The sequence below is a fragment of the Nostoc sp. UIC 10890 genome (assembly GCF_054786515.1).
The window spans coordinates 6586729-7048101 of the sequence record NZ_JBSGKF010000001.1 but is presented as its reverse complement, the minus strand read 5'-3'; the positions used below and the strand labels follow the sequence as shown (position 1 = coordinate 7048101).

The 461373-nt window shown below is 41.4% G+C and carries 384 protein-coding genes, 5 tRNA genes, 3 rRNA genes, 1 other RNA gene, 13 pseudogenes, 2 CRISPR repeat arrays and 2 riboswitches (2 of these 410 cut by a window edge); of the genes and pseudogenes, 209 read left to right on the top strand and 197 right to left on the bottom strand.

The window, feature by feature from the left end:
- The 3 genes from ACWATR_RS29210 to ACWATR_RS29200 form a co-directional block, all read left to right on the top strand.
- On the top strand, window positions 1-140 hold the 3' end of the coding sequence (locus ACWATR_RS29210; RefSeq protein ID WP_460339764.1) for an ABC transporter ATP-binding protein. 1699 nt of this gene lie to the left of the window's left edge; 140 of the gene's 1839 nt are visible here — the last part of the coding sequence; its start codon lies beyond the left edge, outside the window; the stop codon is at window positions 138-140.
- Window positions 141-309: 169 nt separating this feature from the next.
- On the top strand, window positions 310-1473 hold the full coding sequence (gene dnaN / locus ACWATR_RS29205) for a DNA polymerase III subunit beta (RefSeq protein WP_460339762.1): 1164 nt from the start codon (window positions 310-312) through the stop codon (window positions 1471-1473).
- Window positions 1474-2386: 913 nt separating this feature from the next.
- Window positions 2387-3556: a PAS domain S-box protein gene (locus tag ACWATR_RS29200; RefSeq protein WP_460339760.1), complete on the top strand. Its 1170-nt coding sequence runs from the start codon at window positions 2387-2389 to the stop codon at window positions 3554-3556.
- A 23-nt stretch (window positions 3557-3579) separates the two neighbouring features.
- On the opposite strand, the gene ACWATR_RS29195 is transcribed toward ACWATR_RS29200, so the two are convergent.
- Window positions 3580-4101, bottom strand: coding sequence for a hypothetical protein (locus ACWATR_RS29195; RefSeq protein WP_460339758.1), 522 nt, complete (start codon window positions 4099-4101; stop codon window positions 3580-3582).
- A gap of 465 nt (window positions 4102-4566) precedes the next feature.
- Between ACWATR_RS29195 and ACWATR_RS29190 the strand changes: the two genes are divergently transcribed.
- From ACWATR_RS29190 to ACWATR_RS29165, 6 genes are all read left to right on the top strand, one after another.
- Complete coding sequence (locus tag ACWATR_RS29190; protein WP_460340754.1) at window positions 4567-5397, top strand: dienelactone hydrolase family protein; 831 nt, start codon at window positions 4567-4569, stop codon at window positions 5395-5397.
- 408 nt (window positions 5398-5805) lie between these two features.
- The gene (locus ACWATR_RS29185; RefSeq protein WP_460339756.1) at window positions 5806-6186 is read left to right on the top strand and encodes a hypothetical protein; all 381 of its coding nucleotides are present in this window, start codon (window positions 5806-5808) and stop codon (window positions 6184-6186) included.
- A 9-nt stretch (window positions 6187-6195) separates the two neighbouring features.
- Window positions 6196-7113 (top strand): hypothetical protein, encoded by a 918-nt coding sequence (locus tag ACWATR_RS29180; RefSeq protein WP_460339754.1) that lies wholly within the window; start codon window positions 6196-6198, stop codon window positions 7111-7113.
- A gap of 127 nt (window positions 7114-7240) precedes the next feature.
- A complete protein-coding gene (locus ACWATR_RS29175) occupies window positions 7241-11923 on the top strand; it encodes a caspase family protein (RefSeq protein ID WP_460339752.1) in 4683 nt (1560 codons plus the stop codon).
- Window positions 11924-11951: 28 nt separating this feature from the next.
- On the top strand, window positions 11952-12515 hold the full coding sequence (locus tag ACWATR_RS29170; protein ID WP_460339750.1) for a hypothetical protein: 564 nt from the start codon (window positions 11952-11954) through the stop codon (window positions 12513-12515).
- 53 nt (window positions 12516-12568) lie between these two features.
- Window positions 12569-12946, top strand: a complete 378-nt coding sequence (locus tag ACWATR_RS29165) for a DUF2358 domain-containing protein (RefSeq protein WP_460339748.1) — start codon at window positions 12569-12571, stop codon at window positions 12944-12946.
- A gap of 75 nt (window positions 12947-13021) precedes the next feature.
- Here ACWATR_RS29165 and ACWATR_RS29160 read toward each other — a convergent pair whose 3' ends face one another.
- The 3 genes and pseudogenes from ACWATR_RS29160 to ACWATR_RS29150 all read right to left on the bottom strand — a co-directional run bounded on the left by ACWATR_RS29160 (window position 13022) and on the right by ACWATR_RS29150 (window position 16291).
- Window positions 13022-14596, bottom strand: coding sequence for a mechanosensitive ion channel family protein (locus ACWATR_RS29160; RefSeq protein ID WP_460339746.1), 1575 nt, complete (start codon window positions 14594-14596; stop codon window positions 13022-13024).
- A 150-nt stretch (window positions 14597-14746) separates the two neighbouring features.
- Window positions 14747-14986: pseudogene (locus ACWATR_RS29155) on the bottom strand (IS110 family transposase); the annotation flags it as partial.
- A gap of 615 nt (window positions 14987-15601) precedes the next feature.
- On the bottom strand, window positions 15602-16291 hold the full coding sequence (locus ACWATR_RS29150) for a Uma2 family endonuclease (protein WP_460339744.1): 690 nt from the start codon (window positions 16289-16291) through the stop codon (window positions 15602-15604).
- A 698-nt stretch (window positions 16292-16989) separates the two neighbouring features.
- On the opposite strand from ACWATR_RS29150, the gene bchB reads away from it, so the two are divergent.
- From bchB to ACWATR_RS29120, 6 genes are all read left to right on the top strand, one after another.
- Window positions 16990-18516: a ferredoxin:protochlorophyllide reductase (ATP-dependent) subunit B gene (bchB, locus tag ACWATR_RS29145; protein ID WP_181930833.1), complete on the top strand. Its 1527-nt coding sequence runs from the start codon at window positions 16990-16992 to the stop codon at window positions 18514-18516.
- Window positions 18517-18724: 208 nt separating this feature from the next.
- Window positions 18725-19081, top strand: coding sequence for a hypothetical protein (locus ACWATR_RS29140; protein WP_460339741.1), 357 nt, complete (start codon window positions 18725-18727; stop codon window positions 19079-19081).
- Window positions 19082-19410: 329 nt separating this feature from the next.
- Window positions 19411-21264: a response regulator gene (locus ACWATR_RS29135; RefSeq protein WP_460339740.1), complete on the top strand. Its 1854-nt coding sequence runs from the start codon at window positions 19411-19413 to the stop codon at window positions 21262-21264.
- Complete coding sequence (locus ACWATR_RS29130; protein WP_460339737.1) at window positions 21261-23816, top strand: ATP-binding protein; 2556 nt, start codon at window positions 21261-21263, stop codon at window positions 23814-23816. The genes ACWATR_RS29135 and ACWATR_RS29130 overlap by 4 nt, the downstream gene beginning before the upstream one ends.
- Before the next feature lie 196 nt (window positions 23817-24012).
- Entirely contained in the window at window positions 24013-24390 is a 378-nt protein-coding gene (locus ACWATR_RS29125; protein WP_460339734.1) for a response regulator, read from the top strand.
- A 104-nt stretch (window positions 24391-24494) separates the two neighbouring features.
- Entirely contained in the window at window positions 24495-24914 is a 420-nt protein-coding gene (locus tag ACWATR_RS29120) for a response regulator (protein WP_460339732.1), read from the top strand.
- Window positions 24915-25864: 950 nt separating this feature from the next.
- On the opposite strand, the gene ACWATR_RS29115 is transcribed toward ACWATR_RS29120, so the two are convergent.
- Complete coding sequence (locus tag ACWATR_RS29115; protein WP_460339730.1) at window positions 25865-26479, bottom strand: hypothetical protein; 615 nt, start codon at window positions 26477-26479, stop codon at window positions 25865-25867.
- A 51-nt stretch (window positions 26480-26530) separates the two neighbouring features.
- Complete coding sequence (locus ACWATR_RS29110; protein WP_460339728.1) at window positions 26531-27031, bottom strand: anthrone oxygenase family protein; 501 nt, start codon at window positions 27029-27031, stop codon at window positions 26531-26533.
- Between the two features lie 455 nt (window positions 27032-27486).
- Here ACWATR_RS29110 and urtE point away from each other — a divergent pair, with 455 nt between their 5' ends.
- The gene (urtE, locus tag ACWATR_RS29105; RefSeq protein WP_460339726.1) at window positions 27487-28185 is read left to right on the top strand and encodes an urea ABC transporter ATP-binding subunit UrtE; all 699 of its coding nucleotides are present in this window, start codon (window positions 27487-27489) and stop codon (window positions 28183-28185) included.
- Window positions 28186-28420: 235 nt separating this feature from the next.
- Here the strand turns inward: urtE and ACWATR_RS29100 are convergent, their stop codons facing one another.
- The 3 genes from ACWATR_RS29100 to ACWATR_RS29090 are packed head-to-tail and all read right to left on the bottom strand — an operon-like array spanning window position 28421 to window position 31299.
- The gene (locus ACWATR_RS29100) at window positions 28421-29188 is read right to left on the bottom strand and encodes a hypothetical protein (RefSeq protein WP_460339724.1); all 768 of its coding nucleotides are present in this window, start codon (window positions 29186-29188) and stop codon (window positions 28421-28423) included.
- Window positions 29189-29196: 8 nt separating this feature from the next.
- Window positions 29197-30510: a cytochrome P450 gene (locus tag ACWATR_RS29095; protein WP_460339722.1), complete on the bottom strand. Its 1314-nt coding sequence runs from the start codon at window positions 30508-30510 to the stop codon at window positions 29197-29199.
- 6 nt (window positions 30511-30516) lie between these two features.
- Window positions 30517-31299 (bottom strand): ABC transporter permease, encoded by a 783-nt coding sequence (locus ACWATR_RS29090; protein ID WP_460339720.1) that lies wholly within the window; start codon window positions 31297-31299, stop codon window positions 30517-30519.
- 278 nt (window positions 31300-31577) lie between these two features.
- Here ACWATR_RS29090 and ACWATR_RS29085 point away from each other — a divergent pair, with 278 nt between their 5' ends.
- Together ACWATR_RS29085 and ACWATR_RS29080 are read left to right on the top strand one after the other, a co-directional pair.
- Window positions 31578-32201 carry an exopolysaccharide biosynthesis protein gene (locus tag ACWATR_RS29085; RefSeq protein ID WP_460339718.1) on the top strand — a complete coding sequence of 208 codons (624 nt, stop codon included), beginning with the start codon at window positions 31578-31580 and terminating at the stop codon, window positions 32199-32201.
- A gap of 306 nt (window positions 32202-32507) precedes the next feature.
- Window positions 32508-33041 carry a hypothetical protein gene (locus tag ACWATR_RS29080; protein ID WP_460339716.1) on the top strand — a complete coding sequence of 178 codons (534 nt, stop codon included), beginning with the start codon at window positions 32508-32510 and terminating at the stop codon, window positions 33039-33041.
- Here the strand turns inward: ACWATR_RS29080 and ACWATR_RS29075 are convergent.
- Window positions 33038-33595, bottom strand: a complete 558-nt coding sequence (locus tag ACWATR_RS29075; protein WP_460339714.1) for a hypothetical protein — start codon at window positions 33593-33595, stop codon at window positions 33038-33040. The two genes, ACWATR_RS29080 and ACWATR_RS29075, sit on opposite strands and share 4 nt — an antisense overlap.
- 274 nt (window positions 33596-33869) lie before the next feature.
- Between ACWATR_RS29075 and ACWATR_RS29070 the strand changes: the two genes are divergently transcribed.
- Window positions 33870-34322: a tellurite resistance TerB family protein gene (locus ACWATR_RS29070; RefSeq protein ID WP_460339712.1), complete on the top strand. Its 453-nt coding sequence runs from the start codon at window positions 33870-33872 to the stop codon at window positions 34320-34322.
- A gap of 258 nt (window positions 34323-34580) precedes the next feature.
- Here ACWATR_RS29070 and ACWATR_RS29065 read toward each other — a convergent pair whose 3' ends face one another.
- Window positions 34581-35186 (bottom strand): hypothetical protein, encoded by a 606-nt coding sequence (locus ACWATR_RS29065; RefSeq protein ID WP_460340751.1) that lies wholly within the window; start codon window positions 35184-35186, stop codon window positions 34581-34583.
- 213 nt (window positions 35187-35399) lie between these two features.
- Here ACWATR_RS29065 and dacB point away from each other — a divergent pair, with 213 nt between their 5' ends.
- Window positions 35400-36869: a D-alanyl-D-alanine carboxypeptidase/D-alanyl-D-alanine endopeptidase gene (dacB, locus tag ACWATR_RS29060; RefSeq protein WP_460339710.1), complete on the top strand. Its 1470-nt coding sequence runs from the start codon at window positions 35400-35402 to the stop codon at window positions 36867-36869.
- Between the two features lie 373 nt (window positions 36870-37242).
- Complete coding sequence (locus ACWATR_RS29055) at window positions 37243-38148, top strand: S66 peptidase family protein (RefSeq protein ID WP_460339708.1); 906 nt, start codon at window positions 37243-37245, stop codon at window positions 38146-38148.
- Window positions 38149-38238: 90 nt separating this feature from the next.
- On the opposite strand, the gene ACWATR_RS29050 is transcribed toward ACWATR_RS29055, so the two are convergent.
- Window positions 38239-39018 carry a class I SAM-dependent methyltransferase gene (locus ACWATR_RS29050; protein WP_460339706.1) on the bottom strand — a complete coding sequence of 260 codons (780 nt, stop codon included), beginning with the start codon at window positions 39016-39018 and terminating at the stop codon, window positions 38239-38241.
- A 396-nt stretch (window positions 39019-39414) separates the two neighbouring features.
- Here ACWATR_RS29050 and ACWATR_RS29045 point away from each other — a divergent pair, with 396 nt between their 5' ends.
- From ACWATR_RS29045 to ACWATR_RS29025, 5 genes are all read left to right on the top strand, one after another.
- Window positions 39415-40521 carry a class I SAM-dependent methyltransferase gene (locus ACWATR_RS29045; RefSeq protein WP_460339704.1) on the top strand — a complete coding sequence of 369 codons (1107 nt, stop codon included), beginning with the start codon at window positions 39415-39417 and terminating at the stop codon, window positions 40519-40521.
- Window positions 40522-40553: 32 nt separating this feature from the next.
- The gene (locus ACWATR_RS29040) at window positions 40554-41522 is read left to right on the top strand and encodes a glycosyltransferase (protein ID WP_460339702.1); all 969 of its coding nucleotides are present in this window, start codon (window positions 40554-40556) and stop codon (window positions 41520-41522) included.
- 127 nt (window positions 41523-41649) lie between these two features.
- The gene (locus tag ACWATR_RS29035) at window positions 41650-42303 is read left to right on the top strand and encodes a glycosyltransferase family 2 protein (RefSeq protein ID WP_460339700.1); all 654 of its coding nucleotides are present in this window, start codon (window positions 41650-41652) and stop codon (window positions 42301-42303) included.
- Window positions 42304-42321: 18 nt separating this feature from the next.
- A complete protein-coding gene (locus ACWATR_RS29030) occupies window positions 42322-43641 on the top strand; it encodes an ABC transporter substrate-binding protein (RefSeq protein WP_460339698.1) in 1320 nt (439 codons plus the stop codon).
- Between the two features lie 1030 nt (window positions 43642-44671).
- Window positions 44672-44992 (top strand): hypothetical protein, encoded by a 321-nt coding sequence (locus tag ACWATR_RS29025; protein WP_460339696.1) that lies wholly within the window; start codon window positions 44672-44674, stop codon window positions 44990-44992.
- A gap of 48 nt (window positions 44993-45040) precedes the next feature.
- Here the strand turns inward: ACWATR_RS29025 and ACWATR_RS29020 are convergent, their stop codons facing one another.
- The 4 genes from ACWATR_RS29020 to ACWATR_RS29005 form a co-directional block, all read right to left on the bottom strand.
- Complete coding sequence (locus ACWATR_RS29020) at window positions 45041-45370, bottom strand: DUF2103 domain-containing protein (protein WP_181930608.1); 330 nt, start codon at window positions 45368-45370, stop codon at window positions 45041-45043.
- Window positions 45371-45375: 5 nt separating this feature from the next.
- Entirely contained in the window at window positions 45376-45702 is a 327-nt protein-coding gene (gene clpS / locus ACWATR_RS29015) for an ATP-dependent Clp protease adapter ClpS (protein WP_069073336.1), read from the bottom strand.
- A gap of 136 nt (window positions 45703-45838) precedes the next feature.
- Complete coding sequence (locus tag ACWATR_RS29010) at window positions 45839-47869, bottom strand: FAD-dependent oxidoreductase (RefSeq protein WP_460339693.1); 2031 nt, start codon at window positions 47867-47869, stop codon at window positions 45839-45841.
- A 351-nt stretch (window positions 47870-48220) separates the two neighbouring features.
- Window positions 48221-49408: a glycosyltransferase gene (locus ACWATR_RS29005; RefSeq protein WP_460339691.1), complete on the bottom strand. Its 1188-nt coding sequence runs from the start codon at window positions 49406-49408 to the stop codon at window positions 48221-48223.
- 655 nt (window positions 49409-50063) lie between these two features.
- Here ACWATR_RS29005 and ACWATR_RS29000 point away from each other — a divergent pair.
- The 5 genes from ACWATR_RS29000 to ACWATR_RS28980 all read left to right on the top strand — a co-directional run bounded on the left by ACWATR_RS29000 (window position 50064) and on the right by ACWATR_RS28980 (window position 56396).
- Window positions 50064-51347 carry a proton extrusion protein PcxA gene (locus ACWATR_RS29000; protein WP_460339689.1) on the top strand — a complete coding sequence of 428 codons (1284 nt, stop codon included), beginning with the start codon at window positions 50064-50066 and terminating at the stop codon, window positions 51345-51347.
- Between the two features lie 165 nt (window positions 51348-51512).
- Window positions 51513-51989 carry a hypothetical protein gene (locus tag ACWATR_RS28995; RefSeq protein ID WP_181930602.1) on the top strand — a complete coding sequence of 159 codons (477 nt, stop codon included), beginning with the start codon at window positions 51513-51515 and terminating at the stop codon, window positions 51987-51989.
- Between the two features lie 489 nt (window positions 51990-52478).
- Window positions 52479-53390, top strand: a complete 912-nt coding sequence (locus ACWATR_RS28990) for a polyphosphate kinase 2 family protein (protein ID WP_460339686.1) — start codon at window positions 52479-52481, stop codon at window positions 53388-53390.
- A 113-nt stretch (window positions 53391-53503) separates the two neighbouring features.
- On the top strand, window positions 53504-54124 hold the full coding sequence (locus ACWATR_RS28985; protein WP_460339684.1) for a chemotaxis protein CheB: 621 nt from the start codon (window positions 53504-53506) through the stop codon (window positions 54122-54124).
- 376 nt (window positions 54125-54500) lie between these two features.
- Window positions 54501-56396 carry a CheR family methyltransferase gene (locus tag ACWATR_RS28980; protein WP_460339682.1) on the top strand — a complete coding sequence of 632 codons (1896 nt, stop codon included), beginning with the start codon at window positions 54501-54503 and terminating at the stop codon, window positions 56394-56396.
- 129 nt (window positions 56397-56525) lie between these two features.
- Here ACWATR_RS28980 and ACWATR_RS28975 read toward each other — a convergent pair whose 3' ends face one another.
- The 3 genes from ACWATR_RS28975 to hemE all read right to left on the bottom strand — a co-directional run bounded on the left by ACWATR_RS28975 (window position 56526) and on the right by hemE (window position 60594).
- Window positions 56526-58124: a B12-binding domain-containing radical SAM protein gene (locus ACWATR_RS28975; RefSeq protein ID WP_460339680.1), complete on the bottom strand. Its 1599-nt coding sequence runs from the start codon at window positions 58122-58124 to the stop codon at window positions 56526-56528.
- A 245-nt stretch (window positions 58125-58369) separates the two neighbouring features.
- Window positions 58370-59326 (bottom strand): NAD-dependent epimerase/dehydratase family protein, encoded by a 957-nt coding sequence (locus tag ACWATR_RS28970; protein WP_460339678.1) that lies wholly within the window; start codon window positions 59324-59326, stop codon window positions 58370-58372.
- A gap of 206 nt (window positions 59327-59532) precedes the next feature.
- Window positions 59533-60594 carry a uroporphyrinogen decarboxylase gene (hemE, locus tag ACWATR_RS28965; protein ID WP_460339676.1) on the bottom strand — a complete coding sequence of 354 codons (1062 nt, stop codon included), beginning with the start codon at window positions 60592-60594 and terminating at the stop codon, window positions 59533-59535.
- Between the two features lie 611 nt (window positions 60595-61205).
- Between hemE and ACWATR_RS28960 the strand changes: the two genes are divergently transcribed.
- Complete coding sequence (locus ACWATR_RS28960) at window positions 61206-61943, top strand: hypothetical protein (RefSeq protein ID WP_460339674.1); 738 nt, start codon at window positions 61206-61208, stop codon at window positions 61941-61943.
- 260 nt (window positions 61944-62203) lie between these two features.
- Here ACWATR_RS28960 and ACWATR_RS28955 read toward each other — a convergent pair whose 3' ends face one another.
- Both ACWATR_RS28955 and ACWATR_RS28950 read right to left on the bottom strand, forming a co-directional pair.
- The gene (locus ACWATR_RS28955) at window positions 62204-62620 is read right to left on the bottom strand and encodes a hypothetical protein (RefSeq protein WP_460339671.1); all 417 of its coding nucleotides are present in this window, start codon (window positions 62618-62620) and stop codon (window positions 62204-62206) included.
- 3 nt (window positions 62621-62623) lie between these two features.
- Window positions 62624-63478 (bottom strand): FAD-binding domain-containing protein, encoded by an 855-nt coding sequence (locus ACWATR_RS28950; RefSeq protein ID WP_460339669.1) that lies wholly within the window; start codon window positions 63476-63478, stop codon window positions 62624-62626.
- A gap of 112 nt (window positions 63479-63590) precedes the next feature.
- On the opposite strand from ACWATR_RS28950, the gene bcp reads away from it, so the two are divergent.
- From bcp to ACWATR_RS28935, 3 genes and pseudogenes are all read left to right on the top strand, one after another.
- Window positions 63591-64070, top strand: coding sequence for a thioredoxin-dependent thiol peroxidase (gene bcp / locus ACWATR_RS28945; protein ID WP_460339667.1), 480 nt, complete (start codon window positions 63591-63593; stop codon window positions 64068-64070).
- 49 nt (window positions 64071-64119) lie between these two features.
- Window positions 64120-64431, top strand: a pseudogene (locus tag ACWATR_RS28940) (restriction endonuclease subunit R); the annotation flags it as partial.
- Between the two features lie 61 nt (window positions 64432-64492).
- Window positions 64493-65650, top strand: coding sequence for a cysteine desulfurase family protein (locus ACWATR_RS28935; RefSeq protein ID WP_460339665.1), 1158 nt, complete (start codon window positions 64493-64495; stop codon window positions 65648-65650).
- A 25-nt stretch (window positions 65651-65675) separates the two neighbouring features.
- On the opposite strand, the gene ACWATR_RS28930 is transcribed toward ACWATR_RS28935, so the two are convergent.
- Window positions 65676-66626 carry a 1-aminocyclopropane-1-carboxylate deaminase/D-cysteine desulfhydrase gene (locus ACWATR_RS28930; RefSeq protein WP_460339663.1) on the bottom strand — a complete coding sequence of 317 codons (951 nt, stop codon included), beginning with the start codon at window positions 66624-66626 and terminating at the stop codon, window positions 65676-65678.
- Window positions 66627-66846: 220 nt separating this feature from the next.
- Between ACWATR_RS28930 and ACWATR_RS28925 the strand changes: the two genes are divergently transcribed.
- The 5 genes from ACWATR_RS28925 to ACWATR_RS28905 all read left to right on the top strand — a co-directional run bounded on the left by ACWATR_RS28925 (window position 66847) and on the right by ACWATR_RS28905 (window position 73409).
- Window positions 66847-68577 (top strand): diflavin flavoprotein, encoded by a 1731-nt coding sequence (locus ACWATR_RS28925; RefSeq protein WP_460339661.1) that lies wholly within the window; start codon window positions 66847-66849, stop codon window positions 68575-68577.
- Window positions 68578-68698: 121 nt separating this feature from the next.
- Complete coding sequence (locus ACWATR_RS28920; RefSeq protein WP_322667700.1) at window positions 68699-69211, top strand: phosphate-starvation-inducible PsiE family protein; 513 nt, start codon at window positions 68699-68701, stop codon at window positions 69209-69211.
- 50 nt (window positions 69212-69261) lie between these two features.
- Entirely contained in the window at window positions 69262-70998 is a 1737-nt protein-coding gene (locus ACWATR_RS28915; protein WP_460339659.1) for a diflavin flavoprotein, read from the top strand.
- 596 nt (window positions 70999-71594) lie between these two features.
- Entirely contained in the window at window positions 71595-72596 is a 1002-nt protein-coding gene (locus tag ACWATR_RS28910) for an ABC transporter ATP-binding protein (RefSeq protein WP_460339657.1), read from the top strand.
- On the top strand, window positions 72597-73409 hold the full coding sequence (locus ACWATR_RS28905) for an ABC transporter permease (RefSeq protein ID WP_460339655.1): 813 nt from the start codon (window positions 72597-72599) through the stop codon (window positions 73407-73409). It abuts the gene before it with no gap.
- Window positions 73410-73444: 35 nt separating this feature from the next.
- Here the strand turns inward: ACWATR_RS28905 and ACWATR_RS28900 are convergent, their stop codons facing one another.
- Window positions 73445-73819, bottom strand: a complete 375-nt coding sequence (locus ACWATR_RS28900) for a four helix bundle protein (protein WP_460339653.1) — start codon at window positions 73817-73819, stop codon at window positions 73445-73447.
- A gap of 146 nt (window positions 73820-73965) precedes the next feature.
- Between ACWATR_RS28900 and ACWATR_RS28895 the strand changes: the two genes are divergently transcribed.
- The 3 genes from ACWATR_RS28895 (at window position 73966) to purU (ending at window position 77451) form a co-directional block, all read left to right on the top strand.
- Entirely contained in the window at window positions 73966-75633 is a 1668-nt protein-coding gene (locus tag ACWATR_RS28895) for a GldG family protein (protein WP_460340748.1), read from the top strand.
- Between the two features lie 91 nt (window positions 75634-75724).
- Complete coding sequence (locus tag ACWATR_RS28890; RefSeq protein WP_460340745.1) at window positions 75725-76348, top strand: DUF4340 domain-containing protein; 624 nt, start codon at window positions 75725-75727, stop codon at window positions 76346-76348.
- Between the two features lie 248 nt (window positions 76349-76596).
- Complete coding sequence (gene purU, locus ACWATR_RS28885; protein WP_460339651.1) at window positions 76597-77451, top strand: formyltetrahydrofolate deformylase; 855 nt, start codon at window positions 76597-76599, stop codon at window positions 77449-77451.
- Between the two features lie 233 nt (window positions 77452-77684).
- Here purU and ACWATR_RS28880 read toward each other — a convergent pair whose 3' ends face one another.
- Window positions 77685-79796, bottom strand: coding sequence for an AAA family ATPase (locus ACWATR_RS28880; protein ID WP_460339649.1), 2112 nt, complete (start codon window positions 79794-79796; stop codon window positions 77685-77687).
- Window positions 79797-79919: 123 nt separating this feature from the next.
- On the opposite strand from ACWATR_RS28880, the gene ACWATR_RS28875 reads away from it, so the two are divergent.
- A complete protein-coding gene (locus ACWATR_RS28875; RefSeq protein WP_460339646.1) occupies window positions 79920-80105 on the top strand; it encodes a hypothetical protein in 186 nt (61 codons plus the stop codon).
- Window positions 80106-80174: 69 nt separating this feature from the next.
- Entirely contained in the window at window positions 80175-80858 is a 684-nt protein-coding gene (locus ACWATR_RS28870; RefSeq protein ID WP_460339644.1) for an ATP-dependent Zn protease, read from the top strand.
- A 146-nt stretch (window positions 80859-81004) separates the two neighbouring features.
- Here ACWATR_RS28870 and ACWATR_RS28865 read toward each other — a convergent pair whose 3' ends face one another.
- Entirely contained in the window at window positions 81005-82201 is a 1197-nt protein-coding gene (locus ACWATR_RS28865) for a glycoside hydrolase family 10 protein (protein WP_460339643.1), read from the bottom strand.
- Between the two features lie 403 nt (window positions 82202-82604).
- On the opposite strand from ACWATR_RS28865, the gene bchI reads away from it, so the two are divergent.
- Together bchI and ACWATR_RS28855 are read left to right on the top strand one after the other, a co-directional pair.
- Window positions 82605-83729, top strand: a complete 1125-nt coding sequence (bchI, locus tag ACWATR_RS28860; protein ID WP_460339641.1) for a magnesium chelatase ATPase subunit I — start codon at window positions 82605-82607, stop codon at window positions 83727-83729.
- A 198-nt stretch (window positions 83730-83927) separates the two neighbouring features.
- Window positions 83928-84224, top strand: a complete 297-nt coding sequence (locus ACWATR_RS28855; protein ID WP_460340742.1) for a hypothetical protein — start codon at window positions 83928-83930, stop codon at window positions 84222-84224.
- 226 nt (window positions 84225-84450) lie between these two features.
- Here the strand turns inward: ACWATR_RS28855 and ACWATR_RS28850 are convergent, their stop codons facing one another.
- Both ACWATR_RS28850 and ACWATR_RS28845 read right to left on the bottom strand, forming a co-directional pair.
- A complete protein-coding gene (locus ACWATR_RS28850; protein WP_460339639.1) occupies window positions 84451-85545 on the bottom strand; it encodes a nucleotidyltransferase domain-containing protein in 1095 nt (364 codons plus the stop codon).
- A gap of 186 nt (window positions 85546-85731) precedes the next feature.
- Window positions 85732-85965 (bottom strand): Nif11-like leader peptide family natural product precursor, encoded by a 234-nt coding sequence (locus ACWATR_RS28845; RefSeq protein WP_181930661.1) that lies wholly within the window; start codon window positions 85963-85965, stop codon window positions 85732-85734.
- Between the two features lie 505 nt (window positions 85966-86470).
- Between ACWATR_RS28845 and rplU the strand changes: the two genes are divergently transcribed.
- The 4 genes from rplU to ACWATR_RS28825 all read left to right on the top strand — a co-directional run bounded on the left by rplU (window position 86471) and on the right by ACWATR_RS28825 (window position 90103).
- The gene (rplU, locus tag ACWATR_RS28840) at window positions 86471-86878 is read left to right on the top strand and encodes a 50S ribosomal protein L21 (RefSeq protein ID WP_460339636.1); all 408 of its coding nucleotides are present in this window, start codon (window positions 86471-86473) and stop codon (window positions 86876-86878) included.
- Window positions 86879-86912: 34 nt separating this feature from the next.
- On the top strand, window positions 86913-87209 hold the full coding sequence (gene rpmA, locus ACWATR_RS28835; RefSeq protein WP_069071599.1) for a 50S ribosomal protein L27: 297 nt from the start codon (window positions 86913-86915) through the stop codon (window positions 87207-87209).
- Window positions 87210-87637: 428 nt separating this feature from the next.
- On the top strand, window positions 87638-89263 hold the full coding sequence (locus tag ACWATR_RS28830; RefSeq protein ID WP_460339634.1) for a pyruvate kinase: 1626 nt from the start codon (window positions 87638-87640) through the stop codon (window positions 89261-89263).
- Between the two features lie 123 nt (window positions 89264-89386).
- Window positions 89387-90103 (top strand): molybdopterin-dependent oxidoreductase, encoded by a 717-nt coding sequence (locus tag ACWATR_RS28825; protein ID WP_460339632.1) that lies wholly within the window; start codon window positions 89387-89389, stop codon window positions 90101-90103.
- 46 nt (window positions 90104-90149) lie between these two features.
- Here ACWATR_RS28825 and ACWATR_RS28820 read toward each other — a convergent pair.
- The 3 genes and pseudogenes from ACWATR_RS28820 to ACWATR_RS28810 all read right to left on the bottom strand — a co-directional run.
- A pseudogene (locus ACWATR_RS28820) lies at window positions 90150-90329 on the bottom strand (Uma2 family endonuclease); the annotation flags it as partial.
- A 53-nt stretch (window positions 90330-90382) separates the two neighbouring features.
- Entirely contained in the window at window positions 90383-90571 is a 189-nt protein-coding gene (locus ACWATR_RS28815) for a hypothetical protein (RefSeq protein WP_460339630.1), read from the bottom strand.
- Between the two features lie 277 nt (window positions 90572-90848).
- Window positions 90849-91199: pseudogene (locus ACWATR_RS28810) on the bottom strand (IS1634 family transposase); the annotation flags it as partial.
- Between the two features lie 54 nt (window positions 91200-91253).
- On the opposite strand from ACWATR_RS28810, the pseudogene ACWATR_RS28805 reads away from it, so the two are divergent.
- A pseudogene (locus ACWATR_RS28805) lies at window positions 91254-92314 on the top strand (IS630 family transposase).
- Window positions 92315-92339: 25 nt separating this feature from the next.
- Here ACWATR_RS28805 and ACWATR_RS28800 read toward each other — a convergent pair.
- The 6 genes and pseudogenes from ACWATR_RS28800 to ACWATR_RS28775 form a co-directional block, all read right to left on the bottom strand.
- Window positions 92340-93617 (bottom strand): annotated as a pseudogene (locus tag ACWATR_RS28800) (IS1634 family transposase); the annotation flags it as partial.
- 191 nt (window positions 93618-93808) lie between these two features.
- Complete coding sequence (locus ACWATR_RS28795; RefSeq protein ID WP_460339628.1) at window positions 93809-95995, bottom strand: hypothetical protein; 2187 nt, start codon at window positions 95993-95995, stop codon at window positions 93809-93811.
- Complete coding sequence (locus ACWATR_RS28790; protein ID WP_460339626.1) at window positions 95992-96507, bottom strand: phospholipase D-like domain-containing protein; 516 nt, start codon at window positions 96505-96507, stop codon at window positions 95992-95994. Before ACWATR_RS28790 ends, ACWATR_RS28795 begins: the two co-directional genes overlap by 4 nt.
- Before the next feature lie 10 nt (window positions 96508-96517).
- The gene (locus tag ACWATR_RS28785) at window positions 96518-97285 is read right to left on the bottom strand and encodes a hypothetical protein (RefSeq protein WP_335125398.1); all 768 of its coding nucleotides are present in this window, start codon (window positions 97283-97285) and stop codon (window positions 96518-96520) included.
- A 95-nt stretch (window positions 97286-97380) separates the two neighbouring features.
- Window positions 97381-98385, bottom strand: a complete 1005-nt coding sequence (locus ACWATR_RS28780; protein ID WP_460339624.1) for a PD-(D/E)XK nuclease family protein — start codon at window positions 98383-98385, stop codon at window positions 97381-97383.
- 10 nt (window positions 98386-98395) lie between these two features.
- On the bottom strand, window positions 98396-100621 hold the full coding sequence (locus ACWATR_RS28775) for a UvrD-helicase domain-containing protein (protein ID WP_460339622.1): 2226 nt from the start codon (window positions 100619-100621) through the stop codon (window positions 98396-98398).
- Between the two features lie 380 nt (window positions 100622-101001).
- On the opposite strand from ACWATR_RS28775, the gene ACWATR_RS28770 reads away from it, so the two are divergent.
- On the top strand, window positions 101002-102099 hold the full coding sequence (locus ACWATR_RS28770) for a DNA sulfur modification protein DndB (RefSeq protein ID WP_460339620.1): 1098 nt from the start codon (window positions 101002-101004) through the stop codon (window positions 102097-102099).
- Window positions 102100-102165: 66 nt separating this feature from the next.
- Here the strand turns inward: ACWATR_RS28770 and dpdD are convergent, their stop codons facing one another.
- The 22 genes from dpdD to ACWATR_RS28660 form a co-directional block, all read right to left on the bottom strand.
- Window positions 102166-104433: a protein DpdD gene (gene dpdD / locus ACWATR_RS28765; RefSeq protein WP_460339618.1), complete on the bottom strand. Its 2268-nt coding sequence runs from the start codon at window positions 104431-104433 to the stop codon at window positions 102166-102168.
- Window positions 104434-104486: 53 nt separating this feature from the next.
- Entirely contained in the window at window positions 104487-105011 is a 525-nt protein-coding gene (gene dpdK, locus ACWATR_RS28760) for a phospholipase D-like domain-containing protein DpdK (protein ID WP_460339616.1), read from the bottom strand.
- Window positions 105012-105017: 6 nt separating this feature from the next.
- On the bottom strand, window positions 105018-105464 hold the full coding sequence (locus ACWATR_RS28755) for an HNH endonuclease (RefSeq protein WP_460339614.1): 447 nt from the start codon (window positions 105462-105464) through the stop codon (window positions 105018-105020).
- A complete protein-coding gene (locus ACWATR_RS28750; protein ID WP_460339612.1) occupies window positions 105434-105703 on the bottom strand; it encodes a hypothetical protein in 270 nt (89 codons plus the stop codon). Before ACWATR_RS28750 ends, ACWATR_RS28755 begins: the two co-directional genes overlap by 31 nt.
- Before the next feature lie 284 nt (window positions 105704-105987).
- Window positions 105988-106455, bottom strand: a complete 468-nt coding sequence (locus ACWATR_RS28745; RefSeq protein ID WP_460339610.1) for a hypothetical protein — start codon at window positions 106453-106455, stop codon at window positions 105988-105990.
- Window positions 106456-106457: 2 nt separating this feature from the next.
- The gene (locus ACWATR_RS28740; RefSeq protein ID WP_460339608.1) at window positions 106458-106802 is read right to left on the bottom strand and encodes a hypothetical protein; all 345 of its coding nucleotides are present in this window, start codon (window positions 106800-106802) and stop codon (window positions 106458-106460) included.
- A 62-nt stretch (window positions 106803-106864) separates the two neighbouring features.
- A complete protein-coding gene (locus ACWATR_RS28735; protein ID WP_460339606.1) occupies window positions 106865-107224 on the bottom strand; it encodes a hypothetical protein in 360 nt (119 codons plus the stop codon).
- A gap of 237 nt (window positions 107225-107461) precedes the next feature.
- The gene (locus ACWATR_RS28730; protein WP_460339604.1) at window positions 107462-108004 is read right to left on the bottom strand and encodes a hypothetical protein; all 543 of its coding nucleotides are present in this window, start codon (window positions 108002-108004) and stop codon (window positions 107462-107464) included.
- Window positions 108001-108495: a DUF4365 domain-containing protein gene (locus ACWATR_RS28725; protein WP_460339602.1), complete on the bottom strand. Its 495-nt coding sequence runs from the start codon at window positions 108493-108495 to the stop codon at window positions 108001-108003. Before ACWATR_RS28725 ends, ACWATR_RS28730 begins: the two co-directional genes overlap by 4 nt.
- A gap of 39 nt (window positions 108496-108534) precedes the next feature.
- The gene (gene dpdJ / locus ACWATR_RS28720) at window positions 108535-113058 is read right to left on the bottom strand and encodes a protein DpdJ (protein ID WP_460339600.1); all 4524 of its coding nucleotides are present in this window, start codon (window positions 113056-113058) and stop codon (window positions 108535-108537) included.
- Window positions 113059-113081: 23 nt separating this feature from the next.
- On the bottom strand, window positions 113082-113786 hold the full coding sequence (locus ACWATR_RS28715; RefSeq protein WP_460339598.1) for a hypothetical protein: 705 nt from the start codon (window positions 113784-113786) through the stop codon (window positions 113082-113084).
- Window positions 113777-116872, bottom strand: coding sequence for a protein DpdH (dpdH, locus tag ACWATR_RS28710; protein WP_460339596.1), 3096 nt, complete (start codon window positions 116870-116872; stop codon window positions 113777-113779). Before dpdH ends, ACWATR_RS28715 begins: the two co-directional genes overlap by 10 nt.
- Window positions 116869-117777: a protein DpdG gene (dpdG, locus tag ACWATR_RS28705; RefSeq protein WP_460339593.1), complete on the bottom strand. Its 909-nt coding sequence runs from the start codon at window positions 117775-117777 to the stop codon at window positions 116869-116871. Before dpdG ends, dpdH begins: the two co-directional genes overlap by 4 nt.
- A complete protein-coding gene (dpdF, locus tag ACWATR_RS28700) occupies window positions 117774-120302 on the bottom strand; it encodes a protein DpdF (RefSeq protein ID WP_460339591.1) in 2529 nt (842 codons plus the stop codon). The genes dpdG and dpdF overlap by 4 nt, the downstream gene beginning before the upstream one ends.
- Complete coding sequence (dpdE, locus tag ACWATR_RS28695) at window positions 120299-123634, bottom strand: protein DpdE (protein ID WP_460339589.1); 3336 nt, start codon at window positions 123632-123634, stop codon at window positions 120299-120301. Before dpdE ends, dpdF begins: the two co-directional genes overlap by 4 nt.
- Before the next feature lie 406 nt (window positions 123635-124040).
- Complete coding sequence (locus ACWATR_RS28690) at window positions 124041-124868, bottom strand: hypothetical protein (RefSeq protein WP_460339587.1); 828 nt, start codon at window positions 124866-124868, stop codon at window positions 124041-124043.
- A 97-nt stretch (window positions 124869-124965) separates the two neighbouring features.
- Window positions 124966-127113, bottom strand: a complete 2148-nt coding sequence (gene dpdA, locus ACWATR_RS28685) for a tRNA-guanine transglycosylase DpdA (RefSeq protein ID WP_460339585.1) — start codon at window positions 127111-127113, stop codon at window positions 124966-124968.
- A complete protein-coding gene (locus ACWATR_RS28680) occupies window positions 127106-127495 on the bottom strand; it encodes a 6-pyruvoyl trahydropterin synthase family protein (protein ID WP_094330707.1) in 390 nt (129 codons plus the stop codon). The genes dpdA and ACWATR_RS28680 overlap by 8 nt, the downstream gene beginning before the upstream one ends.
- Window positions 127496-127857: 362 nt before the next feature.
- Entirely contained in the window at window positions 127858-128613 is a 756-nt protein-coding gene (locus tag ACWATR_RS28675; protein ID WP_460339582.1) for a hypothetical protein, read from the bottom strand.
- Window positions 128576-129931, bottom strand: a complete 1356-nt coding sequence (dnaB, locus tag ACWATR_RS28670; protein WP_460339580.1) for a replicative DNA helicase — start codon at window positions 129929-129931, stop codon at window positions 128576-128578. The genes ACWATR_RS28675 and dnaB overlap by 38 nt, the downstream gene beginning before the upstream one ends.
- The gene (locus tag ACWATR_RS28665; RefSeq protein ID WP_460339578.1) at window positions 129928-130320 is read right to left on the bottom strand and encodes a hypothetical protein; all 393 of its coding nucleotides are present in this window, start codon (window positions 130318-130320) and stop codon (window positions 129928-129930) included. Before ACWATR_RS28665 ends, dnaB begins: the two co-directional genes overlap by 4 nt.
- Complete coding sequence (locus tag ACWATR_RS28660) at window positions 130298-130801, bottom strand: MarR family transcriptional regulator (protein ID WP_460339576.1); 504 nt, start codon at window positions 130799-130801, stop codon at window positions 130298-130300. Before ACWATR_RS28660 ends, ACWATR_RS28665 begins: the two co-directional genes overlap by 23 nt.
- Before the next feature lie 283 nt (window positions 130802-131084).
- Here ACWATR_RS28660 and ACWATR_RS28655 point away from each other — a divergent pair, with 283 nt between their 5' ends.
- Both ACWATR_RS28655 and ACWATR_RS28650 read left to right on the top strand, forming a co-directional pair.
- Entirely contained in the window at window positions 131085-131459 is a 375-nt protein-coding gene (locus tag ACWATR_RS28655) for an XRE family transcriptional regulator (RefSeq protein ID WP_414517152.1), read from the top strand.
- Window positions 131460-131566: 107 nt separating this feature from the next.
- The gene (locus tag ACWATR_RS28650; protein ID WP_460339573.1) at window positions 131567-131830 is read left to right on the top strand and encodes a zinc ribbon domain-containing protein; all 264 of its coding nucleotides are present in this window, start codon (window positions 131567-131569) and stop codon (window positions 131828-131830) included.
- A 29-nt stretch (window positions 131831-131859) separates the two neighbouring features.
- Here the strand turns inward: ACWATR_RS28650 and ACWATR_RS28645 are convergent, their stop codons facing one another.
- The 3 genes from ACWATR_RS28645 to ACWATR_RS28635 are packed head-to-tail and all read right to left on the bottom strand — an operon-like array spanning window position 131860 to window position 133881.
- Entirely contained in the window at window positions 131860-132318 is a 459-nt protein-coding gene (locus tag ACWATR_RS28645; RefSeq protein ID WP_460339570.1) for a hypothetical protein, read from the bottom strand.
- Window positions 132311-133003: a ParA family protein gene (locus ACWATR_RS28640; RefSeq protein WP_460339568.1), complete on the bottom strand. Its 693-nt coding sequence runs from the start codon at window positions 133001-133003 to the stop codon at window positions 132311-132313. Before ACWATR_RS28640 ends, ACWATR_RS28645 begins: the two co-directional genes overlap by 8 nt.
- The gene (locus ACWATR_RS28635; protein ID WP_460339566.1) at window positions 132973-133881 is read right to left on the bottom strand and encodes a hypothetical protein; all 909 of its coding nucleotides are present in this window, start codon (window positions 133879-133881) and stop codon (window positions 132973-132975) included. The genes ACWATR_RS28640 and ACWATR_RS28635 overlap by 31 nt, the downstream gene beginning before the upstream one ends.
- A 329-nt stretch (window positions 133882-134210) precedes the next feature.
- Between ACWATR_RS28635 and ACWATR_RS28630 the strand changes: the two genes are divergently transcribed.
- From ACWATR_RS28630 to ACWATR_RS28620, 3 genes are all read left to right on the top strand, one after another.
- Entirely contained in the window at window positions 134211-134840 is a 630-nt protein-coding gene (locus ACWATR_RS28630; protein ID WP_460339565.1) for a primosomal protein, read from the top strand.
- Window positions 134841-135012: 172 nt separating this feature from the next.
- Entirely contained in the window at window positions 135013-135444 is a 432-nt protein-coding gene (locus ACWATR_RS28625; protein ID WP_460339563.1) for a hypothetical protein, read from the top strand.
- Window positions 135445-135629: 185 nt separating this feature from the next.
- Complete coding sequence (locus ACWATR_RS28620) at window positions 135630-135953, top strand: hypothetical protein (RefSeq protein ID WP_460339561.1); 324 nt, start codon at window positions 135630-135632, stop codon at window positions 135951-135953.
- A 78-nt stretch (window positions 135954-136031) separates the two neighbouring features.
- Here ACWATR_RS28620 and ACWATR_RS28615 read toward each other — a convergent pair whose 3' ends face one another.
- Together ACWATR_RS28615 and ACWATR_RS28610 are read right to left on the bottom strand one after the other, a co-directional pair.
- On the bottom strand, window positions 136032-136571 hold the full coding sequence (locus ACWATR_RS28615; RefSeq protein WP_460339559.1) for a hypothetical protein: 540 nt from the start codon (window positions 136569-136571) through the stop codon (window positions 136032-136034).
- A 152-nt stretch (window positions 136572-136723) separates the two neighbouring features.
- A complete protein-coding gene (locus ACWATR_RS28610) occupies window positions 136724-137509 on the bottom strand; it encodes a DUF6753 family protein (RefSeq protein ID WP_460339557.1) in 786 nt (261 codons plus the stop codon).
- Between the two features lie 95 nt (window positions 137510-137604).
- Between ACWATR_RS28610 and ACWATR_RS28605 the strand changes: the two genes are divergently transcribed.
- Window positions 137605-137850, top strand: a complete 246-nt coding sequence (locus tag ACWATR_RS28605; protein ID WP_460339555.1) for a hypothetical protein — start codon at window positions 137605-137607, stop codon at window positions 137848-137850.
- A gap of 44 nt (window positions 137851-137894) precedes the next feature.
- Here the strand turns inward: ACWATR_RS28605 and ACWATR_RS28600 are convergent, their stop codons facing one another.
- The 3 genes from ACWATR_RS28600 to ACWATR_RS28590 are packed head-to-tail and all read right to left on the bottom strand — an operon-like array spanning window position 137895 to window position 140278.
- Complete coding sequence (locus ACWATR_RS28600; RefSeq protein WP_460339553.1) at window positions 137895-138449, bottom strand: P-loop NTPase family protein; 555 nt, start codon at window positions 138447-138449, stop codon at window positions 137895-137897.
- A 45-nt stretch (window positions 138450-138494) separates the two neighbouring features.
- Entirely contained in the window at window positions 138495-139133 is a 639-nt protein-coding gene (locus ACWATR_RS28595) for a hypothetical protein (RefSeq protein ID WP_460339551.1), read from the bottom strand.
- Complete coding sequence (locus ACWATR_RS28590) at window positions 139130-140278, bottom strand: ParM/StbA family protein (RefSeq protein ID WP_460339549.1); 1149 nt, start codon at window positions 140276-140278, stop codon at window positions 139130-139132. Before ACWATR_RS28590 ends, ACWATR_RS28595 begins: the two co-directional genes overlap by 4 nt.
- 808 nt (window positions 140279-141086) lie before the next feature.
- Between ACWATR_RS28590 and ACWATR_RS28585 the strand changes: the two are divergent.
- Window positions 141087-141530: pseudogene (locus ACWATR_RS28585) on the top strand (formylglycine-generating enzyme family protein); the annotation flags it as partial.
- On the top strand, window positions 141522-142382 hold the full coding sequence (locus ACWATR_RS28580) for a GUN4 domain-containing protein (protein WP_460340739.1): 861 nt from the start codon (window positions 141522-141524) through the stop codon (window positions 142380-142382). The pseudogene ACWATR_RS28585 and the gene ACWATR_RS28580, both read left to right, overlap by 9 nt.
- A gap of 243 nt (window positions 142383-142625) precedes the next feature.
- Here ACWATR_RS28580 and ACWATR_RS28575 read toward each other — a convergent pair whose 3' ends face one another.
- A complete protein-coding gene (locus ACWATR_RS28575) occupies window positions 142626-143060 on the bottom strand; it encodes a hypothetical protein (protein ID WP_460339547.1) in 435 nt (144 codons plus the stop codon).
- Window positions 143061-143282: 222 nt separating this feature from the next.
- Here ACWATR_RS28575 and ACWATR_RS28570 point away from each other — a divergent pair, with 222 nt between their 5' ends.
- Window positions 143283-144413 carry a formylglycine-generating enzyme family protein gene (locus tag ACWATR_RS28570; RefSeq protein ID WP_460339545.1) on the top strand — a complete coding sequence of 377 codons (1131 nt, stop codon included), beginning with the start codon at window positions 143283-143285 and terminating at the stop codon, window positions 144411-144413.
- A gap of 134 nt (window positions 144414-144547) precedes the next feature.
- Here ACWATR_RS28570 and ACWATR_RS28565 read toward each other — a convergent pair whose 3' ends face one another.
- A complete protein-coding gene (locus ACWATR_RS28565; RefSeq protein WP_460339543.1) occupies window positions 144548-144994 on the bottom strand; it encodes a hypothetical protein in 447 nt (148 codons plus the stop codon).
- 175 nt (window positions 144995-145169) lie between these two features.
- On the opposite strand from ACWATR_RS28565, the gene ACWATR_RS28560 reads away from it, so the two are divergent.
- The 4 genes from ACWATR_RS28560 to ACWATR_RS28545 all read left to right on the top strand — a co-directional run bounded on the left by ACWATR_RS28560 (window position 145170) and on the right by ACWATR_RS28545 (window position 149536).
- Window positions 145170-145943 (top strand): hypothetical protein, encoded by a 774-nt coding sequence (locus tag ACWATR_RS28560; RefSeq protein ID WP_460339541.1) that lies wholly within the window; start codon window positions 145170-145172, stop codon window positions 145941-145943.
- A 228-nt stretch (window positions 145944-146171) separates the two neighbouring features.
- Window positions 146172-146546: a plasmid mobilization protein gene (locus tag ACWATR_RS28555; RefSeq protein ID WP_460339540.1), complete on the top strand. Its 375-nt coding sequence runs from the start codon at window positions 146172-146174 to the stop codon at window positions 146544-146546.
- The gene (locus tag ACWATR_RS28550) at window positions 146543-148048 is read left to right on the top strand and encodes a relaxase/mobilization nuclease domain-containing protein (protein WP_460339538.1); all 1506 of its coding nucleotides are present in this window, start codon (window positions 146543-146545) and stop codon (window positions 148046-148048) included. Before ACWATR_RS28555 ends, ACWATR_RS28550 begins: the two co-directional genes overlap by 4 nt.
- 132 nt (window positions 148049-148180) lie before the next feature.
- Window positions 148181-149536, top strand: a complete 1356-nt coding sequence (locus ACWATR_RS28545; protein WP_460339536.1) for a hypothetical protein — start codon at window positions 148181-148183, stop codon at window positions 149534-149536.
- Window positions 149537-149688: 152 nt separating this feature from the next.
- Here ACWATR_RS28545 and ACWATR_RS28540 read toward each other — a convergent pair whose 3' ends face one another.
- The 3 genes from ACWATR_RS28540 to ACWATR_RS28530 all read right to left on the bottom strand — a co-directional run bounded on the left by ACWATR_RS28540 (window position 149689) and on the right by ACWATR_RS28530 (window position 151802).
- A complete protein-coding gene (locus ACWATR_RS28540; protein ID WP_460339534.1) occupies window positions 149689-150165 on the bottom strand; it encodes a hypothetical protein in 477 nt (158 codons plus the stop codon).
- Window positions 150095-150823 (bottom strand): GNAT family N-acetyltransferase, encoded by a 729-nt coding sequence (locus ACWATR_RS28535; RefSeq protein ID WP_460339533.1) that lies wholly within the window; start codon window positions 150821-150823, stop codon window positions 150095-150097. Before ACWATR_RS28535 ends, ACWATR_RS28540 begins: the two co-directional genes overlap by 71 nt.
- 103 nt (window positions 150824-150926) lie before the next feature.
- Window positions 150927-151802 (bottom strand): GNAT family N-acetyltransferase, encoded by an 876-nt coding sequence (locus ACWATR_RS28530; protein ID WP_460339531.1) that lies wholly within the window; start codon window positions 151800-151802, stop codon window positions 150927-150929.
- A gap of 291 nt (window positions 151803-152093) precedes the next feature.
- Here ACWATR_RS28530 and ACWATR_RS28525 point away from each other — a divergent pair, with 291 nt between their 5' ends.
- Window positions 152094-153539 carry a hypothetical protein gene (locus ACWATR_RS28525; RefSeq protein WP_460339529.1) on the top strand — a complete coding sequence of 482 codons (1446 nt, stop codon included), beginning with the start codon at window positions 152094-152096 and terminating at the stop codon, window positions 153537-153539.
- An 80-nt stretch (window positions 153540-153619) separates the two neighbouring features.
- On the opposite strand, the gene fusA is transcribed toward ACWATR_RS28525, so the two are convergent.
- Complete coding sequence (gene fusA / locus ACWATR_RS28520; protein WP_460339527.1) at window positions 153620-155623, bottom strand: elongation factor G; 2004 nt, start codon at window positions 155621-155623, stop codon at window positions 153620-153622.
- Between the two features lie 877 nt (window positions 155624-156500).
- Between fusA and ACWATR_RS28515 the strand changes: the two genes are divergently transcribed.
- The 7 genes from ACWATR_RS28515 to ACWATR_RS28485 all read left to right on the top strand — a co-directional run bounded on the left by ACWATR_RS28515 (window position 156501) and on the right by ACWATR_RS28485 (window position 165728).
- A complete protein-coding gene (locus tag ACWATR_RS28515; protein ID WP_460339525.1) occupies window positions 156501-158423 on the top strand; it encodes a right-handed parallel beta-helix repeat-containing protein in 1923 nt (640 codons plus the stop codon).
- A gap of 30 nt (window positions 158424-158453) precedes the next feature.
- A complete protein-coding gene (locus ACWATR_RS28510) occupies window positions 158454-159227 on the top strand; it encodes a nucleoside phosphorylase (protein WP_460339522.1) in 774 nt (257 codons plus the stop codon).
- A gap of 475 nt (window positions 159228-159702) precedes the next feature.
- Entirely contained in the window at window positions 159703-160299 is a 597-nt protein-coding gene (locus ACWATR_RS28505; RefSeq protein ID WP_460339520.1) for a retropepsin-like aspartic protease family protein, read from the top strand.
- A gap of 125 nt (window positions 160300-160424) precedes the next feature.
- On the top strand, window positions 160425-161789 hold the full coding sequence (gene miaB / locus ACWATR_RS28500; RefSeq protein WP_069071607.1) for a tRNA (N6-isopentenyl adenosine(37)-C2)-methylthiotransferase MiaB: 1365 nt from the start codon (window positions 160425-160427) through the stop codon (window positions 161787-161789).
- A gap of 27 nt (window positions 161790-161816) precedes the next feature.
- Window positions 161817-162440 carry a hypothetical protein gene (locus tag ACWATR_RS28495; protein ID WP_460339518.1) on the top strand — a complete coding sequence of 208 codons (624 nt, stop codon included), beginning with the start codon at window positions 161817-161819 and terminating at the stop codon, window positions 162438-162440.
- A gap of 505 nt (window positions 162441-162945) precedes the next feature.
- Window positions 162946-163710 (top strand): N-acetylmuramoyl-L-alanine amidase, encoded by a 765-nt coding sequence (locus ACWATR_RS28490; RefSeq protein ID WP_460339516.1) that lies wholly within the window; start codon window positions 162946-162948, stop codon window positions 163708-163710.
- Window positions 163711-164159: 449 nt separating this feature from the next.
- On the top strand, window positions 164160-165728 hold the full coding sequence (locus ACWATR_RS28485; RefSeq protein ID WP_460339514.1) for a glucosaminidase domain-containing protein: 1569 nt from the start codon (window positions 164160-164162) through the stop codon (window positions 165726-165728).
- Between the two features lie 49 nt (window positions 165729-165777).
- Here the strand turns inward: ACWATR_RS28485 and ACWATR_RS28480 are convergent, their stop codons facing one another.
- From ACWATR_RS28480 to mnmG, 3 genes are read right to left on the bottom strand one after another with little or no spacing between them, the layout of a single operon-like run.
- Window positions 165778-167127, bottom strand: coding sequence for a hypothetical protein (locus ACWATR_RS28480; protein WP_460339512.1), 1350 nt, complete (start codon window positions 167125-167127; stop codon window positions 165778-165780).
- Window positions 167121-167309, bottom strand: a complete 189-nt coding sequence (locus ACWATR_RS28475; protein WP_460339510.1) for a hypothetical protein — start codon at window positions 167307-167309, stop codon at window positions 167121-167123. The genes ACWATR_RS28480 and ACWATR_RS28475 overlap by 7 nt, the downstream gene beginning before the upstream one ends.
- Before the next feature lie 47 nt (window positions 167310-167356).
- Window positions 167357-169279, bottom strand: coding sequence for a tRNA uridine-5-carboxymethylaminomethyl(34) synthesis enzyme MnmG (gene mnmG, locus ACWATR_RS28470; RefSeq protein WP_460340736.1), 1923 nt, complete (start codon window positions 169277-169279; stop codon window positions 167357-167359).
- Window positions 169280-169665: 386 nt separating this feature from the next.
- Here mnmG and ACWATR_RS28465 point away from each other — a divergent pair, with 386 nt between their 5' ends.
- On the top strand, window positions 169666-170538 hold the full coding sequence (locus ACWATR_RS28465; protein ID WP_460339508.1) for a D-alanyl-D-alanine carboxypeptidase family protein: 873 nt from the start codon (window positions 169666-169668) through the stop codon (window positions 170536-170538).
- Between the two features lie 284 nt (window positions 170539-170822).
- Here the strand turns inward: ACWATR_RS28465 and ACWATR_RS28460 are convergent, their stop codons facing one another.
- Both ACWATR_RS28460 and ldpA read right to left on the bottom strand, forming a co-directional pair.
- Entirely contained in the window at window positions 170823-172556 is a 1734-nt protein-coding gene (locus ACWATR_RS28460; RefSeq protein ID WP_460339506.1) for a R3H domain-containing nucleic acid-binding protein, read from the bottom strand.
- Window positions 172557-172629: 73 nt separating this feature from the next.
- Window positions 172630-173799, bottom strand: a complete 1170-nt coding sequence (gene ldpA, locus ACWATR_RS28455) for a circadian clock protein LdpA (protein ID WP_460339504.1) — start codon at window positions 173797-173799, stop codon at window positions 172630-172632.
- Between the two features lie 439 nt (window positions 173800-174238).
- On the opposite strand from ldpA, the gene ACWATR_RS28450 reads away from it, so the two are divergent.
- Window positions 174239-174829: a Crp/Fnr family transcriptional regulator gene (locus tag ACWATR_RS28450; RefSeq protein ID WP_460339502.1), complete on the top strand. Its 591-nt coding sequence runs from the start codon at window positions 174239-174241 to the stop codon at window positions 174827-174829.
- A gap of 27 nt (window positions 174830-174856) precedes the next feature.
- Here the strand turns inward: ACWATR_RS28450 and ACWATR_RS28445 are convergent, their stop codons facing one another.
- The 9 genes from ACWATR_RS28445 to ACWATR_RS28405 form a co-directional block, all read right to left on the bottom strand.
- Window positions 174857-175501, bottom strand: coding sequence for an NIL domain-containing protein (locus ACWATR_RS28445; protein WP_460339500.1), 645 nt, complete (start codon window positions 175499-175501; stop codon window positions 174857-174859).
- Between the two features lie 479 nt (window positions 175502-175980).
- Window positions 175981-176247 carry an NIL domain-containing protein gene (locus ACWATR_RS28440; RefSeq protein ID WP_460339498.1) on the bottom strand — a complete coding sequence of 89 codons (267 nt, stop codon included), beginning with the start codon at window positions 176245-176247 and terminating at the stop codon, window positions 175981-175983.
- A gap of 149 nt (window positions 176248-176396) precedes the next feature.
- Window positions 176397-177272 carry a sulfate ABC transporter permease subunit CysW gene (cysW, locus tag ACWATR_RS28435; protein ID WP_460339496.1) on the bottom strand — a complete coding sequence of 292 codons (876 nt, stop codon included), beginning with the start codon at window positions 177270-177272 and terminating at the stop codon, window positions 176397-176399.
- Window positions 177259-178119: a sulfate ABC transporter permease subunit CysT gene (cysT, locus tag ACWATR_RS28430; RefSeq protein ID WP_460339494.1), complete on the bottom strand. Its 861-nt coding sequence runs from the start codon at window positions 178117-178119 to the stop codon at window positions 177259-177261. The genes cysW and cysT overlap by 14 nt, the downstream gene beginning before the upstream one ends.
- 247 nt (window positions 178120-178366) lie before the next feature.
- A complete protein-coding gene (locus ACWATR_RS28425) occupies window positions 178367-179506 on the bottom strand; it encodes a sulfate ABC transporter substrate-binding protein (RefSeq protein ID WP_460339492.1) in 1140 nt (379 codons plus the stop codon).
- Window positions 179507-179804: 298 nt separating this feature from the next.
- Window positions 179805-180569 carry a sulfite exporter TauE/SafE family protein gene (locus ACWATR_RS28420; protein ID WP_460339490.1) on the bottom strand — a complete coding sequence of 255 codons (765 nt, stop codon included), beginning with the start codon at window positions 180567-180569 and terminating at the stop codon, window positions 179805-179807.
- 411 nt (window positions 180570-180980) lie between these two features.
- Window positions 180981-182027 carry an RNA 3'-terminal phosphate cyclase gene (rtcA, locus tag ACWATR_RS28415; protein WP_460339487.1) on the bottom strand — a complete coding sequence of 349 codons (1047 nt, stop codon included), beginning with the start codon at window positions 182025-182027 and terminating at the stop codon, window positions 180981-180983.
- 237 nt (window positions 182028-182264) lie between these two features.
- Window positions 182265-183611, bottom strand: coding sequence for an FAD-binding oxidoreductase (locus ACWATR_RS28410; RefSeq protein WP_460339485.1), 1347 nt, complete (start codon window positions 183609-183611; stop codon window positions 182265-182267).
- 335 nt (window positions 183612-183946) lie between these two features.
- Window positions 183947-184075: a hypothetical protein gene (locus ACWATR_RS28405; RefSeq protein WP_460339483.1), complete on the bottom strand. Its 129-nt coding sequence runs from the start codon at window positions 184073-184075 to the stop codon at window positions 183947-183949.
- Here ACWATR_RS28405 and ACWATR_RS28400 point away from each other — a divergent pair.
- Entirely contained in the window at window positions 184059-185279 is a 1221-nt protein-coding gene (locus ACWATR_RS28400; RefSeq protein ID WP_460339481.1) for an ABC transporter substrate-binding protein, read from the top strand. The two genes, ACWATR_RS28405 and ACWATR_RS28400, sit on opposite strands and share 17 nt — an antisense overlap.
- A 268-nt stretch (window positions 185280-185547) precedes the next feature.
- On the opposite strand, the gene ACWATR_RS28395 is transcribed toward ACWATR_RS28400, so the two are convergent.
- Both ACWATR_RS28395 and ACWATR_RS28390 read right to left on the bottom strand, forming a co-directional pair.
- A complete protein-coding gene (locus ACWATR_RS28395) occupies window positions 185548-186045 on the bottom strand; it encodes an ABC transporter substrate-binding protein (protein WP_460339479.1) in 498 nt (165 codons plus the stop codon).
- A gap of 21 nt (window positions 186046-186066) precedes the next feature.
- Window positions 186067-186549 (bottom strand): tetratricopeptide repeat protein, encoded by a 483-nt coding sequence (locus ACWATR_RS28390; RefSeq protein WP_460339477.1) that lies wholly within the window; start codon window positions 186547-186549, stop codon window positions 186067-186069.
- A 241-nt stretch (window positions 186550-186790) separates the two neighbouring features.
- On the opposite strand from ACWATR_RS28390, the pseudogene ACWATR_RS28385 reads away from it, so the two are divergent.
- The 3 pseudogenes from ACWATR_RS28385 to ACWATR_RS28375 form a co-directional block, all read left to right on the top strand.
- Window positions 186791-187063: pseudogene (locus tag ACWATR_RS28385) on the top strand (hypothetical protein); the annotation flags it as partial.
- Window positions 187029-187118 (top strand): annotated as a pseudogene (locus ACWATR_RS28380) (hypothetical protein); the annotation flags it as partial. The pseudogenes ACWATR_RS28385 and ACWATR_RS28380, both read left to right, overlap by 35 nt.
- 60 nt (window positions 187119-187178) lie before the next feature.
- Window positions 187179-187325 (top strand): annotated as a pseudogene (locus ACWATR_RS28375) (DUF1688 family protein); the annotation flags it as partial.
- A gap of 168 nt (window positions 187326-187493) precedes the next feature.
- Here the strand turns inward: ACWATR_RS28375 and ACWATR_RS28370 are convergent.
- Window positions 187494-188135, bottom strand: coding sequence for a hypothetical protein (locus tag ACWATR_RS28370; protein ID WP_460339475.1), 642 nt, complete (start codon window positions 188133-188135; stop codon window positions 187494-187496).
- Between the two features lie 398 nt (window positions 188136-188533).
- Here ACWATR_RS28370 and upp point away from each other — a divergent pair.
- A pseudogene (gene upp / locus ACWATR_RS28365) lies at window positions 188534-189191 on the top strand (uracil phosphoribosyltransferase).
- 254 nt (window positions 189192-189445) lie between these two features.
- Window positions 189446-189796: a Na-translocating system protein MpsC family protein gene (locus tag ACWATR_RS28360; RefSeq protein WP_460339473.1), complete on the top strand. Its 351-nt coding sequence runs from the start codon at window positions 189446-189448 to the stop codon at window positions 189794-189796.
- Here ACWATR_RS28360 and ACWATR_RS28355 read toward each other — a convergent pair.
- Window positions 189789-190217: a response regulator gene (locus ACWATR_RS28355; RefSeq protein ID WP_460339471.1), complete on the bottom strand. Its 429-nt coding sequence runs from the start codon at window positions 190215-190217 to the stop codon at window positions 189789-189791. The genes ACWATR_RS28360 and ACWATR_RS28355 overlap by 8 nt on opposite strands.
- Before the next feature lie 427 nt (window positions 190218-190644).
- Window positions 190645-191949 (bottom strand): tRNA nucleotidyltransferase/poly(A) polymerase family protein, encoded by a 1305-nt coding sequence (locus ACWATR_RS28350; RefSeq protein WP_460339469.1) that lies wholly within the window; start codon window positions 191947-191949, stop codon window positions 190645-190647.
- A gap of 86 nt (window positions 191950-192035) precedes the next feature.
- On the opposite strand from ACWATR_RS28350, the gene ACWATR_RS28345 reads away from it, so the two are divergent.
- Complete coding sequence (locus ACWATR_RS28345; RefSeq protein WP_069074638.1) at window positions 192036-192284, top strand: Ycf34 family protein; 249 nt, start codon at window positions 192036-192038, stop codon at window positions 192282-192284.
- A gap of 311 nt (window positions 192285-192595) precedes the next feature.
- Window positions 192596-192995: a CRISPR direct-repeat array (repeat unit 35 nt; unit sequence GTTTTTCAATCACTTCCCCTCACGGGGATGAAAAC).
- Window positions 192996-193130: 135 nt separating this feature from the next.
- On the opposite strand, the gene mutL is transcribed toward ACWATR_RS28345, so the two are convergent.
- Both mutL and ACWATR_RS28335 read right to left on the bottom strand, forming a co-directional pair.
- Complete coding sequence (gene mutL, locus ACWATR_RS28340; RefSeq protein ID WP_460339466.1) at window positions 193131-194891, bottom strand: DNA mismatch repair endonuclease MutL; 1761 nt, start codon at window positions 194889-194891, stop codon at window positions 193131-193133.
- Between the two features lie 368 nt (window positions 194892-195259).
- The gene (locus ACWATR_RS28335; protein WP_460339464.1) at window positions 195260-196309 is read right to left on the bottom strand and encodes an adenosine deaminase; all 1050 of its coding nucleotides are present in this window, start codon (window positions 196307-196309) and stop codon (window positions 195260-195262) included.
- Between the two features lie 367 nt (window positions 196310-196676).
- On the opposite strand from ACWATR_RS28335, the gene ACWATR_RS28330 reads away from it, so the two are divergent.
- Window positions 196677-196886: a hypothetical protein gene (locus ACWATR_RS28330; RefSeq protein ID WP_094352741.1), complete on the top strand. Its 210-nt coding sequence runs from the start codon at window positions 196677-196679 to the stop codon at window positions 196884-196886.
- Between the two features lie 396 nt (window positions 196887-197282).
- On the opposite strand, the gene ACWATR_RS28325 is transcribed toward ACWATR_RS28330, so the two are convergent.
- Window positions 197283-197594, bottom strand: a complete 312-nt coding sequence (locus ACWATR_RS28325; RefSeq protein WP_460339461.1) for a threonine dehydratase — start codon at window positions 197592-197594, stop codon at window positions 197283-197285.
- A gap of 270 nt (window positions 197595-197864) precedes the next feature.
- Here ACWATR_RS28325 and ACWATR_RS28320 point away from each other — a divergent pair, with 270 nt between their 5' ends.
- Window positions 197865-200165: a glycoside hydrolase family 10 protein gene (locus ACWATR_RS28320; protein WP_460339459.1), complete on the top strand. Its 2301-nt coding sequence runs from the start codon at window positions 197865-197867 to the stop codon at window positions 200163-200165.
- A 232-nt stretch (window positions 200166-200397) separates the two neighbouring features.
- Here the strand turns inward: ACWATR_RS28320 and ACWATR_RS28315 are convergent, their stop codons facing one another.
- A complete protein-coding gene (locus tag ACWATR_RS28315; RefSeq protein WP_460340734.1) occupies window positions 200398-201276 on the bottom strand; it encodes a phosphodiester glycosidase family protein in 879 nt (292 codons plus the stop codon).
- A 766-nt stretch (window positions 201277-202042) separates the two neighbouring features.
- Complete coding sequence (locus ACWATR_RS28310; RefSeq protein WP_460339457.1) at window positions 202043-204244, bottom strand: PAS domain S-box protein; 2202 nt, start codon at window positions 204242-204244, stop codon at window positions 202043-202045.
- A 253-nt stretch (window positions 204245-204497) separates the two neighbouring features.
- Here ACWATR_RS28310 and ACWATR_RS28305 point away from each other — a divergent pair, with 253 nt between their 5' ends.
- Together ACWATR_RS28305 and psbA are read left to right on the top strand one after the other, a co-directional pair.
- Entirely contained in the window at window positions 204498-204848 is a 351-nt protein-coding gene (locus ACWATR_RS28305) for a histidine triad nucleotide-binding protein (protein WP_069070385.1), read from the top strand.
- 176 nt (window positions 204849-205024) lie between these two features.
- Entirely contained in the window at window positions 205025-206107 is a 1083-nt protein-coding gene (gene psbA, locus ACWATR_RS28300; protein ID WP_069068940.1) for a photosystem II q(b) protein, read from the top strand.
- Between the two features lie 62 nt (window positions 206108-206169).
- Here the strand turns inward: psbA and ACWATR_RS28295 are convergent, their stop codons facing one another.
- Complete coding sequence (locus ACWATR_RS28295; protein ID WP_460339455.1) at window positions 206170-206850, bottom strand: RibD family protein; 681 nt, start codon at window positions 206848-206850, stop codon at window positions 206170-206172.
- A 183-nt stretch (window positions 206851-207033) separates the two neighbouring features.
- Between ACWATR_RS28295 and ACWATR_RS28290 the strand changes: the two genes are divergently transcribed.
- On the top strand, window positions 207034-208404 hold the full coding sequence (locus tag ACWATR_RS28290; RefSeq protein WP_460339453.1) for a DUF2252 domain-containing protein: 1371 nt from the start codon (window positions 207034-207036) through the stop codon (window positions 208402-208404).
- A 225-nt stretch (window positions 208405-208629) separates the two neighbouring features.
- On the opposite strand, the gene ACWATR_RS28285 is transcribed toward ACWATR_RS28290, so the two are convergent.
- Window positions 208630-210270: a purple acid phosphatase family protein gene (locus ACWATR_RS28285; protein ID WP_460339451.1), complete on the bottom strand. Its 1641-nt coding sequence runs from the start codon at window positions 210268-210270 to the stop codon at window positions 208630-208632.
- A 432-nt stretch (window positions 210271-210702) separates the two neighbouring features.
- Here ACWATR_RS28285 and ACWATR_RS28280 point away from each other — a divergent pair, with 432 nt between their 5' ends.
- The gene (locus ACWATR_RS28280) at window positions 210703-211914 is read left to right on the top strand and encodes a hypothetical protein (protein WP_460339449.1); all 1212 of its coding nucleotides are present in this window, start codon (window positions 210703-210705) and stop codon (window positions 211912-211914) included.
- Between the two features lie 44 nt (window positions 211915-211958).
- Entirely contained in the window at window positions 211959-212753 is a 795-nt protein-coding gene (locus ACWATR_RS28275; RefSeq protein WP_460339447.1) for a zinc ribbon domain-containing protein, read from the top strand.
- 37 nt (window positions 212754-212790) lie between these two features.
- Here the strand turns inward: ACWATR_RS28275 and ACWATR_RS28270 are convergent, their stop codons facing one another.
- Entirely contained in the window at window positions 212791-213465 is a 675-nt protein-coding gene (locus ACWATR_RS28270) for an S-layer homology domain-containing protein (protein WP_181929517.1), read from the bottom strand.
- Between the two features lie 260 nt (window positions 213466-213725).
- Here ACWATR_RS28270 and rpiA point away from each other — a divergent pair, with 260 nt between their 5' ends.
- The 4 genes from rpiA (at window position 213726) to ACWATR_RS28250 (ending at window position 221588) form a co-directional block, all read left to right on the top strand.
- On the top strand, window positions 213726-214433 hold the full coding sequence (gene rpiA / locus ACWATR_RS28265) for a ribose-5-phosphate isomerase RpiA (RefSeq protein ID WP_435022183.1): 708 nt from the start codon (window positions 213726-213728) through the stop codon (window positions 214431-214433).
- 371 nt (window positions 214434-214804) lie between these two features.
- Window positions 214805-215299: a GNAT family N-acetyltransferase gene (locus ACWATR_RS28260; protein WP_460339444.1), complete on the top strand. Its 495-nt coding sequence runs from the start codon at window positions 214805-214807 to the stop codon at window positions 215297-215299.
- A 322-nt stretch (window positions 215300-215621) separates the two neighbouring features.
- A complete protein-coding gene (locus ACWATR_RS28255; protein WP_181929521.1) occupies window positions 215622-216236 on the top strand; it encodes a TetR/AcrR family transcriptional regulator in 615 nt (204 codons plus the stop codon).
- Between the two features lie 291 nt (window positions 216237-216527).
- Window positions 216528-221588: a PAS domain S-box protein gene (locus ACWATR_RS28250; protein ID WP_460339442.1), complete on the top strand. Its 5061-nt coding sequence runs from the start codon at window positions 216528-216530 to the stop codon at window positions 221586-221588.
- Window positions 221589-221601: 13 nt separating this feature from the next.
- On the opposite strand, the gene ACWATR_RS28245 is transcribed toward ACWATR_RS28250, so the two are convergent.
- On the bottom strand, window positions 221602-225201 hold the full coding sequence (locus ACWATR_RS28245; RefSeq protein ID WP_460339440.1) for a WD40 domain-containing protein: 3600 nt from the start codon (window positions 225199-225201) through the stop codon (window positions 221602-221604).
- Window positions 225202-225509: 308 nt separating this feature from the next.
- Window positions 225510-225869, bottom strand: a complete 360-nt coding sequence (locus ACWATR_RS28240; RefSeq protein ID WP_460339438.1) for a ribosomal maturation YjgA family protein — start codon at window positions 225867-225869, stop codon at window positions 225510-225512.
- A gap of 847 nt (window positions 225870-226716) precedes the next feature.
- On the opposite strand from ACWATR_RS28240, the gene tsaB reads away from it, so the two are divergent.
- The gene (gene tsaB / locus ACWATR_RS28235; RefSeq protein ID WP_460339435.1) at window positions 226717-227376 is read left to right on the top strand and encodes a tRNA (adenosine(37)-N6)-threonylcarbamoyltransferase complex dimerization subunit type 1 TsaB; all 660 of its coding nucleotides are present in this window, start codon (window positions 226717-226719) and stop codon (window positions 227374-227376) included.
- Window positions 227377-227389: 13 nt separating this feature from the next.
- On the opposite strand, the gene ACWATR_RS28230 is transcribed toward tsaB, so the two are convergent.
- Complete coding sequence (locus ACWATR_RS28230) at window positions 227390-228307, bottom strand: AEC family transporter (protein ID WP_460340731.1); 918 nt, start codon at window positions 228305-228307, stop codon at window positions 227390-227392.
- 102 nt (window positions 228308-228409) lie between these two features.
- Here ACWATR_RS28230 and ACWATR_RS28225 point away from each other — a divergent pair, with 102 nt between their 5' ends.
- Entirely contained in the window at window positions 228410-229210 is an 801-nt protein-coding gene (locus tag ACWATR_RS28225; protein ID WP_460339433.1) for a M15 family metallopeptidase, read from the top strand.
- 210 nt (window positions 229211-229420) lie between these two features.
- Window positions 229421-230044: a Uma2 family endonuclease gene (locus ACWATR_RS28220; protein WP_460339431.1), complete on the top strand. Its 624-nt coding sequence runs from the start codon at window positions 229421-229423 to the stop codon at window positions 230042-230044.
- Here the strand turns inward: ACWATR_RS28220 and ACWATR_RS28215 are convergent, their stop codons facing one another.
- From ACWATR_RS28215 to ACWATR_RS28200, 4 genes are all read right to left on the bottom strand, one after another.
- Window positions 230045-231562 (bottom strand): GH3 family acyl-acid amido synthetase, encoded by a 1518-nt coding sequence (locus ACWATR_RS28215; protein WP_460339430.1) that lies wholly within the window; start codon window positions 231560-231562, stop codon window positions 230045-230047.
- Window positions 231562-232170: an acyltransferase gene (locus tag ACWATR_RS28210; protein WP_460339429.1), complete on the bottom strand. Its 609-nt coding sequence runs from the start codon at window positions 232168-232170 to the stop codon at window positions 231562-231564. The genes ACWATR_RS28215 and ACWATR_RS28210 overlap by 1 nt, the downstream gene beginning before the upstream one ends.
- Window positions 232167-232919, bottom strand: coding sequence for a sterol desaturase family protein (locus ACWATR_RS28205; protein ID WP_460339427.1), 753 nt, complete (start codon window positions 232917-232919; stop codon window positions 232167-232169). The genes ACWATR_RS28210 and ACWATR_RS28205 overlap by 4 nt, the downstream gene beginning before the upstream one ends.
- Before the next feature lie 174 nt (window positions 232920-233093).
- Entirely contained in the window at window positions 233094-234116 is a 1023-nt protein-coding gene (locus ACWATR_RS28200; protein WP_460339425.1) for an aromatic ring-hydroxylating dioxygenase subunit alpha, read from the bottom strand.
- A gap of 172 nt (window positions 234117-234288) precedes the next feature.
- Between ACWATR_RS28200 and ACWATR_RS28195 the strand changes: the two genes are divergently transcribed.
- Window positions 234289-235386 (top strand): DUF3239 domain-containing protein, encoded by a 1098-nt coding sequence (locus tag ACWATR_RS28195; RefSeq protein WP_460339423.1) that lies wholly within the window; start codon window positions 234289-234291, stop codon window positions 235384-235386.
- A gap of 100 nt (window positions 235387-235486) precedes the next feature.
- Here the strand turns inward: ACWATR_RS28195 and ACWATR_RS28190 are convergent, their stop codons facing one another.
- The 9 genes from ACWATR_RS28190 to ACWATR_RS28150 form a co-directional block, all read right to left on the bottom strand.
- A complete protein-coding gene (locus ACWATR_RS28190) occupies window positions 235487-235732 on the bottom strand; it encodes a type II toxin-antitoxin system Phd/YefM family antitoxin (RefSeq protein ID WP_460339421.1) in 246 nt (81 codons plus the stop codon).
- 33 nt (window positions 235733-235765) lie between these two features.
- Window positions 235766-236041: a hypothetical protein gene (locus tag ACWATR_RS28185; RefSeq protein WP_460339419.1), complete on the bottom strand. Its 276-nt coding sequence runs from the start codon at window positions 236039-236041 to the stop codon at window positions 235766-235768.
- 106 nt (window positions 236042-236147) lie between these two features.
- Window positions 236148-236441, bottom strand: coding sequence for a 2Fe-2S iron-sulfur cluster-binding protein (locus tag ACWATR_RS28180; RefSeq protein WP_460339417.1), 294 nt, complete (start codon window positions 236439-236441; stop codon window positions 236148-236150).
- A gap of 33 nt (window positions 236442-236474) precedes the next feature.
- Entirely contained in the window at window positions 236475-237665 is a 1191-nt protein-coding gene (locus tag ACWATR_RS28175) for a P-aminobenzoate N-oxygenase AurF (protein WP_460339415.1), read from the bottom strand.
- Window positions 237666-237704: 39 nt separating this feature from the next.
- Complete coding sequence (locus ACWATR_RS28170) at window positions 237705-238610, bottom strand: ferritin-like domain-containing protein (RefSeq protein WP_460339413.1); 906 nt, start codon at window positions 238608-238610, stop codon at window positions 237705-237707.
- On the bottom strand, window positions 238594-239655 hold the full coding sequence (locus tag ACWATR_RS28165) for an aromatic ring-hydroxylating dioxygenase subunit alpha (protein ID WP_460339411.1): 1062 nt from the start codon (window positions 239653-239655) through the stop codon (window positions 238594-238596). The genes ACWATR_RS28170 and ACWATR_RS28165 overlap by 17 nt, the downstream gene beginning before the upstream one ends.
- 5 nt (window positions 239656-239660) lie before the next feature.
- A complete protein-coding gene (locus tag ACWATR_RS28160; RefSeq protein WP_460339409.1) occupies window positions 239661-240401 on the bottom strand; it encodes a hypothetical protein in 741 nt (246 codons plus the stop codon).
- Between the two features lie 260 nt (window positions 240402-240661).
- Window positions 240662-241666, bottom strand: a complete 1005-nt coding sequence (locus tag ACWATR_RS28155) for a Rieske 2Fe-2S domain-containing protein (RefSeq protein ID WP_460339407.1) — start codon at window positions 241664-241666, stop codon at window positions 240662-240664.
- On the bottom strand, window positions 241653-242063 hold the full coding sequence (locus ACWATR_RS28150; protein WP_460339405.1) for an Mpo1-like protein: 411 nt from the start codon (window positions 242061-242063) through the stop codon (window positions 241653-241655). Before ACWATR_RS28150 ends, ACWATR_RS28155 begins: the two co-directional genes overlap by 14 nt.
- 205 nt (window positions 242064-242268) lie before the next feature.
- On the opposite strand from ACWATR_RS28150, the gene ACWATR_RS28145 reads away from it, so the two are divergent.
- Together ACWATR_RS28145 and ACWATR_RS28140 are read left to right on the top strand one after the other, a co-directional pair.
- Window positions 242269-242400, top strand: coding sequence for a hypothetical protein (locus tag ACWATR_RS28145; protein WP_460339404.1), 132 nt, complete (start codon window positions 242269-242271; stop codon window positions 242398-242400).
- Window positions 242401-242705: 305 nt separating this feature from the next.
- On the top strand, window positions 242706-242885 hold the full coding sequence (locus ACWATR_RS28140; RefSeq protein WP_460339402.1) for a hypothetical protein: 180 nt from the start codon (window positions 242706-242708) through the stop codon (window positions 242883-242885).
- On the opposite strand, the gene ACWATR_RS28135 is transcribed toward ACWATR_RS28140, so the two are convergent.
- From ACWATR_RS28135 to sat, 5 genes are all read right to left on the bottom strand, one after another.
- A complete protein-coding gene (locus ACWATR_RS28135; RefSeq protein ID WP_460340728.1) occupies window positions 242872-244446 on the bottom strand; it encodes a phytoene desaturase family protein in 1575 nt (524 codons plus the stop codon). The genes ACWATR_RS28140 and ACWATR_RS28135 overlap by 14 nt on opposite strands.
- A 31-nt stretch (window positions 244447-244477) precedes the next feature.
- Complete coding sequence (locus ACWATR_RS28130) at window positions 244478-244885, bottom strand: type II toxin-antitoxin system VapC family toxin (RefSeq protein WP_460339400.1); 408 nt, start codon at window positions 244883-244885, stop codon at window positions 244478-244480.
- Window positions 244882-245124 (bottom strand): hypothetical protein, encoded by a 243-nt coding sequence (locus ACWATR_RS28125; protein WP_460339398.1) that lies wholly within the window; start codon window positions 245122-245124, stop codon window positions 244882-244884. Before ACWATR_RS28125 ends, ACWATR_RS28130 begins: the two co-directional genes overlap by 4 nt.
- Before the next feature lie 119 nt (window positions 245125-245243).
- On the bottom strand, window positions 245244-247406 hold the full coding sequence (locus tag ACWATR_RS28120; RefSeq protein ID WP_460339396.1) for a caspase family protein: 2163 nt from the start codon (window positions 247404-247406) through the stop codon (window positions 245244-245246).
- A 212-nt stretch (window positions 247407-247618) separates the two neighbouring features.
- The gene (gene sat / locus ACWATR_RS28115; RefSeq protein WP_460339394.1) at window positions 247619-248797 is read right to left on the bottom strand and encodes a sulfate adenylyltransferase; all 1179 of its coding nucleotides are present in this window, start codon (window positions 248795-248797) and stop codon (window positions 247619-247621) included.
- Window positions 248798-249169: 372 nt separating this feature from the next.
- Between sat and ACWATR_RS28110 the strand changes: the two genes are divergently transcribed.
- A complete protein-coding gene (locus tag ACWATR_RS28110) occupies window positions 249170-250216 on the top strand; it encodes a glycosyltransferase family 2 protein (protein WP_460339392.1) in 1047 nt (348 codons plus the stop codon).
- Between the two features lie 640 nt (window positions 250217-250856).
- Here the strand turns inward: ACWATR_RS28110 and ACWATR_RS28105 are convergent.
- Complete coding sequence (locus ACWATR_RS28105) at window positions 250857-251951, bottom strand: hemopexin repeat-containing protein (protein ID WP_460339391.1); 1095 nt, start codon at window positions 251949-251951, stop codon at window positions 250857-250859.
- A gap of 787 nt (window positions 251952-252738) precedes the next feature.
- The gene (gene mnmA / locus ACWATR_RS28100; RefSeq protein ID WP_460340725.1) at window positions 252739-253794 is read right to left on the bottom strand and encodes a tRNA 2-thiouridine(34) synthase MnmA; all 1056 of its coding nucleotides are present in this window, start codon (window positions 253792-253794) and stop codon (window positions 252739-252741) included.
- A 273-nt stretch (window positions 253795-254067) separates the two neighbouring features.
- On the opposite strand from mnmA, the gene ACWATR_RS28095 reads away from it, so the two are divergent.
- Window positions 254068-255006 carry a hypothetical protein gene (locus tag ACWATR_RS28095; RefSeq protein WP_460339389.1) on the top strand — a complete coding sequence of 313 codons (939 nt, stop codon included), beginning with the start codon at window positions 254068-254070 and terminating at the stop codon, window positions 255004-255006.
- A gap of 81 nt (window positions 255007-255087) precedes the next feature.
- Window positions 255088-256662 carry an NAD(P)H-hydrate dehydratase gene (locus ACWATR_RS28090; RefSeq protein WP_460339387.1) on the top strand — a complete coding sequence of 525 codons (1575 nt, stop codon included), beginning with the start codon at window positions 255088-255090 and terminating at the stop codon, window positions 256660-256662.
- 45 nt (window positions 256663-256707) lie between these two features.
- Here the strand turns inward: ACWATR_RS28090 and larC are convergent, their stop codons facing one another.
- Window positions 256708-257991: a nickel pincer cofactor biosynthesis protein LarC gene (gene larC, locus ACWATR_RS28085; protein WP_460339385.1), complete on the bottom strand. Its 1284-nt coding sequence runs from the start codon at window positions 257989-257991 to the stop codon at window positions 256708-256710.
- Window positions 257992-258135: 144 nt separating this feature from the next.
- On the opposite strand from larC, the gene ACWATR_RS28080 reads away from it, so the two are divergent.
- The 3 genes from ACWATR_RS28080 to ACWATR_RS28070 all read left to right on the top strand — a co-directional run bounded on the left by ACWATR_RS28080 (window position 258136) and on the right by ACWATR_RS28070 (window position 261185).
- Window positions 258136-258795, top strand: coding sequence for an L-threonylcarbamoyladenylate synthase (locus ACWATR_RS28080; RefSeq protein ID WP_181929287.1), 660 nt, complete (start codon window positions 258136-258138; stop codon window positions 258793-258795).
- 408 nt (window positions 258796-259203) lie between these two features.
- Window positions 259204-260424 carry a HetZ-related protein gene (locus ACWATR_RS28075; protein WP_460339383.1) on the top strand — a complete coding sequence of 407 codons (1221 nt, stop codon included), beginning with the start codon at window positions 259204-259206 and terminating at the stop codon, window positions 260422-260424.
- A 284-nt stretch (window positions 260425-260708) separates the two neighbouring features.
- Window positions 260709-261185: a PD-(D/E)XK nuclease superfamily protein gene (locus ACWATR_RS28070; RefSeq protein WP_460339381.1), complete on the top strand. Its 477-nt coding sequence runs from the start codon at window positions 260709-260711 to the stop codon at window positions 261183-261185.
- Here ACWATR_RS28070 and ACWATR_RS28065 read toward each other — a convergent pair.
- A complete protein-coding gene (locus ACWATR_RS28065; protein ID WP_460339379.1) occupies window positions 261157-262014 on the bottom strand; it encodes a DNA adenine methylase in 858 nt (285 codons plus the stop codon). The genes ACWATR_RS28070 and ACWATR_RS28065 overlap by 29 nt on opposite strands.
- 165 nt (window positions 262015-262179) lie before the next feature.
- Between ACWATR_RS28065 and ACWATR_RS28060 the strand changes: the two genes are divergently transcribed.
- The 4 genes and pseudogenes from ACWATR_RS28060 (at window position 262180) to ACWATR_RS28045 (ending at window position 264149) form a co-directional block, all read left to right on the top strand.
- Entirely contained in the window at window positions 262180-262386 is a 207-nt protein-coding gene (locus tag ACWATR_RS28060) for a DUF751 family protein (RefSeq protein WP_084227060.1), read from the top strand.
- 123 nt (window positions 262387-262509) lie between these two features.
- Window positions 262510-262929, top strand: coding sequence for a 30S ribosome-binding factor RbfA (gene rbfA / locus ACWATR_RS28055; protein ID WP_181929290.1), 420 nt, complete (start codon window positions 262510-262512; stop codon window positions 262927-262929).
- Between the two features lie 391 nt (window positions 262930-263320).
- Window positions 263321-263470, top strand: a pseudogene (locus ACWATR_RS28050) (hypothetical protein); the annotation flags it as partial.
- Between the two features lie 442 nt (window positions 263471-263912).
- Window positions 263913-264149 (top strand): DUF4327 family protein, encoded by a 237-nt coding sequence (locus tag ACWATR_RS28045; protein ID WP_069073690.1) that lies wholly within the window; start codon window positions 263913-263915, stop codon window positions 264147-264149.
- Window positions 264150-264661: 512 nt separating this feature from the next.
- Here ACWATR_RS28045 and ACWATR_RS28040 read toward each other — a convergent pair.
- Together ACWATR_RS28040 and ACWATR_RS28035 are read right to left on the bottom strand one after the other, a co-directional pair.
- Window positions 264662-265015 (bottom strand): hypothetical protein, encoded by a 354-nt coding sequence (locus ACWATR_RS28040; protein WP_460339376.1) that lies wholly within the window; start codon window positions 265013-265015, stop codon window positions 264662-264664.
- A gap of 352 nt (window positions 265016-265367) precedes the next feature.
- Window positions 265368-266114 (bottom strand): 3-oxoacyl-ACP reductase family protein, encoded by a 747-nt coding sequence (locus tag ACWATR_RS28035; protein ID WP_460339374.1) that lies wholly within the window; start codon window positions 266112-266114, stop codon window positions 265368-265370.
- Window positions 266115-266204: 90 nt separating this feature from the next.
- On the opposite strand from ACWATR_RS28035, the gene ACWATR_RS28030 reads away from it, so the two are divergent.
- The 3 genes and pseudogenes from ACWATR_RS28030 to ACWATR_RS28020 form a co-directional block, all read left to right on the top strand.
- On the top strand, window positions 266205-266813 hold the full coding sequence (locus ACWATR_RS28030) for a TetR/AcrR family transcriptional regulator (RefSeq protein ID WP_460339372.1): 609 nt from the start codon (window positions 266205-266207) through the stop codon (window positions 266811-266813).
- 445 nt (window positions 266814-267258) lie between these two features.
- Window positions 267259-268164 (top strand): CDF family zinc efflux transporter Cdf31, encoded by a 906-nt coding sequence (gene cdf31, locus ACWATR_RS28025; RefSeq protein ID WP_460339370.1) that lies wholly within the window; start codon window positions 267259-267261, stop codon window positions 268162-268164.
- 171 nt (window positions 268165-268335) lie between these two features.
- Window positions 268336-268464 (top strand): annotated as a pseudogene (locus tag ACWATR_RS28020) (IS4 family transposase); the annotation flags it as partial.
- A gap of 122 nt (window positions 268465-268586) precedes the next feature.
- Here the strand turns inward: ACWATR_RS28020 and ACWATR_RS28015 are convergent.
- From ACWATR_RS28015 to ACWATR_RS27980, 8 genes are all read right to left on the bottom strand, one after another.
- The gene (locus ACWATR_RS28015; RefSeq protein ID WP_460340722.1) at window positions 268587-268988 is read right to left on the bottom strand and encodes a response regulator; all 402 of its coding nucleotides are present in this window, start codon (window positions 268986-268988) and stop codon (window positions 268587-268589) included.
- A 741-nt stretch (window positions 268989-269729) separates the two neighbouring features.
- Window positions 269730-271352 carry a glutamine-hydrolyzing GMP synthase gene (gene guaA / locus ACWATR_RS28010; protein ID WP_069073694.1) on the bottom strand — a complete coding sequence of 541 codons (1623 nt, stop codon included), beginning with the start codon at window positions 271350-271352 and terminating at the stop codon, window positions 269730-269732.
- A 225-nt stretch (window positions 271353-271577) separates the two neighbouring features.
- Window positions 271578-272693 (bottom strand): cobalt-precorrin-5B (C(1))-methyltransferase CbiD, encoded by a 1116-nt coding sequence (gene cbiD, locus ACWATR_RS28005; RefSeq protein ID WP_460339368.1) that lies wholly within the window; start codon window positions 272691-272693, stop codon window positions 271578-271580.
- Between the two features lie 519 nt (window positions 272694-273212).
- Window positions 273213-273330: ribosomal RNA gene (gene rrf, locus ACWATR_RS28000) — 5S ribosomal RNA — on the bottom strand.
- A 156-nt stretch (window positions 273331-273486) separates the two neighbouring features.
- Window positions 273487-276376 (bottom strand): 23S ribosomal RNA (locus ACWATR_RS27995).
- A gap of 253 nt (window positions 276377-276629) precedes the next feature.
- A tRNA-Ala gene (locus ACWATR_RS27990) sits at window positions 276630-276702 on the bottom strand.
- 88 nt (window positions 276703-276790) lie between these two features.
- A tRNA-Ile gene (locus tag ACWATR_RS27985) sits at window positions 276791-276864 on the bottom strand.
- Window positions 276865-276987: 123 nt separating this feature from the next.
- A 16S ribosomal RNA gene (locus ACWATR_RS27980) occupies window positions 276988-278476 on the bottom strand.
- The 16S, 23S and 5S rRNA genes sit together here with 2 tRNA genes alongside, the layout of an rRNA operon.
- Before the next feature lie 313 nt (window positions 278477-278789).
- Here ACWATR_RS27980 and nadC point away from each other — a divergent pair.
- A complete protein-coding gene (gene nadC / locus ACWATR_RS27975) occupies window positions 278790-279656 on the top strand; it encodes a carboxylating nicotinate-nucleotide diphosphorylase (RefSeq protein WP_460339366.1) in 867 nt (288 codons plus the stop codon).
- Between the two features lie 110 nt (window positions 279657-279766).
- Here nadC and ACWATR_RS27970 read toward each other — a convergent pair whose 3' ends face one another.
- Window positions 279767-280270, bottom strand: coding sequence for a GNAT family N-acetyltransferase (locus tag ACWATR_RS27970; protein WP_460339364.1), 504 nt, complete (start codon window positions 280268-280270; stop codon window positions 279767-279769).
- Window positions 280271-280971: 701 nt separating this feature from the next.
- Between ACWATR_RS27970 and ACWATR_RS27965 the strand changes: the two genes are divergently transcribed.
- Complete coding sequence (locus tag ACWATR_RS27965; RefSeq protein ID WP_460339362.1) at window positions 280972-281916, top strand: hypothetical protein; 945 nt, start codon at window positions 280972-280974, stop codon at window positions 281914-281916.
- Between the two features lie 39 nt (window positions 281917-281955).
- On the opposite strand, the gene ACWATR_RS27960 is transcribed toward ACWATR_RS27965, so the two are convergent.
- Complete coding sequence (locus tag ACWATR_RS27960; RefSeq protein WP_460339360.1) at window positions 281956-283626, bottom strand: dipeptide ABC transporter ATP-binding protein; 1671 nt, start codon at window positions 283624-283626, stop codon at window positions 281956-281958.
- 180 nt (window positions 283627-283806) lie between these two features.
- On the opposite strand from ACWATR_RS27960, the gene ACWATR_RS27955 reads away from it, so the two are divergent.
- Window positions 283807-284175: a hypothetical protein gene (locus ACWATR_RS27955; RefSeq protein ID WP_460339358.1), complete on the top strand. Its 369-nt coding sequence runs from the start codon at window positions 283807-283809 to the stop codon at window positions 284173-284175.
- A gap of 14 nt (window positions 284176-284189) precedes the next feature.
- Here the strand turns inward: ACWATR_RS27955 and ACWATR_RS27950 are convergent, their stop codons facing one another.
- Together ACWATR_RS27950 and ACWATR_RS27945 are read right to left on the bottom strand one after the other, a co-directional pair.
- Window positions 284190-284972, bottom strand: a complete 783-nt coding sequence (locus ACWATR_RS27950) for a TrmH family RNA methyltransferase (protein ID WP_460339356.1) — start codon at window positions 284970-284972, stop codon at window positions 284190-284192.
- Window positions 284973-285051: 79 nt separating this feature from the next.
- Window positions 285052-285132: transfer RNA gene (locus ACWATR_RS27945), tRNA-Leu, on the bottom strand.
- 409 nt (window positions 285133-285541) lie between these two features.
- Here ACWATR_RS27945 and murA point away from each other — a divergent pair.
- A complete protein-coding gene (gene murA, locus ACWATR_RS27940) occupies window positions 285542-286909 on the top strand; it encodes a UDP-N-acetylglucosamine 1-carboxyvinyltransferase (RefSeq protein ID WP_460340719.1) in 1368 nt (455 codons plus the stop codon).
- Between the two features lie 520 nt (window positions 286910-287429).
- On the opposite strand, the gene ACWATR_RS27935 is transcribed toward murA, so the two are convergent.
- Window positions 287430-289049 (bottom strand): iron uptake porin, encoded by a 1620-nt coding sequence (locus tag ACWATR_RS27935; RefSeq protein WP_460339354.1) that lies wholly within the window; start codon window positions 289047-289049, stop codon window positions 287430-287432.
- A 337-nt stretch (window positions 289050-289386) separates the two neighbouring features.
- On the opposite strand from ACWATR_RS27935, the gene ACWATR_RS27930 reads away from it, so the two are divergent.
- The 8 genes from ACWATR_RS27930 to ACWATR_RS27895 all read left to right on the top strand — a co-directional run bounded on the left by ACWATR_RS27930 (window position 289387) and on the right by ACWATR_RS27895 (window position 295344).
- On the top strand, window positions 289387-290406 hold the full coding sequence (locus ACWATR_RS27930; RefSeq protein ID WP_460339352.1) for a metal ABC transporter substrate-binding protein: 1020 nt from the start codon (window positions 289387-289389) through the stop codon (window positions 290404-290406).
- A gap of 106 nt (window positions 290407-290512) precedes the next feature.
- Window positions 290513-291289 (top strand): metal ABC transporter ATP-binding protein, encoded by a 777-nt coding sequence (locus ACWATR_RS27925; protein ID WP_460339350.1) that lies wholly within the window; start codon window positions 290513-290515, stop codon window positions 291287-291289.
- Window positions 291290-291341: 52 nt separating this feature from the next.
- Window positions 291342-292214 (top strand): metal ABC transporter permease, encoded by an 873-nt coding sequence (locus tag ACWATR_RS27920; RefSeq protein ID WP_460339348.1) that lies wholly within the window; start codon window positions 291342-291344, stop codon window positions 292212-292214.
- Between the two features lie 74 nt (window positions 292215-292288).
- Window positions 292289-292361, top strand: a tRNA-Phe gene (locus ACWATR_RS27915).
- Window positions 292362-292530: 169 nt separating this feature from the next.
- Window positions 292531-293220 carry a Uma2 family endonuclease gene (locus ACWATR_RS27910; RefSeq protein WP_460340716.1) on the top strand — a complete coding sequence of 230 codons (690 nt, stop codon included), beginning with the start codon at window positions 292531-292533 and terminating at the stop codon, window positions 293218-293220.
- A 141-nt stretch (window positions 293221-293361) separates the two neighbouring features.
- Entirely contained in the window at window positions 293362-293748 is a 387-nt protein-coding gene (locus ACWATR_RS27905) for a hypothetical protein (RefSeq protein ID WP_069073262.1), read from the top strand.
- Between the two features lie 10 nt (window positions 293749-293758).
- Window positions 293759-294184, top strand: coding sequence for a hypothetical protein (locus tag ACWATR_RS27900; protein WP_460339345.1), 426 nt, complete (start codon window positions 293759-293761; stop codon window positions 294182-294184).
- A 38-nt stretch (window positions 294185-294222) separates the two neighbouring features.
- Complete coding sequence (locus tag ACWATR_RS27895; protein WP_460329681.1) at window positions 294223-295344, top strand: IS630 family transposase; 1122 nt, start codon at window positions 294223-294225, stop codon at window positions 295342-295344.
- Window positions 295345-295683: 339 nt separating this feature from the next.
- Here the strand turns inward: ACWATR_RS27895 and ACWATR_RS27890 are convergent, their stop codons facing one another.
- The 3 genes from ACWATR_RS27890 to ACWATR_RS27880 form a co-directional block, all read right to left on the bottom strand.
- Window positions 295684-297015, bottom strand: coding sequence for a glycosyltransferase family protein (locus tag ACWATR_RS27890; protein ID WP_460339343.1), 1332 nt, complete (start codon window positions 297013-297015; stop codon window positions 295684-295686).
- A 162-nt stretch (window positions 297016-297177) separates the two neighbouring features.
- Window positions 297178-297801, bottom strand: coding sequence for a TenA family protein (locus tag ACWATR_RS27885; protein WP_460339341.1), 624 nt, complete (start codon window positions 297799-297801; stop codon window positions 297178-297180).
- A 223-nt stretch (window positions 297802-298024) separates the two neighbouring features.
- Entirely contained in the window at window positions 298025-298795 is a 771-nt protein-coding gene (locus ACWATR_RS27880) for a pentapeptide repeat-containing protein (RefSeq protein ID WP_460339339.1), read from the bottom strand.
- Between the two features lie 330 nt (window positions 298796-299125).
- Here ACWATR_RS27880 and ACWATR_RS27875 point away from each other — a divergent pair, with 330 nt between their 5' ends.
- Entirely contained in the window at window positions 299126-299392 is a 267-nt protein-coding gene (locus tag ACWATR_RS27875) for a toxin HicA (RefSeq protein WP_069073268.1), read from the top strand.
- On the top strand, window positions 299376-299588 hold the full coding sequence (locus tag ACWATR_RS27870; protein ID WP_323199987.1) for a type II toxin-antitoxin system HicB family antitoxin: 213 nt from the start codon (window positions 299376-299378) through the stop codon (window positions 299586-299588). Before ACWATR_RS27875 ends, ACWATR_RS27870 begins: the two co-directional genes overlap by 17 nt.
- A gap of 285 nt (window positions 299589-299873) precedes the next feature.
- Here the strand turns inward: ACWATR_RS27870 and ACWATR_RS27865 are convergent, their stop codons facing one another.
- Window positions 299874-300935 (bottom strand): L-histidine N(alpha)-methyltransferase, encoded by a 1062-nt coding sequence (locus ACWATR_RS27865; protein ID WP_460339336.1) that lies wholly within the window; start codon window positions 300933-300935, stop codon window positions 299874-299876.
- A gap of 358 nt (window positions 300936-301293) precedes the next feature.
- Between ACWATR_RS27865 and ACWATR_RS27860 the strand changes: the two genes are divergently transcribed.
- The 4 genes from ACWATR_RS27860 (at window position 301294) to ACWATR_RS27845 (ending at window position 306030) form a co-directional block, all read left to right on the top strand.
- Window positions 301294-303087, top strand: coding sequence for an ABC transporter ATP-binding protein (locus tag ACWATR_RS27860; RefSeq protein WP_460339334.1), 1794 nt, complete (start codon window positions 301294-301296; stop codon window positions 303085-303087).
- A 277-nt stretch (window positions 303088-303364) separates the two neighbouring features.
- Complete coding sequence (locus ACWATR_RS27855) at window positions 303365-305167, top strand: ABC transporter ATP-binding protein (protein ID WP_460339332.1); 1803 nt, start codon at window positions 303365-303367, stop codon at window positions 305165-305167.
- Between the two features lie 39 nt (window positions 305168-305206).
- Entirely contained in the window at window positions 305207-305461 is a 255-nt protein-coding gene (locus tag ACWATR_RS27850; RefSeq protein WP_181929320.1) for a TIGR03643 family protein, read from the top strand.
- 35 nt (window positions 305462-305496) lie between these two features.
- Entirely contained in the window at window positions 305497-306030 is a 534-nt protein-coding gene (locus tag ACWATR_RS27845; RefSeq protein ID WP_460339329.1) for a dihydrofolate reductase family protein, read from the top strand.
- A 314-nt stretch (window positions 306031-306344) separates the two neighbouring features.
- Here ACWATR_RS27845 and trxA read toward each other — a convergent pair whose 3' ends face one another.
- On the bottom strand, window positions 306345-306692 hold the full coding sequence (gene trxA / locus ACWATR_RS27840) for a thioredoxin (RefSeq protein ID WP_069073275.1): 348 nt from the start codon (window positions 306690-306692) through the stop codon (window positions 306345-306347).
- A gap of 331 nt (window positions 306693-307023) precedes the next feature.
- On the opposite strand from trxA, the gene ACWATR_RS27835 reads away from it, so the two are divergent.
- Window positions 307024-307233 (top strand): hypothetical protein, encoded by a 210-nt coding sequence (locus ACWATR_RS27835; protein ID WP_460339327.1) that lies wholly within the window; start codon window positions 307024-307026, stop codon window positions 307231-307233.
- A gap of 180 nt (window positions 307234-307413) precedes the next feature.
- Here ACWATR_RS27835 and ACWATR_RS27830 read toward each other — a convergent pair whose 3' ends face one another.
- From ACWATR_RS27830 to aroB, 3 genes are all read right to left on the bottom strand, one after another.
- Entirely contained in the window at window positions 307414-307722 is a 309-nt protein-coding gene (locus ACWATR_RS27830; RefSeq protein WP_460339325.1) for a hypothetical protein, read from the bottom strand.
- Window positions 307723-307893: 171 nt separating this feature from the next.
- Window positions 307894-308472 (bottom strand): Uma2 family endonuclease, encoded by a 579-nt coding sequence (locus tag ACWATR_RS27825; RefSeq protein ID WP_460339323.1) that lies wholly within the window; start codon window positions 308470-308472, stop codon window positions 307894-307896.
- 87 nt (window positions 308473-308559) lie between these two features.
- Window positions 308560-309717, bottom strand: a complete 1158-nt coding sequence (gene aroB / locus ACWATR_RS27820; RefSeq protein WP_460340713.1) for a 3-dehydroquinate synthase — start codon at window positions 309715-309717, stop codon at window positions 308560-308562.
- Window positions 309718-309931: 214 nt separating this feature from the next.
- Between aroB and petL the strand changes: the two genes are divergently transcribed.
- The 10 genes from petL to ssrA all read left to right on the top strand — a co-directional run bounded on the left by petL (window position 309932) and on the right by ssrA (window position 317236).
- Window positions 309932-310027: a cytochrome b6-f complex subunit PetL gene (petL, locus tag ACWATR_RS27815; protein WP_084227316.1), complete on the top strand. Its 96-nt coding sequence runs from the start codon at window positions 309932-309934 to the stop codon at window positions 310025-310027.
- Window positions 310028-310295: 268 nt separating this feature from the next.
- The gene (locus ACWATR_RS27810) at window positions 310296-310736 is read left to right on the top strand and encodes an ATP synthase subunit I (protein WP_292781172.1); all 441 of its coding nucleotides are present in this window, start codon (window positions 310296-310298) and stop codon (window positions 310734-310736) included.
- A gap of 60 nt (window positions 310737-310796) precedes the next feature.
- Window positions 310797-311558 carry a F0F1 ATP synthase subunit A gene (gene atpB, locus ACWATR_RS27805; RefSeq protein WP_175586935.1) on the top strand — a complete coding sequence of 254 codons (762 nt, stop codon included), beginning with the start codon at window positions 310797-310799 and terminating at the stop codon, window positions 311556-311558.
- A gap of 148 nt (window positions 311559-311706) precedes the next feature.
- Window positions 311707-311952: an ATP synthase F0 subunit C gene (gene atpE / locus ACWATR_RS27800; protein ID WP_012411162.1), complete on the top strand. Its 246-nt coding sequence runs from the start codon at window positions 311707-311709 to the stop codon at window positions 311950-311952.
- 185 nt (window positions 311953-312137) lie between these two features.
- Window positions 312138-312569, top strand: coding sequence for a F0F1 ATP synthase subunit B' (locus tag ACWATR_RS27795; protein ID WP_069073280.1), 432 nt, complete (start codon window positions 312138-312140; stop codon window positions 312567-312569).
- Between the two features lie 268 nt (window positions 312570-312837).
- The gene (locus tag ACWATR_RS27790; RefSeq protein ID WP_069073281.1) at window positions 312838-313410 is read left to right on the top strand and encodes a F0F1 ATP synthase subunit B; all 573 of its coding nucleotides are present in this window, start codon (window positions 312838-312840) and stop codon (window positions 313408-313410) included.
- The gene (gene atpH, locus ACWATR_RS27785) at window positions 313407-313961 is read left to right on the top strand and encodes an ATP synthase F1 subunit delta (protein WP_069073282.1); all 555 of its coding nucleotides are present in this window, start codon (window positions 313407-313409) and stop codon (window positions 313959-313961) included. Before ACWATR_RS27790 ends, atpH begins: the two co-directional genes overlap by 4 nt.
- Before the next feature lie 154 nt (window positions 313962-314115).
- On the top strand, window positions 314116-315630 hold the full coding sequence (gene atpA / locus ACWATR_RS27780) for a F0F1 ATP synthase subunit alpha (protein ID WP_460339319.1): 1515 nt from the start codon (window positions 314116-314118) through the stop codon (window positions 315628-315630).
- Window positions 315631-315727: 97 nt separating this feature from the next.
- On the top strand, window positions 315728-316675 hold the full coding sequence (locus ACWATR_RS27775) for a F0F1 ATP synthase subunit gamma (protein ID WP_460339317.1): 948 nt from the start codon (window positions 315728-315730) through the stop codon (window positions 316673-316675).
- A gap of 171 nt (window positions 316676-316846) precedes the next feature.
- Window positions 316847-317236, top strand: a transfer-messenger RNA (tmRNA) gene (ssrA, locus tag ACWATR_RS27770).
- Window positions 317237-317295: 59 nt separating this feature from the next.
- Here ssrA and ACWATR_RS27765 read toward each other — a convergent pair.
- On the bottom strand, window positions 317296-317751 hold the full coding sequence (locus ACWATR_RS27765; RefSeq protein WP_460339315.1) for a helix-turn-helix domain-containing protein: 456 nt from the start codon (window positions 317749-317751) through the stop codon (window positions 317296-317298).
- A gap of 1309 nt (window positions 317752-319060) precedes the next feature.
- On the opposite strand from ACWATR_RS27765, the gene ACWATR_RS27760 reads away from it, so the two are divergent.
- From ACWATR_RS27760 to ACWATR_RS27745, 4 genes are all read left to right on the top strand, one after another.
- Window positions 319061-320800: a diflavin flavoprotein gene (locus ACWATR_RS27760; protein WP_460339313.1), complete on the top strand. Its 1740-nt coding sequence runs from the start codon at window positions 319061-319063 to the stop codon at window positions 320798-320800.
- 155 nt (window positions 320801-320955) lie between these two features.
- Window positions 320956-322668: a diflavin flavoprotein gene (locus tag ACWATR_RS27755; protein WP_460339311.1), complete on the top strand. Its 1713-nt coding sequence runs from the start codon at window positions 320956-320958 to the stop codon at window positions 322666-322668.
- A gap of 422 nt (window positions 322669-323090) precedes the next feature.
- Window positions 323091-324206 (top strand): hypothetical protein, encoded by a 1116-nt coding sequence (locus ACWATR_RS27750; protein WP_460339309.1) that lies wholly within the window; start codon window positions 323091-323093, stop codon window positions 324204-324206.
- Between the two features lie 494 nt (window positions 324207-324700).
- Entirely contained in the window at window positions 324701-324880 is a 180-nt protein-coding gene (locus ACWATR_RS27745) for a hypothetical protein (protein WP_460339307.1), read from the top strand.
- Between the two features lie 20 nt (window positions 324881-324900).
- Here ACWATR_RS27745 and ACWATR_RS27740 read toward each other — a convergent pair whose 3' ends face one another.
- Window positions 324901-326193 carry a dicarboxylate/amino acid:cation symporter gene (locus tag ACWATR_RS27740; protein WP_460339305.1) on the bottom strand — a complete coding sequence of 431 codons (1293 nt, stop codon included), beginning with the start codon at window positions 326191-326193 and terminating at the stop codon, window positions 324901-324903.
- 193 nt (window positions 326194-326386) lie between these two features.
- Here ACWATR_RS27740 and ACWATR_RS27735 point away from each other — a divergent pair, with 193 nt between their 5' ends.
- Window positions 326387-329017, top strand: coding sequence for a DNA polymerase III subunit alpha (locus tag ACWATR_RS27735; protein ID WP_460339303.1), 2631 nt, complete (start codon window positions 326387-326389; stop codon window positions 329015-329017).
- Between the two features lie 436 nt (window positions 329018-329453).
- A complete protein-coding gene (tnpA, locus tag ACWATR_RS27730) occupies window positions 329454-329864 on the top strand; it encodes an IS200/IS605 family transposase (protein WP_460339301.1) in 411 nt (136 codons plus the stop codon).
- Between the two features lie 131 nt (window positions 329865-329995).
- Here the strand turns inward: tnpA and ACWATR_RS27725 are convergent, their stop codons facing one another.
- The 3 genes from ACWATR_RS27725 to ACWATR_RS27715 all read right to left on the bottom strand — a co-directional run bounded on the left by ACWATR_RS27725 (window position 329996) and on the right by ACWATR_RS27715 (window position 333678).
- Window positions 329996-331729 (bottom strand): Rqc2 family fibronectin-binding protein, encoded by a 1734-nt coding sequence (locus ACWATR_RS27725; protein ID WP_460340710.1) that lies wholly within the window; start codon window positions 331727-331729, stop codon window positions 329996-329998.
- Between the two features lie 179 nt (window positions 331730-331908).
- Complete coding sequence (locus ACWATR_RS27720) at window positions 331909-332139, bottom strand: hypothetical protein (RefSeq protein WP_460339299.1); 231 nt, start codon at window positions 332137-332139, stop codon at window positions 331909-331911.
- Window positions 332140-332406: 267 nt separating this feature from the next.
- Window positions 332407-333678, bottom strand: a complete 1272-nt coding sequence (locus ACWATR_RS27715) for a glycosyltransferase family 4 protein (protein WP_460339297.1) — start codon at window positions 333676-333678, stop codon at window positions 332407-332409.
- A gap of 1101 nt (window positions 333679-334779) precedes the next feature.
- On the opposite strand from ACWATR_RS27715, the gene psaK reads away from it, so the two are divergent.
- Window positions 334780-335040 carry a photosystem I reaction center subunit PsaK gene (gene psaK, locus ACWATR_RS27710; protein WP_069073294.1) on the top strand — a complete coding sequence of 87 codons (261 nt, stop codon included), beginning with the start codon at window positions 334780-334782 and terminating at the stop codon, window positions 335038-335040.
- 119 nt (window positions 335041-335159) lie between these two features.
- Here the strand turns inward: psaK and ACWATR_RS27705 are convergent, their stop codons facing one another.
- The 4 genes from ACWATR_RS27705 to ACWATR_RS27690 all read right to left on the bottom strand — a co-directional run bounded on the left by ACWATR_RS27705 (window position 335160) and on the right by ACWATR_RS27690 (window position 339666).
- The gene (locus ACWATR_RS27705; RefSeq protein WP_460339295.1) at window positions 335160-335900 is read right to left on the bottom strand and encodes a DUF3891 family protein; all 741 of its coding nucleotides are present in this window, start codon (window positions 335898-335900) and stop codon (window positions 335160-335162) included.
- 334 nt (window positions 335901-336234) lie between these two features.
- Window positions 336235-336927: a manganese catalase family protein gene (locus ACWATR_RS27700; protein ID WP_069073296.1), complete on the bottom strand. Its 693-nt coding sequence runs from the start codon at window positions 336925-336927 to the stop codon at window positions 336235-336237.
- A gap of 522 nt (window positions 336928-337449) precedes the next feature.
- Window positions 337450-338832, bottom strand: a complete 1383-nt coding sequence (hemN, locus tag ACWATR_RS27695) for an oxygen-independent coproporphyrinogen III oxidase (protein WP_460339293.1) — start codon at window positions 338830-338832, stop codon at window positions 337450-337452.
- A 117-nt stretch (window positions 338833-338949) separates the two neighbouring features.
- Window positions 338950-339666 carry a biliverdin-producing heme oxygenase gene (locus ACWATR_RS27690; protein ID WP_460339291.1) on the bottom strand — a complete coding sequence of 239 codons (717 nt, stop codon included), beginning with the start codon at window positions 339664-339666 and terminating at the stop codon, window positions 338950-338952.
- Window positions 339667-340603: 937 nt separating this feature from the next.
- On the opposite strand from ACWATR_RS27690, the gene ACWATR_RS27685 reads away from it, so the two are divergent.
- Window positions 340604-342892: a DUF1796 family putative cysteine peptidase gene (locus ACWATR_RS27685; protein WP_460339289.1), complete on the top strand. Its 2289-nt coding sequence runs from the start codon at window positions 340604-340606 to the stop codon at window positions 342890-342892.
- A 327-nt stretch (window positions 342893-343219) separates the two neighbouring features.
- Here the strand turns inward: ACWATR_RS27685 and ACWATR_RS27680 are convergent, their stop codons facing one another.
- Window positions 343220-343672: a DUF1392 family protein gene (locus ACWATR_RS27680; protein ID WP_460339287.1), complete on the bottom strand. Its 453-nt coding sequence runs from the start codon at window positions 343670-343672 to the stop codon at window positions 343220-343222.
- A gap of 394 nt (window positions 343673-344066) precedes the next feature.
- On the opposite strand from ACWATR_RS27680, the gene ACWATR_RS27675 reads away from it, so the two are divergent.
- Complete coding sequence (locus tag ACWATR_RS27675; RefSeq protein WP_460339285.1) at window positions 344067-344213, top strand: hypothetical protein; 147 nt, start codon at window positions 344067-344069, stop codon at window positions 344211-344213.
- 53 nt (window positions 344214-344266) lie between these two features.
- Here the strand turns inward: ACWATR_RS27675 and ACWATR_RS27670 are convergent, their stop codons facing one another.
- The 6 genes from ACWATR_RS27670 to ACWATR_RS27645 form a co-directional block, all read right to left on the bottom strand.
- On the bottom strand, window positions 344267-344542 hold the full coding sequence (locus tag ACWATR_RS27670) for an HU family DNA-binding protein (protein ID WP_460339283.1): 276 nt from the start codon (window positions 344540-344542) through the stop codon (window positions 344267-344269).
- Window positions 344543-344889: 347 nt separating this feature from the next.
- Window positions 344890-345075, bottom strand: coding sequence for a hypothetical protein (locus ACWATR_RS27665; RefSeq protein ID WP_460339281.1), 186 nt, complete (start codon window positions 345073-345075; stop codon window positions 344890-344892).
- Window positions 345076-345104: 29 nt separating this feature from the next.
- Entirely contained in the window at window positions 345105-346094 is a 990-nt protein-coding gene (locus ACWATR_RS27660; RefSeq protein ID WP_460339279.1) for a helix-turn-helix domain-containing protein, read from the bottom strand.
- Between the two features lie 392 nt (window positions 346095-346486).
- Window positions 346487-347047, bottom strand: a complete 561-nt coding sequence (locus ACWATR_RS27655) for an HdeD family acid-resistance protein (protein ID WP_460339277.1) — start codon at window positions 347045-347047, stop codon at window positions 346487-346489.
- Window positions 347048-347665: 618 nt separating this feature from the next.
- Window positions 347666-348040 carry a hypothetical protein gene (locus ACWATR_RS27650; protein ID WP_460339276.1) on the bottom strand — a complete coding sequence of 125 codons (375 nt, stop codon included), beginning with the start codon at window positions 348038-348040 and terminating at the stop codon, window positions 347666-347668.
- A 229-nt stretch (window positions 348041-348269) separates the two neighbouring features.
- Entirely contained in the window at window positions 348270-348875 is a 606-nt protein-coding gene (locus ACWATR_RS27645; protein WP_460339274.1) for a YdcF family protein, read from the bottom strand.
- A 248-nt stretch (window positions 348876-349123) separates the two neighbouring features.
- On the opposite strand from ACWATR_RS27645, the gene cbiE reads away from it, so the two are divergent.
- The gene (cbiE, locus tag ACWATR_RS27640) at window positions 349124-350341 is read left to right on the top strand and encodes a precorrin-6y C5,15-methyltransferase (decarboxylating) subunit CbiE (RefSeq protein ID WP_460339272.1); all 1218 of its coding nucleotides are present in this window, start codon (window positions 349124-349126) and stop codon (window positions 350339-350341) included.
- Between the two features lie 350 nt (window positions 350342-350691).
- Window positions 350692-351660 carry a tetratricopeptide repeat protein gene (locus ACWATR_RS27635; protein WP_460339270.1) on the top strand — a complete coding sequence of 323 codons (969 nt, stop codon included), beginning with the start codon at window positions 350692-350694 and terminating at the stop codon, window positions 351658-351660.
- Between the two features lie 59 nt (window positions 351661-351719).
- Here ACWATR_RS27635 and ACWATR_RS27630 read toward each other — a convergent pair whose 3' ends face one another.
- The 3 genes from ACWATR_RS27630 to ACWATR_RS27620 form a co-directional block, all read right to left on the bottom strand.
- Window positions 351720-352310 carry a DUF411 domain-containing protein gene (locus ACWATR_RS27630; RefSeq protein WP_460339268.1) on the bottom strand — a complete coding sequence of 197 codons (591 nt, stop codon included), beginning with the start codon at window positions 352308-352310 and terminating at the stop codon, window positions 351720-351722.
- A 276-nt stretch (window positions 352311-352586) separates the two neighbouring features.
- Window positions 352587-353708, bottom strand: coding sequence for an aldo/keto reductase (locus ACWATR_RS27625; protein ID WP_460339266.1), 1122 nt, complete (start codon window positions 353706-353708; stop codon window positions 352587-352589).
- A gap of 59 nt (window positions 353709-353767) precedes the next feature.
- Complete coding sequence (locus tag ACWATR_RS27620) at window positions 353768-354229, bottom strand: pyridoxamine 5'-phosphate oxidase family protein (protein WP_460339264.1); 462 nt, start codon at window positions 354227-354229, stop codon at window positions 353768-353770.
- A 423-nt stretch (window positions 354230-354652) separates the two neighbouring features.
- On the opposite strand from ACWATR_RS27620, the gene ACWATR_RS27615 reads away from it, so the two are divergent.
- The 7 genes from ACWATR_RS27615 to ACWATR_RS27585 all read left to right on the top strand — a co-directional run bounded on the left by ACWATR_RS27615 (window position 354653) and on the right by ACWATR_RS27585 (window position 362384).
- Entirely contained in the window at window positions 354653-354844 is a 192-nt protein-coding gene (locus ACWATR_RS27615) for a bromodomain-containing protein (RefSeq protein WP_181929045.1), read from the top strand.
- A gap of 184 nt (window positions 354845-355028) precedes the next feature.
- The gene (locus ACWATR_RS27610) at window positions 355029-355580 is read left to right on the top strand and encodes an alpha/beta hydrolase (protein ID WP_460339262.1); all 552 of its coding nucleotides are present in this window, start codon (window positions 355029-355031) and stop codon (window positions 355578-355580) included.
- A 203-nt stretch (window positions 355581-355783) separates the two neighbouring features.
- Window positions 355784-356356, top strand: a complete 573-nt coding sequence (locus ACWATR_RS27605) for an HdeD family acid-resistance protein (RefSeq protein WP_460339259.1) — start codon at window positions 355784-355786, stop codon at window positions 356354-356356.
- Between the two features lie 154 nt (window positions 356357-356510).
- Window positions 356511-358601 (top strand): glycoside hydrolase family 10 protein, encoded by a 2091-nt coding sequence (locus tag ACWATR_RS27600; protein ID WP_460339257.1) that lies wholly within the window; start codon window positions 356511-356513, stop codon window positions 358599-358601.
- A 351-nt stretch (window positions 358602-358952) separates the two neighbouring features.
- Window positions 358953-360263: an efflux RND transporter periplasmic adaptor subunit gene (locus tag ACWATR_RS27595; protein WP_460339255.1), complete on the top strand. Its 1311-nt coding sequence runs from the start codon at window positions 358953-358955 to the stop codon at window positions 360261-360263.
- Between the two features lie 95 nt (window positions 360264-360358).
- A complete protein-coding gene (locus tag ACWATR_RS27590) occupies window positions 360359-361453 on the top strand; it encodes an alkene reductase (RefSeq protein WP_460339253.1) in 1095 nt (364 codons plus the stop codon).
- Between the two features lie 217 nt (window positions 361454-361670).
- Window positions 361671-362384 (top strand): rubrerythrin family protein, encoded by a 714-nt coding sequence (locus ACWATR_RS27585; RefSeq protein WP_460339251.1) that lies wholly within the window; start codon window positions 361671-361673, stop codon window positions 362382-362384.
- Between the two features lie 766 nt (window positions 362385-363150).
- On the opposite strand, the gene hisS is transcribed toward ACWATR_RS27585, so the two are convergent.
- The 6 genes from hisS to ACWATR_RS27555 all read right to left on the bottom strand — a co-directional run bounded on the left by hisS (window position 363151) and on the right by ACWATR_RS27555 (window position 369264).
- Window positions 363151-364539: a histidine--tRNA ligase gene (gene hisS / locus ACWATR_RS27580; protein ID WP_460339248.1), complete on the bottom strand. Its 1389-nt coding sequence runs from the start codon at window positions 364537-364539 to the stop codon at window positions 363151-363153.
- Between the two features lie 125 nt (window positions 364540-364664).
- On the bottom strand, window positions 364665-365111 hold the full coding sequence (locus tag ACWATR_RS27575) for a DUF3598 family protein (RefSeq protein WP_435019458.1): 447 nt from the start codon (window positions 365109-365111) through the stop codon (window positions 364665-364667).
- A gap of 198 nt (window positions 365112-365309) precedes the next feature.
- Window positions 365310-365762: a hypothetical protein gene (locus ACWATR_RS27570; protein ID WP_460339245.1), complete on the bottom strand. Its 453-nt coding sequence runs from the start codon at window positions 365760-365762 to the stop codon at window positions 365310-365312.
- Complete coding sequence (locus ACWATR_RS27565; RefSeq protein ID WP_460339243.1) at window positions 365752-367170, bottom strand: aldehyde dehydrogenase family protein; 1419 nt, start codon at window positions 367168-367170, stop codon at window positions 365752-365754. Before ACWATR_RS27565 ends, ACWATR_RS27570 begins: the two co-directional genes overlap by 11 nt.
- 129 nt (window positions 367171-367299) lie before the next feature.
- Complete coding sequence (locus ACWATR_RS27560; protein ID WP_460339241.1) at window positions 367300-368334, bottom strand: nitrilase-related carbon-nitrogen hydrolase; 1035 nt, start codon at window positions 368332-368334, stop codon at window positions 367300-367302.
- 156 nt (window positions 368335-368490) lie between these two features.
- The gene (locus ACWATR_RS27555; RefSeq protein ID WP_460339239.1) at window positions 368491-369264 is read right to left on the bottom strand and encodes a red chlorophyll catabolite reductase; all 774 of its coding nucleotides are present in this window, start codon (window positions 369262-369264) and stop codon (window positions 368491-368493) included.
- A gap of 391 nt (window positions 369265-369655) precedes the next feature.
- Here ACWATR_RS27555 and ACWATR_RS27550 point away from each other — a divergent pair, with 391 nt between their 5' ends.
- The gene (locus ACWATR_RS27550) at window positions 369656-371260 is read left to right on the top strand and encodes a sensor histidine kinase (protein ID WP_460339237.1); all 1605 of its coding nucleotides are present in this window, start codon (window positions 369656-369658) and stop codon (window positions 371258-371260) included.
- Window positions 371261-371556: 296 nt separating this feature from the next.
- Here the strand turns inward: ACWATR_RS27550 and pbpC are convergent, their stop codons facing one another.
- Complete coding sequence (pbpC, locus tag ACWATR_RS27545; RefSeq protein WP_460339235.1) at window positions 371557-373890, bottom strand: penicillin-binding protein 1C; 2334 nt, start codon at window positions 373888-373890, stop codon at window positions 371557-371559.
- Between the two features lie 613 nt (window positions 373891-374503).
- On the opposite strand from pbpC, the gene ACWATR_RS27540 reads away from it, so the two are divergent.
- On the top strand, window positions 374504-380170 hold the full coding sequence (locus tag ACWATR_RS27540) for an alpha-2-macroglobulin family protein (protein ID WP_460339233.1): 5667 nt from the start codon (window positions 374504-374506) through the stop codon (window positions 380168-380170).
- 179 nt (window positions 380171-380349) lie between these two features.
- Here the strand turns inward: ACWATR_RS27540 and ACWATR_RS27535 are convergent, their stop codons facing one another.
- On the bottom strand, window positions 380350-380742 hold the full coding sequence (locus ACWATR_RS27535; protein ID WP_420760007.1) for a hypothetical protein: 393 nt from the start codon (window positions 380740-380742) through the stop codon (window positions 380350-380352).
- 473 nt (window positions 380743-381215) lie between these two features.
- Here ACWATR_RS27535 and ACWATR_RS27530 point away from each other — a divergent pair, with 473 nt between their 5' ends.
- Window positions 381216-381632 (top strand): KTSC domain-containing protein, encoded by a 417-nt coding sequence (locus ACWATR_RS27530; RefSeq protein WP_460339230.1) that lies wholly within the window; start codon window positions 381216-381218, stop codon window positions 381630-381632.
- On the opposite strand, the gene ACWATR_RS27525 is transcribed toward ACWATR_RS27530, so the two are convergent.
- Window positions 381629-383650 carry a hybrid sensor histidine kinase/response regulator gene (locus ACWATR_RS27525; RefSeq protein ID WP_460339228.1) on the bottom strand — a complete coding sequence of 674 codons (2022 nt, stop codon included), beginning with the start codon at window positions 383648-383650 and terminating at the stop codon, window positions 381629-381631. The two genes, ACWATR_RS27530 and ACWATR_RS27525, sit on opposite strands and share 4 nt — an antisense overlap.
- Before the next feature lie 775 nt (window positions 383651-384425).
- On the opposite strand from ACWATR_RS27525, the gene ACWATR_RS27520 reads away from it, so the two are divergent.
- From ACWATR_RS27520 to ACWATR_RS27505, 4 genes are all read left to right on the top strand, one after another.
- Window positions 384426-384911, top strand: a complete 486-nt coding sequence (locus tag ACWATR_RS27520) for a molybdenum cofactor biosynthesis protein MoaE (protein WP_069069579.1) — start codon at window positions 384426-384428, stop codon at window positions 384909-384911.
- Window positions 384912-385229: 318 nt separating this feature from the next.
- Window positions 385230-385923: a CRISPR direct-repeat array (repeat unit 36 nt; unit sequence CTTTACGATCACATCGCCCCGAAAGGGGATGGAAAC).
- 292 nt (window positions 385924-386215) lie between these two features.
- Window positions 386216-386299, top strand: a riboswitch (adenosylcobalamin-variant (AdoCbl-variant) riboswitch).
- The gene (gene cobG, locus ACWATR_RS27515; protein ID WP_460339226.1) at window positions 386286-388070 is read left to right on the top strand and encodes a precorrin-3B synthase; all 1785 of its coding nucleotides are present in this window, start codon (window positions 386286-386288) and stop codon (window positions 388068-388070) included. (Overlaps the previous riboswitch by 14 nt.)
- A 55-nt stretch (window positions 388071-388125) precedes the next feature.
- The gene (locus ACWATR_RS27510; RefSeq protein WP_460339224.1) at window positions 388126-388752 is read left to right on the top strand and encodes a precorrin-8X methylmutase; all 627 of its coding nucleotides are present in this window, start codon (window positions 388126-388128) and stop codon (window positions 388750-388752) included.
- A gap of 2 nt (window positions 388753-388754) precedes the next feature.
- Complete coding sequence (locus ACWATR_RS27505) at window positions 388755-389459, top strand: precorrin-2 C(20)-methyltransferase (RefSeq protein WP_460339222.1); 705 nt, start codon at window positions 388755-388757, stop codon at window positions 389457-389459.
- Window positions 389460-389651: 192 nt separating this feature from the next.
- Here the strand turns inward: ACWATR_RS27505 and ACWATR_RS27500 are convergent, their stop codons facing one another.
- From ACWATR_RS27500 to ACWATR_RS27475, 6 genes are all read right to left on the bottom strand, one after another.
- Window positions 389652-390338, bottom strand: coding sequence for a PHP domain-containing protein (locus ACWATR_RS27500; RefSeq protein WP_069070574.1), 687 nt, complete (start codon window positions 390336-390338; stop codon window positions 389652-389654).
- Window positions 390339-390959: 621 nt separating this feature from the next.
- The gene (locus ACWATR_RS27495) at window positions 390960-392096 is read right to left on the bottom strand and encodes an AIR synthase related protein (RefSeq protein ID WP_460339219.1); all 1137 of its coding nucleotides are present in this window, start codon (window positions 392094-392096) and stop codon (window positions 390960-390962) included.
- A 104-nt stretch (window positions 392097-392200) separates the two neighbouring features.
- Window positions 392201-392407, bottom strand: a complete 207-nt coding sequence (locus tag ACWATR_RS27490) for a hypothetical protein (protein WP_069070599.1) — start codon at window positions 392405-392407, stop codon at window positions 392201-392203.
- A gap of 315 nt (window positions 392408-392722) precedes the next feature.
- On the bottom strand, window positions 392723-393325 hold the full coding sequence (gene sodB, locus ACWATR_RS27485) for a superoxide dismutase [Fe] (RefSeq protein WP_420761297.1): 603 nt from the start codon (window positions 393323-393325) through the stop codon (window positions 392723-392725).
- Between the two features lie 501 nt (window positions 393326-393826).
- The gene (locus ACWATR_RS27480) at window positions 393827-395431 is read right to left on the bottom strand and encodes a bifunctional pantoate--beta-alanine ligase/(d)CMP kinase (protein ID WP_460339217.1); all 1605 of its coding nucleotides are present in this window, start codon (window positions 395429-395431) and stop codon (window positions 393827-393829) included.
- 191 nt (window positions 395432-395622) lie between these two features.
- Window positions 395623-396726 (bottom strand): septal ring lytic transglycosylase RlpA family protein, encoded by a 1104-nt coding sequence (locus tag ACWATR_RS27475; RefSeq protein ID WP_460339215.1) that lies wholly within the window; start codon window positions 396724-396726, stop codon window positions 395623-395625.
- A gap of 898 nt (window positions 396727-397624) precedes the next feature.
- Here ACWATR_RS27475 and glsA point away from each other — a divergent pair.
- Entirely contained in the window at window positions 397625-398587 is a 963-nt protein-coding gene (glsA, locus tag ACWATR_RS27470; protein ID WP_460339213.1) for a glutaminase A, read from the top strand.
- 226 nt (window positions 398588-398813) lie between these two features.
- Here the strand turns inward: glsA and ACWATR_RS27465 are convergent, their stop codons facing one another.
- Complete coding sequence (locus ACWATR_RS27465; RefSeq protein WP_460339211.1) at window positions 398814-399629, bottom strand: DUF1838 domain-containing protein; 816 nt, start codon at window positions 399627-399629, stop codon at window positions 398814-398816.
- Between the two features lie 962 nt (window positions 399630-400591).
- Here ACWATR_RS27465 and ACWATR_RS27460 point away from each other — a divergent pair.
- Entirely contained in the window at window positions 400592-401794 is a 1203-nt protein-coding gene (locus tag ACWATR_RS27460; RefSeq protein WP_460339209.1) for a site-specific integrase, read from the top strand.
- Window positions 401795-401849: 55 nt separating this feature from the next.
- Here the strand turns inward: ACWATR_RS27460 and ACWATR_RS27455 are convergent, their stop codons facing one another.
- Both ACWATR_RS27455 and ACWATR_RS27450 read right to left on the bottom strand, forming a co-directional pair.
- Window positions 401850-402422, bottom strand: coding sequence for a hypothetical protein (locus ACWATR_RS27455; RefSeq protein ID WP_460339207.1), 573 nt, complete (start codon window positions 402420-402422; stop codon window positions 401850-401852).
- A gap of 694 nt (window positions 402423-403116) precedes the next feature.
- Entirely contained in the window at window positions 403117-403608 is a 492-nt protein-coding gene (locus ACWATR_RS27450; RefSeq protein ID WP_460339204.1) for a hypothetical protein, read from the bottom strand.
- Window positions 403609-404001: 393 nt separating this feature from the next.
- Here ACWATR_RS27450 and ACWATR_RS27445 point away from each other — a divergent pair, with 393 nt between their 5' ends.
- Window positions 404002-404430: a hypothetical protein gene (locus ACWATR_RS27445; protein ID WP_460339202.1), complete on the top strand. Its 429-nt coding sequence runs from the start codon at window positions 404002-404004 to the stop codon at window positions 404428-404430.
- Between the two features lie 112 nt (window positions 404431-404542).
- On the opposite strand, the gene ACWATR_RS27440 is transcribed toward ACWATR_RS27445, so the two are convergent.
- Window positions 404543-405430 (bottom strand): hypothetical protein, encoded by an 888-nt coding sequence (locus ACWATR_RS27440; RefSeq protein ID WP_460339200.1) that lies wholly within the window; start codon window positions 405428-405430, stop codon window positions 404543-404545.
- 363 nt (window positions 405431-405793) lie between these two features.
- On the opposite strand from ACWATR_RS27440, the gene ACWATR_RS27435 reads away from it, so the two are divergent.
- Window positions 405794-405994 carry a hypothetical protein gene (locus ACWATR_RS27435; protein ID WP_460339198.1) on the top strand — a complete coding sequence of 67 codons (201 nt, stop codon included), beginning with the start codon at window positions 405794-405796 and terminating at the stop codon, window positions 405992-405994.
- A gap of 439 nt (window positions 405995-406433) precedes the next feature.
- Here the strand turns inward: ACWATR_RS27435 and ACWATR_RS27430 are convergent, their stop codons facing one another.
- From ACWATR_RS27430 to ACWATR_RS27405, 6 genes are all read right to left on the bottom strand, one after another.
- On the bottom strand, window positions 406434-406709 hold the full coding sequence (locus ACWATR_RS27430) for a hypothetical protein (RefSeq protein ID WP_460339196.1): 276 nt from the start codon (window positions 406707-406709) through the stop codon (window positions 406434-406436).
- A 29-nt stretch (window positions 406710-406738) separates the two neighbouring features.
- Window positions 406739-406888 carry a ribbon-helix-helix protein, CopG family gene (locus ACWATR_RS27425; RefSeq protein WP_460339194.1) on the bottom strand — a complete coding sequence of 50 codons (150 nt, stop codon included), beginning with the start codon at window positions 406886-406888 and terminating at the stop codon, window positions 406739-406741.
- Window positions 406889-407151: 263 nt separating this feature from the next.
- Complete coding sequence (locus tag ACWATR_RS27420) at window positions 407152-407835, bottom strand: hypothetical protein (RefSeq protein ID WP_460339192.1); 684 nt, start codon at window positions 407833-407835, stop codon at window positions 407152-407154.
- A 23-nt stretch (window positions 407836-407858) separates the two neighbouring features.
- The gene (locus ACWATR_RS27415; RefSeq protein ID WP_460339190.1) at window positions 407859-408089 is read right to left on the bottom strand and encodes a hypothetical protein; all 231 of its coding nucleotides are present in this window, start codon (window positions 408087-408089) and stop codon (window positions 407859-407861) included.
- 201 nt (window positions 408090-408290) lie between these two features.
- Window positions 408291-408361: transfer RNA gene (locus ACWATR_RS27410), tRNA-Cys, on the bottom strand.
- 207 nt (window positions 408362-408568) lie between these two features.
- A complete protein-coding gene (locus ACWATR_RS27405) occupies window positions 408569-409159 on the bottom strand; it encodes a chromophore lyase CpcT/CpeT (protein ID WP_181928984.1) in 591 nt (196 codons plus the stop codon).
- Between the two features lie 214 nt (window positions 409160-409373).
- Between ACWATR_RS27405 and ACWATR_RS27400 the strand changes: the two genes are divergently transcribed.
- The 6 genes from ACWATR_RS27400 to ACWATR_RS27375 all read left to right on the top strand — a co-directional run bounded on the left by ACWATR_RS27400 (window position 409374) and on the right by ACWATR_RS27375 (window position 416930).
- Window positions 409374-410603, top strand: a complete 1230-nt coding sequence (locus ACWATR_RS27400; RefSeq protein ID WP_460339188.1) for a tetratricopeptide repeat protein — start codon at window positions 409374-409376, stop codon at window positions 410601-410603.
- 293 nt (window positions 410604-410896) lie between these two features.
- Window positions 410897-412426, top strand: coding sequence for a YifB family Mg chelatase-like AAA ATPase (locus ACWATR_RS27395; RefSeq protein WP_460339186.1), 1530 nt, complete (start codon window positions 410897-410899; stop codon window positions 412424-412426).
- A gap of 514 nt (window positions 412427-412940) precedes the next feature.
- The gene (locus tag ACWATR_RS27390; protein ID WP_460339184.1) at window positions 412941-413957 is read left to right on the top strand and encodes a YihY/virulence factor BrkB family protein; all 1017 of its coding nucleotides are present in this window, start codon (window positions 412941-412943) and stop codon (window positions 413955-413957) included.
- A gap of 90 nt (window positions 413958-414047) precedes the next feature.
- Window positions 414048-414605, top strand: a complete 558-nt coding sequence (locus ACWATR_RS27385; protein WP_460339182.1) for a DUF421 domain-containing protein — start codon at window positions 414048-414050, stop codon at window positions 414603-414605.
- Window positions 414606-414770: 165 nt separating this feature from the next.
- On the top strand, window positions 414771-416066 hold the full coding sequence (gene purB, locus ACWATR_RS27380; RefSeq protein WP_460339180.1) for an adenylosuccinate lyase: 1296 nt from the start codon (window positions 414771-414773) through the stop codon (window positions 416064-416066).
- Window positions 416067-416378: 312 nt separating this feature from the next.
- The gene (locus tag ACWATR_RS27375) at window positions 416379-416930 is read left to right on the top strand and encodes a DUF4126 domain-containing protein (protein WP_460339178.1); all 552 of its coding nucleotides are present in this window, start codon (window positions 416379-416381) and stop codon (window positions 416928-416930) included.
- Window positions 416931-417085: 155 nt separating this feature from the next.
- On the opposite strand, the gene hemH is transcribed toward ACWATR_RS27375, so the two are convergent.
- Window positions 417086-418252, bottom strand: coding sequence for a ferrochelatase (gene hemH / locus ACWATR_RS27370; protein ID WP_460339176.1), 1167 nt, complete (start codon window positions 418250-418252; stop codon window positions 417086-417088).
- A gap of 93 nt (window positions 418253-418345) precedes the next feature.
- Here hemH and ACWATR_RS27365 point away from each other — a divergent pair, with 93 nt between their 5' ends.
- From ACWATR_RS27365 to ACWATR_RS27355, 3 genes are all read left to right on the top strand, one after another.
- On the top strand, window positions 418346-418969 hold the full coding sequence (locus ACWATR_RS27365) for a class I SAM-dependent methyltransferase (RefSeq protein ID WP_460339174.1): 624 nt from the start codon (window positions 418346-418348) through the stop codon (window positions 418967-418969).
- A gap of 507 nt (window positions 418970-419476) precedes the next feature.
- Complete coding sequence (bioU, locus tag ACWATR_RS27360) at window positions 419477-420499, top strand: (S)-8-amino-7-oxononanoate synthase BioU (protein WP_460339172.1); 1023 nt, start codon at window positions 419477-419479, stop codon at window positions 420497-420499.
- Window positions 420500-420698: 199 nt separating this feature from the next.
- Window positions 420699-421607, top strand: a complete 909-nt coding sequence (locus ACWATR_RS27355; RefSeq protein ID WP_460339170.1) for an alpha/beta fold hydrolase — start codon at window positions 420699-420701, stop codon at window positions 421605-421607.
- Window positions 421608-421695: 88 nt separating this feature from the next.
- Here the strand turns inward: ACWATR_RS27355 and ACWATR_RS27350 are convergent, their stop codons facing one another.
- Window positions 421696-422064 (bottom strand): BON domain-containing protein, encoded by a 369-nt coding sequence (locus ACWATR_RS27350; protein ID WP_460339168.1) that lies wholly within the window; start codon window positions 422062-422064, stop codon window positions 421696-421698.
- Window positions 422065-422332: 268 nt separating this feature from the next.
- Between ACWATR_RS27350 and ilvN the strand changes: the two genes are divergently transcribed.
- From ilvN to ACWATR_RS27230, 24 genes are all read left to right on the top strand, one after another.
- A complete protein-coding gene (gene ilvN / locus ACWATR_RS27345) occupies window positions 422333-422851 on the top strand; it encodes an acetolactate synthase small subunit (RefSeq protein WP_069069184.1) in 519 nt (172 codons plus the stop codon).
- A gap of 997 nt (window positions 422852-423848) precedes the next feature.
- The gene (locus ACWATR_RS27340) at window positions 423849-425867 is read left to right on the top strand and encodes a polysaccharide biosynthesis protein (protein WP_460339165.1); all 2019 of its coding nucleotides are present in this window, start codon (window positions 423849-423851) and stop codon (window positions 425865-425867) included.
- A 27-nt stretch (window positions 425868-425894) separates the two neighbouring features.
- Window positions 425895-426947 carry a glucosamine inositolphosphorylceramide transferase family protein gene (locus ACWATR_RS27335; RefSeq protein WP_460339163.1) on the top strand — a complete coding sequence of 351 codons (1053 nt, stop codon included), beginning with the start codon at window positions 425895-425897 and terminating at the stop codon, window positions 426945-426947.
- A 55-nt stretch (window positions 426948-427002) separates the two neighbouring features.
- The gene (locus tag ACWATR_RS27330) at window positions 427003-427797 is read left to right on the top strand and encodes a hypothetical protein (protein ID WP_460339161.1); all 795 of its coding nucleotides are present in this window, start codon (window positions 427003-427005) and stop codon (window positions 427795-427797) included.
- Between the two features lie 39 nt (window positions 427798-427836).
- Entirely contained in the window at window positions 427837-429204 is a 1368-nt protein-coding gene (murJ, locus tag ACWATR_RS27325; protein WP_460339159.1) for a murein biosynthesis integral membrane protein MurJ, read from the top strand.
- A 36-nt stretch (window positions 429205-429240) separates the two neighbouring features.
- Window positions 429241-430377: a glycosyltransferase family 4 protein gene (locus ACWATR_RS27320; RefSeq protein ID WP_460339157.1), complete on the top strand. Its 1137-nt coding sequence runs from the start codon at window positions 429241-429243 to the stop codon at window positions 430375-430377.
- Window positions 430378-430698: 321 nt separating this feature from the next.
- Window positions 430699-431847 (top strand): glycosyltransferase, encoded by a 1149-nt coding sequence (locus ACWATR_RS27315; protein WP_460339155.1) that lies wholly within the window; start codon window positions 430699-430701, stop codon window positions 431845-431847.
- A complete protein-coding gene (locus ACWATR_RS27310) occupies window positions 431828-433048 on the top strand; it encodes an O-antigen ligase family protein (RefSeq protein WP_460339153.1) in 1221 nt (406 codons plus the stop codon). Before ACWATR_RS27315 ends, ACWATR_RS27310 begins: the two co-directional genes overlap by 20 nt.
- 384 nt (window positions 433049-433432) lie before the next feature.
- The gene (asnB, locus tag ACWATR_RS27305; RefSeq protein WP_460339151.1) at window positions 433433-435382 is read left to right on the top strand and encodes an asparagine synthase (glutamine-hydrolyzing); all 1950 of its coding nucleotides are present in this window, start codon (window positions 433433-433435) and stop codon (window positions 435380-435382) included.
- Between the two features lie 178 nt (window positions 435383-435560).
- Entirely contained in the window at window positions 435561-437216 is a 1656-nt protein-coding gene (locus ACWATR_RS27300; RefSeq protein ID WP_460339149.1) for a DUF4091 domain-containing protein, read from the top strand.
- Window positions 437217-437703: 487 nt separating this feature from the next.
- Window positions 437704-438312, top strand: coding sequence for a hypothetical protein (locus ACWATR_RS27295; RefSeq protein ID WP_460339147.1), 609 nt, complete (start codon window positions 437704-437706; stop codon window positions 438310-438312).
- 220 nt (window positions 438313-438532) lie between these two features.
- Entirely contained in the window at window positions 438533-440317 is a 1785-nt protein-coding gene (locus ACWATR_RS27290; RefSeq protein WP_460339145.1) for an OmpA family protein, read from the top strand.
- Window positions 440318-440334: 17 nt separating this feature from the next.
- Window positions 440335-440832 carry a Rab family GTPase gene (locus ACWATR_RS27285; protein ID WP_460340706.1) on the top strand — a complete coding sequence of 166 codons (498 nt, stop codon included), beginning with the start codon at window positions 440335-440337 and terminating at the stop codon, window positions 440830-440832.
- Complete coding sequence (locus tag ACWATR_RS27280) at window positions 440833-441231, top strand: hypothetical protein (protein WP_460339143.1); 399 nt, start codon at window positions 440833-440835, stop codon at window positions 441229-441231.
- Between the two features lie 42 nt (window positions 441232-441273).
- Window positions 441274-442398 carry a sensor histidine kinase gene (locus tag ACWATR_RS27275; RefSeq protein WP_460339141.1) on the top strand — a complete coding sequence of 375 codons (1125 nt, stop codon included), beginning with the start codon at window positions 441274-441276 and terminating at the stop codon, window positions 442396-442398.
- Window positions 442365-442556, top strand: a complete 192-nt coding sequence (locus ACWATR_RS27270) for a hypothetical protein (RefSeq protein WP_460340778.1) — start codon at window positions 442365-442367, stop codon at window positions 442554-442556. The genes ACWATR_RS27275 and ACWATR_RS27270 overlap by 34 nt, the downstream gene beginning before the upstream one ends.
- Window positions 442557-442771: 215 nt before the next feature.
- On the top strand, window positions 442772-444052 hold the full coding sequence (locus tag ACWATR_RS27265) for a nucleotide sugar dehydrogenase (RefSeq protein ID WP_460339139.1): 1281 nt from the start codon (window positions 442772-442774) through the stop codon (window positions 444050-444052).
- Between the two features lie 195 nt (window positions 444053-444247).
- Window positions 444248-445309 (top strand): NAD-dependent epimerase, encoded by a 1062-nt coding sequence (locus tag ACWATR_RS27260; RefSeq protein WP_460339137.1) that lies wholly within the window; start codon window positions 444248-444250, stop codon window positions 445307-445309.
- Window positions 445309-446502: a glycosyltransferase family 4 protein gene (locus ACWATR_RS27255; RefSeq protein ID WP_460339135.1), complete on the top strand. Its 1194-nt coding sequence runs from the start codon at window positions 445309-445311 to the stop codon at window positions 446500-446502. Before ACWATR_RS27260 ends, ACWATR_RS27255 begins: the two co-directional genes overlap by 1 nt.
- Before the next feature lie 55 nt (window positions 446503-446557).
- Window positions 446558-447199, top strand: coding sequence for a sugar transferase (locus ACWATR_RS27250; protein WP_460339133.1), 642 nt, complete (start codon window positions 446558-446560; stop codon window positions 447197-447199).
- Between the two features lie 32 nt (window positions 447200-447231).
- Window positions 447232-448305 carry a FemAB family protein gene (locus tag ACWATR_RS27245; protein ID WP_460339131.1) on the top strand — a complete coding sequence of 358 codons (1074 nt, stop codon included), beginning with the start codon at window positions 447232-447234 and terminating at the stop codon, window positions 448303-448305.
- Between the two features lie 67 nt (window positions 448306-448372).
- A complete protein-coding gene (locus tag ACWATR_RS27240; protein ID WP_460339129.1) occupies window positions 448373-449548 on the top strand; it encodes a DegT/DnrJ/EryC1/StrS family aminotransferase in 1176 nt (391 codons plus the stop codon).
- 80 nt (window positions 449549-449628) lie between these two features.
- Window positions 449629-451809 carry a GumC family protein gene (locus ACWATR_RS27235; RefSeq protein ID WP_460339127.1) on the top strand — a complete coding sequence of 727 codons (2181 nt, stop codon included), beginning with the start codon at window positions 449629-449631 and terminating at the stop codon, window positions 451807-451809.
- Window positions 451787-452416: a hypothetical protein gene (locus ACWATR_RS27230; RefSeq protein WP_460339125.1), complete on the top strand. Its 630-nt coding sequence runs from the start codon at window positions 451787-451789 to the stop codon at window positions 452414-452416. The genes ACWATR_RS27235 and ACWATR_RS27230 overlap by 23 nt, the downstream gene beginning before the upstream one ends.
- Before the next feature lie 161 nt (window positions 452417-452577).
- Here the strand turns inward: ACWATR_RS27230 and ACWATR_RS27225 are convergent, their stop codons facing one another.
- On the bottom strand, window positions 452578-453276 hold the full coding sequence (locus tag ACWATR_RS27225) for a DUF6745 domain-containing protein (protein ID WP_460339123.1): 699 nt from the start codon (window positions 453274-453276) through the stop codon (window positions 452578-452580).
- Complete coding sequence (locus tag ACWATR_RS27220; protein WP_460339121.1) at window positions 453276-453617, bottom strand: hypothetical protein; 342 nt, start codon at window positions 453615-453617, stop codon at window positions 453276-453278. Before ACWATR_RS27220 ends, ACWATR_RS27225 begins: the two co-directional genes overlap by 1 nt.
- Before the next feature lie 196 nt (window positions 453618-453813).
- On the opposite strand from ACWATR_RS27220, the gene ACWATR_RS27215 reads away from it, so the two are divergent.
- Window positions 453814-454263, top strand: a complete 450-nt coding sequence (locus ACWATR_RS27215; protein WP_460339119.1) for a hypothetical protein — start codon at window positions 453814-453816, stop codon at window positions 454261-454263.
- A gap of 35 nt (window positions 454264-454298) precedes the next feature.
- Here the strand turns inward: ACWATR_RS27215 and ACWATR_RS27210 are convergent, their stop codons facing one another.
- Entirely contained in the window at window positions 454299-454919 is a 621-nt protein-coding gene (locus ACWATR_RS27210; protein WP_460339117.1) for an rRNA large subunit pseudouridine synthase E, read from the bottom strand.
- Window positions 454920-455054: 135 nt separating this feature from the next.
- Here ACWATR_RS27210 and ACWATR_RS27205 point away from each other — a divergent pair, with 135 nt between their 5' ends.
- From ACWATR_RS27205 to thiC, 4 genes are all read left to right on the top strand, one after another.
- Window positions 455055-455927 (top strand): phosphodiester glycosidase family protein, encoded by an 873-nt coding sequence (locus ACWATR_RS27205; protein ID WP_435024861.1) that lies wholly within the window; start codon window positions 455055-455057, stop codon window positions 455925-455927.
- A gap of 316 nt (window positions 455928-456243) precedes the next feature.
- Window positions 456244-457707, top strand: a complete 1464-nt coding sequence (locus ACWATR_RS27200; protein WP_460339115.1) for a calcium-binding protein — start codon at window positions 456244-456246, stop codon at window positions 457705-457707.
- 518 nt (window positions 457708-458225) lie between these two features.
- The gene (locus ACWATR_RS27195) at window positions 458226-459218 is read left to right on the top strand and encodes a 2-hydroxyacid dehydrogenase (protein ID WP_435024859.1); all 993 of its coding nucleotides are present in this window, start codon (window positions 458226-458228) and stop codon (window positions 459216-459218) included.
- 100 nt (window positions 459219-459318) lie between these two features.
- A riboswitch (TPP riboswitch) is annotated at window positions 459319-459415 on the top strand.
- A gap of 7 nt (window positions 459416-459422) precedes the next feature.
- A complete protein-coding gene (gene thiC / locus ACWATR_RS27190) occupies window positions 459423-460796 on the top strand; it encodes a phosphomethylpyrimidine synthase (RefSeq protein ID WP_181929095.1) in 1374 nt (457 codons plus the stop codon).
- 422 nt (window positions 460797-461218) lie between these two features.
- Here thiC and ACWATR_RS27185 read toward each other — a convergent pair whose 3' ends face one another.
- On the bottom strand, window positions 461219-461373 hold the 3' end of the coding sequence (locus ACWATR_RS27185) for a S8 family serine peptidase (protein ID WP_460339112.1). 1834 nt of this gene lie beyond the right edge of the window; 155 of the gene's 1989 nt are visible here — the last part of the coding sequence; the start codon falls outside the window, past its right edge — the gene reads right to left on this strand; the stop codon is at window positions 461219-461221.

Here is a 461373-nt window from a genome sequence, read left to right as displayed (position 1 = left end):
TATTTGACCAAGGGCGCATTATCGAAGATGGTACTCATGCAAAACTGCTGGCACGCCGTGGTGCTTACTACAGGTTATGGGAAATGCAGGCAGGTGGATTTTTACCTGTAGAAGCCAATAATCAGAATGTATCTGTTTGAATAACTGCAAGAATTAATTCATCCCAGGTGGGACTATCTTTACTGTCAGGTTCCCCTTCCCCCAAAACCCGACAAGTATTGGGGCTACGCTTACGCACTAACTCAAAAACAGCGATCGCCTATGAGCAATAAGGGTGTTAGGATATCTTTCACCAGCTGAATCTGACTTATGAAATTAGTTTGCTCCCAAAGCGATCTCAGTACAAATCTCTCACTCGTAAGTCGTGCAGTGCCTTCACGACCAACTCATCCAGTACTTGCCAATGTGCTGCTACAAGCGGATGCTGAAACTAACCAGGTAAGTTTAACAGCCTTTGATCTCAGCTTAGGAATCCGCACCAGCTTTAACGCAGAGGTATGGCAAGGAGGTGCGATCGCACTTCCTGCTAAGTTACTTGTAGATATCACCTCTCGTCTTGCAGAAGGCGAAATCACTTTAGATAATGAATCAGCCCTCACAGGTGCAACACCCGGTGGAGAGGGTTTAATAGTGACACTCACACCCAAGAGTGGACATTACCAAGTCCGAGCAATGGGGCCTGAAGAATTTCCCGAACTACCTGTAATTGAAAATACCGAAGTAATCCATCTCACCACTGCTGCATTAATTGAGGGATTACGAGGTTCATTGTTTGCTACGAGTGGTGATGAAACCAAGCAAGTACTTACGGGAGTACATTTAACAGTTAAACAAGATACCCTAGAATTTGCAGCTACTGACGGACATCGCCTAGCAGTGGTAGAAACTAGCAACGAGCGTCCTCTAGGCGGAACTACTCAACTAGAAGTGACAGTACCAGCTAGAGCATTACGCGAACTCCAACGAATGCTAGCTCATAGCGCCTCATCAGATGAACCTGTAGCTTTATATTTCGATCAAGGTCAAGTTGTGTTTGCATGGCAAAATCAACGCTTGACTAGTCGCACATTAGAAGGGCAATATCCTGCTTATCGACAATTAATCCCTCGCCAATTTGAGCGGCAAGTGACAATTGAACGGCGACAATTCGTCAGCACTTTGGAACGGATTGCTGTACTAGCTGATCAGAAAAATAATATTGTCAAGGTCAGTATTGATAGCGAAGCTCAAGAAATTACTTTATCATGTGAAGCTCAAGATGTGGGCAGTGGTAGAGAGTCAATGCCGGCACAGATTTCTGGGGAAAACATTGAAATTGCTTTTAACATTAAATATTTGATGGAAGGCTTGAAAGAGTTACCATCTTCCGAAATTCAAATGCATTTAAATCAAAGCCTAACTCCAGTGATTTTTACACCATTGGGTGGTTTGAAAATGACCTATTTAGCTATGCCTGTGCAACTTAGAAGTTAAAAAGAATAGTATATATAGGAGTCCGCTTTGATTTTTGAATTTACTTGCGTGGGCGGGCAATAGGCAATAGGCAACTTTTTCCCCATGCCCAAAAACTCCACCCACAAGAGGATGGAGTTTTTTATGTCAGTTTGCAATTTCATGCCAATTTCATAAGGCTCAGATTCCCAACTTCTTAAAGAAATTGGGAATCTCGTTATGAAATTTATTAATAATGAACGTATTCAGGATCACAAACAAACTTAACTTAGATTCTATATCTTTGGTAGTAGTGCCTTGATTCTTGTGATGGAAGTTGGAGAAAGTCTGATCAGTTATTGTGGGTAAAAATGGAAAAAATTATCATTAACACTAAATCATTCATTGGGGAAATAACAAAGCTGGTTAAACAATCGTGAGAAATTAAGGTTGATATTCAGAGTTTTCCGACTGTGGTATCTTATCTAATTTATCTGTTAGTTATAATCTTGACGGGCTGAACAGTTTAATCACTAATTAGCATAATTCTTAGATCAGCAGATTTGGTGATCCTATTTAGCTAAGTCAAGCAAATTTTCCCACCAGAGGTAGAAGTAATACTTCGCAATATGCCGTAATCTTTTTTGTAAAAAGCATCTGAGTGGCAAAAAGTTTTCAATGGACACCTTGTAATTTCCTAGATTCAATTTACTTTGAGCATCTAGGTTGAATGCGATATGTCTGATTTCAAAGACTGGCCCATCTGTAATGCTATAGGACATAAATTGTCAAAAACCTAAAATAAATGTATTTTATAAGTTCAATTGAATAACAATTGCAGTTTACAACTAGTTAAATTTCTCATTCAGCAAAATTGGGAATGCTGCAATTTTTCCAAGAATTTACTTAGTAGATTTTTTGCTCAACCTCTGCAAGCAAGTAGCGGGAATTTAAGGTGAACATAGAAAAATTTATCCAACGCGCAGAAGCATTGCATAAGCGTTTAGCAGATTTATACCAAACTGCGAATGTATTACCTTGGATTCCCGCGGATCTGCTGCCACAAGCTTTCAAGGAACTCTATAACACTTCAAAGATAGTACAATTAGCGGCGGAGGAACTGTATCAGCAAAATGAGGAACTATTACAAACACGGGATTGGTTAGAAGCGGAACGCCAACGCTATCAAGAATTATTCGAGTTGGCCCCAGACGGCTATTTAGTAACTAATACAGAAGGAATTATCCAAGAAGCTAATCTTACCGCAGCTAAGTTGCTCAATGTTTCAAAGCATTTTTTGGTGGGCAAACCAATAATTAATTTTGTCCTTTTAGAAGAACGTCAGCAGATTCGTAACGAACTCGTCCAGCTATCCAAATCAGACAGAGTTAAAGAGTTATTGGTACGTTTACAACAACATTATGGCGAGTTTTTTGATGCAGCTTTGACAGTGGCAGTTGTCCGCAATCACCAGGGTAAAGCAATTTCTCTACGCTGGATAGTGCGTAATATTACTGAGCGTCAGCAGCTTGAATCAGTAACAATTAAGAATGGCAACGATCTTTTCAATACTCGTCCCATACATAAACACTCTAAAGGAGAAACTATTCCCCTCAACCCATTAGTAATTTGGTATGTTTGTCAGGGTTTGGTCAAACTCAGTACCTACAGTGAAACTGGTGAAGAACTGCTAATAGGATTGGCAACAGCAGGAATGGTTTTTGGTTCTAGTTTGACATCTTTAAACATTTACCAAGCAACAGCCCTCTCGGATGTTGAGTTGGTGTCAATTTATGCGTCAGAGATAGCAGCTTCTCCAAATCTGAGTCATACTCTTTTACCAAAAATTAATCAGCGGTTACAGCAAACAGAATCTTTTTTAGTCATTTGTGGAAAACGACGGGTACAAGAGCGTTTGCAGCATCTATTACAACTTTTGAAACGAGAAGTGGGTGAAACTGTGCCGGAGGGTACTCGCCTAAGTGTTCGCTTCACTCACGAAGATATTGCTAGCGCCTGCTGTACTACGAGAGTCACAATTACACGATTGATGGGCAAATTACAAGAGCAAGGTATAATCAGTTTTGACTTAAAAAAACACATTATCTTGAAAGATTTTGATTAATTAGTTCGCTGTAAATTTCAAATTTACGGCATAAAATTTATCTGATTATTTGGGGGACAGTAAATACTTCTACCAAAAGAATCGCTAGTTTCTGCATCGGTTACTTCCACAATTTTGGCGTTATTAGTACAAACACTTCTCCCTTTAGACATTCTCAACTCGCCTGGGACAAAACCAGTCACGATCCACACCATTCGGTTGTTAGAAATAGATGATTTGTATAGTCCTGTTTTGGCTGCAAACTCCTCATAGGTCGTAAGTTTTACTTCTGTTATTTGCATTTTACTAGACTTTTTAATAACACGTTCAATCGAAATCAAGCGACTTGCTGGTAGGCTATTATTTGCAGGGTATATTCGTATTCCTGAATTCAATGGTCTTGCTTGATTGACTTGTTTTTTTGTCTGTACTGGTTTAGCTGTGGCTGTCTGCATTAGCAATAAGGCGTCAGCAAATACAAAAGCAAATAATGAAGTTATTGTAAAAATATTAACCCTAATGCAAATGCGCTTCATAATACTCAAAGTACTAACAATTTCTACCACCAGTTTAACTAATTACGAATTACAGATTAGGAATTAAATCGTCAGAATTCAGGGGTCATAATAGTTAAATAATTAGGAGAAAATTTGATACGTAAATGTACTAACCATGCTGCATTCCTTTTAAATTCTGACTTACGACTTCTGGGTGCTGAATTATTACATTAAATTGATAGTGCAGCCTATATTAGTTACTCCTGATTAGCGTTGAGAGGATGTCAATGGCTTTAACATAGACTTCTTCGCTAAAGGAATTACCAGCGATTATGGATGATTATCTCAGTCAGTTAACTGGTGGAAAAGATTGGATAAATCGGGAAAAATGAGGCGATCGCTCTTGATGGCGAAAACTGAAGTAGCAAAGACAGCTAGTATTGCAGTAAACTTATGGGTAAACCGTAGTATATCTCATTGTAGTACTGTACGGACAAGCAACAATAAAGTTTTCGCCAATTCAAGGTAGAGATGATGAAAGAAATAACACGCCGCAAATTTATCGCAACAACCACTCTGGCGACGGGTTTTGCCTTGGCAGTGCAACCCATTTCTGCCCAAGTCATTAACACTGATGCTAAGGAGCTGGTAGCTGGTGCGGTGAAAATTCCCGTTAAAGATGGCGAAATCCCTGCTTACAGAGCAGCACCCGCTACTGGTGAAAATTTTCCCATTGTCCTGGTAATCCAAGAAATCTTTGGTGTCCATGAGCATATTCAGGATGTCGCTCGTCGCTTTGCTCAGTTGGGGTATTTAGCGATCGCACCCGAATTATTTGTGCGTCAAGGCGATGTCTTGAAATTAAGCAGCATAGACGAAATTCGCCCAATTGTTGCCAAAGTTCCAGATGCCCAAGTGTTATCCGATCTTGACGCTACGGTAAACTGGGCAGTGAAATCAGCTAAGGGTAATGCCGACAAATTGGGAATTACAGGCTTCTGCTGGGGCGGCCGCATTACCTGGTTATACGCAGCCCACAATCCCAAGGTGAAGGCTGGTGTGGCTTGGTACGGGCGACTCGTGGGCGATGCTACCGAACTTCAGCCCAAGTATCCCGTGGATATTGCATCAAAACTGACAGTCCCAGTTCTCGGACTCTATGGTGGGAAGGATACAGGTATTCCATTAGATACAGTAGAGCAGATGCGCGATCGCTTAAAGTCCAGCAGCAGCAAATCTGAAATCATCGTCTACCCCGATGCACCCCACGCATTTTTTGCCGATTATCGTCCCTCCTACCGCGAGAAAGAAGCTAAAGAAGGTTGGAAACGTCTCTTGGCATGGTTTAAGCAGAATGGCGTGTAAGTCTGCGGCACATAGAAAAGCCTCCCGGTCTGGGAGGCCCAAAGGTTAGCGCTATATCTGCCAGGATTTTTAGCAACTGTGAATGTTATATGTTCACAAATTAAATGTCGCTAATTTTAAACCTTACAACTCTTGCTATACAAGAGTTAAACTAGTTTTTAGAAGTTTTTCAAATTCGATAGTGATTTTACCTTGTTTCATACACTTAAGGTCGTAAACCTAATATTTTCAAATTGTAAATGTCGCTTATTCTATTTGATGCAGAAACTATCGTTTTAATCAACTTTACAAATTTAATAATGTTAGCAGAAGCTCCATCTATGCCCAAAAATTAATTATGTTAATCTATTTCAGTGTATTGTATATAAAATAATTAGCCATTAATCTTACATAATGAGGTTTTAAGTTGTGGTGTTTGAACCTGAAGATATTCTGGAGGGAACGCGTTTGATTCGTCCTTTTCTTCCAGAACTTTTAGGAGATGATGCGGTTCAAGTAGACCGACAATTATCTGAACTATTGGCACAAGCTAAAGCTGGACAGCAAGTCCATGACCAGATTTTTGAAATCCTCAAAAGTTACCCAGATACTGACGACTGGATGGCTGAGTTTCTCAGTGAAAAACCGATAACAAAAGGTTTTGACCCACTTCCAGGTAAAGGTCAACCAATATCTGCTTCAAAATATAGATGTCCTCAAGGGGATGATTATAGTTGGTATCGTCGCTCTGTCGGAACAGCTATACCAAACTGTCCTACTCATAATGTCCCGCTAATACCTGCTGATTAATTACAAAATATGCCAACCAAATTTTTGGAAAGTCTGGGTGGAAAGCTGGCAGAAAACTGGGCTGCGAACATACTAACACCAGCCTTTGTTTTCTGGATTGGGGGACTACTAGCTTGGGTGTGGCGTTTTGGTCGAAAACCTTTGGAAGACTGGCTTAAACAGCAACCAGAATCTTTACTGATTGTTGTCATGGTAAGTGGTTTGCTGATTATTGCTGTCTCAGGTTTTGTGGTTCAAAGGTTCGATTTATTTATTTTAAGATTTTTAGAAGGCTATTGGTCTGCTTGGTTGCAACCTTTACGACGCTGGATGATACAGCAAAAAAAGCGTCATTTGGCTAGAAAAGAATATCGTTGGCAAACTCTGGCTAATAAAAAAGATGAAGAAATAACTGATGAGGAATTAGAGGAATATGTAACGCTGGATGGACAACTTATACAGTTTCCATCTCAACCTAATAGGTTAATGCCTACAAAGTTAGGTAATATCCTCAGAGCCGCTGAAAGCCGCCCTTATGATAAATATGGCTTGGATGCTGTAATTTGTTGGTCTCGCCTCTGGCTACTATTACCGGATGGAGTGAAGAAAGAATTACAAGAAGCACGGTCAAATCTGAATACAGCAGCCCGTTTTTGGCTGTGGAGTTTGCTGTTTATCGTTTGGACTGTTTGGGCTTGGTGGGCTATCCCTGCTGGGTTAGTGGGGGCAATCTTTGCTTATTATTGGGCAGTTGATGCCGCAAGTATTTACTGTAGCTTATTGGAATCTGCGTTTGATTTGTATCGCTTAGAACTTTACAAATCTCTTCGTTGGCGAATACCTATTAATCCTAAGCAAGAACAAGAGTTAGGTCAGCAATTGACAACTTATTTATTACGAGGTTTAGATGGCGACAGACCAATATTTACGCCTCTAAAAGAAAAGTGACTCTCATGGGTAAATATTTAGTCAGGAATATTTACTCGATTCTTGCCTGTGAAAATACGATTAAAATCAAACAATAGCTAGAATTTTGAGAAATTTTCCCGAATTTTTATAAAAAGTCGCATATTAAATGAGTAGAGATGCTTTAGTTGTTGGCATTAATAAGTATAATTTTCCAGGAGCGTCAGCCTTACGATCGCCTGCTAACGATGCAGAAGCGATCGCCAAGCGACTCAGTGAAGCTGGAAATTTTCATGTCCAGCGATTCCCAGAATTCCTAGATCAGCGTGAAGATCATGCACCGCGCATCGCAAAGAATCAGGAAGTCAAGGTCGCAGACTTAGAGAAGGCTTTAGAGCAACTATTTGATCCTGAAGGTAAAAGCGTTCCAGATACAGCCCTCTTCTATTTTTCTGGGCATGGTCTTCGTAAAGGTCGGCGCAAAGAAGGTTTTCTAGCTACTAGTGATACCGATTGTGATGGGAACTGGGGACTGCGATTAAAGTGGCTGCGTGATTTATTGCAAGACAGCCCAGTACGGCAGCAGATTATCTTGTTGGACTGTTGTTACAGTGGGGAACTACTCAATTTTACAGAAGCTGATCCGGGCGATCGCGGAAATACACGCGATCGCTGTTTTATTGCTGCTTGCAGAGAATTTGAGCTAGCCAATGAAAATGTGCGTACAGCCAGTAGTGTACTCACTAGCGCGATTTTGCGCGGATTTGACTTGGCTGAACTATCTAACCAATGGGTCACCAACGAAACACTAGTAACATTCTTGCGGCAGGAATTAGAAACAGCACCCCAAAAATTCATCTCCAACAATTTGGGGTGTATTAATCTCTTTTTTAGGAAAGAAACAACGAATAAGCAAGCTGTTCAATCTGCGCCTGTACAAACTTCGAGTCCACCAAATCAGACGGATAAATTAGCAGAGCAATTACAGGCTTGGTTCACTGCCTTGCGCTATGGCTTTGAAAAGTATGAAATTAACAATGAAAATTATTTTGAGTGGATTATTAATGTCATTAACCCTGTAGAGAAAAAGGGGTATAACCGAGTTTTGGTGCGCGGCATTACAGGAGAAGCCGGAATGGCAGATGTTGCTGCCTTGCGACAGTCAGTAAATGCCCGAAAAACAGATATAGGTTGGCTAATCACCAATCGCCGTGTCAGTCGCGCTGCTAAAAATGAGGTGAACAAGCAAGAAAACCAGGATTTATTCTGCTACACCCTTGATGATCTGCTAGATCGAGATGCCGATTTTAGTGGCTACCTCAACTGGCTAGAAAATGAAATCAAGCAACGGGGAATTGACCGCACTTATGTACCCCTAGCTTGTACCAAAGAAGAATTTGATCCCATCTCAAAGCAGAAAATGGGCATGAGCCATTACGCTCAAGCTGATGGTTGGATTGATGGTTATGTTGAACGTTGGCTTGATGATCCTGCCAAAGAACACCTTTCTATTTTGGGTGAATTTGGCACTGGCAAAACCTGGTTTGGGTTGCATTATGCCTGGACTGCCCTGCAACGCTATCGGGATGCTCAACGCCGGGGAGTAGAACGCCCACGTCTACCATTAGTCATTCCTTTACGGGACTATGCCAAAGCAGTCAGTGTAGAATCGCTATTTTCGGAATTCTTTTTTCGCAAGCATGAAATCCCACTGCCTGGTTATTCTGCCTTTGAGCAACTCAACCGCATGGGTAAAGTGTTGTTGATTTTTGATGGCTTTGATGAAATGGCAGCTAGAGTCAATCGCCAAGAGATGATCAACAACTTCTGGGAACTAGCCAAAGTAGTAGTACCAGGGGCAAAGGTAATTCTCACCTGTCGCACCGAACATTTTCCAGAAGCCAAAGAAGGCAGGGCTTTGCTAAGTGCAGAGTTGCAAGCTTCTACAATTAACTTGCCTCTAGAGACACCGCGCTTTGAAGTGCTGGAATTAGAAAAATTTGATGACGAGCAAATTCGGCAGGTACTAGCGTTTCGTGCTGAACCAGAGACAGTAGAACAGATAATGAGTAATCCGACATTGCGGGATTTGGCACGTCGTCCCGTAATGACGGAACTGATTATAGAAGCTTTGCCAGAGATTGAGGCGGGCAAGCCAGTAGATATATCACGGGTATATTTATATGCTGTGCGGCACAAGATGGAGAGAGATATCAAAACCAACCGTACCTTTACCTCATTGGCAGATAAGCTCTATTTTTTGTGTGAGTTGTCCTGGGAAATGCTCTCAACAGACCAGATGAGCATGAACTACAAAGAATTTCCCGACCGGATTCGGCGTTTATTTCCTGCTGTAGTCCAAGAAGAAAAAGATTTAGACCACTGGCATTACGACATGATGGGGCAGACAATGCTAATTCGTAATGCCGAAGGAGACTACAGCCCTGCCCATCGTTCGTTATTGGAATTTTTTGCTGCCTATAAGCTGGTGGCAGAGTTAGGCGTTTTAGCTCCCGACTTCACAGAACTGGCTCAAGCACAGTCTCATTTAAATACTGTTCCACCACAAGATTACACTTGGTCAGAATACTTTCAACGACAGTGCGGGGAAGATAGGCAACCGCTCTCGATAGCACCGCTAAATTCATTCGCCAAAGCATCTTTAGAAAAATTATCTAATTATTTTGGTACGGCTCCGTTGGCAAAAGCTTTGCTAGATTTAGCTGTGCCAATGTTAGATGAGCAAGTATTTAAACAACGGTTGCTTGCACTAATTCAGTCAACCCGTGACCAAACCCAGACTCAGGTAGGTTATATAGGTGGCAACCTAGTGAAATTACTACTAGGAAGAAATCCTTATAGTCTGGAAAAATCTGATCTCAGTCATACTGTTATTACAAACGTAAACTTTGCTAATGCCAGCTTGCGGTGGATAAATTTGATGGGAGCGGATCTCACAAACTCGGTCTTTGCGCCAGTTCTGGGAGCGGTCTTGTCGGTGGCATTTAGTGCTGATGGCAAAAAATTGGTGATTGGAGATAGTAAGGGAACTGTACAGGTTTGGGAAGCATCCTCTGGCAGAGTCTTGTTGTTCCTTCAGGGGCATGAAAATGGGGTCAATTCAGTGGCGTTTTCCCCCGACGGTCAGCGGATTGTCAGTGGCAGTAATGACAAGACAGTACGGTTGTGGGATGTGAATGGTCAGCCCATTGGTCAACCCTTTGTCGGGCATGAAAATGGGGTCAATTCAGTGGCGTTTTCCCCCGACGGTCAGCGGATTGTCAGTGGCAGTAATGACAAGACAGTACGGTTGTGGGATGTGAATGGTCAGCCCATTGGTCAACCCTTTGTCGGGCATGAAAATGGGGTCAATTCAGTGGCGTTTTCCCCCGACGGTCAGCGGATTGTCAGTGGCAGTGATGACAAGACAGTACGGTTGTGGGATGTGAATGGTCAGCCCATTGGTCAACCCTTTGTCGGGCATGAAGGTTGGGTCAATTCAGTGGCGTTTTCCCCCGACGGTCAGCGGATTGTCAGTGGCAGTAATGACAAGACAGTACGGTTGTGGGATGTGAATGGTCAGCCCATTGGTCAACCCTTTGTCGGGCATGAAGGTTGGGTCAATTCAGTGGCGTTTTCCCCCGACGGTCAGCGGATTGTCAGTGGCAGTGATGACAAGACAGTACGGTTGTGGGATGTGAATGGTCAGCCCATTGGTCAACCCTTTGTCGGGCATGATTCTAGGGTCTATTCAGTGGCGTTTTCCCCCGACGGTCAGCGGATTGTCAGTGGCAGTGGTGACAAGACAGTACGGTTGTGGGATGTGAATGGTCAGCTCATTGGTCAACCCTTTGTCGGGTATGAAAATCTGGTTTTTGCAGTGGCATTTTCCCCCGACGGTCAGCGGATTGTCAGTGGTAGTTATGACAACACAGTACGGTTGTGGGATGTGAATGGTCAGCCTATTGGTCAACCCTTTGTCGGGCATGATTCTGCGGTCTATTCAGTGGCGTTTTCCCCCGATGGTCAGCGGATTGTCAGTGGCAGTCATGACAACACAGTACGGTTGTGGGATGTGAATGGTCAGCCCATTGGTCAACCCTTTGTCGGGCATGATTCTGCGGTCTATTCAGTGGCGTTTTCCTCCGACGGTCAGCGGATTGTCAGTGGCAGTCATGACAACACAGTACGGTTGTGGGATGTGAATGGTCAGCCTATTGGTCAACCCTTTGTCGGGCATGAAGATTGGGTAAGATCAGTGGCGTTTTCCCCTGACGGTCAGCGGATTGTCAGTGGCAGTGATGACAAGACAGTACGGTTGTGGGATGTGAATGGTCAGCCCATTGGTCAACCCTTTGTCGGGCATGAAAATCTGGTCTTTGCAGTGGCATTTTCCCCCGACGGTCAGCGGATTGTCAGTGGCAGTGGTGACAAGACAGTACGGTTGTGGGATGTGAATGGTCAGCTCATTGGTCAACCCTTTGTCGGGTATGAAAATCTGGTTTTTGCAGTGGCATTTTCCCCCGACGGTCAGCGGATTGTCAGTGGTAGTTATGACAAGATAGTACGGTTGTGGGATGTGAATGGTCAGCCCATTGGTCAACCCTTTGTCGGGCATGAAAATGAGGTCAATTCAGTGGCGTTTTCCCCCAACGGTCAGCGGATTGTCAGTGGCAGTGATGATGAAACCATCCGTATTTGGGATGCAACTACTGGGAACTGTCTGCGGGTAATTAGCTATAAATTTTGTGCAGGGCTGAATATCACAGGTGTAACAGGGCTAACGTCAGCACAGCGCATAGCATTAAAACTAATGGGAGCGATTGAATCAGCTGATGCACCTCTGCGCTAATCTAGAGGCTATATCTAAATAAAAGCTTATGACACCTGAAGAAATTGCGGGTACGCTCACAGAATTATTTGGTACATCGGCTGTTAGTTCTATTGCTCATGGATCGTGGCAAGTAGACACTTCTACTTTTCGGCTATTGGTGCTGCTTTCCGAAGATAATACTTGGCTGCGAATTTTACTACCTATTCTGCCCATTCAAGAAGCCCAACCATTTTTAGAACAGTTCCTAGAAGCCAACTTTGATGACACTCAAGAAGTACGTTACGCTTTGCATGAAGGGGGAATTTGGGGGGTATTTCAACATAACAGTAGCACTTTAGTTAGTGCAGATTTATCCAATGCAATCAACCGACTTGTATCTCTCTATCAGGCTGGATTAGATAATGTTTTTAATCGACTAATTGAAAGCCGCATCCGGCAAATTATTCAGGTAGCAAAACAGCAAGGACAATCTCTACAAGCTACTATGCAAAGCTTAGAACGCTTTTATGCAGAAGGAATGATGGGCGAAATAGACTCATCTGCAAAAGGGCGAGAAGAAGTCCTAACTGCTTGGCGGCGTCAGTTAGAACGTTTATGGAATGAGGGTTGATTTCAATTTTTCAGTTTTCCTATTAAAGCAATTTACAGATATATTTATCTATCATGGATATCATTGAAATCCTCAAAGAAGACTATCAAAGATTCCCAGTAAATCAAACTTACAGTATTTACGCTCCAGACGTTTATTTTCAAGACCCGCTGAATAAATTTCGTGGTGTTAAACGTTACAAAGAAATGATTAATTTTATCCAAACTTGGTTTCTAGATCCCAAGATGGACTTACAGAATATTCAACGTTTAGGAGACACAATAAAAACTGAGTGGACACTCAGTTGGAATACTCCTCTCCCCTGGAAGCCACGGATCTCTATTCCTGGTTGGAGTGAATTAGGACTTAACTCTGATGGTTTGATTGTCTCACACATCGATTATTGGAAATGTTCACGCCTAGATGTGGTAAAGCAGCATTTTTTCTCGTGAAAAAGTCCATGATTAAAATAATTTTAATAAAAGTTGGTGCATCTGATGATGCTCTTTTCTTTTAGAGTGATAGTATCAATTCTTAGAAAAACCGCAAATTTCAATTTCTTCTTGGCTAAAAGTATCCTTCAATATCTTGCGGAGAACACGCTGAATATGAAGATGTTTTCCAGGCTTGACTTTTGTCAGCGTCAGCAGCAATATATTATTCTCACCAAAGTGTTCTAGTCCAGCTACGCGGGTAGGTTCTAGAACATCCTGTTCATCTGCTTTTAACTGCTGTCCTACCTTCTCAACTACTCTATACACATGATCTAAATTGGAGTTATATGAAACGCTAACTTCCACCCTTGCATATATATACTGTTTAGAGAAATTGACAATTGATCCGATATCTCCATTACGAATAATCTGCAATTGACCATCAGGATGGCGAAGGTGAGTAGTTCGCAGTTCAATCGCCTCTACAATCCCCTCAACACTTCTCTCTTCCATTTTCCCGGCTTCGACATAATCACCAACCAAATAATAGTTTTCAAACAAAATCAAAAATCCACAAACAACATCATTAATCAGGTTTTGCGCCCCAAGACCAACTGCTATACCCACAATTCCCGCACCTGCTAAGATAGGGGCAGGATCAATGCCAATCAGCCTGAGTATAGTAACTCCGGCAGTGAAGTAGATGAAATATTTGGCAAAACTCCGTATTAAGGGAATCAGCGTCAGCCGTTTCTGTTGCTGTGAATCATTTAAATCTGTAGTTTTTAAGTAGAATTCATCCAGGATAAAGTAAACGACTTCAATCAAAACATTGCTAATAAAATAAACCCCAATAATCTGCACAATTCTAGGGGTATAAGCATTTATCCAAGCGATGGGTTCTATTTCTGGAACAACAAGATTTACTATGCCAACATAGAGGACGTATTCCAAACATTTTTTGGAGAGGGGAATTAAGTTGCGTAAACGCTCATATAAACGTAGTAGATCGTTAGAACTAGAGTATTTAAGGCTCAGTGCATCGAGAGTATCAACAATGGTAGCAACAGCTTTAATAATGAGTAAACCAATTGTGATTATAATGTATATTTTTAAAGCTATGTAAAGATATTTGGGAACAACTTCTGGGATATAGAGAAATTTAGCACATAGAATAACAGAAGATATCCACAAAGTATGAATAATGATTCTTTTTAAGACTTTAAAAAAAGCCTCAATACTCTCATCGTTAGCTTTTATTTGATCGGCTTGCTTGGCGTAATCGCAGACCCAATCTATACCCCGCTTTAACGGTGGGATGCTAAATTTAACTAGCAATAGCAAACTCACACTTTTTAAGCTTGCCGTAAAAATATTGATCCAAAATTGGGTAGGAAGACTGCGAATTAGATTAAGTTGAAATTCCTGAATGTTTCCACGTCGATAAATCACCATCCCATTCAAGCCAACCAGCGCCAGACACATAATCACACAAATTAAAATTAAAATTTTACTGATGCTGCGGCGCAGAAAATCGATATTTGCAGCTTTTCCTTGAAGCCATGAAACTTTAGTAACTTGGTTTAAGCTTACGCCAATTAGCCAGTTAAACAGCAAGAAAATAGTTATTAAAAATATGACTTCACCCAGGATAATTAGTATATTCATTTTGTGAGTATCAGTTGGTTTATTTGATGATTTGGGTTTTCAGATGACTAAACGCAGTCCCAGAAGTGTCACTGCTGTTGGTTGCTTGGGATTTAAGTCTTGGCGTTGCTGAATCAAAATATAAATCAGGCGATCGCTACAATGAGACTTGTACCGTGTTAATTCTTGCTGGAGGACAAATAAATGTTCACGGCGGTAATCACCAGTTAAAGATGCAGCAATATCTGCTGTGCTGCTTTTGATATGTGGGTCTTTGAAGGATGCTAAAATTTGTGGGTCTTGTTCACCAGCAACGATTGCTTTTATAATCTTCATTCCGGTCAAACCAGTCACATCGCTGATGACTTTGTGGAGATGTAAATTCATCTGGATAAGCGCCTTTTGCATCCGTTATTGGGTGTACCATGCCTGGGTGGGCAAATAAATCTAGTCTCCTAAACGGGATAGTAGCTTCAACTACTTCACCAATATTATTGCCAACGACACCCAGAACCAGACCCACATTCGGACGAATAATGCACCAGTGTAATCACGGCTTTTACTGTCATGGTACTTTTTTAGTGTATAAGTTATTGACCCTAAACCTCTTGTTAACTGTGTTTCTTTCATTTATTTCGGGCGTGTAATCGCGCCCTTTGGGCGCTCATATCTTGCACCTAGTAGTCTGCCAACCCAAAAATGCGCTTGTGAGGACTCTTAATTGGGGAAAGGGAAAAGGGTAAGGGATTTAAACCCTTTCCCCCTGCCCCTTATCCCCACTTCGTGGGAGTCCCACCTTCCCCCTTCCCTTTTACCCCGCCAAGTTTCCTTGGCGAATTACTAGCCCTAGTGATTAGAAATCGCGGCTATACAAACGTTCGCCTTTGGCGTTCCCGTTCGCGTAGCGTCTCCATCAGGAGAAGGTTAGTTCGTGTAGGCGGTAAGGTCAAATCAATGTTTTCAACCCGCGCAGGCGGGTTTTGGCTGTGTAGCCGCGACTTCTAGTCGCCTGGTGCAAGATATAAGTTAATCACTACCTAATTTCTTGATAAAATCTCCATGTTCAGCAGACTGCAAACCTACTTGTAAAACCTTCAAGACACCCTGAATATTACCTGCTAATAACTCTGTCGCCGCTAACCACAACCCTGGAAATACCCGACTTCGCAAAACGCCTTCATTATCAGGTATTAATTCCAAATATTCACCTTGTTCCAGAGAAAACCAAGTCAATTTTTGGTCTAAAACTTGCCAAACAATATATTCTTTGACACCGTTGCGACGATAAGCCTGTTTTTTGCCATGAAGATCGATAGCCGCACTACTAGCAGCAATTTCCACAACTAACTCTGGAGCACCTTCAATATAATCATCTTCACTCAGCCGCGTTTGACCACCTGCTTCCGGTTCAATCAACAGAACAGCATCGGGTTGAGGTTCGTTATCTAAGTCTAAGCGGACGGTAGGTTCAACTCCCAACGCTACACCAGAAGTCGCAGCTTCGTAAGTACCAAGCCATGTCAAAATCCAACCATGCGGTTGACCGTGACTTCGGAAACGCAGAGCAGCTGGCATAATATAGACAATCCCTTCGGTTAATTCAGCTTTTTTCAGGTTAGGGTTGGCATTATAGCGACGCTCAAATTCATAGCGGGTAAGTTTGTCGCCATTTTCCAAAGGAGGAATTGTCCAAAGCTGAGAGGGTGTTTTCACCATAATTGTTGTGAAAATGAGCTTGTGTACATCTTAGCGAATTAGGTAAAAACGCAACTGACTAAGGAATCAGGGACTTCTGACCTCTCTCCTAAAAGGCTACGGTGTACACACATCTTTGCTATAAAACCAAAATTGTTGTAGATCCCCCTAAATCCCCCTTAAAAAGGGGGACTTTGAGAGCTTTTTGCCCCCCTTTTTAAGGGGGGTTGGGGGGATCAAAAGGCTGTGGCGCAACTCTAGAAGACTTGTGTATACACCGTAGCCTAAAAGGAGATAGGCTTTGAATCTTACTCCCCAACGCTAGCAGGGAAGGGGCTGGGGGTTAGGTCTAGTTTCCCGAAATATTAAGATTTTTTTACAAAAATAACAGGTAATTTTGTTGAAATTGATAGCTGTGTCCCAAGCAGTAAATAGGTTTCAGCTATATCGCCTCTCCTAAAACCCGCAACAAACCTTATTTTTTTTCCGCCAGTAGGTTTGAGAAAATCAGAAACGATTTAATAATCAACCACTTATAAGTAAATGGGCTGAATTATAGATAATACCTCTCTCCAAACCTCTCCCCTTCTTGACCAACGACACGCTGTGCGATGCCTACGGCGGTAAACTACGCATCGAAGGGGTTGATGGTGAAGTCCATCTTATATTTTTTTACGCCCACTTACTTAGTTATTTGAGTTGAAAAGGGAGACACAAACATGAAATTAGCTTACTGGATGTATGCTGGCCCAGCCCACATCGGCACTCTGCGAATCGCTAGTTCTTTTAAAAATGTTCATGCGATCATGCACGCCCCCATTGGCGATGACTATTTTAACGTCATGCGCTCTATGCTATCGCGGGAGAGGGATTTTACTCCGGTGACAACCAGTGTCGTCGATCGCAACGTTTTAGCACGCGGCTCCCAAGAGAAGGTGGTAGATAACATCGTCCGCAAGGATGCCGAGGAACACCCAGATTTAATTGTGTTAACTCCCACCTGCACCTCTAGCATTTTGCAAGAGGATCTGCATAACTTTGTCGAACGGGCGCAGTTGGAAGCGAAAGGAGACGTAATGCTGGCGGATGTAAACCACTACCGCTACAACGAACTGCAAGCCGCCGATCGCACTTTGGATCAAATTGTCCAATACTACATTGAAAAAGCTCGGAAGCGGGGCGAATTACCAGAAGGCAAAACAGCAAAGCCCTCAGTTAACATTATCGGTACTACCACCCTCGGTTTCCACAATAATCACGACTGCACCGAATTGAAACGGCTGATGGCTGATTTAGGAATTGAGGTAAATACCTTAATTCCTGAAGGTGCTTCGGTGAATGACTTGAAAAAGATGTCCCAAGCCTGGTTTAACCTGGTGCCTTACCGTGAACTCGGTTTGACCACCGCCCGTTACCTGGAAGAACAATTTGGCACACCTTATATAGACATTACGCCAATGGGTGTAGTGGAAACTGCCCGTTGTATTCGCAAGATTCAGCAGGTAATTAATGCTCAAGGTGCAGAAGTTGACTACGAAAACTTCATCAATGAGCAAACCCTCCATGTCTCTCAGGCTGCTTGGTTCTCCCGTTCGATTGACTGTCAAAACTTGACTGGCAAAAAAGCTGTGGTCTTTGGTGACAATACCCACGCCGCCGCCATTACCAAGATTCTGGTGCGAGAAATGGGGATTCATGTTGTTTGGGCTGGTACTTACTGTAAATATGATGCTGATTGGTTCCGCGAACAGGTGAGCGAGTATTGCGATGAAGTGCTAATTTCCGAAGATCATGGTGCAATTGGGGATGCGATCGCTCGTGTCGAACCTTCTGCCATTTTCGGCACTCAAATGGAACGCCACGTTGGTAAGCGTTTGGATATTCCCTGCGGCGTAATTGCTGCACCAATCCACGTGCAAAACTTCCCCATTGGTTACAAACCATTTATGGGTTACGAAGGCACGAATCAGATTACAGATTTGATCTACAATTCCTTCACTTTGGGAATGGAAGATCACCTATTAGAAATCTTCGGTGGTCATGATACCAAAGAAGTTATTACTAGAGGAATTTCTGCTGATTCTGATTTGAATTGGACAAAAGATGGTCAAGCAGAATTGAATAAGATTCCGGGATTTGTTCGTGGGAAAGTGAAGCGTAATACTGAGAAATTTGCCCGCGATCGCGGTTTCAAAGAAATCAACGCTGAGGTGTTGTACGCCGCGAAGGAAGCTGTCGGAGCGTAGATTAGCGGTTAATCGAGAAGATTGAGGGGTGAGGAGTTATGTATACTCTTTACCCCATTTTTTTGCTTTAGTGATAAAAATTAAATTATGAGATATTACAGATTTAATATTAATTTTTATATATTTTTCTCAATAACTATTTAAAATAACTAAATTAAATATGAATAGCTAATCCCGCCTCTTTACCATAATTTCACCTGACATAGCTATGGCAGTAAAGATAAAACTAATGGCTGATTATGGGTGCGACCCTTTATGGTGGGCAGATGCTGATAAAGTTGGTAACATCGATCCAGCAAAACTGCCCCTCAGTCAAAAAACCATTAGCCATCTGAGAAAATGGGCATCTGCTTACGATGCAACATTAAATTGGCAAGATCCTGCTAACTCACCAGATTTAAGTGCAGAGGCTGAAGCGGCTTTTGAAGAAGAAGGAATTAGTCTGTGGAAGGAATTGCAAACAGAACTTGCACCTAATTATCAAGTTGTTTATTTCAGTGAGCCATTAGGCAAAGTTTTAACTCATCCTAGTGAATTAGAAGTTTTACGTCCTATTCAGCAATGATTTCACGTAACAGAATATAACTCTAGTGCATCACTAATAAATTTAATTGCGATCGCAGTTTCAAAGAAATCAACGCTGAAGTTTTGTACGCCGCGAAGGAAGCTGTTGGGGCGTAGGTTAACTAGTTAGCGATTTTTAATCATAAAGGGCATATCTTATATGAATGCCTTTTATCAAGATTTGTAAAAAAATCTATCAGACTGCAAAAAAATAATTAACTTGTTGTAATGTTTGTAACGATATATTAAAATTACACAGGAGTTTGACCACGCAGATATTGTGCGCTGCGATCGCGGAGGTGTCATAAGCATCTTCTTTGGATGCAACTTATGAAAATTTTGTTGGTAGAGGATGACGTATTACTGAGTACAGCACTCTTCGAGTTGTTGAGTGCAAATCGTTATACTATCGATATCGCAAGCAATGGACAAGCTGGATTAGAACTAGCACTATCGACTGAATATGAGTTGATTTTGCTGGACTGGTTAATTCCAAAACTAGATGGCATTAGCTTATGTCGGCAACTGCGAAAGCAAGGCTACCGTAAATCTATTCTGTTGCTAACCGGAAAAAATTCTAATGCAGACATTGTTGCTGGGTTAGATGCTGGAGCAGATGATTACGTCATTAAGCCATTCAACCCAGAAGCATTACTAGCCAGAATTCGCTCTTTATTACGACGCAATGATGCAATCTCATCATCCACATTAACCTGGGGAAATCTCTGTTTAGATCCACATGCTGGCAGAGTAACTTGTAATGAGCAGGAAATTCCCCTCACCGCCACAGAATACAAACTGCTGGAATTGTTTTTACAAAACCCAGATCGGATCTTTAGTCGTGCAGTCATTCTAGATCGGCTCTGGGGATTTGGAGATGCACCGACTGAAAGTGCAGTTACGACTCATATTAAAGACTTGCGAAAGAAACTGAAAACAGTAGGGCTAGCAGAAGAATTTCTAGAAACGGTATATGGTATGGGCTATCGCATCAAGCCTGCACCTAATCACCCCATCTCTGTTATGGAAACAAATCCAGATGGAAAGAAAAAAACTGGCTCCAAAGATATGACTTCTGTAAATCGGGTGCTGGAGCGATTTCGTAATTCCTTTGCCGGACAGGTTGGAGTGTTGGAACGGGCAAAAACTGCACTTTTAGCGGGGAATTTTAATGAAGATTTACATCAGCAGGCATTGCATGAAGCCCATAAGCTAGCAGGTTCGATGGGGTCATTTGGTTATCCAGAGGGTTCCCGGCTAGCACGGAAAATAGAGCATTTATTGCTTCAATATTCCTCACTATCTCCAGATAAAATCTCTGATTTCTCACAACTGGTAACAGGATTACAGCAAGAGTTAAGCAAGCCTGTTGTTACTTCCACCGCTCAAAGCGTCCCGATGAACCAAACTTATCGTCTGTTAGTCATCGATGATGATGCGATGCTGACGGAGCAGTTGCAGGCAGAAGCCGACTTATGGGGAATCAGAATGAAGGTTGCACCCAATTTAGCAACAGCCCGATCGCTTTTTTCCTTAAAAACTCCTGACGTAGTTTTACTGGATTTGAGTTTTCCTGGAACCGAAGAAGATGGATTAGTATTATTGAGCGAGATAGTACAGCGATCGCCAAATATCCCAGTGATTGTTTTTACAGGGAGAGATACATTGGTAGATCGACTGGCAGTATCGCGTTTAGGAGCTAGACAATTTTTGCATAAACCGGCGACAACCGAGCAGATTTTTCAGGCGATCGCTCGTGTCTTACCTCAACCTAAAACTTCCGAAGCCAAAGTTTTAATCGTAGATGATGACCCTGTAATACTGGCTGGATTATCGGCGTTACTAACTCCTTGGGGGCTGGAAGTAACAACTCTTTCTCAATCACAACAATTTTGGAAGGTGCTGATTGCAACATCTCCAGATTTGATAGTACTAGATTTAGAAATGCCAATAGTTAATGGCTTAGAGTTGTGCCAGGTCGTGCGCCAGGATTCCCAGTGGGGAGATTTACCGATTTTAGTAGTTACAGCCCATACTGAAGCAGAATTTCTTCAGCAAGCTTTTGCAGCCGGAGCCGATGATTTTATCAGCAAGCCAGTGCTAGGGCCAGAACTTGTAACACGGGTACTGAGCCGCATTCAAAGAACGCGCTGGCGCTCTCAGGCAGGAAGAAGTAAAGCATGATCAGAAATTATCCGCGATTATTGAACTACGGTGTTGCTATTGGCTCAACTGCGATCGCCACCTTCTTATCAGTCTGGCTAGAACCGCTGATTTCTCGAACCATTGGTGGATTTTTCTACATAGCGATCATCGCCAGTACTTGGTATGGTGGCTTTCGACCAGGAATTGTTACAGTTGTTCTTTCCACACTGGCAATTGATTATTTCTTGATTCCCCCTCGATATCAACTGGGGATTAATCAATCAGAAGATGTATTGCGGTTAGGAATTTTCTTATTGGTTGCCTTGATAATTAACTTGGTGACAGGCAATCTTCAATACAGCAGACGGAAGATTCAACAACTCAACCAACAATTGTCTCAGGAAAATGCCGAGCAATTGCGGATAACTCTTGACGATCGCAAACAAGCACAAGAAACTTTGCAACAGCAATTTGAGCAACAGCGCTTAGTGATGGAGATGACTCAGCGTATCCGGCGATCGCTGAATTTACAAGATATCTTGCAAACCACTGTCGATGAAGTGCGGCATTTTCTGGAGTGCGATCGCGTCACTATCTTTCAATTTTATCCAGGTTGGGGTGGAACGATTGTTATTGAGTCTGTTGCACCAGAATGGATGGCTCTTTTACCACTCCAGATTCATGATCCTTGCATTGGTGAAGAGAACGTCGAACCCTTTAAACAAGGCTTAGTCACTGCGAAAACTGATATTTATACTGCCGGAATTAGTCCCTGTCACGTTCAATTTTTGGAAAGTCTCCAGGTGAGGGCAAATCTCGTCGTTCCCATTTCTTTGGGAGATGAATTGTGGGGATTAATGGCAGCTCATCAATGCGCGGCTCCTCGTGAGTGGCAATCTTCAGAAATTTCTCTGTTACGGCAGTTAGGAGCGCAAGTAAGCATTGCTATCCAGCAAGCAGCTTTGTTTAAACAGTTACAGATAGAACTAACGGAGCGCAAACAAGCAGAAATTGACCTACAACAACTAAATGCCGAACTTGAACAACGGGTGCAAGAACGCACTGCACAACTGACAGAGACGAACGATCGCCTGCGAAAAACAGTGATAGAGCAGCAACAAACTCAACTCACACTTTTAGAACAGGCGCAAATGCTAGAGCTTCAGGCTGTAATCACCCGCAATATGGGGGAAGGCATTTGCTTGGTGAGAATAGATAATGCAATCATTATCTATGCCAATCCTAAATTTGAGCAGATGTTTGGCTATGACTCTAATGAACTCAACGGTCAGCACGTTTCGATTGTGAGTAGTGTCACCAAATCGGTAAATACTGAAGATGTCAATCAAGCCACTTTGTCTGCCGTCTTACAAAATACTGAAGCCAACTACGAAGTCCAGAATCTTAAAAAAGATGGTACACCATTTTGGTGTAGTGTGACGACTTCTGTATTCAGACATCCCGACTACGGCGACGTTCTGGTTGCGGTTCACCAAGATATCACCAAGCGTAAAGGCATCGAAGAAGCTTTACGCGAGAGCGAAGAAAAGTTTCGTCAGCTGGCAGAAAACATCCAAGCAGTATTTTGGATGACCGATAATCAAAGTCAACAAGTTCTATATGTGAGCAATGCATACCAAACCATCTGGCAAAGAAATTGTGAGGACTTGTATCACAACTATTCAGATTGGTTAGATGCAATTCACCCAGAAGATCGCCAGCGCGTCGAAACTGAAGTCATTGAACAGCTTAAACCAGGGCAATACGATAAAAAATATCGGATTATCCGCCCTGATGGTTCAATCCGTTGGATTCGCGATCGCGCATTTGGGATCAAAAATGAATTAGGCGAGGTAGTTCGGATTGCTGGTATTGCCGAAGATATCACTGAACTAGAGCAGATTAACCTGATGAAGAGTGAGTTTATTGGCATCGTTAGTCACGAACTCCGTACTCCCTTAACTGCAATTCGCGCCGCACTAGGCTTACTACAAACTGGTATCTACGATAAAAAACCAGACAAATTCAAGCGGATGATTGAGATTGCAGCCATCGACAGCGATCGCTTAGTGCGTCTAGTTAACGATATTCTCGATTTGGAACGCTTAGAATCGGATCGAGCTGTCTTAGAAAAAACTACCTGCAATGCAGCTGATTTAATTCAACAAGCAGTAGCGGGTGTGCAGGCGATCGCTAATCAACAAAATATTATCTTTAAGATCCACCCTACCAATGCTCAAGTTTGGGCCGCAGCTGATGCCATTGTGCAAACGCTCACCAATTTGTTAGGTAATGCGATTAAATTCTCGCCTGCCGATTCTACTATTACCCTGAGTGTCCAACAGCAAACAGACCGCGTACTCTTCCAGATCGCGGATCAAGGACGAGGTATCCCAGCAGATAAGTTAGAAGCAATCTTTGGAAGATTTCAGCAAGTAGATGCATCTGATTCTCGCACCAAAGGCGGCACAGGCTTGGGATTGGCAATCTGTCGTAGTATTATTGATCAGCACGGTGGGGAAATCTGGGCTGAGAGTACTCTTAGTGTTGGCAGCACGTTTTTCTTCACTCTGCCATTGCCGAGAAATTAGGCAGAGGGGCAGGGGGGCGGAGGGGCAGGGGAGCAGGGGAGCAGGGGAGCAGGGGAGCAGGGGAGCAGGGGAGCAGGGGAGCAGGGGAGCAGAGAAGAATAATAAATAACCAATGACAAATGACCAATGACAAATGACAAATGACAAATGACAAATGACCAATGACAAATGACAAATGACAAATGACAAATGACAAATGACTAAAAAATTGTTAATTGTGGATGATGAAGAACGAATCCGCGAATTAGTACAAGCTTGTTTAGAAGACTTGGGAGGATGGGACACCCTGACTGCTGCATCAGGGGCAGAAGGACTAAAAATCGCCCAAACAGAACCCATTGATGCCATTCTACTTGATGTCTCTATGCCTGACATTGACGGCTTTGCAGTACACGAAAAACTTCAGGCAAATTCTACAACCCAAGGGATTCCAGTGATTTTGTTAACAGCGAAAGTCCAAGGGAGCGATCGCGCCCGTTTCGCCCAGATGGGAATTGCCGGGATTATTACCAAACCCTTTGAACCCACCTCTATCTGCAACGAAGTTACTGAGATTCTGGGGTGGGACGATTAATTTTTAAAATTTGTAACAAAATTTATATCTTTATTAGTTTTTTATTTTTGTAATATATATTTTTTGTTTGCAGATAAAAATAATTTATCTCACTGGAAAAGTGTATGAATATGCTATTGGAGGTAAATATAACTGGCAAAACGATATTGCTCATTGACGATGAACTGAATGTACGTGAGATAGTAAAATTTTGCCTCCAAGATTTAGCTGGTTGGGATGTGGTGACAGCAGATTCTCCATTAGAAGGATTGCAGAATGCAGTACGCCATAGTCCTGATGCGATTGTATTAGATATCTCAATCCGTGACATGGCTAGTTTTGAGTTTATGAGTAAACTAAGAAATAATCCAGAAACTCAAGCTATTCCTGTAGTGCTGCTCAGTGCTAAAGCGCGATGGCTCGATTCGCAAATTTTGCAACAGTATCAAGTTGCAGGTGTAATCCTCAAACCCTTTAATCCAGTTACCCTCCCTGCTCAAGTTGCTCAACTGCTGGGTTGGGATTTTACTTCACTAATGGATTAAACAAAAACGTGTGCAGCAGTACGTCACCTTGAATACTGGAATTGCCACAGTGATTTCTACGTCTAAATATTACATCTAATACCAATTCTCTTTGAAGAATTCAGAAGCCAGAATTCTTCTTCAAAAATAGACTGTCTTAGGGAGTGAGCGATACCTGCAATGGTCTACACCTCAGCAAATTAAGCGCCTGTTGAGATTTTTTAAAAGTTGTTAACTACTTTCATTTCTTTATTAGTTCTTTATTTTCTATTTATAAATTAAAACTGTTGGTAGTAAAGCCAAGAGCAAACTACTTATTTGTGTTTAACTTTTTTAATAAAACAACAATTCTATGACAAACTGCCCTTGCTGTTCAAACCAAATGCTCCGTCACATTCGCTTACAAGAAACCTATTGGTTCTGCCGCCACTGCTGGCAAGAGATGCCTAACTTAAGTTCAGAAAGAAACAGGAGTAGTTTAAATTTGACGAGAAAAAGCCCATCATTAGTTAAACAAGCAATTTACTCATTTTGAAATCTCAAAATCGCTGTTTTTATATTACCCATTTAACTCGCAAATTAACTCATTAGGTTATCCATCGTCATTAGTCATTTGTGTTTACAGGGGACAAAGGACTAATGACGATGTTCATTCAAAGCGGCGTGTACCTCCATCCCAAGAGCTACCGTGTATACACAAGTCCTAAAAACCTAGCTTGATAAGACTTTCCTCGTTCCCAGTCTCCGACTGGGAATGCATTCATTGAGTCTCTGACTCAATGCCAGATTGGAGGCAGAGCCTCAACGAGGAGCGTTCCCAGTCGGAGACTGGGAACGAGATAACGAGATAAACGATAGAACAATAAAAAATCAAACTTTTTTTGACTTGTGTATACACGGTAGATCCCAAGAGTGGGTAGTTGAGGTTGCTTAGGGCATTGCTAGCTTCTTCCTCATGCCCTTATACATCCCTACTCCCAATAGTTTTCGGTTAAGGGGGAAAAGGGAACTATAGATGGTGAAAACATTTTCAGTGATGGATAAAATTCTAATCTCGCTGCATAATCATCTGTTTGTGATACTTCCAGTTCAATTGTTGGCTGCTCTTTTTCATCAAAAAGCAACTGGATTTGATAATGTGTCCAGAATTGCTCACCTAGTTCATCTTCTAATTCAACAAGACGTTCTTCATCACCCCATATATTCGACCAAAGGACTATCTTATTAGCCCGAAACTGATTTTGACCTGTTGTATCTGCAATTACAAAATATGCTTCGACATTTAAATCAAATCCCAAATCATCGACCTCTATCTCTGCTAGCTGGCAGTTAACCACTATTAAGGTGTCTGGGTTAACGTTTACTACCTCTTCTTGGCGCTTTAATAATTCTTGAAGTACGAAATCAGGCAATAACTGGGAACTTTGCTCAAGTAGGATTTTTTGAGTTTCTGGGGAATAACGAGTTTTTAATTCTTGCGTGATTAAAGTTAAAATATCTTCACTATCTAAGATGACAACTATCTTTTTATCTGCGGGATTGAGGAAACTTCCTTGATTCAGATTAATGGGTTTTTTAATTGGCATAGTTCTGTTAAATCCTTTTAATACTTTTTTTTACTCTGATACTTAACATTCCTATTGCACTGTTTGCTTACAGAGCGCACTTGTCAGCAATGCTGCTGCCCCAAACGCTGCTATCGTCCGAACATGGTTCCAGAGCGTCCAGGTGGTCAGATATCTAGCCCATAAGTCTGCACCCTCAGTGCTATCTGGTTTGGCGATCGCCAGGGCATCATTCAGCGGCACATTGAAGGCGATCGTCACTACAACAGTGCCAACTAGATAGAGTAGGCTACCAATTAGTAAGTAAACAGCATCGGGTTGATGCCACTTTGACAGCGAGGCGATCGCTAGAAAGAGGCAAGCCAAAGCCGTTCCAAAGAGCGCCATCATAAACAATGGATTGATCGCTGTGATATTAATCGACTGCATGGCGGACATGCCTTCTCTTGGCTGAAGTCGAGCAAGAGCATTCATTACAAAAGTCGAGAAGGCAAAGAAGACTCCCGCCACAAGTCCGCAGCCCAAGGCAGTGAAAAGTTTCAATGCAAAAAGTAAGTGGTCAGCAGTTGTCATCTAATTCGTAACCTTACTAATCCACAAATCGTTAAATGTTGATTAGCTTATCACACTCCCAGAGGTAGTATCACGGCAAGAGATTTTACATACTCACCGTTCTTTAGAAGGGTGATTCTTGACGCTTCATTGACTGATGCTACCGAAATAGTCTTACTCTGTCTCTGCGTCCGTTTAGAGTCGTGGCAATGCGCGTGAAGTCAGGAAACAACAAAATTGAATCCTAAAGCTTTATAACAAATCGAATAAATAGATGGATAAGTTCTGGTATATTTCAATATACTTAGAAAAGTTTTGTATGTTATAAATTTGAGCAATATATTACAAGTTATGCAGAGATCATCACTATAATTAGTTATCTTTTTGAACAAGAAGGTTTTACTTGTTTGTTGCGGTCAGGAGGCTAACATTGCTCTGCGTATCTGCGTGAAATTTTAATATCTAGGTAATTTATAGTGCTAAAAATCTCTAACCTCAACGTTTACTACGGCGAAAGTCACATTCTCCGCAATGTAGATTTAAGCGTACCATCTGGGCAAATGGTTTGCCTAATTGGACGCAATGGCGTAGGGAAATCTACTTTACTCAAAACAATTATGGGTTTACTCAAACCCCGCAGCGGTACTATTAACTTAGCTGAAGAATTAATCAACTCAAAATCCCCAGACCAAAGGGCAAAGTTGGGAATTGGTTATGTCCCCCAAGGACGAGAAATTATTCCCCGTTTGACAGTCAAAGAAAATTTGCTGCTGGGATTAGAAGCTAGACGCAAGCCAGTAAAAAAAGCAGAAATTCCAGAGGAAGTTTTTAGCTTATTCCCGGTGTTAAAAACTATGCTTTCGCGGATGGGTGGCGATTTGAGTGGTGGACAACAGCAACAATTAGCGATCGCACGTGCTTTAATGGGAGAACCTCAATTACTCGTCTTAGATGAACCCACGGAAGGGATTCAACCCTCCATCATCCTAGAAATTGAAGCCGCAGTCCGTCGCATCGTCGAAACCACAGGCATTTCTGTATTATTGGTAGAGCAGCATTTGCACTTTGTCCGTCAGGCTGATTACTATTACGCTATGCAAAAAGGTGGTATTGTCGCCTCCGGTTCCACCACCGAACTCAGCCAAGATGTGATTCAACGCTTTTTAGCTGTTTAATAAAACAGAATTCAGGAGTCAGGAGTCAGAATTCAGAATTGAATTGGAATGTGACTGGCGGATGTAGCTTGTTTCTCTATAGGAGTATAAACGGGTTTCAATACTTGTCGGTTAAGGGGGAAAGGGGAAGGTGGGGCCCCCTCTGGGGATAAGGGGCGGGGGGAAAGGGAAATTAAAAACCTTTAACCCTTACCCTTTAACCCTTTCCCAAAACCAAAGCTTGGGTTCAAAATGCTTAACCGAGTAGTATTGAAACGGGTTTAATTTCTCCACTTTCTTGTTCGGAATTCGCGATTATAAATTTTGTATTGTCTATATCAATTGTGTCAGAAGCAATCAAGTCTGCTGCTTCTTGTAAAAGCTCATGCTGTTCCTTTTGAATTGCTTCTAAGCGACTAGAAATTTCTGCTAATCGCTGTTGTTTATTTGGTTGAAAACTTTCAGGTAACAAAGCTGGTAGATTATCGGTTGTTTTAGTCGCTGTAATTTGTTGAACAGCAAAATTGCCAATTTTAGTTAAAGATAGAAAGCTAACTTTAATCAAAGCCTGAAGCAATTTTAACGGAACTTGGAGTATTGACCAACTAGCTGTTTCAATCAACCGGACAATTGCTTTGATGATGCTCCAAATAAGAGCGATCGCAAACACCAAAATCACTATACTAATAATTGGGTGATTAGTCGCCCAACCTAGTATTTGAACTAACCGAAAAAATATCGGGTGTTGTGTCAGCCAATCACTTACAGAAGATGCCATTACATCTTTAACTGCTCCCGATGTTGTACTTTTAAATTTATCAGCAGTTTGCCAAGTTTGCTCTAAGCTTGTTGTAACTGTATTAATTGCTTTATCGGTCGTTGTAGTTGCTGTTGCCTTCAAAGATTCTCCAGCTTGTTGTGCTGAGTTACTTAGAGAGTTAACGCTTCCACCCACAAAATCTTTCGCATTTTGCAAACGTTCTAAAACTCTGTTAGGCAAGTGTATGTCTATTTGGGATGCCATAAAACATTTCACCGAGGTTGAAATCTAACCCGTAACCCATCTTTAGGGCGATTGCTAGGAACTAACACTGTTTCTAAACTTTGATTGGGTAATATCTCCCAATGATAATCGCGTAGAAGGTGGGCAGCAATAATCTTCATTTCCATTTTGGCAAAGGCTATACCAATACAGATGCGCGGCCCACCACCGAAACCAACTAAACTAAAAGGATATTTTTTATGTTCTTGGCGCTGGGGACTGAAACGATCTGGATCAAAACGCTCTGGTTCAAGGTAAATTTCTTTTAGGCTGTGAGTGATCATAATTGAATATAATAACTGCCAACCAGCCGGTACGTGATAGCCTTTAAACTCAAAGTCTTTAATTACACCACGAAACCCACCTCCGACTGGTTGATGCAATCTTTCGACTTCCCACAAAACCTGCTCTAAATAGGGCATTTTGCCCAATTGTTCTAAATCCAACTCACCTTTACTTGCAAGTTGCAATTGTTCAACTCTTGCTTTTTCGAGAACTTCTGGATGACGGGCTAACTCTACACACAACCAAGTCAGCATTGAAGTAGTTGTTTCATGTCCAGCGAAGAGTAATAATAACGACTGGGCGATGAGTTCTTTTTCACTCATCCGGTTACCTTCTTCGTCTTGGGCTTGCACTAATAAACTCAGAGCGTCTTGAGTTGGGTTTTGCTGACGTTCTCTGACAACTTGAGTTAGATGTTCTAAAATTTCATTACGCGCTGCTATAGCTTTACCAAATGTCGTAAATGGTAAGGGCAACGGATTAATCGCAAACAGTCCATTTGTCATGGCTGCAAACAACTGGCTGAGGCGCACACCTTCAGGGCCAGGACGCGTACCCAGCAACAATTGACTAGCAATATCAAATGTCAGCTGTTTAAACTCTTGAAACCAAGTAAACTCCTGTTTTTTCTCCCACTTTTGGAGATAACTACGTGTGATATCTTCCATTGTGGAGACATAATTTGCCAATGCTGGGCCATGCAACGCCGGCATCATCAAGCGGCGGTTTCTACGATGTTCCTCTCCATCTTGCAGAAAAAGTGATTCACCCAGTAATGTCTTGAAATTATTAGGCCATCCTTCCCGCCAAGAAAAATTCTCGATATGGCTTGACAAAACGAACTCTAATGCTTCCGGCCCTGCCATTACCACAGTTGGTCTGCCAAGAAGATGAGTTTTGAAGATAGGCCCATACTGGTGATAGCGCTTTTTAGCAAAATCACGGTCGAAAACAAAGGAAAGTGTTTCACCTAATACAGGTATACCAAAGCTTCCAGGAGGAATTTGATTATTTTTCATCTCTCGTTAACTCGAAGCGCTAGTATAAAACCGCAACGCAAACCGCCAAAACCAAGTAGAAGCAAAAAACAGCGCTACTGCTAATATTACCGCACCTATCAACCAGCTAATTTCACTCCGACCCAACAATGCTTGGGCTGGTACAGTTGTTAAAAAAGCTACTGGAATTACAAAGGTGAAGAAAAAGCGGTAAGCCGTGGGATATGCGGCAATGGGATATCTTCCAGCATCCAATAAACCACGCAACACTTCAGTAACGTTGTATATTTTGACGAACCAAATACTTGTCGCTCCCAGCATAAACCACAGGCTATACAAAATCACCAAGCTGAACAATAACGGCAGCACACCCAGTAAATAGCCGTCTATTCCTACACCTAGGCGTTGACCTGCGTAGCCAATAATAATACTACCAAAAACTAGATCGGGCATTCCCCAAGGTGAGAGGGTATGGGTGGAAAGCCAAAACTGACTGCGGATAGGTTTTAATAATATAAAGTCCAAAGTGCCTTCCTGGACATGGCGGACAATGCGATTTAAGTTCGACGCCAGAAAAGTAGCAGAAAATCCTTGCAGTAAGGTAAAAATTCCTAGAACTACTAAAGCTGCTTCCCATGACCAGCCACTAAAAGTATAGCCAGTGCGATAAAACAAGAATAGTCCAAAGAGGCTACCCGCAAGATTTCCCAAGCTGCTGAGGGTAGCTATGAAAAAATTAATCCGATATTCCAACTCAGCTGCGATCGCAGCACCCCAAAATAGTCTTAGTACTTTCAAATATCTTTGCATCTTGCACCCCTAACTCAAAACCTACCACCTGTCACTACGTTTCCCAAGATTACACAATAACTTTATGTAAATTTAATATTACTTTTTATTCAGGAAAATTGCTAAACGTTAAGATGTTGTGGATCTACTGTTGAAAGGTAAGAAGTTCTATGCATCTGGATTTACCAGAACTAATGAAATCACTTGGCTACTTTGGAGTATGAGCAATTGTCTTTGCTGAACTCTGGTATGTGAATTGGTATATTTATTTACTTAATTTTGCGGAATATTGGTAATCTATGGCTAAACTGTCTAACGAATTACAACGCTATTTTTTCGATGAAGAACGACCCTCAAAGGTAACATTGGCAGAGATTTTACTGTTAGCAAAAGAAAGAGTTTTTGGATTTTTGCTAGTTATTTTGTCTCTACCTTCCGCTTTGCCAGTTCCAGCACCGGGATACTCAACTCCTTTCGGCATCCTAATTTTTCTATTAGCGATACAGCTAATTGCCGGTGCAAAAATTCCCTGGCTACCTGAGAGGATGATGAATCATCCTATGCAACTCACAACAGTTCAGGGGTTTTTGAAGGCAGGAATTCCTTGGTTAAAAAGAATTGAAGCGATCGCTCGTCCTCGTTTGAGCTATATCTGTACTACTTTACCAGGTAGAGTGACCATTGGAATAGCGATCGCCTTGATGGGAATTTCCATGATGATTCCCATTCCAGGAACTAATACCCTGCCAGCAATGGGAATTTTTGTAACTAGCTTTGGCTTATCGGAAGATGATGGTGCTATCAGCTTGGGTGGTCTAGTTATGTGTGTGATGGGGGCAGTTTTAACTACTTCCATACTAGTAGCACTGGTTTGGGGTGGTTCCAGTCTTCTTGACATCATCAAGACTTGGTTAGGTCGTTGAAGAAGACAGGAGGCAGAAGGCAGGAATTTAGATATTTAGATAACAGTAGTCCTAAATGATTTTTTGATTTTTGAACTTTTCTGTTTCTCCTCTGGGAGGTTTGGAGGTAGCATCCGACAAGACGCTGCGCGTCTATGATAATTTTCATTAACTCAAATAGGATTGCTATATATAGGACTCATATTTGATTTCTGAAAAAAATTCGGTACACCTTAATCTTCTGAAATCCTATTGCCTATTGCCTATTGCCTATTGCCTACCTACGCAAGTGATTTCAGAAATCAAACCGGATTCCTATATACCCTCATGACTTCCTTAAACATCAACCTCTATCTGCTCCTAGAAAATCTCCTCTTTTTCGTAATTGCCACACTTTTTATTGTGATTGTTAACTGGGGATGGAAAAACACCAAGCCCTACACTCTACCTTTACCATTTCCCGGTTGGTATAAAATCTGGTTTGGCTCAGTGCAACTGCTAGGAGGATTGCTGCCTTTAGTAGTCATGCTATTGTGGGGTGTATTGTGGGGCGATCGCAGTGTGTTAACTGTGCTTGGTTGGTATTTTATCGTATTAGGGTTGCAAATCATTTCTGAAAGAGTAACGCTTAGGCAGTTGCAAAATGTGGTGTGGGTGATGGTTCCTTATATATACTTGCCTTACCGCTTCTGGCAGTTATATGAGGGTTTGACACTTTTGGATTCTACAAGCGAGTTGCAGTGGGTACGATATTTATTGGTTTTTGAATTAGTACTGTGGATTGTTAACTACGCCATAGATGTATCTCAATTGCCACGGCTGTTTCGCTGGGAAGTACAATCAAATTCTGATGTTAGCTAGGGATTAATCGCAGAATTAGCCATTTTTACTAAAGAAGTGCGATCGCCTGCTTTTAGCCCAACAACATATTGCACACCCTGTTGTCTCCAAGTCAAGGTAGCATCTGAGCAATTAGCACCACAAGTAAAATCCACAAAATAGCCAGTAATACCCTTAGCTAAGGATACACGTTTACCAGTCAGGCGTGGTGTTTTGCGCGTTACTGCTTCAGCAGAAAGCACGCCCAAACGACAGGCAGTTCCACCCGTACAGTCAGGACTGAAACCCAGTAAAATATCGTACTTCTTTGGTGTTGCAGCTTCTATAATTGCGTAAATTGGATTTTCCCCATCCGACTCAGGAATAAACTTTGGCAATAAAATCTTAATCTGAGTCTTTTGCTTTAATTTAGGCAGAATAGATTTAAAAACTGGGTGTAGCTGGGTTTGACTCTGCTGTGCTATCAGTTGTGACTGGTTGTTGATAGTAGCTATGGCTGACTTGTGAAAGCTGCTAACGCTGACTGACAAAAATACGGCACACACAACACTGATATTTCTGAAACTTAAAATCATCTTTAAAAACCTATTTTATCTAAAGTACTTATTTGTAATACCCAGTTTGAGTATCAAATTACGCATTTAATAGAAGAAGCGATCGCTGTGATGCAGCATCAAGTGCTAATTTATCCTTCTTCAAAACTATACATATCAAAGGTTTCAGTCTGCTGAATTTTTATTCATCCCAATGTATATTTCTGCATTCTTTTGGGAATCATAAATCGAGGAAGAATTACAGACCCATAAGGTATGACTTCCTGAAATATCACGTAACTTTTAGAGGATAATTATGTCTAAACGCAAGTTGCCCAAAGGCCGTAGTGTTAGTTCAGTTGCTCTAGAACCAGAAGTTGCGATCGCAATCCTTGGGTTGTTTTCCGCAGCAGCCGATGGTGAAGGTATTTCTTCCACAGAAGAATATGCTTTAAGTGAATTTCTCGGTCGGGTTGACTTATTTGAAGATTATTCTGAAGAAGACTTTGAAGAATTGACCGAAAAAGTCGTTAGCTTGATTGAAGAAGAAGAACCAGAAGATTTAATTGCCCAATCCATCGAATCCTTACCCAATAGAGGTTATCGTGAAGCTGCATACATCACAGCTATCTTAGTTGTGGGAATTGACGAAGAAGTACCCGAAGCTGAACAAGATTATATCTCTGAACTTCAAGAAGCCTTAAATATTTCAGACGAACGCGCACAAGAACTTATAGACGCAGTGTTCGGAGAGGAAGAAGAGGAGTAATCTTTTTTGAATTGCAACCTCGATCATCTACCATCATTAATTTGGGGTTGCTAATTTAGAGGATTAAATAATTTTGTTTGAGTTAAGTTGTTCAGATTCCCAACTTCTTCATGAAGAAGTTGGGAATTTTGCACATTATCAAAATTAATCTGATAGAGCAATACAGTTCAGAATGAGCAACAAAACCCTTATTGTAGAGACGCGATTTATCGCGTCTAAATTTATCGCGTCTTCTAAACCGTATTCTCCGATAGAGGACTAATTAGAAATTGGTACATTTTTAAATGCGGCTGTATCTGGCACAAAAATGTCCAAGTTATTAACACCATCGGGAACTCTTAGCCAGATATAAGCATCTGCGGAGGCTTGTGGGCGTACTTGAAACAAAGAAACGCTTCCTGTTGAGCGATTAAGAGCAACTCCTTTGTAAGTTACGCTAGTCTCAGGATTGCGGGCTGTTGTACTAGCAACCGATATAATATCACCACCAACAACTCCATCTGTGGCAAGGCGACGAATTCGCATTTGCACATTCACCACATCACGGTTTCCGGTTTCTGGATCTTTAATTCGTTTTGCTGAAAGTAACTCAACTTCTGCCTTTTTGCCAAAAGCAGGCTGCACAAATTGACCAGGGCTAATTGCTGAAGTTGTAGCACTGACTGGGGATGGTGAGACTGTTGCTTGTGGAGAAGTTGTAGCTGTAGCTGTAGGACTTGGCACTTGAGTAGGAATGGTACTACTGACTGTATTAGTAGCATTTAGTGTCTGCCGCAACGTGAAAACTTCATAAGCTACATAGCCACTACATCCTAAAGCCAAAGTAGAGAGTAATACAGCTACACCAGATAAAAATGTACTCACACCATTGCCTCGATTTCGTATTTCTGTATATGCAGGTTGACTTAGGTTTCTATTTTGTAGTCCCATAAATTATGTTTGTGCAATCGCCCACGTATGAAACATGTGAACATCTTCCCTATACTAGTTAAGTAACTTTACTGAGCAATTACTTCTCTCTCCGGAAAGAAGTCTTTGGCAAAGTCAAAATATCTATCTTTGGGATAAGGAAAATTGGTGAGACTTAAGACTTTAAATCAACCACTAGGTGTTTTGTTAATATTTTTGACTAGCCAGATAGGATTTAGTTCTATTGCGAAAGCACAAACTCCAGTTGCACCAACAATTACCACAAAATCAATTTGCTCTACCCAACTGGGAACAGCTATCGATGCTGTAATCAATCGTCCCTTATTTAGTCGGGTGCGCTGGGGAATTTTGGTACAACCCCTGTCAACCGGGCAAACTCTTTACAGTCGAGATGCTCAGAAATATTTTACTCCCGCGTCTAACCTCAAATTGCTGACAACAGCAGCAGCATTGCAGCAATTGGGTGCTAATTTTCGGATTCGCACCTCTGTTTATCAGAATGGCAATGGTGTTTTACGTGTTGTCGGTAGGGGAGATCCTAGTTTAAGTGATGCTGAACTGCAAAAATTAGCACAGCAGCTAAAACAGAAAGGTATTACTCAAATTCAGCAATTGATAGCTGATGATAGTTATATTCAAGGTGATATTGTTAACCCCACCTGGCAATGGGAAGATGTGCAGTCAGACTATGGCGCACCAGTCAACAGCTTTATTCTGAATCAAAATATTTTTAGCTTAAAACTTATACCGCAGGCTGTAGGTAAATCTTTACAAGTCGTATGGACTGATGCTGGCGAAGCGAGACAGTGGCGAATAATGAATCAGTCAGTAACCGTTGCCCAAAATCAACCAAGCTACATCAATGTTACCCGCGAATTATCAGGAACAATATTACGAATTCAAGGACAACTAACAACAAATTCAGAACCGTCTTTAATAGATTTGCCTGTAGTTGATCCTAATTATTACTTCTTACGGCGCTTCCGTACTGCTTTGGCAGCAGAAAAAATTACCTTGGGACAAACATTATTACTAAATGGTGGTGTTAATCAAGAGGAAATAGCATTTGTAGAGTCGCCACCTTTAGCTGAGTTATTAGCAGAGACAAATCTAAATAGTAATAATCTTTATGCTGAAGCATTGCTGAGAGCATTAGCTGTGAAAAAACTCAGAGTGAAAACTCAGACTAGCGCTGATGTCGGCTTAGAAGTTGTCAAAGCGAGTTTAACTCAATTGGGAGTTGATCCAGCAAATTATATTTTAGTCGATGGTTCGGGTTTATCACGGCGTAACTTAGTGACACCAGAAGCTTTAGTACAAACTTTGCGAGGAATAGCAAGAACACCAACAGCATATCTGTATCGCGCCTCTTTACCAGTGGCGGGTAAAAGTGGAACTCTGAAGGGCCGCTTTCAAGGTACACCTGCTGAGGGCATTGTGCAAGCAAAAACAGGTACGTTAACGGGTGCAATTTCTCTATCTGGATATATGAATGCGCCGAAGTATGAACCGTTAGTTTTTAGTATTATCGTGAATCAATCGGAACAACCTGCAAGTGTTGTGCGACAGGCGATTGATGAAGTTGTTGTGTTGTTAACACAGTTGCAGCGTTGTTAATACTTGCGTGGGCGACTAAAAGCTTTGGTGTCAACTTAACGCAAAAACGATGTCTCGCAAGGAACTTCAGTTCCAAGAATCATAGCGAAAGTCATCTTCAGATGACTAGATATCCCCAAAAATATTCAGTCTACTGAAGTAGACTTTAGCTATGAGCCAGAGAATGAATTCTCTGGCGGGTTATGAAGCCCGCAGCGAAGCTATTTCTAGCTTAAGTTGACACCAATGGACTAGAAGTCGCGCCTACACAGACGAAACCTGCCTCCGCAGAGCAAACTCTTGATTTATTAGTCCACGGAGGTGGACTTTGCTTGTGTAGTAGCGACTTCTAGTCGCCCAATACGTTTAAAACTTTTTACCCCTAACTTTTTTCATGCCAGCCAAAATCTTACCACCGCCCCTGAAACCTGGAGACTTACTGCGAGTAATTGCGCCTAGTGGTGCTTTGCGAGAATTTGAGGCATTTGAACGGAGTATAGAAATTTGGCGATCGCGCGGCTATAAACTAGAAATCAGTCCCCAGATAGATGATAAATGGGGTTATCTAGCTGGGACAGACGAAACCCGCCGTCAACAATTAGCGGCAGCATGGCAAGATCCTGATTGTCGTGGTATCCTTTGTGCCAGAGGCGGTTTTGGCAGCACCCGTATTTTAGAAAATTGGAATTGGTTAAACTCAGCGCCTCCCAAGTGGCTTATAGGCTTTTCTGATATCACAGCTTTATTATGGAGCCTTTATACAGCAGGAATTTCAGGCGTTCACGGCCCTGTCATGACAACTTTAGCAGATGAGTCAGATTGGTCAATTCAGCGATTATTAGATTGGGTAGAAGGTGGTTCTTTCACCCCTCTCAAAGGTTGCGGTTGGGGTGGTGGTGTGGTTAATGGTACTTTGTTACCAGGTAATCTCACTGTGGCTACTCACCTTTTGGGTACGCCAATCTTGCCACATCTGGATGGTGTAATTCTGGCCTTCGAGGATGTTACAGAAGCACCTTATCGCATCGACAGGATGCTGACGCAATGGCGCTTGAGTGGTGCTTTGTCTAAAGTCTGCGGTATTGCTTTGGGGGGTTTTACTCGCTGTGAAGCGCCGCCAACAGTGCCTAGTTTTAGTGTAGAAGAAGTATTGCGCGATCGCTTGGGTGATTTGGGGATTCCGATTGTTTCTGATTTGCCTTTTGGCCACGATAGTCCCAACGCAGCCTTACCAGTGGGTGTAGAGGTAACTTTAGATGGGGATGCGGGAATATTAGCGATCGCGCATCCACATTATTAGATAATTGATGGATAAATTCTCTGTAGAGACGGCGATTTATCGCGTCTCTCTAACCGTCAAAATGAATTTGACAGACTACTAGTTAAACAGTCATAATCCACTCACAGAATAATCTTCCAAATGCTTTGGTAAATTCCAATTAACTTTCGGATCTGGTTGATGTTTTACTGGCTCAACATTCCCACGCCAAGCAGCGCCCATAATTTGCATAGTTTGGTAAATGATTGTGTTCCAACCTTTTTCCTTTAAGTAGTCTAAACCTTGTGCTACATCAGGGGAAGTTAAATCATGGAACAAAATTAAAGCATCGTCCTCTGCCAATGGTTCACAAACAATCGTATCATTGAGTGGAGCCTGTGCTTCATGGTCGCCATCAATGAAAATCAATGACCACTTGCGTTGTAATTGTTTAGCTAACTCCTCTACCTTTTGTGGGCTATAACCGGCTACTAAATTAACTGAGTCGATAACACCAGCAAGGCGTAAAGAAGTACTTACATTTTCATAAACATCTTCTCTAGCTAAAGCCGGATCAATTACATCTAATTCCACCCCACCTAATGCCAGATGACACGCAGACCAACCCCGCAAACAACCAATTTCTAAAGCTTTTTTTCCAGCAAATTTGAGTGCTGTGTTATATAAAATATGCGTCTCATCTCGATTCAGAAACCCTATAAATGGCTCATCTTTATCCACATACCAGTTATGGGGAATTTCTCGACGTAAATAAGACCAATAACAATTATTGAGGTCTCCAATAATCATATTGGGAAAAGATGAATCAGGATGAACTACCTCAAAATCGGGTGAAATATAGTCCCAACTAGACAATGAGATATTTGGAACAACTTCATTAGTTTTTGTCATTATTTCTTTTTCTCCAAAGATTCATTATGTACTAGTTTTGTTAGCTTTACCAATTAAATTACGTAATTGCAGGATTAACAGTAACACACTATGGTTCAATAGTTAATACTGAGATCAAGTCCAATGCCAGCAAAAAGTAATCGCCCCTAATGCTGCACTGCGGTAATTAGAGACATCTAAGCGCGGGAGAAAGTAAGGCGATGCCTATGGTGGCAGGCTACGCAGGGCTTTTACTAAATGTGAATCCACCCCACCAAGCTGTACTAGATTTACTCTAGAGAAAGAGAAAATCTTCTTTGTATAATCTATTAACTGTCAGTATAGATAGATTCTAAAATAGCTGTATAATGCCTAAGTCATCCTCCTTATTAAATTTTTTTTGAGTGATTTACTTGTATGCCCAAACAATATGTACCTAACGTATTCTTAAAAATAGAAGATTCACAGTTATATGCAATTTTTGCTTGGAGTCAGCGAACAGCAGAAATTGTTACATCAAAATCGTGGCTGACAATCCTAGAAATATTCGTTCACGAACATTCACTAGAGAATGCTTACCAAATCTTTCAAAAAGTTAAATACGCTTCCATAGCAGACAAGGTTATTCAGGAATTAGATGAATATGAACAACTTCTTCAAGATGCGATCGTTTTTTTAGCAGATGGCAGCCTGACAATTTTTGGTAAAGGCTTTCGGAGTTTTATCGAAAAGGAAATGCAATTTGAACTTGGTTCATTAAGTAGAGAAACTTACCAAGTCCTGCCACAATTATTTTCTAAATATAAATTAGAAGATGACCTAGAATCTATTGAAAATATAGAAGACTTTCGTAAATTAGTAGAACACCTAGAAAAACTTGGTTTCCTATCTCCTGCAACAGGTTCAATAGATTGGGGTGATTTGAAAAAAGCAGTTCCCATTTGTCAGGCTTTTGGGTTGACAAGAGGTAAACCTGTCGATAGATACTATCTCAGCAAATTTCTTGAAGAAATTCAAACCCAAATCGGGGGTAATATCTTAGAAATAGGAGGAACACCAAAAGATAAAGATTTTTATAAAATTAATCCAGGCGCATCATATCAGATTCTCAACTTAGAAGCAGGCCCAGGAGTAGATATAGTTGGGGATGCTCACGATGTATCCGTTATCAAACCAGAATCTCTTGACTCAGTGATAATTTTTAACGTCTTAGAACACTGTTATGCTCCCTGGGTGGTAGTGGAAAACATTTACACTTGGCTAAAACCCGGTGGTAAATGTTTTGCGATGGTGCCAAGTGCGATTAGAGTTCACGCTACTCCTGCTGATTATTGGCGTCCTTTACCTGATGCTTTCGCCTGGATGTTTAGAAACTTCTCACAACAGAAGTTGTATGTCTATGGGAATCCTACCACTGTAATAGCTAGTTATCACGGAATAGCCGTAGAAGAACTAACATCTGAAGAACTAGACGCTTATCATCCAGATTATCCCGTCGCAACTTGTATTTGGGCTGAAAAGTAAATTTAAAAGTGTGAGGAAAAATTCAATTATTTATGAAAATTGCTCTTGTTGCTTGGGGTTATGTCCCTAAACCTCCCCTATCACATTCTGTCTTAACTGTGATAAATGAATACAAAAATTTTTTAGAGAAAATTGGACATCAAGCCGATATCTTAAACGAGAAAGATGTTAACGAAGTCATAGAATATATTAATAATAATAATTATGATTTTGTGCATTTACACGCCTACAGTTTTGTGAGCGAATTTAATCGGAAGCTTAAACAGAAGTATTGTTTTACCTGCCATGATGGTTATTTGTTTAAAACAGATAAATGGAATGAAGAATTTAGAGAAGCATATCAACATTATTTCAATGCACCTGGGATAATTGCCCTTTCTCATTTAACAAAAGATTTTTTACTGAAAGCAGGCTATTCTGGATACATATCAGTCCAAGTAAACGGTATTGATACTCAGAAAGTAAGTTTTCAAAAGAAAGGGAATAATAAAGCTATTTGTTTAGGTTGGATTCAACCAAGAAAGCAGCAGAAATTACTGGCAAAAATCATAGATGGAAAGATTGGAATAGATTTTGTTGGCCCTTTAGATGATCCTGATTTTGTTGAAGGAACAACGACAAAACATTTAGGTGTATGGAGTTTAGAACAAGTTTATTCCAGGCTCACAGAGTATAATTGTTTAGTTTTAATTAGTGAAGGAGAAGTTGCACCACTCGTAGTATTAGAAGCAATGGCAGCAGGTTTATGTATCGTTGTTTCCGAATCTGCTAGCGCCAATTTACATCACAAAGAATTCATAAGAATTTTGCCAGATAATATTTTAACTGACACCACACCAGAAGCTCAACAAATTGTTACCGATACAATTAGCGAGATGATTGATAAAAACCAATATTATCGCCAAGAAATTTTAGAATATGTTCGAGAGAACTTTGATTTTAGCCGGATAATTTATAATTATAATGATATTATACAAGAATTTATAAACTTACAGAGTTAAGAGGATTTTTTAACCTGTTAATAACTTTGTTATGTTAAATACAGCTTAATAATTTACTCTTCAATAATTAAAAATCCCTCTTTTGTTAATGGGATTTTTGGGTTAACAATACGATGATGATTTAACAATGGAAACTGTAGTTTTTGATTTCAATCATGAAGTATCAATTATCCTCTGTACCTACAATCGAGCAAAATATCTAAACAATTGCATTGATAGTGTTATTGCTCAAAGTTTTAAAGATTGGGAACTGATTATAGTTGATGATGGCAGCCAAGATAATACTTTTGAAATTGTCAATCCTTATCTTCAACAATTTCAAAATATCCGGTATTTAAAACATCAAAATAGGAAGCTATGGTATGCGAAAAATGCTGGTATTCAAGCATCTTTCGGCAAATATATAACATTCCTGGATAGTGATGATGCTTACAAAGTCAATCATCTGGATGCGCGAATTGAATATATGAAAGCTAATCCAGAAATTGATTTGATTGAAGGTGGATTCGCAACAGAAGAAGAGATTTTGGTTGCAGATTATTTTCAACCAGGTAAAAAAATTAATCTCCGAGAATGTGTTTTAGGCCCAACATTTTTTGGGAAAAGACAGGTATTTTTTGAGGTGAAAGGATTTAATAATATTGCTTATGGAGAGGATACAGACTTTTGGTATCGGGCGGCTAAAATATTTAGAACCGAAAAAGTAACCGAACCCGAAACTTATATTTACACAAGAGCAGAAACTAGTATTACCAAAAGTGTTTTAGAGAATATTTCTTAATCTGACTAAATACCTGGCATGAAGATAATCCTTTTTCCATCCCAAATCAGCCATTATTCTCGCCGGGTCATTGCTTCTGTTTGGCAAATGTTACTTCTAGGGATTGTCCTCAGTTCGTTTTTTATATTTTTATCTGGTTGTCAGGGAATAGGACAGAAGGATGATGGAGTAATTCATTTGACTCTTTGGCAAGCAATCAATCCCCCTGCTAATCGGGATGTGTTTGAAAAACTGGTAGACAAATTTAATCAGACTCATCCTGATATCAAGGTAGAATCTGTCTTTTTAGCTCAACCCCAATTGCCAAAAATATTAACCGCCGTTGTGGGTAACGCGCCTCCAGATATCCTGGCATTTTACCCACAAATTACAGGTCAGTTGGCAGATTTAAGGGCAATTATACCTTTAGAAGATTGGTTGGAAAAATTGCCCATAAAGTCAGAAATTAGCCCTAACCTACTTGAAGAATTGCAATTAGATGGTCATCTTTGGTCAGCCCCGTTATATACCAGCAATATAGGCATTTTTTACAGACCTAAACTTTTTGAAGCTGCGGGAATTACGCAAACACCTAAGACTTGGGAAGAATTGAGGGAAGTTGCCAAAAAATTAACGATAGACCGCAATGGCGACAATCGACCGGAACAATACGGAATTGTACTGCCTTTAGGAAAACAAGAATGGACTGTTTTTAGCTGGTTCCCTTTTTTATTGAGCGGTGGGGGAGAAGTATTAAAAAATAAGCAGCCGGATTTAACGAACCCTGGAGCGCTGAAAGCCTTACAATTCTGGCAACAGCTATTAACAGATGGTTCAGCAATGCTTTCTTCTCCAGAGCGGGGTTATGAAGAAGATGCTTTTATTGCAGGTCGCGTTGCTATGCAAATTACTGGCCCTTGGACTTATATCACTAAATCTAAAGTTGATTACGACGCATTTCCTATACCTGCAAATGTTGGTCAAGCTACGGTTACAGGTGGCGGAAATGTCTATGTAATGAAAACAACACCAGCCAGAGAAGAAGCCGCACTCAAGTTTTTAGAATATGTTTTGAGTGCAGAATTCCAAAAAGAATGGAGTATCGGCACCGGGTTTTTACCAGTTAATCTCAAAGCTGCACAAAGTGACGCTTATCAGCAATTCATCAACCAAAAACCTTGGTTAAAAGTGTTTATGGAACAAATTCCTCTGGCTGGCGCTCGACCGATTATTGCTGGATATAGCCGTCTTTCTGACAGTCTTGGTCGAGCTATCGAGGCGACATTACTAGGTGAGTCTCCGGAAAAAGCTCTCAAAATAGCACAAGAGCGTTTAGAAACTATTTGGGATAGCAATTAATAATTCGTAATTCGTAATGTTTTTTGTTTTCCAAAACTAAAGTTTGTTGCTCTGATACCAATTTGATGTGAAGTTGCACATATCTTGATCCCCCTAAATCCACGCCAGTTGCTCATGGGGGAAACCGCCTTGGCGCTAGCCTCTCCCTTTGGGAGAAGACCGCACTGGCTTCCCGATAAATTGGGGGACTTTGAATAGATGTTTTTCCGGTTCCCCCCTTATTAAGGCTACGGTGTACACACAAGTCGAAAAAAGCTTGATTTTCCATTCATTGTTTTCTCGTTGATCTCGTTTGATCTCGTTCCCAGAATGCCTGATTAGGGGCTGCTGCCTTTAGTCAGATATTGAGTCAGAGACTCAATGAATGCATTCCCAGTCGGAGACTGGGAACGAGGAAAGGAGGAAAGTCCTATCAAACAAGGTTTTTAAGACTTGTGTGTACACCGTAGCCTCTTTATAAGGGGAGGGTTAGGGTGGGGTGGGGTAACGCAGATCGTGATGGGAAGCCAGAGAACTCAATATCACGTTTTGACAAGGGTTTCACGTTAAGTTGACACCAATGTGCCATGCCCTTACCAGGGTATTTGCATCATTATTAAAGTTAAATGGTATAACTCATAAGTTCGTTACAACAATTGCTGCAATTATTTAAACGTTTCTTATACATGAAAGAGCAATTGTTGCAAAGTATTAAGCCTTTCTAGCAACTGCTTATATATTTCTTGGAAATGCTTAAGGGTTTCTTATACATGAAAGAGCAATTGTTGCAAAGTATTAAGCCTTTCTAGCAACTGCTTATACATTTCTTGGAAATGCTTAAGGGTTTCTTATACATGAAGGAGCAATTGTTGCAAACGCTTCAATTTTGGCAACTAGTCTTGCAGGTTAATGGAGTTATGAGTGCTGAGTTGCAAGTGAGATTTCTCACTCAGCACTCTTCAATCTATTGAGGTTTGTAAATAATTTGTATTTCTGGAAGGAATATTCCTTTAGACTGAGTTTCAACTGGAAAATGTGGGAATAAACACAAATGCATTCGTTAAATATATTTTGTCACGAATCTGTAGTTGCTGTTTCCTTTGTCGCTTGCATTATTGGACTGGTGTTACTGTGGGATAGTAAGCAAAAAACAAATGAGATGGAAGAAACAGAGCGGATTCTGTTTAGAATGAGCTTTAGTTACTGGCTAGTTTACTGTGTAGCTTTTGGCATAGAGAAAATGGTTTTACCCAATTGGGAATCTGTGCTGATGACTTTGAAAATAACTACGGCTCTGTCATATTTCTTAACTTTTTCTTGCATCGTTAGTCTGCCGCTACACAAATTTGCAGTACATCGGGTTGAGGAATAGTTATTGGGGATTGGGCATGGGGCATGGGGCATGGGGCATGGGGGATGATTAAGATTTCATGGCGATCGCTAATGAAGTTTCTAGTTCATCTTGGGGTAAGGTCGTTAGGATAAACACCTCTTGTACTGTTTTCCCCTGCCGGGCAATGACTTTATAGCCGCCGCGAATGGGTACTGAGACGCGCAGTTGCATTTTTGGACAATGACCTTTTGACCGCCCAATCACTCCCGGTGTCACGGTTTGGATACCATCGTGCTGACAAAGACGTTCTAAAATAGGGATAAGACCAGAAAGGTGTGTCGAATGATTCCAAACCAGTCTGGCAGCTTTTGCTTTTTGCGAAGCCGTTCCGAGAGGATCTACGGGGGTTTTGCCCATGATAATTAAGCTGCTTCTAGAGGTGCCATTGTCAAACCTGCTCGGCGCAGCTGCTGATGATAGAGTTCCGCAGGTTCTTGGGGCCCGACCCAGACGATCGCTTGACCTTCATAGTGTACCTGATTCGTCAGATCCCACGCGCGATCGCCAGTCATCCCCGGAATATATTTCATCAAACATTCAGACACGTGTTGGAATGTATTAAAATCATCGTTTAATACAATCACTTTGTAATTCGGATAAGTCTTACGGGTAACTTGATTAGACCGTTCAGGAGCTACAGTTGGTGCTGTGGCCATCCCGTAAACATCTGCTGAAAGTGTCATAACCATACAACAATTGGTCAAGAGGATTTTACAAAACTACACTATAAGTAATTAGTTTAGTTCATTGTTTAGTTGTCCGTTGTCATTTGTCAGTTGTCCGTTGTCCTTAACCAATGACAAATGACAAATGACAAATGACTATCTATTTCCAATTATCCCAGTTTTGGTTAAAAATAGATGTATCTGGGAAAGCGGTAGGGTTGCCATTTTTTTGTAAAAGCTGTTTGAGTGCTTCTAGCTGTGGCTCTTGTTTGGGTAAGTCATCGACTAATTGGTAGGGTGCGATCGCATTTTTGATGGCAAAACTAGCGACAGTCCCCGCAGCTGCGCCAGCCGACCATTCAAAGGAATGTACCCGATAGGCAGCAGCGGCAATATGACTAGTACCAATACTTTTGCCACCTACCAGCAAATTGTCGATTTTCTGGGGAATCATTGCCCTGAGAGCAATTTGGAAGGGATAAGCAAGACCTGCACCGCGTCTTTCGCCTGGACGTTCTATGTTACCAGGGGCTTCTGGGGGACTATTCACCATGCAAGGATGGAAATCTATCGCGTAGTGACCAATACCCACAGAATCGGGGAAGATAGTAGAACGAGTCCGTCGCATTGCTTTGTCTGGTGTAACTTGACCGTCAATTACTGATACTGCTTCCAAACCTGCAACTGCTGCTCGTAGCCGACGATACATATCTGCTGGTAGAGTCTTTGAATAATACTCATCATTATAATCTCGGCGAGAAATATCAATTTCCCAGATAGCAAAGCCTTCTGGTTGTCCCCAACTAGGGCGGCCAATGATGCGGCGTCCTTCTCGCATATAGGGATATTTCGATAAGCCATGTACTGTCCCCATTGGCGAATTTAAGCCCGAAACAAAGCGATTATTAGTTCGCTGCTGCTTTACACCCTCCCCTAGTTGAGAATCTGTAGTCCCGGCTACCAACCAGTAATAGTAAGATAGGGCATTTTCCTCACCTCTGCGGAGGGTTTCTGTCCGCAGTCCTCCCATCCACCCCCCTGGCTGTAATTGCCCAGTACCTTGTAACTGTTGGCGAGTGTAAATTAGGTTATCCTTGGCTGTTCCGGGGCGATAGTCGTTACCCCAAGTCCAGTTTTGCATTGAGATATCCCCTGGTGTCGCCGCAGTAAAACTTACACCGCCGAATTTTGCTGGTTGACCTTTGTTGGGACTCCAAATGCGACGATAGGTAAAAACTAAATCAAAGTTAGCTAGTCGTGCTAATTCATAGCTGAAATATGGCGCATATTGTAAATAAAATGGGGGCATTGTCTGCGGTTGCGCTTCCTTGGTTGCCTCCATTGCAAAAGTGTAGGTAAAGCCTTGAGTGCAATAAGGGTCATTATTGGCGCTGGATGAAGAAGGTTCTAGGTAGGAACGGGCATCAATGCCTAATCGATAGGGAACATCAGCAAGGGCGATAATTTCCCCGGTTTCGCTAGCGTCTACAACGTACCATTTAGGAGCATTCTCTTTCGCTGCTTTGGGGATGAAACGGACAATAGTTTTAGTAAACCGAGATGAGTTTTCGTAGCGATAGGCATCTTCAATGCTTTGAGATAAAGTCAAAGTATTGAGGGGTGGTGCGCCTTTTGGTGGTTGATGTTGGATTGCGATCGCACCATTAATTATTTTGCCATCAGCAGCGATTTCTAAATCTTTAATTACCGTGTTGGGAAACCATTGCAACTTGCCTTTGCCTTTCTTTTCGGCATCTTTGAGCATCTGGGTCAAAATGGTGTGAGCATCACGGGGAAGAAAGCATGAGTCACTTACCCAACAATCACCTGGATTAAGTTCTCCGTATTTTCGCTGAATGCGGTTTCGCAATTCCAGATAACCACGAGAATAAAATTGTTGGGAACGTTGGGTTGGTCGTTCATCTAATGCAGATGTCCCTTGAGCAGAAATTTGTCCCCCCAGCCAGTCAGTAATTTCTGTGAGGCAAACTGTTCGCCCTGCTAGCAACCCCTCGTAAGCTGTGGCTACACCAGAAAGTCCACCACCCACAACTAAAATCTCGCAATTTACACTTTTATCTGGGGTTCTTGGTGGTGTGGCGATCGCAGAATCAAATGCAACTAAACTAGATATTAAATTGAGACTGATCAGCGATGTCAAGCTAAAAGCTACTTCGTGTCTACGTATCATATTAAAAAAAATCACTCCAAATCCTGTGTCACCTTGTAGAAGGTAGCATTCAGCAAATGTTCATTACAAGCTTATTGAATTGGGGAGTGGGGAGTGGGAATTATGAAGAAGGGTAAAGGGGAAGGGGGAAGGGGGAAGGGGTTTGTATCTTTACCCTTTACCCTTTACCCTTTACCCTTTACCCTTTACCCTTTACCCTTTACCCTTTACCCTTTACCCTTTACCCTTTACCCTTTACCCTTTACCCTTTACCCTTTACCCTTTACCCTTTACCCTTTACCCTTTACCCTTTACCCTTTACCCTTTACCCTTTACCCTTTACCCTTTACCCTTTACCCTTTAACCTCACATCTACATCAGTTCCATCTCTTGTAACCCCTGGCGTAGTCTCTTTGCTTCTTCGGGATTATACCTTTCATGAAGGGCGATCGCTTTTCTAAAAGCTGTTAAACTATCTTGATGATTACCAACTTTGAGCAACACTACGCCTAAATTTTGATAAGCTTCGGCATAGTTGGGATTTAACCCGATGGCATTTTTATAATATGCGATCGCGTCTATAAATAAACCCAAAGCCTTAAATGTCATCGCCAAATTATAATGTCCAACAACAAAAGTAGGGTCAATTTTCAAAGTTGTGGCGTAAGCGGTTTTTGCACCGTTGAAATCCCCTGCTGCTTTGAGTAAGTTGCCCAAGTTGTTGTATGCTCCCAATTTGAGCATCGGATAAATTGGCAATTTGATGGCAGCTTGATAGTGAGAAATAGCTTGTGGGAATTTTTTCAACCGATTGTAGGCAATACCTAAATGATAGTGGAGTTCATATAAAATATCGTAGTTGTCTTCAACAACGGTGATTCCTCGTCTCAGTAATTCCATACCTTGGGTAATTTTCCCAGTTTGTACATACAATGCCCCTAATTTACTGCAAACATAGGGATCATCAGGATGAGTTGCGAGAAATCCTTCCATCGCCGTAGCGGCTTTAGCATATTTGTTATTTTGAGCGATCGCACTTTTTTGATATCCTACGTGTGAAAGTGCCACCCCTGGTAAATAGCCCACTTGCCAATGGGGTTCTTTGGTTAAGATTGCTGACACACTATCATCCACTAAGGCATGATAAGGACGGTCAAAGCGAATATCTGGATGATTGCGGAATAGCCTGGAAACCAGAGAATAGGGAGATTGTTCTGCACCAACTTCATGGCGGACAAGGTTGATCAGCAGGTATTCATCTCTAGCGATCGCCTCTCGTAACTGCGGTACAATGGCTGGATTCAGAGTTTCATCAGCATCTAATACCAGAATCCAATCACCAGTGACATATTTTAGAGCTGCATTGCGAGCAGCACTAAAGTCATTACACCATTTAAAATGATGGACTTTTGCACCGAGTTGTTGGGCAATATTGGGAGTGCGATCGATTGAGCCTGTATCCAAGACTACCATTTCATCTACTACTTTTCTGACACTGCTTAGACATTTAGGCAGTGTTGATGCTTCATTTTTCACAATCATGCACAGACTGAGTTTCATATTGCCAATAAATTCTCGGTTCAGATTTTTTGCTTGCTGTAGTGACCAACTTTTATTTTGTGCCGATATGGCGAGAGGCTGCGCTATGCACTAAATCGTCTCACACCTCTTGCCAAAATGGGGAAAAGACCTTGCGTGCTGGCTCCCCAATACACTGCCTCCCCTACATCAAGCTGTAAAGTGTAATTTTAATCTGTGTCACACTATTGACAGATAATCTACACACCTTATTCATGATATTAAAATAAATTAATTTTTCGTAGTTAATTTTTTGTTACAAAAACCAGAGCTACGACTTACCCTACTAGTTTTTTATCTTTACTCCTCATAAAAGTTAAGTTGGCATAATAAAACTAAACTATGTCAATAAATCAAAATAATAGATTTATCTAAGAGGTTGTTTGAAAAGTGGTTGGCTGTAATTTTAGGCACTTGTTGATCCCCCCAACCCCCTTAAAAAGGGGGGCAAAGTCTCTAAAAGTCCCCCTTAAAAAGGGGGATTTAGGGGGATCTAAAACGTTTTACTACCAACCAGAGGACTTTTCAAACAACCTCTAAAGAGTGTTGGATAATAGTTAATCATATTCTTAACAACTTATTAATTATTTTCCCTGCTTATATAATAATAGACATTATATAAATAGTCATATATATAATGAAAAATTCATTCGCAAAAACACCAGCATTATTCCGCCGAAGACTCAAAAGATACTTGCGATCGCTTAAACATTGGTTTTTAGATACACCAGAAAGGGCACTATTAGAAGCTCAACAGGCAGCTCAGAGAATTAAAAACATCGAAGTCGAACATTTTGGTAACAAAAAAATATCTTCAGAGTCAGTAAAGTATACTGAAAATGTCATGTCATATTGGCAAGTATACCTTGATAAAAATTTAACTATTATCAAGTTCAGGCTTGCAGAATTCCAGATGAGTCGGGGCATTATCAATATTTCCAACTCTGTTTTATTAGAAACACTAAAGGATATTGATGAAGTTGTCGAGAAGTACGCAATCAAAGATAAAATAATTAGTAACAGCGAATTAGCACCAACTTCTCAACCCCCACAACTTAACCATCTCGAAATTAACAAACAGCCAGACTCATCTAATACAAGTGATGTTAAAGCAACGCCTCAATCTGAAAATACTAAAGGGTTTCAGAGGTCTATAAGCAAAGCAGTTAATAAAGTTAAGTCAGATTTTGCACCGCGGTCAGAAGAAGGAGTTATCAGGAATCATAGAGTTTCTAGAAACAGAACAATAATTGCCTTGAGATTTTTGATAACTCTTATCGTTGTACCACTTTTAACTCAGTATTTATCTAAGCAATTTTTAGTAACTCCAATATTAGAAAAAATTAGAGGAGATAATACAACTCAAATTTTCATCAATTCTGATATGGAAAAAAAAGCTCTCCATGAATTACATAATTTTCAAGAAGAACTTAGATTTGAATATTTGCTGAATCAAGCTCCACCACTTTCTTCAGAGATAATACAAGAAAAAATTAAAAATAAAGCAGTTGGAATTTCTGAGGAATTCCGCACAAAAACTAATAGTAGTATTAGTAATATTTTTGCTGATTTAATATCATTATTTTCTTTTGGTATAGTTGTCGCTCTGAGCAAAAGAGAAATTGTGATGTTCAAATCTTTTCTGGATAGTATTGTCTATGGTCTTAGCGATAGCGCTAAGGCTTTTTTGATTATTCTAGTTACAGATATATTTGTAGGATTTCACTCACCAGAGGGGTGGGAGGTCTTGCTTGCAGGATTCTCAGAACATTTAGGTCTACCAACCAGTAGAAATGTAATATTTTTCTTTATTGCTACATTTCCCGTGATTTTAAACACTATCTTTAAATACTGGATATTCCGCTATTTGAGTCGTTTATCTCCGTCGGCATTAGCTACGTTAAAAGAGATGGACGAGTAATTTGTAATTATCCCAGTCATAAATTCGCTTACTTTGAGCAAAGAATAGGTTTTTTACCATAAATTAATTACGAATTACGAATTACGAATTACGAATTATTTCGACTCATTTGCATTCTGATTCGCTACGCTATGTATATATATCCTGGTTATTCCAAAGCCTGCTATGGATTTTGAAAGCAAAGCTAATGCTCCAACTCCTAAAGACAATATAGAGTTTGCTCAACCAACTACTACCCGTAAACCACTAGAATTGCTGCGAGATACAGAGGCTTTGCTACGTCGCCCAACTGTAGCAACACTGTCGCCAATTTTGCCACCAAAACTTAGCAATAGATTCCAAGCAACCTCATCTTGGGCAGATGACTCTTTTAAGGAACTGGCAGAAATTGACCTAGACACTATTAGTGATTTTGAACTGCGTCCTGCACGAATTCTTATCGGCTTGAGTTTTGTTGGTTTTGGGGCGCTGATGATATTGGTGCTGCTGCTGTATTTAAACACGTTGCATCCACAACTCAATACAGTTGAACAGATTCGGCAATATTGGTATCAATATGTTTGGTTTGTCAGTTTGGGTGTTACGGGGATGTTTCTCTTGGGCCGTGAAGCGATGCGTCCTATGCCAAAGCGACGCAAGTAACTAGTACCGCAAGGCGGAATTAAAAATTAAAAATGAAGACAGCGTAAGGGTTTTGTTGATTGGGAATGGGTGGTTTATTTACGCCGTGTTGTACTAGTAATTACAGCACTTTTCAAGTAGTTTAGTCACACTACTCTCCGTCTAAACCAAGTCGCAAAGTATACTATAAACCCCACTTCCATTCCTCTCCCCGAAAGGTCGAGAGGCTTTTAAACCCCCATTCCCTTGTAGGGAAGGGGGGCTAGGGGGGTTAGGTTTCCGAGACTTAGATGTTACCAAAAATACTTTTCAAACATCCTCTTAGGCTTCAATTCGCGCTGCCCTTCAAAGGCTAGGACTTAAACCCCCAAAGTTCGTTAAACCCACAGAATTGGTTAAAAGTGATGAATTTTGAATCAAAATTATTATTTAATTAATAAATTATAACTTTCAGTAATTAATACTTTAAAATGTGATTGTGTATTAAGTAGCCGTTAGGAGATTTTATACATGAATCATGATGCTTTCATTGTTCCGCCAGGTTCAAAGATTTCTCTGAGAAAAAACTATGACCCAGCTTACAAGACTGATTTTCATGAAAAAACTGATGCTGCAATTAAATTACAGGCAGATATTGAACGACTAGCAAATTACCAAAATATTCTCTATGCTCAAAACACCTATGCTTTGTTGATTATTTTTCAAGCAATGGATGCTGCTGGCAAAGATAGCACTATTAAACATGTGACCTCTGGTGTGAACCCGCAAGGATTTCAGGTGTTTAGTTTTAAGGGGCCGAGTTCAGAAGAATTAGATCATGACTATCTGTGGCGATCGATGAAAGCTTTGCCAGAACGAGGTCGAATTGGGATATTCAACCGTTCATACTATGAAGAAGTGCTAGTGGTTCGTGTCCATCCAGAAATGCTTAAAAAACAACAACTTCCCCACTTCTCTGAGGGAAATAAAATATGGAAGCAGCGTTTTGAAGAAATCAATAATTTTGAAAAATATTTGGTAAACAATGGTGTAATCATCCTGAAGTTTTTTCTGAATGTATCGAAAGCAGAGCAAAAAAAACGCTTTTTAGAACGGATTGAATCTCCTGAAAAACATTGGAAGTTTTCAGATAACGATGTCCGAGAACGAGCTTTTTGGGATGATTATATGAATGCTTATGAAGAGGTTTTTAACTACACTAGTACTAAATGGGCCCCTTGGTATATTATTCCTGCCGATCGCAAATGGTTTACCCGCCTGAGCGTTGCCAATATTATCTGTACAAAATTAGAAGAACTAAATCTGCAATATCCGGCAGTTAGTGAGGAACATAAGCAGCAACTTTTACAGGCTAAACAGATTCTAGAGCAGGAAGATGAGCCAATAAACTTGATAGGTAAAGGCAAAAATATCTTAAAGTAGTTCAGATATACTGTACAATTTATTTGAACAAGGATAAAAATTGTAACTAAATTAATTCTATTTGTAACTAAAAGAGTTTAGCAGATAGTCATAGCCATAAAATCGTGATTCAAATGGCAGAAAATGCCAAAAAAAATCATCTACCTCACTTTAATCATGCTGCCTTTGATATTGTAGCGATCGCAGCTTCCGCAGGTGGTCTGACTGCTCTAGTTAAAGTGTTATCGACTCTACCCGCAAAATTTCCAGCCGCGATCGCCATTGTGCAACACCTTGACCCCCAACATCGCTCGTTCATGGCAGAAATTCTGAATCGGCGCACGGCTCTTACCGTCAAACAGGCAGAAGAGGGAGATTGTCTTACTCCAGGAACGGCTTATGTTGCTCCACCTAATCGTCATCTGTTGGTTAACGGTGATGGTACCCTTTCCTTATCACAGTCGGAATTAGTACATTTTTTACGTCCTTCGGCTGACCTATTATTTGAATCAGTTGCAGCCACTTACAAAGATAGAGCGATCGCCATTGTGCTAACTGGAACGGGTAACGATGGCGCAATGGGAGTAGAAGCGATAAAAAAAATGGGTGGCACTATTATTGTCCAAGACGCAAAAACCGCCGAATTTTCCGGGATGCCCTCCGCCGCAATTCAAACTGGCAACGTAGATTTTATTCTCCCCCTTGATGAAATCTCCAGCACCCTGATGACTTTGGTCATGGGAGAATGTAATTAGGCAAAGGCGCAGGGGGAAGGGGGCAGCTTTCAAGGGTAGGTTTTTCAGAATCTCAAAAATAGTTGAGAAAATTCTCAATTTTTTAACGTGGTTTGGTCGTTTCAGGATTTAAGCGTCGGCTGAAATAGTCAAAAAATGACCAAATGCAAAATACCTACCCTTGAAAGGAAGGGGGCAGGGAGAGTAAAGAAACATTTTTAATACTTTTTACTATCCGAAACGGATTGCTTATACACCAATACAGTTCAGATAAGACCAAAACACTTGTAGAGACGGCGATTTATCGCGTCTTAAAAACCCACGATTTTGTACTGAACCTATTAGCTTATACACTTATTTCTTCCCCTGCCCCCCCTGCCCCTTTCTCCCTGCCCCTATGACTTCCGCAGAAAAAGATCCTAAATTTGAAAATCTCCTGATTTATCTCAGACAAAGTCGGGGATTTGATTTTACAGGTTATAAGCGCTCAACTTTGATGCGTCGGGTATGCAAGCGAATGCAGTCATTAACCGTAGAAAACTTTGAAGAATATCAAGACTATCTAGAAGTTTATCCAGATGAATTCAATTATCTTTTCAACACTATTCTAATAAACGTCACTGCTTTTTTTCGAGATTCATCAGCTTGGGAATACATAGCAGAGCAAATACTGCCTAGACTGATTAAAAATAAAAAAACTTCTGACCAAATCCGCATCTGGAGCGCTGGTTGTGCTTCTGGTGAAGAAGCTTATACCTTGGCAATGTTGATGGGTGAAATATTGGGAGCAGAAGAATTTCGCCAACGAGTGAAAATCTACGCCACAGATGTAGATGAAGATGCTCTCAACCAGGCTAGGCAAGCTGTGTATTCAGCAAAAGATGTCCAAACAATACCAGATAAACTGCGGCAAAAATACTTTGAGATTGCCGGGAACCGCTATGTCTTCCGCCAAGACTTGCGCCGCTCAGTGATTTTTGGTCGCCATGATCTGCTTCAGGATGCGCCTATTTCCCGCTTAGATTTACTGGTTAGCCGTAATACATTAATGTATTTTAATTCTGAGACTCAAGGGCGAATTTTAGCCCGGTTTCATTTTGCACTTAATGATAATGGCTATCTGTTTTTGGGTAAAGCAGAGATGCTGCTGATGCATTCTGCTCTATTTACCCCACTAGACTTGAAAAACCGGATATTTACTAAGGTATCAACGGTGAATCTACGCGATCGCCTCCTAGTCATGGCAAATTCAGTAGATGAAGAATCTAGCAGCCGTTTGTCTCGAAACCTCCGGCTGCGAGAGATTGGTTTTGACACAGCACCGATCGCCCAAGTAATCATTGATATCAATGGCGCTCTAGTAATGGTGAACGAGCAGGCGCGGGCTTTGTTCGCCCTTTCCCCCAAAGATTTAGCTCGTCCCTTCCAGGATCTAGAACTTTCCTATCGGCCAGTTGAATTGCGATCGCTAATTGAACGGGCTTATAATGAACGCCGCCCTGTCAGCCTGACAAATGTAGAGCGCTATTTGTCTAACACAGAAACCCAATATCTGGATGTACGAATTACGCCTTTGCAAGAAACAGACACCAGTTTTTTAGGAGTCAGCATTTCCTTTCATGATGTCACGCGTTACGTTCAACTCCAAGATGCCTTACAACGTTCGCAACAGGAATTAGAAACTACCAACGAGGAACTCCAATCCACCAATGAAGAATTAGAAACTACCAACGAAGAACTCCAATCCACCAATGAAGAATTAGAAACTACCAACGAAGAACTGCAATCTACTAATGAAGAATTGGAGACAATGAATGAAGAACTCCAATCTACCAATGAAGAATTACAGACAATTAATAATGAACTGAGCGAACGCACCACAGAACTCAATCGCACAAACATTTTCCTCATCTCTATTCTCAGAAGTCTCCAAACGGGAATAGTCGTAATTGACAACAGCTTTAACATCTCGATTTGGAACTACATGGTAGAAGATTTATGGGGCTTACGAACTGATGAAGTTATCGGAAAGTCTATCTTCAGCTTGGATATTGGGCTACCTGTTGAGCAGTTGCGATCGCCCATCCGCGATTCCTTATCCGGGAAAAAGCAGTTTCAAGAAATGATCCTCGATGCTACCAATCGCCGGGGTAGACAAATCAAATGTTATCTGGCAATCACTCCGCTACTTGGTATGGAAATGCAAGGAGCAGTTTTGATGATGGCAGATGTAGAAAGGGTCAGCAGTATGATTTCTATTCAAGAAATGGAGGAACGGCGACAGCGGGATTAATTCTTATATAGGACTCAATACTGCTTGGGTAAAGCATTTTGAACTCGGAATTGGGTTTTGGGAAAAGGTTAAAGGTTTTTTCTTTCCCCTTACCCCTTACCCTTTTCCCCAAAACCATTATCCATTACCTTAACTTACTACTGCTTCAGCTTTTTCCTCAGCTTTCTCATTCACTAGCACATAAGGCTTTTCTACACCTTGTGCTAAATACTCAGCTAGCTGACTTTCAATTTGATCGCGGACAATTTGGCGATACTCTAGAAAATGCTCGTTGTGGGCACAAGCAGCGAGGTAATGCTCAAAAACTCCAGGATTCCGCTTGAGAATGCTAAACAAATGATGCCAGAATTTCCAGCGGGTTTCCCGTTTGATTCCTTGTCGCCAAATCACAATTAGCAACGCTTTCACAACTATCCACTCTGGCATTTTCGCTGGCGCTTTCCAACTTGGCAAACCCATCATCAAGAAACAGCGATAGGTGCGATCCAAGTATTGTACTGGGTCGTATAAAGTACAAAATGCCTCAATATATTCTCGTGCAAGTTCTTCCAGAGGACGGGTGGGCAGGAAGTTCATCAATGTTGTTTGGTTGATGTTACCATCTTGATTTTCCCGTAATCGTCCTTCCTTTTTCAGGCGATGCCAAAGCGCAGTGTTAGGTAACGCTTGTAACATGGCAAAAGTTGTTGAAGGAATTGCTGCTTGCTCTGCAAAGCGGACAATGCGATCGCCTGCACCTGCTTTTTCGCCATCAAAGCCGATAATAAACCCAGCCATTGGGCGCAATCCCGCTTTGATGATGGTTTGCACTGACTCAGTTAGAGAACTGCGAGTATTTTGAAACTTTTTGGTCATTTGCAAACTATCTTCATCCGGCGTTTCGATTCCCAAAAACACCGCCGCGAAACCACACTCAACCATCAACTCCAACATTTCTGAGTCTTGTGCCAAGTCAATTGAAGCTTCAGTGTCAAATCGGAAGGGATACTTGTGTTCTGCCATCCAGACTTTTAACTCTTTCAGCAACAATTTCACATTCCGCTTGTTGCCAATGAAGTTGTCATCCACCATGAACACACCCCGCCGCCAACCCAATTCGTAGAGGTAATCTAACTCTGCTAAAAGTTGTGCCGGGGTTTTGGTGCGTGGTTTGCGCCCGTAGAGAACAATAATGTCGCAAAATTCGCACTGGAAGGGACACCCACGCGAAAACTGCACCGACATCATGTCATAAGCATCCAATTCTAATAAATCAAAACGGGGTATTGGTGTGCTTGTGACATCAGGTTTTTCTGTGGCGCGGAAAGTCCCAGATGTGTCTCCCCTTTTGATTGCCTCAATAAACATGGGTAGCGTGATTTCCCCTTCATCCAGAATCAGAAAATCTGCGCCAACATTTTCAACTTCATGAGGTACAGAGGTAGGGTATGGGCCACCCACTGCGACTAGCTTGCCACGTTTTTTTGCTTCCTGAATTTGGTCAAGTAAATCTTGTTTCTGGACAATCATCGCGGAGAGAATTACTACATCTGCCCATGCCCACTCTGCTTCTGTTGCTGGGCGGATGTTGCGATCGACCAGCTTGAATTCCCATTCTTGGGGCAGAATCGCCGCCACTGTTACTAAACCTAAAGGTGGTAATAAAACCTTGCGATCGACTAACTCCAAGATTTTTTCATAAGACCAAAAGGTTTTGGGAAATATTGGATACATTAATAAGATTCGCATGTAGTATCAATCCTCACACTTTGATTGTTATCCCACTCTAACGAAAATAAAGAGTTATTGACTTTTTATTAAAGTTGTTCTACTTTATCATTTCGGTTGAGAATGATAAAATTTATACATACTAACCTCAATATTGACTCATTTTATCTACTGAGTAGAGTGTGCTTACATGAGTTTTTGCTGATTTATCAGCCTTGATTGGCTTATAAAATGTGTTTGCCCTAACGTTAAGAATGTCAAATACCTTACTTCACACTTTCAATACCACTAATTTTTAAAACATCGCTCATGGTTGCACAATAATTTGGCAAGCCAAAACTATCGGGATTGATGGATTTTTCATAAGTAAAATGCCGATAGTTCATGCAAAACCGATCCCAAGCGGCCATCCGAATGCGGAACAGAACAATAATCAAATTAGCCAATGCTATAGATATGGGAATGCGAAAGTAAATCTTTTTGCCCAGATAAGCACAAACTTCTTTCACTGCTTGATTAGCAGTTAACTTTGCTTGACCTAAAACAAGCCGACGTGGTTGATCGTTTTCGGGAGGATGATCGATTAAATATTGCACGACAGTGGCAATGTCTCGTGCGTGGATAAAGTGAAAACTACCATCTGCTTCTAAAAAGCGAATCACATTAATATATTTGGTAACTTCTGGAATACCAGATGTGACAGCAGAATAGGGTTTATTCGCATCACCGCCCAATACTACAGTGGGAAATACTGTGGTAATTTTGGGTGCGATCGCTAATTTTTCTTTTTTCTCTAAGCACTCATATTTAGAACGGATGTAATCTGTCCCAATTTCTCCGGCTTCTTTTAATGGTTGATTATACCGATCCAAAACGCTAGCTGTGGAAAAATAAATCACCTGCTGGCAACGTTCTGGATCTAGCAGTTCGAGCAATTCTATTGTCTTGACGACATTAATATCAAATGTTTTATCACCACCCCAAGCTGTGGCTGTGAGTACCGCCGTATCAATTGTGGATAGCAAATCGGCAAACTGGTGAATATTTTGCATATCACCTTGTAAAACGTTGATACCTGAACGTACCTTGGTATCAATTTGCAGTTTACTTGGGTTCCTAACTAGTAGATACAGTTCGTGATCTGTTTCTTTAATTAAGGCTTCTGTTAAATAATGACCTACACAACCACTTGCACCAGTCACTAAAATTCGCTTCTGGCTCATACTAAAATTTTAATAAGTTAGGAGTTAGGAGTTAAGAGTTAAGAATTAAGTTAAAAGTTCCGAATCAGAAGCTATGAATCAAGTTAGAAGTTAAAAATGATGAGTTAAAAATAACTCTACATCTCACAACTGATAACTCCTGTACAGACGCGATTAATCGCGTCTCTACTCATAACTCCTAACTCATAACTCATAACTCATGACTTCTAACTTTTAACTCCTGCAAGATTAAGTTCCTTTGCCGTTTCAAAGAAGAAAGCGACATTTTCTTCGGGAGTTTCTGGTAATACACCGTGACCAAGATTGAGAATATGACCCCAATTACCAGCTTTGCGAACGGTATCGAGAATGCGATCGCGGATAAACTGTTTAGAGCCGAATAGCACGCCTGGGTCAAGATTTCCTTGAACTTTGACTTGTTTACCCAATCTGGCTCGTGCGTCTGCCATATCCACAGCCCAGTCTACACTGACAATATCAGCGCCAGATTGTGCCATTCTTTCCAACACACCGGCACTACCGCTAACTAGCAAAATCAAAGGTGTATCGGGGTGGGTTTGCTTGACTTGCTGGAAAACTCTCTGCTGATAGGGGAGAGCAAAGGTGTCATAATCTTGAGGACTCAATTGACCCGCCCAAGAGTCGAACATTTGGATAACTTGAGCACCAGAGTCAATCTGATAGCGGGCATAGATCGCGATCGCATCTGCTAATTTAGCTAACAGTTGATGCAATATCGTCGGATCTGAAAATGCCATGTTTTTGATGATGGAATAGGTTTTAGAACCTTTTCCTTCCACCGCATAAGCTGCTAACGTCCACGGCGCACCCACAAAGCCCAACACTGTTGACTTATCGCCTACTTCAGAACGTAGCGCTTGCAAAATTGTCTTGATAAATGGTAAAGCTGCTTCTGGTTCTAGGGGATGCAGAAGATCAATTTGTTCTTGAGTGCGGAGAGGTGAGTGAATGATTGGCCCCTTACCTTCGGCAATATCCATGTCAATACCCAAACCAGGTAATGGGGTGACAATATCAGAAAATAAAATTACTCCATCTGGTTGGAAGGCTTTCCACGGTTGCAAGGAAACTTCAATTGCCACTTCTGGAATTTCCGAGCGATCGCGAAACGAAGGATACTTATCTCTTAGGTCTCGATATGCTTTCATATATCGTCCCGCTTGTCGCATCATCCATACAGGGGGACGATCTACTACTTCACCACGAGCAGCCCGTAAGAGATGAGGAGTCGTTGAATAAACACCCATTTATTATTTCATCCTACTTTATGCCACTGTTTAGCTTATCATTCTGGGATTACGTTTTTCCATTAGGTTATCAGGAAAAAGTGAGTGACTCCGCGCAGTGGTTTGATTCGCTCTTTATCAATTTTGAGTAAGTTAGTAAATTAATAAAGCATTATTTGCAATCTTTCTTTACAAAGTGTCCTGTCACAAATTGCATGGTTCTCAGCGGACACCTAATAAATCCAATTCGCAATTCGCAATAGGCTAACGCCCCACTCCGCTAACGCAATTGTTCGCAAAAAAGATGTATTCAACCAAATTGTTTGTTGCGAAACATTAGATAACTAGTCACTATGTCAAGAAATAATTGACAGATAAATTCCCTGTAGAGACGGCGATTTATCGCGTCTCTCTAACCGTCAAAATGAATTTATTTGACAGACTACTAGTACAACAAGGCAAAAATCAAAAAAAAAGGGAGTGGTGAGTGGAAAATAGGGACTAGCGAGTGAGAAATAGGGTAAAACAAGAATCAATATTTAATTGAGGATTGGCCAAACAGGGCATTAGTTATTCTCCCCCTGCTCCCCTATCTCCCTGATATCCCTATTCCCTCACTCCCCTAACTTCCTATGCAAACTGACTCTAACAGTCCCGATCATCTTGCATCTGCTAATAATGAGCCTAATCCAGGAAAATTTTTGATTCCGCGATCGCAGCGACAGAGGTTCTTTATTCAGTTTACCTTAATGACCCTCATTGGATGGGTTGTGGGTGGCGTTGCCAGTATTGCCTTAGAGAAAATTATTCTTCAAAGTCTCTCATCTAGCGTTGCTATCCAATCACAAACGTGGAGCATTGTGGTCAGAAGTCTCAGTAACGTTGTATTTGCCATGATTTTTGCTGCTGACCAGAGCCTTGTTCTTTACCGATATTTACCAGGTTTGCAGTGGCTATTTGCTACTACCGTTGGTTGGCTGATTGCCAATGGCGTTTCTACAGCCTGGATTAACTACATTTCAACTATTGCCTCATCATCTCCTGAAGATACTTTGATTTTAGGATTTTTGTCTGCGATCGCATATATAATTTCTGGAATTTGGCTAGGTATTTGCCAATGGCTGGTATTGAGGCGATATACAGCCAGTATTTGGTGGTGGAATTTTTTACCATCAATCTCTTTTTTATTAATTACTATTTTGGTTTGGTTGCTTTTTCTTATGCAAAATTTGATTCCAGAAACCTACCGTACTCCCCTATTATATTGGAGTGGACAAGGACTTACAGCAGTGATCTTAGGAGCTATACCAGCAATTGGTTTGTGTACATTGAAAAGAAATGTACATCGCAAAACTGAAGTTTCTACATGAACAAATAATTCGTAATTTATAATTAATTCTGTTTTCAGAGCAATTTTTTATGAAGCTGCATAGAATTCGATCCCCCCTAGCCCACGCCAGTCGCTCCACTTGGGGAGACCCCAAGACCGCGCTGGCTCCCCTTAATAAAGCTACAGTGTACACACAAGAGCTATTTACAAGAGTTTAAAGCTTTCTAGACCTAATAAAATTGTCATTACGAGCAAAGCGAAGTGATCGCATAATCCAGTAATTTTTGCGATCGCTTTGAACTATTCAAAAACATAATTTTGAGCCACTTTCCAATAGCGCGAGAACCGTTTCAGGTCAATATAGCCGTCATAGTCAAAAAATGGTTCTACCTCAAGCACTTCCACTGCTATAGTACGCTCCATTTGATTGCAGATATCATCAAACCGGGGACTGGGACTATCGGCTGTGACAACTAAATTAGCATCATGTTCTTGAGCAAAAGCCAAAATTTCCAGCGCCACATCGCCACGACGAATAACAACAGGTAACTCTAGTAAACATTCGTAGATAAAAGTCAGACGTTTAAGACTCAATTGCCATTCCTCTATCAAAGCCTCGTCCCAAACCCAGATAGCTGCGGCATCGGGGTATTTTTGCAGCACAGGGTTATATGGACTGAGGCAATCTCCATGTACCCAAACAATTGGTTTATTCATTTTTCACTTTTTACCTTTTTTTCCACGCTGCCAACTTTGGCTATTAGCTTGTTTACTAAATTCCCCTTGAGGAAAAAGTCGCTGTTCTAATTCTTCATAGCTGCCTTCAAAATCGCAATGACCGTAAAGGGGACATTTCTGGCAATAAACGCTTTTGGTGTAGCGTTCTAAATTTTCACGGTTGAAAAAATACGGTTTATGACTAAAGGTGCTGGCAACCCACTGCCATGACATATTATTACTAGCAGGATCACCATCTAAAAGGTGTTCGAGAAACCATTTGGCTCCTGCTTGCCAACAAATACGCCGCCAATGAACAATGTAAGCCGCTAGCCACATTCGTGCGTGGTTATGTAAATAGCCAGTTTCTCTCAAATCACGACTGAAACTGTCAATGCAAACTCTGCCTGTAGTTCCTTCTCTAATATCTTGCGGCAATTCGGGTGCATATTCGTCCACAGTGTAACCAGTTTTGTACTCTTCCTGGTCTTTCCAGATTTCATCCCCCAACTTCATATACAACCGTTGCCAATAGTCGCGCCAACCTAACTCGTTAATTAGTTTTGTAGCATCATCTTGTTGCTGCACCTGGTCAAGGACATAATCTCGAATTTCTCGCAAACTCAAAACGCCATAACGAATGTAAGCTGAAAGACGCGTGACTGCGCCTGTGAAGAAATTACGTGTTTGGGCGTAGCGAACTGGGTCGATTTTTTGCAGCGCTGTTTGTGCCGCTTTGCGTCCCCCCAGAGTTTCGCTGATGTGGTTATCGCGTTGTGCTGCACCTGGGAATTGTTCGCGCAGGTAGGCTACCAACTCATCGCGGTTGGTAAATTCGCGTTGCATATCTTTAGACATTATCAACAAATATGAATGGTTACGTGCGTAGACATCGCTCAATATATGTACTGTACAATTCTAAAGCGATATCCACGACAGGCTACGTCTACACAATCTCTCACACATCATCATGAGCAACATTCCCCAAGTCGGACAACCAGCGCCAGATTTCTTGACACCCGACCAAAATGGCAATGCAGTCACTCTCGACGACCTCAGCAGTCAGTGGGTTATCCTCTACTTCTACCCTAAAGATGACACACCCGGTTGTACCACCGAAGCGAAAGATTTCAGCGAGTTGTATCAAGATTTCAGCGCACTGGGAGCAAAAATCTTAGGCGTAAGTCCAGATTTGGCTAAGTCCCATTGCAAATTTATCAGCAAACATAACTTGTTAATTACCCTCTTGAGTGACCCAGAACATATTTTGACAGAAGCCTACGGTGCTTGGCGGTTAAAAAAATTTATGGGCAAAGAATATATGGGTGTTGTTCGCTCAACTTTTCTAATTTCACCTGATAAAATTATTGTCTATACTTGGCCTAACGTAAAAACCAAAGGTCACGCTCAAGCAGTGTTAACTAAATTACGGGAATTAGCAGCCACGTAACGCGGCTGGATGCTAGAAACTGCTAGCGTGATAATTGAAGTAATGAATTATGGTTCAATTTATCCAAGCACAAAATGTCGGGCTTGCCTATTTGGAAGAAAGATTTAGCCTACAGCTAGCCTAAAATGAGGCATTATTCACAGAATGGCTTGAAAATTTACCGGAAATTACAGATTTAGAAAAGCAAGATTTAGACAGAATAAAACTTCATTTTATCCGTTTAGTCAAGCGTCCTCCTTTGTCAGAAGAAACGGTTAAATTAGTAGTTTTATCTCCTTTACTCAATTTAGCTGGATTTTATGATGAGCCTTTTTATATGAGAGGCGAGGAATCAATAGAAATTTCTGCGGAAGATGAAGGATAAATCATTAGAGGTAGAATTGATATTTTAGTTATTCAAGAACAATTCTGGTTGTTAGTATATGTCTATTCGTCCTATATATCTTGATTGTCACGCTACTACAGCCGTAGATGAACGGGTATTAGCAGCAATGCTCCCCTACTTCACAGAAAAATTTGGCAACCCAGCAAGTATTAGTCATGTTTATGGTTGGGAAGCAGAAGCCGCTGTGAAGCAAACACGAGAAATTTTAGCAGCAGCAATTAACGCGACACCAGAAGAAATTGTGTTTACGAGTGGTGCAACAGAAGCAAATAATTTAGCTATTAAAGGTGTTGCTGAAGCTTATTTTAAAAAAGGTCAGCATATTATTACTGTTGCCACGGAACATAGTGCAGTTATTGACCCTTGTAATTATTTAAAAAGTCTCGGTTTTGAAATTACTATTCTCCCTGTCCAAAGAGATGGATTGATTGATTTAACTGAGTTAAAAAAAGCTTTCCGTCCTGAGACAATTTTGGTATCGGTGATGGCTGCAAATAACGAAATAGGCGTTTTACAGCCTTTGGCAGAAATTGGCGAAATGTGCCATGAACACAACATCATTTTCCACACCGATGCAGCCCAAGCTATTGGTAAAATTCCTTTGGATGTGCAAACGATGAAAATTGACTTGATGTCGCTAACAGCACATAAAGTATATGGCCCCAAAGGCATTGGAGCGTTATACGTCCGCAGGCGCAATCCCAGAGTGCAACTGGCTCCCCAGCAGCACGGCGGCGGACATGAACGCGGGATGCGCTCTGGTACATTGTATACACCGCAAATTGTCGGCTTTGGGAAAGCTGTAGAAATCGCTTTGGCTGAACAAGAAACAGAAACCCAACGCCTCACCCAGTTAAGACAAAGATTGTGGGAACAGCTTTCTCAAGTTGGAGGAATTCATCTCAACGGACATCCTCAACAGCGATTGGCGGGAAACTTGAGTATCAGCGTTGAGGGAGTGGATGGAGCTGCACTTTTGCTTGGATTGCAGCCAGTAATGGCAGTTTCTTCTGGATCTGCTTGCTCGTCGGCAAATACTGCACCTTCCCATGTTCTCACAGCATTGGGACATTCAGAAAAGCTAGCTTATGCCTCAGTGAGGTTTGGTATTGGACGCTTCAATACCCAAGAGGAGATTGATATTGTGGCGAAACATGCGATCGCTACCATTCAAAGTTTACAAAATAAACGGTAAGAACCCTAGTAGAGATGTAGCATTGCTACGTCTCTGAGATTTTAGTAAACTTCTGAAAACGCTCTTCCATACCGACATTGCCCTGTAAGCCTCCTGTGTGTACTAGCAGCAATGAATCGCCTTTACAAAAAAATCCCTGCTTTAGTAAATCCATCACTCCGTAAAACATTTTGGCGGTATATACGTAATCAAGAGGTACGCCATGTTGCTGTGTGAACTGTTTGCTGAATAGTAGTAACTCATCGTTCACCTTTGCATAGCCGCCGAAGTGATAATCACATACCAATTCCCAGGAAGCGGGAGAAGTATATGGTGTGGGTAAATCAGAGGCGAGGTAATTTGTCAACAAACTTTCGATATCTTGGGCAAGAAATGACCCATTTTTCAATACGGGAAATGCGATCGCTCTTTGCGTTTGATCCAACGAAAGCGCAATCCCCGCTAGTGTAGTGGCTGTACCGCAAGCAACGCATATATGATTAAATGCAATGGCATCACCAATAATTATCTCTGTGCAGCCGCGCACACCATTTAAATTACTCCCGCCTTCGGGAATGATCAACACCTCACCAAAACGTTGTCGCAAATATTCTTCTAACGCTGGTGTGTTGCGCTGTCGATACATCTCGCGGTTCAGGTACACAAGCTGCATACCCTGTTGTACAGCAAAACTCAGAGTAGGGTTTAATGGTAGCGTCTCCTCCCCACGAATTACACCAATGGTACGAAAACCGAAAAGACTACCAGCCGCCGCAGTTGCATAGATGTGATTGGAATAAGCACCGCCAAAGGTTAGCAGCGTCGTGACATTTTTCTCCTTCGCCTCCAAAAGATTGTATTTCAGCTTGAACCACTTATTGCCGTTAACCCACGAGTGCATGAGATCGAGGCGCAGCACATACAGATCAACACCAGCGTGGCGGGCGATTTCGCTGTTGATTTGCTGTAGAGGAGGAGGAAAAAGTATTAACGACATGCGTAAACATTCTAACTTAGAATTTACATTCTTTCACATTCATATTGAATATAAAAGTAATGATAAACATTGAGTAATTCAATGGTAAGCCAATCAAAATAAAGAATAAATCTTTCTGATGATTAGCTTTAGAAATTGGCATTTTACTAATTGAATGTTTCAGGTAAATATAAGAAACATAACACTCGCTCCAGATAATATTATTTTTGGGTACAAAGAAATGGTTGCACTCACACAGCTTACTCAAGTTATTCCCAATCCAGGACGTTTGACGATTGAAACTGTTGAAATTGCTCCTCAAACGACTGCTATTCGTTGTCTCGACTGGGATCGAGAACGTTTTGATATCGAGTTTGGTCTACGGAATGGTACAACCTATAATTCTTTCTTAATTCAGGGAGAAAAAGTTGCTTTAGTTGACACATCTCACCGGAAGTTTGAGGAATTATATCTTGAGGTAGTGGCGGGATTAATTGATCCGGCTAATATAGACTATTTGATTATTAGCCACACGGAACCAGACCACAGTGGATTAGTAAAAAATATTTTGCAATTAGCTCCCTCAATTACTGTTGTCGGTGCAAAGGTGGCTATTCAATTTTTAGAAAATATGGTTCACCAGCCTTTTAAATCAATGCAGGTGAAAAGTGGAGAGCGATTAGATTTAGGCAATGGACACGAATTAGAATTTATCTCTGCACCTAACTTACACTGGCCGGACACAATCTTGACTTATGACCACAAAACTTCCACTCTCTACACTTGTGATGTGTTTGGAATGCACTACTGTGATGACCACACTTATGATGAAAATATTACCTTGATAGAGGAGGATTTTCAATATTATTATGATTGTCTCATGGGGCCTAATGCTCGGTCTGTTTTGACAGCTTTAAAGCGGATTGAAAAGTTAGAAATAGTCACAGTTGCCACCGGACACGGGCCTTTATTACAACACTATATCTCTGAATGGCTTGGGCGCTATCAAAATTGGAGTTTAGAACAAGCAAAAACAGAGACATTAGTGGCTCTATTTTATGTTGAAGATTACGGGCATAGCGAGCATTTAGTCCGTTCCATAGCACATGGATGCGCGAAAACAGGGGTGGCAGTAGAATTAGTAGACCTCAATAGTGCGGAGCCTCAAGAAGTTCGAGAATTAGTTGCACAAGCTTCTGGTTTAGTAATTGCAATGCCACCCCAATCTTTGGTGATAGCTCAAGCTGCTTTAAGTACAATTTTAGCTGCTGTTCACAAAAAGCAGGCAATTGGTTTATTAGAGTCAGGAGGTGGAGAAGATGAACCTGTTTATCCTTTACGTAATAAGTTTCAAGAACTGGGATTAACTGAAGCTTTTCCTCCTATCTTAATTAAAGAAATTCCTACCCAAGCAACGGAACAGCTTTGTGATGAAGCCGGGACAGATATGGGTCAATGGCTGAACCGCGATCGCACTATAAAACAAATCAAATCTATCAATACCGAGCTAGAGAAGGCTTTAGGGCGGATTACCACAGGATTGTACATCATCACTGCCAAAAAAGGAGAAATTCAGAGTGCAATGCTGGCTTCATGGGTGATACAAGCGAGTCTTGAGCCTTTAGGAGTAGCGATCGCAGTATCCAAAGATCGGGCAATTGAATCCTTAATGCACGTTGGCGATCGCTTTGTTTTAAATGTTTTAGAAGAAGGCAAATATCAAGGATTAATGAAACATTTCCTCAAGCGTTTTGCTCCTGGTGCAGACCGTTTTACTGGAGTGAAAACATATCCAGCGAAAAATGAATCGCCCGTTTTAGCTGAAGCTTTGGCTTACATGGAATGTGAAATTACTAGCCGCCTGGATTGTGGAGATCATTGGGTAATTTATAGCACAGTCCAAACTGGAAGAGTTGCTAATTTACATGCACTTACTGCCGCTCATCACCGCAAAATTGGCAATCATTATTAAATAGTCATTTGTCATTTGTCAATAATTAATAATTCTTCTTCCTCTGCTCCCCACAGACGCGATGAATCGCGTCTCTACCCACTCTTGTACAGACGCGATTCATCACGTCTCCCAAAAAACTATGTATAAATCTGTTGAAAATACCCCGATTACGATGTACGAAATAAATCGTGGGCGCGTTGTGCGAACCTTGGAATTTATCCAAGATGTGATTGTGATTTGTTTGTGTATCGGTTTATTTAGCTTCATGGTGCTTCAGGTGAGAGATATGTTTCTCTCCTTACTTCCACCTCTAGATTTTCATGCTGTTACTGCCGATATTCTCTTTTTGCTTATCTTAGTTGAGTTATTCCGACTGCTGATTATTTACCTACAGGAACATCGAGTATCTATTGGGGTAGCTGTTGAAGTTTCCATCGTTTCCGCCTTGCGAGAAGTTATTGTTAAAGGTGTTTTAGAAACAAGTTGGAGTCAAGTTTTAGCAACTTGTGCCTTTTTATTAGTGCTGGGAGTACTACTGTTTCTCCGAGTTTGGCTACCCCCTACCTTTGAAGGTATCGACCCGGAACAAGAGGTATCTAAACGCTATAGAAGCCGAGTTAAGTCTGAATTAACACAAACCAATAGCCATTAAGAATAGGGAGTAGAATCTTCCGCCATGCTCAATGATTAACAGAGGTTATTATGTCTGCAAATACTTTAACTACCAGCCATCCTAGAGATGTACAAGTTGCTGAAATTGGTAAAAATACTCTGATTCTGCGATCGCGGACTTGGGACAGACTAAAATTTGAGGTGGAATATTCCCGCCAACGGGGAACTACAGCAAATTCTTATCTGATTCAAGCTGATAAAAAAGCTTTAATTGACCCTCCTGGTGAATCTTTTACCGAAATTTACCTTGAGCAACTAGCACAACATCTAGATTTCATCTCCCTCGATTACATTGTTCTCAGTCATGTCAACCCGAACCGCAGAGCAACCTTGCGAGTATTGCTCTCTCTGGTTCCTCAAGCCACTCTCATTTGTTCTCGGCCCGCCGCCAATGCTCTCAAAACTGCCTTTCCCGAATTTGAATCACCTATTCAAGCGATGCGATCGCAAGATACTCTAAATTTAGGACAAGGACATCTTCTATCATTTATCACCGTACCTACTCCCCGCTGGGCGGATGGGCTTTGTACTTATGATTCTGCAACAAAAATTCTCTACACTGATAAACTTTTCGGCGCTCATGTTTGCGAAGATACTTTGTTTGATGAAGATTGGAAGGGATTAGATGCAGAACGTCGTTACTATTTTGAATGTCTCCATGCACCCCAAGCTAAACAAGTCGAAGTAGCTTTAGATAAAATATCGCTTTTGGGAGCCAGATGTTATGCCCCAGCACATGGGCCAGTTGTGCGTTACAGCCTCAGCCGTTTTACCTATGATTACCGCCAATGGTGTCAAGGGCAAAAATCTCAAGAATTGAGTGTTGCTTTGCTTTATGCTTCTGCTTATGGAAATACAGCAACTCTGGCGAATGCGATCGCTCAAGGTTTGATCCAAAATGGAGTTAATGTCGAATCAATCAACTGTGAACTAGCCGATTCTGCGGAGATTAACCGCATTGTAGAAACCTGCGATGGCTTGATTATCGGCTCACCTACTTTAGGCGGCCATGCACCGACTCAAATTCAAACAGCTTTAGGAATAGTTCTCTCGGTGGCGGCTAAAACTAAGTTAGCTGGGGTGTTTGGTTCCTACGGTTGGAGTGGAGAGGCAATAGATTTAATCGAAAGTAAGCTCAAAGATGCTAATTATCAATTAGGGTTTGAAACCATTCGGGTGCGTTTCAGCCCTACTTCTGAAATTCTTCAGCAGTGTCAAGAAGCAGGTGCTTCTTTTGCCCACAACTTGAAGAAAACCAAAAAACTTCGTAGTTCTCGTCAGATTGTCACAGAAACTCATGTAGATCGTACCGAACAAGCGGTGGGGCGGATCGTCGGTTCTCTGTGTGTTGTGACAACTCGTGATGAAGAAACTCACAAAGGCGTTTTAACTTCTTGGGTATCGCAGGCAACTTTTAACCCGCCAGGAATTATGATTGCGATCGCTAACGAGCAAAATGCAGATTTAATGCATCATCCTGGTGATAAATTTGTGCTGAATATCCTCAAAGAAGGAAGAAATGTCCGCCGCTATTTTTCTCGTCATAGCACTTTAGGCGATAATCCCTTTGCAAATCTTGCCACAAAAACGGCTCTGAATGGTTGTTTGATTTTGAATGAGGCATTAGCCTATTTAGAATGTACAGTGCAAAATCAGCTTGAATGTGGCGATCGATGGTTAATTTATGCCGTCATCAATCACGGTGAAGTTTTGGAAAACGATGGTGTCACTGCTTTAGAGTATCGGAAATCTGGCAGCTATTATTAATCTGACTTTTTACGATATTTGAAAAACCTCTCTCTAAATCTCTCTCCTAAAAGCAGCTACCGTGTATACACAAGTTCTAAAAACCTAGCTTGATAAGACTTTCCTCGTTCCCAGTCTCCGACTGGGAATGCATTCATTGAGTCTCTGACTCAATGCCAGATTGGAGGCAGAGCCTCAACGAGGAGCGCTCCCAGTCGGAGACTGGGAACGAGATAACGAGATAAACGATAGAACAATAAAAAATCAAACTTTTTTTGACTTGTGTATACACGGTAGGCGTCGGGAAGGGGGTTAGGTTTTTTGTGGACTTTCCTAAATCCTCTTTATTGTTTGTATTGTTTGCACTGATATACGTATCGTTATTCACCACCAAGGGTTTGTACAATCAATATACATATTTTTTTCATCGTCATCTCGTCATCATTTATCGTTAAAAAAATTGACTTTGACAAAGAAAGATTTTAGCCTTAACCCAAGCGTATTGGTTTTTCAGGAACTTTACCCGTTGTCATCTAATCTTAGTGCCAGTCCCCCATACCCAATATCGTGATCTAAGATTGTTGGGTATTCTATAAATTGCGATCGCCACTATACGGATGATTGAAGTTGAACATCTGAGTAAAATATACGGCTCTACCCCAGCAATTACTGATGTCACCTTTAGCGTCGAACCTGGGGAGATTTTAGGCTTGTTAGGCCCCAATGGCGCTGGAAAAACTACAACCATGAGGATTCTGGCTGGTTATTTACCGGCAACCAATGGAAATGCCCGGATTGCTGGTTATGATGTCCATGAAAATTCTCTGGCTGTACGCCAACGAATTGGTTATTTACCCGAAACACCGCCGTTGTATCCAGACATGACGGTGGAGGGATTTTTGCATTTTGTTGCCCGAATTAAAGGAGTTTCAGCAGGCGATCGCCCCAACAAAGTAACAGCCGCCATCGAACGCTGCAACTTAGAAGATAAGCGAAAGGTAATTATCCGCAAACTCTCAAAAGGATACCGCCAAAGAGTCGGAATTGCTCAAGCGATCGTCCATGATCCACCAGCAATCATTCTCGATGAACCCACAGTTGGACTCGATCCTCGACAAATAATTGAGGTGCGGAATTTAATTAAAAGCCTTGCTGGGACTCACACAATTATTCTTTCCACACACATTCTGCCAGAAGTGAGTATGACTTGTAGCCGCGTCGCCATCATCAATCGCGGCAAAGTGGTGGCAACTAATACACCAGAAAACCTCATGACCCAGTTGACAGGTGGTTCTGGGTATGAGTTGGAAATAGAAGGAGAAGCTGCCCTAGCGAAACAGGTATTGCAAAAAGTCGCAGGTGTGAGCCTGATAGAATCAATTCCGACAGCGGGTCATCAACCCCAGGCAAATCGCGCTTACCTACGAGTGATATCACAACCGGGAAAAGAACCAGGAAAGGATATTGTCACAACATTAGTGCGTGCAGGATTTGGTTTACATGAACTGCGGCGAGTAAACGCTACCTTAGAAGACGTATTCTTGCAACTGACCACAGAAGAAAAGAATTTCGAGACTGAGGTAGACTTAGCAGCAGAGAAAGAAGGAGAGGCAGCGTAAATGGGTGTAGTGCTGAGTAATATTATTGCCATTTATCGCCGGGAGTTGCAAAGTTATTTTGTATCGCCCTTAGCTTATGCGATCGCAGGCATATTTTGGTTTCTCGCGGGGTTATTCTTCGTGATGATTTTGCTAGGGCCAGATGGCATTTTGCTAGGAGTTGCGGCAATAGATGCACAAGGGCAACAACTGGGAGTGCCAACACCGCCGATAGATGTCCCTTACGAATTTGTCCGAGCATTTTTGGATCGCATGGGATGGCTATTGTTGTTTATCCTGCCAATACTCTCAATGGGACTCTATGCCGAAGAACGGAAGCGGGGCACTTTAGAACTATTAGCCACCTCACCAATCACCAATTGGGCGGTAGCCGTAGGTAAATTATTAGGCGTGCTAACATTTTTTACCACAATGGTTTTACCCATGCTAGTGTTTGAAGCGATCGCCATCAGCAGTTCAAATCCACCAATGGCACCCTCAATTCCCTTATTGGGTCATTTGGGATTAATCTTGCTAGCAGCAGCAATTTTATCTGTAGGAATGTTTATTTCCTCATTAACAGACAGCACAATTCTATCTGCCGTTCTTACCTTTGCAGTAATCTTATTATTGTTATTGATTGATTTAATCGGCAAAATTGTCCCTGGCCCCATCGGCGAAGCTTTAGGTTATCTATCTTTGCTAAAACATTACAACACCTTAATTCAAGGCATTTTCGATACCAGCACCTTCATTTTATTTGGCAGTTATATTTTTTTGGGCATCTTTCTCACCGCTCAATCAATTGATGCACTGCGCTTTCAAAGGCAATAGTCATTTGTCATTGGTCATTTGTCATTTGTCATTTGTCATTTGTTATCTGGTACATTGCCAATTGAGTTTAGGTAGGAGTTTAATTTTGGTGCTAGTTCGTTAATGATTGTTTTGATTGCATTTATCTGTTCGGTAGTTAAAAGGTTACGAGTGTACGCTCGTCTTAACCAATGTTGAGTTTCATTTAGAGAGCCTCTTGCTATTTTTATGAAACGTCTATTTTCTTGAAAACTACCTCTTCTTAAACCTTCTGCTATATTGGCTCCAATACTATCTGCCGAACGTACAATCTGTTTACCAATAGTATCTTTTGCAAAAAAATTCCATCCCTCAACAATTTTCCAAATGTCATCAGCTAATTGTTCTGATAATTGATAAACCTGTAATTCTTGGAAACGCTTTGTTGCCATTTATTCAGTTATCTTGCTTACTTTACTTATTTTTAGTCACTCAATTCTCATCCATATATTTTTACTTGTCACCATTTTTAGAGAAATGACCAACGACCAACGACCAACGACCAATGACAAATGACAAATGACAAATGACAAATAATATGAAAATAGTTGCAAAAAATAAACTGTGGAAATATTTATTTTGGTTAGGCCCATTCCTAATTACTGTCGGCTTAACAGTTGGATTAGTCTCTGAACAGTGGGGACTAATTCCATTAATATTTTTAATTACGGGAATTGTGATTAGTGGGTTGGGGATAATATGGCAAAGCTATCAGACTAACTGGTGGAAGCGTCGTTCTACCCAAGCTGGGACTAATGCCCTAGTGGCAACTCTAGCGGTATTGGCAATATTGGGATTGATTAACTTTTTGGGAACTCGCTATCACTGGCGGGCAGACTTAACAGAAGCTCAATTGTTTACCCTTGCGCCCCAGTCACGGGAATTAGTAAGTGCATTACCAGAGCCGGTTAAGGTGTGGGTGTTTGATATTAACCAGAATCCCCAAGACCAAGAATTGTTAGAAAATTATCAACGACAAAGCTCAAAATTTAAATATGAGTATATTGACCCCCAAACAAGACCAGGACTTGCAGAAAAGTTTGGCGTCAAAGATTACGGGGAAGTTTATTTAGAATCTGGCGATAAACGGCAATTAGTGCAAACAGTCAATCAAAATGAGCGTCTGTCAGAAATCAGATTAACTAGTCGCCTGCAACAACTAACAAGTTCAACCACAGCCAAAGTTTACTTACTCCAAGGTCATGGCGAACGCCAACTTTCGGCTGGTAAAGATGCAATATCACAAGCAGTTCAGGGATTAGGCGACAAAAACTTTACAACATCTCCGCTGAATCTAGCAGAAACCTCCAAAGTTCCTCAAGATGCCGCTGTCGTCATAGTAGCTGGCCCCAAGCGAGGGCTGTTTGAGGGCGAAGTCAAAGCCTTGCAAGAATATCTGAATCGTGGCGGTAACTTACTGTTGATGATTGATCCTAATACCGATCCCAAACTTAACAGCTTGCTACAAGAGTGGGGTGTTCGTTTAGATAATCGTTTAGCAGTCGATGTTTCAGGTGAAAGCGTCATAGGACTTGGCCCTGCTACGCCCTTAATTACAGAATACGGACAACATCCAATTACCAAAGATTTCGGTAACGGTAATTCTTTTTATCCAGTTGCACGACCACTAGAAATTACCTCTGTACCTGGTGTTGAGGCTACTCCTCTGCTGCGAACCAAACCCTATCCCAGCAGTTGGGCAGAAAGCGACCTCCAAAGCGAAAAATTGGAGTTTAATGCAGATAAAGACCTCCAAGGGCCTCTTACATTAGGTGTTGCTTTAACAAGAAAACAAGCAGCTAAATCTGCTACCACTCCCCAAGCTTCACCAACACCTTCACCCCTACCATCACCAACCACCCAAGCTCAAACTCCCCCCACTCCTACTCCTTCCCCTACTCCTACTCCTTCCCCTACTCCTTCATCTCAAACAGCCACCGAGTCAAGGTTAGTGGTTTTAGGAAATTCTAACTTCGCCACCGATGGCTTGTTTCAACAGCAACTAAATGGAGATGTATTCCTCAACTCAGTTACTTGGCTGAGTCAACAGGATCAACAGCCCCTTTCCATTCGCCCCAAAGAACCGAAAAACCGTCGAATAACCTTGACTACTACCCAAGGCAATCTTTTAATATTGTCGTCTTTATTGGTTTTACCCTTAATTGGGTTTGCGATCGCAGTTATTCTCTGGTGGAAACGACGGTAAAAAGTGAGTTTGGAGTTTGGAGTTAGAAGTTATAAATATTAACTCCTCACCAATAACAAATGACCAATGACCAATGACAAATGACCAAAAAATGAAATTGCCGCGAACGACCTTAATTTTGATACTGCTAGCCCTGGGTTTAGGTGGTTTTGTTTACTTCTATGAAATTCGGGGCGCAACTGTGCGAGAAGAAACCAAGGAGCAAAAGCAGAAAATTTTCTCTTTTGCAGAAGATGATGTACAGTCCTTAACGGTCAAGACAAAAAAACTCACCTTGAATCTGGAACGTAGCCCTGAATCTAGTAACCCTAAGTGGTTAATCAAATCTCCGATATCTAGCCCAGCAAATGACGCTATTGTTTCTTATTTAATGGATTTGCTGGTCAAAGGTAATAGCGACCGCACTTTATCAACTCCAGCAAAAGAGCTTGGACAATTTGCCTTAGATCAACCCCAAGCAACTATTAATATCACCCTGAAAAACCGACAAAGCCATCAGTTAATTTTGGGCAAATCTAACTTTAACGGTAGCTTTTTGTATGCTCAAGCCGATCCAGCTACAAAACCCGATGGAAATATAAATGTACTATTGGTATCTACAGATTTTGCAAATGCTGTGAATCGGGAATTATCAGAGTGGAAACAACCTGTAGATAATAGTCAGAAACTACCTGGACTCAGCACCCCTTTACCAACTCCGGCCAATGGTAAATGAGCAATTACGCTTTCTGTGGTATGTTTCGGTAACGCACAGTCAACTTAGAGCCAGGGCGTATGGAATTGGAGGTTTATAAGCCAATACAGTTCAAAATGAGCAACAAAACCCTCATGTAGAGACGCGATTTATCGCGCCTTCAAAGACCAATTACCTACACCAATAACCTTGAACTAAACCGTATTGGTTTATAGCCGTCCTTTTAACATCAAGTTGACTTCAAATCTCACTAGTTTTTCTAAGTTACTATGACAAATCCGACAGCAACACTGCTAATTTCCTGCCCAGATCAACGGGGATTAGTGGCGAAATTTGCCAATTTCATCTACTCTAACGGTGGTAATATTATTCATGCAGATCAGCATACAGATTTTGCTGCTGGGTTATTCCTCACGCGCATTGAATGGCAGTTAGATGGGTTCAATTTACCGCGAGAATTTATTGCCCCTGCTTTTAATGCGATCGCCCAACCTTTAGGTGCTAAGTGGGAAATACGTTTTTCTGATACAGTACCACGCATTGCTATTTGGGTAAGTCGGCAAGACCATTGTCTATTTGATTTAATTTGGCGACAACGTGCTAAAGAATTTGTGGCTGAAATTCCTTTAATTATTAGTAACCATTGTAATTTAAAGGTAGTGGCAGAGCAATTTAATATCGACTTTCAGCACATTCCTATTACTAAAGACAATAAATCAGAACAAGAAGCACAACAACTAGAATTACTACGCCAGTACAAAATAGATTTAGTTGTATTGGCGAAATATATGCAGATTGTTAGTGCAGATTTTATTAGTCAATTTCCACAAATTATTAACATACATCATTCATTTTTACCAGCTTTTATCGGTGCAAATCCTTATCACCGAGCTTTTGAACGGGGTGTAAAAATTATTGGCGCAACGGCTCATTATGCCACTGCTGATTTAGATGCAGGCCCAATTATTGAACAGGATGTGGTGCGAGTTAGTCACCGTGATGAAGTTGATGATTTGGTGAGAAAAGGCAAAGATTTGGAGAGAGTTGTATTAGCAAGAGCGGTGCGATCGCACTTACAAAACCGTGTATTAGTATATGGGAATAGAACAGTAGTCTTTGAGTGATTTTATATCCGAAGGAATCTAAACAGGCAGTTTTAAGCGTCTTCATGATTAATCCTCAATTTCCTCGATAGCGCTTCTAAATCAAAGGTGTAAACCCCGCTCGAAATTAATACCCTTGAGTTTCCAAACATTCAAGCGTCCCGTCTATTACAATTTAGTGATCGCAGTAGAGAAATTTCTGACCGTGCAGGCAAGAAGTTGTAACTGTGCGTTCCGAGTTAAACCTTCAAATGTTAATGATCGGCAATTATCCGATCAACAATTTCCTTCATGCCTGGTGGCTGAAAATTCTTATCACGCATACGAGCTAAGATTAAATCTCTAAACCTTTCATAAGGAATATTTCGCCCAAATCTTCCTACAAAGAGCTTTATAATGTCGCGCCCAGGGAAAATTCTACGCCAAGTGCCATTTTCAAGAGATGTAGTTGCTTTTAAGCGATATTCTCTTTCAAGGTCAGTGAGATGTTTTTCAGAAAGCTCATTTAAAGTCAATTTTTCAATGCGATCATGGCATCGAGCAACTGCTTTTGCAAGTTCAGATCCTACAGATTGGATATTTCGATCAAAACCAAGATCAAGGTTGCTTTTAAGCTGGCGATCTGCGTGCTTAAGCAACTGATGTCTAACCAATTTAGTAATTATCTCAGAAGCGAACTCCATAAGCTGTTTATCAATGTCTTCCTCCGTCGCAACTTCTTTACTTAAGGCATTTATATCTCGGAGAACTTGGAAAATGAAATGTGGTTCGAGGAGATAGTTCTCAATATGATAAACATCCCAACTCATACGATTAGAATTTTCTACTACATCTGACTCATCTGTATCGCGGTCAGTTACGGCGTAAAACTTTGCAGGGATGTAACGCCGCGCATTCTCCAGTACTTCGTAAAGGTCTGCAACTCGCCTTTTGTTACCACCTGATATAAAGTTAACTGTATCTGAAAATTTTGGGAATAGCTGACTAACCATCCAACGGTCAAACTCAGTATTACCTCCACCTTCAAAAATTACAATTTTGGCACCAGGGCGGTAAGCTGCAAGGTCTCCAACGAGATCAATAATTATTCGCTCAACATCTTCATCTGCTTTAACTGCCGTAGCCTGATTTTTACTATCAAAATTGCTAGATGGCTGGATATGAAATACTCGGAAGTCATCACGCTCAACTGCTTCTCTGATAAGAGTGTCAGAATGCGTAACTAACCATAACTGATTTCCTAATGGCTTTCCAAGATTCTTGTGATAGAAAGATGCTAGACCACTTATCAGGCGTGGATTTAGGTGAAGTTCCGGTTCGTCCATTAGAAGTACAGAATTTCGAGGAGCCGTGTTCCGTAAACGCAGATAGCCGTAGAGAACTTCCTTCTCACCAGAACTTAGCTCATTGATATCATGTATGGCACCAGAAATCGTTCGGACAGGAAATAGAAGCTGTCCATCAGCCTGGGGTTGCGCTCCTAGAAACTCTTTACCAGGGAAAAAAGTTGTAAACAGTTCTTTTAATGTATTAGTCAACGTATCAATTTCGCCACCTGTTGTGCTAATCTCTTTCGCAAGAAGTTGACGAATATAGCCTGAAGCCATTTCTGCCTTCAAGTTTAAATATTTGTTTGTGTAGTTGTAGAGTGTATGTTGCCGCAATTGCTGTTCATTCGACTCAAGACTAAGGTTAATTGCGTTAATTTTTTCACGAGCGTAATTTCGACCGGCTCCATGATAATCAATGATGCCAATGTGCTGGGGCTTATAATTACCGAATACAATCTCAAGAATTTGTGATGATTCTATGTATATAGAACAATCAGGCTGTATTACGATACGTCCAACATGATAAGTCTGATTTAAATCCTTAATCAGAGATGGAACTGTCTCTCTGATACCCTTTTCTACAATAGGCGTATATATGCGTTCTTGCATTGCCAGAGATTCTGCATTAGTGAATCCCCCGTGCCCATGTTGAAGTGAGACTCCCTGCCAAATTTGATTTTGTAGTAGACTACTTGCATTATCTTGTAATAGCTTATTTGCCTCATTTAAAAGGTAGTTCTTTTCTTGAGGAGATAATAAAATCTCTACAACGACTTCTAGTGGCTGATTCTTATCTTGAAACAGAGATAAGATATCTTCTTGTCTACTGCTATTAATTTGGAATTCATTGAACCACTGCTGCAACTCATTCTGCTGATAACCTCCATAGACTGACTTTAACAGTCGGATTGCATCCAAAACGCATGACTTTCCACAGCCGTTTGGCCCAGCAATAACAACAACCTCACTTAAGTCTGTAAGTTTAAGACCAGTAATCGCACGAAAATTTTTGATTTCAAGGCTACAAATACGCATTATTTAGCTTTAAGACTAACCCTACCCACGTTCCATTTGAATATACGCTATCAAATTGACATTTGATAATAGAATAGTAAAAATTAAACACTCAATTGGTCACATAAATCGAGTCATCGAAAGATGAATGGCATGAAAGATCGAGCGATCGCACTTTACGAAAATCTCCTCGAACAGCAGGAAAAAGCCCACAACGAAACCTTGGAACAACGTGAGGCTGAAAAGATGTGGATTTACCAAAAGCGCCAAGAACTTGAGCAAGTACAGGATGGGCTGGAAATCATTCTCAGTAAATGCACGATTGTTTAATCACATTCCTTTTGTAACTAATCTCGCCTCATAATAAAGAAAGATTAAGCTGCACTCAGAAAACTCTCAATGAGCCAAACTAGCCTAAATTTAGTTGCAATATCTATCTTTCTCATGACCCTATCAGTACTGCTGGGGCCGTTCTTAAACTTATCACCAGCAGTACCGGCACTTGCTACCTTCACCATCTTAGGCATAGCGACATTAGATAGTTTCAGCTTGCAAGGCAAGGGTGGTACTATCTTTTTGGATTGGATAGCTGGTTTTTCAAGTGAACACCGCGATCGCATCGTCCACCACGAAGCTGGGCATTTCTTAGTTGCTTACCTGTTGGGTATTCCCGTTACCGGCTACACACTCAGCGCTTGGGAAGCCTGGAAACAGGGGCAACCTGGGCAAGGCGGCGTTAGCTTTGATGATGGCGAATTAGCATCTCAACTAGAAGCGGGTAAAATCAGCGCCCAAATGTTAGACCGTTACTGCACCGTTTGGATGGCGGGTATTGCTGCTGAAACCATAGTTTTTAATAATGCTGAGGGTGGATCTGATGATAAAAACAAACTGATAGGAGTCTTGACAATTTTAGGCTTTTCTGAATCAGTTTATCAGCAGAAACTACGGTTTCATGCCCTCCAGGCTAAAACTCTACTGCAAGAAAATTGGTCTAGCTACGAGGCTTTAGTTAGTGCCATGCGACAACGCACTTCGGTAGAAGATTGTCATGCTGAGTTAAGAGTAGGAAGTGGGGAGTGAGTGCAGGCTGGCGAATGATAGATTATACCTTTTAGAATTACAGGCGATCGCACTACTACAATGTCTCAGCTAGTTTTGAAGGTTTGTAGTAAGCACTTTAGTGCTTAGAAAATCAGGACTAAAGTCCTTACTACGAACTTGCTTCTTCAATCAACTCTGGCGCGGAGTGCGGGAGATGGAAAGAGAGTTTCAAATCCAGCTTGTCGCTCGTTTAAGGGTTCTAAAGCATCATTCCAAAGGCTTTCATAATAAAAGAAGGTTACGCCTAAACCGCGTTCTTGAGCAGCACGCACTTGAGATTTAATTTGCTGCATGGGAACTGGGTTATTTCGTAACCCTGTCATAATGCCAATTCCAGTTGGAATTGTTTGTTGCGCTTCCTGAATTTCTGGGCGGGAAATATTTGCCACAAAACTTTGCAGATCGGGACGATAAATTTGCACAATTAACTCGTCCACAATATTTTGTCGCATCCAACTTAGCCAATCTTGCAGGTGAAACTTGTAAGCAAAATCATAGTAATTGGGAGAAACGGAGAAAATTGCCTGGGGTTTTCTCTGCTTTACCGCTTGGTTAAGTTGTACCATGAACGCCGTAATTTTATCTGCCCGCCACTTTATCCATGCCTGATCTTGAGGATTAGTTGGGGGAGGATTCTTAGTTTCTTTGGTGTATAAAGCAACCGTATATTGGTCGTAACCAAACTCGTGAGGCAAACTCATGTGATCGTCAAACTGAATGCCATCGGCATCATATTGGGTAACAGTTTCTAGCACAAGATTGGTGATGAACTGTTGCACTTGGGGATGGAAGGGATTAAGCCACATCACCTCACCCGCTGCACTGATTGAAGTTTGGCTACCATCCCGCTTTTGTGTGAACCAATCTGGATAATTCAGTGCAAGTTCCGAGGTTGGAGGAGCCATGAAACCAAACTCAAACCAGGGAATTACTAGCAATCCTTGGCGATGGGCTTGAGTAATCAGGTCTGCAAGAATATCATGTCCATCTGAACCTTTGTAGACAAAAGGTTGAATACCTGCACGTTGCGCGATCGCACTGGGATACATCACATACCCAGAATTCCATACCACCGGATAAACTGTATTGAAGTTCATCCGCCGCAGTTGAGTTACCGCATCCTGCACTTTGGCGCGATTCTTGAGGGTGTCAAAATCATTAGTAGTCATCCAAACACCGCGAATTTCCTGACGGGGTATCTGTGCGATGGCAGGGGTGAAACTGTCTACCAGTAATACCGTAACAAAGGATATTAAAATGAGAATCGGAAAAAGAGACTTGAGCGCTCGCCGCCAAATTTGAACAATAAAAGATGATTTCATAGATTTGAATGATGCATTAGCTACCCACACACGCCATTGCTCGTTTTTATGATTGAATCTACTAACCATATAGTTTACAAGTATTTATGCTTACTACAGGATTGATGAGTTGGTAGTTGTTCGTTCCCTGCTTATGGAACTTTTGCACCAGAAAAACTAAAGCAGACAAATTAAGATAGTTGACGCAGCTAATAAGCATTTGTGCCCAATAGATATTGGTATGGGGAATTGGGCATTGGGCATTGGGCATTGAAAAGAGGCAGAGGGGAAAACTCTTCTCCCTTTCTCCCTGCTCCCCTGCCCCCCTGCTTCTTCCTCATCCCCCTGATCTTCACATTCCCCCATGCCCTACCTGTGTCACAATAAAGAACTGTAATAAGAAAAATATTGTTAAGGTAATTTAGTGAGTCCAACTGCTCAATCCACGGCAAGTGCGCGTCGCGTAGTATTTCCTTTTACGGCAATAGTGGGCCAGGAAGAAATGAAACTGGCGCTGCTATTGAACGTGATTGACCCCAAAATTGGGGGTGTAATGATCATGGGCGATCGCGGCACCGGGAAATCCACAACTATCCGGGCGCTGGCGGATCTGCTGCCAGAAATTTCTGTGGTTGCCAATGATCCCTTCAGTAGTGATCCTAGCGACCCCGACTTGATGAGCGATGAAGTCCGCCAACTGTTAGAACAAGGGGCGGAAATTCCTGTAGCTCACAAAAAAGTCCAAATGGTAGACCTGCCACTAGGAGCCACAGAAGACCGAGTTTGTGGCACAATCGACATCGAGAAAGCTTTGTCTGAAGGTGTCAAAGCTTTTGAACCGGGACTGCTGGCAAAGGCTAACCGAGGCATTCTGTATGTGGATGAAGTCAACTTACTAGACGACCACCTTGTAGACGTGTTACTCGACTCCGCTGCCAGTGGATGGAACACTGTAGAACGGGAAGGTATTTCTATTCGTCACCCAGCACGTTTCGTTCTTGTGGGTTCTGGAAATCCAGAAGAAGGCGAACTACGCCCCCAACTGCTCGATCGCTTTGGGATGCACGCAGAAATTCACACAGTAAAGGAACCAGCCTTGCGGGTACAAATCGTAGAACAACGGGCAGAATTTGATCAAAATCCCCTAGTATTTCTCGAAAATTACAAACCCCAGCAAGAAGCATTGCAAGAGCAAATTGTCAATGCTCAACAGCTTTTGCCAAAAGTGAACATGGACTATGATCTGCGGGTGAAAATTTCTGAAGTCTGCTCAGAACTGGATGTAGATGGTTTGCGGGGTGACATTGTTAGTAACCGCGCCGCCAAAGCCTTAACAGCTTATGAAGGACGCACTGAAGTTACAGTTGATGATATCCATCGCGTAATTACGCTATGCTTGCGTCACAGACTGCGGAAAGACCCCTTAGAATCGATTGATTCTGGCTATAAAGTCGCCAAAGTTTTTAGCCGCGTCTTTGGCGTTGAACTACCAGAAAGTGATACTGCACAAAAAAACGGCACAGGTCAAAAGTTAGGGGCTAGAGGTTAAAAGTTAGCAGCGGAGCCGGAAACGCTCCGCCTCCGGTGAAGAATTAAGAGTTAAGAGTTTTAAATGGAAAGCTGCTTCATATCTCACAACTTTAATTCCTCAATCAGCAGTGACTATAAATCACAACTTCTAACTCTTAACTCAGCACGGGCTAAACGCCCCGCTATCGCTAACAGCACTCAACACTCAGCACTGAATATGAGATTTTGGTCTTTTTGGTTCAACAGCTTTATTCTATCTAGCCAATACGATCCACCCAGGTTTGTAGAGTTATTGATGCTCTTATTAGCGATCGCTATGCTGGCAATAGGCAGTATTTTACCCGACAGGCCTTATTTAATCTTATGCTTGAGCTTATTAGTTGGGTCATCTATTTCTATCTTAGTGCGGGAAGCGATCGCCCCCTCACCCCAGACACGAATTACCCAACTAACAGCATCTCTATTGCTCATCATCAGCCTCTATGGCTTTGCTGACTTAATCTACACTCTTTAAAATGAGTCATTTGTTATTTGTTATTTGTTATTTGTCCTTTGTTAGTTATAAGCCAATACGCTTGGGTTAAGGTTTATTGGTGTAGGTAATTGGTCTTTGAAGACGCGATAAATCGCGTCTCTACATGAGGGTTTTGTTGCTCATTCTGAACTGTGTTGAGTTATAAACACCAATAAACCAATGACTAATGACCAATGACCAATGACTAATGACCAATGACTAATGACTAATGACCCCATTTTTGCATTTCCACCAATTCTATACACAACTCATTAATTTGCTCTAAATCAGGTTTATGAGGTAGGGCAGATTGTTCGCAAACAATTTCCATTTCGGCAACCAAATCTTCTGCCATTTTCATTACCTGCTCATAAGAATACTCACCCTTTAAAATAGCTTTTAAATCCTCAACATCACCAGCTATTCTTCTATCTACAATCACTTCACCGTGCCGTAATATTTCTACTCCACTGCGTAACAATCTAATGCAGTGCATCCCATGTTTGAGGTCAAAACCCGACTTTCTTTCCATTTCTGCTCTAGCCGGATTTCTATTCTCCTGCCAAGATAAGTAAGCCTTCCATTCTCTTAAAGCTATTTGATAGCTTTGACTTTTCTGAAGCAGACGAATAAAATCTTTACGGCTATTTGTTAACTTTTGGGTATATTCCAAAGTTTCATCGGGTAAAGTATATTGTTTTAAGACTCCTTTAAAATCAATATCTGCTGTCAGCAATTGATATAATTGTTCCGCTTCTTCCAAAAACTCAATTCGTCCTCTGATTAAGTTATAAAGATACTCCAGAAAAGCATTTAGCTCATCTTTGCCCAGAGGTGCTTCGTCTTCTATAGCGAAGTCAGATGGTATCGGTTTTTTTTGCGGTGGTTTTAATAACCACTTACGATGAGTTTCCATCTTTTTGATTTGGGCAAATGCATAACCAGTGTAAGTATGTTTTACCTTTTTACTCAAAAATAACTGTTTATGATTAATTAAATTCTGTCCTACTGTGTTTAAAAAAGGATAGTTATTTAACCAGAGCAATTCTAAAACATTGGGATTTGCACCCGCTAATAACTGGAGGATTTTTCTTAATTCATATATAACTGTGTCTTTGTTACCATCAACGAATGGAAATATCCCCGGTTCATCCCAACCAGTATCTTTTTGTTCTATGCGATCAAATCCCAAGTAGTACCTTTTGGGTGCGATAAATACTCCCCGATAATCCAAGTCTGAATCAGGACGATTTAAACCATAGCCGTGACTACCAGCCAAACCAATTAAAATAGTTCTTTGCTCAACTTCTATTCTTTTCATATCACCTGATTAAAATATAGTCATCCTAACTCATGAGTTAAGCAGGTGGGAAGATAACAATTAGAGTTACTTAGTTTAACAGGAATGCTCCTCAAGGAGATGATGCAACGGTATCCCCTTGAGGAGCAAAACTTGCCAATTCAGTTGTTCCTATACTTTTGCTTTTCTAGAGCAGTAATTATCTAACTATCTAGGATTAAGGTGGCGTCTAGTCCCCCATCCTGGATTGACAATGGCGGCTAAATCTTCTTCAGACAACTTGTTGATTTCACTGTCCAGTTCTGTGATGGTGAAATCATAGCCGCGCTCTTGAGCAATCTTGATAAAGGCTTCTGGATTAGCTGTTGCTTTGAGTTTTTGTTGTAATGCTTGATCTGCTTTTACAGCTTGAAAAAGTCGGGCAGCATTTTGCTGTGTCATGACAATCCATCTCCTGTTTGAAATATCAGGTTTGAATATGGTAATTTAATTCCTGGGGATTCACTAACTTCTGTAAAGATGTAAAGATTTTATAGATTTAGCATCTAATTACAATTTTAAAACAAAGAAGAAAAATGTGTTGATTTTGACAAGAAAGTATAACTTTTAAGTTAATACTTATGTTACTTTTTGATAAAACTCAGCCCTAAGATAGTAGTAATTTTTATCTAAAAAGTATTTATTCTGACTTGTAAAATTTTAGATATGGGAGTTTTCCCCTTGTCACCCCATCTCAAGAGTTTTCTTGTCCTCTTTGCTGACCAGATGCCAATGCCAAATCCAAAAAGCTTATTAAAGCTTGACTTAATGCCTGTTAATAAAATAGTATGTTAGATTGTCTGTCTAATTCCTGCTCGGATCAGGTAGACATATTACAAAGGCTGGCAAAAGCGTCTCTACAGAGATAAAAACCAGCTACCTGTACGGCAACCTCAAGGACAATTCCATGACCTACGCGATTATTGAAACTGGCGGCAAACAAATACGAGTAGAGCCAGGACGGTTTTATGATATTGAACTGCTTGCGATCGAACCAGACGAAAAAGTTACAATAGATTCCGTATTACTCGTGCAGCACGATGGCGAAGTCACCATTGGACAGCCATTAGTAACAGGTGCGACTGTAGAAGGGACTGTACTGCGACATTACAGAGGTCGTAAAGTCCTGGTATACAAAATGAAGCCGAAAAAGAAAACCCGCAAAAAGCGGGGGCATCGTCAGGAAATTACCAGACTTATGATTGACTCCATCACCCTTAACGGTGCAGTGTTTGCTGCCCAAGGTGAAGCGGAGAAGGAAACCCCCGTTGTAGATGAGACTCCTGCCGAAGAAGTTGAAACTGCTGTTGAATAATAATAATTAAGAAGAAGATACAAAAGAGGAAATCATGGCTCATAAGAAAGGAACAGGTAGTACACGCAACGGTCGTGATTCTAATGCCCAACGTCTGGGTGTAAAGCGTTATGGCGGTCAAGTTGTGCGTGCAGGAAACATTCTCGTGCGTCAGCGTGGTACTAAATTCCACCCTGGTAACAACGTCGGTATTGGTAGCGATGACACTCTGTTTGCTCTAATCGACGGTGTTGTAATGTTTGAGAGAAAGGGTAAAACCCGTAAAAAAGTTAGTGTTTATTTACCCATAACTGCTGTTGAAGCTGCTCCTGCTGAGGCAGTAGCAAGCTAGAGTGTGAGGGTGGGCATTATTCCCCACCCTCCTAATTAATTACACTGGCATAATGGCCAAATTTGCATAGATATTACCAAGATATTCCTAAGATTTGCTTAAAATTCCCTTTGTTTCTCTGTTGTTCATAGATTAATATCAGAATCACAAAGGGCAGATATTCTTCAAAACAAAATATTACACTAGGAAATTGGATTGAGTAGCTTGTCGCTGTAGGCATTGCATATCAAGTCTTACTTCGGATGATTGCACTAAATGTTCCAAACTTCAGGATAGCCAGTTAGAGATATGTTTGTTCGGAAACTCTGTCTATTAGGCGATGTGGTCTTCTGGGTCTAGTGATAAAACCATCAGTGGAATGAAGACATTGCTTATGAGGTGTGATGCTTAGGGGAGTGTCAATCACTAGGGTAACTAGAAAGACTTTTATGCAGTTTGCAACTTCAAACTCGAATGCTAAGACACCGAGCAGTCAGCCCATTCTGCATCAGCATGGTCGAGGAACTCAGCCGTTGGGCACACTTCTGAATCTATCAAGTCCACAAGATTTGCTATCAATTCTGCAAGAACTTCGCCAGAACGTTGAAAGCGAAGGACAAGCGACCTTTAACCAGTGGCGATCGCACATTCAGCGTCCTGAGTTTCTTTCTAGTGCCTTGAATTTAGCTGAATATCTAGCTTTACGTCGGCATGATCTTCGCTCCCTCCAAGCTGCACTAATGCCTTGGGGCTTATCCTCATTAGGACGGATTGAAGCACGGGTGATGCCCAATCTTGATGCTGTCATTACCACCTTGGAAGTTATTTGCGGCTCCGAGTCTTCCCAGCACCTTAACCGTCCACCTATCGAGTTCTTTTTTGAGGGCGATCGCTTACTACAACAGCACACCGAAGAATTATTTGGTCAGTCTCCAGATCAGCGTCGGGTCAGGATTATGGTAACACTACCCACTGAGTCCGCCACTGACTACAAGATGGTGCGAGAAATTATACAACGCGGGGCAAACTGTGTGCGAATTAACTGCGCCCATGATACAACCGAATCTTGGGAGCGGATGATCGACCATATCCGTCAAGCAACACAGGAAATGGGAACGTCTTGTAAAGTCATGATGGACTTAGCTGGTGTGAAAATCCGCATAGGACAGGTACTTGCACCACTTCATAAAAAACGGGTATTTAAAGGAGATCATATTCTGTTGTCGCGATGTGAGCCTGAACTCGGAAATGAGTCAGAGACAGGAGAGTTCATCCCATCACCCGTAGAGCATTTCCAAACTTGGTGTACGGTTCCCGAAATTCTCGATTTGTTAACTGTTGACACCCCCGTATATATCGACGATGGCAAAATTCGGACTCGCGTAGTTGACACCCAGTACTCAGTACCCGATGGACAACCGAGACTTTTACTACAAGTGACTCATGCTAGCCCGAAAGGAGTTAAACTCAGACCTGGAAAGGGATTGAATTTCCCAGAAACAGTTTTACCTCTTAGCCCACTGACTGAAAAAGATTTATCCGACCTAGATTTTGTCGCCACCCACGCAGATATTATTGGTTACTCTTTTGTACAACATCCTGCCGATATTGAGTTACTTCAACAAGAATTGGACAAGCGCTCTGAGGGACGGTTAAGCCGACCGGCGATCGTGGCAAAAATTGAAACAGCGATCGCTGTTTCCAATCTGCCAGAATTAATCATCTACGCAGCGGGGAAGCAATCATTTGGTGTCATGATCGCCAGAGGTGATTTAGCCGTTGAAATTGGATACCAGCGTTTAGCAGAGATCCAGGAAGAAATTCTCTGGCTTTGCGAAGCGGCTCATGTTCCTGTTATTTGGGCAACTCAAGTACTAGAGAGTTTGGTAAAAGATGGCACACCTTCGCGGGGAGAGATGACGGACGCCGCAATGGCTGAACGTGCTGAGTGTGTGATGTTAAATAAAGGGCCGTTTATTTCGGAAGCGATCGCCATTCTGGATGATGTTCTAACACGCATGGAAGCCCATCAATTGAAAAAAACGCCACAGTTACGAGCGCTTCATTCGTGGTAATTTTTTAACCTGAACTCATTTTTCATCGACGGACACATATACCGTCGCTTCGCTCCATTTTTCCTACTCAAGCTATGTGAGACAGCAGTATTATCTTAATGATCGCTAGCGGACTGTAAATCTATGAGTCTGATTCTTCGCAAACACACACTATCCCGTCGTCAGTTACTGCAAGTATCTGGACTTTCAGGGGTAAGCTTTCTTCTAGGTGGCTGTGGGACAAATTTGTTTTCAGATAATGTACGGCAAATCTCTGAGCCACTAAACCAAAGTCTTGAAGCACTCCTGCTAACTCAAAAACCCATACCTGAATTTCCTGTCAGCGCCATAGAAGCAGACAAATTGCTGATTAATACCTTTGACTTCACTCCGCAAATTGATCCGGCACAGTTTCGCTTAATAATTGATGGTGAGGTCAATAATGCAATGCAGTTGAGTATGACAGATATTCAAAAACTTCCCTTGACTTCAATGGTGATTCGCCATGTCTGTGTTGAAGGCTGGGCTGCGATCGTTCAATGGGGAGGTGTGCGATTACGAGATTTAGTAGCGCTGGTACAGCCTAAGTCAAATGTCCGCTATGTCTATTTCAAATCTGCTGATGGCTATTATGAAAGCTGGGATATTGCCTCTGTTATACATCCTCAAACTCTCATGGCTTATCAAAAGAATGGACAACCCTTATCAGTTGATAATGGTGCGCCTATGCGCCTAGCATCTCCAATTAAACTAGGTTACAAGCAAAGCAAGTGGGTAACTCAAATTACATTCGTCAGCAATTTGTTACCTACTAAAGGCTATTGGGAAGATCAGGGCTATGAGTGGTTTGCAGGGCTATAGGGTAGGTAAAAAGCTAATCTATATCGGGTTCAACGCCTAGCGATGTCTAGCGACAAGCCACTTCGTGTCTACGCAATTGTGCAATCAACCGTTCAGCCCGTTGTCTTTCTTGTTCAGCCCGTTGACTTTCTTGTTCTGTAGAAGTCAATACCCAGCACCCTGTCCAATCATACCACCGTAGCCAGGGCTGTTCTACATCTTGATAGCGTCCATACCACACACCCAATTCCTGATGATGAAACTTTCAGTTCTATTATGATTCAATTGTTTTTGAGTAACTCAACACCTTGCAGAACGAGGCAGCATAAATTTCTCGCCCTCTGCCGCAAATTTACCACGAACCATCAGCACAGTTTCATCAAAAGTATGGGGGAATGATTGCACATCTTTGACATCAAGAAGTTCTGGACTAAAGTAAATCACTACTTCTTCGATGGGTTGAGTTATCTTACTCAGAATATTTTTCAAAGAGCATATCTGCGTTGTCACTAGATCAAAAAGATGAAGTTGGGTATCTTCTATCTCACATTCCGCACTTCAACTTGAAGTACAAAGAGATTACGTCAAGAGAAAAGCAAAAAAATCAGGATGATTAAGACTCGTAGTACTGAACGAATCTACAGCATGAAAATAAATAATCAAACACAATATATTTGATGGTTATGTAAGCACTAAAAATTTGAAGAGCAATTATTGTTTCTTCGATGTTGATAAATTTTTCTTCGCTTTCCAAAAATTGTCCACTTTAAGAAACCAGATAATATTTTAGACAAGATGATGGCAGACAATTCAGAATAAAACTACGTTCTGATGTTAAATTAACAATTTGATTAACACCATTTAAAGTCAAAAGATGAATTCCTTGAAAACATTGAAATACCCATCTTAATGTCGGAGAAATCGTTAACTGACCTAGTTGATTTTTGATTCCGATCTTGATTCTTTTTAAGCTATTCCTCAGTTCCCTTTGTCCGAGATTATAAACTAACAAGCACAAAGACATTAAAAATAACATCGTCTCGATTCTTTCAGGGTTTTCTACAAAGAAACTATCGGCAAAAAATAAAGGGTCTTTCAGAAATCTGAACCCTCTCTCATATCATGTCCGGATAATCACTTATGATAAAAGAGGTGAGTGCAAAGATGACCAATGCCGAAACGAATTAGTGTAGCCACACATCTAAGTATTGAAGAGCTAGAACAACGTTACCGTCAGGCTAAAGACGGCATAGAAAGCCGTCAGTACCAGATTATTTGGTTAGTAGCCCAAGGCAAAAAAACGGAAGAAATCGAGGAAATAACGGGCTACAGCAGAACCTGGATATACGCATTAGTAAAAAGATACAACGAGTTAGGAGTGCAAGGATTAGGCGATCGCAGAGTATTCAACCAAGGTACACAGCCACTAGTGGATGATATCGAGCAGGCACAGTTATGGCAAGCGTTACAAGAAAAAGCACCGGATGGAGGATTATGGAATGGCAGGAAGGTGGCAGATTGGTTAAGTGAAGTAACAGGAACTCATATTAGCAGACAGAGGGGATGGGAAATATTGCGGCAGATGACATTTAGGCTCAGAGTACCCCGTCCGTCTCACACAAAAAGTGATCCTTTTGAGCAAGAAGTCTGGAAAAAAAAATAGCTACAGAAGTAGAAGAACTTCAAGCCAACTACCCAGATGCGGAAATTCAGTTGTGGTGCGAAGATGAACATCGCTTGGGACTCAAACCAGTTTTGCGACGAGTTTACGTCCCAGAAGGAGAAACACCAATTGCTGATGTAAATTGGCGGTTTAAATGGCTCTGGTTGTATGCTTTTGTACATCCGAAAACAGGAGTTACTTATTGGTGGATTCTTCCTTATGTCAATACAGAGCTATTTAACAAGGTTTTAGCGGATTTTGCTCAAGAATTTGGTTTAGGTGCTGATAAACGTATTTTGTTAGCTGTTGACCAAGCAGGATGGCATACCAGCAAGGGTTTGGAGATTCCTGAAGGGCTGCACTTAATCTTTTTGCCATCTCACTCACCCGAATTACAGCCCGCAGAAAGGCTGTGGACTTTGGTTGACGAACCAATTGCTAATCGCTCTTTTGAGACACTCAATGATTTAGAGAATGTCTTGTTTCATCGGTGTCAATCTTTACTCCAACAGACAGAGTTAATTCGTGGCTTAACTGGTTTTCATTGGTGGCTTCAAATTGGTGTTTAATCGTAAGTCATTACCCGGACATGATATCACAAGACTGTTGATTTTTATAATTTGTCAGAATTTCTTCTGGTTTTAACTTATCATCGTCAACTAAGTTTGTCGCTAAAATAAATCTTCCCGCTTCTTTTCTGATTATTTCTATCTCTTCTGGCTTTTGATAATCCACTCCCTCTATTTTGTAAATAGTTTTACTATCTTTTGATTGACTTTTAATAACCTTAACTTCTTTAATTTCAAATAGTGTCAATTTTTTGTTTACGCTTTTTAATTTATATCGAGCTTGTTCTGGACTCTCAAAATCTTCTTTGTTTATTTACTTGAGCAGCTTTTCAACTTTGGCTTTTTCCGTTTTTACCTTTTTTTCTAGCTTCTTTAAATCACTTTCTTGTCTTTTTTTACTTTCTACTATTAGCCAATTTTGTTTGATTCCACCGTAATTTACTATTTCCGATTTCCAGTTGTATCCGTCTAAATTTAAGGCTGCTCTTTTTGTCCTTTCTTCGGAATCTATCTCTTCTATCTCTACCGACTGAACTAATTCCTTCGCTCTTTTTATTGTCATCGGTACTCTACTTATCCATTTGAGATGTTCGATTAATTGGAGATTTCCTTGACTATACAATGCACTATCACAGACCATGATACTATCAAAGTTTATTTGCTTTTTAAACTCTACTAATATTTTTCCAAACACGGCTTTGTCCGCTTCATTTCCATCTCCTGCTCTCATTAATAATGGTATATCTCCATCACTACTTGTTATTAAATCTAATACACATTGTTTCAAGTCTGCTCTATGGTCGCGCGAATATCCTTTGGTAATAATTATTGGTCTTTGTTTGATCATTTCTAGCTCTTTATCTTGATTATCTTCATTTTTATATTCCCCATGAAGGTGAAATGATGTCGCATCTAAATGAGAATATTTTGTTTCTATCTTAAATTTATTAATCACAGATAAGACAATTTCTATAAATAGGTTATTCAATCCATATTTATATAATTTATCCATAACTCTTCCCAGTTTATCATCATTTATATAATCGCTTTTTATTCCTTCTGCCAATAATACTTCGATTCCTTTATCTTCAAAAAATTGACTAAATAAATATAAAGGTCTTGATGCAAATCCTAATCCGTTGAGCAAAATAGCTTTTACTAATATTCCTGATGAAATTTTTTCCCGAACATCTATTCCTAATTTGGAGTTGATTATTTCAACTATTCCTATTTCATCAATTAGTCCAGCTACTATTCCTAAGTGATCTATATTTTTAATTTTTGTTTCTGAGGTTGGAGACAATTTTTCTACCTCTAAAATATTTTTGATTTTTTTGATTGTCTCACTTTTTCGACTGGTAGCTTCTAAGTATTTTTACTCAGGTATATCCGAGAATAACTCTGTAGTGCTTTATGCTACTTTTGAAGTGCGGAATGTGGGTTAAAATGCGAACCTGTTGTTTAACTTCTCTAAGTATATAATCAGCCATTTTCTTACTGCACCTTATTAAGAATTGCACGAACTACACCACTTTTACCGCGACAAGCTAGAAAAAATACATCACCTGTTAAAGTGCCATCTTTTTTTAAGTCAGAGACAATCTGACTTAAATCATGACCCATATATCCAGTAATTACTGCAATCAAGTTACAGTTGCTTATTTGTGCCTGTACGTTACTGCGACTTATATATACTTCACTTGAAGGCGCAACCTCAACACAATTTTGTAACCCATAATTTTCGCACAATTCACGGATGACCTCTCGTCGAGTTGCTTGGTGGCCACCGACCAACGCAAGACGTATGGATGCCAAGTTTTGGGTTCTTGATACTATGTTTTTATCTGAAGCTACTTGTATCTCCAGCTTAGTAGCCTCAGCACGACGTTGTTGGCAATACTCAACAAGCTCATTTGCTGAATCCGAGTTAAGACAGAGTAATGCACGTTTTAAATCTTGAAAAAAAGGCGCTTCGACTTCTTCTTGACGTAATGCGTTATCTATTTCTGAAATAGCTAAACCAAAATAGTCATTTGCTAAACTTTGGCGTAAAGTGGGTTGCAAATTGATATATACTTCCAGTCCTTCAAGCAATTCAAAATACTGGAGAGTGCTGATTTTTTGTTGTATTGCAAAATTTCTTAAAATATCTAGTTCTTTGTTTAAATCTTCCCACTTTCTTACATTAGCAAGCCAGTCTAGCCAGTCAGCATAAGCATTGATCATTCCTGACGTGTTCTGTAACTGCTTCCACAAATCTAATCTGTCTTTTAATATTTCTTCTGCCTCTAATAAATCCCGCAGATATACTCCAGCAAAATTTACATAAGACTCATAATAACTAACTTTATCTTCATCAGAAATATCACCAAAACCATCAAGATTAGCAACTCTAGCCATTAAAGCGCGGTCTGACAATGTTAATTGTTCATAAGCTGTTTCTAGCAGTATTTGATATACCTCCCCTGCTTTAACTGGATCGCCAACTGTAGCCCATAATTTTGCTAAAGGTAGCAGAATTTGAACTCTACGTTCACCCCCTTGCCATGCTTTTTCTAGGAATTCACTAGCTTGTGTTTTCTGCCCTAAGTTATAAAGAGCAGCACCACGCAACCCTGCCAATGCTGGTGACAGTTCAGAAATTACACTTGGTAATAATTCAATTACTTCTTGGAAACGTTGAATATTTAAAAGTAGTTCTGCATAACGTTGTTGCAACTCTTCTGTCTTTTCGGTAATTGATTGATATATTTGTAAAGCATATTCAGGATTATCAATTGATACGTAAGAATCAGCTAAAGCAAGTAGTACATTAATAGCTTTGGGATATTTATCTTTGAGTTTCTCAAGTTGGGAAATACGTTCACCTGGTTCAATTTCTAATAACTGCGTCAATTGTTCGTTGAGTGTAGCTCCTTCTATTGTTGGTAGTGGTTCTTGAGAGATTAAGGACAAATGCAACAGTTTTCGTACTCTGTTGGCTTGGCGTAACCGCTCTAATTCGGGTAAGAATTCTTGTGCTAATGCTTGAACAGAACGTAATAATTCTTGTTCTTTTGTTTGTTGATAATGCTGGAGATGAGCAGTTACCAACTGCTCTACCAACCTTCCAGAAACAGGTAAAGCAAGAATACTATTATATTTAACTTGACAAAGTTTTATTAATTGCTCATGCTGTTCTGTCTTGGCGTAAAGTGCAATTAATGTTTGGAGAGCATTGCTATCATTAAAATCAGCTTGCCGAAGTAGATGATCTTCAACTTCAATGAGCCGTCCAGCAGAAATTTTTTGTTCGAGGGTATTTTGATTAATTTCTTGTACTGAACTTGTAGAATTTACATGATCGTTATTTAATTTTTTGATGGCTTTACGAAATAGAATTTGCCATGATTTAAAGTCTTTTAAAGTTGCTTCTTTTGTGACAAGACTAGCATTGTTTGAAACCTTGATACGGGCTTCTATTTTTTGCATTACGCTATCAAGGCTGTTGACTGTGGAAGTAACATAAAAAAAGTGGGTATAATCGTCATGATATGATGATCTTGGATTAGTAACTTTAAATTCAGCTTGCCTGAGTTCCCGATGAATTTCTACTGCTTGAGTTTGCCCATTACACCGCAAACGCAATCCAACTTGGTCAGCGTTTCCCAATTTTGCCTCAATTTGATATCCAAACGTCATGACAGTAGTAATCCTTGTTCAAAATGCTGTACACATATATTCCGTAATTCAGCAATACTCCGTTCGTCATGATTGTATGTGAAGAGTTCAAAATTTTGATTAACTCCCCCATCAGTTAAATTTAGTGAACCGTTAATAGCACCGTAACGACCAACGTATGCTTTGGTATGGAGTTTGGAAAGTACCCTTACCTGAATGCGATCGCTCTTGTTGCTGAGTTGTCTTAATATTGGATGATATTCTTTATCACTACCTACTGTGATGTACACTTTACCCCCATTGGCGGCCATTTGATGCAGAATGTCAAACAGGTGTAATGCTTCTTGTTTTGTCTCTACAATTTCCCCAAAAGAGACATAGTAGGGTTTTTTTAAACGTAAATTTGTTACCCAAGGTGAGACAATCCAAAACTCGTAACTGCCCTCTAATTGTGATGCTAAAATCTCATTGAGCAGAAAGTTGTAAATCATTGCCTGACCACTGAGTTGCAATTGAGTTAATTGCTTTGTCACTGGCGGAACCTCACTTTATAGGACGAACTGTTACTTGAATTACAGGTACTTCGTTTGGTCTTAAATCGTTAGGGTAGATGGTTTGAATATCAGTAATCATTGGGTAAACCATACCGGTATCTGTGTCGATGCCTGCGTCCGTCAAGTAGCTAATTGTGGCACAGAGGGACGTAAGATTATCGGTTTTTACCCGTAAATAAATCGTTTGACAGCCATTTTCCAGCAAGGAACTCATTCTGTCACAGATGCTAGCACCGCTTACAGTGCCATCTAATTCTAGGGTTTGAGGAGTGCGAACCTGATTTAACCATTCCGTCAGTAAAGGACGGTTCAGCAGATGACGGCTTAAACCTGGTGATTCGATGTCGCCACTGCGGTCGTCTAAGCAACTAGAGCAGTTGCAGCGACAATTTAAAAGCATCCGGCGTTCTACCCCTGCTTCAAATGCTTTACGTGCTTCAGGTAACGAAGCACCATATTCGGCTTCGTAAATTTCAAGTAAACGTGTTAACTCTGGATAGGGCGGTGGTTGTTTGTCACGCCTAGCTTTAACTACTTTGCGGTAAAGTAGCGCCGATGCTTCAGTAAATGTAGGGTCACGTCCTAACTGTTCAGCACATGAGGGAAGAAACTCGTGGTTAATTTCCCGAAAAATACGCCAGTTAACCAGAGGTGTATCGCCTAGTTGCTGAATGTAGTCGGGAATAAAAACCCGTAGTAAAGCTTTGAGTTGAGTTTGGCGCATAGGTATACCTAGTTGTTGGCGTACCTGTGCCATTAACTCTTCTATTTTCTTTTGGCGATCGCTAGATTTACCTGCTGCTATAATTTCACTTACCCTAATTAGATAGAGAATCTTTTTTGGAATAGCGATTATGGATATCTAAGTGTGACGTTTGGAGTCGGACAATCCCAACGGAGATCACAAATAGCACAATCTTGTTCGCTAATTTTTCCTGAAACTGCTGGATTCCATTGATCATTGCAACGTGCTTTCTCAATCTCTAGTACAGTTTTTGCAAACTCATTTACTGCACCATCAATCTCACTCTGTTTAATGCTGACTTCTAACAGAGCATTAACTGGGCGTTGAGTTGGGCAAGTATCACCATCAAGCTCATTAAGAAAATATAAAATAGCTTTTCGAGGAAAAACACCATGTTTTAACTCATAAAGTTTGGCATAAACCCGCATTTGGAATTTATAGTTTTCTAGGTCTTGGCGATTGATATTCAAAAAACTACTGCCTTTGTAATCCCACATTTCACAGTGTGCAGGGTTGTCTATTGCGTTAGGTGTATCTACTAAAAGGTCAACAACACCATGAAGAATATGAGTAGTACGATCTGCCTGCAACCGATGCTCTGTATCTTTAACTCGTTTGTAAAGTTCCGGCCCTTCAAGAGCATTAAAGTATTGAAGTAGTTTTACAGCCTTTAGTCGAATATCTTGGGTTATTGCTTGAATTCCTTGACTTTTTAAGCCATTTTCAACCTCAATAAAATACTTGACAATATCACTTGGAGGTACTAATAATTTTTTTGCTTTTTCTGCCTGTTTAAGCTCATCAAAGTAATCATTAATTTCGTCATTGCTTAGGATGTTTCCATTGTCTGGTAGAGTACCTTTCGTTAAAGGGTTTATCTTTCCATTAAAATGAGCATGACAGCGATCTAAAACTTGGTGAATAATAGTACCAAAGTAAGTCTGCGTTTGATAAGCTGGTGCATATTTATGGACATTAAAAGCACCATATTGACGAGCGCATCGTCTAAATGCGACTATATCTTGAGTTACGCTATAACGACGCTTTATATTTGGTGCTTTGGGTGAAGAAATTGAAACACCTTGAAAGGGTTTTACTCTATCTATAACCATAATCTTTTCTTTATATTTTTAAAGCGAATGTGTTACGCTGAAATTCCTGATGATTCCGATTAGGTACAGAAATATGGTTTTTAATCTGGTCTTTTGTGCCGATTAAAATCAAGCCATTCTGTGCGCGTGAATAAGCTACATAAAGCAACCGGATATCATCTTCTATAGCTAAATCTTCTGGGTTTCTAGTATCTCTTGGATAAAGAACTTGTCGAAAGGGAGCTAAGGTTTGCTCAAGCATTTGTGCTGCTCCAACTTTTCCTTCTCTACCTAACTTCATCACAACAAATACAAAAGGAAACTCTAAGCCTTTTGACTGATGAATTGTCATAATGGGTAAATATCCTGGAGGAAAAATAATCTCATCATCTTCATCATCATCAATACCCGTTTCAATTAAGTAGCCAATTAACATATTATATAATCTATTAAGAAAACTATCATCTGTGTAATTTCCATTAATATTAGATTGTAAAACATCTAAGTTAAAACTGTTATAACCTTCAAAAAGACGAGTAACTTTAGCAAGACGTAAGTTTTTTATCGGATCTTGTTTCCATGTCTTAAATGGTTCCCTAGAAAGAATGCGATAAATAATTTCTAATAAATTTAGTTTCAGGAATCTACCTTGATCCATCTTATTTAGGCTATTTGCACATATTTTTGGCAATTCTGCATTGCTCTTGTTTAAGTAATCATCGAGTAATTTTGTAGGGATGCTATGGTCATTTCTTACTCTATCGAGAGTATTGAACCATTGCTGAATTGTTGTAATCCAGGAAAAAGGTTTGCCCTGCGGATCTTTTTTCACCTGAAAAGTGCGATTTGAGTCAATCACTTGAATCAGTGCCGCCAGTAAACACTGAACTTCTTCACTTTCCATAAAAGACTTTGACCGAGGATTATAGATAGGAATTCCATATTGCTGAAATGCTGCAATAAATTGACCAGCGTTTTGTTGCGAATCTTTGGCACTTCTTAGCAGCAAAACACATTGACTTAGGTCAGAGATAATTTTATCACCTATCAAATGGTTAGTTATAAATTCAGCAACTGTATTGGCTAAATCACCTACTTTCTTTGTTTGAATCCAAGAAACGGCAGGATAAGCACCAGCGATAGATGAAGCACTTTTGACTGGTTCTTTACCAGGAGCGCGAACTCCTGGCTGTGTCATTTCTGGAAATGAGGTAATGTAGTGGTTAAAAAAATTGACAATCTCAGGATGAGAACGGTAGTTGTTATCAAGCTGAATTTGATGAGGAGATTGATTAAATTTAGCCATACAAGCTTGATCAAAATTCACCATACAGGTGACATTTCCACCTCGAAAACGATATAAAGCTTGATCGTCATCGCCGACTACTGTGATATTGTGTGGTGATCGATTAGCTAGGGCTAAGTAAATTTGCTCTTGAATCGGGTTAGTATCTTGGTATTCATCAACTAATACGTATAGCAAAGGAGGATTCTGGTCGCTTCCCTGTAAAAAATTGTGTCCTACATCAGAGGTGGTGAAGTTAAGAAAACACTCTTGAAGATGAGCGAAGTCACAACGATATTTATCCTTTAGAGCTTGAGCATACTGCTGATAAAATTTTGCTAAAATTGCCCAATATCCGCCAGCATTGAGCATTAATTGTATATCAACGTAGTCTTCTACAATGTGGTTAAAAAGTGTGACTGCTGCCTTAGCACGTAGCCATTTTCTGGGAGGATATTTTTTGTCATACCAATAGCGCACAGCATAATCAAAATGTTGCCAAAAAGCTAAATCCTGATAATCTGAAATATCAGTATACTGATAGGTAAATAAATCCTGTTCGACTTGATTAAGAAGGCGAACATTCTGATAATCTGGATGACGATATTCTTGAAGAATATCATTACATAAACTATGCAATGTTCCAATTCTAATATCAGCTAAATCCACATCTTTCAGATTAAGCTCTGCATTTTGTAGTGCCGCTAGGTACGTTGCCAACCGATCTTGAAGGTTACGTGCCGCTTTATCAGTAAACGTAGTTAAGAGAATGGAGCCTGGGTCAACACCATCTACACAGAGCAATTTTAAAGTTCGTGTTACTAGCACCTCACTCTTGCCAGATCCAGGCCCCGCTAGAAGCCACAAAGGCCCATCGCCATACTTTACAGCTTCTTTCTGTTTTTCATCTAGGTCATAGCCACGAGCTGTGGCTTGAACTAGACACTGGTGAAAGGTTGTTAAATCAATCATTCTCTACCTTTATTAACTGTCTTCACTTTTTCTCCGACCCATATTTGAACGGGCTATCTGGCGTTGCTCAAGAAGTTCATCATGTAGCAAATTGTGCTGCTCAGAGTCTTGCCAATCCCTAATCAATCGCTTTAGTGCCACGTTAACCATGTCTTGTAGGCTTGGGGCATTACTAATTTGATGAGGAGCAAGCGATCGCTCGAATGAATGCTTAATTTGCTACAACTGGGCATAAATTTCATTTGGAATCCCTGCTTAATAAGGCAATGGTTTCAATAGCGCTATGTAACTGACCCTAGCATATATACTACATACAGCTAATAGTACCATGTATGCTTGTATGCAAGTTTGGCAGACAATGAAATTGAACTAGAAAAACAATGTTTGAACTCGTTATAAAAGGCGTTCCCGTACAGCGCGGTTCTCTAGGTGAACAAATAAGTTATGTTGCCAGTATTACTTTTGCTGATGTTGTTCGACTGTTAAATGACGGTCATCTTTATATCCCAAACATTGCGGAGTTGCCAGACTTTGCTCAACGTAAACTTAACCAGACGCGAGTTAAGGCGATCGCTCGGTATATTCTGGAGACTTATCAAAATGGAACTACGTTTTTCCCGCCGATTTGCGTTAACGTTCAGCCATCGCCAACTTACAGAGATGGCAATATCTACCTTCCTTACCATTCGGTTAGTTTGCGTTTAACCGACGGTCAGCATCGATGCTATGGTATTCGCCAAGCATTGCAAGACATACAGGCACAAGAGTCGGAGTATGCCATTATCCTTTCACAATTAGAAATTGGCGTATTGATATATGCAGGACTGTCATTAGAAGAGGAACGCCAAGCTTTCCGCGACCAAAATCTATTAGTCCAAAGACCAAGTGTGTCGCTATCCCATGCCTTTGACAAGCGATCGCCCACGGTTTTAATCGCCAAGGACTTGATCTGCCGAGTTCCTCAGTTCCGTGACAATGTGGAGACGGTGGAAAACGGCTTAGGTAAGCACAATCCCAAGTTACTTACCTTATCAACCTTAGTCACCGCTACTCAACGCATGTTCCCCAATTTAAAATCTCAAACCGATTTGGAATCTCTGATTGATTGGGCGACAACATTCTGGGCAGCAACCGCAAGCATTATCCCTAACGATCCTTGGAGGATTATGAATAAACAGGAACGCGCTACTCAAAGACATGAGTTACTAGCGGTTAGTGCTGTCGTTTTTCAAGCCTTGGGTATGTTAGCTCATGATTTGTTAGTAGAAAGAGTTCCGGCAGAAGATTTGGTTAAATGGTTGAGTGGACTGCAACAAATAGACTGGCAGAGGGACTCCCAGTTGTGGCGAGAACGAGGAGTAACCCAAGTTGGTGCAAGTGGAGAACCAATCATTTCCAACACAAAGACAACTGTTGATGCTTGCAATCGGGTCTTGCGTGAATTTGTCGGTATTATTTCGATGAGCAATGTATCGTGAAGGGGTCAAGTATCTCCCGAAGTCCGCGCAGTTATTGAAGACAACCTATTCTTACCTCTTGATTCCTCATCCAGCTAAATACTCCCGTAGCGCACGTAGCATACTTGCACTACCTTTACTGTTAACTAAAAGAATCGGTGCAAGATGCGATGGACGATTCGCTTCAATAAAACCTGTGGCTGCATGTTTAGCACTAGCCGTCACCATCACAACAATGTCAGAATTTCTCACCCACTGACGCAGCCGATCGTTACCTCCCTTGTCATGACTGAGATAAACTGTCACTTCTTTACAAGCTGCTTCTAAAATACTTTTTACTCTGATTGCTGCGGTTTCTGTAAGAGTGTAAATAAGAACAGATTTACTCTTGAGTTTTTGAAAAATATTCGCCTCAACTTCTAGATTTTGCTCGACTAAACTCGCTGGTTCGTCAAGCAAATCTGGAAGCGATTCTCCTAAGTGTAAATCTTTTACCAAAGCGCGAAAGATTCCCCTTTGCACTTCATCAATACGTTCTGTAAAACGGCGTAGAGTTTCAGCCGCAGCAAATAGAAGTTGTTCGCGCTTTTCTAGGACTGGGCAGGGATATGATATTAGTACATCAATTAAATCAAGCATCCAATCAACTTTTTTGGGTGAGGCGAACCTGTCCCAAAGCTCCAAAGCATAGTCTACAATCTCTGTATATTTTGCTGTATTAACTCCCAAAGTTAAAATAGCGATCGCTAAATCATTGAACAAAACCAAATCAACATCCCCACCCTCTGTACTCAGGACTAGCAGTTCTAGCAATGAGTAATAAAGGCTGAGAAACTCGCTACGGGGAAATTGCTCATCTTTCTGAAAAAATCCTAGCAAGTAAGGAAGCGCATCGTGCAGGATAGACTCAGCTGTTGAGCCTACTTTACTTAACAATTCGTCAAATTCTGCCACCGCCTGTGGTTGCATCAGCAAGCTAGTGACATCCCACTCGGCAGAACCCTGGCGTGCAGTGTATAACGCTCGTTCCCAGGTTGGCTTTTTATCAAGTTGCGATAACCACTCCAACCAATTCGTTGGGACAGATAAAGCTGTTGGGGTGTCTTTTGTTGTACCTTCCTGGCTTCCCCGCAGTTGAGTAAGAAAATCTTGGTTCCAACGTACCTTTAGCAAGGCTGTTTGCTCGTCAGCAGTCAACTCGTCAAAGGCTTGCAATACAGCTTTTTCCACCGCCAAAGTTTGCAACTCGTAGGCGCATTGAAGGAGCAAGCGAACTTTCTCTTTCGACGACGGAGCATTACAAAGCAATGAAAATGCTTGGTCGAAGTCTCCGTTTTTGGATAGCTGTTCGGCTTGTTGCAGGGGGTCGCCTTCGCTGTTCGGGGTAGCATCTTTTAGCAGTGCAGCTAACCTTTGCAAATAGCTGCGGTGAGTTTCTTCAACTTCCGCAATTGCTAACAGTTCATCCCGGAGAGCAGGTTTTGCTGGTTTTCCACCCACCGCCAGCAGCATAAATAATTTCAATACTTCCGGGATTTTACTACCTGCACGGACAGCAAAAAGATTCTTGTAACGGGGAAAAACTACTTCTTGGAAATAAGCTACAGCACTGCCGGGGGCGTTATTGTCCTCAAAATGTTGCAGTTTAGTGCGGTATACTGCCTTCAGCAGAGCTTGGGTAACGGCGAAGGGGCGGCGAACCTGCAAAAGATTGCCTAGTTCCGGGAGGGTAAGCAACTCATTCCATTGCTCTAGTTCTGCTAAGAGTTGCACCCGCAGAAACAGCAGATTCAGCGCATCCAGACGATGCTGGTCTACAAGGTATTGTAGTGAGTTTTCCGCAGCAATGCGATCGCCTGCTTGCAGCGCCATGTAAAAATCCCGCAGTACGCGACCTGTGGGACGGGGAATATCTGCGACCCGTTTCACCCGTCTCTCACTCACTTGGCGCATCCGCTCTAGTGCTTCCCAAACATCCGTCGCTTGTCCGCACAGTTTGACCGCAGCACCTCCAGTAAATTTGTAAACTGCTAATTCTATAGGGTCTTGGGGGTTTAGTTGCGCTCTTTGTCCGCGAAATGTCGAATATGTGGGGCCAACAAACGCCATTAATTCTTCACTCAAACGGCGTAATTGGCGTTCCGAAAGGGCGATGGCGTACCAATCTACACTCTCGGAACGCCAGCAGGGAAGAATTGTTGGCTGAGGTTCGCCTTTGGTCAACAACTCGACCCAAGGACGGATTTTGGCTTGTTTTCCTTCGCCACGTTCAATCTTGCCAAGGTCAAATTTGTTGTCAGTGCCAAAAAACTGTTCTAGGAAGTGGCGGATATCTGCATTGCTAGCATTAGTCATCGCTTTTGAATGATCAAGTCTGACTTTTTTAATTACGAATTACGAATTACGAATTACGAATTACCAATTACACCCCATCGGTTAGTAAAAATCAACTGTTGTTGGGCGATCGCTTCTGGGGATGTTTCATAAGTTACAACTTCCTCATTGACTGTAATGCCGTTGTAGGTGAAGTTCATCGAACCTGCAAGATAATACCCATCTCCCAGGATACCTTTTGCGTGGAGTTCTTCGGTAATGTGGAATCGCACGGGAACGTCCTGATAGTCAGTTTTGCCTTTGATTTGTTCAATAAATCTGTGGTTGTGAGAGTCGGGACGGGTAGCAATGTGTACAGTCGTTCCCCGTTCGGCTAGGGTGGCGAGGACTTGGGAGAGGCGAATGCGGGAACGACTCCATGAGGGTTCTAAGCACAGGAAGGTGTTGGCGGTGTTATCGATAACGGGGATGTCAGATATCCACGGTGAAACAAGCCAAATGTATTGGCTGGGGGTGATAAGTTCGGCGACGAAGATTGTTTGGAGTAAGTCAGGGATTTGGCGGGAACTTAGGCGGGAGTGAATATAGCGGGATGACATTTCTTCTTATTCTTGACGTGGATCTGACTGGGGCGGATGCCAACCCGCTTCTACCCAAAAACGACGAGCAACTTGAATCGAAGGCTCATCCCGACGTTCATCATTGAAGTCAAAACGATGGCTAGTAGCTCTCCCTGTAAAAGTTATACCTACAATTTTTGTCCCGTCTTTTGTCCAAATAAAATGCTCAGACCATTGTTGCTGACGGGGATGAAATAGAGGCACTTGTTTTTCAGTTTTTGGATCAGTACCTACAATAAAATTATAGTGACGCTCATTACAGCCATAACAAGCTAATGCCAAATTATCCAATTCATCAGAGCCACCCAAAGACTGCGGCATGATATGGTCAATGGTAAAACGGTCTGGACTCAAGTATTCTGGAGAGTGACAGTATTCGCAGAGATATTCAGCTCGTTTTCTTACAAGTCTTCGAGTTTGTTCGGACACCATTTACTTTTGGCTGCTAGTTGAGCGTTAATCAAGGTAAATATTCGCTCAAGTTCGGAAATGCCTACATATTCAGCTTCTTCTTCAGTAGTGAGCGCATCAGCTTTTTTCTTCTGCAACAGTTCTTCAAAGCGAGACTGTAGCTCATCGGTAAATTTAAAAAGATAAATATCACCGAATTCGCTCATCCTGATACCAGAAGACATTAAGGATGAGGGTTGAACCATCAATTGAGTAGTCATTGTGTGTTCACAGTGTCTTTGGTTCTATTGTGCCTCAATTAATCAATGATTATAACGGTGTGGGTGGGTGCGATCGAATAATTTCCAGATAATTCTACGTATAGGAACTTTTGCCGATGTTATCGATAACGAGCATACTAAATAGATATCCAGGGAAAACCGAGCCATACGCACTACTGCGGTTACTGAGTTAGGCGACGAAGATTGTTTGCAATAAGTCAGGGTTTAGTAAATGCTTAAGTGGGAGGACATTGTAAGTAAACAAAAAATATAAGTTACCCTGATTATTGAATATTAACAAATAGCATTTTTTTCTTATATAATTTATTTAAATTTGAATAATCATCGCTTATTTTATGATTTAGCTGCTTCAGCTTTTTTATTATCTGGTCAATGTTATTGCTATTTCCAGGATCTATTTTTATGCTATTATCTGTTTTGATATACTGAGAAATAATATAACCTTTAATAGCAATCCACATATTTTCATTCATCATGAAAAACCTTGATTGTGGATTTATAAACTTAATATCTTTCTCTAATAAAGTCTCAATTTCTGGAGAATAAGCATTTATTTGAAGTGACTCTAGTTCAACTTCTTGAAATAGTTGCTCTCGCACAGAAGTTTCATTATCTAAATTTCGTTTTGCTAATGATGCCTTAATCGCTTCATAGATTTCTTCTTCTAAAAGAATTTTAGTAGCACTATCTGTCAGTATTTTTTGTTTATAAAAATATAATTCTTGAGACACTTTTATTTACCTCTTGCTTGCTTAATATAATCAACCAATGACTGTAAATTACCAACTTTCTCTAAATTGATCAAAAGTTTTTGAACGTGTTCGCAGTCATAATATTTTATATCTACACTTGGATAATCATTTTGCAAATTTTGGAGGAGGTTAATACTTTCAACATTAATGTAATTAACTGGAAAGACATAACGGTAGCCGCTTGGAAGATTTCCTCTATCCCAACGTTGTCTAAGTTTTTTAATTGATTGTTTTAAATAACCTGTATCAAAATCACCTTCCATATTGGTAGGAGAAGTTTTGCATTCATATATATAGTTACCAGTTTCAAAAAATTTTGATTCCATATTGTGAATAGCCGAATTTTATTATTGTTAAAGTATTTATTTTGAGACGGTGAGTAGAAGATTTAAGCTACTTTCGGATTGCTGCGAAAATGCGCTTTTACTTCATATTCTTTGCCTAACTTACTTTTGGCAACATACCCATCTATTGCAATAATCTTTCCTTCCATCAAACCTGTAATTAGTTGATCTGCCTTTTGAGATAAAGCTACAAAATCAGTTGCAGGCTCATTCTCACCCAAATTATCTACATAATCTATACCTGGCTTCATTTTAAACTGATTCATTAAATCCTTCAAAACTGATTTAAAGGTTAAATCAATAACTTTTCCTTTTTGAAAAGGATTCATCTGATTAAAATCAGGCAAATACTCAAGAGATTTAGATAGTGCATTTTTTACTTCACCAATTGAAAAAGTTAACATTTTGGTTAATTCTTATAAAAGTAGATGTTGCCTACCAAAAATTTAACTTAACTATTAGTCAAAATAAGTCAGTAATTACACTTAAATTTAGTTATGGAAAAGGTATGTTTTGTACCAATGATTGTAACTCCCTAAATTACGCCCTTCATTCACGTAGCGTTTCACAGAAAAGGCATTGCACAACTCTTAAAATCAGAACTCAGTTAGAAAAAACCTAAAAATATTGATAGGCTGGAGTTAAATTTTGTCAATTTGCAAATTTTGAGGATTTTTAAGTATAAAATGATTGTCAACTCTTACTAAATCACCCGTGCAGCGAATTGGTAAACGCTCCTGATAGGCTTTAATCGCTAAGATATAATCATGGTCTGCTAGTTCAGTTTTAATTTCTTGCAATTTATCAAAAACTGTACATAGTAAAGTAATTTCTCCACTCAGTTTATCAATTTGAGGAGTGGCAATTTGCATAACTACACCTTGTACAGTGAAATTGGGATAGTTGGTAATAAATTCACTTAATATATCAACTTGGTCACGATTTTCTACTATCTCTAATGTTTTTAATATATCGCTGATTCTTTCAGCATAATCTCCTAATTCATGTTTGAGAGGTAGCAAGATTTCATATTCATCGGCGGCATCTTTTTTCAGTCGCCAAATTGCCCCGGCATTATTATATATACGCCCTGTTTCATGCCAACCAGTAGCTAGCAAGTGTGCCTGTAGCACATCAGGGTTAACAGTTTTGAGTATTTCACTATCTTTGATAGTAACTTTCATGGCAAATTTCCAAAACTAATGCGTTGAATGATGGCTTGGAGCGCATCTGGCGTAAACTGATTACTACGGGGTAATTCGATAGTAACATTGGTTGTATTTTCCGTGTCTGGCATTCCGCGCAAGGATACCCAGTAAGCACAATTTCTCAGACACAGTTCTGATTCTGTTTGTTTTATCCAGTCTGTTATTTTTTCGGGAACTAAAACGACTACTAAAATCCGAGGGACAAGGGCATTGATTTTTAAATCGTTATAATTTTTGAGATTGAGGGGATATTTAATATAGTTTTCATCCAGAATACCTCTAGATGTACATTTTAGTTGTAGTTCTAGTCTAGGGGAAAGGATTTTACCTGTACCACCTCTGCTAACTATGCCTAAATCTACGCTGTCGTTATCAACTTCTGGTCTATATAAAGAATAACCTGCAACGGCAGCGATCGCTCTAATATAACTGATGCTAAATTGTTCTTTTTGTTGGTTAATATCCATATTGTGTTGGATGGTCAGACTTTATCTTCAAGCAGATTATCACTGCACCGTTTCTCGTACCCGTAGCCTCACCCCAAACCCTCGCGGATACCTCTGCACCCCCTCCACCAATGGGTAAACCTGCAAAAACCCAAGTTCCATCGGTTCCACTGCTAAACTCAAAATCGCTGACTTTAAATCTCCTCTCGCATCAGGAGGCGCTATCAGCGAAACCGATGCACCTTGCTTAAATGCTTCCTCTACTTGTTCTCGCCAGTTGGGTTCATTCAGCCAAACTGTACAATCGCCCACTTGCAAAACATCCAGTAAAATTTCTCTATCTGCTTCAGGAATCACAACAAAGGGATTATAGGAAGATAAGGCGCGAGAACGAATAATATTTCCTCTCGCCCACAACAGCCCATAAATCACTTGAAACCGCCAATAGGGATTAGGCTGCACTAAACCAAGATGCAACAATGCCCGATCTAACTGGTCATAGTTGCTGGCGACATAGGCAAACACCCGTGCATCAATTTCAATACCTAAACGCGCTTCTTCCTGATGCCACAAACGAATCAAATCCAGCAGTAGTTTATCGGTTTCCGGGGTACTTCCAGGACGCAAAACTCGTGCGTTAATTGCAGTCATCACCGGATGCGTTACCAAAATTCCCTCAGAGGACAGGACTTTGCGGAGGCGATCGCTAGCTTGTTTTAATTCACTATGTCCTTCGGCTAACCGCACATCTGTCATTGCATCGGCAACATCTCCACTGGTTTGGGTTAACTCCAATAACCGCGTCAGTTCCGAGTCCACAATCTCAAAATCCGCAGGTGACAACGCACTCTCCGCCAATCGGAAAAAATTCGCCGGATCAGCAGCATAGCGCCGCAAGATTTCTTCAATCACCCCGCCGCCACCAATGGTAGATTCAGTTATCCAAATTTCTTCTACTCCCTCGAAAATAGCAGGTGCATCTAGTGGACGCGGGCCGGGATCGATATCTAAAATCAGGTCGCCCAAATCAAAATGGGGACACAATTGTCCGCAAGCATCCAGCAGCGCCCCTCCCAAGGTCGCTTTAAAACGTAATGCTGCCCAAGAATGCCACTCTTCATCAGATTCTGACCAGAGAATCGGTGCCAGGTCATTTAATATAGTTTGGATGATGTCTGCGTTGCCAAGTGCTAGCAATCTATCATGTACCCTCTGCCGTCCCTGAATTTGTTCTGGTGCAGATTCCCCTTCTTCCAGTAGGGTTTCTTCGACGTTCAAGGTTTGGAAGATATTGTCCAGAACCCTTGCCATTTCTTGACCCATATTTTCCCCCAAAAGCGTCTCAAAAGCTTCATGTAGGGAGATTTGGTCTGCCAAGGCGCGGGCGGTAAGCATCGATATATATATTTGATAAAGCCATTCCCGTTGAAAAACATTTGCTAATTCACACAATCTAGTATCTGTAAATACCCGATGTCGGAAATATGCCGTGCGAAACACCTGAATCTTCTCTGGATTAGAATCGCTGGGACTGATGCTGAAATTAGGCGGAATACAAAAGCGAAATACTAGACCGTCAACAGATTGGGCAAATCCCACAGCCGCAGGACTACCATCCTGTCTCTGGGTGAAGCGAATTGTCGTATCAAGTTCCTGACCATTGTCGAAGCGAATGTTAGCATGAGATGCGATCGCAAACCGCCGCACTTCCACCGGCGATTGTTGAGTATGAGTAAAACAACAAACTTCTGTAATAAATTTGCACCAAGGGGAACCTTGAGGCAGTTCGAGTTTTATTCCCAAGTCGGGTGGTATAATTTGACTGCGCCATTCCAATTGGGCGTTAGAGGTAATTGAAATATTAGGCGGAACTTGGGTAGGATTAATTGCCCAAGGGCGAATGCAGCGAATATCTACAACTTGCCCATCTTGCCATAATTGAAAATACCCTGCTTCTTCAAATTCGGCACAATAGTCTTCTACGGGTAATTCTTGTTCTCTTTGTTGCAAATCTGGCGGTGCAATCCAGTGAGTTGCATAGATATGCTGCACCCCGAAACGGCGCGTTGCCCTACCTGGGGTAAAGGTTTTCAGGGCTTGGACAATTGGCATGGGGTTAATATCTGGATGACCGTGGCGCGTCTGTGCTGGTGTAGTAATCGTTACTTCTGGCAACAGCAGGTCACTAAATAAGTTCGGGGGAACAAAATCAGGTAACGGGTCACGGGTTTGATAGTCTTTGTCTGATTCATCTTGCTGAATCGGAAGGCGCTTCCAACCAGATTCTAAACGCCGTAGCAAAGTGGGAAGCACCGCCATCATCAATGACCTGGGCGATTCCCAAAGAACTGCTTCGACTTCATCTTTGGTAAGGTGTAGTGCTGATTGCAGATATGTTTCTAAGTTGCGTTGTCCTGGTTCTGTTTCCAGGATGTTCTCGATCAGTTTTATTTCTAGTCGCTGGCGGTTAATTAAATATAAATCGGTAGTAGCAAAATCTCTCCAGACACTTCCCTTAGTTGCAGCTAATTGCTGTCCAACCCAATCCATAAAGGCAAAAACTGCTTGAATGCGAATAACATAGCGGTTGGCGATGGGAAGCGATCGCTTTTCTAAAACTGGGTTAAACAGCAGATCGTAGCCTTGATAGGCGATTCTGTCCCGTCCGTAATCAGAAAGCACAACCACTGTCCAAGGTCGCATACTTCTGCGTCGTCCCGCCCGTCCCTTCCTTTGCAAGAAAGATGCCATATCTCGCGGCGCTTTGTGCTGAATGACACCTCCAACTTCTGGGTCGTTAAATCCCACTTCCAGAGATGCAGTAGCCACAATCACATCTGCATTTGGCGTAACTCCGGTATCTTGGGAACTGGTGCGCCCAATGGTTAAAGGCAGTTGCAAACCGTGACCGATTTCTTCACACAATAGCCAGGATTGTGCGGCAATCAGCCTTTCTCTACCATCAGTTGCACTATGCGATCGCAATGCTGCTAATGGTTGTCTTCCGCGCAAGGGATGACCCCAACTATCTCGACCTTCGGCATCCAAAAGGTTGTGGAATAAGCGATTGGTAACATCTAGGTCATCAGTGAAGGCGAAAACACGAGAACCATAGAAACCTTTGCTAGGGGGGTCTTCAGATGGGTCGAGTACACGCCGCAGCAGCATCGCCGTTTGGATGCTTGTAGATAAAAGACTTGTCCCTGATACGGGGTCGCCCCTGAGAACCAATTGATACTCCATCCCCTCAGCAATTTGGTCTTCACCAGGAGAAATTTCTTCCACTGAACCAGGGTTTAAACCTGTAAGTTGACTGAAAAATTCTGCTGCACTTTCTAGAGTTGCCGAAAGCCCAGTAAATTGGATTTTCTTGTTAATGATTCTCTGCCAACGCCGCAGCAGGTAAGCAACTTGTGCGCCGTGGATACCTGTATAAGTATGCACCTCATCCAACAAAACTAGCTGAGGCTTTTTCGCCGCCGCGATGCCAAATATATGACCGTAACGGGAGTCTCCCATAGACCGATTTAGCATTTCTGTGCTGGTAAAAACCAGGTCTGGGGGAGTTTTCGCCATGCGATCGCGTGTCAAAATTACTTCATCTTCTTGGATAACAGCACTACAGGATGGGTTGAGACAAGAAAGTTGTTCTCTAACAGCTTCCACATCAGCCCGCCGCCAAGATAGCGCACCTTCGCATCTGGGACACCGCAGGTAAGGACAAGTAAACCCACCACTTTCAGCTTCCCATTTATCCTGCACCCGATCCAAAATTGCGCTTCTGGGAGTTAAGCCAAAAAATGCACCAATGAGAATTTTACGCTTACCTTCTGCTTTGAGGACAGCATCGAGACGACGTGCTTCTTGATAGGTTTCAGAAAATTGGTCTTTGAGAAGTTCGTTACGGGGATAAATTACCAGTCCTTTACACCAATACTCATCCTTTTTCAACAAACTTGCAATATGCGCCAATGCTGGTAGGTAAAAAGATAAAGTTTTCCCCGTTCCTGTGCCAGCACAGACAATCATCCCGCGACTTTTTGTGCTGTTTAAATCCCGCAACATCCGGCTTGTAGCGCGTAGCTGGAAGTCTGCAAGTTGAACCTCACCGCGATCGTTAGATCGCAATATCGCTGTAACGGCTTTTTGCTGTATGGGAGTTAGCAGTTTGTCTGCTTCCAACTGCTGAATTACTGCTTCTGGCGTGATATATCTTTTGGGATAAATTCTCGGACGGATTTGTAAGCGATAATCAGCAACTAAGGTAGGAGATGTTTGCCAATTATTCTTCGGGAACAGTTGGCGAAGACGGGCAAATAATCTCACCGCTTCCGCCATCCGGGTGCGAAAAAGGCGATCGCCTCTGAGGTTGAATTCAAACAACAATTTGCGATCAATAATTTGGTCTAAAAAATCCCAAACATCTTCATCAATCTCGCAAGTATTTATAAAATCTTCTGCAAGTTCTTCAATTTCATCTTCAGAAAATCCACCATCAACAATTCCCCACGTCAAAAGTTGGACTTCTTGGCGTTCCAACTTATCTAAAAATTCTCTAATTATTTTATCCCAGTTGGTAGTCACGCTTGCTTTGCCCTTACTTTATTTTAAATCAAGCGAATTTTAAAAGAATCAGAAATGCCATTTTTATTAATCCAATCTTGAACTTCTGGAGTTAAAAGATTTAAAGGCGAGCCTTGATCGGATGCTGCTTGGAGGAAATCCGATACGGCTTCTGGAAAATCATCAGACTTGAGACTATACCAAGAATGTTTTAATTGTTCAATTCTAAGTTCATATCTTTCAAATGCGGCATGATTTTTAGGATAAGCAACTTCTTTTATTTCTTTATCTATAATCTGAATTTGCCGAACAGTTTGTTTAAAAGCTTCTAATCTAGCTAGAACATTTAGTATTTCATTATTAATGCGAGGCATTCTTTCATAGCAGTAGCTTTTCCAAGATTTACTCAATTCCTCTTCTAGTGTATTTTTTAAGTTTACTATATGTGACTTTAAAATATTACCTTGAAAGTTTTTATTGTCGAGAATCCAATCAGGATTATTTTGTAAGTTATTATCAATATTGATAACGAAATTTAATATAGACTCCGCTCTCTGAGTTAAATCAATATTGTTAATACCCTTTTGACGAAAAGCTTTTAATGCTTCGACAAGCGGCTGAATGCTTGCAATTGCATCAGTAATTTGCTTTCGCCTAGTTTGAATAATTTGAAGATTAGCTGCAAAACTTTGCAGAGATTTTTTACGTTGAGATAACTCAATTAGTTCCTGTGATTTTTCTAAGAGCATTTTGTGTCCCCTTTGATTTCATTCATTAGATTCTGTAACTTAGTTAATCCCTCACAAATTTCTTGGTAACTAGATTCTACTGTTGCACCAGCAGATTGCTCTAACTCTTTAATACGACTTTTTGCTTCAAGAATCGAAGCATCCAGAAAATTATTGGTGTTATTGAAAAATCTTGAAGAATCAGTAATAACTTTCTCATAATCTTTACTCAAATACTGAAGTAGTTGACCGATGTCACTCTCCGGATTTTCCTTCTCCGTTTTTACGCGCTTCATTGTTTCTCTATAAGTTTTAATTGCTCTAGGCATGAATTGATGTAGCACATTTGTCATATCTTCAAAGTTACCATGAAATACAGCTGCATCTTGTGCTGCTTCCATTGCAGTTTTGAGAGCGTCAATAACATCCTTTGTCTTAACGTCTTCTCCCAATTCGGATATTAGACGCTGATAAATATCTAACTGTCGTTCGTATTCTTCTTGGATAGCTTTATTTAGCAGTTCATCGACTTGTTGACGTACCTTTTGCAATTCTGGAAACTTATCGCGGACATCTTCAGGAATTTGCTCTTGAGGTTGCCAAGATTTGCGTACTTTTTCTAAAGGTTCAACAATTTGAATTGCATCAATAATTTGAAACGTTGAATTACTGCCTTTTGTACAAGCAATTCGACTTTTAACAATATCTAATAATGCTTCCCGATTTCTCTTGAGATTAAAAGTATCAAACAGCTTTTTCCAACTAGATGCACGAGTTGTATCATCGCTTTTATCTAAGTCTAGAAACAAAGAATTAATCAAATTTTCGAGTGTATTAGTAGGATGCCCTGCCATCGTGGCGCTAATCGCTAGCAATTCTACCGCCGCAGGTACGGGGTTCCAAGGTTCACCAGACTCGCGGGGATAAAGGTGAATTTTTTCAACGACATACTGACTCCAACGTTCTAGATACTTTGCATACATCCGAAAATAGCGATCGCCATTTTCAAACTTCCAGTGCCTATACTGATTGTACTTTAATATACCCTGAAATACGTATGCGGTTTCTGTAAATTCCTTATCATCATCTGGGTTCAGGGGAAGCGATAAAATAACCCCAGAATAAGTCCCTCTCTTGACTTTAGGGTTATAGAAAATGAGATTTCGCTGCTGAACCAACTTACCACCAGTACCGAAGAAACTACCTTTCAGCAGCATTTCAGTATCCCATTCAATTTTTTCGATGATAGCGGGGAAAAGCAACTCACGGATATCTTTAGCGATCGCATCTGGTAAAATTTCTTGATTGTTCCAACTGTCGAGAATTTCCAGTTTTTTTGTCAGCGTTTCTGGAATTTCCTGAACTAAAGTATCAATCTTATATTCCCCTGAAGGATCTACAACGCTTGGTGTTACTTTACGAGGTTGTGGTGTAACCTGCTGAATTTCTCTCGGTTTAGTCTTGACATCAAGCAGAGGTAAATTAAAAGCAGTATGAACTTCTGGAGACAAATTGCAAAGCTCATTACTATCATCCCACAAATCTAAAAATACCTCACGACGCTTGATATTTTGCGCGTCTTTAGCTTGGATATTTAACCTAACTTCAGCACTCAATCTCATGTTACCAAAGTGTTTTCCTAAAGTAACTGAAGGGAAACGCCCATTTTCAATATCATCAATAGAATTTTCTAAAGTGTATTTTAATACATCTCTAATCAAAATCCTGGGGTTAAATTCACCTGGATTTACTCTATTAAACATCTGTTCTAAAGCTTTAGAATTGAAAGGATAAAGACCCATTCCCTGAACATGACCAAATCCTGTATGACAAGCGTGGGAATATTCGCATCCGCTACAAGCACTTTCTATTTCATCTCTATTTTGAGAATTAGCCCAGTTTTCAATTTCTTTTTCTTCTAAGCGAACAGCATTTAGATATCTCGCAACAAATACTTGAATATCATTCTGAGTAATTAAAGATTTTTCACCAACTGTATCAATATTAAGATTGACGCTGAAGGTAACGCGCTGTTGCACTGTATCAATCAAATTTTTAAAATAACCTGTAGTACAAGCTAAGGCTGTACGCATAGCACATAATGGCTTATTTCCAGCTTGCTGAGGTCTTGCTAAAACTGCTTCTAGTACTTCTCTATCAATACCTTGTAATTTAGCAAAATCTTCAATTAAAAGTACTAATTCAATATTTTTTTCTGCTAATGTCTCTCGGACTTCGCGCATTAATTGTTGCAAGTCTTCTCGACCAAAATTCAAAACTTGGGTGATAGCTTCATCTAAATTAGAGTTTAACCAAATTACAGTTTGCTTTTGTATATCCTCATCATTTATTAATAAACTATAAAATTCTCGCGCCTTTTCTCCAGCTTTTTGAATATCTAAAATATTAAGAGGCAAATCTTCGATAGAAAACTCACGCCGTTCATTAATATCTTCAATAGTATATTGATAACCCAGTGTATGAATTACTAAACGATGAATAATCTCTCCATCTCTTAATAAATGTTCTCGAAAAAAATCATCATATAGCAAAGCAGGTAAATTTTCTATTAGATATTCCTGAGTTTCCTCATCAGCAAGTTTAGCGCGTGTATGTTGTCCGTTAATGCCAACTTGAAAAGCTAAATTATTTAATAATTGTTCTCTTGCACCCTTATCTGTGAAAGTACGGCTCGATTGATTTAAACGTTTGCGGTACTCATCTAATTTATCTGCCTCAAATTCTGCAATATTTAAAATCTTTTCAATGATATCTTTTAAATTTGTCCCAATTCTGGGAATTAGCAGCACCTTCCGTTTATCGTTTGATTGTATCTTAGCTTGCAACCAACGAATCAGGTGAGATTTTCCCGTACCCGTCTCACCCAAAACAGGTACAAAGGCAAAATCGTTTTCACCTAAAAAATCTTTGAGAAACTGTGCTTCATCATATTCCTTTTGTGATAACGCCTTAATAGAGTCCTGACGATACATTGCAATAGGATGATGTGTAGCTAGAAACAAATGATTTGCAGTTTGGGTTGCTTCCACATTCATCACCTGACGAATCATATCCAGCTTCCAACAGACAAACTTTTCAAAAGTCATGATTTTTCTCCTTTCCAAATAATGTGAGAAATTCGCCCATCATTATCAACTTGGTTATTGATTTTTGGTAAAATCATAAAGGATGAATCAGATTGTCTCTCAAGCTGAATCTCTCCCTCGTCGTGAAGTCGAAATAAGGCAAATGCTGTACTGCTAGAAAGAAAATTAGTTTCGCGTGTCCCAATTTGTGATTCTACCTCTTCTCGAAACTTTCCGGTTTCAAATAAAGGACATTGTTTTGCTAATCTATTAAGAAACTCTTTAATTGTAATTTCTTGTTGTCCATTAAACAAAAGCTTAAGATTTCGTTTAATATAAGCTGTCGGGTCGGGAACTGTGACAGGTTTTCCTCCCAAAGTATGACCCCATGCAAAACCCAAGTAACGCATCCAGTCATCCATTTGATTAAAGAAGGGGTCACTAGTCATTTTCAAAAAATCGCCTACTTTTTGTTCGCTAACCTGATTTTCCACTTCTTTTGCATTTCCAGGTGCATCATAGATATTTTGCGCTAAATACCAAGCACAAACCCGGCCAAAGTCTTCTTCATCTTCGTTATTAGAAGCAAAAAATAGATTAGTAAGAGTATCAGGTAATAACTTGTTACCTAATAGTGGATTTCGAGCATCTTCTGGTAAATCTGGGTTAATAGCAATTTCTTCATCTTCTTTTACTAATAGACCACACTTAATACTTTCTCTAAGAGAATCATTAAACATAGGACGTGATATTTTTTTGTCTTTCAATCTTTCCTTATTTTCTGGAATATGTTCAACTAGTTTTTCAGGAGACATTATATTTTCTAATGAATTTTTATTCTTCCTTTGTCCTTCGACTTGAAGTAAATACCTAAATATTCCTTGAATACGACTGGATTTTGCTCTTCCAGTTTTTAAGATACTCATATACTAACCTCTGTACAAAATACATCAAACTTAAAATATCTGCCTGAAAAAATATTAATTAATAGTCGGTCTTCTCTCTCTGGGTCTGGTGTATTTATAGGAAGTAAAATGATGCGTGTTGTGCTTGATGTACTGTAATTAGATAAATATTTTGCAGGTAGAGGTGTTCCTGGAGGATGAAAAATCAGAGTAGGTATTCGTGGCATTAGCACACCTTCGTAACTATCAAATAGAAAAATAAATGAGTTATGGATTCTACTAGTTTCTTTCAAAAATTGATTATATTCTGGAGAAATTACAATATTCCTCATACCCTGTTCTATTAACCACTTAAATAATTTTCTACCTCTTGAAAACTTATTTAATTGTTCCAGCGAATCATAGAAAATAAGCAGGATTTTTTCACCTGCAAGCAACCTTTGGATTTCTTTACCCTGAATAAAATTGGGTTTTTGCCATACAGGTCTAGAAGCAGGCATTATTCCCGGAAAAGGTGTGACTCCATTTTTTCTACAAACAGGACAACCTCCACAAGCACGAAAAACTATCACCGGATTTCTGGTTTCTGGAGTGTGACGTGAGGGAATGCTATATGCTTCTGCAAATATTTTTGAAATACAACGTTTAGCTTTTAAAGCCTCTTTCATCAGTTCAAGGTTTTTATAACTCCAGTTTTGGCGTTTATGGCGAACTGGTTCAACTTCGGATTCCCAAATAAATTTTTCTAAGTGAAGCTGATTACGGATACGAATACTGCGAGAATTTTGGTACAAGTTCCAAGCAGCTTCATAAGCTTCTTCTGATTCAAAATTTTTCTTTTGAGGAGGTTCCTCTGAGTCAATTTCAATGAGATTTGCTCGGTTCATCAGCGTTAACGTGCGGATATTCCAAGCCCTATTTTGGTTATTGATTTTATCAATAGTTTTGTCTTGAAATGAACGAGGCGTTTCTATTGGTACACGAAAGCGTCCATCACCTATAGTTTCTTTTTTATGAAACATAGTTTGCCAACGTTGCAAACCCAATTCAATAGTTATCGGTGAGTTATCATTTAGTCCTTCGGCAATTCCGAAGTCTTCAGTTGTATATAATGTTAGCGACATACAAGCTTTACCATCTCTTCCTCCCCGTCCGACTTCTTGATAGAAACGGTCAATGGTTTCGGGAATACAAACATGAATTACTGCTCTGACATCTGATTGGTCTATACCTAATCCAAAGGCAGAAGTAGCAACAACTATATCAATCTTCCCTTCTCGCCATTTTTCAATTAGTTGCTCCCGTTGCTGAGGAGTAGATTTACCTGTCATCAGGTCACATCTTTTAAATCCAGCGCGGGTTAATTCTCGTTTCCAATCCTCGACATCTTTAACTTTAGTTCCGTAAATAATTAACGGACGGGGAAGATGATAGACTGCCTCAAGTAGCCTTTGTTTTCTAACTTCTTCACTCTCACATCGCTTAAACCAATAAGCAGGCTCTGGTCGCAACTGTACAGCAGATATAACTTGTAAATCTTTCCCAAATAATGTTTCGAGGGTATCTAAACAGGATTCGGTTAATGTAGCTGTTAATAATAAAGTTGTGAAAGAACTATGCCGCAATAAATCTCTTCGCAAACCAGGAATTTCTTGAAAGGCGGTACGAAAATTATCACCCCATTGCTCTACCATGTGCGCTTCATCGATAATAAAATACCTCAACATGCCCAATTTGGCAGCCTCATAGAGAGAAGATGCTAGAGAACCCATTAAACTTTCAGGAGAGGTAAAAATTATCCTTTGGGTTCCTGCGCGAATGCGATCGCGTATCCCTGCTCTTCTTTCTTTACCCTCCACAGAATCATCGCTATAATAAGCTGTGGCATGATGTACAAAAGGTTTTAATGCCCGTTCTTGGTCAATAGCCAATGCTGTAGTCGGGACAACTACCACGCTGACACCATCATTGTTTCTGGAGTTCAGCAATGCAGGTAGTTGAGCGCAAAGGCTTTTTCCCGCACCCGTAGGTAAGTTAATAATTAAAGTTGATTTATCAGGAGCAGTCAAAACTGCACGAATTGCTTCACGCTGTCCGATACTACGATAAGCATCTAACCCTACGAGTTGCAAAAATGGGTCGCCGACAACTGGTTCATAATTCCGTCGGTTTTCTTCTTTAAATAAAGGTGCATCTGGCGGATATTGGTCAGCCAGGTCAAGCCATTCTGGTTGCCAAGCACGGGCGCTGATGAGATAGTGTTCTTTATCTTCGCGCAGCACGGTTATACTAGCCGACTCCCAAATACTGCGATTAGGAAAAGGAGGTTTGCAAGGTACTAAAAGAGTCGTTGCAGAACTTCCACCCTGTTTTGCATCCTCGTGCCGCAACACATGACGCACCAGACTAACAATGTCCCCAGACCCAGACGAGTTACGCAGTGCATCCAACAAGCGCCGATGACAAGGTTCTGAAACATTACTAATATCTTCAGGAATTTTACCTGTTTTGAGAATTTCCCGAAGTTCTGAGAATGAGTCAATCATAAATCATCCTCCTCAGATTTAGCTGGAGGTCGCCCAGAAACGATAATAAAACCAACAGAATCAAGACGAATGCTAGGATGACGAATTCCTTCGATAATTACTTGGTTTAATGCCGTTTCGTTATTGAGTTCTTGCTCCAGTACCGTATTATAAATTCGCTCTTGGTTAGTAAGTCGATTGAGACGCAAGCGCAATTGGTCTAGTCTCTTACCTAACTTTTGTTCAGCACGGATGGCGCTATTTTCACATAATGAAATAAATTCAGGACGCTGACTGAGTAATTCTAAAGATGTATCACGCGCGTGATAGCAAAATTCTTGCCACCTGCTAGACTCAATAAAATTATCAAGAATAGATAAACGACTTTTGGCTAAGTTGTAATCTCGATATTTACCGCCTTTGCCATTATAAGGACGTTGCAGGATATTTAATAATGCTTCATCTTCAACAGCACACATTGGTTGATATCGTGCATCAATAAATATACTTTCTACAATGGGCAGGAATAACCCATCTACGCGTCTTTGCAAAGTTTTATCTTTTGTGGTGTTTTTGTAATTCGTTAAATTTGTTTCAATAACGTAATTAAATCGAAAACCATACCACTCTTCACCTTCCCCAGAATCCCAAGTTTCTGCAACTCGCCACATAGCAAAAGCTTGACCCCGATCGTCCCAATGAATATAAGATGATAGTGCGTCTACAAATTTTTCACCAATGCGATAGAGTTTTGCACCAAACTGTTGATTTGCTACCCTGCGGTTGAAAGTCCCAAACTCTTTGAAAACCCTTGCAAAATTGCTGTTTAAATCATTTGCTGGAATTAATGTCTTTCCAGTAGGTTTATAACGCTTAAGTGTCGAAAAATTAGGATCAGTGATTGGCTCAAATATCAACGCACCACAAATCCAATCTTCAGTTACTTGCTGGATTTCTTGATGACGGGCATCATAATCGTCTAAAGCTTGAAAATATTGGGTAGCATTCTCATCCAGAGCATCAATTTCATCTAGGGCATTTTGTTCGCTAATTTTTACTTGTTCTTGCTGAATTTCTTTTTGAATGATTTCTATGCTTTCTAATAGTCCATTTGCACCCGATTTAAACAGAATTTCTGCTAATAAGGGTAATTTTTCATCAACATAAAATTGGAGACTGGCAATAGATTGCCCAAAAATATTAAACCCTTCTTTCAATAAGCGATACCATGCATCATGGAGACTATCGGGTAAGTCTACGCCAGCAAATACTGTAAACTCAACTTTCAATAAACGACCAATCCGGTCTATTCTACCAATTCTTTGTTCTAGGCGATTTGGCGACCAAGGCAAGTCAAAACATATCATGTAGTTGGTAAATTGTAAGTTACGACCTTCTTCGCCGGAGGAGTCGCAAACTAAAATAAAGCATTTAGGGTCTTTTTTAAACCGATTTAAGTTCTCCTCCACTTGAAACCTAGTTTGTCCAACTTGGTGACTGACGATAGTTCCCTCACCAAAACGATCGCTCAAGTAACGAACAATTTCCGCGCAAGTTTGCACAAAACTGGTAAATATAACAATTTTAGGCAGACTGTCTCCCGGTATCGGTCTTTTTAGCCGTTGTTGAACCTCTGCAAGCAATTTAGGGAGGTTGAATTTCAAGGATTGTAATTTTAAAGGTTCGCAGAGTTGATAGAGGATGACTGTGTTGAGTAATTCGAGGCGATCTGCGCTAAACGCAGCGCCGAAGGCATCGCCATCCTCTGACGGTTGTTCTATAATTTGCAGTAGGCTTTGCAAAATATTTGCTTCCCCGTTAGCAAATTTAGGAGTTTCAGTCAGGATGCGAACACTATCAGCACCAAACTCCTGAATTAATTCCGCAGTGGACACACCACTTAAACGTGCTTGAATTACCTGTTTTAAAATACCCAGCCAAGTACCAGAAGCACGGAAAAACAATAGAAAAATCTGGTGATATTGTTTGTCATCAGGAGCTACTTCACGCCACTCCTCAATTAGTTCGTGGATGTCAGGCGATCGCTCATCTAAATCGTACTCGGTTCTCAGTGCAATATTACGGTCAAAGATTACATCTTCTACGGAAGCACGACGATTGCGAAGCATCCGGCGGTGAAGTCTGTAGGTATCGCTAATATGGATACGAATTGCCCTGACAATTTCAACTGTATCGCCAGCCTTTGCTTGTAAACTATTTTCTAGATTGTCAACCAATTCAAGTAAATACTCATCTTCAGCAAACAGGTTGCGGAGTTGTTTGAGATTAGTTTTCAGGACAAAGGGGTTCGCACCTTCTTTAAATGATAGGAGAATTCGACCAATATCTTGGCGTTTTAGCACCCGGTCACGAAAACCTGCTAAATCATCAAGTTGATAAGTTGTCGGATCGAGCAGATGCAGCATTGCTAGAAAATCTTGTTCGTGGTTGAGAACCGGGGTAGCCGATAATAAAAGCAGGCGATCGCTTTTATGAGCAATATTTTTGCAAGTCTCAAAACGCTGTAGCACAGTTGCATCGTTAGAGGTCGCCATTGCTGCGATGTGGTGTGCTTCATCTAAAATTAGCAAGCCAATACTCGCTTTCGGGTTGATTTTGTGGATATCCTCAATCGCCAGCACTGCTACCCGCTTGAGAAAGTGGGAGATGTAAAACTTATTTTCTAATTCCTGCTGCCATTGTTCCAGTAAATATTGCGGAACTAGCACTACCGCACGTCCAGAAGGTTCATCTAATAAATATTGACGAAGAATAGCACCAGCTTCGATGGTTTTTCCCAGTCCAACTTCATCCGCTAATAAATATCGTTGAATCGGGTCTTCAAGTACACGACGGACAACTTCAACTTGATGTGGATAAAGTTTAATATTGGCGGAAATTAATCCCGTCATTCCCCGACTGACAGCGCGTTGTAAAATTAAGCATTTAACAAAAGCAAAGCGTCTATCGTGGAAATAGGGCGTTTCTTGCCCCTTCATCGCTAAAGTTTCAATGGGGTCTGTATTTGGGAGATTACAACGAACGTAAATGTCTTCTTCAGTAGCGATCGCAGTTTTCTTATCTGGTAAATCAATTTGATACATTTCTGTATCTTCATCCCAGATGAAAACTCTGCCAACTATCCATTTATCCTGAGTATGAGACTTAATATAGCATCGAGCCTGGGGTTCAAGTCTGACTTCAGAGAGCGAACTTAAAGGTAAAGTTTTTTGAAGACGTTGCCCTATAGAACAAAAATACTCAACATTTGCATTGGCATCAGATATATCAATGACCTTCCCTATGCCCAAGCTGTTGTTTCGGGAACTTACCAACGAACCAAGTGTTATCATACTCCAAGTCCACTAAGTACGTTAGCATTAACCTTCCTGTAGCACGCACATAGCGTATTGTATCCGCGTGCTATTCGCTTCTTCCGAGATAGCTTCTCTAACAAAGAGACACCGTTAACGCCGAGCCTAGCATAATCTAAACTTAGGCAACAGCATAACTCTAGGTGTCCTACTACTGTGGTAAAAGGTGAGTCACAAACTAACTTGTCACCATATATTTTCCAATTTGCTAATTTTTGCAGCTTGGTGTGTAAGAAATAAATTTGCATCACTATAAATTTACCGATAGTACACCCAGAGGTAGATAAGTATATATTTATTATGCTTTCCTTAAAAAGAAAAACCAATGATTTATTGTTCTAAACACAAATATCAGTAAAAGTACTGGATAAATAATAAATATTAGCTACATTAAAACTTCTTGGAAACCATTCCTATTACGAAACTTGCTGTCATATTGCTCGTTCCACCACAACCAACCAGTAGAATCTGCCCAGACATTGTGTTTTCTCAACACTTCTGTTCGGGTTAACGACAGTCCTCCCAAGACAAATTCTGGTCGGCTCCAAGCTAATAGTTCATCAAGTTGCTCTACAGACAAACCAAATTTTAAGCCTGTAGTTCTAGTTTTATCAACTTTCAACAATCCGCCCAAGGCGATGTAATCATAACCAATATCCCGATAAACACTAATCAAAGAAGTTAAAAAACTTTTGGGTGAATCATAATGAGGAGGAAAAGAATTTAATTGAGGAACCAACTTTTGTTGCCAATTATAAATTGAATATCCTACTTGAACAACACCAATCAAAGTATATTTCCTTGGCTTTTGCCAATACTCTTCCCAAGTTAATCTAGCTAAATGAAGTGATAGTAATGGCTCTCCAAAAATATCTTGTGTAAAAATAAAATCAGGCGAAAATTGATCGCAGCGTTCTAGATATTCTCTGATTTTATGCCGCAAATGTTGTTCAGAAGCAAATTTTCGTTTACGTACCCAACGGTTATAAAAGTATTCAGAATATGTTTCATAATACCAAGGAAAATCTTGATTACCAAAAACGCCACTATCTATAAAAAAAGGTTTATTAAAATCACGGATAACCCTTAAAAGACTTTTGTTAGATGAGATAGGTGCCAAGATACCGTAATTACCTTGTAAATTCCTTAATCTATTGAATAAACCTAACCAGTCTACTGAAAATACTGGAAGAAATTTATGTTCAATATTCATATCTATCTTAATAAAGTAGAATTGAGTTTATCTAAATTCTAGATTAGCCCTTCGGCTCCGCTCAGGGCTAACGGTGAGCGAAGTCGAACCGTTAGATTTATTCTTTAGTACTATCAATATTACAATTTTCAGCATTCAGAAATTGTTGAAAACGCTTATAAAATACATAAGTGTTGTGAAAACCACGTCTACGATTACGGTCATTACCACGAAAAATAATTGTTTCTACTCTACAGTCTAGGTTTTGACAGATTTTACACTCACATTCCTGCCAAGGTTTTACTTCTAATAATTCCCTATACAATTGAGTGTGTTGTCTTAAACGTCTAGCTTTAGCTGTCGGGTTTACTATACCGTCACGAGGTAATTCTAATAACTCATCGTAAGCAAGTAATTTATTAAGAGATTCATCTAGTGATAGATTGCCTTTATCATATTCCCGAATAGCTTTTAATGCTTCTTGCTCAAGCTGCTTGAGAGTTTCACGTTCATAACCTGACGATAACAAATGTTTAATTCGTTGTGACTGCTTATCTACAAAAGGAATACGCACAGCAGCGTAAGCTTTACCACTTAAAGTATGATAATTCTCTACTGCATCAAACCAAGCTTTACGTAATGGACTTGCTGAGTCAAAACTAGTTACTCCCAAATGGCGGAAATAAGGAAGAGCATCAATACGTCCTACTCCAAATAAATGTAATCTAGTTTTGGGTGTTAAATGTTGATAAACTTCTTTCAATATTTCTAGAATTTCTATGGTTGGTGTCCTGGCAACTCCTCCTATAGCAATATAGTCATATTCCATTTCAACCAGTTTTTTTACTGCCTCAGCATAAGTTTCAGGACTCCAACCTTGAGCGACACCAATAGGGGTAAATGTATATCCAAATTTTTGGTGTTTTGATATAAATTCTTCTGCGTTTCGCAAAGTAAGATCGTAACGTTCTTCTCTAATTCCAGGCTGTGCAAATGGCCCCACAATTAAGTGGTCAATACTTACCCCATAATGGAAGCCTAGCCGCTGATAATAATCTAAAATTTCTATAGTATTATATGGAGGTTCTGGCTGCTTGATATATCCAAAAGCTCCACAATCCCCCATAATTTCTCCTGAGAATTTTAAATATTTTTGAATACCTCCTGCTGCTTCTATATCATTTCTTTTGGATTTTCTCTTATCAACAACTATCTTAGATACTAAAATACCGTCATAGTTGGGTTTTTCATATATTTTTTCTTCATGAGCATAAATATCATCTTTGCAAGCCTTACGATTAGGACTAAATTTATCCTGTAAAAAGTCATATCCAGCATCTACTTTATCATCCCATTCAGGAATAAAATATTGCATTTTTAAATGCTGATTAACTGCAACTGGTAATTTTAGAATATAACATAACTCTTCTTCTGTATATTTACTTTTTCTATGGCTTTTATTCTGAAAATTTAATTTCCTCTCCGTTGAAAATGAAATTCCAAGAGGTAGTTCTAACGGATTTGGTTGTTTATTTAGAAGTTCTTCTAATGTTTCTGGATTATTATATATACTTTCCAATAAATGTGGAACTCTGCTGGCTTCAGTAGCAATCAGCTTTAGCAGATGCCCCTTTAAACCCACTAAGGCACAGCTAAAACGCGATGCAGACTTATTGGAAAGAGTTAAAGTTAATAGCTTGGCATTACCTGAATCTATATAATTTATACTTTTATTTGAAGCAAAAAAAATGAAAGTTTGATGGGAATGAGTCTTAACTGGTAGCTTTAAAGTACGCAGGTATTTATCCCCAAGTAAGACAAATATTAAATCATATCCGATAATTTCCTGTTGAAAATCTTCATGGATTCTGAGATAATTCCCCCACGAATATACTTCATCATTCTTCATCGAATTAAAGGTGACAGAGTAGGGAACGATCGCTTTGTCTTCCGGGATTAGCCCATAACCTGCTGAAATGATTTTTACATCTACTGCTTCTTTTCCAAAATGCGATCGCAGGATATCCACCCCCTCCATTAGCCGTAGATGTTGCAGCCCTGTGTACATCTGGCCAGACGGACAAGAGAATTCTGAAAGTGATTGTGTGCGTTCTCTTAATCTCTCTGTGTCTTTAAAATCTTCTATTGTTAGCTGATTTGTTGGGTTATGAAGCTTTTTTCCAGTACAAGAAGTAATAATTACTATACGAGGGCATGAAAGTGTGCTAGTTGAAGCCAAGGGTTTTGTTAAGGGTGATTTAGTCATCTTCATACTCTACCCAAGAATTGGGGGTTTCTGATACTGCAACTTTTAGCTGCACATCAGAAGGCACTTGCTTCTTAGTTACGTCATAGATGTATTTGGCAATCATCTCCGCTGTCGTTTCATACTCAGGAGGCAATACCTCATTGAGAACACAATGATCTAGCCCACCTTTTGTAACGTCTTGTTTAGCCCAGCGTAAGGTTTTGAAATCAGCAACCATAACTGGATGGGGACAATATTGTGAAGAGTGTAGCTTCGATGATGTTGCCTCAATTCGCACTTTGTAACTGTGCCCGTGCATCCTACCACATGGCCCATCATAATCTTTAATGTAATGGGCGCTATCAAATGTAAATTCTGTTACTAGTTTCCATTTAGGCATTTAGTATTCCTTTATCTACCAACACAAAATTAAAGCCCGTATTCAGCAATTTCAGTACTGATTGCTACTTCATTGCCTTAAAGGGTACTTCTGCATCATCTCCTAAAGTCCCAAGACAGAACAGTAAGCCAAACTACCTTCAGAGGTACGCGTACCATATACCATAGCTAATACGCCGTGCAATGACAAAAAGCATATCTTAGGGCAGGTTCAGCTTCATTATTAATAGGTTGCAATCCTGGATCACAGACAAACGCAACTACAGCATCCTATTAAGCAAAAATTATAATTATTATTGTAACCCTGTAATAAAGTTACCCGATATTTACGATTTGCGCGGCTTTTTTGAGGATGAGGTTTTTTTATAATCTTACTCGCAATACTGACAAAATCTCTCTAACTGGCGCTTTATCTGCTTCTAGCTTCTCTATTCTCCCTAATAGTCGTTTTGGAATATACTTGCACTTTTTAACCAGGCGATCGCCATCCTTCCAAAACTCATAGTGATACCAAGCTTGGGGATAATCTTTGCCGTGAAGGGTGATGGTTTTCCACTGAATGGAGCCACTACCTAATCCTTTGTGTCGTCTAGTTTTACTAGGGTTATTTTTACTGGGGGGTATTTCTGACTGCTCGACATCGTTACTAGGGTTATTTTTACTGGGGGGTATTTCTGGCTGCTCAACATCTTTACTAGGGTTATTTTCGATATCCCCCAGTAATGTGTTTTTACTAGGGCTAGGCACAACACCCAGTAATGCCAAAATTTCTCTAATTGGGCGCTTCTTGAACTCTGCTTCTTGAATATCCCCAAGTATTTGCTTGGGAATGTACTTGGTCTTCTTGCTCCCTTTTTCCTGCCAATGATAGTAAGCCTGGGGATAGTCCTTTCCACCCCTAGTAATGGTGCGCCAATAAATAGTGCCGTTACCCTCACCCCAATTTCTGCGCTTTTTACTAGGGCTATCTTTACTGGGGGATATCTCTATTTGTTCAGAGTTTTTACTAGGGCTATTATCAATACCCCCCAGTAAAAATTCCGACGCAGGAGGGGGATGATTTTGACAGCAGTTTGAGGACTCAAATATTTCCGGAGCGCAAATTCTGGATAATTCCATAGGACTTGTCAAAAAATACCGTTGCTATGCCTGTTTCACCGTGTCGAGCCTTAGCCATGATGAGTTCTAATATTCCTTGATCTGTAGTGTCTGGGTTGTAGTACTCATCGCGGTAAGCGAGAATAATATTGTCTGCCACCATTTCTAAAATTCCTGACTGGCTGAGGTCGCTCATCATTGGGCGCTTATTCTGTCTGCCCTCAACTCCCCTAGAGATTTGCGACAGTGCTAACACGGGTACATCCAGTTCCCCTGCCATTTTGTAAAGTCCTCTGGCCACATCTCCCAGTTCATAGCTGCGGTTCCCTCCAGAATCCTCTGCCATCATTTGCAGGTAATCAACTACAACTAACCCCAGTTTTCCCTCTTTGGCCTTAATTTGACGGCATTCTGATGCAATTTGTGAAACGGTGATACTCCTTGAGTCATTCATATAAAGCGGTAGTTCTGAAGCAACACCGACGATTTTGGCAATGCTTGTAAATTCCCAGTCTGCTAGGGGTTTATTACCTGAGCGATGTCTGCGGATGCGATCGCTTTTTAGTGGCGTTAACTCTAAATGCTTGTAAGCGTTGCTAACACTAATTAAACTCCACAGCCTGTACTCCAATTGTTTCTTTGTCATCTCCAAGGAGAAGATGACCACAGGTAGCTCATGGAACAGTATCATTTGGAAAGCCAAAAACAAGGCGATCTGGGACTTTCCCATTGATGGCCTACCCGCAACTATTGTGAGTGTGCCACTTTCAAATCCCACCATCAAATTATCGAGTTCATGAAGTCCTGTAGGGTAAATGGGGTTTCCTGAATTTAAATCCTCGTAAGCAGCAACGTTAATCGTGCTGTTGTGTTCAGTGTTTGAAGATAGGGTTTGATTAGATAATTGGAAAATTTTCTGTTCTGATTGGTCAAGGATTTGTGGTAACTCAGTTTCTGTCTCGTAACCCAGATGTACAATTTCATTTCCAGCCTTGATTAACTGCCTACGTGCGAATTTGTCCATCACCAACTCGGCTAAAGTGTCAATGTTGACAGCTGACACTGTGCGGTCTACCAGAGTTGCTAATTTATTTCTGCCGCCGATACGGACTAGTAAATCGTGGTCAGTAAGCCAAGCTGTAACTGTGAGTAAATCAGTGGGTTTACCAGAGCAATAAAGGTGCTGGACGGCTTGATAGATATCTTTATGGGCGCTAATATAAAAGGCTTCGGGAATTAAGCGATCGCTCACCCTACCGATTGCTTCTGGGTCAAGCATGATACCGCCTAAAATCGCCTCTTCCGCTTCGATGTTTTGGGGTGGTAGTTTATCAATCACGTCGCACCGCCAGTATTGCCAGTCAGATTTTGGTTTTGCGACTCTTCCCAAGCTCTTTGAGCCTGTCGCTGCCGTTCTTCAAGTTCTCGACGGAATTCGTCTCGAGCATTTTTTGTTTCAGTTTTTTTGGCTTGTACCTGTTTTGAAGCCAGATATTTTTCGTAATAAACTTCCCAGCGATTCCTTCCGGCTTTGTTCTTGTGAGCTAACCAAGCCTCAATGTCATTCACTGGTTGGCTAAGATTTTTGGTTTTTTCCTCACAAAATTCTAGAAAATTCGCTCGCTCGTCTTCTGAGAGAGTCTTTATAAGGTCTAAATAATTCTTATTGATCTTAGGGTTTTGAAATTCTCTCTCCACAAGACTTTCAGCCTCTGCGTGGTGCGTCATGATCCATCGTGGTGCGTGGTGATCCACTGTGGTGTGTGGCGATCGCGCTCGGTGCGTCATCACACCTTGGGTGCATCATCGCACCATCGGTGTCTTCACACACCAATGGTGCGTCATCACACCTTGGGTGCATCATTACACCATCGGTGTCTTCAATGAATTTGGGTGTGTCATTGCACCATAATCCCTTTGGTTTCACCTTGGTTCTGACTTGCAATAACTCTAGATCAATGAATCCCTTTGCGTCTAATTCCTTAAGAGCGCGGCTTACAGTTTGCCTGTGGACTATCCGCTCTGGTGCTGACAGCTGACGAGCTACCTCAGCGGCATTGATGTCAATCCCTTGGTTATAAGGGTCAATGGTTCGGATGTAGTATAGGACATCCCTCTGTGCTGGTGTGAGTTCACGGCAGGCTTTCAGCCATTCTTCATGCTTAAGTGGATAGAAACGTCCCTGAATTTTTGAATTTGGTTGTGTCACAATTTTGCTAATACAAATGAAAAGATAAAATTTCACCTCGATCCGTTGGGATAGAGACTAATTTTTTAGGTGTCCATCATTAACACTGAGTCAACGAATTTTTATATTCAATCGCGACAGGGTATTTATTTGATGGCTATGCTAGTAATGTGAAGATTAAAGATATGTCTGGGAAAAAGCACTCCTAGCAGAAGTTTGGTAAGATTAGGGTATACATCATCGTTGTCGTTTAATCAAACATCAAATAGTATAACCGTTAAACTTAAGTATAATTAGCAAAGCAATGCAAAGTTTTGTATCAGAAAAAACACAAAGTTATCAGCAGTTATTCGATGAGATGATGAATCGCTTCAATTTGGAAGCGAAGAAAACTGCTGAACAGGCTAAAGTGTCAGAAGTAATGTTATCCCGCTTTCGTCGCGGGAAGGCGGATCTAGGAGCATCAAAACTAATAGCGCTACTTTTGGCTATTCCGGTAGAAGCTAGGGTGTGGTATTTATCTGAGTTATTTGGTCAGAGGCCAGGAATTAGCCTGCGATCGCTGATTGCTGAAGCACCTCCAGAAGAACAAGCTGAAGTTTTACGACTAATTGCTGATATTTTTGTGAATAACAGCCGTGAGGCTACAGAACCAGTGCAGTTGCTTAAAGCTTTATAACTCACCGTTCGCAATAGAATTTAACTAAGAGTAATTATCCACCAAGTTGCAAATATCCAGCAATTCTCATAATGAGAATTGCTGTTAGGTCAAAGTCAGTACGCCAGATGTTAACACTCTCCCACTACCGATTTAAGCAGTTTCTTAAGCACAAAGCTTTTGAAACTAGCAAGTCAGTTATGGATGTTAACGAGGCATACACATCAAAAACAGTCAGTTGGACTGGTGAAATAATCCCCAATCTTGGTGGCGCTAAATTCGTCCAGTCTCCATCTGATGGGCAAGTGATGAGCCGGGATCTAAATGGTGCGCGAGGGATTTTCCTTCGTGCATTGGTTGATACGCCCTCTCTCCAAGAGTGTATTTGTTAATGAATGTTAGCAAAAAGGTATCGGTTAACTTAATCGTTAACGTTAATTTTCTTAGCCAATGTCTGAAATTTGCGTTGTTCACCAGCTTGTTTACGCTGTTGATAACGTTTTCTAGCTTGGTTTAGTACCTCTTGCAATAATTCCTCATTTTCTGAGCAGACGATAAATGCAGCTTCTAGGAAAGTATCTCTCGTAATTTTATTTACATTGCAAAAGCTATCTAGGTTAGTATCAATGTCCTGTTCTAACCTGATTGTTCGCCTGATGATTTGGGGTAACTCTAACTGCTGTTCTTGATTAGAAGTGCTTACCTTATCGTTTATAACTCCCTCACCATCTAAATCTGGTTTTGGTTTTTCAGACAAATGACTAAATTCAGTAATTTCGTCATTTAGTAACTTATCATGCTGTACTTTTACAAGTGTTGTATCCCGTGCTGGAACACTTGGACGTGTCTTTTTCTTAAGGCGCTCAAAAACATCAGACATTCTTTTGTAACCTCTCGATAATTTGTTGGAAGGGAGTTTCGAGTTGTTCAAAGCCTAGAGAGGACAAACTTACACCTTTATCTATGGCCTTTTTAAATTGTTCAGATTCTAAAATTGAAGGTAAAACGACTATTTCTTCGGCAATTGTTCGCATTGCACTGATACTCGCCTTACTTTGTGCGACTTGGTTATTACCTACCCATTTATCTCTGAATGGCAAGATGCCAAGCACTATCCCTGAAAAAGCATCAATTTCTTGAAGTTCCTCAACTAAACTCAGAGTTCGGATCAGAGAATTTACACCTTTGGATGATGCTTCTACAGGAATGATAATACGGTCAGCGGCCCCCAACGATGTAAGGCAGATTTGCGATCGCTGAGGTGGCGCATCGACAATGCAGTATTGGAATAAATCTGATACCTCTTTTAAGCGTTTGCTCAGAACAATAGCTCCCATACCGCTCCCAGACAAAAATGCTTGAGCATTATCTAATCCATCATCAGCAGGAATTAACCATAGGTTTTCTCCGATTTCATAAATACCGTCTTCAGTATTGATCTGTTTTTTGAGAACTTCTAGAAGCGTGGGTTGATTCTGCTGAACTTCGTGCCCCAGGTAAAAAGTTAGGTTCGCTTGGGGATCGGCATCAATCATCAGTACACGCTGTCCTGTTTGAGCAAGCATTCTACCCAACAAGATTGCTTTGCTTGAGGTTGAAGTAGACAGGTAATAGTTTCCAACCTTTTCTCCAGCAAATCTAATCCCCCAGCTGAAGGTACATCCGGTTGAGCAATGTACTCTAAACCCCGACCCCGCAGTTTGCTAACTTTATGCTCTAGTACTAATTGGGCGATTTCCTCAAGCTGCTCTGCAAAACCTAAACATTGCTGTAATAGCATATTTATCTCGCCTATGGGTAAACCCTGACAAGCACGAAAGAGCAATTGCAGTGCTGATGTTTTTTCTATTGTCTTTAGCCAAGAATTGCGATCGGTTACGGCGCGGCGATCGCACTCTGCACAGTTCTGAAGGTGATAATGGCTATGCCCAACCCAGGCATCACAAAACTGCTCTACAATCATCTGCACCTGCTGTTGATCTGGAAGTGGATTTGATAGCACAGGAATAAAAGGCTGTAATTCTAGAGATAGTTGAACGTAAGTTTTCAATAACACCCAGTAATGACGTTGTTGACTCCAGAGAGCTTGATGACAGGCATTTAGTAATTGATAGCTAAATTTTTGACTTATTTTGCTACCATCACCCTCATTTAGCATTCCCTCTAGTAAATAAATGCCTGGTTGATAGTCGAATAGAAGATACTGAATAATGTCCCCGTCTTTACCCCTGTCAGTTGACTGTAAGATGTACTGACCTTGATGCTGAATTAATTGCTGTAGTCCACAGTAACCAGGATTCCAGACAAAGACTGACAAAGAACGTTCTTCACCCCAATGATAAAACTGCTGTAGTATTTGCATTCTGTCAGGCGTATGATACTCCACAGCCACAATTGGAGTATTTTGATCAGCTAGAGTAGGCCAGTCTGTTATCAATTTCATAAACTTGACTTCAACAACTTACTTTCTCCTTGTAGAGCAAATTTATTACTGATGCTTTAGCCACACGGATAATTATTACTAACGGGTTGGCTATATTTCTGGTGTGAAAAAGAGCGATGGCTACGCCCGCCGCAGGCATCGCCTCTAGCACAGCGTTAATTTCGGAAACTCCTCCTAGTCCGCTTCTTTATCTCCTAAAAGCATAAATTTATCGTCGCAGCAAAGACAGGTTTGAAATCGCAAAAAAATTAAATTGAAATGAAATGGATGTGAAAGCCGCGATTGCGGCAAGGAGGTGAAAAATTCACTTCATTAAAGGAAGCTGTAAAATGGCTATCGCTAGAGCTAGAACCAATAACAACAATCGCAACGGAGCTAATACTAAAACATCTGCCAAAACCAATGGCACATCCGCTACAACTAAATCAAAGGTAGCGAATGCCTCACCACAAGAAGAGGCATTCGCATTGTTAAAGGAATTGCGGAACCTAATCTTCAAAGAATACGGTGTTAAATTACAACTACGCGATTCCCGTGTTTCAACTAAAATCGGTCATGCAGCCCGTGAAAAACTCGGACTTGACATTGCTGCTCAGGTGAAAAAGAAAGGTGGTAACAAAAAGTTTGATTGGCAGAAATGGAACACCAAATTATTTACTAAATTGTTTGGACAACCAGATGCACTCAAATATGCACCAGAAGTAGTGGCAATTTTCATGGGTATCCTGTATGACACTATCAGCACTGACCCAGAGCAAGCAATAGCAGATTTAGTTGAATTCAACCGGGCATCTCTGGAACGTCGTAATTCTTTCCAAGAACAAGAAGAGGAAGAACTTGACGATTTAGATGACGAACTAGACGAAGACCTGGATGAAGATGAGGAGGATATCGAAGACGAACTGGACGAAGATTTAGATGAAGATGACGAATTAGATGAAGAAGATGAAGATGAGTAAATAATTCTGACTTCTTCTCAGTAATTGACAGAATAATAACCCAAAATAACCATGTATTGCCTCAAACAATACAGGTTATTTTTTTGCCGAATAAAGAATTGAAACTGGAGTGAATTGCATCTTTCGATGCTGTTTCTATGAGAAAAATACTAAATATCAAGGAGTAATTCTCATGGTTAACGCTAACGTCCGCAAAACTGCTAAAGCATCACGTAAAATTGAAAGGCATATTCCTGCTTTAGAACGAGTAATGACTTATCAGGAAAAAGTACACCTGATGGTCATTGAAGTATTGCGGGAAGAATCAGGAAGAGAATTAGCAGCAGCAGCCAGATTTAATGGACAAGAGTTTGATTGGGACAAACACAATTCCCAGTTCCGTAAGGACTATGTAAATACACCATTAAAAGAACTGGTGAATTATGCCCGCAAACTTTACGGCTTGAATAATCTTGATGAAATACGAGATAGACGTGCTTCTCATAAAGCTGCTCGGTCTAAACGTATGGATGGACTCAATGGTTTAAGTAGCAACTCTGATGACTCGATAAATGACGATTTTGACCAAGATGAAGATGATGAAGATGTAGAAATTGACGATTAATTATAATGCCCTGAATTAGATAATTCAGGGCATTGTATTTACCGTCCACCCGCATCCAACAAACAGAATTGAATGCAGCGATCGCTATTGATTTCAAGAGATTCAAAAGTGAACTCTAACTCAGAAGGCATCTGTCGATGCTATTTAGGTGAGATGTAGTAATTCGTTAATTAAAGGATAATCAAATGACTCAAATGACTCGTAATCAACAACAAACAAAAGCGTTGGATCAAGTAATAGGTTATCAGGATAAAGTGCGATTAATGGTACTGGAAGTTTTACGTGAGGAATCAGGTAGAGAACTTGCTGCTCAAGCACGTTTTAATCAGCAAGAATTTGATTGGAACGAACATAACATTCAGTTTCGCCAGGACTATAACGAAACTCCCATCAATGAACTACTAGCATACGCCAAACGTCTGTATGGACTGAAAGATTTGGATGCAGTACGGGAGCGGCGCAAAGCTCATAAACAACAACGTACAGCTAGATGGGCTGAAGCTTCTTAATTACCTGCTGGCTCTCACAGTAGCCCCACTAAAATGTGGGGTAACTTTTTTGCCCACCCACCCTTAACCGTAAAAGCTTTATTTTACCGAAGATGCAGCTTCGCACCCCACCCCGCCAAATGTTGTAATTGTCCGACTGGAAAGTTTACTAGTCATTAACTCATAAATCTGCTGATTTGAAAGTTGAGTTGGCTTGACCTCAACTGTGGGTGCAGTTCCTCCCTTGTTAACTTGAATAATTGAATTAGCCCAATAAAACTGCTGCTGGTCAGGTTGTGCATAAACAGGATAACAGCCTTTCGAGGCGATCGCTAATTTATGCTCTACGCTAGAAACTGATGGTAGAGAAATACCAGCACGAACTAATTTTGCCTCTCCTACTGGCCCCCACAAACGTAATTGTTGATTGACACAACGTTTTCCATCCTTGAGAGGGGCAATGATGTTGCCACAAACTTTAACATCCACGTCATACATCGGCGGATAATCAGGCACAGTTTGAGCTTGAGTCGTATTCTTCTCATCCTTGCCACTGACATTTACAGTAGTAGGGGTACAACCTGTAGCTATACCTCCTATTACCAGCAGCCAAAGCCACTTAACTTTGCAGGTAAACATCTGCTGAATCCTCTTCTACGATTGAGAAATTGACAACTAATTTTTTAACTTAAACCCCGTCCATTTTGAAACCTGGAGTTTTTAGGGAGAGTGTATTATTCTTTCGCGGCTTGAGTTCTGAGCTTTACTCTAATTCCAAAAAACTGTGGTTTTCAAGGTAGACGTGGTTTAGATACAAACTGGCGCTGATTGCTAGGCGATGTCCATAACGTGCAGAACCCGGATGAGGCTTTTCTGCTACTTGCTCCAATTTCCAGTGTTACCCCCAAACGCTTAACATCCTTAGCACAAGTAAGTTGACCGTTTTGGTCACGACTTAGCAAATCTTGATTCCATTGCATTAGGTTGTGAGCAAACTTACCTTCATTACTTGTTGCCCATTCCAAAGCATTGGCTTGGGCTTGTGTGAGTTGGCGTGGCCCAGCAGGATCTAGATGACTGGATTGATACCAGGACATTCCAGCTACACTTACTAGTCCGCCTACTCCAGCTGCAATTAATAGCAGTATTCCCGCAGCAATTAAAGAGGGAACTGAATGAATAGCACGCTCAAATTCAGTACGCCTAATTAATGCCGCCACTGACTGAGCGATCGCTTTTTGCTGACCTTTTACTGCTGCCTTTTCATATGTCTGGAGATGGTCATAAAGCTGCGTTTGCCACAGGTCAAACATTGCTTCCATTTCTTTGGGATTGTCTTCCAATAGTACTTGCAGCCTACCAGTAGCAATCATCATCAGAAATGCTGGGTCATCAGGGTCAAGTCCAGTTTGGACTACTATTTCCCAAACCCTAGCTTTAAATGAATCATCTTTACCTCGAATGGCTAAATCTAGTAAAGTTGGGTAAGGAATTTGGCTCAGTCCTTTGCCTCTAGCAGCTACTGAATCCAAAAATTCATCGTCTAAATCGAGTTCTTCAATGTGAGAATTACTCATATCTGTATTTGCTTTTAGCTAATTCGCGTCCTCGTCCCCCACGCTCATTTGGTAATCCAATTTGATGGTGGGAGATGTCACCGAAACAGTGCTGAGTGCTGAGTAAAAAAGTAAAATTAATTGCACGGGCTAAACACTCCGCTACCGATAACAGCACTCCTGAATTAGATTACTTCTTGGTAGCAACCTTGCCGTTGACATTAGCATCATCAACTTTTTCTGTTGGGGAAGTAATTGAAGCTGCTGGAAGGTTCCAAATTTTAGCTTTCTCAATTTCCTCAGAAGCTTTTTTAAGAAAATTGTGTAATCGCTGCTTACCCAATACGCCTAACTCTCCATAATCTCTAGCCGCAGAAAAATTTATCTGATTGGCATCAAGGATATCTCATTCTCGATAGCTGAACTTGGGAAAATTGATGACAGCTACTTTATAAGCTTTGATTAATTCCTGTAAATCCTTACGTCCATCTACGTGTTTCCAGTCGTCGCATAAACCACAATTGCGTATAAATATGTGCTTAATCTTGTTTTCAAAGCGTTCGAGAGATTGCATAAATAATTGAACGCTGTCATAACCACCACTACAAACAAACCACTTGTATATTTTGACCTTATTTTTCCCAGTAAGTTCTAGGATTTGATTCCGCTCAATCCAATCAGTTACTGCTGGGTATACTTGAGCAGGTAAATTGACAATGACAGAAGTTGTTAGTGCTAAATTAAAAATTTCATCAGCATCGTAAGCTTTACGTTCTGATTCGCTAAAAACTGCTGTTTTATGATTATCTGGGTAAAATGCGCCCACATCTGGATTACTTTGGTCTGCTTCTACCAATTCATAAGAGAGTTTATTGTCAATACAGTATTGCACCATAACCCGTGCAAACAAAGACTTGCCAACTCCACCTTTTTCACCATCCATGAAGTGAATTGCTGCCATCTTAAATCTCCTTTGTGATTTGACTAAATGTGCATTAATAAATAATTAAATATTCTCAAACATATTGTCTGTGTCATCATAGAAAGATCCCTCACCAGGAATAAAGGAATCAGAATCTATTTTGTGTTTTGGCTGGTTCTCACTATTACTACTGCCATTGCCTTTAGTTTTACCTTTAGCGCTAGCATTACTATAATTTTCATCATCAATACCACCGCTATTACCAATTTCTAGACCGAACATAGTAGCAAGCGTTTGAGGATTGGTCATAGTGCTGAGAGGTACAGGCAAAACATCAGTTGATTTATGCGGTAATCCTAGTTCCATTCGCAAATAAGCCAAATGTTGCTCCAGGGCATGACAACAAATTAACCCTACCTGACGCACCTCTTTATCACTAATTTCTACATCCGTATTTGCTTGAGCTTGATATGCTAAAGGCAACCAACACATTCGTAATGCCTGTAATACCATCTCTTTGCTAGTACTAACTCCATTTCCTTTTTGCAAATATATAATTAGCTTTGCATCAACAGTATTTGAGTAAGCACGAAGCCGAAGAGTCAAATTTTTATATTGTCTTTGTCTGTCAGTATCAGTTCGTTCAGGCAATTTGCGACTACCGCTACTATTGGGCTGTCTATTATTGTCATTATTTTTGGGTTGTTTTTTATTTGTAGTCATGCTACCTTCTCGATTTGCGCTCTAAACCGCATAAACAAACCAAACGCATCAATCAACCTAAACGAGAAAGCTTCCTGCTCTCGGAAAGTACGGCAATAATCATTACTTTTATCCTTGAATACTTCTTGTACCTGTTGCTGTAAGTCAGCACCCCAATAAGTTGAAATTTCTTGAAAGCAGTCTTGTAACTCTTGCTCTAAGTACAATGCTGCGCCACCACTCAAAATCACCTCGTTCACCGCAGGTAAAGTTGATTCCAGCCAATCGTAAAGCCTAGACCAATACTCAGCTTTAGCAGTAGCAATGGCATTAACAATCATCTGCAATTCATAATCAAGATTTTTATGTTCTCTGCTTTTGACCAGAGTGCGAATTGCTTGGTTGTCAGCCGTGATATCTGAACCGGCTGCATAGATGGCAGAGGTCAAAGCAGTGGCATCCTGCCCAGATGTGCGCTCAATTACTCGCTTTACCATTTGGTGAAAGCCCAGTCCATTAGTGTAACCCGCCGTCATCTTGCCCCGTTCAAATAATAGAAGGCTGGTATTGCGATGCCCGAACATTAGCACTGCGATCGTTTGGGCGTTAAACCATTCTTTACCATTCTGGCGTTGGCGAATCATTGCCAATCCCGCACCTTCGGGTAAGCACTCGAATCGCTCCAGTTTCACCCGCAACCTTTGACCCCGAAACCTAAAATCCTTGAGTGCAGACTGTAACTGTTGCTCAAATGCTTGGCGATTTTGATATTCACCATAGGGCAGTAGTGAGGTCAGTGATAGTGAAAACCTGTTAGGCAATTTATTGTGTTGAGCGATCACACCAATAACCGCCAAGGCTTTGTGAATTGAGGTTTCGTACTTGAGCTTATCGAGTCTGGCAGATGCTGAAAACTGCCGTGCCAGGAATCCAACTACCGTACATTGTGTATCTCCATCCGCAGGACTTGACACCCAGGCTTCATCTGCTGGTTTAGGAGATTCAAGACCTTTGCGACTCGACATATAAGCGTCAATCGAACTTTGAGGCAACTTCAGCATCTCTGGTTCCATTGTCATCAAACATGGTTTGCCTTCAGTTGCTAGTTCGTAAACAATCTTGGTCAAGGAAGCACCAGGGTCAAAACTGACTATCAAGTTTGACATTGACTGTGGTTCACCTAAAAGCTTTCCTTTAAGTTAAATGCAAATATAAATCATGCCAATCTACCCACTGACCATTTTTATCAGGCAAAAAATTAGCCCATTGGTTATTTTTTTGCTGCATTTTCTCAAGTAGTTATTTTTATGCTATTGAATTCAAAAATACGCCACTCAAATGCCAATTCAACGCCACTTAAGCGTCACTTGAGCGCCAATTCAACGCCACTGCATACACTATGTATATATTCTTCTTATCAATAACTAAGCTTATTGACAATAAAATGGTCAAAAAATGCCAATTAAGTGCCACTTAAATGCCACTTAAATGCCAACTCAATGCCAACTCAATACCACTCATGTTTTTAATTTGAGTAGCCCAAAAAAACCTTTGGTGAGTAGCAAGCTATGTTGCTGTCCGGACATTTTTTCTGGGGAGAAAAAACGCACCCCCCAGGTGCGGCAACAAACTTGCCCTCCTTTCACGGTTCCCCTACCTAAGTAGGTCAACCACCGTGACAGAGGGAAGATGATACGAAAATTCTCTCTGGGAGTTTAGCCTGGAAAATTTCTGCAAGGTTTGGGCAAATTAGCTTTTTAATTGCGCGATGGGCTACGCCCCGCCGGAGGCGATCGCTTTCGCTATATCGAGATACTCCTGAACAACGCTATCTTGACTTCCTTAGCATTGGTGACAAGTTAAGGAAAAGGGGAAATTGTCAAGCGGGGTAGCTGGTTTGTTTGAGCTACAAGGGTGATTACGGTTGGTGCAAGATATGAATTAATGCTAATTTTGATACAGCGTACATAAAACGGAAATAACTACAGGTTGCCAAGTGAAGCAGAATGGGAGTATGCCTGTAGAGCAGAAACAACTACACCGTTTTATTTTGGTGAAAATATTAGCCCAAATTTAGTAAACTATGATGGTAATTATCCTTACACATCTGCACAAAAAGGACAATATAGAGAACAAACAACAGATGTAGGAACTTTCCCCCCTAATGCTTTTGGTTTGTATGATATGCACGGGAATGTATCTGAATGGTGTCAAGATTATTATCAGACTAATTATATCAATGCACCTACAGATGGTAGTGCTGTAGATAGTAAAAGTGTATCTGGAGGAAGTGATAGCGTTAGGCGACGACGCGGAGGTTCTTGGCGTAACAATGCTAAAGAGTGTCGTTCTGCACATCGTAACTGCTACTCACGTGACTTTAGGAAGTCGTGTGTAGGTTTCAGAGTCGTGTGTAGTCGCCCTTTAGGTAGCATTGATGGGGTAAAATTGCAGTTGAAAAGTCCAGAATTAAAGGCAAGAATTTCTGCACTTGAAAAAGCTCTGAATTATGGAGAACAGGGTTTAGATTTAGTGATTGAAGGTTTAAAAGATGAATCTTGGGATGTACGAAAACAGGCTTATATTCTATTGCAGAATCGTGCAGAATCAAAGGTAAAACAAGTGTTAACAATATTTGAAGAGAAAAAATTAAAGTCATCTGTAGGGGTGGATTATAGAAACCTGCGTAATTTACTCGCTCAAGGAAAGTGGAAAGAAGCGGATGAGGAAACAAGGCGAGTAATGTTCGCGCTGGCAAAAGCAGATCAAGAGTATGAGCAAGTAAGGTCTAGAACAATTCAAACTTTACATTTAAGGAAGCAAAAGATACAAAATGAAGAAATATATATCCAATATTTTACAGCCAATTATATATTAATAGCTCAAGAGAAAATTCCCCGTGAAGACCTCCACACTATTGACCAATTATGGGTAAAACATAGTAATGGGAGGTTTGGTTTTTCTGTACAGAAACATATTTATCAAAGTTTGGGGGGAACGAGATGGTTTAATGAGGAAACAACTCAAGCTTTTGCAAAAAAAGTAGGGTGGGAAAAGAAGAATGACTTTGTTATGTACTACAGTGACATTACTTTTGATATAACAGCACCAGAAGGACACCTCCCTGTTATTATAGGTAGATTACATCCAAGTGATTATGATTTTTTGACGAACGCCATCGCCAATTTCCAATTATGGGGAAAGCCCTGGAGGGTTCCTGTAGTTAGGTGTTGTGATATTTGTTATTTCAGGTTCTTACTTTTGAGTTAGAACTTTGCGTGACTTACTAGCCCAAGCAAAGTGGAAAGTACGTAGGGTACGTTAGGAGCGTGAAAATATTATTAAACAGATATTAAATTATATACGCGACGCAACGCAAGGATATTAATTAAAAATTTAAAACCTCTCTTTTACTAGGAGATAAAGTTTGATTCCTCCTACCCTTGTTGGGTAGGAAGTTAAGTAATTAGGTATGTTTGATATTTTTCAGATTTGACTTACTTGTAATCAAATTTACTGAAGTGTAAAAACATACTGTTTATATGGAACAAACTCGACCTGGGGCTGTATGTCAGGGTTTTGTTGAGTTATTTTAATCAGTGTGAAATTAACCACGAGTTGATTTTGAATTGGATAAAAATCTAAAGAGTGAATTTTTTCAATCCTGCTTATTTTACTAGAACCATTAAAAGTCAGAACATCATCAGTAATTTGAGGATTCTGGATTTCAGGAATCTCAATAGGAGCTTCCTCAATTAGTTTCCACCTCCCCGTGGATCTTTTTTGTTCTCTTCCAATAATGCAACTAATTTTAACACTTTTACCGTGCAAACTTGTCCACCATTGAGTAATTTGGGAAAGGTTGTCTAAATTAGTAGGTTCATTATTTCCATAAATCCAGCCAATTATGGCATAAGACTGGCTCGGCTCAGGTGATGCTTGTGACATACAGAAGCAAGTTAATAAATTATCTTCACAATCTTACTGCCTCTGTATTAATAACATGATTTAATTTTATTTAAAACATATACTACTTAATTATTTCTATTCACCAGTTGTTATAGTTTAGTGCTAGGTTTGTTTGAGCTATAAGGGTGATTACGGTTGGTGCAAAGTATGAGTTAGTGCTAAGTTGAATACAGTGTACATAAAAGCAACCCTTAATCAATTATGAATAATTCGCAACAACCGCGAGAATACGATGCTGTGCTTGGTGGTAACAGTTTATCTATGGAAGGTACAGCCGTTTTAGGTGGTATTGAAGGAGTAAAAATGCGGTGGAAAAATCCAGATGCAAAGGTGAGAATTGCTGCACTTGAGCAAGCTTTGAATTATGGAGAACAGGGTTTAGATTTAGTAATTGCAGGTTTAAAGGATAAATATGTAGAAATACAAGATGCGGCTTATTTATTGTTAAGGAATAGAACCGAAACGAAAGTTAAAAAGTCTTTAATAGAGTTTAATCCTCAAGGTTTAAAACTAGAACAAATTGAAGTAGTAACAGTCAACAAATTTGCGGAAATTATTCAACGACAGCAACGTATAGCTAGATATTTTACCGAAGATTTGGGTAATGGTGTCAAATTAGAAATGGCTGCAATTCCTGGTGGTACTTTTATGATGGGTTCACCAGAAAATGAAGCGGGAAAAAAAGATTGGGAAAGTCCTCAGCATCAAGTTACAGTTCCTAGTTTCTTTATGGGAAAATATCCGGTAACACAGGCACAATATCAAGCTATCACGGGAAATAACCCTTCTTACCCAAAAGGTAGTAATCGCCCTGTTGAAAGAGTTAATTGGAATAATGCGGTGGCTTTCTGTGAAGAGTTAAGCCAAAAAACTGGAAAAACCTACAGACTGCCAAGTGAAGCCGAATGGGAATATGCTTGTAGAGCGGGAACTACCACACCATTTCACTTTGGAGAGACAATTACAACGGATTTAGCTAACTATCGTGGTAATTATACTTCTTATGGACAAGAACCCAAAGGAATTTACCGAAATGAAACAACAGAAGTAGGGAGTTTTGGAGTAGCTAACAATTTTGGATTGTATGATATGTACGGTAATGTAGGGGAGTGGTGTCAAGATTATGGGCATATCAACTATGAAGGTGCGCCTACAGATGGAAGCGCATGGGTTAAGAATGAAGTGAGTAGTTATCTAAGGCTGGTGCGCGGTGGTTCGTTGGGCGACAATCCTGATGCTTGCCGTTCTGCTTCTCGCAGCGGCAGCAACCTCGATTACAACTACGGCAATATCGGTTTTCGGGTTGTATGTAGTGGTGCTGCGAGGACTTAATAGCATTATGCACTTTTGCCCTCTAGCTCTTTTCTTGTCTTACCTATTTATTCATCTCTCGTTTCGCATCGAATCTTTAAAATTTTAACCTAAATATGTGAAGTGCATGATTTTAGACTTGTATCAAAATCTCCTCACTTATTCCATAGGTAATGTGCGTCACAAGGTAGAAGAATCCTGCTATTTTTCTTGTCTGGTTGGTATAAATTATCCTGTTTAAAGCCTCGATTGACCAACCACTGTGGAAAGTTAGGGTTCTCTATATTTGATGCAATGGTATGAATGATAATCTCATCCTGTGCGTACATTTCTCTAACCAAATACTTTAGGAAGTATGTACCATGTCCCTGTCCAGGAAGTGAGTCAGGGAGTTGGGCTTGAAACTGTAAAATGTACCAATAATCCTTTCCGTTCCAAGTTTTGCGCTTGTAATTTGCGTAGCCTGTTATCTTATTCAGGTAAAACATCCTGTAGCAAGTGTACCCGTGTAGATGATCTTCTTGGGCTTGTAGATCATCATAGTTTTCCTCAATACTTACACCTTCTGGAAGTATAAGCGGTTGTAAATAATTGATGCTCATTCGACTCCTATATCAGTCTGCAAAAATGATTGAAAGATTTTATTCAACTGTTCAGCAGTTAATTTTAGCAATATAATATCATACATCTAACCAAACATTTATTCTTTGCTCCTTTGCAACTTTGCGCGAAATAAAAACCCAATAAACTAACAACTAATCCCCCTATTTATACATAATGAATAACCCCCATCAACAAATACTCCAACAAATAGACCTCATGCTTCGCGCCCGCTATCCCCTACTATATATAGTCGGAGTCGAAGAAGAACCAATAGAACAAGTCCTCCAACAACTCACCCAAATATCCCAGACACCACGACAACTATTATTATGGGATATCGTCACCGGTTGGGATGACAACGGAACTGATAAAGGTTCTGTCATGGGTGCATTATCAAGAATTACCAAAGCGCCAGAAAATACAACCACAATATTTGTATTACGAGACATACATTTTATCCTCAAAAACCCCGAAACAGAAAAAAATGCTCCCGTAATTCGTGCAATAAAAAACCTCACCCGCCAACTCAAACGCATACGCCAAACCCTCATCCTCACCAGTCATACATTAACCATTCCCCCAGAACTGCAAGAAGAAGTCACAGTAATTGATTTTCCCTTACCCAACATCCAAGAAATAGATTATTTAATTCATCAATTAATAGTCCCAGAAAAACTTAACTTAAATGCACTAGGAAAAGAACAATTAATCAAAGCCTGTCAAGGATTAAGTCGCGCTAGGATTCGGCGAGTATTAGCCGCAGCCTTAGCAGCCAAAGGACAAGTTAACGAAACAGATATTGATAGAGTATTAGAAGAGAAAAAACAAGCAGTTCGCCAAACCGTAATATTAGAATTTTACACCGCCAATGAATCATTAAAAAACGTCGGTGGCTTAGAAAATCTAAAACAATGGGTGCGAATGCGTCAAGATGCCTTGCTTCCTTAGTACTTAAGAGTGGTCGAGAGTTGAGCGTACCCCTGCGGGGAAGCAAGCTACGCGTAGCGTCTCCAAGAGTTGTCGAAACTCGTCAACATGGGTATTTTTTTCATCAGAAATCGCCTAACCAAAGCTATTGCAGCGCATTCCACTATCTCGTGTCGATTGAACCAGAATCGGAAGTAACCGCTTGGTCAATGACAAATGATAGTGCAGTCGTCAAACTTAAAACAGCTAATGACTAATGCATCAATAATGCGACAAAAACGCTCACACAGGATAGACATTAGACTGACTTTGGCAGAATACGAGAAAGCACAGCTAATGGCAGATGAAAATAATCTCACTATGAGTGAGTTGTTTCGTGCCAAGACTCTGAAAAATAGATTGCCCAGGCGTGTCACCAAAGTAGCAGGCCAAACTTACTGGGAGTTGGGGAAAATAGGTAACAATCTCAACCAAATAGCTAAAGCAATCAATACTTCAGTACTCATGGGAGAACCTGTGGTCGTAGATAGAGCATTGTTGTCACAGGTAAGAGATTTGGTGAAACAGGTGCGGCGAGAGATTGCTGAAATTGATTTAATCACTGATTTACAATATGAAGGATGATTGGCAAGCACATCAAAGGTAAAAGTTTTCGGGGACTGCTAAACTACCTCTTTGGCAAAGATGGAGCAAGACAAATCGGTGGGAATATGGAAGGAACAAACCCACGCGAACTAGCAGCTGAATTTGGTATATCTCGAAGATTAAACCCGAAGGTGAACAGGGCTGTTTATCACGCTTCTCTCAGTTTGGCCCATAAGGAGAGTTTAGATGATGATACTTGGGATGAAATCGCCCATAAGTATTTGCAAGCAATGGGTTTTGATATGAACCAATATGTCGTAGTGCGGCATACTGACCGTACTCATGAACACATACATATTGCTGCCAGTCGCATTCAATTAGATGGCACTACAGTTTCTGATAGCTGGGACGATCGCAGAAGTGAAGCGGTAATTCGCAAGTTGGAGCAGGAATACAATTTACAATCAGTGCAACCAAGTTGGGAAAAAGATAAGCACAGTCCAACTACTGGCGAACGTAGGCACATTGCCAGAACTGGAGAGGAAAGCCTTAGAGTCAGACTCCAGCGATCGCTCGACCAAGCAACACACGACCATCCCACTATGCCAGAGTTAATAGAGCGAACGCAACAACAAGGTATTAATGTCCGTGTTGGTTATACTCGCACAGGCATTGTCAAAGGCATTAGTTATCAACTTGATGGTGTGGCTTTTAGTGGTACGCATCTGGGTAAAGCACATACCTTTCCTGGTTTACAAAAGCATCGAGGGGTAAACTACAGTCCCAAGCGGGATGACAAACGCATCCAGAAACTCATGGAGCAAGCTGTCGAAAATCTCACACCAGCAGTGCCTTCAAAACAGGATGACAAACGTATCCAGAAACTCATGGAGCAAACTGTTGAAAATTGCATACCAGCAGTTACTCAAACAAACTCCTTGCCTACACGAGAACCAACAAACTGGGAGCAAATACGCCTAAACTTAAGCCAGCAGTACAATTTACCCAATTCTCTCCTCACAGAACTGTATGAAAAGGGTTGGCTCTATGCAAGTCAAACAGGTCAAGCAATATTTGTGGAACGTACACTTGATGATCTTCCAACTCTTGCCAAGCAGCTAGAACCAACAGGTAACTTCACCGATATTACTCTCAACTCTGAACCGACAAAAAAAGGTAGTTTTTGGATTGCTACAGATGCCACAGTAGAAAGAGCAGTGCTACTAAGTGACCCGATTGAAGTTCTCTCTGTCATTGCCTTAGAATCAACTGTTGACAAAGAAAAGCGCAAACCTACATTATATTGGAGTGTAGGCGATAGTGAGCAATTACCTCTAGAATTTTTGCGAGCGATCGATACAGTAGTCATCGCTTTTAAAGATCATGAGAAAGTTGAGAACTTGATAGCTGAGATACTGGCTGAACTACCTCAAGCCAAACAAGTTTCTCCCGGTGAAACTGGTTGGAATGGGATGCTAACTAACAATCACTTGCAACCCAACCAAAGGCGAATCCCAGAGCTTCAAAGTTGGGAACTTTGATATCAGTTATCATTTTTTCCTGAGTGAGCCAAGCTAATTAAAGGTTTCAGGCAAAAATTTATATGTGAAGAAGCTGATTCTAGCGCAGCTAACGCCACTTAGAGAGGGATAAATTCTCTAGGCGTAACTGCCATGATCTTCAATCCCAGACAAACAACCATTAAATTTCTTAGACAAATAGGCTTTACCACCGGAACCAAAATTTGGCTCAGAATTTCTTGGGACTTGCCTACAGAAATGATACCTAAAAACTGGAATAACTACTGTCGCAATGGTCAATTTGTCTACTCCCACTACATTCTCTGCGGTAAAATCACCCAGCAAGGATTTCAACTCTACTGCTGTACTTACGGAGGTCGAGACAAACAAGGCAACACCTGCTGGCGGCTGACACCTAAAGGATATGCTGATGGTTGGGCATTGGCATTTAAAATGTCATCTCTTGGTGCCACAGTCAGCTTTTACCCCAACCAACCAGACAAGGGAATCAGCAATCAGCACGTCAGTCAATGCCAATGTTTATTCTACGAAATTGATGATTTGGCATTGAGTGAGCAGCGACAAGCTGTAGATCGGCTAAAGGACGAAATCAACTTGGAACCCGCCGCCGTAGTTTACACAGGTGGAAAATCCCTGCACGTTTACTTTAAATGCAGCCATTCCTTAAATCCTGCTGAATGGCTGTATCTCAATCGCCAACTGACGATTATCCAAAACGCAGATCCAGCCATTTGCAACTTAGCTCGTTCCATGAGACTGCCAGGTATGGTTCGCAGACGGGTGGTGGATGGAATATTGAGTGCAACCATCCCCATTACCCTAAAGCATTGGTCAAACTGTCAGTACAATGTGGAAGAACTAGAAACCGCATTTGATTCTACAGCCTTATTTCCCTACGAACTTTCTGAGCAACGTTGGCGCAAGTGGGTGCAACTTCTCACAAGAGCGAAAAATGGAGAAGTTATCGACCCACAAACAGCGTTACTGCAACCTTCTGTGATTGTCCCTCGCTCAACCTTGCATTGCCGACGAGGGACAGTAACACGGGCTACAACCAGAGATAATCGCTCATCTCTTAAACAACTACGCGCTAGCGGAGTGTCTGTTCCTTTGTCTATCTGTTTAACTTTGAGCGATCGCACTTTACTAACTTATGGCGAATCTGAGGGAAACAGAAACAATTCTGGCTACAAATTAGCTCGTAATCTACTAGGTACATCTAATTTACTTACCAAACACCGAATCGCTTATTATCCTGAACCACGACAACTATTTGACCGATATTGCGATCGCTGTACACCTCCACTTGAAGCAACTGAGGCAGATACAATTTGGCACAGTGCGAATAAAACAACAGCCTTTGCCAGCCGGGACTTTGGCTCAATTGTCATGAGCATTCGTGAGTGGAAGTCACACCGCAAATCAAAAAAACAACGTGTAAGAAAACCAAAAAGATTAGTTAACGCGAGGTTGACAAAATCGATGTAACACCCTTCCAGTTATCTACCGTGTACACATATCTTTGTACAGGATTAAAACGGTGTGGGACAACTCTAAAATACTTGTGTGTACACGGTAGCCCTATTTTGGGGAGAGTATATGACTATTAAAGATGAGTATTGAAGGTACTATCTCTAGTTTTACTTTCCCATATTTGGTAAATAAGACTGACGATAATTGTTCTTAGCCATCAGCCTAGCCTCACGCTTTGTCCACTGTTTTTGTAAAGGAACATCAGCCAATCTTTGCAATAATATGAATACGCTATCATCTCCAGTCAACCGAGCGATGAAAAGAGCGATCGCCTTACAACAACTCCAAGGATGACGCACCACCTGAACTTCTGCAAATCTCACCACACCCCAATTGCGCTCTAGGAAAAAACGGTTACGGATTTTATCATCATCAACATCAATGCAGTGGTGAGGTTTACCTGTATCTCCAGCATAAGGTTCATCAATCTCAATATCGAGAGCTAACCCAGAAGATTGATGGTAAAGGATAAAATCAGCCGAGTAGCGTTGAGGATAACCTGGAATCTCAAACTCAACTGCTTGACAGATAAGATTTCCTGGAAACGCACACAGTAAATGGCGAAAAAACTCCTTTTCGCTCACACCTTGCTTGGCTGTACCATTCTATCTCCATACAGGCGATTAAATCTAAATCTTCTGCATAGTATAAGGGACGACTTCCTTCATTGACGCAGAATACAGGTTTTTCCTTGACTACGCCAACTATATTAGAGACAGGTGCGCGTGTTTCCAAAAGTCTGTGTAAAAATGTGTAATCTTTAATATCTGTAAAATCCAGTGTTCTGAAGCTATCAGTGCTACCTGTGGAGTTACACTTAACTTTAAAGATGTGTTCTTCGACTACACGAAAGCCAAAAGGTAAGTAAAATTCTGGTTGTGGTGTCGTAAGTACCAAAGTTTCGTAAAGACTATCGCAATATTCCAGCACTTCTCCCATTACCTCACGGTAATACCCTTTCCTGCGAAATTCTGCACGGGTAGCTACTCCATGAACTCCTCCGACAGTGAGCCTTTGTCCCATAATTTGCATGGGAATTTCTAACACTCCCACATGGGTAATAGCTATATCATCATGAAAGCGCATAAACGGAGTTGAAGCTGTTTCCCAGGATGCACCTAGTTTTCTTGCACATTCTGCTAAACTGCTGAGTCCGGGAAATGTGACTTCCATCAAGTCAAAAAGCTTATCGCTTAAGCTGGGATCATCAGAGAATGACTGTTTGAAGCGATACTGGCTCATGGTTCAAGTATTACGATCAGTTTCAGTAAATACTACAAAATAAATTCCAGTAAATCCAGAAAAAATAAATGAGTAATGAGTAATGAGTAATGAGTAATACCCATTACTGATTACTTATTACTTCAAATAACACTAAGCCATACTTCTCGCCAGTAGGCAAAAAGCCAATTCCTCGATAAACGGCTTGGGCTGCTTGGTTATTATCACCTGTAAACAGGATGGCACGTTTTACTCCCTGCGATCGCGCATCTAACAACGAGCCGGCTACCACACTTTTGGCGTAGCCTTTACCGCGCAGCAATGGCGGTGTCCAGACTCCACCGATTTGCACAATATCAGGTAGGCTGGCATTGAAAGCAGAGTAGGAAACTGGGGTATCTCCTGCTACCAAAACCCAATGCATAGCCGTAGTTTGATATGCTTCAATTGCAAGACGGCAAACAGGTTTTAAACTGGGAGTATCTCTTTGTCCTAAAGTTTCCATACTATAGGCAATACGCCATTCTGTGAGTAATTCCAACTCCTCTGGATGTGGTAAACGACACTGCACCTTTGCTGATGCTAAAGCTTGAGGTATTTGCAAGTCTCGCAGTATTAGAGAAAACAATATCTCAGACTCATCAAGCTGAGTTGTTCGGTTGCTAAGTCCCAAAACGCTTTTTGTCGCTTTAACTTGTGCTGCTTGGCCACTAATTCCAGAAATAGCACGTCCAGATTGTGCCACAACTGCTTGTACCACTTCTGGCAAATATACAGGGGCTTGGACTATTATCATCCCATTCCAAAAATGGGCTGCAACTGCCACTATACTTTCATTTGTGTAGGCTGCTACGTAAGTTCCTTGAAATCTTGCACCTTGGTCAAGCAGTCCCGCCGCTCGCCAATTAGAGCGCAAAAACATAGAAGTATCGCTGTGTTGCAAGAGGAATGCTTCCAGCGATGCTTCATCTCCAGGTTGCAGGGTTCTCAAAGTAGGCACAAAAAACTCCTGAGTGTTCAATTCAGTTTACTGAATAAGTTGTTTCGGGAATAACTCCAGCGATGTCTGACAACAAACAGCTTTACATCTATGCAAAAAGTAAAAAGTACCCTTGAGTGTACTTTTTACTACCCAATCGTATATTCCATGCTAAGAATGATGTGGATACAAGTAGCAACTAAGCAAAAAGAAAGTAGTGGAGTATCTTGGCAAATTTACTCAAACTAATTCCACACATATTTACTACCCCTATTGAACACCTATCAATTTTAGAAAATAATTGGAGGCAAAATGGTTTCTAATGAAAATATAACTGATAATAATTGGAATTTAGATGAAAGCAGGACACTGATTCAGGCACTGATAAAAGATTTTTATAAGAACAACTTAAATAGTTTTGCAGATCCAATTAAAAAAGAAGGATTAGTAGCAGCAGGAAAAGAAATATCTCAAATAATTATATTGTTTAATCGGCTTCAAAAACTCATTAATAGAAATACGCCACAAAATATTTGGTGGGATAAAATTCCGAGAATAGTTGTACCTGACAATAGAGATAAAATTCAAAGAGAACTGACTGAACTTTCTAAAGCTTTAATATTTGCAATAGAAGCTCTGCGTGAATCTTCATCGAATATAAATATTGCTCAAGCTATTAGATTTGACGTTGAACAAATTGTTTGTAAATATGAACATCCTGTAACAGGATTTATCATCAATCCATTTCTATCAGTACACCGTTCACCATCAACAACGACTAAAGTAATTTTTGGACTTATCAGTGCCGTTTTTATATATGGAGGAATTACTTTTTCTTCGATCGCCGGACTTTGGGTTTTCTCCGAAGTTGTTAATTATTACAATAACAATAATTATAATATCAACAAAAAAGCATTACAAAATGAAATTAAAGAGATCCAAAAGTATACAGATAATCGAGTAGAAGCAATTCAAAATAAAGCTGAACAACAAAATAAATCAGTAAATGCAAATTCTACTTATGAAGATAATGTTAATAAATTAAAACAAGGCAAAGAAGAAATAAAAGAATTAAGTACAATCTCACAAGAAAATACAGAGTTTAAACGTCTGGAGCTAACAAGATTAAATAGTAATCTTACTGAATTAAATGCACAATATAGCAAAAGGCAGTCTGTAAATGAGAAGTATAATGAATTTCTTCTGCAACTAAGTTTAGCTATTTCGGCAGGAACATTAGGTAGTATTATCAGTATTTTAATCAGAATTGAAGAATTTCAGAGTAAGAAATATTCTGATCCACTAACTCCATTCCTAGTTGGTGCTTTTAAACCAATGATCGGAGGAGCATTTTCTGTTTTATTTTTAGCCTTGATTAACTCTGGGATTATATTAATGTTTATTAATCCAAGTGTATTTAAGCTAAATCCAACTACCAATGAACAATCATCTCAAGACCAACAAAGGTCTCTAATTTTTGTAATAGCCTTCGTTGTTGGTTTTAGTGAAAGACTTGCAAAGGATTTTATCGGTAAAGCAGAAGAAATAGCAGGTGCTAACCGAGATAATCCGGAATCTCAACTAGTTGCGAATGAATTAGCAAGCGATGTAGATAGTTTAAATATTGTGCCAAATCAACTAGCTATTAGTGGTTTAAAAAATAGTGCCGCTGTTTCAAATATATTGCCCAATGAACTGGATATTAATGATTCGTTAAATGGTGCAGATGATTTAGATCCTAACAAAGGCGATCGCTAATCTCAGCTAAAGCAATTCTATCTGATTGAAAAGGACACAGTGTCGCATAACTGTGTCCCTATAAACTACTTCAATTACGTTTACGACTGGCGATAGCAGGCAAACTCCATTGTAAAAGTAGCCATACCAGAAGTAAGCGATCGCAACTCTGTAGAATACCCAAACATTCGCGCCAGGGGTACTTCCGCTCGAATCACTGTGTATCCCTGCATTGTCTCGGAACCCAACAACAAACCCCGACGAGAGGATAAGTCACCCTGAATCCTTCCCATAAACTCGTGGGGTGTTTCCACCTCTACAAGCATGATGGGTTCCAGGATGTAGGGTTTTGCTTTAGCGATCGCACCCTCAATTGCTTGATGAGATGCTGACCGGAAAGCCAACTCTGAAGAGTCAATTGGGTGATATGAACCACCATCCAAAACGACTTTCACCCCAGTTACCGGATAGCCTTGCAGTTTCCCTGATTGCATCGCCTCACGGAAACCCTTTTCGCACGCCGGGATATATTCTTTGGGAATTGCACCCCCAACCACTCGATTCTCAAAGACAAACGGTTCATCTGTGGGTTCAATCCACCCAGTAATATGGGCGTACTGACCAGGGCCGCCTGACTGTTTCTTGAATCGGTAGTCAAAGGTAGCTTGTTGTCCAATGGTTTCCCGGTACGCCACCGCAGGAGTACCAACGAAAACCTCGGCATTATATTCTCGTTGGATGCGTTCCAGGTAGATTTCTAAGTGGAGTTCACCCATCCCAGAAATCAGAGTTGCTCCTGATTCGGGGTCGATGCTCAACCGAAAAGTAGGGTCTTCCCTTTGAAAGCGATTGAGTGCCTTGGAAAGGCGATCGCTATCTTCCTGTTTCTTGGGCGTAATTGCCAGCGTAATCACTGGTTCTGGTACAAACATCTTCTCTAGAGATACCAGTGGTTCCCCAGAACAGAATGTATCACCAGAAGCACAATCGACACCCAATAAAGCCACAATATCTCCAGCAACGGCAACTTTTACCTCTTCTCGCTTATTGGCGTGCATTCTCACCAAGCGACCAATTTGCACCCGCTGTTCAGTCCGCGAGTTGTAGACGGTATCACCGGGTTTGAGCGTCCCAGAGTAAATCCGGGTATAGGTCAACTGCCCAAAGGATTCAACGGTGAGTTTAAATGCCAATGCCACCAAGGAAGCATCGGGGTTAGGGTAGACACTAACCGACTCTGCGGTTTTGACCACTTCTCTATCTATCGGAGATGGTAGATAAAGCGTAACTGCATCCAATAAGTTTTGCACTCCTTTATTTTTGAATGCCGAACCCAGCAGTACAGGCGTGAATTCTAGGCTCAAAGTTGCCTGTCGGATGGTTTCCCAAATTAATTCTTTAGGAATCTCCTCACCCGCCAATAGCATCTCTGTCATTGGTTCCGAGAACAGCGACAAAGCATCTAGCAGCTTGTCGCGTGCCTGTTGCGCTTCATCCCTAAGAGGTTCGGGAATTGCCTTTTTCACGAAGTTTTCCCCGTTTTCACCTTCAAAGTAGTCAGCAGTCATTTCTACCAGGTCAATGACTCCCTGGAATTGGTCTTCACTGCCGATGGGGTACTGGAGTAATATCGCATTTAGTTGCAAGCGATCGCGTATTCCCTGTACTACACGAAATGGGTCTGCCCCCGTCCGATCCATTTTGTTGATGAACGCCAAACGTGGCACACGGTAGCGCTTCATTTGCCGATCCACCGTAATGGATTGGGACTGCACACCCGCCACAGCACACAGCACCATCACTGCTCCATCCAATACCCGCAGAGCGCGTTCCACTTCAATTGTGAAATCTACGTGTCCAGGTGTATCAATCAGGTTAATTTGAGTATCGTGCCACTGGCAGGTGGTAGCAGCGGAAGTGATGGTTATACCATGCAGCTTTTCTTCTGGCATAAAATCCATCGTTGCACCCTTACCGCCTCCCCGCACTTCCTCAATAGCATGGATTCTGCCCGTGTAGAAGAGAATTCGCTCTGACAGCGTAGTTTTACCAGAGTCGATGTGGGCAGAGATACCAATATTTCGGATGCGTGTTCGGGGAATCATAAAATTTCCTTTTGTTCAAGCGACAAACAGTCACCAATCAAGTGGTGATATATTTTGTATTATATGTGTGCTACAAAGAAAAGACAAGGCTGATAATACAGAAAAACCGTTCTGGCTTTTCACGCTATCTGGAAAACCTCTCTCCTAAAAGGCTACGGTGTACACACAAGTCCATCTCACCCCCTCTAACTCCCCCGATGCCTTGGGGGAGAACCGGGTATTTCCCCCCTTTGCAAGGGGGGATTAAGGGGGGTAAATCCAGGGTTTGCGCTTCATTACCAAGATGTGTGTACACCGTAGCCTAAAAGGAGAAATACTTTGAATTTTCCCCCTTCCCGCATCGGTAAGGGGGTTAGGTTTTTCGTGGGCCTGACAAACAGTTGATAACCCTGATTTTACTGTTGATTTATTTTGATATCTGCAAATTTAATTGCGTTGTTTTCGCTAATTAACGTTAAATTAACCTTCTTAACCCGAATTCACGTTAAATTTAGGCGAATAAATCTTAATACTCAGGTGAAAGATAGAATGGTAGGTTTTTTACAGCTTATCTATCCATAGGTACTGGATAAAAATTTTCAAGTAGCTTTACTTCCTCCTTCCAAAGACGAGGAAGAATTCCACGCGGCAGTACTTCTTATACCAATTTTGTATGAAGCTGCATAGAATTAGATCCCCCCTAGCCCCCCTTCAAAACGGGGGAACTGGAAAAATATCTATCAAAGTCCCCCTTAAAAAGGGGGATTTAGGGGGATCGAGATATGTGCAACTTCACATTAAATTGGTATTACGGTAGAAATCCTTCTATTCTTTTTCTTGTCATTCTTTCCTCATTTATCCGCTCCCTTGCGTCCATCGTCTTTCCCTCCTTTGAGTAATGATAAAGACTCTACGCTCCCTTCTTTCCTATGCAGCTTTAACTACTATAGTTTTCGTAGCTGTAGTCACAACCCAGTTAGTAACTACGCAAAAAACTCCTGCGATCCATAACATTACACCTACCGTTATTCACTCGTTTAATAGCAGTAATAAGTCTGATGGTTCGACTTCAGAGGCAATATCTGTAGAAAGCAGCGATAGTAACCTTTACGGTACAAGTTACGAGGGAGGGGCAAATGATAAAGACCTGATTTTTAAGATTCCTCCTAATAGTAGTAATTTCAACCTTTTCTATTTGTTTAAGCAGAAGGACGATCAAAGGACTAATCTTAAAGTCGCGGCTACCCAACCTACCACGAGCTTATACGTCTATGTGTCTCCCACGGGAAGCGACACTAAAGGCGATGGTTCGCTAGGAAAGCCATTGAGGACGTTGGCGTATGCAGCAAAACGAGTTCAACCGAATAAAAACTACACGATTTATTTGAACCCAGGTGTTTATAGGGAGACGGAAGCGACGGTTCTTCCGCTGGGAGTGAATATCGAGGGAGCAGGTGAATCAAGGGTGACTATCACTAGCAACGGTGCAATTCCTGCTCCAGGAATAAACACAGGTAGTAGCAACTGGAGTCTTTTGCATCATGGAAGTATTATTCAGCTTGTCTCGCCTAGCTACTCCGGCTCAAGCCCTCGGTACGGCCCTCCTTCGGAGATGATTGGGGCGACAGACGGTAATCAGACGTTAGGCGGCTTCACCATAAATGGGAACGGCAAAACCATCAAAGCCGGCATCTGGGTAGAAAATCGTAACAACGTAACTGTGCATAATGTCACATTCAAAGATTTGCAGCACAGTGGCGCAGTTTTTACCCGTGGCGATATGTGGTGGTTCGTCCCGCTTCCAGAGGGAAAGTGGATGAAAAACACAACGATACATGATTGCACATTTATCAACTCCGCTGCGGATTGGGTATCGGGAGGATCTACTGGGAACCTGAGACTTGGAGGGCTGGATGGTGCCAACATCTACAACATTACTATCCGAGAAAATAAAGGATACGGCATAAAGTTCATGCATGTAGGTCATCTACGTAACGTGAAGATTCACGATTGCGACATCCAGGTTCCAGAAGTTGATTCCCAGTGGAGCGAGGATGCTTCCATTGAACTTTGGAATTTGAGTTATGGAAACGAAATCTACAATGTTATCTGTAATACGTGGTTATCGATGGTCAATCATTCAGTAATGAATGAATACCAGTCGACAGCTAAACACCCAAGTAATCTCAAGATGCGAAATGTACGAATAAAAGATATTGACGGACAGAGTGTTAAGGAGTCAATCGAAGTTGCCTTGAGCGGAGTCGAGATATCTAACTCCTACTTTCAGGATAAGGGTTTCGGTATTGCGATCTGGGGAGGGAAAGCATGGGGCGGAAGTATAGAAAATCAGAACATTAACATCCACAATAATATTTTCGCAAATGTTGCTCGTAAAGTTAAATTTAGTTTCGGGAAAAGTGCTGCCATCTTCATTCCCGATTCAGCTTCCAACATCAATATTCACAACAATGTGTTCGATAACTTAGGGAATAGCCTACAACTCGACTCCGCAGACAGGATATCGATCAAAAATAATGTGTTCTTGAACTCTCAAGGAGACGATGTGCAAGGAGGTAAGAACATTGCTTTCACTAATAATCTCCGCAGAAATACAAACCCAGCAAAGCCAACTTGGCAGATCCAATTCGCGGTTAATGCGACAAACATCCAGGGTGATCCAAGATTTAGAAGCACGGGCGACCGTTGGAACTCTTACTACAAGTCGGCTTCGTCACGCAGTCTTGTGGTGGATAGAGGAACTTATGTAGGACTTGCTTACTCCGGTTCGGCACCTGACATCGGTCGATGGGAGTGGTAAGAAATGATAAGAACGTGTGAGTAGTATTGAATGGCAAATAAACGTTTTTATCACATTGGCTTTGGGCAAGATGATTTAGGTTCATCGCCTCCCAGCATTGCACTATTGTCTGGCGATCCAGAGCGATCGCACCTAATTGCCCAAACTTATTTACAAGATGTACGCGTGTTGTCAGAAAATCGCGGACTCAATAGCTATGTAGGATACTTACCCAATGGTTGCAGCATCTTATCAGCTACAAGCGGTATGGGTGCGCCTTCATTAAGTATTGTGGTGAATGAGTTGGTACAAGTGGGAATCCGGCAAATTATTCGCATTGGCACTTGTGGATCAATTCAACCTTATATACCAGTTGGTAGCGTTGTTATTAGCAGTGCAGCATTGTGTCGCCAAGGTGCAGCTTATGACATTGCGCCTGTGGAGTATCCAGCCGCAGCCGATCCTTTTCTGACAGTCGCTTTAGTTAAAGCTGCACGAGAATTAGAGATTGAACATTACATCGGAATTACGGCATCAGTTGATACTTTTTACGAAGGACAAGAACGCACTGATTCAGCCAATCCATATTTAATGCGATCGCTGCATGGCATCACAGAAGAATATCGGCGCTTGAATATCTTGAATTACGAGATGGAATCCGGCACACTATTCAAAATGGCAGGAGTGTATAATTTTGCCGCAGCAGCTATTTGCGGCGTAGTTGCTTCACGTACAGATGGTGAAAATATCATTTTGGAGCAAAGAGATATTGCTGTTAAAAATGCGATCGCAACTGCTGTAAATGCAGCAGCAAACCTTGAGTAAGCTAAGAAATTTCTCTGATATGACTTTTTATTCTGCCAGATTTAATATTCTCTAAGTAGTTTTATCATGTCTTTACCTAATCTTTAATTTATAATCAGTAATTCTAGGTAAGATATATTGAGTAAGATGCAATTTCATCTGATAGCACACATATATAAAAAGCTTTTTTATGGCAGGTATCGTTTGTATGCAATACATTTTGACCTCTCTCCAAACCTCTCCCCTAAAAGGAGAGAGGCTTTGAATTGTAGTTTGGGTTAAGCAAAGTGTAAAAGTACAAAATTAGCGTGAATATCATAGAAAATTATAGTATCCAAAAACAATAAAAGTTTAAAAGTTAAAATTATTGTTTAGTGCCAATTAATTAAAGCTGCTTTTATATATTAAAAATCTGGAATTTTAAGACTCGGCTTTGCAGCTATTACGATGATTTTAGCTATTAAAAAATATCACGAAATTTGTAGGATAGTATAATATGAAGAATGCTTGGAAGCGTTGGATTACGACTGTTAACCTAGCTGCGATGTCTATGACAGGCTACGCCTACGCACTCATGCCGACGCTGATATTTTTAGCATTCTCTCATCGGGCAACGGCTGACGATCCAGGAGCATGTTACATGATAAACTCCTCTGGCAAAACCGTTGGATTGGAAAAGCTTTGTGGCAATAGTAGTAATATAGCCGCACCTTCAGATAATGATAATAGAGTTTTTCGAGTCTCAATCAAACGCCGCTTTGGTGGAACTCCTGTAATTGATGTCACCTTCAACGACAAAAAAACCTTTGAAATGATTGTAGATACAGGTGCTAGTGGAACCATTATCACTCAAGGTATGGCGAATACACTTGAACTACAGGCTACAGGTTCAATGCAAGCCCAAATTGCCGATGGTAGCGAAGTAGAATTTCCAACCAGTAAGATAAAATCTATAGCAGTCGGTGGAGTAACAGCCAATAATCTTCAGGTTGCGATCGCACCAAAAGGAAGCATCGGCTTACTAGGCCACGATTTCTTTGGGAAATATGATATCAAGATTCTGGAGAAAGAGGTCGAATTTCATTACCGCTAACGCTTGCAGGTAGCAACTTCTTGAGGTTTTTATTCAGCAGTCAGCACTCCTGAAGCAGGTTAAGAGCGTTATAGAATAAAAGAAATAAACCTTAAATACATTACGCTGATTCAGCAGAATTGCCCATGACCACTTCTAAACGCCAATATCACATTACTACCTTCGGTTGTCAGATGAATAAAGCTGACTCAGAGCGCATGGCTGGCGTTTTGGAAGACATGGGCTTTGAATGGTGCCAAGATCCGAATAATGCAGATGTGATTCTCTACAATACCTGTACAATTCGGGATAATGCTGAACAAAAGGTATATTCCTACCTCGGCAGACAAGCGAAGCGCAAACATGAGCAGCCTGATTTAACCCTAATTGTTGCTGGTTGCGTTGCCCAGCAAGAAGGAGAAGCGCTATTGCGGCGAGTACCAGAATTAGACTTGGTAATGGGGCCACAACACGCCAACCGTCTGAAAGATTTGCTGGAGTCAGTATTTGAGGGCAACCAAGTTGTCGCAACCGAAGCAGTTCACATTATTGAAGATATCACCCAGCCGCGACGGGATAGTACAGTGACAGCTTGGGTGAATGTGATTTATGGCTGTAACGAACGCTGCACCTATTGCGTAGTTCCCAATGTGCGCGGTGTCGAACAATCTCGCACACCGTCAGCTATCCGGGCTGAAATGGAAGAACTAGGACGGCAAGGTTACAAAGAAATTACTCTACTCGGTCAAAATATTGATGCTTACGGCAGAGATTTACCTGGAGTCACACCAGAGGGTAGGCATCTGAACAATTTTACAGATTTGCTTTATTACGTCCATGATGTGCCGGGGATTGAAAGGTTAAGATTTGCTACTAGTCACCCCCGTTATTTTACTGAGAGATTAATTCAAGCTTGTGCCGAGTTGCCCAAAGTGTGCGAACACTTCCATATTCCCTTTCAATCTGGGGATAATGAACTGTTAAAAGCAATGGCGCGGGGTTATACCCATGAAAAATATCGTCGGATTATCGATACCATTCGCCGATATATGCCAGATGCCTCCATTAGTGCCGATGTAATAGTCGGTTTTCCTGGGGAAACAGAAGCACAGTTTGAAAATACCCTGAAACTGGTAGAAGATATTGGCTTTGATATGTTGAATACAGCAGCATATTCGCCGCGTCCAGGGACACCAGCCGCATTGTGGGATAATCAACTGAGTGAAGAAATTAAAAGCGATCGCCTGCAAAGGCTCAATCATCTGGGAAACTTGAAAGTAGCAGAGCGATCGCAACGTTACTTTGGCCGCATTGAAGAAGTTTTAGTAGAAGACCAAAATCCTAAAGATCAAACTCAGGTGATGGGACGCACTGGCGGTAATCGTTTGACCTTTTTTAATGGCAATATCCAAGAACTCAAAGGGCAGTTGGTAAAGGTAAAAATTACTGAAGTCCGCCCTTTTAGCTTGACGGGTGAACCGGTTGAAGTGAGGCAAACTGTTTTGCAGTAAGAACTAGTTGAGGATTACCCCTAACTTATGATGAAGTTACCGCAAACGATTTCAGTTCTACTTTTTGGGGCTAGCTTGGCTGTACTTTCCCCTGAACTTTGTACTGCTTTCACTGTTCAAGAAGTAGCTAACCTTGCCCAAGCATCAAACGATTTGCCAGTAGTCAAATCAGCAGGACTGTCCCCCGATATGAATGTGCCTTGGTCAAAACCCGTGAGAATCGTTGACCCTTTTGAAGGAGAGTTTCTTGGGGTTTTCGACCGCAACTCATTAGGTGGTTATTTATACCGTGAAGGTTCAAAGCAAGTTATTAGTTTGTGGACTCCTTCGAGCATTCGAGTACTAATAACAGTAAATTCGGGTCAAGCCAGTTCTTATTTTTACACAGCAGGTCATGTATATCCCACAACTGATTTTCTTGGGTTTGCCACTACCAAAAAAGTCGATAAACTTTTGCTCAAGGTCAGGGAAAAAGTTTTTCAATTAGACGGGTCAACCGGTACGTTTGCTGTTAGTCAAGAATTAGCCACTGCTTTAAAAAATGCTCCAGATGAGAACTTAGACATCAGACTAGTCTTGGAAGGAGGTCAAACAGTTGATAGCGAAATTGGCAAAGAAACGGTGAAAGCTTGGCGAAGCATTTATAGCTAAGTGCTGAGTGCTGTTAGCGGTAGCGAGGCGTTGAGCCAGTGCTGAGTAAAAACCCGGTTGTTTCAAGACTTTGAGCAATCAACATTATCCTATCTGTGTGACTACGGCTATATTAAGCGATCGCATTTTTTACCAAAATATTATCTTTTATTGATCAAGGAAAGATTTCTCCCCTCTCATCAGGAATCTATCTGGTCAAACTTGTTTATATATTTAGACTTCTTTACAGTCCATACTGTAGGACTTACGCAAAACTATACGCGTTCTGGGGTAATACCCTGCTTTTCGGCTATTGTTTGCGTAAGTCCTGTACTCACGTGCTCTCACTATCAGCCTGACTGTCTAAGCAGTATATTTGTGTTTATCCCTTAACGATTATGCTAAGTTTCCAGCTTTCAACTTCGTTATTGTATACCAGTAAGGTAGCTAGGGGCTGACAGTGCGATCGCATTTGGGTTAATACAGTGTAGTGAAATCATTTATACCTCTCAAGGAAATCAACACTATGAAATTTGGTATTGACATCGGACATAATTGCCCTCCTCACGATACAGGAGCAACAGGCATCAAACAAGAAGATGCTTTAACTAAAGCAGTTGGGACATTACTGATTCAAAAACTCAAAGCAGCAGGTCATACCGTTGTTGATTGCACTCCTACAAGCGCTAGTAGTGTAAATGATTCTCTTAGAAAGCGAGTCAATAAAGCGAATGATAATAACGTTAACGTCTTTGTTTCGATTCACTTTAATAAATTCAACACTAAAGTTAATGGTACAGAAATTTTCGCCACTAGTAATACATCAAAAGGTATTGCTCAATCAGTTTTAAAAGAGATTCTTAAACTTGGATTTAATGATAGAAAGGTTAAAAATGCAGGTTTTTTTGTTCTGAAAAATACACAAATGCCAGCTATTTTAATTGAATGTTGCTTTTGTGATGCCAAAGTAGATATGGATCGCTTTGATGCTGAAAAAATGGCAGAGGCAATTAAAGATGGATTAATTGGTGACTCAGATGATGATGAACTCAAATCTGATAAAAAATACGTTTTGGAAATCACAACAAAAACTGTTTTAAAACCTTCTACAGAACAGGCATCAGAACTGCCAAAAGATTCTGTGTTTGATATTGAACCAGGAAGTTACCCAATTTTAGATGTCCGTTTTGAAGAAAACCATTATTGGGTTAAGTGGCCTGATAAAAGTAAAGGAAACAGAGATGAACATTTTGTTTTTTCTGGATATAGTAAAGTGATCGAAAAAGATTAATTAATTATATCTAGCTCATTCGTTAACACCTAGAACAGATCCCTGACTTCTTAGCTCGACTTTATCCATTTTTTTGCAACGCTCAATCTTACACTGAAAGCTTTGTGGGACAGTCATTTTACTTTTTCGATTTCACCGATAATCAGTGACATGGAAAAAGTTTTTGGCAAAAAGCTAGGTTTTGCCGTATCAAGAGAACCAAGTTTTTAATTTTGGATAAAGTCGAGCTTAGAGGTTGTTTGAAAAGTAGTTGGCTGTGATTTTAATTACGTATTTACCCCCCTTAGTCCCCCCTTATAAAGGGGGGAAACAAGAAAAATCCGGTTCCCTCCCTTTTATAAGGGGAGGGTTAGGGTGGGGTAAAAAATATTTGGCACATCAATCATGACTTTTCAAACATCTTCTTAGAGAAGTCGGGATTTGCAAATACTTTTTAAGGGGACAAAGCTATGTCATTACTAGATGACTTAATCAAAACCTATTTTAATAAAGATTTAGCAACAGTATTTACACAAGTTGGGATTGAAAGTGCAAAAATTACCGATATCAATCGGCAAATTCTCAAAGAAGTTACCCTGGCTCAATGGTTACTAGAGTCTTCTAGAGGTCAAAGTGATCTTGCTGTCAATGCTAACAATTTTGCCGGATTAAAATGGCGAGTTCCTGACATGAAAGGTTTTGCCGAACCGTTAAAAATCAAAGTTCCTTCTGAGCTAGAAGAAGTAGAATTTTGTAAGTTCCAAGATATTGATGCCTTTATTATTGGTTATTGGAAGTTTTTAACCCGCACTCCCTATAAAGGCTTAGAAGATTACACCAATACACCAGAAAACTTCCTTGGTTTTCTCAAGGGTAAAGGCTATTCATCTGATCCTAACTATGTTAATAAAGTTGTAAATTTGCTTCCAGAGGCGCAGAATTTATTGGCTAATGCAGGTGTAGTTGTTATTGCCCCGGTAGAAAAACTACAGCTAATTCGTGCCCCTCAAGAAGTGGAAGTAGGACAAAGTTTCCGGGTTGAAGGTATAGCTCGTTTAGCTGACAGGGGCAAAATTTTATCGGTGATGATCGATAACAGATTTCCAGCCCCAAGTGTAGCAATTAGTCAGGATGGCAAATGGCAATTTGATTTAGTCTTTAAACAAGAAGGCGATCGCACCATGATAATTGCTGTTGAGGATCAAACTCTAGAGATTAAAATTAAAGCTATCGTTCCTTTCGATCACAAGGACGATGAGAACACTCAACAACCTACAGCATCCAGCTTACCAGGAGCGAAGGTAATTAAACTCAGTGGTAGTGTAGGAATTGGCGGAGTCAATAAAGATGATGATGTTAAGGCTATTAAGGCACGATTGTATGAGCTAGGCTACAAATGGGTAGGTGATCCTAACAGTGCAGATAGAGACAGAGGACTATTTGACGCAATCAAATTATTTCAATCAATTATTGCTGGTCGCAGTACTCTTAAAGGTGATGGTCGAGTTGATGTTGGTGGCATAACTCATCGATGGTTGCAAGCAGCTAACGCACCACGGTGGGAGTTGATGCCAAAAAGCGACCCTGATAATGGTTTCGTAAACGGTGAACTGGAAGACACCCAAGATAACCACGATTTTGGAACACACTGGTTAGCTGATGTGGTCAAAGAAATTGCCCAAGACTATCAAAATAGTTATCGCAATACTCATCCCAAAGCTGCTCCGTTCACAATTAATGATGTTAGCCTGCCTTATGGAGGCGATACTCCCGACCATCAAGGGCATGAAACTGGCATGATGTGCGATGTTTACTTACCCAAAAAGAATGGAGCTTTTGGCGGCGTTTTTTGGTCGAATTCTGAATATGATCAAGATGCTACGCGAGCTATTCTCAAGTCTATTCGCAAGCAAAAGTTGGTAAAGGCGGGGGCCGTTTTCTTCAACGATAAAAAGCTAATTCAAGAGGGGCTTTGTACCCAGATGATTGGTCACGATCATCATATTCACTTTGAAATTAACCCACCAGTCAGAAGCTAATAGAGAATCCGGTGTTTGGTGTGTGGAAGATTTGCTGACAGAACAACTTTTACAACTTCTGTCCTGCATAAATTGATCGCACTTCGCCATTACGCCGGATGACAGCTTCGCCATTACTAACATCTACTAATGTCCAACCACTTGAGCCGATACTTTCACCCATATTGATGCGGCGAGTCACGCCATCGATTTTAAACAAAGCGGCGGATTTATTGCCCAACTCTAGCAATCCTTCTAAGGTATTAGTGGGAGCCTGTGCGATCGCAGTTGCCGGATATACTTGTTCCTGGGTAATAGTTGGTTCTGAATCTGGGGCGAGGGCTGCACGCAATGGAACTACTGGTAATGCAGGTAGAGGCTTGGGTGTTTGCCGCACGGTAATGGGTGCAGTTTTCCCAGCCACAGGTTTGAGTTCGGCTCGTACAGCAGCAGCTAGCATATTAACGTTTACAGGCTTGCTAGCTTGTCGCACTGTATTCAAAGCATTTTTCACCACATTAGGTTGAGAAGCCTGTAACGCACTGGCAACTTGTGGTAAAAGTTTAGGAGTCCCAGGAATCGCTGGGAGGGCATAGCGCATTGGCGACGGCGCTTGATAAACGGGAACGTAGATGCGCTCAACAACGTTTCCAGAACGGTTAGGGGCTGGTGGTGTATTGTTAGCTAGAAGTGGAAGTGCTGGTAGATTACCAGATGCTTGCCCGTTACCAAGGGCTATTTGGTTAGTATTTGCCTGAGTGGAGAATCCCGTACTGACAGATTTTTGATTGCTTTTGGCTCCTTGCTTATCTATAACTGCCAGCGCTCCCAGCATGTAGTCAACTAACTCTGCCTCAATTTCTGTTTTGACAGGCAACTGCGACTGCGGTTGCTGCACTAAAAGCGCTGACTCAGGCAATTTGCTATTTAAAAGATATACGACTCCAGACTGTACCAGGTAGATCATACTAGCGATCGCCACGCCTAAAGTTGTTCCGACAATCAGCAGTTTGCCCAAAGCAGGACTAGTTTTCTGACGCTTTCTACTAACTGATTTAACAGTGGCGCTGTCAAACACAACAGTACTCAAGTGCTTGTGCTTATCTTGAGCAGCTGACTGCACTGTTTGGTTAAGTTTGTTGGGTAAAATAATCTGCGGTATAGTAACTGTTTGCAGAGGCACGTATTCTGTAGGCGATTGGGAAGAAACCCCAGCAAAAGACTGGCTCGATTTATTCTGCTTAGTGTGCCTAACAGTTTGAGAGGGCAGATTATCACTAACATCCAGAATGTAGTCGATATCGGCAAAGAGTTCATCCATTAAGCCATCAGCATAGTTTTCTATCGACCAAGGCTCGTTGGCGATTAAGTCTTCTGATGGTTCCGGTACTATGAGACGGGTGCTGGCTTCTTTTAACATAGACGTTCTGGGTTGTTGCTAGGACGGGGAAACGCCGCCCCTACTGCCTGGAAATTATGATTATTAATGAAACATCCAATTCTCGTCCTATTGAGACGAGTTGCTTGAGTGTTGGTATTAAAGTCAACTTTCATCTGGGGATTGTTGATGATGGCAGTACTAATGTTTATGTCATCTATCATACCAATCCCCCCGCTTACTACTATACTCAGTCTTTATGAGCTTGGTGTTAAGCTAAAGCTGGAAACTCTGACTGGCTCTTGCTTCTACGCAATTCTAGATATAATAATAAGGCATTAATATCCGCTGGGTTTACACCACCTATACGTGCAGCTTGACCAAGAGTGAGTGGTTTCACGTGAGTCAGTTTTTCCCGTGCCTCTTTAGAAAGAGTATCAATTGTTGTGTAATCCAAATCCGCTGGTAACTGGCGGTGCGCTTGGCGGGCAATTTGGTCAATTTGATTTTGTTGCCTAGCGAGATAGCCAGAATACTTGATGTCAATTTCTGCACCTTCTTTCTCGGCGCGGTTGAGGTTGGGGTTTCCCAATCCGAACCTGTCGAGGTCAACGTAATGGAATCCCGGACGGCGCAGCAAGTCATTAAGGGTAATGGAACCTTTAATTAATTGTTGGGTATTAGATGCGATCGCTATTCCAATTTCATCATGTTCTTTAACTCGTGTGGCTTGCAATCTTTGTTTTTCTGTGGTGATATTACCCTGTTTTTGAGTAAATATATCCCAACGGCGATCGTCAATTAAACCAATTTCTCTTCCCAAGGGTGTCAAACGTTGGTCGGCATTGTCAGAACGCAATAGCAATCGGTACTCAGACCTACTGGTAAGCATCCGGTAAGGTTCCCGCAGGTCTTTGGTACACAGGTCATCAAGTAGCGTCCCAATGTAACTTTGCTCGCGGGCAAAGACAATCATCTCTTGAGAGCGAACAAACCGAGCTGCATTAATTCCTGCTACCAACCCTTGGGCTGCGGCTTCTTCGTAACCTGTGGTGCCGTTAATCTGCCCAGCACAAAACAGTCCCGCAATCTTCTTAGTCATCAGTGTGGGGTAACACTGAGTTGCTGGTAAATAGTCGTATTCCACAGCATACGCCGGACGCAGCATCACACATTTTTCCAAACCGGGGAGAGTCCGCAACATTTGTAATTGCAAATTTTCTGGTAATCCTGTGGAAAACCCTTGGATATAAAGTTCGGGTATATCCCTTCCTTCTGGTTCAATAAAGATTTGATGGCTTTCCTTATCAGCAAAGCGGACAATTTTATCTTCAATACTGGGACAATAGCGCGGCCCTTTAGCTTCCACCCAACCGCCATAAACTGGCGACAGGTGTAAATTATCCTGAATTAAGCGATGGGTTTCGGCGGTTGTGCGGGTAATGTAGCAAGGCATTTGTTCCCGTTCTACCCACGCCTCTGGGTCAAAACTGAACCAACGCACATCTTCATCCCCTGGCTGGATGAGCATTTTACTATAATCCACCGATCGCTTGTCTACCCGTGCTGGAGTTCCAGTTTTGAGTCTTCCGGTTTCAAATCCCAGGCGATTTAGGGTTTGTGTCAAGCCTTCAGCCGCAAATTCTCCAGCCCGCCCGGCTGGCATTGATTTGTTACCAACCCAAATTTTGCCTCCCAGGAAGGTGCCAGTTGTCAAGATAACTGCTTTACATTGGAACCCTACACCAAAATAAGTTTCAACGCCGATGACTTCACCATTAGCGCCCAGCACCAAGTCAGTTGCCATACTTTCGCGGATTGTCAAGTTTTCTTGGTTCTCAACAATATTTTTCATCACCGCTGCATATTCGCGCTTGTCCGTCTGGGCGCGTAATGCCCAAACAGCAGGCCCTCGTGAAGAGTTGAGGATACGTTTTTGCAGGTAGGTACGGTCTGCTACTTTACCAATTTCTCCGCCAAGTGCATCTACCTCATGAGTCAATTGGGATTTAGCCGGGCCACCCACCGCTGGGTTACAAGGTTGCCAAGCAATTTTATCCAAGTTGAGCGTCAATAGCAGGGTACGACAACCGAGGCGTGCAGAGGCGAGAGCCGCTTCGCAACCGGAGTGACCTGCACCGACGACTATGACATCAAAAGCGTCTTGAAATTCAACGGAATTGTGCATGGTCATACTTACAGGATCGGCAAGCTTAGAGTTCTTTTCAATTTTAACTGTTCCAGTGATTTCATGGATGTATCTTTCTAATAAAAAAGTTATCAAATTTACTAGTACTCAAATAGAAGCTAGTTTCTATTTTTAAACTTGAGTATTAGGCAAAAAAGATTATATTTTTTAAATTTTATGGCAATGTTCCGGGTTGCTGCTCAAAGCTATTGTTCACATGGTTAGCAATCAAAACAAAATAATTGATTACTATGTTTTGTATAAGTTGTACATAGCTGTAAGCAAATATCAGTGATTTATCTATATTTCTATTCTTTATATTCTTAACTCAGTAATAACAGATATTCTCAAGAAATCAATTTTATTTAAATCAACTAAGCAATTATTTAAAAATGAAATTCACCTTCAAAAAGAAAAAACCACTTAATAGAATTATTAGAAAGATAAGTTTCATTAGTATAGTTATCTTGATAATTTTTATATTAGTAGCTAGCAATGAGATTACCCATCATAAAGTTGCTATAACTGCCCAACCATTAAACGGATGCTTGAGTAATAATTCATTAACTTGTACAGATACCTCTAAAGAGACAATATCAGAACCATTTATTCCCAACCCAAAATTAAATCATAAACAGCGCTTTTTATCTGCGATCGCTAGAAATTTAACCATAATTCCCCAGCCTGGTACTTATGAATATATTTTGCTACGAGCTTATGGTGCAGTCTTTGTAAATCAAGATATCGGGATGAAACTGCCACCAAAACATATCTTTGCCAATGAACAAGAAACCCAAGATTTTCAAGCTACTTTAACAATGGTTCATGTCGATGGTACTAGAGACTGTTACTTACAAAAATCGGCGGCTGAGGCTTTAAATAAAGCGCGATCGCTACAAAGAATTCCGCTAAAATCTGGTTATGGTTCTGGTGATTGTACTCGCACTTTCAACACGAATTTAAAATTTTGGTATAAATATGCCAACAATCAAGTTTTGGCAAAAGTTAAAGAGGGAAAAGAAACAAAAATTCTCGGTTTAGTTGCACCTCCTGGAACTTCACAACATCTCTGGGGATTAGCAATTGATTTACGCGTAGGTAGTAAAGAACAAAGAAAAGCTCTTAATCAAAATGGTTGGTTTCAAACTGTAGAAAATGATATTCCACATTGGACTTATGTAGGTTTATCTGAAGAGAATTTACCTCTGTTTGGCTTTAACAAACAAGTTGTCCGTGGGATTACTTATTGGATTACGCCATTATGATTTTTAGATAACATCAAAATTTGGAAATACTAACCTATAATATATATTTTCAGGGATTTAGCTATGCAAAACGAAGCTGCTAACGGTCTATTTGCATACCTGTATCTCACCGGATTGAAAATGGCTATAAGCTGGTGAAAAAGAGTGTAGAGACGTAGTATTGCTACTTCTTTACAAGGCTTTTGGATAATGCATATTTAATTTCTGGAGATGTCTCCATTCAAAATCAAACTCTTGATTTTCTATACTCCCCTCTCCAAAATGGAGAGGGGGTGGGCGTGAGATTACGCCGGATAAATCCGCAATCTTCTATTTGGTTCTTCGCCAAAACTATGCGACTTGAGGCGATAATGTTCTACCAACTCATGTTGCATTTTACGGACTTGGGGAGAACGCGGTAATAACTCGACTGGCTGTCCTTTCGGAATCACAATTTGCTCAACAGCAAGTCTAGCTTCTTCTAAAGCATCCATCTCATCATCGCTACCGTTATGCAAAAATAGTTGCAGTTCTCGGTCATCGGCCATTTCTGGGTCATCGATGTTCAATAAGCGCCGCAAACCACGGGTGATTTGGGGAATGGTGCTGGACTTAATCATGTGGATGGGTACATGACGCGCTTTAGCCATTTGGCGTAATTTGGCGTGGTTTTTGACGTGCGATCGCAGTGCTAAAATTGCATCAGCACTATCTATATCTTTTGTCAATACCACGGGCAAAGTTAGCACACTAATTACCTGTTCCAGTTGGTGGCGGCTAACGCCATAAGGGTAAACGTGCAATGGCAAATCTTCACCATTGGGCCCTGGTTGTCTAGTAGCAGCATCCAAATCAATGCTTTCAGAATAATTGAAGGATTCATCCAGCAAACGGTCAAACTCACTGCGTCCAGTTACCCGCTCTACAGGCAATTGCGGCAGTGCTACCATTTGTCCAGATGAACGCCAGCCATTAGACGCCCGCGCCGGTGGGAAAGAATCCTCCACTGTCCCTAGCTGTCCACCACGACCGTTGACAACAGCTAACTGCCTTGTAACAGCAACTTTGCCGTGGTCATCAACGGTTCTCGTTTGTGGGCTAGGCTGACGCCCCCGCAATAGATTATCTACGGTGTCAGCAACACTTTCGTGTACTGTCCAGCGTTGGCGTTCCAACATTTCCACAGCAATTTCAAAGGTAGGAGGGGCTTTCCGCTCCAAAACAGTCTTTTGACTGCCCCGGCGTCTGGCTTCGTCGTCTCCCAGTGTCACAGCTTGGATACCCCCAACTAAATCAGCCAAGGTGGGGTTTTTAATCAGATTTTCGATCTGATTTCCGTGGGCAGTACCTACCAACTGTACACCCCGTTCCGCAATGGTACGAGCCGCTAAAGCTTCCAGTTCTGTGCCAATTTCATCAATGACAATGACTTCTGGCATGTGGTTTTCCACTGCCTCAATCATTACCTGATGCTGTTGATCTGGATGAGCCACTTGCATCCGCCGAGCGCGACCAATGGCGGGGTGAGCAACATCACCATCCCCAGCAATTTCGTTGGAGGTGTCAATAATCACTACTCGCTTGTGCAGATCATCCGCCAAAACACGGGCAATCTCCCGTAAGGCAGTAGTTTTGCCCACGCCTGGACGCCCCAGCATGAGAATCGATTTACCAGTTTCTACCAAATCGCGGATCATGCCAATGGTTCCGAATACCGCTCGACCAACGCGACAGGTCAAGCCAATAATCTTACCCGTGCGATTGCGGATGGCGCTGATCCGATGCAAAGTTTGCTCAATTCCTGCCCGATTATCTCCGCCAAAGATTCCGACTCGTTGAATGCAATCATCTATCTGTTCTTGAGTAACGGGTAATTCGCTCAAATACTCAGCTTGATTGGGAAAGCGAGCCTCTGGGCGACGACCCAAATCCAAGACCACTTCTACTAAAATATCTCGTTTGGGATGACTCTCTAGTACTTGTCGCAGGTCTTGGGGCAAAATGTCTAATAACTTTTGGAGATCGTCTGTAATCGTCATGCTTTCTATGGGAGAGATAGCGAGGACATTTGCGTGCAGGAGAATCCGCCCTAGGTATTTTCCGAACGAGCGATTAACGCTCCTGCTGTGACTTGATTTGGGAAACGAGAGAATGGGCAAGTTCTACAGCTTGCCAAAGTAATATGTCATCTTCTTCTAGGCGAACAGTCGCCTTCATATTTGTGTTACTTACCTCCTTATTCTCTAACTGTTCGAGAATTGGTGACAGCAGTACACGGGCGTAGCTACCGTAGGCGACCCCGGCGATGGAGGCGGAGGGGCAGAGGGGCAAAGGAGCAGAGGGGGAAAATTCTTGCTTTTCCCCTGCTCCCCTGCTTCCTTGCTCCCCTGCCTCTTTGAGTAGTCCCATTGCCTTTAACTTAGCAACGGTATAGCTATTAGTGCCGCCTGCTAACTGCACATATCCCGGTAACTTTGCTGCCAAAACTTTTTGCCCTAATTTCACCGCAGCTATTGTAGTGCCATCGCCAATATCACCACTCATAGGACGACCGTCGGTCTGCCAAATTAAAGCACCCTTGAGTGGGGCAATCAGGTCATACAGCGCTTTCAGGTAGTCAGTCATCCCCTCGCCATCGGGACAGCTGATGGCTAGTAACTTTAGTTGATCGGCCCACGGTGAAATTGCTTGCCATAATTGCTCAAATTCTGCCAACCGCCCAACTTTTGTATGGATTTCTACGGCATCTACTCCCGTTGATATTACCAACGGCGCGATCGCTGCCGGCGTTGACACATACGATGATGTATAGATCATATCGTATGGACAAATTGGTATGCAACGACCGCAGCCATAGCACTTTTCGGATACTACTCCCGAAAAGTCTTCTTTTCTACTGTTAAACACAATTGCTTGTGCGGGACAAATCCGTTCACAGGGTCTAGGGCAGTCTGTAGGACACTCACTAGGATTAAATTCTGCTTTCCGAAAATGGGGGTCTTCTCCATCGTTCAGGCTAACCATCAAAAAGGGTGAGTTGCCTCTTTTGCCAAAGCCTCGCTTTTGGGCATCCATAGCCAGAGATTTGGCTACTTGTAGCCCTGCTTGCGCTGCTGCAATCACCGCTGGATCAGCTGCAACATCTATGCAGTCAGCGCCCGCCAAAGTATAGGCTAACGTTAAATTTCTGACTGCCGGCAAATGCTGGAAGCTGGCTCCGCAGATCAGCTTGAACCAGTCACCTTGTTTGAGAGATTGTAAAGGGGCGAACAGATCAGTCACACTTCTATTATGCGTTTATGCGACTAAAAATAGTAGTCTGTGATCAAGAAAAAGTCCGGATTTCCTGATTCAGGGATTGGGTAAATCGGAACCCCCTTTGGGGATAAGGGGTAATGGGGATTAGGGATTGGGGCAATCCCTCTCTGAAGAAACACATTCCGTGGAGTGAGAAATAGGGATAATTTGGGGCATTGGAATTGGGCGAATGACACTAAGTTAATATATAGCCCTTGCCCTAGCTGCTTCCTAGCCTCCAGGCTGGGAACGAGGCAACGAGGCAATACAAGACTTTGGGCTTATCTTAGTGCCATTCGGGCATGGAGCATTTGGAATTAGTTATTTCTCCCTCACTCCCCTCTTTAAAATATCCATAGGTTCTTAGAACCTGATATAAATATAATACTACGGTTAGTTTATCGGAAAATAGCTTTTATATAATATGGTGTCTTTGTACACAAGCTTGTCTAGCTCCAGCAGTAATAATACTAAGCATTTTTTTGCCCGTAGGTCATTTTTACCAGAGCATCAAAACGGACTTTGGAAGATTGAAACGGGTTTTGTCCGAACTTTTACCTATCTGGAAGATGGTACAACTGTCGCTCTGGGCTTGTGGGGCCCTGGAGATGTCGTTGGCAGAACTTTGTCAAAAATAGAACCTTATCAGATGGAATGCCTAACTAAAGTGGAGGCAACAGTTTTACCTTTAGAAGAGTGGACTGAACTAACAGAAACTCTACTTGCCCATATTCAACAGGCTCAAGAATTGATGATCATTCGTAGCCATAAAAAAGTGGATACTATGCTCATCAAATTGTTGGCATGGTTATCCAAAAAGTTTGGTTCGGAAGTTGAGAAGGGACGTTTAATAGATATGCGTCTGACTCATGAAGACTTGGCAGAAATGCTCGGTTCAACTCGTGTGACTATCACTCGTGTTCTTGGGCAGTTTGAGCAAGAGGGCTTGATTAATCGTCTCTCGCTACATCGAATTGTGTTGCGAGAAGAAGAAATTTGGTACTACGAAATTTAGATTATTTCAGCATTCTGAATTCTTACCTTAGCGATCGCTATAAACGCTAGACAAATCTAGCCAAATCGGTAGCCCCAGTTTTTCTAAATAACTCAGGCTAGAGTATAGTTGCTTGGTTCTCCCCCACAAATCTAAGTCAAACCAGCCGTCATCTTCGGTATCGGGTTGAAGTATAGCACTGGTAATATTAACTGTTAGTCCATAACGAGCAACTAACTCGGAAATCACCGGTTCTTCGTAATAGGATTTTAAGACGCACAGTTGCAAGCGCAATCGATTGGTTTGACCAAGAGAAATCCATTGCTGGAATTGTTCTTGCCATTGATTTGTCAGCCATGCAGAGTCTTTGGGATTCAGTTTGCTAGCTGGATTTGGGAAAGGCAAGGAGTGTTGGTTGAGTTGAATGTGGTTTGCGATCGCTAGTTCCAGCAAATTCACTCCCAATTCTTGCAAGTAAGATAGGCTATTTGTCAGTTTTTGAGGATTTCCTGAAAGCTCCAAATCAAACCAGCCATCGCTGTCACTGTCTGATGTCAGGGATGCAGCTTTGATATTGACGGTTAAACCATAACGAGAAACCAGTCGAGAAATTACAGGTTGCCTGTGATACCGTTGAGGCACAAGAATTCGGCTGTGGACTGAAGTGGGTTCTACAGATTTACTCTGAGACATCAGATTAATTCCAATACTACTCGGTTAAGAACTTTAAACTCAGAATTTGGTTTGGGGAAAAGGTTAAAGGCTTTTATTTAAATACGGTAACCTTATCGGTTTAATGCACTTAATTGTTATGTAAAGGAGGTTCTCACAAAGAACGCAAAAAAACAATAAGTGAATACACGTAAAAAACTTACTTTATGTGTATTAAGCCATAAAACGGTTGGCAATTCAATACATCTTGTAGTGATGATGTATGTTATAAGAATATTTAAGTGTTTCCACGACTTTAAGCAATACTGCTCGGTTAAACCTAAAAAAGCACTCTGGGGTAGGTTTGCTTGAGGAAGAAAACCCAACATTTTCAAGGCTTTGTTGGGTTTCACGACCTTCAAACCAACCTACGAATCTTCAAACCTACGCAGTATTGATATAGTGAGAGATTAAAAAAAAGCACAGCTAGCTGTACTTTTCGCTGCATATTTTTATAGCCTTTACCAATCAGTTGCTTTAGTGTCATCCCAGACTTCCAATTCTAAGTCATGGAGATAGGTTAACCCGCTCTCAATTTGTGCGTCTGTTCCTTGTAGTTCAAGGTCAAACCAACCATCACCGACAGCATTGGCTCCCAAAATTGCTGCCGTGATATTCACAGTCAGCCCATAGTCAGACACCAGGCGAGAAATAACTGGTTCCTGGTGATAATCCTTAGGAATTCTGAGTCGAATCCGTTTATTGGTAAGTGTATTTTCAGTAGCCATATCTGAGTTATTCTTATCCCTGATCGGGATTGGTACAGAACTACCCTTAACCCTAATGGTAATTTCCTGATAGGTACTAAGTAGATTGCACCATATCCCATGATTTGCTTGTATCCTATTCAAAGGATAACTATAATCGCTTGATTTTTCTATTCAACATCTTTAATGCGGGTTTTCCGTTCTAGAATCTCTTTCAGCACTAGGGTTACGACTGCTAGCAACGCTAACAGTACAGCCGCAGAGAAAGCAGCTTCAGTTTCATATTGTTTGTAAGCATCTTCTACAAACAGTGGTAGGCTTTGGGTTTGGTCAGCAATGTTGCCAGATACCACTGAAACCGCTCCGAATTCACCCATTGCTCTGGCATTGGTCAAAATTAAACCGTAGAGTAAGCCCCACCGGATACTGGGCAGGGTGACGCGCCAAAATATCTGCCAATCTTTCGCACCTAGAGTTCTAGCAGCTTCTTCTTGATCCTTGCCAAATTCCTCTAAAACAGGAATCACTTCCCGCGCCACGAAGGGCATACTCACGAAGGCTGTAGCCAACAACATACCTGGAAATGCAAAGATAATCTTGATATCAAGTGCCTGGAGCCAAGGGCCAAACCACCCATTCCGTCCGTAAAGTAGCACAATCATTAATCCTGCGACTACGGGCGAAATCGAAAAGGGCAGGTCAATAATGCTCAATACTATGGCGCGTCCAGGGAATTTATGACGAGCGATCGCCCAAGCTGCACATAGCCCAAACACAGTATTCAAGGGCAGAGAAATCACAGCCAACAATAGCGTTAGCCAAGCTGCATGGAGAAAGGCTGGTAGCGTTAGGTTGGCCAGAAATGGCCCAACTCCTTTGCTGAAGGCTTGGAAAAAAACGTTGATTGCAGGGATGTATTGAACTAGAGCTAAATAGGCGATCGCTATGCCAATCAAAACTATTGGCACCCAACTCTTCTGTTCTTTCGGCTTGGCTGTATTTGTATCAGATGTAGATGAGTGAAAACTTGGTTTATCTGGTGTCATATCGCCTTGCCCATGCTTGTAAGAAATTAATTGCCAATAGCAGTACCAACGAAATTGATAGTAAAACTATGCCAATTACTGTTGCACCAGAATAGTCATACTGCTCTAAGCGTTGGAAAATTAGTACAGGTGCGATCAAGTCTTGATAGGGCGTATTGGAAGAGATAATCACAGTTGACCCATACTCCCCAACTGCACGAGAGAAACCCAAAGCAACACCAGTCAAAATCGTCGGAAATAAAGGTGGCAAAATCACCTTCCAAAATGTCTGCCATTGAGAAGCACCCAGACACCAAGCAGCTTCTTCAATTTCCTGTTCCATTTCTTGAAGCACGGGTTGCACGGTTCTCACGATAAAAGGTAGTGAGATAAATATCATTGCCACCGCTACTCCCGTGCGGGTAAAAGCTACTTTAATTCCCAGTGGTGCTAGTAGCGAACCTATCCAACCGTTATCGCTGTAAACTGTTGCCAGGGTTAGCCCTGCTACCGAAGTTGGTAGTGCAAATGGTAAATCCACTGTGGCGTCAATCAAACGTTTTAAGGGAAAGTCGTAGCGAACTAGAACCCAGGCAATGAGAGTTCCAAATATGCCATTCAGGAAAGCCGCAAATAGGGCTGTAACAAAAGTTACGTTATATGTCGCTAATGCGATATCACTGGTTGCGATCGCCCAAAACCTAGATGGAGGTTCTGTACCTGCTTTCAGGAACATGGCAATGATGGGGATAAACAACATCACCGTCAGGTATCCAATGGTGATTCGCCAAGTCCAAGGAACCCGCCCGAATTTCTTCCAAAACGGTGTTTTGCATTCAATTTCCACACCAGGAGATACAGTCGTCACGTCGCTTCGCTCCGAATTCAAAATTCAAAATTCAAAATTCACAATACTCATAAATAAATTTACTTGCTCTGTATTATGAGTCTGTTTCGGTCAGTATTCGTAATTGTTAATTCGTAATTCCTATAGGACTTACACACTCTCTACGAATTACATAGCTTGCTTCTCGCCATTCGCGTAGCGTCTCCTAAAGAGAGTCATTAAGAATTACGAATTACAAATTACGAATTACGAATTATTTAGTTACCGTTTATTTTTGGGCTTGAATCTTGTCAAACACGCCCCCATCTGCGAAGAACTTGTTATCAATTGCTTCCCAACTGCCAAAGTCTGCAACTGTACCCAAAGTTTTCACTTTGGGAAATTTATCTGTGACTTCTTTAGTTTGAGCTAAAGTCTCATCTACCGGTCGGAATCCCAATTTGACAAACTCTTGCTGTGCTTCTGGAGTGTAGAGGAATTTGACAAATCCTTCCGCAACTTCGCGGTTGCCATGCTTATCAACGTTTGTATCTACCACAGCGATCGGATTGTCAATGGATATATTCACATCGGGAACGACATACTCAACCTTTTCGCCCTTTTGCTGTGCCAAAATAACTTCGTTTTCGTAGTTGATTAAGACATCTCCCTGGCCTTGCTTGGCGAAGGTATCAGTAGCTTCCCGCGCATCTTTAGGCAAGATTGGCACATTTTTGTAAACTTTAGTCACAAATTCAGTAGCTTTAGCCTCATCGCCACCTGTTTTAATCACAGAATCCCATAGTGCTAAGAAATTCCATTTAGCAACGCCTGATGTTTTGGGATTAGCAGTAATCAATTTCACACCATCTTTGGCTAAATCTGGCCAGTTCTTGATGCCTTTAGGATTGCCTGAACGAGTTACTAATGCTGCAACCGATTTGGAGACAATACCATTGTTGGGAACTTCTTTCTCCCATCCTGGTTGAATCAATCCAGCCTTCTCAATCTTTGAAGTGTCTCCAGCTAGCGCCAAGTGGACAACATCTGCTTCCAAACCATCAATAACAGCGCGAGTTTGAGAACCAGAACCGCCATAGCTTTGTTTGAAGGTGACAGTTTGATTATGATCTTTCTTCCACTGTTCTACAAACTTAGGAATAATGGCTTCGTGAGCGGCTTTGGTAACTGCAAAAGAAACTAGGGTTATTTCAACATTTTGCTTACTTGCAGCTACAGGACTAGCAGCAGGAGCTTCTGTTGAAGAATTATTCCCAGTTTCACCAGAGCAGGCGGCAAGTGTCACACTCAATAAGGTTCCTACCAAAAAGAGTGATACAAAGCCTTTGAGCGAATTTAGTCTGAACCGATACTTTAAGTGTTCAGCAGTCGCTTCTAATCTTTTCAGTTGGCGTTGCCACAAACTCATTCCATTTCCTCCACTAAATCTACAAATAATCGATGGGAATACAGTTATATACTGTTTATAATACTGGATGATTTCATGTATCCAGTCGCAAATATCAAAAAACCTCAGATTCTTTATCAAGAATATGGTGATTCTACCAGTTATGTGAGGAATTACAAATGCTTTTATTTTCAACTATCAAGTTGTCATCACAATCAGCTACTTGGTGTATCAAGCAACTTGCTAGGTAATGACTAGTTTTTGAGGATAGTTTGTTTGTTATAGCGTAGGTGTTGCCCGTCGTAGAAATCAGCTTCGCTCAACGCAGTGCTACAAAATCAAGTAATGTCTTTAGTGCAAGGACGATTACTGTAATGAGAAATATACGCCGCAACCAGATGTTGCTGAGTCTGAGAGCAACTCGCGATCCGACGATTCCACCAACGAACATAGTAATACTCAGAATAATACCTAGTTTGTAATCGATTATTCCCTGTGTAAAGAAAATAATGGTGGCAATCAGTGAAGAAAAAATGTTGATAAACTTTGTATTTGCGATCGCTTGCACAAATGTCATCCGAAATAGACTGACATAAGCTGCTGTGAGCATGGTGACATAGCCACCACTAAAGAAACCACCATAAACACCAAGCACAAAAGTAGCTACATATCCACCAATTTCTGCTATTTTTGATGGTTTCCCTATTCTTGAAACAATTCCAGCATTCCGATTAGTGATTGAAAACACGGCAACCACAATCATCAAAACTGAGATAATCAGAGGCATCGATTTTGAAGGTACAACTAAAACAAATAATGCACCGATAATTGAGCCTAAAAGTGTTAGAGAAATCATGATTGGCAAGCGACTATGGTCAATTGCTTTTTTGCCAATAAAAGGCAATGTACCACCAACACTCATAAAAGTTAATGCCAACATATTAGTGGCAAGAGCAATGCGCGGTTCAATACTCAATTGCAACATTACAGGGACGGTAATTAAAGAAGTACTTCCTGTAATGACACTTATTACACTTGTTATAAAGAAAACTGTAATGAGGAAGAATAATTCAGGAGTAGTCATTATAAATTATATTTTTATGTTGTTAGCAATACATTTTTTGTAGTGATGATTGCAGTAGACAAAAGATATCTAAAGCTCTTGCTATAAAAGATTTACAGCCTTTTCTAATTATATTAATATAGATAAAATCCAGTGTAAAGGTATAAAATATATACCAATAAAAGCGGTATTTTATATATAAATTGGTAACAACTAAGTTGGGAAAATTTGTATAAGTTGGTAAATTACAACAGTGAAACATGTCTGTTGTAGAGAAAGTTTTTTATGGGTCAATACGCTTGGGTTAAGGGCTAATTGTACAAAAATGTAGGTTTTCAAGACGCGATAAATCGCCGTCTCTACAAGTGTTTTGGTCTTATCTAAACTGTATTGGTTTATAGGTGTCAACTGAAGGTAAAATCCTTCATCATTTCATCTATTTAAAGACATCACAGACACGATTTTCTCCGCTTCATCTACCGTGATTTTCGCTAGCCCAAATTGTTCAATTACCGCTGCATTCGTCGTCAAATGCCTACTCACTTCAGCCACTCGATACTGACTTTCCTCTGATGCTAAAGCAGCTGGTAATAGTAACTGATCTGCTAAATGTTCATCTACTGCTGCGCCGGTGTGATGAAACTCAAGCAGCTGATGACAAGCAATCTCTGCAACTGTCTCCGCCGACAACCGTAATCGCCCAAATCCACCAAAGCCAGTCAAGCTGTTCTGATATTCAGCAGTTAGGAAAATACCCGCCCCAGGTGCTACACCTCTTTCTCGCAAGGTCTGTACAGCAACTTTCAAATTGGCTTCCCGTAACAAATTTTCGGCACGATTTGCCATCCGTTGGGGAATATGGGAAGGCAATTCTGTCACCACTGCTAGTCCCCGCACCCGTTGTAACTCTCCCCGTTCCAACAAGTTGATCCCACCGAGTTTACCGCCGCCATCAACCTGCAACTGTACCTCACCCCCACCTTGGGGATACCACCCCCAAGCGCCTAATTTGACTTGGGCTTCTACACCCATGCGTTGCAGTATGGGCAGATAAACTTGCTCTATGTACGTCACTGTCGGGCTAAAGTTAACGTGAGTTCCACCCTTTAGTGTTACCTGGGAATTACCAGATGCTAGTGCTAAAGGTAAGAGAATTGTCTGTAAAACTAGAGCGATCGCACCCGCAGAACCACCTTGTTGTGCTTTACTAACATCAAAGGTATAAATTCCAGCTTGCACAGCACTACCTGGGATGAATTCCAGCAGCATTGAACCCAAAGCATCACCCCGTAGTTGGGCATTACAAATTCTACCCGCAGCCCGAACGGCTGTTAAGTGTTGTGCTGCTAATCCTGGCTTTTTGCGTCCAGCGCGAATGCCTGTAATTCGTATGGGTTCGCCAGTGATGGCGGCTAGACTTAAGGAAGTGCGGAGAACTTGTCCGCCTCCCTCTCCGTAGGAACCGTCAATTTCAATCATGGGCGATTTTGGGATGTTGGATTTTGGGTTCTCCCCACGGCTCTTAAAATCAAACCACAAATTATAAACGCTCAACAACGAGCTTTTTGGAGGGAGGTTACACAAATATACAGAGAAAGTTCTGATAGATGTTTCTGTAGTTTGCTAATTTACGGGATGTGCAACTTAATATTTTGACCTCACTTCCATTCCCTAGTATAAAAGGGGGTTGGGTTTGAGCAAAAGTTGCACATGGCGTTAATTTTGAACTTTGAATTGAAGAACTTTGCTTTTACCGGGGTTCATCAACCCATAAGGATCAACTATTTCTTTAAATTTTAATTGCTCAGGATCAATTACTTTTCTGCCTCCCTCTTCAATAATATACGTGTGGGGATTGGCAATACTCACACCCTGTTCTTCGTGATAGTGGATAATTTCATTGAGGCGTTCTTCGGTGGTGTAGCGTACAAGTTGCAAAGCACCAGGAACTACGGCACCGTTTACCCGAAAAAATTCCAAATGCATCATGACTTCATCACCAAAGTGATGATACATGTGCTCTACTAGTTTTAAACTGCGTTCGCTAGGAAACATACTTTGTAAGTAGGTAATTGCAGTATCTACACTCCGAGCATGTAAGGTAGTGTGGTTCCAAGTAAATTCTGCTAAATGTATACCTTTGGCTGCTTCTTCGGCTGGTTTTTTGTATGTGATTTTGCCGCCATATTGCTGCACCAAACCTGCTAAGAATTCCAAACTCAGTTCGGAAATTATCAAAAATACTGGGTGAGTCCCTTCAGGAATGTACTGTTGTAGGGCGTGAAAATATTGGGGAATTTGGGATGCAAAGACAGAAATCAACTTTTTAATCATGCCATCAGCATTACCAAGAGCCTGACCAAACTTTGCGGCTGTCATAAACTCGTCAAATGTCACAATGACTTCTGCCCAAGGATAAGCTGGTGCTAAGGGGATTTCGACTTCGGTGATGATGCCGTTAATTCCCCAAGCGTGATTCACCTTTTGTACATCGTCGCCGCGTAATTCGATCGCACGGGGTTCATCTTCTACAGTTATTACTCGCAGTGCTAAGATATTACCGCGATCGCCTAGTAACCCATATTGGATCGAGCCGATGCCACCACTTCCCCCAGCAATAAACCCGCCAATTGTCGCTGTGCGGTATGTGGAGGGGGCCATACGGATTTCCCAGCCGATTTCTCTGGTTTTTTTATCCAAAGCCGCCAACTTCACCCCAGCTTCTACCCGCGCCACCCCCGGTTTTACCCAAGGAATCTCTTGCATCCGCGTCATGTCTAAAATTACGCCACCATGCAACGGTACACATTGCCCATAATTCCCTGTTCCCGCACCCCGCACAGTTACAGGTACACGATGTTTCGCGCAGGCGGCTGCAACTTTTAAAACCTCTGCTTCATTGGCGGGACGCACTACGATATCCCCCACTTTTCCCTCTAGTTTCGGCACTAGTACTGGACTAAAGGTGTGGTAATCCTGGGATAATTTTGCGACTTGGGCGGAATCGGTGATGGTTTCTATCCCTTCTAGAGAATTAATCAGGTCATCCGATTTTATCGTCATAGCTTATATCCTTTTTTTAACGCAGAGGAACGCAAAGGTTTACGCAGAGGAGTTAATACTCTGTGCCCCTTTGCGCTTCCCTCTGCGCCCCTTTGCGTTTAAAATCTTAATTCTCATGTTTCACAGCACTTTCATGCCACTTACTTAATATAAAGGCAGATAGGGCACTAAAGTTGAAATAGGTTGAGCAGATTCCGGTCAACGCTGTTGAGTCCTAGTACCACAAGGCGGAATTCGTAATTCGTAATTCGTAATTCGTAATTCGTAATTCGTAATTAATTGTTTGCAAGGGTTTCAGACGTTTAAGATGGGTGGCTTATTTACGCCGTGCGGTACTAGTGTAGTGTTAGATACGATGGGGAAAAGGCGACAATCCAGGCACAAACTACTAAGGCGGCGAAGGTGTTATTTTTTAGCCAGAGAATTATTAAGGGTGCGATCGCAACTATGAAAACAGCGCTCACACATCAAACTGCTTTACTATTTACATGTTCTATGATGCTGGTAGCTTGTGTTAAAAGTGGCAGTAATTATGCAAATAATCCAACAGCGACAACAGGTGCGGCTAATGCTATTCCTATTGGTATTGCCTTTGCACAAACGAGCAATGTAGCATTACTTGGTCAAGAGGGAACTGATGGAGTAAAAATTGCTGAGAAATATTTTAATAACAAAGGAGGTATCAATGGTAGACCAATTAAATTAGTCTATCAAGATACTGGTGGCGATGAAGTTGGAGCCATTAATGCTTTTCAAACTTTAATTAGTAAAGATAAAGTTGTTGGCATTGTTGGCCCTACCCTATCACAACAAGCTTTTAGCGCTAATCCCATAGCAGAACGCAATCAAGTCCCAGTTATTGGAGCATCAAATACTGCTAAAGGTATTCCCGAAATTGGTGATTATGTGGCTCGTGTTTCTTCATCTGTTGCTGTTGTCGCTCCTTATTCGGTGAAAGCTGCGCTCAAACAAAATCCTCAAATCAAAAGAGTCGCTGTATTCTACGCTCAAAATGATGCTTTCAATAAGTCGGAAACAGAAATATTTCAGAAAACAGTTACAAATTTAGGATTGGATTTAGTCACAGTCCAAAAGTTTCAAACTACAGATACCGACTTTCAAGCTCAAGCCAGCGATGCTATTAATTTAAAACCAGATTTAGTGATTATATCTGGGTTAGCTGTAGATGGAGGTAATTTAGTTAAACAATTACGAGAACTTGGTTATAAAGGAATAATTGTTGGTGGCAATGGTTTTAACACATCCCATATATTTTCTGTGTGCAGAGCGCTTTGTGATGGCGTGATTGTGGCTCAAGCTTATAGTCCTATATATACCAGTGAAATTAACACAGCATTTCGCAAAGCCTACCTTGAACAATATCAGAGAGAACCACCCCAAGTAAGTGCTCAAGCTTTTACTGCTTTACAGGTATATGTAGAAGCGCTTCGATCTTTAGATAAAAAAAGCAACATTAATCAATTGAAATTACCACAATTGCGTACAGAATTGAATAAGGAATTACTAACAAAAAAGTTTCAAACTCCTCTCGGTGAAATTGCTTTTACACCAGTAGGTGATGTAATTCAAAAAGAGTTTTATGTTGCACAACTCAAGATGGAACCAAACGGTGTCAAGGGTAAATTTTCTTTTTTAAGCATAAAATAGTTGCATAGGGTTGATAACCATAATCTGCTAATAAAAATACCACTGGTTGAAAACCGCCCTGCTTTTGAATAGCAAATGGTTCAGACGTAATATAACCTTGTTGGACTGAGTTTTTGTCAATCAGATTTGATCTTCGGCAAAACCATACTTTGCTTCGAGTAAAAGACACTAGTACCGCAAGGCGGAATTAAAAATTAAAAATTAAAAATTAATACAGCATAAGTGTTTCGTTGATTTGGAATGATTGGTTTATTTCCGCCGTGTTGTACTAGGTAATGTTAGCAGAAGTAGAAACATAAATTGGTTTGCTTTTAAGGTCGGCAAGGGTTTTAATTGCTGGGTTGGGATGTGCAATGAGACACCAAGGGTCTTTCTGGAAAATTGCTGCGACTGTGATTTTGGGAATATCTTGTGCTATGGCATTTACGGCATCCATGCCATAACCCGTAAAGAAATCTACCGCATCCCCCATCAACAATTGAGTACCACTAGGAACCTGCGGCCCACCTATTTTGATGGTTACATCTAAACCGTAGTCTTGGTAAATACCAGTGGCTATCGCCTGGGAAAATCCGCCGTGTTCTGCTTGTGCTATCCAGTTTGTACCAAAGGTAACTTTATCTAACCGAGAATTGCTAGTTGACGGTTGGTTGCTGTTAGTACAAGCAGCAAGAATGCTGCTACCAATCCAGATAGAACTGTATTGAATAAAGTTGCGGCGATTAAGGCGATGAATTGCTTTTGATGAGGGTGATGACGGATTCATAAAACAGTATGATCCTCTCTCCTATCTGCCGTTGTAGCTGAATCTAAATGTACATTCTAGAATCAACTTTTGATTCACTAGCGAATAGGGCTGAATTTCTAAAGCACGTTGAAAAGCTCGGATCGCTTGTCCATACTGTCCTAGTGCTGCATAGCATAAGCCCATACCGTGAAGTGCCCCAAAATGTATTGGATTTATCTGCACAACCATCTGACAATCTGCCAGAGATTTTTGGTAATCACCAATACTGTAATAAAGGAAAGCCCGGCGATTCCAAGCTTCGGCAAAATCTGGCTGATCTTTTATAAGTGCTGTCAGTGCTGTTTCGGCTTCAGCAATTTCACCAGCATCCAGTAACTTTTGACTGCGGTCAATTATTTCCAGCCCATAGATTCCCTTTTGCTGAAACCAGATTCGCCAGATTTTTCTGGTTGCTTTGTCCCGGATTGTGGCATCGGGGTTTTTCAACTCTTCAAGTAAGGAATTGATAGATAAAGAATCCATGAATTTGAGATCAGTGAATATACCTTTGTATTAACTTTCTCACAAAATATATCTATTAATTCATTTTTAAAGTCATCTTTAAATTTGCGCTGATTAATTGCTAATTATGAATTTTCTGTGTTATTTATTGGATTCAGCAATACGACTAATACCACACTAGACATTTAGAGTTATAAAAAGAAAAACTTACTAGAGGTAGTTGACAGATCCCTAGTGAGTAATAGCTGATAAAAAGATCCCTAATATGCCAGAATTGCAAGATGCCATAGACAAAGGTCGTTTGCAGGTAGATGGCAAGATTATGAAACCAGGTGGTGATTTGGTTGTCACCAAAGCCGCAGTTGAACCTGTTTGGTATTTACCAGGAATTGCCAAGCGCTTTGGCATTGCCGAATCAGAGTTGCGTCGCGCTTTAGGAGAGGTGACGAAATTCTGAGTTTACAATGCCCGAAAGCGTCAAGAAGGAGGCGATCGCGCTGATGCTTACTTTGCCCGTACAGAATGCGTCTCTGGAAAAAGCTGCTGCTAAGTTTGATTTGGCAATCGTGAGTGTCTTGTTAGATGCGGGTGCAGGGAATAATTGGAGCTATGATGAGCAGGAGACTGGGTTAAATTTGGTGCGATCGGAAGAAAAGTTGGGTATGAGTCCCGAAGAACTGCCACTAGTAAAAATCCTCCAAGGGGGAACCTGGACAGCTGGGCGTAAAATTGCCGCTGAACTCAGAATAACTGGTACATTCCCTATCCAAATAGATAGTGATGGCACAGTATTTTAAGGCAGAAGGCAGTATTCATAAACCTTTATCTCTGATTTCAATTCCTGCATTTTTACCTTACTAAAAAAGTAAACTCCTGTAATTACTAACTCGTTTTAGACCACCAAGTATTTCCCCAAAAATTACGAATTACGTTAGCGACGCAGGAGCGTCATTACGAATTACGAATTAGTTTGGCATCATTAACTCCGTTGTCAACATAGCCAGAATAAATACGCAATCAACCGCTGAACCAATCAGAGGGCCAAAAATACTCTTTGGCAAAACATTTCCAAAAAGCATGATTAGCGTTCCCATAAACATCCACAGCCATTGTGTTTGGCACCAGATGTAGAATCCCACCACTGCTACCAGCAAGGCTGTGAAAATTGTCAAAACTGGCACACTACAACTTTTAGGTTTGTAACGCAATGTGCCAGCAAAAGTTGTCGGTATTAGCTCTAGTTGTCGAAAGTCAGTTACCAAGCCAAGTACAATCAGCCCTATAGCGATCGCCCAGCAACCTTTGTACACCATTGGATTATTCGCCCACGCTACACCTGCAATGTATGCTAGGTTGACAGCGATCACCACTAATAATGGCACAAATAAATTGTGGAATAGAAAGCGCAAGCGGTTAAGTAATTTCAGTAAAGTGCCCTCATTAATTAGGCTACCCACTGAAACAATCAAATTGTCGTAGAACATTCCAGATAGCACGACAATCAGCAGAATTGTGGTAATTCTGTGTGATTGTTGAAATAAACTAATTCCCCAGATCGCCAACCCCAAAGTGGCTATCGTATAGACTGGATACAAAAAAGCTGCCATAATTTTTTCACAGAATTAATTAATTCTTGAAGATGGTTTTGTAGCTTACAATTTGTTTTTCCAGCCGAGATTAGCCGTCGCCCTTTTTAGACTACAAAAACTTAGCGATCGCTAAGTTGAGAGAATATTCTGATATATGACTATTGGTGTAGTATGATTGCCCGATGTGGGGTTCTATTCCCCTGCCCATGTTCTGATTAAGCTGTTTGCACTTGTCATGTAATACACAACTCTAAAAGCTGCACGTTTTGGAGAATCTATTCCCAAAATGCAGTCAAATATAAGGTGCATTACCAAACCCATAATCTCATTACAGGTATACCATCTATTAAGAGTAAGTCCAAGTCTTATGCAACACGATTTCTAAAATTCTTATTTCAACCAGTTTTGCCTAAAATATGTACAACCAAGTAACACTAATTGAACATCCATTGATTCAGCACAAACTAACGCTGATGCGTAAAGCTGAAACTAGTACAACAAAATTCCGTACTCTCCTGAAAGAAATTAGCCTATTGTTGGCTTATGAAGTTACACGGGATTTACCACTGAAATATGAACAGATTAAAACACGCCCTAGCCCCGATGAGTGCGCCAATGCTTGCTCCTGAGAAAAAGTTGGTGCTAGTTTCTGTGATGCGGGCGGGACAGGGAATTTTGGATGGTATGTTGGAGTTAATGCCATCAGCACGGGTGGGGCATATTGGTTTATACCGTGACCCGAAAACCCTGATTCCTGTTGAGTATTATTTCAAAGTTCCTCATGATGTTGAGCAGCGAGATATGCTCGTGGTAGATCCAATGCTAGCCACTGGTAATTCAGCTGTGGCAGCTGTGGAACGACTGAAATAAACTAATCCCTTATCAATTAAGTTTGTCTGCTTACTCGCTGCGCCGGAAGGTATAGAGCGTTTTTGTCATGTACATCCTGATGTGCCGCTGTATACCGCTGCTATTAATGACCATTTGGATGAACATGGCTATATTATTCCTGGATTGGGGGATGCTGGCGATGCCTGCGGCGGGCTACGCCTACGCTTATTTGGCACAAAATAGGCTGATTACTATAAGTAAATAATGAACAATGTAGTGATTAACCCAACATTATCCAAATCATTGATTAACAACTTTCACCTTCGTCAAATTGGGGAATTTTTCAGACACAAATCCCTAGCAAATACATCAGGTTAATATATTAATTTCATATACAATATTGATTAACTCTCTCAGACTATTCCCCGATCATCTACTATAATGTTGGATACTTCGTCGCCGATACTTCAACGATAAATATTACATCGTAACTACTAATGGTACAAGCTAATATTGGACAATTAGAAATAGAAATATCACAACGCATCACAAAATTATATCATGATAGGCTAGGTAAGTCTCCTAGCCAAATCATTTGCCATTTTTTTGATACTGAAATTGTAATTTCTCTAGAAGACTCTGTTACCCAAGTTGAACAAACTCTATTGAAGGGAGGTTATGATAGTTTAGCTGAACAAGTACGATTATATTTAGAAAAAGTAATTAAATCAGAATTGAAAAGTTTGATTGAAGAACTTATTGGTAAGCCCATACTCGACCTGATGACAAATACAAATTTAGCAACAGGTCGTACTGGGATTATTGTGGTTTTAAATCCAATTACCTGATGTTCGAAATGCCGAATCTATTCCAACAAGGGAAATGTAAAGAATTTAGCTGACTGATATGGCGATTGATTACCACTTCTAATTGATGAAAATCGAATGGTTTAGTAATGCAATCATCAAATCCTGTGAGCATCGTGGAGTCATCATCTTGTGCCGTTGTTAGAGGTGTTACTGCAATGATCGGGATAGTAGCAGTTTTTGAGTCGTGTTTGAGGTGATCTATGACTCGTTTGGCACTCAAATTAGATAGCATCATATCTAGCATGATTAAATCTGGTTGATGAGTTTGTGCCAACATCACAGCTCTCACTCCTTGTTTAGTACAAATGCATGAAAAATTTAATATTCCTAGATGAGAATTAAGTAGCTCTAAATCATGTAGATTCTGTTCTACAACCAAAATTAAAGGTTGTCCATTCATAAGCAGTTAATCTTGTCCAAAAAAGGCTAGGGATAAAGACTCCACCCATTAGGAAAACCTAGAGGTCTTTTTTTTATGGTAAGTGCTTAAATAAATGTACGGATATGTCTTCAGGTGACTAACTAGGGTATGAAATGAACCAGATGATGTATAGTTCATTGAGTTATCCATCTGTGCTGAATTTTAGATAAAACATCGCAAGGTAATCATAATATCAAGCAAATAGTAGCATATATGATGTATGCACTGACAAGAATTTACTAGTACAGCACGGCATAAATAAACCACCCATTTCCAATCAACACAACCCTTACGCTGTCTTCATTTTTAATTTTTAATTTTTAATTTTTAATTCCGCCTTGCGGTACTAGTCTTACCCACCACAGGCATCGCCTCTGTTGCATCATTAGAAATTACTTAAGTATATTTAATCATCAAGTAACTGACGTGCAAGAGCGATCGCTTCTGTTGGTGTTGAAACTTTCCCCTCAGCTTGTGCTACGGCTATTTCTGTCAGCAGTTGACCGATAATTGGCGAAGCTGGAATATCTAATGCTATAATCAACTCTTTCCCGCTCACTAGTGGAGTGGGATGAGCGACCAGATCATCAGGGTTGAGGTAGCGGTTAATCAAAGGTGCTAAGACTTGGTAGCCCCTTGCTTTGGTTTCCACTGCTGTGTGTAGTGGCTTGTCGCCAGACATCGCCTCTACCAAATTATCAAGTGCTACAGCTAGCACTGCGATCGCAGGAAATACAATATCTGCGTTATGGAACAACAAGTATTGTTCTCGCAAAGACATCTCGACTACTTGAAGCTGCGGTAATAGTTTCAGAACAGTAGTTACACCCCGAATTTCGGCACGACTATAAGTGAGTTCCTGTAGCTCTATTTCTGCTAATTCTGGATTTGGGTTGACTAGACTTGCAAGTTTGGCAACACCTAACCAAGTAGTTTTGATACTATCGCGGACATACTCTTGCAGTTGTGCCCCTAATTGTTGCCAATTTTGGCTGAGTAAGGCAGCTGCATTGTCAACTGCTGCTAGTTTGATTAAGCTTTCACGAGTGGCATTTTTGAAGAAAGGGGCAAGTAAACCATCTTCCCAAGCGCTTGTAATCCAGGGAGTACCCTGAGAATTTGCCAGCAGATAGCCAATTTCTACCCGAAATCGTTCGGCTGCAACTTTGCTGAGATGTGATGCCAAAGAACGAATTGCGGCTTGGGTAGCTGGCTCAATAGTAAAACCTAGTTGGGCGGCTTGGCGATAACCTCGCATTAACCGCAAAGGGTCATCTTCGAGGTTTGCGGGTGATACCATTCGCAAAATGCCCTGTTGTAAGTCTACATAACCTTGCAGAGGATCGATAATTTCTTGTGTATGGGGATTATAAGCGATCGCATTTACTGTAAAGTCCCGTCTGTGCAAATCAACTTCTAAACTATCTCCTTCCTGTTGGGCAAAATCAGCTGTAGCGTGGGGAAAAACCACACGCGCAATTTGTCGTTTTGCATCAAGCAAGACAAAACCAGCTTTGTAATGATGAGCGATCGTTCTCGCTACCTTTACCGCCTTGGATGGTATAACAAAATCTAGATCCAGATATTCGCGAGTTCTGCCAAGGATGGCATCTCGGACAGCGCCACCTACCATGTAAGCGGGTTGTGGCAAGAATTCTAAGCTGAAAGGCCAATTTTCGGGAGCGAGGGTAGAAGGAATTGATTTATGCATTGTAATAAAAATCAACCCAGCAACTCATGAATAACAGTTGGGCTTAAGTTAGATTAACAATAAAGGCCCCTGGAGTTGGTTCTATTATGTGTATTTGCGTGAATTGCCACTATGTAGACAGCTGTGTTACCTATCATGCCGTGGAAGGGCAGCACCAACAGCCTCACTTGACTGAAACACCAGATTTTGATCCAAATGAACCTTCCATCAATGTCAACATTCGGACTCAAGATGATGTAATTGAAATGGAATGGGATGTTGTTGGTTGTCTGAGCTTTAAGCGGGAGACAGGTAAGTGGTCAAAATTGCGTCCTGGTGAATTAGTGCCGACTTGAAAAGTCAAGAGTAGTATGTTATGTTTGCGTCCATTAATAACAGAACCTTGACAATTCAATCCCAAGTTTTCTAGTGAAAGCAAAAGTATTTATTTTGACTTTGCACACGTAAATTTTTCGCGGGGGTATGGCGATTGTTAAAACCCTTATTCTTTCGTTGACCCCCGCGAAAATCATGCGGTGTAAGCGTTTGGCGAGGGTGTGATTTTAATTTTTTGTCAATAACTTAAGCTTATTGACAGGTAAATTAGACCCCCCGCTAAAATGACCCCTTCAAAAGCAGTCACAGCAAGGGTTATAGAAAGGGTAGGGTTTTTCAATAACTTCCCCTCACGGGGATGAAAACAATCTTCTTGGCATAGCCAAGACGTGTTCTGGTACATGTTTTTCAATAACTTCCCCTCACGGGGATGAAAACTTCTTCTATCTTTTGAAAGATAAATTCCCGGAAACTTTGGAGGTTTTTCAATCACTTCCCCTCACGGGGATGAAAACTTTAATCTTTGAATTGATTGAATCTTTTTATTTGCATGTTTTTCAATCACTTCCCCTCACGGGGATGAAAACGCTCTGGTAAAAGTGTAGTTAATCGCCCCAAAATTGTGTTTTTCAATCACTTCCCCTCACGGGGATGAAAACGTTCCCAAAAAAGCATCAATTGCTGCAACATAGCCTAGTTTTTCAATCACTTCCCCTCACGGGGATGAAAACCTGTTAAAGCCGAAATTGTCACTAGTGTAAATTAACTAATTATTTTGTCAATTTAATAAAATATTGTCACAGCATTCTAAATACCTAAAACCCTGACACCATTTTTACCTGAATTATAATGTATTGCCAAAAACATCAAATTCCATGACTTTTACCAACTACCCAATTACGCCGGAAAAACCGAGCTAAAGCTGATTCTTCTAAAGATAGATAAATTGGGCGTCCGTGGGGACAAGTGCGAGGGTTGCGAGTGCGTTGCCAATTATCTAAAAGTATCTGCATTTCTTGTTGATTCATTGGTGTACCGTTACGAATAGCACTGCGACAGGCGACGGCTACTTGGGCTGTTTGTAAGTCGCCTCCCCAACTAAGTTCTAAAATTGCTTCTGCACAGTCGTCTCGCTGCTGCAAAGGTGCAGGTATATTACGAACTGCCCAAAGTTGTTCGCCAAAGGGTTCTATTTCTAAACCGATGCGTTGCAGTTGCGATACTTGCGCTGGCGATAATTGATAAAGAATTATTGGCGGTTCGACGGGTACAAGTTGCCAATCATCGCATAATTGCTCATATAAAACTCGCTCATGGGCAATGTGCTGTTCTATTAACCACATCCCACCTGAATGTTCCGCCACAATGTAAGTATTGCTAACTTGAGCGACAGCTTTTAAAGAGTTAGGAGTTGGGAGTGAGGAGTTAGGAGTTTTGGGATTTTCGTTAGGATTTTGAGGATTGAAATTGTAGCCGCCTTTGGCTTCTGCGGCTTTGAGTAATTTACTAACTCGTGTTGTGTGAACAGCTTCTTTAAGATTGTTAGAAGAGATGCTGAGTGCTTGGTTAATTGCTTGGGTAACTTGCTCTTGCCAATAAATGATTTCGTTGAGGTAAATTTCTGTTTTTGCTGGATTGCGATTCCAGTTAATTTGATCGGGGGAAATGGCAAGATGTAAGAAACAAATTGGATAGCGATCGCGTGGTAATGTTCTGTGAAATGCTGATAATATGGTTTGCTCTAGTTCCGGCGTCTTCACCATCCTGCCGTTGATGGCTACACGTACCCAATCTGGACGATGACGATGAGTGCGATCGGGTAATCCTACCACTAAATTTAGTGCTGAGTGGGGAGAGACGCGATTCATCGCATCTGTACAAGAGTCTGGAGTAAAGACGCGATTTATCGCGTCTTCTGTACAGGAGTTGGGAGGGTTGGGTATTTCAAGTTTTATTTCTTGTAAGTCACCTTGTCGCACTTGCGGTAAAATCTGTGGTAGTAGTTGTCCAGTTGTAGCAGCCGGACAAATGGTGAACCATTGACGGTCATTTTGCCAAATCTGCCAGGTGACGTGGGGATGACACATAGCGATTTGTTGAATTGTGGCTTGCACAGCTTTCATTTGCTGTGCTGTTGTGGGTAATCCCTGACGACGAGATGAGCAATTACCAAAAAGATTGGAAACTGTAACTACTGTACCAGGTGCGATCGCAGTTACTTCAACTTCCACAACTTCCCCGGCGTCACCGTAAACTATCCGCCATCCTAATTTTCCACCCACAGGACGACTCAAAATTTCCAAATCTGCCAGAGTCGTCAAACTATGCAACGCCTCACCACGAAACCCCAAACTGTTAATTTTCCACAAATCGGCACTAGAACGAATTTTACTGGTGCTGTGGGCTGTCGCTGCTTGTTGCAAATCATCTAGATTCATTCCACAACCATTATCTGCAACACGAATTCGCCATTGCTGCGGCCACAGAGAAACCACAATTCGCGTTGCACCTGCGTCTAGGGAATTTTCTGCCAATTCCCGCACCACAGAAGCTAAAGAGTCGATTACCTCACCAGCCGTAATGAGATATACGACTTCTGTTGGTAGAGCTTGAATAGTAGATGCCATAAATTATAGTTTATAGCTTCTAGGGGCAGAGGGAGATGAGAGATATGGGGAAGATAATGGGGGAAATTTATGAGAAATTTTTATTAATTGTCAAGAAAACTCAATTAAAAGGCAATTTTTGAGAATTTTCTGGTGAAGCCAAATCTTCCCTCCGTAAGACTTATAGCAAAAATCAAAATCAGCAAAAAAGGAACCACAAATAAACATGATGAATTATCTGTGTTTATTTGTGGTTTTTTCTAAAACATTGATTTTTGTAAGATATCTATTGTGCATTACAACTTTCTCTACAGCATCAGAAAAAATCAGTGATTGCAACATTAATTAACATTAAATCACCTTAATTTATGAATATTTCTAGGTGATTGTTAATTAGTATCTCTCATAGCCAAAACTTTAGGTGGTTCAGGTTTCAGTAAACCGTTCAACAGGGATGCGGGACGTTGACTGTAGGGCCAAGCAAAAGCATGACGGAAAGCTGCATCTTGACAAGCTTGTAGTTGTTCAAAACTAATAATGTCGTAAGTCAAGAGATTTTCGTACTCAAACGGTAGACGCACATTGTGCAATCCAGCATTATCAGTACAAATAGCTATATCAACCCCAGCATCAAAACAACGGTCAAAAACTAATTTGAGTTGACGTATATCCTGCAAAGTACCTGTTTTCAAGTAAGTTGTCGGACAAACCTCTAAACATTGTCCGCGTTTAGCCACATCATTAAGTAACTCTGGATACAGTAGGGGGATTTGGATGCCGTGACCAATTCGCATTAAATAGGGTAATAGTTCTGGATAACAACCTGCGGTGGTTTCATATAGATGTCCCGTTGTGTTAACGCCCAGCGATCGCGCATAATCGTATAAGCTAATCCATTCTTCTAAGCGATCGGCGTAATAGCTATCACCCCCTGCTACATCTACTGCACAAACATACTGTTTATTTTGCGCCGCCAAATCAACAATCGCCTTGTTCACCTCATAAGGTAGACGTGTGTGCATACAAAGAATTTGGCTAGTAACAATTGGATGTTCTGGTTGGTGGCTAGCAAGTCCTACTACCCGCACAATTTCTGTCATCTTGTCAATTCTTTCGGATTGATTCAGATGCTCAGGTGTTCGTAGATAGGGAGTGTAACGCAGTTCCAGATAAGCCAAATTTTCAAAAATGTAAGCACCCCGCACCAAGCGGTAGATAAAGTAAGGCAAAGTATCCACAGTTTGCACACTTTCTACCAAGGTGTGTAATTCTAGATACTCATCCAAGGTGTTGCGTGGGCGAGTATAAAAATCTTCAAAGTCTGAATAGTCAGCAAAGCGGGAAATCAACTCTGAAGAATGTCGCTCAAAATATCGCCATAAAACTCGTGGTACGACGGAGCCGCCCAGATGTCTATGTAATTCAGCATATAAAGCCATAGTGGTATTTTTGGGTAAAAATTTCAATAATTGTAACAAAAACATAGAAAGAAAAAATCTGTACTCGAAAAAATTTACCTCCAAAGAAGTTCGAGCAGAGGTTTACCACTATCTGGATTTTTCAACAGAGGCTCCGACCTAAATGCTGGGTGAAGGTCGATATTTTTTCCTTATTTTCTGAAAATCCAGCATTTAATACTGTTTTGAGCATGAATAAACTTGACACTATCAAGATTAAATTGATAGGATTGATGTCTTTAATTAATTTTTGTGTTACAATAAAACAACATTGCTATTGTTGAGCAAGTAAAATATAGCAATATATTTTTCCTTTAACTAAGCAAACTCCTGGCAAGGTTGGTATTAATTGAAAATTCAAGCGTTAGAAGTCAAGGCTGGCGATCGCATTATTGCTTACTGCAACAACAAAATGCAAACCTGCAAGGTAAAACGCATTTTAGATCCTGGTCAAGCTAATATCACACTATCAGTATTCACCTCTGAGAATTATCGCGGATGCTCAGTTTCATCTATAGTCCGCTTCCAAAGCAACGCCTTAGTTGATTTGGTAAGTTAAAAATCAAGTAAATATTCCATCTCAAAAATATTTCTAACTATTGTCCAGCCTCAAGCTGGACAAAACTTTTTCTGTATCCATATCGAATAGAACCCGGAAGCAAGGCAATACTTGTCGGTTAAAGGGAAAAGGGTAAGGGGTAAGGGGAAAGAAAAAACCTTTAACCTTTACCCTTTTCCCAAAACCCAATTCCGAGTTCAAAATGCTTATCCGAGCAGTATTGGGAAGCAAGGCACTTTCGTGAAGTCAGATTATAAACAAGCGATGCCGACATCCGGCATCGCTTATGCAGACTACTATATTTAATTACTTAGCCCATACTTTCATCAGTTTTGGTCAAACTGCATACGTTGCAAAATGCAAAATTGACAAGCGATTATTTCATTGATGGCTTTTTTAATTCTTTTTCACATCACGAGCCATGTTGAGGTAGTAGTCGTCAATTTTGGCATTAGGACGACGGCGGTTAGTGGTAGGAATTTTAGCAGTGTTATCCCGATTCGTTTCAATTGGCTCTTTTGCAGAAGCTTGCTTTATGCCTTTCACTTCATCAGATTCCAAGAAATAACCAGAACTACTAAATCCGAAAAGCTTGGCAAAAAAACCAAATAAATTTCCTACGAAATTGGAAACACTTTTGAATAGAACACCAAACAAGCCTTGAAGACGAAGGAACAAGTTCCGAACAGTTTGAGTTAAACGAAACATAACAGCACCCTCTATGATTGCCTATTATCATTGTGACTTAATTCCAATAGGAGGAATGGTGCTATGCAAAAAATCTACCAGGCGTAGGCGTGAGAGCAACGAGAATTTCTTACAGGTTACATTTGCAACATTTCTATTTGGCACTACTAACTCTATAACTGCGTCAACCATATTGCAGCTAAATTACTGTATCAGTTTTCCTGGTGCAGCAATTTAACCTTGATATGGAATTAAATATAACCAATAAACCTTATTTAATCAGTAGACGTAATGACAACTCAGTTCTGGGGAAAAACCATAGAAATCAATGCTACTCTAACTAGCTTACTATTTAACCCTGTGCGTAAACGCTTACTTCTATGTCGCAGCAAGCTACGCAAAGCGTCTGGTAGAGTTGCAGCTTATCGCCAGACATCGCCTTTCATTCGTCAAGGTTGGTGGCTTTTAAGGAAGCGTCTGTTGCCATTATTATGTCTGATATCATTTCTTACGGTATTGCTACTCAATACTTTTGCTCCTGCTATTGCCCAATTACCTCCTCAACCTCGTCAAGAAATTCGGGGTGTGTGGCTGAGTGGTAACGATTTTAGCGTTTTCCGAAATCGCTCAAAGGTGCAAGCAGCTATGAGCCAACTGCGGCAGTTAAACTTTAACACCGTTTATCCAGTCGTGTGGAACGATGGCTATACACATTACCCCAGTGCCATCATGCAAAAAAAGGGTATTCCCTTCTTCTTCAAGGGAACAGATGGACAAGATGTGATTGCAGACATTATCAGCCAAGCCCGCAGAGAAGGGCTACTAGCAATACCCTGGTTTGAATTTGGTTTCATGGTTCCCCTAACTTCGGAACTTGCATCGCAGCATCCAGATTGGCTGACACAAAAACGGGATGGTACTCAAACTTCAATTAGTGCTGCGGGTGAAGTAGCGTGGTTGAATCCGTTTCACCCTGAAGTGCAAAAGCTTATCACTGAACTCGTGATGGAAGTCATTACTCAATATGATGCTGATGGCGTTCAATTTGACGACCACATGAGTTTACCTGTGGATTTTGGTTACGATAAATACACAATTAATTTATATACTCAAGAAACGGGCAATCCTCCCCCGCCTAATCCCCAAGCCCAAGCATGGATAAAATGGCGGGCAGATAAAATCACTACATTCATGGTAGACCTCCACCAAACCGTGAAAGCCCGAAAACCGAATGCTATCTTCGCAGTTTCTCCCAATTACTATGATTTTGCCTACAAGCTGCAACTGCAAGACTGGCTGAACTGGGTACGGTTGGGTATTGTCGATGAGTTGGTAATGCAGGTATACCGTAATGATTTAGAAAGTTTTATCGCTCAAATTAATCGCCCAGAAATTTTAGAAACCCAAAAAGTCATCCCAACTGGTATCGGTATTATGGCTGGGTTACGAAATCGCCCAGTTTCCATGCCACAAATCCAATCCCAGGTACAAGCAGCGCAACAACGCGGTTTAGGTAGCGGCTTTTTCTACTACGAAAGCCTTTGGGATATCGCCCCTGAACCAGCAGCGCAACGCCAGTCAGCATTTGCGGCTCTTTTCCCAAAACCGGCGTTGCGTGATATCTCTCAAAATACACCCCGCAAGCCAACTTTTGATACCATATCCCTACCTTTATATCCAAAACCTTCCCTTGGCCAACGTGTTCGCGGCTATTTTCTAGAAATAGCGATCGCAGGTGGTCAGCCAAGACGTATCTTATTAGATACAGGTTCAGCAGGGCTACGAGTTCCCAAAGAGTTTTTAGGTAATGCTCCAATCCGCAGAACAGGAGAAAATATCAAGGAAGTATTAAGTGATGGTACTATCCTGGAGGGAGAATTAGTTTATGCTAATATCCGATTTGGTTTGCTTCCCGCCGCAGAACCCGTTCCGGTACAGATTGTTACTAGCCGCCAATGTATTGCCCAAAAGCCTAATTGTTCAGCAAAGAGTGGTGCGCCATTTTCCGGTATTATCGGTGTCAACTATTTTGAAAAGTCACTTCTCTATAATCCGTTGAGAAAATTACCAGGCAATCTGAGTAACGGATTTATCGTGATGGGAAATGGTGGTAGTAACAACAATGGCAGCTTAATTCTCGGTTTGACTGCCAATAATCAAGCAGGTTTCAAAATGGCTCCTTGGAGTAAACAAAGCGAAATTAATGGTGTACCCGGTAACAGATGGGACTCTCAACTGAGTAAAGTTTGTTTAACTCTTGCTGGGAGTTCTGCTAAAAATTCTTGTAATGGCAAAATGATCACTGATACTGGAACCATTAATGGTTTGACTGAATTTAAGTCAGCTTCCACAGCAGGTAAACTCAAACCAGGAGTATTACGTTCAGCAAATGCTCTGAAAGTAGGAATTAATAGCATTTTTGATTACAGCTTGGCACCAGGAACCCGCGACGGATTTAATCGCTGGAATTTGAGTATCTCGCCACAGTCAGAACTTCCTATATTTGTAAATACTGGCATCGCATTTTTTGATAAATACGATGTCCTCTTTGACCAAGTTAATGGAAGACAAGGTTTTCGCAGTCGCCGGTAAGAGGAAATTAAACCCGCATTTCTCACAAGCTCAAAGCGTTTGATGGAGCAGAAGAGAAGTAATGAGTAATGAGTAATGAGTAATGAGTAATGAGTAATGAGTAATGAGTAATGAGTAAAAACTTCTTACTTATTACTTATTACTTATTACTTCTCCCCTGCACAAGCGCAGGCTTGAAGAGGTGTGGTGAGAAATCCGGGTAAAGACTTCCTCTCTCCGATAGCCTTCAAAACTAATTTTCCTGAACCAGCAAAACTGATTTTACGGGACGCTTGATAGAATTTCCTTCCAAATCAACCTTCCCGTAAAAGGTTTTGCCCTTGTAATAAAGCGAAGATGAACTCCCGCCATCCAAATTCATCGCTTGATCAGCACCAAGAGTTTTCATAAAATCAGCTAATGCTGGTAAGGATATCCCAGAGTTCGCGGGAGTCGAGGGTTTTTGAGCCACCATAACTAAAATAACGCTGCCATCACGGGTTATACCCACAGCAGTCCTGGCATTGGGTTGGTTACTGCCAAGTGCATCTCGTTTATTGGCATTATCTACAAAGCCCTCTTTTACTGACGTGAGTTCTGGTAATAGACCTGGGCCAGCACCTATAGCATCGACTAACTGACAACCTACTGGTGGTGACTGACTGTGTAGGGCAATGGAATAGCGGATAGTTTGCCCACATAAGTAGCGGCGGAATTCTGCACGATTGAATATTTGACTCAGGTAAGGTTTTAAGTTGGGATTGTTCACTAGTCGCTCATTTTCCTTGGGGTCAGCTACCAACTTCCCTTGTAGGACAACGTAAGATGTCGATTTTTGATTGGCTGGGTCAAAAAAGCCTGCGTTCAAAATAGCTACGGCTCGATGCTTCTGGGCAAATTCCTCTACAGTGGCTACCTTCTCTGATAATGCAGGAGTCACCAAAAATCTGCTATTCGCTGGAATTAACACGATGTGAGCTATGCTTTGGGGCAAAGTGCGCTCAAAGTAGCGAATAGTTTTTGGTGGCGAGGATGCAACAGTCGGTATTAACGGTGTTGAAGAACGCAAATTAAACCACAACACCATTGTCAAACTAATTAATATCAAAGCCAGTAGTTTGATTTTTCTCACATTTAAACCCACTGCGATTAGCTCAAACAAAGTTAGTTTAGTTGAAATTAAGACCATGTTAGAAACCACAAACCTGAAAAATATCTCCAAAAAATTCGCTATAGCTAGAAATTGTGCTTCTTTCAAAGAAAATGAGGCAATGAGAGCTATTGCGTATAGCATGGATGGATTTACTACTACCTGGTTTATATATAGGAATCCGCTTTGATTTCTGAATCACTCGTAGAGGTAAGGGACTGGGGATTGGGGACTGGGAAGAAGGAATAAAGGTGTACTGAGTTTTGTTCAAAAATCAAATATGAGTCCTATATATGGCTATTTGGTTTTAGTTTTCGCATTGGTGGGAGCGTACCAGATGATATTCCCCATAAATATCCTGGTAAAATTCACAGTGATACTGGAATTGCTTTAGTATTACCAGGATATAGAATTTTTACGACTTACCAGGGTAGTTATGACCCTAAACAGGCATCAAATACAGGGACTAACGCAATACGGTTCAGTTAAGGTTACTGGTGTAGATAATTTGTCTTTGAAGACGCGATGAATCGCCGTCTCTACAAGTGTTTTGGGCTTATCTGACCTGTATTGCAATAGAAGCACTCGATATCCCACCAAGGGCAAGTCATCCAGATGGTTCACCTCGCTATGATTTGTTGAACTTCCGGCTGAGGACTAAGTTAGACTGTTCTCATTTCCAACGTGGGCAGAAAGTTTTGGTTGAGAGGATTTTTTTAGTTTGTAATACTTTCACTACCAAAATAAATTAGCTATCTCCTGTAACTGATTCCAATTCTAGAGACAGCGAATGTGTATCTCTGGATGTTGAGGCAGGTAAGTACACTGTAAATTGAGTGCCTCTGCCTACTTGACTGTAAACATTGACAAAACCACCGTGATTTTTAATAATACCCAACACCGTGGAAAGCCCTAAACCCGTACCTTTTCCTACCTCTTTGGTAGTGAAAAATGGTTCAAAAATTCGTTCTTGAACTTCCGACGACATCCCCATCCCAGTATCCGTCACCACGATCGCAATATAAGAACCTACTTTCACATCAATATTTATCTGGGCAGAATGTTCGCCAATCACCAGATTTTCCGCCGCAATCCTTAAAATTCCGCCATTGGGCATGGCATCACGGGCGTTGATGACTAAATTTATCAGCACTTGATGTAGTTGAGTTATATCTCCACGAACGTACCAGAGATTTTTAGGGATATCTATCTGGCAAATAATGGAATTAGGAAATGTTTGAGCGATAATTTGCTCAATTTCTGCCATTAAAGGCTGAATTTGGACAATTGTTTGTTTGCCTTCAATACCTCGTGCAAAAGATAATACTTGCTTGAGCAAATTAGCACCGCGTTTAACATTATTTTCTAAAGTTTGCAGTATTTGCTGACTCTGCTGATCGGGCAATTTCCTCTGCAACAGTTGAACTGACATTAAAATTGGGGATAGTATATTGTTCAGGTCATGGGCGATACCGCCAGCTAAAGTACCGATACTCTCCAAACGTTGCGATCGCAAAAGTTGAGCTTCCAGTTGTTTCTGCTGTGTGATTTCGGTGTTCACACTCAAAATGGATTTGGGTTGTCCATTATCATGTCGTATCAGTGTCCACCGACTTTCAACGATAATTACTTTACCTTCCCTTGTCAGTTGATGCAACTCACCCCGCCACTCACCCGCATTCATCACCGTTAAGTAAGCATCTTCTAGCTGTGGTGAAATCTCTTTATACAAAAGTTGCAAAACATTCTTACCCACAACTTCCTCAGCCTTCCAACCGTACAAACTCTGGGCACCTTTATTCCAAAACAAAATTTGGTTGCGGATATTTCGTACTACAATTGCGTCAGTTGATACATCCAACAGCGCTGCTTGTTCACGAATTTTCTGTTCTGCCTGTTTTTGCTGAGTTACATCTCGTATCAGTGCTAAATGGATGAACGTCCCATCAGATTCGTTACGCAGTGGTACAGCATGAGTTTCCATGTAGCGGCGAGTGCCTTTAAATCCAACGATTTCAAACTCCAAAGTTCCCTTGTTACCTTGGCAGATACTTTTATGCAAGTCGGCAAAGGCTGCTCTATACTCTGGTAAAATTACAGCATCAACTGGTTTGCCAATCAAAACATCAGCACTTTCCACTTCCATCATTGCCAGCCCTTCTGCATTGATTTCTAAAAGGGTTCCATCCCTGGCAATTAAGTTGATACATTCTGGTTCTGCATCTATCATGGCTCGTAAACGATTTTCGCTTTGGCGTAGGGCCAATTCCGTCTGCTGAAGTTGCCTGATATAGCGCCACAACAAGTCATACAGCAGCGCCACCAGCACCAAATCCACAATAGCCGCGATAAAAAATGTAACTATCGCCTTTTGAGAAATTGCTTGCGACTGTTGCATTCCCTGCTGTAATAAATTTTGCTCTACCTCTAAAAAGTCGTGAATAAGCTGTTGGATTTCTTTGCTGTTTTGCTTGTCTTTGACAGATAAAATTCTCTTTTGAACTGCTTCAAACCCCTGGTTTTGTCTGAGGGAAATCTCTTGTTGCAAAATGTTGAGTCTACTGTTAATTTTCGGCTCCAGCAAAGAAACCCACTGCTGCTTTTGATGGTTATCAGCAGTTAACTTACTGAGAGTCTGAATGTTGCGATTAGTTTGTTCATAAGCTACAAGATAAGTTTTTAGGTCATCTGCATCTGCTGTAATTAAGTAATTACGTTGTGCAGTCTCAGTATCTTGGAGTGTAGATTGGATACTTTCAACTTGAACAATAATTTTATATGATGATGTCACCCATTGCTGGTTGTAAATCAGCTTAACAGTGTTACCGTAGGAGACTACAGCATTAGTAAATATAACTGCCAATGCTAGGACGAATATTGCTTTCAGCTTTTGGATTCGATACCATTTTTTGCTCATGCGATCGCCCTTTCTGCCGCAGATGACCTCCATCAGTTTAAATTAAAGAGTAAAAACAAATACTGAGAATATTTTAAAGATTTAAATAGCACTGGTAATAAAATATAGTCTGTGATAAGTGTAAATATCTGGATTTTTTGGGATGGTGATTTATACATAGTAGTAACAAAGAAATCCGCTAATTTTTAATATAAATTTAAATTCATTTTTAGCCATAATGTTGTCTCATTTAAGTGATTAGCCGGACTTAATATAAAATCTCTAGCAGATAAGTAGGTAAATTGGCATGAGTGAAACTCCAGAAACGATTTTCAGCAAAATTATTAGTCGGGAAATTCCCGCTGATATTGTTTATGAGGATAATTTGTCCCTCGCATTTAAAGACATCCATCCCCAAGCGCCCGTTCACATCCTCGTGATTCCCAAAAAACCCATTGCTCAACTAGCTGATGCTGAATCTGAAGATCATGCTCTGTTGGGGCATCTTTTGTTAACCGTCAAACGTGTTGCAGAAGAAGCTGGGCTGAAAAATGGTTATCGAGTTGTCATCAACACTGGTGATGACGGCGGACAAACAGTCCATCACTTACATTTGCACATTTTGGGAGGACGGCAGTTAGACTGGCCCCCTGGTTGATAAAACCAGATGAATTGCGTCTCTAGACGCGGTTCATCACCAAAAGAAATCACTGTCATAATCAATACCTATGTAATATTTCTTTACAAATCTCCATTTTGCTTCTAATGTAATAAACATAAGGTAAGCAAATTTGCTTATCCAAATCATGAATAACTAACCGCACTTATAAAACAATGACAACAACCTTACAACGTCGCGAAAGCGCCAACGTATGGGATCGATTCTGCGAATGGATCACCAGCACCAACAACCGGATTTACATCGGTTGGTTCGGCGTCGTCATGATCCCCACCTTACTAGCAGCTACCGCTTGCTTCGTAATCGCCTTCATCGCCGCTCCTCCAGTAGACATCGATGGAATCCGTGAACCAGTAGCAGGTTCCTTAATCTACGGAAACAACATCATCTCCGGTGCAGTAGTACCTTCCTCCAACGCCATCGGTTTGCACTTCTACCCAATCTGGGAAGCAGCTTCTCTTGATGAGTGGTTGTACAACGGCGGTCCTTACCAACTAGTAGTTTTCCACTTCCTGATTGGCGTATTCTGCTACATGGGTCGTGAATGGGAACTATCCTACCGCTTAGGAATGCGTCCTTGGATTGCGATCGCATACTCTGCACCTGTTGCAGCAGCAACCGCAGTATTCTTGGTATACCCAATCGGACAAGGTTCATTCTCTGATGGTATGCCTTTGGGTATCTCAGGAACATTCAACTTCATGATCGTGTTCCAAGCAGAACACAACATCTTGATGCACCCCTTCCACCAACTAGGTGTAGCTGGTGTATTCGGCGGAAGTTTGTTCAGTGCAATGCACGGTTCTTTGGTTACATCTTCCTTGGTTCGTGAAACAACCGAAACCGAATCACAAAACTACGGTTACAAATTCGGTCAAGAAGAAGAAACCTACAACATCGTTGCGGCTCACGGCTACTTCGGTCGTCTAATCTTCCAATACGCTTCCTTCAACAACAGCCGTTCACTGCACTTCTTCTTAGCAGCATGGCCTGTAATCGGCATCTGGTTTACCGCCTTGGGTGTAAGCACAATGGCGTTCAACTTGAACGGTTTCAACTTCAACCAATCAATCATTGACTCTGAAGGTCGTGTGATTGCAACTTGGGCGGATGTAATCAACCGCGCTAACCTGGGTATGGAAGTAATGCACGAGCGTAACGCTCACAATTTCCCTCTAGATTTGGCTGCTGGCGATTCTGCTCCTGTAGCTCTAACCGCTCCTGCTATCAACGGTTAATTCTGAAGTTTAGCTAAATTAAAAAGCGCTCTCCCTTTCGGGAGAGCGCTTTTTAGTATTTTCTACTTGAGTGTGCGGTAGTGTAAAAACAACTCACTTCCAATCTGACGAGTTTCAACGAGTTGGAGATGAGGAGCAGCATAAGGAACAAAACCTTCTCCCTCTACTGGGCTAGGGGCCTGCTTTCCTCCATAAATAACTGGCCAAATTGTCAACCACCAATCGTCAATTCGCTCTGCGTGCACTAGAGCAGCTGTTAAAGAGCCACCTCCCAAAGCAACTACCTTGTTAATACCCCGCTCTGCCATCAAGCTGTAAGCCCGATCCCAGTCCAGGTCTGTATCTCCCAAATCAATTAATTCAGCCAGTTTTTGTAAGGTTGTTGTATCAGAATTGCGTTCCAAACCAGTTCGTGTTGTAAATATCCATCGCTCAATGTCCTGACTTAAAAAAGGCAAGTCCAGCGCTAAGTCAAGGGAACCTGAGACAACGCAGGTAATAGGCTGGGGAGACTGACCCCGAACCTTACGTGCTGCCAAAAGTTCGGGATTGCGAATTGTAAAAGTTACCCCCTCAGCCCGAATTGTCCCTGCTCCTACCAGAATTAGATCAGCAAGGGAGACTTGATACTCCACGTGTGCTTGATCATCTGGATCGGATTCACGAGGCGCTTTAGGATCTACGGCGCTAATTTTTCCATCGGCCGTCATCGCAAGAACTACAGTTGTTTGGATAGCTGACATGATTACGTTTTGACAATTCTTTATAATTTTACCTTTTTGAATTCTTTGACATGAATAGTTGTTGCATTGTGCTTTAAATCACTTTCTAAGCTATGGCTAAAGGTGGTAAAAGAATTGTTGTTGGATGATTGTATCTACACAAGAGTCTAATAAGAGTCAATTTTTTACACCTAAGAGATTGTCATGACCAAACACATATCTGCGATCGCAGTTGTCTTAATTTTAATTTTGGGGTTTGCATCTCCAGTTCAAGCTGCAACTCCCCGTTCAACTTGGGTGGAAAATGAAATTTACCAATACAATCATCCCTTTGCTTCTCAATTGCCTCAAGAACTGGAAACGAAGATACAAAAGATGAAAGCTAGCCCATTCGCCTTTTATCGAGGGACGGCTCACATTTTTTATCGTGATATGCAGACCTTGCCAAGTTCAGAATTTGTGAATTCTTCAACATCAGCCACCTGGTTAGAGGGAGATATGCATCTGCAAAATCTTGGGGGGATGAGAGATAGCAATGACAACAACGTTTTTGACACCACTGATTTTGATGAAGGCTATCTTGGCCCCTATGTTTGGGACTTGCGACGGATGGCAGTCTCCATTCTGTTGGCAGCTAAAGAAAACGGTATTAGCTCAAGCGATGCTCAGGATATTGTCAGGAATTTTTTGGATGCTTATCTGAACAAGATGAGTGACTTTAAGGGAACCAATGATGAACTGTCATATCGTTTAGAATCCAGCAATACGAATGGTGTGGTCAAAGATTTGATTGAAAAGGTATCAGATAAGAGCCGTTTGAAGTTTTTAAATAAATATACGCAGTTAAATGACAGTAACAATCGAGTATTCCAAACAACTTTAGAACTTAAGTCTGTATCTGCCAGTACCTATTCAGACATTGCTGAGGCTATGAGCAGCTACATCGCTTCAATTCCGAGCAGTAAGCGCTACAACAATAGTTATTACACCCTCAAGGACATTCGCCTCAAATTAGGTTCAGGCATTGGTAGTCTTGGAAAGTACCGATATTACTTATTGATTGAGGGCCCAAGTTCAGCAACAGACGACGATCGCATTTTGGAAATGAAGCAGGAAGGTAATAGCGCAGTTGCGATCGCAGTTCCAGGTTTGCTGCCAAGTTCAGTCTACGGAAACCAAGAAGGGGCAAGAGTGACAATCGCCACGAAAGCAATGCTCTCTAATACTGATCCATTGGTTGGCTATACTACGGTCAGTAGCATTCCCTTTATGCTGCATGAAAAATCACCCTATCAAGTGGACTTTGATTATACTTTGCTAACCACTAAGTCAAAATTCATGGATGCAATGGGGTATGCAGGGAAGGTTGTTGCTAAGAACCATGCAATCTCAGATAAAGACTACGATGCTGCGATTATTCCCCTAAGCGTTGACAAAGAAGTAACTGATATTGTGAGTGGTAACAAGGCTGTATTCAAAGACGAAATTGTTAACTTTGCGGTGGATTATGCAACTCAAGTCGAGTATGACTACACGAGTTTTGTTAATGCTTACAATCAAAAGGTGACACTCTAACTTTAGTCAAGTCTCTTTTCTACGAGACGCTGCGCGTAGCTTGCTTCTCTGAAAGAGTACGCTGCAATTAAAAATTAAAAATTCTTAAAATTAATAGCAAGACGCTCCTTCTGCCTCCTGCCTCCTGCCTCCTGCCTCCTGCCTCCTGCCTCCTGCCTCCTGCCTCCTGCCTTCTGCCTCCTGCCTCCTGCCTTCTTTAATAATGTGTTTCCCTTGGTGTAATTGCTATTTCAACTTAAATTCGTCAAACTTCAATACTTCTGAATCAGGCTTGCGAGTATCAAAACGATAACTACTTATCGTACCTGTCCCCGTATCAAAGATACTGAAAACTGTTATATAATTACTCGCAATATAAGGCATCGGTTTCCCATCTTCGCCCAGCAAGGGAGCAATTGTTGGCACTATCGGTTCTAAACCATTGGGATCACCAAGCTTAACATAATCTTCTTGATATCCAATTGGCACTTCTCGCTTTCTATCACCCCAAGCAGCACCATAAGTATTGCCCACGTTGGAGGTTTCTAGAAAGTGCATTCCACTGGAACTAACAAAGCGATTCCACAAATGGGAATGCCCATAAAATACTAATTGCACATTAGCAGCTTCTAATAAAGGGATAACATCGCGAATAATATAATCTGCGTCTTTGGGGTACTCATAACGCACTGCTTTGATATTATTACCATCCCGTTCAATTATTTGAACTGGTTCTGTATAAGCAGGAACTATATTATCACCCAAAGTATGGGGTGGATGATGGAACATTACAACTTTGTATTTTGCTTGTTTAAACTCAGGGCCGTTAAGCTCTGCCTCTAGCCAATTGTACTGTTTGCTGCCTTTAGCAATTGGCTCATAAATCACCTGTCCATAACCCCAATTTTCCGGATTATTTAAATCCTTTTCGGCTTCTTGATATCTACCCCTACGCTTTCTATCTAAGCTGGGAGTCCGCCACATATTCGTAGCGTACAGTACCACCAAACGTACATTCCCAAAGCTAACTGCATAATACTTTTTTCCACCATCTTTACTTTTTGGTAAAGAGAAAATCTCTTCGTAGGTATTAGTATTAAAAGAATTATCTATTAAAGATTTGTCACGATAGATTCTTTGAGCAACGGCACGGGGAATTGTATCATCAAATTCATCATTTAAACTTCCCGTCCTGGCAAAACGCCCCATCACCTCATGATTGCCAATGCAAGTAAACATGGGTGCGTGTTGAATTATTTGTCCACCAGTGTATGTTGTCTTAACGTCGTTGTGCGTCATGTCATATTTAGCACGACCTTGCAAACCGGGAAACAATGCACCACCACTATTATCATCAAACCATTCTGAGGCGCGATCGCTAACATTCACCAAATCACCGGCAAACCATACTCCATCAACTCGTCCAATTGTTTCTACCACCTTTTGCAGATTTGCTGCTGTCATCGGCTTTAATTGATGATCTGAGGTGAGTAAAATTTTTAATGGTGTATCTGCTTTGGGAGTAGCTGCAAGGGTAAAAACATCACTGTTAACACTCTCACCATCTTCTCGCACACTCGTAACACGATAATTTACCCTCACATCAGGAGTTAAGCCAGTTACCTCAGCCTCATGTCGCCAAATTTCACGCTGGACAGGTTTTTGATAAACTTCGCCGTCTTTGGTTTGGTTTGCAACTCTTGACTCTTGGTCTTCACGCGTGCGAGTGAGTTTGGTAGTATTTCCCTTAACAGTTTGTTTGAAATTTTCACCGTAAGTTACTGTGTGATTAACACCAGCAAACTCAGTAAACCAAACTACTCGCACAGAGGTTTCCGTTGGCAGTTGCAAAAATGGATCGGTGAGCAGTTGGGGTGCTGATGTCATAATTGATTGCCCAAAGGAACGCACACTTATCAGAGTAAAGCATATAACAAGCACAAACATAGCCACTGAGGAGATTTTACGGCTACTTAAACGTCTAAGCATGAGTAAAATACCAAATTTTTCGGTTCAGGACTTACGTACACAATAGCCGAAACCCTCATTTTCAGGCAATTCATGTAGCTGCTGCGCGTCTACTTTTACGAAAAAGCTTTCACCACCAAACTAAACGGTTTAGTATAAAAAGTCCAAAAAAGTAAATTTTTGACTACTAGATGTCTATTGTTAATGACTAATAACTTCTTGAGAAGTTAGGATGAAATCACTACGAACTTCAGTTGAGATATTTCCTCTTGAGCTAAATAAAAGCATCAAACAGCAACGCTTCTTCCGTCACATTTTACCGATTTATAGTAAATTTAAATTACTAATACCATGCCAAATCGTCATTATCCTCCCGCCTACTTACGCTATCTCAGAGCCAGGTTATGGAATCTAGGACGACCTGGTTTTTGGGGAACTGCAATTTTTTTATCTGTAGTAGGGCTAATAACCTGGGAATACTGGTCAAATCCAGATATTTTCGTTTATAAGCAAAAAAATCAAGTCGCTCCACAAAAGCCTGATGAATCCTCCCTGTCAGCAGAAAATAGAGCCATTGCAGCAGACATTGATAACCTGCCAGTTTTGTTTAATGACTTTGAGGAAGCAGCTCTCTCATTAAAGGCAAATACTCCTAATGAAAAGACTGAGGCAAAAAAGAGCACAAGCTTATTAGAAGATGTAATTAATAAACAAAAGTCTGCTAGTGATGCCAAATCAAATCCTATAGGCATTAATGGCAACACCTCCCCAGTGATGAAAAATCCCTTTGTCGTACAAACAGAAAATTTATTGCGTACTGGGATAGTTGATAATAGTAACCAGTTTCTAGGTCTTAAGACTTTAAATACCACGTCTGAACCAACAGGGGAGGAAGAAAAGTCCTCTAGCCTGGGTATTGGATTGACTAATCAAACCAATAAGAATCAAAATTCTCTCTCTATCAGTCCTCTGCAAGCAGCACTCAACCAATCGACAAACGAGAAATTGTCTAGTTTCAATGGGACTGCAACTCCGACAAATGCCTTGGGACAAGTCTCTGACCCAGGAACAACGCTAATGCCACCCATCAACAACTTACCCAGTCAGAATTCTCTACCAAGTACTGGGTTAACTCCTGGTACAGGTTATACATCAACGGGTACGAACTTACCACAAAATCCCTACGGTCATTTAAATAACGGTCAAGTATTGCCCAGTAATGGTTTAACTTCTGGTACAGGTTATACATCAACGGGTACGAACTTACCGCAAAATCCCTACAATAATTTAAATAATGGTCAGCTAGTGCCTACTGTCTCACCAGTGACGCCCTCTGCTACCTTTGCCGCACCAAGTAATATTGCACCTTACTCTAGTCAAAATCCGAGTCAAAGTGTTGTCACACCCACAAACCCTGCGGGATATGGAAATTATGGGTTGCAGCAGCCGACGCAACCACCACAATCTAATTATGGGAATAATGTGTTGCAGCAACCAACACAATCTAATTCCTTATATCTTCGCCAGATTCGAGACAAGTATAGAAGTCCGGGTCAAAACTGAGTTTAAGCACAACGCTTAACTGAACTTCATGAGGGGAATGCTATTTGCTGACAAATTACGTTTACAAGCTACGTCCTAGCATTACCCAAATAAATAAAATGGGTGGATGGTTAGATATGCTTCGCTCTACCTACAATTGGAGTTTGGCTGACAGAATAGCTCAATACAATCAGCAATTCATTCAGGGAGACTACTGCGATATCAGAACTAAATCCGAATCCTGTCCAATAACTTGTTTTGTTAGTAAAAATGGTGCAAGTGGAGAACCTTGGAAAGATGGCAAAGTTGATACAGATAAACGAGTTGCTTACCAATGGGATGTTGCGAACAAAATAGTATCTAGAAAGGTTGATGCTATTGCACTAGAAGATTTAAACATCTCCGCGATGTTGAAACGTTGCAAGGTTAAAGTTGATGAAAATACTGGCAGGTTTCTGAAAAATGGACAATCGAGAAAGAAAGGTTTAAATCGCGCTATCTCTGATACAAGTTGGGGCGAATTAATTTTAAAGATTGAGTATCTCGCTGCAAAGCAAGGAAAAGTCGTAATTAAAATTAATCCTAAACACTCTAGTCAGGAATGCAGGAATTGTGGGCATATCGATAAGTCAAATCGTGATGGTGAGAAGTTCATCTGTACCGAGTGCGGATATCATGAACACGCTGACATTGGTGCTGCAAAAACAATCAGAGATAGATGCTTGGAAATAGTACGTAGGGACTCCGCGAAACTAGCTGCTAGTCAGCAAAACGCCCAAAAGGTATCATCACGCTCTATGAGCAAACGTGGTGAGTTTGGGAACCTGAGTAATCAGGATATTAAGATTGCAAAGTCTTAAGAATCTCCTCGCCTTCAGGCAGGAGAGCGTCAATCAGCTAAGGTGATTGTGGGCTATTTGGGATAACCGGAACTTCTGGTGTTTCGGGTTGTTGCTGTTGTCGTTGCAGATATTTACTCAAGACATAAGCCATATCCCCACGGGTAACAGGTTTTAATGGGGAAATATTGCCTTGAGCATCTGTGTTAAGAAATCCCTCGGTAGCTACAGTAGCGATCGCCTTTCTAGCCCAAGTTGGGATAGACTTTTCGTCTGGATATGAAGCCAGAATCTCATTCACCGCGTCATCGGGAAACTGAAATACACCATAAGCCTGGGCGAAAATAGCAAGAGCTTCTGCCCTTGTCACCTTTTGGTTAGGGAAGAATTCATTGCCTCGATAGCCTTTCATGATGTCAGTTTTTAAGACTGTCTGTATATCATTAAATGCCCAATAAGAACGAGGAACATCTGGAACAGTTAAATTTGCTTTGTTAACAGCTTCTCTTTTATCTAGGCGAAATGCTTTTACCATAATCGACGCTAATTCTGCCCGACTCAGTAACCTTTCTGGATAAAATTTGCCATCGGGAAAGTTTGTCATCCATTTGACAGCAGTTACCTGTTGAATTGAATCAGACGGGATTCCAGAAGTAGTTTCTGGTACTTGAGCAATTGCTGGCAAGCTTTGTAGTAGTGCCATTAAAGATAGAGTAATTGAAAGCTGACGCATCACCATAACCACTTTTAACTGCTAAATGAATTTAAAAAACTACGTTACTGAGGTTAACGCGAAATTTGGTGTTCTTAATAACCCGTAACTCAGTTAGTGACGAACTTCAGATGAGCAATGTTGCGTAGCTACGTAGGGTATTAGCTGGTTTTCATAATCAAGGGGGTAGAAATCAGCAAAAACTTGTTTTTTAGCTTTCATCTTTTGGCGTTATCTGCCCACTACTATGGACTATAGCCAGTTTTTCAGGAGTTTTGGGAATGACAACAACAGATCCCGTAAAGTTGATGAAGCAAGAAGTTGGCAAAGCCGCCGCCGCCCTAGTCAAGTCGGGTTCGATTGTGGGGTTGGGTACGGGGTCAACTACAGCATATACGATTCAGTTTTTAGGCGATCGCCTCAAGTCTGGTGAACTCAAAGATATTATAGGCATACCCACCTCGTTTCAGTCAGAAGTGCTGGCGAAGCAGTACGGTGTCCCTCTCGCCACCTTAGATGCTATTGACCACATCGATATTGCCATTGATGGCGCAGATGAAGTCGATCCGCAGAAAAATTTGATTAAAGGCGGTGGTGCAGCACATACCCGCGAAAAAGTCGTAGACTACCTAGCAGAACAGTTTATCGTCGTGGTAGACAGTGGAAAATTAGTAGACCGCTTGGGTTCTAGTTTCGCTGTGCCCGTGGAAGTAATTCCAATGGCAATTACTCCAGTAACCAATGCCATCAAAAAACTCGGTGGCAAACCAGAACTCCGCATGGGTGTAAAAAAAGCTGGGCCAGTAATCACTGACCAAGGAAACTTTGTCTTAGATGTCAGATTTGACTCTATTGAAGATCCAGTCAGCCTAGAAAAGACATTGAATAACATTCCCGGCGTTCTGGAAAATGGTATCTTTGTTAACTGTGTCGATTTAGTTTTGATTGGTGAAGTCAAAGATGGCCAGCCATTAGTGCGGCAACTGTAAGAATTTTGGATTTTAGATTTTGGATTTTAGAGACATCTAAAATCCAAAATTAAGCAAGATTCTAGTGAGTTGAAACAGAAATTTTAAACCAGTGCGTTAAGCGATCGCTTGATTTTTAAGACAGTCGCTACAGAACAATTCTTATTTTAAACTGGGAATGACCCAGAACTAAAGTTTTCATTCATACTTCTTTCCTCCTGCCTCAATACTGCTTGGGTAAAGCATTTTGAACTCGGAATTGGGTTTGGGGTAAAGGTTAAAGGGTAAAGGTTAAAGGTTTTTTCTTTCCCCTTTCCCCTTACCCTTTTCCCCAAAACCCGACAAGTATTGCCTCCTGCCTTCTGCCTCCTGCCTCCTCTAGCCCTGAACCTATGAGCGCTAACGAAATATCTCTTCGACCTGCCCAAGAAACAGATGCGTGGATGCTGAGTGCAATTCATATTGCTGCTATCAAAGCTCTGCCTGCAACTTTCTACACCCAAAAAGAACTTTTAGCTTGGCGTAATTATCGCGACAAACCTGATGGTTCAAATATCTTGAAGAGTATGAAAGTGGAAACTTTCTGGGTTGCGATCGAGGGAGATGTGGTTATGGGTTTTGCTAGTTTTATTGTTGATGAACTCATTGGATTGTATGTTCATCCTAAATATCAAGGTAAAGGGATTGGGCGGGCTTTAGTTCAACATTTTTGTGACGAAGCAACTGTTCAAGGTATGAATAAGGTAATTACAACTGCTAGCCTTTATGCCGAAGGATTTTATTTACGACTGGGATTTACTGCCATCCAAAGAGCACCTCATTATTTAAGGAGTGGGATAGTTGTTCCAGTTACTAAAATGAGTAAGACATTAGAGACTTCCAATTAAAAAAAATCTCTAAATACATCTGCCCCACTGATAACCGCTAGTAGTCTGCCAACCCAAAAAATGCTGAAGAATGGGGAATGGGGAATGGGGACTGGGGAGCAGGGAGAAAGGGAGAAGAGTTTTTCCCCTCTTCCCCCCGCACCCCGCCCCTCTGCCTCTTTTCAATGCCCAATGCCCCAAGTGGTGGGGAGCAACCTCGACTACCCACTATTGAGATGGAGTTTCCCGCCGCTTTCAGCCATACCTTCCTTACGATAAGCTACGCTAATGCAACAACTTTTTCTACATAACCTATGATGTAAGTAAGTACTTGCCAACATAAATGAATAAAATTATCCGTTCATCAGCTCTTACCCGTACACGTTTGATAGAAGCCGCCTCGCAGGTATTTGCTAGTTTAGGTGTTCAAGGAGCAACTACCCGTGAAATAGCTCGTGTTGCTGGTGTCAATGAGGTGACTTTATTTCGCCATTTTGCTAGCAAAGAACAACTTCTGGGAGCAGTAATGGAAAATGCCTTGGCACTCCAGACACAAGCCCTTGCACACCCCGAAGCGTGGACACAGGATCTGAAAATTGATTTAAGACAGTATGCTCATCTTTACAATAGTATGCTAGAAGTACAGGAAGACTTAATTCGTACCTTCATTGGGGAAGCCAAACGTCATCCAGAGGCAGCCAAACAAGTGATTCAAGAAGCTGCCAAGCCTTTAGGGGAAAAACTGGTAGCTTACCTGCAATCGAGTCAGAGACGAGGCGCTGTTAGAGCAGACATTGATCCATTTCCGGCAGTCGATATGTTTACAGGAATGCTGCTAGCTGGAATGCTATGTCGCAGTGCAAAATTCAATCAAAGTAGCTATAGCTGTGAAGAATATATCGAAACCTGTGTAGATATTTTTGTGCGCGGTATCAGTGTTGCTCCCTCTCAGTTATGAAGAATGCTGAGTTCCATTAGCAAGACCCTTGATTTTGGCATTTGTTATAAACTTGAGTCGCTGGATTTATTAAAATTGAGTATTTATTATCGTCAAATGCATGTTATGGATATAAAAAATTAGTAATAAATTCTAGCTTTCAGTACTATATTACCCAGTAATTAACCTCTAACAAAAGAAGCTTTTATAAATCAAGAAAAATCTATCTGTAGATAAATTACTAAAATTTGCAACCTAGCTTAGGGTGTATACAGCTTTTGCAATAAGTATTGGTTGTTCCAAAACATTTTCATGCCCCATATTCATTCTTCCCAATTACTGCGTTATGGTATTACTGTATTAATTGTTGCAATTGCATTAGTGCTAATGCTGATGCTAGACCCTTGGTTAAGCATGAGTAGAACTCCTTTCCTGCTATTTTTTAGCGCTGTAACAGTGGGTGCTTGGTATGGTGGTTTGAAGTCAGGGCTATTAGCAACTTCCCTGTCTGCATTAGTGAGCGATTACTTCTTTCTCCCCCCAGCTTATGATCTGAATTTTGACTTATCCAATTTTGTGCGAATTGGGTTATTTGCATTACAAGGATTGCTTTTTAGTATCATTTGTGAGGCATTAAAAACTGCTAAAAGACGAGCTGATGAAAATCTACAAAAGCTAAGAGTTAGTGAAGAGCGATTTCGATTAGCATTAAGTAGTTCAGATATTTTGGTCTTTCAGCAAGATCGTGATTTGCGATATCAGTGGATTCATAATCCTCAAGGTCTAGATATTGCTGAGGAAATGTTAGGGAAGTCTGATTATGAATTGTTTCCAGCCTTAGTAGCAGAACAATTAACGGCAATTAAGCTAAAGGTAATAGAGACTGGTGTTGCAACCCGTGAAGAAGTTTATCTAACAACTTGTGGAGAAGACCGTTACTATGATTTGCTGGTTGAACCACTAAGAGATGCAGACGATAACATTCAGGGTATTACTTGTGCAGGTGTGAATATTACTGAGCGCAAGCAGGCAGAAATAGAAAAAGCTAGGTTGCATCAGGAACTTCAGGAAGCCGTTCAGCAAAAAGAAGAATCTCTGGCGTTACTCAATGCTTGGCTTACTAGTTCACCAGTGGCGCTGGCTTTTCTTGATACTGAATTGCGCTATATTCACGCGAATGAAGCCCTGGCCGCCATCAACGGTGTACCACAAAGTCAACATATTGGTCGAACGTTTAGGGAAGTACTACCGGAATGGGCAGCCCAAATTGAGCCTGTTTTTGAGCAAGTGATGCAAAGCGGGCAACCCTTGCTTAACCAGGAAGTAAGCGGTGAAACTTATCCGCCTGGGGTATATCGTCATGGTCTTGTCAGCTATTATCCAGTGTGTTTGCCGGATGGGCAGTTGTTAGGAGTGGGCATTAGTTCAATTGATATTACTCAACTCAAACAAACTGAGCAAGCATTACGAGAAAGCGAAGCGAAGTTTCGCAGCGTGGTTGAGTCAAACATGATTGGTATTGGCTTCTGGAATAGAGACGGTAGGATCACAGATGCTAATGATGCCTTGCTGAATATGGTGGGTTATTCTCGTGAAGAGTTAGTTTCTGGAAAACTTAACTGGCAAAACTTGACACCTAAAGAATACCTGCCACTCGATAAGCAAGCACTAACTCAATTTCAAGCTAGCTCCTTTTGCACACCATATCAAAAAGAATATATCCGAAAAGACGGTTCACGCTTCCCAATTTTGGCAGGTGGTAGCCATTTTGAAGAGACTGTAGAACGAGGAGCTTTTTTTGTTCTCGATATTACAGAGCGCAAGCAAGCTGAGGAAAGACTGCGCTATATCGCCCAAATTAGCAGTTTACTCTCTACTTCGCTAGATTATGAAGAAACATTAGAACAAATCGCCAAAATTTCGGTTCCCCAACTTGCTGATTGGTGTAGCGTAGACATTTTAAATGATGATGGTTCCATTCGCCGCCTACCCATTGCCCATGCAGACCCATCGAAAGCGGAGTTGGCGCGTAAACTTCAGGAGTATGTGAAAGATTACAAGGGTGTCAGTGCATTAATTACTAGAGTAATGCAAACTGGGCAAAGCGAATTAATCTCAGAGATATCTGACTCGCTATTAGTAGCAAGTACTCAGAATCAGGAACACTTAGAACTTGTTCGGCAATTGGGGATTAAGTCTGTGATGATTGTGCCATTAATCACACAAGGGCAAGTACTCGGCACTATCACCTTTGTCACCGCAGAATCAAACCGTCGCTACGATCGCTCTGACCTAACTTTAGCAACAGATATTACCCATCGTGCTGCTTTAGCAGTGGAAAATGCCCGACTTTATCGAGATATCAACCAGGCTTTAATCCATTACGCCGAATCTCTATCTCTTCTAGATGGGCTGCTAGGTGCTGCTCCTGTTGCTGTATGCTTTTTAGATCGGGAACTGCGATATATCCGAATTAATCAAGTTTTCGCTGATATTAACGGTTTGACTATAGAAGAGCATCTAGGACGCAAATTTGGAGAAGTGTTGCCAGCGATGGCGACTGAGTTAGAGCAACAGTTACAGCGGGTGTTAGATACTGGAGAACCTCTGCTGAATGTAGAAATTAGCGGTGATACAAGGGAGGAACCCGAACGTTACGGCTATTGGCTGGGCAACTATTACCCAGTCAACAATGCAATGGGCGAAACGGTAGGAATTGGGATTATTTTGGCAGATGTGACAGCAGCAAAGGAAACAGAAGTTGCTTTGCGGGAAAGCGAAGAAAGGTTCCGAACAATCTTCAATCAGGCAGCTGTGGGGATTAGTCTGGTAGCGTTGGATGGACAATTTCTACAAATTAATCCTGCTCTGTGCGAAATTACTGGATACAGCCATCAAGAGTTAATCCAATTAAACTTCGAGGAAATTACCCACCCTGACGACTTAGAAGTTGATTGGGAGAATGCTCGGCGAGTCTTGGCAAAAGAAATTAGTGGTTATTCCCTAGAGAAGCGCTACATCCGCAAAGATGGTTCCATTGTTTGGGTAAACCTAACTTCATCAGCAGTTTGGAATACTAACGGACAACCAAAGTATGCATTAGGCATTATTGAGGATATTAGTGAACGCAAACGAGTTGAAGCCACACAACAGTTTTTAGTCGAAGCCAGCACCTTACTAGCTGCCTCATTGGATTATGAAATTGCGTTGGAAAGTGTTGCTAATCTGGCAGTTCCGACCCTTGCAGACTGGTGTATTGTAGATGTTTTCCAGGAAGATTGGTCAAGTAGACAAATTGCGATCGCAATTGCCGACCCTACAAAACTAAATATCTTAGACGAAATCCGACGGCGTTATCGACCCAAAACTAGAGCCAAACAGCTTGTACGGCAGCTAAGGCTAGGAATATCTGCCTTTTACTCCGAATTATCTGATTCTAATCTGATCCAGATGGCTGAAGATGAGGAACATCTGCAATTGTTGCAAAGCCTGGGTATTCGTTCTCTCATGGTGATTCCAGTTCGTTCCCGTGGGCAATTATTTGGAGCAATCTCTTTTTTTACAGCCGAGTCGGGTCGGTACTACCAACAAACAGACTTGGCTTTAGCAGAAGATATTGCTCGTCGAGCGGCGACAGCCATCGACAACGCTAGACTCTACCAGGAAACTCAACAGGCAAAACAGGCAGCTGAACGGTCTGTGAATCGCACGATACTTTTACAAAGAATAACTGCTGCCCTCTCGGAAGCCCTAACTCCCCAACAGGTCGCTGATGTGGTGGTGAACCAAGGAATTGCCGCCTTGGAAGCCACTGCTGGTTCCGTTGTCTTACTTACTGAGGGGAATACAGAACTGAAAGTTGTGCAAGCAATTGGCTATCCACAATCGCTGATGGATGCTTGGGCAAATTTTCCGATCACAGCACCTAACCAAATTGCGGAAACAGTCAGAACTAGAGCGCCGATTTTTTTAGAAAATTTAGCAGCCTTGATTGCTAAATATCCTCATTTAACTGGTGCTGTGACTCTCACCGGAAATAATGCCTGGGCTACCATTCCCTTGATTGCAGAAGCCAAAATAATTGGAGCACTGGGATTAAGCTTTGCCACTGTCCAAATATTTAACGAAGAAGACCGGGGATTTATGTTGACACTGGGACAACAATGTGCACAAGCTATTGCCCGCGCTCAACTTTACGAAGCCGAAAAGATTGCAAGGGCACAAGCCGAGACAGCCAACCGGATTAAGGATGAATTTTTGGCTGTCCTTTCCCATGAACTCCGAACTCCCTTGAATCCGATTTTAGGGTGGGCAAAGTTACTCAGAACCCGCAAGTTCGACGAACCCACCAAAATCCGAGCATTAGAAACAATCGAGCGGAATGCTAAGTTACAAACCCAATTGATTGGGGATTTACTTGATGTTTCGCGGATTTTACAAGGTAAAGTCAGGTTAAATCTCTATGCAGTGAATTTGAAAGGGGCGATCGCAGCTGCACTAGAAACGGTACGTTTAGCAGCAGAAGCCAAGTCAATTCAAATTCAAACGGTATTAAGTGATGATATCGGCAAAGTTCTGGGCGATGGCGATCGCTTGCAACAAGTAATGTGGAATCTCCTCTCCAATGCCGTTAAATTCACACCCACAGAAGGACTTGTAGAAGTGCGTCTAGAGCAAGTTGGGTTAGATGCCCAAATCCAGGTGATTGATACAGGTAAGGGAATCAACCCAGAATTTTTGCCCTACGTCTTTGATTACTTCCGCCAAGCAGATGCCAAAACAACCAGAGTATTTGGCGGATTGGGATTAGGACTGGCAATTGTGCGCCATCTCGTAGAACTTCACGGTGGTACAGTTCAGGCAGAGAGTCTAGGAGAAGGACAGGGGGCTACCTTTACAGTCAGACTACCTTTGCTGAAAAATTCTGAGTTGCGAGTCAGCAGTGATGAGGCTTCTCAAACAGAAGTGAGTACCGACGAGACATTACTTGCTGGGGTGCAAATATTGCTTGTGGACGATCAAGCAGATGTGCGAGAGTTTTTTAGCTTTGCGCTGGAACAATATGGCGCAACTGTAACGGCAGTTGAATCAGCAACCGAAGCGCTAGAAATATTAGTGCAATCCAAGCCAGATATCCTGTTAAGTGATATTGGAATGCCTTTAATGGATGGCTATATGTTGCTTGGCGAGGTGAGAAAATTACCGCCAGAACAAGGTGGGGAAATTCCAGCGATCGCTTTGACTGCTTATGCTGGAGAAATTAATTATAACCAAGCAATGGCAGCAGGATTTCAAAAACACTTACCGAAACCCGTCGATCCTGTAGATTTAGCCGCAGCGATCATTAATCTTATTGGGCACAATCAACCTTGACAAACTTTTCGCCTTAATGCTCAATTCCCCCTAAAGCTTTCAGGGTATCTTTTTGAGCTTCAGTTAATCCCATTGCTCCTTTGATATTCATCCCTTCATAAAGACGATCAGCCATCAACGTTTTGATGCAGCGTCCTGTTGTCACATCCCACAGCTTAATTGTGCGATCGTGACTGCCACTTAATAAAATTTGACCATCAAAGCTAAATACCACCGAAGCAATCCAACGTGTATGCTCTTGCAAGACCTGAAGGCATTGCCCTGTTTGTAGATTCCATAGTCGAATAGTCTGATCGTTACTACCACTTGCCAATGTTTGACCATCTGGGCTGATGGCAAGAGTCCAAACATCACCCGTATGTCCCTGTAATATCCGCAAACATTCCCCGGTTTGCAGATCCCAAAGACGAATGGTGTGGTCAAAACTGCCACTCGCCAAAGTTTGACCGCTAGGATCGAATGCCAGTGCGTAAAGTCCGCCAGCGTGACCCTGTAATATCCGGAGACATTCCCCGGTTTGCAAATCCCAAAGACGAATGGTGTGGTCAAAACTGCCACTTGCCAAAGTTTGACCGCTAGGATCGAAGGCGATGGGCCAAACGCCGCTTTCATGACCGCGCAGCACCCACAAACACTGATGAGTCTGCACATTCCAAAGTCGCACGGTGCGATCGTAACTACTGCTTGCCAGAGTTTGCCCCTTTGGATTGAAGAGAACTGCCTTCACAGGTTCAGTATGACCTGATGACCATTGATTGAGATGTCCTGTTTGCACATCCCACACTGAAATCGATAAGCGATCCTGTCCATTAGTCGCCAAAGTTTGACCATCGGGGCTAAAGCTGACCGATGAAGCCCAATTGGTCGCTTTGTAGAAAGTTTTGTAAGGACGTGGTGGTAAATTGTCATCAACCTGTAAATGCCACAGATGGATCGCTTCATCCTGACTGCCACTGGCGAACATTTGACCGTTGGGACTGAGGCTCAGGGAGCGAATACCACTATTGTATCCGCGCAACGTTTTCAGGCTTTGCCCGCTTTGTAGATTCCACAGGCGCACCGTTTGGTCTTGAGTTGCACTTGCCAATAGTTGCCCGTCGCCACTGATGGCAATTGCAAAAACTTCGTTGGTGTGACCACTAATAACGTTGATACATTGTTCATCTTGGAGATTCCAAAAGCGGAGAGTACCATCGTCACTTCCACTCGCCAAAATATCACCATTCGGGCTAAACGCAATGCTCCAAACCCAATTGGTGTGTCCATGCAATACCTTGACATGAGGATTTGATTGACGATCGCCTTTGTGAAGCTGCCCACTCCACAGGCGAATAGAGCGATCGTGACTTCCACTAGCAAGCAATTGACCATCGGGGCTGTAGCGTATACAACGAACTCCATCGGTATGCCCCTCTAATACCCCCAGGCAGTTGCCATTCACGACATCCCAAAGCCGAATGGAGGTATCTTTGCTACCACTGGCTAAGGTTTGATTGTCAGGAGAGAAGTGAACCGAGTAAACATTTTTCGTATGTCCCTGCAAAATATGAAGACATTGCCCCTGTAAATTCCACACTCGCACCGTTTGATCGTCGCCGCCACTGGCTAATCGTTGACCATTGGGACTAAAGCTCACTGACCAGACACACCCAATATGTCCCGTAAATATCCGCAAGCACTGACTGCTTTGGACATCCCACAACCGCACCGAAGCATCACTACTACAGCTAGCTAATGTTTTGCTATCGGGACTAAAGGCAACTGACCACACCCAGCCGATGTGTCCTTCAAAGGTAGCTAATAGTTGAGTCGTAGTAATATGCCAAAGATACACCAAGCCGTTTGAATCGCCGACTGCGACGATTTGACCGTCTGGGCTGATGTCGATGGAGACTGCAATCCCTAATGTCTCTGAAAACATGGACTTGGTTAAATCGGCATTTTGAAAATTGACCCCTGCCAAATTCACCTGCCGCAAGTCGGCTTGCTGCACCACTAGCCCAGAAAAGTTAGAACCACGCAAATCCACTTGCAGCTGGACTAGAAGATTGATCAGGTTGCCTGCAACATATCCTGATTTTTGGTGCTGCTTCAATAGTTGCCTTGCTCTCGTCTCAATTGCTGTCACACTGCCAAAACGAGATAGGAGTCGTTCGATTACAGGTTGCACAATTAGCCGCAATTGCGTTTCTCGCACATAATCTTTCGCCTGGACTCGAATCAAGGCATGAGTTCGCAGAAAGTCAATCTGAGAAGTCTCAAATTCTCTACAAACCTGTTCAATGAATCGTTCAGTGACAAATTCCCTCACAACTGGTTGCAAGAAAAATAAATTATCCGTTTTCTCGAGCAACGATCGCCTCAGCAACGAGTTGATTAAATTGGGTACGCTCTGCTGACAGACAAGATCGACAACGTTCTCGCGGATCTCTGCAATCGAGACTGGCTCACGAGGAATCGCCTGCCAGAACATCGCTCTCTGTTCGTTATTGGGTAAGCGATCGAACTGACGACCGAGCAGATCGCGGATATCTTCAAATATAGAAATTCCCCGATCGAGATAAGTTAAAACCTCTGCAATGCTGCCGTTAAATAAATCTAGGGTGGCTGCTGCCACTAGCTTCAGCGCGAGGGGGTTGCCACCATAGTGATTAATTAAGGTATTCCATTCTGCTTCTGAACCCGTAAACGCTCCTTTTTTTCGGAAGATGGCGCGTCCATCGTCGGGTGTAAGTCCACTCAAAAGTAGCGATCGCACCACGCCATCTTCATCTGACATCAGGGCAATTTCGCGTGGCTTTTCGCGACTTGTCAGCAACAAACAACTTTTGTGGGGAGTTTCTCCAATTGTTCTGAGCAATTGTCCGTAATCTTCATAGCCGAGTCGCCACTGTCCCACTTGTTCGCTGTGCAGAAGAATTTCAGCATTATCCAGAATCAATAGACAACGATGCGATCGCAAATACTGCATCAATTTAGAGAATTTTTCATTCAGCGTGGTGGGAATAACAGGATCTTCCCCCTGAATCGGCATGAAAAATTTCAGTATGCTGGTTAAGAGTTCATCCAACGGTGGCGCATTGGAGAGACTTCGCCAAACCACCATTTCAAATTCTGCCTGCATTTGTAGCGCCGCCTTAATGGCGATCGTACTTTTGCCAATGCCACCAATCCCCAGTAAGCCAACAACGCGGCACTGCTCAGAAATTATCCACTGCCATAGTTGCGCCAGTTCTGTTTCACGACCATAAAACACCGATACATCCCCAGCATTGTCCCAATCTTGTTGGGAATTTGCTCGTTGGATTGATAATGCGTCTAATGGTGCAATGGGGGATGTAAAATCTGTCTTGGTTAATTCCAGCCCAAATCCCCGGAAAAGATATTCTAATGATTGGCGATCTACCCCTAGTTCGCGCTTGAAAATCCGGGCGAGGGTATTGAGTGAAAGTCCGGTGCGATCGCTAAGTTCTTCCTGTGTGAAGTGCTTACCCCAGGTTTCTTTAGCTTCTGCCTGCTCCTTTGCTATTTGAAATCGCTGCCACCCCAGAGGCGATAAAATCACTCCTCTCACCCGCCCATAAGTTGAGCTACCGCGCCTAAATTTTGTCACATTAGAATCCACAGGCAAGTAGGTAGTGCTAGAGGGTAGAGTAAGTCTTTTTCTGCGGGATGCTTTATGTTGACGCAGCCTGCACTTGGCGCTGACGAAAAGTTTAGTGAGTGCAAAGGGGGCAAGCCTTTTTTATCCCTACTGAAGAATATCACGCTTGGTGTCTGTTCGCTTGTCAAAAAAATAAACCAAATTAAGACGACACGCTATGAGTTTGTTGTCTTATCTGGTAGGGGATTTAGACAATAATTCCAGTAAATTGTTCTTGGATGCGTTTGTAAATTAGCTCAATCTTGTAATAATCAAAATTAAAGTTCCTCCAAACATAGGACTGTTATAATACCTATTGCATAAGCAATGATATCCTTCCAATCAAATACACTTCCCAAGGCAACAGCCAGAATCTTATATTTTTGCAATCCTAAATTATTTACAAAATTAAAATATTGAAGTATTTCGATAGTACAAGAAAATGCAAAAACTGATAAAGCGACGATGGATGAGTGTATATTGAAAAAGGTTCTGACAAAGCAATAAATTAGTATAACTACTAAAACATCACCAATGAAAGGACGGATGAAACTATCATTTACAAAAACAGCAATATATACCTCTATTAAAAATAATGCAACTGTGAAGTAAAAATATTTTTGATTGAAGATAAACATGGCTATCAATAGCGCTCAAAAACACCTATTTGACTATAACCAGTAAACCACAAATTTTTGAAAATTAACGTAATAATAGGGGTTTCAGCCATTAAAAATCAGGAAGCAAACACTATTATTAATAGAGGGATGTCTACAACGGACTATGCCTAAAAGGATATTTGAAAAGTTTTGGGCGAATATAATTTGCTACTACACAGGCTAACTCCACCTGCGTCGACTAGCAGAAAATTAAGTTTTATAACCCACGTAGGCGGGTTTTGTATGTGTAGCTGCGACTAGAAGTCGCAGAGGCAAGTAATAATTTAGACTTTTCAAACAACCTCTAAGCTGAATGGCACTAAGAAAAGCCCAAAAGCTTATGTCTGTCGTCTCGTTCCCAGTCTGGAGGCTGGGAATGTATTTCTAGGGACTGCTGCCTCTTGTCAAACTACTGGAGGCGGCAGCCCTTCCAGAATGGTTTCCCAGCCTAGTACCGCAAGGCGGAATTAAAAATTAAAAATTAAAAATGAAGACAGCATAAGGGTTTTGTTGATTGGGAATGGGTGGCAATACTACTCGGTTAAGCATTTTGAACCCAAAGTTTGGTTTTGGGAAAGGGTTAAAGGGCTGGGGTTAAAGGTTTTTAATTTCCCTTTCCCCCCGCCCCTTATCCCCAGAGGGGGCCCCACCTTCCCCTTTCCCCCAAAACCCGACAAGTATTGGAATGGGTGGTTTATTTCCGCCGTGCTGTACTAGAGGCTTGTTCCAGTTACAAGGGGATGAAAACAAAGTGAAAACTCAGAACTATGATGTGGTTGAATAGAGAAATCAAGTCAACTCTAAAAAATAAATATTTTAATTAACTTTGACCACACAACTAAAACACCTCACAACCACAAAATACGCTTTATCACTGCACACTACCACTCCCGAATTAGGGCTAGCAATTAGTAATTTTGCAGGCGAGACTCGCTCTCAAGTTTGGAATTTGGGGCGTGATTTATCTAGCCTAATACATCAATATTTAATTGAATTTATCAAACCGCAAACTTGGGCAGATTTGTCATTTATCGCCGTAGCAAAAGGCCCTGGCGGCTTTACGGGAACTCGAATTGGCGTTGTGACTGCTCGGACTTTAGGGCAACAGTTAGATATTCCTGTATTTGCGATTTCAACTTTGGCTGCGGTAGCTTGGTCAGAAGCAGGCAAAAGTCAAAATCTAAAAACTATTGCTGTGGAAATGCCAGCCCAACGAGGTCAAATTTTTGCTGCTATTTATCAGTTTGAGCCAGATATTTCTAAACTAAAAGTGTGTTTGTCAGATAGAGTGTTGACACCAGAAGCATGGCAGGAAACTTTAGCCAATTGGAACACTAATTATCATTTGATTCAAGCTCAATCTGGGTTAGCAGCGACGGTGACAAGTATTTTAGAACTAGCTAATCTCGATTGGCAAGAAGGCAAATTTCCTAATTGGTCAGAGGCTTTGCCATATTATGGGCAGCATCCAGTACAGGATGCATAGCATAAATCTAAAATCAAAACAGCCACAGCCAAATTGGGAGAGTAACCAGCAATACTATAGCCCCAGCAGCTAACGCCGTAACTGCCAGATCGCGATCGAGATTGAATGTCTCAGCAATTACCAGCGTACCGAAAGCTGGGGGCATGGCCATTTGTAAGAGAATTACCTTGGCTGTGGAACCAGTTAATCCAAACAGTGGTAATATTCTGCCCAATATCAAGGGAACTAGCAGCATTTTGATTCCCAAGCTCATCCCGGCTTGTGGTAGGCTACGCCAAGATTTGAGCAGTCCTAGTCGCATTCCAATTAACACCAGAGATAAAGCTACACTAATCCAAGCCAATTTCTCCAAGCAGAATTCTACTACCGTGGGAATTGTCATTTCTTGAACCAGTAAGCCAAATCCGAAACTCCATAGGGCAGGATTAATTAAGATCGCCCTAGCAGTCTGCCAATGATTTTGGACATCGCCGCCAAAACGGGCTGCTAGCAAAATACCCAAGCCATAAGTTCCGGGGAATGAACCTAACAAATCGTAAAATAATGCCCAAACAAAGTATTCTTTGCCTAGTATTGCTAAGGTGATGGGAAAGCCAAGATAACCTGTATTACCCAGCGTTGCCGCTAGGATCAAGCTAGCCTGAGTGGATTGTTGGGGGACAGTCTTTCTAAAATAGGCTTGTGCTTTAATCCCTAACCAAGCTAAAAATGCTCCTAGTAAAATGGCTAGGTAAGCGATCGCAGGTGCAATCCAAATTTGCCCTGATAAACTGGATTGACGCAAAAACGATACTATGCTTATGGGTACTCCCACCCAAAAGAGGAACTGTCCCAAACGTGTAGGAACTGTCACAGGTAGTTTGCGTCCCAGAATGAAACCTACCAGGACTAATCCTCCTAGCTTGACGTATAGTTCTAAAAGGTTTGTCAAGATTGCGCCTAAAAACCACAGATGTAAAATGCTACCTGTTACTTCTACTTTTGTCCAGTGCAAAATCTGTTATGGCTGTCCCACAAAAACAGGAGTTTATCCTTGAATAAGGCAGGGTTTTCTGGAAGACCGCAAAACTCATCGAATGACCTTGGTGATGATATTCCAGTGGCTGTACGCGATACCCCTGTTGCAACACCTAAAATTTGGTTGCAACCCCGAATTATCCTGATTGGGGGAGTTGCGGGATTTGTCTTGCTGGCTTTAATTAGCGGTTTTTTGTTTTTCGTTACTTCACCCAAAAAAATTGCCGATTCTCAACCCTCGCCCACTAGTTCTACACCTACACCAACTACAGAATCGGATAATGTCAATACTCTGTTAGGGCATCTGGCATACCCAGAAGCCCCTGAATCAGAACTAGTAACCATCTCCGCAAATAGGGGCATTAGAATGCGAAAATCTGCTGCCCAAAAGTTTGAGGAGATGGTAGCAGCAGCGCGGAGTGCAGGTGTGATTTTAGTACCAATTTCTGGCTTTCGTTCAGTCAAAGACCAGGAGCCTTTGTTTTTTGGTGTCGGTGCCCAGCGAAATCAAAGGCCAATAGAACGAGCTGCCCTCAGCGCTCCTCCTGGTCATAGCGAACATCACACAGGTTATGCTGTGGATATTGGAGATGGATCAGTACCAGCAACTAATCTCCAAACCAACTTTGAAAATACTAAGGCGTATCGGTGGCTGCAAGCAAATGCAGCGCGTTTCAGCTTTGAAATATCTTTTCCGAAAGATAATGCTCAACGTGTGAGTTATGAGCCTTGGCACTGGCGTTTTGTAGGCGATCGCAATAGTTTAGAAATGTTCTACAAAGCTAGAAATTTGAAACCCGCTAAAGTGCCTCAATAAAAGTTGATACAAGCGATCGCAATACTTACAGCAGAGGGCAGTTTTCCTCCAGCAATAACTGCCCTCTGACTTGTGCCTTCATTGATAAATTACCATTATGATGGGGATTGGCAGTAGGTAAACGCTCTGCTCCCAAAAAGAAGTTAAAATGCGTAAACTGCCCTCTTACGCCGGAATTATTTCTCATCTGGAAACAGACTGGAGACCAAAATGACCTCAGCAGCGATGTCTGGCGACAAGCCGCAAAGCGTCTACGCTACACCCCGTCAGGAATCACCCCTGTTGTTTGAGGGACTGACCTGGAGAGAATTTAAAGCAGTTGAGCAGTTGTTAGACCGTCCGGGATATCGCCTGTCTTTTCTGGATGGAGTTTTGGAGATCCGAAGAATGCCGGGAGAACCACATGAAACCGTTAAAGAAAGGCTCGGCGCATTGCTGGAATTGTACTTGCTTGCGGCAGGGTTTGACTTTACCCCAACTGGCTCAATGACACTGGAAAGTGAAGCGGTTGCTGTGAAGCGAGAAGCAGATAAATCGTATAAACTTTCCCCTGGTCGAGTGCGTCCCGATTTGGCGATTGAGGTGGTGTTTACCAGTGGCGGAATCAACAAATTAGAAGCATATAAGCGGCTCTTGATTCCTGAAGTGTGGTTCTGCGAAGATGGTGTGTTAGAAGTTTATCACCTACGGAAAGAGGGCAATGCACTTCACTATGAAAGGGTTTCCAGTAGTGAGGAGGTCAAAGGAATCGATTTGGATTTGTTATTACGTTGCATTAATAGGGTAAATCATGTTGATGCCATCAAGACTTTTCAGCAAGCGCTTCAAAAATAGCTAGTCGGCAATCTCTAATCCGGAGTTCAATTCTTGTAAAAGTTCAGTGCTAATGGGTGATGTTGCCAGAATTGGATGCTTAATACCTCCCCAAATACTTCCAGTGCGGATACGATGAGAAACTAACACTTCCGGAATTTGACTAGAGATTAAAACCTGTGGTGGCGCAAGTTGATCGAGCGATCGCGCTATCTTGTAATGATGTGATTCTGATAAAGCCTGATCTAGTTGTTGAGCGATAATTTCCCGGCTTTCTTTTGCCGAATCTAATAATAGAATATAGTGTGGAGGCTCGGCAATCGGCATCAAACTTTTAAAATTAGTTTCTTGCAAATTCAAGAGAGTCAAAGCATTATTTACAAAGGTTTCTTGCAACTTTTCGCCCACCAAATCGCTAACGACTTGATGTCGTCCGAGAAACTCTAAACAGGGAGTGTGGCGATAGTAATGAGTTACGCGGATGCGATCGCCAATTCGATAACGATACAATCCGCCTTTCTGGGATAAAATAATCGTGTATTCCTTGCCAATGCTGAGTTCATGTAAGCCGTGCAAGGAACCAGTCTCATCCTCGAACTCGAAAAATACTTCATCAAGAACCGGCACACATCCCCCAGCTACAATCAACGGAATCGTCATTGGTGCTTCGGTTGCTAGTAGTCCTTTACCTTGAATTAATGCATCTGGAAATTTTAATCTTAATCCTTGCGCTTGATCTGCTGCATTGGCGCTATCCCAGCAGGAAATCAGCTTCAAATTTGGCCAGAGTTGCATCCAGTGAATATTACTTTCGCTGAGAAGTTGGAGGCGATAATGTGAAATGCGGTTGTGTAATTCTTTTCGCAATAAATCCTGATTTTCTTGAATATATTTTAAATGTACTTGTAGGAAACTAGGACTCCAAATAGAGATAATTTCTAGTTTTTCAGCCTCTAATAATGCCAAAGCCAGTTGATGTTTAAACAAATTCGCGTCATGCAGTCGGCTAAGTTTATTTGGCATCACCAACCAAGGACGCAAAAACCAACGCAACCAGCCATCTAAATAATCTAAATCATCCTGTAAAGCTTGGCTATCAGCTACATTTAATTGCGGCGAGATACAAGCATAAAGCTTGCCTGTAGAAAATTTCGGCCCGTGTACAATCAAATCATGCGCCCATACACAGAACATTTGATTAAACGATCGCCGCAAAGATTGAGTATAAGGAATCCATTTTACCGCCCCACTGCTACCAGAGGTTTTTTCATAGAACAAAATGGGTTCTGGTGTGAGGGAAATTTGCTGCTGTTTTTGATTTAACCAGGGTTCGAGTGCATCATAATCTACGATTGGTACACGCTGCCAATCGTCTACAGAATGAATCCCCAAAGTTTTGCCATACTCACTTTTGATTAGGCGATCGCAAATTTCCCTTTTTACAGATGTCTGCATTAACTCTGGGTTATCCAAAGCTCGATAAAATCGCCTCGCAGTTGGCACAAGGATTTGCCCAAAAAGCTGAATAATCGGACGCATTATTGCACCTTTTGATTAGGATAAAGCTTGGTAGCTGCTGGTAAATAAGAACCATCAGCAACGACTACACCGGGAGCAAGATTAGATCCGGCTCCCACAAAAACATTGCTGCCAATCTGGACTTTTTTGACATACAACATTAAATTTTGCTTGCGGGGTTTAATGATGTGGCAATAGATACCGACACCATGCCCGACAACGACGCGATCGCCAATTTCTAACAAACTGCGATCGGCAATCTCCAATCTTGTTGTCCAGTATACATCTCGCCCCACTTTAGCACCCCATAATCGTAACCAACAAGAAAATACCCCCGGAATCAGTCGCAGCACTGCTTCCAACACCGGAATTGCAATATAAATTACCTGGATTTGATGACTACCCCACCAGGGATTATATTCTTCACCTAGTAGATAACTAATCCCCTCGCGCACAGGATAAACCCATTCATGCAAGCGGTAAACTAGCACTGGTAGCCCATAAATAGAAAGTAACACTGCCAGAATACTGAAGATGTTGGGTGAATAGGCAAGGTAAATTATTGCTGCACCAGTTAGCAATAATATAAAGGTGGGAAAAAAGGAAAGAATTTTACTTATAACTGTCATGAAAATGGGAATAAAAGTTTTTGGAACAAGTTCAATGAGATAGGAATTCCAATTATAGATGGCAATTTTTCGCTTTCATAATATGTTCCATGTAACTTATCCCAAATTTTAAGATTAGCTCCATAGTTATAATTGTGGACTTCGCGGCAATGATGCCAAGCATGATCCTGTGGTAGGATTAACCAAGGAGATAAAAATTGATATAGCCTGGTATTTGCAGGAATGATTAAGCGGCTATGTCGCCATAAATCTAAGGCAGAAGTTAGGCTGACTCCAAGTACATAACCTGTTGGATCGGCTAACAGATACAAAAACAAAGTGTGTATCCATAAATAAATAATTAATAAACTTGTCCAAAGTGTGTTGCGAGAAGTTCCTAATACATCCATCTGAGTAACAGTATGATGGACTTGATGAATTTCCCACAACAATTTAGTATGTAATAAACGATGGTTCCAATAATATAAATAATCAACTACAATAAAACTGAGAATAAAAGTCGGTATTAATGATAGTTTCAAAATTCCTTGTTGAACAGGGAATAAATGTTGATAAAGCCCATAAACTAAAGTAGCTTGTAGTAAGGGAATTAAAATTCCTTGAATCGTTAATCCTGTACTATCTAGCAACCAATCTTCACGAGTTTTTATTTTAAGTTGAGTTCGTCCAAGCTGATTGCTAAGAGTCCAACCAACTAATCCGATAAAAGAACCAAAAATTAGCAGTTGTGCAAAGTTTTTTATTTCCACTTTTGATTGCTCACACTGATTTTGAACATGGGTTTTACCCCACCCTAACCCTCCCCTTATAAAGGGGAGGGAACTGGATTTTCCGATCTCTCCCCTTTATAAGGGGAGGAAACCGGATTTTCCAATCTCCCCCCTTTACAAGGGGGGATTAAGGGGGGTAATTACGAATTATTTTCAAACCAAAAATGTAACTTTTACTGATTGATTTGGCAATAAACGCGGATCTTCTCCACGAGATATAGCTGCCATAATTGACTCGACAAATATATGAATTGTGTCCGCAGGGGTATTATAAAATTGTGTCCCGTATTTAGCGATCGCTTCCCCCTGAATACCCAAAATTTCCACATCTTGGCGGATAATATGTTGAGCAGTCCACCGCACAAAGGGACGTGCTAATTTATTCCAAATACCGTAGTTATAGGTGACATCTGTGTAAACCAGAGTTGAATTATCGGTTTCTGGAATAGATTGACTGGTAATGAACAAATGCCGATTATGTGCCATCTTATATTCCACAGAGGTAATATTTGGCATATAAAAGCGATCGCTATGTTTAATCTCTGCATTCTGCAAATTCAGAAAACGGCTGTACCATCCCAAATTACTGTTTTCGTTGCGATACTCCACCAAAACCGAACCATTGCAGCGTTCTACAGTCATCTCTAACTTTTGTTGGCGGGAGGTACGGAAAACACCAGGATGAACAAAAGCTGTATGGGGAATATCAATAAAGTTCTCTGCACAATTAGTCACATTGTTAGCAAAACGGTTAATTACCCGTACCGTCTCCCATCCTGTTTCTTCATAGTGAGGCATAGAAAAGGGTTCAGTCTCAATATTTGGCGTATCAGCTAACCGCACATAAACATAGCCATCTTGTTCTTTGGTAGCGTAACACTTGGCTCGACGCTGTGAGGAAGGTTTGAAATCATCTCCTTCAGCTGGAACAGCAATGACGTTCCCAACCCCGTCATATACCCAACCATGATAGGGACATTGTAAAGCACCGTTACAGATTTTACCTGATGATAGACGGCTATTGCGGTGTAAACAGCGATCGCGCAAAGCTACGGGTTGTCCATTTTCACCGCGAAATATCGCTAACCATTCTCCTAAAACGGTGCGTGATAATACTTTGTTAGGTTGTAGTTGGTTGCTGAGTGCGACAATATACCAGAAATCTGCAAATTGCATGGTGAGTGGGAGCGATCGTATTTAAATTATGGCAACCGTTTTGGTAAGCTGGGCGTTAGATTTCATGTTATTTAAGGGCAACCTAATTTTAAGCATAAGTTGAAGTATATCCCTCAATCTCGTACTAACAATTTGAGCTAGAAACTAAAAAATTAGGTAGCTGAGTACAACAATGGTAAATCAACCACAACGTCCTTTTACAGTAGATGCTAGTACCCATGCGTCAAATCCTGGAAATCTGCATATTGATTATTTCTATTGGATTCGTTCATTTCCTAGCGAACCAATTGAATTGATTTTTCCGCTCACCATTGTGGTTGTGCTAGCTTTTCTTACCAATTGGATTTTTGGGTTTGCGTTTTTCGGAACACTACGTGAGGGCAAAAGTTTACATCTTCTGCCATCTGCATTATTTGGAATTACTATATTTAATATTTTTTTCGGCATAGGAATATTTTGGATTATTAAGAAACTGATATTTCTGACAACCCGTACCCGCGAACACTTTCTTTATGGTTGTGTCAATCCTGGTGTTGTTGTTGCATTAAAGCCACCTCTAGTTGCAGTATTCACAGACCTCACTACAGGTAAAACGCCACGTCATGCGATCAAAATTTTGCATCAACCCCTTAAGTGGATGAAAAACGGAGTACCACCAGTGGGTACAAGGTTGGCTACAGTAGCTCTATATGAGGGCAACCTTCATAAAGGTTACTGGGACGACTTTTATCCAGTAGTAGTTGATTGTGTCACTGGCAATCAAGCCGATATACAAAGAGTCTTAGAGAGCATTCCAGATTGGGAATGGGAGCAGCTTGAAGCAGGACTTGGATATATTAGGACAACTAAGCCAGGACTATATACCATACCTTTTGTTCGTTGTGCATTCTGCCACCAACTCATCTTCCTGCCGCTTTATCCCATGCACAGAGAAAAGCACACAGAACCTTTAGCAGATGGTCAAATGACTGACCATGTTACTATCCATCCAGAACGCCGTTATCAGGGCGCACTTGATATAGTTCCGCAAGCTTACATCCACCCACATTGTGGCGGTGCAACAACGATGCCAGAGGAAATAATTCGTAGCTATCTAGTTAACCCATTTCTATACAATGAGTCCACATTTTGTTGTGGATGCAACGATTACATCCATCAAAAAGAACTTTACTGGATTGAAACAGGGCAATGCTTGGCAGAATATTTTCAAGACTTACAAAAAGAATACATCCGTTTGCATGGTAATCCTCCTCCCAATCCATTCGTGTAGCAGTAAGTAAATTGGTTTGAGGCTAGGAAAAACCAATATTTTCCAACATTGATAGGAGCGATCGCCAAGTTGATAGTATAGACAGTAGCGAATTAAAGTTTCACTCCTCACCGCCCTCAAATGCTACCAACATCTCATCTGCTAAAAGGGTGTTAAAGTCCTCTGGCACTACAAAACGCCCTTTATCTTGTCCTAAACTATCGCGGCGATTTGATAAAGTGCGAAACGGAACCAATTTGGCAACAGGAATGCCTCTGTCAGAAATAATGATTTCTTCTCCATGCTCTACCCGCAACAAAAGCTGTGAGAGATTTGTTTCAGCTTCATGGATATTTACAGTTTCCATGATTTTATTCTACTAAGTCTTTAAACTAAGTATTTAATCACCGCCAGCATCACAACTACCACCCCCATCAGATCCTCCACTATCGCAACTGCTTGAGTCATTACTACTCCCATCGCCATAACTTAGAGGATCTAAAGAATTCCAACTACTATCTGTGTCATGAGAGTAGTAGCTAGAATTAGTTATATTTGTTTTGTAGGAACTCTTTTCATCCAATAAAGTATTTAAAAGAAAGGGTATCAAGAACGCACCAATAAAACCTATTGATATGATGAAAATAATCAGGGGAAAAAAATGATCGAGGTGCATAGCTTTTATTTTTTGGTGATGTTTTTAAATTATTCAGCAAAAAGTAAGTCTCAGTAGAAACTTCAGTGCCATTAAGCCTGATTCCAGATTTCAACCTTAACTAAATTTATCCTTTTAGTCTCCGAATTTCAAGATTAACTGTAACATCATTAATCTGACAAGCTAACCGCGCATGAGGGTTATTAGTCGCTAATGTATCCAGCATTTCCTGTTCATCAGGTTGAGGAGGCGGAATATCACCAATAACCTCAACCAAACAAGTTCCACAAATACCAGTCCGACAACCAAATAAAACAGGTGAATTCTGAATTGTGAGATGTTCAGACAAACTTTGATGACATTCCAAAGTTATAGCAACAAAATCACTTCCCGGAAAGGATATCTTACAGAAGTCAGCCATAATAAGCAACAATCTTACCTAAACAACACTCTTCTATTCCTCTCTGCGCCTCTGCGTCTCTGCGTGAGATGAAAATAAATCCCCTCGGTTTTCAAAACCTTGAAAAGCCCTTTTTTGAGTCGCCAAATATCGAGAAATTGAATTAGTAGCCATCAGCGACATATCCCGATTACGTTGCCAAAGATAATCGAGTTTTTCAACATACACCTGATAAGATTTCATCGCCTCCTGATGAGTTGAGAAACTGCGCTGTAATCCTTCCGATTCCTCGGTAAAACAACGCTGCATCATTTCTTTAGCATCCTTGTCACTCATGGCAAAAATAGGCGATCGCAACACACGATAAATATTGCCATACAGCGCTGGATCGTACCAAAAAATTCCATTAATAGCCGCAGAAAAATGAAAATGATCGCGCTGACACCCCAGCAATCCTAAATTAGCAACCAGTCGCTCAAAAGCAGTCGGTGGCTTAAGAAAAGTGACAACATCGTGAGATATAATTGTCGAACTATTGAAGTGAAAGCTTTCATCCATAAAGTGATAATAAGAGACTTTAGCAGGAATGGGAGCGGCTTCAGAATGGGGATGTTTTTGATAATAATTGCTGAGTTTGTGCTGTACTAACTTGCCGTTTAGCGTCCGCACTCCCCGAACTGTGAAATACTGACAAGCCAAAAAAGTATTATTCGCAGAAATCAGCCCAAAGTATTGAAGCTGAATTTTTTTCCACCAAGTTTTTAGAGCATTGGTGTCAGCATAAACCATCGTTTCTGTAAAGGGGCCGCGCATGGGGTAGGTAAAGATAAGTTCCCCAAATAACGCTTGTTCAACCTGTTTGGCAATTGTGCGGAAGGCGTTAATGTGCGATCGCTCTTGGGCGGATTCCAAATCTAATGTATCGCAGATTAAGCGAAAATCTTCTTGGGCGTAAAGTCCAGCTGCACTGGTTTGATTGAAAAAGATAGTGGCAATTTCCGCAGAAACAATTTGTGAGTAGTAAGCTACCCAGTAAAGTTGGTTCAAAATTATACGCTGATGTTGGCTGGACTGTTCCCATAAAGGTGTACCGTATAGCAGGGAAAATTCCTCTGGGTTCCAATACTCGTTTTGACAATCTTCATAGCGAAACTTGGTGACAGCTTCATCCATTAAAGCAGTATGATCTTGCTGTTTGTTGCGGGTGTGGTTAATTTGTAATTTGCGATGAATAATTTTTTCCATATCCGTTTTTATTTCACGCAGAGATAAGATTAATATTTATTACACACATTGATGGGCGGGGAGTGGTTGAAAGGCTCCGCGTTCTTCTAAATTTTGCAGGATAGACTGGGCTGATATTCCACCCATAAGCGATCGCAATATTTGTAATCGGGTTCCGCTATGGGTTTCTGTATCTAGTTCTTCTAAGATTTGGATTTTTTGCGATCGCGTCAGATGTCCTTTTACTTGTTCAACTGCCGCTAGTACGCTTTGTGGCCCCAGCTGTACCATAAACAAAAACTGTGCCAATACATCGAGAATTGTTGTTTGACTGAATGCTGAAACAGAAGTTTGATTAAACAAGGTGGTTCCCGTAGCGTGATGACGAGATTCAGATTGTAAAAAACTGGAAAAAAGTTCTGCTAAAACTGGATAGCGGCATTCCTTCGCTAAACGTCGATAATGGCTTAAACCCCATCCTTCTAAAACGACTTGCAGCACAAACAACAAAACTGTTTTATCTGCACTTTCAACCACTTCTGATAGTAAGCGCAAAAACGGATCGTCCGTGCTAGTTACTTCCATTGCTGGTAAAAAATGGCTAATTTGGTGAAGGTGGGTAGCTTCATCAGCCGTAAACAATGCATAAAGCATTCGCTCTTCAACTGTTTCTGCTAAAAGTACCATTTTTGCCATGTAGCCAACGCCTGCTTTCTCAATAAAAGATGATTCTTCTAATAAACTGCGGTTAGCAAGTTCCAGAATAGTAGATTGTTCATTAATATTAGATTGTTGAAAAATCTTGACTTGATGTAAATTGAAAAAATCAGCATCCCAATAATTTAATTGGAGATAATTATCATAATTATTCTGATTAGATAAGGCTGCTGTTAATATCCGTCGTAAACGGTCATCAGAATCTGTATGTGGTAGGTCAAAACCGACAATATTATATTTTGAATCCATGTTCAGGGCTAGGTGTTGATAGGGTTTGAATATTTGGATAATTAACAGTTTCCCAAATTGCCCAGGTTAAAGCTTTCTGGTGATTAACGTGCTGAATAAATTCCAGAATAGATTGATCTGCTTTAGTAGGAGTCTTTAAATCAAACTGAATTGTTTGAAATACCTGTGTATCGCCTTTTGCAAAGTAATTACCAACTTGCTGAGTTAACCATAACAAACCACGATTTAAAACCCATCCCCAAAATCCCGGACGCTTGGGAGTGACAAGAATTGTTTGCCCTTCAGTTTTGCCACCTTCTATCATTCGCAGTGTAAATATAATGTAGAAGTGCAGAAAATCTGGCCCTAGCGTCACAGTGCCAGTGCTACCATACCAGTAACACATACTATAAGTAACTTCGTTGCGATATAAAGGACGAATCAGGCGAATTAACCAGGAATCATCCCCTCCGCGTGTAGTGTTGCTGAAGGTAATAGCATTAGGGTTGAGGTTTTGAGAATCAAATATAATCTCTAAAGGTAAATTGTGTACTGTATTGAAATGGTGAGCATCAATTGCATTAATTAGTAAGACATTGGGATGGCAATTTTTGACAAAGCGAGTTCCCAATATATAATCACAATCGGCCTGTTCTAATTCTGGTACAAAGGGCAGCGAACTTGGCTTTCCTTCTCCTACCCAAACCCAAATCATGCCGTATTTTTCTGCCGTATGCCAAGTTTTAATACATACAGGTAGCGGTTTTCCGAGAGAAGGAACATCTACACAAATTCCGCGACTGTCATACTTCCAATTATGAAAAAAGCAGCGAATTCCATCACCTTCTACCTTACCTTCTGCTAAATGAGCACCCATGTGTGGACAATAAGCATCTACAGCTACTACCTGACCACTAACTCCCCGGTAAATCGCCAGATTTCTACCTAGCAAAGTTATAGCTTTTACCTTGCCAATTTTTAATTTTTTTGATGGTAATGCCCAGTACCATCCTTCTATAAATTGTGTTGAGTTATTAAAGTTTAAGTGTGGGTTGGTAGATGGCATAAAAGTTAAACAAGAACACAATCTTGCACAAATTTTAATGATGATTCTGACTTCCACATCCGTTGTCCAGAACGGGTGAGATTGTCATAATTAATTTCAGTTAAACAAACCAATTCATCACCTAAGCGATAGCCAGGATTTTTTTCCTCAAAAAACTGAATATGGGGATTAGTTTGTCGTCCTGATGGAATTTCAATCAACCCTTCCCGTAAAATTTGGGGATGCGGAAATCGGACAATACCAGTTGCTTCTTGATATAAGCTACCATAATATTCCTGTGCCAAATTACCCATTAAATGCTTAACATCAGTAGGTGTTGTGACATCATAACGCGGGTAAAAATCTTGCCAAAAAGTAGGGAGAAAACGATAAGTGCGAAAACCAGAGCAAATTAGCAGCCAGTAAAGTTTATTTTCTGCATAGTGTTGATGCAGAAAGTTGATGGCGGCAATCCAACTACGTGGTAGTGTTGTACTCGACCAAGCACTAGGATCAACAATAGTGTCGCCGGAATACACCACACTAATTTTTTCTCCCAAAAAAGTTGTTTGGGATAACATCAGAGTTGAAAATCCTTTAAGTGCGTTGGATGTTTCATCTCTCAACAACAAAACCCAGTTTTTGCGCCCTAAATCGACTAGAAACCCATCCCAGGTTATACCTTTAAAGTGATTTTGCAGCAACGCATACATGGCGGTGCGATCGCTTGGCTGCAAATTTTGAACAGGAATCAGCAAACTTTTCATTATTCGTAAATTACCTAGACTCGATTTGTATGATATTTAATTAAAACTTTATCGACCATTATGGTAAATTTACGGTGTAATGTGACAGATTCCAGAATGGTTATCTATGCTACAATTCTGTATTCACATCTTGCACTTTTTGAATCAGAGTTGATGTAAATCGCGCACTCTACAAAATAATTAAGATGTATTTAGATTGAGAAACAAAACGCAATATTACCAAAGCTTTTGTTGGATTATGCGATCGCTAACCCAATGTACTATTCTACACCCCTATTTTTTGACCATCGAGACGGTTTTAGCTGATTTACATACTCCATATATTCAGCTAATGGACGATCGATACTAAGGAGTAATTTTGGATTAAAGCGAATATTGTCGTAAATTTTACCATCTTCATCTCTGAGCATATAGTAAGCCAAGCGAGTACAGAATAGCAAAAACTGACTTAGCAGATATCCCACAATACCTTGACGTTTTTCAGTTACATAAATCGGTTGAATTCTCGTTCTTTCAGGCGCAATTGGAGTATAAGCATATATCATAAACAGTGGCGGAAAAAGCCTAACATCTTTCATCATTGTTAACAAACCAATGCAACCATGAGCATAACGCATTGAATACTGATATGTAGAACCAAGAAACCTTTGACCTAACTTTTCTCGAAAGGTAGTTTTGGGGAATTGTCCCCGCATTGTAAAGTCGATTTGTGTGCCTAATTCGCTACGATTTAGCGATAGATCCATTTTGATATCTAAATGATGAATTGTTTTTAAATGTTGAGCATCAATCCCATTCATCATACAAATATGATGATGGCAACTTCTTTCAAATGCAATATCAGCTTGTGCAACAATTTCTTTTCCCTTCAATTCATCAAAATCAGCCACTCCCTCTGGTGCTTTAGCATCTGGATAAATCCAGATAAATCCATATTTTTCCTCTGTTGCATAAGCTTGTAATTTAGCTTGGTTAGGAATTTCTGATTGACAGGGAATATTTTGACAAATCCCTGTTTCATCAAATGCCCAATGATGAAATGCACAACGAATCCAATTACCGTCAACCTTCCCAATTCCTAAATCTGTTCCTAAATGAGGGCAGTAAGCATCCAAAGCCCGTACTTGCCCATCTTCACCTCTAAAAATGGCAATTTTTTGACCGCATAATTCTACAGATTTTGCCGTTTTTTTAGGTATTTCATGGCTAGGACAGGCAATATACCAACCTTTAGCAATTACATTCCAATTATTAAATATTTGCATAATTGTTTAATAGATAATTATTTAATATTTCTTGTCGTTGGCGAATATCATCTCGATATTTACCCGTCAAAATTCTAAATAACATTTTACCTAAACAATAGGAAGCCCGCCAAGAAAATACAGCATCTTGTAAATCAATATGGCTACGCTCAAATAAAAAGTGTCCGGTTAATCCCAATAATTGAGTTAACGGTAAGCCTAAGAGTAACCAAAAGTTTTGCAACTTCCAAGCATAAAAGAGCAAACTATAAAAAAATAATATTCCCAGAATATGTAAAGTAATATTAATTGGATGCTGATGTTTAAGAATAAAAATATCCCAATAGTCTGTAAAAGGATGATCCAGAATTTGATTATTAATCCGATTTCTCAAACTTTTTTGAGGGTTAGAATTCATGTCAAAACCTTAGATATCGTATGGGCTTATAGCCTTAAAAACAATGGATCAATACTGCTGTGTTCATCAGCATATACAAAATCTAACTATTTAGTAATTTTATCCCGTTTATCTGATTGCAAGTATTCTTGAAGTGCCACAGCATAAAGCTGACTACAGGATAACCCCATGCGTTTTACAAAGATCAGGTGGGCTATATGAATTATTGTCAATCAAAAAAGCTCCAGGAGCAGAACGGAAAATTCATGACGCAGCGATGCCTACGGCGGTAAACTACGCAGCACTCAAAGAAGAGTTAACAACAGGAAAAGGCTTTATTCGACCAAATTACACTTGAGCAGGTAATATCTATCTCTTCTTATAACTTTATCCTAAAAGCTCTTTTCTATGTAGCTTCATATTAAATTGGTATAAATACAATTTTGTTTGATTTAAGTCTTCCGGAACCTGTAGCATTTGACGGTCAAACTTTAACCATCCCTGATGTTAGATTGTTAATTTCTCCAGAGTTTGCAAATATAGCAGTTCTCAGTTGCGTGAAATACAGACCTAACCCCCAGCCCCTTCCCTACAAGGGAAGGGGAGTAAAGTTCAAAGCCTCTCTCCTAAGAGGAGAGAGCTTTGGAGAGAGGTTAAAATGTATTGCATCCAAACGAGAAGCGCTATATACTAGGCGACTCTGATTTAACAGGTTTGTTTGCTGGAACTGCACGAGTTGATGCTCAAGTTGCTGCCGTACCTGAACCTGACAGTGTACTGGCAGTTTTGGCAGTGGGTGCGGCTCTATTGGCAACGAGATTTTATAAAATTAAATGCACTTGATATCTTGAAGCATAGCTAAATGCTCTTTAACAGGTGCAAGGGTATTTGCAGCAATCATCCCGCTGGCGGCGACTGCTGGTAAACCAATGCCGGGAAATGTCGAGTCTCCACAGCACATTAATCCTGCTAGAGGTGTGCCAGGGCCAGGAAACATACCAGATCCAGCCTGAATTGCTGGCCCATAAGAACCTTGGTGACGGCGGAGATAACGCTCGTGAGTTAACGGTGTACCAACAAGTGTGACTTCGCAACGAGAGCGAATATCAGGAATGATCCGCTGTAGCGCTTGCCACATTACTTCTGCACGCGATCGCTTTTGCTCGGAATATTCCTGGTTTTTTCTATCCATTCCCTGCCAGATAGAGTATGGCTCATTACCAGGAGTATACACATGAATCACGTGTTTACCCGGTGGTGCTAGGGATGGGTCGAGAATTGAAGGGATTGATATCACCACGACATTCTGAGGTGCTGTTATGCCCAATTCCCAGTCATTAACCACGATGTAATGACACCGCAAATCTGACTGTAATCCTTGAGCATCAATACCTAAATGCAGATGCATGAAGCTATCACACTCAGGTGTCGCCTGTCGTTTAGCGCGGTAGTTTTTGGGTATTGCCTTTTCTGGTAGTAGCTTCAGTGTGTCCCAAACCGATGCATTAGAAATTACTGCTCGACGCGCCCGAATTTCTTGGCGATCGCGCAGACGCACACCCACCGCACGATTCCCTTCTACAAGCACTTCTTCCACATGAGCGCCCAGCATTAGCTTTCCACCATGACGCTCCAATCCTTGTACAAGAGTGTCAACTAAAGCACCACTACCACCAATAGGATATTCAAGTACTGCATCTGGTCGATACCAGTCCGCAAACATAAATGCTACCTCTGCGCCACTAGTGCCATCTGCGGGTAGCCCAGAAAGCAGAAAACACAGCAAATTCAGCCAATTTCGGGTAAATGGGTCTTTGACAACGCCATCCATAATTCGGCTAAAGGGGCCTGTCAACTTGATGACATCTGTCAGATGTTTTGCCAGAGATGGGGCAAATGGGGCTACAGTTCTAGCTGCACCCAAATCAAAACGTAATGCGGCTGGTGGTATAGAAATTGCGGCACTAGCGAATGGTTCCATAACGCGCTGGAGTTTTTGCCATTCGGCAACAGCATCATCACCACGCAATTTCATCAGCACTTCAGAAAATTGCTCGGCACCAACCGATGTGTCAAAATCACCTTCTGGTAAACAACAACCCCAAGTATCGTAGGTTACGCATGGTAGCTCAGAACCAATTGCATCCAATACTTGTTTTAGGGGATTCGTAGACGGGCTGTAAGACAGTCCAGAATAAAGGGACGGGCCTGAGTCAAATATGAAACCGTTGCGCTCAAAACTGTGGGCCGCACCACCAGGGATGGAGTGGCTTTCGCAGACTATTACATCAAAGCCATACCGTGCCAAAAGAGCAGCACAACTTAAACCGCCAATACCGCTACCAATGACAACTATATCTGTGTTTTGCATATCCCCTATGTTTGCAACCCATTGTCTTTTTATCTTAATAAAAAGTTACTATAGCGGTTTCTAGTTATAAATCAAAAATAGAAACTACATTAACACTAGTTACTCGATGCATGGGCTTTGTTCTTTTCTCAGTTGTGACTAATTCCTCTGCGCCAACTGACAACGCCGCAGCTACATGAAGCGCGTCCATAGCTGCTAAACCATACTGAGAAGCAATTTGGTAAGCATCTTGAACAATATGAGCTAAATCACTCGCCCAATAGGTAACATCGCTAAAAAATTCTTCATAGAATTGAGCTTCTTCTGTTTGCTTGTTAAAAACTGATTTGGGACTTACCTCTAATTTGACAAATTCACTAGAAGCAAATTCCCGTTGGGAATCTCCTAATATTTCAAGAGCTTTCTCGGCAATTCTACCAATACCATCTGTTGCGCTGATTAACACTCCAGAATCAATATAAGTGATTTTCATTCTTCTCTACCCTGTATTCCACCTCTACGATTGGCTAGTTCTTTTTCGATTTCATCTTCATTTAATAAATTCTTACCGGAAGCAACAATCCTAGTACGAATTTGCCACAAACGCTCTCCCAATGGGGTTTTATTTGCAGAATTTTTCAAACGAAGAAATTCCACAAAATCCAAAACTTCCTCTTGTTTGTCTTGGGGAAGAGAACGCCACTTTGTTAATAACTCTTGTTCTGGACTCATTAGAATTCACTCACTACTATTACTAAATTCAATTGGGATTAGGTATTTTTATTCTAGAAGTGAAACTTACAAATAGGGATACAGTCGCTTACTACAAACCTTTAATTATTCACGCCCACTTACACTACTTGAAAACTAAAGCTAAGACTTGCCCAATTATTCACATCCAAGATATATGAGTCGGCTGCTGTACCATTCATCTCTGTTTTGAGGATGCTGGCGTTATGTAGGTCTTGTAGCAACGCTTGTGCAACATCCAAGGAATTTAACAATGGGTTAATTGGTTGTGGTTCGGCTGTGGAATACTTAGCAGTGTTCAAAGCGGCGATAGTTCCGCCAAAGGGGGCTGTACTAAAAATCAGTTGTTGTTCGCAAAAGAAAGCTGGCCCTGAAATCACCCATTCGGAAGCACCATTAGTTTGGGGTAGGGTGAGGGTTTCACCTGGAGCGATGACAACTTCTTTGAGAAGAGGCTTGGTATCTTCAGTGTTTGGTTCTTGGGGAGTTTCCCAAGAGTAAAAGGCAACTGCTGTATGATTATTTTTTAATCCTAGCAAGATTAAATATACTGGGCGATCGCTCTGATTTTCCACTCGATATTGCATTCGACTACCGATAGGGACAATTGCAGTGGGGAGTGATTTTTTAATCGGAGTTTCAGCTTTGAAAGCTCGCACTGTTTCGCGCTGCATGACGACGCGAGGTGATATTTTACTAATTATTTCTAAAGTTACCTTGAGAGGCAAGCGAGAAGAACCTTGATTTTCTGTGAGTCGCCATAACTTGGCTGCTAGCAAGGTTGATAATTTTGGCGCTAACTTTTGCGCTGTTAATTTTACTGCTTCTCCTACTTCCCCCGTGGTATTAGGAATTAGCTCACCACCAAGAGTAAATAGACCATAACGACTAGGGATTTCCTGTAGCTTACCAAATATATAATCAGCCGATTTTTCTCCTGCTACTACAGTAGACACATGGGAAGATGCGGCAAAGGCGCTTGTGGCGTCTACCTTCTCAATTCTTTCCAATCCAGTATCCAAAGCTATTGTTAAATTAATATTTCGGGGTAAAACCCGGACTGCTTCTTGGACGAGTTGCCCGACTTGTAGGGGATTTGCGCCTTCAATTTTGGAAATTTGCGCTTTTGCTGTTAACCCAGTCCGCGATCGCAATACCAATTGCTCTGTTGTTGCTAAAGTCAATCGAGAATTCACTCCGTAGTATAGCAAAACTTGGGGAGGTAATCCTGCCAACCACAGATGGACTGTTTTGCCGTCTTCTTCAATAGCTGTTACCGCGCCTTCTGCACCAATCATACTCTCTGGAAAACCTAACCCCCCAGCCCCCTTCCCTACAAGGGAAGGGGGAGAATTCAAAGCCTTTCTCCTCTTAGGAGAGAGCTTTGGAGAGAGGTTTTGCATATCCCCTGGTTGCTGTTTACTACCCAATTTGGATAGAGAATTTTCTACATGCGACAGGGCGACTTGAATTGTGGTGGCTGGGGTGAATTCCCACAAATACTGTGTCAAAGCGTAGGTAAATAACCCGGCACTAAAACCAGAAAAGAGTCCTTCTCTTGCTGACTGCTTTGGTTCTGAGGTAGCTGCTAAAACAATCGGAGTGCTGGATAACTTCTGAGTTTTGAGTTGTTTGAGAAAGTCAAGTTCCTCTGCTGCTAACTTTGCTCCTGACTCTTGAAGGGCACGACTTTTTAATCCTAAGACTGTGCTAGGAGCATAATAGCTAGTATCTAATACTGCTGTTACTCGGTCTGTGGGGAGCGATCGCAATAATAGCAGTAGAGTTTCTTCTAATATATAGTTGACTATTTTCTCATTTTGTGTGTTTGTACTTCCATTAGCTGGCACCAGAGCATTTTGCATTGTCTCTGGCGATGTTTCCAATTTGACACGACTGCCATAACCGCTAAAGTGGAAGACGACTACATCACCGGGTTTAGCTTGCTTGCCCAGGTGATCTAAAAAAGCCGCTTCAATAAATTCCCTACTAGCTTCTTCCTCAGTTAAGGTGAGAATATCTGACCCTTGGAAACCAAAGCGATGAACCAAAAGTTCTCTTTGGAGTTCCACATCCGTCAGACAACCACTGAGGGCTGAAATTTTGGGGTATTGGTTAATACCTATTAAAAATGCCAACTTACGCGGATTTGGTTGTGCCAAAGCCTGATAGTAGCGATTTCCCAAAGACAACCACTCAGCTTCAGTTATCCCCAATACCGCGAGTATTGAGCCAATTCTCTGTAAAAACGTGCGCCGTTTCATAATTAGCTATCAGCCCTCAGCTATCAGTTAGCAGCTTACAGGGCTGAACTCTGTAGTGTAAAGTTACAAAAGTGTGAGGAGTCGAGGGGCGGGGGAGCGGGGGAGCAGGGGAGCAGGGGAGCAGGGGAGCAGGGGAAAATTCTTAACTCCTAACTCTTAACTCCTAACTCAGCACTCAGCACTCAGCACTATTTTGCCCAATGCCCAATTCCCTAAACCGGCACTTCTATCCGCATTGCCCGCGCCAACTCTGCTGCTACTTCAGGACGAGAAAATTCTGCTGGAGGTAGCTCACCGCGCCGCAGCATTTCTCGGACTTTTGTTCCCGATAGGTGAATGCGTTCTTCTGGCCTGCTGGGACTAGTTTTAGATGTTGCCATCTGCTTAGTCCGCGTGCAGTAGAAAGCGTGTTCAAATTTCATCGGCACAATGCCTAATTCACTTGGCGCAAACTCTTCAAATATATACTGAGCATCGTAAGTGCCATAATAGTCACCGACACCAGCATGATCCCGTCCAACAATAAAGTGAGTACAGCCGTAGTTTTTGCGGACTAAAGCATGGAATATGGCCTCACGAGGCCCAGCATAGCGCATTGCGGCTGGATTTATTGCTAAAGCTACTCGGTCTAAAGGGTAGTAATGTTCCAGCAAAATTTCATAGCAACGCATCCGCACGTCAGCAGCAATATCATCTTCTTTTGTCGCCCCGACTAATGGGTGCAAAAATAGACCGTCAACAGTTTCTAAAGCGCACTTTTGAATATATTCATGGGCGCGGTGGATGGGGTTGCGAGTTTGAAAGCCGACGATGGTTTTCCAACCCTTATCTTTAAACATTTGCCGTGAGGCGGCTGGATCAATTTGGTAAGTGGGAAACTGGGGATGAGGTTCGCGTTGCAACAGCCAAATATCACCCGCCAGATTTACAGTACCTTGGTTATAGAGTACCTGCACGCCTGGATGATTGACATCATCAGTGCGGTAGACATTTCTTGCTTCGCGGGTTTTGTCGTAGTGATATTTTTGGGTGAGTTGCAAAACTCCGATAAATTCGCCTCTGGAGTTATCCAGACGGATTAGACCGCCTTCTGGCAATGGGGAAGCTACTTCTTCGTTTACCGATAGTGTAATCGGGATTGACCACACAAGACCGTTAGCTAATCGCATTTCTGTAACAGTGCGATCGTAGTCTTCCTGGTTCATAAAACCCGTGAGTGGACTAAAAGCACCGATCGCAATCATTTCTAGATCAGAAACGGCGCGATCGTCAAGTTCTACTCGTGGCAAAAAGTCAGCTTTTGAGAGAAACTCTGCTCTTTGTTCTGATGTGGCGATACGGTTAACCAACTGTCCACCGTGGGGGGCTATGGCATCTGGATTGTGACTCAACGTAATCCCCTCTTTGCTTTTACTGTTATTGTTTCAGATTATGTACTAACTTATCAAATGCTGGTACGTAGAGAAAAAGAGTTTAGGGATATAGGGGTCTAGGAACTGGGTTCTGGGTTCTAGGTTGGCACAGTTGTGCTACTATGCTGCTGGTGTACGTACTTCATTCAAACAAAAATCCCAATATTTCTCACCTAGCTATTAAGTAAGTAAAAATCATTTGTGATTACGCTATTAAAAAATAAATTATTATCAAATAGAATTCATTTGTCAAGAGTCAGAATTGATTCTGAATTCTTCTTTCAACAAATTTCCATTGAAATTTTCACATTGTAATCCAAGCGTATAGTGATTAGTCAGGAGTTTAGTTTAATGAATCCTAAAGTCTCTGTAATTATCCCTGCTTACAATACTGAAGTTTATATTAAGAAAGCAATAGAGTCAGTCTTAGATCAAACACTCACTGAGCTTGAAGTTATCGTGGTCGATGATGGTTCAACTGATAAAACTGTAGAATTTGCTAAGAGTTTTACCGATCAACGTCTCAAAGTGATAGTTAATCCACAAAACCTTGGGGTTTCTGCTGCGCGTAATCTTGCTATCAGAGCAGCCCAAGGAGAATGGATTGCTGTTCTTGATTCAGATGACTGGTATGCTCATGAAAGATTAGAAAAGCTTGTGTTGCTGGCAGAAAAAACAAATGCAGATATGATTGCAGACGATGTTTATTTTATCAAAGATGGTGCAACATCTCCTTGGAGTACATTGATTCAAGAAAGTGGAGAAGATATAGATAAAATTTTCCAAATTGATATCGTTTATTTTGTAGAGACTGATGTCTATGGAAAAGCAGGGCTGCATCTTGGTTTAAGTAAGCCTATGTTTAAACGAGAATTCTTGGTTAAACACAGCATTGAGTACGATGAAACCTTAAGCATAGCTGAGGACTTTTGGCTTGACATGAAATGCTTAATTCATGGCGCTCGTTTTTTTCTAGTGCCAGAAGCCTATTATTTCTACCGTTCACGCTCTTTTTCTCTTGTACATGAAAGCCCATTTAAACGTCTAAATCAATATTGCATAGCTACTGATTCTTTCATGCAGCAAAAAGTTGTGAAAAAAAATCCAGCTTTAATGCGTGCTCTGTCTTATAATCTTACAGTTTACAACAGAACTTTAGCTTACTATCAAGTTTCATTCTCTATTAAAGAAGGAAAATGGTTATTAGCATTGAGAGAACTCACGAAAAATCCGAGCTTTTTTTATGATTTTATTTCTAAATTTAACAATATTATCAAACGTCGATTTCAATACTATGTGATGGGTAATAAATTAGTTTTTGAAATGCTTTATAATATCCAGATAAAACGAAGAAAACCAATTAGTAGGATCGCAGCCTTATCAAAAAATAATATATAGCGTTCACTTTTAGGATAAGCGATCGCAGTTCCAGAACTATGGATTTACGATAGTAAAAAGCTGAGGATTTATTTACTCAGGGATGGACATTACATCGAATCTAATAACAGTCCTAACTTTCCAAATATCCCTTTAAGTCAAATCGTTGCCGCTACACTTGAACGAGCTTGGCAAGTAGGAACTGTACAAGCTTTGAAAGAGTTTGAAGGGGCATTAGATAAAAGTAGTTTTTGATAGAGAGTCCTTCCTTTCTTACCCATCAACGTTCAATGGCACACAGCAAAGGGCATAATAATGCTCAAAGCCCGTTTGGGGTATATCAAATTCCGAGCAATAACCATATCCGAGATTTACTTGATGATATAAAACCAACCCTTGTGTTTCCAATGTTTACCTTGATTTTCAAAGTATTTAGAGAACGGTAAACATTATCAGAATTTCGCTCTTTTAAAAGAATTTGCTGATAGCTCTATATGAGACATAATATTTTTGATTTATAAATAACCCCCGCTTTAAATATAAAGGTGGGGGTAAAGAATCGTTGTTTAGTTTTCTCAAAAAATGTAAATTCATATTCCGATTCAGGAACGCCGAAAATCCATGTTTTTGAGGATTTTGAGCTTCTGGCTAAAATCGTTGGCTAAAACGCAGTCGCACCATCGATTCCATCGGCAAAGGCATCTAGTCCAGTCCAATTGCCTTTAATCGGTTTTGGATAACCCTCATCGGCTTTGTCGGCAGCAATATCATAGCGAATAAACTCAGATCCTTTGAATAAATAAACTTTACCATTACCTAGATTCAGGGCGGCATTGATATTGTCATAAAAAACTCCAGGCCAATATGATGAAATATCATAACTAGCACTTGCGCCTCGTTCGGCAGCAATATCATAGCGAGTATAATAATGGCCTTTGAAGAAATAAACTTGGCCCTTACCGAGATTGACGGCAGCATCAATCTCGTTAGTGAAGTCATCCATTCCAGCCCAATTGCCTTTAATCGGTTTTGGATAACCACTATCAATTTGAGCGGTAGGCGCATCGTAGCTAATATACTCAGAGCCTTTGAACACATAAATCTTCTCATTGTCCCAATGGACGGCAGCATCGAACCCGTCAGCGAAGGCATCTAATCCCGGCCAACTGCCTTTAATCGGTTTTGGATAACCCTCATCGGCTCGATCATTAGCAATATCAAACTGGATATACTGGTCTCCTTTGAAAAAATAAGCTTTTTTGAAAGGATTTGGGATAGGGCGATCGCGGGGGTCTAGGAGATTAGAAGGAATGTCTGTGATACTAAAAGTAAGTGCTTCACTTTCATTAGTCGTTGTCACGATATAGAAATAATCGCCGCAAGCATCATTTTTGTACTTGTTCCCTTTTTTGAACCAATATTTAGTTCCATTCTGATTAGTCCATAATTTTACGGTAGATCCGTTATTACTGAAATCACCAGCTAAATAATCGTACTTGGATGTAACGTAGAGATAGCCACCGTCGTAGTGTATCCATCGGTCTTTATAGGGGCCATCATAAAACTTGAAAGAACATCGATCAGTATCGAAAATCTCCATCGTAAAATAGGCAACATAGGCATCATCTGTAGATAAGCACAGATACTTGCTGTACGATTCTGTACAGGTCGATGTTAAAAAGTGTTTGTATTCGTATTTAACTCCTAAAAGCTCGTGCCCCACAGATAACTTGACATATCTTTTTTGATTTTCCATTTTAATTCTCCATTGAAGTTGAATGTAATTTGCAGACCGAACATTTCCTTCTTGAGGAAAAAACTTTTGTAGCCCGTAGTACGGGTGTGACTTGAGGATTTTTCACAACCGTTATCAGCTAATTTAAGCTTTCGATACTCGTCAATTTATAAAACGATTAAAAGTATATTCACTCTTCAAAGCACAAAAGACAAGGACAGATAAGACAGATAAGAAACTTTTTGTAAAAATATAAGAATCCGATTTGAATTTTTAAAACATACTGAGATTGAAATGCATGTCCAGCAAGGATTTATCTCTAAAATCCGTTCAAAAATCAAATAGGATTCCTATATATGAAGCAGAGGTTCTCTATCAGAGTTTTGAGGAATAGCTCTTTTTCTGGCATTATTATCCAATTCCAATTTAAAGACAAAAATACCCCTCCAAAACTCAGGGCAACTTTTGGGTTCTTGTCAGCTTTTGGTGATGATGAAAAGTTACGCGCTTTAAGGCAGAAGGCAGAAGGCAGGAGGCAGAAGGGTTTTAAGATTTTGCCTGTCGTCGTTGAACTTGTGACAAAGATCCAGATCCAACTTGAAGACTTTTCTTGTGATGTAGGGATTCTGTAACCCTTATACCACAGGGCTTTCTGTAATTTTATTCTTTCTTCCTTCTGCCCTCTGCCCTCTGCCTTCTGCCTAAACCAGCCCACTATTGATCACCAAAAGTTGCCAAGAACCAACTTTTGCCTATCAGAAGTTCACAGGAGGGGCAGTTTTGACTTCTACCGAAACCGGAGTAAGATTCAACTAAACTGTTCAATTATTCCGCCACCTAAGACTTTCTCCCCGTCGTACCACACCGCAGCTTGTCCGGGGGTGATGCTGATTTGGGGTTCATCAAACACCAAACGCACACGAGAGTTTTCCAGCGGAATCACTGTCACTGGTGTAGCTGTTGAACGATAGCGAATTTGCACTTGGGCATGAATTGGGGTGGATGGTTCAGCAATGGAAACCCAATTTACCCGATTTACAGTGCATTCTGGCTGAGTTACCTTAGTGCGATCGCCTACTACTACTTTATTATTTTCCGCATCTAATTCAATCACATACAGCGGTTCGGCAGCAGCAATCCCTAATCCTTTGCGCTGGCCAATGGTGTAGTGATGGACACCATCATGCTGTCCCAAAACTTTGCCTGTGACATCGACAATATCGCCTGTTTTAGGAGCTAAATATTTATCCAAAAATGCCCGCATGGAACCGTTACTTTCCACTAAGCATAAGTCTTGACTTTCTGGTTTATCAGCAGTTTTCAGTCCGTATTCAGTCGCAATCCGGCGCGTGTCAGTTTTTTCCAGTTCGCCCAGAGGAAATATAGTTGCTGCAAGTAAATCTTGAGACAAATCATAGAGGAAGTATGACTGGTCTTTGTTGCGGTCAACAGCCCTTAATAACTGGTAACGTCCAGTTGCTTCGTCATAGCTAATTCGGGCATAATGACCAGTGGCGATGCGATCGCATCCCAATTCTTCACGAGCATACTGCACCATTGGCCCAAACTTCACTGTTTTATTGCACTGGGAGCAAGGCAAAGGCGTGATCCCAGCACTGTAACCAGTCACCAAATAATCGACAATATGTGTCTGAAAGAGATCCCGAATATCTACAATCTGATGGGGAACGCCCAATTGTTCACACAGATCAGCCGCGTCGATCATACCTTCAGAGCAACATTGACCTTTGCCTTTCATTAGCCAAAGAGTCAAACCAATCACTTCATAGCCCTGATGGTGCAGGATAGCTGCGGCGGTGGAACTGTCAACGCCACCAGAAAGACCAACGACGACTTTTTTCATACAAAGCACGACACGATAGCTGCGTGGTTGTCCAATTGTAGCACACACTCTTCAAAGCCTTGCTACCAAAGCACTTCGGTTTTTAAGTCACAGTTTTTAAGCCGTGGGTTTCCCCTGTTCCCTGTTCCCTATTCCCTATTGCCTCTAAAAGATGTATTCTTTGCCACGCAGATGAGCTAATTTTACGTTAACGCTATATAGTTGCTACAACGGTGAACTGATTAGTTCCTGATGGAAATTGCCTAAAAATACTTTGACTACTTTCTAACTACTATGTCGAGAGAAATACCAAGTCAATTTATCCCATTTCAGATGCTACGCCGAAGTTCTGAGGGTTGGAAGCCCACGATCAGACTTCTCTCCTTATTAGTGGGAGGATGGTTAGTGCTGATTCCCGATTTGACCCCAGCACAAGCACAAATTCACAACAGCAACGTCTTACTGGCTCAAGAATTCGGTGAAACTTTACCGCCACCGCCAGTAATTCCCTTTGGTGAACAGCCATCACCGCAGTTACAACCAGTGCAGGAGTATCAATTTGAGCAGGATTTTCAGCCCTCTCAACCATTACAAAACAATCAATTTGACCCGAACTTTCAGCCCTCCCAACCATTACAAAACAATCAATTTGAACCGAACTTTCAGCCCTCTCAACCTGAACAGTTTAGTCAATATAACGAAAACTTTGAGCGCTACTTAGTTTACGTAGATGGTAGTGATTTCCAGACGCTACAAGAAATACGTCGGATTGAACCCACTGCTTATATTCGCCAGTACCAGGGACGGAATGTAATTCAGGCAGGTGTTTTTAACAGAGTATCTAACGCCCAACAACGGGTGAATGAACTACAGTCACGAGGCATATATAGCGCCCGGATTATTAGCTTCGCTAACGGACAGGAAATAAATGCAGGTAATAGAGGCTTTGTAGGCGATCGCAATCCTATAAGTTCTAATAGGCCAGTCTCTAGATATTATGTCGCTATTCCCGCCACTCCAGAACAGTTACCTGCGATCGCAGCACAAATTAGGCAGAATCTAGCCCGATTTAGCCAGGATTTAGGCCGATCTGGTGGAGTCCTCGAAAGGACACAACCACGGGGCCCACACGTAGCAATAGGGCCTTTCTCTGATCGATTCCAAGCTGAGGAATGGAATAAATTTCTGCGAAATACAGGATATCGGAATGCCAGGGTTTACTACGGAAAGTGAATAAGTGCTGAGTTAAGAGTTAGGAGTTAAAAGTTAAGAGTGAGAAATTAATACGAACTTTATAACTTAAACTCAGAACTCATGACTCAGCACTCAGCACTGATAGAAGATAAGCAAGAACAAATTTCACAAGTAATAGTGACTGCTAGGCAGATGCGCGATATTGAAAAGCGGATATTTGCAGCGGGAATGCCTGTAGTTGCTTTGATGGAAAAGGTGGCGGGATTAATTGCCCGTCGCATTCCAGAGATTCTTTCAAACACCTCCTTTTTAAGGGGATCTCGTGTCGGAATTCTTGTCGGCCCTGGTCATAATGGTGGCGATGCTTTAGTTGTAGCCCGTGAATTATACTTTCGCGGGCATGAAGTTTGGATATATTCTCCTTTCTCTAAGCTCAAAGAATTAACTTCGCTGCACTTGCAATATGCCCAGAGTTTGGGCATTCCAATTTATCAAACAATTGAGCAATTACCAAATTCTGATTTGTTGATTGATGGCTTGTTTGGGTTTGGTTTAGAAAGAAACCTGACTGATCCCATCGCTTCTGCAATTAATCAGCTAAATGAATTGTCTGTGCCGATTTATAGCATCGATTTACCTTCGGGTTTACACACCGACACAGGCGAAGTATTGGGAACTGCCATTCGCGCCACTCACACATTTTGCTTGGGTTTATGGAAACTAGCTTTCTTCCAAGATCAGGCATTGGAATATATCGGGAAAGCTGAGTTAATCGATTTTGATATTCCTTTAGTTGATGTAGAAGCTGTTCTGAAAGATGCACCCAGGATTAAACGTATTACACCAGCAACAGCACTTGCTACTGTACCCCTACCCCGTCCACCAGTCACTCATAAATATAAGGAAGGACATTTACTGTTAATTTGCGGTTCGCGGCGCTATGCAGGTGGGGCAATTTTAACCGGTTTAGGTGCTAGGGCAAGTGGTGTGGGAATGCTTTCCATTGCCGTACCAGAATCTTTAAAATCTCTTTTAGTGTCACACTTACCAGAAGCGCTAATTGTCGGTTGTCCAGAGACGGAAACCGGAGCTATCGCTCAATTGCAATTGCCAGAAAACACCAATCTGAGTTCATTTAATGCGATCGCTTGTGGCCCCGGTTTAACACGAGATGCGACTCCCATTGTGCAAGAAGTCATAGAAAGCGAACGCCCTTTAATTCTCGATGCCGATGGTTTAAATATCTTGGCACAAATGGGAGCGATCGCCACGTTAAAAAAACGCCAAGCAGTAACCGTACTCACACCCCACACTGGCGAATTTGAACGATTGTTTCCTGATGTCGCTGATGCCAAACATGACAGGGTGAAAGCAGTACAGGAAGCAGCCGCGCAAGGTGAGGCGATAGTGTTGTTGAAAGGGGCAAGAACTGCGATCGCAAACCCTCAAGGGGGTGTTTGGATAATTCCTGAAAGCACACCCGCCTTAGCCCGTGGTGGTAGCGGCGACGTGTTAACAGGACTACTGGGTGGATTGTTGGCGCAAGCAGTAACCAAGCAGATTCCCGTAGAAAATATTGTGGCAACTGCTGCTTGGTGGCATTCGCAAGCGGGTATAATAGCCGCCCAAGAGCGTACTGAATTGGGTGTAGATGCGTTTACATTGACACAATATTTGATGAAAGCCCTAACTTAGTCAAATCCCTCGTTCCCAGTCGGAGACTGGGAACGAGGGATTGGATCAGTTATTGACTAAATACCAACGCTGTAGCGCCAACCGCTGAATTTCGCGCCAGGGAATATTATGTTTTCGGGCTAAGTCTGCACAATCTTCATATTCTGGCTGCACATTTGCAATAACTTTTTCTGTTGATTGTCCTTTCCATGCTAACTTGACACGCACTTTGCCATATTCCGTTTCCACTTGTTGAATTTCCCGTTGTAAAATGGCACGTTGCTGAGTTGTTCTCCGAATGCCTAAAGTTGTAGTTTCGCGAAATAAAACCGCTTCACAACTGAGTAAATTTTCTGGATGACAAATCACAGTTAGCAAAATTCCTGGACGGGACTTTTTCATACCGATCGCCTGGGTAAAAACATCGACCGCACCAGCAGCAAACAACGCCTCAAACGTATAGCCGATAGCTTGTGGACTTAAATCATCAATTTGGGTTTCTAATACCGAGATGGTTTCCAAATTTGAGCTAGTTTCTTCAGAATCACTGAAATTTGACTGTAAACTTGCACTTTCACCCAACCAGAGGCGTAAAATATTTGGAATGGGTAAATTTATGGTTCCTGCTCCCAGTCCTATCTGCTTGATAGCGATCGCGGGTGGTGAACCAAAATCTCTTGCCAAAGTAGTTGCGATCGCGGCTCCTGTTGGAGTCACCAGTTCTCTGTCAATGCCATTGCTATAAACTGGACAACCCCGCATTTCCCACAGCTTTAATACCGCTGGTACTGGTACTGCCATCTGACCATGTGCAGCCCGAACAGTGCCGCCACCAGTCGGGAATGCCGAGCAGTAAAGTAATGGCAATCCTTCCTCATTGCTCTCAATCCCCAACCAATCCAAACCCAGGCAAGTACCCACAATATCTACGATCGCATCTATAGCACCCACCTCATGAAAATGAACTTTTTCAGGCGAAATACCATGCACCGCCCCTTCTGCAACTGCTAACTGTCGGAATACCGCCAAACTCCAAGCTTCTGCCCGTGGTGGCAACCCCGCTTTGAAAATCATCTGCTCTATTTCTGGCAAGTGGCGTGTGTGATGGTGACTGTGTTCGTGATCATGGTGATGGTGATGATGATCATGTACTAAATCCACATGGACTTTAGTCGCCTGCTGACCATTCCGTTGGACAAATTCCGCCCTTAACTGATATTCCTTTTCAATACCCAACCCATTGAGTTTTTCAATTAAATACTCGACAGGAACACCCAAACTTACCAAAGCACCCAGGCACATATCACCAGAAATTCCTGTCGGACATTGAAGATAAGCGATTTTATTCATAATAAATTAGTCATTAGTCATTAGTCATTTGTCATTAGTCATTTGTTCAGAGTTAGTAACTCTCTACCCAGTCCCCAGTCCCCAGTCCCCAGTCCCCAGTCCCCAATCCCTAGTCCCCAATCCCCAATCCCTAATCCCCGTCCTATGGCAAAAATTTTCTCAGTTCATCCGGATAATCCTCAAATTCGCCGAATAGAGGAAATAAAGTCGGCGCTCTCTAGTGGCGCAGTTATGCTTTACCCTACTGATACAGTCTATGCGATCGGTTGTGATTTGAATGCCAAGTCGGCGGTAGAACGAGTGCGGCAAATTAAAAAGCTAGCAAATGATAAACCATTGACATTTTTATGTCCCTCGCTTTCAAATGTGGCAACTTATGCCTTCGTAAGTGACACAGCCTATCGAATTATGAAACGCCTGATTCCGGGTTCATACACGTTTTTGCTCCCAGCTACTAAGTTAGTACCGCGATTGGTGCAAAGCCCCAAGCGGAAAACTACTGGAATTAGAGTACCAAACCATACTGTGTGTTTGGAGTTGCTGGCAGCCTTGGGCAATCCGATTATTTCAACTTCAGCACATCTGCCACCAGATGAAGCAGATAATGGCATGATTCGGATAGATCCAGAAATTGTTCAGTCGCGGGTAGAGCTATTTGACCGTTTGGACAAGTTGGTAGACATAATTGTAGACACTGGCGAGGAACCTACTTATGAAGTATCTACCATCTTAGATATGACGGGAGACGAAGCAGTGATTATACGGAGGGGTTTAGGTTGGGAAGCAGCAGCAGCATGGGTATAAGAATTCCACTTCACAGGTACACCTCTCCGTTTCGGAAATTGTGATAAAAACGACTCCAGTTTTAAAATTGTCATATTTAAAGGCGATGTCTACAGTGGGTTGTTCGGTGACACAGTGGATATAACAGGATGGTGGCAACAGTGGGTACAGCAAGGTATTTGACAACTTTGAGAAAATGGCGGGTACTCCTGTGCCAGCATCAATCATGATGGCTTGTGAACAAACCGACACATTGCCATAACTGTAACTCTTTCGTATTTCCTACAGTTTTATATATGAGCTTTAGATGTGAGCATTATATGCGGCAAGTCTTGATGGATGAATGCCTAAAGATTCACAAGCCTTGGATGGTCTTGATTGCTGTGTCTGCGTTGTAATTACGGTGCAATACTACTACCTGGAAAAGTCATGAAAGCTAACGTCGTCAATCTACCAAACTCTACACCCATTTTTCATAACCACGTTTCAACTGAAGAATTTTCAGATAGCAGCAGTGATACTTTGATTGAGTTGCTGTGTGAGGAAATGCAAGCGCAAGTGAAAGCAACACCCAAGTGTGTAGAAGCTTTAGCCAAGCGCATAGCCGTAGAAGTAGAACGCATTTGCGATAAAAGCTCCCGTATCCAAACATCTGGGGAAATTAAGTCCTGGCAGATTACGTTGGGAAGGCACCGGATGCAAAAGTGCTTACGTTACTACCAACTGGGTTCCAAACAAGGGCGGGTGGAATTACATAGCAATTTGGGTGCTATGGTTTACCGTCATGTAACTATATCTGGTTCTGAGTTGGGTTTTGAGGCTCGTTACAGCCTGATTGAAGATTTTTTACAAGCATTTTATATCGAAGCTATCAAAGCTTTCCGCAGAGAAAACGAACTACCTGACGATCACACGCCGCGGACTCAGTTGCAATTAGCTGAATACATGGCTTTTACAGAGCAGTATGCCAAACGCCGGATTAATTTACCTGGTGGTGCAAATCAGCAATTAATTATCTTGCGGGCCCAAGGTTTTGCTCGTCGTCAGCCCCAAGAAACTACCGTGGATATTGAAATGGCGGTAGAGTCTGCTAAAGGTGAAGAAGCAGAATCTTACCAGCGTAACTCGGCGGTGCAACAGCTGCGATCGCAAATGATTGCCCAAACTAATTTCGATCCATCTGAAGAGTCAGAACGCGATCGCGTCATCACTGAATTGATGAAATATCTGGAGTCTCAAGGTCAATCTGATTGTATGAACTACCTCAGTTTGAAACTTCAAGACCTCTCAGCCCCAGAAATTGACCAAATTCTCGGTTTAACTAGCCGTCAGCGCGATTATCTCCAACAACGGTTTAAATACCACGTAGAAAAGTTTGCCAAACAGCACCACTGGCAATTAGTACATCAATGGTTAGGTGCGGGTTTAGAGCAAAAATTGGGTTTATCTTCCCAGCAATGGGAAATCTTTGTGAATCAACTCACAGAACAGCAACAGCAAATATTACAGTTAAAAACTGCACGGGAAAACGATCTGGCGATCGCAAAAGCTATCAAATGCACCCCCAAACAGTTACAAAAGCGCTGGACTCAACTTTTAGAAATAGCATGGTCTATCCGCAACGGTCATACTGAGGCGCAAACAGGTTGAAGCTAAGGCCAAGCTCAATTCCAGTTATTAGAGAGGTTAAGAGGCGAAAAGAAATCGAATTTTCCTTTTCTTCTATACTTTCCTGAATTAGTAACTCGTTCCTTATCCAAATTATTAATACATTTGTATTTATCTAGTACAAAAATACCAAGAATTTCGGATTTTTTACCCATTAATCCAACCTTGTTTAGTCAAAATAAAAAATTCATATTAAGCAACTGAACCTTTTTTACTGCTTCTGTGAAATCCTATAATAAGCAGGACTTTTGGCAGAGGGATTCAGGATGGCTCTGACTCAAGGTGGACGGGCAAATAAGTCTGGGAATATTTTAGAAGGAAATGTAGAAGCAATCTTAAATGGGCATAATTATTTCCAAGTCGGGAACTATGTCCCAAAAGAATTTATATTAAATGCTGCTTTATTGCCAAAACGTTATGGCAAAGAAGTTTATATTGGGACTGGAATTTATCATACCGATCTGAAGGTTGATTTTTATGTTGTTGGTTCACCTGCAATGCCATCTGGTTTAATTTTTGAGTGCAAATGGCAAGAAAGCCCCGGTTCGGTTGATGAAAAATTTCCTTACTTGAATATGAACATTCAGCACTATTACCCTGCACCAACTATTGTAATTTTAGGTGGTGAAGGTATGCGAGAAGGGGCAAGCAAATGGCTAAAAGCAAGAGTGGATGATAACCATAATTTATTAGCAGTTTATAGCTTAGACAGATTTATTGCTTGGGCAAATAAAAATCTTTAAAAGATGTAATTAATAGTTCGTGAATCATGCCTCTATTTTTTATATTTGAGTTAATCGAGCGAGATGCGTTGATTTTGTAGGTTTCAAAATTAATATCAGTATAAATTTTTCTAATAAATTCGCTATCAGAATTACATACCATAACTTTGACACCACGACTTGCTAACTCTGCACAAGTATCTCTTAAAAGTTCTTGGTCTTTTTTACTAAAACAATTTTGACTATAAGCAGTGAAATAACTAGTCTCACTGATAGGATGGTAGGGTGGATCAAAAAATACAAAGTCATCATTGTTAGTTGCATGATTTAGCACTTCTGTAAAATCTGCTTGTTTAATTTCTGCATGAGAAAGTGCTACGGAGGCTACTCTCAGTAAATTCTCAGGGCAAATATTGGGATTCTCATATCTGCCTAAAGGCACATTGAATTTACCCTGTGAATTAACTCGATAAAGACCATTAAAACAAGTCTTATTAAGATAAATTATACGAGCGGCTTGTTCTATATCAGTACCAACAGAATTGTTTCTTACACTATAGTAATAATCTTTATTATGTCGGATTTTATGCTCTTTCAAGTGACAAATTAATTCCTCAACATGATCTCTAACACAGCAATAAGTGTTAATTAGTTCGGCATTAATATCAGTTAAAATCGCTGCACTTGGTTGGAGATAGAAAAAAACTGCACCACCACCTAAAAATGGCTCATAGTAATTTTTATAACTCTTGGGAAAATAAGGAATATATTGCTGTATCAACCTACTTTTACCCCCTGCCCACTTCAAAAATGGACGCGGGCTAGTTTCTTTGGGGATTTGAATTACCATTTACTTACGATTTAACTGAAAATAATCACGACTAAATAAAGCCAATATAACCGACGAGCCATATTTTATATTAACTGGCTAATTTTCCAGCCACATATATTACAATTGAGTAGATAAAGCATATCAAAACAAACGTAAGTATATAACAAGGCAGTTTACATTCAGATGTTTGACGGATTTTGGGATAACGTCTTTCGCTACCCCCGGTACTTAATTACTATTGTCTTAGGACTGTTTCTGAACACCTTTGCACCATTAGTGCCACTGTTGAAGCGTCCAGTCACATTGATCGCCCTCTTGGGTTTATTTGTGAGCAGCCTAGTCTTCCTTACTTTCACCCTACGGGCAATGCTGGGCTTGAGTCCAATCTAGACTAGCGCTATATCGGGGCTGTGCCCCACAGACGGTTGCTCTTAGTGTTTCTCCCGCTAAGTACTGTCTACCCAACTTGCATCTATTTTTGTCGTACAACCTCTGTGATGAGGCGAAATTTTTATGGCTACAAATCGTCGGGTTTCCCGCGTTGCTGAACTGATCAAACGGGAAGTTAGCCAAATGCTGCTCAACGGCATTAAGGATGACCGTGTGGGTACTGGAATGGTCAGTGTTACTGATGTTGATGTTTCTGGCGATCTCCAACACGCCAAAATCTACGTCAGCATCTATGGTACAGATGAAGCTAAGGAAGAAACAATGGCAGGCTTAAAGTCCGCTACAGGTTACGTCCGCAGCGAACTTGGGGCGCGGGTACGCCTACGTCGTACACCAGAGGTGATATTTCTCGAAGATCGCTCCATCGAACGCGGTAATAAAGTATTGGCACTACTAAACCAACTTAATCATGACCGTCCTCCAGAAAATCTCGTAGCAGTAGAAGACAGCACTGATCAAAATGATCAGGAATTCTCCGAATAAGTAACTAAAACAACAATGTAACTTCAGAACAATTAATCTCAGCAAATCCGCCAAACAGTTTACAGACGTGACTAGATCGCGTCTGTTTTAATGTGACCATAACCTACTTCAGCGATCGGTAGTTGCATGTATGGGCTTTCTGTTTGTCTTGGCTTTTGTTTTTACTCTACTGCAATGTGAATTCGACAGTTCATATCGTGTCCCTCTAATGAGCCGAATCAAAAGGTTTTATTACGCAAAACCGTCCCTCTCCGAGTTGGAGAGGGACAGGCTGGAACTAAAGTTCAAAAGATCGTCAATGCAAAAAGGTAGTAGAAGCACCAACTTTTTTATGTAGATGCATAAATGCTACTTGTCTCAGGCTACGAATTAGTATTACTCCACCCTTTTACAGATGTTTTTCAAAAGAAACCTATGTAATATTAGTGCTGAAAATAACCAAGTAATTACTGTTTTACTTAAGAAATTGTTAACAGATGCTAAGGTAAAAGGCTTAGTAGTGTATTTTAGCCGTTATGTTTTGCAACAGTTTATACCCTAGTATCTGACAAATATTCTTGTGTTGTTTACCCTTAGATGAATACCAGCAGTTCTAGACCTAGCTTTAAAGTGATTATTTGATATGTGAGCGATGCCTGCGGCGGGCTACGCCTACGCGATATCAACTCTTTCCAACCACCAAATCTTGCCTAAATACAGTAATGGCAAGACTTTCAGACTTGTGGCATCAAAGCCATAAAGCTACAGATGCAGGTTAAGTTAACTACTTGGAATTTTTTTTGTAAAGCGGATTTTCGAAAAATGTCAGGATTTGTTGACTTTCTTAACATTTCTTGAGATTATTTTAGGATGTGTAGCGTCAAAATAAAAATAGTTCCGTATAGCAAACTACAAAATCCTAGCCACAAGTCTAATTTCTGTAATGTTTGTTCCTAATTATTAACGGGAACACTATCGTAAGTGTTAATTTGTGAGTAAAAACCATGAGTGTGAATACGGTGCCTTCTATCAATTACTACTCTCTAGATGTGATTCAAGACGAAGCACGCCGACTGGTGCAAAAGGGAATGATTAGCCGACAACAGCCAATATATACCCTCTGCCAATACATCCCAGCGAGAGAGTGGGTTTGCGTTGAATGTGAATTAGAGAAATGTGACTTTTTGTTACGCGATCGCATTGGCGATCTAATTGGTCGTGAACAGTGGGACAACGACTAAATCAATGTTTGATTTCGGATTTGGGATTGGGAGCTTATTTTCGATGTGTGGATGGCACCATCAACGATTAGACGCCCAATCTGGGGGATAATCTCTGGTTTATCATGAGCATTGCCCCATACAGAATCTTGCGTTTTTCATTAACACAGAAGTATTAGAGTCTGAATTTATACAACTTTTCAAGTTAAAGAAGGCATCAGAACCATTTGTTCTGTACATCTGGTGCCACGGCTTGAGTCTAGTATGTAAATTCTGTGAAGTTCCTACATTGAGCCGATAGAAGTGTAGGAACTTCACTTTTGACTCGTAATTCATTGCATCGCTTAGTTGAGGTAAGCGTCAATCTACTTGCTGTTCAAAACCAAAATCCGTCTTGAAAAGTTTGCTGACTAGGGCTAACGGACATCAAAGGTAACCTCCGCAAGCAACTGGCTCAACTCTGATAAAATCCAAAATTTATATAGTATTTTTCTTAAAAAATCTTGAAAAGCAGAGCAAAACCATTTCAACTATTATCCTACTTGCTCTAAATACTGATTAATGTCTTCAATGATGCGAGTAAGTTCAGCTTCCGTAGTCAAGCGGATGTTGACGTTGCGGACAGTCAGCAAAACTTTGGCTGCGAAGGGCGTTGGCCAGATATTAGGATTACAAAAAACTTCTAAAAATACTTCACCTGTATAACGATATTCCAAGGGAGGCTGGGGAGTCACTCTACCACTGCCAGGAGTGGGTTTAGCGGCGATCGCTTTCAGGCGTTCCATCAGTTGATCCGTCGCTGTCTTTAATTCTCGTGCTGCTTGGGGTGAAAAACTGAAGGAGACTGAACCTTCAATTAAATTCAATGTTAGAGGAATTGAAGACATATCTTTTTTATTAAAACTTCTTGATAAGTACTGATATTACCGGAAGAAGGGGCCTGAATCCCACTCTGATTTTTCCCTGTGTCTGATTTAAAAACCACTAGTACAGCTTGGCGTAATTCGTAATGACGCTCCTACGTTGCGAATGCTGCGCTAACGTAATTACATTTTTGCAGGGATTTCAGACATTTCAAATGGATAGTTTATTTTTGTCGTCCTGCACTACTAGTAGTCCGTCAAGCCAACAATGCTTGGTAAATAAGTTTGTAGTAAGGACTTTAGTCCTTGTCTTAAGCACTGAAGTGCTTACTACGTACCAGGCTTTCATTAGCTTGCAATAAGACCATTTGCCGAATCAGGCTGCGAAGCCACCATCAATTTTCAGGCTCGCACCCGTGACGAAACCAGCTTCGGCACTGGCGAGATAGGAAACCATATCGGCAACTTCTTCACTCCGACCGTAGCGCTGGAGGGCGATCATGCTTCTCATATTGTCGGCAAAGGGGCCCTCGTCCGGGTTCATGTCGGTGTCCACGGGGCCGGGTTGAATGTTGTTCACCGTGATGCCACGAGGGCCGAGATCACGGGCAAGACCGCGCGTAAAACTGGCGATCGCACCCTTGGTCAAAGCGTAGACGGAGCCACCAGCAAAAGGCATGATGTCACTGTTGATGCTGCCGATCATGATAATCCGTCCCCCCTCACCCATGTGGCGGACAGCCTCCTGAGTTGCCACAAATACGCCCTTGACGTTAATCGCGATGAGTCGGTCAAAATCATCCAGTGAGAACTGGTCGATCGGAGCCAAAGCGGCGATCCCCGCATTGTTCACCAGAATGTCCAGGCGACTAAAGGCTTTTACAGTCTCGGCGACAGAGTTTTTCACTGCTTCAACATTGGCACTATCGGCGCGTATAGCCAAGGCTTGTCCACCAGCCGCTTCGATGGCAAGCACCACCTCGTCGGCTTTTTGCGGCGAGCTAGTGTAGGTGAGAGCGACAGCTGCGCCATCCTGTGCAAGACGTTTAGCGATCGCTGCTCCTAGACCGCGTGAGCCACCTGTTACCAATGCCACCTTACCTGTAAGTTTTTTGGTGCTCATAGTCTTCTTTTGTCGTTATAGTTCTGTATCGTATGGTATAGATATAATGCATGGGGGTAAGCCTGTCAAGAAACTATTATACTGATGAGTATGAAACAGGAAAAAACCACTGCGGCGATGGGCCGACCCCGCGAATTCGATACCGATGACGCACTCAATCGTGCAATGCACGTGTTCTGGCGCAAGGGCTATCTGGGCACATCCCTCTCGGATCTGACCGAGGCTATGGGCATCAATCGTCCGAGCCTTTACGCTGCTTTTGGAAACAAGGAATCTCTATTCCGGAAAGTGCTTGATCGCTATGCCGACGGGCCGTCAGCCTATCTTCGTGAGGCTCTCAAAGAGCCGACCGCCCGCCAGGTCGTCGAGCGGATGATGTATGGAGTCGTTGACCTGGGAACCGATCCGCACAATCCACCGGGATGTCTCTGGGTTCATGGCACGCTTTCATGCGGAGATCCAACCGATCCGATCCGGCAGGAATTGTCCACACGCAGAGCGTTAAGCGAAGCTGCCCTGCGTAATCGTTTCGAGCGGGCGATTTCGGAGGGGGATTTGCCGGCCGATTCCGATCCAGATGCTCTCGCCTGCTTTGTCATAACGGTCAATTGTGGAATCTCAGTCTTGGCGGCGACCGGAGCCACCAAGGTGGAACTACTACGGGTAGTGAAGACAGCGTTGCAAGCGTGGCCGGAGTAGGACAATACCTATTTAGTGTTCCATTGACATCCTCAAATGTTGACCCTTTTCTGAATAAATTGCGGGCTTTCTTATCCTTATGAAGTAGTAAATAAAACTCATTAAGCTCGTCAGTTATTCGGAGTAAATACAGACAACTATAGTGGTCATAATATCTTTGAATACAATTCGATATGACCTAAGTGGATGTATGAGGAAGAATATTAATTAAAATATTCTTAGAATTAATGCTAAAAATACGCTGTTATTTGTAAATATATTACTAATTTCCATCGAGCTTGTAGCTGTTGTTAGTTATAAAGAGTCTCAACAAATTGGCATAAAATATAGAGACTCCAGAGATATTTAGTTCTTACTGCGTAAGACTTTGATACACTTTATTTGTGTTTATTTGTATTTTGAGGTCTACATTAGAAGTCATAGAACTTGATGTGATAAATTATCTATGACTTACGATAACCGTGGCGAAGTACAAAAGGTTTTAATTATTACACTACTGCTCAACCTGTTTGTACTGGTATTAAAAGCAGTTGTAGGCTACTGGACAGGTTCTTTGAGTTTGCTAGCTGATGCCTTGCATAGTGTGACAGATAGCGCCAATAACGTTTTAGGATTAATAGCGAGTAAATTTTCTTCTCCACAACCCGATCGCGAACATCCCTACGGACACAGCAAGTTTGAAGCAGTAGGAGCTTTAGGAATAGCCTCATTTTTAGGAATAGCCTGTTTTGAAATTCTGCAAGGAGCAATTGAGCGAATTCTCAAAGGTGGTGGTGAACCTGTGAGAATATCGCCACCTGAGTTGTGGTTATTACTAATTGTGCTGGGCGTGAATATTTTTGTGGCGTTTTACGAACGTGCTGTGGGTAGGCGGGTAGGTAGCTCAATTCTCATAGCTGACGCCACACATACCATGAGCGATATTTGGGTGACAATCTCTGTAATTGGCGGATTGATAGGAGTTTGGCTAGGTTATCAATGGATGGATTTAGTGTTAGCTTTTCCTGTCGCCTTGTTGGTATTTTGGAGTGGTTGGTCAGTTTTAAAAGAGAATTTACCTTGGCTTGTAGATCAAATGGCGATCGCACCAGAAGCAATACATGCGATCGCTACTTCTGTTCCAGGTGTAATTAACTGTCATGCGATCGCTTCTCGCGGCGTTCTTGGTCGTCAAGTATTCATCGAAATGCATTTAATAGTAGATGCACCAGATGTAGAAACCGCCCACCACATAACCGAAGAAGTAGAAAGCCGATTAGAAGAACAGTTTCGTCCAGTGAGGATTTTAATTCACGTCGAGCCACCAACATATAAGTCTGACCAAATTAGCTTTGAAACTGGAGCAAAATAGTTTGTAGTAGTTTTCAAGTATGCGAGTTTATTTAAAAGATTAAATAACACAGAATTTAATGCAATACAGTTCAGATAAGACCAAAACCTTTGTAGAGACGGCGATTTATCGCGTCTCGAAAACCCAAAATTTTTGCCAATAGCCCTTAACTGAACCGTATTGGAATCTAATGTAGATATTTCTACTTTTTCCAAAGCAAATTATCACCGCAGTCAAAAATCATTTCAAGAAAACTATCATAAATTGAATGAGTTCGTGCAGAAGAGTACTCACAAGAAATTACATGATAAATACACTATTTTATAAATATTTCAAGCTTTTTGATGACAGAATTGATGGTTCAACCTTCCTCAAGACTGCAATCACACTTTTCCAACTACCTCTGACGGAAATAACAAATAACAAGTCTATGCATCTTTGTATTAACTCTTATAAGAAGCAACCAAATTTGCGACGATCGCAACTAATTCTCCTGGATCAACTGGTTTAGCCACATGAGTCTGAAAGCCTGCTTCGAGAGCACGGCTACGATACTCGCTATCACCATAGGCAGTTAAGGCGATAGCGGGGAGTTTTCCATAAATATCATTTAGCGCCCGGATCTTGCGGATGAGGGTGTATCCATCTTCACCAGGCATAGCAATATCACAAATCAAGACATCTGGTTGCAACTCAGGTAGTACATTCAATGCTACCGCTGCTGATGCAACTGCCACGATGCTTGCTCCATCAGCTTCCAATACGGTAGTAATGTAAAAGCGGCTATCGTCATCGTCATCAACTACGAGGATGTTTAAGCCAGCAAGGGGGAGAGGAGGTTCCATGACATCTCTATTAACGTTGATCAAATGAAAGTTATTTCTAATGAGCTGCTTGTTTTTTCTCAGTAACCACACCATTGGTAATTTTACTGCGATCGCGTCTACTTTTCTAGACAATAATTCAATTTGTCTAGTTACCATCTAATTGATGGTTCATTGTTCGCTGGCATTTATAATTATTGACTGGATAAAATTATGTTGGTGTTTAAATTCCTTTACATTTAAAAATTAACTTTAACGAATAGTTGGAGTTCAAGAATAATCTTGGTAATTACTCACTGCTTTATTACTAACAAGTTTGGATTTTGATCAAAGCTTTTAAAAATTAGAAGTAGTAAAGTTACTTAAAATTTAGCAAATACGGGATTTTGCGACATTCTTGCTCTTAGTAAACCGAAATTCAAAAAAATAGACAATGCCGAGGCTTAAAACGAGTCAGGGCGGCATTGCCATTTTGAAATACAGCAGGAGTCAGAAGTATACTAGTACACCGTAATGGAACCTTGCCTACTTTTAATCAGTTACTCAAGTAGGGGCAATTCATGAATTGCCCCTACTTGTATGCTTAATTGAGATGCTAGCTAGATTTACACCGTGTTGTACTAGGCTTTATACCTGGTTCTTGAGTTTAAAAGGTTAAACTGATTAACTTGCAGACTACTGTATATGAATCTAATCTACTGCAAGGTATCTGAACCATAGCCAAGAGTGATTAACTTTTAGTTAAGTCAACTCAAAACTTGATTACTCCCATTCAATAGTTCCAGGTGGCTTAGAGGTGATGTCATAAACCACCCGATTCACTCCTTTCACCTCATTCACAATCCGAGTGGAAATCACTTCCAAGACATCGTAAGGTACTCTTGCCCAATCAGCAGTCATACCATCTTCACTGGTCACAATCCGCAAAACAATCGGGTAAGCATAAGTGCGTTGATCCCCCATAACTCCAACACTACGAATTGGCAGCAATACAGCAAATGCTTGCCAGAAATCATGATACATGCCGCGTTGGTTAATTTCTTGCCGGACAATCAAATCGGCATCACGCAAAATATTTAACCGCTCAGATGTAACTTCCCCCAAGATGCGAATTGCCAAACCAGGCCCAGGAAAAGGTTGCCGTTGGACAATTTCTTCTGGTAAACCAATGGAACGCCCAACTTTGCGGACTTCATCTTTAAATAGTTTCCGCAGTGGTTCTACCAATTTAAATCTTAGGTCTTTGGGCAAACCGCCAACATTGTGATGGCTCTTAATTTTCACCGCTACCCGCTCACCAGTTTGGGGATCAACGTTGGTGTCAGCAGATTCGATAACATCTGGATAAAGAGTCCCTTGAGCCAAATAGTCAAAGTGACCAAGGCGTTTGGATGTTTCCTCAAATACAGCAATAAATTCGTGTCCGATGCGGCGGCGTTTTTCTTCAGGATCTGTGATATCAGCAACTCTAGCTAAAAAGCGATCGCGGGCATTAACATACTCTACAGGAATGTGAAACTGCTCTTGGAACAGCTTTACCAATCGCTCTGGCTCATACTTTCGCATAAAGCCTTGATCGATAAACACGCAAGTCAGTTGTTCACCAATGGCTTTATACAGCAAGAACGCCAGGGTAGAAGAATCCACTCCACCAGACAGCGCCAACAGCACTCGCTTTTCACCAACTCTGGCGCGAATTTCTTGAATTGCTTCTTCGACAAAAGCCGCTGTTGTCCAAGTGGGTTCGCAATCGCAGATATGGTAGACAAAATTACGGATTAATGCTATTCCGCCAAGAGAATGCACCACCTCTGGATGGAACTGGACACCGTAAAGTTTCCTTTCGTGGTCAGCAATGGCAGCACAGGGAGTATTTTCTGTATGTGCCAGCAATTCAAACCCCGATGGCATTTGGATAACTGAGTCTCCGTGACTCATCCACATGGTAGTGCCATCTTCGACGTTGGTCAGCAAATCTGTGGGATCATCAATATATAATGATGCTTTGCCGTACTCACCCCGATCGGCCTTTGCCACTTCGCCACCGAGTTGGTTCACCATCAGCTGCATCCCATAGCAAACACCCAAAATGGGTATTCCCAAATTCCAGATTTCTGGGTCACAATGGGGAGCGTTATCACCATAAACTGAACTAGGCCCACCGGAGAGGATGATTCCCTTGGGATTGAGTTGGCGCAATTGTTCAGAAGTAGTGCGATAGGATAAAACTTCAGAGTATACTTGAGTCTCGCGGATGCGACGGGCAATCAACTCAGAATATTGAGAGCCGAAGTCCAGAATTACAATCAATTGGCGATCAAGCCGCCCAAAATTTTCCAATGTTTGGGGCGCTTGTTCTGTTGGTAGAGTCACCGCTGTATTCATGACGGGAGTGTTATGTCTGTTAAGGATAGATGCTTTGTGGTCTATAGTGATGCTATTATTCAGCCTGGTTAGGCTGATAATGGTATAAAAGCCCTAGACAAACGCGAGGTTATGTGCGCTTGTCTAGTCCTGGAATCGGAGATGGTATTAAAACGATAAACTTACCTTAGAGTGGTTACTTAGAAAGATTATTTATTTGGATTGTTTACGATTATTCATAATAAATTAACATAATTTTCCCATCAACAGACCAGCAGTTTTACTCTTCACAATAATTTTGCGATCGCGATCAAAGAGGATAGAGCCACAAACTGTAGTTCCTGTGCCCTTTTGGCTATGGCTTTGGATGTATTCTTGGGAACGAACATCGATGGTTTCGGCGATCGCACTGTAAACTTGATTTACCCAATCACTGCCAGTTGCAGCATCTAGCGATTTTAGATATGTTAGTGCTGCTTCGGCGGTAGCACTCTTAAACACAGCTTGGATATCTGGTAATTTTAAACCTGCGATCGCACAGTGCGCTGCCAAAATTTCCCGCCTTCCATCAGCCAAGTAGTGATGAGTGTGAAAAATCCCTCCAGCCAGTTTCATCAGCTTACCGTGATAGCCAAATAATAAGATTTCTTTAACACCCAGCACATCAGCTTCTACTAACATTGGACCGAGCCAGTTAGCAGTTTTGACTAATTGTTCAGGATTAATCCCTAGTTTACGCGCCAAATCTAGTCCATTCTCCCCGATACAGAATACTAAACTCTCAAAACGACTGGCTTTATTTTGTAATTCCGCCCGAAAAACTGCAAGCTGATCTGGTGTACTTAAGGGTTGAGAAATGCCTGTTGTGCCTAAAAGGGAAAGTCCTTCAACCACACCAAAGGCAGAATTTGAAGTCCGAACTGCAAGCGATCGCCCTTCGGGTAGAATAATCGTCACTGTGATCTTTTCCCCAAGTGCCAGCATTCTTTGCAAATTCTCTTGCAACAGCCTTTGAGCGTAAGCATAAATAGCCGGCTTGTCATCAACATTTAATTGCCTACCAATCCCTTCCCCACCTTTAATAATTACTGCATCATCACCCTGTTCTCGCCATTCCACCAATGCCCAAATCGGTGTATCTTTAGTCAAATCGAGATTATCACCGGGATCGCTGCGAGCGATCGCTAAAGCTGTATTATCAGATAATCCTGCGACCTGTTCAATGGGGATTTCTGCGATTTGAGCGGGTTCAATTAAATCTACAGATGCTAAAGTTAGGGATTGGCGATCGCGTAACCAGTGTAAAGCTGCAACAGCAGCAGCGCAAGCAAATACCGGGAGTGTATATCCAGAACGGGACATTTTATTCAAAATTGAAGACAGTTTCAGACGATAATTTAGACCCCAACTGTAACTTTTTTCTTCAGGGTAACATTGCTGTTCAAGCTACTGTTGATCACCTTTGCATCCAAACCAGCAAACTCAATCAACCTGCTACAAAAGCGGCTCCGGGCGGCTTGGCTTTTCAAAAGTACGAATTTCCAAATTTTTTACCATTTTTCGGACAAATTCGGAAGTATATCCCAAATAATAATGCTCCCAGTGTGATCAGTTGTTATGCAGTATTTTCAATCCACGCTGACACCAAAATACTTTCGACTTCGCTACTGGTTGATTATACTTATTCGTGACAGGTTACAGCAATTTTCAGGTAAATAGACCACAGTGGTTGAACTTGGCAAATTCCAGCTTCAGTAGTTTACAGGCTTTGTTTAGTGAACAAACAGCACTTGATCTTAAATTGCATTGCCATACTAAAAATGCAGGAAAAACAAAAGCCCCAAGCAATGATGGTTGCTTGGGGCTTGTTGTAAAAATAGAACCTGGCATCGAGCTATTTTTGCGTAGGGCTACCCCTAAACTATCGTGGCCGCAGCAGCGTTTCACCTCTGAGTTCGGGAAGGGTTCAGTGTGGTTCCACCGCGCAATAGACACCAGGAAAACTTGGAGAGTTATGAGTTAGGAGTGAGAAGTTAGAAATAAAAGAGTTTATTCATTGATAACTCTTAACTCCTAACTTTTAACTCCTAACTACTTCAAAACCCTGAAGACTGCAAGTAACGCGAATTATTAATAAGTAGAGCAAATGAGTTGTGAGGTCAAGCCCTCGGTCTGTTAGCACGGCTCGGCTACATACATTACTGCACTTCCACCTACCGCCTAAGAACGGGTGTTCTGCCCGTGACCTTACCCACTTATTGTGGTGAGAGCACTCATCTTGAGGTGGGCTTCCCACTTAGATGCTTTCAGCGGTTATCCGCTCCGCACTTGGCTACCCAGCGTTTACCGTTGGCACGATAACTGGTACACCAGCGGTGCGTTCCTCCCGGTCCTCTCGTACTAAGGAGGACTCCTCTCAATGCTCTTACGCCTGCACCGGATATGGACCGAACTGTCTCACGACGTTCTGAACCCAGCTCACGTACCGCTTTAATGGGCGAACAGCCCAACCCTTGGGACGTACTTCCGCCCCAGGTTGCGATGAGCCGACATCGAGGTGCCAAACCTCCCCGTCGATGTGGACTCTTGGGGGAGATCAGCCTGTTATCCCTAGAGTAACTTTTATCCGTTGAGCGACGGCCATTCCACTCTGCGCCGTCGGATCACTAAGGCCTACTTTCGTACCTGCTCGACTTGTCAGTCTTGCAGTCAAGCTCCCTTTATGCCTTTACACTCGTCGCACGGTTTCCAAGCGTGCTGAGGGAACCTTTGCGCGCCTCCGTTACCTTTTAGGAGGCGACCGCCCCAGTCAAACTGCCCACCTGAAACTGTTCCCTGACCGGATAACGGTCATGGGTTAGAATTCTAGCTTCGCCAGAGTGGTATCTCACCGTTGGCTCCATATTCCCCACAAGGAATACTTCATCGCCTCCCACCTATCCTGCGCAAGCCAAGCCCGAACACAATTCCAGGCTACAGTAAAGCTTCATAGGGTCTTTCTGTCCAGGTGCAGGCAGTCCGTATCTTCACAGACATTCCTATTTCGCCGAGTCTCTCTCTGAGACACCATCCAGATCGTTACGCCTTTCGTGCGGGTCGGAACTTACCCGACAAGGAATTTCGCTACCTTAGGACCGTTATAGTTACGGCCGCCGTTCACCGGGGCTTCGGTCGCTAGCTTCAAGGTTTCCCCCTGACCAACTTCCTTAACCTTCCGGCACTGGGCAGGCGTCAGCCCCCATACTGCGTCGATTTGACTTTGCGGAGACCTGTGTTTTTGGTAAACAGTCGCCTGGATCTCTTCACTGCGACCCACGTCTTAGGTGGGCACCCCTTCTTCCGAAGTTACGGGGCCATTTTGCCGAGTTCCTTAGAGAGAGTTATCTCGCGCCCCTTGGTATTCTCAACCTCCCTACCTGTGTCGGTTTCGGGTACAGGTAACTGTAAGTTAACGTGTTTAGAGCTTTTCTTGGAAGCTAGACTATGCCACTTCCCCACCGTAGTGGGTCGTACTCACGCCTCAACTCGAAACGTTTTCGCCGTCTCTCAACATCTTGACGCTTGAACCGGTAACCAACATCCGGCTGACAATTATCTTCTCCGTCCCTCTGCACAACCTACAATCAGTACGGGAATTTTAACCCGTTGTCCATCGACTACGCCGTTCGGCCTCGCCTTAGGTCCTGACTAACCCTCCGGGGACGAACCTGGCGGAGGAAACCTTAGGGTTTCGGGGTATTGGATTCTCACCAATATTTGCGCTACTCAAGCCGACATTCTCACTTCCGTTTCGTCCACAGCTGCTTGCCGCTACTGCTTCTACCTACGACGGAACGCTCCCCTACCGATTAACATAAGTTAATCCCACAGCTTCGGTACATCGCTTAGCCCCGTTCATTTTCGGCGCGAGAGCGCTTGACTAGTGAGCTATTACGCACTCTTTCAAGGGTGGCTGCTTCTAGGCAAACCTCCTAGTTGTCTGTGCACTCTCACCTCCTTTATCACTTAGCGATGATTTGGGGACCTTAGCTGGTGGTCTGGGCTGTTTCCCTCTTGACAATGAAGCTTATCCCCCACTGTCTCACTGGCAATGTGTGCTCTGGGTATTCAGAGTTTGTCTCGATTTGGTACCGGTCTCCCAGCCCGCACCGAAACAGTGCTTTACCCCCCAGATATAATCATTACCGCTGCGCCTAAACACATTTCGGGGAGAACCAGCTAGCTCCTGGTTCGATTGGCATTTCACCCCTAACCACAACTCATCCGCTGATTTTTCAACATCAGTCGGTGCGGACCTCCACTTGGTGTTACCCAAGCTTCATCCTGGCCATGGTTAGATCACCAGGGTTCGGGTCTATAAACACTGATTATCGCCCTTTTCAGACTCGGTTTCCCTTTGGCTCCAGCATTCTCGCTTTAACCTACCAGTGCCTATAAGTCGCCGGCTCATTCTTCAACAGGCACGCGGTCAGACTTTAAATAGTCCTCCCACTGCTTGTAAGCTAACGGTTTCATGTTCTATTTCACTCCCCTTCCGGGGTTCTTTTCACCTTTCCCTCGCGGTACTGGTTCACTATCGGTCACACAGTAGTATTTAGCCTTACGAGGTGGTCCTCGCTGATTCACATGGGATTCCTCGTGCCCCATGCTACTCGGGATTCAGCTACTATCCTTTGACTTTCGACTACAGGACTTTCACCTTCTTTGGTGCAGTATTTAGCTGCTTCGTCTAGCCTCTAGATTCGATCTCGCTGTCCCACTACCCCAATCGGTAAACCAATTGGTTTAGGCTCTTCCCCTTTCGCTCACCACTACTCAGGGAATCTCTGTTTTGATTTCTCTTCCTCCAGCTACTAAGATGTTTCAATTCGCTGGGTTGGCTCTCTCCTGCCTATATATTCAGCAGGTAGTATTAAGGGTTGCCCCATTCGGAAATCTCCGGATCTAAGTTTGCTTCCAACTCCCCGGAGCATATCGTCGGTAACCACGTCCTTCATCGCCTCTGTGTGCCTAGGTATCCACCGTTAGCCCTTATTAACTTGACCACTCAAACATTTGCTGTTCTACAATTTTGCATTCACAAATAGTTAGTCCTGCTTACCTCATCACTTTGCACTGATTTCACTCAGCACTCAGCACTCAGCACTCAGCACTCTCAATGTCTGTGTCTGCCTGCTAATTTCGCGTTACTATGCAGTTTTCAAGGTTCTGGCTGAGAACTAACTCAGCAGTCTGACTTAACATTAAGTCATGTTGCTGATTTCTCACTAGCTTTTCTGTTTTGGCAATCGCCACAGGTGGAGGTTAGCGGACTCGAACCGCTGACATCCTGCTTGCAAAGCAGGCGCTCTACCAACTGAGCTAAACCCCCAGATACAATTAAAAATTGATAATTTTAAATTAAAAATTGAATTTTCTTCATTTTTAATTTCTAATTTTACATTTTTAATTGATTCAGGTGGGCCATCCTGGACTCGAACCAGGGACCTCACCCTTATCAGGGGTGCGCTCTAACCACCTGAGCTAATAGCCCATATCGAACCAAATCATAGTTTGAAAGCTTTCAACAAATGTCTGCGACCGACCTAGGTTAGACCAACTTACTATCTATATAGCTGTATGCTTTTCGATATGTAAGGGGTATAGGTCTCCCTAAAAAGGAGGTGATCCAGCCACACCTTCCGGTACGGCTACCTTGTTACGACTTCACCCCAGTCACCAGTCCTGCCTTAGGCATCCTCCCCCCCGAAAGGTTGGAGTAATGACTTCGGGCACTACCAGCTTCCATGGTGTGACGGGCGGTGTGTACAAGGCCCGGGAACGAATTCACTGCAGTATGCTGACCTGCAATTACTAGCGATTCCTCCTTCACGCAGGCGAGTTGCAGCCTGCGATCTGAACTGAGCTCCGGTTTACGGGATTTGCTTGCATTCGCATGCTTGCTGCCCTCTGTCCGGAGCATTGTAGTACGTGTGTAGCCCAAGGCGTAAGGGGCATGCTGACTTGACGTCATCCCCACCTTCCTCCGGTTTGTCACCGGCAGTCTCTCTAGAGTGCCCAACTTAATGCTGGCAACTAAAAACGAGGGTTGCGCTCGTTGCGGGACTTAACCCAACATCTCACGACACGAGCTGACGACAGCCATGCACCACCTGTGTTCGCGCTCCCGAAGGCACTCCCAGCTTTCACCAGGATTCGCGACATGTCAAGCCTTGGTAAGGTTCTTCGCGTTGCATCGAATTAAACCACATACTCCACCGCTTGTGCGGGCCCCCGTCAATTCCTTTGAGTTTCACCGTTGCCGGCGTACTCCCCAGGCGGGATACTTAACGCGTTAGCTACGGCACGGCTCGGGTCGATACAAGCCACGCCTAGTATCCATCGTTTACGGCTAGGACTACTGGGGTATCTAATCCCATTCGCTCCCCTAGCTTTCGTCCCTCAGTGTCAGTTGCGGCCTAGCAGAGCGCCTTCGCCACCGGTGTTCTTCCTGATCTCTACGCATTTCACCGCTACACCAGGAATTCCCTCTGCCCCGAACGCACTCTAGCCATGTAGTTTCCACTGCTCTTATCTAGTTGAGCTAGACTCTTTAACAGCAGACTTACATAGCCACCTGCGGACGCTTTACGCCCAATCATTCCGGATAACGCTTGCATCCTCCGTATTACCGCGGCTGCTGGCACGGAGTTAGCCGATGCTTATTCCTCAGGTACCGTCATTGTGTTCTTCCCTGAGAAAAGAGGTTTACGACCCAAGAGCCTTCCTCCCTCACGCGGTATTGCTCCGTCAGGCTTTCGCCCATTGCGGAAAATTCCCCACTGCTGCCTCCCGTAGGAGTCTGGGCCGTGTCTCAGTCCCAGTGTGGCTGATCGTCCTCTCAGACCAGCTACTGATCGTCGCCTAGGTAGTCCTTTACACTACCTACTAGCTAATCAGACGCGAGCTCATCTTCAGGCAGTTAACCTTTCACCTTGCGGCACATCCGGTATTAGCCACCGTTTCCAGTGGTTGTCCCAGACCTGAAGGCAGATTCTCACGCGTTACTCACCCGTCCGCCACTAAATCCGAAGATTTCGTTCGACTTGCATGTGTTAAGCATACCGCCAGCGTTCATCCTGAGCCAGGATCAAACTCTCCGTTTTGTATTGGAAAGCTCTATAGCTCAATTAGCTGCTCTTTTAAAACTTCAGCTTAGTTCTCTTTATTTGCTTGACGCAGGCCACTTGTTGTATAATGGCTTTCAAACTATAATATTTTCAAGGTTCGGTGTCCTTCTGGCGTCGCTCTTTCGCGCTCCGCTTCAGGCACTTATTCAATATAGCGAACCTAATTCATTGTGTCAACTACTTTTTCCAAAATATTTTGGGATTGTTTTCAGTCACTATCAAAGCCTTGGCGAGTAAGGGTTTTAGGCTATAGTATTCCTGAAAGTCACTAAGGAAGCAATTGAAAGCTGTGAATAATTCTAGTGTTTTGCCGCCCTGGCTGGTTTTAGATCCACTGTTGCGTGGCTGGTTGATGGAGGATATTGGCAGGGGCGATCGCACTACAAATACGCTACTAGTAGAAGATGTGACGCTAGGCTCTGCTAAATGGATCGCTAAAGCTTCTGGGATAATTGCTGGCTTACCAGTTGCAGCTAGGGTCTTTCAGATTTTGAATGAAAAAGTCAGCTTTGTGGCGGTTGCGGCTGAAGGTGCATGGTGTGAGCCGGGACAGGTAGTAGCTGAAATTCATGGTTCGCTGGATGCGCTGCTAATGGGGGAACGGGTGGCGCTCAATTTGGCTATGCGGTTGAGTGGGATTGCCACGCTCACTAATATATATGTAGAGAAAATTGCAGATTTACCTGCTCAGTTGGTGGATACGCGTAAAACGACACCAGGGCTGAGACTGTTGGAAAAGTACGCGACTGCCTTGGGTGGAGCAATTAATCACCGTATGGGATTGGATGATGCGGTGATGATTAAGGATAATCACATTGCTGCTGCTGGGGGAATTGGAGAAGCTGTTACCCGTATTCGTTCTCAGATTCCTTATCCCTTGACTATAGAGGTTGAGACGGAAAGTTTAGAGCAGGTGAAAGAAGCTTTGCAGCACAAGGCTGACATTATTATGTTGGACAATATGCCTTTGGATATGATGAGTCAGGCGGTACAGTTAATTCGCCAACAGGATAGGCGTGTGAAAATTGAAGCTTCGGGGAATGTGACTTTGGAAACGATTCGCGGTGTGGCGGAAACGGGTGTTGACTATATTTCTAGTAGTGCGCCGATTACTCAGTCAAAGTGGCTGGATTTGAGTATGAGGATTGTACTTTAAATAAAATGAGAAATGGTATACGATGAAGCTATAGCTACTCAGTGTGAAGAGAGAAGACTAGGAAACAACTTTAACAATTAGCCGTAGCAGACAAAGCTTGTACGATCGCCTTAAACAACAGTTTTACTAATTCGCAGTCCCATGATCACTAAGTCCCGTTCAACGCTGTCAAGTTCTGCAACTTTAGGCAAATGTCCCCAGCGCTGAAAACCAAATGTCTCAAAGAGTTTTAAACTGGGCTGATTGTGGGCAAAAATGAAGCAGACTAGGCTCTTTAGACCCAAATTAGGACTTTCGCTAATTGCTTGTGCTAAGAGTTGCCGTCCCAAACCACACCGATGAAAGCTAGGGGCTATGTAAATACTAATTTCGGCAGTCTTACTGTAGGCGGGGCGCCCATAAAATGATTGGAAACTAAGCCATCCAGCGATTACTCCGTCTACTTCGATTACCCAAAGTGGTCGTTGTGAAGGCGATCGCCCCTTAAACCAAGCAAGGCGACTTTCCACAGATACTGCTTCTAAGTCAGCCGTTGCCATGCGGCTGGGAACTGCGGCATTGTAAATTGCCACAATTGCAGGCAAGTCAGTTTCAGTCGCATGGCGAATAGTCATTGTTACCGTGTCAAACAAATCTTCAGAAAATATTCAAAAATAATACAGTGTTAACAGTAGCAATTTTACGGCTTCTATCGTAATTCTTACAGATACTTTGCCACATAGGGGCCTCGTACTTTACATAAGATAATGGTTAACCCTACTGCAAGTATGCGATGCACCACTACGGAAGACATCACAGTTGCTATAACTAGAGGAAAATTCCAACGGACTACCTACTGTATTTTGTGTAACAAAGAAATTTTATAACTCCTTACTTTTAAAGTATAAGCTTTTATTCCTAACGTATCATTCATTATTCATCCTACAGAAATAGATAATTTTACCATGTCAGGAAAAATCAGCTTTTTTCTCTGGATATTTATATATTTTTTTTGTCCAATTGAGATAATTTAATTTTTTAATTTGGCTAAATATTTGATTAACATTGTCATTTTAAGATTTCCATCAGATCGGATAATATTAAATCCTTTAACGGCAAAACTTACAATTAATTTAATTATGACTGTATATAGATAGAAATCAGGATTGTAAATAACAATAAATTGTATTTTGTAACCATATTTACAAAGAGCTTATTTAAGTTCGTAGTAATCAGTACAATTTTATATATAGCTAAAGACAGAGGTAGTTATCATGTATGAATCTTTATAATTAATCTAAAATAACTCTAGCTATATAAAATAAGTAAAAATATTATGTCTAATAGATGTTTAAATATTAATGATAAATTAAGTAGGACTCCAGATAGTAATATCTCAAATATTGTTGAAATAGCGCTTTTTATAGATAAAATAAAAAATAGTATTTGGCTTTTTGGTATTCCATCTTGGCTTTTCGGAATAACCGATAGAAGTATAGCTGCATTTGCCGATGGTTCTTTATCTGCTATAGAAATATTTCAGCTATTTACAGCCTCTTTCTTTTTTATGAGTTGGTTATATTTAAAGCCAGAAGAAAGCTTCAATAGCAATGATTTAGAGCCTAGCCAATATCAAGAATATCTCGCTCGTACTCAAGCTCAAAAGCTTCAAATAAGAAAGTTACACATGATTAGTCAGGAGTATATTTTACCTTACCCCTATATTTGCCAAATTTATCATCTATTGAACTTAAAACATTTAGAAACAGTTCATAGATTTAGCCTTAATAATCTTAAAATTCTTAATATCAGCCAGTTTCAAACTACAAATGTTGGTGGTAAAATCACATTTCAAACGATATTAGATTCACCAGCTAATCCTTTGAGAATTTGGCGACAGCCAACTGTGGAGGTGGATTTAATATTACATACTCCCTACACTGTTGAACTAAGTATTCCAGTCTATAATCACAAAAGGATAATTGTGATATTTCATGCTTTCCCTTTAAATGACTCAGAGCATCAATTGTTTATAGATATTTATAGTGACTTAGAGTGGCCAAAGCCATTATTACAAATAATATTGCATTTTGCTTCTTGTTTGACACTTTTTGAAGATTTGCCATATCTCAGAGCTTTAGCTGAGAAAAATATAGAGCGTTTATTCAACTTAAGTAGGACTTCAAATCACGAGAGTGCGTTACTGTTTAAAAGGTTTGTTGAGCTATATGGATCGAGTGGAGAAGCAACTAAATTACTTGAGGGTAGGGAAGAGAGTTAGGAGTTTAAAACTTCTAACTCCTAACCTAATTTTACTTAGTTAAGCGCGTGCTAGTAATGGGGCAGCTGCTAGTAAGGTTTTGGTATAAGGGTGCTGAGGATTAGCAAAAATCTTTTTTGTAAGACCGAGTTCGACAATTTTACCGCCATTCATCACGGCAATACGATCGCACAAAAATCGAGCTAACCAAAGATCGTGAGTGATGAATAAATAAGTTAATTCAAACTCTTCCTTTAGTTGCAACATCAAATCAAGTACTTGCGACTGCACGCTGGCGTCTAACATACTCACGGGTTCATCACAGATTAAAAGTTTAGGGTGAGTAATCAAAGCACGAGCGATCGCTACTCTTTGCTGTTGTCCACCAGACAAATCCGACGGATAACGCTCATAATACACTTCTGGCGGTGTTAAGCCAACTTTATTTAGCATCCACAAAACCTGTTCTTTTGCTTTGGCAGGATTGGCTAAATTGTGGATAAATAAAGGATCTGCAATACTTTGTCCCACTGTCATCGCTGGATTGAGACAAGCATGAGGATCTTGAAAAACCATTTGTATTTGTCGCCGCGAGGAACGAATTTCTTGACGCGACAGTTTAGTTAAATCCTGTCCTAAAAACTCAACTTTGCCACTAGTGGGGCGAATTAGTTGCAATATTGTTCGTGATAGCGTACTTTTACCACAACCTGATTCCCCAACCAAGCCAAGAATTTCTCCTGAATAAATATCCAGGTTGATCCCATCTACTGCTTTAATTGTCTGCGCTTGTGTGTTAAGCAGTCGTTCGATAAAGTTAGGTTCGATGGTGTAGTGTTGCTTGAGTTCTGTAACACTCAAAATTGGAGATTTTTCATTAATAATCGGTAATTGTTTTTCTCCATCATTGGCAATTATCAATTCTCCACTATCAGTTACTGCTTGAATATGTAATGCTGCTTTTAAAAGCGATCGCGTGTATTCATGTTGAGGTTGCCTAAATACGGTTTCTGTAGCACCCATTTCGACCATCTTGCCGTTGTACATCACGCCAATGCGATCGCAATACTCAGCCACCATTGCTAAATCATGAGAAATCAGCAACAATCCCATATTTTCTTCACCGCACAGGCGAGTTAATTCTTGCAATATCTGCGCGGAGACGGTGACATCTAAACTGGTGGTGGGTTCGTCAGCAACAATTAACTTGGGATTGAGGAGTAAAGCTAAGGCGATCGCTACCCGTTGGCGCATTCCGCCGCTAAACTCATGGGGATACTGATTCCAGCGACTAGGAGGAATATTAACCTTTGCCAAGGTAGCAAGTGCTTTTTCTTTGGCTTCCCGCGTTGATAATTCTGGTGAGTGCGCCTGGAGAGTTTCGATACAATGCTTACCAATGGTCATCAAAGGATCGAGGCGTGTCATAGGATCTTGAAAAATTAAGGCGATCGCCTCTCCCCGAAATTTCCGCAACTGGTTAGGTATCAAGTCAAACACTGATTGTCCTTGAAATGTCACCCGTCCCTCAACACGACTAGAGGCTGGTAGTAAACGCATTACTGCCCGTCCGATAGTTGATTTACCACAACCTGACTCTCCCACCAATCCCATTCTTTCACCTGGTTTCAAGGTGAAAGATACATCATCAACCGCCCAGCTTGCTTCTTCTCCACTCCGTGCAGGATAGGCAACTCGCAGATTTTCGATACAGAATAAGGCTTCACTCATAGTTAGTTATCAGCCCTGAGCTACCAGTTTTTATAATTTCAAATTTAAGATAGTCTATCAAATTAAGTATTAGACCTGTTTTATAAAACTTACCTAAACGTAGCCAAACTTGATTTAGTGTAACTGTAGCGATCAGGATAAATCTCCAGTCTTAGCAATTGGAGACAGCTATCGATATTCTTGATAACCACTGCTAAAGTTGATACAGCACACAACTATGATGTTATAAGTGCAAAATTTAAATCTGTAGGAACTAGAATCAAAATTAAGTCAGTAAATCAGGATTTTCAAGCTAATATTATGGAGCAAAGTCAGCCAGAACAGCGCCGCGCCGCTGATCAAGTGTTTCAACAATCCCTCGAACAGTTAGAGGATATCTTACAAGAAATTTCAACTGAGGAAGAAGAGATCCCCCAACTGCATACTAGTAGTCTCACGGAAGTAGAACTCGACCAAGACTTAATAGATATTGATTTAGCGGCTCTTGAGGACGCAGTTGCTGATATTGAACAATATCTCGAAGAAAAAACAAAAACCCAATTGGGGTAAAAAGGTAAAATTCATTACCGACAAATTAGTTGGCGTTGAGCTTCGTACAACATTAAAGCGGCTGCGATCGCTACATTCAAAGATTCCACCCCAGGACTCAAAGGAATTCTAACTTGCTGATCTGCGATCGCTGCTAAATCTGCCGACAATCCAGCACCCTCATTTCCCAGTAAAATCAGGCTGGGTTTTCGCCAGTCTACTTCCCAATAAGTTAAAGTCGCATCGGGTAAGGTTGCCACTACCTGCATTCCTGCCTGCTGACTTTGTTGGACTGTCGCTTTTAAATCTTCGGTTACGGCTGTTGCTAGGCGAAACCATTGCCCTGCGGAAGCACGTAGAACTTTAGGACTATCTAAGTCTACACTATCTCCACTCACCCACAACCCTGATGCTCCGGCAGCGGCGGCTGTGCGGATTATCGTACCCAGGTTGCCGGGATCTTGCACCGTTTCTAAAGCTAGCACTAAACCAGTAAATGGTATTTGAGTTTGGCGAGCGCTTCTTTTTGCCGTTGCAACCACACCATCAGGTTGGACTGTGGTCGCGATCGCATCTAAGACTTCTTTGCTGACAATTTCGGCGCGATCGCATCTGCTACAAGCTTCTGACCACAGCGAAGGGTGATCTGCTTGCCAATCTGGGGTACAACATACTGTTTCTAGGGGGTAATTCACCGCACAAGCTTCTTCTAAGAGGTGCGTCCCTTCTAGTAAAAATAACTCCTGCTTGTGCCGCTCCTTGGTGGAGTGCAACTTGCGAATTTGCTTGACTAAGGAATTTTGTAAACTGGTCAACATTTTTTAGTAGTAAGTGCTGAGTAGTGAGTGCTGAGTTTTTCTTTCTCAGCACTCACTACTCAGCACTCAGCACTGGTTATGCGGAACCCGGGACTTGAACCCGGAAGCCTTGCGGCACTAGAACCTGAATCTAGCGCGTCTGCCATTCCGCCAGTTCCGCTGGCATTTTTGCTTATCGACAATTTCTTATTATTGCGTTATGGTTTTACATTTGTCAAGTAAAATTTTAATGCCTTGTTAAAAGGCTCAAACTGTAAACGAGTTTTTCAGGAGTTCGATCAAATAAAAATATTAACTCAACAGTAGAGCATTGATTTTTAGAGAACACTTAAGTTATTTTACTGAGTATTTTTTTTTGCTTAAAAATACTACTTATTCATTCTTTTTTTGAAAAATTTCAAAAAGCTCCAAATACTTGCTGCTGCTGATTTCCAGCCCGGATTATTTACCCAAAAAACAATTTTTTTATGCAAGACGTTGCCCTAAAACGTGGACATTTTGAATCTTTACTGTAGAATCAAAACCAACTTCAAACATATAAAATACGTATTACTTTTGGAGGTAGGCTTATTAATCCTTCTACCAGCTTACCAGATGCCAAAATTGCTCCAGAGGCAGACTCCTCAGTCTTGCAAATTTGGGGTGGGCATCCTTTGCGAGGTCACGTGAAAATTAGCGGGGCAAAAAATTCAGCATTGGTAATCATGGCTGGAGCCTTGCTGTGTCCCGGCGATTGTCGTATCCGCAATGTCCCCTTATTAGCGGACGTTGAGCGGATGGGTCAGGTGTTATCGGCCTTGGGTGTACAATTAACACGACAAGGCGACATTTTAGATATCAACGCCAGCGAGATTAAAACATCAAAAGCTCCCTACGAATTAGTTACCCAGTTGAGAGCGAGTTTTTTCGCCATTGGAGCCATTTTGGCAAGACTGGGAGTAGCACAGATGCCCTTACCAGGGGGTTGTGCGATTGGGGCAAGACCAGTTGACTTGCATGTTCGAGGACTGCAAGCAATGGGAGCGGAAGTACAAATTGAGCATGGCATTTGTAATGCCTACGTCCCTGGCAGTAGCCGGAGATTAAAAGGTGCGAAGATTTACTTAGACATTGCCAGCGTTGGAGCGACGGAAAATTTGATGATGGCGGCTACCCTAGCAGAGGGTGAAACAATCATCGAAAATGCTGCGAGAGAACCGGAAGTAGTCGATCTAGCTAACTTCTGTAACGCGATGGGAGCGAAGATTAAGGGCGCGGGGACTAGCAGAATTATTATCGAAGGAGTCCCCAAGTTGCATTCTGTTGACTACAGCATTATTCCCGATCGCATTGAGGCCGGGACGTTTTTGTTAGCAGCAGCAATTACCCGCTCAGAACTTATCCTCTCGCCAGTAGCTCCAGAACATCTCATCCCAGTGATTGCCAAGCTGCGAGATATTGGGGTGACAATAATTGAGGACAAGCCTGAACACTTGCATATTCTGCCAGCGGAAACCCTGAAGGCAACGGATATTGAAACTCAATACCATCCAGGTTTTCCCACAGATATGCAAGCGCCGTTTATGGCTTTGCTGACATTGGCAGAAGGCGACAGCGTAATTAACGAATCCGTCTTTGAAAATCGCTTGCGTCATGCCTCAGAGTTGAATCGCTTGGGGGCAGACATTCGTGTTAAAGGCAACGCTGCTTTCGTTCGGGGGGTACCAAAATTATCTGGTGCACCAGTCTTAGGTACAGACTTACGAGCATCAGCAGCGCTAGTCATAGCAGGACTGGCGGCAGAAGGGCAAACCACGATTCAAGGACTACAGCACCTCGATCGCGGCTATGATCGACTCGATATGAAATTGCAGGAGTTGGGGGCTAAAATCCTCCGCGTGGGCGAAACATCAGCAGATGCAGAAATCGCTCCCAGCATCAGTAGCCTGTCAAGTTGAAATTGATCGGTTGAAACTGGCGCAGGGACAAGGGAGATGAGGGAGACAAGGTAAAATTTTCTCCCTTACTCCACTATCTATACCCTGCGCTCTGCTGAATTCTTCTGATAGATAGAGGCTTTTAAGCTTTGTTCATATCTTTTTTTGATGAATTTTCAAGAAAAATCTGTGTTGGCTGTTACAATATTGTTAAGAAAAGTTGCCCGTTGCATTTTGGGAACGCGCAATTGGGTTCTAACTCTCTTGAGAAGACAACGCAAAAAAAACATTTTCTAGACCAGCTGTGGGAGGCTGGTCTTTTTGTATTTAAAGTACTCATGCATGGTTATCCAATAAATCACTATGAACACTTTGAGCATCTATTGGCAAAACTTTGGGTTTTCGAGACGCGATAAATCGCCCTCTCTACAAGTGTTTTGAGATATCAAGCCCAGCAAAAATACTGAGGTTTATTTGTCAGCCCACACACAAAATAAAAGACGCAAATTTATCCTTTGCGTCTTCTTTTAATATTTTAAAATTAGAAACTGAATGTGGTTCTCAATGCACCAATAACAACATCATCATTGCTGTTATTGTGATCTGGGGATGTTAACCAGATGACTCCTGGAGTAATGGTGATATTATCACTCAGTTGATATTGGTAGAAAGCCTCAAGATGATAGGACGTATCAGGATCACTAGCCAATCCTGCGATACTAGAGCTTGTCAATCTAGGTTCCACACCAGCAATAATACCGGCTAAACTTCCTTTTTTACCGAGATCAGGGAAGCCAAGGGTAACGGCATAGTTCCAAATATCAACCTCTCCACGGTTTCCAGTCAAGGTACGGCTGTTGGTATATCCAGCCCAACCACCCAAGACTATGTTATCAGTAATGCCGATGGATGCTTGAACACCGTAAGAATTACTAGAAAATCTGGAATCTAGTGTACCATCGGCATCTAAATCTAAGGGTGCGAGAGTTGCGGCATTGCTACCTGTGAGTAGTGGTTGGTTGTAGGAATTGATGTAAGTTAAACCGATAGAAATGCGATCGCTTGGTTTAACTGTCAACTGCGCCAGCGCACCATAAGCACCATTGAACAAACCATTATTAAGGGTAGGGTCATTCGCTGTACCACTCAAATACCCTAGACTTAGTGCCAATTTGTCACTGAACTCGTGCGTTACTCCCAACCCCGCGCCGCCTATTTGGCTATAAATAGGGTTGCGTGTACCAAAGGTAGACAAAGCACCAAAAGCACCATCACCGTCAAAGAGATTGACAGTGCTAGTAACATCGTCTGCTGCACCTCCATTAGCGATCGCGATAACCTGTGTTTTTTCGCCCAAAGGAAATCTGTAGAACAGTGCATCTATTGCAGCATTAGTAGTACCATCCTCGCCAGCAAAGAATAAGTTACCCTCTGGTGTACCAATATTCGGACTAAGAATATTATTAGCCTGGATTCTGGTAAACAGCGTATCTTGTCCTGTGAAGCTGGTGACAAATTCTACCCGCGCCCGTACTCCTAATGTTGTGTTCTCGTCTGTAATTTCTGCACCGTTGACTGTATTTCCTGACAAAACATCGCTAACGACAGCAACAACTTGTCCTTGCAGTTTGGTTGTGGTTGAGAACTGATTCGCCTCCAATTCGGCAGTGCGTACTTCTACTGCATCTACACGACCTCTAAGTGTCGCCAGTTCTGCCGAATAATCTTCTTGCAGCTTTTGTAATGTGGCTAAATCTTCTTTGTTAACTAAATCGCCTGTGGCTGTTGCAATTAGTTCGTTAACCCGATCAAGACAAGCATTCAAACCGGCAGCAAACTCATATCGCGTTAATGCCCGATTACCGCGATAAGTGCTATTTGGGTATCCTGCAATACAGCCATAGCGCTCAACTAACGACTGTAATGCTTGGAATGCCCAGTCAGTGGGTTGTACGTCAGAAAATTGAGATACGGAGGTAACTTGCCCCATTATCTGATCTGGCGCTATGTTCTGAGTTTTTGTGTCTGGATTGGCTAAAACTTGTGGTTGGTTGATTTCAGAATTGCTGGAAGTCTCACCTGCAAATGCAGCAGTATTCACAAATAGCATTACGCTACAAACTGCTGGACTAACTAGCAGATATTTACAGAATTTTTGCATTTTTTTCCTCACACCGATCTCCACTTCACACCTAAAACACGTTTAAAAAAACGCGTATTTCATGAAAATATTTCTCAGTAATTTTATCAGAACTAAGCAAACTTTTTAACAAAAAAAGTCAAGAAATCCTAATTATTCAGGGAAAACTAAATTGCAGAGGGCTGTACTGTCTGCAAAAGTTTTGTTGTTATTCATTACACAGGAAATCCAGAATGATATGATGTGCTTTGAATGAGAATGAGAATTATTATAGTATAAAATCAATAATCAGTCTCATTGTCAATAGGGATTGTGATAGAGGCAGAACAAGCATCCGTTTTGAGGGGAAAACACCGTGATGATGAATTACAGAGGACTTAGAACAGGCAGACAAAGAAGCAGCATCTTGTCTATAATTGCTCTGCTAATATTGTCAATGGCTAGCTGTAGCCAATCGAATCCGAATCAGGGAACAATTTCTGAACAGTCGCCACAAGCACAGGAAGCTGCTTCTACACCAACGGCGCAGTCGGGAAAAACTAAAGTAGTGGCGACATTTTTGCCGATATATTTGTTTACTAAGGCAGTAGCTGGAAACGTGGCAGATGTAGAAATTTTAGTGCCGCCAGGTACGGAGGTACATGAATACCAAGCGACACCACAAAATGTCAAAGCGATCGCTACTGCGAATGTGTTAGTAAAAAATGGTTTAGGTTTGGAGGAATTTCTGGAAAATACTATCAAAAATGCAGAAAATAAAAAACTAACTGAAATTGATGCTAGTAAAGGTATTAAACCTTTAAATGAAATTTCACCTGTTGTAAAAACAGCGAAAGAGGAAAAAGACCACGACCACAATCACAGCCACGCCCAAGGTAATCCGCACGTTTGGTTAGATCCAGTTTTGGCAAAACAGCAAGTAACAAATATTCGGGATGGATTAATTGCTGCTGATCCAGCGAACAAAGCTATTTATGAAACTAATGCTGCTGCTTATATTAAAGAATTAGAAATTTTGAACAGCGAATTCCAACAGACGTTGCAAAAAAATCCTAGTTGTACCTTTATTACCTTTCATGATGCGTTTCCATATTTAGCTCAACGCTATAAACTCAAGCAAGTTGCTGTGGTGCAAATTCCCGAAGATCAACTTTCACCAACGGATGTGCAAAATGCAGTTAATGCTGTGAAAAATTACAAAGTTAAAGCTTTATTTAGTGAACCAGGAGTAGATAACAAACTGCTAACCAGCCTATCCCAAGATTTAAATTTAACTTTGCAAACGCTGGATTCATTAGAAACTGGTGAAACAGATCCACAGCATTATTTCAAGGCGATGAAAGCTAACTTGCAAACTCTAGAAACGGCTTGTAAATAGGTTTGTCATTTGTCAGTTGTCCCTTGTCCTTTGCAAATGACCAATGACAAATGACCAATGACCAATGACAAATGACCAATGACAAATGACCAATGACAAATGACAAATGACAAATGACATTGCTATTTTGAAAGTAGAAGGATTAACTGTCTATCAAGGCAGCTATCTAGCTGTTCGAGATGTTTCCTTTGAATTATTGCCAGGAACAGATACAGCCATAGTTGGCCCCAATGGTGCTGGTAAAAGTACCCTGGTAAAAGCGGTTTTAGATTTGATACCTCGAAGTGCTGGTACGATTGAAATATTAGGTCGCCCAATTGCAAGACTGGGGCGTTTACGCCACTTGTTGGGCTATATGCCGCAAAATTTCATCTTTGACCGTAGTTTTCCCATTTCTGTTAGCGAATTAGTGGGATTGGGATGGACTAAGGAACGAAAAAAAGGGGATTTATTTTTTTCCAAGCTGTGGAGACAAGACCGAGAAAAATCAGCAGCAGTAACAGAAGCTTTACGGCGAACTGATGCTTATCATTTACAGCATCAAGCTATTGGTACTCTTAGCGGTGGTCAACTCAAGCGGGTTTTATTGGCTTATTGCTTGGTAATGCCTCGGAAACTGTTGGTACTAGATGAAGCCTTTGCTGGTGTTGATGTGCAAGGTGCAGCAGATTTTTACGCTTTGCTAAATGAATTAAAGCGAGAGGAAGGTTGGACAGTATTGCAAGTTTCCCACGATATTGATATGGTAAATCGCCATTGCGATCGCGTGCTTTGTCTGAACCAAAGCATTGTTTGTACTGGTAAACCAGAAATTGCCCTTTCACCGCAAAACCTGTTAGCAACCTACGGCCCTGGTTTCAGCCGCTATCAGCACCAACATTAAAATAATTCGTAATTCGTAGTTCGTAATTCGTAATTCAACTCACAGAATAAGTATGGATTATTTTTTCAATGATTGTCAGATAGCAAGACTAGCGATCGCCAGTAGTAATGATTTGCTAGAGTTATTACAACTTGCTTCGATACAGCGTGCGATCGTAGGTGCTGCGTTGATGGGCATACTTGGCGGGATGTTGGGTAGTTTTGTCACCTTACGCCAGTTATCCTTTTTCAGCCACGCGGTTGGTCATGCAGCATTGGTAGGTGTAGCGTTAGGTGTGCTGCTACAGGTAAATCCTACTTGGATGCTGTTACCCTTCACCTTAGTTTTTGGTGTTATTGTCCTCTACTTCATCGACAAAAGCGACTTAGCAAGCGATAGCGTACTTAGCATAGTGTTATCTGGAGCATTAGCGATCGGTTTAATTCTCACGAGTCTAATTAAAGGGTATCGTGGCAACTTGATGGCTGTGTTGTTTGGGGATATTTTAGCGATCGATACCACAGATTTGATTTTGACTCTGCTAGTACTTGTGGGAGGTAGCATATTTTTACTGTCAACCCTGCGACAGCAAATTTTATTGACCCTTAACCCCGATGTAGCGCAGGTTCAAGGCGTTCCCGTTCAATTGTACCGCTATGCTTTTGTGGTCTTGCTTTCACTCGCCGTTGCTGTAGCGATTAAAGCTGTTGGCGTTTTACTGGTAAACGCCTTTTTGGTTATTCCCGCTTCCACGGCCAAACTGATGAGTCACCACTTTAGGTACTTTCTAATCATGTCGGTGATTGTTGGTTCCATCAGCAGCATTGCTGGCATCATGGTGTCAGGTATTTTCAACCTTGCTTCTGGCCCAAGTATTGTTCTTGTCCAGTTTCTACTATTTGTAGCCGTTTTCATCTGGTTTAAGTTGAAATTGAAAGCCGCCTAAATATTTTTTTCTAAGGCCTTGCTATATTCTTTGATGTTTGCTACATTGATTAATCGTGGCTCACAAAAGCCCCAGCCGGGATAGCTCAGTTGGTAGAGCAGAGGACTGAAAATCCTCGTGTCACCGGTTCAAGTCCGGTTCCTGGCATACTTCACAGCAGTAAAAAACAACTTGCATAACGCATAAGCAAAAGAATTGCCTGCAAGTTGTTTTTAGCTGGAGTGGATAACGCTATTAGAATGCGTTCCTTCCCTACGCCCTCGGCAAGTTGAATTTACCTATAATCAAAGAAACCGAAGCCACCACGGTAATAGTCATGCTCTCAGAAAACCTTAAAGTCCTTGGGCTTCCAAGCACTGACGAACTAGCTTGCTCGGACGATATACCTGTGGATAACGAGGATCAAAATTTTCTGCCCAACATTCTACTTTTTCTATTAACCTCGATTTGGGCAACGCGCACCGATTGGTTCTTTGGCGTAGACATGGCAATCTACCACACGACAGGGGCTAATGCGAGAGTCCCCATAGTTCCAGATGGGTTTCTGAGTTTGGGAGTCGATCGCAAAAAAGGTGGTAAATCGCGTAGAAGTTACGCTGTCTGGGAAGAAAATGAGGTAGTACCGATACTAGCATTGGAGATGGTATCCCATTCCCCAGGAAGTGAATACGACGAAAAGTTAGAAATTTATCGGAAACTTGGCGTACTTTACTACATTATTTACAACCCCGAATATTGGCAACGCGATCAACACCAACCATTTGAAATTTACAAATTGGTAGATAAAAATTATCAATTACAAATTGGCGAACCCTATTGGATGCCAGAGGTTGGTTTAGGAATTGGACGACATCAAGGTGTTATTGGTGGAATTGGTCAGGAATTTCTATCTTGGTATGACGAACAAGGAAATCGGTATTTAACGGCAGAAGAAAAAGCAGAAAAGTTTGCACAGCATTTACGTTCTCTTGGTATCGACCCCGATAATTTACCCAGCAATCCGTAAATTAGGTTTGCTTCAAGCTAAAAAGCGGGAAGTTGTTAAGTAGTTGAAATCTTGTTAACCTTTATGCTTAAAATTGCACAAGAGGTTTATTTGGCATCTACTGACAGCTAAAGTTAACCCTTTGCAGGACTCCCCCAAGCAATGCTGACTGAAATTTTACCTTTCCGTTTTGAGTTAGACACGATCGCGATCGCAGGAGCGAGTTTGTGGTCATTGGCGCTATATCTAGGTTTTTCCCCAGTTAATGAATGGGTAATCGAGCAACTCAACCGCTGGTTTAACTTTGCCGAGCGATCGCTTTATACTAGTCAATCAGAATTTGAAAAGACTCGTAAAGCCAGAGAATCTCAAAATGCTTTCTACGCTTCTCTGTTCAGTATCGTGCCTTTTTTAGTAGTTGGTGCTTTATGTAACTGGGGTCTGGAAATTAGTTTAGGTGAGAGTTGGGGAATTAGTACAGGTATATTAGCTTGTATGGGCGCTGGCATTTATGAACTTGGGCGCAGGGATGGAGAATCTTCGGATTAAAAATAAAATTATGAAAAAACTTTCAATGAGCTTGGCATTAGTGTCAGCAAGTATTTGTACAGTACTATCTATCTCTGCTTTGTCAAATGCTTTGTCAGATCGTTGCTCACTTCAAAATCAACTCAGCATCCTTCCGCCCGAAATCTTCAACAAAATCTTTCCAGAAGAAGTTAATCGGTTGAGCATATTTCAAAAGCGTCCGCTAACTTCAGCTTCGGAAAAGGAAATTAAGCAAGCTGCTGTAAACTATACTCTTGCCCACTCTTGCCGATTTAAGATACTCAGCGGCATACCTGAAGCAATATTTGCCCGTCCAATCAAAGCTGCTGAAATTCCTTCTACTGGTTTTGGTGAGTTTGATTTTATGGGTAAAGAACCGCCATTGATGTTAGTAGTAGTCAAAGGAAACTTTGACATTAAGCTAATCGTCACTTAAGTTGCATAATAAGAAGATGAAGCCGTTTAAAAGCGACGATGCCGCCCCCAGCCAAGAACTTTTTAACGCCAGAACAAGTTAGCTCCTTACAGCAAGCTCTAAAAGAGAGCGACAAACCACACGTCAGGGAAAGAATTTTAATTATTCTGCTACAGAATGATGGGAAACCGCAACATGAAATTGCTAAATTTTTAGGCTGTTCGCACAGAACAGTGGCATATTGGTGTATGCATGGTGATCCAGATGAGCTAGAAACTCTACATAATAAAAGAGAGTATGAACATTATCGAAAAGCGACTCCTGAATATATTGAACTGTTATTAAAAACTGTTGACCAAGAACCATCAGATTTAGGCTACGACTTCGGCAGATGGACGGCAGAAAGATTAGCCACATATTTAACAAAAGAAACAGGAATTGATTTAAGTAGCTCTCAGGTTAGGAGGATATTAAAGAGAAAAAAGTATAGTTATATCTGGGCTAAATATGACCTAGAAGATAAACAAAATCCTATTGAAAGAGCGAAGTTTAAAGAGAAACTTACTCAATATTTATCAATAGCGCGAGAGCAACCAGAGCGTTTACAGGTATGGTTTTGGGACGAGAGCGGTTTTAGTTTACGCGTGATTCGTCGCAAGGGTTGGGGTAAAAAAGGAAAACGCAAGAATGTTCCAGGTCAACGGCGTTGTGGTCGAGTAAATGTAATGGGGGCAATCAGAGAACTAGACCGAAAACGAGTATGCTTTTTTGTTAAAAAAGGGAACGCAGATATTTTTTATGAGCAATTACAACAATTAAATGAATTAATTAAGCAAGAATGGGTAAGCAAAGGAAACCTTGGTGAGGATTTTGCGAAATATGGGCCAAAGATTATTTTAATTTTAGATAATGCTAGTTTTCATAAACGCAAAGATGTTCTAGCTAAAATATCTGAAGAATTCCCAAATTTTGTTCTAGAGTTCTTGCCCGCTTACAGCCCTGATTACAACATTATCGAGTTAGTCTGGCATTCATGTAAAGAATATATTGCTCATCGGTTATTTAAATCAGTAGATGAATTAAAATCACTGCTAGATAAGCTGTTGAATCAAGGCGAGTTAGTGATTAGGTGGCATCGGAATATAAAACATAAAGGTAATTTCAGCTATGTTGCAGCTTAAATGCTGATTAGCTTAGCGGTTCTACTTCTGGCGGCTTTCAATCTTCAAATCCTCGTCGTTCAACAAAGTATACTGCTTATATTTTTGACCTCCAGGCTGGTACACCAATTTTTTCAGCAACTGGATTGGCAGGAGAATACTTCCGCAATGCCCTTAATGACTCAACGGTGCCAGATGATTTAGAATCTGTTGGTCTTTAATCAATACTGCTTGGGTAAAGCATTTTGAACTCGGAATTGGGTTTGGGGAAAAGGTTAAAGGGTAAAGGTTAAAGGTTTTTTCTTTCCTCTTTCCCCTTACCCTTTTCCCCTTAACCGACAAGTATTGGGTCTTTAATTGTTACGCAATTTCCTCACCAACAATCTGTGCTATCTTCTGGGCTGCACCGCTTTCACCGCGAATATTACGGAGTTTAGCGCGGATATCATCCAATTTTTCTGGATGGGCTAATAAATCTAAAACCATTTCCCCAATTTCTTGCGGTTGAACTTTACCCATAAGTTCTGGAACTATCTCTTCCTGTGCCCAGATATTTGGCCATGCTAATAAACCTTTGCGTCTCACAAATCTTAGGAATAGCCAATTAATTACGTTGGCAAAAGGCGTACCTACACCTGGCAGATTTGCCAACAACCCAGGTAAACCATCCCAAGAACGCATGGCGTCAAGTTGCTGCGTTGGCAGCAAAACAATCATTGGTATTGCTAAAGCACCAAGTTCGGCAGTGTTTGCCCCCACCGTAGTTAAGCAGATGCAGCACTGCGACAATAAGTGATATGCAGGGTTTTCTTGCCACAGTTCCACAGTTAAGCCCGTTGTTGTTTTAAGCAATGCCTTACCTTTACCGTCCTCTGGGACAATTAAGGAAGCACCGCCAAAGCCAAAGATTTCAGCAATAGAGTTATTTTTGAGATCGGCAAAACTAGCTAAAGTTTGTAAATCCAGAGTTGGGGCTACAGGAATCACAAATCTGGTTTGCGGTCTTTTTGCATAAATGTATTCGGCAATGCTTAGAGTTAATGGCACTCCTTGGGATAATTTTGCTGCTTTTGATCCAGGGAGTAAACCAATCAATTCAATCTCTTGTCCTTCCTTGTGGGAAGTAGCTGACGTGTCTATATTATTAGTCATTTGTCCTTTGTCGTTTGCTAAGGACAAATTACTAATGACTAATGACTCTTGACTACTAGCTTCTAGCATCAAATCTCCGACGACAGTGAATTTGTGGGCATATTTTGCTGGGACTTTGGCTGAAACTTTGGGTTTCATCACACCAAAGCGATCAATCCAGTTATGCCACCTGGCTTCCCATTCGGCGTAAACCACTGTGCGATATCCGAGTTTTTTACCTATGAGTACGGGAAAAATTTGATCGCCACCGAGGAAAACAACTACACCGCGACTTCTCCAGTCCCAATTTTCAAATGTTTTGCCCCAAAGCAAAAATTGCCAAAAATGCTCTGCTCTTTGTACTCTATCGACTTCTGGGTAAGAAAGAGCGATCGCAGCTTCTTTTCCACTGGCATTTGAGCAAGGTGACAATACCACAGAAATCCTCACTACAGAAGGATCATCCCCTAGTTCTTGCCGCAATGCCTTTACTACTGGACGCACCCAGGTTGTTACCTCACCTGGGCCATTTGATAGGATAAGAATATCTACTTCAGTCATTAGTTAATGGTCAAGAGTTATACCAATTCTGTATGAAGATGCACATCATAATACCCCCCTGTAGTCCCCCCTTGGCAAGGGGGGACGGCGATAGCCGGGGGGTGAATATATGCAGCTTCACAAGGAAACGGTATTAGGGGGCATTATTTACATACGTTGAATTTATTTCGCAATCCACGCAGCCTGAAAAAAGTCATGCTCACAAAACATAGCATAACGATAGGTTGAATATACAACAGGATTGGTAGTGGCATAATTGTCAACTAAATTTTCTAATTGTTGTGTTAGTGGTTGAAAGTCTGCGCTGCTGTAAGTGCGAATCCAGTCTGCATATTGATGATTAGGAATGCCATTACAAGCCAACTTTTCTCCCAAAAAGGCATACAAACGCATACAGGGAGACATCGCCGCAGCAGTTAAGCCCACATCTCCACCCCAAGCAGTTGCTAATAAAAAATCAGTATAGCGGCGGGTAGCAGATTGTGGTTCTACAGAATGCAAATTGACTCCCCACTGGGAAGCATAGCCACTATGCAACCGCAGTTCTTCTAAAACACCGCTAGCTAAGTTATGAAATGTAGTGAAGCCTAACCAGTCTGGTGCTTTAGCTGCGGCAATACTGTACGCACGGGCAAAAGCTTCTAAAAAAAAAGCATCTTGCCCTACGTAGTAAGCAAATTTCACTTGCTCAAGAGTACCATCGCCAATACCTTGAACGAAAGGATGCTCTAGGCAAGCTTGGGCTAAGTCTTGATTTGCTGCCCATAATTCCTTAGATAAAGTCATTTGTTATTTGTCATTTGTCATCTGTATATTATCCCTCTGTTCTTTTAACGAACTTTGGGGGTTTAAGTCCCCAGCAAGACAGGCAGCCCGTTTTGGGTCGGGGTCTAAATCCCCGGACGCTCTCTACGAGACGCTAAAAGCGAACGCGGACTCACTAACGCAAAAGGTAATTGCGAATTGCGAATTGCGAATTGTTTTAACTCTCCCCCTTAAAAAAAAGTACTTAAAAAGGGAAGAACTGGAGCAAGACTGAGCCAAGACTTCCCAAAAAGTCAACAAAACTGGGTTTACCAGCGCTTACCTTTTCATTGACGGGTGTTTGCAGTTCTTTAATAAAAGCTTGGGCTGTTAGCGTTCCAGGATTGTTGTTTTGGGATGTAAACAATTTTTCAGCAACTTGGGCGTCTTGAAATGCACCTTGTCTATCTAGTATTTGGTAACGGGCGACACCACGAGCTAAATAAGCACCCGCATATTCTGGTTTAATAGCGATCGCTTGATTAAAATAACTAATTGCTTGCTGTTGGTTGCCTTTTTGTGCTTCTGCTACACCCCAAGCATAAAATTCTTCTGGTGAAGCAATTTGTGATGGTATACCAACTGCACCTTGGAAGTTAGCACCATTTAGGTAAGCACCAGTCAGTTCTACATTTGCTAGATAGGTATTTCTCAAATCAGCACCCGTCAAATTTGCCCCACTAAATTTAGCTTCGCTCAAGTTAACACCAAATAAACTAGCGCCACTCAAGTTTGCACCCCGCAAATCTGCACCGCTCAAGTTTGCACGGCTCAAGTTTGCACCTGTGAGATTAGCACCACTCAAATTCGCTCCAGATAAGTCAGCCATCACTAAACCTGCGCTAGTCAAATCACAGTTTTGACATTGTTTAGTTGCCAACAACTGTCTAATATGTTCAGAATTTGCTGCTTGTACGCTGGTTGTCAAACTAATCGTGGTTAAAAATGCAGCTACACCTAGAATGTGGTTTTTCATATTTATGTAATATTTCTTACTCAATACCAAGACTAACTGAGATGGATTTATACCTCAGCATTATGATATGAGCAATCTTAACAATTTGACCTCTGTAGTTACCTATATTACTTATAAATTTGGGTATAACAGTTAACGGTTGGGTTTGATACCAGTGTTTGCCATTTACTATCTTCTGTTGCATTTGCAACGCGATCGCATTTCTCTATTTTATAAACAAGCGATCAATGTCAAGCAAAATGACGTGTCTCCACAATAGTCATTTGCTTTTGTATGCTCCGATTTTAAATAAATATGAGACTATAGAAACATTAAAGCAGTCAGAAAAACGTGAGTCAGCAAGACAAACTCTTAGACAAAATTCTCTCTGGGACTTCTGATACAGACATCCCTTTTGCCCAACTGTGGCAACTTTTATATACACTAGGCTTTGATGAACGGATTCGTGGCGATCATCGTATTTTTATCAAAGCCGATGTTGAGGAAATATTGAACCTGCAACATAAAAGAGGTAAAGCCAAAAGCTATCAAATTAAACAAGTTCGGGCAGTAATTCTCAAGTATAAACTAGGAAGTAAAAATGATGTTTCGCTATGAAATCATTCTCTACTGGAGTGAATTAGATCAAGCCTTTATTGCTGAAGTACCAGAATTATCAGGCTGTGCTGCTGATGGTGATACTTATCAAGAAGCTCTGCATAATGTAGAATTAGTTATGCAGGAATGGATAGAAACGGCTAAGGATTTAGGGCGTCCAGTTCCTCAGCCTAGACCGCGTTTAATGTACATTTAATTTATCCAAAATCCTACTGCCATAATAATACCCATATAGCAATCGGATAGCGAAGCGGTAGCGAGTCTTGTCTACGACACGCTACGTGAATGAGCGTCTTTGATTTCTGAATCACTCGTAGAGGTAAGGGACTGGGGACTGGGAAGAAGGAATAAAGGTGTACTGAGTTTTGTTCAAAAATCAAATATGAGTCCTATAGCATTCCTAAATTATTCATGAAAAGTTAGATACCCAACTTATTTGATAACTTGGGTATCTGAACAGCGCAAAATATAATTGAAAAGGTTAGTTACTAGCAACCTTACAAATTACCATAATATGTGATTTGTATTTGTTAGTACTATATTGAAGAAGTTGTAATCCAGAACGTTCTAGTTCTTGTAAAAGTGTAGGCATTTCATGCTTATGATGTCGCCAAATAGTAATTTCTTCACCTTCTGAGATTTCAATCTTTTTATCTATCCCCATCTGATTAAAATTTATTGTGTAATCATGATGTAGTTTTATATTAGCGATTATACTATCTGTTTTTAAATCATACTTCCTCACTAATTCACAATCTTCAGATTTAATCCCAATCTTGTTTTTAACCCATCCATAAATTTCTTCTACATGATACTTGCAACCACCTCTCACGTTTCCATCCCATCTAGAGTTAGAGCCAATTTCATTAGTGAATACTAGAAAATCGTTCTCCCCCATGCTATCTCTAAAGTTTTTGAATACCTTGTCTCTATTTTGATGATTACCAATAGTAACCCCTAAGTGAAAAAATATTTTTGCTGTGTCATCAATTTCAAGGTTAGCTTTATTTTGGAATAAAGTTTTGGGTACGCAACTATTTTCGATGTCAATTGTGGAACTGATAAAATCGACGAAAGGAAACCATTTTTTGAAATTTTTTCTAGATAAATTAAGCAATTCATCGCTAATATCCAATGCGATATATTTATTGATTTTTGCTAATTTATTAAGTCTTTGAATAAATTTTTTAACCGGATATGAATTTCCTGCACCTACATCTACAATATTGACTTTTTTACCATTTTGAATATTGTCATTCAAGTATTTAAAGTTATTCTTTAAAAGTTCAATTTCTACATTTGATGTTCGATACCATGTAGGAATAAGATATTTGAGATAAAACTCATTCCAGATTTGTGCGCCTCTACCTTTATAAGAATACTTTAGAGGTATTTCTCGCCTAATTTCTAATGCATCAATTATCCCTAAAACTTCTTCTTCAGAAAAAAGAGAGTAGAATTCGTAACTTGGCTCGGCTGTGCGGCTGATAGCAGTTGAGATATCCGAGGGAAGTGGGGAATTGCTATGAAAATTTTGAGCCATTATTCTTGTTCTTTGGTTTTCTTAGGTATTTAAAATTAGCCGCAATGCTTGCCAAAGAGGTATTTTCCCATACCGTTGTCCCAAAATTTGGAATTTCCATTACAAATAGATTCCAATACTACTCGGTTAAGCATTTTGAACCCAAAGTTTGGTTTTGGGTAAGGGTTAAAGGGTAAGGGTTAAAGGTTTTTAATTTCCCTTTCCCCTTTCCCCTTTCCCCTTTCCCCCTTCCCCTTCCCCTTCCCCTTAACCGACAAGTATTGAAATAGATCCCACATTCCCCACTCTCAACTGGTCAATGTGGTTTTTTACAATCAAAATACGAGATAATTCTCCAAAGATACAGGGGTGAATTCCAGTGGTTCAGCAACCAGAACTCCAGGAAACTTCGTCGATACAGTCAATCCAGCGCGTGCTTAAGAGTTTAAGCACTTACCGATGGACTTCGCTAGGAGCATTGGTTAGCCTGTTGCTGTTGACGATCGCAAACGCAGTTACTCCACAACTATTTCGGTGGGGAATTGATCAGGGCATCATCAAACAAAACCTTCAAATTGTGCTATACAGCGCCGCCTGGATGGTACTCGCCGCGATCGCTCGTGGTGTATTTAACTTTGGACAAAGCTATTTAGCAGAAGCAGTGTCTCAGGGTGTAGCTTATGACCTGCGAAACAAAATTTTCAGCAAGATTCAAAATCTCAGTTTCAGTTATCATGACCAGGCGCAGACTTCCCAACTGCTAACCCGTGTTACCAGCGACATTGAGCAGATCCGTACCTTCGTTGGCACTAGCTTAATTCAGGTCATCGGTTCAATTGTGACATTGGTGACTATTTCGGTAGTTTTGCTGGTGATGAACTGGCAATTAGCGCTGATTACCCTGACGGTAGTACCCCTAGCCGGATGGTTAATGGCGCGATTCATCAACCGAAATAACAAACTTTTTCGGCAGGTACAAGAGCAACTGAGTAACCTCAATGCTGTATTGCAAGAGAACTTACTCGGAATTCGGGTAGTGAAAGCCTTTGTGCGGGAATCAACTGAAAGGTCGCGTTACACAACACTGAATGATGGCCTAGTCAAGGCAAACATGAAAACCATTAGTGCCATCCGTGATACCTTCCCCGTGATCTTTTTACTGAGTAATTTAGTAACACTGGCAGTTTTTGGCTACGGGGGAGCGCAGGTAATTGGGAATAGATTTTCCATTGGCGAACTGGTGGCGTTTAATTCATACCTAGCGTTGATTCTCCAACCAATTTTGTTAATTGGATTTGCTGCACCTGCGATCGCTCAATCAGCGGCTTCCGCCGAACGAGTCTATGAAGTTGTAGATGCAGAGGTAGAAATTCGCGATCGCCCCGGCGCTGTCCCATTTGACACCTGCGTTGGTAGAATCACCTTTGAAAATGTTTCCTTTCGCTATCCAGGAGCAACAACCGAAACTCTCAAAGAAGTTTCCTTTGAAACCAAGCCCAAAGAGCTAATCGCCGTTTTAGGGATGACTGGTTCCGGGAAAAGCACAATTATGAACTTGCTAGCCCGCTTTTATGATGTCACAGGGGGAGCAGTTCGCATTGACGGACGAGATGTAAAAGATTTTACGCTCAAAAGTCTGCGATCGCGTATTGGTATTGTATTTCAGGAAACCACCCTCTTCTCTGGCACAATCCGCGAAAATATTGCCTACGCCAAACCCGATGCAACCTTAGAAGAGGTAATTGAAGTTGCCAAAACCGCACAAATGCACGATTTTATTAGTGGTTTACCCGATGGCTACGAGACGATTGTGGGAGAACGGGGCGTGGGCTTATCTGGTGGACAAAAACAAAGAATTGCGATCGCTCGTACCTTACTAACTGATTACAGCATTCTGATTTTAGACGATAGTACCTCAGCAGTGGATGCCAAAACTGCTGCCCAGATTCAAGCCGAACTAGATGGCTTAATGCGCCAGAAAGCTTGTACAACTTTTGTAGTAGCTCAACGCATTAGCACCGTCAAGAATGCCGATCGCATTTTTCTGATAGACAAAGGACGATTGGTAGCACAAGGCACTCACGAAGAATTGATGCAAACCAGCCCACTCTACGGGGTGATTTTAGAATCTCAAGTAAAACCAAAGGAGAAAAATAATCCTCAATTAGCATAATTAATTTTGCTCACACTCTTCTAAATAAGTCGGTAGAAATAAACCAAGTTATGTTGTCAAAGGTAAATAGACTTAAAACCCTTATCAATAACCAATGACAAATGACAAATGACAAATGACAAATGTCAAATGTCAAATGACAAATGACAAATGACAAATGACAAATGACAAATGACAAATGACAAATGACAGCCCCCAATAGTTAGCTTTAATCGCACCGACTTAACTTAATAAAGACTTTTAATCCCAAATCCCAAATCTAAAATCCAAAATTTTTATGAGAGGCACTATTCCCGTTGTTGCATCTGAGGAAAACGCGAGTCAGCAACTCTCTACCCTGCGGCGCTTTTTGCAATACGTGCTACTCTATCGCAAAGAAATTCCCATAGCCCTGACTTTAGTATTGATTGGTGCTATGACCCAGGCAATTGGGCCATTTTTCCTCGGCTGGTCGATTGATCGTCTAATTGCACAAGGTAATTTGCAAGGACTGCTGCTGTTATTAGGGCTACTTGGACTAAACTACGGACTTGGTGTATTAGCAATCCGGGGTCAAATCATTCGAGTCGGTTGGATTATGCAGCGATTGCTGGCTCAACTGAGGCAAGATATTTTCATTAAAATTCAAAGTTTGCCACTTAGCTTTTTTGATCGCAGTGAAGCGGGCGATTTAATGAGCCGTCTGCTGAATGATGTCAATACCGTGAATCAGGCATTTGGACTGACGATCGCCCAAATGCTAGGCAACACTTTCAGTTTGATCGGTATAATCATTGCGATGCTCTCAATCAACCTGCAACTGGGTTTGTTGAGCAACCTGGTTGTGCCACTGATGATTTTTACCACAAGCTTATTTGCACGTTGGGCGAGAGCCAGATTTCGCATTACTCGACAAACCATTGGGGAACTTTCCGCCAAGTTAGAAGAAGATATTGGCAGCGTGCGAGAAGCGCAGGCATTTAATCGTGTACAGACGAACATCGCAGAATTTGATGTTCTCAACGCCGCCAATCGTGATGCCAACGTCGAGGCTGTGGCAATTACTTCAGCCTTTTTGCCCTCCATCGATTTTCTCAACACACTAGCAACCGCAGGTGTGCTGGCTTATGGTGGCTATCTCGCAGTTACAGAAGCAGCAACAGTGGGTGTAGTGACATCCTTTTTACTTTACGTCCAGCAGTTCTTCCGCCCTATCCAAATTCTCAGCCAGTTTTACACCCAAGCTCAATCTGCCTTTGCCGGATTAGAGCGAATCTTTTTATTACTAGATGAGCCGTCAGAACTCAAAGACGCACCCGATGCGACAGAAATGCCGCCTATTCAAGGTGAGGTGACATTTGAGAATGTCAAGTTTGGCTACAACCCAGATCAACTGGTTCTCAAAGGAGTGAATTTGCACGCCTATCCAGGGCAGATGGTTGCGTTAGTCGGGCCAACCGGTTCGGGAAAAAGTACAATCATTAACTTGATTTTGCGCTTTTATGATGTATCTGGCGGTGCAGTGAAAATTGATAATATTGATGTGCGTAGTGTTACTCAAGCAAGTCTGCGGCGTCAAATCGGCATCGTCCTGCAAGACAATATTCTGTTTAGTGGTACTGTTGCTGAAAACATTGCCTTTGGCGCTCCTTACGCCACCCAAGCGGATATCGAAGCGGCTGCACAACTGGCAAATGTGCATGAGTTCATTACCTCATTGCCACAAGGCTATACAACTCAATTGGGTGAACGGGGAGCGCCCCTGAGTCAGGGACAGCGACAACTAATCAGTATTGCTCGTGCGGTGTTAATTAACCCGCGAATTCTGATTCTTGATGAAGCCACCAGCAGCATTGACACACGTACTGAAGCGCTAGTACAAAGTGCGATCGCCCGCTTGCTCCAAGGTCGTACCAGTTTTGTAATTGCCCATCGTCTCAGTACAGTTACTCAGGCAGATCAGGTATTAGTAATTCAGCAGGGACAAATTGTAGAGCAAGGTACTCACACTGAACTTGTCAATCAGCAGGGTGTTTATGCCAACCTCTATGCCCTTCAACTAGGTGCAGCAGACACAATGGTTCTTCAAAACGAAAAGTAAAATATATATAGCTCAAATTTATTAATTGCCAGCCAAGGAATGAAGCTACCTAACCTCGATTCGGAAACTATCAATCGCATCATTGAAATGGCATGGGAAGATAGAACATCTTTTGATGCCATTGAGGCTCAGTTTGGGCTTCTGGAGAAACAGGTAATCGCCCTAATGAGGCGTGAAATGAAGGAATCTAGTTTCAAGATGTGGCGAGAGCGAGTTACCAAACGCAATACAAAGCATTTATCTAAGCGAGAATTTATTGCAGGTCGGTTTAAATCGCACAATCAAAAAACGTAAGTAATTGGGTAAAAACTACCAAATTCAGAAGCAAAATGACGAAAGTTACACTCTACATTGCAGCTAGTTTGGATGGCTACATTGCTCGCAGCGATGGCGGAATTGATTGGCTATCAATCCTTGATATAGAAGGGGAAGACTATGGTTACACTGATTTCTACGAATCGATTGATGCGATCGTATTAGGCAGCAAAACCTATGAAGTAGGGCTTGGTTTTGATAAATGGCCTTATCCAGAAAAAAAATCCTTCGTTTTCACTCAGCGCCATCTCAAATCTGACCGCGAAGACGTTGTATTTGTTTCTGACACAGTACAACAGGCGTTAGCAAATATAGAGGCTCAAGGCTTAGAAAACATCTGGCTAGTTGGTGGCGGAGCATTAATCAATTCGTTTCTTCAACACAATTTAATTGACGAATATATTATTTCAATTATTCCAACTATCTTAGGTGGCGGCATACAACTTTTCCCACCACCTACCCCTGAAGAAAAATTGGAGTTGATTCACTCAAAACAATATCCAAGTGGTTTACTTCAAGCACACTATAAGTCAATACGCTTGGGTTAGCGTCAAAAACCATAAACTGCAATACGCTTGGGTTTAGTTCATAAACCCAAGCGTATTGCAAGGCGAAAAAGAAAAGGTTAAAAATCCATACAGTTCAGAATGAGCAACAAAAAACTTGTAGAGACGGCGATTCATCGCGTCTTCAAAAACAAATTATCTACACCAGTAACCTTAACTGAACCGTATTGGGTTAAAAATTTATAATTTTGCTTCAATTGGTGAGAAGTCCGATGCTCGGAAGCCGACGTTCGGAACTTCGGGTAATTTGAACTCCACCTAAAACGTCACTGTTAATTAAGAATTACGAATTCAGTTTAAACAACCTCAAGAAGTTTCTGAACAGCCTCGCTAAACTGCTCATAAGGAGAAACTCCCACAATAGTTTCTGCTAAAATGCCATCTTTGAAAATTAAAACTGCTGGAATGCTGCGAAGACCGAATTTTTTGAAAATCGGCTTGTTGCTGTCAACATCTACTTTCACAACTTTAGCGCGACCTTTGTATTCCTCGGCAAGTTGATCCATTAACGGACTGATTAGGCGACAGGGGCCACACCAAGTAGCAGTAAAATCAACAACAACAACTTTCTCTTCACTTCCATTTAAAACAACATCAAATTCACTTTCTTCAACGTAAGCAACTATGTGAGTATCAGTAGACATTTTTTAATTCCTTTAGTATCAAACTAAAATTTCAGCAAAGGACTAACTATATAAACTATACTCCCTTCTGAGTATCAGATTCACCAGTCACCTACATTGGGAAACCCCCGCAACTGAGTTTTACTGAGTAGCGTATATTTAATAACACACATTCCTTGTACGTAAAATGTGATCAAAATGTAACTTACCATTAAGACTACTTCAGTGCGTTAGGTTCCGAACGAGTAATAAAGATTAAATCACGAGATATTTAAAAAGTGAGAAAACTGTGGAATAATACACAGGTGGTAAATTTAATTTCATTCCATAGATTGATAATAAATGTAAAACTATGATTACTCAACATTACAATTCAATTCATCTTGAAAACAACTTGCTTAAACAAATCAAAATTAAAGAAAATCAGCTAAAAATTGCACAAGAATCTAATATGCTCTATGTGGTAGAAGCATTACAGGATGAATTATTAGAGTTACAACACCAATTGTCAGAGCCTCAAGACATTGAGGTTCAGGCATTGATGAGTTTGCTAGACGATTAAGATTGTAAATTTGTGTTGCAAAGTTTATTGAAAACAAAAAACTCTGTTATGTGGAAGCAGAGCATAGTGATTGTGATATCTGTGGGTGTATTTTAGGTGCTATGGCTCAAGAATTAATGACAAAAAGTAGATATCTAAAGTGTCATAGTAAAGATGATGATTTTTACTTTAGATAAGATTTTAGGGTTTTTGCTGAGTATCTGGTCTTTTTATCTGAGGTACTGAATCAATCTTAAGAATAGGTTTAATTGAGCGCAGTTGTCTTTGCCTAAGAATTTGAATTTCTCTCTCAATTGAATCTTTTCCTTGCCTAAAAAAGTCTTGAGAGTTATGTGGAACCAAGTCACGAGATAAATTTTGAGCTTGTGTTGGAGTCAAACGAGGAAGGGCTTGTTCAGCATTGGCAGGAGTCTGTACAGCCAAGAAAAAAGCTGTTGAAACCACCAAGGGTTTTATTTTTATACATCCGGCAAATATTAGGTTTAACATGATTGATACATCAGTTGTGTGAATGCTGATTCAAACCATTTTATTTTGGTCTGATTATAAGCAAAGTACACTTATTGGGTTGCTAATTACCTCCTACAAATGGATGAATTAATCTTGAAATTTTTGATGGATGTTAAGAGCAAGAGAATTGTGCTGGATGTAAAAAATGTACTATTCAGTAGCTAATGGGATTTTCGCCTTTTGAAACACCTGCTCAATAGTAAATTGCAGTCCTTCAAATAAAGAATCTGTGAGTAGTTCTTCTCCCATATAAGTTTGTGGTGCTGCATCTGGATAAAAAACAGTAATGCTTCTAGCTTTACTATCTAATACCCATACCCGCAGCACCTTAGCATCCAAATAGTCTTTGGCTTTAGCCGCCATTTGTCCAAAGGTTTGCCCTGGGGAAATAATCTCAATCACCAAATCAGGAGGAACAGAACATATTCCTTCTTGCTCCCAATCAAGGGGTAAACGTTCATTAGAAATATATAAAATATCAGGTATTGGCATCCAATCTCGTCCTCGACGAGTTAATGCGATAGCTAATTCTGGGCAAACTTCTCCTTTCCCCTCACAGCATTGCTCAATTAAATTGAGAAGGGCGCGGGTAAGTTTAGAGTGGAATTTTTTTGGTGACATTTTAGGAATTACTTGACCATCAACAAGTTCGTAGGTGATATCTCCCTCGCCTGGTGGAAGATTCAAGAACTCTTGCAAAGTTAATTGATTTTTGGCTTGGAGTATCATGGCTCATTAATTCGTAATTGAAGGACAGAGCAACTAACTTTTATTCTGACTCCTAAATTCTGACTCCTGAATTCTTCTTCAAATTGTTTACATTCCTCGCAATACTTGCCGAATAATATCCGATGGGACTTCATCGGTAACTGTTACTACACCAATCTCTGTTGGTAAAACAAACCGCACTTTCCCGGCTTGGACTTTCTTATCTAATTGCAACGCCTCAATAATTGCTTCAATATCTACCCCAGTTGGTAATTGAGTTGGTAAACCCGTTTTTTGAATTAAAGCATTTTGACGTTCTGTGTCTTCTTTTTGCCACAGTCCTAAATCCACAGCAATTTGACCAGCTGCTACCATACCAATGGCTACCGCTTCACCATGATTTACTAGACGATAACCAGTCAAACTTTCCACTGCATGACCGATGGTATGTCCATAGTTGAGAATCGCCCGTAATCCGCCTTCTTTCTCATCTTTGCTAACAACATCAGCTTTAGCTTGACAAGAACGCGTTAATATGGTGTGTATCAGTTCAGGTTTTACATAGCGGAGTTGGTCGAGACGTTTACTTGCTTCCAACTGGGCAAACAATTCGGCATCCCAAATCACACCGTACTTAATAACTTCTGCCATTCCCGCCCGAAACTCACGCATAGGTAAAGTTTTTAACACATCTGGGTCAATCAAAACTAAACGCGGTTGGTGGAATGCCCCAATTAAGTTTTTACCGTGGGGATGATTCACGCCAGTTTTGCCACCAATTGCCGAATCCACCATCGCCAATAGAGAAGTAGGTACTTGGACAACATTAATACCGCGCAACCAAGTTGCAGCTGCAAAGCCAGTCATATCACCAATTACACCTCCGCCTAAAGCCACCATAGTAGAAGAACGTTCTAGGCGGTTTTCCAAGGCGATATCGTAGAGTTTTTGGATAGAATTGAGGGTTTTGTAGCGTTCACCAGGTGGTAAAGTGCAGCTAGCAACTTCAAATCCGGCAGATGTTAGAGATGCGATCGCTCTTTCGCCAAAATGTTTAAAAATCGTCGGATTAGAAACCAGCAGTACCTTCTTGCCTAGCTTGAGACTGGCCATCTGTTGACCTAGTTGATCTAAACTCGAAGGTGCGTTAGCGTAGCTCGACGTTCGCGTAGCGTCTCGTTCGCGCAGCGTTTCCGGCAGGAGAAGAGAAGCGATCGCAATCTCATAAGACTGCTCTGGTAAATTTACATTAATTACAGAAGTCATTGCCCAACCCCAAACAAGCGCTCGTGGGCTGTATTGTATCGCAATCTCGGAAATGGGCATAGGGCATTGGGAATTAGGGATTGGTTAAGAAACAAGGAAGCAGGGGAAAAGTTGTAGTAAGTATTTCCCCTCTACCACCATGCCCAATGCCCCATTCCCAATGCCCAACAACTAATGATTCAATAGATTTAGGAAGTATTCTGGAGCGAAATAAATGTTTGCAATTGTATCTTATGTCGTCTTCTTGGGTTTATTCTTTGGCTTATCTGTAGGTTTGCTGTTCGGTCTACGGACTGCCAAGATAATTTAATCGAGAGATAGATTCAACCCAAAACTCTTGTGGGGTGGGCATATTGCCTGCCCTCAATTTACTAATGGGCTATATAAACCCTTATTTTCACCACGTCCACGTCGGCGGACTTGGTAAAAGTGCTCTAAGCTTTAGTCCGTCGGCACTTACTCTCTGATGTTGACAAGAAGTTAATTGTTTTTTCCTAAAGTATTGTTACCGCATCGTGATATGATTCAGCTGACTGAATGTGCAGTCATCATATTTAACTGTACTGGTTTCAAGTCCCGTGAGCTTGTCTGACGAATCAATTGCGCCCACTCCGACAACGCAACAAGATGCTAAAACCGGTTCTGAAGACACAGAATCGGGTAACTCCATGCAAGAGTTCTATCAACTCTTCCAGCGATTGTTGGTAATCACGCTTGTCTTGACGGGGGTTATTTTTATCTCTGTGTGGATTTTTTATTCCTTAAACATTGCCCTAAATTATTTAATTGGGGCGTGTACAGGTGTGGTTTACTTAAAAATGTTGGCTAGAGATGTTGAGCAGCTTGGTAGTGAGAAAACCAGTCTGAGCAAAACTCGTTTTGCTCTATTTATGGGAGTCATGATCGTAGCAACTCAATGGCGTGAGCTACAGATTCTACCCATTTTTTTGGGATTTCTAACTTACAAAGCCACGCTCCTCGTCTATATGGTGCAAATTGCGTTCATTCCTGATTCTTAAGAATTCAGGCTCACAAAGATAGTAATCCCATCCTCGCTCGTTGGGGAAAATGCTTGAAGAATGCAAATGCTTAGTGTCTTAAACGCCTTTAATTCTTTTCCCCTCGCCGAATTAGAAGTAGGACATCATTTCTACTGGCAGTTGGGCAATCTTAAAATTCATGGGCAAGTTTTTCTCACCTCATGGTTTGTGATTAGTATTCTAGTAGTGGCCTCAATAGCTGCTACTCGAAATGCACAAAGAATTCCCAAGGGCATCCAAAATTTGATGGAATACGCCCTAGAATTCATTCGTGATTTGGCCAAAAACCAACTCGGTGAGAAAGAGTACCGCCCTTGGGTGCCATTTATTGGCACATTGTTCTTGTTTATTTTCGTATCGAACTGGTCAGGCGCACTAATTCCCTGGAAGCTCATCAAGCTACCTTCAGGCGAATTAGCAGCTCCCACCAATGACATCAATACGACTGTTGCATTGGCATTGCTGACTTCCTTGGCGTACTTTTACGCAGGTTTTAGCAAACGGGGTTTAGGCTACTTTAAGAAATATATAGAGCCAACACCCGTTTTGTTGCCGATCGCAATTCTTGAAGATTTCACCAAACCTCTCTCCCTAAGCTTCCGGCTATTTGGTAATATTTTGGCGGATGAATTGGTTGTAGCGGTGTTGGTGCTGCTAGTTCCTCTATTTGTACCTCTGCCTGTAATGGCCTTGGGTTTGTTTACCAGTGCCATTCAAGCCCTGGTTTTCGCCACCCTAGCCGGAGCATACATTCATGAGGCAATGGAGGGGCATGGCGGAGATGAACATGAGGAGCATTAAACTTCTCAGTTGATAGCACAGTTCCAAGAGCATGTTCGCTCAAAATATCGCAAAGCGCGATCAAAGAACTCATGTGCAGCGTGAAAACCACGTTTCTAATCGTTAACGTACTTTTGTTAGTTTTGTAATCAAAGCAAGGAAAATCAACATGGATCCATTAGTTCAGGCTGCTTCAGTTCTCGCTGCTGCTTTAGCGATTGGTTTAGCTGCAATTGGCCCTGGTATCGGTCAAGGTAACGCTGCTGGACAAGCAGTAGAAGGTATTGCTCGTCAACCTGAAGCAGAAGGAAAAATTCGCGGTACTCTGCTATTAACCTTGGCATTCATGGAATCCTTGACTATCTATGGTCTAGTAATTGCCTTGGTATTGCTGTTTGCTAACCCCTTCGGCTAATACCTGAAAATTTTGTGAGTGTGGAGACGTGAATCATCACGCCTCTACAATCAAACAAAATATTTTGGGTATCGTAATATTTCTAATGTTCAGTTGACCCTTGTTGGCTATGGGTCTCTAAAATATGAAAGGTTGGATGACGTTGCTAGCCATGAAAACTGCTACTCCAGCCAAAGAGGAGACAAATGTTTGATTTCGATGCTACCTTGCCCTTCATGGCATTGCAATTCCTGCTATTGGCAGCTTTGTTGAATGCAATTTTCTATAAGCCACTGACCAAGGTACTAGACGATCGCGATAGTTACATCCGAACGAATACCCTTGAGGCGCGGGAGAGCTTGGCTAAAGCCGAGCGCTTGGCTACCGAATATGAGCAGCAACTCGCAGACGCTCGCAGACAATCGCAAGCGACTATAGAAGCAGCTCAACTTGAAGCTAAGAAAATTACTGCTGAGAAAATTGCTGAGGCCCAAAAAGAAGCTCAGACTCAAAGAGAACAAGCTTCTGTTGAAATAGAACAACAAAAGCAGGAAGCTTTTCGCACCTTAGAGCAACAAGTTGATGCTTTAAGTCGGCAGATTCTAGAAAAACTATTGGGGCCAACTCCAGTTAGATAAGCTAACTAGACTGGCTCTGTGAAAGCATACGCGCAACTGGCCCCTAGTCCAGAGCGCAAAATTTAAGTGTCACAAAAAGGCACTTTTTTCCCTTCGGGGGAAAGATACTTAACTTCCTTACGGGGAAAAGATACTTAAATTTCCTTTCGAGGGAAAAATACTTAAATTCCCCTTCGGGGGAAAGATACTTAATTTCCCTTCGGAGGAAAGATACTTAATTTCCCTTCGGGAAAATACAACGTATTAGCAGCGAGCAGCGCACTTGTAAATGGGTATCATGGGGACATTCTTATTACTTGCCGCAGAAGCGAACGCTGTTCACTCTGAATTGGCAGAAGGCGCAGCAGAAGGTGGTTTCGGTCTAAACCTAGACATTTTTGAAACCAATCTGATCAATCTAGCGATTCTGATTGGCATATTATTCTACTTCGGACGTAAAGTTTTAAGCAATATCCTGAACGAGCGACAATCCAATATTGCCACCGCAATTCAGGAAGCAGAAGGGCGCTTAAAAGAGGCAAAGATTGCCCTTTCCCAAGCGCAAGAGCAATTGAAGCAATCTCAGGCAGAGGCAGAACGCATCCGCCAATCTGCCGTAGAAAACGCTCAAAAAGCGAAAGAAGCCTTGTTAGCGAAGGCAGTGCAAGACGTAGAACGCTTGAAACAAACAGCAGCAGCAGATTTAAACACCGAAACTGATCGAGCGATCGCTCAACTGCGGCAACGGGTAGCTACACTAGCATTGCAAAAAGTCGAATCGCAACTCAAAAGCGGGATTGCTGACGATGCTCAACAAAGTTTAATTGACCGCAGCATCGCACAACTGGGAGGCAATGTATGACAAGTCAGGTAGCGGCAGCCGAAGTAGCCCAACCTTACGCACAAGCACTTTTGTCAATAGCGCAATCGAAAAATTTGACAGAAGAGTTCGGGGAAGATGCGCGTACTTTCCTCGGCCTGCTCAGAGCAGACAAACAGCTACATAACTTCTTCAGCAACCCGTTTATTCAGTCTGAGAACAAAAAAGCTCTCATCAAACAAATACTCGGTGAAGGATCTAACCCCTACTTACGCAATTTTTTGCTGGTATTGGTAGATAAACGGCGCATTGCATTTTTGGAATCAATTTTTCAACAGTATTTGGCGCTGTTGCGGCAGCTGAATCAAACCGTATTAGCGGAAGTAATTTCAGCCGTTCCCCTCACAGAAGCTCAACAGCAGGCAATTACAGAAAAGGTGATCGCCATTACGAATGCTCGCCAGGTAGAACTAGAAACCAATGTAGACAGCGAGTTAATTGGTGGTGTGATCATTAAAGTAGGTTCTCAGGTAATTGACGCCAGTATCCGGGGTCAGTTGCGCCGCCTTTCATTGCGCTTAACTAATAGCTAGAAAATTGGGACTGGGGACTGGGGGCTGGGTACTGGGGACTAGGAAAAAGATTATAGTCATAAATTCTTTCCATCCCTAATCCCCCATCCCTAATCCCCAGTCCCTAATACCCAGTCCCTTTTACTTCCGTCTCGAAAGCAAAAAAGATAGACACATGAGCATATCAATTAGACCTGACGAAATTAGCAGCATTATCCAACAACAAATCGAGCAATACGATCAAGAGGTCAAAGTTGCTAACGTTGGTACTGTCCTCCAAGTTGGTGACGGCATTGCCCGGATCTATGGTCTGGAAAAGGCTATGTCTGGGGAACTCTTAGAATTTGAAGATGGCACAATTGGCATCGCCCAAAACTTAGAAGAAGACAACGTGGGCGCGGTGTTGATGGGTGAAGGGTTGGAAATTCAAGAAGGTAGTTCTGTAACCGCTACTGGTAGAATTGCCCAAGTACCTGTGGGAGAAGCTCTAATTGGAAGAGTTGTAGACGCTTTGGGTCGTCCCATCGATGGCAAGGGAGACATCAAGTCCTCAGAAAGCCGTTTGATTGAATCTCCAGCACCAGGTATTATTGCCCGTCGGTCTGTACACGAACCCATGCAAACGGGGATCACAGCTATTGACTCAATGATTCCTATCGGTCGTGGTCAGCGGGAATTGATTATTGGCGATCGCCAAACCGGTAAAACTGCGATCGCGATCGACACCATCATCAATCAAAAAGAAGAAGATGTAGTTTGTGTCTACGTTGCGATCGGTCAAAAAGCTTCCACAGTTGCTAACGTGGTGCAGACATTGCAAGAAAAAGGCGCAATGGATTACACCGTTGTCGTCGCAGCTAGTGCCAGTGAACCAGCAACCCTACAATATCTAGCTCCTTACACAGGCGCAACTATTGCTGAGTACTTTATGTACAAAGGCAAAGCTACCCTGGTAATTTATGATGACCTTTCCAAGCAAGCCCAAGCTTACCGCCAAATGTCCCTACTGCTGCGTCGCCCACCCGGACGCGAAGCTTACCCTGGTGATGTATTCTACATCCACTCCCGTTTGTTAGAAAGAGCCGCAAAGCTGAGTGACGAACTAGGTAAAGGCAGTATGACCGCCCTACCAATTATCGAAACCCAAGCTGGTGACGTTTCAGCATACATCCCCACCAACGTAATTTCTATTACCGATGGTCAGATATTCCTGTCTTCTGACTTGTTTAACGCTGGTATCCGTCCCGCTGTAAACCCCGGTATTTCTGTATCCCGTGTGGGTTCTGCGGCTCAAACCAAGGCAATGAAAAAAGTTGCCGGTAAGATTAAATTGGAACTAGCCCAATTTGACGACCTACAAGCCTTTGCTCAATTTGCTTCCGACTTAGATAAAGCCACTCAAGACCAGTTGGCACGGGGTCAACGGTTGCGCGAACTTCTGAAGCAGCCACAAAATTCGCCACTCTCAGTATACGAGCAAGTAGCAATTTTGTACGCTGGTATTAATGGTTACTTAGATGATGTAGAGGTAAATCAAGTAACTACCTTCACTAAAGGTCTGCGCGACTACTTAAAGGCTGGTAAATACGCCCAAGGAGTACAAGCATCCAAAGCACTAGGTGACGCAGAAGAAGCTGCCTTGAAGGAAGCGCTCACCGAATACAAGAAGACCTTCAAAGCTACAGCGTAATTAATAGTGAGGAGTGAAGAGTTAAGAGTTAAAAGTTAATGAAATACTCCTAGCTCTTAACTCCTAACTCCTAACTCCTAACTCCTAACTCAAGAATATGGCCAATCTAAAAGCAATACGCGATCGCATTCAGTCGGTCAAAAACACCAAAAAAATCACAGAAGCCATGCGTCTCGTAGCTGCGGCTAGAGTACGTCGGGCGCAAGAACAAGTACTAGCGACTCGTCCCTTTGCCGATCGCTTGGCACAAGTATTGTATGGTTTGCAAAGCCGTCTGCGCTTTGAAGAAGCAAACCTACCACTACTGAAAAAACGCCAAGTTAAATCAGTCGGGCTGTTGGTAATTTCAGGCGATCGCGGTCTATGCGGCGGCTACAATAATAACGTCATCCGTCGTGCAGAAAACCGCGCCAAGGAAATCCAGGCAGAAGGTTTAGACTATAAATTTGTGCTCGTTGGACGCAAAGCTACCCAGTACTTTCAACGCCGCGATCAGCCCATTGATGCTACTTACACCGGCTTAGAGCAAATCCCCACCGCCGCGGAAGCCAATCAGATCGCTGACCAACTACTTTCCTTGTTCCTTTCGGAAGAAGTTGACCGCATCGAATTAATCTATACCAGATTTGTCTCTTTGGTTAGCTCACGTCCGGTAATCCAAACCTTACTACCCCTCGATCCACAAGGTTTAGAAGCAGGAGATGACGAAATCTTCCGCTTAACAACCCGTGGTGGTCAATTTCAAGTCGAACGGGAGAAAGTGACTAGCCAAGTCCGCCCGTTGGCTCCTGACATGATTTTTGAACAAGATCCAGTACAGATTCTTGATTCCCTGTTACCTCTGTATCTGAGTAACCAGCTATTGCGGGCGCTACAAGAATCGGCGGCTAGTGAACTAGCAGCGCGGATGACAGCCATGAGTAATGCCAGTGAAAATGCTGGTGAACTGATTAACACCCTCACCCTGTCTTACAACAAAGCACGACAAGCTGCAATTACTCAAGAACTCCTTGAGGTTGTAGGTGGTGCTGAAGCACTAACTTAGAAATAGCTAATTGTTAATTGTGATAAATAGCTAATTGCTAGTTTGTTTTGAAATTAGCAATTGGCTATTTTGACTAAGTGGAGCCATATATTCTGACTTTGATAATTACGAATTACGAATTAAGAATTACGAATTCAAAATTGCGTATTATAATTGAAGTATGAAGCGCATGGGTCCGTCACGGTTTCGACAGGTTGGCGAACGCTGCTCTGTGATTCAGGTCGAGAGTGAGTCTCCTCTCGGAAATCAAAGGCTCAAACAAAAAGTAAATGCGAATAACATCGTTAACTTTGCTCGTAAGGATGCTCTAGTAGCTGCCTAAACACCTCTTATAGGTTCGAGCGTCTTTAGTTTGACTCCGTTAAGGACTGAAGACCAACCCCCAACGGATGCTCTAGCAAGCGTTCTCTGGTTGGCTTGCTGGCTAAGATTAAATCAGAGCATCCTACGTTCGGGATAATGAACGATTCCCGCCTTGAGGGTCAGAAAGGCTAAACCTGTGAATGAGCGGGGGGTCAATACCCAATTTGGACAGCAGTTCGACTCTGCTCGGATCCACTAAAGATAAGTAACAAATCCACCAAACACTTTAATGTTTAGGTGGATTTTGTTTTATTCAGCTAATTATTTTGTTCCTGGGGTTGTTTGCGTGCGCTTCCAAACCTCCTTCCCCTTTTTTTAAGTACCCGTCGTAATCTATCTGCACTCAAGTTGACTTGACGCTCAGATGCCAATTTTTTTGCTAATTGTTTAGAGTTATAACTCTCTGACTCTTGAGCTAAACAATTTTCTAGATAAACCAAATCTGATTCCGAATATCGCGGTTTTCCCCCTCGGCCGGGAGCATCCCACAAACCTGCTAAACCCATTTTTTCCCAGCGATGAAGGGTTTGACGTACTGTTGAAATTGCCCAGTTCAGGCCTTTAGCAATTTGCTCATTTTTTAAGCCGCGAGTATTCAGTAATAAAACTTGAGCACGATCCTTGGTACGTTGAGGAACATCTTTGGCTTTTCTCAACTCTTCTAAAGTCAGCTTTTCTTCCTCAGTTAGAAAGACTTTTAATCGGCATCCCATAGTTAATAACCTTTTATGCAATAAATTTTTGTCATTTTTATGTCTATTCACGCCTATACACTTAAGTACTTTGGTTATTTATTACACTCTTTAAAAGCTAAACTACAAGTATTAAGGATGTCGGCGTCTACAAGGCTGCTACGTGATAAGTATTGGATCGAGAACACTGTCAAAGTTTGCAATTTATCGTCAGCAATGAATTTTCATAAAAAGTTAGGCATATCAGAGATGACACCATTAGCCTGTATAGGCAAATTTATTTAATAGCCATAAGCTACAGCTTCAGGCTATGACAATAAGAATTTGTTGGCGTTATTCTGATTAATGTCTAAAGTCGATAATAAAGGACTTTATCACCAAAGTTCTTAGATGATTCGTATGGTTACGGAGATTTATCGAAACTTTAAAAATGATTTTTACGCTAGTTTCCATTTTGCTCATTAGAAAAAGATATGTAAGCCTAGTTTCTTTTGATTCAACTAGTTTCTGGAAAGTGCTTTGCTAATCTCCAAAAAACTATCTTTTTTTATCAACTTTACATAAAATTTATATTTTACACAACAAGATTCTAGCTTGAGATAAAAATATATTCAATCCCCATTTGAGAAATCAGTATTAGTAGCTTTATTTGATGTAAATTGAAAACCTAAAATGATTATCTTACCTTTCCTACCTTTCCTACTTTTCCCACTTTTCTACTTAGTTATAAGAGAGTAACTTAAAAAAATAGCTTTTTATGATTGATATCTAAATCTATTTTTTTAAGATATTTATTTTGCGATCGCTCATGAATGTGCGCCACAATCATCGGATATATAGGAATCCGCTTTGATTTCTGAAATTATTTGCGTAGGTAGGCAATAGGCAATAGGCAATAGGCAACAGGAAACAAGCCTCTTCAAGTTGTACTGATTTTTTTCAAAAATCAAATAGGAGTCCTATATTTGTAAATCCTGGTCTATCCTTAGCATTCATACGTCATTCTGAAAAATCAAGGCTAACATAACAGTCCTAGATGTGTGATTTTTAAGTTTGAAGTTTTTCAATTTTTATTGACAAATAATATGATAGGCATGATATTTTTGAATTAAGACAGAAATAGATAAATAGCAAAATTAAATACTCAGTAAATCCTGAGAGTAAATTAATATTTAGTATATTTTTTGAGTCATAATTTTTGCTAAAAAACAGCCATACTTGATACAAGTTAAATTTTTCAAAAACTGATATTTATTACAACTTAAACAAAAAATAATAGAGAGAATGGGGGCAGAAGAAAAACCTGTTAATTTGCGATCGGAGACGAATAATGGTAGCGATGTCTACGACCGGCGATGCCCACGCAGAGAACGTTCAACATCGGTTAACTATACAAACTGTAGAAATTGCCCCTAACACAACGGCGATTCGCTCTCTTGATTGGGATCGCGATCGCTTCGATATCGAATTCGGACTGCAAAACGGCACAACCTACAATTCATATCTAATTAGGGGTGAACAAACAGTTTTGATTGATACTTCTCACCAGAAGTTTCGTCACCTGTATTTAGAGACTCTCAAAGGTCTTGTTAACCCCAAGACAATTGATTACATAATTGTTAGTCACACAGAGCCAGATCATAGCGGCTTAGTAGAAGATGTCCTCCAGTTAGCTCCTAGAGCTACCGTTTTAGCCTCAAAAGTTGCGCTTCAGTTTTTAGAAGGCTTAGTACACGACCCTTTTTCCAAACGGATTGTCAAAAGTGGCGATCGCATAGATATCGGCAAAGGACACGAAATGGAATTCGTGAGTGCGCCTAACCTGCACTGGCCGGATACAATCTTTAGCTTTGACCGCAAAACCCAAATTCTCTACACCTGTGATGCTTTTGGGATGCACTTCTGTGACGATCGCACCTTCGATGAAGATTTAGAAGCGATCGAAGCTGACTTTAGATTTTACTATGACTGCTTGATGGGCCCTAACGCTCGTTCGCTGCTGAATGCGATGAAGCGGATGGGTGAGCTAGGGAAGATTAATATAATCGCCAATGGTCACGGCCCTTTATTATACCACCACTTAGATGTTCTAACCGGGTGCTACGAAAATTGGAGCCAAAAACAAGCTAAAGCAGAAACAACAGTTGGCTTGTTTTTTGTCTCAGAATATGGGTATGGCGAACGCCTTGGCCATGCAATTGCCGAAGGTATACTGAAAACTGGCGTTGGCGTAGAAGTACTGGATCTGAGTACTGCTGAGAGCCAAGAAATTCAAGAACTAGCCGGGAGAGCAGCTGGCATCATTATCGGTATGCCCCCGACTACCGCCGCCGCTGCCCAAGCTAGTATTAGTTCGGTGCTAGCTGTTGCCAAAAACAAGCAATTTGTTGGGCTATTTGAATGTTACGGTGGGGATGATGAACCCATTGATACACTCCGGAGAAAATTTCTCGACTCTGGTATCAAAGAAGCCTTCCCAGCCATTCGGATTAAAGAAGCTCCCACTGCATCAACATTCCAGTTGTGTGAAGAAGCGGGTAAAGACTTAGGACAATTGCTAGTGCGCGATCGCAACATCAAGCAAATCAAGTCCCTTGATGTCAACATGGAAAAGGCGCTGGGTCGCATTAGCAGCGGATTATATATAGTCACCACGAAAAAAGATAATGCCTCAAGTGCAATGCTGGCATCCTGGGTAACGCAAGCGAGTTTGCAACCATTAGGATTCACAATTGCCGTTGCTAAAGACCGCGCCATTGATTCCTTAATGCAAGTAGGCGATCGCTTCGTCCTCAACGTTTTGGAAGAAGGCAATTATCAAGAACTCAAGAAACACTTCCTCAAGCGCTTGCATCCCGGTGCTGACCGTTTTGCTGGAGTGAAAACTCAAACCGCGAAAAACGGTTCACCAATTCTAACTGATGCTCTGGCATACATGGAATGTGAAATCCAGAGCAGTATGGAATGCAGCGATCACTGGATTTTATACTGCACCGTCCAAGAAGGTCGTGTCTCCAAAAACGATGGATTGACAGCCGTTCGCCATCGCAAAGTAGGTAATTACTACTAGGGATTAGGGATTGGGTATTGGGGATTGGGAAAACTCTTCCCCATTCCCCATTCCCCATTCCCCATTCCCCATTCCCCAGTCCCCATTCCCCATTCCCCATTCCCCATTCCCCAGTCCCCAGTCCCCAGTCTCTGTTCCCCAACTTTAAAACAGCTATGACCAATTCCAAGCCACGCGACGTACAAGTTTTACCAATTGCTACAAATACTAAGGCGATTAAAGCACGTAGTTGGTCACGTCTGCGGTTTGAAATTGAATACGCACTTGAAAGAGGTACTACTTCCAATTGCTATTTAATTGAAGCTGATAAAACCGCACTTATTGATCCACCGCCAGAAAGCTTTACCGAAATTTATTTAGAGGCATTGCGGCAGACTTTAGATTTGCAACATTTGGATTATATAATCCTGGGTCATTTTAGTCCCAATCGAGTTGCAACCCTCAAAGCAATTTTAGAATTGGCACCACAGGTAACTTTTGTCTGTTCTCTTCCCGGTGCGAACAATTTGCGTGCTGCTTTCCTAGATCATGATTTGAAAGTCTTGGTGATGCGGGGGAAAGAAACTCTGGATTTAGGTAAGGGTCATGTTTTAAAATTTTTACCCACTCCTAGTCCGCGTTGGCCGGAAGGACTTTGTACCTACGATCAGCAAACCCAAATTCTCTACACAGATAAGTTATTTGCAACTCATCTCTGTGGTGATGAAGTGTTTGATGATAACTGGGAAGCGCTCAAAGAAGACCAGCGTTACTACTTTAACTGCTTGATGGCTCCCCAAACTCCTCATGTGCAAGCAGCTTTGGAGAAGATATCAGATTTGCAGGTGAGAATGTATGCTGTGGGTCATGGGCCTTTGGTACGCAGCAGCTTAATCGAACTCACCAAAGCTTATGGAGAATGGAGCCGTTCTCATAACGATCGCGAAATTTCCGTTGCCCTACTTTACGCTTCAGCTTACGGGAATACGGCGACTTTAGCACAAGCGATCGCTCTGGGATTAACTAAAGGTGGAGTTGCAGTTAAATCAATCAACTGCGAATTTGCTACCCCTGATGAAATTCGCATCAACCTAGCACAGTCAGAGGGTTTTATCATTGGTTCTCCTACCATCGGTGGTCATGCACCAACTCCCATTCATACTGCTTTAGGGATTGTGATATCAAGCGGTGACAACAGTAAACTCGCTGGGGTATTTGGTTCCTATGGCTGGAGTGGCGAAGCCTTTGACTTAATCGAAGGTAAACTCCGGGATTCTGGATATCGCTTTGGCTTTGACACCCTGAAGGTGAAGTTTAAACCTGATGATGTTACTCTCAAATTCTGTGAAGAACTAGGTACAGACTTTGCCCAAACACTGAAAAAGGCTAAAAAGGTACGTGTACCACAACAAGCCGCGACTCCAGTAGAACAAGCTGTTGGTCGGATTGTTGGTTCCGTCTGCGTGGTGACAGCTAAACAAGGAGAAGTGTCTACCGCAATGCTAGGCGCTTGGGTTTCTCAAGCCACCTTCAATCCACCCGGAATAACAGTTGCGATCGCTAAAGAGCGAGCGATCGAATCTTTAATGTATCCAGGCGGTAAGTTTGCCTTAAATATTTTACCTGAAGGCAATCATCAAGACTACATGAAGCATTTCCGTAAATCTTTCGCGCCTGGGGAAGATCGATTTGCCAACTTTAGTACAGCAGTTGCAGATAATGGCTGTACCGTCCTCACTGATGCATTAGCATATTTGGAATGCTCAGTCAACCAACGTCTGGAATGTGGCGATCATTGGGTTGTGTATGCAACTGTGGATGAAGGTAAATTACTCAAGCCTGATGCTGTTACTGCCATCAACCATCGTAAAACAGGCACTCATTATTAAATCTTTATAGGTACTCTTCAACTTAGAAGATTACCCTGCAATGCAACTCTAGCAGCATTTTTGTTACTTACTCTGTCTGCTAGAGATACAATCAACCTCACTAGATGTCTGTACATCTAAATAAATCCACCTATCACTCTCATGTGTAGGTGGATTCATTTTTTTTGCTCGGAAAAAGGTTTGGAGGTAAAAGTGCGTTCTGCTGGTCAGGGATGCCTGCTATAAACCATGAGATAAAATCCTGTATCAATGCGTTTATAAATAACAGCAACCGCAGAACAGACGTATCTACATAATAAATTCATAGTTTTTTTATCATAAGTTTACACGTATATAGTGAAGAATTTAGCGAGTGCAAAATATGATTAAGCGAAGGTTATGAAACTTTTAAAATCTGCTCTCATCAGTAATTGTAATGTTTCATGACTCAGCCAGACAATTTATTACATTTAGCCAGTGAAAATAAGGAGATATTATTGATTAGGAAAATAGACGCGCAAAGTTTTGAGCTTAAGCCTCTTGGGATGTATTTGGTTGAAGCTGAACTAATCACTCCAGATGAATTAGACACAGCACTTAAGATACAAAAGTTGAGTGGTGAGCAGTTGGGAAAAATTCTGGCAATGCATGGTTTTGTTAGGCAGCAAACCATTGAGTACTTCATGTCAAAGGTTGTATTGCCAGAGCGACGCAAAATCCTGAAAAACCAGTCTTATTCAGACAATGGTAACAGCGATCGCATCTCTGTAATTGAGTCAACGAGTTATATAAAACCAGTAGGTGCGATCGCAACGTTGCAATCATCGCATAAATTGAAAGTATATCTTTCTGCCAACAAAACCCTCAAATTCCTACTTGGCGTGGTACTTTTCTTGGCTATTATCAGTCTTTTGGCTAATTACAATGTCTACTATCTACCTGACTTCCCTGGGAGAGATATCTTTAGAATTCTATTCGATCTCAACAGCGAAGATAATATTCCGACAATTTACTCTGGAGGAGCTTTACTATTTTGTTCTATTCTGCTGGAGATCATCTTCCAAGCTCAGAGGTTAGCTAAGAATAAAGATGTCTGGGCATGGAGAGGATTGTCAATAGTTTTTGCTGGTTTATTCTTAGATGAATTGATCGGTCTTCATGAAAGACTAACTACACCACTGCGAGGTATATTTAATACTAGTGGTTTTCTTTACTACGCTTGGGTGATTGCGGGTGCTATCTTCGTACTCCTCTTTTTGCTAGTATTTGGGCGATTTTTTACTACTCTTCCTGGCAAGACACGACGCTTATTTTTCATTGCTGGAACAATCTACGTAGCGGGTGCAATTGCTACTGAATTGGTAGGCGGATACTATGAATATTACTACACGCCCAATAGCATGGTTTATGTCTTCATAACAACTATAGAAGAAGTGCTAGAAATGCTGGGCATAGTTATCTTTATTTATGCGCTATTGTCGTACATAAGTTGCAATATTAAAGGTAGAGGTATAGGAATCCACATTATTGATTCTAGAAAGCAAGATCAGCGGACTTAGACTTGTTTTAAAAGTATGATTGCTAACATCTAAGCCTCGGAAACTTAACCCCCTAGTCCCAATACTACTCGGTTAAGCATTTTGAACCCAAAGTTTGGTTTTGGGAAAGGGTTAAAGGGTAAGGATTAAAGGTTTTTAATTTCCCTTTCCCCCTTAACCGACAAGTATTGCCCCTAGTCCTATTCCCTACAAGGTAATGGGGGTTTTAAAGCCTCTTCAACTTTTGAGGCGAGGTTTGGAAGTGGAATTTAGTTGACCTGAAAAATAATATCAATGGTTTTGACAACTTAGCTGATGTCATCAATGGTCAGGGGTGAGTGCAATTTCAGTATTAAAGCGGAAACAATATAAACTCATTTGCTGAAATTCCGCAATTGCCACCAAGACAATTGCAAAAACGCAGTGTAGCCTTTAACTAGAAAAAGAGTATCAAGGCAGTTCTTAGACAAAACGCCAACTATGGCCACTAAACTTTTATAATATTTGTTGTTCTTATGACTCCAAAACACACCAAAATTCAATTTCCCCTTTGGCAGTATCTGAACCAGCCTTTATTTAGCCACAATACTAAATTAGTATTGCATCCCCAACGCTTTGCATTGATCTGGCGTCTGCAACTTCTAGAACGCTGCTGGACTAAAGAATGTGATGCCAAAGGGCCTCAACAGCATTAGCTAGCTAAAAAGCCGTCAAACTAAGCCTCGTCCACAGAACGAGGCTTTTTGCCGTCAAGTAAAGCACTAACAGTCATGTCTCCCATAACATTAATCGCGGTACGGCAGCGATCTAGAAACCAGTCTACAGTAACTAGCAAAGCAATGTACTGGGTAGGTAAGCCTACAGAAGTGAAGACCAGTGTCATCGTTACCAGTCCAGCATTGGGAATATTCGCTGCGCCTACAGATGCAAAAATCGAGGTAAGAATGACAATTAACTGCTGTCCTAGACTTAGATGTTGCCCAATTAGTTGGGAAATGTACAACGCAGACATTGCTTCATAGAGGGCAGTGCCATCATTGTTGAAATTTGCCCCGACTAATGCCCCCAAGGCAGCAGAAGATTCCCTTAAACCAACTTTCGTTTGCAAAACCTCAAAGGTTATCGGCATTGCCGCCGCGGAGGAAGAAGTTGAGAAAGCTGTCAAAAAGGCATCAGAACCGCCAGCTAGAAATTTTAGCGGGTGTACCCAAGAACCAAATTTTACTCTGGTGAGGTAGTAACACGCTTGCAATACCAGCGCTAACAACACCGCGACGATGAATGCACCCAAGGATTTAAACGGTGCAAAGCCCTGCATCGCAACAGTTTTAGCAACAATCCCAAAGACTGCGAACGGCACTAAGGCAATTACCCAGTTGAGGACACGAACTACCGCTTCAAATAAAATTCCGATGACATCCTCTATTGGCTGGTATCCATTCTTTCCTTGGGCGATTTGTTCAGATTTTAATGCCCGCAGAACGATGCCAAAACTTAGAGCAATAACAATTAGTTGGATGACATTATTATCAACTAATGGCTTGAGAACAGCCTCCGGGACAGCATCTTTGAGTATTCCCCAAGGGTCAAGACTCTGAGGAGTTATTTCTGTACTTATTGAGGTCGTTACATTCCCCCAAGTCCCTGGACGTAGTACATTCGCGACGAAAAGCCCCACTAAAATAGCTACGGTAGTGTTGGTTAAAAGTAGCACTGCCAGCCGCCGTCCGGCTGTCCCAGGGATGTTGGTAGTCATCAAAGTATGCAGCACTGCTACCAGAATCAGAGGTGTAGCCAAGGCACGGAGAGCCTTTAGCACCAATTCCGCCGGAATTGCTAAATTATTGATTAAGGTGGCGTTGCTGGGATTGGGATTCCCTGCACCAAGGGCAATTCCGACGCTGACTGCCACTACTAGGGCGATGACAATTTGCAATGTGAGAGGGATACGCTGCCACCAAGGGCGAGCTTTGGTTGCAGGCGAAGTAGTACTCTCTGTTTGACTCATTAGTTAAATACTGGTTAACTGCTGTAACTATTAAAACAACATTAATGATAGTGACGATTTCGGAAAAAGAACAGCTTAAATTTTGGGTAAAAACTGTTAATCTAAGATTCCGTTGGTTTGCAAAATCTGGCTCGAAAGGGTATACCACAAGGTAGGCCCCTAGAGGTATCTTGGCTTGTGGTTGGAGATGCTTATGTCCTTTGTCCCTTTACATATTCACAGTGACTACAGTCTGCTCGATGGAGCAAGTCAGCTACCAGAGTTAGTGAATCAAGCGATCGCACTGGGAATGAAAGCGATCGCTCTTACCGATCATGGTGTCATGTATGGAGCCGTTGAACTGATCAAAATTTGCCGCAGTCAAAATATTAAGCCGATTATCGGCAATGAAATGTATGTAATTAACGGCGATATTGAGAAACAAGAACGCCGCCCCAAATATCATCAAGTAGTTTTAGCTAAAAATACCAAAGGTTACAAAAATTTAGTCAAATTAACCACAATTTCTCACCTTAAAGGTGTTCAAGGCAAAGGAATTTTTTCTCGCCCTTGTATTAATAAAGATTTATTAAAAGAATATCATGAAGGCTTGATTGTCACCAGTGCTTGTTTGGGTGGAGAAGTTCCCCAAGCGATTCTCAGTAATAGACCAGATGCCGCCCGGAAAGTTGCTCAGTGGTATAAAGATGTATTTGGTGATGATTATTATTTAGAAATTCAAGACCACGGTTCCCAAGAAGACCGAATTGTGAATGTTGAAATAGTCAAAATTTCGCGGGAACTAGGGATTAAAATTATTGCTACTAATGATTCACATTTTATATCTTGTTTTGACGTTGAAGCCCACGACGCTTTGCTATGTATTCAAACTGGCAAATTAATTGTTGAAGATAAGCGGATGCGTTATAGCGGCACAGAGTATCTCAAATCTGGTGAGGAGATGCGGCAGCTATTTCGTGACCATTTACCGGATGATGTGATTGCAGAAGCGATCGCAACTACTGAAGAAGTGGCCGATAAAGTTGAGCCTTACCATATCATGGGTGAGCCTCAAATTCCTACACCTCCCATTCCTTCTGGTCATACTGCTGACACTTACGCCGAAGATGTTGCATGGAGCGGACTTTTAGAACGCTTAAATCGCAAATCTCGCCAGGAAGTCGATTCCGTCTATAAAGAAAGATTGGAATACGAACTGAAAATGATTCAGCAGATGGGTTTTTCCAAATACTTTTTAGTTGTATGGGACTACATTAAATTTGCTAGAGATAATAATATTCCTGTGGGGCCAGGTCGGGGTTCGGCGGCTGGTTCATTAGTTGCTTATGCAATGCGAATTACTAATATTGACCCTGTACATCATGGGCTACTATTTGAACGTTTTCTGAACCCCGAACGGAAATCCATGCCTGATATTGATACGGATTTCTGTATTGAACAACGGGATAAAGTTATTGATTATGTTACTGAGAAATACGGTGCAGATAGAGTTGCCCAAATTATTACTTTTAACCGCCTAACTTCTAAAGCGGTTTTGAAAGATGTCGCCAGAGTATTAAATATTCCCTATGGGGAAGCTGACAAAATGGCGAAAATGATTCCTGTGGTGCGCGGGAAACCAACGAAACTCAAGGTGATGGTTTCCGATAAAACTCCAGAACCAGAGTTCAAAGAAAAATATGATAAAGAACCCCATGTTCGCCATTGGCTTGATATGGCCATGCGAATTGAGGGAACGAACAAAACTTTTGGTGTTCATGCGGCGGGTGTGGTAATTTCTGCCGATCCACTTGATGAAATTGTGCCGTTACAGAAGAATAATGATGGTTCTGTAATTACCCAATATTTCATGGAAGACCTGGAATCAATGGGTTTATTGAAAATGGATTTTCTAGGTTTACGGAACCTGACGCTAATTCAAAAAACTGTAGATTTGATTCAAGAAACGAGAGGATATCGGGTTGATCCTGATGAAATTCCCCGCCAGGAAAGAAAAGCCCAGAGGATATTAGCTAAAGGTGAACATAGCGCTTTGCCAAAAGATGTCCAAAAAACTTATGAACTATTAGAAGCAGGTGAGTTAGAAGGGATATTTCAATTAGAATCTTCTGGGATGCGTCAGATCGTGCGAGATTTGAAGCCTTCTAATATAGAAGATATTTCTTCAATTTTGGCACTTTATCGACCGGGGCCATTAGATGCGGGGCTAATTCCTAAATTTATTAACCGCAAACATGGTCGAGAAAAGATTGATTATCAACACCAAGTTCTGGAACCAATATTAGACGAAACTTATGGAATTATGGTCTATCAAGAGCAAATTATGAAAATTGCTCAAGATATGGCGGGATATTCTTTAGGACAAGCTGACTTGCTGCGTCGGGCGATGGGTAAAAAGAAAGTTTCTGAGATGCAAAAGCAGCGAGAAAAATTCGTGGATGGCGCAGCGAAAAATGGGGTTCAGAAAAAAGTTGCGGATGAATTATTTGAGCAAATGTTGAAGTTTGCTGAATATTGTTTAAGCTATGACACAGAAATATTGACAGTAGAATATGGATTAATGCCGATTGGAGAAATTGTAGAAAAAGGCATTGAATGCAGTGTATATAGTGTTGATAATAATGGAAATATTTACACGCAATCTGTTGCACAGTGGCACGATCGCGGACAGCAAGAGGTGTTTGAGTATTGTTTAGAAGACGGTTCAGTAATACGGGCGACAAAAGACCATAAATTTATGACTGCTGATGGTCAAATGTTGCCAATTGATGAAATATTTGAACGGGAATTGGATTTGATGCGGGTTGATAATTTGCCGAATTGAGAGGAGGGGTAGCCAGCCAGGGAATAGAATTCCCTGTCTAATGGTGCAAGTCCTCTAGAAGAGGACTAGAAAAAACTTGGTTTAATTGTTGACTAGTTTTACATAGTCGTCTTCAGACGACTTTAGCTTTCAGGGAGGGAATTTCATTCTTAACCAAATTTATTGGTTTACCAACCAGACCGCCAGGGAATAGAATTCCCTGTCTAATAGTGCAAGTCCTCTAGAAGAGGACTAGAAAAAACTTGGTTTAATTGTTGACTAGTTTCACATAGTCGTCTTCAGACGACTTTAGCTTTCAGACAGGGAATTTCATTCCCTGGCTGGCTGCTGGCTGCTGCTTTCTGGCTGGCTGACGGACACTGCTAATATGATAATTTTTTCCAGCAATATGGGAAACATAAATATATGTAAGTAAATACGAAATTTAAAAAATATTATGTCTCTGTGGCGACTTTATTATCATATTGTTTGGGCAACAAAAGGTCGCCAACCTCTAATTACCTCCGATAAAGAAACTGAGCTTTATAATTACATCATTAATAAATCCAATAGTTTAAATTGTAGACTCCATGCCATTGGAGGTATTGAAGACCACATACATTTAGTAGTATCTATCCCGCCAAAAATCGCGATCGCAGAGTTTGTGAAAAAAATTAAAGGAAGTAGTTCTCACCATTTCAACCAGAATCTTTACCCTACATCAGAAAAATTTGCTTGGCAAGAAGGATATGGTATATTTTCTTTGGGCAGTAAGCAACTTGAGCAAGCTGTCATATATGTTCAAAATCAAAAAATACATCATCTTAAAGGCACAGTAAATCCCCATTTAGAAAAAACAGGCGCATAACCAAGAAAAAGAAACTGCTAATATCTATGGGCAACTCAAAGCTGATTGATTTAATCAATTTGCACCCAAAGAAAAAAGCAAGCGGAGAAAAACTAAAATAACTGATTTAGGTTTTGGTGAAGTAAAGAGCGTCATTTTGAATTTTGAATTGTTAATTGTGGTTTTCCCCAAAGTATAGTTTCCTGCTTGTAAATGGCAATTCCCGGTTTTGCCCCTTTGGGTTTGTAGACGTGTTTTGGCTGAGTGTAAACTACTGGCACTTGCTCACTCTGACGGGCGCGACTGTAATATGCAGCGAGATTAGCTACAAATTGCAAATCAGCTTCTTCTGCCACAGCACCCGGTTCTAGACGTAGTAAGACATGACTCCCTGGAATTTCTTGAGCGTGGAACCAGATGTCATAATCCCCAGCTACACGAAAGGTCAATTGGTCATTTTGGCGATTGTTACGACCAATTAATACTTCAAAGCCACCGGGGGTAAGGTAACGATGAAAGTTGGTGCTGGGGGGGTCATTGGCACTGCGGCTGCGGTATTCGGGATCTTCTAGATATTTTTGTCCAATCAATTCTTCGCGGATTTCTTCTAAAGCTCGCAAATCTTCTGCTGTTTGGTAATTATCTATTTGGCCGATCGCAGCTTCTACTTGTTCTAAATACTCTATTTCTGTCTGCACTTCCAACAATAACGGTTCGACGGCAGCACGAGCGCGTTTCAGCTTTTGGTGCTGTTTGTAAAGACTTTGGGCATTTTGGACGGCATTTTTATCTGGTTGGAGAGCGATCGCTATTGGCAAATTTGTATCAAAATCAGCAAGGATAATTTCTTTCATCCCCGGTTCCCAGTTTTGCAGGTGAGCCATCAATAAATCAGCTTTTTGTCGATAATCATCGGCTTGATCTGATTGCTGCAAGCGTGTTTTAAAGGTTTGAGCTTTATTCCGTAATTTCGCCAGAATATTATTCAATTTTTGACTCAGCTGATGGCGCAATTGGGAAAATAACTGTTGGTCAATCTGGTTACTGTAATAACAGTTAAGCAACTCTTGGATATCTTTGACCTTTTCAACTGCTCCCCAACCCATGACGGTGTAGCCATCTTTTGTCCAAGCGGGTTGAAATTTACAGGAATCCAAAGCTTGCAGCCATTCTTGCCAACGCTCAAACAACCGTCGCCAGTCGTCGGGGTTGAGAGTATCGGTGGATGTTTCTGGTGCAATATTTGCTTCTAACAGCATTAACTCCAGCAATGCTGCACTCAAGCCACTATAACTTTTCAGCAATTGCCGCTTGATTGCCCCTGGTACTAAACTTACCCGTTCTTGCCAACGTTCTTGGGATTCGTTCAAACTGGGGACAGTGCCAGTCAGTTTCGGTGGTGTTTCATAAGGTTGTCCGGTTTGGATGGGACGGACACTAGATTGTTGCTGACTGACTTGATGAGCGGCGGTGATAATTATATTGTTAGCGTCGGTGAGAATGACGTTGCTATACTTGCCCATGATTTCTGCATAGACATGATACAGGGCAGTTTCTCCAGGACGACGGGCAAATTGCAAATCAATAACACGTTCCCAAGGAGCGATCGCTTCAATCGCCACCAGCGCCAAACCACCCAATTGGTGGATTAATTGTTGGCTAAAGGTAAAAGTGTCTGGCGATCGCGGTGGCGGATCGCCAATACAAATATGTGCAGCTTGGGGATGCCAAGAAATCTGTAGCCAATCCCGCTGTTTCAGGGTGCGTAATGCTATGGCAATAGTGTAGCGATCGCGCTGGTAAACCTGTTCTGTCCGCGAGGGCAGCCAGTTAGCGCGGATTTCGCTACAAGTAGCTGTAAGAGTGGTGAAGTCAACTGGTTGCATAGCCATTCGCGTTCAAAGGTCGATGCTCAGTATACTTCTATATATTGATATTAGCGTAGGCGTACCTCGCCTTCTCTACAAGATGTACTGTTAAATCAGCATCGCCTAATTGAAGTGATTTATTCCTTCTGGCGTTGTTTTTGGTGTTATATATCTGTGATGAATTGTTGGGTATTCCCCTATTCAATTTGTTGCTTAAGCGATGGTGTTAAAATCATTATTCCTCTCACAACTTCTTCAGGAGTAGCCGTACCATCGATTATCTTTGGTGCAATCGCCATCACTTCCAAAGCCAGGTTTGTTGGAATTCCCTTTGCTTCTAACCGCTTCAATTCCAAAACGTCAATACCTGCTGTTAATCCATCCAAATACTCTTCTACACTCACTCCCAAATTTTCAATTTCTACCATGAGTATAATTTCCTGGTTTTTTGTTTGACGTTTCAGGTGATACCTTATAGTTAACTCAAAGCGATCGCTATTTCTTCCATGATTAACGATGCCTGAAACCCTTATTATAAAAAGGTATTACTAACATACTTAAAAAGTATTATCAAATTCCTTACGGTTGGCAATACTGTTTGGTTAAAGGTTATTTGTCATAATTTCAGATGTATAGAGACGCAAAATTTGCGTCTCTACAGAAGTTATCCGAACTGTATTCGGTTAATCGGAAGGTTATTTCGCAAGTAATAATTCGGGTTCTTTGGCTGGTTCCTCCAGCAGTTGGGTATAGAGTTCACTCAACTGAGTGGCTACGCCATGCCAGCTAAACTTGCTTTCGACACGCTTTCTACCGGCTTTACCTAATTCGTCTCGCCATTCTGGATTTAAGAGAATTCGATCAATCGCAGACGCAAAGGCATTTACATCTTGCGGTGGAGCCAATAAACCAGTTTCTTCATTAACCACCGTGAACTGAAGTCCACCGACATCACTTGCTACAACTGGTGTACCGCTTGCCATCGCTTCGATCGCTACGAGTCCAAAGGGTTCGTAGTGACTGGGAACAACGCAAACATCAGCCGCTGCGTAATAAGTTGGCAAAATATCTTGACTGAGACGACCAGCAAGGGTGGTAAAGTCGCTCATACCTAATTCGTTGATAATAGCCTCAATGCGATCGCGCTCAATTCCGTCGCTGTTACCAGGAGTACTACCACCACCAATAATTAACTGGAGATTCTTGGAGTCGCGTAGCCCAGACTCATTTACTGCCCGCACCAAAGTTTCTATCCCTTTGCGTGGGTCAAAACGCCCTACGTACAATACAACTTTGGCTTCTTTGTCAATACCCAATTCAGCCCTGGCTGCTTCTCGTGCAATCGAACCAAACCGCTGAATATCTGTACCACAGGGAATGATGTCGATATTACCTTCAGTGGAAACTAGCGATCGCATGTGTTGCTGTTCTTGCGGACTTGTCGCTACAATTCGCTCTGCTATTTCCAACACCTCTTTTTCTACTGCTAATCGCTGACTGGCAATCAGAGGGATATCTTCTATAGTGTTGTACTTGACTGCTCCCAAGGAGTGATACGTGTGAACCTGTTTACTCTGTTGGGTTTTCTTTAACTCCATCCCCACCCAACTAGAGAGCCAATAATTAGTGTGAACTAACTGGTATGTAATATCGTTTTTTGCTTGAAATTTTAGGAAATTATCCACAAATTCCGGCAGAAATTCAAAAATATCATCTCGCGGCACAAACTCAAGGGGGCCAGCTTTTAAACGAATAGTTCGACAATTGTTGCTATGTTCAACAATTGAGTCTTGCTCCAGACTCACCTTGCGGGTAAACATATCAACTTGCCATCCTAGCTGCGCTAGTGCTTCACCCACGTGGCGCACATAAACGTTTTGTCCCCCAGCTTCTTCTTTCCCTATTTCAATCGCCGGATCTCCGTGGACGGAAATTAAGGCGATACGTTTTTCGGTGGTAGAGTTCATAGTTTGTGTGTTGCTGATTTTAACAAAGTTTTAGGCTGTTCCAAGTTCGTGTATAGCACGCTTACCTGAATTGTTTAGGAACTTTGATTAATATTGATTTTAATGTACTATGTCTAATCTTTTTTTACATCTTCTGCCAGAAGTATACTTTTAGATAAAATATTTGTATTTAATTTCTTTAGATATAGAAAATTGCTATACTTGCATCTCATACTTTTGATAGATGAAAATTATATTTTTTCATCTATGCCGTGCAAATCTAATTCCATAGATAGATACCTTGATGTAAGTTCGACGAAGTTATAGTAGAACTTAGGAGGTAGGAGTAAAAAAAAGTTTTTGCTCAGGCTTGCAGAACAAAGCACAATACCTAACTAACTTACAATCCGCTGTAAAAAATAGCCGTAGGCAGAGCCGATAAACCTTTTAGGTCAATATCTAAAGAACGTTTCTTTTTCTGGTAAGTTTCACCAACCAGCCCAGCGAAAAGATTGCTCACCAAATTAGGTACACTCTAAGATAGATTCTGTAAAAATTGACAAAATTTTTTCGAGTGTCGCCAAATAGCTTACTGAGAATACTTTCAGTTGTTTTTACTACAAAGACTATTGTTTCTATAGCGGTTCTCGATAAGCGTGAAGTACAATTTTGACCTCTCTCCAAACCTCTCTCCTAAAAGGAGCTACGGTGTACACACAAGTCCTAAAAACCTAGCTTGATAAGCATTTCCTCGTTTTCCTCGTTCCCAGTCTCCGACTGGGAATGCATTCATTGAGTCTCTGACTCAATATCTGACTAAGAGGCAGCAGCCCCTAATCAGGCATTCCCATGCAGAGCATAGAAACGAGATAAACGAGATAAACGAGATAAACATCTCGTAGAGAGCGTCATTGCGTTAGCGGAGCGGGGCGTTAGCCCATTGCGAATTGCGAATTGCGAATTGGTTTAACCCTTCCCCAGGACTCTTCGTTGAACCCATATTGTATGAAGTAGTAAGAATAACTGTTAAATATTGATGCAAAATCGGGTAATTGATTGAATTTGCTTCGGAAAGTTTCAGATTATATTTTCAATCATTAATAAATTTCAGGAGCAAATCAGGTGTTTACTTCAACCTTACTCGCTGCTGCAACTACACCCCTACAATGGAGTCCTACAGTTGGGCTGATTATCATTCTCGCTAATATTGTTGCCATTGCCTTTGGCAAATCTAGCATTAAATATCCCAATGCCGAACCAAAACTACCCTCATCTAATTTATTTGGTGGTTTTGGTTTACCAGCGCTTTTAGCAACTACCGCCTTTGGTCACATCTTAGGAGTGGGCGTTGTTTTAGGGCTGCATAACCTGGGCAGAATTTAGGTTCTTACCCAAGTTAGCTTTTATTTGAAGATTCTTTTGTCTCCAGCTTTGAGCCAGAGAGTTAATTCTCTGGCTCTTTTCTATTAAAATTACTCGTTTAATTTGACGGCGATAACTATCTAACTCTTAACAAATGTCCACTCTAGTTCCTTGATGGGAGCTTCTTGTAGTGCTTTAGTTAGTTCGCTACTACTTTCAAATTTTACCTGGGAGAGTTCGCAGGCTTCGACGTTGACTGTGAATTTATCGTCCTGGAAGGGCCACGGTTTAACAACGACCAAGTTATCACTGCGCTGCATGATGTCATAGCGCTGACCTTCAGGGCCCTTGCTAATCTCTAAAAACCGCTCATCCTCAGGTAGTTGTTGCTGACATAAGATGAGAGAAAGGCGATCGCACCATTGCATAAATGCATAGGCTGCATCAACTTCCTCCTTTTTGATTCCCAATTCTTTGCGCCAACGTTGCTGATTTTGAAATTGTTCATCCAAAACTTTGTCTAGTTTTGAAGACTTTCCCCGCCTTGGCTCATTTAAACGGCTGATGTGCATAGAAATTAATAGAGCCACCCATCGTCCACGGTAAAGGGCATTCTTTGCCAGATTAGCCAATTTCTCGACACCGGCATCTGCATCGGCATTTGAGTTGAGGGTGAAATCCTGTGGCGCACCCGCTTCAGTCAAAATATCTTCTTCCCACTCTTTTTCTAGGTCATCGTGATGGGAAATTGCAGCCATCGTTTCATATAACCTTGCTGGAGCGTCTTTACGTCGCCATTGTCCCGCCAGTTGAGCTGCTAATAGAGCATGGGCACGATGATAAATGACTTCCCAACCATTTGGCGTAGCGTTGACAATCACAAGTTAATCTCCTGATTCTAAGTTTTGAATTTGAGTTGAATTAATTTCTGAAATCAGAAATGTTGATGTAGATATTGATGAGCGATCGCTCTAACTTTTTTAATGTGGCTGAATAATAGCTATAGATATTTTCACTGGAGTGTAATAGCCAAATACTCAGTTGAAATTCCCGACTTTTAGAAAAGTCAGGAATTTTTTTGTTTATAAGATGTAGCTCAACAGCCCAACAATTACTAAAGAGAGTGACCGTCTACCGGATGATTGAACTTTTCAAGAATCTGTTAAAAATCTCTTTACCTCAAATCAACCTATACTCTAACTGCAACCTATGCAATTAAGAGTGACTTTCTAGCGGATCAGCAATATATTTGAATGTTGGCTCCGAATTCCAAGGGCCACGTTCATCTTTACCATTTCCGTTTGTAGATAGGTTGTAGTAGAGAGCAACAGTGTCATCTGGCTTAACATTACCAAAGAATGGATCTGTTAACTTACCTAGTGAATCTAGAGCTTTCATAAACATCTGTGTATGAGAAATTTCTCGTGTTAACAGATGCACTAAAGTCTCTTGGGTTCCTTTATCAGTTGCCAACTTGATCAATGATTCGTAAGTCTGACGAGCGCCAGCTTCTGCTGCAACGTTAGCTCTTAAATCACGCACTACATCTCCACCCTCATTCAAGTAGCTTGCAGTCCAAGCAGTACCTTGGCTATCTAGAAAATGAGGCCCAATTCCTCGGACTGCAAAGAGAGTACTCTTATAAGCCTCGGTTTGATCTACATTTTTAGTATGAGCTTCAATGAGTTTACCAACCATTTCTAAATGGCTGAATTCCTCGATTGCAATGTCTTGGAGCATATCTTTAATGCCAGCATTTTCAACGTGGAATGATTGAACCCAATATTGAAGTGCTGCACTCAGTTCTCCAGTAGCGCCGCCGAACTGCTCTAAAAGTAACTGAGCAAAACGAGGATTTGGCTCACTAACGTTAACTGCACGAATAGTCTCTTTTTTGTGAAAAAACATAGATTGATACTTCCAAAAATTATGATGTTAGAGAAGGGAGCGAAACTTTAGCAGTTGCACCTGCCAAAATTACTAAAACTACTCAAGCAATAATACTTATAAGCTTCCTCAACAATCTCACTTGTATATAAGTTATCAACTCTGAACTAAAATTCTTTCTACCAGATGGGATAAATGCCAAATCCAAAAGTTAGACAAAAATGTTTATATCAAGATTATTTGAATAATAATTAGCATTTATAGTATAAAAATGTTATGCAAAAGTTTTGTCAGATAAATCAGGAATTATTGAATAGACTAGTTTAGAAGTTATTCGCCCTATAACTAGGCATTAATACATGAATAAATTATATTTTTTATACTTTTTATATCTATCTGAAGATGGAAAAAAATTATCTAACTTTTTGGAGATGCATTGAAATAATTTTTAATTCGTAATTTATAATTACTGAAATCCCCTCAACCGCTATTTTCAAGGTAGATTGAGGGGATAATGTGTAGCCAATATTTGCAAAAGTGATATCAAATGGCGCGGGAGAATTTTGTCTCTCGCGTTCTGGTGTGAGTATCAAATATGACGGCAATATTTCTTACTAATAATCTACCGATGTCTGTAATCTGGATCTGATTTTTTGATAAACTTACTAGACCATCGGCTTCTAGTGGTTTTAATGCCTCTATTTCCTCGGAGAAATATTCATCAAAATTGATATGATATTTATTTTCAACATCTTGCTTATGCAACTGGAAGTGAGACATGATACCCATGATCACGTCCCGCCTGATAATATCATTTTGAGTAAGTTTGATGCCTTTACTAACAGGTAAACTACCTGCTGCAATTGTCTGATAATAATCCTTTAATTCCTTGTGGTTTTGGGCATAAGCATCTTCTAGCATACTTATGGATGTAGAACCAAAACCAAAGAGTTCTGTTTCAGCGTGGGTAGTGTAGCCTTGAAAATTGCGTTTGAGAGTGCCATTGCGTTGAGCGATCGCTAGTTCGTCATCAGTTTTAGCAAAATGATCCATGCCAATAAATAGATATTGGTTATTCGTCAATTCTTCAATGGTCATTTTCAGAATCTCTAACTTTTCCTCTGCTGGCGGTAGTGCCTCTTGAGGAATATTTTTTTGCGTCGGTTTGAGCCACGGTACATAGGCAAAGTTAAAGACCACAATTCGGTCAGGATCTAATTCAATAGTCTTTTTCAGGGTCTCCCGAAATGTCTCGCGGTTTTGATAGGGTAAACCATAAATTAGGTCTACATTCACACTTTCAAACTTAGCTTCTTTGACCCAACTCATGACATCAAAGAGCATTTTTTCTGGCTGGACACGATTAACAGCTACTTGAACTTGGCTATTAAAATCCTGAATGCCAAAACTAATACGGTTAAACCCAATCTCTCTCAGAAAGAAAATGTAGTTTTTATCGATATAGCGGGGATTAATCTCAATTGAGATTTCTGCTTGTGGGTCGATGTTGAAATAGCGATTTATATTTTTCCATAAAACTTCTACCTGGTGACGCTCTAAGTAATTAGGAGTACCACCTCCCCAGTGGATTTGCAGTACTTTTCTGTCTGGATCGATTAAAGCTGCGGTGTTTTTGATGTCTTGAATCAAAGACTCCACATAAGGTTTAGCAAGATTCTTGTTGTTGGAAATTACCGTATTACAGCCGCAGAAGTAGCAAGCACTTTGGCAAAAAGGGATGTGGAAATACAAACTCATAGGGGTTTTGCGTTGGTTCGATGCTGCGATCGCGGCCTTAAAATCAGTTTCGGTGAATGTTTCGCTTAACTCTGTAGCCGGTGGGTAACTGGTGTATCTAGGTGCGCGAGTGTCGTACTTTTGAATCAGATCCAGATCAAACTTGACACCAGGTAGTAGAAAAACCATTGAGTTTCTTTCCAATGAATGAAGGGAGTGGGGAATGGGGAGATGAGGGGAAGCAGAGGAGCAGGGGAGAATAATAATTCCTGACAAATGACCAATGACAAATGACAAATGACTAACTTAATTAGCCGCAGCGATTTCAGTACTACCTGAATTTTGAGGACGAGTTAGGCTATTAAACAGGACTTGACCGAGTGCTTTGATTAAACTTCCTTCTAACTCCTGAGCCATCTGTAAGTTCAACGCAAAGGCAGTATTCGCTTCTGCAACAATCCGTTCTGCTGTTATATCATCAACGGGTAATGCATTTAATGCCTGACGATACTTATCCTTAAATGCTTTTTTATCAGGAATTTGCTCAAAGTTGTAAAAGGATGTGCCTTCATAGCCAGAAAGCTTCAAGGCTGACTGAGCAACTTTTTGTAGCATTTGACCCCCTGAGAGATCCCCCATGTAGCGAGTGTAGGCATGACCTAGCAATAAGGCTGGTTCACTAGCAGAAATTTCCCGAATGCGATCAATGTACTTTTGGGCAGCAGATGAGTGTGTAACCTGCTCTCTCCAGTTATCCCCATAATAGAACACCATGTCTTTTTCGAGCGAGGATTGGCGATTAAGTTCGGGAAAGTAAACTGCACTAATCACAGGATGCTCTACATGGCTCTCTAATGCTGCTTCTAGTTCGCTGTAGATGTAATACAAGTTGCTTAAGAACTTGGCGAAGCAGTCTCTATCCACAACTCCTTGCAAAAAACATTTCATGAATCCCACATTTTCTGCTGATGTGTGGGCTTGTTGAGTTCCAGAGCGCAGTTTGATGGCTAGATTGCTACTCATTGTTGCTTCCTTCATTGTTCAAGTGCAAGGCTTCTGGGCAGTCACCGACTCAGGATGCCTACCAGGGCCAACTAAAAAATTGTTATTCTAGGTTTATAGAGAATCTGCATCACTCTATCCAGCAAATACCACTGCCGATGCAAATCCCAGCTATTTTATTTCTCCTAAAATTATTTAACTATTAATAGTTCTATAACTATTAAGTTATTAATATTTATTTATTGTTTGACAGCTATTTGTTGAGAAAAAAGGCAGGAGGTTAGGAATATCAATTGAAACTTTAGTTCTGGGTTATTGCCCAGTTCATAAAAATAATTATACCGAGACGCGCAGCGCTTACGGCGGTAAGCTACGATCACCAATTGTCAATAGAAGGCAGAAGGCAGGAGGCAGGAGGCAGAAGGAGGAAAAAGCCACCCCACAAGAGGTGGGGCTTGAACCTTCCCCCAAAAAATGTTAATCGCCCACAAGGGGCGGGGCTTGAACCCAAGCATTTTTCTTTCCCTGTGCCCTGTGCCCTCTGCCTTTCTTCGTAAAATTCTGCCAAAAACTACCCTTGATAACCTCCATTTTTGGCATTTTTGGGTATCTATTGCAGACTTACCTAATCAAACCCGTTGATGCTGATTCAACATCTCCAAAAATAAAATAGGAAAAATTTAACTTAACCTTATCCTTTCTTTGATTTATTCTTAGTTGTGCCAAGACTTTTAATACAATATAGTTTACTTAAACAGTATTAAATCTTCTATAAAAATCCAATTTAATTTTTGAAAAACTTTACTGCTGTTAGCTTTGAGTGATACAAATCAGAGCTTCAGTATACTTAATAAGATTAATACCGACTTATTAAGAGTTCTATGTGATATTGTCAAAACAGGTTTAAGGATTCAGTCTGACTGTTTGGTATCGTACTTACTAAATCAGGATAAACTCTATGTATCGATTCCAGATCAGTGCATACACTCAAACGGGCGAATCCATTGGTTTGGTCGGTTCGAGTCCAGAGTTGGGATTGTGGGACATCACCAAATGTGTCCATTTGCGTACAAGTGGCGATCGCTATCCTTTATGGTGGACAGATATAGAAATTGACATTCAGCTGCCTTTAGAATCAGGCGATGGACAGAGAGTTGAATACAAGTATGTGCGCCTCGATGCAAACGGCAATGTCCGATGGGAGAGTTTACTAGATACAAACCGCTGGATTCCGATTGATCCTAACGATGATTCCAGCACAATTATTGTGGATGATGGCGCATTCGGTTATTTACAACCTTACCCCTTTGGATACATTAATCAGCCGGCTGTCAGAATGCCCGTGGAAGAAGAGGCTGAAAGACTCAAAATCGTGGTCATTGGCAGTTCCGTCGCATTAGGTCATAAAGCCTGGTTTCTGAAAGGTTGGGTCTGGCTATTGGCACAGGCTTTAGAGCAAAAATATGGGCATCAACTCGTGAATGTGTCGGAAGTGGGGGCGAATGTCAGCAGAACGATCGCTCGATTTGGGTCAGTTGTCACCCCAGAACAACCGGATATCGTGATTATTGCCCTATCTCTGGGTAACGAAGGATTAGCCTACTGTCACCCTTACGAACGGCGGGCAGTACAGCGGCGGTTTGAAAGTGGCTTGCAGCAGTTGGTGAAAATGACACGCGACATCGGGGCTATTCCGATTTTGGGCGGTGTCTATCCCAATGGCGACTATTCTCTAGAACATTACTGGCTGATGCAAGACACACACAAGCGAATGCTAAGTTGGGACGTAGCCGTACTAGATTGGTTGGCAGTCGTGGATAATGGGCAAGGACGATGGAAAGCGGGGACATCCTTCGACCCGGCTCACCCAAATACGATCGGTCACAGCCTGATGTATCAGCAGATCGATCAGCATCTATTCGATATCGACAAAGACGAATTGGCAAAAGAAAAACAACGCTTCCAGCAACCGAATGAATTTGCCATCTACTTTGACACTGTAGGTTTTCATGTCTCTGTCTGTATCGAAGAGAAGCGTTTACGGATCATTAATCAATCACAATACAACTACACGATCGCTCCCTATTGGCAGGAATTGCAAACTGCACTGCAAAGTCAGGCAAGATTGATACCAGGTATTTACATTGCGAAATCTGTGAAGCCAGGGACACTTCCCTTTTTCGCTGTGCAAGAGGATGGCGCGATCGCAACCACATTAGACATTCCCCCTAGTGCCGATCTAGAATATAGCGCCGCCTTCAATCTCTTTTCGCCGAACAACTCACAAGTTTTGTTCTATGACGGGCATCTGGGGATTTTGCAAGCGGACGAACGCCACCTCTGGGTGATCAACGAATCAGAAAATGAATACAACATCCAACCCATGTGGACAGAGGTTTGCAACGCACTTAAAGCCATGCCATCGGGTGTCTATGAAGATCCGCTTTATCCCGATGCCCCCTTTCGCACCTTGATGATTGGTAACGATGGGCTAGAAAGCCGGGTGAAAGTACCACCCAAGTCTGCGGTGTTTTTCCAATACAAATGTCAGTTATCGGATATCAAGCGTGTGGCGATTCTTCCCCTTGGCGATCGCTGTGCCGTCCGCATGATGTTGTACAAGATGGAGTACGATGGCCCTGCTTTTCCCTTTGATCTAACGCGCACCACTAATATTGCAGATGTTGCGGATGCGATCGCAAACGGTTTTTATGATATGTGGAACCCTGCCTTCCTGCACTACAGCCCAGATGCAGGCAGAATTTACCATAGTAAGTGGTCGGGTTTGTCTTTTGCCCATGAAGTTGAGGAGACAGACGACCCAATAAGCGATATGTCTCCCGTCCATGAACGGATACGCGTTCGTTACACAGCACGTTCTGAAAGGTTTTGGTACGCACTGCGGCACTGCGACAAAGTGCTTTTCGTCCGCACAGGAATTTGCGATCGCGGTGGCGTAATTGATCTGGTCAACAAGCTACAAAAACAATGTCAGGGGAAGCCATTTCATCTCCTGCTTCTTTCTCCCCAAAGCGATGATGAGTTTTTAGACCTCCCCAATGTGCTGCACTACAATGTCGAGTTTAATCCCGATCGTATGTATGACGATTTGGGACACTGGATGTATTGTACAGAAGTGATGCGAGGAATTCTAGAATCCCTTGATGTGTCCAGTAAAAACCTCTTTTGGTGCCCACCCAAACCTGCGAAGGGGTGGGAAACTAGTACCGCAAGGCGTAATTCGTAATATCAAGTTCGGATAATTACTTGTAATAAAGTTGGAATCGTTGCAGTGCATCTATCCTAGTATTAACTAGATATCCAAACGCTGAAATAGAGCTTTGGAGCATGGACAAGCAGACGCTCGTGACGCTCGATAGCGCAGCATTAGCGACGTAGGAGCGTCTGACTCGCTATAGTATTGGACTTCATCCAACTCGTAGAAAATGCTGAAGATGTGGCTCAACCAATGGAAAATTCCCTGGATAGTGACGACATCTTAAACTCACTCAAAACCATGAGGATCGGGTGATAGTAACCTATAACCTTACTCTTGAATATCAAATGACAATAGTTATACACTAACATTAACTAAATCAACATCAGCAAGCCATATTGTTCTGCTTTGGGCAGACACTTCTTCTAAAATTGGAGAGCGCCACTCTACCCCATAAAGCCAATTATCTTTGAGGCTAAAAATTCCTTGAATAACACGGCGTGTCGGCTGTTCACCGAAATCAACCTCAACTATGTCCCCCAATTTAAAAGCTGGAGTAGAAACAGTGGACTTTTCTAGTAGATTTGTTCTATGAAATTCTTGTTCAGTTAAGTAGAGAGTTTCATTCTGGCAAACAATTGCATAAATCCATTCCTGTCTTTCCCACTGAACACCACAGCAGTAGCCTGACAAATCCGAGATTGACAACAAAACTTTTTCTAACATTTTCGCTGCTAGGGGAGGCATGGACTGGCCCCATTCAGGAGAAATATGCCAACAGGATTCTAATGCGGTAATTTGGTTAATCATCTGGGAATGTAGTTCTCTTTTTTATACATACACTCCCAAGCAACAGTCTAATCCGGAATATTATTCAAAATAACCCTCTTGTGTCACTTGCTGTAAACAATAATCGGAGCGAAACTCTGAAAATTTGATTTGTTGACATACTTCCCCGAATGCGCTTTGCTAAATTCGGGGGATTCTAGCTTTAAACAGCAATTGCAGTTTCATACTGTCTGACATCACCTAAGCTAACAGTCGATGCCCCGACTGTGTAAATGATATCCATGTCTGCCAAAGTCCCGTAACTGGATGCTGAACAATCCCTGTGGTCAGTTCATTCTCTTCAAGCACTGATTTTTTCTTTGGGTCACCGAATCCTTTAAACATGACTTTCTTCAGTAAACGCTATCTTTTCAGAATGCCCAAAAAAAATGCAGCGATCGCGCTTTTTTTACATCTGCAATTCAACGCCATATCCTGTCTTTATAAGAGCGATGGCTGCGCCAACACCTGCCTTCTTGATGCCCGAACGCGAACAGCGTCTCCTTTAGGAGAAGGGCTGTAGGGCGAACGCTACAGCTTTGCAGTGATTGGATTGCTAGTGGTAAAGCAATTCATCTATGGTGCTACTTTTTCTTTAAACAGCTTTCCAGCAGAAAACGCAGGCACTTTGGTAGCTGGGATAGTCATTGGCTCATTGGTTTTCGGATTACGCCCTTCGCGCTCCGAACGTTCACGCCGCTCAAATGACCCAAACCCTATGAGCGTTACCTTATCCCCATTCGCTACAGCTTCGGTAACAACTGACAAAAAAGCACTAATCACTTCATCAGCTTGCTTTTTTGTGATGTTGGTCTTTGCTGCTACAACATCCACTAATTCGCCTTTGTTCATAAATAAATCGCCCTGAAACATTGCAAGTAATCGAAATCTAGCATTATTACCTCTTATTCAGAAAGGGGAAAAGGAATAATTTTCTAGCAACACGCAAAAATTAACAATGCACGACTACTACTTAATGTAAGTGGAAGTTACCAGTCTACTGAAGTACACAACTTGTTACTTTTGTAGGCGCTCGTGTTTATGAATTGTGAATATCCATTCGTCGGATTAAGGCATTCTCAATAGTGTAAATATGCTGAACCATTTGGTTGCGGATCAAGTTTCCATCTAAGCCCTGCACTACTTGATGAACATAGACAATTACTCGCCCACTCTCATCGGCTTGAAAGCTTGTAGATTCAATAGTTTGGGTTATGTCTACGCCCCGCTTTGAGAGCGATCGCTACATTCTGACTGTCTACAGAAAAATTACGGCAATTTTGGGGGCGTAGGCGGCTGAAAACGTCTATACTAGTGCCTTGTACAGCATTGTAGATATTCAGAAGATACCGCTTAACGGTTAAAATTGGCAGCGTAGCCCACACCAGAGTCGTTATCAGGCAGGTGCAGTTCGTTAATATAATCCTTCTGGTGGGGAAATATCAGATCCGACAGCCACACCAGTGTTAGTAGATTTAATCCCTGGTTTAACAGTAGGGGATTGTTGTTTTAACGATTGTAAAACAGAAGAAGAGTTATCTTGCTCAATTGACATATTGGTATTTGCTTGTTGCTGGGACATGAAAGCTAATCCTCCCATTGCACCAGCAAGAAGAACTGTATAACCTACATATAAATGCGTCGGACGAATTTCCAATCCCATTCCTTTTTTAGATTGATCCGAAAAGGGCTGAGTTACTGGTATAGCTGCTTTTGCTGGCAAAGAAGCAGCTAAAGCAACACCATTAAGTCCTAAAGCATCTCCATAACGTCGGATAAATCCACGTATAAAAATGTCATCCGATAATTCTTTCCAGTTGCCGCTTTCTAATGCCTCTATCAGCTCCGTTCGGATATGAGTGGAAAGCTGGATGTGATCCAAAGAAAGCCCTTTGGATTGACGGGTTTTTTGGAGTTGTTGCCCGATTTGACGTAGGCACACCATGCGTTGTTGGGCTGCAAGTTCAGCAAGTTTTGCAAGTTCTGCTTGAGAAATTCTCTGATGATTTAGCAATTGTAGTGGTTTTTTCCACAGCGAATTTTCTGCTGTATTTTTAGAGGGTTCTTCCAGGAGAGTGCAATGCTCCTGCTGTATCTCTGGTGAAGAATTGACTGTTTCTGTAGCTTGCTTGGTATCTGTAGCTGTTTCAACTTTTTGAGATTGTTGGGAAAATTGTCGAAATGCTAAACCGATCGCTTCTCTACCTACGGCTTTTAATAAATCTTGAGCCTGATCTGTTTGTTCACCTATTAACTTCTGCACAATCGCTAAAGCACGTCGATAAACTCCGCTACGATGCAGTTGTACTTCTATTTCTCCTAAAAGCGATCGCAACTGATCTTGAGAAATTTCAATATTCGGATTGTCTAGGAATTGCAAATAGTATGCAGGAGTAGTAACCATTGTGAAAGCCTTTTATATGAACTCAATCAAAGAAAGTTACAATTATATGTTCACTATTTTTCCTAACTTCACCTTTGCTTTCCGGATGTTAATTGTATAATTTAATTTTTTAATTGCTCATCAACACTGAAGCAAGGCAGTAATAACCGTAGTCATGATTGTAAAAATGATACTAGTATATTTTTGAGAAAAAACCTTGAGTGCGTAACAAGAGTAAGTTCTAGAAGTGCTGCAACGTCCTCTACCATTGTTCAGTAAATTACGTTAAAATACTGTCTATTTATTTTCTGAGATCGTTAGCCATTTTGGAGTATATGGAAGCAAATGAAGAGAAAAGCTCCATTTTCGAGCCAATTGCATTCTCTTTGCTAAATTTAGAACAATATTTGGTTTCAAGTTACTGCCTTACGGGTAGCAGTGGCAATCGACAGCAAAGATATACCACTAAAGATAAAACTAATACCAACATATAATCCAATTAACCAAAACGAGTTATTGGGCCAACTAGACCAAATAAAAATTCCTAGAATCAGGGTAATCATGCCATCCATTAATACCAGCCAGGACAAATTCCCGCCAGTACGTGCTTTGAAGCAAGCAATAATTTCAAAAATGCCCTCTACGATAAAAATAGTCGCTAAAACTAGTGTCAAGGTGAGTGCACCTGCTAAAAGATTGCCCAACAGAATTACACCTGCAATTATATAGAGAATCCCCACCAAGAGACTGAGCCAGAATCCACGAATCGGTTTAGATTGAAACGATTTTATGATCCGGACAATACCCGCAATCACAAAGAACCAACCGAAGACAGAAACCGAGACAATTGTTGCCACAACGGGCATCAGCATAGCAATTATTCCCAGAATAATCAGTATAATGCTGAGAACAATGATCCAGCCCGTGCTTTTGCGAATGGTTGCCTGAGTTTCAGGCGGGATATCGACCATCATAAGCTTTCTTCCTTAAGGTTTAGCTGCGGTTATAACTTATGATGTTTGCAATACCTTTCATCAAAAACCTGTACCCTAAGAAAGAACAAGTAGAAGCTCTCAAACGACTTGACGCTTGCGAGCGTCTTAGTTCCACAGATCAAGCGTGATAGTACGCTTGGGGGTCATGTCACCAACTAAATCCTCATTTCTTGTAGCCTACTGATGCGTAGGCGTAGCTAGCCGCAGGCATCGCTAAAAACCTCTGCACCGACTCCTAAGCGCCTACTCGAATACACCCGATTGATACGTAGACGCTTGGCGGTTCCCGTCGAGTTGAAACTGCACCAAGCCGGAGGGCTTGCCGTCAGGCATTGCTGAGGAAGAATCCCCTGTGTGGAACACAGTGGGAGAAAGTCAAACGAATCAGTGAATCTAAAGCACTTAACCCTCTTGTGTCAAACTAGGAGAACCCTATCGCTCTCAAACTTTTGAGAGCTTTATTTTCCAGTTTTTTGGGGAAAATTTTAGTTTCTAGAAGAAAATAAAGCTTTAAACCTTGACTAATTCAAAGTTTCAGAATTAGGCTTTGATAATTGTTTTCCAAAAGTGACACAAGAGGGTTAAGTACCAACATTCTTAGTTGAGTCTACAGCTTGCAGTAAGTTCTACATTGAGGAAAGTTCCTGAGCGGGGTGTAATTGAACGCAACTGCTGGATAAAACCATTAAATCTAGCATCAGTTATGCCGAACCCAGCTTCAGCACAAGCAGATAAACCCCCTTCAATGGGAATAGGAGCGCCTTCTCTTGGGCTATATACAATAAATTTATCAACGATACCAGTACCAACCGCAAACCCGATAACTTGGCGAACTGTTCGCAAAGCAACATTATCTAGCGAGCCACCTATACTGCCAACACTGATATTAACCGCACGACTTTCAGCCAATGCTGGCGCACTCATCGACAATACTGCCCCGACAATCATTAAACAGGTGAACTTATTATTCATTTTCTTTCCTCACTCGACTTAAACTTATGTATTTACAAAAACATAGACTCACTAAATAATATACGGACATTATCTGAAGATAATCATTTATTAAAGCAGGGTTTAAGAAGCAGCTTTTTGCCAGGTTTTATGCGGCTCACTCAAACTTGCTTTTGTTGTTGCGATCGCTTCTAGGGGGTACTTTGTGTCATCGCTCAACTAGGCAATTTTTAGTTGCAGTCTGCTAAAGCTAGATTTTAAACACTAGGTAGACAAAGTAAAAATAAGTTTCTCGGCTCAAAAACTCCATCTGACTTTGAAAACTGCGATAGCGGGTAGTTGGTGTGGGAGACGAATGTGCATCCATCCCTAAACCTCGTGCCATCAATACCGCTCGCTTCATGTGCAATGGATCGCTAACAATCAGAAACTTGGTTAATTGGTGAGCTTTCGCTACTTCTAAAGCATTTTTGAGGTTCTGGTGAGTTGTGCGAGATTGAGTTTCCGTGAGAATATCAGTAGCTTTTACCTGTTGCATGAGCGCATAATTTTTCCCAACTACAGCTTCAGCTGGTTCATTACTCTCGCCAACTCCGCCAGTAAATATGATCGTCTTAACATATCTATTTTTATATAAGTTAATGGCATGGTTGATTCGCTCTCTGAAAACAGGAGATGGTTCTTCTCCCCAAACTGCCGCTCCTAAAACAATTGCTGCATCTGCCTTGATATTATGACTACTGCTGCCATATAAATAAATACTTGAGGCTGTAGAGGCGATCGCCAGCAACAAGGCAGATATCAAAGTTACTGTCACCAAAATTAACCATTTTTTGGAAATTTTGTAATTGAGCATGGGGCGTTGTGCTATTTTGCATCTGCTTCAATTTACTTGTCCCAAGCATCATTGAGATATTCTTGGAGCCAGTTTGATAAATCCCGCATTTCACTTTCAGAAAGTTGCAGAATAGCAGCTTCTATTTCTGGGAGTGAGTTTATCCTGTTATCCTCAATCCAGCACTATGAACTATATTCTACCAAAATTGACGGAATAATTCAGAATTAGAATTAGTGTCAAATCTTAGTTATTAATCATGAATCAGCATGACAGAGAAATGGCTTTCTATCGTCGGCATTGGGGAAGATGGATTACAGGGATTAAGCGCGATCGCTCTTTCCCTAATCAATCAAGCTAAAGTAATTGTGGGAGGCGATCGCCATTTAGCAATGCTCCCTAAAGATGACCAGCGTGAAAAACTAGTCTGGACATCGCCTATTAGCACCTCTATAGAGGAAATCATCCAGCGTCGGGGTCAGTCAATCTGTGTACTAGCCAGTGGTGATCCTATGTGTTACGGCATTGGTGTCACCTTGATGCGGCGAATTCCCGTCTCTGAAATGACGATTATTCCCGCACCTTCAGCCTTCAGCCTCGCTAGTGCCAGGGTGGGATGGTCTTTAACTGAAGTGGAAACCTTAAGTTTGAATGGTCGTCCATCCTCCCTACTCCAATCTTACATTTACCCAAAAGCGCAGCTGTTGATTTTGAGTGAAGGGAAGGATACACCCGCCATTGTTGCTGAAATTTTGACAAATCGCGGCTACGGTGGCAGTAAAATCACCGTATTGGAGCGCATGGGCGGCACTCATGAAAGAATTGTGGAAGGTACGGCTGCGTCTTGGAGTGAAACTGAAGTTGCTGCTTTGAATGCGATCGCAGTTTATTGTATTCCTGATGCTGGGGTGATTCCTTTGCCAAGATTACCAGGATTACCAGATAACGCTTACCACCACGATGGACAGTTAACGAAGCGTGAAGTTAGGGCAGTTACCCTAGCAGCTTTGGCTCCCACACCGGGAGGATTATTGTGGGATGTTGGCGCGGGTTGCGGCTCAATTTCTATCGAATGGATGCGGAGTCATCCTCGGTGTCGAGCGATCGCGATCGAACAAAACTCCTCTAGACTACTATATATTGCTGATAATGCTGCCACTCTTGGTACTCCCAATCTGCAAATCATTGAAGGTAAAGCGCCCCATGCCCTGAAAGACTTGTCATCACCAGATGCCATCTTTATTGGTGGTGGGGTGACAGCAACGGGACTTTTTGATGTTTGCTGGGAAGCACTGCGTCCGGGTGGACGTTTGGTGGCAAATGTTGTGACGGTAGAGGGTGAACAAACTTTATTTCAATGGCATAAACGAGTCGGTGGCGATTTAACTCGTATTGCCATTCAGCGGGCGGAACCTATTGGTACATTTTTGGGCTGGCGAGCAATGGCGCCTGTGACACAATGGGTAGTTGTAAAGTCTGAAAACTAAAGTAAACAGTAGTCTAAATTTTGTAGCATACTATATTTAATAGGCTTGTTACTCAAGGACTTCCAACAAATAAATTATCCAATCTTGTGGGGTGGGTCGGAAAGCCCGCTTTTAGCTACGGGTGAAACACCAACTCCACAAAAAGTAATTGAGTATTTTTTTATTTGAAAGAATATAAATAAAATTCTTTTATACACAGTCAGGGCTGTGTATAAAAGAAAGTTTTTGAAGAACAATTTCTAGATTTTGAGAGAAGTTGTATCCATAAGTTGCACTGATCCTGTGCTGAAGTCACAGAAAATTGTATAATCGACAGCTTAATTAACCAAAAATTTTGTTTTCTATAGAAAATGACAGAAGTAATTAGATCCGGGAGCCTAAATAACATTGAGTCTATTGAGTTTGAAGAACAGTGCTTAGAAAAAGCTAGAGAAACAGACGATGCCTACGGCGGGCAAAGCCAACGCAATAGAGAAGTCATTTCTTTAGCAAGTTTGGGCAATGCTTACTACTCACGAGGCGAGTACCATCTGGCAATTGAGTTTTATCAGCAATGGTTGGATATAGCTAGAGAAATAGGCGATCGCGCAGGTGTTGCCAAATCTTTATCTGGGTTGGGTAACGCTTACCAATCACTGGGTAAATACCAGCGAGCGATTGAATTTTATCACCAGTGGTTGAGTATCACCAGAAAAATAGGCGATCGCACTGGGGAAGGTATTTGCTTGGGAAGTTTGGGTAATACTTATGAATACCTGGGTAAGTATGAGCAGGCGATAGAGTTCTATGAACAGTGGTTGAGTATAACAAAGAAAATCGGCGATTGGACTGGAGAATGCATAAGCCTAGGAAGTTTGGGCAATACTTATGAATCATTAGGGAATTACCAACTGGCAATTGAGTTTTACCAGCAATGGTTAGGGCTGGCAAAATTCATTAGCGATGGCAACAGCCAAGCCATGGCCTTGAGTGGTTTGGGCAGTGCTTATAAAGCTTTGGGAGAATACCAAAGAGCATTTGAGTTTTATCAACAATCATTAGAGATTAGAAGGGATCTCAATGACCAAAATGGGGAAGCAAACGCCTGGTTTAATTTGGGTTTGGTGTTAGAAAAAATTAATCGAGAATCAGAAGCGCTCAATGCCTTTTGCAATGCTCGTGAAATATATCATGTAATGGGACTTGATGAAAGCCTGCAAGATTGTAACCATGCAATTGAGCTTCTTTCTCAAAATGTTGCAACTTTCGCATCTGTCTTCTGGTTTGAAAGATGGTTAAATCATTTGTCGCGGTTGATCAAATCTGGTTCCAAACTATAAACAGTGCTGAATTACGAGTGCTGTTGGCCCCGCTACCGCTAACAACACTCGTAACTCACTCAAGACTCAGCACCATACTTATTAAATACTGCAACTGAGTCCTTGCGATCAAAGGAAAACACAGAAAACGGATCTTTTCGATTCCCCATCTCCATCCCAGGAGTACCTACAGGCATTTGAGGAACAGATAAACCAGCAACATTTGGCTTTTCTTGAAGCAGACGTTTGATGTCGTCTGCTGGGACGTGTCCTTCGATGACATATCCATTAACAATTGCTGTGTGGCAAGATGACAAGTTATCCGGCACGTTGTACTTTTGTTTGACTGTTTCGATGTTAGGTGTAGAAAAGTCTGTGATTTTAAAACCCTGTGCCTTTAAGTGATCAATCCACCCGCCACAACAGTTACAATCAGGACTGTGATATACAGTGGCATTGAGCGCTGCTAGTTTTAATGGTGTGTGTTTATCCTGGATAGGCGTAGTAGTACTTACTAGTTGAGCATTAGGAAAAACAGCTTGAGCATAACTCATCTGAGCAGTGCTTCCCAAAATGCCCAACACCCCTGCTGTTAGACAAATCATTACTACTACTCGCACAGCAGCACGTACCAAGATGGGCGGTAACCATTTTTGCCCGCAATAATTCAAAAACACTCTGCGTGCCTTTGCGCTTACTTTGCGTCTCTTTGTGTTTAAAAACACTGCGATTTTACGCAAAACTATACTATGTTCCATACAGCAAAAGCGATTCCTTATTAGTTATATAAAAAATGCCTAAAAAAGGCTACAAAATCTATCTTGTAGCCTTTTTTAGGAAAAATAAATGGAGCGATCGCTTTTCTTAAGGCGATGTCGCATGATTCATTTTTGATTCAGCAATGCCTGCGATCGCATTACATTATTTGATTTCCCCAATCCCCAATATCAAGTTGCCATTTGGCTTTGGGGTGGAAAGCCATGCTGGATTCTGCCTATATCGCCATCAAACTTCATGGAGGTTTTGAAGAGTTCAAAACGCCCATCAGTTGCATATTGGGCGCAACGATCGCGCAACGCCTGCATTTCTTTTGCTTCCATCGGTTGAAAGTTACGAGCGATCGCTAAGTTCTGACGCAGTACTTCCAGTGAATCAATACCACTAACCAGTGCGGCGATCGGTAAACTCATAACATAGCGTATGGCTTCCTGGGGAGTCACTACACCTTTTTTTACTGCATCACCAGTACCGCTGAGGCTTTTCATGCCAATTACGGCAATTCCCCGTTTGTTGAGTTCTGGTAACACCTGTCGCTCAAAGCTGCGGAAGCTGGCATCAAAACAATTAAGCGGCAATTGCACCGTATCAAATGGGTAATTGTAAGAGAGCATTTTCAGATGAATAGCAGGATCTTTATGACCCGTAAACCCAACGAACCTGACTTTACCCTCTTTTTTCGCTTGATCTAGAGCTTCAATTGCCCCGTTGGTACGAAAAATCCTTTCTGGATCGTTGTCGTAAACAACTTCGTGGATTTGCCACAAGTCGAGGTGGTCAGTTTTGAGACGACGTAGGGATTCTTCAAGTTGCTGCATTGCTACTTTGCGATCGCGTCCGTGTGTGCAAACCTTCGTCATCAAAAAAACTTTGTCTCGTCGCCCTTGCAACGCCTCTCCCATCCACTCTTCACTACGATGCTGGTTATACTCCCAGGCGTTGTCCATGAAGGTGATGCCATTATCAATGGCTTCCTGGATGATGCGAATTGCCTCTTCTCGCTTGTTTCCCTGTGCTACAGTTGCTCCTCCCAAAGCGATCGCCGACACTTTCACCCCTGTTTTTCCCAGTGGACGGAGAGGAATTTCACCAGTGTTTGTGCTGTTCGTTGGAGTGGCAGATGATGCTGGAACCTCTGCCGCTTCTACTTCCGAATTGACATTGAGGATGTGGTCAGTGAGAATTGCTCCTGCACCTGCACCGATAAAGCCGATTCCTTTTAAAAAATGTCGCCGTTTTACCTCTAAAGGTAGATGCTTTTGATCGGCTTCATTATTGTTTTGATCTGACATTGAGTTTTTGTAATTTAAAACACTTAATTCTTGTCAATTTCGCCCAATAATTACATTTCTTAAAGGCGTGATGGGGTCAAAAAACTAATTGTTTGTGGTTTAAAACTCGATACACTATCCCAATAATTAACCTGATTAATATTCACCTTGAGCAAAGCAATATCGGCTTCGTCCAGTCCTTTAGGAAACCAGGTTTGAAGTTCCGGCTTCCATAGCTCTTGCATCTTGTTGCGGTCTTTCACAAGCTGCGCTGTACCTGAGATAGAAACGAACCGCTGCGGATTGGGTGACGAGAAGCTGATATTGACCTGCGGATGGTGTTCAACCTCAGTTACCTTATGGGAAGCGGCATAGGTAAAAAACCAGAGTGTGGAATCATCATTAATCTCGCCACTCCTGGACATTGGGTAACTATGCAAACTTCCATCATCATCGACTGTGGTAAACATACCATAATCAATATCTTGGATTAGTTCATGCAATTTTGTAATTTCTTGGTTGCGATCTGTAGAAGTTGTCATTAGTTGTAGTTTTTTCTCTATTTACTTTTTCTAGACTGCAATTCTTTGATTACAACTAGATTTAAGGCTAGCAAGGCTATTTTTCAGTATTAAGCTTTTTCGTTTCAATTGCGTGAGCCTAGAGGTGTAGTTCTCATAAAATCAGCTATTTTAGTTATATCTCTAGACATATTGCTTGAGAACCACTATTTTGTTTATGCATCAATTATAGAGATAGTATTTGGAACAAAATTAGTGGTGCGATCGTCGATTGGTTTTTAAATGAAAATATAAAATAAAACAAATTCTGGAACTGTGAAATTTTATGTTAGATTTGTACCCTCTGAATGAGCCTCTTCAACCTATAGCAGGAGTATAATTTTTAATTAAGCACCTACGATGAAAACTAGGTAATCAAATCGCAGTATATCTGCCTTTCAACTTATGGACTGGAAGTACAGGTGGAAAAATGGCTATAAACCAAGCCGAGATGAAGCGGCAAAAAACCCTCATTTGTTAGATGAAAGTCAGTTCGAGAACGAGCAAGACCGAAAGCTAGCTGAAGAATCTGCAAGGAAGCATTTGGGCATACCCGCACCAACCTTAGACGAAGATAAACCAATACTACCTCATTAGCTTCGCCTAATGACAAGGCTTGATAACACCATTTCCAAAAATCTTTGTAATAGATAAATTTGCTGTAGGGGCTTACATCTGTACGCCCCTAATCATATATCTGTAGCAATAATTTCGTGAAAAAAATCTAACGATTAGGCATTGTTTGCCTATGTACACTCCGCACCATTAGAAAGTTAGACAAATGCAGATTACTCAATTTCTCAATCGATTAAACAATAAGAAATTCGCTAAGTTACTCACTCAAACAGTAGCTTTAGGTGTAGGCGCTATTGTTCTCCTCTCAAGTACTAATGCTAATGCTGCCGAGCAAGTTATTTTAAAGTATGGTAATTTTCAGGGGCAAATATCTGTTCAAGAATTAACTCAGTTTACAGAAACTGGCAAAACTTCCCCGACATTAAGAGCTTATTTACAAGCAGCGCAACAAGATCCCGCTGTAGCTCGTAAGGCACTTAAAGCTTCGATAAAAGCCGATCCTTCCTTTTTAAATAGCTTACTGTCTAGCTGGGCAGGGCCAGTTTTAGTTAACCAAATTGGTGAGGTAGTTCACCCTCCCACAGGACAACTAGATCAGGAGGCGCTGCGAAACGCTTTAAGTGAATCTATTAAACAAAATGGTGAAGTTACACTGCTTGGAGCCATCCAGAATTATCCAAGTACTTCTGTTGAACTGGAAGGAGATCGTCTCATCCCTGTTTATGAACGCCTAAGCAATCTTGCAGAACTTTTTTGAGGCTAGTACCGCAAGGCGGAATTAAAAATTAAAAATTAAAAATGAAGACAGCGTAAGGGTTTTGTTGATTGGGAATGGGTGGTTTATTTACGCCGTGCTGTACTAGTTACTGCTGAAATTTAATACCTATGAGTCTATCTTAAGGTTCTATTCTGTGACTGAGAAATTCCCTAACGTAATTGTAGAGTTAGGGAAAACTTTATATGACAACCAACGTTTCTAGAGATATTAACAAGAATGTTAATGGAGCGCTGATAACTGGTGTTCTTCTGAGTATTGTGGGGGTTATTGCGATCGCAGTGCCTAATATCTCAACGATATTCGCCGAGACTTGGATTGCAGTGATTTTGATTTTCGCAGGATTTACAAAACTAGTGTACGCCACTCAAACCCGCGATCGCGGAGGTTTCCTTTGGAAAATTTTGTTGAGCGCACTCTATATTGCAACGGGCATAATGCTATTTGTTTATCCTTATACAGGTGTTCTCACACTCACTCTGTTGCTTGGCAGCTTTTTGCTGACTGAAGGCACATTCGAGTTAATTCTGGCATTCCAGTTACGTCCGCAAGATAACTGGACGTGGATACTAGCTGATGGCATCATCACGCTGGTATTAGGTGGAATGATTTGGTTCCAGTGGCCCTTCAATGCGCCTTGGCTTCTTGGCACACTAGTTGGTGTCAGTATTCTTTTTACTGGCATTTCACGCGTGATGTTGGCGTTGAATGCGCGTTCTACCTCGAATCCTACTAACGAAGCCACAAATGCTACTTAGTAGATGGGGAATGGGGAATTGGGAAAATTAATTACCAATGCCCTATCCCAAACTTCAATAGTCAAATTTTACAAGAGATTGCAGCAGCGATCGCCTTCATATTGCTAAATTAACTAAGGAAATCAAAATCCAGGCCAGCTAGCTGCAATCAACAATGGTATCTATTGCTACTCCCTTCTCGGATATTCAAAACCATTGGGCACGCTTATTTATTACAGCCTTAGCCCAACGTGGTATTGTCAGTGGGTTGCCTAATGGCACCTATCGCCCCGATAACTCACTTACCCGCGCTGAATTTGCCGCCATCATCGCCAAGGCATTTCCCACCGTTGCCAAGAAGCGGCAGTATGTCCCCTTTGTTGATGTACCCACTAGTTATTGGGCAGCAGCCGCCATTCAAACAGCTTACGAAAAAGCATTTATTAGTGGGTTTCCTGATAAAAGTTACCGTCCCGCTAACCGAATTACTAGAGTAGAAGTATTAGTTTCATTGGTAGCTGGTCTAGAAATTGCTACCAAAGTAAAACCTGATCTCCTCTCAGCACTCCCACAAATTTATCAAGATTCTGTTCAGATTCCTGGCTATGGTAGAAATCACGTAGCTATTGCCACTAGTGCCGGATTGGTGGTTAGTTTCCCAAATCTGAAATTACTCAGTCCCAATATTGCAGCCACCCGTGCAGATGTGGCAGTGATTATTTATCAAGCTTTGGTGTATTTAGGTGAGGCAGAAAAAATTGCCTCTAGTTACTTAGTGCAGCCGCCAATAACCACACCGACACCAATACCGACTCCAACGCCAACCCCAACACCAACCCCAACCCCAACACCAACACCAACCCCCACACCTATCGGTAGCGTTAGAGTAAATCATAGTCGGGAGTTCCGGGGGGCATGGTTAGTATCTGTATGGAATGGTGATTGGCCTTCCAAAGCCGGACTTTCTGTTGCCCAACAAAAAGCTGAACTCACCGAAATTGCGATTAAATTACAAGCGCTGAACTTCAATGCCCTGATTTTCCAGGTGCGACCGGAAGGAGACGCTTTATATGAATCTCAATTAGAGCCTTGGAGTGCTTGGATTACCGGAACTCAGGGGAAAGCACCAGAACCATTTTATGATCCTTTAGCGTTTGCGATCGCAGAATGTCACAAGCGCAATATTGAAGTTCATGCTTGGTTCAACCCTTACCGCGCTAGCACTTCCACCGACCCAGCCAAAACAGTCCGTCCCCACCTAGCAGCTACCAATCCAGAAAGCGTTTATTTGTGGAAAACTCAACGCTGGATGGACCCAGGACTGAAAATAGTTCAGGATAGAGCATACAACGTAATTCTTGATGTAGTGAAGCGCTACGATGTTGATGGCATTCACTTAGATGATTATTTCTATCCATATCCCATCGAAGGACAGTCTTTTCCCGATGACAAAACCTACGCTGCATACAAAGCAACCGGTGGTACACTCAGCCTTGGCGACTGGCGACGGGACAATGTTAACAAAATGGTACAGCGCCTCTGGCAGGGAATAAAAGCAACCAAACCCGACGTAAAATTTGGTATTAGTCCCTTTGGAATTTATCGCCCCGGACAACCCGCTGGTATTACTGGGTTGGATGCTTACAATGTGCTGTATGCCGACTCCAAGAAATGGTTAGAAGAAGGCTGGATTGATTATATTGCTCCTCAATTATATTGGCGCACAGACCAACCACAACAAAGTTATTCCGCGTTGCTAAAGTGGTGGACACAGATAAACACAAAGCAAAGACACGTTTACGCTGGGAACAATTTAACAGAACCAAGCAACAAGAGTCGAGAGAGTGGTGAGATTGAAAAGCAGGTGATAATTAGTCGCAGCCAAGCTGCACAGTTGTCATTAGGGAATATCTTCTTTAATCTTGGTGTTTTGACGGAAAATAGTCAGGGCATTGCTGATAAATTCCAAAGTCTGCTTTATAACAAACCTGCGCTACCGCCAACTTTGCCTTGGCAAGATACAACACCACCCCCACCACCCATTGGATTACAAGTGAATAACCGCAAACTGAGTTGGCAGCCTGGTGATAATCAGCCAGTTCGTTCTTGGACACTTTATCGGCTGAGTGGCGATACTTGGACAATTCAGCGAATTTTGTCTGCTGGCACAACCTTCGCTACCGTCCAACAAGCGGGAAGCTATGCCGTGTGTGCAGTGGATAGATTAGCCAATGAGAGTGTAGGAACAGTTATTACAGTGAGTTGAAGAAAAGTGCTGCTTAGACATCTCCAAAAATGATCTAGGCACAATTCATAAATTGTGCTTACCAAGAATTTCGGGTAACGCATAATTAATTATTGGAGATGTCTAAAGTTTATTTGCATAGTTTAGGCATAACGATGTCATGGCTTTTGAAAGACAACTGAGATTTGCATAGATTGTAAGGAGCGGGATTAACCTTTCGGTAGATTTAGACAGAATCATCAAAACTGTATATTTGAATGGGGTAACACATAATTTGCCACAAAACCTCATGCTAAATCAGTAATTTCAAGATAAACAAATGAAATTTTGATTGAATTCTAGTCAATTTGTTCCTTAAGTTCCTCAAAAGCCATGACATCCCCTGAGCCTCAAACTGATTTTGGAGAAAAAGCTCCACAAAGCTCATTTGAGCCACCTTCTGGAAAACGGCGGTGGCTTTGGTTATTTTTAGCAGCACTACTATTGTTAGGGGGCGGAGTACCTATAGTTTGGCGTTTGCTCACTCCGCAAAATTCAGCACCTTCAACTGCTAATCCTCAACCTCAAGGTGTAAGAGTCAAAATATCCACCGTACAAAGCGGCATAATTGAGGAAAGTTCAGATTTTATTGCTAGCCTAAAATCCCAGCGCTCAGTTACGCTCCAGCCGAGGATTCAGGGCCAAGTTACCCAGGTACTTGTAAAATCGGGAGATTCAGTAGCCGAAGGAGCGGCGATTCTCCAAGTAGATCGTACACCACAAGCAGCGATCGCTCTGAAAAATTCTGTACCTCCAGCATTTTTAATGCAACTGGCAAATGCCCGCGCTACACTCCAATCTCTGGAAGCAGAACGACCATCATATATTGCAAATGTGCAATTGTATGAACAAAATTACGAAAAGTTTCTTGCTCTGGCTGAACAAGGAGCCGTATCTCGACAAACTAGCAATCAGTTTGCTAATAGGCTTGCTGCTGCTAAAACTAGTCTTAATGCAATTGATTCCAGGATTCAAGCACAACGAGCCAATATATTGCAGGCTGAAAAAACCTTGCAGCAAGCTAGTGTAAATACTCAAACACAACAGCCCCAGTCTGACAAAATTACCGCTCCCTTTAGTGGCACTGTTGGCAACCTCGCTGTGAAAGTCGGTAATTTAGTTAATACTTCTACACCATTAGTTAATATCACCCAAAATCGACCTTTAGAAGTGAATATCTCTGTGCCACTACAGCAGGCTCCCCAATTGCGTAAGGGAATGCCAGTGGAGGTTATGAACACACAAGGTCAAAAGCTGGGTAGAAGTAGGGTATTTTACATTGCACCTAATCCTAGTACTGAGACACAGACAATACTGATCAAAGCACTTTTTGATAATCCTAATGGTCAGTTACGTGCAGATCAATTGGTAAGGGCTAGAGTGTTCTGGAATCAACGCCCCGGAGTTTTAATTCCCACAACAGCAATGACTCGTGTAGGTGGGGACACTTTTGTTTATGTAGTTGAAACAGAAACATCTCCCCAAGGCGTATCTCAACAAGTAGCTCGGCAAAAGCGAGTGAAGCTAGGCGAGATCAAAGATAATAATTACCAAGTTATTGAAGGATTACAGCCAGAAGATAAAGTTATTATCTCAGGTTTGCTCAATCTTAGGGATGGTGTTGCGATCGTTCCAGAATCTTAATTAAGCTCAGTAATCACACAGAATTAATTACACAAGTTTTTTCCTGTAACCTGTTCCCTATCTCCACCAATGAATTTAATTGTGTCCGACTACTTATGAATTCCAATATCAATCTTTTCACACCAGTTCAGCTTGGCCCTTACACTCTACCAAACCGGATCGCTATGGCACCAATGACGCGTTTGCGGGCAATTGCAAGCATCCCGAACTCGCTAATGGCAACTTACTACGCCCAACGCGCCAGTGCTGGACTGATCGTTACTGAATGTACAATGGTTTCACCTCTAAGTTTAGGATACATTAACTGCCCCGGTATTTACTCAGCAGAACAAGTGGCAGGATGGCGGTTGACAACTAATGCAGTCCATAAACAAGGGGGCAGAATTTTTTTGCAACTTTGGCATTCTGGGAGAGTTTCTCACTCGGCTTTACTTGGTGGAGAGTCGCCAGTTGCTCCTAGTGCGATCGCTGGGGTTGGCTCACTCCATACACCCATAGGTAAAGTATCTTTGGAAACTCCCCGTGCTTTAGAAACCCAAGAAATTTCCGAGATTGTCGAGCAATTCCGCAAAAGTGCCGAAAATGCCTTGGCGGCTGGTTTTGATGGGATTGAACTTCACGGTGCATTTGGCTATTTACTTGACCAATTCCTCCAAGATGGCTCGAACCAACGCACAGATAAGTATGGCGGTTCAATAGAAAAGCGCAGCCGATTCCTTTTAGAAGTTGTGGAAGCAGTCGCTAGCGTTTGGGGTGGGAACCGGGTTGGTATCAAACTTTCGCCAAGTAACACTTTTTATGGAATGCATGACTCCAACCCTCAAGAAACTTTTAGTTATGCTATCAAGGCTCTTAATCCCTTTGGACTTGCCTATCTTCACCTAATGGAACCGAACGAAGTCGATTTAGCAACCCGCAAAGTCATGAACCCCGTAACACCTTACTTTCGCCAAATATTCCAAGGTACTTTGATTACCAATGGTGGCTACGATCGCTCAACAGGAGATAGCATTCTTACCAGCAGCAATGCAGATTTAGTTTCTTTTGGCAAGTTATATCTTGCTAATCCGGACTTACCAAAACGTTTAAAACTCAACGCACATTTGAATACCCCAGATCCAAAGACATTTTATGCCCCTGACGCTACAGGATACACTGACTACCCATTTTTAGAACTTCAGACCACTTGAAGAAATCACAGGCATCTCTAAATCAAAAATATAATTTGTCAGCTGCAAAACTTTTCGCTTTTATAATTGTCCAAGAGCAGCTAACAAAACAGATTGCTAAATATGGGCTGACAAAGTTTGTATAAACCGTTTATAACTTATACAAATAACGGCTCGTCTATCCGATTCTAGAGTCTGTATTTTCGTACTGAATATCACTTCACTGTCATCCAAAATTATGGATTTGTCCAACTTTACTACACTTAAAAATTTAGAAGCTGCCTTCGGTGGTGAATCGATGGCAAATCGCAAGTATCTGTTTTTTGCTGAGGTGGCGCGTAAACTTGGGTTTACAGACTTGGCGAAACTTTTTAAAGAAACAGCTGATCAAGAAACTGAACATGCTTTTGCACATTTTAAGTTGCTGCATCCAGAACTGGTGGTAGAAGATGCAGCTGCTTTAACTGATGAACAAAAGCGGGAAATTGTATCTCGCTGTTTATCTTTGGCAATTGAAGGCGAGACTTATGAATATACCACAATGTATCCAGAGTTTGCCGCCGATGCCCAACGCGATCGCGACAATCCCGCAGCTGAAGAATTTCTCAAACAAGTTCAAGAATCTACCGATCATGCCAATACATTTCGGGAAGCTGCACACCGTTTTGGCTTGTTAAAATTCATCGAAAATTACCACGCCGATCGCTACACTGAAGCCTTAGAAGTATTAAACGGAGGACAAGCAGCAACCAGAGTTGCTGGTGAAGAACCTCAAACTCGGAAATGGATTTGTAGACAATGCAGCATGATTTACGATCCCGTTGCTGGCGATCCTGATTCAGGGATTGCACCTGGTACACCTTTTGAAGAAATTCCTGAAGACTGGGAATGTCCGATTTGCGGCGCTAGCAAAAAGACTTTTAAACCATTTGAGGAAAAAGTTGCAGCTTAAGACAACAATCAATTAGGCAATCTTTTTTAGCATATAAACGCGAAGCGTCTTAAAAGATACTTCGCGTTCTTGATTTTTATACAGAGGTTTTGATCATGCGTTCACCAGAAGATAACAGCTATGCCTTTTGTTTTGGTGAAATTAGTCGTTAACTGTCATCAGGTAAATGTACAAATTAAATGCGTAACAACTTAAGTAATTCGTCATTCGTTCAGGAAGTGATACCATTTCACGAAAATCTTTATACACATAAATTTTTCGTAAGGGTTTAGCACTGCTCATTGGTGTCAACTTAACGCGAAACCTCACGTCCGCCAGGGATTGTAAATCCCTGTCTTATAGCTAAAGTCATCTGAAGATGACTAGATATCCCCAAAAATATTCAGTCTACTTCAGTAGACTTTAGCTATGAGCCAGAGAATTCATTCTCTGGCGGGTTATGAAGCCCGCAGCGAAGCTATTTTTGGCTTAAGTTGACACGTATGAGCACTGCTAAACCCTTACCCACGTATTTGTATCATTACTAAAGTGAAATGGTATCAATTGCTGCGGCTGAAAAATACAGCAGCTATCACAATTAAACCTAAAAGTGCTAGAGGAACCCAGAGATTAGGGAGATCAGACAAACTCATAAAGGACTTCCAAATAAATACCAGTTTGGAAAATGATTGCTATGGATTAATTCACACCAAGTCAGATGTACTAAGGCGATTCCTAATCCAATTAACGCATTGCAATAGACAGTTGCTACTTGATAAATCAACTTTTAAGTAAACCTTTTTTTCACTTCCTCAGCCAAGTTTTCTAGTAGCACCTCTACTTGCTCACCTGTCTTCAAATCTTTGAGCGAGGATTTTTGCGCTGCTGCTTCTTCAGAACCAATAATTACGCAAAATTGAATTCCTTGCTTGTCTGCTAATTGAAATTGTTTCCCCAAAGGACGCTTATCAAAGTTAGTGATAACATTAATTCCCGCCTGACGCAAATTTTGAGAAACTTTTAAATAAGTGGGCATTAAATCTTCTTGCATATTCACTACCATCACTTGGGCTGGTGTAGCAGCTAAAGTACTAAGAATACCAGCTTTTAACAAGCGACTAATTAAGCGAGTTAAGCCAATAGAAATGCCGACACCAGGCATTTTTTCGCCCAAAAATACCCCGACTAATTCTTCATATCTACCGCCAGAACAAATACTACCTAAAGCTTCATGTCCTAATAGGGTGGTTTCGTAAACTGTGCCAGTATAGTAATCAAGACCACGGGCAATGGATAAATCAATACAGAAACGGTTTTCGGCAACTCCGAGATTCCGTACCCCTGCAATTACCGTTTCTAATTCGGTAATACCTAAGCTCAATTGCTCGGTTTCTAAGAGATTTTGGGCGAGATGCTTGAGCTTGTCTAATACGTCATCAATCGAACCGTCAATTTTAATAAACTCAATAATTTTTTGCGCCTGTTCTGCTGAAATTCCTTCTTTTTCTAAATCTTGTTTTACTTTAGTTTCACCAATCTTTTCTAGTGTGTCAACAATGCCAATACACGATTTAATTTGATTTTCGGCAATTCCCAGTGATTTAAAGAAACCAGTCAGAACTTTTCGGTTATTGATGCGAATCAGAAAATCGCCAATATTAATTGCTTCAAATATCTCAGTGATAATCGCAGGCATTTGAGCATCATAAAGCAAGCTGAGTTCACGACGAGCAACTACATCAATATCGCACTGACGAAACTGACGAAAACGCCCATCTTTAGCCCGTTCTCCCCGAAAAACTACATCGGTTTGGTAGCGAGCAAAGGGAAAAGTTAATTCATTCAGGTGACGGGCAATATACGCTGCTAAAGGAACTGTTTGATCAAACTTTAAAGCTCTGGCTTCTGAACCAGTTTCGCCCGATTTATCTCTCTCGGCTTGCCGATTTGGTGGCAGTATAGGATCAATTCCATAAATAATATTATCGCCTTGATTCCCTTTAGCTTGCAGCACTTCTAAACGTTCTACAGCAGGTGTTTCGATGGGCGTAAATCCATAGCTTTCAAAAACTCTACGGATGATATCTAGCAAATATAATTCTAGACGCTTTTCGCTAGGCAGAAATTCTGGGAAACCGCTAGGAGTAGAAAAGTTTATTTTGTCACCTTTGGCCATGCGTATACCTTACTAAGTTGAAATTTGAGATCAAAGCCTAACGACTGGAAGTCGTGGCTACACAAACAAAGTCCGCCTGCGCGGACTGAAGAATAATGACGGATTATCTCTGAAAGGAGAAATTACTATCTTAGCCGTTCTTCTTGAATTAGAGTGCGTTGAAAGATTTGATTGTTTTTAAACCAATGCCAAGTGCGGGCACGATTGTTATTGTCAGGACTAATGTAGATCATTTCATATAAGCTCATATCTGGGTTTGTCTTATAAGTAAACCACAAAATAACAATGGAATCATCGGCTTCCCAGGCTTTTCCTTCAATGCGATCGGTGTCAAACCAAAGCTTATTATCTTTGTATATTCCTGGAAATTCATATTCTTCTCGTTTCCCATCAGACCACTTGTAACGATTGATTTGGTAATAGGGATGAGGGCCATTTTCTGGAAATTGACAAGTTAAGTGAGATTCATACTTGTCAAGAATTTTTCCTGTTGTATCAATTAATGTATAAGTTCCTACCCAATCTCCTTCATGACGGGCGAGTACGGGCATACCTTCTCGAATATTAGACATTGCAATTCACCTTTTATTGTTCTAACATTTGGAAAAATCGAGTAAAGTAATCGGGAAAAGTTTTCGCTGTACAACCAGGGTGTTTTATTACAATGCCTGGAACCTTTAAGCCAGTGACCGTGGTATCTACTGGGCGATTCATAACAGGGATTGTAATGATATCCACTTTTAACCTCTGTGCAGGTAGTCAGCTACAACTTAATTATGTTCGCATATTATGAGTGGGGAGTGGGGAAGGTTATCAAAGATGGCTTTAATCCAATACGCTTGGGTTAAAGGCCAATGGCAAAAATTTTGGGTTTTCGAGACGCGATAAATCGCCGTCTTTACAATGTTTTGGTCTAAAACTAGATAAGCAAATATGGACTTGTGTTCTGAACGAATGGACTCGTGTTCTGAACGAATGGACTCGTGTTCTGAACGAATGGACTCATGTTCTGAACGAATGGACTCATGTTCTGAACGAATGGACTCGTGTTCTGAACGAATGAACTCGTGTTCTGAACGAATGGACTCATGTTCTGAACGAATGGACTCGTGTTCTGAACGAATGGACTCGTGTTCTGAACCAAAACTATCAAAATTCTTCCAGGTGCTTTGGTTATCGTAGACGAAATTGTGGCAGAGGCGATCGCCTTGGTCACTCCCCATTATCAAACCACCAAGGGTCATTAGTAGCGTTAGTTTTAATTAAAATAGCTTTTTTTCGCATAAACCGTTTCAACGCCGCCGCACCCATGCGTGATCCTCCCATACCGGAGAATTTGAAGGCGTTTTTCTCTCCCTCGTGCATGATGGCGGTGAGTGCAGCATCGTTGATACTGATAGCACCTGCATCTATCTGTTGGGCAATTTCTAAGGCTTCGGCTTCTGAGGCAAATACAGCAGCACTCAATCCATAAATCGAATCATTCGCCAAAGATACAGCTTCCTCTACTGTGCCAAAAGGCATTACTGGCATAATCGGGCCAAAAGTCTCTTCGGTCATCACTTTCATGGAATGATTAACCTGGGTGAGAACTGTTGGACGGCACCACCAACCCCCACCTAAGTCTTCAATTACACCACCGCAGTGAATTATTGCTCCCTTTTCCACTGCATCTAGGAGATGATCGCTAATAATAGCTGCTTGTTTTTCGGCGATGATGGGGCCTATTTCTCCACTTTCAACCGTAGGGTAGGCTAGTTCCAGGCGATGTGCTTTGGCTACTAGTTGATGATAAAACTTTTCAAATATGGAGTCTGCAACGTAAATTCGCTCAATTGAGAGGCATGACTGTCCAGTGTTGACGACGGAACCCCACAATATTGCTGAAGTTGCTAATTCTAAGTTGGCTGATTCTAAAACGATCGCAGGATCTTTTCCCCCTAATTCTAAAAAAGCTGGAATAAACCGTTTAGCAGCTGCTTCTGCTACTTTTCTCCCTGTGGCTACACTGCCCGTAAAGCACACTAAGTCTACATTGTCAATCAAAATTGATCCGGTTGCACCTGCTCCTTCAACAAAAGTTAAAACATCGCGCAATTTGGGGACGGCGTTGAGTGCTGTTGTCAATGGTGCTACGAAGCGAGGAGCAATTTCACTGGGTTTGACAATGACAGCACAACCCGCCAACAATGCCGGAATGGTATCAATGGTAGATAGTAACAGCGGAAAATTCCACGGGCTAATTACCCCAACTAGGGGATAAGGAACGGATGTTTGTTGCAAGGCAATAAAGGGAATTGCTGTATTTTTTGCAGATTCTTGCAGCAATTCCGGTGCTAATCTACACCAGCGATCAATGCTAGAGAGGAAGGAGTCTATTTCTAATACTGAGGTTGATAATCTTCCGGTATCATTTACCAAAGCTTCCGTGAGGCGATCGCGTCCAGATAATATCGCTTCCTTCCATTGCTGTAAAGCTTCAATTCTCCCCTCTAAACCCAACTGCTGCCAGCGAATTTGTGCCCTGCGCGTGCGCTTACATTGCTGCACCACCAACCTTGGAGGCGGCGGGATAATTACGTAGTCAAATTTGCCAGTTCGGGGATTACGGACTTCTATTGGTTCTGTCATTTGTCATTTGTCATTTGTCATTTGTCATTTGTCATTTGTCATTACTTTCTAATCCCCATTTCCTATGCCCATTCCCCATTCCCCATTCCCCATTCCCCATTCCCCATTCCCCATTCCCCATTCCCAAATTCAAATTATCCCCAGTTTGCCTAATCGCTCAATGGTGGCTTGCTGTGTTTGTAGGAAGTGTTTGCGGTCTACTTCTCCCTCCAGCATAGTATTAGCGGGGTAAAAGTGTGACTGCTGATAACTTTCGGCGTATAGTTCAAACCGCTGACGGCTCAGTAAATTATTTAACCCCGGTCGGCGGCGATCGCGGCGTAATGCTCCTAAATCAATCTCGGCGAATGCTGCCATGCTTTCGCCTGCACCTGTTTCTGCTAATACGATTCCGCGATGGTCAATAATTTTAGAACCACCATCGGCCGAAGCGATGGGGATGGCAATATTAGCGATACCTGCGGTATTAGCTGAAACCACATAAGCCATGTTTTCGACGGCGCGAGTGATTTTTGCTGCGTCTTTGGGGGTGAGGTTTTTGTTGTATACTTCCGAGGTGGAATGGACAAAAATCTCTGCTCCTCGCATCGCCAGACACCGCGCCACTTCTGGATACAAAATTTCTTCTGATGCTAAAGCAGCTAAATTACCGATCGCAGTTTTGGCTACGGGGAAAACTCCTTCTAAACCATAGCAGTCAAGATATTTATCCCAAACATCATGGGGTGTGGGAGCAAATAAGGAATTTAGCCGCCGATATCGCAAGACGATTGAGCCAGAGGGGTCAAGTATAAAGCAGGTTTGGAAGTATAAACCGGGAAAGTTGGGGTCAATTTCGTAGGCGTTACCAGCCAAAAAGATTTGATGCTTTTGGGCAATTTTACCCAGCGCTTCATACTCAGCACCAGCCATTTCTATACAAGCTTTTTCTGCCCATCCGGCTAGAGAATCTCCCATCGGGAAACCGGTAAGAAAATATTCTGGCAGTACAATTAAACGACAATCGAAGCCGATGAAAGCTATACTGGCAGCAATTTGTTGGGCTAGGCGGTTGATGGAATTTTGCATAAGCGATCGCGCTTCGTGGCGATTGCCTGTTTGGTTGACTGCATGACAGGTAACTTGCAGTGCCAAAGCCCGGTAGGATTCTAAATTATTTGTCATTTGTCATTTGTCATTTGTCATTGGTCATTTGTCGTTGGTCATTGGTCATTGGTCATTGGTCACACTGAGCTTTGCCGTTAGCGCAGCCTCTCGTAGAGAAGTATTGGTCATTAGCAAAGGACAAAGGACAACTGACAAGGGACAAAAGACAAATGACTAATGACCAATGCGATCGCCACCCCAGAGCGATCGCACAAGCTTATCTGTCAATTCCGAGCCAAACATCTGTGCGGCAAATTTATTACCTGGATCGCGTTCAGCACTGATTCGGCGTAGTGCCAAATCACGAGCAGCCAAAGCTTCCTGTGCATCTTCTGGCACAGGTTCCGCTGCATCTACCCAAGCTAGCCAGCGATCGAGTGTTTCGTGTGCAAGTGTGCGAGTTAGTTCGATAGTCTCAAAGGTAGGTGCGCCTGTGTAGCACAAGCTAGCAGGCGATTGAAACAGACGAATATATGCACTTTTGCTAGTAAATAACTTGAGCCGCGAATCTTCCTGCAACTTTAAAAATGTTTGGTTAACTGGCTCATAGTAGCGATCGAGATATGCTAAATCAGTTAAAAGCTCAGTCCGGGGAATGTAATCTATATAAAAGAAAATATCTGCATTTGGAAGTGTGCCAAACTCAAACGCCAAATGCGGAACCTGAATATGCGACTTCAACCAAGTGGTGAGACGCATGGTGCTGAAGTTTGATTTTTCCGCGTTTCCTAGCCACGAATGCACTAACCAATCAATTTCTCCCCCAGAAAAAGCGGTGAGGGAACCCTTCATATTGCCATTGAGACTGCTGTATTGCTGTAAATTTTCAACAGAAGGGTCTGGATGTAACTGAAAACGAGCCTCCAGTTTTTGGCGGAGTTCCTTGGTAATCTCCCATAGCTGCTCAAATACAGCTTTATTAGCTAAATCTGTTGGTTGCTGAGTCATAGTTTGAGTTTGCGGCTTTTCTATAGACTTAGTATTTAGTTTGACACTTTCTGGCATCTAATTCGTTGCCTAAATCGAATTCAGGACTGTGGGAAACAGCCCATCAACTAAATCATGATAAAGCTATTGCAGCAAAATCTTTAGTGCAAGTTTCGGATTCTGGAGTGCAACTTTCGAGTTTTGAGGTTGAAAAAACTTGATAATTTATGTTTTGTCTCTGGCAAAAGAATTTAAGTGAATTAAAGAAATGAGATTATTTTTAAATTTTATCAAAATCAACCACAAAAATTTTAACCTTTTTATTAAGTATTAATACTGTTGGAATAAAGTTTTAGGAGAGGATTAAATTTGGTTAATACTCAACTATAATCTATCTAAAAATATTATCAAAATGCACCTATCTTATAAACTTAGATTTGTTTCCTCTCAACTTGTAACTGTAACAGTACTGTTGACGTTGCTCTTATTTACCCCTCAAATTTGGCTTAATTGGCAAGCATATCATAGTTTTAATAGTATTACTAAATATGAATTTAAGCTGCAAACACTAAGTGATGAGATTACCTATCTTGATGAAGTATTAACGATGTCAGCCCGCATGAATGCTGCTACAGGTAACGTGTTTTGGGAACAACGGTATCGCCAATTTGAACCTCAACTTGATAATGCTATTAAAGAATCTATTAAACTGGCTCCTAAAGCATATAAAAATGAGGATGCCAAAAAAATTGATGCTGCTAATCAACGTTTGGTTGCAATAGAATATCAATCTTTTGATTTAGTTAGTAAAAATAAAAAAGATCAAGCAATGCTACTACTTTCTAGCAGCGAATATGAAACCAATAAACAAATTTATGCTAATGGCGTTGCTAAAAGGCAACAGAATATTTCGCTTCAGTTAAAGCAGAAAATTGATGAATATTATCAAAGAATATTATGGGCAATTTCAGAATCTATTATAAGTTTAGCAATGTTAATTCCGGCATGGCTTTTAGTATTGCATTTATTGCAGCAATACTTAAAAGATAAAAAATTTGCTCAAGCTGCTTTAGAAGAAACTAATTCTAAATTGGAAATACAAGTTGCAGAGAGAACAGCGAAGTTAAAATACAAAAATTTTCAACTACAACAGACACTCCAAGAATTGCAACACACTCAAGTACAACTTGTTCAAACTGAAAAAATGTCTTCATTAGGTCAATTAGTTGCTGGTGTTGCTCATGAAATCAATAATCCAGTTAATTTCATTTATGGCAACCTACTCCATGTTAGAGAATATAGCCAGCAATTACTAACTTTAATTAATCTGTATCAGCAACAATATTGTAGTGAAAACCCAGAAATAAATATTCTAATTGATGAGATAGATTTAGAGTTTATTATTGATGATATGCCAAAAATATTATCATCAATGGAAGTGGGTGCTGAACGTATTCGCGAAATTGTACTAACTTTGCGGAACTTCTCGCGTCTTGATGAAGCCGAAATGAAACTGGTTGATATTCATGAAGGAATTAATAGCACGCTATTGATTTTACAGTATCGGTTAAAAGAAAATTATAAAAAGCAGGAAATTACAATTATTAAAAATTATGGTAACTTGCCTATTGTGGAATGTTATCCAGGGGGATTGAATCAGGTATTTATGAATATCTTGAGCAATGCTATTGATGCTTTTGATCAACCAGAAATAGACTGTTTACAAGGAGAGATTGAAAAACAGCTTAGTTCTATTATTATCCATACTCAAGTTAAAAATGAAAATTGGATAATTATTAGCATTAAAGATAATGGCTCAGGAATAACTGAGGAAGCTCAAACTAGATTATTTGACCCTTTCTTTACTACTAAACCTATAGGGAAAGGTACTGGCTTAGGATTATCTATTAGTTATCAGATTATAGTAGATAAACATAAAGGAAGAATTAAGTGTATTTCTGCACCAGGAAAAGGTACAGAGTTTGTGATTGAGATTCCTATCAAGCAGACACATTAAACAAATATAGTAACAACGCTAGCATAAGTTATCTTCACCATTGACGGAGGCATCGCTCAAATAAATCTAGATGTCTATAGTACAATACGGTTTATTTAAGGGTTATTGGTGTAGGTAATTGGTATTTGAAGACGCGATAAATCGCCGTCTCTACAAGTGTTTTGGTCTTATCTGAACTGTATTGGTCTATAGTAGTCCTAAACCTGAAAAATTAGATACCCGACTTCTCAAAGAAGTCGGGTATCTGGACAACGCAAATTTTCACAATTTATTTAGGATTGCTATATGCTATTTCCCTAAGAATTAATAATAGAAAAACCCCGACGTGTTGGTTTAATATTTGCCAACTCCACTTTAAAACTTACTTTGTCGCTCATTTCTCCACTTCTAGCTTCCAAAGTCCATTTACCAGGACGCAAATTCCAAAATAAAGAATTAGTTGCATTTGTATCTAACTTTTCACCATTTAACCACCACTCCACAGGTGCAGATTGATTTCCCACTAGCTTAAATTCTAGTTTTTGCTTCGTTTCTTCACCTGGATAAAGTAAAAATAAATCGCCATGATGCGGAGATAAAATTCTCAAATTAGTAGAATTAAAATTCGATTGCTGTTGTTTTGCCAACCATTCATTATACTCTGATGGCAAATTGAATTTATTTTCACGTTCGTAATTACTTTTATCTTCAGGATAGAAATATTCCTGCACCACTGATGTACAATCTGGTGTTGGTCGTAATCCTGAAATTGCACAAACAGGTAATTGCACTAAACCTTTTGGAGGCGGAAAACCTGCTGGTTCTTGATTTTCGTGCAGATGTAACATAATCCGATTCCACAGGGGTGCTGCACCTGTCACACCTGAAACTTGTCGCATTGGTTCACCGTTGAAATTGCCTACCCAAGTAGCGACGGTGTAATCTGTAGTGAAACCAACAGTCCAAGTGTCTCGAAAATTGGAAGAAGTGCCAGTTTTAACAGCAGCAGGGAAAGGTAAATTTAACACAGAGTCTACACCAAAAGCTGTTGCACGAGCATAGCTGTCACTGAGCATGTTGGTGATTAATTGCCATATTGTGTTGTTGGGGAGTGGGGTGTGGGGAGTAGGGAGTGGGGAATTGGAAAATGTGCTTACTAAAGGGGTCGCGTCTCCTTGTCGTGCTATGGTCAGGTAGGCACGGGCTAATTCCCAAAGACTGACTTCACCACTACCTAGAGTTAACCCTAAACCATAATGTTCTGGAGTTTGATTGAGGTGTTCAAATCCCAATTGATGCAGGCGTTCGAGGAAAGTCTGCACACCTACTTTTTCTAACACGCGCACTGCGGGAACATTTAGAGAATTTGCTAAAGCGATTCTCACCCGCACAGGGCCAAGAAAACTTTCGGTGTAATCTGTGGGGCTATAAAGTTTCGCGCCGGGAATTGCATAATGGGCGGGTACATCTGCCAAAATGGTATTTGGGCGAATTAAACCTTTTTCTAAAGCTAATTCATAGACAAAAGGTTTGAGAGTAGAACCTGGTTGACGTAGGGCTTGCACTCCATCATTGCGTCCCAGTTTGGCTTCATTAAAGTAATCAGGTGAACCGACATAAGCCAAAACTTCGCCAGTGCGGTTGTCAATCACCAACGCGGCTGCATCATGGACATTGTTAGCGGCTAGGGAAGAAATTACCTGCTGCACCTGTGCTTCGACAAACTGCTGTAAAGGGCGATTTATAGTCGTGCGAATCACGGATTGCTCCCCCTTAACCCCTCTTAAAAAGTAGGGAATTAAGCCCTTATTTTCAAGGGGGGTTGGGGGGATTTGATTTGCTAGCCAAAATAAAAAGTGTGGTGCGGCGATAATTCCTCGTTGGCTAGACTGAAAGACAACCTTTTCGGTGGATGTTCGATTTGCGATCGCACCACTAATATGTTTTTCTAGTACCATCCGATTAAGAACGTATTTTTGCCGTTGCTTTAACCGTTCCCAATGCTGATAAGGATTAAAGTATGTGGGATTATTGGGAATAGCAGCTAACAAACTAGCTTGGGCAAGATTCAATTCACTGGCTGGGATGGAAAAATAAGTCTGCGCGGCTGCTTCTACACCATATATATTCCCTCCCATTGGCAGCCGATTGATATATGCAGAGAGAATTTCATCTTTATTCATCCCAGCTACTAACCGCCAAGATAGCCAAATCTCTTGCATTTTACCTGACAGAGTACGCGGCACAGGATCTAACATCCGCGCTAACTGCATAGTAATAGTGGAAGCGCCGGAAACAATTCTTTTAGCGTGGATGGCTTCTTTGCTGGCGCGGATAATAGCTTTCATATCCAACGCCCCGTGATGGTAAAAGCTGCTATCTTCGGCGGCTAGAATGGCATGGATAAACTGGGACGAAACCTGATTTAGTGGTACTACTGATGTATGCTCTTGGTCACGGGTGAGCAATGTTCCTAATGGTAAACCATTGCGATCGCTAAATTGCATTGCCAACTGATTTTGGGCAATATCTGCGGCACGAATGGGCGCAAAATAAGGTAGGAGGCGTACCACGAGACAGATTGCCAGCACAGCCAGGATAATTTTACTACTGTGCTTAATTTTGAGTAGCGATCGTGAAATTAGTCTCATCAGGGAATCCAGTGCCCAAAAAAACCTACCTTAATTTTGACGCAATGATTACATTTACATCAGGTAATATGTCAAATACTTAATATTTTATTTGTCATAAATTAGCAAAATTAAATCAATATTTGCGAAATTTAAATATTTCTTTATGGTTAAGAATTGTAGTCATTTTTGGAACAATTACAGTAGATTAGTTATCTATGTAAATAAACATATATAGGACTCCTATTTGATTTTTGAAAAAAATCAGTACAACTTGAAGAGGCTTGTTTCCTGTTGCCTATTGCCTATTGCCTACCTACGCAAATAATTTCAGAAATCAAAGCGGATTCCTATATTACATTCAAGGTAGGGTACAAATAACTAGTTATCTTGCGTCCTTTATCAGTCTTGGCGTTGCCCATTCATGAAGCAATGCAAATTTTTATTTGCTATCGTTTATAATTTTTTATTTTGAATTACTAAAAAGATGATTATCAGAGTTTTGCTGCGTTTCTACCATAAAATAACCTATCGCGTTCTTAGTCTTATTAGCAGCTCGTTAAAAAAATTTGGACGTTCTTCAAGCCGGAAAAAAACAATCCAGTTTCTTCTTCTCTTTACATTTATATTAGGGATGGCAGGATGTAATTTTTTTGGTATCAACTCAAGTAAAGAAAAACTCCCAGCAGTTTCCTCGCTTACACCACCAAAATTACCAGACTGGATTGAACAAATAAGTCCCATTGGGGATGCCAAACCTCTCAACCAAATCCGTATCCGTTTTAAAGAAGCTTTAATCCCAGTTGAAAGTCTTGACAGTCCAGAACAGCAGAAAATATTAGAAAAATTTGCCCTTTGGCCACCTTTACCCGGTCAATTTCGCTTTTTAACACCGCGCATGGTGGGATTTCAAGCTGAGAAAGCATTGCCAATTGCGACAAGATTTCAAGTCACTCTCAAAGCAGGTTTAGCCGATTTAAAAAATCATCGCCTAGACAAAGATTTGCCTTGGACTTTCAATACCGAATCTATCAACCTGACTAATTTACCCGGTGTTAATCCCATTGAAAAGGCTGATATTGAACCAATTGATTTACAACAAAAGTTACAGTTTACTTCCAATGTCGAATTGGACTTAGGTTCTGTACAAGAGCATTTAAAGTTAATCCCTGAAGGAAAAGACAAGGGTGTAGGCTTCAAAGTCGAGTTAAACAAAGAAGAAAAACCATTAGAAAATCAAGAACCTTTAGAGAAATTTGATCCTTCAGCACGCAATTGGATTTATAACCTCATCCCACAGCAAAATCTGGAAAAAGCAACCAGTTATCGCCTGGTATTCTCTCCTGGAATACGTCCTGCTTATGGTAATTTAACGACAGATAAAGAATTTGTCAGTAAGTTAGCAACTTATTCGCCTTTAGCATTTCAGAAAATTAACTTTTATGGACAGCCAGATTCAGGAGGAACATTTGGACGATTTATTAAAGGCAGTCCGCAGCTAGAATTTAATAATGTCTTATTGGCAGATTCAGCTAAAGAAAACATTACTATTAATCCAGCACCAAAAGACATTTCGAGAACTCTGCAAGTTAATGATGAGGATAAAATTGTTGGCATCAATCCTTATGCGCTAGAACCTGCCAAGACTTATACAATTACTATTGGCGGAAATCTCAAAGATAAGTTTGGACAAACTTTGGGTAAACCTCTGACACTGAAATATGATACTGGAGATTTAGCTGGGGATATCTGGGTGCCATCAGATTTGAATATTTTCCCCACAGGTAAAGATTTACAGCTAAATATTAGTACGGGAAATCTGCCAGAGTCAAAATACAAAGCAGCTTATCGAGTAGTTCAACCGACAGATTTAGTTTATTTTAATTATAGTAACGATTTCTTACCAAAACCTTCTGAATGGCAAAGTTTTAACGTATCAGGTAAGAAAAATCAATTAGTTGATATTGCTGTTCCTATTCGGGAAAAAATAAGTGCGGCTACGGGGATGTTAGCTTATGGAGTGCAAGCCCGCACTAATAAATATCAGGAAAATGGCAAGGAACTGTGGCGCGAACCTACGACTTATGGAATGGTTGAATTGACAAATTTGGGCGTATTTACTCAGTGGTTTCCTGAGTCCGGGTTAATTCGCGTCAATCATCTTACAGATGGTTCACCAGTTAAAAATAGCGCTATTGAAATTTATCAATCAAAATTACAAGCAAAATCTCGCCCAGAACCAGTACCTTGTGCAACGGGTAAAACTGATGAAAATGGAATTTTTAGAGTTGTTGGTGAAGGATTACAGCAATGTTATTCTGGGAATGAAAGCTCTAGTAAATCACCACAATTATTAGTAATTGCCCGTGAAAATCAAGATTGGGCATTTGCTAGAACAGAAGAATATAGCGGCGTTTATGGATATGGTATTGATGCAGGTTGGCAAAATGGTAAGCCAGAATCACGCGGGGTAATTTTCTCAGATAGACAGTTATATCAACCAGGCGAAAAAGCTTGGTTAACTGGTTTTACGGACTATTTACAAAATGGGGCGATTCAGCAAGATAAAAATGCTGTTTACCAGTTAACTCTAATAAATCCTGATGGACAAAAGACCAATTTAGGTACGCAAACTACAAATGAATTTGGCACATTTTCTCTGGAACTGCCAATAAAGACTACTGAGCGCTTAGGCTACCATACTATCCAGGCGAAGGGTAAGAATGGACAAGAAATTTCTGGAGAATTTCGGGTAGCTGAGTTTAAGCCACCCAACTTTAAAGTCGAACTCAAATTAGATAAAGAATTTGCTTTCATTGACGAGAAAGTTGATATTAATGCTACAAGTAATTATTTATTTGGCCCACCTGTAGAAGGTGGTGAAGCAAAATATTTTATCACTCGCCAACAGGCTAATTTTATTCCTAAAGGTTGGGAGGAATTTACTTTTGGTAGGCAATGGTTATGGCCAGAGGAAACCCCTACTATATCTAGTGATGTATTGCAAAATAATGCCCAGCTAGATGCTAATGGTAAAAGTAGTCAAACTGTGAATGTGGCTAATGATTTACCATATCCGATGACTTACCGGGTAGATGTGGAAGTTGCTGATGTTTCTAATCTATCTGTAGCGAATTCCAAAACTTTTACTGCTTTACCGAGTAATCGCCTTATCGGGTTAAAAAGTAATTTCATCGCTGATGCTGGCAAGGCTTTTTCCACTGAAGTTATAGTTACTGACCCGACAGGAAAACCGATAACAGGTCAACGGGTGCGGCTAGAGTTACAACAAATAAAATACAGCAGCGTCACGCAGTTGGTGGAAGGTAGCCGGACAGCAAAAAATCAAGTTGAATATAAAACAGTAGGACAAGCAGAAATTACATCTGCTAGTAATCCGCAATCGGTAAACTTAACAGCACCGGAATCTGGTTCATATCGGATTAGAGTTAATTTTAGCGATGCCAAAGGCGAATTAAGTGCCACAGATTTACAAATTTGGGCAACTGGAGAAAATTCAGTATTTTGGGGTTCTAGAGAAGAAGATGTTTTAGAAGTTAAATTAGATAAAAAAGAGTTCAAACCAGGCGAAACCGCTACTGCACTAATTCAATCTCCCTATCCAGAAGCAGAATTGTACTTTGCTGTGATTAAAGACAAACCTCTTTATCAGCAGATTATCAAAGTTCAGGGAGGCGCACCACAAATCCAGTTTCAAGTTACGCCAGAAATGCTGCCAAATGCAGCTATTGAAGCTGTGTTAGTCAGACAAGGTAAACCCATCAATCAAGTGGAAGTGGGAAGTTTAGATAACTTGGTGAAGATTGGTTTTACACCTTTTAAAGTTAACTTAGAAGATAAGTATTTAAAACTGCAAGTTAAGCCTGTACAAGCATCATTAGAACCTGGTGCAGAAGAAACAATACAACTAGAACTAAAAGATAATCAAGGAAATCCCACCAAAGGACAATTTACAGTCATGGTGGTAAATGAGGCGGTGTTACAACTTTCTGGTTATCGTCCGCCAGATTTGGTAGATACAGTTTATGCAGAACAGCCAATATCTACCCGCTTTAGCGATAATCGACCAGATGTCATATTACAAGCGCAAGATGTAGCTAAACCGAAAGGTTGGGGTTATGGCGGTGGTTTCTCAAGTGGTGCAGCAAATACTCGCACTCGCACCGATTTTAAAGCCTTAGCTTACTACAACGGTTCTGTCATCACCGATGCAAATGGTAATGCACAGATAACCTTTAAACTCCCCGATGACTTAACTACATGGCGAGTGATGGCTGTGGCCACTGATGGAAATCTGCGTTTCGGCAATGGGGAGGCGACGTTTATCAGCACCAAGCCACTGCTAACTAATGCCATCTTGCCACAATTTGCCCGTCCAGGCGATCGCATTCTCGCTGGTTTATCTGTCACCAACAACACTGGGAATACAGGAAATCTCTCAATAAATGGCGAACTTAGCGGTAATGTGAAGTTTGCTGATAAAAACCCCACAACTACTGCTTTGCAAACCAAAGCTGAATCTGCAACTCAGGCTTATCGCTTTCCCATGCTGGCGGATAGCGTGGGAATTGGTAAAGTTCGCTTTACCACTCAGCTAAATGGTACAGCCGCAGATGCTTTTGAAGTACCTTTGGAAATTAAGCCAATTGAAATTACAGAACAAGTCGTTGAAACTGGTGTCACTGAAAAACAGGTGAAGATTCCCCTGAATATTGATAAAAATACCTTCCCCGATGCAGGAGGTTTAGATATTCAGTTGGCGAGTACTTTGATACCGGAGATTCAAGCACCAGCAAAGCAGGTTTTAGAAGATGATGATTTGCCTTTCACAGAACCGGCTGCAAGTCAGTTAATCATTGCAGCTAATCTGCAAACTATTGCCCAAAAATATGGTCAAACATTTGCAGAATTTAATCCTAGCCAAAAGTCAAATCAAGCAATTGAAAAATTACAAAAACTCCAAATAGCCGATGGTGGTTTTGCTGCTTTCCCCGGACAAGAAAAATCAGACCCTTGGGTTTCTTCATACACGGCTGAATCTTTGGCTAAAGCCAGTCAGGTGTTCCCGAATTTAGTCGATTCTGTAATGCTGTCTCGCCTGAAAGTTTATCTGCAAAAAGTTCTGGCGAATCCTGGAGAATATGAGTTTTGCAAACAACTACTCTGTAAAAGACAACTGCAACTCAATGCTTTAATTGCCTTAGCAGAAGTGGGTGAAAAACGCAATACTTTCCTTGCAGATATTTATGAACAGCGCAATAACTTTGATATAGTAACTCAAATTAAACTAGCGCGATACTTATCTCAATTCCCAGAATGGCAAGACGAATCTCAACAATTAGTGAACAAGCTGCAACAGAATATCTATGAAACTGGTCGCACAGCAGTTGTAAGTTTACCCAGCAGTTGGGGATGGATGAGTTCATCTACCACGGCACAAGCGCAAGCTTTACGCTTATTTATTGCCAAGCAGAGTAAACCCGAAGTTATCAATAAGTTATTCCAAAGTCTTCTTGCATTGCGACGGAATGGCACATGGCAAACTAACTATAATAATGCCCAAGCATTAACAGCTTTGGTAGAATATAGCCAACTGCAACCCACGCCACCTAATTTTGTTGCCACAGTGCAATTAGCTGGTAATAAGTTAGGAGAAAATCGGTTTGAAGGCTACAAAAATCCTAGCTTACAACTAATTGTGCCGATGAATCTATTACCTCGTGGGCGTAATGATTTAACGCTGCAAAAATCAGGTAATGGCACTTTGCACTATCTAGTTGCTTATAATTACCGCTTGCAGGGAAATCAACCAGGCAGATTTAATGGTTTACGCGTAACACGAGAAATAAGCAAATTAAATGAAGAGAAAGTTTTGCAAAAAACAGGTCTTTACGCTTTCGATAAACCTTTAAATTTAGCCTCTGGACAGGTGTTTGATATTGGTTTAGAAATTATCGCCGATCATCCTGTGGATCATATAGTAATTAAAGATCCGTTACCATCAGGCTTTGAGGCGGTGGATGCAAGTTTTCAAACTACCACAGCCGCATTACAAGCAAAAGCCGATAGCTGGGAACTTGGTTTTAGAAATATCTACCGCGATCGCATTATCGCCTACGCCGACCACCTCGAACCAGGAGTTTATAGCTTGCACTACTTAGTTCGTTCTGTAACACCTGGGACGTTTTCTTGGCCTGGTGCCCAAGTTCACCTGCAATATGCACCAGAAGAATTTGGGCGTACTGCTGAGTCTACATTAATATTGGAGGATGGGAAGTAATATTTATGCCATCTTTGGCTACAACAAATCTAAGTATATTTTCTTGGACTTATGCGGAAGTTTATTTGCAATATGCATCAGAAGGATTTGGGCGTTGAATTTAGCAGACCTTTAGTTTTTATTGTGGAAAAAGGCTAGGAAATGTTAGATGCCAAATCGGTTCTATAAGAAAAACCAAATCAGTCAGCAGCAGCATAATCAGGCAATGCGTTAAGTTCTAAATTAACAGCACTGAGATAACTTTGGTCGTTTAAAACTTGTGATGGTAATTTATCTGCATTAACAGCAGCCTTAACCACATCTTTCGCAATAATATTTCTGTTCAAAGTTTTAAATACTAGCTCTCCGCCGCTAGGAATGCCGTGCTGTTGCAGACCTCCTTGATAAGCAAAAGTAACTAGATTAAAAGGCTGGAGGTAACTAACAGCAGTAGAGTTACTGGATAAATTGTTAGAGTTAATAACTATTGTTTCACTGGTGTTTGTAGTAGCTGTTTGAGCGCTTGCGATTCCAGGTACGAGAGTAATAGAAGCAAAAATTAGTGCAGAATTTATTAAGGTAGCAAGTTTCATAAGTTCTTCTGAGGTAAAATGCGATCGGTGTTCCTTAGTAATAGATTCCTCTTTATTATTAATCTCAGCTTCCTTCAGTCAGGTCACCTGATAGGTTGATATATGACTCACCCAAAAGGGTGAACTAGTACCGCAAGGCGGAATTAAAAATTAAAAATTAAAAATTAAAAATGAATACAGCATAAGGGTTTCGTTGATTTGGAATGATTGGTTTATTTCCGCCGTGTTGTACTAGTGAGCGTTGTCATTTGTCATTTGTCATTGGTGCTAATGACTCGAAAAGTTGTGAGATGAGTTAATGTCCTGCGATCGCTCAATGTCAGTTTGAATGAAGGTCTGTTCTGACATATTCTTTACTCAGTGTTTTAGCAAGCTTGACAGCTAAATGCTTTGATAGTATATTTGTACTATAAACACGTAAGTGTTGCATAAAACTTTAACACTCCCGACTATGCCAACAGGAGAGCATATAAATGAAGCTATCTAAGGTAGACTTGAGCAGTTTAGTTGCGATCGCTCACTCTGACGGATATTTGCAGTTGTTGCTCGATCGAGGCAATGAACTAGAGTTTTTGGAAATTCCGGCGCCAATAGAAGCTTATGAAGGATTGCAAGAACTTAACGAGGCGATTGCTGAAACGCCTGCATTGCCATTTGAAGAAGAACCAATTGTCATGCTACCAGTTGTCTCATCAATGGCTATGGCTGTAGGCTATGATCGCAACGAACAGATTTTGCAAGTTGAGTTTCAAAGTGGTGCTGTTTATCAATACTTAGGCATAGACGAAGATACTTGGGAAGATTTACATTCCTCTAACTCAATTGGCAGCTTTTTTAATCAAGAGATTAAAGGCAGATATGACTGCGATCGGCTAGATGGTGTAGATTAATGACTAATAACTGCATTTAGGGTTTTCAATAATTCTTGTGTTGTATAAGGTTTAGGTAAAAAGGCGGTATATTCGGCTGTTTTATCGATTGGTACTTGCTCACTTGTTGCAATTCCACTAACAGCAATAATTGGCAATAGCGGATTGATACTTTGCAATGTGCGAATCGTAGTTGCTCCATCCATTTTGGACATCATCATATCAATAATAGCAGCACTAATTTTCTCTTTGTACTGGGCGTAAATTGCTAATGCTTCTATCCCATCACTAGCAGTAATTGCTGTGTAATTATAGGTTTCTAGAGATGTTTTCGTAATTTCCTGAATAGCAGCTTCATCATCTACAACTAAAATGCATTCTCCAGAACCAATCGGAAATTCTATATCTTCTAACGACTGCGTTGGAACTTGATTAACTGCTGGCAAATACACCTTAAATTCTGTTCCCTTGCCTACACAACTTGATACGGTGATAAAGCCACCATGCTCTTTAATAATTGCCATTACCGTTGATAGTCCAAGTCCCGTACCTTTTCCCAACTCTTTTGTTGTAAAAAATGGTTCAAATATTCTATCTAATATTTCTTTGCTAATTCCAAATCCTGTATCAGCAACTTTCACAATAATGTAAGCACCAACTGTAGCTTCTATATGCATACTCGCATAAGTTTCATCAATCCAAACATTCTCGGCAGATATTGTTAAAGTTCCGCCTGTAAGCATGGCATCCCGCGCATTGAGACACAAATTAATCAATACCTGATGTAGTTGGGTGCTATCAGCACAAATAGGTAACAATTCCTCCTGAATTTTTGTGTACACGGCAATTGATTTCGGAAATGTTTGTGAGATGATTTGCCGCATTTCTAAAATCAGGTGCTTGACTTGAAGAACGATGTGTTGACGGGTAGCCGTTTGTCCTTGGATATTGCCTTCAATTCCCCTAGCAAATGACAGCACTTGCTTAACCAAATCAGCACCACGTTTTGCATTGCTTTCTATTATTGATAGCATCTGATGAATTTGTGGATCGCGGCTTTTAGCTTTGAGCAGATGTACTGACATCAAAATTGGTGACAAAACATTATTTAAATCGTGAGCAATACCACTAGCAAGAGTACCGATACTTTCCATGCGTTGAGCATGGAAAAATTGCTTTTCTAGTTGTTTTTTCTGGGTAATATCAGTATCAACAACAAGAATTGATTTAGCTTGAAAATACTCATCCTTGATCAGCGTCCAGCGACTTTCAACAATCAGTTTTTTGCCAGATTTGCTGGTTTTGTGTAACTCACCTTGCCAAAAACCATTTTTTAAAACAGTCTGACAAATTTCTAGGTGTTGCGTCAAAGATTCAATAGATAAAAGTTCATCGAACTGCTTACCTATGGCTTCTTTTGATTTCCAGCCATAAAGTTTTTCAGCACTTTTATTCCATAATAAAATTTTGTTAGACAAATCTTGCACAGCGATCGCATCACTGACAATATCCAGCAATGCTGCTTGTTCAATGCTTACCAGTTCAACTAAGTTCCGCCGGATCTTTAGTTGTCTAACCACCATGCGGCTAAGAGTTTGCAGTGCTTCCACCTGTTGGGGACTGATTTGGTGTGGTACGCGATCAACTATACACAGAGTCCCGATCGCTTCTCCTCCCGGTGCTAACAAAGGTACGCCAGCATAAAATCTCACAGCAAATTCAGCAGAAGTAACTAGGGGATTTGTCGCAAATCGTTTATCGGCTAAGGTGTTGGGAATAATCAAAGCTTCGCCACTTTCCATACAAATCGAGTCGAACCCGTTATTTCGTGGCATTTCCGGTAAATTCAACCCTACCTTGGCTTTGAACCACTGACGGTTAGCGTCAATTAGATTAATCAAGGCGATCGGTGTGTTACAAATCTGTGCGGCTAAGAATGCTAAATCGTCGAATGCTTCTTCTGGTGGAGTGTCGAGAATCTGGTATCGACGCAAAGCCTCAAGTCTCGCTGATTCATTGTTACACACGAAAGATTTCATGAAATTGTTCCTAACTATTGCTGAGTGACAACTTGTCCTCGTGTTACTAAGAAACGCGTATTTATCGACCTTTTTGTAGGTGGGGATTGCCATCAATATCTTAGAGAATGTTTGAAAAGTCCTCTTTTCGGTATCAAAAATTTTAGATTCCCCTAAATCCCCCTTTTTAAGGGGGACTTTGATTTTGGTTATCCTTTTTTAAGGCTACGGTGTACACACAAGTCTGAAATAGCTGAAAAACCCAAGGTTTTACCCCACCCTAACCCTCCCCGATGCATTGGGGAGGGAACAAGATTTTCCGGTTTCCCCCCTTTACAAGGGGGGATTAAGGGGGGTAATTTGACTTTGTGTGACAACCCTAGCCTTTTTAAGGAGGGTTAGGGGGAATCTAAAACTGCCTAAAGTCACAGCGAAATACTTTTCAAACAATCTCTTAAATGTCCATGACTATCCAATTATTTCAAGACGCGAACAAGCAGATAACTTGACCGCTTTAATTATAATAATATGCATTGAAGAGGATAACAGTGCAATTTGGTTATTTTAAGTAAATTTTAGAAGATTTGCAGCATTATTATTTTTCGTTAACGGATAAAACCATTTTTACTCTGACAAGAGAATTTGAAGCCTTGATTGCTTTCCTAATGGGCAAGAAAATTTATAAACTAAAAAAATCCTTTTTTTGTTCAAAAGCATTAACAACGGCTATAAAACATAGACCAGCAATGCTCAGTTCAGAGAGAATAGAAAAAGCCCACATAGTATCAATGCAGTTATGACGACTACACTAGCCTCTGCTGTTAAACCAAGATCCGAAGATAGTTTTGCCATTACCTTTGCACCATTATCTCTCGAAGAAATCTATACCAAGTCGGATGATCCAGCCAACGGTGCTGTGGTTGTGATGAGTGGCATGGTTCGCAATCAAACCGATGGTAAACCTGTGGTTGCTTTAGAGTATCAAGCTTACGAACCGATGGCAATGCGGATATTTTATCAAATTGCTGCTGATATTCGTTTATCTACCTCTGATGTGAATCGAGTAGCGATTTATCATCGCGTTGGACGTTTGCGAGTTGGGGAAATCAGCGTTTTAGTAGCAGTGGGTTGTCCTCATCGGAGTGAGGCGTTTGAAGCTTGCCAATATGCTATTGATACGCTCAAACATAATGCGCCAATATGGAAGAAAGAACATTGGGAAGATGGTTCTAGCCGTTGGGTGAGTATTGGCGCTTGTGAAACATCAGGAGAAAATTGTTGATTTGAAGAAGAATTCAGAAGTCAGAATGGGCTAAACGCCCCGCTATCGCTAACAGGAGTCAGATTGACAAAATCTTGACAACCACAGGTAAAATGCTATACCCTTTTTCCAAATGTGTTGAACTCATCGACACCACTTGCCAGAACCTTGAAAACCGCATAATTTCGTTGAGTGGTGTCGATTATTTACACAGCAAGCTTTCCAGCCTGTGAAGGTGAAGAGTTATTGAGAATTTCTTGGGAGTTATTGACATTCAAAAAAGTGGTGTCGATTTGGGTATCTCAAACCCTCTCCCTGTAAGGCTTACATAAGTGAACTCTTTACGATCACATCGCCCCGAAAGGGGATGGAAACAATTTACAATGACACTTAAATTTAGACTATCTACACAGACTTTACGATCACATCGCCCCGAAAGGGGATGGAAACCATCTGTGTATACACTTGCATAACAATTGATTGACTTTACGATCACATCGCCCCGAAAGGGGATGGAAACGCTCGTAGAATAGCAGCCCCTGCAATTCCATAGTTGAGCTTTACGATCACATCGCCCCGAAAGGGGATGGAAACCAAATTGAATGAACTGCTCGAACGCACCAGGCTGATTTAAGCTTTACGATCACATCGCCCCGAAAGGGGATGGAAACTTGAACTGTTCACCAATTCAAGCAATTTGTAACCTTTACGATCACATCGCCCCGAAAGGGGATGGAAACAATCGGAAAGAAGGACATAGGTTGTCACTTTATTCTTTACGATCACATCGCCCCGAAAGGGGATGGAAACGTTTAGCAATTGCTTTGCATAAGCTGTAGCATTGGACTTTACGATCACATCGCCCCGAAAGGGGATGGAAACCTTTTTGCTGCATTTTGTTAATTTTTAACAGTAAAGACTTTACGATCGCATCGCCCCGAAAGGGGATGGAAACACCTTTCAAAAAACTACATGAACGGTCTAGGCAATCTTTGCTCTTTCCGATTGCATCGCCCCGAAAGGGGATGGAAACACTTCATTGTAATTGCTATTGTCATTCTTAAGGTTGGCTTTACGATCGCATCGATGGAAACACTAACCTCTGGATTTAGAAGCTCAGGTGTGACAATAACTTTCCGATCGCATTACCCCGCAAGGGGATAAAAACAAAAACTCACCATGCGATCGCACCAACGTAGCCATCAACCACTTAAAACGCCAGTGGATAAGCTAAGGTAAAATTTATGGCGATGGTAATGTAAGATGATTATCTGGATGATGTCTGGTTAATATCCATAACCAAAACAAAATCTAAATTACTAAAGCTGAGATTTGGGAAACTCCGGTGAAATTCCGGGACTGTGCCGCAGCTGTGATGGGATCACCCAAGTCAGAATGCCAACTCTTAGGATGTCGTCAAGACACACTCACCGTCTACTCCCTGCGTTGCACGGGGAAGGAGTTCTAAATTTGCTTTCTGGATTTGCCACTTGTCCTGGCTTGTTTTATCCTACTCCCGCCGCAGATGGTATATTATCTCGCATTAGAATACCAGGTGGAATTATTAGTAGTCAGCAGTGCCGTGCGATCGCAGATATAGCAGAACAACACGGTGGCGGCTATATAGATGTGACTAATCGAGCTAACCTGCAAGTCCGTGAAATCCGCACCGGGATAAATGCTGAGGTTTTGAAGTACCTACAAGATATGGGATTGGGTTCTGGCAATACTGTTGTAGACCAAATCCGCAATATTATGACCAGTCCAACTGCTGGTATCGATCCCCAAGAATTAATCGACACTCGCCCTTTTGTCCAAAGTTGGGATGATTATATTGCTGCACATCCGGCGCTTTCGGGACTGTCGGCCAAGTTTAGCGTTTGCTTTGATGGTGGTGGGATAATTCGAGTGTGCGATCGCTTGAATGATATCGCCTTTGCTGCTGTCTTAGTTGACGATCATGTTTATTTTCGCCTCTATCTCAGTGTAGGCGAGAAGGGTCAACCGCCCAGCGATACCGGAATTTTGTTACCACCAGAGGAATGTTTGCCAGTCTTGGCAGCTTTGGCAGATGTCTATCTAGCTCATAGTAATACTACAAGTAAGCGGCGGCTACGTTTGAGAGAGTTACTCAATACTTTGGGTTGTGAAAATTATCTCCAGGAAGTTGAACAGTGTTTACCTTTCCCGCTTTTATGTAGTGAAAAAAGAAAAGACCTAATCCCCCACCAAGACAAGCTACGGTGTACACACAAGTCTGAAACAGTTCACTCATCTGAGTTTAAGCATAAGTTTTACCCCTCCCTAACCCTCACGCCACTTGCTCCACTTGGGGAAACCCCAAGACCGCAGTGGCTCCCCTTGGAAAGGGGAGGGAACTGTATTTCTAGTTTCCCCCCTTTCCAAGGGGGGATTAAGGGGGGTAATTCGACTTGTGTGTACACTGTAGACCAAGGCAAGGGTGAAAAATATCAGCATATTGGCATCCATCCCCAACGTCAGCAAGGCTTATTTTACATTGGTGTCGTCTTGCCCCTTGGGCGATTGGAGAGTAGACAGATGCGGGGTTTAGCTGATTTAGCAGCAAAATATGGCAGTGGAACTCTCAGGCTAACCCCTTGGCAAAATTTGCTTCTTACAGATATTCCTCAGCAATGGGTTGGCGATGTCCAAAGTGAAATTGCTTTTTTAGGATTAGATTCCTCTGTAACCAACATCAAGAGTGCATTAGTTGCTTGTTCTGGTAAAAAGGGTTGCGCCTCTTCGGCTACGGATACAAAAAGTCATGCGTTGGCTTTAGCGGAGTATCTTAAAACTCGCGTTCCTCTCGATTGTCCAGTTAATATCCACTTCACTGGCTGCGAAAAATCCTGTGCCCAGCATGGCAAGAGTGATATTACTCTCCTCGGCGTCAGCATTGAAGTTGACAATGAAACTGTAGAGGGCTATCACGTTTATGTTGGTGACAGCAAGCAGAAATTCGGACGTGAACTATATCAATATGTAACTTTTGCCGAACTACCTGCATTAATAGAGCGGATGCTATATGTATATAAAATTCAACGTTTAAATTCTGATGAGTCCTTTGGAAAATTTGCTAATCGATATGCACTGACACAATTACAGCAATTATTTAACAAAACAGAATTCTTCTTCAATTTAGAGAAGTTGGCAATCTAAGCCTTTCGCTTTTTATACGTCAATCCAAAATCCCAAATTTAAAATCCCAAATTTAATGCCCGACTATATCCGAGATGCCAACGAAATTTACCGTAATTCCTTTGCAATCATCCGGTCAGAAGCGAACCTAGATGTGTTGCCACCGGATGTAGCAAAAGTTGCTGTACGTCTCATCCATGCCTGTGGGATGACGGATATTGTCACTGACTTGGGATATTCACCAACAGCAGTACAATCCGCAAGGGCAGCATTAGCCGCAGGAGCGCCAATTCTGTGCGATTGCCGGATGGTTGCCGATGGCGTTACCAGACGGCGGTTGTCTGCAAACAATCAAGTTATCTGTACCCTCAACGAGCCAGAAGTGCCAGCACTTGCCCAGAGTATGGGTACTACCAGGTCGGCAGCAGCTCTAGAATTATGGCGATCGCACTTAGAAGGATCAGTAATCGCAATTGGGAATGCGCCCACAGCACTATTCCGGCTATTAGAAATGCTTGATGAAGGAGCGCCGAAACCTGCGATTATCTTGGGCTTTCCAGTGGGGTTTGTCGGTGCAGCAGAATCAAAAGCCGCACTGGCAGCAGATAGCAGAAATGTACCATTTTTAACCTTACACGGTCGGCGCGGTGGAAGTGCGATCGCGGCAGCAGCAGTTAACGCCCTGGCAACGGAGGAAGAATGAATATGCAACCCAAAGGTCGTCTCTATGGAATTGGTGTCGGCCCAGGCGATCCAGAACTATTAACTCTGAAGGCGCTGCGGTTATTACGTGCGGCTCCTGTAGTAGCTTATCAATCAGCCACAGATAAAGAAAGTATTGCCAGAGCGATCGTAGCGCAATATCTTCCTGGCAATCAAATCGAGGTGCTATTTCATCTCCCCCGCGCTTTGGAACCAGAAAAAGCAAAGTCTATTTATGACAAGGAAATTGAACCAATCGCCGACCATTTAGCAGCAGGTCGAGATGTTGTAGTGCTATGTGAGGGCGATCCATTTTTCTATGGTTCCTTCATGTACCTATTCACGCGGTTATGTGACCAATACGAAACAGAAGTTGTCCCTGGAGTTTCCTCGCTGATGGCTTGTCCGGTAGCCTTGGGTGTACCTTTTACCTACTACAACGATATTCTCACCGTCTTACCCGCCCCATTGCCAGCAGAAGAACTGACTACACATCTGCTGATGACCGACGCAGCGGCAATTATGAAACTAGGTCGCCACTTTACCAAAGTGCGGGATATCCTGCATAAATTAGGGCTTGCATCACGAGCAAGATATATTGAGCGGGCATCAACATCACAGCAACGAATCATACCCCTGGATGAAGTTAATCCAGATGAAGTACCCTATTTTTCAATGATTGTGATTCCCACCAAAAATCGACTATAGTCCTCAATACAGTTCAGATAAGACCAAAACACTTGTAGAGACGGCGATTTATCGCGTCTCGAAAACCCAAAATTTTTGCCAGTCGCCCTTAACCCAAGCGTATTGCTATAGTCCTTTGTTGAACGAAAATCCAAAATAGAATAACCTCCTGGCAGATTGAACCAGGAGAGTTGAAAAAAAATGGATTCATCTTTACAAGCGTTGTAGCAGACTCAATCCGTGGGTATCAGTACCACAGGTATTGAAAAGAAAGTATTCATCAGCTAACTTTTGCACTTGTTCTGATTCCACTATGCTGGGTTGCCAGGGGCTAGGGTTATTGTAGGCGTAGAAACTTTCCACGCCATCGATCCCCTTATCGGCCGCAGCTGGAATTAAGTCAAAATGCGATCGCTTGTAACGGGCTGGATGAGCCAAAACTGCCAATCCCCCGGCTTCATGAATAGCGGCAATCACGTTACTTGCCTGATACTCTTGGCCTGTAGTCGCCCTTCTTTGCAGATAGGGTTTCATACTAGGGTGTTCTGTCCCGAAAGCGTAAGCCAAAATATGAACTTCTATATCCAAAAGGTTGGCATTGATTTCCACGCCACTCCACAGGTGAGGAGTGCTTTCACCAGGATTATTCCACTTCCAGTCTTCTAACCAAGCAAGTGCAGCTTGATAGCCGATAATACCATGATGATCGGTGATGGCTAACCCTTTTAGGCCAATAGCGATCGCCTGCTCCATCAATCCACTCGGCTGCAACCTCCCATCCGAGTAGACAGTGTGCATGTGAAAGTTGAATAACCTTGGACAACTATGTGCATCAATGTTATGGAATATTTGCTTCAAAAGTTCTGTGGAAGCAGTAGTCCGGGCCAAATTTACAGCCATAACCCCCTCTGAATAAAATATAAATTCTCAACACACTAAAACGCCACATCTACAGATGAGAAAGATCCAGCACTCAAAATTTAGTGTTGGCTGCTACTTTCTCAGCTTTCTCAGCAAATTTTTCAATATGTTAAGACTACGTTAGCAAATCTTAACCTCAGTGGTCATGGGTGTTTTGGACTACTTTGCTTTTAAGTAGTAATAAATAATGCATCCAAAATTTCATAAATATGCCTATAGCATCTGTGGTAAATGACTTAGATACTAGAGTCTTGGTAGAGTTATGATCTCTAATAAGCCTAAAATGCAATCCTATATAGTGTGTAAAAATATTATTTACATCAGTGATTACACTATTTTTATTTAACCAGTAATGACTTTAGCGTAGGCGTAGCCTGCCGTAGGCATCGCATGAGTAAGTAGAGCGGCATGAATAATTCAAGGTTTGTAGTGGGGGCTTTAGCCCTCATTTAAGGACTAAAGTCCTTACTACGAAATAATTTCAATATTTTTTACATTAATTAATCTACTTTGATTTATTCTCGCCTACTTACTTAAGTCTACAAAGCTTGGAGAAAACAAGCGATGTCTACGACGGGCTATGCCTACGCTTGGGCTGTATTATACCCCTCGCGCAATCCCAAAAGAATCTCCCTTCAAGGTAACTCCAAGAGGTTCTATTACCACCTCACGGGCAAGAGATGCTTCAACCCTTCCGGCAATCACAGCCGAGAGTTGATGTTCTTTTGCAAGCAAAACGATCCTTTCGGCATCCTGCTCCGACTCTGTATAGAATGCAAATCCTGCACCGTAATTGAACACAGAAAGCATCGTCTCAGCCCCGCCTTCAAGATGACCCTCGACAAACGTAAATATCTCTGGCACTGGGAGCATTGTTTCAATGACGTACCGAAGCGGCTTCACCGACCGCATCAGCTTTTGCCAGCCATGACCAGTAATATTTTCCATTGCTGTGGGACGAATTCCCTCGCCAAGTACTGCCTGTACAAGAGGCGTGTAAAGATACGACGCAGCATTCATCGCTTCCCAGAACTCCTGCCCACTTGGAAGTTTTGTTCTATAGCCATCAGGGAGCGACTCAGCAAGCTTTCGCAGTGGGGTAAAGCCGTTCTCATGGGGGCCCGAACTCTCAACCAGAACAATAGTATTTCCGGCATCCAGACGTGAGCTATCAATGGGAGCGACACCAGCCGGCATAACCCCAAAAACCGAGCCAGCGATATCGAGCCGCCCTGGAATCATCTTAGTTTTTAGTTGAGGAGTTTCCCCTGAGAGATAAACACACCCCACTCGTTTGCACCCCTCAACCACTCCATCCAGAAACCCATCCAGGAAAGCAGGGGTAAATATCGTTTCAGGAGTACTCGACGGCAGATAAAGACCGAGAAGTATAGTCTGCATACCAGAAGTTGCAGCGTCGTTCGTCAGACACGAGATGATCTTGATCCCAATATTCCACCAGAATCGTCGAAGTTCTTCTTCGGAAAGGTCATCAGGGCGGGTATCGTCTGCGGTGCCCAGACCTTCGGGGACAAGTGTCATAGAAAGTTCTCTAGCCCCCGCCTCCAGAAACGGAGCGAGGTTGAAGCTGAAAGCATTAGCGCTTGCTCCCAGACCCGACGCGGGGACAATGCCGTAATTGCTTGCAAAGCCAAGTGTGCGTTTTGCAGCATCGATGAAGCGTCGTTTTGCGGCATCGAGAGTATCGTAATCGACTTGATCGAGAGCTTGAGCCATCAGGTTGCGTTTTAAGTTAGGAGTTATAAGTTAGGAGTTAGGAGTTAAAAGTTAGGAGTTAGGAGTTAGGAAAACTCACAACTCATAACTCATAACTCCTCACTTTAAAATACCTCATCTTCAATACCGCGCCACCATTCCCCCAAATTCATCAAGTCTTGGTAAATATCTTCTAATTCTTTGGTGTAAACATCGTTTGTAAGGGTGGCTCGACGCTCTTGCAATTTCTTGAGGCGCAGTTGTACCAATACCCAAGGTTTAGAGATGCTATTCGTAGCTTCGATGTATTGCGCTAGTTCTTTGCTATCCATATTATCCATATATTTTATATTTTTATTTTCATATAAATTTTCTGCTCCCCCATCTCCCCTATCCTCTCAACGCCCAACCAAAAACAGCCACGATATTGGTACTTTGTCAAGCTAGTTTTCAGGGTTTGTAGTAAGCACTTTAGTGCTTAGAAAATAAGGACTAAAGTGCTTACTACGAAATTGCTTACCCATCAATTTAAACTTGACAGACTACTGTCGTGACTGCTGATAAGGGTGTTAACTGATTATTTTTACTTTACATATCTGGCAAAAGCCACGTAGCCGTATCGCAGCCAGTTCAAAACTGGCAATTAATTAAGCTTTAGCCAAGTTTTCAGCAGCAAAGTCCCAGTTGACCAAGTTTTCTAAGAAATTCTTGATGAAGGCAGGACGGGCGTTTCTATAATCAATGTAGTAGGCATGTTCCCAAACATCTAAGGTTAGGAGGGCCTTCTTACCATGAGCTAGAGGGTTTTCTGCATTTGGTGTTTTGATCACCTTGAGCGTACCACCATCATCGATGAGCCAAGACCATCCACTGCCAAATTGAGTTGCAGCTGCGTTAGAGAACTCTTCTTTGAATTTGTCAAAGCTACCAAAATCTTTATCGATTTTGGCTGCGAGATCACCTGTGGGTGCGCCACCACCTTTTGGTTTCAAGGAATTCCAGAAGAAGGTGTGGTTCCAAACTTGGGCAGCATTATTGAAGATTCCCGCTTTAGAGGAGTCTTGGAAGGAAGTTTTGATCACCTCTTCCAGAGACTTATCAGCAAGTTCTGTACCTTCAGTGAGCTTGTTGAGGTTGTCTACGTAAGCTTTGTGATGCTTGCCATAGTGATACTCGAAAGTTTCAGCTTTCATGCCATAAGGCTCTAAAGCATTAATGTCGAAGGGTAGTGGGGGCTGTACAAATGCCATTGTGTCAAATCCTCTCTTTACCGGTTTCCAGTTAAAAGCTATTGCAGAAGCTTGGGAAATTAACAGCTTTTATTTTTGGTGGTTTTATGTCTTTAATGATGGAACATAAAACTTAACATCGTCATTCTACTACCAAAGTGAATACGAAAACAAAGTACTTCGGTGATAAGTCAAATCGCTAGCAATTCATGACTATAAATAAAAATGGCTAATATTTCATAGAAAAAAAGCCAATAATTAATTAGCATTTAGCAATTTAAGCTTTCATACTTCCACCTTTAGTAGGATTAATTGCGATGTGAGAAATCAGTCGCAAGCGAGATGAGTTAATTATTTAAATAAATATAAAATCTATAGTACAAATATTCATTTACAAGAAACATAGCCAATAGTCAAATTATCGATTTTGTTTTAAAATGCAAGTTTTGAGGATGGTAAGTGAATAATCACTCACCCACCACCCTTTGAAACTAAAAAACTAACAGCAAATAGCGGCGATTACTACTGAGATAAATGCTGCTGGTAATAATTAACGATTTGTGCTGTTACTTCAAAAGTGTTCAACCCGTCGGTTACAACTTCGATCGCATCGGCTGCTTTTTGCAAAGGAGAAACTTTGCGTGTACTATCTTTCCAGTCACGTTCGGCAATGTCGTGTTCTAGCTGCTCTAAACTAACTTCGGGCTGACCTTGTTTGTGAAAGTCTTGCTGGCGGCGACGGGCGCGTTCACTCACAGAAGCGGTTAAGAAGATTTTCACTTCGGCGTCGGGAAAAACATGAGTACCGATATCCCGACCTTCAGCTACTAAACCACCTCTTTTACCCCAGTTTTGCTGCTGTTTAACCAGTGCTTGACGGACAGCGCTTTGTGCCGCGATCGCAGATACTTGAGATGTGACTTCAATGGTGCGAATTGCCTGGGTAACATCAGTACCGTCAATCCAAACCCGCACAGAAGATTGTAAATCCTGGTTAGGAGTAAGTTCGATTTTACACTGGCTAGTTAATTCAGCGATCGCACACTCATCATCAATCGCAATTCCCTTTTGCAATACTAACCAAGTGACAGCACGGTACATTGCTCCTGTATCTAAATACACTAAACCCAGGTTTGCTGCCACTTGCCGCGCCACAGTGGATTTTCCAGCACCGGCTGGGCCATCAATGGCGATAATGGGTTGACGATCGCGCAATATCGTATTGTCAATCAAACGTGTAGCACCAAGACGAGCTGCGATCGCCAACATTCCTTCCTCCTCAACTTTTTCTAAAGACATCAATGTAGTCGGTTCAACCAATTCAATATATTCCACTGAGACCGTGCTGACCATTGCCACTTCTTGCTGTACCACTGCTATCAACTTGTCGCGATCGCGATCGCCTGCAATGAATGCGGCTTCCGCTCGTCGTAAGCCGCGATATAATACCGCTGCTTCCTCTTTTGCCGTTGCAGTCAAATATTGATTACGAGAACTGAAGGCAAGACCCGACCCTTCTCGCACTGTTGGACAAGCAACAATTTCTACTGGCAAATTTAAATCAGCTACTAAGCGTTTAATAATTGCCAATTGCTGACCATCCTTTTGACCAAAGTAGGCACGGTCAGGCTGTACCAAGTTGAAAAGTTTGGTCACAATCGTAGCGACACCTTGAAAGTGACCTAGCCGAGAACGACCACACAAGCCTGTTATCATAGCAGATGGGGGGATAACTTGTGTAACTTTTGATTCTTGTATACTCTTCTGGGGAACTGCCATATCTTCCGGAGTCGGTGCAAAAATAGCATCTACCCCAGCTTGTTCGCAAAGTTGTTGGTCTTGCTCTAAAGTGCGGGGGTAGCGTTGAAAATCCTCATTGGGAGCAAATTGCAGAGGATTGACGAAAATACTCACAATCACCGTAGAATTTTCTTGCCGCGCCCGTTGGATTAAGCTTAAATGACCTTGATGTAAATTCCCCATCGTTGGCACCAGACCGACTGCCGTCTGATACCAGCCAGTTATCTCATCTAGTCTCAGATCCTCAGTAACCGTAATCAGCTTGTTTTCTGAGTAGCGTTTAGTTAAATAGCAGCGTAAAGCTGCGACTGTTGTCAGCAGGCGCACAAAAATACCCCTAGTTCTTATCGATCCCTCCCCCGTTAGTTTATATCTGAAATAGAGGGAAGAGATGATTGAACTAGGGGAATTAAGTGATACGGAACTGGGAATGGGTATTAGGGACTGGGGACTGGGTATTAGGGATTGGCTATGGTTCTTCTCTTTGTCTTCCCAGTCCCCAGTCCCCAGTCCCTAGATTATTTCCCCAAAACTTCAACACGCACTGGTGCTATGCCACTGCCCATCATTCCCAAAACTCGAGCCGCGCCAGTAGACACATCAATGATTCGACCCCGAATGAATGGGCCTCGATCATTAATCCGTAGCACTACAGAACGACCATTGCGGGTGTTGGTTACACGGACTTTTGTACCAAAGGGTAAGCTGCGATGAGCGGCAGTCATTCCTTCAGGGTTAAATCTCTGACCGCTAGCAGTGCGATTACCAGCAAAGTCATAGCCATAAAAAGAAGCTATACCTCTCAAGGTGGCTCGCACCGAGCCGACGGCAATCTGTTGAGGCTGCTTTGGCATTGATATTGGTTGACGCACTGGCATATTCGCAATCTCTTTTAGGGGAGATGCATTACCTAATAGCCTCCGCAGGCGATTGGTTGCTTGCAATGCATCTTGCGCCAGATTGTTGGTGCTATCTGCTAGTCGCGTACCTTCGTTGATTTCGACCAATTCTTCGCCATTAATTTTGATTACATAGCGATCGCTATTTTGCCGGAGGGGAGCGCTTTTGTTTTGCGCTTGATTGCCAGTAGATTTTTCCCCTGCTTTCCAGCTTACGGTAATCTTACTCCCGTCCACATTTTCCCGATTCAACTGGTTGATCTTAGCTGCTATGACACCAGCTATCTGAACCGGGTCATTGTCACCGTAACTAATCTGGTTACTCACATCTGTGACGTTGCCAGCATTCAGTGTATTTGATGAATTGCTAGCAATAAGGGCGTACCTTTGTACGCCCCCAGTATTTCCAATTTGACCAACTTTTTTCGTTTCAAGATTTGTATTTGATACAGAACTCAAAAAGGTTAGAACAGGTATATTTCTGATAAAAAGGGTTGCCGCCTTACGTCCTTTAATGTCGTGAGGATGAATTTCTGTAATCACAGCATCCAAGGTTTGTTTCCCTGCTCTGGATTGGTACTCTCCCACCTTAACCACATCAGGGGCGGGTGATTTTTGCGATGCTAGCGCATTTCCCTTGGTGGTTTGAGTGCAACCGACTGAGGGGATTCCCAAAACAGTCAGAAACAGGGTAACAATAGTCCACAAATGTCTTTGATTCATGCGTCCGTTTTTGAAAGCGACTGTAGAACTTAAAGTTTTATAACTTGCGGGATTTTTCACTAATGAAAGTGATTTCCCTTTTGATAAACTCGAACTCGTTCCGTTTTCACTTTGTTATTCTTAACTGCAACAGACTAACACGAACCTTTTAGCTTGGGGATCAGGGTTTTAGCGTAACTATCGGCCCCTTTCTCAAATTCCAATTCCAATTTTAAGGGTGAAACCTTTCTCAAATGAGGACTTTGGCTATGTAACGTTTTTTTCGGCAAGTCAAAAATTTCTTAAAAAAACTTTACGTTTATTTCACGCTAAAGTGACGATACCCCATTCACATCGGTTCTAAAGGCTCGTAACTCTCCGTGTATTCTATATCACATCTTTTTTGAAGATTTCCTATAAGAACATAATATAACTTTAATTAAATAGCATCGGCATAAATGCTTAAAATCATTTATTTAATCAAATATTTAGATTTAACTATGAATAAGTCGTGATATGAGTTACATCTGAAATAACTATGTAAATTAGTTTGAGTTTAATATCTTGTTTCTAAGTTTTTTCTACTTACATTAATCATCACTTTTGTTCTCCATAACTAGACTTAGCTTAGTAATAAATATTACTTTTACGTATAGTATTGCTGAGTATAAAAAAAAGGAGGATACTCAACTTAATATTTTTCAGGATTAATGACTCAAAAGTTAAGAAAACTTCGCGATCGCTTGGACAAAAGATTTTATATGTATTAAAAAATACAATCTATATTTTCTGCCCTCAGTAATTGCTCAAGTATGATTTTTTAGAGCAAGCTGTTTTTGACAAAATCTTTGTAAATCTAGGGATGTACAGCTGCACCCCTACTATATATAGTGAGTATTTTGGAAATGCTATCAGCCTAATGACAAATCAAGGAGATTTAGAAATAGAACCATCGCCATTATTAGCTGTTCTCAACGAGTTGCATTCCCAGTACAAGTCGCTACGGGAGGGTGCAGTAGCGAAATACATTCCCGAACTGGCAAAGGCAAACCCAGACTCGTTCAGCATTTGTATAGTGACAGTAGATGGTCAGGTTTACAACGTTGGGGACTACGAACAACTTTTTACGATTCAGTCAATTTCCAAGGTGTTTGCTTATGGACTGGCCTTAGAAGATCATGGACGGGATTATGTTTTGACTAGAGTTGGCGTGGAACCGACAGGGGATGCATTCAACGCGATTATTTTGGATGAGCAATCGAAGCGACCTTATAATCCAATGGTAAATGCTGGAGCGATCGCAACCACTAGCTTAATTAAAGGTTCCGGCCCCACCGAACGCCTCAACCGAGTGCTAGATATGTTTCGGCGATATATTGGCCGGGACGTATTCGTTGACATTTCAGTTTTTACCTCAGAACGGAGTACAGGACATCGGAACCGCGCAATGGCACATCTGATGCTTAACTTTGGCATGATTGACCGGAACATTGAAGAGGCGCTGGATCTTTATTTCCAGCAGTGTGCTGTGATGGTGAATTGCCAAGACTTAGCAGTAATGGCGGCCACCCTTGCAAACAGAGGGATTAATCCCATCATCAAAGAACGGGCGGTAGATAAGCGTTACATCAAAGATATTTTGAGCGTTATGTATACCTGTGGGATGTATAACTTTGCAGGTGAGTGGGCTTACAAAATAGGGTTTCCGGCGAAAAGCGGTGTTACTGGCGGGATTATGGCAGTTGTACCCAATAAGATGGGCATTGGAGTTTTTTCGCCGTTGCTGGATGTGCGTGGTAACAGTGTCCGGGGGGTAAAAGTGTGTGAAGAACTTTCCCAACGGTTAGGTTTACATCTATTTGATTGTTCAGGTGAAGAGTGAATTGGGAATTGGGGATTGGGGATTAGGTTATTTCTCTAGTAGTTTGCCAACCCAAAAATGCGCTTGTGAGGACTGGGGAAAGGGTAAAGGAAAAAGGGTAAGGGATTTAAACCCTTTACCCATTCCCCCATTCCCCCTTCCCCTTTACCCCGCCAAGTGAACTTGGCGAACTACTAGTTGCCTTATCTGCTTGTCTCCAATCCCCAATTCAGCGATCGCCAAGAGGTTACAATTCTTCTGCTTGGGGAAGCGGGAAGATTTCACCAGCCAAGTAAGCTGGAAAGTGCTTTTGGAAGTATAACCAGGAAGTCATATCTTCTCCATCTATCAATTCTTTTGGGGCTTGTTTATATAGAGGAATACGGTTATTAATTTCGTCTTGCAGCAGTGGGGGTAGTTCTGTTAAACCATTGACTTTGCTGCCAACAGCACTATAGATCAATTGACCAGGGCGATCGCCCATTTTCATCCAGGGAAGCCATTGACCAATGCGATCCCAACTAAGTTTTAGTTCAGAAACTGATTTAAGTGCTGGATTGAATAAATCTGCGGTTGGCACAGTTAATTTAAACAATTCCGCCGCCTGATAAATTGGATTTGGGCTATATTCAGCAAATTTGCGATCGTCTGCTAGGGGGTTGGGGTAATAGGGAAATATATCAAAAACAAAGGTTGTGCTATCACCATCTACTTGTGCGGGGAAATTTCCCTCAAACTTTCCCTGCACTGGATTATTGGCAACGTGAATCACCGGAACTGTCTCGCCTGTCCAAGGATTCTCCCATTTTGATAAAACCTCATCTGTTTTTGGGTTGAGGTAGTAAGTTAATTCCCTGGAAGTAAAATCCCAACTACCCTCTGCTGTGGGAATACACCGGCTAACACTCAATCCCAGGATCTTAAACAGAAGTTGTCTTTTTTCGCCGGGGATAAAGGCATAAATTTTGCCTTTCCAAATCAGGAAAGTCGATTCGCTAGAGTCGAGGGAAGAACGAGTTTTAACCCAGTGCTGCGCTTCAAGTTCTTGGATTTGGGCAACCATCTAAAGCATCCTTAGTATTTGGATAACAAAAGAATAAGCTATCAGGATTCAAGTTGCATCTTTAGGATTTAGGGAGTGGACGCATCTAAATATAGATAATCTTACACCTGCGATGCTTTTGGGATGAACTCTTGTGATGATCGTACCTTCGATAAAGATTTAGAAGCAACGGGAATAAGCGATCGCAATTTTCATTCCTCTAAAACTGGATGATGTATTGAAATTGAGCTAAAAAACTTGCAATATACCCTGGGAATGCTTGATATTTAATCGCTAACAAGGGAACTGCGATCGCAGATCATACTCTGGTATTTCTCCTTAGTGCGATCGCCCAAACCATAACATTCTGTAATGCTGGTTGAATACTGCAAAATTCAAATTGCTGTCAAAAAAATTATCAGGAAAGGCAGAGGGCAGTTACCCTTCCAACTTACCCCAGAAATACCTATTGGGGTAAAAACCTCTACTAGTACAGCACGGCGTAAATAAACCACCCATTCCCAATCAACAAAACCCTTACGCTGTCTTCATTTTTAATTTTTAATTTTTAATTCCGCCTTGCGGTACTAGTCTGTCAAATTCATTTTGACGGTTAGAGAGACGCGATAAATCGCCGTCTCTACAAGGAATTTATCCATCAATTATTTATTGACAGACCACTCCTTACATTTTTACCCCAGTTTTACCCCAGTTCTTTACCCAAAATTACCCCAAAAATATTGAAAGGCTCTGGAAATAAGCCCTATGACTCCCATTAAAAAAGGGCTTTAAAGCCCTGTAACACTTATTTATCAATAAAGGCGGCACCCGGATTTGAACCGGGGGTGGAGGTTTTGCAGACCGGTAGTGTCTACCTTTTAGCCCTAAAAGTGCCCATGCAGTCAACAATATAGCAATAATCGCTTGACTTTGAATATCAAAATGAATATCATCATAGGGAGATAGAGGTTAATGATATTCAGATGGGTATAGCCAAGACAGCTAGGACAGCCAGGGGTAATGTAGGTGTTGAGGAGTTCCGGGGTAAGTTTAGGCTCCGACTACCTCGGTCAGTAACACCACAGGGTAAACAAGCATTCATCAGCACTGGGTTAGATGCTAATGAGATTAATCGGCGGCGTGTAGATTCAGTGGCTAACTGGATAGAGGAAGAGATAATCACAGGGCAGCTTGACCCAACCCTTGAGCGATACAAAGAGAAACTAGAGAGCTATAAGAAACCTCAGTTAACCCTGGTTAGCCCCAGGACTCCTCAGACAGACATCATGGGGCTATGGGAGCAATACTGTGCATATATGAAACCACAGCTAGCCTCCACCACATATCGGCGCGATTATGCCAGAAAGTACACTAATCATATTAAGGGGCTACCTACAAAGGACTTAACCCAGGCGATCACAATCAGAGATCACCTGTTATCCCAGCTATCCCCTAATGCTGCCAAGAGAGTACTAACTTACCTAGCTGCCTGCTGTAAATGGGCTATGGGGTCAGGACTGGCTAAGGATAATCCATTTGCCGGGATGTCAGAGGATATCAAGCTACCTAAGCATGATTCAGATGCCATCGACCCTTTCAGTAAGGCAGAAATGAATATCATTATCAAAGCATTTGAGGATACCCGGCCCCACTATGCCCCCTTTGTCAAGTTCCTATTCTGGACTGGTTGTAGAACAGGGGAAGCGATCGCCCTACAGTGGAAACATATAAACTCTGAATGCACACATATTAACTTCTGTGAATCCTATGATAGCCAGTTAAATATTAGGAAAGGGACTAAAACTGGTAAGGCTAGAAAGTTCCCCTGTAATGCCCAAGTTAGGGAACTGTTGTTATCCATTAGACCCCAGGATATTAATCTAGAATCTCAGGTGTTCACTAGTCCCACTGGGGGAATAATCAGTAATACCCGATTCTCTACTCAGGTCTGGAAGGGTGGTAGGACAAGTAATAAAAACTACAATGGGGTTATGCAAGGGTTATTAGATGCTGGTAAAATAGAGCGCTACCGATGCCCCTATAACACCCGGCACACCTTTATTACTTTAATGCTGGCTGAGGGGTTAACAGTCTCCACAGTAGCTAAGTTAGTTGGTAACAGCCCTGAGATAATACTGAAGCACTATGCGGGTAATACAGTGCCCTTGACTCTACCAGAACTTTAGTAAACTGGTTAACCTATGAAGAACCCCTGGAATGATCCGGGGGTTTATTAGTTGTTTATACCTCTCTAATGAAGTCTAGCCAGCTATCCAGGGGTTTAAATAAATGCCTGGGGACTGCGTAGGATAACTCCTGGGACTTGACTCTTAGCCAGCTAGTCTCTCTGGTTAGCCTATCCGCCTCTGTTACCCTGGCTTCCCCCGTGGTGCGATCGATGGCAACTATGAAGTGAACAGGGAACTTGTATCTGGCCCATCTGGTTGTAATACCGCCTACCAGTATGTTATGGTTTTCAAAGATGCCTGATTTGGACTTGACCTCTAAGTTGTAACCTTTGCCATTGTGGATAACTCGGATGTCCCTTTGGTACTTTGAGTACAAGTCTTGGGCTAGCTTAGACTGACTCCGCGATCGCCAGTTATCCGGGTCAGCCCTGTAACTCCCATAAACCGCCCTGTGGGTCATGTGGTGGTCTACTTGATAAACTCGGTCTAACCCTTGAGTCTTCAGATGCTCAGTTAGGCTATATTCCCATGAGTTACCACAGGCTAACCGGGATTCCCATGAGTCCCTGAAATAATCAGAGTTTCTACTAGCACCATTGAGCGCTAGATGTGTTATAATGGACATACAAGTTATTTAAAAAGATAAGTGTTTTATTGATCGCCCTGTGGGTAGCTGGTAACTACTCATAGGGTTTTGCATTATGAGGTAATGCTTATGTACTCTTATTCAGTCAAATAACTAAAAGCTTGTTTTCCGGCTTTTACTGGGGATTCTTGTAAAGCCGTAATATTTACTACTAGAGTCACTAAAGTCCCAATGCGTCTAGGTGCAGCTAAATGACCCTTGAAATCCCCAGGATGCTTACAGGGTAGGGATAGTTACCTACAGCTTCCCAGTTCACTTCAGTTGCACTCTGGCGATCGCTAGGTTTCCAAAGGAGCCAATAGAAAGCGATGTTTTGTCGCTTGGAATCCTCTGGTAATCAGGTAGGCAAATAAGAGCCTCCGAAGCTGCCAAACACTTATTCTGTAAGGCTTTGTAGGTAGTAAAATGGCACTAGGAAAAACAAAGCCTCCAAATCGCTACATGGCTTGTCAGATAAGGCTTTAGCACTCGGTAAATACCGGATAATCTGGTAATAAGTTCGGTATCCCTTGGTTAGTGATGAAACATCACTAATGGCGATCGCAGGGCTACAAGGGGCTACAGGGGCATCAAAAATCCCCTAGAGGCGTTTGTGTCTCTAAGGGATTCTAGGGGTATTCTGAGGTATTCTGAGGGATTCCATAGGGTTTACTCAATCATCGGGTAGATTTCCCTAATCATTCCCGTTGTGCGACTGGTTGCTCCAGGTATCATCAGGAAGCCCCATTGATTCCTCTAGGCTTCCAATACTGAAGGTTACATGAGTCACCGGGTCAGGCTGGTCATACTGTAGTCGGTACTTCAGAAGCCCCGATGCAGTCTCGATCATTTCTCGTAGTGCCCTAGCGGTACTTAAGTCGCCAGTGTCCTTAAAGGAATCACTCAGGACATCCACAGTATACAAGGTGGTCTTCAGTAGCCCCTTGAGTTTGTCTGAGTCCGATAGGTCATCATAGCTGTTAGGGTCTACTGGGGCAGTTAGGGTAGCCTTGGGTAATGTCTTATCCTTATAGCCATAAATCTGCCTAGCTGTTACCTTATGTCCTCTGGCGACTAACCATTTGGCGATCGCTGGTGCTGGGATGCTTTTAGCTAGCTGTGCGTCTACAGCTTCCCTGATGTCATCTGGTAGCAACTCGACTACACAGGATTTCTTATTAGCCATTACTTGACCCTCCGTTGTGCCCTAGATGCAGCTTTTTTGCGCTCTAGGACTTTTATGAGCCTCTGTCTTTGCTCAGGGGTCAGTAGGCGGTATATGGATTTCTGTCTAGGTGTAGCTGCCTTTAGAATAGCTGGTAACTGGGTCATTGGTTATCCTTGGGACTTTGGTCTTGTCTGTATACTCATTTAGTCCTTAAGGAAGTCCCTTTGAGGTACTTTGTGGCGATCGCAGGGATATAAGGGGAATATGCACTTTTAGGGGATTATTGATTATGGAATAAGGCTTCCTTATATGCCCCTATGTGGACATAGTGGGTTAACCTAGCTAATATTAGGTATGTCTTGGTCTAATCAAGTACCTAATAAAGCTAAGTAATAAGAGAACACTAAAATCATGCAAGTTTATTTAAATATTCCTACATCAACTAATAAGGGAGTCGAGGTAATACTATTGGAAAACCTCACCAAGCGGCAAATCCTCGATCGCCTTGAAGACCTCATCAAGAAAGAGCATAGTTACCACCTGACCACCGCAGAGCCAACCAATATCAAGTTTGACAGAGAGGAAGCTAGGTTCTTAGTAACCCTTAATGAGTACCTAGAGCGCGAGAACATCGCAGTATCTAAAGGCGATTTCCACCTGTTAGCCGTAAGGGTAGCTAAGTTATTTGTGGAAACTTATGGTACTAAGCCGCGTCGAGTGAACCGTAAAGGCCCAGCAGGTGACTATAAGAACAAATCCTATGCATATACTGATGACCAGTTACACATTATTGATGAAGTCCTAAAGACCATCCCTCATGTAAAAAACCCTAGAAAATAACCAAGTGACCTCTGTGGTTTCAACTACTATTTTAGCATTTCTTAAGGTGACTGTCGAGCCTCAAATACTTATTAGGTAGGGATTATGGGCTACATGGGTAGCCCTGTCCTTATTAGTTGGTTACTTTAACTTTTGAGGCATAGTCGATGGCTCGGTAGTAGCCCTTCTTCATCCAGATGTTAGTATTAGAATCTTTAATAAAGCGCGTCCAAACTCCCTCAATATTAATGTCTAACCCAATATGGGTCGCTAGTTCTTTGTGGGGGATCTCGTAAGTCTCGTGTAGATATTCGGGGGTTATATCGAAGACTAAATCCTCTACAAGTTCCTCATCTTCACTTGCCTGATATCTGTAGGGATCTTTACCTCTACCTCGGTTAGCTGCGACTTCTTCTTCTTCTGCTGCCCAGACTTCCTTATCATAACCCCAGTTACCTAGTGGGCTGCGGAAGTTACCATCTGGGCTTATATCCATCTCTTCTATGCCGACTTCTTCAATCCAGAAGGATTTTCTGCCTGTCTTGGTCTTACCTTCTCTAGTGATGATACCTAAATCCGGGTGGTATCTGTAGGTGTCAGTTCGCTTGCTGTTGTTGGCGCTCCATTGTTGTTCAATGGCATAGCTGGCATTTAGTATTGAAAATCGGATAGTGGATTGCTTGGTTACTTCATGACCTACCTTAAACTGATGCTCTGGCTCCTCTTTTTTCTTGGTTAGTTCTTCCCTGATGGCTCTGTTTTCTTCACTAAGTTTATGAATCTGACCCTGTAGCATATCAAGGGCGTTCTGGATGTCTAAGGCTGCCTCTGTGATAGGTCTGTTACTGTCTAGTTGTTCTTTGATTTGTTGTGCAGCATCTAGGGACTGGTAGACCTTGCCCGATAGTGAATCCTTAATCGCGTCTATGATGAACTGGTGTTTACTTGAGCCAGTTGTTTGTATAACTGCCTTGATCTGTTGTTCTAGTTCTTCAGTCAATCTAAGAGTCATGTTAGCCATTTTCTATCCTATCCCCCACTTATATTTGGTATGATACCATGATACCATGTTATATATAATCTGTCAGATCGGGGGTGGTATCTAAGGTTAGTTGTGAAACCCTTGCTGTACTTAGGTTTTACTTTCACCCCCCTCTGTTGGATGGTATGATACCAGATACCACTAAGAAATAAATCATAGAAATATCCTATGGTTACTATAGAGTTGTATCTATGGATTATTAGTGCTTTACTGGAATCCTTATTTTATCCCCCTCTTAACTGTGGTATGATACCAGATACCATAATCTAGATATCGCAGGATAAAAATGACATTCTAAAGATATCAGGGTATAATGATATATAGTTATATAGTTGAATGATTATGAAAAAGTACACAACATTACTCAGACTCCCAGAAGATGTTAAAGGGTTACTAGAAGCCGCCAAAGCTATTACAGGTAAGTCTCAGCATCAACTAATCCTAGAGGCTATTCAAGAGGCTCTAGGGGGCTATCCAGCCGCCCAGCTTACCATTTTAGACAGACTAGATAAAATAGAGGCTCAACTATCCGCATCAGAGTAGCCATTAATACTTATACTATCCCTACTTATTCCCAGGTAATACCTGGGTTTTCTATTTGGTATCATATTTTATGGTATCTGGTATGATACCATTAACAAGAGAGAGATAGGATATTATTAGATATTTTAGAGGTATTTAGAAGTATTTAAGGTATCTGGATATTCTTGATGGTATCTGGTATCATCCCAGGGTAGAGAGGGGGATAATACAAGGATTCTAGATTATCCTTATCTTGATACTAAAATAGTGGTATCTGGTATGACACCACTAAAGAGAGGGGGATAGAATAGAAGTTTGACTGATTAGGGTTATTAAGAGTCATTATTAGTTTCTTTGGTTATTTGAAAGTCATTATTTAAATCCTTGGGTTATCTGTGTACTTTGAATACTCCTTTGGTCTTTGGGGCAACTAGCTGGTTACTGGTTGCCTTTTTGATGTCTAGGGGTTCTCTAATAGTCCTAGTGCCCTAGCTTCATCGAGGGTCGCTAGCATCTTCTCCCATTCCTCAAGCGCCCTATAATCTTCCTCCTCAAACTTATAGAACCAATCCCAATCTTCAGGGTTATACATGGGATACTTGGCTTTCATTTCATCATCAGATAACTCAAATGAGAGATCCTGCCAGAACTCAGCCCCATCATAGGTAGGGTTTACTTTCGCTAGTTCCTTTGCCGCCTTGGTCATCTCGGTCATTTCTGCTACTGAATAAGCCATTTGTCTGTTCCTTGGGTTGGTTAAGTATCTTAGTTGTTGTTCTCAAGGTATTGAGCGATCGCTTCCCTAATAATCTCTGAGATGGGCTGCTGTCTTTTATCACCCAAAGCTACCAACTTTGCTTGTGTATCCAGAGATAATCTGAGTGTTTGCTGTGCGTTCTGTCTTCTTACTTTCATCGGTGTATCCCTCTTGTCTTACTCATATATATATTGTCAGATCCAACTTGATACTAAATAATGGTATCTGGTGTCATACCAAGCAAGAGGGGGAGATAGGATAGAAAGTTAACTTAATCGCCTTTGATATGGTGGGGTTAACCCTTGTACAATCATTGTGGTATTTTAGGCTGACCTAATACACCCCTAGAAACCATAAAGAATCCCCAGTAGCCTTAAGACACTGGGGAGGATATTTAAGGATATTAAATGCTCTGTGCGTTCTAGTAAGCCCCAAATAAACCTTGGAGATAAATAAGGTCATCGACTGTTAAATCAGCCGCATCAGGTAGTTCTACCGGGTTAGTCTGAGACATCTTATTTACAGCTACAAGCCCCTGAACATACAGAGGAAATCTATCAGCCAAAGTAGCCTCGCAAGGTAAGTAAGTTGGGTCTTCAAAGATGGAATCAAGGACAACATCAAACCATTCAGAACCGCCCAATGGGTCAAAGTCTGACCCCTCTTCGCCGTGTAGGGTAGTAAGGATAGCTTGATAAAGTTCCTTGGGACTATTAAATGACTTTGCATTCCAGGTCAAGCCCCCGTTGCCAAATCTGGCGGTCTTTGATTCAACCCCATAATGCTTATGAGACAACATGGAAATAACAGAGGAAACAAATAACTCTTGGGCTTTTTGTTGACCATAAATGTTAAAAGTTCTTTCATAGACAGCCCGGTAAGTCTTAGAGTCCAAGTTATTATTCTCGATGGACTTCTGAACTAATAAGTTAGCTGTTCGGCTGGTCAGTTCTTGACTCTGTTGGCGCTTCTGTCTAGCTTGTACCGCCTCAGCTTCCTTAGCCTTTATTTCTGCTAACTTGGCATTATATTTAGCTTGTTCAGCCTCCAAATCGGCTCTTAGGTTAGCCAGAACCCCATTGGTATCAATATTAATCTGTTCCATTATTTTAGTTCCTTCAGTAGTTCTTAGTAGTTATCTTGGTTAATCAAATGCTGGGCTATGAAGTTAATAACCTGAGTCTGTTCAGTCAGGGAAGCTTCTATGCGTTCTAGGGCTTTCGTGGTCTTATCTTGGCGATCGCTGAGGTCTTTAATGTCCTTCCGTAGTTGCCTGAAGGATGAGGTATCGGATTTGGGCAGCCATTGTAAGGTTATTAGCTTTTGAAAGAGATTTGAGCTTACTGAAGATATGTTCATCGAGGGTTACAGGTAGTTTTTTGTTTGCCATAAAATGCTCCGTATATAAATAAGAATGTCAAGTTGGATATTGGTCTGGATATACTAAATCAGTCAAATAAAAAACCTCCTGGGGTTAACCAGAAGGCTTTGAATATCACTTTGAATATCAAAAAAGCTTTTTATTTGGTTTTTGACTGTCCTAAAAGGCTGAAAGCCTTAAGGCGGCACCCGGATTTGAACCGGGGGTGGAGGTTTTGCAGACCTCTGCCTTACCACTTGGCTATGCCGCCACAGCGGGATTCCCGGAACTACTCTAATCTTTTTAAGATATTTTAGTAGACATTGGGCGCTAGTTAAACCATGATAGCATAGGATTCTGAGGTAGAGATAGTGGGTTAACTGGATGTTTCTAGTAGTCTTTAGGCGATCGCTAGAAAATCCTAATGACGGGTTGACTATCTGCACAAATAACTCTTAGCAGATTAGAGTTATGAGTTTTAAACTTTTACTTCATCAGCAAAATTACTCCAACGGACAAAGTGAAAGGGGCCGGCGATAGAACCCCAGAGACGCTCGTCGGTGTCTAAATCTCTTCCCCTATCGAGGCTGAAAAATTCTTTAGCGTCAATCTCAAATTCGTTATCCAGATAAGTATTTTTGCCGTCACGTACAACTATGCAGCCTTTACCAGGTTCAACTCTGCCTTTGAAGCTCTTACCTGTCCACTCTACAATCATGTTGCAACCTGACATTTTTTCCAATTGCTCAACAGACAACTCTTTGAGGCGTTCGGGTTCACGAGATGCACCGTAAAATTTTTGTTCTTCTTTAACGGTGTAGTGTTCAATAGCAATGTGGTTTTCTGCCTGTATCAAATTCATTACCCGCATCCGGTAGGGTTGATTGAGCATAAAATCATAAGCTTGTTCGAGAAACAAACTTACCCCTGAGAACAATTCCAAGGGAAGAGGACGGATACAGACGCGGATATGGGCATAAAAAGGTGGATTTTCAAAAGCTTGTTCTTGATTGCTAAAGTCAGCTGCCATCCAGCGGGCTAGGGTGGCGATATCAGTGGAATGAGTCATTACAAAACGATTAACTAGTTGCTTAAAAATTATCTAGAATTATTTTGACACTTTCTCGACTCAAAAATCCCGGCTGCGATACCTTTGGTCGGCTTTGCCTACGCAATTATTGAATTAGATATAAGATGGATGCTCTAACTGTAAAAAATCAGGATGCTTTAGATGAATCGTAGAATTACCTTATGTAACCAACTCAAGGCAAAGTAAAGTACCCATGCTGAGGCGCTTAATTGTAATCGTTACTGCCACTATACTCTTTAGCAGTTCCTTGACGCTGGCACAGAGTAAGAAGCCCAAACCACCGGATAAATTTCCTCCTAGTCCTCTTGAGATTACCACACCTGATCCACTGCTACCGCGATCGCCTAAAGATAAACAGCCGTTAACTCTCCAAGAACGACAAAAGTTAGAGCCAGCATTAGATGCGTTAAATCAAGAAGCTGCGGCGAAACTGCAAGCAGGGGATAAAGTAGGGGCGTTTGAAATTTGGAACCGGGAATTACGCTTGCGGCGATTTTTTGGTTCATTAGCAGAGGTGCAAGCACTATCACGAGTTGGAGCGATCGCTTGGAATCAAAATGACGGACAAGAAGTACAATATATTACTCAACGATTGCAAGCGATTCAAAAGCAGACCCAATCTCAGAAAACAACTGCCCCAATTGATTTAGAATTGTGGCGATCGCTAGGTCAAGCTTATCAAAATGTGCGATCGCCTAAACTAGCTCTGGAAGCTTACGACCAAATTTTGCTAGTAATACGACAGCAACAAGATACAACAGCCGTCGTAGAAACCCTCAAAATAATTGGAGAACTGCATTTGAGTTGGTTTGATTATCCCAAGGCTGCGCCAATCTACGAAGAATTATTGAGTTTAGCTACTTCTCAAGGTGAGCGTGTCAATGAGGTAACATATCTACAACGACTAGCTTACATCTACGAGCAGAGCCAACAACCACAGCAGTCATTGAATGTACTTAACAAACTAGTAGAAATTTACATCAATGAGAATAAGCTTACTGAAATACCAGAATTAAAACTAGCGATCGCCTCAGATTACGAACTTCTAGCCAAGAAAGATCCTAACTTACTGCTAGAAGCTTTTAACAATTATCAAGAAGCTTATACCACTGCTTGGCAATTACAGGAGTATGCTCGTGCCGGTGAAGCTTTGCAGAAGCTAATTGCGCTGTACCGTTCTCAAGGACAAACAGATGAGGCTTTGCAGGCTAGCCAAATTCTTGTGCAGACACAGACGCAAGCTGCCAACTTTTACGGAATGATGCAAGCTTATGACCAAATTGGGCAATTGTATCTAGAACGCAAAGAGTTTCCTCAAGCACTAACAGCTTTTCAAAAAGGGTTAGAACTGGCGCAACAACTCAAACATGAGGAAGCATACTTTACCGGACAAATTGAAAAACTCTCGAAAGCAAATTTTTAATTGATAAGTAGGTGGGTGTAAATAAAGTTAACTGGTGAAGGTCGTTATTTGTCATTTGTCATTTGTCATTAGTAAGGGTTTTAGGCGTGTTTACTTTTAGTAATATAGTTTAGTTTATTTCCACCTACCTACTTACTACAGTTTGGCAGTAGTGCCAAACTAAGACTGCTAATGAATTGGGAAGCCTACACTTACTGCAAGCGGTAAGTGAAGAAATCGTCTATGTGGTTTCACTAATGCCAATCTATCAACTCATTTGCTAGAGATTTGAAAGGTTTACTCTTATATAAGAAATGCTTGCTAGAGTCTGGAGTGCATCAATTGTGGGCATCGATGCCGTTAAAGTAGGCGTGGAAGTCGATGTGTCAGGGGGATTACCGGGAATTGTTGTCTTGGGACTGCCAGATTCAGCGATTCAAGAATCAAGAGAAAGAGTTAAAGCAACTTTGAAAAATGCTGGCTTTGCCTTTCCGATGCGAAAAATAGTAATTAATTTAACTCCGGCAGATTTACGCAAAGAAGGCCCCTGTTTCGATTTGCCTATTAGTGTGGGAATTTTGGCGGCTTCGGAGCAAGTTAGTGCTGATTTATTGGGGGATTATCTATTTTTGGGCGAAGTCTCTTTGGATGGCAGCTTACGCCCTGTGGCTGGTGTATTACCGATCGCAGCATCTGCCCAAAAGATGGGAATTGCCGGTTTAGTTCTCCCTGCTGATAATGCCCAAGAAGCGGCAGTAGTCGAAGGCTTGGCTGTTTTCGGCTGCAAACATTTGTCTGAGGTGGTGGATTTTTTAAATAATCCGGGGCGTTACAAACCTGTACAGATGGATAGTACAACGGAGATAACAAAAGAATCTTACCCTGGCGCAGATTTGCATGATGTGAAAGGACAGGCTCACGCGCGTCGTGCTTTAGAAATTGCTGCGGCTGGTGGGCATAATCTAATTTTTGTCGGGCCGCCCGGTAGTGGCAAAACGATGTTAGCAAGGCGCTTACCGGGAATTTTACCGCCTTTGAGCTTTGCCGAATCTTTGGAAGTGACTCGGATTCATTCGGTGGCTGGTTTACTGAAAAATCGTGGTTCATTGGTACGCGATCGCCCTTTTCGCAGTCCCCACCACTCGGCATCTGGGCCTTCTCTTGTGGGTGGTGGTAGCTTCCCTCGTCCTGGAGAGATTTCATTATCTCACAGAGGTGTACTTTTTTTAGACGAGTTGACAGAATTTAAACGAGATGTTTTAGAATTTCTGCGTCAACCTTTAGAAGATGGCTACGTCACAATTTCCCGCACCAAATTATCGGTAATGTTTCCCGCACAGTTTACTTTGGTAGCGAGTACTAATCCTTGTCCATGCGGTTACTATGGCGATACCATCCAACAATGTACTTGTTCTCCCCGCCAACGCGAGCAATATTGGGCCAAACTTTCTGGGCCATTGATGGATCGAATTGATTTACAAGTTGCAGTGAATCGTTTGAAACCAGAAGAAATTACCCAACAACCTACCGGAGAAGCATCAACATCAGTCCGCGAACGGGTTCAACAAGCAAGCGATCGCGCCATTACCCGCTTTCAAGGAGAAGTAAATCTGCGTTGCAATGCCCACATGCAAAGTCGTCATCTCCAGAAATGGTGCAAACTAGATGATGCTAGTCGGAATTTATTAGAAGTTGCAATTAGAAAATTAGGTTTATCGGCAAGAGCTAGCGATCGCATTCTCAAAGTAGCACGGACTATTGCAGATTTAGCGGCAGAAGATGAGCTAAAAACTAATCATGTAGCGGAAGCAATTCAATATCGCACAATCGACAGAATGCAATGAAAGGTTGGTAATACCAATTTGAAAAAAGAATGCCACAAATAGACCATTTGTAGAGACGCGATTCATCGCAATACTACTCGGGTTTTGCATTTTGAACCCAAAGTTTGGTTTTGGGAAAGGGTTACTGGGTTTGGGTTAAAGGTTTTTAATTTCCCTTTCCCCCCGCCCCTTATCCCCAGAGGGGACCCCACCTTCCCCTTTAACCCTTAACCGACAAGTATTGCGATTCATCGCGTCTTTACCCAAGGATGTGTTGCAATCATTAATTGAATTGGTATTAGAAAACAATAAGCTTGGGTTAAGGGTTATTGGTGTAGATAATTGGTCTTTGAAGACGCGATAAATCGCCGTCTCTACAAGTGTTTTGGTCTTATCTGAACTGTATTGCACTATAAAATTCTAAATTCCTCCTCCAGAGTACTGCATAAACTCCCTTGGGAGGATGTCACCACTCAGTCAATCAGTATCCAATATATCAGGGACTAAGCAACATCCCTAGAAGGAGACTGATTGGATGAATTTGCAAGCAATTTGGGAGCTTTTCCAAGAGACGTTTAAAGAATGGAGTGAGGATAAAGCCTCACGGTTAGCGGCGGCGTTGGCTTACTACACAATTTTTTCTATTGCACCATTGCTAATTATTGTAATTGCGATCGCAGGGGCAGTATTTGGAGAAGAAGCGGCAAGGGGTCAAATCGTCGGACAGATTCAAGGTTTAGTCGGTCAAGATGGTGCAGAATTTATCCAAACAGCTATTAACAATGCTAACAAACCACAAACAGGAGCGATCGCTTCTATTATTAGTGTTGTAGTTTTGCTCTTAGGTGCTACTGGTTTATTTACTGAGTTACAAGATTCCCTCAACACGATTTGGGAAGTGAAACCGAAACCTGGACGCGGCGTAACTAACATTATTCGCCTACGCTTTTTGTCTTTTGCAATGGTGATCGGTATTGGTTTTTTACTGTTAGTTTCTCTGGTAATTAGTACAGCCTTAGCAGCATTAGTAACATACTTTAGCAACTTGCTACCAGGCCTCGATTTTATCTGGCAGATTCTCAATTTCATCCTCTCTTTCGCCATCACTACATTCCTGTTCGGACTCATTTTTAAAGTCCTACCAGATGTCAAAATTGCTTGGAGTGATGTTTTAATTGGAGCCATGCTCACCTCCTTTTTATTCTCCATTGGGAGATTTTTATTAGGACAGTATTTAGGTAATGGCAGTTTTGGTTCCGCTTATGGTGCAGCTGGTTCATTGGTAGTAATCTTAGCTTGGGTTAACTATGCCGCACAGATTCTTTTCTTTGGTGCTGAATTTACCCAAGTTTATTCCAGAAGATACGGCAGCGGCATAACTCCAACTAAACATGCCATCCCTATATCTGATAACACGGAATATAATGGCACGGCTCCAAAGGGGCAATCATCAACTAATAAAAAGCCATTTTCTCGCTTGATGAATCGTTTATTCCAGTCTTTTAGAAAGCCCAAACGCTTACAACAGAGAAGAAAAAATCCGCGATTTTAATCAGTCTCAAACCCTGACTTAAAGCCTGTTTTAGGTAAATAACCTTATACTGGATTTTTCCAGAATTCTATTGAACCAGGGAGAAAATCAGTGCTAACGGAAAAATGGTTTTTCATCGATTGGCAGGCAATTTTTGTTCCTAGCATCAGCGTCTTTGAGTTGATTATCCGTGGTTCGTTGGTCTATTTAGCGCTGTTCTCGGTGCTACGTGTCCTTCCTAGCCGACAACTAGGAACACTAGGAATCACTGATTTACTCGTGGTTGTGCTATTTGCTGAAGCTGCCCAAAATGCTATGGCAAGTAATTATACATCGATTACTGAGGGTGCTATCCTGGTAGGAACTGTGATTTTTTGGAGTTACTTGCTGAACTGGTTAGGCTACAAAATACCCCAATTCCAACGTTTTATGAATCAGCCACCACTGCTATTGGTAAAAAATGGTCGGATGATTGAGCGTCATTTGCAACGAGAGTTAATTACAGATGATGAATTGATGAGCAAGTTACGTCAGCAAGGTGTAGAATTTCTAGCCGATGTGAAGTTTGCATATATGGAAGCTGACGGCAGGATTAGTATCATCATGTCAGATGCAAAAACTAGTTCCGTCCCTAAGCAAAAAGTAGCATTAAAAAGTGATCTACATTAATTAGACTAGACTTCTTGCAAAAGTCGGGGGAAAGGGTAAGGGGGAAAGGGTAAAGAAACTCAAAATCCTTTCCCTTTAACCTTTACCCTTTTCCCTAAAAGTGAAAAAACATATTTTTGCAAGAGGTCTACTGTAGAATATGACGGTTGTATTCTGTGCCGAACTGTGATTGAGCGTTATACTTTGCCCGAAATGGCTAATCTGTGGAGTGAAGCCTATAAACTAAAAACTTGGCTGGAAGTCGAAATTGCTGTTTGTGAGGCTCAAGCTGAACTTGGTTACATTCCATCTGAGGCGGTTGAGGAAATTAAAGCCAAGGCAGATTTTGACCCGAAGCGGGTACTGGAAATTGAAGCTGTAGTCCGCCATGATGTCATCGCTTTCTTGACAAATGTCAATGAATATGTTGGTGATGCCGGACGTTATATTCACCTTGGTTTAACTAGTTCGGATGTTTTGGATACGGCTTTAGCATTGCAATTGGTTGCCAGCCTGGATCTATTATTGCAACGTCTGGAAGATTTGATTCAGGTAATTCGCCAAAAAGCACGGGAACATCGTCATACAGTGATGGCTGGCCGATCGCATGGTATTCACGCTGAACCGATTACTTTTGGTTTCAAGCTAGCTGGTTGGTTAGCAGAAGTGTTGCGACACCAAGAACGCCTGAGAATACTCCGCCAAACGATCGCTGTGGGTAAGATTTCTGGTGCAGTGGGAACTTATGCAAATGTTGAACCCCGTGTAGAAGCGATCGCTTGCGAAAAACTTGGACTCGAACCTGATACAGCCTCAACCCAAGTTATTTCTCGCGATCGCCACGCCGACTACGTGCAACAATTAGCTTTGGTAGCCGCATCCATCGAACGCTTTGCTGTAGAAATTCGCAATCTGCAAAAAACAGACGTTCTGGAAGTTGAAGAATTTTTCGCCAAAGGTCAGAAAGGTTCCTCAGCAATGCCACACAAGCGCAACCCCATCCGTTCGGAACGGCTGACCGGAATGGCACGACTCGTCAGAAGTCATGCCGGTGCAGCTTTAGAAAACGTTGCTCTATGGCATGAGCGGGATATTTCCCACAGTTCTGTAGAACGGGTAATTTTGCCAGATGCTTGCACTTTGACCCACTTTATGTTGTCAGAAATAACCGACTTGGTAAAAAACCTGTTGGTCTATCCTGAGAACATGGAACGGAATCTCAACTGTTATGGCGGCGTTGTCTTCAGCCAAAAAGTACTACTGGCTTTGATAGACAAGGGAAGCAAGCGAGAAGATGCTTATGCGATCGTTCAAGAAAGCGCTCACGCTGCTTGGAACAAAGCAGAAGGCAATTTCCAAGACTTGATTAGCAAAGACCCGCGTGTTACTCAAAAGTTGTCTCCAGAAGAACTAGAGGTCTGTTTCGACCCCCAGCAACATCTCCAGCATTTAGAAGAAGTTTACCAACGATTGGGAATTTAGGATTAATTTGCTTGTAGTGAGCGCTTAAGCGCTTGCTACTAACTTGTTACCCAAAAAATACGCAGATATTACAAAAAAAGATATATATGACTCTTATTTGATTTTAAAAAAAACACCTTACAACTCAAAAAGCCTTCTTGCCTATTGCCTATTGCCTACCCACGCAAGTAAGTTCAAAAATCAAAGCAGATTCCTATATAAAGATACCAACAACATTTAGTATTGCAATCTGTTTAATGCTGGAATTATTGCTCACAGTGGGTAGTATATAGAACAAATACTTACTTATTTATTAGTGTTAACAGTGCTTTGATGATTGAAATCCTAGCCACACTTTCTGCATCTGCCGCAGCAGGAATGAGAATAGGCATACCTTTGCTAATTATTGGACTATTGCAGGGTAGTAACTTATGGTCGCAAGTTCCAATTTTATCCCACATTTCTCCACCAATATTATTAGGCTGCCTCACCAGTTGGTCATTAATTGAATTATTAGTCTCAAAAAAGCTATGGGGGCAAAGATTGCTCCAACTGATTCAGTTATTTATGTCTCCCCTCGTGGGCGCAATTATGGGGTTAGGAGTAGCTACCGCAACAGCAACGCCAAACTGGCTGATTGCCATAATTGGGGGTTTGCTAGCTTTGGTACTCCAGTTAGTCCAAGTTGGTTGGTTCTATCGGTTACGTGGCTTACCGTTGTGGGCAGTATTTCTTCAAGATACCTTGTGTATTGCTCTAGTGCTTTTTGCCTTTGATGCTCCTTGGCAAGGAGGAGTAATTGCTTTAATACTGCTCTGGTTTGCAGTTCGTAGTGCTAAACAGTGGTATGGCTGGTATCACAAGGGTAAAAGGCGTAGGGCATAGGGCATGGGGCATGGGGCAAGCAGAGAAGTATAAAGATCAGGCTTTCTTTGATGGCTACGTCATCCCCAACGGGGTACAGAAATTGTTATAACGGAGACGCTATGCAAACGGAAGGACAAAGGAAGATTTTTCCAATGCCCAATGCCCAATGCCCTTTATTGCAAAATTCCAATCATGTGCAAGAAGCCGTGACCGGTAATCAGCTCGATGATTAAGGCAATAAAACCGAGCATAGCAATCCGACCATTCCATACTTCAGCACTAGTCGTCAGACCCCATTCCCAACGCTCTTGAGGGTACATCTTTACCATTTTTTTCATTTGAGCAGCTTGGGAAAGCTTGAAACTGGGGTTTCTCAGCGCATCAATCACTAATTCGGCTAGCGCATTAATAAATACTGGATGGGTATTAGGAGCCGGTACGCGACGGAAGTTGTGAATTCCTGATTCTTCGGCTACTTCCCGATACTCAATATCGATTTCTTGTAGTGTCTCAATATGCTCTGAGACAAAACTAATTGGCACGACAACCAAATCTTTCACGCCTTCTGCGCCTAGTTCTTTGAGAGCATCTTCAGTATAGGGTTGGAGCCATTCTACTGGGCCAACACGGCTTTGGTAAGCTAAGGTGTGGGCATTGGGCCGATTGAGAGTCTGCATAATCAACGCAGTACATTCTTCAATTTCCGCCTGGTAAGGGTCGCCTGCTTCCTCAACGTAGCTTTTCGGAACGCCGTGAGCGCTGAAGAATATATGAACCTCATCCGGGTTAGGGAATTGCTCAAGTTCCTGGGCTATGAGTTGCGCCATTGCTTGCAGGTAGCCTGGTTGTTTGTACCAAGAAGGAATGACTGTGTAATCAATTGGTTGAAGTTTTGGGTCTTCTTGCCAAAGCTTTTCTAAAAGCCGGAAGCTGGAACCACTGGTACTGATAGAAAACTGGGGATATAGTGGTAATATTACCAGGTGTTCTACGTTATCTTGGCTGATCTGTGCGATCGCCTCTTCTGTATAGGGATGCCAATAACGCATTCCCACATAAATATTAACTTCTTGCCCCAAAAAACCTAACTGTTCTTTTAAAGCTTCACCTTGGGCTTCTGTGATCCGCCGCAATGGTGAACCACCACCGATTTGCTTATAATTTTCTTGAGATGTTCTGGTTCGCCGCGTGGCAATAAACCAGGCTAGGGGTTTTTGCAACCAGCGAAATGGTAGGCGAATAATTTCCGGATCGGAAAATAGGTTGTATAAAAACGGCCCGACATCCTCTAGCTTATCGGGGCCACCGAGATTGAGTAATAAGACGCCTACACGACCCATAGCAGTTACTTTCCCCCAATCTTTTCAGGTTTTTTACTAATGTTAACAATATATCTTTATTAAATATAAAGCTTAATAGCAAGGAAATATGCAATGGCAACAATTTTAAGAGATTGGAGTTACCGCTATCAGTGGTTATATGATGGTATCTCTCGTTTAGCAGCCTTAAGTGTAGGTGGTGAAGCTCGTTTTCGGCAACTTGCTTTGCAAGGCTTAACAATTCACTCAGATACTCACATATTAGATTTGTGTTGCGGCAGTGGTCAAACGACGGAATTCTTGGTAAAAATTTCACAAAATGTAACAGGGTTAGACGCCTCACCCAAGTCTTTGCAACGGGCGCGGCAAAATGTACCCTTAGCTTCATATATAGAAGCTTTTGCCGAGGAGATGCCATTTGCAGATAATCTGTTTGATGTAGTGCATACCAGCGTTGCATTACACGAGATGCAGCCTCAGCAATTACGAAAAATTATTAATGAGGTTTATCGGGTGCTAAAGCCAGGAGGGATGTTTACGCTAGTGGATTTTCATGCTCCGACAAATCCGATATTTTGGCCTGGGGTATCAGTGTTTTTGTTGTTGTTTGAGACGGAAACAGCTTGGGAATTGCTCAAAACTGATTTAGCTGAGTTGTTAACTAAGACTGGCTTTGATGTAGGTAAGCCAACTTTATATGCAGGTGGTAGTTTACAAGTAATACAGGCGAAGAAGTGAAAGTTGAAGGAGGCAGGAGGCAGGAGGTTTTACGGCGTTGCTGAATCAAGGGATAATTCTTGTAGGGTGGGCCGAAAAGCCACTGGTGTCAACTTCAGCCAAAAATAGCGTACTGATTGGGTGTTGTTCACCCGCCAGGGATTGTAAATCCCTGGCGGACGTGCGGTTTCGCGTTAAGTTGACACCAGTGGCTTTTCGGCCCATCCCACAAAACTAGCAAAATCATCCCGCAAATATGTAACGCCGGTTTTACCTCAGTTGGGGATTCAGACTCCTTCTGTTGGGAGAACTACCAAATTAAAAATTTGGTCGGGGTCTTAAACCCAAGACCTGTCTGGTCGCGGCAGGAAACAGATAAATATCTGCAATATCAAGCCAAAGAACCCAGGATAATGAATCATAATTAATCTCTATAGCTTTGAGCTATCAGCCATCAGCCACCAGTTAAAAGCCGGAAGCTGAGATGCAGAGTGTCAAAGGCTTTTGATTCAACTTAACGAATTGACTATGAATTCTGAACAAATCAAAAATTCTCTAAATATTTCACCAGCGATACGCGTGGGAGTACTGGGTTTCGGCGGACTCGGACAAGCAGCCGCCAAGGTAGTTGCTGGCAAACGGGAAATGATTTTAGTCGCAGCAGCAGATCAAAAAGGCTACGCTTATGCTGCTGACGGTTTAAATACTGAGGCATCCATTGCAACCTATCAATCCGAAGGTTCGGTGGGTTATTTAGAGCCAGTTGGTACTTTAACAAATCAAAGTATTCAGGATTTAATCGAAATAGCTCAACCTGTAGATGGGTATTTTTTGGCTTTACCCAACCTGCCAAATGACTTTATTCCCACTGTAGCCAAGCAGTTTATCAAATCTGGTTGGCGTGGGGTATTAGTAGATGCGATTAAACGCACCACTGCTGTAGAACAACTCCTCACGATGAAAGAGGAACTGCAAGCCGCTGGAATTACCTACATGACAGGATGTGGTGCTACACCTGGACTACTAACAGCAGCAGCAGCTTTAGCCGCCCAAAGCTACGCCGAAATTCATCAAGTTGAAATTACCTTTGGGGTGGGAATTGCTAACTGGGAAGCTTACCGCGCCACTGTTCGAGAGGACATCGGCCACATGCCTGGTTATACAGTGGAAACTGCTAGGGCGATGACTGACGCGGAAGTAGAAGCACTACTAGATAAAACTAATGGTGTACTGACATTGAAAAATATGGAACATGCTGATGATGTGATGTTAGAAGTGGCAGGGATCGTAGGGCGCGATCGCGTTACAGTTGGTGGTGTAGTCGATACCCGCAATCCCAAAAAGCCCCTCAGCACCAATGTGAAGGTAACAGGACGTACCTTTGAAGGGAAGATTTCTACCCATACTTTTACTCTGGGAGATGAAACCAGCATGGCAGCCAATGTCTGCGGCCCTGCCTTTGGCTATCTCAAAGCTGGTAGACAATTGCACCAACGCGGCATCTATGGAATATTCACCGCTGCCGAAATTATGCCGCAATTTGTTAAGTAAATAGGGAATGGGGACTGGGTACTGGGGACTGGGTACTGGGGACTGGGTACTGGGTACTGGGGACTGGGTACTGTTAAGGTAGCTCTTTATTTAATTCCTAATCCCCAATCCCTAATCCCCAATCCCCAATCCCTAATCCCCAATCCCCAATCCCCAATTCTTATAATGGGATTTCAACGCTGATGAATCGGAGGTAAGTGTGACCACTACGCTACACTGGCAGGAACGGGTTGGTAATCAAAGAGATTGGATTTGGCGCGGCTGGCAAACCCGCTATACTTACATTCGCCCTAGCCAAAATCACCACAATACAACACCCCTAATTCTGTTACATGGCTTTGGTGCTTCCATTGGTCATTGGCGACATAATTTAGAGGTGTTGGGTGAGCATCACACAGTTTACGCCATCGATATGCTGGGTTTTGGCGCTTCTGAAAAAGCCGCAGCTAATTACAGCATTGAACTCTGGGTAGAGCAAGTTTACGACTTCTGGAAAACATTTATCCGTCAACCAGCAATATTAATAGGCAATTCCAACGGTTCACTGATTTCTATGGCCGCCGCTGCTGCCCATCCTGATATGGTGGGGGGTATGGTGATGATGAGTTTACCAGACCCGTCATTAGAACAAGAAGCAATTCCTCCTGTACTACGCCCACTCGTCAGAGCAATTAAAAATGTTGTCGCTTCGCCGTTAATACTTAAACCTGTGTTTAACTTCGTCCGCCGTCCTGGGGTTCTGCGCCGCTGGGCTAGTCTTGCCTACGCTAACCCAGAGGCGATTACCGATGAACTGATCGAAATTTTAGCAGGGCCTCCCCAAGACCGGGGTTCTGCCAGGGCGTTTAGTGCTTTGTTCAAAGCTGCGATCGGAATTAATTTTAGTCCCAGTGTCAAGACAGTGTTACCAACATTAACAATTCCGATGCTGTTAATTTGGGGACAAAAAGATCGGTTTGTTCCGCCAGCCCTTGCTAGCCAATTCGCCCAGTACAACGAGAAACTGGAAGTGCTGAATCTAGAGGATGTAGGGCATTGTCCCCATGATGAATGTCCAGAACAAGTTAACCAAGCGATTTTGGATTGGATTGAGAGATGGGTTGGCTGATCGCCAACCGTTGGTTATTCCCTAATATTCCCTAAATATTATGCAATGGGAGCGATCGCATCACTAATACCTTTAAATTCTTTGACACCTAGCCAATCGTGGCTTGGTTAGTGTCAACATCTGTAGTGCCATGCACAGAATTAGCCACAGAAACCATCTTATTAAGAATTTCTTGACTAGGAACTTTACCTTTCAATACTACAGTGCTACCCGTTTGAGCTACCCAAAGGGTGTTAACATCATCGAGTTGGGGATCTTCATCAAATGCCAACGCTACCCGCTTTGCCAACCCACTTTGGTCGTATTCCCCGTTTAATCCCAGACGTTCTGGGGGTATAGATTGAGTAGCAGTAGGTGCAACGCTAGTACTTGGAGCTTGCGGTATTGCCTGTGCAGTCGGATTTACTTCTGCATTTTGAGGTTTTTCCATTCCAAACAGTCTTTTTAACCAACTCATATAAATTTTCTCCTATTACAGACTTATCAAACGTAAGTATAAAGGCTTTACAGAAACGCGGCATCTGCCAATGAAAAGATATACATTCCATTCAATTCATGCTGGGAGTATGATTTCTGTCCAATTTATCTTTAGAGAATGCAATGAGTGCAACCATTAAGTTTAAAATAGAAGGTCGCACTAACAATTTAGTGCGGTAGTACCTCTAGCGTAGCCCTTAGCTAGTGTCTGCGTTACTCAATTCCTGCTCTAGCCTCTGTTGGCGAAGATGAAACATACTCTTTCGGTTCTTGTAGAAGATGAGGCGGGTGTTCTTTCCCGCATTTCTGGTTTATTTGCGCGTCGCGGCTTTAATATTGAAAGCCTTGCTGTTGGCCCTGCTGAACAAGGAGGAGTCTCCCGAATTACGATGGTTGTCCCTGGTGACGATCGCGTTATCGAGCAACTCACCAAGCAACTGTACAAGTTAGTCAATGTCCTAAAAGTACAGGACATTACCGAAACTCCTTGCGTCGAGAGGGAATTGATGCTTTTGAAAGTCAACGCTAGTAGCAGCAATCGCTCAGAAGTGATCGAACTGTCTCAGATTTTCCGGGCGCGAGTCGTAGACGTGGCGGAAGATTCTCTCACCTTAGAAGTTGTGGGAGATCCAGGTAAAATGGTAGCGATCGTGCAGGTGTTGCAAAAATTTGGTTTGAAAGAAATCGCCCGCACTGGCAAAATTGCCCTAACTCGTGAGTCGGGCGTGAATACTGAGTTACTCAAATCTTTGGAAGCAAAGGTTTAGTTGGGAATTTAAATCAAGACTCAGAAATACTCAACAGCAACCACATAAATCAAACATAGTAGAAGTCATAGTGGCAATTGTTACTATGACTTCTGCTTTGAGAACTGAAAAAAATAAATATCCTCCTTAAGAGAATACGCTTGGGTTAAAACTTAATTCTCTCTAACCTTAAAAAGGAGGGAATTAGAACAAGCTTTTTTAAGCGGGATCAGGGACTTTTGCAAGTTTAAATCAATAGAGAAGTAACAATAACTACTAGCTTACAATTAAGCATATGCGGTTATGTCTTTTTATATGCATAAGTTACGCCAAATTGGCATGACGCGACTAATAAAAAACTGCTACAAAGTTAATAAGCTAAACCACATTTAGTTTGCATATCTAAAATTTATATAACTCTTGTGTGGGCATCTTGTCCGCCCTAATTATGCAAATTCAATCTGGAACAGCTTTGAAAGATAAAACATTAACAACAGCTATAGAACTAGTATTTGATTTTTGAAATACACGTAGAGTGTGTCATCGCTGAGAGTACGGCACCATTCCAATCTTGTGGTGAGTTACGCTCTGCTAACACACCCTACAAGACAACTGAGATTTTTTCATAAATTAAATATGATTTCTATACTATTTCTAATAGTAGTGAACATAGCTATTGCTTGATTTCAAATGTTTGATTAACCACAATAACTCATTGAATAAAATAATACAGAATCGAGCTATTTGCAACATATTTGGAAGGGTATAAAAATAATCATTAACTAAAATGACTTGATTTATAGAAGTTATTTATAGACATCAATAGTCTAATGCTAATTTAGTAAAATGTGACAGGTTTAAATTCCCTAAAACGATTATAGTCATAGGGTAGATTGACATTGACAACATTTTTTAAATAGTGTTAATTGGCTATATTTACTTGTCTAGAAAAACTTGGAATATTTCTAAGTAATTGAGATGATTACTTACTTAAATTATCTTGGAGGCTTTTACATACATGGATTGCTTATTATTTGTTTCTCACTGGCTACCTCAAAAATTAATTAGCAGCTTGTTGATAAAATTGCTAGATTTAAAAAACAAACATTTGTTTCTTTTTGATACTATTGTTTTTTCATTTACAGCCTTTTTTGCTCTCAATCTATGCTTAAATGGCAATTTTTCCATTCAAGAGTATAAAGCAAGACTAGGAATTGCAACAATACTTTTTTTAGCAGTCAAACTAACTGTATTGTGGAATTTTGGTTTTTATAGACTTTACTGGCGCTATGCCAGTATTGAGGAACTTCTATACATAACTGTGCTAATAGGTATTGCGGTAATAATTCAAGCTGTATTCTTTGATGCTATGCGATTTATACCGTATTTAGCAATGGATAAACTGCCACAATCACTACCATTAATCGACGGTTTACTTTCGTGTATTTTTATTGGTGGATTGCGTTTCAGTATTCGGATTGTAGAAAGAATCAGCCAGCAACGTACAGTATTTAAACCACAAGACCGTGTGTTGATAGTTGGTGCTGGCAATGCTGGCGTTTCTCTTGTACAAGAAATGCAAAGAAATCCTCAGTTAGGGTTTCATCCTGTTGCTTTTATTGACGATGACCCGCGCAAGTTTCGCGCATATATACGTGGCATTCCTGTAGTAGGCGATCGCTATCAAATTCCTGATGTTTTACAATCTCTCAAAATTCATAAAGTTATCATTGCGATGCCTACAGTTACAGGTGGAGTCATTCGGGAAATTCTAGATATTTGCAAAGCAACTGGAACTCAAACTAGCACTTTACCAGGCATACATGAAATCCTTAATGGTCGTGTGCGAGTTGACAGCATTCGGGATGTACGCATTGAGGATTTGCTCAGACGTGAACCTGTACAAATAGATATTGATCAAGTTGCTCAATTTCTCAAAGGTAAAACAGTATTGATCACAGGCTCAGGTGGATCAATTGGTAGCGAACTTTGCCGGCAAATTTTTAAATGCAATCCTGCTGAAATGATACTTATAGGACATGGAGAAAATTCTGTGTTCAATATCCAACAAGAACTAGAACAACTTGTTCAAGTTATCGAAAATGAAGGCAAATCTTCAAGAGACACTCCTCGGATTTCAACCTTTGTTGCAGATATTCGCTTTAAGTCTCGATTAGAACATGCATTCGAGCTATTCCAACCTGATGTAATTTTTCACGCTGCGGCTCATAAACACGTCCCACTAATGGAATTACATCCAGTAGAAGCAATCACTAACAATGTCATGGGGACAAAAAATTTACTAGAACTGTCACTGCAATATGATGTGAAACATTTCGTGATGATTTCTACAGACAAAGCAGTTAATCCTACCAATGTTATGGGTGCTAGTAAGAGAGTCGCTGAAATGTTAGTGCTGCAAGCCGCAAGAGAAAGTGGTAAACCCTACGTTACGGTGCGCTTTGGCAATGTTTTAGGTAGTCGGGGTAGTGTAGTTCCCACCTTTAAAAAACAAATTGCAACAGGCGGCCCAGTAACCGTTACCCATCCAGAGATTCGTCGTTATTTCATGACAATTCCAGAGGCAGTTCAACTAGTTTTGCAGGCTACTGTACTTGGTCGTGGTGGTGAAGTCTTAATGTTGAATATGGGTAAACCTGTGAAAATTGTTGACTTAGCTAAAGAACTAATTCGCCTTTCAGGATATGAGGTTAACCAAGATATTGAGATTGTATTTACTGGTTTACGTCCTGGTGAAAAGTTATTTGAGGAATTATTTATTCCTGGAGAAGAATATGAACCAACCCAACACGAAAAACTGTTAGTAGTCAAAAATGCTAGTAAGATGATTCCAGAAAATTTGTCTATTACTGTAGCGACTTTATGTCAAGCAGCCGCTAAAAATGATACGAGTTTTATTCTGTGTTTGCTTGAAGAACTAGTGCCAGGATATAAACCAAAACACTTAGAAAGTTATGCGGCAGCAAATATTTCCAGCAATACTTCTGTCAGAATACTGGCACAGGTAAAACCGTAAATAGTGTACAACAATGACAAATTTAAAATGGAACGTAGAAGAATAAATATGTACAAAAACTATCAAACCAATAGTATCTTACAAGTATTGGATAAATTCTCTAGAGTTAACGATAGATATTTGGCTGGAATTAAAAATATAGCCAAGATTTTTGTCACAAGAAGAAGTGACTGGTCAATTGGAATTTATATCGGTGAATCTCTTTTTGATTTTGTTAATCCAGAAAAAATCAGTAATCCAGTTTTGACTGCAAAAGACGTAACAGATGTCCCAGCAAACTTTGTTGCTGACCCATTTATGCTTTGTGAGGATGGCATTTGGTATATGTTTTTTGAAGTACTAAATAGTTTTCAAAATAAAGGAGTAATCGGATTAGCAACTAGCAATGATTCATATAAATGGAGTTACCAACAAATTGTACTTGATGAACCGTTTCATTTATCTTATCCATACGTGTTCAAATTTCAAAACGAATACTATATGATTCCAGAAACTTCCGAAGCCAATTCTATTCGTTTATATAAAGCAACTAATTTTCCCAAAAAATGGAAGTTTATCAAAACCTTACTTGATAAAAATGATTTTGTAGATCCTAGTATTTTTCAATACAATAATCTGTGGTGGCTATTGACTGCAACATCAGAAGACCGGAATATTCTGCGTCTTTATTATTCTCAAGATTTGACAAGTGGCTGGATTGAGCATCCTAAAAGTCCTGTTGTTGAGGGAAATAAAAACAACACAAGACCAGCCGGTAGAGTTGTAGTACTCGATGAAAAAATTATTAGATATACCCAAGATTGCGAGCATATTTATGGGAATAAAGTTCGAGCATTTGAAATCACTGAACTGACAACGACAAGTTATCAAGAGAAACAAATAAAAGGAAATCCAGTTATCAAAGCAAGTGGAATGGGTTGGAATCAAATAGGTATGCACCATATTGATCCTCACAAAATTGGCACAAATAAATGGATAGCATGTGTGGATGGAAAGCGAGATAGATTAGTTATCAAACAAAATTCAATATTAGCAGTTTTGCAAAAACGGATAAATTCTCGTTTCAAGGTTGATAATTAAGAATTTTTGCTATATTAATGAATTTAATTGTCATCATCAAGTGAGGAAAAAATAGATGTTGATTGTTACAAAAAAATTTATCTTTTCAGTGGGAGAAGTCTGGTTTGATGAAGATCCACCAGAATTAAGTAATGTGGATGTACTCCATTACAGACAATGGATACAGCCGATTCAAGGTAGTCAGTCTGATGAATTTCATACAAGACTAATTGACCTAACTAAAAGTCAGGATGAACTATGGGAAAGTATTAGTAGCAATGATAGATATAAGATTAGACGAGCGGAGCAAAAAGACCAGGTTGTTTATGAATACTTTGAGCATATAAACTCTGATATTATCAATGACTTTTCCGATTTTTATGATTCGTTTGCTTTTCAAAAAGGGTTAGCTAGAATTAATAGAATTCAACTAATAAATCGAGTAAAGGCGGGTGCAATTGATATTTCACGCATTAAGCTAAATAATGGAGAACCTTTAATTTGGCACGTTTATTATCGTAGTCATAATAGAGTTCGCCTTTTGCATTCTGCTTCACTTAAAAATAGTAATGATACTTCCTATCAATCGATTTTAGGACGAGCAAATCGTTACCACCACTGGCAAGATATAGTGAGATTTAAAAATTTAGGAATTTCTGTTTATGATTTTGGAGGCTGGTATACCGGAAACACTGATCAGGAGAAACTAGGTATTAATCAGTTTAAAGAAAAATTTGGTGGAGAAATTGTCAAGAATTTTAACTGTATTAATGGCATCACAATCAAGGGCAAACTATATTTACATTTGTTGAAAATTTATATGAGTTTATCTCAATTATCATTACCACGCTTATCGAATTTTAGATTTTAGGTTTTGGATTGAATAATTCTAAATTCTTCCCAATACGGTATGAAAATGTGGCGTTTGCAAAGCTTAGTTGACTACTGGAAGCAACTGACAAGCGGCTCTATCAATCGCCAAATTTTTGGTGCAGCGATGATAGTTGGTTTATTAACAGCATTGGTGAAAATTGCTGCTGTAGCTAAAGAATTGGTGGTGGCTCAAAGATTTGGTACTGGAGACGACTTAGATGCATTTTTAATTGCCTTGTTAGTTCCTTCTTTTATCATTAATGTCATTGCTGGTTCTTTTAATACTGCTCTTATACCCGTCTATATGCAGGTACGAGAGCAGGAAGGTATAAAAGTAGCCCAAAGGCTTTTCTCTGGAGCCACAATTAGCGGTTTGGGACTGTTAGGAATCACGACAATAGTCATGGTAGCTAGCGCACACGTGTATTTACCATATATTGCTGCTGGGTTCAGTCCCAAAAAGTTAGATATGACTTTTCATCTGCTCTGTGCGATCGCACCTTTTGTTCTCTTAAGTGGGATTATTATCATCTGGAGCGCTGTATTGAACGCAGGAGAGCGTTTTGCTCTAGCAGCTTTGTCACCTATTATCACTCCAACTATTAGCGTCTTATTGCTCTTAATGCTCAAATCTTGGGGTATTTTTGCTTTAGCAGCGGGGTTAGTCTGCGGTGCAGCAGTAGAAATAACTCTTTTAGGAGCAGCACTACACCGACAAGGCATTTCATGGCTTCCCAAATGGTACGGGTTTGATACTCATCTACGTCAGGTTGTTAGCCAGTATTTACCAATGATTGCAGGCGGCTTTTTGATGTGTAGCACAAATCTAGTAGATCAATCTATGGCAGCAATGCTGTCACCTGGTAGTGTAGCAGCACTGGGCTACGGTAACAAACTCATTGCTTTCCCGATATCTTTAGCTACCACAGCATTAAGTACTGCTGTGATCCCCTATTTTTCCAAAATGGTAGCTTCTAAGGATTGGATAGGTACACGTCGCACACTTAAACGATATATGCAAATCATTTTTGTCACGACTACTTTACTGGCAGCATTCTTGTTTATATTTTCTGTGCCTATAGTCCACATACTCTTTCAAAGAGGTTCGTTTACAGCTAACGATACTCAATTAGTAGCTCAAATCCAAAATTCCTTTGCCTTACAAATACCTTTTTATGTCGCAGGAATTTTGGCTGTTAGGTTAATTTCTGCAATGCAATTAAATCATATATTGATGTGGGGATCTGCTTGTAACTTAACCATAAATATTTTTCTGAATTATGTGTTTATGCAATGGTTGGGTGTTACAGGTATCGCTTTATCTACTGCTTGTGTTTATATTTTCTCATTCTTTTTCTTAACCTATTCTGCCAATAAAAAACTAATAGATTATTCTGTGAATTGAAAAAAATCCACTATTCCTAAAATATCTTATCTAAAAATGAGACTAACACTGATTATTTATTCACTAACTTACGGTGGTGCGGAACGTGTCATGTCAATCATGGCAAATTACTGGGCAGCTAAGGGATGGCAAATTACTATATTGACATTTGATGACAATAAAATACCCCAATTTGATTTAGATAGTCGTGTTCTGTACACTCCGTTAGGTATCGCTAGCAAATCTCCCAATGCGATTATCGGTATCTATAATAATTTGAACCGCATCGGAACATTACGAAATGCAATTATCAACAGCAAACCAGATGTTGTGATTAGTTTCATGTCTAAAATTAATGCGATAACTTTATTAACAACGCGATGGTTGAATATACCAGTGGTGATATCTGAACGTAGTAATCCAATAAAAAGTTATTTAGGTGGGGCTTGGAAACAACTACGACAACAGACTTATCCATTTGCAGATCGGATTGTTTTTCAAACTAAAAGAGCAAGAGATTGTTTTCCATTAGAGCTACAAAAGAATAGCTGTATTATCCCTAATATGGTTGTATTACCACCGATAGAAAAACAATCATCGGACAAAGTTCTAAGAGAGCGATCGCTCGTTGCGATGGGACGCTTTGTCCCAGAGAAAGGCTTTGATTTACTGCTGCAAGCCTTTGCACAACTGAAGGATCGTTATCCAGAATGGACTTTGACAATTTTGGGAGACGGTAAACTACGCCCAGAGTTGGAATCTTTGCGTAACCAACTTGGATTGAGCGATCGCGTTTATTTCCCTGGAATGGTGAAAAATAACTATGATTTTTTGCAGCAAGCAGAGATTTTTGTTATGTCTTCCCGCTTTGAGGGTTTTCCTAATGCCCTCTGCGAAGCGATGGCATCTGGATTACCAGTCATCTCTACAGATTGTCCCAGTGGCCCACGAGAGATTATTCGTGATGACATAGATGGCATCTTGGTTCCAAATGAAGATGTGTCAGCATTAGCCGCAGCAATGGAACGACTGATGTCTAGTGAAGAACAACGGAAATCTTTAGCTGTTCGTGCGCCAGAAATAATCGAACGATTCAGCGTAGAGAAAATTATGGGAATGTGGGAAGAAGTGTTAGCTGAAGTTATTACTGACTTTTCACGTATGGAAAAGCTAACGATTAACCTAACCCCCTAACCGGCGCGGGAAGGGGAAAATTCAAAGTCTCTCTCCTTTTAGGAGAGAGATTTAGAGAGAGGTTTTAAAAGTCATGATTGATGTATCAAATATTTTTTACCCCACCCTAACCCTCCCCTTATAAAGGGGAGCCACTGCGTTGGGCGGCTTCGCCGACTTGAAGCATGTGGCGTGAGGGAACCGGATTTTCGTGTTTCCCCCCTTTATAAGGGGGGATTAAGGGGGGTAATAATTCGATTCAAATCACAGCTAACTACTTTTAAAACATCCTCTTAGAGAGAGGTTTTTCAGATTTAGTAACTAATTTCTATTTTAAAATACATGAAAAAGAAGATTGTATTCCTCATTCGTGACCTGAACTATGGAGGAGCAGAAAGACAATTAGTAACACTAGCAAAAGCTCTCGATAAACAATGCTTTGATATAACTGTTTTATGCTTTTACCCTAGTAGTTTATTATCTTTAGACAAAGACTTAAAAGATAATGGAATACCTGTAATCTGTTTGGATAAAAAAGGGCGCTGGCATTTATTTGGTTTCTTTTGGGATCTTCTTCAGCATCTTCAACGTATACATCCTGATATATTGCATGGATATATTGGTATACCGAATTTACTCACTATCTTCTTAAAGCCTTTTTTCCCCTCAACTCGCATGATTTGGGGAATACGCTCATCTAATGTAGAACCTAATTTTTATGATTGGTTAGGGAATCTACTTTTCCAGTTAGAGTGCCTTTTATCTCGCTTTGCTGACCTGATTATTGTTAATTCTTATGCTGGTCGAACATATTACTTCGCTCATGGATTTCCTGCTAATAAGATGACGGTAATTCCTAATGGTATTGATATCGAATTATTTAAACCTGATCAAAAAGATCGGATAAAAATACGAAGCTCATGGGGAATTTATCAAGACATGATTTTAATCGGTTTAGTGGGGCGACTAGATATAAGAAAAGACCATCCCACATTTCTTAAAGCAGCAGCATTACTCTTTGAAGAGAGACAGGATGTGCGTTTCGTCTGTGTGGGTAGTGGCTCAGAAAACTATGCACAAGAGTTGTACGAACTGGCTAATAAATTAGGTATTTCTGATCAAGTCATCTGGGTAAAGGCGCGTACAGATATGCCTGCAATATACAATGCCCTAGATATTGTTATTTCTTCATCCTATACAGAAGGATTCCCCAATGTAATTGGAGAAGCGATGGCTTGCGGCGTACCTTGTGTGGTGACAGATGTAGGTGATTCTGCTTGGATTGTTGGTGATACCGATGTAGTAGTACCTCCTAAAAATCCAGAGGCTTTGAAAAATGCTATGAAAAAGCTGATAGAAACTATTGGTATTTATGGCTGCGATCGCACTCAAATTCGACAGCGAATTATTGACCATTTCTCAGTAGCTCAATTAGCCCTTAAAACCGAAGCAGCTTTACTTGGTTTATCTCATGAATTCATCTCTAAGTAAAAAAATAGATTTACTATTTTATTATCAATGCGCCCTGGCAATAGTTTCTATCTTCATTTTCTTCACAGAAATAAATTCCTATTTGTATACATCAGGAATCTTCTCTCAACCTCCGTTGTATTGGATTATCTTCTTTGCTATTGCCTCCACCCCGTTGCTTTTTTCAAATAAAAAATACATACCACGCTCTGTAACTCTTTGGTGTCTTGGTTTTATCGCTATCTCTTTTTTATGGTTCATCCTATTTTCAATACCTACTGAGATTATTGTTGAAGAATTAAGAAAACGGATTTTATCAGTGATATTTATCATAATAATGTCCCTGATTTTCTCCAACAACAATAATATTCATCTCTGGACTAGATGGGCAATTTTTATTGCAGTATTAATGGCTGTCTTCAACAACATTTATGAGTTTTTTAATCCAATCGCATTTAATTCATTAGGTACTGGTGGGCGCTCTGCCGGATTTTATCTAAATCCCAATAATGATGGGGCTGCATTGGTACTTGGCATGATTTTTAGTGTGAGTCTATTGCAACCAATATATCGTTTACCTTTCGTATCTCTCATCGGTATTGGGGTGCTGTTGACATTTTCTAGAGGAGCTATTCTTGGATGGTTAGTTACAGTTGTAATTTTTACTATCACCCGTGTACTGCATCTTAATAAATTACTTTATTGGGTGTTGGGAGTAGGAACAATAATTATTAGTTTAGGCTCACAATGGTCAGAAGAACTATTACGAAATTTGAGCTTGAGTCAAAACTCTCTTGAAAGAATTTCATGGTTCCAAAATGTTTCAACTTCTGATTCTGAAGATTCTGCTGATTCCCGTTTAGAAGTAGCTCACTTAGCTTGGCAGATGTTTACTGAGCATCCAATTTTCGGTAATGGAATTGCTTCAACTTTAACCTGGAATATGAACATATCTACACACAATATCTATTTATACTACATGGCAGACCACGGATTTTTAGGCGCTTTCATTTTACCTATATTAGTATATGCAGTAATACAAGATGCCAACGGTGAAACTAAATATATTGGCTTCGCTTTTGCTGCTTTTATTCTTCTTTGGGGGCTATTTAGCCATAATATTTTAGAAGAACGCTACATCCTAATCATGTTCTCATTAATGGCTGCTATGACTGCGGCGAGTCAGTTAGAGCAAAAATTTAAAGTAGGAAATTCATCATGAAAATCAAAAAAATGTAAGAGGATATTTGAAAAGTTATCTTGTTGGTATCAAAAATTTTAGATCCCCCTAAATCCCCCAATTTATTGGGGGACTTTGATTCCGGTTCCCTCCCCTTTTTTAGGCTACGGTGTACATACAAATCGAATTACCCCCCTTAATCCCCCCTTGGAAAGGGGGGAAAAAAGAAATCTAGTTCCCTCCCCTTTGCAAGGGGAGGGTTAGGGTGGGGTAATTCGAGGACTGGTAGTGATTCGATAACTTGTGTGTACACCGTAGAGGGTTAGGGGGGATCTAAAAGTGCCTAAAGTGACAAACCTCTAAGAATTCAGCACCAAAGAGATCCTGAATTCTTACAAAAAAACTCAATTGAAAGGCTAAAATTCCATGTGTGGCATTGCTGGTTTTTGGAATATCTCTAGACAAGTCAACTCTGATGAACTGTGCTATGTGGTTCAGCAGATGTCAGACACGCTTTTACATCGAGGGCCAGATAATGGCGGAAGTTGGGTTGATGCAGAGATAGGGATGGCTTTGGGGCATCGACGACTGGCGATTGTAGACCTTTCGCCAGAGGGACATCAGCCGATGATATCTGCGAATGGACGGTATGTAATTGTTTTTAATGGCGAAATTTATAACTTTTTGGAGTTAAAGCGTCAACTTGAATCACTAGGCCATCATTTTCGGGGACGTTCTGATACTGAGGTGATGCTGGCTAGCTTTAGTCAGTGGGGATTACATGAGGCAATTGGGCGCTTTAATGGGATGTTTGCTTTTGCCTTGTGGGATCGTCAAGAGCGAATTTTGCATTTAGGGCGCGATCGCTTGGGTGAAAAACCTCTCTATTATGGTTGGATGGGCCAAACCTTTCTATTTGGCTCCGAGTTAAAAGCTTTGAAAGTTCATCCCGCTTTCCAAACAAAAATTAACCGTGATGCTTTAGCAGTTTATCTCCGAAATAACTACGTTCCTGCACCCTATTCAATCTACGAAGGCATCTATAAGTTACCACCGGGAACCATCCTCACTTGGAACGGGGTGGATACTCATCCCAATCCTATGCCCTACTGGTCTGCACTCAAAGCCGCTGAGTTGGGTGTTAATGAACCCTTCACCGGGTCGGAAATGGAAGCTGTTGCACAGATGGAGGCATTATTACAAGATGCGGTCGGGCTACGGATGGTTGCAGATGTGCCACTAGGAGCTTTTCTTTCAGGAGGGATTGATTCCTCCACAGTAGTAGCCTTAATGCAAGCTCAAAGTAACCGACCGGTGAAAACATTTACCATCGGTTTTGATGAAGATAGCTACAATGAAGCACATTATGCCAAAGCAGTAGCACAGCATTTAGGTACAGACCATACAGAACTTTATGTAACCCCAAAAGATGCACTTGCTGTCATCCCAAAGCTACCGACACTTTATGATGAACCCTTCGCTGACAGTTCCCAAATTCCAACTTTCTTAATATCCCAGCTTGCAAAACAGAACGTAACAGTTAGCCTTTCTGGGGATGGTGGCGATGAACTCTTTGCCGGATACACACGCTATTTTTGGGGTGACAGCACTTGGCAAAAGATTGGCTGGATACCTCCAACCTTGCGCCAGACTGCTGCATGTACCCTGTCTAGCTTATCGCCTCAAACTTGGAATTGTGCTTTGGCTAACTTTCAAGACTTACTACCAACTAAACTCAAGCAACCTACTCCTGGGGATAAATTGCACTGGATTGCAGAAATTTTGGCTGTTCCTGATGCCCAAGCTTTGTACACAGAAATGATTTCTCATTGGAAGGAGCGAGAAGGATTAGTAGTAGATAGTTTAAAGCCTTTGATGAACTACTGCGATCGCCAACAATTATCGCAGTTACCCGACTTCATTCACCAGATGATGTACCTTGACACAGTGAATTATCTCCCTGACGATATCCTAGTCAAGGTTGATCGAGCCAGCATGGCTGTGAGTTTAGAAAGTCGGATACCATTTTTAGATCACCGCGTAGTGGAATTAGCTTGGCGCATACCACTTTCTCTGAAAATCCGTGATGGTCACGGTAAATGGCTATTGCGTCAGATTTTGTATAAATATGTACCTCCAAACTTAATTGAGCGCCCCAAAATGGGTTTTGGAATGCCGATTGATAGTTGGTTGCGCGTTCCTTTACGAGACTGGGCTGAAAACCTACTAGATGAAAATCGGCTACAGCAACAAGGATTTTTGAATCCGCAGCCAATTCGCCAAAAATGGGCAGAACATCTTTCATCTGAGCAAGACTGGCAAAATTATTTATGGGATGTGTTGATGTTTCAGGCGTGGTTAGAAGAAAACCATTAAGTAAGTCGGCGTAATTAAAGTTAACTAGTAGGGGCTGTCACAATACGGTTCGGTTAAGACAGGAGACGCGATAAATCGCCGTCAAGACGAAAGATTGATCCTTGTAGAGACGGCGATTTATCGCGTCTTCTCATGAAAATTTTGTATTAACAAATGACAAGAGTAAGGAGAAATTTAAATGTCTCTATTTAACAGAAAAACAAGATTTATTAACCGATTTAAGCTTATCATCTTGATGTTAGGAACAGTATTTACTTTATTTGCTTGTTCAAGCATCGGGCTATTAGCAAACAACTCATTTTTAACTAGTCATCCATTTGTCTGGGTAACTTCAAATTTAGAAAGGATAAAACGAGAAGACTTACCAAAAAGTAAAACCCGCATTGATTTATATGCTGCCCGTGGGGAATATGAACCCTTTCAAATCGGAATCCGCGCACCAAATAGTGGACTGACAAACGTTAATGTTTCAGTGTCAAACTTATCTGGCCCAAACAATCAAGTAATTTCCAATAGTAATATTACACTCTACCGAGAACATTACGTTAAAGTTACACATTCTAGCCCTAACAAAAAAGGCAGTAGCAATCCCCCTTTAGGTAATGGATGGTATGCCGATGGGCTAATTCCATTTCTGAATCCTGAAAATCAAGCAGATATTAAAAACGCTGAATTAGATGCAGTTCCATTTAATCTTAAAGCTAGGAATAACCAACCAATTTGGGTAGATATATTTGTACCCCGCGACACTCAAGCTGGTGAATATGATGGCACTTATACTGTTAGCAGTGACCAAGGAAAAGTTACAGGCAAAATCCACCTAAAAGTTTGGAATTTTGAGTTACCGATAAAACCCTCGCTTAATTCTGAGTTCACATTTTATGAACATAAAGATAAAAGCGACATGGTAGAACTTCTCAAACATAAGTTAATGCCTGACGCGCATTTTGATCCAGCAGATGAAACAGAATTAATGGAGCAATGGGGACTCCGTTCTCGGAGTCTTCCTTTTTGGAGCGGGGCTAATGTTAGTACTTGCAAAATGTCTCCAGCCCCTTCTCTTAAGAAAATAAAAACTACTGCTGCTAAACATGAATCTAGTCTATTTCTCTACACTAGATATGCCGATGAAATTGATAATTGTCCAAATCTGATTAAACCAGTAAAGGAATGGGCGCGAAATTTTCACAAGGCTGGAATCGCAACAGCCTTAGCCATGACTCCTACACCAGCGCTTTATGATGATGGTTCTGGAACTGGACGTTCTGCTGTAGACATCTGGGTAGTATTGCCAGAATCTTATGATGAAGCTCCAAAACAAATATCTGAGGTTCTGCAAAAAGGAGACAAAGTTTGGTCTTACAACGCTTTGGTACAGGATGGCTACTCGCCTAAATGGCAGATAGATTTTGAACCGATAAACTATAGAATTCACCCAGGCTTCATTAGCCAAAGCCTGGGACTGACAGGGATTTTATACTGGCGAGTTGACTTATGGACAAAAGATCCGTGGAACGACATTCAAACTTATTCCCAAGAGAAAGACTATTATCCTGGTGAAGGAATGTTGTTTTATCCTGGTAAACAGGTAGGTTTGACAGGAGTTGTTCCTTCTATGAGACTCAAGTGGCTCAGGGAAGGGGTAGAAGATTACGAATATCTCGAAATCCTCAAAAATAGCGTAGGCGTAGCCCGTCGTAGACATCGCCACAAGTGGGGGCTTAAATTAGCTCGGCGTGTCGGTACGGACTGGAAAAACTGGACGCGGGATACAAATCTGCTGGAATCAGTCCGGCGAGAGTTGGGTGAGGAGATAGAGAAACTCTCTTCTTAATAACCATCTTGAAATTAAGATTGAGCAAAAAGCCACTTGTACGAAGATACAGCCCTTGTTCTGACTGCTTCCCAGCCTGGAGGCTGGGAATCCATTCTGGGAGGCTCCGCCTCTGGTAGCCTGAATTGAGGCAGAGCCTCTTTTAAATACATTCCCAGCCTCCAGGCTGGGAACGAGACGACACAAGCTTTTGGGCTTTTCTTAGTGCCATTCGCCACTTGTACTTAGGTGGCTTTTTTCGCTACGTAGCAAGTACTACTAGCTTCAGCATTGTATATGTCAGTTCGCTTTTTCATTTAAAATAGAATACTGATAAAAACCACTATTTATGGTTCCAATGACTGAAATTTAGATGTTTTATTACTTATCTAAGTAAAATATATTTTTGTATCAAAACGCACTTTAATACGCACTAGTATCTAGGCTCTAGATATGGTATCACAACTGACAGCCAAACCAACTTTTAGTTTTACAAGGAATTCAAAATATGAACCCGCCGGAAGAGTACAGCCATAATAATTCCTTAGAAGTAGAGAAATGGGGATCTAATTCAGAAATAAATAAGCAGCATTTGAGCAGTAACTATATTAGCGAAAATAGCAACTTAGATAAAGTTAGAGAAATTCTTTTTGGTAATCAAACACGAGATACTGAAAAAAGGTTTGCCCGCTTAGAAGAACGTCTAATTAAAGAATTGGGCAATGTCCGCGATGAAACAAGAAAACGTTTAGATTCCTTAGAAAATTATATCAAACAAGAAGTTGATTCTTTAACAGAACGGCTAAAAAATGAGCAGGGAGAACGTGATGGTCAGGTGAAAGCTGTTGCTGAAGAAAGTAAAAATTTAATTACATCTTTGGAAAACAAGATTAATCAATTTGATCAACAAACTACTAATAGTCAGCGAGAGTTACGTGAGCAGATTCTCAATCAATCTAAAAGTTTACAAGATGATATCCAGCAGAAATCTCAGGAAATCCTAGCTTTATTAGAAAGGGAAGCTCAAGAACTTCGCAGGGATAAAACTGATCGCTCCAATCTTGCTGCTATGTTTACAGAGTTAGCCATCCGACTGAATGCAGAAAACAAGTCTTGAAGTAAGCTGGCGCAATTAAAGCTAACTGGTGGGGGCTGTAATTTGTCCTACGCTACGGGAACGTCTATGTCATTGGTTATTGATTAAGTGTTTTAAACCTATTTACGTTTTATAACATTTCAAAGATCCTCTAAGAGTTAATTCTTGATCCATCCATACATCTCTCCTGTTTACAACAGAATGCTACTTCAGATAAATTGTGAATTGAGGGATTTTGGTAATGAGTGACTATTCGACAAATCCAATACCGAAAGCATCCTCTGAAGCTTTGAATAGCAACAGCCAAACCTCCGAAATCAATGATGAACTAACTCTACTCCGCAGTTTGCTTCTGGATATTGAGCCAACTAAACTGAAAAAATTTTATGAGCGATTAGAAAACCCTCAAATTCAACCAGAAGATATTAGCCAGATGCTTCCTGAAGCTGTTATCCTGCGGTCAAAGCAAGATAAACAACTTGGACAAGTAATGGTGTCAACTGTGGAAGACGCTATTGAAGTTTCTGTTAAACAAGACCACAATGTGCTTGCAGATGCATTATTTCCAGTGATTGGGCCAGCCACTCGCAAGGCTATTTCCACGGCTCTTGAGGAAATGATGCAATCGATGAATCAAACCCTGGAACATAGCTTATCTCCACAGAGCTTTAAGTGGAGACTAGAAGCGAAACGTACAGGAAAATCATTTGCGGAAATTGTGCTGTTACGGACGTTAGTTTATCGAGTAGAACAAATATTTCTGATTCATAAAAACTCTGGATTATTGCTTCAACATTTAGTAACAACGCAGGTAGCAGTTCAAGATCCCGATTTAGTAGCTGCTATGTTGACAGCTATCCAAGATTTTGTCCAAGATTCGTTCAGTATTCAAAAAGGAGATGGGATAAAGAGTTTACGCTTTGGAGAACTCACGATTTGGATTGAAGAGGGGCCGCAAGCGTTAATAGCAGCGATGATTCGGGGAAATCCTCCCCAAGAATTAAGGTTAGTTTTGCGAGAAGCAATAGAGAAAATTCACCTGAAGCTCAGTAGAGAAATTAAAAATTTTACAGGGGAGACAGAAGCATTTCAGCTAAGTAAGCCTTATTTAGAAGCTTGTCTGGTAATTCAGTATAAATCTCCGGCCAAACAAAATTATACCTATGCCTGGGCTTTCTTGGGTGCGATCGCGATCGCTTGCGGGACTTGGGGCTTTTTTACAATTAGAGAGCAACTCCGTTGGCAAGCCTATCTCCAAAAACTCAACTCTCAACCAGGAATTGTTGTGATAAACTCCCAGAAAGGTTTTGGAAAATACTTTATTTCGGGAATGCGCGATCCCTTAGCAGTAGATCCCAATACATTGATACAACAAACAAATATTAATCCCAAAATGGTAAGTAGCCAGTGGCAACCTTATCTTTCTTTAGAGCCACAATTCACTATCAAAAGAGTTGAACAATTGTTAAGTCCACCACAAACTGTATCACTACAAGTTGATAATAATGGTGTTCTTATTGCTACTGGTCATGCCCCCCGCAAATGGATTTTAGAAGCACGGAAATTATGGTATTTTATTCCTGGCATCACCAAATTACAAGACAAAAATCTTGTGGACATAGAACTGAGACAATTAGAATCATACAAAAAACAAATAGAACAAAAAATATTATTTTTTTCAGAAGGGACAACTGAGTTGATGCCTGGTGAAGCTGACAAGTTACCTAATTTATTTATATCCGTCCGTAAATATTTAGATATTGCTAAGTATCTGGGGAAAAATGCACAGATTCAAATAATTGGACATACCAGTAGCACTGGAACAGAAGGGCAAAATAAGCTGCTCAGTCAAGCCCGTGCTAATAAAATTCTATCTTATTTAAAATCTCAAGGAATTAATATAAACGAATTTAAAGCCATAGGGGTAAGTTATAGCCTACCTTTACAGCCAGAAGTAACACCAGAATCTAAAAAAGTTAATCGGAGAGTATCTTTCAAGGTATTCATGGCTAATACCTCTAAATAAAATTAAATCAATTTATGATTATCCAGAAAAAGATTTGTATGATCGGTGCATTTGCTACAGGTAAAACTAGTTTAGTAGCGAGGTTAGTCCACAGTATTTTTTCAGAAAAATACCATACTACAGTGGGTGTAAAAATTGATAAAAAAACTATAGATATTCAAGACAACAAAATAAATCTTATTCTTTGGGATATTTATGGAGAAGACGAATTTCAAAAATTACAAATGTCTTATTTACGGGGTTCTGCTGGTTATTTATTAGTCGTAGATGGTACAAGGCATAATACTTTAGAACAAGCTTTTGATTTACAAACAAAAGTAGAAGATACGATTGGGCAAGTTCCCTTTATTTTGGTTATAAACAAATGGGATATAACGGATGAATGGGAAATTGAATCTGCTGAAATAGATGATGTTATGCAAAAGGGTTGGACTGTGATAAAAACCAGTGCTAAAAGTGGTATCGGTGTAGAAGAAGCTTTTCAAACTCTTACTAAAAAAATATTGGATTGCTAAATGTTAGATATTCCTGTTTTTGTAATTACCTATATTCTAAATTTTCTAACCGCAGATTCTTCTCTTGCCTATCTGTTGGTTAATAAAGATGGCAGCCTCCTAAGTTGGGGTGGGAAGCTGGCAGAATATGGAATTACTAATCTCCGTAAAGGAGAAAATGCAAAAGAGCAAGTTATTTTTCTGGAAGGACTACTACCACTAGATAATGCCTCCCTATTTATACCATTTATCCAAACAGAGTATGGCAGTTGTGTAGATGTTCATATATTACCGACAAAGGAAGTAGATTGGGTATTGATGTTAGATAGTAGCTGTGATAGAAATTACCTTTTTCCTATTCAACAAAAAGCCAATGATTTCAGACTATTACAGGAAAAATTAAATAGAAATTTAAATTAGTAACCTAGAATAAAAATTAATTGAGCGTAGCAGATTTAACCCATGAATACATCTATCACAAATGATATGCTCACCGCTTTAGATATTCTAGCGTTAGAGCAAATTAATGAAGGGTTATTTAAAATAATTGGTAATTTACCTGATTGGTACAATCAGTTTTCTTGTAAAGAATTAGCATCAGGGATAAATATATCAATACCGCAGGAAGAGTTTTCTTTTTTAAAGAATTTTTTAATTGATGCTGAAGAATTTTGGATTAACAATAATAATAATGTAAAAAAACTGAGTTCAGGTTTATGGACTGAAATAGATGCCACTGGGCAAGAATATCATTTGAAAGCTTATGCAATTTTTGTCGATAATAAGAAACTTTTATTAATTGAGGCTTTAGAAGATTCTTATAAAGAACAGCAGTATATTCTACAAAAAGCTAGAGAATATAAGTTAATTTATCAGCAATTGCTCAAAGATAATCAAAAAAAAGATGTTTTAATCCATTGTCTGATCCATGATATAGCAGTGGAATTAAGTGCTATAAATTGCTGTTTTGCACTCCTAGAATTTGAGAATTTAACACCTCAAGGAAAAGAGTATCTAGAAACTGGTATCAAGCAATGTCTAAAACAAGAGATGCTAATTAAGGATACTTTAGATGCTTTTTCTAATGAAGTACTATTACCAGAAAATTCTCCTATTGGTATTGAAGAAGCACCCAACATATTAACTTCCATCCAAGAGGTAATTGAGTTTTTAAAGCCTAATTTTGCTCTTAATCATATACAATTACAGTTTGCCGCTAACATTGATAAGACAATAGACTGGACGGTTATTGGAGATCAATCTCGTTTAGATAGAGTGATTTCTAATCTAGTAGAAAATGCTTATCGTTACAGTGTACCAGATTCTACTGTGACTATTGGTCTAGAATTAGATGGGGAGTATGTTTTAGTTACTGTAGATGATCAGGGCTTGGGTGTATCGCCAGAAATGGTAAAAAATTTATTTCAAAAGTTCTCCCAAGGTAAAGATAAATCAGGGAGAGCGGGTTTAGGTCTTTATTTTTGTAGAATCACACTCGAACGCTGGGGAGGTAGAATTGGTTATTTACCTCGTCCCGAAGGTGGTTCTAGATTTTGGTTCCGCTTGCCAAGACTAGCATCAAAGTAAGAATAACTACAGGTGGACAATTATCTCGTTCCCAGTCTCAGACTGGGAATACCATCTTAGAGGCTCCGCCTCCCTTACTGGCGGCAGAGCCAGCAGGAGTAGCATTTCCAGCCAGAGGCTGGAAACGAGATTTGAACTACAGGTGGATAATTAAATAGATGCGGTTATGTCTTTTTATTTGTAGAAGCTGCGCCAAGTTGGCATTACTCAAATAAAAAAGTGCTACAAAATTGAAACAGAAGAGGATTCCTGTATTAACTGTCCTCAAATTTCAAAGTTAACAAACGAGACTTATCTGAATTATCAAATAATTGTCATTTTGATAAATGACAATTGTCAAACTTCGTATATTTAACTATACTCCCGTTAAGACATGAGCAACCGCATTGCTGTTATTGGTCTTGGCTACGTTGGTCTACCTGTTGCCCTAGCGTTTGCCAAAAAGTTTCCCTACACTATTGGATTTGATATCAATTTAGAGAAAGTTAAAAGTTTAAAACAAGGCTGCGATCGCACGGGTCAAATCTCTACCGATGAGTTAATAAATTCTAGTCTCATCATCACTTCAGACCTTTACGACTTGGTAGATACAAACTTTTTTGTGATTGCTGTTCCAACCCCAGTTGACCGCAACCACAATCCTGATCTCAGCTTGCTGATTAAAGCCTCTGAACTCGTTGCGAAAGTGCTACAACCTGGTGCGATCGTAGTGTACGAATCCACAGTCTATCCTGGGGTTACAGAGGATATCTGCGGAGCAACTTTGGCCAAAGTATCAGGCTTACAAATGGGTGTTGATTTCAAGCTGGGCTATTCTCCAGAACGGATTAATCCTGGTGACAAGGCTCATACTCTGGAAAAGATTGTCAAAGTGGTAGCTGGGGAAGATGCCGAAACTTTGGAACGAGTTGCAAATGTCTACACAGCCATTATTGATGCTGGTGTATATCGCACCTCTTCAATTAAAGTCGCTGAGGCTGCCAAAGTCATTGAGAATACTCAGCGAGACTTGAATATTGCTTTGATGAACGAACTGGCGTTAATATGCGATCGCATCGGTATCCGCACCCACGATGTTTTAGCAGCTGCAAACACCAAATGGAACTTTTTGCCATTCACCCCAGGACTTGTTGGTGGTCACTGCATTGGGGTTGACCCCTACTATCTAACTACCAAGGCAGAAGAACTGGGGTATCATCCCGAAGTCATCCTAGCCGGTCGTCGGATTAACGACAGTATGGGTACTTACCTTGGTCAGCGTTTTGTCAAACTCTTAGTTGAAGCTAACCTGTCGATTAAAGAAGCACGGGTAGGAATTCTCGGTCTTACCTTTAAAGAAAATGTACCCGACATCCGCAATAGTCGCATACCAGATATGGTGGCAGAATTGCAGCAATTCGGTATTGAACCACTCTTACACGATCCTCTGGTAGATCCTGATGAAGCATATCAAGAGTATGGGATTGATTTAGTAGATTGGCATAACCTATGTGATTTAGATGGGGTAATATTTGCAGTCAGCCATAAAGCTTACTTGGATATGCCTTGCGAACAACTTTTCAACTGTTTGCGTCCAGGTGGAGTGCTAATGGATATCAAGTCTATTTTTAGCCACACTACACTACCACCTCATATTCATTACTGGAGCTTATAAGTAGGTAAACATAATTAAATAATTCGTAATTCGTAATTCGTAATTCGTAATTCGTAATTCGTAACCCTTCTCCTAACGGAGACGCTGCGCGAACGGGTTCGTTAGCCGCTCATGGGGGAAACCCCCTTGGGAGAACACCGCGCTAATTCACTACAAACTTTAATTTATTTACACTTAGCTACTTAGAGAAACATCATGGTCAAGGTTTTAGTCACTGGTGCTGCTGGTTTTATTGGTTTTCATCTCAGTCAACGTTTATTAACCAGAGGTGATGAGGTTGTTGGTCTAGATAACCTAAATGATTACTACGATGTCTTACTTAAAAAAGACCGTTTAGCTCAACTAGAAGAAAACCAAAATTTTAGTTTTTATAGACTGGATTTGGCAGACTCAGTAGCTATAGCTCAACTTTTCGCCGAACAACGCTTTGATGTGGTGGTCAATTTAGCAGCACAAGCTGGTGTCCGATACTCCATCAAGAACCCTCATGCGTATGTAGATAGCAACTTAGTGGGCTTTATTAATATCCTCGAAGGTTGTCGCCATTCAGGCGTTCAACACTTAGTATTTGCCTCTTCTAGTTCTGTATACGGTGCTAATACTAAAACACCCTTTTCTATTCACGACAATGTAGACCATCCAGTTAGTTTATACGCTGCTACAAAAAAAGCTAACGAGTTAATGGCTCATAGTTATAGCCATTTATATGGTTTAGCAACAACTGGACTTCGCTTTTTTACTGTCTATGGGCCGTGGGGTCGTCCAGATATGGCGCTGTTTTTGTTTACTAAAGCAATTTTGTCAAAGCAGCCGATTGATGTGTTTAATTACGGTAGAATGTGCCGAGATTTTACATATATTGATGACATTGTAGAAGGTATTATCCGGGTGATGGATAAAATACCTGAGCCAAATATTGCCTGGTCAGGAGATGCACCCGACCCAGGAACGAGTAAGGCTGCTTATAAAATTTACAACATAGGTAATAATCAACCAGTTGAATTAATGCGCTTTATAGAAGTGCTAGAAGATTGTTTGGGAATGAAAGCACAAAAGAATTTGCTCCCTTTACAACCTGGTGATGTCCCCGTTACTTATGCAGATGTTGATGATTTAGTTAATGATGTAGGCTTTAAACCTAGCACGCCTATTGAGGTAGGAATTGGACGTTTTGTAGCTTGGTATTGTTCTTATTATCATAATGCTAGGACTCAATTAACCCAAAATTCTTGGGTAAAAGTGGGGAGTCGGGAATAATGAAAATACTACATATTTGTGCAATTGGAGACACCGCCCAGATTCTTTTAAGACCTCAGATTGATTATTTATTGTCTCATAATCTATCAGTTGAAATAGCTTGCTCTCCAGGTTTAGAAGTTGAACAATTACAACAACAAGGATACATAGTCCATCCAATTAAAATTGACCGTCGGATATCTCCTCTCTTGAATTTGAGAAGTATTTATCAACTGACGCGATTAATTCAAAAAAATCAGTACGACCTTGTTCACGTACATACTCCAATTGCTGCTGTATTGGGACGTATTGCAGCCAAACTAGCTGGTGTTAAACGAATTGTCTACACTGCTCACGGTTTTCCATTTCACGATCAGTCCTCACTTAGTCAATATCGTTTTTATTTTATTGTCGAAAAACTTGCTGCTTTCATAACTGATTTAATCCTTACTCAAAATCATGAAGATATTGCCACAGCCAAAAAATTAGGTCTTTGTCCGCCGGAAAAAGTATGTTATTTGGGTAACGGTGTAGACATTGATCGTTTTAAGTGCGTAGGCGTAGCCCGTCGTAGACATCGCCTCAATTTAGCTCATCAAAATCAATTACGAAAATCCTTGGATATCCCTGATAGTAGAAACTTAATTATTGGCACAATTGGACGTATAACCCGTAAAAAGGGGAGTGAATATTTAATTGAAGCCACAGCTAAACTTCTTCCTCATTTTCCTAATTTGCAAGTTTTGGTAATTGGCTCACAACTCGATACTGACCCTGAACCTTTTCAGGCAGAACTAATCAAAAAAATTCACTCTTTAGGAATTGAGCAACATATTACCCTCACAGGTAAACGTCAAGATATACCAGAACTTTTAGGGCTGTTAGATATCTTTGTTCTACCTACATTCACTCATGAAGGATTACCCCGATCTATTCTAGAAGCAATGTCAATGAGTTTACCAGTTGTTACTACAGATATTCGGGGTTGTCGAGAAGCTGTAATTCATGGAAAAACAGGTTTAATTGTACCACCTCAAAATAGTCAAAAGTTAGCTGAGGCTTTGGGAATACTATTATCTAACTATGAATTGCGACAAGCTTATGGTCAAGCTAGTCGTGAGCGAGTCGAAGTTAAATATGATGAGGAATTAGTTTTTGCTCGACTGAGTAAGTATTATGAAGAATTAGGAATTTATTCAATATCTCACAAGTAGAAGTTTTGAAAAAAGTCTCACATATATAAGAGGAATAAGAGACAAAGGTGTATTTATGAATCTTAAAAAATTTCAGGGCATTAACTTAAAAAACTACAGCAGATTAATCAAGTCTATATTAGATAGAGTTATGGCAGCGATCGCTTTAATTGTTCTTTTTCCTTTACTCATGGGTGTAGCGATCGCTATTTATTTTCGCATGGGTCAGCCAGTGATTTTTACTCAGCCCCGCCCTGGTCAAAATGCTCGGATTTTTAACTTTTACAAATTCCGTACTATGACCAATGAATGCGATACTGAAGGCAATCTTCTTCCTGATGAAAAACGCCTCACAGCCTTTGGTAAATTGCTGCGTCAAACTAGTCTTGATGAATTACCTCAACTTTGGAATGTCTTAAAAGGAGACATGAGTTTTGTTGGCCCCCGCCCGTTATTAGTAAAGTATCTTGACCGCTATACCCCTCAACAAGCACGCCGCCATGAAGTAAAGCCGGGTATTACTGGCTGGGCACAAGTTAATGGTCGCCGCACATTAGATCAATTTTGGAATAAAAAATTTCAGTTGGATGTTTGGTATATCGATAACTGGAGTCTGTGGCTTGACCTGAAAATTTTGTTCATGACTATATGGCAAGTAATGCAACGAGAAAGCGTCACCCAGGAAGGTCACGTTACATCGGAGGAATTCAAAGGCTAACTTAAAGAATAATTCTTAAATTAATTTTAAAGATGAATATTCAAGTAATTGATTTAGCTAACCCTTTGTGGTTAGAAACACTAGAAAAGCTCAGTTATGATGTTTATCATTTGCCTGAATATGTATATCTAGAATCACAAAGAACTCAATCAATACCAGAGGCGATTTTGATAGCTGATGGTGAAAAAATATTTTTTTTACCTTATTTACTGCGCCGCTGCGATGATTTGTTTGACGGCGAGTTCACAATTCCAGAAGTATTTGATGTAGTTTCGCCTTATGGTTATCCTGGATTTCTGTTAAGTGAAGCGGCGGCTAATACACCCGATTTTTTAAACTTGGCACTTGAAAATCTAAAATCTGTATTCCTATCCAAGAGGGTGTGTTCAGCATTTTTACGCCTGCATCCAATACTCAATCAAAATTTGAATGAAGTTTTAGCCTCTCAAGTTTTTCAACTATCAGGAGAAACTATATCTATTAACTTAAGTCTTTCTGCAACAGAAATATGGCAGCAAACACGACCGGAACACCGCACTTGTATCAATCGGTGTAAACGTGATGGATTTACAACAAGAATGGTTAATTTTCAGGATTATATAGATATTTTTATTGATGTATACACTCAAACAATGCAGCGTGTAGAAGCCAAAAAAAATTTTTATTTTGATTATAAATATTTTGCTGCTCTAGCAAATATGCATGAAAATATCCACTTGTGTATTTTAGAGTTAAATAATAAAGTTGCTTGTGCTGGAATATTTACTGAATGCTGTGAAATAGTTCAATACCATCTTGGAGGAACAAAAAACGAGTTCCTAAAACAAGCTCCTAGTAAGTTAATGTTTGATTACGTTCGATTTTGGGCTAAAGAACGTGGAAATAAATTTTTACATTTGGGCGGTGGTGTTGGTTCAGCTAAAGATAGTCTATACAAATTTAAAGCAGGTTTTTCTAAACAAAAACATTCTTTCTTGACATTACGCCTAATTACAGATGAAGAAAAATATATAGATTTAGTTAAATTACGAGCAAAATCTTTAAAAACTGAGCCAGAAACTTTACTTGAGTCCAACTTTTTCCCTGCTTATCGTTCTCTTAATTGAGGGAAAAATACCAAAACTTACGTAAAGTTTGCATTTAAAAACTGGCAAACATATTTAGGTAATAGGAATGAATAAACCAATTCTACTTTCAACACCTCATATAGGCGATCGCGAACTAGAATTCGTCAAAGAAGCTTTTGAAACTAACTGGATTGCGCCTGTTGGCCCCCATGTTGATGCTTTCGAGCAAGAATTTTGTCAATTAATTGGTGCTAGCCATGCTGTGGCTGTTAGTTCTGGCACAGCGGCTCTGCATTTAGCTTTGCGGTTAGTTGGTGTTGAACCTGGGGATGAAGTTTTTTGCTCTACTTTAACGTTTATTGCGAGTGCTAATCCAATTATTTACTTAGGTGCAAAACCAGTTTTTATTGATAGCGATCGCACTTCTTGGAACATGAACCCTGAATTGTTAGCGGAAGCGCTAAAGCACCGCGCCAAAAAAGGCAAATTACCTAAAGCTGTTGTGGTTGTACATTTATATGGTCAAAGTGCAGATATTGACCAAATTCTAAAAGCTTGTAATCAATACAATATTCCCTTAATTGAAGATGCTGCTGAAGCTTTAGGGGCTACTTATAAAGGGCGTTTTTTAGGAACTTTTGGACACATTGGGATTTACTCTTTCAATGGCAATAAAATTATTACTACCTCTGGTGGTGGGATGTTAGTTTCTAATGATTTAGAGTTAGTAAACAGAGGCAAATTTTTATCAACTCAAGCACGCGATCGCGCTCCTCATTACCAACATTCAGAGATTGGTTACAACTATCGTTTAAGTAACATTTTAGCTGGTATTGGTCGCGGTCAGTTACGTGTTTTGAGTGAGCGAGTGGCAGCTAGAAGACGCAACTTTGAAATCTACTACCAGGCATTGAAAAACCTACCAGGAATAGAATTTATGCCAGAAGCTAATTATGGACGCGCTACTCGTTGGCTAACCTGCTTAACAATAGATCCTGAAGCTTTTGGTGCAAATCGAGAACAAGTCCGCCTAGCACTTATTGAACAGCAAATTGAATCTCGTCCAGTCTGGAAACCTTTACACCTCCAGCCAATTTTTGCTGAGTGTGAATGTTTTGGCGGTGCAGTAGCAGAAGATTTATTTGCCTATGGTCTTTGCTTACCTTCTGGTTCTAATCTTAAACGTGAAGATTTAGAAAGAGTAATTAGTCAAATTAAAGCAGTTCACCATAAAAGTCGATCTGTGTTCATGGTTCCCGAAAAAGTCTATCTTACGACTTAATTTGAATTTCATTTACAGGTATGACTGAGTGATTTGATATTTGATGCTTTTAACAATAATCAAAAAAATGTAATTATTTTATGACACTACAAGAATCTTCTGGAACATTTGATAAATATTCGCAAGTTCTGAAACGCCGTTGGATTAATGCTTTGGGTGTTTTCGTTGGCATATTCATAATTTTACAGGTAGCTACATTCTTCAAGAAACCTTATTATTTAGCAGAAGGAAAACTGAAATTCCAAAGAACAAATACTACTTCTTCATTAACAGGAGTAGGAACAGAAATGAGCAAACTAGAGCCATTAGTCGATAATAAAAGTAATCCTCTGAATACAGAGGCAGAAGTTATTCGTTCTGTACCAGTTGTCAAAACTACCATAAATAGACTTAATCTAAAAGACAAGAAAAATATACATTTAAAAACCAAGCAATTTCTGCAAATGCTCACAGTAAAGGAAATTAATGGCTCTGATATCCTAAGTATTTCCTATAAAGATACAAACCCACAACTAGCCGCGCAAGTTGTTAATACTTTAATAGATGTCTATTTAGAATACAATATATCATCTCATAGAACTCAAGCTACAACTGCTCGCAAGTTTATAGAAAAGCAACTACCAAATGCAGAATTAGTTGTTCGACAAGCAGAAGCAGAACTAGCAGAGTTTAAAGAAAAGTACAAAATTGTTTCTCTGCAAGAAGAAGCGACTAAAGCACTAGAAGTTATTACAGCATTACAACAGCAAATTAATGAATCTCAATCTAGATTTGCCGATGCTGAAGCACAAACTCAAGGAATCCGTAAACAATTGGGTATGAACTCCCAGCAAGCAATAGTTATGACTTCTCTTAGCCAAACTTCAGGAGTACAAGATATTCTTCGAGAAGTTCAACAGTTAGAATCACAACTGGCAGCTAGGCGGACTGTTTTGCAGGAGAACCATCCGCAAATTATCGATTTGGTATACAAATTACAGTCGTTAAATGGGCTACTACAACAACGGATAAAAAACGTTACAGGGGCAAATTCATCACAGCTAAATAATAACTTTCAATTAGGAGAATTACAACAACAGCTTTCTGCAAGACTTGTAGAATTAGAGTCAAATCGTCTGGGTTTAGCAAGACAAATTACTACGTTATCTGGGTTACAAACTGCTTATAAACAACGTTTGAGCAATCTACCGAGATTGGAACAACAACAGCGCCAGTTTGAACGTAAAGTACAAGCCGCACAATCTACTTATTCACTGTTACTACAAAAGCTGCAAGAAAGCCGAATAGCAGAAAATCAAAGCTTAGGTAATGCCAGTATGATATCCGAAGCTGAAGTGCCAGAAGAATCAATTTCATCTCCGATGTTTTTATATTTAGCTACAGGTTTATTGGCTGGTTTAACATCTTTATCTGCTGTCTACTTTTTGGAGAAAATAGATAAATCAATTAAGAATGTTGACCAGGCAAAAGAATTATTGAAATTTACTTTATTAGGGATTATTCCTGACTTCAGTAAGTCGAAAAAGTCTCTTCGTGGTAATGAAGAACTGGAGTTATATAGCAAAAGACTTGTAGTTCGAGATATGCCGCGATCGCAAATTAATGAAGCCTACCGAATGTTGCGGGCAAATCTGAGGTTTACGAGTGCTGATAAGGAGCTAAAAGTTATAGTTGTTACGAGTTCTGTACCCAGAGAAGGTAAATCAACAGTGGCGGCTAATTTAGCTATAACAATGGCTCAGATGGAGCGGAAAGTTTTACTGATAGATGCAGATATGCGTCGTCCTGTTCAACATAAAATCTGGGAACTAATTAATAATCAAGGTCTAAGCAATTTGATTGTTGGACAAGGTGAAATTAGGACAGCCATCAAACAAGTTATGGATAATTTATATGTTCTCACTTCTGGAGTTACACCTCCTAATCCAGGTTCTCTTCTCGACTCGAAAAAAATGGCTGCATTAATTCAAACTTTGTCTGTTTATTACGACTTTGTAATTATTGATTCTCCATCATTAAACGTTGCCGCTGATGCAGCTACTCTAGGTCAAATGGCTGATGGTGTTTTATTTGTTGTTCGTCCAGGGGTCGTTGATTCTGTTAGTGCTAGTGTTGCTAAAGAGCTTTTAGAAAAATCTGGTCAAAATGTCTTGGGACAGGTAGTAAACGGAGCTATTCCTCAGACTGAGCGCTACAGTTACTACTACTCAACTGAGGAAAATAATCTCCCAGAAACTATTGGAGTCCGAAGTAGGAAGTAAGGAATACTTGATTAATCTTATAAATATCTATCTTTATAACCTAGTCGTGGATGATATGGGCGGTATATATGCAACTTTTTTAGGTAATGATTTACAACCAAGTATCAGTAATATATCTTTTGACCATTTTTATATTAAAAATCAACTGGTAACTAATTTTAGTTTTATATCCAGCTATGAAGACAAAAATAACTATAATCAATCAAACTTTATATCAACTACAGCTAATCATTTGTTATCAAAATCTCTCCATATAACCACGTCCAGCTATCCCACGATTGTGAATATTACAGCTACAAAAATGTATGCGTCACAATTTGGAGAAGTAGGGGAGTTTGTCATCACTCGTACTGGTAATATAACTCAAGACTTAATAGTGAAATACAGGATTCACGGAACAGCCGAGGATGGAGTGCATTATCAATCAATTGCTAACTTTGTGACAATTACGGCTGGGGCGAGTGAAATACCAATTATAATTCAACCTCAAAAAAGCGATTATCAAGGAGCGAAAACAGTCTTGTTAACTTTGGAAAATCTGCCCAATAGTAGCCAATATATGCTGGGAACAAACTTTCATGCTGTGGTAAATATTCTTAATTTGTAAACTTATACCAATTCAATTAATGATTGCAACACATCCTTGGGTAAAGACGCGATGAATCGCGTCTCTACAAATGGTCTATTTGTGGCATTCTTTTTTCAAATTGGTATTATAGAATATTGCCCGCTATCTTCTTTCCCTATTACTGAATCTTACTTAAAACTTTACGCCTCGATCGCAGGGTGATAATCATCTGGATTATTAAAGCCTGCAATCCAGGCTGCTGCTTGATGGCAACTCCGTATATGAGGGGGAACGCGCAGGATATGAATATGTCCTGTGGATGGACAAGTGACTTTCAATACCATAAGCGGTTCGTCATCCTCAAAAGGAATGTAGACTAGTTGACGTTCTCCACCAGCGTCTCGATCGCGATCGCGGATTAATCCTCCCACTTGCTGCAAAAATGTCTCGTATCCCAGACGTTCAATCAGCACGCGACGCAACTCAACATTCTCTATATTCAGAATATCCTGTCCGGTTAGGGACTCGGATTCAAAGGCAATGCGATCGTTTACCTGCACGCCTCGCCAACGCAAAATAAAACCATGCCCCGCAGATAGACTGGTAATCCCACTTCCGGCCAACTCAATCCAATAAGTGATATGCAGTCCTTTGGGAAGGGTAGTGAGGTTTACACAGTCGCTAATATCAATACTTTCACAGGTTAAATTTTCAGGTAGATTGTAAAGATCCAACGCACCGCTTAAATCCAGATGCCCCAAAACGCGCATACCATCCCAGGCGCGATGTTCAAGGATGAGTTTTCGAGCACGTTCAGCCGATACAGGCTCGTGGCTTTCCTTTGGGCGCTGCAAAACTTGTTTATTCGGCACACGTCCCTGCGACATCATCTTGAGCATTAGTCCATCACCTCTACATAAGCATCAGGGCGATATTCACGTTGTCTCCAGACGCGGTAAAGCCCTTGGGGTAATTCAATCGCCCGATGTTCTTCATGAACTAAAGTAGCACTGGGTTCTTTAACCTCAAGAAAAAGGTCACTACCATGTACCCACAACTGAACAGCATTGGATTGCTGAATGCGATGGCTGTGTCCTGTGATTTCACCATGAGCAAGAGTAGCACCTACACGCCTTTGAGCAGCTACAGGTAAAGTTGCAATACCTCTGATCAGAACGTCACCATGTCTGTAGAGAACACTACCTTGGTTAGCTTGAGATTTGTTGCTGTTGTTAAACATCTTTCCATCATAACAATACCTTTCTAATAATATTAGCAAAAATAAAATTCGGTAATTTTGATAGACTTAACATAGGTTATCAGTCGTTAGCAAATCATCATAAACAACTCTAAGAATTAAGCTTTAGAAGTAATGAGAAATGCCAATTATTAAAGTTAAGTCTGCAACCACAAACAAGTATCTTTTCATATAAGCAATGACTCAAAAAGCTGCCTTATCTCGATTTGCCATAGCATTTATTGCAGGCTTTGTGTCTGTTTTGCTATTTCACCAAGGTATGTTGGCGCTGCTACATACAGTGAATTTCACGCCTCGCGCCCCCTATTCAACTGCACCTACACAACCATTTGGAATCCCGCAGATTTTGTCAAGTGCCTTCTGGGGAGGGATTTGGGGACTGATTTGGGTAGCGATCGCGCCTCGTTTTCGGCATAATCAAAGCTATTGGTTAGCAGCATTATTATTTGGTGCAATTCTCCCGACGCTAGTGGCTTGGTTTGTAGTTGCACCGCTTAAGGATCAGCCTATCGCTGGCGGCTGGAAACTTGCGGGAATAGTGACAGGTTTATTGGTTAATGGTGCTTGGGGTGTGGGAACTGCTGGGTTACTAAGATTGTTCTCTAGAAGGCAATTGTTCAGCAGTTAGAGTTTTAGCAAATCAACGTAAAAAGTCAATTTATGTTAGAGAGCATTCGCTTTTGGGGGAAAACTTTTCGATTTACTGAAATTATGCAGAAATTGCAGTTCAGATGCCGTGAGGTCGCGCCATTGACCTAATTGTAGGTCACTTAATTGTAAGTGAGCTATTTTGACCCTGACCAGTCGCAAAGTTGGAAACCCTACAGCCGCAGTCATGCGCCGTACTTGGCGATTTTTTCCCTCTGTCAAAGTCATTTCCAGCCAAGCTGTCGGTACATTTTTGCGAAATCTAATCGGTGGAGTGCGTTCAGGTAACTGTGGTTCTTCTGGTAAAAGCCTAACTTCTGCTGGTTGAGTGCGGTAATCTTGAATTTCCACACCTGTTTGCAACCTATTAATAGCATCTACATCTGGAATTCGCTCTACCTGTACCCAGTAAGTACGTTTATGGCCAAAACGCGGATGGGCGAGGCGATGTTGCAATTGTCCATCGTTCGTTAACAGCAGCAATCCTTCACTATCCCAGTCTAAGCGTCCCACAGGATACACATCAGGCACATCAATATAATCTTTTAGAGTGCTATGTGTGGGGGCATCTTTTGTAAACTGGCTGAGAACGCCATAAGGTTTGTAAAAAATAATATATCGGTAATGATTTGTCATTTGTCATTTGTCATTGGGCATTGGGCATTGCTTATTTTCCTTGTCTCCCTCATCTCCATCACACAAGTGTTTAATGGGTAAAATTATCTAAAGATTTGGGCATCCTAATAAAAACAATATAGTGAAGAGTTGATTATGCCAAGTTCCAAAATCTGCCGACGGTCTTTCTTGTTTTTAGGAGGTGCTGTCTTGGCACAAGGATTAACATTGGCGCTCCCGGCAGCTGCTCAAACTGTACAAGTGAAGAGGGGTAAGGTAAATGGTTTCTCTTTTTATCAAACTATTATTGACCTCACTGACCCCAAAACCTTTATTACTATTGGTTTAGCAAATAATGCAACTTTGGCTAATACTAATCAAAAAACTAATGGTGATGAAGAATTTAACAATTTAGTGGCTCGTCATCGTGCGGCTGTCGTTGCTAATGGTACTTTTTTTGCCAAGAATGCCCAGAAAACAGTGATGGGTAACATGGTAGCGGCAGGGAGATTCCTCAAATACAGCCAATGGGAAAATTTTGGTACTACTTTGGGGTTGCGAGTTGGCAATAAACCGGAAATGGTGACAGCACGGGTTGACGGTAAACCGGAATGGAATCAACATTGGTTGTCTATTACCTGTGGGCCTCGATTGTTGAGACAGGGACAAATTTGGCTGAAGCCGGATGTTGAAGGATTTAAAGATCCTGGTGTTTTAGGTACTGGCGCACGAACTGCGATCGGGTTTCCTGCTGATGGTAAAAAGCTATTTTTGATAAATTTCGATAGTGGATTAACTTTACAACAAGAAGCACAAGCGATGAAAGCAATTGGCTGTTACGAAGCGATGAATTTAGATGGTGGTGCATCGAAAGCCTTTGCTGCTAACGGTAAAATTTTAGTCCCTGCCGGACGCCCACTCACTAATGTAATTGTTGTTTATGATGCCAAGAATCCTGCCCCTACTGCTTTACAACAGTCATGGGCAAGGTTTCAGAAAGGCGATCGCCCCATCATACCTGGTGGTTAAAAGCTTTTGATTAGTGATAATACGCAATTAACTATATCAGAAAATACAAAATTAGATAATTAAAGTGAAGTAGTGACACTTAAATAAACAGCCACTATAGTAATGAAATTAACTAAATTTCATATATAGCAGGTTAGCTGAATAATGCTTACAAGTCAGTCAAAAAGCTGAAAAAGCTAAAAAATTAGCGTTTTCAGTTCGGCATAAACTATACCGAAAGTGTCAACTCTCGGCTACTTTGTTCTGCCTTAAAACAGCAATACCCGCAGGTTAATATCTCAAGTTTCTGAAAAATTGATTTAGGTAGGTAGAAGTTATGGCAACTATCAATGGTACTAACGCTAATGACAATCTCTATGGCTTCGGGGGCGGTGACAGTCTCTATGGTTTCGGAGGCGATGATGTCCTGAATATTAGCAATTCTTTGGGGAAAAACCTCTTAGATGGCGGTTCTGAAAACGATCAAATTTATGCTGTAGCTACCACTGGCAACAATACTCTCAAGGGAGGAAGTGGGGATGATTATTTAGATGTTTCTGTTTCTTCTGGGAATAACATCCTCTATGGGGATACAGGAAATGACGAATTTTCGATTCAGGATAGTTTTGGCAAAAATATTGTTTCAGGTGGAACTGGCTCTGATAAATTTTACGCATATAGAGTCAATGGTGCTAACACCTTAGATGGTGGGAATGGCAATGACTCCTTCTATTTGAGTGCCTCATATATCGCTCCCCCTGTTTTAGTAACCCAAATAGTAAATGGGGGTACAGGTTCGGATTATTTGGAAGTTAATTACAGTAGCTATACTGCCAAAGGAATCACCTCGACTTTCAATGCAACCACTAACCAAGGCTCGATTACAAGTGGCACTAATCGAGTTAACTATAAGAATATTGAACGATTCAATATCACTGGTACAGCCTACGCTGACAATATTCGTGGGGGCAATGGCGAAGATGTGCTTAGTGGTGGCACTTCTGGCAATGATACGATTAGTGGGGGTTTAGGTAACGATCGCCTCTATGTTTCCTACTTGTCTGGTAATAAAATTGTGAATGGAGACGATGGTAACGATACCTTTTACGCATACGGAGCCAAGGGTGCTAACACTCTAAATGGGGGGAATGGCGATGACACCTTTTATTTGACCGCCCCAACTACCGCCCCCTCTGTTTTATTGACTCAAACGGTAAATGGGGGTACAGGTTCGGATTCTTTAGAAGTCAATTACAGTAGCTATACTAACCAAGGAATCACCTCAACTTTCAATGCAACCACTAACCAAGGCTCAATTACAAGTGGCACAAATCAAGTTATCTACAAGAATATTCAAGGGCTAAATATCAGTGGTACAGTCTACGCCGACAATATTATCGGGGGTAATAGTAGCGATGTGCTCTTTGGGTATAATGGCAACGATCTCCTGACTGGAGGGAAAGGCAGTGATATTCTGTACGGGGGAGATGGCACTGATACTTTTGCGTTCAATAATTACAATCAAGGCATTGATACTCTCGTTGACTTTGACACGACTGATGAAGTTATTCAGGTATCGGCTACTGGTTTCGGCGGCTCTTTAGCAGTAGGTACACTCTCCGCTGGTAAGTTTACCATCGGTTCATCTGCAAGTGCGATCGCTCAACGATTTATTTACGACAATATTACAGGTGCACTGTTCTTTGACCAAGATGGCAGCGCTGGCGCTTTTACTCAGGTACAATTCGCGCAACTCAGCAGTGAAATGTCACTAAAAGCAACTCATTTTGTTGTTGTCTAGTTCTACGCATAAATACCAAAAAATACCAGAAAAACCAACCGCAGAGGCATAGAAAAAACTGAGAAATAAGAGTTTGAGAGAGTTTTTGCGCCTATCCCCTACCTCCTAGAGAATGTTCAAAAGTGTCGCAGTAGTTCGCCAAGGGAACTTGGCTGGTTAAAGGGAAAGGGGTAAAGGTTAAAGGTGTTTTATCCCTTCCCCTTTAACCGAATGGCACTAAAAAAAGATACAGCCCTTGCTCTGGCTGGTTCCCAGCCTCTAGGCTGGGAACCCATTCTGGGAGGCTCTGCCTCCAGTAGCTTGACAAGAGGCAGAGCCTCTTTAAATACATTCCCAGGCTGGAGCCTGGGAACAAGATTACACAAGCCTTTGGGCTTCTCTTAGTGCCATCCCCCTTTAACCTTTCCCCAATCCTCATAAGCGCAAGCAGACCACTAGGCTCGTTGTAGACATCGCTTCTCTCAAGGTCAAGGTATTATGTACTCGAACACCGTGCAGCATAAAACCTGAGGTTTTGCATGAAAGTAGCAGTTTTCAGTACAAAAGCCTACGATCGGCAGTTTTTGTCAGCTGCAAATTCTCCCATCCAACACGAGTTAGTGTTTTTTGAACCCCGTTTAAATCGGGATACGGCTATCCTTGCTGCCGGATTTCCGGCGGTTTGCGTATTTGTGCATGATCAGGTTGATGCCCCAACTTTAGAGCTTCTCGCCTCACGAGGAACTCGCCTGGTTGTCCTTCGCTGTGCAGGGTTTAACAATGTAGACTTACAAGCCGCAGCAGATTTAGGAATTACAGTTGTGCGTGTTCCCGCCTATTCACCTTATGGAGTAGCAGAACATGCCGTAGGATTGATTTTGAGCTTAAATCGCAAAATTCATCGTGCCTATAACCGTGTCCGAGAAGGCAATTTTTCCCTAGATGGACTGTTGGGATTTAATTTGCATGAACGCACAGTGGGAATTGTTGGCACCGGCAAAATCGGTCTGATTTTAGGACAGATTATGAAGGGGTTCGGCTGTCACCTACTTGCCTATGACGTTTATCGCAATCCCGAATTGGAGGCGCTAGGTGGAAAGTATGTAGAACTACCTGAGCTATTTGCCAACTCCGATATTATCTCCCTACATTGCCCCCTAACTCCCGAAACCCATCACTTGATTAACACTGAGGCTATAGAAAAGATTAAGCCAGGTGTGATGCTAATTAATACTAGCCGAGGAGCGCTGATTGATACCCAAGCCGTGATTGAGGGATTGAAGTCTGGTAAAATTGGCTATCTTGGTGTAGATGTCTACGAACAAGAATCAGAATTGTTCTTTGAGGATTTGTCTGGGGAAATTATTCAAGATGATATTTTCCAACGTCTGACAACGTTCCCCAATGTACTCATTACCGGACATCAAGCCTTTTTTACCGCAGAAGCTCTCTACAATATTGCAGAAACAACTTTTGCTAATATTACCGATGTTGAACAAGGTCGTTCTTGTGCAAATGAAATTCGCGCCTAAACCTTTAGCAATCTAAAATCTCAAATCCAAAATCCAAAATTGTGTTACCTCATAAATTGTTAACACCTTTGCTCCCAGATATAACCAAAGTGATACACTACATCCATGCTAGGGGTGCCTACATAACCAGGCTGAGATCACACCCTTAACACCTGAGTCTGGGTAATACCAGCGGAGGGAAGCTGTTTATCGAGGAATTACAATATGCGGACAGAATGGGTTGCTAAACGACGTGGGCAGAGTAATGTATCTCAAATGCACTACGCCCGCCAAGGTGTTATCACCGAAGAAATGCACTACGTCGCCCAGCGGGAAAATCTCCCTGCTGATCTCATTCGTGAGGAAGTAGCGCGGGGGCGAATGATTATCCCCGCTAATATTAATCACACTAACCTAGAGCCGATGGCTATTGGCATCGCCTCCAAATGTAAGGTAAATGCTAATATCGGCGCTTCTCCCAACTCTTCTAATCTTCAAGAAGAAGTGGATAAGCTAAACTTGGCGGTGAAATACGGTGCTGACACCGTAATGGATTTGTCCACAGGCGGCGGTAATTTAGATGAAATTCGCACCGCTATTATCAAAGCTTCACCTGTTCCCATTGGTACGGTGCCAGTATATCAAGCTTTAGAAAGCGTTCATGGCACAATCGAGAACCTGACTGCTGATGATTTTCTCCATATCATCGAAAAGCACGCCCAGCAGGGGGTAGATTATCAAACTATCCATGCAGGGATTTTGATTGAGCATTTGCCTTTGGTGAGAAACCGGATCACTGGTATTGTCTCTCGCGGCGGCGGTATTTTGGCGCGGTGGATGCTACATCACCACAAACAAAACCCGCTTTACACTCACTTCCAAGACATTATTGAGATTTTCAAAAAATATGATGTCTCCTTCAGTTTGGGAGATTCCCTGCGTCCCGGCTGTACCCATGATGCCTCAGATGAAGCACAATTAGCTGAATTGAAAACCCTGGGACAGCTAACTCGCAAAGCCTGGGAAGATGATGTACAGGTGATGGTGGAAGGGCCTGGACACGTGCCAATGGATCAAATTGAGTTCAATGTCCGTAAGCAGATGGAAGAGTGTTCTGAAGCACCTTTCTATGTGTTGGGGCCATTGGTAACAGACATTGCTCCCGGTTATGACCACATCACTTCAGCCATTGGAGCAGCGATGGCTGGATGGTACGGTACTGCAATGCTGTGCTATGTAACACCTAAAGAACATTTGGGTCTGCCAAATGCTGAAGATGTTCGGAATGGGTTAATTGCCTATAAAATAGCGGCTCATGCGGCTGATATTGCCAGACATCGCCCTGGTGCAAGGGATAGAGATGATGAACTTTCCAAGGCGCGTTACAACTTCGATTGGAACCGTCAGTTTGAATTATCACTCGACCCAGAAAGAGCTAAGGAATATCACGATGAAACTCTGCCAGCAGATATTTATAAAACTGCTGAGTTTTGTTCGATGTGTGGGCCTAAGTTCTGCCCAATGCAAACTAAAGTTGATGCTGATGCGCTGACAGAATTAGAGAAGTTCTTGGCGAAAGAGGCTGTGACTCAAAGCTAATAGACACAGCAGGGAATGGCATTAAGATAAGGCCAAAGTCTTGTGTTGCCTCGTTCCCAGCCTCCAGGCTGGGAATGTATTCCGAGAGGCTGCTGCCTCTGGTCAAGCCACTAGAGGCGGAGCCTCTCAGAAGCGGTTCCCAGCCTGGAGGCTAGGAACCAGCCAGGGCAATGGTTGTGTCTTAACTTAGTGCCATTCGACACAGCAGGGGCGATTCATAAATTGCCTCTACATGGCGTAAAGAAGACAGGAGGATAATATTCGTCCCAATACTGCTTGGGTAAAGCATTTTAAACTCGGAATTGGGTTTGGGGTAAAGGTTAAAGGGTAAAGGTTAAAGGTTTTTTCTTTCCCCTTACCCCAAACCCAATTCCCTAAAACCCGACAAGTATTGATATTCGTCCTGCCGTCTGCCTCTCTTCTTAAAATCCAATTTCAATGGTTAAGCTGCGAATTTTTCCTGTGTCTGCGTTAGCTTTATCTGCAACTTCAAGAGTCCAGGTTCCTTGGGGACTTTTACCTTTAAAGGCAGCAAGTTTAGGGGTGTTTACCTCGTCATAAGTTGTTTTGATATTAT

Coding starts and splice junctions, on each gene's coding strand:
- ACWATR_RS29095 (WP_460339722.1), bottom strand. CDS start 30,510: ATGAAAAATAATCAAATTCCTCCTGGAAGCTTTGGTATACCTGTATTA.
- ACWATR_RS28130 (WP_460339400.1), bottom strand. CDS start 244,885: ATGAAAATCACTTATATTGATTCTGGAGTGTTAATCAGCGCAACAGAT.
- ACWATR_RS27865 (WP_460339336.1), bottom strand. CDS start 300,935: ATGGCTCAAAATTTTCATAGCAATTCCCCACTTCCCTCGGATATCTCA.
- ACWATR_RS28210 (WP_460339429.1), bottom strand. CDS start 232,170: ATGACAGTTATAAGTAAAATTCTTTCCTTTTTTCCCACCTTTATATTA.
- ACWATR_RS28240 (WP_460339438.1), bottom strand. CDS start 225,869: ATGTTTATCTTCAATCAAAAATATTTTTACTTCACAGTTGCATTATTT.
- ACWATR_RS29025 (WP_460339696.1), top strand. CDS start 44,672: ATGCATTCGTTAAATATATTTTGTCACGAATCTGTAGTTGCTGTTTCC.
- ACWATR_RS28250 (WP_460339442.1), top strand. CDS start 216,528: ATGCCCCATATTCATTCTTCCCAATTACTGCGTTATGGTATTACTGTA.
- ACWATR_RS29020 (WP_181930608.1), bottom strand. CDS start 45,370: ATGGGCAAAACCCCCGTAGATCCTCTCGGAACGGCTTCGCAAAAAGCA.
- ACWATR_RS28150 (WP_460339405.1), bottom strand. CDS start 242,063: ATGAATTCTAACCCTCAAAAAAGTTTGAGAAATCGGATTAATAATCAA.
- ACWATR_RS28600 (WP_460339553.1), bottom strand. CDS start 138,449: ATGGCAGCAATTCACTTCATGGATGGTGAAAAAGGTGGAGTTGGCAAG.
- ACWATR_RS29140 (WP_460339741.1), top strand. CDS start 18,725: ATGGCAGTAAAGATAAAACTAATGGCTGATTATGGGTGCGACCCTTTA.
- ACWATR_RS27280 (WP_460339143.1), top strand. CDS start 440,833: ATGTTAGATATTCCTGTTTTTGTAATTACCTATATTCTAAATTTTCTA.
- ACWATR_RS28640 (WP_460339568.1), bottom strand. CDS start 133,003: ATGCTTGCTCAAACAGGACAGCGTGTACTGATGATTGATGCCGATCCC.
- ACWATR_RS29090 (WP_460339720.1), bottom strand. CDS start 31,299: ATGCAAAGATATTTGAAAGTACTAAGACTATTTTGGGGTGCTGCGATC.
- atpA (WP_460339319.1), top strand. CDS start 314,116: ATGAGCATATCAATTAGACCTGACGAAATTAGCAGCATTATCCAACAA.
- ACWATR_RS28360 (WP_460339473.1), top strand. CDS start 189,446: ATGGTACAAGCTAATATTGGACAATTAGAAATAGAAATATCACAACGC.
- ACWATR_RS28725 (WP_460339602.1), bottom strand. CDS start 108,495: ATGGATATTAACCAACAAAAAGAACAATTTAGCATCAGTTATATTAGA.
- ACWATR_RS28625 (WP_460339563.1), top strand. CDS start 135,013: ATGGTTAACGCTAACGTCCGCAAAACTGCTAAAGCATCACGTAAAATT.
- ACWATR_RS27835 (WP_460339327.1), top strand. CDS start 307,024: ATGATTACTCAACATTACAATTCAATTCATCTTGAAAACAACTTGCTT.
- ACWATR_RS28160 (WP_460339409.1), bottom strand. CDS start 240,401: ATGAAAAGTTTGCTGATTCCTGTTCAAAATTTGCAGCCAAGCGATCGC.
- ACWATR_RS28485 (WP_460339514.1), top strand. CDS start 164,160: ATGTCATTACTAGATGACTTAATCAAAACCTATTTTAATAAAGATTTA.
- ACWATR_RS28795 (WP_460339628.1), bottom strand. CDS start 95,995: ATGACGTTTGGATATCAAATTGAGGCAAAATTGGGAAACGCTGACCAA.
- ACWATR_RS28665 (WP_460339578.1), bottom strand. CDS start 130,320: ATGACGCACCACGCAGAGGCTGAAAGTCTTGTGGAGAGAGAATTTCAA.
- ACWATR_RS28895 (WP_460340748.1), top strand. CDS start 73,966: ATGAAAATAGTTGCAAAAAATAAACTGTGGAAATATTTATTTTGGTTA.
- ACWATR_RS28420 (WP_460339490.1), bottom strand. CDS start 180,569: ATGACTACTCCTGAATTATTCTTCCTCATTACAGTTTTCTTTATAACA.
- ACWATR_RS28900 (WP_460339653.1), bottom strand. CDS start 73,819: ATGGCAACAAAGCGTTTCCAAGAATTACAGGTTTATCAATTATCAGAA.
- ACWATR_RS28515 (WP_460339525.1), top strand. CDS start 156,501: ATGATAAAGACTCTACGCTCCCTTCTTTCCTATGCAGCTTTAACTACT.
- ACWATR_RS28220 (WP_460339431.1), top strand. CDS start 229,421: ATGACCTCAGCAGCGATGTCTGGCGACAAGCCGCAAAGCGTCTACGCT.
- ACWATR_RS27655 (WP_460339277.1), bottom strand. CDS start 347,047: ATGATGGTCGATATCCCGCCTGAAACTCAGGCAACCATTCGCAAAAGC.
- mutL (WP_460339466.1), bottom strand. CDS start 194,891: ATGGCATCTACTATTCAAGCTCTACCAACAGAAGTCGTATATCTCATT.
- ACWATR_RS27565 (WP_460339243.1), bottom strand. CDS start 367,170: ATGACAGAACCAATAGAAGTCCGTAATCCCCGAACTGGCAAATTTGAC.
- ACWATR_RS28065 (WP_460339379.1), bottom strand. CDS start 262,014: ATGGTAATTCAAATCCCCAAAGAAACTAGCCCGCGTCCATTTTTGAAG.
- ACWATR_RS28865 (WP_460339643.1), bottom strand. CDS start 82,201: ATGAAATCATCTTTTATTGTTCAAATTTGGCGGCGAGCGCTCAAGTCT.
- ACWATR_RS27375 (WP_460339178.1), top strand. CDS start 416,379: ATGATTGAAATCCTAGCCACACTTTCTGCATCTGCCGCAGCAGGAATG.
- ACWATR_RS28310 (WP_460339457.1), bottom strand. CDS start 204,244: ATGGAGGTCATCTGCGGCAGAAAGGGCGATCGCATGAGCAAAAAATGG.
- rtcA (WP_460339487.1), bottom strand. CDS start 182,027: ATGATTGAAATTGACGGTTCCTACGGAGAGGGAGGCGGACAAGTTCTC.
- ACWATR_RS29175 (WP_460339752.1), top strand. CDS start 7,241: ATGAGTAGAGATGCTTTAGTTGTTGGCATTAATAAGTATAATTTTCCA.
- ACWATR_RS27720 (WP_460339299.1), bottom strand. CDS start 332,139: ATGGTAGAAATTGAAAATTTGGGAGTGAGTGTAGAAGAGTATTTGGAT.
- purU (WP_460339651.1), top strand. CDS start 76,597: ATGACAAATCCGACAGCAACACTGCTAATTTCCTGCCCAGATCAACGG.
- aroB (WP_460340713.1), bottom strand. CDS start 309,717: ATGACTTCTGTAATTAATGTAAATTTACCAGAGCAGTCTTATGAGATT.
- dnaN (WP_460339762.1), top strand. CDS start 310: ATGAAATTAGTTTGCTCCCAAAGCGATCTCAGTACAAATCTCTCACTC.
- ACWATR_RS28875 (WP_460339646.1), top strand. CDS start 79,920: ATGAATGGCATGAAAGATCGAGCGATCGCACTTTACGAAAATCTCCTC.
- ACWATR_RS27855 (WP_460339332.1), top strand. CDS start 303,365: ATGAGAGGCACTATTCCCGTTGTTGCATCTGAGGAAAACGCGAGTCAG.
- cbiD (WP_460339368.1), bottom strand. CDS start 272,693: ATGTCCCGTTCTGGATATACACTCCCGGTATTTGCTTGCGCTGCTGCT.
- ACWATR_RS28350 (WP_460339469.1), bottom strand. CDS start 191,949: ATGCATAAATCAATTCCTTCTACCCTCGCTCCCGAAAATTGGCCTTTC.
- ACWATR_RS28950 (WP_460339669.1), bottom strand. CDS start 63,478: ATGTCTAAAGATATGCAACGCGAATTTACCAACCGCGATGAGTTGGTA.
- ACWATR_RS28165 (WP_460339411.1), bottom strand. CDS start 239,655: ATGCCATCTACCAACCCACACTTAAACTTTAATAACTCAACACAATTT.
- ACWATR_RS28445 (WP_460339500.1), bottom strand. CDS start 175,501: ATGTCTCAGAGTAAATCTGTAGAACCCACTTCAGTCCACAGCCGAATT.
- thiC (WP_181929095.1), top strand. CDS start 459,423: ATGCGGACAGAATGGGTTGCTAAACGACGTGGGCAGAGTAATGTATCT.
- ACWATR_RS28570 (WP_460339545.1), top strand. CDS start 143,283: ATGAATAATTCGCAACAACCGCGAGAATACGATGCTGTGCTTGGTGGT.
- glsA (WP_460339213.1), top strand. CDS start 397,625: ATGACAAATCAAGGAGATTTAGAAATAGAACCATCGCCATTATTAGCT.
- ACWATR_RS28170 (WP_460339413.1), bottom strand. CDS start 238,610: ATGGATTCAAAATATAATATTGTCGGTTTTGACCTACCACATACAGAT.
- ACWATR_RS27320 (WP_460339157.1), top strand. CDS start 429,241: ATGAGACTAACACTGATTATTTATTCACTAACTTACGGTGGTGCGGAA.
- ACWATR_RS27570 (WP_460339245.1), bottom strand. CDS start 365,762: ATGGGGAGTGACCAAGGCGATCGCCTCTGCCACAATTTCGTCTACGAT.
- ACWATR_RS27295 (WP_460339147.1), top strand. CDS start 437,704: ATGAACCCGCCGGAAGAGTACAGCCATAATAATTCCTTAGAAGTAGAG.
- ACWATR_RS28305 (WP_069070385.1), top strand. CDS start 204,498: ATGAGTGAAACTCCAGAAACGATTTTCAGCAAAATTATTAGTCGGGAA.
- ACWATR_RS27680 (WP_460339287.1), bottom strand. CDS start 343,672: ATGATTAACCAAATTACCGCATTAGAATCCTGTTGGCATATTTCTCCT.
- ACWATR_RS27745 (WP_460339307.1), top strand. CDS start 324,701: ATGACTCCAAAACACACCAAAATTCAATTTCCCCTTTGGCAGTATCTG.
- ACWATR_RS28280 (WP_460339449.1), top strand. CDS start 210,703: ATGCCAAATCGTCATTATCCTCCCGCCTACTTACGCTATCTCAGAGCC.
- ACWATR_RS27260 (WP_460339137.1), top strand. CDS start 444,248: ATGGTCAAGGTTTTAGTCACTGGTGCTGCTGGTTTTATTGGTTTTCAT.
- ACWATR_RS28175 (WP_460339415.1), bottom strand. CDS start 237,665: ATGGAAAAAATTATTCATCGCAAATTACAAATTAACCACACCCGCAAC.
- ACWATR_RS28955 (WP_460339671.1), bottom strand. CDS start 62,620: ATGAATAAACCAATTGTTTGGGTACATGGAGATTGCCTCAGTCCATAT.
- ACWATR_RS28505 (WP_460339520.1), top strand. CDS start 159,703: ATGAAGAATGCTTGGAAGCGTTGGATTACGACTGTTAACCTAGCTGCG.
- ACWATR_RS28775 (WP_460339622.1), bottom strand. CDS start 100,621: ATGATTGATTTAACAACCTTTCACCAGTGTCTAGTTCAAGCCACAGCT.
- ACWATR_RS28750 (WP_460339612.1), bottom strand. CDS start 105,703: ATGACTACTCAATTGATGGTTCAACCCTCATCCTTAATGTCTTCTGGT.
- ACWATR_RS27390 (WP_460339184.1), top strand. CDS start 412,941: ATGAATTTGCAAGCAATTTGGGAGCTTTTCCAAGAGACGTTTAAAGAA.
- ACWATR_RS27220 (WP_460339121.1), bottom strand. CDS start 453,617: ATGTTTAACAACAGCAACAAATCTCAAGCTAACCAAGGTAGTGTTCTC.
- ACWATR_RS28845 (WP_181930661.1), bottom strand. CDS start 85,965: ATGACACAGCAAAATGCTGCCCGACTTTTTCAAGCTGTAAAAGCAGAT.
- ACWATR_RS27750 (WP_460339309.1), top strand. CDS start 323,091: ATGACTCAGCCAGACAATTTATTACATTTAGCCAGTGAAAATAAGGAG.
- ACWATR_RS27825 (WP_460339323.1), bottom strand. CDS start 308,472: ATGATACTCCAAGCCAAAAATCAATTAACTTTGCAAGAGTTCTTGAAT.
- ACWATR_RS28890 (WP_460340745.1), top strand. CDS start 75,725: ATGAAATTGCCGCGAACGACCTTAATTTTGATACTGCTAGCCCTGGGT.
- ACWATR_RS27340 (WP_460339165.1), top strand. CDS start 423,849: ATGGATTGCTTATTATTTGTTTCTCACTGGCTACCTCAAAAATTAATT.
- dpdD (WP_460339618.1), bottom strand. CDS start 104,433: ATGACTAATGCTAGCAATGCAGATATCCGCCACTTCCTAGAACAGTTT.
- ACWATR_RS28935 (WP_460339665.1), top strand. CDS start 64,493: ATGTCTATTCGTCCTATATATCTTGATTGTCACGCTACTACAGCCGTA.
- ACWATR_RS27950 (WP_460339356.1), bottom strand. CDS start 284,972: ATGTTGACCAGTTTACAAAATTCCTTAGTCAAGCAAATTCGCAAGTTG.
- ACWATR_RS28855 (WP_460340742.1), top strand. CDS start 83,928: ATGAGATTTTGGTCTTTTTGGTTCAACAGCTTTATTCTATCTAGCCAA.
- ACWATR_RS28200 (WP_460339425.1), bottom strand. CDS start 234,116: ATGCAATTTGCAGATTTCTGGTATATTGTCGCACTCAGCAACCAACTA.
- ACWATR_RS28575 (WP_460339547.1), bottom strand. CDS start 143,060: ATGTCACAAGCATCACCTGAGCCGAGCCAGTCTTATGCCATAATTGGC.
- ACWATR_RS28325 (WP_460339461.1), bottom strand. CDS start 197,594: ATGTTTCGTTTAACTCAAACTGTTCGGAACTTGTTCCTTCGTCTTCAA.
- ACWATR_RS27460 (WP_460339209.1), top strand. CDS start 400,592: ATGGGTATAGCCAAGACAGCTAGGACAGCCAGGGGTAATGTAGGTGTT.
- ACWATR_RS27400 (WP_460339188.1), top strand. CDS start 409,374: ATGCTGAGGCGCTTAATTGTAATCGTTACTGCCACTATACTCTTTAGC.
- ACWATR_RS29070 (WP_460339712.1), top strand. CDS start 33,870: ATGTCTAAACGCAAGTTGCCCAAAGGCCGTAGTGTTAGTTCAGTTGCT.
- ACWATR_RS28680 (WP_094330707.1), bottom strand. CDS start 127,495: ATGCCTAAATGGAAACTAGTAACAGAATTTACATTTGATAGCGCCCAT.
- ACWATR_RS27690 (WP_460339291.1), bottom strand. CDS start 339,666: ATGAGTAGCAATCTAGCCATCAAACTGCGCTCTGGAACTCAACAAGCC.
- atpE (WP_012411162.1), top strand. CDS start 311,707: ATGGATCCATTAGTTCAGGCTGCTTCAGTTCTCGCTGCTGCTTTAGCG.
- ACWATR_RS28015 (WP_460340722.1), bottom strand. CDS start 268,988: ATGGAACCTCCTCTCCCCCTTGCTGGCTTAAACATCCTCGTAGTTGAT.
- ACWATR_RS27445 (WP_460339202.1), top strand. CDS start 404,002: ATGCAAGTTTATTTAAATATTCCTACATCAACTAATAAGGGAGTCGAG.
- ACWATR_RS28040 (WP_460339376.1), bottom strand. CDS start 265,015: ATGTCTTCAATTCCTCTAACATTGAATTTAATTGAAGGTTCAGTCTCC.
- ACWATR_RS27775 (WP_460339317.1), top strand. CDS start 315,728: ATGGCCAATCTAAAAGCAATACGCGATCGCATTCAGTCGGTCAAAAAC.
- ACWATR_RS29110 (WP_460339728.1), bottom strand. CDS start 27,031: ATGACAACTGCTGACCACTTACTTTTTGCATTGAAACTTTTCACTGCC.
- ACWATR_RS27965 (WP_460339362.1), top strand. CDS start 280,972: ATGTCTAATAGATGTTTAAATATTAATGATAAATTAAGTAGGACTCCA.
- ACWATR_RS28785 (WP_335125398.1), bottom strand. CDS start 97,285: ATGGCACAGGTACGCCAACAACTAGGTATACCTATGCGCCAAACTCAA.
- atpB (WP_175586935.1), top strand. CDS start 310,797: ATGCAAATGCTTAGTGTCTTAAACGCCTTTAATTCTTTTCCCCTCGCC.
- ACWATR_RS27890 (WP_460339343.1), bottom strand. CDS start 297,015: ATGACTGAAGTAGATATTCTTATCCTATCAAATGGCCCAGGTGAGGTA.
- ACWATR_RS28650 (WP_460339573.1), top strand. CDS start 131,567: ATGTTAACACTCTCCCACTACCGATTTAAGCAGTTTCTTAAGCACAAA.
- mnmG (WP_460340736.1), bottom strand. CDS start 169,279: ATGACCATGCACAATTCCGTTGAATTTCAAGACGCTTTTGATGTCATA.
- ACWATR_RS28610 (WP_460339557.1), bottom strand. CDS start 137,509: ATGAGTAATTCTCACATTGAAGAACTCGATTTAGACGATGAATTTTTG.
- rbfA (WP_181929290.1), top strand. CDS start 262,510: ATGGCTACAAATCGTCGGGTTTCCCGCGTTGCTGAACTGATCAAACGG.
- ACWATR_RS27670 (WP_460339283.1), bottom strand. CDS start 344,542: ATGAACAAAGGCGAATTAGTGGATGTTGTAGCAGCAAAGACCAACATC.
- ACWATR_RS29085 (WP_460339718.1), top strand. CDS start 31,578: ATGGCTAAACTGTCTAACGAATTACAACGCTATTTTTTCGATGAAGAA.
- ACWATR_RS27490 (WP_069070599.1), bottom strand. CDS start 392,407: ATGGATAGCAAAGAACTAGCGCAATACATCGAAGCTACGAATAGCATC.
- ACWATR_RS28440 (WP_460339498.1), bottom strand. CDS start 176,247: ATGGCTACTGAAAATACACTTACCAATAAACGGATTCGACTCAGAATT.
- dpdK (WP_460339616.1), bottom strand. CDS start 105,011: ATGTCATCCCGCTATATTCACTCCCGCCTAAGTTCCCGCCAAATCCCT.
- ACWATR_RS28095 (WP_460339389.1), top strand. CDS start 254,068: ATGTCGAGAGAAATACCAAGTCAATTTATCCCATTTCAGATGCTACGC.
- ACWATR_RS29055 (WP_460339708.1), top strand. CDS start 37,243: ATGCCAGCCAAAATCTTACCACCGCCCCTGAAACCTGGAGACTTACTG.
- ACWATR_RS28400 (WP_460339481.1), top strand. CDS start 184,059: ATGAAAACAGCGCTCACACATCAAACTGCTTTACTATTTACATGTTCT.
- ACWATR_RS27550 (WP_460339237.1), top strand. CDS start 369,656: ATGCACCTATCTTATAAACTTAGATTTGTTTCCTCTCAACTTGTAACT.
- ACWATR_RS29080 (WP_460339716.1), top strand. CDS start 32,508: ATGACTTCCTTAAACATCAACCTCTATCTGCTCCTAGAAAATCTCCTC.
- ACWATR_RS28975 (WP_460339680.1), bottom strand. CDS start 58,124: ATGCGAATCTTATTAATGTATCCAATATTTCCCAAAACCTTTTGGTCT.
- ACWATR_RS27910 (WP_460340716.1), top strand. CDS start 292,531: ATGCTCTCAGAAAACCTTAAAGTCCTTGGGCTTCCAAGCACTGACGAA.
- ACWATR_RS27335 (WP_460339163.1), top strand. CDS start 425,895: ATGGAACGTAGAAGAATAAATATGTACAAAAACTATCAAACCAATAGT.
- ACWATR_RS28120 (WP_460339396.1), bottom strand. CDS start 247,406: ATGAAACGGCGCACGTTTTTACAGAGAATTGGCTCAATACTCGCGGTA.
- larC (WP_460339385.1), bottom strand. CDS start 257,991: ATGAATAAAATCGCTTATCTTCAATGTCCGACAGGAATTTCTGGTGAT.
- ACWATR_RS28755 (WP_460339614.1), bottom strand. CDS start 105,464: ATGGTGTCCGAACAAACTCGAAGACTTGTAAGAAAACGAGCTGAATAT.
- ACWATR_RS27225 (WP_460339123.1), bottom strand. CDS start 453,276: ATGCTCAAGATGATGTCGCAGGGACGTGTGCCGAATAAACAAGTTTTG.
- ACWATR_RS28060 (WP_084227060.1), top strand. CDS start 262,180: ATGTTTGACGGATTTTGGGATAACGTCTTTCGCTACCCCCGGTACTTA.
- ACWATR_RS27970 (WP_460339364.1), bottom strand. CDS start 280,270: ATGACTATTCGCCATGCGACTGAAACTGACTTGCCTGCAATTGTGGCA.
- ACWATR_RS27465 (WP_460339211.1), bottom strand. CDS start 399,629: ATGGTTGCCCAAATCCAAGAACTTGAAGCGCAGCACTGGGTTAAAACT.
- ACWATR_RS27595 (WP_460339255.1), top strand. CDS start 358,953: ATGACATCCCCTGAGCCTCAAACTGATTTTGGAGAAAAAGCTCCACAA.
- ACWATR_RS27475 (WP_460339215.1), bottom strand. CDS start 396,726: ATGAATCAAAGACATTTGTGGACTATTGTTACCCTGTTTCTGACTGTT.
- ACWATR_RS28255 (WP_181929521.1), top strand. CDS start 215,622: ATGAATAAAATTATCCGTTCATCAGCTCTTACCCGTACACGTTTGATA.
- ACWATR_RS28080 (WP_181929287.1), top strand. CDS start 258,136: ATGGCAAAAATTTTCTCAGTTCATCCGGATAATCCTCAAATTCGCCGA.
- dpdA (WP_460339585.1), bottom strand. CDS start 127,113: ATGACTAAATCACCCTTAACAAAACCCTTGGCTTCAACTAGCACACTT.
- atpH (WP_069073282.1), top strand. CDS start 313,407: ATGACAAGTCAGGTAGCGGCAGCCGAAGTAGCCCAACCTTACGCACAA.
- ACWATR_RS28565 (WP_460339543.1), bottom strand. CDS start 144,994: ATGAGCATCAATTATTTACAACCGCTTATACTTCCAGAAGGTGTAAGT.
- ACWATR_RS28675 (WP_460339582.1), bottom strand. CDS start 128,613: ATGGAATTATCCAGAATTTGCGCTCCGGAAATATTTGAGTCCTCAAAC.
- ACWATR_RS27540 (WP_460339233.1), top strand. CDS start 374,504: ATGGCAGGATGTAATTTTTTTGGTATCAACTCAAGTAAAGAAAAACTC.
- ACWATR_RS27415 (WP_460339190.1), bottom strand. CDS start 408,089: ATGAACATATCTTCAGTAAGCTCAAATCTCTTTCAAAAGCTAATAACC.
- ACWATR_RS28560 (WP_460339541.1), top strand. CDS start 145,170: ATGAATAACCCCCATCAACAAATACTCCAACAAATAGACCTCATGCTT.
- ACWATR_RS27850 (WP_181929320.1), top strand. CDS start 305,207: ATGAAGCTACCTAACCTCGATTCGGAAACTATCAATCGCATCATTGAA.
- ACWATR_RS29040 (WP_460339702.1), top strand. CDS start 40,554: ATGAAAATTGCTCTTGTTGCTTGGGGTTATGTCCCTAAACCTCCCCTA.
- ACWATR_RS27885 (WP_460339341.1), bottom strand. CDS start 297,801: ATGACTTTATCTAAGGAATTATGGGCAGCAAATCAAGACTTAGCCCAA.
- ACWATR_RS28780 (WP_460339624.1), bottom strand. CDS start 98,385: ATGGTTATAGATAGAGTAAAACCCTTTCAAGGTGTTTCAATTTCTTCA.
- ACWATR_RS28545 (WP_460339536.1), top strand. CDS start 148,181: ATGATCTTCAATCCCAGACAAACAACCATTAAATTTCTTAGACAAATA.
- petL (WP_084227316.1), top strand. CDS start 309,932: ATGTTTGCAATTGTATCTTATGTCGTCTTCTTGGGTTTATTCTTTGGC.
- ACWATR_RS28980 (WP_460339682.1), top strand. CDS start 54,501: ATGACTTCCGCAGAAAAAGATCCTAAATTTGAAAATCTCCTGATTTAT.
- ACWATR_RS28510 (WP_460339522.1), top strand. CDS start 158,454: ATGGCAAATAAACGTTTTTATCACATTGGCTTTGGGCAAGATGATTTA.
- ACWATR_RS27440 (WP_460339200.1), bottom strand. CDS start 405,430: ATGGCTAACATGACTCTTAGATTGACTGAAGAACTAGAACAACAGATC.
- ACWATR_RS28920 (WP_322667700.1), top strand. CDS start 68,699: ATGTATAAATCTGTTGAAAATACCCCGATTACGATGTACGAAATAAAT.
- ACWATR_RS28735 (WP_460339606.1), bottom strand. CDS start 107,224: ATGTTAACTTTTTCAATTGGTGAAGTAAAAAATGCACTATCTAAATCT.
- ACWATR_RS27960 (WP_460339360.1), bottom strand. CDS start 283,626: ATGAGTGAAGCCTTATTCTGTATCGAAAATCTGCGAGTTGCCTATCCT.
- ACWATR_RS28930 (WP_460339663.1), bottom strand. CDS start 66,626: ATGTCGTTAATACTTTTTCCTCCTCCTCTACAGCAAATCAACAGCGAA.
- ACWATR_RS28035 (WP_460339374.1), bottom strand. CDS start 266,114: ATGAGCACCAAAAAACTTACAGGTAAGGTGGCATTGGTAACAGGTGGC.
- ACWATR_RS27930 (WP_460339352.1), top strand. CDS start 289,387: ATGATGAATTACAGAGGACTTAGAACAGGCAGACAAAGAAGCAGCATC.
- ACWATR_RS28475 (WP_460339510.1), bottom strand. CDS start 167,309: ATGATAGATGACATAAACATTAGTACTGCCATCATCAACAATCCCCAG.
- ACWATR_RS27650 (WP_460339276.1), bottom strand. CDS start 348,040: ATGAATAATAAGTTCACCTGTTTAATGATTGTCGGGGCAGTATTGTCG.
- ACWATR_RS27405 (WP_181928984.1), bottom strand. CDS start 409,159: ATGACTCATTCCACTGATATCGCCACCCTAGCCCGCTGGATGGCAGCT.
- ACWATR_RS28925 (WP_460339661.1), top strand. CDS start 66,847: ATGGTTGCACTCACACAGCTTACTCAAGTTATTCCCAATCCAGGACGT.
- ACWATR_RS27715 (WP_460339297.1), bottom strand. CDS start 333,678: ATGAACTCTACCACCGAAAAACGTATCGCCTTAATTTCCGTCCACGGA.
- ACWATR_RS29010 (WP_460339693.1), bottom strand. CDS start 47,869: ATGATACGTAGACACGAAGTAGCTTTTAGCTTGACATCGCTGATCAGT.
- ACWATR_RS27700 (WP_069073296.1), bottom strand. CDS start 336,927: ATGTTTTTTCACAAAAAAGAGACTATTCGTGCAGTTAACGTTAGTGAG.
- ACWATR_RS28910 (WP_460339657.1), top strand. CDS start 71,595: ATGATTGAAGTTGAACATCTGAGTAAAATATACGGCTCTACCCCAGCA.
- hemE (WP_460339676.1), bottom strand. CDS start 60,594: ATGGGTGTTTATTCAACGACTCCTCATCTCTTACGGGCTGCTCGTGGT.
- ACWATR_RS27610 (WP_460339262.1), top strand. CDS start 355,029: ATGCAGATTACTCAATTTCTCAATCGATTAAACAATAAGAAATTCGCT.
- ACWATR_RS27895 (WP_460329681.1), top strand. CDS start 294,223: ATGCCGCCCCCAGCCAAGAACTTTTTAACGCCAGAACAAGTTAGCTCC.
- ACWATR_RS27520 (WP_069069579.1), top strand. CDS start 384,426: ATGACGACTACACTAGCCTCTGCTGTTAAACCAAGATCCGAAGATAGT.
- ACWATR_RS27625 (WP_460339266.1), bottom strand. CDS start 353,708: ATGTCAGATCAAAACAATAATGAAGCCGATCAAAAGCATCTACCTTTA.
- ACWATR_RS28190 (WP_460339421.1), bottom strand. CDS start 235,732: ATGGAAACTGTAAATATCCATGAAGCTGAAACAAATCTCTCACAGCTT.
- ACWATR_RS28635 (WP_460339566.1), bottom strand. CDS start 133,881: ATGAAATTGATAACAGACTGGCCTACTCTAGCTGATCAAAATACTCCA.
- ACWATR_RS27500 (WP_069070574.1), bottom strand. CDS start 390,338: ATGGCTGTAAATTTGGCCCGGACTACTGCTTCCACAGAACTTTTGAAG.
- ACWATR_RS28410 (WP_460339485.1), bottom strand. CDS start 183,611: ATGACGATAAAATCGGATGACCTGATTAATTCTCTAGAAGGGATAGAA.
- ACWATR_RS28030 (WP_460339372.1), top strand. CDS start 266,205: ATGAAACAGGAAAAAACCACTGCGGCGATGGGCCGACCCCGCGAATTC.
- mnmA (WP_460340725.1), bottom strand. CDS start 253,794: ATGAAAAAAGTCGTCGTTGGTCTTTCTGGTGGCGTTGACAGTTCCACC.
- ACWATR_RS27935 (WP_460339354.1), bottom strand. CDS start 289,049: ATGCAAAAATTCTGTAAATATCTGCTAGTTAGTCCAGCAGTTTGTAGC.
- ACWATR_RS29000 (WP_460339689.1), top strand. CDS start 50,064: ATGAAAAATTCATTCGCAAAAACACCAGCATTATTCCGCCGAAGACTC.
- ACWATR_RS28125 (WP_460339398.1), bottom strand. CDS start 245,124: ATGAGTCCAGAACAAGAGTTATTAACAAAGTGGCGTTCTCTTCCCCAA.
- ACWATR_RS29125 (WP_460339734.1), top strand. CDS start 24,013: ATGACTAAAAAATTGTTAATTGTGGATGATGAAGAACGAATCCGCGAA.
- ACWATR_RS29100 (WP_460339724.1), bottom strand. CDS start 29,188: ATGGCATCCCAAATAGACATACACTTGCCTAACAGAGTTTTAGAACGT.
- ACWATR_RS27635 (WP_460339270.1), top strand. CDS start 350,692: ATGACAGAAGTAATTAGATCCGGGAGCCTAAATAACATTGAGTCTATT.
- tnpA (WP_460339301.1), top strand. CDS start 329,454: ATGTCTCTGTGGCGACTTTATTATCATATTGTTTGGGCAACAAAAGGT.
- ACWATR_RS29035 (WP_460339700.1), top strand. CDS start 41,650: ATGGAAACTGTAGTTTTTGATTTCAATCATGAAGTATCAATTATCCTC.
- ACWATR_RS27790 (WP_069073281.1), top strand. CDS start 312,838: ATGGGTATCATGGGGACATTCTTATTACTTGCCGCAGAAGCGAACGCT.
- dpdH (WP_460339596.1), bottom strand. CDS start 116,872: ATGACTTTTGAAAAGTTTGTCTGTTGGAAGCTGGATATGATTCGTCAG.
- ACWATR_RS27250 (WP_460339133.1), top strand. CDS start 446,558: ATGAATCTTAAAAAATTTCAGGGCATTAACTTAAAAAACTACAGCAGA.
- ACWATR_RS28630 (WP_460339565.1), top strand. CDS start 134,211: ATGGCTATCGCTAGAGCTAGAACCAATAACAACAATCGCAACGGAGCT.
- ACWATR_RS27830 (WP_460339325.1), bottom strand. CDS start 307,722: ATGTTAAACCTAATATTTGCCGGATGTATAAAAATAAAACCCTTGGTG.
- ACWATR_RS27615 (WP_181929045.1), top strand. CDS start 354,653: ATGGACTGGAAGTACAGGTGGAAAAATGGCTATAAACCAAGCCGAGAT.
- ACWATR_RS28730 (WP_460339604.1), bottom strand. CDS start 108,004: ATGAAAGTTACTATCAAAGATAGTGAAATACTCAAAACTGTTAACCCT.
- ACWATR_RS27600 (WP_460339257.1), top strand. CDS start 356,511: ATGGTATCTATTGCTACTCCCTTCTCGGATATTCAAAACCATTGGGCA.
- rpiA (WP_435022183.1), top strand. CDS start 213,726: ATGACAACAACAGATCCCGTAAAGTTGATGAAGCAAGAAGTTGGCAAA.
- ACWATR_RS28850 (WP_460339639.1), bottom strand. CDS start 85,545: ATGAAAAGAATAGAAGTTGAGCAAAGAACTATTTTAATTGGTTTGGCT.
- guaA (WP_069073694.1), bottom strand. CDS start 271,352: ATGAATACAGCGGTGACTCTACCAACAGAACAAGCGCCCCAAACATTG.
- ACWATR_RS27255 (WP_460339135.1), top strand. CDS start 445,309: ATGAAAATACTACATATTTGTGCAATTGGAGACACCGCCCAGATTCTT.
- ACWATR_RS28215 (WP_460339430.1), bottom strand. CDS start 231,562: ATGCGTCCGATTATTCAGCTTTTTGGGCAAATCCTTGTGCCAACTGCG.
- ACWATR_RS28880 (WP_460339649.1), bottom strand. CDS start 79,796: ATGCGTATTTGTAGCCTTGAAATCAAAAATTTTCGTGCGATTACTGGT.
- ACWATR_RS27905 (WP_069073262.1), top strand. CDS start 293,362: ATGCTGACTGAAATTTTACCTTTCCGTTTTGAGTTAGACACGATCGCG.
- ACWATR_RS27920 (WP_460339348.1), top strand. CDS start 291,342: ATGGATTATTTTTTCAATGATTGTCAGATAGCAAGACTAGCGATCGCC.
- ACWATR_RS29170 (WP_460339750.1), top strand. CDS start 11,952: ATGACACCTGAAGAAATTGCGGGTACGCTCACAGAATTATTTGGTACA.
- ACWATR_RS28990 (WP_460339686.1), top strand. CDS start 52,479: ATGAATCATGATGCTTTCATTGTTCCGCCAGGTTCAAAGATTTCTCTG.
- ACWATR_RS27290 (WP_460339145.1), top strand. CDS start 438,533: ATGAGTGACTATTCGACAAATCCAATACCGAAAGCATCCTCTGAAGCT.
- dpdG (WP_460339593.1), bottom strand. CDS start 117,777: ATGAGTATCTTAAAAACTGGAAGAGCAAAATCCAGTCGTATTCAAGGA.
- ACWATR_RS29160 (WP_460339746.1), bottom strand. CDS start 14,596: ATGAATATACTAATTATCCTGGGTGAAGTCATATTTTTAATAACTATT.
- ACWATR_RS28465 (WP_460339508.1), top strand. CDS start 169,666: ATGAAATTCACCTTCAAAAAGAAAAAACCACTTAATAGAATTATTAGA.
- ACWATR_RS27575 (WP_435019458.1), bottom strand. CDS start 365,111: ATGTCTAATATTCGAGAAGGTATGCCCGTACTCGCCCGTCATGAAGGA.
- ACWATR_RS28370 (WP_460339475.1), bottom strand. CDS start 188,135: ATGGCAGCTTTTTTGTATCCAGTCTATACGATAGCCACTTTGGGGTTG.
- ACWATR_RS28335 (WP_460339464.1), bottom strand. CDS start 196,309: ATGGCTTTATATGCTGAATTACATAGACATCTGGGCGGCTCCGTCGTA.
- ACWATR_RS28960 (WP_460339674.1), top strand. CDS start 61,206: ATGCAAACTGACTCTAACAGTCCCGATCATCTTGCATCTGCTAATAAT.
- fusA (WP_460339527.1), bottom strand. CDS start 155,623: ATGATTCCCCGAACACGCATCCGAAATATTGGTATCTCTGCCCACATC.
- ACWATR_RS28345 (WP_069074638.1), top strand. CDS start 192,036: ATGTGTATTTGCGTGAATTGCCACTATGTAGACAGCTGTGTTACCTAT.
- ACWATR_RS28105 (WP_460339391.1), bottom strand. CDS start 251,951: ATGGAAAATCAAAAAAGATATGTCAAGTTATCTGTGGGGCACGAGCTT.
- psbA (WP_069068940.1), top strand. CDS start 205,025: ATGACAACAACCTTACAACGTCGCGAAAGCGCCAACGTATGGGATCGA.
- ACWATR_RS27845 (WP_460339329.1), top strand. CDS start 305,497: ATGACGAAAGTTACACTCTACATTGCAGCTAGTTTGGATGGCTACATT.
- ACWATR_RS28595 (WP_460339551.1), bottom strand. CDS start 139,133: ATGACTACAAATAAAAAACAACCCAAAAATAATGACAATAATAGACAG.
- ACWATR_RS29150 (WP_460339744.1), bottom strand. CDS start 16,291: ATGGTGAAAACACCCTCTCAGCTTTGGACAATTCCTCCTTTGGAAAAT.
- ACWATR_RS28290 (WP_460339453.1), top strand. CDS start 207,034: ATGACCAAACACATATCTGCGATCGCAGTTGTCTTAATTTTAATTTTG.
- ACWATR_RS27210 (WP_460339117.1), bottom strand. CDS start 454,919: ATGACAAATCATTACCGATATATTATTTTTTACAAACCTTATGGCGTT.
- ACWATR_RS28295 (WP_460339455.1), bottom strand. CDS start 206,850: ATGTCAGCTATCCAAACAACTGTAGTTCTTGCGATGACGGCCGATGGA.
- ACWATR_RS27585 (WP_460339251.1), top strand. CDS start 361,671: ATGGATTTGTCCAACTTTACTACACTTAAAAATTTAGAAGCTGCCTTC.
- ACWATR_RS28970 (WP_460339678.1), bottom strand. CDS start 59,326: ATGAGCCAGAAGCGAATTTTAGTGACTGGTGCAAGTGGTTGTGTAGGT.
- ACWATR_RS27925 (WP_460339350.1), top strand. CDS start 290,513: ATGACAAATGACATTGCTATTTTGAAAGTAGAAGGATTAACTGTCTAT.
- ACWATR_RS27505 (WP_460339222.1), top strand. CDS start 388,755: ATGCAACCCAAAGGTCGTCTCTATGGAATTGGTGTCGGCCCAGGCGAT.
- ACWATR_RS27525 (WP_460339228.1), bottom strand. CDS start 383,650: ATGAAATCTTTCGTGTGTAACAATGAATCAGCGAGACTTGAGGCTTTG.
- ACWATR_RS27365 (WP_460339174.1), top strand. CDS start 418,346: ATGGCAACAATTTTAAGAGATTGGAGTTACCGCTATCAGTGGTTATAT.
- ACWATR_RS29075 (WP_460339714.1), bottom strand. CDS start 33,595: ATGATTTTAAGTTTCAGAAATATCAGTGTTGTGTGTGCCGTATTTTTG.
- ACWATR_RS28770 (WP_460339620.1), top strand. CDS start 101,002: ATGTTTGAACTCGTTATAAAAGGCGTTCCCGTACAGCGCGGTTCTCTA.
- dpdE (WP_460339589.1), bottom strand. CDS start 123,634: ATGATAACACTTGGTTCGTTGGTAAGTTCCCGAAACAACAGCTTGGGC.
- ACWATR_RS28450 (WP_460339502.1), top strand. CDS start 174,239: ATGGTGTCTTTGTACACAAGCTTGTCTAGCTCCAGCAGTAATAATACT.
- ACWATR_RS28180 (WP_460339417.1), bottom strand. CDS start 236,441: ATGGCTGACTTCTGTAAGATATCCTTTCCGGGAAGTGATTTTGTTGCT.
- ACWATR_RS27765 (WP_460339315.1), bottom strand. CDS start 317,751: ATGGGATGCCGATTAAAAGTCTTTCTAACTGAGGAAGAAAAGCTGACT.
- ACWATR_RS28260 (WP_460339444.1), top strand. CDS start 214,805: ATGAGCGCTAACGAAATATCTCTTCGACCTGCCCAAGAAACAGATGCG.
- bcp (WP_460339667.1), top strand. CDS start 63,591: ATGAGCAACATTCCCCAAGTCGGACAACCAGCGCCAGATTTCTTGACA.
- ACWATR_RS27755 (WP_460339311.1), top strand. CDS start 320,956: ATGACCAATTCCAAGCCACGCGACGTACAAGTTTTACCAATTGCTACA.
- sodB (WP_420761297.1), bottom strand. CDS start 393,325: ATGGCATTTGTACAGCCCCCACTACCCTTCGACATTAATGCTTTAGAG.
- ACWATR_RS28045 (WP_069073690.1), top strand. CDS start 263,913: ATGAGTGTGAATACGGTGCCTTCTATCAATTACTACTCTCTAGATGTG.
- ACWATR_RS27435 (WP_460339198.1), top strand. CDS start 405,794: ATGAAAAAGTACACAACATTACTCAGACTCCCAGAAGATGTTAAAGGG.
- ACWATR_RS28355 (WP_460339471.1), bottom strand. CDS start 190,217: ATGAATGGACAACCTTTAATTTTGGTTGTAGAACAGAATCTACATGAT.
- ACWATR_RS27450 (WP_460339204.1), bottom strand. CDS start 403,608: ATGGCTAATAAGAAATCCTGTGTAGTCGAGTTGCTACCAGATGACATC.
- ACWATR_RS29030 (WP_460339698.1), top strand. CDS start 42,322: ATGAAGATAATCCTTTTTCCATCCCAAATCAGCCATTATTCTCGCCGG.
- ACWATR_RS27195 (WP_435024859.1), top strand. CDS start 458,226: ATGAAAGTAGCAGTTTTCAGTACAAAAGCCTACGATCGGCAGTTTTTG.
- ACWATR_RS27265 (WP_460339139.1), top strand. CDS start 442,772: ATGAGCAACCGCATTGCTGTTATTGGTCTTGGCTACGTTGGTCTACCT.
- bioU (WP_460339172.1), top strand. CDS start 419,477: ATGAATTCTGAACAAATCAAAAATTCTCTAAATATTTCACCAGCGATA.
- ACWATR_RS28620 (WP_460339561.1), top strand. CDS start 135,630: ATGACTCAAATGACTCGTAATCAACAACAAACAAAAGCGTTGGATCAA.
- ACWATR_RS27430 (WP_460339196.1), bottom strand. CDS start 406,709: ATGGCTTATTCAGTAGCAGAAATGACCGAGATGACCAAGGCGGCAAAG.
- ACWATR_RS28825 (WP_460339632.1), top strand. CDS start 89,387: ATGAGTCTGATTCTTCGCAAACACACACTATCCCGTCGTCAGTTACTG.
- ACWATR_RS27245 (WP_460339131.1), top strand. CDS start 447,232: ATGAATATTCAAGTAATTGATTTAGCTAACCCTTTGTGGTTAGAAACA.
- ACWATR_RS28395 (WP_460339479.1), bottom strand. CDS start 186,045: ATGAATCCGTCATCACCCTCATCAAAAGCAATTCATCGCCTTAATCGC.
- ACWATR_RS29120 (WP_460339732.1), top strand. CDS start 24,495: ATGAATATGCTATTGGAGGTAAATATAACTGGCAAAACGATATTGCTC.
- cysW (WP_460339496.1), bottom strand. CDS start 177,272: ATGACACCAGATAAACCAAGTTTTCACTCATCTACATCTGATACAAAT.
- ACWATR_RS28915 (WP_460339659.1), top strand. CDS start 69,262: ATGTCTGCAAATACTTTAACTACCAGCCATCCTAGAGATGTACAAGTT.
- ACWATR_RS27735 (WP_460339303.1), top strand. CDS start 326,387: ATGTCCTTTGTCCCTTTACATATTCACAGTGACTACAGTCTGCTCGAT.
- ACWATR_RS28185 (WP_460339419.1), bottom strand. CDS start 236,041: ATGCACCTCGATCATTTTTTTCCCCTGATTATTTTCATCATATCAATA.
- ACWATR_RS27310 (WP_460339153.1), top strand. CDS start 431,828: ATGAATTCATCTCTAAGTAAAAAAATAGATTTACTATTTTATTATCAA.
- cdf31 (WP_460339370.1), top strand. CDS start 267,259: ATGACTTACGATAACCGTGGCGAAGTACAAAAGGTTTTAATTATTACA.
- ACWATR_RS28270 (WP_181929517.1), bottom strand. CDS start 213,465: ATGCGTCAGCTTTCAATTACTCTATCTTTAATGGCACTACTACAAAGC.
- ACWATR_RS27205 (WP_435024861.1), top strand. CDS start 455,055: ATGCCAAGTTCCAAAATCTGCCGACGGTCTTTCTTGTTTTTAGGAGGT.
- ACWATR_RS28495 (WP_460339518.1), top strand. CDS start 161,817: ATGATGAAGTTACCGCAAACGATTTCAGTTCTACTTTTTGGGGCTAGC.
- ACWATR_RS28320 (WP_460339459.1), top strand. CDS start 197,865: ATGACAACTCAGTTCTGGGGAAAAACCATAGAAATCAATGCTACTCTA.
- ACWATR_RS29005 (WP_460339691.1), bottom strand. CDS start 49,408: ATGAAACTCAGTCTGTGCATGATTGTGAAAAATGAAGCATCAACACTG.
- ACWATR_RS28535 (WP_460339533.1), bottom strand. CDS start 150,823: ATGAGCCAGTATCGCTTCAAACAGTCATTCTCTGATGATCCCAGCTTA.
- ACWATR_RS29130 (WP_460339737.1), top strand. CDS start 21,261: ATGATCAGAAATTATCCGCGATTATTGAACTACGGTGTTGCTATTGGC.
- ACWATR_RS28090 (WP_460339387.1), top strand. CDS start 255,088: ATGACTCAGCACTCAGCACTGATAGAAGATAAGCAAGAACAAATTTCA.
- ACWATR_RS27330 (WP_460339161.1), top strand. CDS start 427,003: ATGTTGATTGTTACAAAAAAATTTATCTTTTCAGTGGGAGAAGTCTGG.
- ACWATR_RS28480 (WP_460339512.1), bottom strand. CDS start 167,127: ATGTTAAAAGAAGCCAGCACCCGTCTCATAGTACCGGAACCATCAGAA.
- murJ (WP_460339159.1), top strand. CDS start 427,837: ATGAAAATGTGGCGTTTGCAAAGCTTAGTTGACTACTGGAAGCAACTG.
- ACWATR_RS27660 (WP_460339279.1), bottom strand. CDS start 346,094: ATGGTTACTACTCCTGCATACTATTTGCAATTCCTAGACAATCCGAAT.
- ACWATR_RS27425 (WP_460339194.1), bottom strand. CDS start 406,888: ATGAAAGTAAGAAGACAGAACGCACAGCAAACACTCAGATTATCTCTG.
- ACWATR_RS27315 (WP_460339155.1), top strand. CDS start 430,699: ATGAAAAAGAAGATTGTATTCCTCATTCGTGACCTGAACTATGGAGGA.
- ACWATR_RS27420 (WP_460339192.1), bottom strand. CDS start 407,835: ATGGAACAGATTAATATTGATACCAATGGGGTTCTGGCTAACCTAAGA.
- trxA (WP_069073275.1), bottom strand. CDS start 306,692: ATGTCTACTGATACTCACATAGTTGCTTACGTTGAAGAAAGTGAATTT.
- rpmA (WP_069071599.1), top strand. CDS start 86,913: ATGGCTCATAAGAAAGGAACAGGTAGTACACGCAACGGTCGTGATTCT.
- ACWATR_RS27620 (WP_460339264.1), bottom strand. CDS start 354,229: ATGACAACTTCTACAGATCGCAACCAAGAAATTACAAAATTGCATGAA.
- asnB (WP_460339151.1), top strand. CDS start 433,433: ATGTGTGGCATTGCTGGTTTTTGGAATATCTCTAGACAAGTCAACTCT.
- ACWATR_RS28645 (WP_460339570.1), bottom strand. CDS start 132,318: ATGTCTGATGTTTTTGAGCGCCTTAAGAAAAAGACACGTCCAAGTGTT.
- hisS (WP_460339248.1), bottom strand. CDS start 364,539: ATGGCCAAAGGTGACAAAATAAACTTTTCTACTCCTAGCGGTTTCCCA.
- ACWATR_RS27495 (WP_460339219.1), bottom strand. CDS start 392,096: ATGGCTCAAGCTCTCGATCAAGTCGATTACGATACTCTCGATGCCGCA.
- ACWATR_RS28740 (WP_460339608.1), bottom strand. CDS start 106,802: ATGGAATCAAAATTTTTTGAAACTGGTAACTATATATATGAATGCAAA.
- ACWATR_RS28690 (WP_460339587.1), bottom strand. CDS start 124,868: ATGAATATTGAACATAAATTTCTTCCAGTATTTTCAGTAGACTGGTTA.
- hemH (WP_460339176.1), bottom strand. CDS start 418,252: ATGGGTCGTGTAGGCGTCTTATTACTCAATCTCGGTGGCCCCGATAAG.
- ACWATR_RS28905 (WP_460339655.1), top strand. CDS start 72,597: ATGGGTGTAGTGCTGAGTAATATTATTGCCATTTATCGCCGGGAGTTG.
- hemN (WP_460339293.1), bottom strand. CDS start 338,832: ATGGTTTTTCTACTACCTGGTGTCAAGTTTGATCTGGATCTGATTCAA.
- ACWATR_RS27870 (WP_323199987.1), top strand. CDS start 299,376: ATGATGTTTCGCTATGAAATCATTCTCTACTGGAGTGAATTAGATCAA.
- ACWATR_RS28985 (WP_460339684.1), top strand. CDS start 53,504: ATGGCAGAAAATGCCAAAAAAAATCATCTACCTCACTTTAATCATGCT.
- ACWATR_RS29115 (WP_460339730.1), bottom strand. CDS start 26,479: ATGCCAATTAAAAAACCCATTAATCTGAATCAAGGAAGTTTCCTCAAT.
- ACWATR_RS27455 (WP_460339207.1), bottom strand. CDS start 402,422: ATGTCCATTATAACACATCTAGCGCTCAATGGTGCTAGTAGAAACTCT.
- miaB (WP_069071607.1), top strand. CDS start 160,425: ATGACCACTTCTAAACGCCAATATCACATTACTACCTTCGGTTGTCAG.
- ACWATR_RS28110 (WP_460339392.1), top strand. CDS start 249,170: ATGAATCCTAAAGTCTCTGTAATTATCCCTGCTTACAATACTGAAGTT.
- ACWATR_RS28525 (WP_460339529.1), top strand. CDS start 152,094: ATGGTTTCTAATGAAAATATAACTGATAATAATTGGAATTTAGATGAA.
- ACWATR_RS28195 (WP_460339423.1), top strand. CDS start 234,289: ATGGTAAATCAACCACAACGTCCTTTTACAGTAGATGCTAGTACCCAT.
- ACWATR_RS28590 (WP_460339549.1), bottom strand. CDS start 140,278: ATGTCAAACTTGATAGTCAGTTTTGACCCTGGTGCTTCCTTGACCAAG.
- ACWATR_RS27240 (WP_460339129.1), top strand. CDS start 448,373: ATGAATAAACCAATTCTACTTTCAACACCTCATATAGGCGATCGCGAA.
- ACWATR_RS27685 (WP_460339289.1), top strand. CDS start 340,604: ATGTATCGATTCCAGATCAGTGCATACACTCAAACGGGCGAATCCATT.
- ACWATR_RS28390 (WP_460339477.1), bottom strand. CDS start 186,549: ATGGATTCTTTATCTATCAATTCCTTACTTGAAGAGTTGAAAAACCCC.
- ACWATR_RS27530 (WP_460339230.1), top strand. CDS start 381,216: ATGAAGCTATCTAAGGTAGACTTGAGCAGTTTAGTTGCGATCGCTCAC.
- ilvN (WP_069069184.1), top strand. CDS start 422,333: ATGAAACATACTCTTTCGGTTCTTGTAGAAGATGAGGCGGGTGTTCTT.
- ACWATR_RS29045 (WP_460339704.1), top strand. CDS start 39,415: ATGCCCAAACAATATGTACCTAACGTATTCTTAAAAATAGAAGATTCA.
- ACWATR_RS28655 (WP_414517152.1), top strand. CDS start 131,085: ATGCAAAGTTTTGTATCAGAAAAAACACAAAGTTATCAGCAGTTATTC.
- ACWATR_RS27235 (WP_460339127.1), top strand. CDS start 449,629: ATGACACTACAAGAATCTTCTGGAACATTTGATAAATATTCGCAAGTT.
- ACWATR_RS27350 (WP_460339168.1), bottom strand. CDS start 422,064: ATGAGTTGGTTAAAAAGACTGTTTGGAATGGAAAAACCTCAAAATGCA.
- ACWATR_RS29165 (WP_460339748.1), top strand. CDS start 12,569: ATGGATATCATTGAAATCCTCAAAGAAGACTATCAAAGATTCCCAGTA.
- ACWATR_RS27535 (WP_420760007.1), bottom strand. CDS start 380,742: ATGAAACTTGCTACCTTAATAAATTCTGCACTAATTTTTGCTTCTATT.
- ACWATR_RS28490 (WP_460339516.1), top strand. CDS start 162,946: ATGAAATTTGGTATTGACATCGGACATAATTGCCCTCCTCACGATACA.
- cbiE (WP_460339272.1), top strand. CDS start 349,124: ATGACAGAGAAATGGCTTTCTATCGTCGGCATTGGGGAAGATGGATTA.
- ACWATR_RS27215 (WP_460339119.1), top strand. CDS start 453,814: ATGACTCAAAAAGCTGCCTTATCTCGATTTGCCATAGCATTTATTGCA.
- ACWATR_RS27395 (WP_460339186.1), top strand. CDS start 410,897: ATGCTTGCTAGAGTCTGGAGTGCATCAATTGTGGGCATCGATGCCGTT.
- ACWATR_RS27300 (WP_460339149.1), top strand. CDS start 435,561: ATGTCTCTATTTAACAGAAAAACAAGATTTATTAACCGATTTAAGCTT.
- bchB (WP_181930833.1), top strand. CDS start 16,990: ATGAAATTAGCTTACTGGATGTATGCTGGCCCAGCCCACATCGGCACT.
- ACWATR_RS28155 (WP_460339407.1), bottom strand. CDS start 241,666: ATGCAAATATTTAATAATTGGAATGTAATTGCTAAAGGTTGGTATATT.
- ACWATR_RS28425 (WP_460339492.1), bottom strand. CDS start 179,506: ATGAGTTTGTGGCAACGCCAACTGAAAAGATTAGAAGCGACTGCTGAA.
- ACWATR_RS27605 (WP_460339259.1), top strand. CDS start 355,784: ATGACAACCAACGTTTCTAGAGATATTAACAAGAATGTTAATGGAGCG.
- ACWATR_RS28995 (WP_181930602.1), top strand. CDS start 51,513: ATGGATTTTGAAAGCAAAGCTAATGCTCCAACTCCTAAAGACAATATA.
- ACWATR_RS27725 (WP_460340710.1), bottom strand. CDS start 331,729: ATGCAACCAGTTGACTTCACCACTCTTACAGCTACTTGTAGCGAAATC.
- ACWATR_RS27590 (WP_460339253.1), top strand. CDS start 360,359: ATGAATTCCAATATCAATCTTTTCACACCAGTTCAGCTTGGCCCTTAC.
- ACWATR_RS29050 (WP_460339706.1), bottom strand. CDS start 39,018: ATGACAAAAACTAATGAAGTTGTTCCAAATATCTCATTGTCTAGTTGG.
- ACWATR_RS28075 (WP_460339383.1), top strand. CDS start 259,204: ATGAAAGCTAACGTCGTCAATCTACCAAACTCTACACCCATTTTTCAT.
- dpdF (WP_460339591.1), bottom strand. CDS start 120,302: ATGATTGACTCATTCTCAGAACTTCGGGAAATTCTCAAAACAGGTAAA.
- ACWATR_RS27760 (WP_460339313.1), top strand. CDS start 319,061: ATGGTAGCGATGTCTACGACCGGCGATGCCCACGCAGAGAACGTTCAA.
- ACWATR_RS27900 (WP_460339345.1), top strand. CDS start 293,759: ATGAAAAAACTTTCAATGAGCTTGGCATTAGTGTCAGCAAGTATTTGT.
- ACWATR_RS28070 (WP_460339381.1), top strand. CDS start 260,709: ATGGCTCTGACTCAAGGTGGACGGGCAAATAAGTCTGGGAATATTTTA.
- ACWATR_RS28550 (WP_460339538.1), top strand. CDS start 146,543: ATGATTGGCAAGCACATCAAAGGTAAAAGTTTTCGGGGACTGCTAAAC.
- ACWATR_RS27200 (WP_460339115.1), top strand. CDS start 456,244: ATGGCAACTATCAATGGTACTAACGCTAATGACAATCTCTATGGCTTC.
- ACWATR_RS27880 (WP_460339339.1), bottom strand. CDS start 298,795: ATGAAAAACCACATTCTAGGTGTAGCTGCATTTTTAACCACGATTAGT.
- rplU (WP_460339636.1), top strand. CDS start 86,471: ATGACCTACGCGATTATTGAAACTGGCGGCAAACAAATACGAGTAGAG.
- ACWATR_RS27645 (WP_460339274.1), bottom strand. CDS start 348,875: ATGCTCAATTACAAAATTTCCAAAAAATGGTTAATTTTGGTGACAGTA.
- ACWATR_RS28830 (WP_460339634.1), top strand. CDS start 87,638: ATGCAGTTTGCAACTTCAAACTCGAATGCTAAGACACCGAGCAGTCAG.
- ACWATR_RS28460 (WP_460339506.1), bottom strand. CDS start 172,556: ATGACGATTACAGACGATCTCCAAAAGTTATTAGACATTTTGCCCCAA.
- ACWATR_RS28615 (WP_460339559.1), bottom strand. CDS start 136,571: ATGTTTACCTGCAAAGTTAAGTGGCTTTGGCTGCTGGTAATAGGAGGT.
- ACWATR_RS29190 (WP_460340754.1), top strand. CDS start 4,567: ATGAAAGAAATAACACGCCGCAAATTTATCGCAACAACCACTCTGGCG.
- ACWATR_RS27740 (WP_460339305.1), bottom strand. CDS start 326,193: ATGAGTCAAACAGAGAGTACTACTTCGCCTGCAACCAAAGCTCGCCCT.
- clpS (WP_069073336.1), bottom strand. CDS start 45,702: ATGGTTATGACACTTTCAGCAGATGTTTACGGGATGGCCACAGCACCA.
- ACWATR_RS27675 (WP_460339285.1), top strand. CDS start 344,067: ATGCCCAAAAAAAATGCAGCGATCGCGCTTTTTTTACATCTGCAATTC.
- ACWATR_RS29135 (WP_460339740.1), top strand. CDS start 19,411: ATGAAAATTTTGTTGGTAGAGGATGACGTATTACTGAGTACAGCACTC.
- cobG (WP_460339226.1), top strand. CDS start 386,286: ATGCCAACTCTTAGGATGTCGTCAAGACACACTCACCGTCTACTCCCT.
- ACWATR_RS27275 (WP_460339141.1), top strand. CDS start 441,274: ATGAATACATCTATCACAAATGATATGCTCACCGCTTTAGATATTCTA.
- ACWATR_RS27510 (WP_460339224.1), top strand. CDS start 388,126: ATGCCCGACTATATCCGAGATGCCAACGAAATTTACCGTAATTCCTTT.
- ACWATR_RS28715 (WP_460339598.1), bottom strand. CDS start 113,786: ATGCTCTTAGAAAAATCACAGGAACTAATTGAGTTATCTCAACGTAAA.
- ACWATR_RS27560 (WP_460339241.1), bottom strand. CDS start 368,334: ATGACAAATAATTTAGAATCCTACCGGGCTTTGGCACTGCAAGTTACC.
- ACWATR_RS28555 (WP_460339540.1), top strand. CDS start 146,172: ATGACTAATGCATCAATAATGCGACAAAAACGCTCACACAGGATAGAC.
- ACWATR_RS27555 (WP_460339239.1), bottom strand. CDS start 369,264: ATGACTCAGCAACCAACAGATTTAGCTAATAAAGCTGTATTTGAGCAG.
- ACWATR_RS29180 (WP_460339754.1), top strand. CDS start 6,196: ATGCCAACCAAATTTTTGGAAAGTCTGGGTGGAAAGCTGGCAGAAAAC.
- pbpC (WP_460339235.1), bottom strand. CDS start 373,890: ATGAGACTAATTTCACGATCGCTACTCAAAATTAAGCACAGTAGTAAA.
- ACWATR_RS28870 (WP_460339644.1), top strand. CDS start 80,175: ATGAGCCAAACTAGCCTAAATTTAGTTGCAATATCTATCTTTCTCATG.
- ACWATR_RS27795 (WP_069073280.1), top strand. CDS start 312,138: ATGTTTGATTTCGATGCTACCTTGCCCTTCATGGCATTGCAATTCCTG.
- ACWATR_RS28285 (WP_460339451.1), bottom strand. CDS start 210,270: ATGACATCAGCACCCCAACTGCTCACCGATCCATTTTTGCAACTGCCA.